Source organism: Sulfitobacter sp. DSM 110093 (assembly GCF_022788715.1).
In the GTDB taxonomy this organism is placed as follows: domain Bacteria; phylum Pseudomonadota; class Alphaproteobacteria; order Rhodobacterales; family Rhodobacteraceae; genus Sulfitobacter.
Genome location: NZ_CP085167.1, coordinates 1,851,038 through 2,240,000, shown reverse-complemented (window position 1 = coordinate 2,240,000; position 388,963 = coordinate 1,851,038). Strand labels below are relative to the sequence as shown.

Sequence of the window (388,963 nt, the reverse complement as noted above, 5' to 3'; positions counted from 1 at the left end):
GGGCCAGATGGAAGTGACGGATCTCGAGGGTAGTTCATCCTTATCGGATTGAATGGGCTGCTTAGAGGTCCCTGGAAATAGCTCCATCGCTAGATCGTACCCTAAACCGACACAGGTGGACAGGTAGAGAATACCAAGGCGCTTGAGAGAACTATGTTGAAGGAACTCGGCAAAATACCTCCGTAAGTTCGCGAGAAGGAGGCCCGGTTTCTAGGCAACTAGAGGCTGGGGGCACAAACCAGGGGGTGGCGACTGTTTATTAAAAACACAGGGCTCTGCGAAGTCGTAAGACGACGTATAGGGTCTGACGCCTGCCCGGTGCCTGAAGGTTAAAAGGAGGGGTGAGAGCTCTGAATTGAAGCCCAGGTAAACGGCGGCCGTAACTATAACGGTCCTAAGGTAGCGAAATTCCTTGTCGGGTAAGTTCCGACCTGCACGAATGGCGTAACGACTTCCCCGCTGTCTCCAACATAGACTCAGCGAAATTGAATTACCGGTCAAGATGCCGGTTACCCGCGGTTAGACGGAAAGACCCCGTGCACCTTTACTACAGCTTCACACTGGCATTAGGCCGAACATGTGCAGGATAGGTGGTGGGCTTTGAAACCGAGACGCCAGTCTCGGTGGAGCCTCCCTTGAGATACCACCCTTGTTCTGCTTGATGTCTAACCGCGGACCGTTATCCGGTTCCGGGACCCTGTGTGGCGGGTAGTTTGACTGGGGCGGTCGCCTCCTAAATCGTAACGGAGGCGCGCGAAGGTTGGCTCAGAGCGGTCGGAAATCGCTCGTTGAGTGCAATGGCAGAAGCCAGCCTGACTGCGAGACTGACAAGTCGAGCAGAGTCGAAAGACGGCCATAGTGATCCGGTGGTCCCAAGTGGGAGGGCCATCGCTCAACGGATAAAAGGTACGCCGGGGATAACAGGCTGATACTGCCCAAGAGTCCATATCGACGGCAGTGTTTGGCACCTCGATGTCGGCTCATCTCATCCTGGGGCTGGAGCAGGTCCCAAGGGTACGGCTGTTCGCCGTTTAAAGAGGTACGTGAGCTGGGTTTAGAACGTCGTGAGACAGTTCGGTCCCTATCTTCCGTGGGTGTAGGATACTTGAGAGGAGTTGCCCCTAGTACGAGAGGACCGGGGTGAACGATCCACTGGTGGACCAGTTGTTATGCCAATAGCAGTGCTGGGTAGCTATGATCGGACAGGATAACCGCTGAAGGCATCTAAGCGGGAAGCCCCCCTCAAAACAAGGTATCCCTGAGAGCCGAGGTAGACCACCTCGTCGATAGGCCAGAGATGTAAGCGTAGTAATACGTTCAGTTGACTGGTACTAATTGCTCGATAGGCTTGATTTGATCCAGTAGAAGCAAGACTTCAACTTATCAATCAAAAGCATACACATACAATCAGTTGTACATGACTTGGAACAAACAACGCTCAGCACTTCAGTGGTGACAGCGCGGGAACGGGTATCCCACAGATACCCTACCTCCCGCCGTCCCTCTGAAAAGCAGAGCGCTTGAGGACTTTATTTGGTTTGGTGATCATAGCGCGAGCAAAACACCTGGTCCCATCCCGAACCCAGCCGTTAAGTGCCGTAGCGCCGATGGTACTGCGTCTTAAGACGTGGGAGAGTAGGTCATCGCCAAACCTAATAAGGTCCTCAAATCAGTATCTCTCAACGATGATCAAAATTAAACAAAACCGCCGCAGCTCATAAAGCCGCGGCGGTTTTGCTGTGTGAAACAGCATCATCCTTCTCATAGTTTTTCTCCCCGGTTGCAGCGCGCGTGCGCCCCCATCGGCTTGACCCTGCCAAACTCCCTGTCACAGTACCGACAAGCGAGGGGCGGGGAGGCCGAGTATGGACATTGAAACGCTTTTTAGGCTTGATGGGAAAACCGCGCTCATTACTGGCGGTGCGACGGGCATCGGGCGAATGGCTGCCGAAGTCTTGGTGCGGGCGGGTGCGCGGGTTCTGTTGGCCAGCCGGAACGGTGAGGCCTGCGAGGTTGTCGCCACAGAGTTAAACGCGCTTGGTGCCCGCGGCAGTGCCGAAGGGTTTGCCGGAGATGTCGGCAGCGAGGAAGGTGTCGATGCGCTGGTAGCCGAGGTTCACGCGCGGTGTCATCAATTGAATATCTTGATGAACAACGCCGGCGCAACTTGGGGTGCACCTTTGGGGCACTTCCCCTTCCGCGCCTGGGATAAGGTGATGGGCGTGAATGTCGCCGGATTGTTCGACCTGACGCAAAAACTCTTGCCGCTTTTGCGGGCCGGGGCCACGGCGGATGATCCCGCGCGGGTTGTTAATGTGGGCTCGGTCATGGGCGAACGCGAGATGGGCGATGGCGCGTATAGCTATTCGGCCTCCAAGGCGGCGGTCATTCACTTAAGCAAAATCCTCGCGAAAGAACTCGCCAGCGATGCGATTACCGTGAATGCGTTGGCACCGGGGCCATTTGTGTCGCGGATGACAGCATTTGCCACACAAGATGAAACCACCCGCGCGGCTGTTGGCAAAGACGTTCCGCTGGGTCGTGTCGGTCGAGAAGAAGATATCGGGGGCTGCATGCTGTTCCTTTGCGGACGCGGTGGCGCATATGTGACCGGGGCTGTAATTCCGGTTAGCGGGGGCATCAATGTGATGTCGGGACCGAATATTTTTGAGAGGGCACTGCCATGAATACCACAATAACCGCCGAGGCTGCCCATGCGTAACGACAGCCATTTACCCCAAGCTTTGCAGGGGCTTCGCCTGCCGCTGGTCGCCTCACCGATGTTCATCCTGTCGGGGCCAGAGTTGGTTATCGCGCAGTGTAAGGCGGGGATAGTTGGATCGTTCCCGGCGCTGAACGCGCGTGAGGCCGAAGGAGAGCCGCCACTGCTTGACGCTTGGCTGACGCAGATCACCGAAGCTTTGGACAAGCACAATCAAGAGAACCCAGACCAACCAGCAGCACCTTTTGCGGTGAACCAGATCGTACACCGCTCCAACAGCCGCTTGAACCGCGACCTTGAGATTTGCGTAAAGCATAAGGTGCCAATCTGGATTACCTCTCTTGGTGCGCGGGCGGAGGTTAACGAGGCTGCCCATTCCTGCGGCGGCATCGTGCTGCATGACATCATCAACAATCGGTTTGCCCACAAAGCGATCGAGAAAGGTGCCGACGGACTGATCGCGGTTGCCGCTGGGGCAGGGGGGCATGCCGGGCCGCAATCTCCTTTTGCGCTGATCCGTGAAATTCGTGAGTGGTTTGATGGGCCGCTGTTGTTGTCCGGTGCGCTGGCCACGGGCGAGGGGCTTTTGGCCGCGCGGGCGATGGGGGCCGATTTGGGCTATATGGGATCGGCCTTTATCGCCACGCGAGAAGCCAATGCGGTGCCCGGGTACAAGGATATGATCGTTTCGGGTGGGGCAGATGACATCGTGACTTCGTCGCTCTTTACTGGGGTGTCGGGCAACTATCTCAGACCATCGATCCAAGCGGCGGGGCTGGACCCGGATAATCTGCCGTCGGCGGATGCCTCTTCGATGAATTTCGGGGATGGGTCGTCCAAACCCAAGGCATGGAAAGAAATCTGGGGTGCTGGGCAAGGCATTGGTGCGGTCAAACAAATCGCCGGGGCTGCTGAATTGGTCGACCGGATAGAGGCCGAGTATCTCGCCGCCGGGGCACGGATGGCGGCGGAATTTGCGCGATGAGCACGGATACCCAATCTTTAGACGAAGTGGCCGTAAGCCGGTGGTTGGAAGCGAACCTTCCGGGCTTTGCCGGTCCGTTGGAGGTGACCAAGTTTCAGGCGGGGCAATCTAACCCGACCTTTCTGCTCTCTACCCCTGCGCATGACTATGTGCTGCGCCGCAAGCCCCCCGGCGTACTGCTGAAATCGGCCCATGCGGTGGATCGGGAGTTTCGCGTGCAAAAGGCGCTTGCGGGCAGCCAAGTGCCAGTCGCCAAGATGCACCTGCTTTGCGAGGATGAAAGCGTTATTGGGTCGACCTTTTATGTGATGGACCATGTACCGGGGCGGAATTTCAATGACCCGACCCTGCCGGAGTTGGAGCCCAAACAGCGGGCCGAAGTCATGGATGAAATGAACGGCGTTCTGGCCGCGCTGCATGAAGTGGACATCGACGCGATCGGTCTGTCGGATTATGGCCCGCCCGGCAATTATTTCGAGCGTCAGGTCGGCCGCTGGTCGAAACAATACCGTGCGTCTGAGACTGAAAAACAGCCTGACATGGATCAATTGATGCAGCGGTTGGCCGACAATCTGCCCGAAGATGACGGGCAGCGCACGCTGGTCCATGGTGATTACCGCATCGACAATATGATCTTCGACACCTATGGCACCGCCTGCCGCGCGGTTTTGGATTGGGAGCTTTCGACCATTGGCCACCCCTTTGCCGATCTGGCCGCGGTCATCATGCAATGGCAAATGCCTGTTGGGGCCGAGGGCCGCGGGCTGGCAGGCGTAGACCGCAAGGCGCTTGGCCTGCCGACGGATGCAGAGTTTATCGCAGCCTACTGCCGTCGGCGTGGGCTGAAGGGGATTGATAATTTCGGCTACTACCTCGCCTTTTGCTTTTTCCGGATGGCAGCGATCATTCAGGGCGTGTTGAAACGCGCGTTGGATGGGAATGCGTCAAACCCTGAATATGGTCTGAAATTAGGGCAGTATGTGCCAGTTTTTGCGCGCCATGGGCTAGACGCGCTGGATCGCGACGCCTGACCGGTGCCACAGGCTTTTGCCGCTTGAGCTTTGGCGCGAAAACCTGTTGCTAGGGGGAATACCCCGGCCCGGAAGGATGACCCATGACCAACGCTGCGCGCCAATTGCTTGATCTGCTGAATATTGAGCAGCTTGAAGTTGATCTGTTTCGCGGCACGGGTGCTGGGGGCGAGACTTCGATGCGGATTTTCGGTGGCCATGTCATCGCGCAGGCGCTGATGGCGGCCTATCGCACGGTGCCGGGCCGCACCTGCCATTCGCTCCATGCCTACTTCATGCGGCCCGGAGACCCGAAAATTCCGGTGATCTATCAGGTCGACCGCGCCCGTGATGGCGGCAGCTTCACCACACGGCGGGTGGTGGCGATCCAGCATGGCAAACAAATTCTTAACCTCTCGGCGTCCTTTCAGGTGGAGGAAGACGGTTTTGACTGGCAGCATGAGATGCCGCAGGTTTCCGCCCCCGACAACTGGCCGGACCGACCTGAGCTGCGCGAAGCTTTTGCGGAAAAGCTCCCCGAAAAATATCGTGGGGACTTTCTGCGCGAGCGGCCAATTGAGATCCGCGAGGTTGAGCCGCGCGATTTCTTGACGCCTGAAAACGTCAGCGACCGTAACTATCTTTGGTTCCGCATGGCTGCCGCTGAAGGGCAGGGGCCGGTGATGCAGCACGCGCTGCTGGCCTATGCTTCTGATATGAACCTGTTGGGCTCTTCCCTACGGCCGCATGGCCTGACGTGGTTTCAGGGCAAGGTGATGACGGCGAGTCTGGATCACGCCATGTGGTTCCACGCGCCGATCCGGTTCGATGAATGGCACCTTTATGCGTTGGATGCGCCTTTCACCGGCGGAGCGAGGGGCTTCAACCGTGGGAAGATTTACAATCAGAACGGGCAGTTGGTGGCGAGCGTTGCGCAAGAAGGTTTGCTGCGCCCGATACGTCCGAAGGGCGAAGGTTAAGGTTTAAGCGGCTCCTTGGAACCGGGCGTTCCAAACCGCCGGTTCAATTTGCGCATCCCCCCGATCCAGCGGTCATAGTCCTGCGCCTTGTCCTGTATATAGTCACGTACCTCGGGATGCGGCAGCACCAGAAACACCTCATCGCGGATCGCCTGCACGCAGGCTTCGGCCACAGGCTCGGGCTCCAGCATACCGTCAATCGCGGCGACATGGTCCTCCAGCCCGCGCATCATCTTGGTCCGGACCGCTTGAGGGCAAAGAACCGAAACCTTGATCCCATCATCGCCATAGGTCATCGCCAGCCATTCAGCGAGGCCAACGGCGGCGTGTTTCGTCACCCCGTAAGGCGCGGCCCCGACCTGATTGAGCAGACCCGCCGCCGAAGCGGTGTTGAGCAAATAGCCTCCGCCCCGCGCGCGCATCAGCGGCACCAGATGCCGGGCGGCGCGGACATGGCTCATCACATTGATCTCCCAGATGCGCTGCCAGTCCGCATCTGGGACGTCGACGCCGCCCTCAACCGAAATACCGGCGTTGGAACAAAAAAGATCAATCGGCCCAATATCACGCTCGACCTCTGCGATCAGCGTCGCGATCTCGACCTCACTGGAGACATCGACGCGGAACGCCGTGCCACCGACCTCAGCCGCCGTCGTTTCGGCCCCTGCGCCGTCGATGTCCACACAGACGATATGCGCAGGCGCCTCCCGCGCAAAGCGCAGCGCCAGAGCCCGCCCGATGCCGCTGGCGGCCCCGGTGATAACGATGACGCGCCCATGCAACTCCATTGTCAGCTCTCGCCGTCGGAGCCGCGTGTGTTCGACGCCTGAAACGCCTTCACCTCGGCCCGCGCGATCACCTGATGATGCACCTCATCCGGCCCGTCAGCAAAGCGCAGCGCCCGCTGCCATGTGTACATGCCCGACAGCGGACTCCACTGGCTCATCCCCGTGGCACCATGCACCTGCATCGACGCATCAATGATTTCGCAGGCCTTTTCCGGCACCAGCGCCTTGATCATGCTGACCCAGATGCGGGCCTCTTTGTTGCCCAACACGTCCATCGCTTTGGCGGCCTTCAACACCATTAGCCGCATGGCTTCGATGTCGATCCGCGCACGGCTGATGGTCTCCATGTTCTTGCCTAGGTCGATGATTTTCTTACCAAAGGCCTCGCGCCCCAGCCCGCGTTCGATCATCAGATCCAACGCCTTTTCCGCCGATCCGATGGAGCGCATGCAATGGTGAATCCGCCCCGGTCCAAGCCGCACTTGGCTGATCTCAAACCCGCGACCTTCGCCCCAAAGCACGTTTTCACGGGGCACGCGCACATCGGTAAAGCGGATGTGCATATGCCCATGCGGCGCGTCATCGTGGCCAAACACATGCATTGGCCCAAGAATTTCAACGCCCGGCGCATCCATCGGGACGAGGATCTGGCTCTGTTGCCGGAACGTCTCGGCCTCGGGCGAGGTTTTGACCATCACGATCATGATCTTACAGCGCGGATCGCCCGCACCGGAGATATAGAATTTCTCGCCGTTGATCACCCAATCGTCACCGTCCAGTACCGCGCTGGTCGAGATGTTGCGCGCATCTGAGGATGCCACATCCGGCTCTGTCATCGCAAAGGCCGAGCGAATCTCCCCCGCCAGCAGTGGCTTCAGCCAACGCTCTTTCTGCTCAGGCGTGCCGACGCGCTCTAGCACCTCCATATTGCCCGTGTCAGGAGCAGAGCAGTTCAGTGTCTCAGGTGCCAGCGGGCTTTTGCCCAACTCTGCCGCGATATAGGCGTAATCAAGGTTCGCCAGCCCTTCGCCTGTCTCGGCATTGGGCAGAAAGAAGTTCCACAACCCCGCCTCCCGTGCCTTCTGTTTGGCCCCGTCGAGCAATTCCAATTGGCCCGGCGCATAGGACCAACGGTCGGCGCGTCCTTCGCCGAGGCGAAAGAACTCTTCGGTGATCGGATCGACATTCTCGCGGATATGTTTGGTAACAGCGGCCAAAAGCGGCTTGGCCTTCTCCGACATTTCGAGATTGTTCATGTCTAAGGTCTGATCGATCATCCTGTGCTCCCGGTGAAGATGGTATGAGATGCCCCGCACTCCTCCGCGCGGCTGGGTTGGGGTGAGCCTATGCAATAGCCGCAGACTTGCCAATCGTGGGCAAGGCAAAGCGTTGCGGTTTACGCGGCGTCATAGCGGCATTGAAACTTAAGCTTATGCGCTTAGGTCTGGGTCATGACAGATGCATTGATCAAAGACGTTCTCACCCGCACCCGCCGCATTGCGGTGGTTGGCGTATCCCCCAACCCGGCGCGGCCCAGCCACTATGTCGCTGAATACCTTCAGAAAAAGGGCTATGACGTGGTGCCGGTCAACCCCATGCATGCGGGCAAGGAGGTCTTTGGCAAGACCATCGTCGCCACTCTGGCCGAGATTGACCCGCCGGTGCAGATGGTCGACATTTTCCGCCGCTCCGAGGATGTGCCACCCGTCGTTGATGAGGCGCTCGCCGCCTTCCCCGATCTGGAAACGATCTGGATGCAGATGGGGATTACCAATGGCGCAGCAGCGGCCAAGGCAGAAGCGCGGGGCGTGGATGTGATCCAGGATCGTTGCCCCAAGGTGGAAATTCCGCGCCTGCTTGGGTGATTACTTGCGCGCTGCCTTCTCGGCGATGCCCGAGGCCGACTGGCGGCGCGCCAATTCGTCCAGCACATCGCTCAGCGGCACATCCCGCGCCGCCAACATCACCAACAGGTGGTAGAGCACATCTGCGGCCTCAGAGGTGAGGCCAGCGCGGTCATTCTTTACCGCCTCAATGATCGCCTCGACGGCTTCTTCGCCAAATTTCTCGGCGCATTTTTCCGGCCCCTTGGCCAACAGTTGCGCAGTCCAACTGCTTGACGGATCAGCCTCTTTGCGGCTGAGGATTGTGGTGTAAAGATCATCAAGTGTCATGCGAGCCTCATCGGAATTCCGGCTTCGGCCATATGCGCTTTGGCCTGCGCCACGGTATATTCGCCGAAGTGAAAGATAGATGCCGCCAGCACCGCCGACGCGCCGCCTTCGATCACCCCGTCAACAAGGTGATCCAAATTGCCGACCCCGCCGGAGGCGATCACCGGCACCGAAACCGCGTCCGAAATCGCACGAGTCAGTGGCAGGTTGAACCCCTGTTTGGTGCCGTCGCGGTCCATCGAAGTCAGCAAGATTTCCCCTGCGCCCTTTTCCGCGACCAACTTTGCAAATTCCACCGCATCAATCCCCGTAGGCTTGCGCCCACCATGGGTGAAAATTTCCCATTTTCCGGGACTTACGGTCTTGGCGTCTATGGCGCAGACAATGCATTGGCTGCCGAAATGATCCGCTGCCTCAGCAATGACATCGGGGTTGGCCACCGCGGCAGAGTTGAAGCTGACCTTATCCGCCCCCGCAAGCAGCAAGGCGCGCACGTCTGCTACGGTCCGAACACCGCCCCCCACGGTCAGCGGAATATAACAATGCTCTGCCGTACGCGTGACCAGATCAAACATCGTGCCGCGGTTTTCATGGGTCGCGTGAATGTCGAGGAAACACAGTTCATCCGCGCCCGCAGCATCATAGGCAATCGCGGCATCCACCGGATCACCCGCATCGCGCAGGCCAACAAAATTTACACCTTTCACAACGCGCCCGTCGGCAACGTCAAGACAGGGAATGATGCGGGTCTTCAGCATCGCTTAGCCCTTCAACAGTTTCATCGCGGCAGCCAGGTCAATCGCTCCATCATACAGCGCCCGGCCCGAGATCGCCCCCTCGATCACGCCTGTATCGCGCAGGGCTGCAAGGTCTTCGAGCGACGACACTCCGCCAGAGGCAATCACCGGGATCGAAACCGCCCGTGCCAGATCGGCGGTGGCGCTCACATTCGGACCGCCCATCGCGCCATCGCGGTTAATATCAGTATAGATGATCGCCGCCACGCCAGCGTCCTCAAAGGACTTTGCAAGATCGGTGGCCATCACATCGGTCTCTGTCGCCCAGCCTTTGGTCGCAACGCGCCCATTACGCGCGTCGATTCCAACGGCTACTTGACCGGGGAAGGCGGCAGCGGCCTCGCGCACCAAATCAGGGTTCTCAACAGCTACAGTCCCTAAAATCACCCGCGCCAATCCTTTATCGAGCCAGCTCTCAATCGTTGCCATATCGCGGATGCCGCCGCCAAGCTGTGCGGGCACTTTGCAAGCTTTCAAGATCGCTTCGACCGGGGCCGCGTTGACCGGAGCACCGGCAAAGGCGCCATTAAGATCAACCAGATGAAGCCATTCACAGCCCGCGTCGACAAAGCTGAGCGCCTGCGCGGCGGGGTTGTCGTTGAACACCGTGGCGCGGTCCATGTCGCCATGCACGAGGCGCACGGCCTGACCGTCTTTAAGATCGATGGCGGGATAGAGGATCATGGCCGAGCCCTTGTTTTGAATGTTGGTTTCCTTTTGCACGTCGCCACAGATTTTGCAACGCGACCCTAGGTCAGTCTTGCCCGAAAGAGGGTGATCGATAACAGTGAAATAAGATCGGGAGGAGAGATCATGAAACAGATTATTGCAGCGGCCCTTCTGGGCCTGGGTATGGCGGGGGCAGCACAAGCGGCGGACCCGGCGGTAGGCACATGGCAGACACAGGTCGATGACGGTGCCTATGCGCATGTCAAAATGGCCCCCTGCGGTGGGGCGGTCTGCGGCACCATCACGCGGACCTTTAACAACAGCGGCGAATATAAATCACCCAATATCGGCAAAACGTTGGTAATTGATATGAAGCCCGAAGGCGGCGGTAAATACGCGGGTAAAGTCTGGCGCCCGTCGAATGGCAAGATCTACATCGGCAAGATGGACGTCTCGGGCAACTCGCTAAAGCTATCGGGCTGTGTTGCAGGCGGGCTGATCTGTTCCAAGCAGACATGGGCACGCATCAATTAACAGGCGCTCAGCAACTCTGGAGTCGGGAAGGCGGGGGGAAAATTCCGCGCCTTTTCTACTGTTAGGAGTGGCGCGAGCGCTGCGCGGAGGTATTTGTAAAAGGATGAAAATAGGAAGTCTTTCTCATCTTCATCCTTTCTTAAATACCGTCCGACGATGCGGCGGGCGTTCCCGCTTAAGGTTTCCAGCTCAAAAAGTTTGAGATCAGCCGCAAACCGGTGGTTTGGCTTTTTTCCGGGTGGAATTGCATGCCCAGCATCGTATCGCGCCCAATGATCGCGGTGACCTTGCCACCGTAGTCGACGTGGGCCAAACGTTCGGCCGGATCCGTCACCGCCATATGGTAGCTATGGACGTAATAGGTGTGATCGCCGGTTTCCAGCCCATCGAAAACTTCGTGGGGGTGGTCGATTACCAGATCGTTCCAGCCCATATGCGGAACCTTCAGCTTGGGGTCTGAAGGCACGATCTCGGTCACCTCACCACCGATCCAGCCAAGGCCGGGGGTGTCTTTGTATTCACGGCCGATGCTTGCCATCAGTTGCATACCAACACAGATGCCGAGAAAGGGGCGGCCCTTCTCTTCGACAGCTTCGACCATGGCGTCGTAGAGGCCGCCTGCGCCTTTTAGGGCTGCCATACAGGCGGGGAAAGCGCCATCGCCGGGCAGGACCAGCCGGTCGGCGCGGGCAACAACATCAGCGTCAGCCGTAACAGTGACCTCACCGGTGCCGGTCTCGCGGGCCATACGCTCAAACGCTTTATGGGCCGAGTGTAGGTTGCCGGATTCGTAGTCGATGATTGCTGTCAGCATCAGATCACAACGCGCCCTTGGTGGAGGGGATGGCATCTGCCTTTCGCGGGTCGGTTTCAACCGCTTCCCGCAGGGCGCGGGCGACGGATTTAAACGCCGCTTCGGCGATGTGGTGGCTGTTGAAACCATGCAGCGCATCGACATGCAGAGTAATACCGCCATGGGTGCTGAGCGCTTGGAAGAACTCGCGGACCAATTCGGTATCGAAAGTGCCGATGCTGCTGGTTGGGAAATCTACGTTCCAGATCAGGAACGGCCGCGCCGATAGGTCCAGCGCGCAGCGGATTTGCGCGTCATCCATCGCCAGCAGGCAAGACCCATAGCGGCGGATGCCGCGTTTGTCGCCAAGCGCTTGGGTCACCGCTTGGCCCAATGTGATGCCCACATCTTCGACCGTGTGGTGATCGTCAATGTGCAGATCGCCCTTGGCACGCACCTTGATGTCGATCAGCGAATGGCGCGACAATTGGTCAAGCATGTGGTCAAAGAACCCCACGCCGGTTTCATTGTCATAGCTGCCGGTGCCATCGAGGTTTATCTCGACGGTGATATCAGTCTCGGCAGTGGTGCGGGTTAGGGTGCTGCGACGCATGAGGCATCTCCGAAAAGGCAATTGCAGCGCCCTTATAACAGGGCGGGCCGCCACGCCAAGCCCAAGCGGTGCCTTGCCTTTGCGGCCGGTTAACACGATCGGGGATTGCGGGGGCAGGGCCCATATGTCAGCTTGAGCCAAATCCCAGAAAGAGGCGAGACATGACCACCTGCGTATTCATCCAGATCCGCTGCCGACCGGGCACGACATATCGCGTGGCCGAGGAAATCGCCCTGCGCGAAATTCATTCCGAGCTTTATTCGACCTCCGGTGAATATGACTTGTTGATGAAGCTTTATATCCCGAAAGGCGAAGATGTCGGCGTTTATATCAATGATAACCTGCTGGATATCGATGGGATTGAGCGCTCCCTCACTACGATGACCTTCAAGGTATTTTGAGGTGTCGCGTTCAATCTCACTGATCCCCGCCACGCTTTCCGCTTTGTCGTTTGTCGCAGTGTTGGCATTGCCCGCTGCTGCCACGGCCGCGCAGCGCGTCTATGAAGGGCGTGAAGCCGCAGCGCTACGCTGTGCCAATACTTTGGCGCTGACCGCCGTGGCGTTGTCGGCGGCTGAGATGATCGGTGAAGGTGAGAAAAACGTGATGCTGGGTATCACCGTCCGCATTCTTGACCGCCACGTTGAAGGGACATGGGCCCAGAAGCGCGCGGCGATGGAGGTGATGCGCGATCGCCGCAGTGTGCCCGACACGCTAGAAGATTATCGCCGCATTGCTGAGCGGTGTTTGGTGCAGTTCCCAATCAACTGAACCGACTAAGCGCGGTTTGGAATGAGAAAACCCGCCAAAACGGCGGGTTTTTCATTTGCGATATCGGCGTAAGTTAATGCGCGGCGGAAACAGAAGGTTTCTCAGATGGCGGCGTGTCTAGTTTGACCTTTTGGCGCATCGCTACACGGCGAATGGCGCGGTCGAACGTCTTTCTAACCCGCTGGGTGCGGCTGGCGTTGGGTTGGATCGGGCCACCAACCGACAACATCACTGACATGGGAGTGTTGTCGTCATGGCGCAGGTCCATTCCGTCCAACTCCCCTTGTATCAACACTTCGATTTCGGGCCATGCAGGCAGGCTGTCACCGGTTACGATGCACAGCAGCGTGCCGGACCCATTGTGGGTCATCAGAAGTTGCGGGCAATCGACCACGCGGGCAATTGCTGTGGCGGCAGAGGCGATGGCGCGGGCAAATTCACGGCTGTTGCAGGTGGCGTAAAGCTCATCGATCTGTTCGATCTTGGCTGCGAAAACCTGGCAGATATCGAGGTGTTGCCGCGAGAGTTGCGACAGGTAGTTACCCAGTGAGAAGGGCAGTACCAATTGCTCAACACCATTGATATGCACCGGATCGGCCAGCGCGAAACCATGTGCACCGGGCTCGCCGCCCTCTTGCAGATGGTGGGGGTCAAGGCGCGGGGCGCGTTGGGTGTTTTCAAGCATCCGTTCCGCGATATGTACGCGGGTGGCGATGTCTTTCACATCAAACGGCTTGGTCACATAGTCATTGGCCCCGGCGGCGAAGGCACGCTCGATCGAGGTTGCATCGGCGCGCGAGGTGACCATCAAAATCGGTGTGTCTTGATAAGCTTCCATAGAACGTACACGGCGGCATAGGGTGATGCCGTCCATTTCGGGCATCTCGATATCCAAGAGCAGACAATCAAAATGCTCTTTTGTGGAATTCAGCAGGTCCAAAGCGGCAGCGCCGGAGTCAGCCAAAGTCAAATACGGATAGTCAGCCTCGCGGAAAACGACGGGCAAGAGCTCGCGGATGAAAGGGTCATCGTCAACGGCAAGGATTCTCATTTTTGGCACCTCTTTCGTGGGGCAGACGGGCAGTCCGGGTGTCTTCACATTCTCTTTACATTTAGTCCCATAAACCCGGCGAAATTGTGACGCTGGTGCACCAATAGCTTGTGCCGTGCACCGAATTACAAACCATATTTTGTCATGCTGCGAAACCATTGAATTCCCACCAAGAGATCGGTTCAAAGCCCCACTTTCCCGTAATGCGCGAGCCAATTTGGCGTTCTTTGTGCAAAATACCGGGCAAAAATCTGCGGTCTGAGGTGCAGAAACGGGGCGATAAAGTGCCGTTTTCGTGGTCTCGACCCGGTTGGAAAGTTCGAGTCGCGAAAGGCCGCAATATTTCTTGGGAACTTTAACGCGGGTGGCTAATCGCTATGAGTTGACGCTTGCGGCGCGACGCGCTCAACTGCTGGCAGAACTGTAGGAATGGAAGATGTGACGCATATGCCTGACGATATATCAGCTGAATTTCTATTGTCTACGCAGGAGCTTAGGGACGATCTGCCCTTCTTTACGAAGGTGCTGGGGATGCGGCTTGAAAGCATCTTTCCCGCAGATGATCCGTCGGTGGCCAGCTTCTCAGGCCATGGGGTTCGGGTGAGGATTGAGCGAGGCGCAACCGTCGCGCCGGGCCATTTGCGTATTCTGACCGACGATCCCGAAAGCTTTGCCCAAGGCCAGCGCAGGTTGACCGCGCCCAATGGCACAACGGTTGAGATTGTGCCACGCTCCCCGCAGGTTGAGCAGCCGGAAACTCGGCATGAATTCGCCGTCAGGCGGCTCGCGGATGAGGCACCTTGGGTGATTGGCCGGGCGGGGATGCACTACCGCGATTTGATTCCGTCGCGTTTGGGTGGGTCGATCATCGCCAGCCATATTCGCATCCCCGACGGTGGCCCGGTGGCGGATATGGTTCATTATCATACGGTTGGGTTCCAGTTGATCTTTTGTTACCGCGGCTGGGTTGATGTGCTCTACGAAGATCAGGGTGATGTGATCCGCCTGTATGCGGGGGACTGCGTGACGCAACCGCCCGGCATCCGGCACCGGGTGGTCGAAGCCTCACCTTCGATTGAGGTGATCGAGATCGGCGTGCCAGCTGAGCATGTGACGACCATCGACCATGAGATGACCCTGCCGAACGGTAAGGGTGATCCGGCCCGCGAGTGGGACGGACAGACTTTTGTGCATCACATGAAGGACCAAGCCGAGTGGCAGCCTTTTCGCATCCCTGGCTTCGTCTCACGCGATACGGGCATTACCGCCGGGACGAAAGGCGTCGCAGGCATTCAAGTCGCGCGGTTTGACAAAGGCGCGCCGCCTCCCAGTAAACATGACGCCGACATTCATTTCACCTTTGTTATGGAAGGCAGCATGGTGCTGAACGCCGAAGGACAGGAGAGCCACAAGCTGCGCGCGGGTGACGCCTTTGTCATTCCGCCGGGTATGGTGGCGCAGTATTCGGAATGCTCGCCCGACCTCGAATTGCTCGAAGCCGGGCTGCGTGGTGATTTTGCGACGACGCTCTTAGGCTAGGCGGGCTGCAACCTCGGCCTGCACCTTCTCAGCGGCGGCCTCTTTCACCGGGCCGTAGCCGCGGATTTCCATCGGCGCGCTGAGCACCTCAAGCGCCGCGTCATGGGGTAGGGCGGGGGCCTTTGCCATGACGTCTTCGAACCAGCCGATCAGCGCCACTTCGAGCTTGCGGTCAGCGCCATAGGCGAAGGGGTCAGCCCATGTGCCGCGCAGTGGCTTCATTGCCGCCAGGAGGTCAAAGGTGCGGCCCATCCAAGGGCCGAACTTACGCTTGTTGGGGCGGCCACGGCCATCCTTACCAGTGGGCCATGCGGGCGGGGCGAGGTGGTAATGCACTTTGTAATCGCCCTCAAAACTGTCCGCGATCCGCTCTTCAAAGCCGCTTTGACGGTGCAAACGGGCGACCTCGTATTCGTCTTTATAGGCCATGAGTTTGAATAGCGATTTAGCCGCTGCGCGCATCAACTCGTCAGAGCCTTCGGGCAGTTTGGATGCCAGTGCATCGAGCTGTGCTTTGTAGCGCTGGGCATAGGTGGCGTTTTGGTAGCCGGTCAAGAATTCCATCCGACGGGCGATCAGGGTCTCTACCGTTTCATCGGGCTTGGAGGCTGGGGCAAAATGCGCCTCAATCGCCTGAGGGTTGCCCGCCATGACGCGGCCAAAACCAAAGGCCGCGCGGTTTTTGTCAGGCACGACGCCGTTCAACTCAATGGCTTGCTCAAGAGCGGTGAGTGAGACGGGCACCAGTCCTTTTTGCCACGCAAACCCCAGCATCATCACATTGGCAAAGACCGCATCGCCCATCAACACCTCGGCCATGCGGTTGGCGTCAAAGGCGCTAAGGTTGTCGGTGCCCACGGCCTGCGCGATGACCGCTTCGCGATCATCGATGCGTAAATCGGCATCGCGGTTGAGCACCAGATCACCGGTGGGCATTTCGGCACGGTTCAACACAATTCGCGTGCCCCGGCGATAGTGGGCCGAGGCTTTGGGGGCCGAGCTTACGACCATATCGCAGCCGATCACCGCATCTGCGCCAGCTTGGTCGATGCGCACCTGATGCACGTCTTCGGGCCGCTGAGCGAGGCGGACATAGCCCAGAACCGTGCCGAACTTTTGCGCAAAGCCGGTGAAATCCAGCACGCTGGAACCCAGCCCCTCGAGATGTGCGGCCATGGTGATGAGCGCGCCCACGGTGACAACGCCAGTGCCGCCAACACCGGTCACCAGCAGATTAAAGGGCTGGTCGAGTTTCGGCAGCGCGGGCATCGGCAATTGCGCGGCCAGCCCGGCCACGTCCAGCCCCGCACCTGATCGTTTGCGTCGACTGCCACCTTCAACCGTCACGAAGGACGGGCAGAAACCGTTCAGGCAGGAGTAATCTTTGTTGCAAGTTGACTGGTTGATCTGCCGTTTCGTGCCGAACTCGGTCTTTTTTGGTTCGACGCTCAAGCAGTTGGATTCCAACGAGCAATCACCGCACCCTTCACAGACCAGATCGTTGATCATCACGAATTTCTTTGGATCGTCCATCTGTCCGCGCTTGCGTTTGCGGCGTTTTTCGGTGGCGCAGGTTTGTTCGTAAATGAGGACAGTGACGCCCGGAATTTCGCGCAACTCGCGCTGCACGTGGTCCAGATCGCGGCGGTGGTCAAAGCTGGTCTCGGCAGGGAAATCTGATTTGGACAACAACTCGGGTCGGTCAGACACCAGCGCGATGCGCGCGACGCCTTCCGCCCGGCAGGCCTGTGCGATGGATGCGACCGAAACCGGTCCATCAACCGGTTGCCCGCCCGTCATCGCCACAGCGTCGTTATAGAGGATTTTATAGGTGATATTGGTCTTGGCCGCGACCGCTTGGCGGATCGCCAGAGAGCCAGAATGGTACCACGTTCCTTCGCCCAAGTTCTGGAACACATGTTTGCCCCCGTTGAACATCGAGGTCGCGATCCACGGCACCCCTTCGCCGCCCATCTGCGCAAAGCCCGCCGTGTCGCGGTCCATCCAAGACGCCATCACGTGGCAGCCGATGCCGGAGTTGGCTTTCGACCCTTCGGGCAGCTTGGTCGAGGAGTTATGCGGACAGCCTGAGCAGAAGTAAGGTGTGCGGGTGGCTCCCGGCACGTTGAGCAAGACGGGCGGCTGATCGGTCAGTGCGCGGGCCTTTTCCACGAGGTTCTCGTCTGGGAAGAAGGAATTGAGCCTAGCGGCGATAATCGGCACCAGTTTTAGCGGCGACAGCTCGCCCGTCCAAGGCACCAGTTCTCTGAGATTTTCATCATGCTTGCCGACCATTCGCGCGGGTTTTGAGCCGGGCCAATCGTAAAATGCCTCTTTGAACTGGCTTTCGATAATCCCGCGTTTCTCTTCGATCACAAGCACTTCGCGCTTGCCCTTCACAAAGTCGAGCGCATCATCCAGCGCCAGCGGCCAGACCATGCCGATTTTATAGATGTCGATGCCAAGTGCGCGGCATTTGACCTCATCCAGCCCTAAAAGCCGCAGCGCTTCCATCGTGTCGAGGTGACCTTTGCCGGTGGTGACGATGCCGAAATTGGCATCCGGCGTGTCATAGATGTGCCGATCAATCGGGTTGGCGCGGAGGAAGGCTTGAACGGCCTCGAGTTTGTGGTGGATGCGCGTTTCAATCTCGGCTGAGGGGAGGTCACCTAAACGCACATGCAGTCCGCCCGCGGGGGCAGTGTAGTCGGGCTGGTTAAACACCCTGTCCGGGGTCAGATCGACCGAAGCGCCGCTTTCAACGGTTTCCGAGATCGCTTTGAACCCGACCCAAGTGCCCGAAAATCGCGACAGCGCGATGCCGTATTCGCCAAAGGCCTGATATTCGGCCACTGACGCCGGGTTTAGTGTTGGCATGAACCACGACATGAAGGCCACGTCGGACTGATGCGGCATCGAGGACGACACACAGCCATGATCATCGCCCGCGACCACCAGCACGCCGCCTTTGGGTGCCGAGCCATAGGCGTTGCCATGTTTCAGCGCATCGCCAGAGCGGTCTACACCCGGGCCTTTGCCGTACCACATGGAAAAGACGCCCTCGACCTGCGCATGGGGGTCAAGATGCGCTTGCTGCGCGCCAAGCACGGCGGTGGCGCCCAAATCTTCGTTGACGGCGGGAAGGAACTTCACCCCCGCTTCGGCCACACGGTTCTTAATGCGCCAATATTCAAGGTCGAGCCCGCCTAATGGTGAGCCGCGATATCCCGAGACGAACCCCGCTGTTTTGAGCCCTGCATCGCGATCGCGGCGGGCTTGATCCAGCATGATCCGCACCAAAGCCTGCGTCCCGGTCAGAAAGACACGGCCTTCGGTCAGATCATAGCGGTCGTCGAGTTTATAAGTGGTAAATTCGCGCGGTTGTTCAGTCACTGGGTGCTCCTCAGACAGACAGTATAGCGCGATAGATGCGGATTTTCGTACCATACTTTCTGGTAATCCGGCGTCTCCGCGAATAAATTCACCGAGATAGCATTTATCTGTGAAAGATTTATTCGATGAGCCAGATGGACAACACAGATCGTCAGCTTGTGACCTTGCTCCAGCAGGATTCGCGTATGCCGAATGCGCAACTGGCTGAAAAGCTGAATATTTCCGCCTCTGCTTGCTGGCGGCGCGTCAGGGCGTTGGAGCAGGCGGGCGTCATCAAACGCTATGCCGCCATCGTTGACCCCAAGGCGATGGGGCTGGGGTTTGAAGCGATGGTGCATGTGCATCTGACCCGGCATGATGCCTCGGCATTGGCCAGTTTTATCAGCGCGATCCAAAGCCGTAAGGAGGTGACGGAGTGTTTCGCCACCACCGGTCAGGCGGACTATCATCTGCGCGTTCTCTGCCGCGATATTGAGGCCTATAACGCCTTTCTCGAAAGCTTTTTGTTTCTGCACCCGGCGGTGAATTCTGCCACGACAAACGTTATCTTGCGGCAAATCAAAGCTCATGCGCCGATCACGGGTTAAGGCGCCATTCGATCAGCATATCGCGCATAGCCACTCATCGCGCGGCGCATCGTGAGCTGCGCCGCTTTCTGAAATGGACTTTTGATACGGCCATGCTCCATATAGACTCAGGTGATTAACCTCGAAGGAGAGACCCATGATGAGAACCCGTGCCGCCGTCGCTGTCGAAGCTGGCAAACCGCTTGAAATCATGGAGGTGAACCTCGAAGGACCGAAACGTGGCGAGGTCTTGGTCGAGGTCAAGGCGACCGGCCTTTGCCATACCGATGAATTCACCCGCTCGGGCGACGATCCCGAAGGCATCTTCCCCGCGATCCTTGGCCATGAAGGCGCGGGCGTGGTGTTGGAAGTGGGCGAAGGCGTGACCACGCTGGAGCCGGGCGACCACGTCATCCCGCTCTACACGCCAGAATGCCGGGAGTGTGAGTATTGCCTCAGCGGCAAAACCAACCTCTGTCAAAAAATTCGCGTGACCCAAGGCCAAGGCTTGCTGCCCGATGGCACAACGCGGTTTTCGATGCTCGATGGCACGCCGATCCACCACTATATGGGCTGCTCGACCTTCGCCAATCACACCGTGGTGCCGGAAATCGCGCTGGCCAAGGTCCGCAAAGACGCGCCGTTTGATAAGATTTGCTACATTGGCTGTGGTGTCACGACAGGCATCGGCGCGGTAATCAACACCGCTAAGGTCGAACTGGGCGCCCGCTGCGTGGTCTTTGGGCTAGGCGGTATCGGGTTGAACGTGATCCAAGGCCTGCGGATGGCGGGCGCGGATCAGATCGTCGGTGTTGATCTTAACGACGACAAAGAAGAGGTCGGGCGCTATTTCGGGATGACCGATTTCGTGAACCCCAAGAACGTCGAGGGCGATCTGGTGGCGCATCTGGTCGAGGTGACCAAAGGCGGCGCGGATTATTCCTTTGACGCGACCGGCAACACTAAGGTCATGCGCGACGCGTTGGAATGTGCCCACAAGGGCTGGGGCGAAAGCATCATCATCGGCGTGGCACCTGCGGGGGCCGAGATCTCGACGCGGCCTTTCCAACTGGTGACCGGGCGTGTTTGGCGCGGCACCGCCTTTGGCGGGGCCAAGGGGCGGACGGATGTGCCCAAGATCGTTGATTGGTACATGAACGGCAAGATCGAGATCGACCCTATGATTACCCATAAGCTGACGCTCGATCAGATCAACGAAGGTTTTGAATTGATGCACAAAGGTGAATCAATCCGCGCGGTCGTCGAGTTTTAAGCCTCGGGCTGGAGGGCCGCGCTCTCCAGCCTAGACCTCTGCCGCGAGGGAGAGGAACAGGTCGACATCCATATATGTCTCGACATGATCGGCCAGCGCGTCGAGCGCATCATCCACGCCGCTCTCAAAGTCCAGCGATGAGGTCACGCCAAAACCGCCGAGGTAGGCGCGGCGAAAGGCGTCTGAGCTGAAAATCCCATGCATATAGCAGCCCTGCACCCGGCCCGAGGGGGAGGCCGCGCCCTCGGGCGTGGCGTCGAAACTGAGCCACGCGCGGGCGCAATCGGGGCCGGTGGTCTCGCCGATGTGAATTTCATAACCCGTAAGCGCGGTGCCGCTGGCGGGGTGCTGGCCGCTTTTCTCGGACAGATGTTTCAGCGGGGCCATCGTGGTTTCAACGTCCAGATGCCCCAGCCCCGCGACCTGCGCCGCCGGGCCTTCGATGCCCTGCGGATCGGTGATCGTCTTGCCCAGCATCTGATAGCCACCACAAAGCCCCAGCACATGACCGCCCCGTCGGATATGCGCGGCAAGGTCGATGTCCCAGCCCTCGGCGCGGAAGGCTTCGAGGTCGGAGATTGTCGATTTGCTGCCGACCATCAGCACCAGATCGGCCTCGGCGGGCAGGGGGCTGCCGGGCATGATCATTCGCAGGTCGACCCCCGGCTCGGCGGCCAATGGGTCGAGGTCATCGAAATTGGCGATCCGCGGCAGGCGTGGCACGGCGATGACGCAGCCCGATCCGCCCGAGCGGGCGCGGGCGGGCAGATCCATCACATCTTCGGCGGGCAGGCGGTGGGCGGCGTCGCACCAAGGGATCACGCCAAGGCTCGGCCAGCCGGTGCGCGCGGCGATGTCGTCGCGACCTGCATCAAAGAGGCTGCGGTCGCCGCGGAATTTATTGACGGCAAAGCCGCGGATCAGCGCGTTGTCTTCGGCATCTAGCACCGCCTGCGTCCCGACGATCTGCGCGATCACCCCGCCACGGTCGATGTCGCCCATCAGCACCACGGTCACCCCGGCGGCGCGGGCGAAACCCATATTGGCGATATCGCCCGCCCGCAGGTTGGTCTCTGCCGGGGAACCCGCGCCTTCGATCACGATTAGGTCGCAGCTTTCGGCCAAGCGGTGAAAGGACTGTAGCACGGCGGGCATCAGGCTGGCTTTGTTGCGTCCAAACTCCCGCGCCTCTTGCTGGCCCGCGATCTTGCCCTGCACCACGACTTGCGCGCCGGTCGCACTTTGAGGTTTCAGCAGCACCGGGTTCATGTCCGTATGCGGGGCCACGCCAGCGGCACGGGCCTGCAAGGCCTGGGCGCGGCCAATCTCGCCTCCGTCCTCGGTGACGGCGGCGTTGTTGGACATGTTCTGCGGTTTGAAGGGGCGCACGCGCAGCCCGCGCCGTGTGCAGGCGCGGATTAATCCGGCAACGATCATCGACTTGCCGACATTACTGCCGGTGCCCTGTATCATGATGGCTTTGGTCATGTCATTCTGCCCCTGTTTCGCGCAAACTGGCGCAAAATGATCCAAGGGGAAAGAGCCGCGATGAACACGCCTGCACATTTGCTTTTGGGCGCTGCCGTGATGGGGCGCGAGGGGGGCAAGCCGTTGATCTGGGCGGCGCTTGTCGGGGCGCTGCTGCCGGACTTGTCGCTCTACCTGATGGCGGGTTTTGCGCTCTATGTCCAAGGGCTGCCGGGGCATATGGTCTTTGGGGAGCTTTACTACTCGGACCTCTGGCAGACGGTCTTTTCGATAGATAATTCATTCATCGTCTGGGGGGCACTGTTGGCGCTGGCGGTCTGGCAGCAGGCGGGCTGGGCCGTGGCGCTGACGGGGGCGGCGCTGCTGCATCTACTATTCGACCTGCCGCTGCACCACGATGACGGGCGGGCGCATTTCTGGCCGCTGACGGGGTGGATATTCGAAAGCCCGGTCAGTTATTGGGATGTGCGTCACGGCGCGGCCTGGGTCGCACCGATTGAGGCGCTGGTCAGCACCCTTGCCGCCATTACGCTGTGGTGGCGCAGGCCCGGTTGGGTGCTCTCTTGCCTGACGTTGGCGCTGCTGCTGGCCGAGGGGCTGGCCCTGCGCAACTGGATCTTCTTTTTCGGAGCAGACTGACAGACTCCCCAACAGCAGACACAAAAAAACGCAGCCCGAAGGCTGCGTCAATTGCTCCGCTTGGCGGATATTCTCAGGCGGCTTCGGCCTGAAGCGCGGCATTGCGACGCTCGGACTCTTCGCGCGACAGGGCGACGGAAGTCCGCACGCCTTTGCCCACAAATTCCATCAGACCTTCGACGACCCGCTCGTTGGGGTCGATCCCGGCGCAGCTCAGCACTTCGCGGCCATCGCGCGAACGGGCCCAGCGGGCGATCTGTTCTGGGCCGTTGCCATATTTCTTGTCGTCGGCAATTGCGTCATCCAAAGCAGCAAGCACCACAGCAGCAAAGAGCTTGCGTGCGCGGTTGCCTTGCTCGTTGTTGAAAGCGGTGCCATCAACGAAATCTTTCATCTCGTCGTCCTTTCGATTATTCTTGCTCTTGTCATTCGGGCGTGACGCTCCTTATGACGGATATCCTTTGATTCGGATACCTCTATTTAGCATACCACCCATGCAGCTTGCGCATATCTAGTTGTCACAGCGACGCCCGGATATCGCCCGCTTGCAGGGGACCATCCCTCCCGATATAGAGCCAGACATCTTATCATCAACCTTATGTCGTGGTTTTGTCACATGCCCAAGATTAACGGAAACGAGATCCGCCCCGGAAACGTCCTTGAACATAACGGTGGCCTTTGGGCGGCTGTTAAGGTCGATCACGTGAAGCCCGGCAAGGGCGGTGCCTTTGCCCAAGTCGAGATGCGCAACCTGCGCAACGGCTCCAAATTGAACGAACGCTTCCGCTCTGCCGATAAGGTCGAGCGCGTGCGGCTGGAGCAAAAAGACCAGCAATTTCTGTATGAAGACGACGGTATGCTGGTGGTAATGGACACCGAAACCTATGAGCAGGTGCAGCTGGATGCCGAGCTTTTGGGTGACACGCGCCCCTTCCTGCAAGACGGCATGATGATCGTGGTCGAGTACCATGAAGCCGAAGCGCTGAACGCCCGTCTGCCGCAAAAAGTGGTCTGCAATATTGCCGAGACAGAGCCGGTCGTCAAAGGCCAGACAGCGGCGAATTCCTTCAAGCCGGCCATTCTGGAAAACGGTGTAAAGATTTCTGTTCCGCCCTTCGTGGGGCAGGACGAAGCGATCGTGGTGAACACCGAAACCATGGAATATGTAGAACGCGCTTGACGCAACGTCATCCAACGTGAGCTAGATCAGCCCCGGTTTTGCCGGGGCTTTTTCTTGTTGTGGGGCGCTCAGGCGACAGGGCCGGGCCAAGTGACCTGCGCGTCATCGGCCTGCATCGGCCCTTTGGCGCGGTCAAAGCGCAGATGCGCCAGCGCTTGACCGCCCGCTTGGGTGAAAAGCGTGCCCGCCGGTTTGCCCTCTGCCGTGATCGCCGTGCCCGGTGCGGCGCTGCCACTGACCTCAACCCGTGTCAGCCCCTTGCGCAATTCGGTCTTGTGTTTCATCCGCGCCGTGACCTCTTGGCCAACATAGCAGCCCTTGCGGAAGTCGAGCCCGTTGATCCGATCAAGCCCGGCTTCGAGGATAAACGTATCAGGCGTCAGTTCCACACCAGTTTCGGGGATCAGGTGCGCCACGCGCAGGGCGTTCCAATCGGTCGTGTCCTCGGTCTGCGGCGTGTCGCGATAGGCGCGCCAGCCCATTTCCGAGTGACGCGGGTCGGCCACGGCATCTTCGGGTGCGGGGCCGGAGCCACGATGGAGGTGCAGCTCGGTCGGCTCAATCGTCACCTTGGCGCGCAGCTTATACATCGACAGCCGTTGGGTGAGCATGTCGCCAAGGCTTTCGTCCACATCAAGCAGAACGCTATCGCCATCAGCAATAAGAAAGAAATCGGCCATATATTTGCCCTGCGGCGTCAGCAGGGCGGCATAGACCGGGCCTTGGTCGAGTTTGCCAACGTCATTGGTCACGATGCCTTGCAGGAAATCGCGGGTGTCGGGGCCGGAGAGGCGCAGAATGCGGCGCGTGGTCATGCGGTTGTCCTTTGATTGCTGGCCATGACATATAACCTGACAAACCCATCCAAAAGGGGCAACCATGCGCGCGCCGATCTCTATCGTTATTCCCAGCTTGAATGCAGCCACCTCGCTGCCCGCCTGCCTTGCCGCCCTTGTCGAAGGGTTGCAGGCCGGGCTGATCCGCGAGGTGATCGTCAGCGATGGGGGATCGACGGACGGCACGCAGGCATTGGCCGAAGGCTGGGGGGGCGAGGTGGTTTCAGGCACGCCGTCGCGGGGCGGACAACTGAGCCGTGGATGTGCGGCGGCGCGGGGCGATTGGTTGCTGGTACTGCACGCCGACACGGTGCTGGCGCCGGGCTGGACCGATGCGGTGCAGGATCACATGGCACGCGGGGCGGGGGCTGCGGGGTGGTTCCGCTTGCAATTTGATCAGCGAGGGCTGGCGCCGCGATTGGTGGCGGTCTGGGCGAACCTGCGCAGCGGCTTTGGCCTGCCTTACGGCGATCAAGGGTTGCTGTTGTCTCGCGCGCTTTATGACGACGTGGGCGGCTATCCGGATCAGCCGTTGATGGAGGATGTCGCACTGGCCCGTGCCTTGCGGGGGCGGTTGCAGCGTTTGGATGGGCAGGCCACGACCAGCGCCGATAAATACCGCCGCCAAGGGTGGTTGCGTCGGGGCGGGCGTAACCTTTGGACGCTGGCACGCTATGCGATGGGCGCAAACCCCGAAGACCTTGCGCAGAGCTATCGCCGCTCTTGATCGCAAATGGGGCGCGAGATTTCTCGCGCGCCCCCTACCTTTTAGTTAAAGAACAGCGCCCCGAGGCGCTGTATTAGATTGGGCTGGCGCAGCCTCTCGCGGCGCTGCTTTGCTGTCAAAGCGCCCAAGCCGCGGGCATCCGACACCGTCTTTCCGTCGCGGAATTGCAGGCGGTAAAGGTCGGCATAGATGCCGCCGCGCTCCATCAATTCGTCGTGGGTGCCTTCATCGGTGACTTGGCCGCGGTCCATCACCACGATCTTATCCGCGCTGCGGATGGTCGAGAGCCGATGCGCGATGACGATGGTGGTGCGCCCCTTGGCCAGCCGGTCAAGCGCGTCTTGGACGACCTGCTCCGATTGCGCGTCCAGCGCGCTGGTGGCTTCATCCAGCAGCAAGATCGGCGTGTCGCGTAACAAGGCGCGGGCGATCACAACACGCTGCCGCTGGCCGCCAGACAGGGCAGAGCCGCGCGGGCCAACACGGGTGTCGAGCCCTTGTTCAAGCTGTGGCAGGAAGTCGGCGACATGGGCTGCCTTCAACACGCGATCGAGTTCCTCATCCGTCACGTCATCGCGGCCCAGCACGATATTCTCGCGCAGGGTTTCATCAAACAGCAGCGCCTCTTGGGTCACGACCGAAAACATGCCGCGCAGGTCGGGCAACGCGAGGGCCGTGGTCTCAACACCGCCGATCTGAACCGTGCCGTTTTGTGGGTCAACCAGCCGGGTCAGCAGGTTAAAGATTGTCGATTTCCCCGCGCCAGACGCACCGACAAGCGCGGTCGTCTCACCAGCCTTGGCCGAAAGGTTCAACGCATTGAGCACTTTGGAATCGCCATAGGACAGCGACACGTCGCGCAGCGCGATATCGGGCGGGCCATCCGGTGCGGCCACTGGTTTGGCAGGGCTGCGGAGGTGCAAGGGCGCGTCGAGCAGCTCCTTAATCCGCTCCAACGCGGCGGCGGCCATTTGCCACAAGCCGCTAATTGCACCAAGGCGGCGCAGGGGGGAGAACATGAACCCAAGCGCGGTGAAGAAGGTCATAAATTCACCGATGGTCTTGTTGCCCGCGATGATCTCGGACCCGCCGTAGACGATCACGGCCATGAAACCGATGCCGGACATGATGTCGATCATCGCCGGGATCGCGGAATTGCCAAAGGCGGCGCGAACTTCGGTGCGGATGAAAACCCGCGTTAACTCGCGGTATTGGCGGGCCTGATACGCCTCTAGCGCGTTCAGCTTGATCTGCACGATGCCGTGAAAGACTTCATCCAAACGTGTCGACAGGCTGGCCCCTATATCGCGCGCCTCGCGCGAACGGGCGCGGACGAAACGCTGCGCAATGGCGGCCGGAAGCACCATCAGCGGCACGCCGATCATCGCCAGCAGCGCCCAAATTGGATCAATTGCGATGGCGACGCCCATAAGGATCACCAGACCCACAAGGTCGCGCCCCGCGCCTGTAATCACCGCGCGCCAGACATTGCCCACCGCGTTCACATCTGATTGCACACGCTGCACCAGAAAACCGGGCGGGTGGTTTTGGTGAAATGCCCCGTCTTGGCGCATCATCCGGTCCAACAGGTCGATGCGCAGATCCGCCGCCGTGCGCTGCGCCACGCGGGTCAGCAACACCTTCTGCACCACCGTGGCCAGCGCGCGCAGCGCAAAGATCGCCACCAGCACCAGCCCCACCCAAACCAGCGCACCTTGGTCGCCGCCGACAAAGACGCGGTCGAACATCGGTTCCATCAGCTTGGCCAGCACACCCAAGGTTGAGCCTTCGATGACCATGAAGATCACCGCGATCACCATCAGCCCGGTGTGCTTCTTCAGGTAGTCCCGCCAGAGCCAACGCATCAAATGCGCGGAGGTGTAGCTTTCATCATTCATTCCGGTGCCTGATCCTTTTGGGCAGTCCCCTTTGGTGTACGAAAGCCAAGCAGGCAGGGCAAGCGGTCGCGCGGGCTGCGCTGAGCCCCGCTTGCCGCGGATTATGAGAGGTTAGGGGCCATTTTCTGCGCGGCTTACCTTAGGTCCGTTCGCGTGTTGACCCCGGCCGCGCGGGCAGTAAGCTGCGCCCGACCGCAGACTGGTCACGCAATTTCAAGACGGCAGCTAATATCATGACAACGCAATCTAAAATCGCCCCGGGGCGCTCTTACCTGGCCATTCCCGGCCCCTCAGTCATGCCCGAGGCCGTGCTAACCGCGATGCACCGCGCCGCGCCCAATATCTATGAGGGCGAGTTGGTCGATATGATGCCGGGGCTGACGGCTGATCTAAAGCGCGTGGCGCGGACGGATCATCACGTGGCGATGTATATCAGCAACGGCCATGGCGCATGGGAGGCGGCGCTAAGCAATGTCATCGCGCCCGGTGATCATGTGTTGGTGCTGGCCACGGGGCGTTTTGGCCACGGCTGGGCCGAGATGGCGACAGGGCTGGGGGCCGAGGTTGAGATCATCGATTTTGGCCGGAATGCGCCCATTGACCTAGAGCGAGTGGCCGAGCGGCTGCGCAGCGATAGCGCGCATCAAATCAAAGCGGTGATGGCGGTGCATGTCGACACCTCTAGCTCGGTGCGCAACGATGTCCCAGGCCTGCGCCGACTGCTGGATGACGAGGCCCACCCCGCGCTTTTGATGGCCGATTGCATTGCCTCATTGGGCTGCGAGACGTTCGAGATGGACGCATGGGGCGTCGATGTCATGGTCACGGCGTCGCAAAAGGGCCTGATGGTGCCGCCGGGCATGGCTTTTGTTTTTTTCAACGATAGGGCCGAAGACGCACGCGCGCGGTTGCCTCGTGTAAGCCGCTATTGGGATTGGTCGCCGCGTGCACATGCAGAGCAGTTTTATCAATACCACGGTGGCACCGCGCCCACACATCACCTTTACGGCCTGCGGGCCGCGCTTGATCTGATCCATGAAGAAGGGATTGAGCAGGTCTGGCAGCGCCATGCGACACTTGCCCGCGCCGTCTGGGCCGCTTGCGAAGCATGGTCGGCGGAAGGAAGCCTGCGGCTGAATATCGATGACCGGGACCTGCGCAGCCATGCTGTCACAGCGCTGCGCCTTCAATCGCCCCATGCGTCCGAGTTGCGCAATTGGGTGCAGGGAAATCTGGGACTGACACTTGGCATCGGTCTTGGCATGGCCCTGCCGGGAGAGCCCGCGTGGCACGGGTTTTTCCGGTTGGGCCATATGGGCCACGTGAACGGCCAGATGATCATGGGGCTGCTTGGCGGCATCGAAGCTGGGCTGTGCGCGTTAAAGATTGAGCACGGGCAAGATGCGCTGCAAGCGGCGGCCGAGGTGATCGGCAGGGCTTAAGCCCCGCCTGCTTCGGCCAGCGCTTCGGGTAGGGCGGCGGCAAAGATGTCCAACTCCTGCGGCGTGCTGCAACTGATGCGGATGCAGCGGTTTTGCGGCGCAGCAAAGGGCATCCGCACAAAAATGCCCCGCGCCACCAGCGCGTCGAGCACCGCCTTGGCAAAGGTGCCATCGCTGCCGCAATCGATCGCGACGAAATTGGCAGCCGAGGGGAGGGCGCTCAGCCCGTTTTCTTCGGCGATCTGCGTGATCCGGTCACGGGCCTCTGCGATCTTTGCCTGAACTTGCCTAAGGTACTCTTGGTCCTGCACCGCTGATAGGGCACCTGCCTGAGCCGCGCGGTTTAGACCGAAGTGGTTGCGCACCTTGTGGAAGGCAGTGATCAGTTCCGGCGCGGCGATGGCATAGCCAATCCGCGCCCCGGCAAGCCCGTAGGCTTTGGAGAAAGTTCGCATCCGGATCACGCGCGGGTCATCGGCGGCAAGCTGGGGTGCAGTACCTTCTGGTGCGCATTCGATATAGGCTTCGTCCAGCAACAGCAGGCTGCCTTGGGGCAGATCGTCGAGCACGCGCGCCAGTGCCGTGCCCTCATGCCAAGTGCCCATCGGGTTGTCGGGATTGGCGAGGTAGACGAGTTTCGCATCGACCTCCGCCGCCTTGGCGAAAAGTGCTGCCGGGTCTTCGTGATCGTCGCGGTAGGGCACTTTGTGCAGCACGCCGCCAAAGCCCGCCACATGGTAGTTGAAGGTTGGGTAAGCGCCTTCCGAGGTCACCACCGCATCGCCTTCGCCAACCAGTAGGCGGACGAGATAGCCCAATAGCCCGTCGATGCCTTCGCCGACGATGATATTGTCGGGCGTCACGCCATGCAATTCGGCCAATGCCGCGCGCAGCTCCACGCTTTCGGAATCGCCGTATTTCCACATCTCGGTCTCGGCCATGGCCGCGATGGCGCGAGGCGAGGGGCCAAAGACGTTTTCATTGGCACCCAGCCGCGCTTTGAAGGGACGGCCAAGGCTGCGCTCCTGTGCTTCGGGGCCCACGAAGGGGACGTTGGCGGGCAGGCTTTGGGCGAGGGGGGTAAGGCGTGCATATGTCATGCGCCAAGGTGTAGGGTTGGACCGTTGAGAGGGCAAGGGTCGCAGCACCTGCCGCCACGTTTTGCTGGTGCCGCGCGTTGATCTGCGTTGAACTGCGCCAAACATTTAGGAGAAGTGCCATGCCCCGCGTCACCACCCGGATCGAAGACCATATCGCCCATGTGACCCTCACCCGCGCCGACAAGATGAATGCCGTGGATGATGAGATGATCGAGGCGATTATCGCGGCAGGTCAGGAGCTTGCGGCCTCAGATGCCCGCGTGGTGGTGTTGTCGGGTGAGGGCAAAGGCTTTTGCGCGGGCATCGATATCGGCGGGCTTTCGGGGATGCTGGGGCAGGATGTCGAAGCGCTGATCATGCCGCGCACCCATGGCGAGGGCACGACGAACAAATGGCAAGAGGTGTCGATGGTCTGGCACCGTCTAGAGATCCCGGTGATCGCGGCGCTGCATGGCGTGGTCTATGGCGCGGGGATGCAACTGGCGCTTGGTGCGGATATCCGCATTGCCGCGCCGGGTACGAAGCTGGCGGTGATGGAGATGAAATGGGGCATCGTGCCGGATATGGGCGGCATGGTGCTGTTGCCGCGTTTGGTGCGCTCGGATGTGTTGCGGCGGATGACCTATACCGCCGCGCCCGTGGATGCCGCGCAGGCCGAGCGTTGGGGGCTGGTGACTGAGGTCGCCGATGATCCGCAGGCGGCGGCACTGGAACTGGCGCGGGTGATTGCGGGGAAGGGGCCGAATGCCGTGAAGGCGGCCAAGCGGTTGATTGGATATGCGGAATCCGGTGCGTCGGACGGGGAGGTGCTTGAGGCCGAGTCGCGGGAACAGGCGGCGCTGTTGGGCAAGCCTGAGCAGATGGAGGTGATCGCGGCGGAGTTCGGCAAGCGGCCTGCGGTGTTTAAATAGGCTGATTAGCGCTTCGTTAACATCGTGCGCAACAGCCCGGAATCAAGGCCGAAGGCCGCCGGGCAGCGCCAGACCGCCCGGACGGGCTGGCGCTTTTGCAATGTGGTGCTGTCCTGAGATCAAGCAAATGCGCGGCAGAGATAAACTGCCGAACTGAGATGCTATTAGCGCCATCCCGCGGTCTGGCGCTGCCCGGCTCGTGTTGAGTTGGAGGCGTGGCAGCTAACCACCACGCCAAATTATTACCCCAGTTCAGCCAGACGATCCAAAGCCGCCTGCAACTGGTCGGCCTCTTCCTGACGCGCATCCAGATTGGCCTGCGCCTCAGCGACAACCTCTTCCGGTGCAGACGCCGCGAACTTGGGATTGTTCAAACGCCCCTTCAGCCCGCCAATTTCCTTGCCCAGCTTGTCGAGCGACTTTTGCAACCGCGCTTTCTCGGCGTCGATGTCGATCAACCCAGCCAGCGGCAGGCCAAAGCTGGCCCCCGGTGCCGCGATGGACACGGTGCCTTTGGGGAAACTGTCGGTCTTCTCAAGGCTCTCGACCCGCGCGAGGCGTTTGATCATCACCTCGTTGCGGTCCCATGCGCCCTGTGCAGCCTCGTCCATATCAGTCACCAGCATCGGCACCTTCAGCCCGGCTGGCACATGCATCTGTTGGCGTGCGGAACGGACGCTTTCGATCAGGCCGATCACCCAGTTCAGCTCGCGGTCAGCTTCGGCATCCAGCAGATCGGCGGTGGTGTAGGTCGGCCAATCGGTCAGGGCGAGCAGTTGGTCGCGCTTGGTGGTGGTCTGCCACAGCTCTTCTGTGATGAAGGGCATGATCGGGTGCAGCAGCACCAGACATTGCTCAAGCACCCAAGCCATCGTCGCGCGGGTCTCTTCGGCCTCGGGCGCATCGTCTTGCAACAGTGGCTTGGAGAGTTCCACATACCAGTCGCAGACCTTGCCCCAGACAAAGGCATAGAGCGCGTTGGCCGCGTCGTTGAAGCGGAAGTTGCCAAGCGCCGCGTCGACCTCTTCGCGGATGCGGGCGGTCTCGCCCACGATCCATTTGTTCAGCGTGGCCTGCGGCTGCGGCATCGCGGCGGGCATGCTGTCGAAGACGTTGTTCATCTCGGCAAAGCGGTGCGCGTTCCACAGTTTCGTGCCGAAATTGCGGTAACCTGCAATGCGTTGGGTGCTGAGCTTCAGGTCACGCCCCATCGCCGCCATCGAGGTGACGGTAAAGCGCACGGCATCGGCGCCAAACTCGTCTATCAACTCCAGCGGGTCGAGCACGTTGCCCAAGGATTTCGACATCTTCTTGCCCTTCTCGTCGCGCACCAGCGCGTGGACATAGACGGTGTCGAAGGGCTTTTGATCGACCACGGCGTATTGCATCATCATCATCCGGGCGACCCAGAAGAAGATGATGTCGAAACCGGTGACCAGCACGGAGGTAGGGAAGTATTTCTCAAGCTCCGCCGTCTGCTCGGGCCAGCCTAGCGTGCCGATGGGCCAGAGGCCGGAGGAGAACCATGTGTCGAGCACGTCGGGGTCGCGGCGCAGTGTCTTGCCCGGCGCCATGGCCTGCGCCTCTGCCTCGGTCGGCGCGCAATACTCATTGCCCGCGTCGTCGAACCACACCGGGATCTGATGCCCCCACCAGAGCTGGCGCGAGATACACCAAGGCTCGATGTTCTCCAGCCAATGGAAATAGACCTTGCGGTCCTGCTCGGGCAGGATCGTCACCTCGCCAGAGCGCACCGCATCAATAGCAGGCTGCACGATCTTATCGGTGGCGACGAACCACTGGTCGGTCAGCATCGGCTCGATCACCACTTTGGAGCGGTCGCCGAAGGGCTGCATGATTTTCTTGGCCTCGGCCAGCGGCACGAGGTTCTCTTCCTCGGTGCGCATTTCGCCGCCTTCACCGGGCTCGACCGGGGCCTTCTTGGCGGCGCGGCCAAGGCGGGGGTCGGTCGCCTCGGTCATCACGGCGAGGCCCTCGGCCGTCACGTCCTCGACCACGCGTTTGCGGGCCTCGAACCGGTCGAGACCGCGGTAGGCGTCGGGCACGAGGTTGATCTCGGTGGCGTCCTCTGGGGCGGGCTCCGATCCATCGGCGATGGCCTGCGCGCGGGCGGCGGCCTGATCGTAGGGCAGGCCATCGGCGCGCATGCGGCCCTGGGTGTCCATCAGGGCGTAAAGCGGGATGCCGTTGCGCTTGGCGACTCCGTAGTCATTGAAGTCATGTGCGCCGGTGATCTTTACCGCGCCCGAGCCGAAGTTCTTGTCCGGGTATTCATCGGTGATGATCGGGATCAGGCGGCGCTGCGCCTTCGGGCCAACTGGAATTTCGCAGAGTTTTCCGACGATTGAGGCGTAACGCTCATCCGATGGATGAACCGCAACAGCACCGTCGCCGAGCATGGTTTCGGGGCGCGTGGTGGCGATGGAGATATAGTCGCGGGTTTCTTCGAAGAGTGTATTCCCGTCCTCGTCTTTCTCGACGTAGGTATAGGTTTCACCCCCCGCCAGCGGATACTTGAAGTGCCACATATGGCCGTCGACTTCGGTGCTTTCGACCTCCAAATCCGAGATCGCGGTCTCGAAATGCGGGTCCCAGTTGACCAGCCGCTTGCCGCGGTAGATTAGCCCCTTGTTGTACATATCCACGAAGACCTTGATCACGGCGTCGTGGAAATTGCCCTCTTCACCCTCGGGCGCACCGGGTGCGCCGGACATTGTGAAAGCGTTGCGCGACCAGTCGCAGGAGGCGCCCAGACGGCGCAGCTGATCGATGATCGTGCCACCGGATTTCTGCTTTTGCTCCCAAACCTTGGCGGTGAACGCCTCACGCCCTAGTTCGCGGCGGCCCGGCTGGCCGGTGGCGGCCAATTCACGCTCCACCACCATCTGCGTGGCGATGCCCGCGTGGTCTTGGCCGGGCTGCCAGAGGGTGTCGAACCCCTGCATCCGGTGCCAACGAACGAGGATGTCCTGCAACGTGTTGTTAAAAGCATGCCCCATGTGCAGCGATCCGGTGACATTCGGCGGCGGGATCATCACCGAGAAATGCTCGTCACGCTGCGCATTTGCGCCCGCTTTGAACGCGCCTTTGGTTTCCCAATCGGCGTAGATGCGGCTTTCCGCCTCGGCGGCGTTGAAGGTCTTTTCGAGTGCCATGGTCATGATCCCTTTTGTTGCGCCCCGTTTAGCGGTCTGGCGCGGCGAGGGAAAGACCTATGGCAAAGCGGATTTGGGGCAGGGGCCTAACCGCGCCGGTCGATCTTGGTGCTGAGGTGAATGAGGCTCTCACTGCCTTTCACGCCGCGCGTCTCGCCAATACGGTCGAGGGTGTCGTCCAACTCTTGCGTGGTCTGCGCCGCGATCTGCACCAGCAGGTCAAAGCGGCCCGAGGTGGTGTGGACGACCTGCACGCCGGGCAGGCTGCGCAGGCGGGCCAGCACGGCGGGACCAGCGCGCAGTTCGATGTTGACCAGCGCGGTGGCGTGCAGCGGGGCACGGGCGGCCTCGCCCAAGCGCAGGGTGTAGCCGACGATGGCGCCGCTGCGTTCCAGCCGTTCCAGCCGCGCCTGAACGGTGGTGCGGGCAAGGCCGAGGTTGCGCGCAAGATCGGCCACCGGCAATCGGGCGTTGCCTTGCAGCGTCGCGATCAAAGCGCGGTCGGTATCGTCAAGTTGTACTGTCATATCGTCAATTCGCCGAAAGTTCGCGTCACTTTAGGCGGTTTGACACGATGAATCGACTGAAATCGCGGCTTTACTGGAGAAAGGCAAACAAGAGGCCCCCATGCAGCATATCGCCCCCCTTTCCGACAGCCCCGCCGCTTACTTGGCCAAACACAGCCCTGATGCGCCGGTCTTGTTTCTTGCCCCCTCGGTGCTGCAAGCCACGGCGCGGCGGTTTCAGGCGGATTTCGACGGGTTGGTGACCTATGCGGTCAAGGCCAATGACCGGCCCGAAGTGCTGTCGAACCTTGTTGCGGCGGGGATCACCACTTTTGATGTCGCGTCCCCGGCAGAGATGGCAGCGGTCCGTGCGGTCTGCCCGCAGGCGACACTGCATTATAACAACCCCGTACGCTCGGCGGCAGAGGTGCAGGCCGGGATCGCGGCGGGCGTCTATAGCTGGTCAATTGATGACATGTCGGAACTGGCCAAGCTGCACGACGTGCCGCGCGACAATGAGGTGGCGGTGCGCTTCGCCTTACCGGTCAAGGGCGCGGCTTATGACTTCGGGTCCAAATTCGGCGCGGCACCTGAGCAGGCGGCGGACCTGCTGCGCGCGGTGGTTGAGATGGGGTTCACGCCTTCTATGTGTTTCCACCCCGGCACGCAGTGCAACGATCCGCAGGCTTGGGTGCAATATGTCCATGCGGCGGCGGATATCCTGCGGATGGCGGAGGTCTCGATCAAACGGATGAACATCGGCGGTGGCTTTGCCGTGGATCGCGGCTTTGACGCGCCGGATCATCGGGCTGTCTTTGCCGCAGTTAAGGCGGCGCTGGCTGATAGCTTTGGCGCTGAGGCTCCGACGCTGCTCTGCGAGCCGGGCCGGGCGATGGTTGCCGATGCCGCCGTGCTGGCGACCCGTATCAAGGGGATGCGCAATGGGGGGCGGACGGTGTTCCTGAACGACGGTATCTATGGCGGTCTGCCCGATCTGCGGGACATGGGCCTATCGGGGCTGGTGGATGTGGTCGGCCCTGAGGGGGCGCTGCGCCAAGGGGCGCCGACACCGCGCGTGGTCTTTGGCCCTACTTGCGATTCGTTGGATCGTTTGCCCGATGGCCTGCCGCTGCCCGACGATGCACAGACGGGGGATTATCTGTTGTTTGGCGGGATGGGGGCTTATTCCATCGCCATGTCCACCGCCTTTAACGGCTACGGGCTGGGCCAGGTCGCGCTTGTCTCGGACCTTGGGGCAGAGCTTAAGCGCAAGGCGGCTTGAGCCTCTGGACACTGACGCGCTGCCCGCTACTGTTGGCCCGAAGCACTAAGGGCAGTAGGGGCAGCGTCAGATGGAAAAGTTCGGGAAAAGCCAGCCGGTCAAACGGGTGGAAGACCACCGTTTCCTGACCGGCGATGGCCGCTATGTGGATGATATTGCACCCCGTGACGCGCTGCATGGTGTTTTCTTCCGCGCGCCTGTGGCGCACGGGATGATCACCGAATTGGACGTGGACGATGCCCGCGAGGCAGAGGGCGTGCATCTGGTGCTGACCTGCGCCGATCTGGAGGCGGCGGGCATGAATATCGCCTTGCCGAATACGGTGGTCGATAACCGCGATGGCAGCAAGGGTGCCGCGCCGCTGCGCCCCATTCTGGCCAAGGGCCGGGTGCGCTATGTGGGTGAGCCGGTGGCTTTGATCGTGGCTGAAACCTTGCAACAAGCCCGTGATGCGGCCGAATTGATCCTTTTCGATGCCGATGATCTGCCCGCCAAGATGGACCTGACCCCCGGCGGTGAGACCCTGCATGACGAAGCGCCCGACAACCGCGCCTTCGACTGGGGCATGGGGGACGAGGACAAGGTCGAGGCGGCATTTGCCAAGGCTGCGCGCCGCGTCAAGCTGGAGGTCGGCGATAACCGCATCATCGTCAATTCGATGGAGCCACGCGGCTGCTATGCGGAATGGGCCGATGGCCGGTTGCATGTGGCGCTGGGCGGGCAGGGGGTTTGGGCGCATAAGAACTTCTTTGTCAAAGCCTTTGGCCTCAGCGAAGACAACGTGCGCGTGACAAACCCCGATGTCGGCGGCGGCTTTGGCATGAAGGCGATGACCTACCCTGAGTATTTTTGCATCGCCCAAGCTGCGCGGGCGCTGGGCCGTCCGGTGCGCTGGATGTCGGAGCGGACGGAAGCGATGCTCACCGACAATGGCGGGCGCGATCTGGTGTCATGGGCCGAGTTCGCCTTTGACGAAAACCACAAGATCACCGCCTACCGTGTCGACACGCGCTGCAACCTCGGGGCCTATAACAGCCAGTTCGGCCAGCCGATTCAGTCGCAACTGTTCTCCAAGGTTTTGATGGGCGTCTATGACGTGCAAGACACCTATCTGCATGTCGAGGGCTATTACACCAACACCGTGCAGGTCGATGCCTATCGCGGCGCCGGGCGGCCCGAGGCGATCTATGTGCTGGAGCGGTTGATGGACCGCGCAGCCCGGGAGTTGGGCGTCGATCCGTGGGAGCTGCGCCGCATCAACTTCATCAAGCCGGACCAGTTTCCCTATACCACCGCCACCGGAGAGCTCTACGACGTGGGCGATTTTGCGCGGCTGCTGATCCGCGCGGGCCAAGAGGCCGACCGCGCGGGGTTCACCGCCCGCCGTACTGCGGACGCCAAACGCGGCCTGCTGCGGGGACAGGGGCTGTGTTACTATATCGAAAGCATTCTGGGCGATCCTTCTGAAGGGGCCAAAGTGGTCTTTGAGGAGGATGGCAGCGTGACGATTTATGTCGGCACCCAAAGCAATGGGCAGGGGCACGAGACGGTCTATGCGCAGTTCCTGTCGGATCAGACCGGCATCCCTGCGGAGCGGATCAGCGTTGTGCAGGGCGATAGCGACTTGATTAAAAAGGGCGGTGGCACTGGCGGCTCACGTTCGGTGACCACGCAGAACACGGCGACCGTGGCCACCGTAGCGAAGATAGCCGAGGTGTTCGCGGCGTTTTTGGCCGAAGAATTGGGCGTCGCGGCGAGCGATATCGCCTTTGACGACGAACGTTTCCGCGCCGAGGGGTCGAACGTCAGCCCCACGATGTTGGAGGTGGCGGAAATGGCCCGTGCCAAGGGCCGCGACGATCTTCTGTCTCACCACGAACGCGCCAGCCTGCCGGGGCGCAGCTACCCCAACGGGGCGCATGTGGCCGAGGTGGTGATCGACCCTGAAACTGGGGTGGTGACCCTCGACCGCTATACGGTGGTCGATGATTTCGGAAATCTGATCAACCCGATGCTGGCCGAAGGGCAGGTGCATGGTGGGGTCGCTCAAGGCATCGGCCAAGCGGTGCAGGAACGGGTTGTCTATGACGAAGATGGGCAACTGCTGACCGCCACCTTCATGGATTATGCCATGCCTCGCGCCGCCGACCTACCGATGATCTCTTTCACTTCGGAACCCGTGCCTTCGACCGCCAATGCCATGGGCATGAAGGGCTGCGGCGAAGCCGGGACCGTGGGCGCGCTGGCGGCGGTATCGAACGCGGTGCAGGATGCGCTTTGGGAACGCGGTGTGCGGCAGGCAGATATGCCATTCACCCCGCATAGGGTCTGGGAGATGCTGCAAGGTGCCGCAATCGCAGCCGAGTAAAAGCCTGTTTCAACGGTTGTTCGGGCGGTTCTGGCAGCGGCCTGAGAGCGATTTCGGGCCGCGCCGGGGCGTGGTGACCCATGTCATTATCCTTGATGGGACCATGTCCTCGCTCGAACTGGGGCGAGAGACCAACGCTGGCATCGCCTATAGCCTGTGCCGCGAGATGGGCAGCGCCCTGTCGATCTATTACGAACCGGGTCTGCAATGGCGTGATTGGCGCAGCGCGCGCGATGTGATCATGGGGCGCGGAATCAATCGGCAGATCCGCCGCGCCTATGGCTATCTCGCCTCGCGCTATCGGCCCGGAGATCGGATTTTTCTGATGGGCTATTCGCGCGGCGGCTATGCCGTGCGCTCGCTCGCCGGGGTGATCGACCGTGTGGGCCTCCTGCGTGCCGAGGCCGCGACAGAGCGTAACATTCGCGACGTCTACCGCCATTATGAGGCGCAGACCCTCAGCAAAGCAGGTGCTCTTTTTGCAGGGGCCAATTGTCACCCGCAGGTCGAGATTGAAGCGATTGGCGTCTGGGATACGGTCAAATCCCTTGGCATCAATGCGCCGTTGTTTTGGCGGCTATCGCAACCGCTGCACATGTTCCACAACCACGATCTGAGCCGCAATGTGAAGAACGGCTTTCAGGCGCTGGCGCTGAACGAAACCCGTGTCGCCTATGCCCCGGTGCTGTGGACCACGCCCGAGGGCTATGCCGGACGGCTGGAGCAGGTCTGGTTTCCGGGCACCCACGGCGATGTCGGCGGGCAATTGGGCGGGCATGAGGGCGCGCGCCCCTTGGCCAATATCCCACTGGTCTGGCTGTTGTCGCGGATGGAAGACAGCGGTCTGCCGCTCCCCAAAGGCTGGACCACACGTTTTGATCAAGACCCTACTGCGCCCTCCATCGGGCGCTGGCGCGGCTATGGTAAGATGCTGGTGACCCGCCGCCGTCGCGTTGTGGGGGCCGACCCGTCAGAGTGGCTGCACGAAAGCGTGGATCAGCGCCGCGCAGAGGCCGAGCCACAGCCGGGGCTTCTGGCGCGGATGCAGGGGGGTGATCTCTAGCCTCTAGCCGGGTTCGCGGTCCGCAGGGTGGTTGATGCCATCGCTATAGGGCAGCGGCTCCATCTCCCATGGCGAGACCCCTTCGATCGCGCCAAGGTTCACGCCGCATTCATCGGGGTTCGAACGGCGGCGGTGGTGGGTGTAAATGCCACAGGTCTTACAGAAATAGTGCTGCGCGGTATGCGTGCCCCAAGTGTAGAGCGTGAGGTTCTCAGCCCCCTTCAACACGGTCACCGTTTCGGCCAGTGCCGTCACCGTGGCGGCGGCGCGGCGGCGGCAAAAAGAGCAGGTGCAGCGCGAGGCCGAGGCCAGACCGCGCGGGAACAGGGCTTCGATCAGTACCGCCCCACAATGGCAGGAGGCGCGGCGGGTTTCTGAGGTTTCGGTCATTTGCGTCTCACTTTCGGAATGCGACTTTCGCTGAGGTCATAGTCGGCAGCGGCATGGGGCGGATGGCCGTCGGTCTGCCGCCAAAAGGCAAAACCGCCCCGGCGCAGCCACAGCGGCAGGGTCAGAACCAGCCCCGCGATGAACCCGCCCGCATGGGCCCAATAGGCCACGCCGCCGGTGCCCGGCGTGGCACCGATCCCCCCGATGAACTGCATGCCGAACCACAGGCCCAGCATGATCCAAGCCGGGATCGCGAAGATGCGGAAAAACACGATAAGGATCACCAGAATATCCACTTTGGCACGAGGGAAAAGCAGCAAATAGCCCCCCATGACCCCCGCAATCGCGCCCGATGCACCGACCATGGGCACCCATGAGAGCGGCTCTGTCACCACTTGGCCCAGCCCCGCCGCGATGCCGCAGGCAAGGTAGAACAGCAGGTAGCGCCCGTGGCCCATTTCATCTTCGACATTGTCGCCGAAGATCCACAGAAACAGCATGTTACCGGCCAAATGCATCCAGCCGCCATGCAAGAATTGCGAGGTGATAAGGCCAAAATACCCCTCTCCATGGCTCAGCCGCGCGGGCAGTAGGGCGTAGGTGTAGTAAAACTCTGCCAAGGCACGCTCATCGGCCATCAGCGACAGCGAAGACAGGAACACCCCGATGTTCACCGCCATCAGCGCATAGGTTATATAGGGCGTGCGGCCCGAGGGGTTATGGTCGCGGATCGGGAACATGCGGGCCAGCCTTTGCCAAGTCGCGCGCAGCGTCAAGCGGCACGGGGGGAACTTGCATGTTTAGCTGCGCCCGCCGGGGCATCTGTCAAGCAGAACCCAGCAAATCCCGCGCGATCCGCTCAAAAATTCCCGCGCCGATGGGGATCAGATCATCCGGGAAATCGTAATCGGGATTGTGCAGTGCCGCATAATCCTCTCCCGGCCCAAGGCAGAGCATCGCCGCTTTTGCATCGCGTCCGAACAACCCGAAATCCTCAGAAGCGCGCATCGGCAGGTTTCTCTGCCCGTGTGACACGCCAAGCGCATCCATCGCCGCGGCGGCGATGTCATAGGCTTCGGGATGATTGATTGAGGCGGCGAAATGGTCGGACTCCGCGAATTCCGCTGTCAGCCCGTATGCCTCGGCAGCGCGGGCGACCTCGGCGCGCAGGGCGTCCTCAATCTCGGCCAGTGTGTCGTCGCGGGTGCTGCGCAGCGTGGCATAAAGCACGGCTTCGCCGGGGGCGATGCCAAAGGTCGGCTCGCCCATGCGCAGGTGGGTCAGGGTGACAAGTCGGAAGCCATCGTGGAGCGCCCCGCCGGGGCCGAGCGCTTGCAGCGCCGGGACCAACTCAGCCAGCGCAGGCGCAGGCGATCTGCCGTCTTCGGGGCTGGCGGCATGGGCGGTCTTGCCGCTGAGGGTCAGGGCGATGCCCTTGGAGGCGCAATTGATCAGGGCGGGGGCTGTATCCACATGGCCGAAGGGGCGGCCCGGCTCGACGTGGATGGCAAAGGCATAATCGGCGGCGATCTCGGTATAGGCCGGGTCGTTCACCACGGCGCGTGCGCCGCTGCCGTCTTCTTCGGCAGGTTGAAACATCAGCACGACGCGGCCGTGTGCCACGGGTTGCCGCGCGATCAGTCGCCCAAGCGCCAGCAGCATGGTCATATGGCCATCGTGCCCGCAGACATGGCTTTTGCCCGGCACTTTCGAGACCCATGGAATGTCGTGCTCTTCGGGGATCGGAAGGGCGTCCAGCTCGGCGCGGAACAGCACCGTGGGGCCGGGGCTGCCGCTTTCAAAGACCGCCGCGACACCGTGCCCACCGAGGCCGGCGAGAATGCGCGTGGGGCCGAGTTTTTCCAGTTCCGCCGCGATGGTCCGGGCGGTCTCAATCTCTTCGCCCGAGATTTCGGGATATTGGTGGAGCGCCCTGCGAAACCGCGTTAGGTCTTCGATGTCGCTGTTCGTCAGCATGGCGCTCCTCCGATTGTCGGTCTTAGGCCATCATGCCCAAGAGCTGGGCATTGCCGCCCGAGGCCGTGGTGTCAACACAGACATGGCGTTCGGCGCGGACGCGGGCGGTGTCGGGCTTGCCGCGCAAAAGCGGGATGATCGCGCCCTCACGGGCCGCCAGCGCCTTGTCGATCTGCCGCGCCGTCGCATCCTCGCCCCACCAAAGCACGCCGCCATAGGCCGGGCCAGTGGTCAGCGCCTCAGGGTCGATCCGGCCAGAGGCCGTGACCGCAACACCGCCGAGCGCCCGCACGGCCTTGGCCTGCGCCTCTGCCGTTTCGGCGCCCGGTCCCATGCACAACAGCGCGGGGCGCGGCAGGGTCGACAGGCGGTTGCTCTCTCCGGTCGGGCCGGGCATCGACTGGGTTTCCAGAACGGTCGGATGCTGAGCGGGCAGGGTGGGGGGCTTAGCCACTGCACTGTCCCATGTAGCGCTAGCGTCCTGATGGTCAGGTGCCGAGAAACGTGGCAGATAGTTCGGCCCGCCCGCCTTTGGTCCGGTGCCCGAAAGCCCCTCGCCGCCAAAGGGCTGGCTGCCAACGATGGCGCCGATCTGGTTGCGGTTGACGTAGATGTTGCCCGCCTCGATCCGTTCCGAGACATGTTGCACCCGGTCGTCGATGCGGGTGTGCAGACCAAAGGTCAGGCCATAGCCGGTGGCGTTGATCGCGTCGATCACGGCGTCGAGTTCGTGGCTTTTGAAGGTCGCGACATGCAGCACGGGGCCGAAGATTTCGCGCTTCATGTCAGCAATGCTATTTACCCGCAGGATCGCGGGACCGACGAAGGTGCCGCCCTTGGGCGCTTTGAGGTCCGCGATGACGCGGCCTTCGGTGCGGGCGGCTTCGATATGCTCGACGATCCCTTTGCGCGCGGTGTCGTCGATAACGGGGCCGACATCGGTCGACAGCTGCCACGGATCGCCCATGTTGAGCGCCTGCATGGCCCCCGTCAGCATGCGGATCAGGTCTTCGGCGATGTCCTCTTGCACATAGAGGCAGCGCACAGCGGAGCAGCGTTGGCCTGCCGATTGGAAAGCGCTTTCGACGATAGCCTGCACCGCCTGTTCGGGCAGGGCGGTGCTGTCGACGATCATGGCGTTAAGGCCGCCCGTCTCGGCGATCAGTGGCGTGCCGGGGGCGCAGTGTTCGGCCATATTGGCGCGGATGCGCAGGGCGGTGGCGGTGGAACCGGTGAAGGCCACGCCGTTCACGCGGGCATCGCCGGTCAGCGCTGCGCCGACCTTGCCGCTACCGGGCAGCAGTTGCAGGGCGGAATGCGGCACGCCCGCCTCATGCAGTACTTCGACGGCGAGTTTGGCGATTAACGGCGTCTGTTCAGCCGGTTTGGCCAGCACGGCATTGCCAGCCGCCAGTGCAGCCGTGACCTGCCCGCAGAAGATCGCCAGTGGGAAGTTCCACGGTGAGATGCAGGTGAAGATGCCCGCGGGGGGCGTGTTGGTGGCTTGGCCCGCGTAGTAGCGCAGGAAGTCCACCGCCTCGCGCAGTTCGGCCACGCAGTCGGGCATGCCTTTCCCAGCCTCACGGGCAAGGATGGCAAAGATCTCGCCGTAGCGGGCTTCCAACATGTCAGCGGCCCGCAAAAGCGTTGTGCGGCGTGTGTCGAGCGGGGCGTCCCAAAGCGCGGCATTGTCCAGCGCCGTGGCGACATCGGCGTCGGAGGCGGGCTGGACCGTGCCGGGGGAGGTGCCGCCGGTCGGGTTGGAAACCTCCTCTGCCGCCTCGGGCGCGGGGGTGCCCGCAAGGATTGGCGCGGCGTTCCATGTGGCGTCTGCAAAGGGCGCCCGGGCTTCTTCGATGGCCGCAAGGGTCGGGCTATGGGCCAGATCGAAGCCCCGCGCATTGGCGCGTTGCGGCTGGAACACGTCCGGGCCTTTCGGGATCGTCGGCGCGCTGTCTTGCAGCTGGTCAAACGGGTCGGCGGCCACCACTTCGGGCGGTACGTTTTCGTCAACGATCTGATTCACGAAACTGGAGTTCGCGCCGTTCTCAAGCAAACGCCGAACCAGATAGGCCAGCAGATCGCGGTGCGCGCCGACGGGGGCGTAGATGCGGCAGCGGGTGCCGTGTTTCTCCATCACGATGTCATGCAGGGTCTCGCCCATGCCGTGCAGACGCTGGAACTCATAGGCCTCGGGGTCGTCGGCCATATGCAGCACGGCGGCGACGGTATGCGCGTTATGCGTGGCGAACTGCGGATAGATACGATCCGTCATGTTCAACAGTTTGCGGGCGTTGGCGATATAGCTCACATCGGTCGCGGCCTTGCGGGTGAAGACCGGGAAACCGTCAATGCCCTCGACCTGCGCTTGCTTGATCTCGGTGTCCCAATAGGCGCCTTTCACCAGACGGACCATGATGCGGCGATCATGGCGGGTGGCCATGTCGTAGAGTGTGTCGAGCACCACGCCGGCGCGGGGGCCGTAGGCCTGCACGACCACGCCAAACCCGTCCCAGCCTGCCAGCGCGGGCTCGGCCATCACGGTGTCGATCACTTCGAGCGACAGCGCCAGACGGTCGGCTTCTTCGGCGTCGATGTTCAGGCCCATGCCCGCCGATTTCGCCAAGAGCGCCAGCGCCCGCAGGCGCGGCACCAGATCACGCATTACCGCCTTTTCCTGCGCCAATTCATAGCGCGGGTGCAGGGCCGAGAGTTTGACCGAGATGCCGGGGTTCTTGCGGATGTCGTCGTGGGTGCAGGCATCGGCAATGGCCGAGATCGCACGGGAATAGCTGAGGTGATAGCGTTTCGCGTCCGCCTCGGTCCGGGCGGCTTCGCCAAGCATGTCGTAGCTGTAGGTGAAGCCCTTTTTCTCCATCCCTTTGGCGCGTTTCATCGCCGCCTGAATGTCTTCGCCTAGAACGAACTGACGGCCCATCTCGCGCATGGCGCGGCTGACGGCGGTACGGATCACCGGCTCGCCCAGACGTTTGATCGCGGCGCGCAGGTGGCGCACCGGACCGGGCTGGTCATCATCAAGCACGCGGCCCGTCAGCATCAGCGCCCATGTGGAGGCGTTCACCAAGCTGGAGGTCGAGTGCCCCATGTGGCGGCCCCAGTCCGAGGGGGCGATCTTGTCTTCGATCAGCGCGTCGATGGTCTCGGCATCCGGCACCCGCAGCAGCGCCTCGGCGAGACACATCAGCGCCACGCCTTCGTCGGTGCTGAGACCGTATTCAGCGAGGAAGACTTCCATCATGCCGGGGGCCGACGTGCCGCGAATGTCACGTACAAGGCCTGCCGCATCGGCGGTGATTTGGGCGCGATCTTGGGCAGACAAATTTGCTTGCGTGGTAAGCTCGGTCAGCAGCATGTCCGGATCGGCATAGGTGCGTGCGTCGATGGTGTGGCGAAGGGCAGGGGCGTGATCGAGGGCCATGGCAAGCTCCAATTGATGTTTGACCCAGAATACACCATGGTACACAGGTTATTCGACTAAAGATCAGTATATTCTGGGTCGATTCGTCCGAATTATTGAATGATAGTATGGCAAATGAACTTTTTAATCTCGACCGTTTTGACAGCGCGATTCTTTCCGTTTTGGCGGAGGATGGGCGTATCAGCATCACCGACCTTGCACACCGCATCGGCCTGTCGAAATCGCCGACCCAAGCGCGGCTGAGGCGGTTGGAAGAAAGCGGCGTGATCCTAGGATACCGCGCCCTGCTGGACCCGATTAGGCTGGGGCTGGATCACGTGGCCTTTGTGGAGGTGCGCCTTAACGACACGCGCGAGGCGGCCTTGCGGGCCTTCAACCTTGCCGTGGCCAAAGTGCCTGAGATCGAGCAGGCGCATATGATCGCAAGCCATTTTGATTACCTTATCAAAGTACGCACGCGGAGCATGTCGGAATATCGGAGGTTTCTGGGTGAGGTTATTTCGACCCTGCCGCATGTGGCCAGCACCTCGACCTATGTGGCGATGGAGGCGGTGAAAGAAACCATGCTTGCAGATACGGCATAAGCGGGGCGGGAGGAACATTCCCCCATTTACACCGCCCGCATGATGCTTATTGTGCGCCCCGATGCGGGCGTGATGGAATGGTAGACATACCAGACTTAAAATCTGTTGGGGCGTAGCCCCGTGTGGGTTCGAGTCCCACCGCCCGCACCACTTTTACTTAGGTTTAGCTCGCTTTGGCCAGTTTCGCGGGCGCGGTTGCTTGGGTCGCACCGGGGATGAAGACGGTAAAGGTCGTCCCTTGGCTAAGCGTGCTTTTTACCGTGATATCACCGCCATGGGCGAGGGCCAGTTTCTTGCAGATCGCCAGCCCCAGACCTGTGCCACCTTCGGCGCGGTCTCCGGCGTCTTCGATCTGGGTGAAGGCTTCGAAAATGCGGTCTAGGTCTTCTGCGGCAATGCCCACGCCGTTGTCTTCGACCTCAAAGCAGAACCCGCCCGATTGAAGTCGAACCCGCAAATAGATGTCGCGGGCTTTGGAGAACTTTAGCGCGTTCCCGACGATATGACCCAGCAATTGCAGGCTGCGGCGGCGGTCGGCAGTGACGCTAAGCGCGGGGGTGTCGATATGCAGTGTCGCCGTTTTATCGTGGGCCGAGCCATGATGCTCTTCGACCACCTCTTCCAAAAGCGCGCGCGTGTCGAAGAGCGTCTTGTCCAGCGCAAGCTCGTTCAGTTCCATATTGGTGTAGTCGAGGATGTCGTTGATGATGGTCAACAACTGCCCGCCAGCGAATTTGATACGCTGCCCATAAAGCTGTGCCTGATCGCCCATTTTCTCAAAATGCTGGGGCGCGGGTTTTTCTTCGGGGGCAAGCTTGGAAAGGTTATGGTTTTTGAGTTCGGACAGAAAGCTGGCGTAGCCGATAACGATGGTCAGCGGGGTGCGTAACTCATGGCTTAGCACGCTCATGAATTCCGATTTCGCGCGGCTCGCACTTTCGGCGGCATCGCGGGCTTTGCGCAACTCCTCGACGCTTTCGCTGCGGGTGCGGTTCTCAACCACATAGCTAAAGAACGCGGCGAGGGCGATAACGGTGGCTGTTCCCGCAATGATCAGCGCGATCAGACGGTATTCGACTGGATTGGCATAGTCAGGCAGCGCCGGAAGTGGGGTTACCTGAAAAGCGGCCATGCCGGTGAAATGCAACAGGATGATAGCCAAGGCCAAAAGCCCTGCCATCGACAGAACACTTCGCCGGCCTCCGCGCCGGGCGGCACCCAATGCGAGCGTCGTCAACACGACTGAAATTATTACAGAAGCGACCAAATACTGGATGTCCCAGTGGATCGTACCCTGCACCCGGTAGGCAACCATGCCAGTATAGTGCATGGCTGCGATGGCCAACCCAAAGATCGTCCCACCAAGGATCGTTGCGCGGCGCGATTTAACCAAACCCGCGATGATAACGCCCAAGGTAGAGCCGATGATGGCGATGATCAGCGACAGGAACGTCAGCGAAAAGTGAAAGGTAGCAGGCGCATCAAGTTGATAGGCGAGGATCGCAATGAAATGGGTGCACCAAACCGTGATCCCCGCGGTCATCGCGGTAAGGTAACACCAAATCATCGCCTGCCGACGTGGCTGGTCAAGCACATGTTTATAAAGGCGTGAGACAACCCAACTGCCAAATATGCAAAGCAGTGCTGCCAAAAGCACAAGTCCGAGGTCATGATCATGGTGAATAGTGTGGGCGACCCGGAACATTCTAATCCTATCGTATGTTAAGACTTGGTTAACTGCTGCGGGAATATGGCGAAAATATGGCCCTCGCAAGTTTACACTGTGCCCATGCTTTAACCCGGCTGTAAGACCTTATCGCTAGACGTTCCCCGGTAGCGGTCCTTGAGGCGCGACCGCACGAAGTTGCGGCGGTATGGCGGGGTCAAAAGTGGTGGTGAAGGACGGTAACCTTTTGCAAAGGTTTATATTTGGGCATGGAAAGCGCGTGTTGGCTTGGCTTTCTTTGCGGTTGAAATGGCCAAGGGTTTTGCGCCGGATCTGCCGGGCGTCTGCCCAAGATAGCAGCGCGCTGCCCAGTACAGGGATGGCGCTGGATGCGATACCAGTTCACGGAATTGTTTATGACGCTAAGCGACGCGTTCTGTGGCTGAACCTCTACGGCCCGCCCCAGACCATCAATGTGGGGCAGCAAGACGCAGATGGTAGCTCTCGGCCTCAGATCACGGACGGTGATAAGGGCCGCATCATTCCTTACGTCAAGGCGTGTAGCGCAGAGATTGAAATTGAGTTTGATCACGCGGGGCGTGTCCACCACGCCAATCAAGAGGCCTGCGGCGTGACTTATGGTTTGGGGGATTGCTTGGTAGGCCAAGACATCGCCGATCTCTTTGGGCCGCGTCTGGGCGATGGGGCAAAGATCGGCAGGCTGGTGCAGCAGATCTGGCATGGTGCGCAGCAACAGGGGTGTTTTGAGATGCATCCGGGGGAGGAGACCGCCCGGATTGTCGCGGGCGCGTTTACTGCCGTGTTGGCTCCGGACGGTGCGGTTCGGGGCATCCGGTTTCTGGGGGCCGAGGTTGCGGCCAATTGCTTGGCGCCAACCACAGGAACAGGGCATCAGGGCCGACCCAAGCGCGCTCTGCCGCACTAATTGGTAAAACGCCGACGCTCAGAGCGTAAAACCAAAAACAGCGGCCCATAGTCATGAGCCGCTGTTCTATCGTTTCTTCTCAGTCCCGCTTGCCCGCGAAGCGTTCAGACCAATTCTCACGGTCCTCATCGCTGATCTTTGCAAACAGCACTTCGGGCACTTCAAAAGCATGGCCGGGCGCGAGCTTGCCGAGGGCCGCAGGTACGTCGTCGGGCCAAGGCATATCTTCGACCTTCATCGCTTCCAGCATCGACGCAGCGGCGCTTGGGATGAAGGGTGCGGACAGCACCGCGTAGAGCGGGATCAGGTTCAGTGCCAAACGCACCTGTGCGGCGGCCCTGTCGGGATCGGTTTTGAATGCGGTCCAAGGCGCTTGGGCTTGCAGATATTCGTTGCCCGCCGCCCAAATACCACGCAATTCAGCGGCAGATTTGCGCACTTCCATCGCTTCCATCAGCGTTTCGTAACGCGCGACGCGGGCGGTGATGTCTTCGATCAAAGCGTACTCCGCCTCGCCGTATTCCCCTGCTTCCGGAACCGCTTCGCCAAACTTGGAACGGCAGAATTTGGTGATGCGGCTGACGAAGTTGCCCAGCACATCGGCCAGATCCTTGTTCACCGAGGCTTGAAAATTCTCCCATGTGAATTCGGCATCCGATGTCTCTGGCGCGTGGCTGAGCAGCCACCAGCGCCAGTAATCTGCGGGCAGTATTTCCAACGCCTGATCCATGAACACACCGCGCCCGCGCGAGGTGGAGAACTGGCCGCCGTCATAGGTCAGGTAGTTAAATGATTTGATGTAATCCACCAGCTTCCACGGCTCGCCCGAGCCTTTGATCGTGGCCGGGAAGCTCAGCGTGTGGAAGGGCACGTTGTCCTTGCCCATGAACTGGGTATAGCGCACGTCATCGGCGCCCTTGTCGGTGCGCCACCAGCTTTCCCAGTCAGTGCCTTTGCCCGCATCGACCCATTCCTGCGCGCAGGCAATATATTCGATCGGCGCGTCGAACCAGACGTAGAAGACCTTGCCTTCCATGCCCGGCCAATCCTGATCGCCGCGCTTCACGGGCACACCCCAGCTCAGGTCGCGGGTGATGCCCCGGTCTTGCAGACCCTCACCGTCATGCAGCCATTTCTTGGCGATTGAGGTGGTTAGTACGGGCCAATCGGTCTTGGAATTGATCCAGCCGTCCAACTCGTCCTTCAGCTTGCTTTGGCGCAGGAACAGATGTTTGGTTTCCCGCATCTCAAGATCGGTCGCGCCCGAGATGGTGGAGCGCGGATTGATTAGGTCTTCGGGGTCAAGCTGCTTGGTGCAGTTGTCACATTGGTCGCCACGCGCGTCCTCGAATCCGCAGTTGGGGCAGGTGCCTTCGACATAGCGGTCGGGCAGAAAGCGGCCGTCGGTGGGCGAATAAATCTGGCGCTGAGAGACCTCTTCGATCAGCCCCTGATCCGCCAGTGCGCCTGCGAAATGCTGGGTCAGCTTTCGGTTTTGCGGGCTGGAAGAACGGCCAAAGTGGTCGAACGACAGGCCAAAGCCTTCGGCGATGCGGGCCTGTGTTTCATACATCTCAGCGCAGTATTCCTCGACCGGTTTGCCCGCTTTGGCGGCGGCGAGTTCGGCAGGGGTGCCGTGTTCGTCGGTGGCGCAGAGGAACAGAACATCCTGCCCCCGGCCACGCTGGTAGCGCGCATAGAGGTCGGCAGGCAGCTGGCTGCCCACAAGGTTACCCAGATGTTTGATCCCGTTGATATAAGGGATGGCGGAGGTGATGAGGTGGCGTGTCATATCAATATTCCCGGTGCTTGGCGCAGCCTTATCGCAAGGGCTGCGCTGTTGCCAGCAAAAGACGGGAATAGTCTAGTCGCGGTCTCGGGTGCGGCCCAGCAGCCGCCCGATGAGGAAGGTGGTGCGCGGGGCATAGACGTAAGGCGTGCGGTCGGTCCGTGTGGGGCGGGCGCGCATCCGGGCTAGGCCGAAGATCACCAAAACCCCATGGGCCACCGCGATCATCGCGAACAACGCCGATGCACCGAAGCCGTCTATCAGGACAGAGGCAAGGTAGGGTGCGCCGATGGCGCCCACGGCGAAAAAGAACATCAAGGCGGCAGATAGTTCGACCCGCTCGTCCGAACTGGCGAAGTCATGGGCATGGGCGGCAGATACCGAATAGATCGGAAAGGTCGTGGCCCCGAACAGCCCTGCCGAAAGCATGATCCCCATGGTGCCATAGCCCGCGCCCATCACCGTGACAGCGCAGCCGCCCATCGCCGCGACCGACAGCCAGATCAACACCCAGCGGCGGTCGTATTTGTCGGCGAGAATCCCCATCGGATATTGTGCCAGCGCCCCGCCGAGCACGAAAGCGGCAAGGAACCAAGCGATCTGTGTGGCGCTGAGGCCCACTTCTTGGCCGTAGATCGGCCCGACCATCCGGAACGACGCGCTTGAGACCGCCGCCACCACGACACCCGCCGCCGCCAAAGGCGAACGGTCAAAGGCAAGCCGCGGGCGCAGCCTTGGTTGGTTGGGCGTCTCTGGCGGGCGGACTTTGGTCAGCGTCAGGGGCAACAGTGCGGCACAGCAGCCGATGGCGAGCAGATTATACGAGACATATGACGCCGGGGCGAGCACGCCGACGATCAGTTGTGCGGCGAGCGAACCGCTCATGTCGACCACCCGGTAAACGCCCATGGTGCGCCCGCGCGTCTCATTGGTGACCTTGGCCTGCATCCACGCCTCGATCACCGTATAGCAGCCCGCCACGCACATGCCCGATGCCACCCGCATCAGGCCCCATGCGTATGGATCGACCACCATCATATGCGCCATCAACCCGATCGACCCGGCAGCGGTGAAGGCGGCAAAGGCGCGGCTGTGGCCGACGCTGCCCATCAGACGCGGTGCCCACCAGCAGCCGATGAAAAACCCCAGAAAATGCGCCGAGCCGAGCATACCGATTTCTTGACGGCTAAACCCAAGCTGCACGCCAGAAAGCACGTCGATAGGCCCCACGCCCCCGGTGGAGAGTTGCAAAAGGATGACCGAGAAAAACAGGGCGGCGAAGGAAATGAGCAGGCGCATGAGGGCACATTGCGTCCATTGCTGCCCGAACGGAAGCGCGAATGCGCCGGGTCCGCATTTTTGCCGGGCCGTGGGATTAGCTCTTGGCAATTGCCCTTGCGAAGGCCGGGCAGGCGGCTAGGTTGCGGACAAATCACAAGCGAGGACCACAAGATGAAGATGAACAAGCTCGGCTCAAGCGATATCGAGGTCTCGCATTTCTGTTTGGGCTCCATGACATGGGGCACCCAGAACACCGCCGAAGAGGGCCACGCGCAGATCGACCGCGCGCTCGACGCCGGGATCAACTTCATCGACACGGCCGAGATGTATCCCGTGAACCCGATCAGCGCCGAGACGGTGGGCCGAACGGAAGAGATCATTGGCCAGTGGTTTGCCCGCGACAAGCGCCGCGATGAGGTGGTCTTGGCCAGCAAACATTCCGGCGAGGGGATGCAACATGCCCGCAATGGTGCTCCGATCTCATCTGATACGATCCCCGGTGCCATCGAAGGGTCACTGAAGCGGTTGCAGACGGATTACATCGACCTGTACCAATTTCACTGGCCGAACCGGGGCAGCTATATGTTCCGCAAGAATTGGACCTTTGACCCCTCAAGCCAGAACCGGGCCGAGACCATGGCCCATATGGAAGACGCCCTCGGCGCGCTGCAGCGCGAGGTTGAGCGGGGCACGATCCGTGCATTTGGTCTGAGCAACGAAAGCGCATGGGGGCTGACCCAATGGGCTGCCGTGGCCGAGCGCACGGGCGGGCCGCGCCCGATCTCGGTGCAGAACGAATATTCGCTGATGTGCCGTCTGGCCGATACCGATGTGTCGGAAACCTGCGTGAACGAACAGATCGACATGCTGTCTTTCTCCCCCCTCGCCGCAGGGCTGCTGACCGGGAAATATCAGGGTGGCAAGGTGCCCGCCGGATCGCGCCTCTCGCTGAACGAAAATTTGGGGGGCCGCGTCACACCCCGCGCCTTTGAGGCGGTTGCCGCCTACCTTGATGTGGCGCAGAAACACGGGCTCGACCCGGTGCAGATGGCGCTGGCGTGGTGCGCGACGCGGCCCTTCATGGGCTCGGTGATCTTTGGCGCGACCAGCCTTGAGCAGCTTGATGTGGCGCTTGGCGGGGCCGACCTGACCCTGAGCGATGAGGTGATGGCCGACCTTGATGCGGCACATAAATCCCATCCGATGCCTTACTGATGGGCCGTTTCGCATCCTATGGGGCGCGCCGTGTCGCTGTGCTTATGCTGCTCGGCGCTCTGGTGGCCTGCAACCGCAGCGAACCGCCCCCCGTGCAGACCGGTTTTCGCAATGCCGAGGCGGTGATCGGGGCCACCAGCCGCTATGACGCGGCGCAGTTTGGCGGCGATTGGCAGGTCCGGGCGGCTTTTCCCAATGATGCCAATCTGCGCGCGGTGACCTTTGCGCCGCAGGGGCCAACGTTGATCAAGCACCGCCAAGTCTGTGATGCTGCTGCAGCTTGCACCGACCGCCGTGACCTCTGGGCGCTGAGCGAAGAGGGTCCGGCGCGCTATACCATGCGTGCCGCCGTGGGCGGGGCCGAGCGTGCGTTCTGGGTGCTTTGGGTCGATGAAGGCTTCCGCACCGCCGTCATCGGCAGCCCCGAAGGGGGTTACGGCTGGATCCTTGACCGTCAGGCGACAGGCGGCGAAGACCGGATCACCGCGGCGCGAGAGATTTTGGATTTCAACGGCTATGACATCAGTGCGCTGCAAATGAGGCGCTGACCGTGACGGCGCTGGCACTGCCGCCTTGCTTCGGCCTATAGGCTGTTATGGACAGTATTTTCGCCCCCGATCTGTGGATCCTCGTCGCCCTTGCCGCAGCCACGTTTCAGACGGGGCGCTTCATGCTGCAAAAGCATCTGGCGACCGATACGCTGTCGGCAGGTGGGGCGACGTTTGCGCGGTTTCTCTACTCTGCGCCCTTCATCGCGCTGCTGCTGCCGCTCTATCTGGGTCTTAGCGGGCAGGCGCTGCCCTCGCTAGGGCCGGGGTTCTGGCTGTACGGGGCGATGGGCGGCACGGCGCAGATCATGGCGACGGTCTGCGTGGTGCTGCTGTTTAAGCAACGCAACTTTGCCGTCGGCATCACCTTTAAGAAGACCGAAGTGATCCAGACCGTGCTGATGGGCTGGATCGTACTGGGCGAAGGTGTCTCGGGCGCGGGGTTTGCTGCCATTGCACTTGGGGTTTTCGGCCTGTTGCTTCTATCTGGTGGGGCCGAGGCCAAGGGGCTGCGGTTGGCCGATCTCCGCAACCGCGCGGCGGGGCTGGGGATTGCTTCGGGGTTTTTGTTCGCGATTTCGGCGGTCTGCTATCGCGGCGCGTCGCTGGCCGTGGCCTCTGACGATCCGCTGCTGCGTGCGGGCGTGACGCTGGCGGCGGTGGTGCTGATGCAGACGCTGATCATGGCCGTCTGGCTGCGCCTTCGCGAACCGGGGCAGATGCGCCGGATTTGGGCGGCGCGGCGGGTGGCGGTCTGGATTGGGCTGACCTCGATGGGCGGGTCGCTGTGCTGGTTCATCGCCTTCACCTTGCAAAACGCAGCCTATGTGAAGGCTTTGGGGCAGGTGGAGCTGATGCTCAGCATCGCCGCTTCGACCCTGTTCTTCCGCGAAAGGATCTCGCGCCGGGAATGGGCGGGGATGGCCGTTCTGGCGCTGTCGATCCTAGCGCTGGTGCTGGCGACTTAACCCGTCATCGGGCGACCGTGCAGGCGCAGGAAAAGACTCTCTTCGTCGTTGTTTTTGAAAAATGGCACCGAGGCGGGTGGGTTTGTGTCACGCGCGCGGGCGGCGACTTCGGCCAGCACGACCTCGGTGATAAAGGGCATATCAAAGGAACGCGCCCGGCTTAATGGCACCCATTGCAGATGCGAAAGCTCATCACAGGCGGCGTCGAAATCATCGGGGTCACTGGCGATGTCTTCGGCATCGACGAGAAAGAACCGCGCATCAAAACGGCGCGGGCGGCCCGGAGGTGTCAGCGCGCGAAACACGAATTGCAGGGCAGAGGCGTCAGGCAGATGGCCGGTGGCGGCGAAGGTCCGCCAATCGGCGGGCACATCGCCCTCCCACGCGCCCTTGCGGCCCAGCACCAGACCGGTCTCTTCCCACAACTCACGAATGGCGGCGACGGCGATGGCATGGGCCAAGGAGGGTTCGGCATCGTCGCAAAGCCTGCCGTGACACAGCGTGTTCACCGGCGCGGCGAGCGGCACCTGCGCATCCGTGGCATCAACTGCACCGCCGGGGAAAACGAATTTATTAGGCATAAATGCCGCCTTGGCCCCACGTTGCCCCATCAGGATATGCGGGGTCACATGGCGGTCGCGCAGCACGATCACTGTGGCGGCGTTGCGGATTTGGGTCTTGTCGATGGTCATGCGGCGATGCTCCGGCGGTCAAGGGCCGAAGGGCGGGCCGCGTTAGGTGTCGCCGCCGAAGCCGCCCATCCTTTTGGCCCATTGAAAGCCGATCATGGCCCCCTTCAGTCTGGGCAGAAGGTAGAGGGACAGCGCCGTGCAGCCAACCGCAAAAATGGTAAACAGGGTCAAAGGCTCGGGCCGCCAGACCACAAAGGCGATGTGCAGCCCCGGTGCCAGCAGGTGACCGACGAGCAGGATGGTCAGATAGGCAGGGCCATCATCGGCACGATGGTGGTGGAACTCTTGGCGGCAGACGGCACAGTCGTCATTCACCTTAAGATAGCCGTGCAACAGCTGCCCACCCCCGCAAGAGGGGCATTTGCCACGCCAGCCGCGCAGCATGGCGGGCAGGCGGGGGCGCTCTTCGCTGTCTTGCGTCTCGACAGTGTCGGGGGCCAATTGCTGTATCTGTGACATGGGGCGATCCTTTGGTTGGGAGATAGATGCAACCTGAGGCGTGAAATGAAAAGACCCGAGGCTGTCGTTGCGGCGCCATGTCGCGCAAGCCGGGGTTGAGTCGCTTTTCTGAAAAAAAGTTAGCAAACCTGCGACGGAAGTTCTGGCGCCAGCCGTTTGACCCTGTGATCGCGGCGCAAAAGCGTGAGACGGTCTTTAAAAAACGAGGAGTATCAAGATGACCATTCGTACAAACATGAAGATCGCAGCCCTCAGCGGTTTGCTGGCACTCGGTGGCGCAGCTGCCTTCGCGCAGCAGAGCGGCGGTCAGAACCCATTCCAACAGCTTGATGCCGACGGCAATGGCGAGATCACACAGGCCGAGTTCCAAGCGCACGCCGAGGCACGTTTTTCCAAGGTTGATGCCGATGGTGACGGTTTCGTGACCGGCGAAGAGCTGAAAGCCGCAGGCGAAGCACGTCGTGCCGAGCGCAATGCAAATCGTTCCGCCAAGATGCTGGAGCGGTTTGACACCGATGGGAACGGCAGCCTTGATGCGTCTGAGTTGGAAGCCATGGGTGACAAACGCGGCGACAAAGCGGGCGAAAAGCGCGGCGAGAAACGCGGTGACAAGGACGGCGGTAAAAAAGACGGTAAGCGTGGTCACAATGGTGGCGAGCGCATGATCGAGCGTATGGACACCAACGACGACGGCAAGCTGTCGATGGAAGAAATGACGCAGCGCCACGACCCCGCCAAGATGTTCGAGCGTCTGGACAAGGACGAGAACGGCAGCATCAGCGCCGAAGAGTTCGAAGCGGCGAAGAAAATGCATGGCAAGCGGCACGGCAAGGACCACAAGATGGACCATGACAAGCCGCAGCGCGACTAAATGATGCGCCGGGCGCGCTTGATCATGGCGCGCCCGGGCCTTAGCGATGGACGGGATGCAGGATTTGTCCGACGAGCAGCACGATGCGGATGCCGAGTTGTTGCAGCGCTACGCCAGTGGCGATGCGGCAGCGGCGCGGCTGTTGACCGCCCGGCTGGTGCCGCGCATTCACGGCCACGCGCTGCGGGTGCTGGGCGACCGTGCTGAGGCAGAGGATGTGGCCCAAGAGGCGATGTTGCGTCTGTGGCGCCAAGCGCCGAAGTGGCGCACAGGAGAGGCCAAGGTTACCACTTGGGTCTACCGCGTTGTGGCCAACCTCTGCACCGACCGCCTGCGGCGTCGCGGTGCGGGGGCGACGGGGCTTGATGACGTGGCTGAACCCGCCGATCCGGCACCCGGCGCGGCGCAAAAGATGCAGCATGCGGCCCGTGTGGACGCGCTGCAACAGGCGCTCGCCAGCCTGCCCGACCGGCAGCGTCAGGCGGTGGTGTTGCGGCATATTGACGGCATGGCAAACCCCGAGATTGCCGAGGTTTTGGGCATTGGGGTCGAAGCGGTGGAGAGCCTGACCGCGCGGGGTAAACGGGCGTTGGCCGCGCAGCTATCTGCGCAACGGGACGCATTGGGGTTTGAAAATGAATGACTTTGACGACAACGCACTAGAAGGTCTCTTTGCTGCGGCCCGCGCCAACCCGCCACAGGTGTCGGCGGATTTGCAGGCGCGCGTCTTGGCCGATGCCCAAGCCCATATGCCCAAAGCGCCGCGCCAACCATGGCACCGCGCGCTTTGGCAGCTCTTGGGGGGCGCTGCTGGTCTAAGTGGGCTGGCCACAGCGGCAGCGGTTGGCGTGTGGATCGGTGTGGCGCCGCCCGAAGGTTTGCCAGATTTAGCCGGGCAGGTCGTTTCCAACAGTTGGCCAGATGCGACAATTGATCTGGGCGAGACGGATACAGCGGCCGATTGGGGCGGTTTTGGCTGGGACATGGAGGAAAGTTGAGATGACACAGAATCCAACATCGCGCCGGGTGCGCATGATGCGATGGGCGCTTGGTCTGTCATTGGCGCTGAACGTGATGATCATAGGTGCAGTTGGAGGGGCTCTATGGCGACATGGCGGGCCGGACAACAAATCGCTGCCGGGCCTGCGCAGCTATGCGTCGCCCTATGTGCAAGCATTGCCACCCGACGCACGGCGCGATCTGCATAATGAGATGCGCAAAGGCGGCAAGGCGCATCACCTTGATCGTGCGGCACGCGGCGCGCTTTATGAGCAGATGCTGGCTGCATTGCGCGCCGATCCCTTTGAGCCAGAGGCCGCCGCTGCGATTTTAACGGCACAGGGCGACGCGGCGGCAAGTGTACAAGGTGCTGCCCATAGCGCATGGCTGGCACAGGTGAGCGCGATGGCCCCAGAAACCCGTCAAATCTATGCCGATAAGTTGCAAGAACGGTTGGAAGCCTGGAGCCGTGGCAAACAGAAAAGCCGCTCGGCCAAGCCTGAACGCTGACGGTGGCAGGGCGCGGCCTGCCCGGACTTGCCCTTTGCTGGGCGTCGGGCTAGGCCGAGGGTGAACAAAAACGGCAATCGGCGGCATCCTCATGGCCCCTCTGCCCATCAGAAAGCAGGGCCGATGACCGATAGTATGCAGACAGTTCAGACCAGCACGGATCAGACTGGCACGGGGCAAATGGGCGCTGGCGAAGTGCTCGCCACGGCCAAAGCCTCCCCGGCGCGCCGTGGGGTGGGGCTTCTGTCACTCGCAGGGCTGGGGGTGATGTTGATCTACTCCGCGTTCACCCGCTCACCCGATCTGGGGTGGCAAATCGCATTGGGGCTGATCGGCCTTGGGTTCATCGCCATTGCCGAGGTGATGCGCCGTTCAACTGCCAGTGCCTTGGAGCTGACCGATCAGGGGCTGCGTGACGCTGATGGCCGGGTGATCGTTCATTTGGACGAGATCGAGCGCATTGATCAGGGTGCTTTTGCTGTAAAACCCTCTAATGGTTTCCTGCTCAAGACCAACCGCCGCGTGCCACGCGGTTGGCGCTTGGGCCTGTGGTGGAGCCTAGGCCGTCGCATTGGTGTGGGCGGCATGACCCCAGCCAATGAGACCAAACTGATCGCCGAGATCATCCGCGCCAAACTGGCCGAACGTCACATAGTTTAACTGTCAGGCCAGACCGTGGTTTAACTGTCCGGCCAAACCGTGGTTTAACTGTCAGACCAAACCGTGCGCGGGGCATAGCGTGGGCGGGTAAAGACAAAGTTGTGGATGTTGCGCTTCTCCAACCCGGTTTTGAAAAGCGGCTCGAAATCGCGCCAAGTCTCGACCAAGGTCACACGTTCATTGTCAGGCATGGTCGGTAGTTTGTCATGCCAATCGCGCACGTTGTCGCCGTCTAATGGCTCTACGTTGCCGCGCACCTGTGACCAATCAGTATGATAGCGGTCGTTTTCCTCATCATACCAGACAGAGCTTACGCGGATCGCCGTTTGCCCAGTGCCGCGGGTTAGATAATCAAACAACCCTTGCATGCCCTCTAGATAATCGGGGTCAATCGCCTGCGTCTCACGAGAGATCGCATCGCCGATGGTATAGGCCGCCGTCTGGTTGAGGTTGTACATGCGGAAGGTATCAAAGGTCGAATACATCGCCAGATAGGCCCAGAACATCAGCGGCAGCATGATTACCGTCTCGACCGCGATTGAGCCGTCTTCGTTTTGTCTGAAACGAGCGAGCAGGGAGGACAGAACAGACATCAGTTCGGCTCCTGTACGAAGGCCGCGCTTGATACCATGGAAGCACGGCCAGCGCCGTCTTTCTCTAGGGCATAGCCAAGGCCGGTGGTCGGGAAGAAGGGTTCGAATTGGTAGCAGGCGCGCAGCAGCATCAGCTGATGTTCGATCCCAAGGTTCCAGCCGCGCACCGGTCTGGGATCAATGGACGTGTCCACGCAATCGGGGGATTGATCGAAGGCGGCAAAATCACGTGGGTCCACGCGGATCATCTCAAGACGCAGGGTTTCTTCGCAGTCCTGCAAAAAGCCTGCTGTTTCGCAAATCTTATCCTTGATGGTCTGATGCGACATCGGCGTATTGGTGTTCAACCTCACGAAGCGGACCGTCATGTCCAACCCGCGGTCAAGCAACATGTGGCGTATCGCAAAAAAGCTCATCTCGACCGACATGATCAAGCAGCCAAAGAGCAGCGGAGACAGGATGGCGAACTCTATCAGCATCACTGATCCGTTCTCATCGCCGCGAAACCGGCGCCATGCTTGGATGGTTTTCTGTATCATTGGGTCAGTCTCAACTGGTTGATTTGCCGGGCGATGGCTTCAAAAGCGTCCACGATCTCTACCCCTTCGACGCGGAAGAAATGGCTGTCGGACGATGCGCAGTTTTTCATCACAGACGCGCCGTGGTCGGTTACTTCAAACCCGATAGACCAGATCACGATGCCATTGGCCCTGGCCGCGTCGCAGATGTCATCGAGCAAATTATCGGCCTGACCAGAAGTATATTTCGTTGAATACCAGCGGTGTTGTTCACTCGAGCGGACATTGCGGTTCAGCCACCAATAGAAGGGGTAATCGCTCCAGTGGCGATAGTGGTCGCGGTTGGCATAAACCTGCGGATTGATCCGCCGTGTCGTGACGTTCACGCCGTCGGTCATCAGGATCACCGTCTTTAGCGTGTCGATGTCACTATATGCCGCTGGCCGCGCCTGAAATGCAGCATCGCCGCCAATTTCTTGATTGATCGGCTGGAATGCCGGGTCAAGCAGAGCCACGCCCCATTTCATGCCCAGATGGATCGCCGTGTTCGCACGGGGCTGGAAATTGGCGATGCGGTTTTTCAAGGCCGTGGCGTTTTGGGAATAGGCCGCGACCTCTTCATAGCTCTGCTTAGGACAACCGGGATTGGAGATGTTGTCGTAGCTTCCGGTGTTGTCACGGTGACGGTTGTTCCAGCTATACCCCGCCTCGAAATGCTGCATATGCTCATAGCTGCGGGTCTGGCTGATCGCGGTAAGATCAAATTCGCTATCGTCAAAGTCGACGCAGTGGGAAAAGGAATGAAGCTGGTTGACGTTCAACTCATCCATAATGTCCTGACCGACGTTGACCTGCGCGGTATAGGGCACCACAGAGATTGAGATCAGATCAGCGTTCTCGGGTTTTAGTACCGTATCGATAAATACATCGCTGGCATCATGGAGGTTATCCATCTTGCCATTCTCCCGCATGGAGCCAGAGATATCGAGCACCATGGAAATTTCGACTTTGTTGACCTTTTCCTCCGCTGTGGCTTTGGCGGGGACGTTCAGCTTGTCTTGGCCGAACTTGCTCATGAACATAGTGTTTAGTTCACGTGAGGCATCGACGGTGACACGGCGGTAGTTCAGCCCTTCCTCGACCTTCACACTAGAGACGTAATCAGCCATCCCGGCTTTGTCGAAGTAGTCGCGGGCCACGTCTGCAGGGGTGAGGGTTTGGTCAAGGTCGGCGGCCGCCAGCACGGCGCGGTCTGCCACAGCCTGCACCCTTGCGCGTTCACGCTCATGGCGCATTAGGTCGACGCCCACGCCCCCCATAAGGATCATCAGCAAGATCATTAGAATGGCAAAAAGCGTGACCAACCCGTCTTCTTCGCGTGCAAAACGCTTAAGCACTGCGGGCAAGCGGCGGGGGAGGCGCCCTGCATTTCGAGGTGTATTGATCATCGCTATCAACCTTTCTTCTTCTGGCACTGTTCATGCACCAAAGAGAAAGCGCGCCATTTTCAGTGCTGTAGTTTTTGCTAGGTGAAAGTGGCCAGAGTTTGGCGCATCTGGGGCAATAGGCAGCGTTCTGGGTGGGTTTCTTGCGCGCCGCCCTTGCGAAGACGCCCGTTTTCCCTTGATCGGGGAGGGGGCAATGTCCAACCCTGCCTTGGGTTGATAAACTTTTGTAATTCGCGATTAATTAGGTCGCACCTTGGAAACAGCCGTCCTACGGTGCAGCGGCATGCCCTTAGGGCAGCAAGATGAGTCGCGCCTAAAATCAAAGGTAACGCGGCCTGATAAGAAGAGGAGAGACCGATGAATCCAGCCAATGAGCCGAGTTTCCGCGACAGTGTGGACCTGATGTTCAACCGCGCGGTCGCGCTGATGGATTTGCCGCCCGGTCTCGAAGAGAAAATCCGCGTTTGCAACGCCACCTATACGGTGCGTTTCGGCGTTCGCCTGCGGGGGCGTATCCACACCTTCACCGGCTATCGCTCGGTCCATTCTGAACATATGGAGCCTGTGAAGGGCGGTATTCGCTATTCCATGGCTGTGAACCAGAACGAGGTCGAGGCGCTGGCGGCGCTGATGACGTACAAATGCGCGCTGGTCGAAGCGCCCTTTGGCGGCTCTAAAGGCGGGCTGTGCATCGACCCGCGCGAGTATGATGAGCATGAGCTTGAACTGATCACCCGGCGTTTTGCCTATGAACTGATCAAGCGCGACATGATCCACCCCGCGCAGAACGTGCCCGCCCCCGACATGGGCACCGGCGAGCGTGAGATGGCGTGGATCGCGGACCAGTACAAACGCATGAACACCACCGATATCAACGGTGTGGCCTGTGTGACTGGCAAACCGATTAACGCGGGCGGCATCCAAGGCCGGACAGAGGCCACAGGCCGGGGCGTGCAATACGCGCTCCACGCGTTCTTCCGCGACCCCGAAGGGATGAAGAAGGCAGGGCTGACCGGTAAGCTTGAGGGCAAGCGGGTCATCATTCAGGGTCTGGGGAACGTGGGTTATCACGCGGCCAAATTCCTGAGCGAAGAAGACGGGTCAAAGATCACTACGATCATTGAACGCGACGGCGCGTTGCACAGCGAAGATGGGCTGAACGTCGAGGCGGTGCATAAATGGATCGAGAAACATGGCACCATCAAAGGCTATGCTGATGCGCAATTCATCGAAGACGGTGCGGCGATGCTGGAAGCGGAATGTGACATCCTGATTCCCGCGGCGCTTGAGGGTGTGATTAACCTCAGCAACGCCGAGCGTATCCAAGCGCCGCTGATCATCGAGGCCGCCAACGGCCCCGTGACCGCCGGGGCGGATGAAGTGCTGCGCAAGAAGGGCACGGTCATCGTGCCGGATATGTATGCCAACGCTGGCGGTGTGACGGTTTCTTACTTCGAGTGGGTCAAGAACCTTAGCCACATCCGCTTTGGCCGCATGCAACGCCGCGCCGAGGAATCGCGCCACCAACTGGTGGTGGATGAACTTGAGCGGTTGAGCGCCGACAAAGAGCTGGGCTGGACTCTTAGCCCGAACTTCAAAGAGAAGTACCTGCGCGGCGCGGGCGAATTGGAACTCGTCCGCTCTGGTTTGGACGACACGATGCGCACAGCCTATGAGGCGATGGCCCATGTCTGGCACAGCCGCGACGATGTCGATGACCTGCGCACGGCGGCCTATCTCGTTTCGATCGAAAAGGTCGCGGCGAGCTATCACGCCAAGGGGCTTTGAAGGCTTACGCCTTTCCGTAAGTGAACAGAAAAGGGGCGCTCGGCGCCCCTTTTGCATGTCAAAGACCCCAGGACGGCAAACAACGTTTTCGGTCATTGATACTTCTGCGCGGAGTTGCTTGACTGCGCGTAACGGCGGGAGGGATAACGATGCGTTTTTCAGGATTGCGTGTGTTGCGCGAAGGTTTGACCGGCAATCGCGGTTGGACAACGCAGTGGCGTGATCCAGAGCCGCAGGCGGAATATGACGCGGTGATCATCGGTGGCGGCGGCCACGGGCTGAGCACGGCCTATTACCTCGCCAAAAACCACGGCATGACCAATATTGCGGTGCTTGAGAAAGGCTACCTCGGCGGTGGTAACGTGGGGCGCAACACCACGATTGTGCGGGGCAACTACTTTTTGCCGGGCAATTCCGAGTTCTACAGCCATTCGCTGAAACTCTGGGAGGGGCTGTCGGAAGAGTTGAACTACAACGTCATGTTCAGCCAGCGCGGCGTGATCACCCTGTTTCACTCCGACGCGCAGCGCGATGCTTCGGCCCGGCGGGGCAATGCGATGATCAATCAGGGCGACGATGCGGAGCTGCTCGACCGCGACGGCCTACGAAAATTGCTGCCCTATCTGGATTACGACAGCGGGCGCTTTCCGATCCATGGTGGGTTGCTGCACCGGCGCGGCGGCACTGCGCGCCATGACGCGGTGGCATGGGGCTATGCGCGCGGCGCGGACCAGCGCGGCGTCGATCTGATCCAGCAATGCGAGGTCACTGGCATCGACATCGAGAATGGCAAGGTGCGCGGCGTACAGACCACGCGTGGGCCGATCCGGGCCAAGAAGGTGGCGATCGTGACAGCGGGGCGCTCGGGCCAAGTCGCCGCGATGGCCGGGATGCGTCTGCCGATTGAGAGCCATGTGTTGCAGGCTTTCGTTACCGAAGGGTTAAAGCCAGTGGTCGACCACGTGGTCAGCTTCGGCATGGGCCATTTCTATATCAGCCAGTCGGACAAGGGCGGTTTGGTCTTTGGCGGCGATCTGGATTTCTATGCCTCCTACGCGCAGCGCGGCAATCTGCCGATGATGGAGCATGTGATGGAGGCGGGAATGACCCTGATGCCGACGCTCGGCAAGGCCCGTGTGCTGCGTTCTTGGGGTGGCATTATGGACATGACCCCCGATGGCAGCCCGATCATCGACAAGACCGATACGCAAGGTTTGTTCATCGATTGCGGCTGGTGTTACGGCGGCTTTAAAGCAGTGCCAGCGTCAGGCTATGCGCTGGCGCATTTGATGGCCACCGGGCAGCCCCATGAGACGGCGGCGGCCTTTAGGCTCGACCGTTTCCGCTCGGGCGAAGGTCTGATGGATGAAGAGGCCACCGGGTCTCAGCACAATTTGCACTGAGGGAGGGCGACCATGCGGATTGAATGCCCCATCTGCGGCAGCCGGGACCGGCGAGAGTTCTATTATCGCGGCGATGCGGTGGCCTTGGCGCGGCCAGCACCTGATGCTGGCGACGATGTTTGGGACGGCTACCTGCACCTGCGCGACAACCCGGCGGGAGAGACGCACGACCTGTGGCATCATGAGGGCGGTTGCGGCGCGTGGCTCGTCGTCACCCGCGATACGGTGACCCATGCGGTGCGGGCCGTGGAACTGGCATCTGATGTGAAAAGGGCCATGGCATGAGGATCGCAGGGCGCGGATTGATCGACCGAGAGGCGCCGGTCAGCTTCACCTTTGACGGGCGGCGCTATGATGGCTTTGCGGGCGATACGGTCGCCTCGGCCATGTTGGCGAACGGTCAGCGGCTGATGGGGCGGTCGTTCAAATATCACCGCCCGCGCGGGGTGCTGAGCGCGGGCAGCGAAGAACCGAACGCGCTGGTGACCACCGGCGTCGGCCCCGCGTCAGAGCCCAACGTCCGCGCCACGATGCAAGAGATTTACGAGGGGCTGGCGGTGCGCAGTCAGAACGCTTGGCCGAGCCTCGATTTTGATCTGATGGCGGTAAACGACCTTGGCGCGCCCTTTCTGGGGGCGGGGTTCTATTACAAGACCTTCATGTGGCCGCGCAATTTCTGGCGGCGCGTTTATGAGCCGGTGATCCGCCGTGCCGCGGGGCTGGGGCGGCTGAGCGGCCAGCCCAATGCGGACGCCTATGAGAAAGCATATGCCTTTTGCGATCTACTAGTGATCGGCGCTGGGCCAGCCGGTCTGATGGCGGCGTTGGTGGCGGCGCGGGCGGGGGCGGATGTGATCCTCGCGGATGAAGATGCGCTGATGGGCGGGCGGCTGAATACCGAGAACGAGCACGTCGACGGCCAGCCGGGCCACCTATGGGCGGCGGGCGTGGTCGCGGAACTTGCGGCGATGGACAACGTGCGGCCGATGCCGCGCACGACGGTCACCGGGGCCTATGACGGCGGCATGTTCGGCGCGTTGGAGCGGGTCAACCAACACCGCGCGCGGCGCGGCGAAGGTGCGCCGCTGGAATGTTTCTGGCGCATCGCGGCCAAACAATCGATCCTCGCGGCAGGCGCGTTGGAGCGCCCCGTTGCCTTCGCCAATAATGACCGCCCCGGCATCATGACCGCGGGTGCCGTGCGGGCCTATCTCAACCGCTGGGGCGTGGCACCGGGCAAACAGGTTGCGGTTTTCGGCAACAACGACGATGCCCATCGCACGGCCCGCGATCTGGCAGCGGCGGGGGTGCATGTGGCCGCGTTGATCGATAGCCGCGAGGGTATCACCGTCCAAAATGCAGATTTCCCGGTGCTGCGCGGTGCCGTGGTTTGTAACGCTTCGGGCCGCAAGGAATTGGAGGCCGTGACCATCCGCACTGCGGGCGGAGAGCATAAGATACAGGCCGACTGTCTGGCCATGTCGGGCGGCTGGAACCCCTCGCTGCATCTGACTTGCCATTTGAACGGGCGACCGACGTGGGAGCCCGATATCCACGCCTTCGTACCGACCCCCGGCGCGGTGCCGGGGATGCATGTGGCCGGGGCCTGCAATGGCACCTTCTCGACCCACGGCTGTCTTGAGGCAGGTGTGGCCGCGGCAGGGGATGCGCTGGAGGCTTTGGGCCGCAAGGCGGACACCATGGACCTGCCGCAGGCCGATGACGCGCCCCATAGCCTCAAGCCCCTCTGGGCGGTGCCGGGCAAAGGGCGGGCCTGGCTGGATTTTCAGAATGATGTCTGCGTGAAAGACGTGCAGCAGGCAGCGGCAGAGAACTTCCGCTCGGTCGAGCATATGAAACGCTATACGACCCAAGGCATGGCACCCGATCAGGGCAAGAACTCCAACGTGGCGGCGCTGGCGGTGCTGGCTGATGCGACGGGACGCGGGATTGCTGATACGGGCACCACCACTTTCCGCCCGCCTTATACTCCGGTTGCGATTGCAGCGATGGGCGCGGGCGGGCAGGGCAAAGGGTTCGCGCCCGAGCGGCTGACCACCAGCCATGCGGCCAGCCTTGCCATGAACGCCCCGATGGCGGAGGCGGGGCTGTGGTACCGCCCCAGCTATTTCCCGCGCGGGCAGGAGCGCAACTGGCGTCAGTCCTGTGACCGCGAGGTTGGTTTTGTGCGTAAGGCGGTTGGGGTCTGCGATGTCTCTACCTTGGGTAAGATTGACATTCAGGGGCCGGATGCGGCCAAGCTGCTTGATCTGGTTTATACCAATAAGTTCAGCAGCTTGAAGGTCGGAAAGGTGCGCTATGGGCTGATGCTGCGCGAGGATGGTTTCGTCATGGACGATGGCACCTGCGCGCGTTTGGGCGAGGCGCATTTCCTGATGACCACCACCACCGGGGCCGCAGGGCAGGTGATGCAACATCTGGAGTTCGTCACGCAATGTCTGCATCCCGAGTGGCAGGTGCATCTGACCTCTGTCACCGAACATTGGGCGCAGTTTGCCGTGGCAGGGCCGAAGGCGCGCGACTTGCTGAATGGGCTGCTGGAGCAGCAGATCGACAACGAGAGCTTCCCCTTCATGGCCTGCGGGGATGTGCGGCTCGGTGGGGTGGATGCGCGGCTGTTCCGTATCTCTTTTTCCGGCGAACATGCCTATGAAATCGCCGTGCCCGCACGCTATGGGGCCGCGCTGTTCGATCTGCTGGTCGCGCGGGCCGAGGCGCTGGACGGCGGTGCCTATGGGATGGAGGCGCTTAACGTGCTGCGGCTGGAAAAGGGTCATATTACCCACGCAGAAATCGACGGGCGCGCCACAGTGGGCGACATCGGCATTGAGCGGATGGTGTCGGATGCGAAGGATTGTATCGGCAAAACCATGTCAGAACGCTCCGGCCTGCGCGCCCCAGATCGCGCGCAACTGGTGGGGCTGCGGCCCGTGGGGGCGGTGAAGCAACTGACGGCGGGCGCGTTCTTGTTTGAGGCCGGGGCCGAGGCGTGCCGCGAAAATTCGCAGGGCCATACGACCTCGGTTGGGTTTTCGCCAGATGTTGGCACCTTCATCGGCTTGGGCTTTGTCACGCGGGGCCGTCAGCGGCACGGTGAAGTGATGCGCATGGTCGATCATCTGCGCGAGATCGAGGCAGAGGTGGAGATCTGCGCCCCGGTCTTTGTCGACCCCGAAGGAGGGCGCGCCCGTGGTTGAGTTGAAAGCACAAACGCCTTTTGGCGACCTGCTCCCGTTAAAGATTGGCGGCATGACGGTGGCGGCCTGTGACATCGGGGAGTTGACCGTCTTGGGCGCTTTCGATCGTGCGAGCCTATCAGAGGCGCTTGAGGCGGCCCATGGCCTCACCTTGCCGGACCCGCTACGCAGCACCGCCAAGGGCGATGCCCGCTGCATGTGGTTTGGTCGGGACGAAGCGCTGCTCGTCGGTGTTGCGCCGGACGAGGCGCTGATGAAACATGCAGCCCTCGTCGATGTCTCAGACGGATGGGCGGTGGCGGAATTGCAGGGGCCGGGGGCCGAGGATGTGCTGGCGCGATTGGCTCCGGTGGACCTGCGCGATGCGGCGTTCAAACCCGGCCAGACCCTGCGCAGCCAGTTGCGCGACATGCCTGCCTCGATCACCCGCACCGACACCGGTTTTCTGCTGATGGTCTATCGGTCGATGGCCGCTACTTTGGTGCAGGAGTTGCGCCGCGCTATGGAAGCGGTGGCATCGCGGCGCTAGGTTGTTCGGCGGGGGCCCGAATCCCCGTTTGGCAAACAACGGAGCATAGACATGAACAAAACGATTTTCGTCGCATTGGCCGCGATCAGCATGGCGGTCTCGGGCCCGGCGCTGGCAGCCTCGAAAAAAGAAGACAGCTGTATGCATCAGGCCGCCGTGGTCGCCGCCGTGCAGCAGGCGCGGCTTGACCGGGTGAAAGAACGCGAAGTGCCCGCCGCTGTGAAGGCGAACGCAACTTGGCCCGATGATTTCAACACCGCGATCCCGCTGGTGACCCCTTGGGTTTATGAGATGAAGATGCGCGACGTTAAGAAGAACGATCTCTCCGCCGCGTGGAAAGAAATGTGCCTCGCGCAGTAAGCTAACAAACACCATGCCGGGCAGGGGCGCTGCCCGGCATGGAAGGGCACTTTGCCGCCCTTGGCTGACCTGCCTCCTCTGGACTCTGATCCGCCCCAGCCGGTATATGAAGTCATGAGCCTGCCCCCTGGATTTTTGGAAGAACTTCGTGACCGCGCCAGCCTGTCTCAGGTGGTGGGGCGCAAGGTCATATGGGACAACCGAAAGTCCAATCAGGGCAAGGGCGACATGTGGGCGCCGTGCCCCTTCCATCAGGAAAAATCCGCCAGCTTTCACGTCGATGACCGCAAAGGGTTCTACTATTGCTTTGGCTGCCACGCGAAGGGGGATGCGATCTCATTCGTGCGCGAAACCGAGAATGTGAGCTTTATGGAGGCGGTGGAGATCATCGCCCGCGAAGTCGGCATGCCGGTGCCCAAGCAAGACCCCCGCGCGCAGGCCAAGGCCGACAAACGCACGCAATTGGCCGAGGTGATGGAGCAGGCAGTGCAGTGGTTCCGCCTGCAATTGCGCACCGGGGCTGCGGGGGCGGCGCGGGACTATCTGGCCAAGCGCGGGTTGTCGGAACAGGCGCAGGCGCATTGGGAGATCGGCTTTGCGCCGAACAGTTGGCAGGGTCTATGGGATGCCCTCAAATCTAAGGGCGTGGCGGATGAGTTGATCCTTGCTGCGGGGCTGGCGAAACCCTCGTCCAAGGGCGGCAAGCCCTATGACACTTTCCGTGGGCGCATCATGTTCCCGATCCGCGATGCGCGGGGGCGGGCGATTGCTTTTGGCGGTCGCGCGATGGACCCAGAGGATAAGGCGAAATACCTCAACTCGCCTGAGACGGAGCTCTTCGACAAGGGCCGCAGCCTTTACAACGTGAAAGACGCCCGCGCCGCCGCAGGGCGGGGGCAGGCGTTGATCGTGGCCGAAGGCTATATGGATGTGATCGCCCTGCATGGGGCGGGGTTTGAAGGCGCCGTGGCCCCGCTTGGCACCGCGATTACCGAGAACCAGTTGCAGATGCTTTGGCGGATCGCGCCTGAGCCGATCATCACGCTGGATGGCGACGCGGCGGGCCAGCGTGCTGCGCTTCGGCTGATCGATCTGGCACTTCCGCTGTTGGAGGCCGGGCAAAGCCTACGTTTCGCGGTGATGCCTGAGGGGCAGGACCCCGACGATCTGCTGCGGGCCCAAGGGGCCGGGGCCTTGCAAAAGCTCTTGGACAGCGCCCTTCCCATGGTGCGCTTGCTGTGGCAGCGCGAGACCGAAGGCAAGGTTTTCGACAGCCCCGAACGCAAGGCCGCGCTGGACAAAAGCCTGCGCGAAAAGATTAAACTTATCCGCGACCCGTCGATCCGCAGCCACTATGGGCAAGAGATCAAAGACCTGCGGTGGGAGCTCTTCCGGCCGCAAAAACAGCGCCCTGATTTCCGCCCCGTGGGCGGCAGAGGGCCGGGCAAGGGCGGGGGCAAAGGCGCCAAAGGTGGCAACTGGAGCGCGCCACTGGCACCGCTGGCCAGCACCAAAGCTTCGGCCCTTGTGGCGATGAGCGACGATCAGGTGGGCCTGCAACTGCGCGAAGCTGTGATCCTCGTGGCGCTGGCCGGTTGTCCCACGCTGATCGAGACATTTGAGACGGGGCTGGAATCCATGCGATGCGCGGACACAGATCATGCGCTTTTGCGCGATCTGCTGCTGCGCTTTGGCCATGCCGGAGAGGAGGTGCTGCGCGAAGAGATTTCCTATTCTCTGGGCTGGGAGACCCTTGAAAACATCAAGGCGCAACGCCACGTAGCCATCACACCCTGCATCCGTAACCCCGGCAATGTGGAAATGACCCGGATGACCGTGGCCGAGGAATTGGCCAAACTAGATGCCGCACGCGGGCTGAACGAGGAAATTGCCGAAGCCGTAGAAGACCTTAGCGGCCCGGCGGATGAGGGGGTCACATGGCGCCTGAGCGAAGCGGCCCGCGCCGCCGACATTGCCCGCCGCAGTGCACAAGAAGACAATAACGGCGAATTCGACGTTGGCGACAACGGCATGACAATGAGCCGCGATGAACGCAGCGCGCTCGACGCGCTGCTTGGAACGATTAGATATGACAAGTCAAAGGGCCGCGGCTGAGGCATTAGCGTGGCTCTTTTGCAGGACTTTTTGAAAATGCCGGGTAACGGGTTTAAGAATCACCAATAACCCCGCATGATTCGGAAAACCGAATCATTTTCGGATGATTCGCGCTGACGCGCTGAAGGAGCATGAGATGGCTGCCAAAGATACGAATGACGACGCAAAGACCGACGATTCCGAAGCAGGCCACTCGCTCGACATGAGCCAAGCCGCCGTCAAAAAGATGATCGGTGAGGCGCGCGAGAAGGGCTATATCACCTATGATCAGCTCAATACCGTGCTCCCGCCGGATCAGGTCAGTTCGGAGCAGATCGAAGACGTGATGTCGATGCTGTCCGAAATGGGCATCAACATCATCGAGGATGAGGAAGCCGAAGAGGAAGAGGCCAAGGGCTCGACCGAGGTTACCACCACCGAATCCAACCGCGATGTTGCGCTGTCTTCGGGCACGTCCGAAAAGCTTGACCGCACCGATGACCCGGTGCGCATGTACCTGCGCGAGATGGGCAGTGTTGAACTGCTCAGCCGCGAAGGCGAGATCGCCATCGCCAAACGCATTGAGGCTGGTCGCAACACGATGATCGCCGGGCTGTGCGAAAGCCCGCTAACTTTCCAAGCGATTACCATCTGGCGCGACGAACTTTTGTCCGAAGACATTCTGCTGCGTGACGTGATCGACCTTGAGGCGACATTTGGCACCCAGATGGGCGATGAGGAGGAGACCACACCCGTCGTCGCTCCGACAGCCAACAACGAGACAAAGAGCGGAGAATCGAAGCCCGAGTACGACGCTGACGGCAATCCGATCTCGTCCGACGATGATGACGATGAGGACGAACAGGCCAACATGAGCTTGGCTGCGATGGAAGAGGCGCTGAAACCTCAGGTGCTCGAAGCGCTCGACATCATCGCGGATGACTACGAAAAACTCAGCGCGATGCAGGACAGCCGCATCTCAGCCACGCTGAACGAAGACGGCTCCTTCACCAAAGATGAAGAAGCGATGTACCAAAAGCTGCGGTCCGAGATCGTGTTGTTGGTCAACGAGCTGCATCTTCACAACAACCGTATCGAAGCCCTGATCGACCAGCTTTACGGCATCAACCGCCGCATCATGCAGATCGACAGCGCGATGGTGAAGCTTGCCGACCAAGCGCGCATCAACCGCAAGGAATTCGTCGACAACTACCGCGGCTATGAGCTTGATCCAAATTGGATGGAGCGGATGGCCGAGAAATCCGGTCGTGGCTGGCAGATGTTCATCGAACGCTCCTCGGAAAAAGTGGATGAACTGCGCAATGACATGGCGCAGGTTGGTCAGTACGTTGGTCTTGATATCTCTGAATTCCGCCGCATCGTGCAGCAAGTTCAGAAGGGCGAGAAAGAAGCCCGTCAGGCCAAGAAGGAAATGGTCGAAGCGAACCTGCGTCTCGTCATCTCCATCGCCAAAAAGTACACGAACCGTGGCCTGCAATTCCTTGATCTTATTCAAGAAGGCAACATCGGTCTGATGAAGGCCGTGGACAAGTTCGAGTACCGCCGGGGCTATAAATTCTCGACCTATGCGACATGGTGGATCCGTCAGGCGATCACCCGTTCCATCGCCGATCAGGCGCGCACGATCCGTATTCCGGTGCATATGATCGAGACGATCAACAAGCTGGTGCGCACCGGTCGCCAGATGCTGCACGAGATTGGCCGCGAGCCAACGCCAGAGGAACTGGCCGAGAAGCTGCAAATGCCGCTTGAAAAGGTCCGCAAGGTGATGAAAATCGCCAAAGAGCCGATCTCTCTCGAAACGCCAATCGGCGACGAGGAAGACAGCCAGCTTGGCGATTTCATCGAGGACAAAAACGCGGTGCTGCCGCTGGACTCCGCCATTCAGGAAAACCTGAAGGAAACCACAACCCGCGTGCTCTCGTCGCTCACCCCGCGTGAGGAACGTGTCCTGCGGATGCGTTTTGGGATCGGCATGAACACCGACCATACGCTCGAAGAGGTTGGTCAGCAGTTCTCGGTGACCCGCGAACGTATTCGTCAGATCGAAGCCAAGGCGCTCCGCAAGCTGAAACATCCCAGCAGGTCGCGCAAACTGCGCTCCTTCTTGGATCAATAAAACAGCGCGCGGCCCCAGTGGCCGCGCTTTCTTTTGCGGGGTGGTCTTTGACCTGCCCCGCGAGACGCTTACATCTAGGGGATACCGTCGAAAGGATCCCTCCGATGCGCAAAATCGCTCTCACGCTTATTTGTCTGCTACCGCTGCAAGCCGCCGCGCAGGCTTACCGTGCCGAGAACTGGCTGACTGTCGTGCCGCTAACGTCGCGCGACTTTGAGGTGATCGAAGACCGCGGCGCAGGCGCACGGCAACTATGGTGCGCAGCAGCGGATTTTGCAGAGAACGTCATTGGCCTGCCAAGGGACGAACGACTTTTCATTAAAACTCCGCGTGGCCCTTCGGTAAGCGGGGTGGGCCGTATCGGTGTTGTTTTCACCACCGACCCAGAGCGGGTGAGCGGCGACACGGGGAAATCCTATTCCGTCACCGTGCGCCGCGCCGGGGAGAACTTGCCAAGCCACCACGCGCGGCAGTTCTGCCTAGATCGGTTGATTGAGCTAGAGGATTTCTGAGAGGGAGCTGCCCTTTTGGCCGTTGTCACTGCCACGGGTTCGGGCCTAACCTGCGGCAAATCAGCAGCGGGTTGATCTTATGCGCCTATTCTATGCCACTGCCATATGCGCCATTACGGCCAGCCAAGCGCTAGCCCTTTGCGCGACGGAAAGTACCATTGTCCTAAGTTGTACAACCAGCGGCGGGACAGATCATCTGGATGTGTGCATCAGCGGAAATAGCGTTATTTACCGCTACGGCCCCGAAAGCGCGCCGGACCTCACACTGACGACGACAGTCGCGCAGGTAGAACACCAACCATGGCCGGGGATTGGCCGCGCGATTTGGGAGGCGGTGACCTTTCGCAATGATGCGTATTCCTATGAGGTTTACAGCTCCTACGACAAATTCGATCAGGTCAGCGATGGCGGAGTGACAGTCTATCAGCAAGACGATGAAGTTGCCGCTCTCGCTTGCGATGCGGGCTCAGTGACATTGGGGCTTTTTGCGATCGGCGATGCGAAAGAGGCGGCGGGCCAATGCTGGGATCCTGAGGTACAGATTTGGGGGCACTGCTAAACGCAATGCAGACGGATTTTTCTATCCAAACGCGCGGTCAGGCGCTTTATGAGTTTACCGATGACGTTAGCCACTGGCTTGCGGATCAGAGCGATGGGTTGCTGACACTGCTGGTGCGCCACACTTCCGCATCGCTACTGATACAGGAAAACGCCGATCCGGACGTGCAGCGCGATTTGCTGGCGTATTTTGCCCGACTGGTGCCGCCGACCAGTGATCCACAGATGTCCTATTTGACCCATGTCATGGAGGGGCCAGACGATATGCCCGCACATATTAAATCCGCCATGCTGCCGGTCAGTCTTAGCATTCCGGTCATGCAAGGGCGCATGATGTTGGGCACTTGGCAGGGCATTTACCTCTTTGAGCACCGCGACGCGCCGCATCAGCGGCAGGTCGCGGCGCATTTCCGGCCCGACTAAATGCCGGACCGCATCGTGCGTTAGCCCGTGGGCATCAGATGGATTTCGCGGATCGATGAGCGGGCGGGGGCGTCTAGCGCGTGCATGACCGCTGCCGCCACGTCTTCGGGGTGCAGCTTGTCAGGCTTGGCTTCGTCAAAGAACGCGGTGTCGACCATGCCGGGGGACACAACCATGCAGCGCCCGCCCCATTCGGCCATCTCTTCTGCTAGATTGCCCGCAAAGCCGTGGATGAACCATTTGGTGGCGCCGTAGATCGACCCTTGAATATGCACACGCCCGGCGGCAGAGCCGGTGACAACATATTGCCCCGTGGTCTTGCGCAGATGTGGCATGGCGGCATGGGCGGTATAGAGGGCGCCCATGATATTGAGGTCGACCATTGCCTTCCAATCCTGCGGATCGCCGTTCTCTGTGCCCGCAGGGCTGGTACCGCGCCCGGCATTGGCAAAGGCGGCGTCGACCCCGCCAAAGTGATCAGCCAGCTTGTCGAGCGCCTGTTTCTGCGCATCGTAGTCCGTGGCATCGCCCACAAGCACCAGCGCCTGATCGCCAATCTCGACGGCAAGGTCGTTCAACTTGTCTTCGCTGCGGGCGAAAAGACCGATGTTCCAACCTGCTTTGGCGGCGGCACGGGCGGTGGCGGCGCCGATCCCGCTGGAGGCGCCGGAGAGGAAAAGTGTCTTGGTCATGGGATGCTCCGTTTCTTGTGTTCCGGGGTTAACGCAAGAGCCAAGCGTTGGGTCCATGACACATATTTGAACGCAACATCTAGCTGTGGAAATCTTCTCTACCCAAAACCTCGCGGCTCCCCTATAAGTTTTGACAAGAGGGCCGCGCGCCCCACAAGTGAGGCAGGATGAAGAGGGGGACGGCCCATGCGCTGCCCGTTTTGCGGAAATATCGACACCCAAGTGAAAGACAGCCGCCCGGCCGAGGATCACGTCTCAATCCGGCGCAGACGGTTCTGCCCGGCTTGCGGGGGCCGCTTCACCACCTACGAACGGGTGCAACTGCGCGATCTTGTGGTGATCAAGACCTCTGGTAAGCGCGAGGATTTCGACCGCGACAAGCTTGAACGCTCGATCCGCATCTCCATGCAGAAACGCCCCATTGATCCGGAACGTATCGATCAGATGATTTCCGGCATCGTGCGCCGATTGGAAAGCATGGGCGAGACCGACATCAGCTCGAAACACATCGGTGAGATCGTGATGGAAGCGCTCGCCCGGATCGACACCGTGGCCTATGTGCGTTTCGCCTCTGTTTACAAGAACTTCCAAGCTGCGGATGATTTCGACAAATTCGTTCAGGAACTGCGCCCCGACGCCCTTCCCGAAGAGTGACGGACGATAGGGTGAGCGACGCGCGGTTCATGGCGCTGGCACTGTCCTTGGGGCGGCGCGGGCAGGGCAATGTTTGGCCTAATCCGGCGGTCGGCTGTGTGGTTGCCCAAGGCACCCGCATCGTCGGGCGCGGGTGGACACAGCCCAGCGGGCGGCCCCATGCAGAGCCGCAGGCGCTGGCGCAGGCCGGTGATGCGGCGCGCGGCGCGACGGTCTATGTCACGCTTGAGCCTTGTTCCCATCACGGAAAGACACCCCCCTGTGCGCAGGCGCTGATTGATGCGGGTGTCGCGCGGGTGGTGATCGCCACACAGGACGATGATGCGCGGGTCAATGGGCGCGGGATCGCAATGCTGCGGGCGGCGGGGATCGAGGTAGCGGTTGGTCTGCTTGAGGCCGAGGCCCGTGCGGATAACGCGGGTTTCTTCTGCCGCACTGATCTGGGCCGCCCGATGCTGACGCTGAAGCTCGCCAATTCTTTTGACGGGCGCATTGCCACCGGAACTGGGGAAAGCCAGTGGATCACCGACGCTCCGGCGCGGCGGCTGACCCATGCGATGCGCAGCCGTCACGACGCGGTGATGGTTGGCGCGGGCACCGCGCGCAAGGATGATCCAAGCCTTACGGTACGGGGCTTGGGCGTGGCACATCAACCGGCCCGCGTTGTCGTTTCGCGCAGGCTCGATTTACCGCTGATGGGACAGTTGGCGCGGACGGCTTCGGATATTCCTTTGATCCTCTGCCACGGCAGCGACGCTGATCCGGCGCTTGTGCGCACTTGGTCCGACCTCGGCGCGACTTTGCTGCCCTGCGCGGCACGAGGCGCGCAGTTGGACCCTGCGGATGTATTGCGCCAGTTGGCCACCCATGGGCTGACCCGGATTTTCTGCGAGGGCGGCAGCGCCTTGGCGGCGTCTTTGATCGAGGCCGATCTGGTGGACCGTTTGGTGGGGTTTACCGCCGGGCTGGTGATCGGGGCCGAGGGGCTGCCCGGCATCGGCGCGCTTGGCCTGTCGCGCTTGGCCGAAGCACCGCGTTTCGCGCTGCAATCGAGCCAGCAGATCGGACCGGACCTGCTTCATGTCTGGCGGCGCAACGCTCCGGCCTAAGCGCTACCGCCGCCAGAGATGGCTCTGACTGGCAAAAAGCCCCTGTAGTTTCGACAGCAACCGATTGCCCAGCCCCGCGCGGGGCTGGCTGCCTGTTGCAAGCCGTTCTACCACGACTTCGACCGGGCAGGGCAGGCCGCTTACGGGATCGCGGTAGCGCGGATAATCGATCAGCGCGGCGTGTACGAGCCCTTCCAGTGCCACCTGCGCGCGGCGGCGGGGCGGCACGTCGCCGCGGTCTTCGGTCAGGCCCCAACCTGCGTAGAACGGCGCGCCTAAGGTAACCACCGGCACGCCGCGCAGCAGCGCCTCAAACCCCAAAAGCGAGGTCATGGTCCAGACCTCATCAACTTGGCCCAGCAGGGCCATTGGGTCGGCGTTGTGCAGCACCATGTCGGCATCTTGCGCGTCGGAGGCTCCTTTGCGCAGGCCTGCTTCGACATCGGGATGCGGTTTGTAGAGGATTATGGAATCGGGATTGGCCATCCGCGCAGCGGCGAGCAGGGCAGCGTTGGTGCGCACCTCATACGTGCCCGTGAGGATCGATGCGTCGTCTTCTACCTGTCCCGGCACCAGGATACGGCGCCCCGCTGGCAGATCGGGGGCGGCACCATCAAGGTTGTATTTGCTGAGGCCAGCGCCGGTCAGCGCCTCGATCAGTGAACGGGTGCGGGTGTGTTGATCGGGGCGCAGAGCGGTGCGTTCCTCGATCCATTTTTCCAAACGGCTTGGCCCCTCGGGATCATAGTAGATGCCCAGATCATCGCAAACCAGTGACAGCGGCGGGACCAGTTCCGCCCCCAGCCCACGCGAGCGGAGAAACCCGTCTTCGACGCGCAAAGCACCTTGTGGAGCTGCCCCGGATTTGCTGGCCCAGACCATCGCACGGCGGGGCGGAGTGGGGGTCTCGGGGGCCCCTTTGCGAAAGTGGATTGGTGTTGGCTGTCCAAAGAACTGCTGCAACGGGCGGCGTTTCCACAGGCGCATGCCCCACGCATCCCAACCATAGTGATCCTCACGCCAAGCGCGCGCTTGGGCAGAGAAGGAGGCGAGGGCAGTTTCAAAACTGCCGAGCGTATCGCGACAGGGGTCGTACCACGTCGGATAAAGGATCATCGCCGCTGCAAAAAGTTGCGCGCGGGTGAGGCGACGTTGGCGGCGTTGCACGGGGAATTCATCTTCCGTCAGCCCCCATCCGGCGTAGAAAGGTTGGCCAAAGACGCGCGGCTTGTGGCCGGCGAAAATCGCCTCGAACCCCATTTGCGAGGAAACGGTATAGACGCCAACCGCCCCTTCGAACAGCGTCCAAGGGCTGACCGGATCGGTCAGCAGGGTGATGCGGTCGTTGGTGTCCTCGGGGCCGAAATGGCCAGGACGATATCCCTGCGCGGTCTCTGGGTGAGTCTTGATGATGACCCGCGCGCCGGGGTGTTCTTCTTGCGCGAAAACGAGCATCTCCAGAAACCGCCCCCGATCGGCGCCTGAGGCGGTCACGGAGGCATCGCCGCGCGTCTGGTCGATCACAAGTACATAGCCGGGATCTGGCGTAGGCGTGTCGAGGTCAAAACCTGCGTATTTGGTCAGATGCGCTTCGGCCAACTGCGCCATGCCGCCGCGTGCGCGGTCTAGCAGGGCAGTGTTGTCCAGCGGGTGATTTGCCAGCAGTTCTTCAAGGTCGGAAGGCTGGGCAGGGTCGAAATGCGCGCCCCGGCTGTCGATCAGCAGGCCCAAGGGCGGCTCTCCAGCGCGACCGGGGTGGAGGGAGCGCAGCCACGCGTCCTCAACACGGATCACCGGCACGTCGCGCTTTGCCGCCACGGCCAGCCCACGGTGCGCGGTGGGGGAGTTGCCCCAAACTGCCACGGCATCGCCGGGGCCGGGCAGGCCAAGCCGTAGGGAATGGCCGGACAACTGCAAAATGCGCCGCACCCGGCGCTGCGTCAGAAACCCGCCGTTATATACGAAAAGCCGCCGGCTCCTTTCGGGACCGGCGGCGGGGGAGAAATATGGGTCAGCTTCAAAGGCCACCGGCGTGGATCAGCCGCTGGTGAGCGATGTGATGCTGTCTGCCGACCCTGCGGTGCCGGTGATGGCCGAGATCACCTTGCTCCACTGGGTGAAGGGCGCCTCAGTGACATAGATCGTGTCACCATCGCGGATCACAAAGTCACGGGCCATGAACATGCCGTTGGGCTTGGTCAGATCGGTCACATAGACCATACGCTGCGCGCCGGTTAGGTCGCTGCGGCCCAGCACCTGCTCGGCGACTTCCTCAGGCTCGTTGCGGAACACGAAGACGCCGGTGGGGTCAGCCGAGAGTGGGCTGAGGCCGCCCACTTGCGCGATGCCTTCCAAAAGCGAGAGGTTTTGCGACTCAAACGGCACGCGGGCCTGACCGCCGGTGGCACCGAGCGCGGTGAAAGAACGTGTGTCTTCCTCGACCAGAATGCGGTCGCCCGGGCGCAGCGCGATGTCCAACTCAGGGTGGTCATAGAGGTCTTGGAACCAGATTTTGCCGCGCTGGCCATTCCGGATCACGGTGACCTGCGCGATTTCGGGAATGATGGTCACACCGCCTGCGCGCGCCAACATGGCGGCAAGTGTGCGGGTGGGGCGCTCGATGGGATAGACGCCCTGCGCGCCAATGGAGCCGATCAGGGATACTGTAGAGCCATCACCCGCGGCACGGCGCACTTCAACCTGCGGGTCGGGGGTCTGTTCGCCCAGTTTCTGGGTAATGATGCGGCGGATCGCTTCGGGTGTGTTGCCAGCAGCACGGATGCGGCCCGCGTATGGAATAAAGATAAAGCCTGCGCCATCCACCTGCACTTCTTCAAGCAGGGTGGCCGGCGCGCCTTCGACACCGAGTAGCGGGTCGTCCACGTTTTCGTAAACGGTGATGCCAAGGATATCACCCGGTTGGATCGTGTCAGAGCCGACCCGGCCCGCGTTCTTGAAACTTTCCGAAAAGCCGAGTGCGGGGGCCACGGCGATGGCGCGGGTCACGCGGTCGTTCACGGCGATGACAAATGCATCCCCTTCGCGTTGAACTGAGCCTGCATAAATTTGCCGTTTGTTCGGCCCGACCTGTGGCAAACCACAAGATGAGATGACGGCCAATGCCGCCAATGCTGCGACGGGACGCGCCCACCGGAATGTTACGGATTTCACTGCCCGGTCTCCTCGACCTGAATTATCTGCCTCGAAATCGCCAATTATCATGACGTATTACTTTGCAACTTAACGTAGCCTTTAGAAAAAATCTACAGGGAGGAATGGGTTAAGTCAGGTTACGACCCGCAACTGTTGCCGAGGGGCCGCGGTGCCTTGCTCAAGCGCATCGTAAGGGTCTTCGGCTGAGAGCATCATATCAACCACTTGGCGCAGCAACTGACGCCGCCCGCGTGCGGCATAGAAACCGCCCGGAACTTGCGAAGTTTCAAGCAGATAGCGGCGGTAATCCTTATAGGCGCGGTTATCGGGGCGGCTGGCCGTGGCAAAGAATTCTGGCAAGGGCTGGTCTGAGACGAACTCAGGCTGGGAATAGACCGCGCTGCCAAAGACTTTAAGCGGAATGCCGCGCCAGAGCACCTGTTGCCCGGCGGTGGAGTTCACCGTGACCGCGCTGCGCGTGTCGTTCAAAAGTTGCGCGAGCTTGCCGCCACGCACGAAATGTACGCGGTCTGATACGCCATGCGCCTGCGCCAGCCGTTTGACATCGCGCCGCACCGGCACGCGACCATCCTCCAGCGGATGCGCCTTGATGACGAGGTGGTGATGCTGCGGCGCGCCCTTGGCAAAACCTTCGATCACCAACTCTAGGAAATCGGCCATCGTGTTGAACGGTGAATGTTTCTGGAAAGAGGAGTCATGTTCCAGTTGCAGCAGCGCCAGATGATAGGGGAACCCGCCCAGCCGGATTTTCAGCGTGGACAGCAGGCGGTCAGCGGCAAGGACCGGCATCAGCAACAGGCGTTTGAGGTAAAGGCGGAATTCTTTGGTCACCGGCAGGCTGCGATGCGGTTTGAAATTGCGGTAGTCACCGTTTCGGAACATCACGAACCAATGGTAGAGTGCGCCGTAAAAGATGTGGTGCCGCATGTCGCCCCAGTGGCCCGGGGGCAGGGGAGCTTCCATGTCCGAGCGCGCCAAAGCGGCCTGCATCTGGGGAATGGTCATCTCCATCAGGCGCGAGTTGCCGTTCGACCCGCCGCGCTCGTACGTGACCCAATAGGGCCGCATATAGCCTTCCTCGAAAACATGCACGGTGATGCCCCGGCGCTTGGCCTCGGCCACCGCTTCGGCGTGGATGGGCCGTGTGTCGCCGTAAAGCACGATGTCGGTGATCTGTTTTTCGTCCAACAGGGTGGCGAAAACGCTCGGCCAGTCCCCAACCGTGCCGCGATAGGGGATGTAGGTCGACGGATGAAACCAAAAGGCCCGGTCGCCCGCGTTGAACCCCACGCGCCAAACCTCAGCGCCCGCCCGGCGCAGCATCTTGCCCAGACTGTTAAAGAAAGGCCCATGCGGGCCTTGCAGAAACAGGAAGGTGCGGGCGGGGGCGGCGGTCACGGTCATACAGGTCCTAAATCGGCGTGGTTTACCCTTAACCATCATATAATAGGGGCGACAATGTGGCGTCACCCGCTCTTGCCTGTGGCGGTGCGCGGGTTTACCACTGCGCCAAACTGCAAAGGAGCCTATCCATGTTCACCGGCATTATCACAGACGTTGGCAGCGTGACCAAGCTGGAGCAGGAAGGCGACCTGCGCGCGCGCATTCAGACCGGCTATGACACCAGCAGCATCGACATGGGCGCGTCAATCGCCAGCGATGGGGTCTGCCTGACGGTCGTGGGGCTGGGCGATGATTGGTACGAGGTGCAAATCAGCGCCGAGACGGTGCAGAAGACCAACCTTGGCCAGCATTGGGCCGAAGGGCGGCGCGTGAACCTAGAGCGCGCGTTGAAGGTGGGCGATGAACTGGGCGGGCATATCGTATCGGGCCATGTCGATGGCGTGGCCGAGATTATTGAGATGAGAGATGAGGGCGACAGCACCCGGGTGACCCTGCGCGCGCCAAAGGATCTGGCGCGGTTCATCGCGCAAAAGGGCTCGGTCGCGCTGAATGGCACCTCGCTGACGGTGAATGACGTCGAAGGCTGCGATTTTGGCATCAACTTCATTCCGCATACTAAAGAGGTGACGACTTGGGGCGACGCTAAAGTCGGCGATCTTGTGAACCTCGAAATCGACACGCTGGCCCGTTACGTGGCCCGCCTGAACGAGATGTGACGCCGCGCCCTTCGGGGCGCGCTCTGGCCAAGCGGCGCGGGTCAGGCTAAGAGCCGGGCAACAGATAGATGGAAAGCAGCCGATGCAATTTGACACACCCGGACCGGTCGAGACAGGGCTGAGCGACGCGATTTCGCCGATCGAAGATATCATCGAAGACGCGCGCCAAGGTCGCATGTTCATTCTTGTGGACCATGAGGACCGCGAGAACGAAGGCGATCTGGTGATCCCGGCGCAGTTTGCCGATGCCGCGGCGATTAACTTCATGGCGACCCACGGGCGCGGGCTGATCTGCTTGCCGATGACCTCGGCGCGGGTCGATCATCTGGGCTTGCCGATGATGGCGGTAAACAACTCCTCGCGGCATGAAACGGCCTTTACCGTCAGCATCGAAGCGCGTGAGGGCGTGAGCACGGGTATTTCTGCGGCAGACCGCGCACTGACCGTGGCGGTGGCGATCTCTGAGCAAGCCGGTTCGGCCGATATCGCCACTCCCGGCCATGTCTTCCCACTGCGCGCCCGCGATGGTGGCGTGTTGGTGCGGGCGGGCCATACCGAAGCTGCGGTCGATATCTCGCGTCTTGCCGGGCTGCACCCGTCGGGCGTGATCTGCGAGATCATGAAAGATGATGGCGAAATGGCGCGTCTGCCTGATCTGGTGGAGTTTGCGGCTGAACACGGGCTGAAAATCGGCACGATCAGCGATCTGATCACTTACCGCCACAAGCACGACAACCTGCTGGTGGAACGTGACAGCCGCACCGTGACCTCGGCCTACGGCGGCGATTGGCAGATGCGGGTGTTCTCTGACGAAATCACCGGCACCGACCATGTGGTGCTGACCAAGGGCGATATCTCGACCCCCGAGCCGGTGCTGATCCGGACCCATGCGATCAACGCGCTGGAAGATATCCTCGGCCTTGGTCCCAGCCCGGCGGACGAATTGCCCCGCGCGATGCAGATCATCGCTGAAGAGGGCCGCGGCGCTGTTGTGCTCTTCCGCGATCCCTATCCGCGCCTGCGGCTGGATGCCGAAGATGACGAGCGTCCGCGCACCATCAAACGCACCGGGCTGGGCGCGCAGATCCTGTCGTCGATGGGGCTGCATGAGTTGGTCCTGCTGACCGACAATCCCGACACGCGCTATCTGGGCCTTGATGCCTATGCGCTGGAAATTGTGGGCACCCGGCCCATCACCACGGAGTAATTGCCATGGCTTCCGCCGAAGAACACACCATCCTGCCGCGCCCGGAATTTGATGAGCCGGTGAAGTTGCTGATCGTTGTCTCGCCCTATTATTCGGACATCGCGAACGGCATGCTAACCGGAGCCAAGGCCGAGCTTGAGGCCGCGGGAGCCACCTATGAGGTCATTGAGATGCCCGGCGCGTTGGAGATTCCCACCGCCATCGGCATTTCCGACCGGGGCAGCAACTTCGACGGCTACGTCGCTTTGGGTTGTGTGATCCGTGGCGAGACAACGCACTATGAAACTGTCTGCAACGACAGCAGCCGCGCCCTGCAACTGCTTGGTCTGCAAGGGCTTTGCATCGGCAACGGCATCCTGACGGTGGAAAACAAAAAGCAGGCCGAGGTCCGCGCCGACCCCGAGGGGCAAAACAAAGGTGGCGGCGCGGCGGCTGCGGCCTTGCATCTTATCGCGCTCGCTCGTAAATGGGGCCGCCAGAGCAAGGGCATCGGGTTCAAGCCATTCGGGCAGGACACTTTGATGGCCGGCGACACGGATGGATCAAACCTCGCATGACCAGCAACGCGCTTTCGGGCAATCAGAAACGTAAGATGAAGTCGGCCTCGCGGCTCTATGCCGTGCAGGCGCTGTTCCAGATGGAGCATTCCGCCCAGACGGTCGATGTCGTGCGTCACGAGTTCATCGACCATCGTTTCGGCGCCGTCTATGAGGGCGACGAAATGCAGGAGGGGGATGTCGATCACTTCTCTCGGGTGCTCGAAGATGCGGTGAACTATCAGGCGCCGATTGACCAGATGGCCAACCGTGCCATCGTCGCCAAATGGGCCATCGCCCGGATCGACCCCACCCTGCGTGCGCTGTTCCGCGCCGCGGGCGCCGAGTTCCGCCATGACGATACGCCACCGCGCGTGGTGATCAAAGAGTATGTCGACGTGGCGCATGCGTTCTTCCCCGATGGGCGCGAGCCGAGCTTTGTGAACGCGGTGCTTGACCATATGGCACGTGAGGCCCGTCCCGAAGCGTTCTGAAGGCGCGGGGGGCTCCCGGCCTAAGGACCAGAGCAATCAGATCAAATTGCAGCGAAGGGGGAGTGACGGGAACCGCACCTGCCGCTGCTGTTTTATATTCCCGAGGACCTGTATGTACAGGTGGGCGCCAGGTAACCGAACCAGGGCTCGGACAGAGCCAGCTCCCTCGGATTTGCTTAAGGCCACTGGAATGTAACGTTCACGAACAGGGCAGAACCCGTCGACCCCGATGTAGGGGCCAAGGGGCGCTGGGGCAAGGGGCAAAGGTGGATTTCGCAAACTTCTCTTGGCCACTCAGTCTTCGGACGGAATAAAGCCGTATTGACGCAACTCGTCGGGCAGCAGCACATAGATTTCGTCGGGCGGTGTCACCAGCGCATGCTGCATGACCAGCGGATTGATCCCCATTTCATCAAGATACCGCATAACCTCGCCTTGGCCGCGCTGGATGTCCTCTACAGCGACAAAGGCAGGCAATAGCGTGCTTTCGCCAAAGTAATGCTGATGCACCCCGACGGAAGCGCTATCCGGCACCACGCGCGTCTCTCCGGCGGCCAGCAGGTAGGGGCAGGCGGAATAACAGATATCGCCGTTACGCATCGCAGTATTGAACCCTTCGCGGCGCAGGTAGCGGCCCAGTTCTAGTGCATCGCGCACGGACCCGCCGGGGGAGTTCAGATAGACCTCTTCGGGCGCGGGCGAAAGTTCGGTCAGTTGCTTGACGATTCGCTCGGCATCGCCTGCTTCGATCGCCCCTTCCAGCAGCGCAGCACGCCCGCCAGAGACGGGCGCTAAGACCAGCCGGTCGGGCAGATCGGTCTCGGGCATTGGTTGGCCGGGGGTGGGCGCGCGTTCGGGGCGGAAACGGCGCGTCTGATCGCCGGGGCGGATTGGCTCTGTCAGTTCTGGCGCTTGTGGGCCAAAGCCCGGCAGGCGCAGCCCCTCGCCAAGATCCCCCCAGAACAGCAGCACCGCAAGGCCAAGCTGAAAGATCAGCACGCCAATTAACACCCGCCCAACGATGGGCGGTTTGCCTGAGGTGCCTTGGTCTGGGGGCGTGGATTCGCTCATGTGCTTTTGATCGGTGTGACGTGGCCGGGCGTGTCTTCGGACTCACCACCCTCATCGGATGGTTGCGGGGCTGGGGCGGCGCGTTTATGCGCGGGGCTTTCCTGCATCGCCGCATCCACATCGCGCACGGCGGCAAGGGCTGCGCGCAGTTCCGCAAGGGTTAGGGTGTCTTCGACGGCTGCCCCTTCGCGGCCCGAACGGATCGCGCCTTGGGTAATGGCGAGGATCATCACCAGCACGGCGGGCAGCAGATCAATGGCAATTGCCCCGGCCCAAGAAGGCACGAAGTTGCGCGCATAAAGGATCACCGCATCGGCGCTGGAGATCGGCGTGTAGGTGGTGTCGGCGGCGGGCGGCATGGATTGCACGTCTTGCGCGGCGCGTTCTAGGGTGGCAGCGCGTTGGGCCAGCACTTCTAGTACCGAGGTGATCGTGGCCCCCTGAGCACCCCGCTGTTCTTCGCTGCTGCCATCCAGTTCGGGCAGCACGACAGAGGCCGCAAGATCCTGTGCTGCGCGTTCAACCAGCGGGGCGACGGAAAGTTGGCGTAGTCGGGTGATCAGCCCTGCCAGCCGCACGGCTTGTTCCGAAAACTCGACCGAGCGGGCCTCGACGGGGCCGGGTTCTACGGTAAGGGCGCGCATCCGGCTGAGGATTTGGTTTCCTTCGGCAAAAGCATCATTCACCAGTGGCGTCTGGGTGGCGATCTGCGCCTCTAGCCCCGAAAGCTCTGCTGATTTCTGTCGCAGTACCCGAAACACCGCGCCGCGCCCGGCAAGGCCCGAAAGGCTGCCTGCCGCTTCCTGTTCGCTGAGGTCTTCGAAACTTTGCCTAACGCGCGCCACGTCACGCTCAAGCCCTTGGGCGGAAAGGGCGATTTCATGGGTACGCTCCAGCGCGCCTTGGTAGTCTTGCACGGTTTCAGCGAGGTGCTGTTCCACCGCTGCCGACCCGGCCAGTGCAGCGGCGTTGAGCCAGCTCGACATCGCGATGATCGCGACGGAGCCAAGCCCCATCGCCCCAAGAAGCCCCATGCGCGCGCGGGTGGTGCGAACAGCTGGGAAGAGGCGCAAAAGGTATGACCAAAAGACGAAAATGCCGACCGACACCGCCACCGAATAGGCGATCGCCGCAAAGGCAGACATGGCGCCATTGTCGTCCAACAGCGAAGAGACACCGAGGTAGGTGTAGATCCCAGAGGCCACGGCCAAGACGCCCAAAGCAGTGCCCGAAAACGTGTCGAGCCACGTCAAATGGCCCTCCAACTCACGGGCGTAACGCACACCGCGCGCCTGTGTCTCACTCATCGGTTCGCGGTCTGCCATGGAATCCCCTCGCTTTGCTTGTTTCAAGATAGGGGGCGGCAGGGAAATTACCAAACTTTCCGGTACTTCCTCTTGCGGGTGTTCACTAAATGTTCATATTTGTCCCTATGATGGAGACAGACATACAAAAGTTTCAGCCCGGCCAGCTTTTGGCGCGGGGGGTGATGCGGCATTTGGCCGATCTCGGTTTCGCCTGCGTTGAGGAATTGGTGCCGGCACGTGGCTTGCGCGTCGATGTGATGGCGCTTGGCCCTAAGGGAGAGATTTGGATCGTCGAATGTAAGTCCTGCCGCGCCGATTTCATGGGCGACGCAAAGTGGGAGGGATATTTAGAATGGGCGGATCGGTTTTTCTGGGCTGTCGACAGCGATTTCCCGGTCGATCTGCTGCCAGAGGAAAGCGGCCTCATCATCGGTGACGCCTATGGCGCTGAGATTGTGCGAATGAGCGATGAGACCAAACTTGCGCCCGCGCGGCGCAAGGTGATGGTGCAAAAGTTCGCGACCCATGCCGCCCGGCGCCTGCACAGGCTGCGCGATCCCGACATGGCGCCGAACTGGTCTTGAAAGACAGGGGCCTAGCGGCCCTTTTTACCCGCGCGGCTTGCAGCGGCCATGATTTCTTCGGCGATTTCGCGGGCTTCATCCGGGGTGAAATCCATCGGGATTTCCACGCCACCACCTTCGATAAAGAGACGGACCATCCCTTTGTCGGTCGGGCCGATTTGCAGGTTTGCTTCGATGTCGCGTTCGGTGTCGATGCCCATGGGAGCCTCCGGTTTGGTGGGGCTTATCGCTAGCGCGCTGCGGGTTGAAAGGCAAGCGATCTTAGGGCCATGCTGGCCTATGGAAAATATCGAGATTCGCACATTCGACCAAGGCGACCGGGATTGGCTTATTCGTCAGCACCAAGAGCATTACGCGCTTGAAGAGGGGTTCGATGACAGCTTTGACGTACTCGTCACTCAGATCATTGATGAATTCCTTCGCGATCATGACCCCGCCTGTGAAAGGGGCTGGATCGCCCAAAAGGGGAACCAGCGGCTGGGATCGATCTTTTGTGTGAAGTTAAACGCCCAGCGGGCAAAGCTGCGGCTGTTTCTGTTGGTTCCAGAAGCCCGAGGGCATGGGTTGGGGCAACGAATGCTGCAAACCTGCATGAGGTTCGCCCGTGACCAAGGGTATGAAGGCATGCAACTTTGGACCCACGAATCCCACCGTGCTGCGGGTGCGCTCTATGCTCGAAGCGGTTGGGAATTGACCGATAGCCGCCCGGCGGTTTCATTCGGGAAAGCCAACGTCGAGCAGACTTGGGAAATTCTGCTCTAAAGCTGCAATTCTTCTGCGCCTGAGGTCTTGCATTCCTCTGCTACGGGCGCTAAATCCGCCCCAGTGCCGCCTTAGCTCAGTTGGTTAGAGCGCTTGATTGTGGATCAAGAGGTCCCTGGTTCGAGACCAGGAGGTGGTACCACTCCCCCCCCCATTTAGTTCTGGCGAAGCGTGCGGTTCAGATCGTTTCCAAACGATGCTGGAAATTCAATTGTGAGGGTGGAAAAGCGGGGGACTTACCCCGCGTTGCCGAACGGCTTAGCCCAGCTTCATCACGATGCAGGTGGTTGAGCCTGTGGCGTAGAGCTTGCCATCGTCAACTCCGCGGATTTCCCCATGCGCGATGCCGGTGGAGCGGCCAACGTGGTCGGTGACACCGATGCAGTCGATCTCCATCCCCAATGGCAGACCGCGCAGGATGTTAATTTTGTATTCCAATGTGGTGTAGACCGATCCGCGCGGGATTTTCGTCATCACAGCGCAGGCCATCGCTGAATCAAGCAGCGTGCCGTACCAGCCGCCGTGCACCGTGCCCATTGGATTGGTCATGCTAAAGCTGGGCGCCCCCCGAAAGACGATGCGGCCCTCTTCGACCGAATGCAGTCTATAGCCCATGGTTTGTCCGATGGGCGGACCGGGGTTGGTGCCGTCCAAGATCGCCTGCATGAATTCCAGCCCCGAAAGTTTCAGGGCCTCAGATTGAGACAGAAGGTCGGCAGGGCTTTGGGCGATACGGGGCATGGTCTTCTCCGGCAAATGGTTGCTGCGGAGGATACGCCCGAGGGGGGCAGGGGCAAGCCCCTGCGCACCTGTAGTTTTGCTTACGCGACGTCCGAAAGATCGACCTGCGGCGTCACGCCAATGGCACGACAGACATCGCGGGTCAGCTCGGCGCGGTTGAGCGTGTAGAAATGCAGCGCATCAACGCCTTCGTCGATCAACTCGCTGCACAGTTCGGTGCACATCGCTTGGGCCAGCAGATCGTGACGGTCATCGCGGATCGCCGCTTCATAGGCTTGGTCGACCCATTCCGGGATTGGCGTGCCGCATTTGACGGCGAATTTGCGGGCCGAGGTCCAGTTGACCACCGGCAGGATGCCCGGTGTGATCGGCTTGTCGATCCCTGCCTTCACGCAGGAATCGCGGAACCGTAGGAAAGTCTCGGCTTCAAAGAAGAACTGGGTGAGCGCCTCATCGGCACCGGCGTCGAACTTGCGTTTCAGCCAGTCGATGTTGGCCTGCTGGTCCGCCGCTTCGGGGTGCGGATCGGGATAGGCCCCGACGCGGATGGTGAATTTTCCAGTTTTGGCCAGTGCTTCGATCAATTCGCAGCTATCGGCGAAACCTTCGGGGTGGGGCGCAAATCTGTCGGTGCCCGCCTGCGGATCGCCGCGCAGGGCGACGATGTCTTTTATACCCGCTTCGGCGAATTTATCGGCGACTTCCATGGTTTCCGCGCGGCTGGCCCCCACGCAGGTCAAATGCCCGGCGACCGGCAAGCCGGAGGTGCGGTGCAGCACATGGGCCGAATCATGCGTCAGATCCCGGGTCGTGCCGCCCGCGCCATAGGTGACCGAGAAGAAGCGCGGCGCAAGTGGGGCCAGCGCCTGAGCCGCATCCCACAGTTTGAACGCCGCGCCGACGGTGCGGGGCGGGAAGACTTCGAAGGAAACAGCAGGGGTGGTCATCGAGAGATCCTTTTGGCGGTTTCACGTCTTGTCTCACATTCAGCGCTGTGAGACAAACTCATAACATTCATCTTGAACATGAGTAATGCCTCACATGCACATTGAGTTCCGTCACCTGCGCACGATTAAGGCCATCCACGAGGCGGGCGGGCTGGCCCGCGCGGCGGATCAGATGAATATCACGCAATCGGCTTTAAGTCACCAAGTGAAGGGGCTTGAGGATCAGGCGGGGGTCGAGTTGTTTGTACGGCGCTCAAAACCGTTGAAACTGTCCCCGGCGGGACAGCGGTTGTTGAAGCTTGCCCAGCAGGTCTTGCCGCAGGTCGAGGCGTTGCAGGATGAGTTCTCGGGCCTGCGGGCGGGCAGCACGGGGCGGATGCATATCGCCATTGAATGCCACGCTTGTTTCGAATGGCTCTTCCCGGTGCTGGAGCAGTTCCGCCGCCATTGGCCGGATGTAGATGTAGATATTCGCCCCGGTTTGGCCTTTGACGCGCTGCCCGCGCTGCTGCGCGAAGAGGTTGATCTGGTGGTGTCGTCCGATCCCGAAGAACTGCCGGGCGTCGAGTTTGTCGAACTCTTCGATTACAATTCGGTTTTTGTGGCGTCCCAGAGCCACCCATTGGCTGAGAAACCCTTTGTCGAGGCGGCGGATTTTCGCGGTGAGACGCTGATTACCTATCCGGTAGAACGTACACGATTAGATGTGTTCAGCCAGTTGTTAATCCCGGCCAAGGTCGAGCCTGCGGCGATCCGGCAGGTGGAACTGACGGCGGTGATTTTGCTGTTGGTGGCGTCGAATAGGGGGGTGTCTGTCTTGCCCGATTGGGTGGTGCGCGAGGTGAAATATTCGTCTGATTATGTGACGCGGCCTTTGACGGCGCAGGGCATCACGCGCAGGCTTTACGCGGCGGTGCGCAAGGATGACTTGGGCAAGCCGTTCATGAATGAGTTACTGAAACTGGCCGGGCAGGAGGCACGCAAATTGCAGCAGGCCTAAGGCAACTGAGGAGGGCCGAGGGGCGATGCGCCGTCCCGCAGTGCGGAACGACGCATGCAGCCTCGTCTGTGGTTAATTCACCTTAACAATAGCCTTTCCAGTATTTCCACCGTTCAGCATGTCGATAAATGCCTGAGGTGCATTCTCCAGCCCCTCGGTAATGTCTTCTTTGACCTTCACACGCCCATCGGCGACCATAGGGGCCACTTCGCGGTGAAATTCGGGCATCTTGTCCCAGTGGTTTGCGATGATAAAGCCGCGTACCGTAAGGAAATTCACCAAGAGCGTGCGCCACAGACGCGGCGCGGTAAGTCCGGCACCTTCGGCATCGGCACCAAGCCCGCCCGCATTATACCATGCGATCATGCCACAAAGAGGGATACGGCCATGCGCGTTCATCAGCGGCAATACCGCGTCGAGCACTTTGCCGCCGACGTTCTCGTAATAGATGTCGATCCCATTTGGGGCCGCTTCTTTCAGCGCGGCACGTAGGGATTTGGCATCGTCATAGGCGCGATGGTCCAGACAGACATCGAAACCGAAATCGCGGGTTGCTATCTCACATTTCTCGGCTCCTCCCGCGATGCCGACGGTGCGCAGCCCTTTGGCCTTGGCCAACTGCCCAACAATGGACCCGACCGGCCCGGTGGCCGCCGCCACGACGAGGGTCTCACCCTCTTTGGGCTGACCGATGTCATTCAAACCATACCAACCTGTCAGCCCCGGCATCCCCAAAACGCCAAGCGACGCGGTGATTGGCACGCCATCAGCATCCACCTTTTGACATTGCTTGGCCGGGGCAACGCCGTGGGTGGCCCAACCGAACGCGCCAAAGGCAAAATCGCCGACAGCAAAACTCGGGTCATTCGAGGCGATCACCTTTCCGACGCTGCCACCTTCCATCAGCCCCCCTATGGGCACCGGCGCGGCATAGGATTTCGCATCGTCCATCCGACCGCGCATATAAGGATCAAGCGACATGTAATGCACTTCGACCAAGATTTCGCCATCGCCGGGTTGCGGCAAATCTGCGCTTTCCAGACGGAAATTCTCGGGCGTGGGCGCACCATCTGGGCGGCTGGCGAGGACGATTTTTTGCATTTGGTCAGGCATGGGGTTTCCTTCGTGCTTATTGCTACGGGTCCAAGGTGTTCTTTCCTTTGCTGAAAACAACCCGCACGTTGCACAAGGCCTATCGGCGGCGCGGATTTCTGCCCCCTTGGCAATTGCGCTCTTGCGCCCTATACGTCCCGCCTTATCCATCAAAGGGCGCGAACAATGATCGGCAGTGCGAATCTTAACATCATGATCAAAGCGGCACGCAAAGCGGGGCGTGCATTGGTCAAGGATTTCCGCGAGGTCGAGAACCTTCAGGTCTCGGTCAAAGGCGCGGGCGATTTCGTGACCAAAGCCGACATTGGCGCCGAGAAGATCATCAAAGACGACCTGATGGGCGCGCGCCCGACCTACGGCTGGCTGGCCGAAGAGGGCGGTGAGGAAGAGGGCCAAGATCCCACACGCCGTTGGATCGTCGACCCACTGGATGGCACCACCAACTTCTTGCACGGTCTGCCGCATTGGGCCGTCTCCATCGCGTTGGAGCATAAGGGTGAGATTGTCGCTGGTGTGGTTTTTGACCCTGCCAAGGATGAGATGTTCTTTGCCGAAAAAGGCACCGGCGCATGGATGAACGAAAGCCGCCTGCGCGTGTCCGGCCGTCACCGGATGATTGAATCGATCTTTGCTACGGGCTTGCCTTTCGGTGGTCGTGCCGATCTCCCCGAAACGCTGAAGGATCTGGGCCGTCTCTTGCCCGTCTGCGCTGGTGTGCGCCGCTGGGGCGCTGCTTCGCTCGATCTCGCTTATGTCGCTTCGGGCCGCTACGATGGGTTTTGGGAGCGTCGTTTGAAACCGTGGGATGTGGCCGCAGGTATGTTGATCGTCAAAGAGGCCGGTGGCCTTGTTGAGGCGATCCGTCCTGAGCGTAACATCCTTCAACACGGCGAGATTATCTGCTCGAACGAGCCGATCTATTCGACCTTCGCCAAGACGATCCGCGGCTGATTATTCGATCGCTAGCGTCTGGCGCAATTCGCCGGTCAACTGGTCAAAGATCAGGATTTCATCCGCGTCCGTCACCACCGCATACCAGCCGCGTCCTTGCGTAAATGCTTGGGCGCTGCTGCCATCGGGCAGGGTGATGCTGCGCGGCATTGTCGGACCTTGATCGCTCAGACGGGTGACAAGCACGAAGATCAGCACTAGAACCCCGCCAATCATCACGACGGTCAATACCGTCACCATCCGCCGCAGAAACCGCAGGTTCGCCGGTTCATCAGGGTTGTCCGTGTCCATGTCTCACCGCCGCATTGATTTCATTCTGGGCGATAGCCCGCCCGCTCGTCTTGATAAGGCGCTCGCCCGCGATGTGCCAGAGGAAGCGAACCTGTCGCGCACCCGGTTGGGCCGGTTGATCGAAGAGGGGGCCGTGACGGTGGACGGAGCAGTGGTGCAAGACCCCCGCGCCAAAGTGGCCGAAGGTCAGGTGGTGCATATCTCCGTTGAGGAAGCGGCGGAAAGCCACATCCTGCCCGAAGATATTCCCCTGTCGGTGGTGTTTGAGGATGACGACCTGATCGTGATCGACAAACCCGCTGGCATGGTGGTGCATCCCGCGCCGGGCTCGCCATCGGGCACTTTGGTTAATGCATTGCTTGCACATTGCGGCGACGATCTTTCGGGTGTGGGCGGCATGAAACGGCCCGGTATCGTGCACCGCATTGATAAGGATACCACCGGGCTGCTGGTTGTCGCCAAATCCGACGCGGCGCATCATGGGCTGGCGGCGCAGTTCGAGAAGCATACTGTTGAGCGGTATTACCAGACGCTTGTCTACGGTGTGCCAGATGCCAATGACCCGCGCCTGCGCGGGGTCAAAGGTGCATCATTTGAGGCGGGAAACATCCTGCGCATGACCACACAGTTGGCGCGGCACAAGACCGACAGGCAGCGCCAAGCGGTGCTGTTTCAGGGCGGTCGTCACGCGGTGACACGTGCCCGCACGATTGAACGTTTCGGCACGCCGTCGGTTCTGGCGCTGCTGGAATGCTGGTTAGAGACAGGGCGCACGCATCAGATTCGCGTGCACATGTCCCATGCGGGGCACGGGTTGGTCGGGGATGCGACCTATGGCGGGCGGCGCAAGCTGGCCAAGGCGGCTTTGCCGGAGGCGACAGCGGACGCGATCCGCGCCTTCCCACGTCAGGCACTGCATGCCGCGGTTTTGGGGTTTGAACATCCCGTGACCGGTGAGAACCTTCGCTTCGAAGCACCTTTGCCGCCGGATATGGCGGCGCTGTTGGATATGCTTCGCGAGGGGCCATCGGACCCATCGGCGTGACCCCGCTGCCCTAAGGAACCGCTGCGACGTTGGTTACGTTTTGTTCACAGAAACTGTGCAGTCTTGAACAAAAGCGTGAACGCTTCTGTCTTGAAAGCATAAAGGGGGCCGCCCATATTGTATGTTAAGCGAAATAACATAGGCCTCGGTTGAACTGAGGAAAGGGACAAGACATGGCAAATTATGCAAATCTGCCCGCACCAACACCAGAAGGCGGGTTGAACCGCTATATGCAAGAGATCCGCAAGTTCCCCCTGTTGGAGCCTGAGGAAGAGTACATGTTGGCCAAACGTTGGGTCGAAGAACAAGACACCGAAGCTGCCCACAGGATGGTGACATCTCACCTCCGTCTCGCTGCGAAAATCGCGATGGGGTACCGGGGCTATGGCCTGCCGCAGGCTGAGGTGATCTCGGAAGCGAACGTTGGCCTGATGCAAGCTGTTAAGCGTTTCGATCCTGAGAAGGGCTTCCGCCTTGCCACCTACGCGATGTGGTGGATCCGCGCATCGATCCAGGAATATATCCTGAGGTCGTGGTCGCTGGTGAAACTGGGTACGACTTCTGGACAGAAGAAACTGTTTTTCAACCTGCGCAAAGCCAAGAACAAGATCGGCGCGTTGGAAGAAGGCGATCTGCGTCCTGAAAATGTGTCAGAGATTGCTACCCAATTGGGTGTGACCGAAGCCGAAGTCGTTTCCATGAACCGGCGTATGTCAGGCGGCGATGCATCGCTGAATGCCACCGTCGGTTCCGAAGGCGAAGGAACGATGCAGTGGCAGGATTGGCTGGAAGATGAAGATGCCGACCAAGCGGGCGACTACGCCGAGAGGGATGAGCTGGAAACACGGCGCGAAATGTTGGCCGAAGCATTGGATGTGCTGAACGACCGTGAGAAAGATATTCTGACCCAACGCCGCCTGTCGGATGAGACGGTCACATTGGAAGACCTTTCTTCGCAGTATGATGTCAGCCGCGAACGCATTCGCCAGATTGAGGTCCGCGCTTTTGAAAAGCTGCAAAAACGGATGCGCGACTTGGCAAAAGAAAAGGGCATGATGGCCGCCTCTTAAGCCGTCTTCCCTTTTGATGCATTAAGCCCCGTTCTATTGAGCGGGGCTTTTGCGTGGCCACCTAGCTTGGCTGAGAAAGCCTGCCTTCGATCACGGCAATCTGCGCAAAACCTTCGGCCAATGTTCCGGTCTTCATTGTACGTGCAGCGGATTGAAGAAGCTCGCGCAGGTGAGCTGCTTGGTGCTCAGGCGCAGTGGTCAGATCCAGTATGGTCCATCTGATCAACCGCCAGTACGCGGCGCGGAATGCATCGCTGAGAATTGGGTTTTCGATCATGTCCGCTAAAGCCGCCAGAAGCCGGGCGCGTATGTCAAAGAAGTCTTCAGCGCGGTTCAGTTCGCAAATATCCATCATCCCCAGTATCCCGACAATTGACATAAAATGCACAGGCGGCACGGGGTGAGAGGGCGCGCATTTGGCCGCAGCCTCAATGATCGCCACGGCGGCGCGGATGTCGTCGGCGCGCTTGGCGTCTTCCAATGGGGTGATCACCGAACCAACACCGGATTTCACCGCGATCATACGCTCATAAGCGAGCCGTTGAAGCGCTTGCCGGATGGGCGTGCGCGAAACGCCGAAGCGCTGCGCCAAGGCGACTTCGTGCAGCATCCCGTCTTCGGTACCGCGATTCAGGCAGATGTCTGCACGCAGCGTTTCGGCAATCGCTTGGCTGGATTTGACCTGGTTCAACTTCGCCTCACGTCTCGGGTTTAATCGCGTTCTTGCTTAATTAACATGTATACAGGTATTGATACAAATATTCAACTTATTCGGATGTCACTATGCCAATAGATACTCCTCGTTTTGATGCTGAAGGCACCTCAATCCGCGCTGTCATCCCAACCCCGCGGGGCGGGTACTTGGCGATGACCGGTTTTCCCGGGCTCCTAACAGAGGTGGGTGGCACGCCTTATCTCGACCCGCAACAGATGACGGAAACCCTCGAAGGACTGCGCAATGTAGGCGCCAGACAATTGCTTGTCTTAACGGAAGAAGCAGAGCTGCCAGAGGGTGCTTTTCAATTAATTAAGGTTATATCTCAGCGGGTTGGACTGCATGTATATTTTTCAGCAATCATAGATTTTCACGTTCCGGGGGATGCATTCCTACGTGAATGGCCCGACCACAGAACCCGATTTGAGCGTGCGCTGGATGCGGGAGAGACCGTTGCACTGTCTTGCCAATATGGGGCAGGGCGCAGCGGGCTTGTTGCGGCATGGTTGTTGATGGGAGCTGGCCTTCCCGCTGCTAAAGCTATCGCCTTGGTTCGAAAACACTTCTCTGAGGCAATCGAGAATCAGCTTCAGGAAGGCTGGCTGCTTGAGCAGGAAAAAGGTTAGTAAAACGTTTATTTGCATAGGTTTCAGCGCAGAAAATCGAAAAACTATGCTATTGCCACATTCTCGGCCAATTGTCGCCTTATTCTTGCCTTAATTGGGCTCGACAACATGTATACATCTTGGGGGGCCTTGGTTCCATTGAGGCAAAGCGACTGCTCATAAGAAGGGAAGATATAACAAACGACGCTTGAGAGAAGGATCAGACATGCACAACCGCCCCACCGTACAAGATTCATCTGTCCCCATCATGCACCTTACCGCAGGTGACATTATCCGGCGCAGACGCAGCTTTGATCCCGTTAACGTTTTCCATACTCCCAGTGAACCCCCAGTACGTTATACCGTTTCTGAGGCACGTTTTCGCAAGGTTCATTACGCTCGCGATTTCGGTAGGGTCGAGGCGATGGTCGAAGTGACCTACATGCGCCATCCGTCCGAGCCGCCCCGCACCGTCTGCCTTCGGGCAAGCGTGTCATTGGGTGGTAGCGGCCAGCGCAGAGACCTGCGCCAAAGGCTGATCCAAAGCGCCGTTAACCTATCCGTCCTTTTCGACCGTCTCAACAGAGGAGATATCACCCTGCGTGCTGCTTAACGCAACGCCCCATGCCTAGCGACTGCACCCCCATTTGGGGGTGCTTTTTTTATGGGGGTAGGGTCATCTGAGAGAAGATGCTGACTGGCGCAAAGTTAAGAATGTCCGTTGACCGCCAGCAAACCACCGCGCGCAGCCCGGCGAGGATGATCTTGATAGTGCGGAGGGGCCGCCCCATCTCTTGAAATAGCAGCGGGCGAGCTTTGCGTTTGGCGTAAATAAATGCGTGACGCGACGGGCGCTGGATCCATATCAATGACGATCAACCGACAAATTCCCCGATAGGAGGGCGTGACATGGCTGGCGGATGGGCGCGCGATGGCGCGGTAAGTGAACAAATTGAGGCGTCAATCTCAGACGAGTTGGCGCGGATGAAGGCGCGGCGCGCGCAGGTGGGCGAAAGCCTGACCCATTGTGCCGAATGCGAAGAACCGATCCCCGAAGCGCGTCGCATTGCGTTGCCCGGGGTGAAGCTGTGTATCGACTGCGTACGCGAGCGCGATGGCCAGCAGCAGATGCGCGGCGGGATTAACCGACGCGGCTCGAAAGATAGTCAGCTGAAGTGAGGACAGGCTAAGCGCAGCAGATAGGGCGCTTGCGGGTGAAGAGGGCCGCTTAGACGGCCCTCTTGCAACGATAACGCAGGCTTGGCGTTACTCCATCGCTTCAAGCTCATCAATCATGTCAGAGATCATCGAAAGCCCCTTGTCCCAGAATGCCGGGTCAGATGCATCAAGTCCGAAGGGGGCCAGAAGCTCTTTGTGGTGCTTCGATCCGCCTGCCTTGAGCATGTCGAAGTATTTGTCTTCAAAGCCTTCTTCACCCTCTGCGTAGACCGCATAAAGCGCGTTCACCAGCCCGTCCCCAAAGGCATAGGCGTAGACGTAGAAAGGCGAGTGCACGAAATGCGGGATATAGGCCCAAAAGGTCTCATACCCCTCCATATATTCGAATGCTGGCCCAAGGCTCTCGGCCTGAACGGACATCCACAGGGCATTGATGTCGTCGGGGGTAAGCTCTCCGCTACGACGCGCCTCGTGCAATTTGCATTCAAAGTCGTAAAAGGCGATTTGGCGCACGACCGTGTTGATCATGTCCTCAACCTTGCCCGCCAGCAGCACTTTGCGTTCCGCTTGGGTTTTGGCTTTGTCTAGCATCTTGCGGAAGGTCAGCATCTCACCAAAGACAGAGGCCGTTTCGGCCAAGGTCAACGGCGTGGATGACAGCATCTCGCCCTGATCAGCGGCCAGAACTTGATGCACGCCGTGGCCCAACTCATGCGCAAGCGTCATCACGTCGCGCGGTTTGCCTAAGTAATTCAGCATCACATAGGGGTGGACGTTGGTCACCGTCGGATGCGCGAAAGCGCCGGGTGCCTTGCCCGGTTTGACGCCCGCGTCAATCCAGCCTTTGGTGAAGAATGGCTTCGCAATATCGCCCATACGCGGATCAAATGCGGAATAGGCCTCCATCACGGTGTCCTCGGCCTGCGCCCAATCGACAATCTTGGGGTCTTCCATCGGCAGTGGCGCGTTGCGGTCCCAGACCTGCATGACGTCCAGCCCCAGCCATTTACGCTTCAACTCATAGTAACGGTGGCTCAGCTTTGGGTAGGCCTCAACAACCGCATTGCGCAATGCTTCTACGACTTCTGGCTCAACATGGTTGCTCAGGTGGCGACCCGTTTGCGGTGTCTCCATCCCGCGCCAGCGATCCAGCACCTCTTTCTCTTTCACCTGCGTGTTGTGCACACGGGCGAAGGTGCGGATGTTGTTGCCCAACACCTCGGCCAGTTCGCGTGCACCGGCTTCGCGCTTGGCGCGGTCGGGATCGGTCAGCAGGTTCAGCGTGCCTTCGATGGTAAGCGTCTCGCCGTCGACCTCAAATTCCAGCCCTGCGATGGTTTCGTCGAACATCCGCTCCCAAGCGTCGCCGACGACGCCCAGATCGTGAAGGAATTTTTCCATCTCATCGGACAGTTGGTAAGGTTTCATCGCGCGAATGCGGTCGAAAACGGGCTTATAGCGCGCGAGATCGGGGTCTTGGTTCAGCAGATCGGCGAGATGCGCATCCGGCAGTTTGTTCAGCTCCAACGTAAAGAACACCAGCGGAGTGGTATAGTCTGTGATCTTTTCCTGCATGTCGGACATGAACTTGGCGCGGCCCGAGTCCGTGGTTTGCTGGTAATAGCGCAGCCCCGCGTAGGACATGATGCGCCCGGCGACCTGATTGATCTTTTCGTTGCGCAGCACACAGTCCAGCAGCCCTTTGGCGTCTAGCCCGGCCAGGTTGCCTTCGTAGTCGGTGGCAAAGCTTGCACAAGCTTCTTCCAGCCAATCGAGATCGCGTTTGAGTTCAGGCGCATCCTCGGCGGTGTAAAGGTCGCTCAGATCCCATTCCGGCAGATCGCCGAGGTCTTTGCCCCCGGCACTGGCGTTGGCATCGTGAAGCGGGAAGGGAAGCTGAAACATCGGTGTACCTCATTTGCGTTTTGTCACATCTATGCCTCCGGGCGGGCCGGAACAACCTATCCGTAGATGCGCAGCATTTCTTTCAGATCGTCGAGGGTGTTGGCCTCTGGCAATGGCTTGTCCTTGCGCCAGCGCAACATGCGCGGAAATCGCAGGGCGACGCCGGATTTGTGGCGCGGGCTGGGTTGGATGCCTTCAAAAGCAATCTCAAACACATGATGCGGAGTCACTTGCCGCACAGGGCCGAACCGTTGCAGCGTGTTTTTACGCACCCATGCGGTGATCGAACGGAATTCGGCATCTGTGAGGCCGGAATAGGCTTTGGTGAAGGGCACTAGATCGTTGCCATTCCAAACCGCAAAGGTGAAGTCTGTAAAAAGGTTCGCGCGGCGGCCAGAGCCCGATTGCGCATAGATCATCACCGCGTCGATGGTCAGCGGGTCCAGCTTCCATTTCCACCAGTCGCCCTTTTTGCGGCCCGACAGGTAGGGGCTGTCGGCGCGTTTCAACATCAAGCCTTCGGCCTGCGCTTCACGCGCCGTATCGCGCAGAGCGGCCAATTCGGCCCAGTCGTTGAACTGGTGCTGCGGCGAGAGGCGGATCGGGGCGTCTGAGGGCAAATTGGCGCTGGCCTCTTCCAGCAGAGCGCGGCGCTCGGAAAAGGGGCGGTGGCGGATGTCTTCGCCCTGCCATTCCAGCAAATCATAGGCGTGCAACACGACGGGCGCTTCTTTTAGCAGCTTTTTTGGCACGGTCTTGCGCCCGATCCTAGCTTGCAAAGCATTGAAGGAGGAGGGGAAGTCGGCCCCCGGTTGCCAGACCAGTAATTCTCCGTCCAGCACCGTGCCGGGCGGCATATGATCCGCCGCGCGGGCCAGTTCGGGGAAACGGTCGGTCATCAGTTCTTCGCCGCGCGACCAGACGAAGTAATCGCCGTCGCGCAGGATCAATTGCCCGCGGATGCCGTCCCATTTCCATTCCGCCCGCCAATCGGACGGATCGCCAAGCGCCTCTGGCCCATCCTCCAACGCATAGGCGAGGTAGAAGGGGTAGGGCCGCGAAGCGTCGGCGCTGGCGTTTTCGGCTTCAATCAGACTGTGCCATGTCACATCGTCCGGGTGCCAGTTGCCCATCAAGCGATGCGCCATCTCCGGCTCGGGCCGTCCGGTGGCACGGGCAAGGGAGCGGGTCATCAGCTTTTGGCTGATGCCAATGCGAAATCCGCCGGTGATAAGCTTGTTAAACAGGAACCGTTCAGTGCCGCCCAACTGCTGCCATGCGGATAGAACGAACGCCTTGCGGGTGGCGTCATCCTTATCTTTCAATTCGCGCAGGGCGTTAATCCATGATGAGAGCGTGCTTGTGTCTTCGCTGTCGACGGGCGGCAAGACCAGCGCGATGGTCTCGGCAAGATCGCCGACGATGGCGTAGCTGTCTTCGAACAGCCAAAGTGGCACGCCAGAGGCCTCGGACGCCCATTCGCGTAGGCGGGTGGTGGTCACCGCACGTTTGGGGCGGCGGCCAGAGAAAAGCGCGACGGTCCAAAGGCGGTCGGTCTCTTCTGCTGTGGTGAAATACTCTGCCAAGGCTGCGACCTTGATCGTGGTTTTGGTGGTCTGGTCAATGGCGTTGAAGAGAGCTGCAAAATCCTTCATTCGCTGTCGCCCCCGTCGCTGTCGAACTGGGTCGGCACGACTTGCGCATTCCAGCCTTGATCGTTAAGGTATCGGGTGAAGATATCCGTGTAACCATGTGTAACATATATGTTTTCGGCTTCTGTTTGACGTATTGCCCAAAGCAGACCGTCCCAATCGGCATGATCTGAGATAACAAAACCACGGTCGCCCGCCCGCCGCCGTCGCACCCCACGCAGCGCCATCCAGCCAGAGGCAAAGGCACTTTCTTGCGCGCCAAATCGGCGGGCCCACTGACTGCCAAGCGCCGACGGCGGGGCCATTACCAGCGCACCGGAATGTTCTTTGGGGGCAAGCTCAGGCGTGACCAGCGTTGTGTCGGGCAAGGTGATGCCTTGACCGCGCAGCACGGCGTTGGTGTTCTCAACTGCCGTATGGGTCAGGATCGGCCCGATATCGGGGTCCAGCATCGACAGCAATCGCTGAGCCTTGCCCAACGAATAAGCTCCGAGGAACGCCGTATTGCCCTCTGCCGCGCATCCAGCCCACCATGCGTTGAGGTCGGCCGCCACATCTGCCTGCGGGGCCCAGCGAAAGACCGGTAGGCCAAAGGTGCTTTCTGTGATGAAATGGTGGCATTTGACCGGCTCGAAAGGTTCGGACATGCCATCGTCGATGACCTTGTAATCACCCGAGGCAACCCAGACCTCGCCTGCGACCTCGACCCTAATCTGGGCGCTGCCCGGCACATGGCCTGCGGGATGAAACGATACCGTCGCTCCGCCAATCTGCCGCTGCTCGCCATAGGCAATCCCCTCTGCCGCGATCTCTCCCAGACGGTGGCGCATGACGGGCAGGGCCGCATTTGTGGCAAGGTAGCTGCCCATCCCGTCGCGGGCATGGTCGGCGTGGCCATGGGTGATCAGCGCCCGTGCGACCGGGCGCCAAGGGTCGATATAAAAGTCACCAGCGGCACAATATATGCCGTTTTCGGTGAAGGTGAGAACTGGTTCGCGTGTCATCTTAGGCAATCTAGGCGGCCTAGGGCAATTGCACAGGAAAATGACGCTGGGCGGGGCTAGCTTGTTACACTGCCTAGGAAAAGCTTCTCCAGCCCGTCGAAAATCGCGCTACGCAACTCTGGCTTTTCCAACAGTACTTCGTGTTCGCCGCCTGCGATAATCTGAAGCCGTCCGCCCTTCCAACCGGCCATGCGTTGATGCACGCGGTTGGTGGCAACGATGCGTTCATTGCTGCCAAGGAAGGTCACGCAGGGCAGGGGCGGCGCAGCGCGGCCCGCAAGATGCTTGGTCTCGGCCAGTGCCTCGCGAAGCCAGACAAAGCTTGGGCCGCCAAGGCTTAGCTCTGGATGCGCTGCCAGTTGGTCGCGCATCATCTCGAACATCTGCGGATCGGTTGTCAGCAAGTTGTCTTCGAAAGGCGCATTGGCGGGGTAGGCTTCGATCTTGGTGCCGGGCGGGAGGCGATGACCTTGGCCAACGCGGGGCATAAATTGCGCCAAGGACCACGCCAAGGCGCGCAACTGCGGGGCGACATAGATGCCCCACATTGGTCCGGTAAAGGCAGCGGCTTGGACCGGCAGCCCTTCCATCACGGCGCGCAGGCCGATGCAGCCACCCATGGAATGCGCCAGCAGGAAATAGGGGCGCGGTAGGTTGAGGCTGCGCGCCGCGCGCAGCATGGTCGACACGTCTTTTTGATAGTCGCCAAAAGCATCAACATGACCCACGCGGGCATCCGGCAGCATGCGATCGGACAACCCCTGACCGCGCCAGTCAATCGCCATAGTGGCAAGGCCGCGCCGCGCGAGTTCGGCGGCGCAAAGACCATATTTTTCAATGTATTCGGTCCGCCCGGGGAACAGCAGCACCGTGCCGCGCGCCCCGGCGCAGGGCCAATGACCCAGCCTGATCCGCTTGCCATCCGATGTCTCGGCCCAATGGGCTTGGCCCCCCTCGGGGCCGGGGGCGATATCGGTGAAAAGCGGGGCCGGGTCCAGCTGCATCAGCCGAGCACAGCGGCGAGCTTCATCGCCATGCCCATGTCGCCGTCGATCTTGAGCTTGCCGGTCATGAAAGCGGAGGTCGGGTTGGTGTCGCCTTCGAGGATCGACTGAAAGGTTTCCGCGTCGGCGCTCAGCGTCACGTCGGCCTCTTCCTCAGCGGCGCGGGCGCCGTTCTCGTCCATCATCACGGCGCCTTCGCCTTCGATGTCGAACTTGGCCGTGCCGTCAAAATCGCTGCCGGCCAGCTTTTCGTTCAGCACCACAACCGCTTCGTTCACAATATCGCTCATCGCTCGCCCTTTTTTGGCATTTGGCCCCGCTACGTCTGGAATTGCGGCGGCAGCCTGTTACATTCAGTTTTGTTATGCGCATCATACCCGTCAACCTCAAACATACCGTTGCGGCAGTTGGTGGCTTTGTGTTGCTTGCGGGCATGGCCGTGGCCGAAATGGCCCCGCCAGAGCTTATGCAAAAGCTGCGCGAGGCACCGGCGGCCGAAGCCCCCAGAATCGCCCATGAAATCGAAGCGCACTGGCAGCGATCCGGTTCGGCTGCGATGGATTTGCTGCTGTCGCGAGGGCGCGAAGCGATGGCCAATGGCGACAGCCGGTTGGCGATTGAGCATTTGACCGCGCTGACAGATCATGCGCCCGGTTTTGCCGAAGGGTTTCACACGCGGGCGCAGGCCTATTATGGGGCCGACCTATACGGTCCCGCGCTGGATGATCTGGAACGGACGCTGGCGCTGAACCCCGACAATTACAACGCGATCTTCGGCCTTGCCGTAATGTTACAGGAGTTCGGAGATCTGGGCCGCGCGGCGGAGCTGTACCGCAGGGCGCTCGCCCTCAACCCGCATCACGAAGACGCTCGGTCGGCCCTTGAAGGGCTGCGCCGGGACGGCATCGGGCGCGAGCTTTAATTCAAGGATAGACAGGTGGCAGGAAACAAGCGCGTCGTGGCCGTTCTCGGCCCGACAAATACCGGCAAGACGACCTATGCAATTGAGCGGATGCTGGCGCATCGGACCGGGGTGATCGGCCTGCCGCTGCGGCTGCTGGCGCGCGAGGTCTATGACCGGATCGTCAAGGCGCGCGGACCCTCGGTCGTGGCATTGGTTACTGGCGAAGAGCGGATCGTGCCGCCGCGCACGCAATATTGGGTCTGCACCGTGGAGGCGATGCCGCAGGAGATGGGTGCGGATTTCATGGCCATTGATGAGATCCAACTTTGCGCCGACCCCGAGCGCGGCCATGTGTTCACTGACCGCTTGCTGCGGGCGCGTGGCCTACATGAGACGCTGTTCATGGGCGCCGACACCATGCGGGGTACGATCGCGGCGCTAGTTCCGGGGGTCGATTTCATGCGCCGCGACCGGATGAGCGAATTGATCTATTCTGGTCAGAAAAAGATAAGCCGGATGAAGCCGCGCAGCGCGATCGTCGGCTTTTCGGTTGAGAATGTATATGCCATCGCCGAGCTGATCCGCCGTCAAAAGGGCGGTGCAGCCGTGGTGATGGGCGCACTTTCCCCGCGCACGCGCAATGCGCAGGTTGAGATGTATCAAAATGGCGAGGTCGATTATTTGGTCGCTACCGATGCCATCGGGATGGGGCTTAACCTTGATGTCGATCACGTTGCCTTCTCGGCGCTTAGCAAGTTTGACGGGCGGCGGATGCGCCCACTTGCGCCCAATGAGTTGGCGCAGATTGCAGGCCGGGCAGGGCGCGGGTTCAAATCAGGCACCTTCGGCACCACCGGCGATGCGCCTGCGCTGGACGATCACGTGGCCCGCGCGATCATGGATCACAACTTTACCCCGCAGAACAAAGTGAACTGGCGCAACCACGCTTTGCAGTTCGGCCGCATCGATCGGCTGATCCAGACGCTGGAAATGCCCCCCGAGGATGAGCGGCTCGTGCGGGCGCGTGAATCCGATGATCTGCGGGCCTTGAAAGCGCTTGCCCAAGTCGATGAAGTTTTTGCCCGCGCCACCGATGGCGCTTCGGTGCGCCTGCTCTGGGATGTCTGCCGTATTCCCGACTTCCGCGGCATCAGCCACGCGGAACATGCGGGGCTGTTGGAGACCATTTTTAACGACCTGCACCAGCGCGGATATATCCCCGATGATTGGCTTGCGCGACAAATCAAGAGAATTGATCGAACCGATGGCGACATTGATGCGTTGTCCAAACGACTCGCGTTTATTCGCACATGGACCTACGTTGCGCAGCGCAAAGGCTGGACAAAGGACGAAAGCCATTGGCGCGACACGACGCGTGTCGTAGAAGACCGCTTGTCGGATGCTCTGCACGAGCGTTTGACTCAAAGATTTGTAGATCGGCGCACTTCCGTATTGCTGCGCCGGCTTGGACAGAAGGAAGCCATGGTGGCCGATGTAAACGAGACCGGTGAAGTCACCGTTGAAGGTGAATTTGTAGGCAAGCTGGACGGGTTCCGCTTTCGGGTGGACAAGGGCGCGGGCGCGGCCGAGGACAAGACGGTGAAAACCGCCGCATTGCAGGCCTTGGCTCCGCAATTCCATCTGCGGGCTGACCGGTTCTACAACGCACCCGATACCGAGATTGATTTCACTGAACAGGGCGGCCTGATGTGGGGGAGCGCTGCGGTGGGCAAACTCACCGCCGGGTCTGACGCGCTGAAGCCGCAGGTCGAGGTTTTCGTCGATGATATCGCCGGTCCCGAAGTGGCGGAGAAGGTGAAGCGCCGTCTGCAGCACTTCATTGACCGCAAGGTTGCCGCATTGTTCGAGCCGCTGCTGGGGCTGAGCAAGGATGAGACACTGACCGGCTTGGCCCGTGGCTTTGCTTTCCAACTGGTCGAGAATTTTGGCATTCTGCCGCGCGCCCAAGTGGCTGAGGACGTGAAAGCGCTGGATCAAGACGCCCGTGGCGCGCTGCGCAAGCATGGCATCCGCTTTGGCCAGTTCACCATCTTCATGCCACTGATGCTTAAGCCCGCGCCGACGCGCTTGCGTCTGGTGCTCTGGTCGCTGACCAAGGGGCTGAACGAATTTCCTGAATCGCCTCCTCCCGGTTTGGTAACAATCCCGGTAGAGGCAGATGCTCCATCGGGTGCAGATACGATGTCGGGTTACCGCAATGCTGGCAAACGCGCGATCCGCATCGACATGCTGGAGCGTTTGGCCGACATGCTGCGCGCCGAGGATTCCCGTGGTGGGTTTGAAGCCAAGCCAGACATGCTGTCGATCACCGGCATGACGCTTGAACAGTTCGCCGACCTGATGGAAGGCTTGGGCTATAAGGCGGAAAAGGACGAGCGGACCAAGGTGAAACCCGTTGATGTTGTGATGCCGAAAGATGGCAGCCATGACGCGATGGACCCCACTGCCGATACCAACGTGCCCGAAAAGCTCGACATTGATCTTGCTGCTGATGACTCGGCGGACAAGCCCATCATGGATGTGGCTGCAGAAGAGCCCGCGGGCGGTATCATCGAAACTCCGTCGGATGAGACCAACCCCGACGACCGCCCGGCGGACGTGGCCCAGATGCCCGACGATGGCATTGCGCCCATGGCCGATGTGGCGGCGGAAGACCCCGAGGTCGATGCCAACATCCCCGAAGTGCCGGCCGAAGAGATCCCGCAGGGCACCGCACCCGACGCCGATGTCGCCGGGCCGGAGTTGGAGACCTATTATATCTTCACTTGGTCGCGCAGCCCCCGCGGCAATGCCGGAAGCAACCGCCGTGGGGGGGACCGTCCTCAGGGGCAGGGCAAACCGCGCGGCAAGCCCGCTAAGGGCAAGGGGCGCAAGCCTGGTGGTGACAAGGGCGGCAAATCGCAAAACTTCTCTGCGCGTCCGCCGCGCAAGGAAAAGCAGATCGATCCCGACAATCCATTCGCCGCCGCGCTTATGGGGCTGAAGGACGACAAGTAAGTGGCAGCGGGCGAGAAACTACGGCTCGACAAATGGCTGTGGCACGCCCGCTTCTTTAAGACCCGCTCGCTCGCTGCCGCCCAGGTGGCGGGCGGCGCGGTACGGATCAACGGCACCCCCACCCAGAAACGCGCGAGCAACGTCGGCCCCGGCGATGTGTTAACCTTTGCCCAAGGGGATCACGTTCGAGTGATACAGATAGATGCAATCGGCCTACGCCGCGGTCCAGCGCCCGAAGCGCAGACCCTTTATACCGATCTGTCCCCGCCAGAGCCGAAAACGAAGGACAGACAGCCGGAAAATCCCGGTTTTGAAGGAAAGGGCCGCCCGACGAAGCGTGACCGCAGGCAGCTTGATCTTTCTAAGGCGCGCCACCTTGAATGATCCCGCGCCCCGGTTTAGCTAGTCCTCCATACACCCAGCCAGAGTTTCCCGCATGACCTATATCGTGAATGACGCCTGCATCGCCTGCAAATACACCGACTGCGTCGAAGTATGTCCGGTGGATTGCTTCTATGAAGGCGAGAACATGCTGGTGATTCATCCCGACGAATGCATCGACTGCGGTGTATGCGAGCCGGAATGCCCCGCTGATGCCATCCGTCCTGACACTGAGCCGGATATGGAGAAGTGGGTGGAGTTTAACCGGAAATATTCCGAGCTTTGGCCTGTCATCATCACTAAGAAAGATCCGCTGCCCGAGGCAGAGGAAATGGATGGGAAAGACGGTAAAATGGAGCTCTTCTCGGAAAAACCGGGCGAGGGCGGCTGATCTTCGCTGATTCGGTTCTGCCGGGCGTCTCGATACCGATAGAACGCACGCTAAACTGTTGAAGCGACCGGAAATTCACCAAGTTGATCTTGGGGTAGCTTTCGGAAGGCGTGATTCTGTGCTATGCTGTCTTCAAGCTGTAACACACGAGCCTGATAATGTTTCGACCCTGCTGCCAAGGTTGACCTCACATTTCTAGATCAGACGCACCCGAACGCACGCCGCTTAGGCTGCGCTTCGCCTGCGTTTTACGTGCTGTTCAGGTGTCTGAGTTAATGGCGGGGCATCCCCCGCGCGCCAAGGAGCGATCTATATGACTAAATCGAAGAAGCTTGATTTCCGCCCGAATGAGTTCGTTGTCTACCCTGCGCATGGCGTGGGTCAGATCGTCTCGATCGAGGAGCAGGAAGTGGCCGGCATCAAGCTAGAGCTGTTCGTGATCTCTTTTGAGAAAGACAAAATGACGCTGCGGGTGCCAACCCATAAAGCGACCGAGATCGGCATGCGGGCGCTGTCCACGCCGGACGTGATCAACCACGCGATGAAAACCCTCAAGGGTAAGGCCAAGGTCAAACGCGCCATGTGGTCCCGTCGCGCGCAGGAGTATGAGCAAAAGATCAACTCCGGCGATCTGATTGCCATTGCAGAGGTCGTGCGCGACTTGCACCGCACCGACGACCAGCGCGAGCAAAGCTACTCTGAGCGTCAGCTTTACGAAGCCGCGCTTGAGCGTCTGACCCGCGAAGTGGCCGCCGTGTCCGGTGGGGATGAACTGGCCGCTGCGAAACAGGTCGGTGATGTGCTGGAAAGCCGCGTCGCCGCTTAAGGGCATCGCTGAGCTAAGAACAAGCCGCGTCCCTTCGGGGGCGCGGTTTTTCGTTAGGGAATGGCCTGCCAGCCATAGGCCATCATTTGGCAACCGATCAGCAGGGCGATCTCTGTTATTTGCTGCGTTGCACCCAATACGTCGCCCGTTTGTCCGCCGATCTTGCGCTTGGCGATCTGCCGGACCAACAGCGCAGCGACCAGCCCCAAAAGCGCTAAGCGCCATGCCGAATAGACCGGTGCCGCCACGATGAGCAGCACCCCGATCAGCACCGCAACTGCCGTCGCCAATGCGCCGGGGCGGCCGGTGTGATTTGACAGCCCGTCGCGGCGTACCGTGGGCAGGCTGTCCATCACCCAAACCATCGCAGCGCGTGAGCCGCAGGCGGCAACGACCAGCGCCCAAACAAGCGCATCGTCGGTGATCAATTCGCTTATGAGATACCAACGTAGCAGCAACGACAGCACCAGTGCCACGACGCCGTAGGTGCCAATCACGCTGTCTTTCATAATGCGCAGCCGCTTGTCTGCCGTCCAAGCGCCCCAGAACCCATCCGCACAATCCGCCAGACCGTCTTCGTGCATCGCCCCGCTAAGCATGACGGTGGTAATCAGCACGAATGCGGCGGCGAGCGGCGGGGTGGCCCCCATCCGCGTCAGGGCCAGCCCCACGCCGCCCGCGATTAAGGCCAGCACGATACCCACCAGTGGATAGGCCCAAGCGCTGCGCGCGGGGGGGCGATGTGCTTCGGTCGGGAAATGAAAATGTGGCAAGGGCAGGCGGGTCAGTAGGGCAAAGGCCACAGCAATGTCGCGGCCGCGAAAGGCCCCCTTGAGGACTGAGATGTCGGAAATGGCCATGATTTCGCCCCTTCGGCACTTTAAGCGGGGACAGGCTAAGGCTAGAAATGAAGGAATATCAATCCGCAAAGGACCGCATATGACCACGTCTCTCGCCAGTCTCGCCGAATTTCGCAATCTTTTGCGGTCTATGCCCGAATGTGACGCTGAGGCGATGGAGGAAGCGCGTGCCCATAATGGTATTCTGACCAAACCCCCCGGCGCGCTTGGCCGTCTTGAGGATCTGGCGGTTTGGTATCGCGGCTGGCGCGGTGGTCCGCGGGCCGAGATTGCATTACCCCAGATCATTGTTTTTGCTGGCAATCACGGGGTTGCGGCACGGGGTGTTTCGGCTTTTCCGGCAGAGGTTACGGCACAGATGGTGGCGAACTTTCAGCACGGGGGCGCTGCGATAAATCAGATCGCACGGGTGAACGGAGCGACCCTTGATGTGGTGCCGCTGGCACTGGATAAGCCGACGCAAGATTTCACCGTTGAACCTGCGATGACGGACGCAGAGCTTTTGGACGCCCTGTGTGCCGGTTGGAATGCGGTGAACAGCGATGCCGATCTGCTTGTGGTCGGTGAAATGGGTATCGCCAACACTACGTCCGCCGCCGCTTTGGCCAGCGCGCTGTTGGGCGGGGGAAGCGGGTTCTGGACAGGGCGTGGCACTGGTGTCGATGACGCGGGCCTCTTGTTGAAAACCAAGGTTGTGGACGAAGGTGTCGCGCTTCATGCCGACCACGGTGATGGGCTGGAAACACTGCGCCGGTTGGGGGGGCGTGAGCTGGCGGCGATGGCCGGGGCCATGGCCCGTGCGCGTCAGTTGCGCATTCCTGTGATCCTTGACGGGTTCATCTGTTGTGCTGCCGCGCTTTGCCTTGTGCGCACAGCACCCGGTGCGCTTGATCACTGCGTGGCGGGCCACCTCAGCGCCGAAAGCGGCCACCGCCGACTGTTGGGCGCGATGGACAAAGAACCGCTGCTGGAGCTGAATCTAAGGCTTGGCGAAGGGTCCGGTGCAGGGCTGGCGATTGGCATCTTAAAGGCCGCCCTTGCCTGCCACGCGGGCATGGCGACCTTCGCCGAAGCAGGCGTAAGCGACGCATAAGGCGGCACAGAACGGCCCCGAAGGAAGGGGCCGTTTGCTCAGGTGCTTTTATCTGTTTTGTCTCCGCCGAGGTTCAGAAAGGCCGTCTCAAGGTCTTTTTGCAATTCCTTGGCGCGAGCGACGTAGGCGGCGTTTTGCGAGGGCGGCACATCCGGTCGCCAAAGCGCTGCCAATTCGCGCACAGACGAACGGTCATGCCCGTAAAAAAGCTTTTGTGCCTCATTGGCCTCAAAGTTGGAAAGCCCCATGTTTTCCAAGACATAGCGCCCGGCGCGCAGGGAACTGTCGAACATTTCCCGGACGATGTCATTGGCCCCTGCTTGATAGTGGCGGTAGACCTCTTCGCGGTCCCGTGCGCGGCTGACGATATGCAAGGAAGGGTTCTCCTTGCGCGCGTAGGAAATTAGCGAAACCGCTGCTTTGGGGTCATCAAGGGCCACCACCAGCACGCTGGCGTCTGGCAGCCCAGCCTTGCGCAGGATGTCAGGACGGGTCGGATCGCCAAGAAACCCTTTAAAACCAAAGCGCCGCATGACGGCGATGGTTTCGGGGTTGTGATCAAGCACGACTGTTTCGAACCCGCTAGCCTGCACCATGCGGTTCACCATTTGGCCAAATCGCCCCACACCCGCGATGATTACCGGGCCGCTGCTGTCGATCTCATCTGCTATCACAGGGCTGCTGTCATCCATGCGTTTGCTGATCAGGTCGTATAGGATGAACAGCAGCGGCGTGATCAACATCGTCAACGCCACGACCAACAGCAGCGTTTCGGCAATTGGGTCGGGCATGACGCCGGTAGCGATGGAGAAGCTGACCAGCACAAAGCCGAATTCACCCGCCTGCGCCAGTGCCAACGTGAACAGCCACCCATCGCGTCCCTTGAGGCGAAAGAGACGGCCTAGCACCAACAGGATCAGCGCTTTGACGATGATCACCAAAAGCGCCATGCAGATCAGGATCAGCGGCTTTTCGAACAACAGGACAAAGTTAATCCCCGCGCCCACGGTGATAAAGAACAGCCCCAGCAGCAGACCTTTGAACGGCTCAAGGTCGGTTTCCAGTTCATGGCGAAACTCGCTGCTGGCCAGCACCACACCCGCAAGGAAGGCACCAAGCGCAGGCGACAGTCCGACCACCGTCATGAGCGATGAAATTCCTACGACGATCAGCAGGGCCAGCGCCGTATACATCTCGCGCAGTTTAGCAAGGTGGATATAGCGAAACACCGGGCGGGTTAGGTAGATGCCGACGAGAATAATCGCAGCCACGGCCCCGATGGTGACCAGTGTCACGCCCCAACCCGGCAGGCTTTGAACGAAAGTCTGCGCCGCATGGGCCGCGTCATGCGCCTCGGTGCTGAGATGCGCGTTCTCGACCTCTTGCGCGCTGAGCGAGATGGAGCCATCGGGCAGAAGCCCGCCAGAGACACCCGCCGCCAAAAGCGGCAGGAAAGCGAGTATGGGGATCACCGCGATATCTTGGGTAAGCAGCACGGAAAAGACCGACCTGCCGCCTTGTGTTCGCATTAACCCCTTTTCCGAAAGGGTTTGCAGCACGATCGCAGTCGACGAGAGCGCCAGTGTAAGGCCGATCGCCAGCGCCACGCGCCACGGCTGATCATATGCCATCGCGATTGCCATCAGCGCTGCTGTCGACAACAACATCTGTAAACCGCCCAGTCCCAACAGCCGGTGCCGCATGTCCCACAGGGCGCGGGGTTCCAGTTCTAACCCGATCAGGAACAACATCATCACCACGCCGAATTCAGCGAAATGCTGCACGTCCTTCGTCTCGGACCCGACCAAGCCCAGCACCGGGCCAATCAAGATGCCAGCGGCGAGATAGCCCAAAACCGACCCCAGCCCCAATCGCGCGGCGATCGGCACGGCGATCACGGCGGCGGCCAGATAAACGGAAGCTTGGAACAGGAAACCTTCCATTGCGGTCCTCTCTTAGGGTCAGGTGGGCAGTGGCCCGTCCTGTTTCAGTTGATCCATGACGATCTGGCTATGCACCCGGCTGACGGCCTGATGTGGCAGAAGGACATCGTGAATAAGCCTGTTAAGGCTCGGCAGATCGTCACAATATACTCTCAAAAGATAGTCCGCATCCCCTGTCATCGTCCACGCGCTCACAATCTCGGGACGGGTGGCCATGAGGCGGGCAAAGCTGGCCGAATGTTCCGGCCCATGAGTGCCCAGATGGACTTGAATAAACCCCTGAACGTTCAGCCCCATCTGCACCGGATCAAGCCGCGCATGATAGCCGCGAATATAGCCTTCGGCCTCAAGCCGTTGCCGCCGCCGCCCGGCTTGGCTGGGAGAAAGGTTAAGCTGCTCGCCAAGTTCCTGTGCGGTGAGGTGGGCATTTTTCTGTAGCGCCGTAAGCAGCCGCCGATCAATATCATCTAACATGATGCGTGGTTTCCGCGTGGTTTCACGTCAGTATGCGGCACTTCAGCATATTTGACCATAGTGACGCCGCAATACGCGCAACCTGCGCAAAGATGAGGGCGTAGGATGTAGGAAATCCCAAAGCAGAGGAGATCAGACATGGGTCCTTTCCCACATGACGCCCCTAAATCAACCATCACGCCCGAGAACCCAGCAGGCACCGATGGTTTTGAGTTTGTCGAATTTGCCAGCCCCGATCCACAGGCGCTGCGCGATGTCTTTACCAAAATGGGCTATGCCCATGTCGCCAATCATAAAACCAAAAAGATCGAGCTTTGGCAGCAGGGCGACATTACCTATGTGCTGAATTACGATGCGGACAGCTTTGCCGCACGTTTTGTGGATGAACACGGCCCCTGCGCACCTTCGATGGGCTGGCGTGTTGTGGACGCGCAAAAGGCGCTGGACCATGCGGTGGCTAAGGGCGCCGAGGAATATAAAGGCGACGGCAAAGTGCTGGACGTACCCGCGATCATGGGTATTGGCGGGTCGCTGATTTACTTCGTCGACCAGTATTACGACACCTCGCCCTATAATTGGGAATACGACTGGATCGCCACTTCCAAGCCCGAGGGTGTTGGGTTCTACTACCTCGATCACCTCACGCATAACGTCCACAAGGGCAATATGGACGTCTGGTTCAAGTTCTACGGCGATTTGTTCAATTTCCGTGAGATTCGCTTCTTTGACATCGAAGGCAAGTTTACCGGGCTGACCAGCCGTGCGCTGACCTCTCCCTGTGGGCGCATACGCATTCCGATCAACGAAGACCGGGGCGAGACCGGGCAGATCGTGGCCTATCTTAAGAAATACAATGGCGAGGGCATCCAGCACATCGCCGTGGGCGCGCGGGATATCTATAACGCAACCGATGCGATCGCCGACAACGGGCTAAAGTTCATGCCCGGCCCGCCCGAGACCTACTACAAGATGAGCAAGGACCGCGTAACCGGCCACGAAGAACCGCTGGACCGGATGCAGAAACACGGCATCTTGATTGACGGCGAAGGTGTCGTCGACGGGGGCGAGACGCGCATCCTGTTGCAGATTTTCTCGAAAACCGTGATTGGCCCGATCTTTTTCGAATTCATCGAACGCAAGGGCGATGACGGTTTCGGGGAGGGTAACTTTAAGGCGCTGTTTGAATCGATCGAGCAAGAGCAGATCGACAATGGCGAGCTTGAGGCCTCATAGAACATTCAGGGTGGTTGTGAGGTCGGGGGGCGCTTTGGCGCCCCTTTTTGCTGTTTGCGCGCCATTTAGACGTAACCTTAGTTCGGCATCCTCAGCACGACATTGCGGCCCCGGCGGACATAGCGCAATTCGCTGTCGCCGATTGCCGAAACGCGGCCCCCATCAATGCGGTCGCCCACTTCGACTTTCTGGTAGCGTCCGTTGCTCAGCCGGATCAGCGCCCGGCGGTTCGACGGTTTGCCATAGACCCCGATCAGATTGACATCACGCAGGTTGATCGCGTTTTTCACCGTGGCTTGTTTCGCGACCGACGTTTTCGACGGGAAGCGGGGCTGCACCGCTTTGGGGGCCACGCTGGCAACCTGCGCAGGTTCGGGACTGCGTGCAGCGCGTTTCACGATACGGTCAAAATTGCGGGGCCGCGTATCAGGACGGCGCGACTGGGTGGTGGCCTGTTTCGTGGCATTCTGGATCGCTGGCGGCGGGGCAAGGGCGGCGGCAACCGCATCGCTGGTGTCGATCGGGTCAATCGCCACTTCGGGCGCGGCGGCGGCAAGCGCCTCTTCGGCCTCTTCCTGAACCGATTTGGGCCGCAACTGCGGCCGCAGACCTGCAAGCTCAGTGCGCGTCAGACCATCAAGCTGCGCGCGTTCGTTGGTTTCTTCCAGATCGTCGGGGCGCGTGCGGGGGCGCGCCTCGGCCAAGGTGTTGTCGACCTCTGGTGTGGTCGGCGCAACCTCTGGCCGGGTCAATGTCGCGGGGGGCTCTACGGCGGGGCGCCCGAGGTAGAGAAGATGCCCATCGGGGCTCATCGCGCCTTGGGCCGTGGGCTTAACCAGACCTTGGGAATCCAGCGCAAAAACTGTTCCGGCAGCGGCCGGAGAGCTTACCGTGCCGGGTGCCGTGTCGGTGCCAAAACCGCTGGCAGGTGGCAGGGCCACAGCGTCGGTCGTGGTGCTGATCGGGTCAATGCTGGTGAGGTAAAGATCATCGATATCGATGGCCGCGGCAGGGGCCGGGGGCACGTCTGGGGCACGCGCCCAAATGCCGGTGGTGGCATATTTGGCGTCAATCTCGGCCTCTGTCATCTCGGTGATGGGGCGCGGTTGGGGGTCCCGCAGCGCGTCGAGCACGGCCCCGTCTTCATCGGTCAGGCCAGCGTCCAATGCGGCGGTTTCGATCGCATCGGGTTCTGTGGGCTCAGGAGGAAGCGCTGTGATCGCGTCTTCGCTTGTCGGTGTATCAGTCGGGGCCAAAGCTTCGGCGGTACTGCGCGGGCTGCGATCACCGAAAAGCCGCGAAAGCGCGTTGCCTTCATCAAGGAAAATCGACGCCCATGCCGCCACGCCAGCAAGGAAGACCAAAAGCGCCGCAGTCAGGATCAGCCCAAGGAAACGCGGCTTACCACCCACCTCGTTACGCCGGCGCGCGCCAAAGACGGTCATCCGCTCGGCTTCAGAGGAGGGCGTGGCCGCGTTGGGGGCGGTGGCTGCTGACCGTCTGTCTTTCGATGTTTTGGGCTTCCGACGGCTTAGGAACCCGCCGACCGAAGACTGGGCATTGGGCGTCAGCGAACTGCTGTCAGGTTCGGGCGCTGCGGCCTCTGTCGCGGCCTCGACGGTGGCAGGCTCAACCGGCATCTGCGGCGCCAGTGGGGCGGCAGCGGGGGAGGGCGCACCGACTGGCAGTGAGGCTGTGCTGGGTGCTGGAGTTGAACTGGGAGCCGTGTTCGGCCCCGCATTCGGTTTGGTATCTGGTTTGGCAGCAGGCGGGGGCGGCGGTGTGGCCCGGCTCGCGCCGCCAAGGTTCGGTGCATTGTCCGTTCCGCCGCGACGGCTTGCAAAACCCGCAGCCGGGGCGCTGCGCGACGGCGGGGCCGAGAAATCCACCTTGCGCGAAGGTTCTGGCCGAGCGGTCGGCGGTGCGGGCGTTTCACTTTCGCCCTTAGCAGCCGCAGCGAGGGGCGCTGTGGAGGCCGCAACGCTTCCGATCGCGGGCGGGGACGTTTCCTCGGGCTCTTCGGGCGTATCAGCCGCGGCCCCCGTCTTAGGGGCGTCGAGCTCTGGCAAATCCTCTTCCAGCGGTGGTGGTGTTTCTGCTGGCGTTGGAGCCAATTTGGGCTCTTTCGAACCGGCCGACGCCTCAGCTGTTTCTACCGGCGCATCCAGATCGGGCAGGTCTTCAACAAGGGGCGGGGGAAGCTCATCTGGGGTCGCCTCTAGCTCGGCTGGATCCGAGGCGTCTGGCGCTTGTTCGGGCGCGGCTAATTCAGGCAGCTCTTCTTCAACCGGCGGAGGGGTGTCTTCAGGCGTGGGAGCAAGCTCCGGCTCCGGCTGCTGCGCTGCGGGCACGTCGGCGACGGCGATCGTTGCATTCGTGTCGGCAATCGGTCCCTCTGGCGCGCTCATCACGCCGGTGATCACGATAGCGGTGGCTTCGGGTTCTACGGATTCGCCAGGCTCCAAAAGCTCTGATGCAGCCTTGGTCGGCCCGAAATGCGGCGCACCGTCAAAGGGGTGGGCGGCAGGGGCGGCGGCAAAGCTGACGGGATGGAAACGATGCTCCACCGCGAAGGCTTCGGCCTCCTCCAAGGTTTCGCGCGCCACGGCGGCCACATGGGTTTGCGTGCCATCCGCGCTGACATCAAAGACCAGATCGGCCACAGCATAGGGCGTGGCCCCTTCCAGTGCCGCTGCTGCTGCGGCACGGCGCGCGGCGCTGTCCGCGCCGGGCGTGTCGATGGTCAGATATTTGATCTGCGCGTCGGGGATCAGCAGCAGACTGCGCAGCCCGCCGGAATCAAGTGCCGTGGCGGTCTTGCGCAAAACGGCGAGTTCAGAGGGCAAATCCGTACTGTCGAGCGCCACTTCACCAACAAGCCGCCAACCGCCCGCCGTGCGGTGGAGCAAACGAATGCCGTCGAACGACAGGGAAAGGGTAAAATTCGGCTTCATCGTAGATGACTTTAGCATGGGGTCGGGCGCACTTACAGGCGCACCGCAGTCAATGCAAAGGATAGAGCAGGAGTTCGCCCAAGGGAAGGGTGTGCGCTGCTTGGGTGCTTGTCAGTGGCGGTATGGGGTGGGCAAATGGCGGCGCATAAAAGCACGGAAAGGGATGAACATGCGACTGATGAACTGGGTGGCGCTGGCGTGGATGGCGGGGGCGGGCATGGTCTCGGCCCAGCAAGGGCCAGAAGAGGGCATTATCGTTACCGGACAAGGCAGTTTCGCCGCCGCACCCGATATGGCCACAATCACACTGGGCGTTACCGAAGAGGCCACCACCGCCAAGGCTGCGATGGACAAGGTGACCGAAGCCGTCGCCGCGATTCTCACCCAGCTTGATGCGCAGGGTGTGGCCGCGACGGACCGTCAGACCAGTCGGTTCTATTTGCGCCCGGTGCATGACCGCCGCCCCGTTGAAGACGGCCAACCGCCCCGCATCACTGGCTATCAAGCGGGTAATTCAGTCACGGTCAAGGTGCGCGATCTGGACAATCTTGGCGCAATGATGGATGCGGTGATTGATGAGGGCGCGAATGATTTCAACGGTTTGGACTTCAGTCTTCAAGATCCGAAAGACGCGCTGGCCGAAGCGCGCAAAGCCGCTGTTGCGGATGCCTCTGAACGCGCCCGGCAATTGGCGGAGGCTGCGGGGGTGAAGCTTGGTACCCTGATCCGCATGACCGAAAATTCACACTCCCAGCCCAAAATGTTCGAGGCAGCCCGCATGGGTATGGCGATGGATAGTGCAATTGCCGAAGGTGAGGTCGAGGTGCAGGCGCAGGTGTCGATGACCTTTGCGATTGCGCCGGGGCAGTAGGCCGCCTTGGATGAAAATCCCCCCGCCGAGGTGATCGGCGAGGGGAGAAGACTTAGCTGGTTGCTTTGGTTAGCGCTTGATCCAGATCGGCGATCAGATCGTCGGCATCTTCTGTCCCGATAGAAATTCGCACAACACCGGGTCCAGCGCCTGCCGCTTCCTGCTGCTCTTCGGTAAGCTGGCGGTGGGTGGTGGAGGCCGAGTGGATGATCAGCGAGCGCGTGTCGCCCAGGTTCGCCACATGGCTAAAGATATCAAGGCTGTTCACCAGCTTAACGCAGGCATCATAACCGCCTTTCACTGCAAAGGTGAAAAGCCCGCCCGCGCCCTTGGGGCAGACCTTTTGCATCCGCTCGTGATAGGGCGAGGATTTCAACCCGGCATAGGTGACGTAATCAACGCGGTCGTCCTGTTCGAGCCATTCGGCGACCTTTACCGCGTTTTGCACATGCCGGTCCATCCGCAGTGACAGGGTCTCGATCCCCATGAGCGTGTAGTGGGCCGCCTGTGGGTTCATCGTCATCCCCAGATCGCGCAGCCCGATGGCGATGCCGTGGAAGGTGAAGGCCATCGCGCCGAAGGTCTCGTGGAATTTCATCCCGTGATAGGCTTCCTCAGGCTGACTGAGCGAGGGGAATTTGTCGTTCGCGGACCAGTCGAACTTGCCTGAATCCACCACGCAGCCGCCCATCACGGTGCCGTTGCCGGTGAGGTATTTGGTGGTGGAATGCACCACCAGCGTCGCGCCGTGTTCAATCGGGCGGCAGAGGTAGGGCGTGGCGCTGGTGTTGTCGATGATCAGCGGAATGCCCGCCGCATCGGCAACATCGGCGATGGCGCGCACATCCATGATATAACCGCCGGGGTTGGCGATGGCCTCGCCAAAGACCGCGCGGGTGTCATCGTCAATCGCATCGGCCACAGCCTGCGGATCGTCGAAGTCGACAAACTTGCAGGACCAGCCAAAGCGTTTGATCGTATGGCTGAACTGCGTGACCGTGCCGCCATAAAGACGGGTTGAGGCGACGATATTCTTGCCCGGCCCCATCAGCGGGAAAAGCGCCATGATCTGTGCCGCGTGGCCCGAGGAACAGCAGACCGCGCCGACACCGCCTTCGAGCGTGGCGATCCGCTCTTGCAGAACGGCATTAGTGGGGTTGGTCAGGCGCGAATAGATATAGCCGACCTCTTGTAGGTTAAAAAGCGCCGCCGCGTGGTCAGCATCGCGAAAGACATAGGCTGTGGTCTGGTAGATCGGCGTTTGCCGTGCGCCAGTGGCCGGGTCGGGCGTGGCCCCGGCGTGAATCTGCAACGTGTCGAATTGATGATTGGGGCTGTTGGCCATTGGTCTGTCCTCTCAGAAGAATGGATTTTTCGCAGCCTAGGCGCAAAGATCCATACAGACAACGGGGGACAGATCGCTCAGCGCATCCAAAAGCCGTTGGATTTGATCCGGTTGCGGATCGCCTGTTCGCGCCGGGGCAGGTTTTCTTGATCAAAGAGCGCGCGCACCTTGGCCCCGCGCCCTTGATAGATCATCCGCTTGAACGCATCGCGTTCTTTCAGCAGCTTTTTCATCCGGTTGGGGGCGGTTACGGCCTCTAGCACCTTGATGGCATGGTCGCTTTCGCGCGCGTAGAGCAGCGGCAGGAAACGGTAGTGGCAGGACACCGTGCCATCCAGCAGACCAGAAGGCAGGGCGTCGCGCCCGCCGCCAAGCGCGTGGATCACCAGCGGCAGCACAATCTGGTCGAGCCACGGGTCAAAGCTCTGCGCGCAAAGCTCAACCGGAGGGTCGTCGCGCACCGCAAGCGCGTAGCGCAAGAAAAGCTCCCCAAATTCGCGAGGGCAGCGGTAATAGAAGAAACCGGCGTTAAAATAGAGATAACGGCGCCAATATTCATCCGGCTGACTGAGGTCGAGGCTGCTGGCGAAGTCGAGGTCGAATTTGTCGTAAAGCGATTTCCACAGTCCGGTGTAGCCCGGCCCATATAACTGCGGCTGCGGCCATGTCCCTTCGCGCCGAAGGGAGGCGGAGGGGCGATCAAAGTCAAATGGAACAGCCGTAAGATCACCGGTGATCAAAGTGTCCGTGTCAAAGAAAACAAAGGGTTCGCCCTCGGGCAAGGCGCTGAGCATCTCGATCTTGTTGCCATAGGGGTAGGCGCTGCCGAAATGCTGGCTCTCGAATGGGATGAACTCTGCCCCGAGGTCTATGAGCGCGTCGCGCAGGGTGTCATTGGCGAGGCGCGGGTCGCCGTCCCAAAGCGGGCCGGGCTGCGGCTCGGCTATCAACAAACGTCCTGTGAAGTCGGGGCAGGAGTGCCGCAGGGAGGCCGCGAAAAGCAGCGCCTCATAGGCCAGACGCCCCTGTTGGGCCACGATGACGACGTTGAAAATTTGCGGGATACGCGAATTGCGTGTCATACTTGGGCGCGGCCTTATGGTTTTGGATAGTATAGGGGCAAGCCTCTATCGGCAAAAGGTAGCAATTTACGCGGTGTTTTGGGGGTGGCATGTTAGATTTTTTCTTCGCGGTGGTCGCAATCAGCATTGGGGTGCCTGCCGCGCCATTGGATGGGGTAGGTCGACCCGGCGTGTCGCTAAGGCCGGAAGCACCAGCAAGCCCCGCTGCCCCGGCGCGACCTGCCGCCCCATCCTCACCCGACGCTCCGGCGCAGGCGTTTTATATGGATGTCGTGCCCGCGGGATTGGTGGCCGAAGATCAAACGCCCACGGGGCGCTTTACCACTGCAACAGAGGTCAGGCCGATCCTGAACGCTACAAGGGGCAATTGGATTGCCGTGCGAGAGTATGACGGGAAAGATTACGTCTACGTTACCCATCTTTGGAGTTGGCGTTGCGGGTTGGCGGCGATTGCCATCGCAGTGAATGACACACCGTTTCGAGATTGGCCCATGCCGCCCTGCCACGAGGCGCTCGCAACCCCCAATGCGATTCTTGATGATGATCCGCAACCGTATCTGACCTTTGAGGCGGGGTCGGTTCAATCGGTTCGCGTGCAGGTGATCTATGACGATTTAGGTATGGATGCTGCAGGTTTTGCGCGGGGGGACGTGCTGATCCCGTGAGGGAGCAGAGATGCGATGCAAGGCTATCGACGATGGGGGGGTAAAGTGGTGGGCGACCCTGGAATCGAACCAGGCGTGCGTCTCCGCGAGGGAGTTACAGTCCCCTGCCACACCTTGCGGCCTGTCGCCCACTTTGCCCTGTGCATTGCACCTGACGTGGGGGCGTGATTACAAGCGACCCAAAGGACCGTCAAGGCGAATTCCCGAGAAATCTTGGGTAAATCGCGCGAAAGGATAAAGAGATGAAGAAACCCAAATGGGTCGTGCAAAAAGAGCAGGACAAAAAGGCCGAAGCGGCGCAGACAGTTTGGCTTTTTGGCCTGCATGCGGTGCGCGATGCGTTGATGAACCCCAACCGCGAAAAACTGCAGTTGATGGTGACGCCGAATGCCCAAGCAAAGTTGGAAGATGCCATCGCGGAAGCGGGAATCACGCCGCAGGTCGTCGATCCGCGCAAGTTCCGTCCGCCGCTTGATCCGAATTCCGTTCACCAGGGTGCGGTGCTGGAAGTGAAGCCGCTGAACTGGGGTCGGCTAGAGGATGTAGCCATCGGCGATACCGCGCCGCGCTTATTGCTGCTCGACCGGGTAACTGATCCGCATAACGTTGGCGCGATTCTCCGCTCAGCTGAAGTTTTGGGAGCGTCGGCGGTGATAGGCACGAAACATCATTCGGCGCCTGAGACAGGCGCGTTGGCCAAGACCGCCAGCGGCGCGTTGGAGCGTCAGCCCTATTTGAGGGTGCGCAACCTCGCTGATGCGATCCGCGCCCTGCAGGATATGGGGTATCTGGTGCTGGGGCTCGATGGGGAGGCCACGCAGACCATCGAAGGCGCGGTAGAAGGCCGGCGGGACCGCCCTGTGGCGCTTGTCTTGGGGGCCGAGGGGCCGGGGCTGCGTGAAAAGACCCGTGAGACTGTGGATGCGCTGGTGCGGATCGATGCCGCTGGCGGTTTCGGCTCGCTCAACGTGTCCAATGCGGCGGCCATCGCGCTTTACGCGAGCCGGGTAGGGGGCTGAGAATCGGCAGAAATTGGCTTAAAATCGGGCAGGGGGCGGGGCGGCAGGACCCGGCCCCTTTGAAACCGGCCAAGGCTTCCTAAATTTAAAGGTGACCGCAGGCCCGGAACGCCTGCTGGCCACCTACTGTCCCTCGTTCCGTACCTTACGCCCCGTGTTCGTCATGGGGCGTTTTTTTTATGTGGGGCAAGATACACAAAAGCCGCCCCAAGGGGCGGCTTTGTGTGTCCTACGGGGTGGTAGGACCAACCTGGAGCGGGCGAGGCGATTCGAACGCCCGACCCTAACCTTGGCAAGGTTATGCTCTACCCCTGAGCTACGCCCGCATCCGGTTGGTGAGGGGGGAATACCCATTCGCGCGGGGGGCTGCAAGGGGGAAAATTGCCCGGGCGGAGGGAAAGCGCGAGATTTGTTAAGCCGCGTGAATCGGGGGCCGGAAAGCACAAAGGGCCGCATCCGAGGATGCGACCCTGTGAAGACCAGATGGAGCGGGCGAGGCGATTCGAACGCCCGACCCTAACCTTGGCAAGGTTATGCTCTACCCCTGAGCTACGCCCGCTTACCGTCTGGTGAGGGCGAAATACCCATTGGGGCAGGGGGCTTCAAGAGGGAAATGTGGTTTTTGGCGGAAAAAGTTGCGCAGGGCGGGGGCGCTGCCCCCGGACCCCCGCGGGTATTTGAAAAAGGATGAATTAGAAGAGGGCGTGACCCAGTAGACCGAGGGCCGAGACTGCGATCATGGCGAGGGTCAGAACCATACCGACCTGGCGCAGGATGAATTTTTGCGGGGTGGCGGCAAAGCCTAGAGGGTGCAGGATGCGGCCTGTTAGCAGCGCGAGGCCAAGGGCGTGGACAGCCAGTGCGGGGGCGCCATTGGCTTCTGTCAGCGCCAGCAAGATAAGCGCGATGGGCATATATTCTGCCGCATTGGCCTGTGCGCGCATGCGTTTGAGCAGCGCCTTGTCTCCGGTATCGCCGAGAGAGATGCGATTGACGCGCCGGTAGGCGATCACATGCCAGCTGAGGCCGAGAAAAACCAGAGCGCAGAGGGCGGCGTAGATCGGGGTGAGGGTAAGCGGCATCGGGTGACCTTTGTCCGGGGTTTTCGCTGGATGTGACCGTGCGGGGGTCCAAAAGAAAAGGCCCCGCGTGTGGCGGGGCCTTTGAAATTGTGACGCAGCGCTTAGTGGCTGTGCTGCTTGTCCCAGTCTTCCTGTTTTGGAAGCTGTTCGAACGTGTGTTCGGGCGGTGGGCTGGGCAAGGTCCATTCCAGCGTGTCGGCGAACTCGTTCCACGGGTTGTTCGCGGTGGAGCGGGCGCCGCGTGTCAGCGTGTAGGCCATGATCCCGAAGAAGAACAGGAAGGAGGCGAAGCTGAGGAAGGCACCGATCGAAGACCACTGGTTCCAGTAGGCGAAGGCCTCAGGATAGTCGATGTAGCGGCGTGGCATGCCCTGACGGCCCAAGAAGTGCTGGGGGAAGAAGGTCAGGTTGGCGCCGATGAACATCGCCCAGAAGTGCAGTTTGCCTGCCCATTCGGGGTACATGCGGCCTGTCATCTTGGGCAGGTAGAAGTAGATGCCTGCGAAGATGGCAAAGACGGCACCGAGCGACATCACGTAGTGGAAGTGTGCCACGACGTAGTAGGTGTCGTGATAGGCGCGGTCCACGGCGGCCTGGCTCAGCACGATGCCGGTGACGCCACCGACGGTGAAGAGGAACAAGAAGCCAAAGGCCCAGAGCATCGGTGTTTTGAACTCGATAGAGCCGCCCCACATGGTGGCAATCCAGCTAAACACCTTTACCCCTGTCGGGACCGCGATGACCATGGTGGCCAGCATGAAGTAGGCCTGCTGGTTCAGGGTCATGCCCACGGTGTACATGTGGTGCGCCCAAACGACGAAGCCCAGTGCACCAATCGCGATGATCGCCCAAACCATCGGCAGGTAGCCGAAGACTGGTTTGCGCGAGAAGGTCGCGATGACGTGGGAGATGATACCAAAGCCCGGCAAGATGATGATGTACACTTCGGGGTGACCAAAGAACCACAGGATGTGCTGGTAGAGGATCGGGTCACCACCGCCTGCGGGATCAAAGAAGGCGAAGCCGAAGTTGCGGTCCATCAGCAGCATGGTGATCGCGCCCGCCAGAACCGGCAGGGACAAAAGGATCAGCCAGCTTGTAACAAAGATCGACCAAGCAAAGAGCGGCACTTTGAACAGTGTCATGCCGGGGGCACGCATGTTCAGGAAGGTGGTGATCATGTTGATCGCGCCAAGGATCGAAGACGCGCCCGATACGTGAACCGCAAAGATCGCGAAATCCATCGACATGCCTGCTTCGCGCACCGACAGCGGCGGGTAGAGAACCCAGCCCACGCCAGAGCCCAGTTGGCCGTTGCCGCCCGGTGTCAGCAGCGAGCAGACCGCCAGTGTCGTACCAGCGATATAGAGCCAGAAGCTGAGGTTGTTCATCCGTGGGAACGCCATGTCCGGTGCGCCGATTTGCAGCGGCATGAAGTAGTTGCCGAAACCCCCAAACAGGGCAGGAATCACAACAAAGAACATCATCAGGATGCCGTGGCCGGTGATTAACACGTTCCACAGGTGGCCGTTTGGCGTACAGGCCGCAGCGCTATCCGCGATGAAACGCGCGCCTTCCATACACATGTATTGAACGCCGGGATCCATGAGCTCAAGGCGCATGTAAACAGTGAATGCCACCGAGATAAGACCCACGCAGGCCGAGACGATCAGGTAAAGAATACCGATGTCTTTGTGGTTGGTGGACATGAACCACCGGGTAAAGAACCCCCGGTCGTCGTGGTGATCTTGGCCGTGAATGGCTGCGTCTGCCATGCGGTGCCTCCTGCAAATGAATTGGACACATGGCGCCATAGGCGGCGCATGCGTAGTCGCGCCCGTTTTAGAGCGCTCGCTTCGCGGGGGCAATGGGCGCGATGGTCGCAGGGAGGGTATTTTTTGCGCTGTTGTGGTCGCGGCCAAATCGGGCCTTGGGGCCGTTTGAGGCGCAGGTTCGCGTGGTCAGGGGGCGGTATCGCAGCTGCCTAACGGGTCGTTGGCAAAGACATCATCGAACGTGGCACGCAGGGCGAGATCTACATCATCCATTGTAACAGGCAGGCCAAGATCGACCAGTGAGGTCACCCCGTGATCGGCAATACCACAGGGGACGATGCCACCAAAATGGCTGAGGTCCGGCTCGACGTTGATGCTGATGCCGTGAAAGCTGACCCATTTGCGCAGCCTGATTCCAATCGCGGCGATCTTGTCTTCGGCAGGGCTGCCATCGACCTGTGCAGGCTTTTCGGGCCGTTGCACCCAAACACCGACGCGACCGGGGCGAATCTCTCCCCGTAGGTTGAATTGATCAAGGGTGGCGATCACCCAATTCTCAAGCTGGCGCACAAAGCAGCGCACATCGCGCCCGCGCGCGGCTACGTTCAGCATCACATAGGCCACGCGCTGTCCCGGCCCGTGATAGGTATACTGCCCGCCGCGCCGGGTGGGGTAGACGGGGAAGCGATCAGGCTCGGTGAGGTCTTCAGCCTTTGCCGATGTGCCAGCGGTGTAGAGCGGCGGATGCTCTACCAGCCATATACATTCTTCGGCCTCGCCTGCCGCGATGGCGCTCGCGCGCGCCTCCATCCACGCCTCGGCGGTGCGGTAATCGGTCAAGCCGTCGGTGATAATCCATTCAACCATGTGGATGCCTTAGCAAGACCTGTGCCGCACCGCCAGAGGCGGCACTTAGGCCGCCGCGTCGCGCTCTTGGAGAACCTTGCGCAGCATCTGCGCATAATTATCGGCGCCCTGCGCACCCGTGACGAGGTATTTGCCCTCAAATACCATTGAGGGGACACCGGAAATGCCGCGTGAGGTCCAGAATTCCTGCGCTTCGCGGGTTTGTTCGGCCAAGCTACCGCTGTTGAGAACCTCCAAGGCCTCGGCGCGGTCCAAACCGACGAGCGCGGCGACATCCACCAGCACGTCGGTATCATTTACATTGCTGCCTTGGGTGAAATGCGCATCAAAAAGGGCCATTTTGAGCGGGTGCTGCAAGCCCTTGGACTGCGCCCATGTCAGCAATTGATGCGCGGCAAATGTGTTTTGCATCCGGGTTTCATCAGAAAAGTTAAAAGTGAATCCCAAATCACGGCCCATATCCGACAGGCGCTTGCGATTCTCGACGGATTGCGCGGGGGTGGAGCCATATTTTTCGGCCAGATGTTCGGCCATGTTCTGACCTTCGGCGGGCATCTGAGGGTTTAGCTCGAAAGGATGCCAACGGATGTAAGCGCCGACACCCACGGCACCGAGCGCCTGTTCTAGCTGTTTGTAGCCAACGATACACCATGGGCACATGACATCCGACACGATGTCGATCTGCACGGTGGGGGCATCGGCTGGATTGGCTTGGGCGTTGGCGTGATCGGGGGCGGCGGCGTCTGCGGGCATGATGAAATCCTTTTTGCTTGCTCTATCAAGTGGCCTGCCGGGCGCGGTGTTTCAACGGTTGAGGTGCGAGATTGCGGCGCCCTAAAGGATTTGTGAATGGGGATTGCGTTTTCTGGGAGGTGGCCGAAGGTGCTGGTAAACTTATCGCCAACGGCGCGGGGGGCAGGGGGTGCCAAACGGCCAAATAAGCGGTTCGGAAAAAGACTGAAGAATTTTGCCGATTGCCTCTTCACAAGCCTCTGGTCTTTGGCTAAACCCCGCCCACCAACCATGGCGTGCGGTCGTGGCGGAATGGTAGACGCGCAGCGTTGAGGTCGCTGTGGGGTAACACCCGTGAGAGTTCGAGTCTCTCCGACCGCACCACCTTCTTTTGCTTTTGCAAAACGATGGTTGGAAAAATCCTGATAAAATTTGATCCTTGGCCTCGCTTATATCGGCGCGCAGCCTATCCTTGTGCTGCGCGGTATTCTGCCTGTTTTGCTGTAAATACGGCAGATGGACATGGGTAGCGCTGTTCACATCCGGGCAAGGCACCCCCAGAGTGTTTGTAACCTAGGCGGTGATGCCGTTTAAAGGTGAGAGAACAATGCCCGTGTGCGGCGGGCAGAGCAGAACCGGCACGGAAACCGGGGCGACGGGATGCAGGAGGGTAGCGCGTGGCGCATCAAGGGCAGACTCAAGGGGCGGCGATTTATCTCGCTCTTGGACTACTTCTTGGCGGGGGCGCTGCTGCGCAAGCCGCAGATCTGGCACTCACAGGGGTGGCTGAGGATTCAGAGCTTTATGCCACGCTGCGCGGTGGGTCCCTGTTGGCCGAGCAGACGGATCAGGATGAAGATGCCGAACCGGCTACGCCGCAGGAACTGGTTGCAGCGGCACAGGCCGACTACGGCAGGCTTTTAGCCCTTCTTTATGACAATGGATACTTTGGGCCGACCCTGAAAATCACGCTTGATGGCGTTGATGCCTCGGCAATTCCGCCTGTTCAGCCGCCGCGCCGAATTGATCGGGCGGTGATCACCGTCGATCCGGGGCCGAAATTCCGCTTTGGCCTGACCCGCATCGCCCCCGTCGCGCCAGAGACCGAATTGTCCGACGGCTTTGCCACCGGGGAAACCGCAAGCCTCGGCGTGCTGAAAGAGACCGTTTCCACCGGGATCAGCGGGTGGCGCGCCGTGGGCCATGCCAAGGCCGAATTGGCCGAGCAGGATTTGACCGCCAAACATCGAGAGCGTCTGATCGACGCTGATCTGCGCCTCGCTCCTGGCCCAAAACTGCGCTTTGGCGCGCTTACTGTGACCGGGAACGAAGATGTCCGCACCCAACGTTTGCTCGAAATCGCAGGCCTGCCGGAGGGGGAGGTGTTCTCTCCCGAAGAGTTGGACCTCGCGACCGAACGTCTGCGCCGCACTGGCGCTTTCGACGCTGTCGCATTGATCGAAGCCGATCGGATCGGCCCCAATAACACGCTGCCGATCACTGCTCAGATCACAGAAGCGCCCAAACGCCGCTTGGGCTTTGGTGCGGAACTGTCTTCGCTTGAGGGGCTGACGCTTAGCACCTTTTGGCTGCATCGCAATCTGTTGGGCGGGGCCGAACGGCTGCGTCTTTCGGCAGAGATTGAAGGCATTGGCGGGAACTCGGGGGGCGAAGACTATACGCTCTCTGCGCGTTTTGAACGGCCCGCGACCTTTAATGAAGATACAAACTTCTATGCGCTGGCGACGTTGGAGCAGTTGGACGAGGTGAATTACTTCTCTCGCCAATTGGACCTTGAAGCGGGGATCGAGCGGGTCGCGAATGAAAACCGTACCTATTCCGCGGGCCTTGGTCTGCGCGTGGCGGAAACGGAAGACGCGTTTGGCACCAATAACTATACCTTGCTAACCCTACCGCTGGGCGCCGAATTTGACTATCGTGACAAAGAGTTAGACGCGACCGAAGGGTATTACATTGATGCCAGCATCATGCCCTTTGTTGCTGTCTCCGGCTCTGCAAGCGGGCTGCGAACCTATTTCGATGCGCGCTATTATCGGACCTTTGGGACTGAGCGTCCGGTCACCCTGGCCTTCCGCGGTCAACTGGGTTCTGTAGCCGGGCCAGACCTGTCAGAGGCGCCTGCGGACTACCTCTTTTATTCTGGTGGGGGCGGCAGCGTGCGCGGGCAACCCTATCAATCGCTGGGTGTTGATCTGGCCAGTGGCGACACCGTTGGCGGGCGCAGCTTCGCGGGCGTTTCGGCCGAGGCACGTGTTAAACTGACCGAGAAGATCGGCGTCGTGGGCTTTGCCGACGCGGGCTATATCGGTTCAGAAGAGTTCTATGATGGATCGGGCACTTGGCATTCCGGTGCGGGGCTTGGCTTGCGCTATGCAACGGGGATCGGCCCCATTCGGCTGGATGTGGCGGTGCCAACGTCGGGGCCGGAGGTGGATGAAGATTTCCAAGTCTATATCGGGATCGGGCAGGCGTTTTAATGCGACAGTTTCTCAAATTTCTCACCGCCAGCTTTGTCTATCTTGCCTGTCTCTCTCCGGCTTTCGCGCAGGATGATGACAAGGGCTTTTTGACGCGCACCATTCAGGACGCGCTTAGCGGGGCCGGGCGTACGGTCAGCATTGATGGTTTTGCCGGGGCGCTCAGCTCGGCTGCTTCTTTCGATCGGATGACCATTTCCGATGATGATGGCATCTGGCTGACGCTGGAAGACGTGGTGCTGGATTGGAACCGCTCGGCCCTGCTGCGCGGTCGCTTAGAGGTTGAACAATTGACCGCCGGGCGGTTGGATGTTGAACGCCTGCCTGTCAGTGATGAGGTCGATCTGCCTGATGCCGAAGCCAAACCCTTCGCGTTGCCCGATCTGCCAGTATCCATTGAAATTGCAGACTTTTCCGTGGATGAGATCAACCTAGGTGAGCCGATCTTGGGCGAGGCGGCGCAGTTGTCTGTCAAGGCCAATGCACGCCTGACCGATCAGGTCGGTATCGTCGATTTTCAGGCCCGCCGCACGGATGGCACACGGGGTGAGTTTAACATTCAGGCTGATTTCGACCGCACGGAAAGTGTCCTTGATCTGCTGTTGGAACTTACCGAAGACCCCGAAGGCATCGCCTCCAAGCTGCTGAATCTGCCGGGCCAACCGTCCGTTCAGATGTCGGTCAAAGGCGCAGGGCCATTGGATGATTTCGCCACCGATGTGACAATCGCTACCGATGGCGAAGAACGTCTGGCAGGGCAGGTGACGCTAGGCACGCAAAGCTCTGAGCGTACGGGCGACGGACCGGACCGTCGCATTCAGGCCGACATCGGCGGTGACATCACCGCACTGCTGGCCCCGCGCTATCGTGAGTTTTTTGGCGAAGACGTGCGTCTGGCGCTGGATGCGCTGTTGCAAAGCAATGGTGCTGTTGATGTCAGCAGCTTCACCCTTGCGGCGAATTCCGTCGATCTTGAGGGTAAGGTCACGCTGAACCAAGAGAAATGGCCGACACTGATCGACATTTCCGGCCGTATTGCCAACCCCGATGGCACCTCGACGCTCTTGCCTGTTTCCGGTGATGGCACGCGGGTTGAGGCTGTGACTTTGCGGGTGGACTACGATGCCGCCGATGGGGACCGGTTTGAGAGTGCCTTTGACATTACCGGGCTGGACACTGGCGCGGTGCAAATTGCCGAAACCAAACTTGCCCTTGATGGGATCCTTGAGGGCGATCTGGGCAGCTTGGGGCAGTTCCTTGGCGATGTGACCTTTGCCACCGAGGGGCTGACGCTGACCGATCCGGCCAGTTCAGCGGCCATTGGTGACGCGATCACCGGCAGCGCCGAGATCCGTTTTGTCGAGGGAGAGCCGATTGAGATCAACGGCCTGACGCTTGCGGGCGAAGATTACGGTCTTACCGGTGAAGCGGCGATTGATGGTGTGGATGCCGGGCTGTTGACCCAGTTGAAGATGACGCTCGAAGCCAAGGATATCAGCCGCTTTTCCGCGCTTGCAGGCCGCGATATTTCAGGGGCCACTGCACTTGCGCTGAATGGGACCGTGACCCCCTTGGGCGGTATGTTTGTTCTGGCAATTGCAGGTGGTACGGATGACCTGCAAATCGGTATTGAACAGGCTGATGCGGTTTTGGCGGGGCGTACCAGCCTAAGCATGGTGGCAAAACGTAATGAAACCGGGACCTTCCTGCGCGAGCTTGATCTGAAAAATGACGCGCTTGAGTTGACCGGCGATGTCGAACTGCGCAGTGAAGACAGCCGCGCCGCGCTCGATTTCGCATTGGCCGATATCGGTCTGGTACTGCCACAATACGAAGGTCCAGTTTCGGTCAAGGCAACTGCGGTGCAAGAGGCGCGCGGTTGGGTTGTGGATGCTGTTACCGATGGCCCTTATGACGCTGCGCTAACCGTTTCGGGCTTGGCCACGGGCGATAACGCGCAGATTGATTTTACCGCTGATATCCCCCGAATCGAAGATTTTGTGCCGGATGCGGACATTACCGGGCCGGTCACGGCCAAGGGCGATCTGCGCCAAACGCCGCAAGGCTGGCAGATCAATACGGACGCCAGCGGCCCGCTGAATGCACAGGCGTCTGTCAGAGGGCTGGTTTCGCCCCGTGTTGATGTGGCCTTTGATCTGGCGCTTCCAGATGTTCAACCCCTCGTCCCGCAGGTTAACGGCGGGGTAGAGGCCAGCGGCACGGTGGAGCAAACCGATCAGGGCTTTGTCGTCGACACAATCGCGAATGGCCCCTACGGCAGTCGCGTGTCGGTGGAAGGTTTGGCAACAGGCCCCGATATGGCGCTGAGTTTCGATCTTTCCGTGCCTGATGTCAGCCCGCTTGCCCCCGGCGTGAACGGTCCGCTATCGGCCAAGGGCAATGTCCGTCAAACATCTGATGGGATTGCCGTAGATGTAGATGCAAATGGCCCTTATGGCAGCAGTGCCATGGTCGAGGGGCTGGTGACGGGAGAAGTGTCGCTGAAGTTCGACGTCTCTGTGCCGAACGTTAATCCACTGGTGCCAAGTGTCTCAGGGTCTTTCGCGGCCAATGGCACGGCGCGTCAGACGGATGCAGGTGTTGTGCTTGATGCCAGCGCAAGCGGCCCTTACGGCGCGCAGGCAACTGTCGATGGGCTGGTGACTGGCCCCAATGCCGATGTCGATTTCCAGTTGAACGTGCCCGACATCGGCGCGCTGGTCGACCAAGTGAACGGCCCACTCAGTGTCGCAGGCTCGGCCCGGCGCGAGGGGGAGGCATGGCGGATCGACACCAATGCCAACGGCCCTGCTGGTACGCAGGCCAGCGTTGCTGGGTTGGTGAATGCCGATGGCTCGCTAAACATTGATATTGCAGGCAATGCCCCGCTTGGGTTGTCGCGGCCCTTCCTCGCGCCGCGCAACCTGCAAGGGCAGGCGCAATTTGATTTGCAGATCAATGGACCAGCGGCGTTGTCTTCGGTTAGCGGGCGTATCTCGACGAATAATGCGACATTCACTGCGCCGAACCTGCGGGTCGCTTTGCAGGGGATCGATGCTGACATTCAGCTTGGCAATAACCGCGCACAGTTAAATGTGACAGGCCAAGCGGTGGATGGCGGGCAGCTTAACGTGGCCGGAGCGGTCACCCTGACGCCTGCCTTGCCCGCGGATATCAACATCGCTGTGCGCAACCTCGTCTATGCGGACCCAAGCCTTTATAGCACCACACTGAACGGGGATTTGCGTCTCGCTGGCCCGCTGAGCGGCGGTGCGCAGATTACCGGTGTGATCAACGCGGGCGAGACGAATATTCAGGTGCCCGCGACCGGGTTGACCTCGATCGGGGACATCCCGCAGATCACCCAGGTCAACGCGCCAGCCGATGTTCTGGCGACGCGCCGCAAGGCGGGGCTCGATGGGGCCGATGCGGGTGACGATCCGACCGAGACATCCTCTGGCGCTGGTTTTGGGCTCAACCTGCAGATCAACGCGCCGAACCGCATCTTTGTGCGCGGCCGCGGGCTGGATGCGGAACTAGGCGGCGCGTTGAACCTCAGCGGCACCACCAACCGCATTATCTCTGCTGGGCGGTTTGAGTTGATCCGAGGGCGGCTGGATATCTTGGGCAAACGTTTTTTGCTGGATGAGGGGTCGGTTCAGTTTCAGGGTGATTTCATTCCTTACATCCGGTTCGTTACCTCAACCGATACCGAGGCGGGAGAGGTGCGTGTGATTGTCAGTGGCCCCGCGAATGAGCCGGAGGTTACCTTTGAATCAACCCCCGCCGCGCCACAGGATGAAGTGCTGTCGCAATTGCTTTTCGGGCGTAACATCTCGGAAATCTCGGCCTTTCAGGCGCTGCAACTTGCCAGCGCCGTGGCGACCCTTGCAGGCCGTGGGGGCGACGGGATAATCGGCAACCTGCGCGAAGGCTTTGGATTGGATGATCTTGATGTGACCACCACCGACGACGGCGCCACGGCGCTGCGGTTGGGGAAATATCTGACGGACAATGTCTATACCGATGTCACGGCCGCCTCTGACGGGACTGGCGAGGTCTCCCTCAACCTCGACATCAGCGAGAGCCTGACGGCGAAGGGCACGCTCGGCTCCGATGGCGACAGCAGCATCGGGATCTTCTTTGAGCGGGATTATTAAGAACGAGGGCGCCTTGCGGGGCGCCCTTGGTTTTACAGGCGATTAAGCTTCGTCGCGTGGGGTAAAGCGGCCATAACGGCCTTGGTCAAACATCAACCCCGCGGCGCCGTCCTCGCGCAGTGCGGCCTGTCGGACATGGCCCAAGATCAGCGAATGATCGCCCGCTGCGTGCACCGCGTAGGTATTGCAGTGAAACCGCGCAAGGCAGCCTGCAAAAGTGGGCACGCCTGCTGCATCCTCGGTCCAGTCGAACCCGCCAAAGTCATGGCCCTGTGTGGCGAAACGCTGGGCCAATTCCTCTTGATCCGCGCCAAGCACGTGAATGCAAAATGACGCCGCTGCGGTAAAACTATCGTGCCGCTTGGATGAAATCGCAGGCGACCACAGCACCAAAGGCGGATCAAGCGAGACAGAGGCGAAAGAATTCGCCGTCATCCCCATCGGGCCCTGCGCAGTTTTAACGGTGACCACAGTCACACCGGTGCCAAAACGCCCAAAGGCGCGGCGCAGAGCAGTGGCATCGCCACTGTCGGGGGAAAAGGGGATCAGATCATCGTTCATAGCGACAAGCGGTGCCATGTGGACGCTGATTTGTCCAGCGGTGCCGGCGCGTCGTATCGCCATCTTACTGCGCGGATATCCGTCGCTTGCGAAACTCAAAGGAACCCTTGTCAGGGGCGGGCGTTGTGTCTGCGATGAGAGGCAACATCAGGGCCCAAGTGGCGTTGATGCTGGCTGTCGGAAGGGAGCGGGGCGCATGATGTGTACCGTTCTACCGGGCACCCGAATGCCGTTCACAACAGATAGGTGCGCAAGATTGCACCGGAAAGTGACAGACAATGATGAATGCAACCAAACTGACCCTCGGCGCCGCCCTGTCGAGCGCCACCGCCTTTGGCTCGACCGCGATGGCCGATGACAATGAGACAGTCGATCACGCCGAAATCGGGTCGCTGTCTTGCGATGTGGGTGATGGCACTGGCTTTGTCTTTGGTTCTACCCGTGAACTCACATGTACCTTTAACCCCATCGAAGATGGGCTCGAAGATGAGACCTATGTCGGTGAGATCAACCGTTGGGGTGTCGATATCGGCAAAACCCAGAACGGCCAAATGTCTTGGCTAGTGCTGGCCCCGACCGAGCAGGAGTATTCCGAAGGCGGCCTGAACGGCAGCTATAAAGGTGTCTCTGCAGAAGCAACCGTGGGTGTGGGCGCCGGTGCAAACCTGATGACGGGTGGGTCCGAGAACACGCTGGCCCTTCAGCCGCTGAGCGTGAACACCCAGACCGGCGTGAACTTTGCCGTGGGCGTGGGTGAAATTAACCTGCAGCGCGTCGAAGGCTGAGCCTGAGCGATAGATTTAAAAGAGCTGGGCCGTCCCTTGGGGCGGCCCTTTTCTAATTGCCGCATATCACAGCTTGGGAAGTTGATCTCCGGCCCGAACGCTACCGTCCTGCACGATTTTGCACAGGACACCGCGCAACCGATGCGGGCGGTTTTCCTTTCGGTTGATCCAGCGCAGGCTATCTTGGCCATAGCGGTCGCGCCATTTGATGCAGCCGTTATTGAACTTGTCGCTCACCTCCAGCACCGCCGATCCAGCCTGTAGCCGTGTGCCGACGGGCAGGTTCTCATGGCTGAGATCCATGTCCACGATCATCGTGTCGCCGGGGTGGACCGTATGGTCGCGGTCGCGCCAGCAGAGGTCCATCACTCTTTTAGACAGGATCGACACTTGGATGCGCGGGTCTGGGCTCCCGTCGGGTAGGGTGAGCCAAGGCTTTTCGGTCCAGCGTTCGCCGAGGATGCCTTCGGCCTCGGTCAGATCCAGATGCTCTGGAAACTGTCGCAGGCCGTAGTCGGGACGAAAGCATAGCTGAAGGATGGGTGCCGCATCTTTCGGCGCGGCGAGAATCTCCGGCAGGGAGGCATCGCACTCCTCTGCTGTGGCATGTCGCGCGGTTTGTGGGGCGATGATCTGGTCCATGTCTCTCTTTCTTTTGCTGCACGGCGCGGGGGCGGGCGGCCACCCGCGCCATGCAACGCCTTAGCGATTCATCCGGTTGTCGATAAGATCATCCACAACGCTCGGATCCGCCAGCGTCGATGTATCCCCCAATGCGCCATAGTCGTTTTCGGCGATTTTGCGCAGGATACGGCGCATGATCTTGCCCGAGCGGGTTTTCGGCAGGCCGGGCGCCCATTGGATCAGATCGGGCGAGGCGATGGGACCGATTTCCTGCCGCACCCAGTTGCGCAGTTCGCTGCGCAGATCATCGGAAGGCTCTTCACCGCTCATCAAGGTGACATAGCAATAGATGCCCTGACCTTTGACATCATGCGGGTAGCCGACCACGGCGGCTTCGGCCACTTTGTCATGGGCAACCAGCGCGCTTTCGACTTCGGCAGTGCCCATACGGTGGCCTGAGACGTTGATCACATCATCCACGCGGCCCGTGATCCAATAGTCGCCGTCGGCATCGCGCTTGCAGCCGTCACCGGTGAAGTAATAACCGGGGTAATCCGCGAAATAGGTTTTCTCGAACCGTTCATGATCCCCCCAAACAGTGCGCATCTGACCCGGCCAGCTGTCGGCGATGCAAAGCACGCCCTCGGCGGGGTTGCCCTCAATCTCTTTGCCTGAGGTCGGGTCCAGCACCACCGGCTTGATGCCAAAGAAGGGTTTCATCGCCGCGCCGGGCTTCATGTCATGGGCGCCGGGCAGAGGGGTCATCAGATGGCCGCCGGTCTCGGTCTGCCACCATGTATCGACGATCGGGCAGCGGCCGTGGCCGACCACTTCGTGATACCAGTTCCACGCCTCGGGATTGATCGGCTCGCCCACGGTGCCAAGGATGCGCAGCGACGACAGATCGCTTTTGGTGACGAATTCCTTGCCTTGCCCCATCAGGGCGCGGATTGCCGTGGGGGCAGTGTAGAACTGCGTGACTTTGTGCTTTTCGCAGACCTGCCAGAAGCGGCTGGCGTCAGGGTAGGTGGGCACGCCTTCGAACATGAGCGTGGTGGCACCATTGGCCAGCGGGCCATAGACGATATAGCTGTGGCCGGTGACCCAGCCCACGTCTGCCGTACACCAGTAGACGTCGCCGTCGTGGTAATCAAATGTCACCTCATGGGTCAGGGCCGCATAGGTGATATAGCCGCCGGTGGTATGGACCACGCCCTTGGGCTGGCCGGTGGAGCCGGAGGTGTAGAGGATGAAGAGCGGGTCTTCGGCACCGACTGCGGTGGGTTCGCAGGTGTCGGCGGCATCCTTAATCAGCGCGTTGTAATCGCGGTCGCGGGCGTCGTTCCACGCGACGTCTCCACCCGTGCGGCGTACGACAAGGCATTGAACGCTGGCATCACATTGCGCCAACGCCGTGTCGGCATTGGCCTTGAGCGGGGTGGCCTTGCCGCCGCGCGGGGCCTCATCCGCGGTGATCACGACCTTGGCTTCGCAGCCGTTGACGCGGGCGGCCAGCGCATCCGGGGAGAACCCCGCGAAAACGATGGAATGGATCGCGCCGATCCGCGCGCAGGCCAGCATGGCATAGGCGGCCTCGGGGATCATTGGCATGTAGATGATGACGCGGTCGCCTTTATCAACGCCCAGATCGCGCAGCACATTGGCCATACGGCAGGTGGCGCTGTGCAACTCGCGATAGCTGATGTGTTTGGCGTCATCCTCGGGGCTGTCTGGCTCCCAGATGATCGCGGTCTGATCGCCGCGCTTTTCTAGATGGCGGTCGATGCAATTTGCGCTGACGTTCAACTCACCATCCGCAAACCAGTTGATGCTGACTGATCCAAGGTCAAAGTTGACATCGCGCACTTGGGTGAAGGGTTTGATCCAGTCGATCCGCTGCGCCTGTTCGCGCCAGAAACCGTCGGTGTCGGTGACGGATGCTTGGTACATCTTGTCGTAGGTCTGCGCATCCACATGGGCGCGGGCGGCCATGTCGGCGGATGGCGGATAGGTCTTTGCGGTGGCGTCGGACATGGTGGTTCCTCCCTTGATGTTCGCGTCTTGCCACGGGGCGCGGGTCTCCCCTGCTTTCCGTGGCCTCCTCCTAAGCTGGATCATAGCGGCCCGTGAAAAGAAGTGAATAAGCAACTGGATTACAAGGGCTTGCCTGTAAAGCTTTTTCCCGTCTGCCGGGATGTCTGTAAATTTTCTTTGGCGAAGAAGCGATTAGGAAGATTTTTCAATACCTTGACAGTCAAACACGCGGCGACTGTCTTGCGGCTGTCGTATTTGCGCGGCATGACGGGGTTGGCAGGCTCCGCCCCGCGGGGTAGCCTGTGCGCCAATCCGCCCATAAGGGGGGGGGATTTTAGGGAGAGAAATCATGAATAAACTGCTGAGCGGCGCCGCCGCCTGTGCGCTGAGCGTTGCCTTTGTCGGCCAAGCTGCCGCGACCGAATGGAACGCCTCCGTTTGGGGCAAGCGCCGCGCCTTCACCGAACATGTCGAAAAGATCGCCGAACTGGTGAGCGAGAAGACCAACGGCGAATTTACCATCAACGTCAGCTACGGCGGCCTGTCCAAGAACCGTGAGAACCTCGACGGTATCTCCATCGGTGCTTTCGAGATGGCCCAGTTCTGCGCCGGCTACCACGCCGACAAGAACCGCGCGATCACCGTGCTGGAACTGCCGTTTCTGGGGGTAAGCAACCTCGAAGAGGAAGTCGCGGTTTCCAAAGCGGTCTATGACCACCCCGCCGTCGCCAAAGAGATGGCACAGTGGAATGCGAAAATGCTGATGACTTCGCCCATGCCACAGTACAACCTTGTCGGCACCGGCGATCCGCGCACCACGTTGGAAGATTTCGACGGCATGCGCGTCCGCGCCACCGGCGGTCTGGGCAAAGCCTTCGAAGCCGTAGGCGGTGTGCCGACATCCGTGACTTCTTCGGAAGCATATAACGCGATGGAATCCGGTGTTGTCGACACCGTGGCCTTCGCCCAGCACGCGCACCTCAGCTTTGGCACGATCAACAAAGCCGATTGGTGGACTGCAAACCTCAACCCCGGCACTGTGAACTGCCCCGTTGTGGTGAACATCGACGCCTATGACTCGCTCAGCGACGCAGAGCGCGAAGCGCTTGATGGTTCCGTCGATGAGGCGCTGGATCACTACCTCGCTAACTACGGCGAACTGCTTGAGCGTTGGGATTCCGTTCTTGAAGAAAAGGGCGTTGAGAAGGTCGAATTTACCCCAGAGGTAATCGCCGAGTTCAAAGCCAAAGCGGCTGACCCTGCGCGTGAAGCATGGATCAAAGACATGGAAGCCCAAGGCATTCCGGGTCAGGAACTTTACGATCTCGTGATCGAAACGCTGGAAAAAGAGCAGGCGTCGAACTAAGCCCTGCCACGCAGGACTGTGAGGGCCGTGCGGCAAACCGCGCGGCCCTTTCGACTTTTGAAACGAAACAAACAGACTTTCTGAAAAGGAGAGCCGATGGCCGGATCATCCGCCGTGCTGGAGGACAGCAGCCTCCTCAGCCGCCTCGACCGGGGCCTGCTGAAGCTAGAGACCATCTTTGCCCTGATCTCGGGGATTGCCGTTTTCATGTTGATGGTGCTGGCCGTTTGGTCCGTGGGGGGGCGCAAGTTCTTTTCCACGCCACTGGCGGGCTATGTCGACTGGATCGAAGCGGCGATGCCCTTCATCGCCATTATGGGCATTGCCTATACCCAACGTATGGGCGGGCATGTGCGCATGGACATCCTGATTGGGCAGTTGAAGGGCCGTGCGCTTTGGGCGGCGGAACTGCTGTCGGTGGTGCTGATCCTGCTCTTGATGCTGGCGCTCACATGGGGCGCTTGGGCGCATTTCGACCGCAGCTTTGATATGGCCGCCCCGATGTGGAGCCGCGACAGCTCGATCGACATCGGCCTGCCGATCTGGCCCAGCAAACTGGTGGTGCCGCTGGCCTTTGCCGTGATCTCCTTGCGGCTTTGCCTGCAAATCTGGGGCTATGGCCGGGCCTTAGTGTTGGGGCTGGAACGCCCCGTGGCCGTGCCGCTGGTGCAATCGGCGGCGGAACAAGCAATGGCCGAGGCCGAACAACTGGATGGACGTGACTGATGGATCCTATTGAAATCGGCCTTTGGGTCTCGGGCGGCATGCTGCTTATGGTGGTGCTTGGCATGCGGGTGGCCTTTGCCGCCGCCATGGCCGGGCTTATCGGCCTTATCTGGATTTTCTGGGCCAAGAAGGGCATGGAGTGGGACCAGCTTGGCTGGGCGCTGACCGTGGCAATCAAGACCGCCGGGCAGGTGCCGCACTCGAAAGTATCAAGCCAGACACTCTCACTGATCCCCACCTTCATTCTGATCGGCTTTCTGGCCTATTACGCAGGTCTGACCAAAGCGATCTTTGAGGCAGCGAAACGTTGGTTCGCTTGGGTGCCGGGCGGTTTGGCGGTTTCGACCGTTTTTGCCACAGCAGGTTTTGCGGCCGTGTCGGGTGCTTCGGTTGCGACGGCTGCGGTTTTCGCACGGATCGCCATTCCCGAAATGCTCAAGATCGGCTATAACAAGCAATTCGCGGCGGGTGTCGTGGCAGCTGGGGGCACGCTGGCCTCGCTGATCCCGCCCTCGGCGATCTTGGTGATCTATGCGATCATTGTTGAGCAGGACGTGGGCAAGCTGCTGTTGGCGGGCTTTATCCCCGGTGCCTTTTCGGCGGTGGTCTATGCGGTGTTGATCATCGGCATCGCCATGATCTGGAAGAACGTCGGCCCGCCGGTGACCGGCTTCACATGGCGTGAACGCTTTGCCTCGTTGCCTGCCGCGCTGCCGATTGTCGCGGTGGTCGTGATCATCATCTTCTTCGTCTACAACCCCTTTGGCGATGCATGGGGCACCCCGACAGAAGGCGGCGCCGTGGGGGCCTTTATCGTCTTCTGCATGGCGGTCTTCCGTGGGATGCGTTTGGCGGAGTTGAAGGACGCGCTGTTGGAGACGGCCAAGCTGACAGTGATGATCTTCACCATCATCTGGGGCGTCTTGATCTATGTACGCTTCTTGGGCTTTGCCGATCTGCCGGGCGCATTCGCCGATTGGATTTCATCGCTCGAAACCTCGCCGATGCTGATCCTGATCTGCATCCTGCTGGCCTATGCCGTTTTGGGCATGTTCATGGATGCGATCGGAATGTTGCTGCTGACGCTGCCCGTGGTTTACCCGGCGGTGATGGCGCTCAACGGGGGCGAATTCGTCTCGGCGGCGGACAGTGCCTTTGGCATGTCCGGCCCGATGTGCGCGATCTGGTTCGGTATTCTGGTGGTGAAGATGGCGGAGTTCTGTTTGATCACGCCGCCCATCGGCCTCAACTGCTTTGTCGTCGCGGGCGTGCGCCCCGACCTCAGCGTGCAGGACGTGTTCCGCGGTGTGATGCCCTTCTTCGTTGCTGACGCGGTGACCATTGGCTTGCTGGTGGCCTTCCCGCAGATCGTGCTCTGGCTGCCGTCCCTCGCGGGCTAGGCAGGCTTAAGCAACAGGCTTGTCCGCGGCGGTTTCATCTGCCGCGGATGCGCCAAGTTCGGGGTTGGATTTATCCAGAAAATTCCCGACCATATTAAGGGCTGTGACATTCTCACAGATCACCTTGAACACCACGAGGAAGGGCACCGCCACCAGTGCGCCCGCAATCCCCCACAGCCAGCCCCAAAAGACCACGGTAAGGAACACGGCAACCGTGTTAATCTCTAGCCGTCGACCCACGAGGTAGGGGGTGACGAACTGGCCTTCGATCCCGGTTAGGATTTGATACCCAATTGGGGCAAGGATCGCGTAGCCAACGCTGTCAAATGTAGCAATGGCATAGGCGCCAACCAGCACGGCACCGATTACGCCGCCGATATAGGGCAGGAAGTTCAGCAAGAATGCCGCCATGCCCCAGACATAAGGCACCGGAAGGCCAAGCGCGAAAAGGTAAAGCCCGACAGAGATGCCCAAACCTGCGTTGATGACTGTGATGGTTAACAAGTAGCGCGAGACGCGGCGCTCAACGTCATAGACCGCTTTCAATGCGCGTTTCTTGCCCGTGAATGTTTGGAAAGACTGCACAAGCTTGAGGTAGAACATATCGCCAGAGGCCAGCAAGAACAGGGCCAATACCAAGGCCACGGCCACTGTGCCACCGATCCGCGCACCGGTGTTCATGGCGTTGTTCAGCAGACCCGGCTGCTTCATCACCACCTCGTCGGGGCTGCCGCCGCCGTTTTCTGTGGTGATCTGTTCCACCTGTTCGGTCGCCGAGCGGACGTTTTCCACCGTTTGAACCCAGCCCTGTAGCTTGCGTCGGATTTCATTCCCTAAAGATGGAATCTCATCGGCCCAAGTGGCGACAGTACCCGCCGAGAGCCCTGCCAACAGGAAGATGATCAACCCGACAAAGCCAATCAACAGCACTGCACCCAGCGGGGCCGCGATGCCAAGTCTTTCCAGCGAGCGGATCAACGGGCTGAGTGTGAGAGCGAGGAGGAAGCCAAGCAAGATCGGCAGCAGTAGATCCTTGGCGAAATAGGCAGTTACGAAGAGGGCGATGAGTACCAACACTTCCAACAGCCGTCTGATCGCGGCGATATCGCTCAAAGTCTTCCCCCCAAATGCCCTGCGCAGGTGCTATCAAGGCAACGCGTGACAAAAGGAAAGGTTCATTCGACCCTAATAATAAACGCTCCGGTTGCGCGGGCAGTAGGCTGGGGGACTATTCCTTGACCATTTGCAGGCGCAAAGCCTGCCCCCCGAGCGCACGAAACGCCCGCTGTCGACAGGTCAGTACGATGATCTGCATATCGCCCGCTTGTCGGTGAAGCGCGTCGAACATCCGCTCAATCCGGTCGTCATCGGTAAAGACCAGCGCATCATCCAAGATCACCGGCACGATGCGCCCCGCGCGGGCCAGCATCCGGGCAAAGGCAAGCCGCACCAGCAGCGCCACCTGTTCCTGTGTGCCGCCGGAAAGAACATCAATCGGCTCCTCCCGCCCTCCACGGATTAGGGCATGAGGCAGCAGAGATTCTTCGCCCCACGTCAGTTCGGCGTCCGGCCAAAGCAGTTGCAGCAAGGGTTTGAGTTCTTTGACAATGGGGGTGAAATACCGCTCGCGTGCCTCGTTGCGCGCATCTTGCAAGGCGGTCTCTAGCCGGGTGAGCACGGCGACCTCATGCGTAATCCGTGCAAGTTTATCTTCTGCGGCCTGCAATTGCTCTTGGGTCTCCGCCAGTCGCTCTTCTACCGCGTCGCCGGATGCCCGGGTGATCCGTTCGCTGAGCCGGGCGAGCAGGGGGCGCAGGCGGGCAATCTCATCGCGGGCTTGCGTTTCTACTGATTCCGCACGGGTAAGGGCGGCCTGAAGGCTGGCCGCATCGGGTGCGTCTTTTGCCTTTTCGGCATGGGCAAGCCGAGCAGCCTCTAGCGCTGCCGCAGTGGTGACGGTTTGGGTGGCAAGGTCTTCTTCGGCGACGTCACCCAGTTTGGCCTGCTGTGTCTCTGCGCGCTGCAGGCGGTCGGTAAGCGAGGTTAGCAGCGCGTCACTGCGCGCGGCGTCGGCCTTGGCATCGGCCAGCGCTTCGGCTGCTGTTTCTCGGATTATGCGGCAGGCCTCGTGGTGGGTCTGCGCGGTTTGCAGGGCATTTTCGGCTGTTTCAACATCGGGTGCGTCGGTTTCGGTTGTTGGGGTCGGAATGGAGGCAAGCTCTTGGTGCAGCGCATCAATGCCGTTGGGCGCGAGGCTGGCCAACACGGCCTTTGCTTCCCCTTGTCGCGCGGCAGCTTCGGCGCGGGCGGCGGTGGCGGCGCGGGCCTCGGTAAGATCAGCCGCGCCGATTTGATCGAGGGCGGTTTGCAATTTCGCCGTTGCGGCCTCAACCGAGCCGTCCTCTTGCCCGGATGCAGCAGGGTGGATTTCCAAACTGCCGACCCCATCGATCCGCAGCGTCGTGCTGCGCGGCAGGGGCAGGGCCGTCCCATCGGCTAGGGGGCCGTCATCGCCGTGGATCACGCCCGAGCTGCCGGACGCATAATGCACGATCACTTGGGTGGCGGTCGCATCGCGGGCGGCGCGGCTGGCGGAAAGTTCGGCAGACAGGGCTTCAAGCCGTTGCAGGGCGGCAGTATCGGGGCCGGAGTGGGCAGCGGCTGCTGCGGTCTCCATCCGGCGGCGCGCCTCTTCGGTCTCTTTGATCCGTGCCTCTAACGCGCGGCGGTGGTCTGCTCCTTCGCGTGCGGCGATTGCACGTTGAGCGCGCCTGCGCTGGTCTTCGGCCGTTATTAGGGCGGTGCGGGCCTCTTGTGCGGATAGTTCAGCGGCCTCAATTGCGCTGCGTCGCTCCGCCAACGCAGAACGCGCGGCGTCGGTCGCGTGTCGGGCACGGGTTTCTTCTGCGAGGGCGGCTTTTTGTTCTGCCTCAGCGGCGCGGTAGCTGTCCAGCCGCGTGGTGGCGCTTTCGGCGTTAAGCCGGGCAAGGTCCACGGCGCGAGCGAGGGTTTCGACCTCTTCGGCGTGACGTGCGGCTGCGGCATGGGCGGCACGCGTCACTTCAAGTTTTTGGCGGCGCTCTTCTACGACATCGGGGGCTTCCAACTCGGCCAAGGCGCGGCGGGCACGCTGCCGTTCGGCCAAGGCGTCATGCAACTCTCGCGCAGTGCTAGAAAGGTGATCGTGTTCGGCGCTGAGTTCCTCAACCTGATCTTGCGCCTCTTTCCACGGCCCGCCTGTGCGGGGACGCCCCGTAGCAGTGGCATAATGCGCAAGCTCGTCCCGGCATTGGGCCAAGGCTTTGTCCATGCGCCGCCCGCCGGTCATCGCCTCTACCTCGGCTCCGACCGAGGTCATTAGATCACGGCGGGCCTCCAGCGCCAGTTTCTCTTCTTTGCCGGAGCCGCCAGTAAGCGCGGTCATCCCTTGGCGCACCCAGATCAACCCCGATGGTCCGCCCGCATCGCCGCCCAAAAGCTGCGCAATCCATGCCTCGGCTTCGTCTGCCTGCGCAATCAGGGTGCCGCTGCGGTGGACAGTGGCGAGAGGTTTTTGAAACCAGCGCTTAAAAATCGAAAAACGCTCCTCGTCGGTTTCGACCTCAACGGTCACCTCTGGTGCGCCGCCCGCATGGGGGCGCAACGCAGCGACGTCTTTGTCGCGCGAGCCATAGGGTTTGAAAAATAGTGCCTGTATCGCATCAAAGAGCGTGGATTTGCCGTGTTCATTCGGCTCGCTCAGCACATTGATACCGTCGCCGATGCCCACCACCTGCGCAGGGTCGGTGAAACGGCGCACGTTATTGAGGGTGATGGCGCGAATTTTCATGTTTTTGCCCCCTGCACATAGGCATGCAACCGGGCAAGCGCATCGGCGGCGACGTCACGCTCTGCTTGCGAAAGGATTTCTGATTCCGCTTCGGACACCAGTGCTTCTGCGGCCAGACGCAACGCGCCACCGCGGTCGATCTCATCAAGGTCGCCCGCCTCATATTGGGTGGCCAGCGCATCTGTCACCAGATCGAAATGCGCGAAATCCGGGGCGCAGGTTTCGGCTGCGCGGGCAAGGTCGGCGCGATCCGGCAGGCCCGCCCAGCCACGCGCCGTGACGCGCAGCAGGTGATCCCGGCGGCCCGTCGTGGGCAACAGGGCGTTCAGGGCCGCAGCGGCGTCTTGCCTCGGGTGGAGCGCAAGCTCGGCCTCTGACCAAAGAAAACTCCCGGTTTCTATTTCTTCGACCTTTGGTACGGTCCCAGGGCCTGCGATATCGACGGCAAGACAGACACCACGTTGCCCATGTTTGAACCGATCCTGTTCGGGCGTGCCGCAATAGTGCACCCGTTCAGACACCGCCATGCGCCCGTGCCAGTCGCCAAGCGCAAGATAGTCCAAACCCGCGCGGCGATCCCGGTCGGGCGCAATTGCGTCGCCGCTTTCGGTGAAATCTGTGACCCCACCATGGGCCAAGCCGATCCTTATGTGGCCTTCGGGGCTCTGCATATGATCTAGGGGTGCGCTTGGATCACTGGCCCCGGCGCGATAAGCCACGGGGCAGGGCAGCAGCGTGATGCCCTCGGCCATTTCAATAGCGGCAGCATCGGTCAGGGCGCGCAGGTTGGTGGGTGCGTCACGGCCGATCACATCCCACAGGGGTTCGGCATCGCGCAGATTGTCGTGGTTGCCGGGCAGGATCCACCATGTCACCTCTGGCGCTTCGCCCATTGCGGTCAGGGCCTGCCGCACCACGGCGGGCGAGGGGGTGGCGGTATCGAATGTATCCCCTGCCAGCAAGACATGCGCGGCACCGCGATCACGGGCGGCTTGGGCAAGCTTTGTGATCGCCCCATGCCGTGCTTCCATCAAACGCCCGCGAATATTGCCATCGGGTGGCTGCGGGATATTCGCGAATTTGCGCCCGATGTGCAGATCAGACGCGTGGATGAAGCGGAATGTCATACGGTTGTCCTGAATTGCTTAGGGCAGCACTCTGCCAATATGCGGCGAATGGCAAAGGTTTTTCAAATGCGGGGCAGCAAAGGGCAGAGGATCTCCCCGATCTATTCATCGCAAACTGAGCGCGGAGTTCAAGACGTTGTAAAATGCGTATCGAAGGCTGGTGCGGTCCTGCATTCGGGCTATATGACATTGACCCGCGTTCAAAAGGCAATGGATTTACCTTGCCATCATCCGAATGTATTTGAGCTTTGATGATATGCATAACGCCACCCAAAAGCCGTCGAAGCGGCATTGTCATTGGTCTGTGCCACTCTCGGCGCGCGGGCTGACAAGGGTTCTTGCCTGCCACAACAAAGCAGGATTGAATGCGTAGCAACGGTCTCCAACCCATATTTCCTATTTAGAAACGTAGATTTACACGCGATGAACCACGATTTTGAAAAAATTCTCCAAGCCGCGCCTTCGCCCTTCGTGCTGCTGGATCATGAACTGCGGGTGGTTTGGGCGAATGATGCTTATCTACAGGTCACAGACCGTCAGGCAGAGAAGCTATTTGGCAAGATCCTGACCGAAGAATTCCCCTCTGACCCAGACAGCGAGTCAGGACGTATGTTGCGCGGGTCTTTTGGACGCGTGTTCCGCGATGGTATCGCAGACCACCTTCCTGTCATCCCCTATCCGATTTCCGACGCTGATGGCAAAAGCGAAGACCGCTATTGGAGCGCGACGCATACCCCGATTTTAGGCGCTGGCGGCGAGGTTGAGTTCATCTTGCAGCACACGCAAGACATCACCGACATCTATAGCGCCGAAGCGCTGTCGGATGGAAATTCAAATTTGGCCCAAACAGATGTGCTGCGCCGCGCCCATCTGGTCACACGCCAGAACCTTGAGCTTGATTCAGGCATTAGTCTTTTCAAGATGATCTTTGAACAAGCGCCGAACTTCATGGTCACCCTGATGGGGCCGAACCATGTGTTCCGCACAGCCAATGCGGCCTATATGAAACTGGTCGGTCAGCGTGATTTGATTGGCAAACCACTGAACGAGGCCTTGCCGGAACTCAGGGGGCAAGGCTTTTCCGAAATGCTTGATGAGGTTTACCGCAGCGGCAAGGCCGTAACCCAACGCGGGGCCGAAGCGTGGTTACAACGCAGCGCCGAGGGTCCGCCAGAACGCGCCTTTGTGGACTTTGTGTTCCAGCCGCTCGACAATGTGCGCGGCGAAACCATCGGCATTATGGTCCAAGGCCATGATGTCACGGCCCAAAAGATGGCTGAAACGCATCTACGCGAAGCGGAAGAACGCTTTCGGACCATGGCGCATACCATGCCTGTGCATGTCTGGACTGCTACGGCCGACGGGCATTTGGATTGGATCAGCGAACAGCTTTATGCCTATTCCGGGGCGGAAAAAGGCAGCTTGGTGGGGGACGCTTGGCCGAGTATCATACACCCCGATGACCGCGCGGCCTCAATCGCGACTTGGGCCGACGCGATCAGATCCGAAACCATCTATGAGACAGAGTTCCGTCTGCGCCGCGCGGATGGGGCCTATTGCTGGCATCTGGTGCGGGCAGCGCCGATTATGGATGCGCAGGGCAATCTATTGCGCTGGGTCGGGACAAACTCAGATATCCACGAGCAGAAAGAGATGGCGCGCGAACTCGCCAATCTGAACAGCACGCTGGAAGAACGGGTGGAGAAGCGCAACCGCGAGTTGGAAGAGCTTCATGACCGTTTGGCGCAAAGCCAGCGGGTCGAGGCAGTCGGTAATCTTGCCGGAGGCATTGCTCATGATTTCAATAACTTGCTGCAAGTTATGACCGGCAGCCTAACGATGGCCACGCGTGAACTCCCCGCTGAGGCCCCCGCACGCGGGCGGATAGATGCTGCCATGCGGGCGGTCGAACGCGGGGCGTCGCTGTCATCGCAACTGCTGGCCTTCAGCCGCCGTCAGCCGCTGCAACCCCGATCAATCGATTTGCGCGATCTGTTGACCGATATCGATGACATCATCCGCAGCGCCTTGGGCGAAGGGATGACGGTCGAAATTGACGCAGCCGACGCGCTTTGGCCCGCCTATGTCGACGCCGCCAGCACCCAGAACGCCGTGCTGAACCTTTTGATAAACGCACGCGACGCGATGGAGGGGCGCGGCAAGTTGAAGATCGCAATCGCGAACCGCCATTTCGGTCCCAAAGACCTGTTGGGAGAGCCTGACATGGTGGCCGGCGATTACGTCGAGGTTAAAGTCATCGACCACGGGCCCGGCATTCCTGCTGAAACATTGCCCAAAGTCTTTGACCCATTCTTTACCACCAAGCCCGTGGGTAAAGGCACCGGGCTGGGGCTGTCCACAGTCTATGGATTTGCACGGCAATCGGGTGGGCGGGTCACAATTAACAGTCGACCCGACATCGGCACCTCTGTGGTGCTGTTGCTGCCACGCGCAGAGTCCGCGGCAGAGCCTGTGCAATGGCATGACCCATCTGATATCGCCGGCGGGACCGAGACGGTACTGTTGGTCGAAGATGACGCCGAGGTGCGCGATGCCACAGCTGCCTTGCTGTCTGATCTGGGGTATCAAGTCCGCACCGCCGAAGACCCGTCCGCCGCGCTGAAAACCGTGCGGCAAGAGCCAAAGTTCGACCTTCTGGTCTCTGATGTGGTGATGCCCGGTGAGCTAAGCAGCCGCGATATGGCCGAAACCCTTCAAGCCGAACGGCCCGATCTGCCCATCCTATTCATCTCAGGCTATTCGCGCGATTCAATTGTGCGCGATGGCAAAGTCGATGCCGGGGTGCAGTTCCTTGCCAAGCCTTTCACCAAGGATGCTTTGGCGATCAAGGTGCGCGATGCGCTCTCTTCTGTGCCAGCGGCTGCAACCGCGCGTGGTGAAGAGCGGCCTAACAATGCCTGCCATGTGCTGCTTTGCGAGGATGACGCGCTGATCCGGCTTGATCTGGCCGATATACTGCAAGGCTTGGGCACGGAGGTGACCGAAACCGCCTTTGGTCAGGAGACATTGGACAAGCTGGAAACGGAACAGTTTGACGTGTTGCTAATTGACGTGGGCCTGCCTGATATCTCTGGCGAAGAGGTCGCCACCCGCGTGCGCAAGCAGCATCCCGATATGCCGATCATCTTTGCCACGGGCCAAGCCGAAGTACCCGTCGCCAAGACTTTGGGCCGCTGCGCCGTTGTGCAAAAGCCTTTTGGAGACCGCGACCTTGCCCGCGCTTTTGCGAGTTTGGGGATTTTGCCTCAAACGGAAGTGGCCGACGCGATGTAGTGCTACGTTGTTGAGGGGGTGCAGCACATCTGGTTCACATCGAACTTTCGATCTCGTTACCCTCTTAAGCGAACTGATCGAAAGAACCATGCGTAGGAGGAGACAGAAGGGGGGACCTAAACGCTGAGCAAAAGGTCCCGACTTCTCACCCTTTCAAAAGTCCCCCGGCGCACATTGTAGGCACACCAGCCCTTCGCCGCGCCATGCGTCGACCACAGAACTCCGGTCGTCGATCACCAGCCAAGGCTCGAAACCGTCCGCGTTCATCTCGTTTAGTGCGCGGCGCTTTACTTCGGGGTCGGTGGCTTCGTCTTGATCTTCGGCGCGGAGGTATATGCCGTCGAAGGGCAGGTCGTGTTTGCGCAGCCATGCGATCGTATGGTCAGCCCAGCCCTTTGGTCGTCCAGAGCAAATCAGAATGGTCTCACCGCTTTCTTTCAACCGGCGCATCAATTTTGCGACTGGGCCAATCAGTGCGGCATCTGCCATTGCAAGGTGAAAGTCATCCCAGTGCTTTTCGACGCCATGAACAAGATGGCCCAGCCGCTCTGCGTCGAATTCGGCAAGGGTGCCATCGACATCGAAAACCACACATGGGGTCGCTTCTGCTGCTTGGGTCATAGGGTCTTCTCCATCATTTGTTCGCCTGTTTTTTCAAACAAAAGCGGTATTGCGTTGGGGGGGCGTTGGCCCACATCGCCTGTTGTCCAGAGCACGCGCGCGGCGCGGATGATGCCGGAGTGGCATACCAAAACAGGCAATGCTGCCCGAGACGCCGCGCAAATCTCTAGGATCGTTGTGTGCACGCGCATCAGCATGTCGGGCCAGCTTTCGCCTTGGTCTGGCGTGGCTTCTCTGACGGGTTGTTCGCTCAAGGGTTGCCCTTCGAACACCCCCCAGTCGCGCTCGCGCAAGCCGTCGTTTAGCTCAACCGCTCGGCCCGGAAAGGCGAGTTCTGCGCTGTGCTGGGCGCGTGACATCGGGCTGGCGTAGATCGCTATCGGTTCTGGCCACATCCTATGTGATAGGGCGTGCGCCTGATCGCGGCCCAACTGGGTGAGCGGTACATCCGTTACCCCGGCGATGATCTCGTCTGCGTTTGCCGTCGTCTCGCCGTGACGGATCAGGCAAAAGCTGCGGGATGGTAAAGTCGTGGCGGTCATAGGCGCACCCGGTCGTGAAAGAACACTTCAGCATCGAGCCCTTCAATGAGGTAATCTTCGGGCTGTGTGCAGAACGCGGGGGCAAAGCGTTTGGCACCGAGGCGCTTTAACATCTTCACCTGATCACGCAGCGGCGGGTGGACGTTCCAACGTTGGAAATACCCGCCCGGCACGCTGCAAATGCCCCGCGCATGGGCGGTCATATGGCCGGTGAACACGACATGCGCGTCGCGCCCCAGACGCCCGCTTTCGTGCCATGCCCGTACATAGCCCCAAGCAGCGCCGCCATCGGCATTAGGCGTGTCGCAGATCAGAAACCGTGCCTGCTCCATCGGGCCGCGGTCCAACAGCGGGGCGATCAGATGTGCGTCGGCGCTGACGGCACCGCTGCTGAGTGCTCCGCGCAGCGTGTCTTGGCATTCAGGGTCGAGCATCACGCTTTCACAGCCATAGCGCCGGACTAGATGCAGCGCCATTTCGCCCGCGCGGCCAGAGGGGGGGACAGGCAAAAGCACCTGACCGTCAACCCTATCCAACAGGGCATTCAGCGCCTCGAACCGATCCGACTGTGGCACGTCATCAAGGTGATACGAGCAGTCCAAAATCGCGGTCGCCGCAGGGGGTGGCACATCAAAGGTGAACCAATCGGATTCCTCTGACCAATCGCCGGAATAAAACAGCCCTTCGCCCAGATCAAAGTGGAACCAGACGCCGCCCATGGCATGGCCGTTGCGCCCGGTGGTCAGGGTGACGCCATTGATCGCCGTCTGACCCTGTTCGGGCAGCAGATGCACATTGGCCGCAGGGGGCAAGGCTTTGGCCGTTTGTGCCGTGGCATAGATCGGCAAGCCCGCCTCAACCGCATGAGACGCGCCGCCGATGTGATCAATGTGATCGTGGGTGATGAAAACCGCCTCGGCTCCTTCAAGCCATGCAGGATCGAAATGCGCGTTGGCTTCGGGGCCAAAACCGCAATCAAGCAGCCAGATCCGATCATCCACGGTCAATTGCATGCACGCAGGGCCTTTGTCCCCGATGCCGGAAAGTAGTCGTATGCTTTGCATTTAATCCTCTGAAAAGGCCCAAGGGGTGGTGATTGTCAGGCCCAATTGTGCGCCAACGTCAAAGCGGGCGCGGGTTTCTGCAAACAGACGCGCGCCGCAGTCGGTGACTGTTTCCAAAAGGTATTTGCCGCCCATATAGGTGACCCGCGCGACCTTGCTGCGCAGATCGCCACTCTCAGAGATGGTCAGGTTTTCGGGGCGCAAGCAGACGTGACTGACCTGCGTCTCGGCGCGTGCTGATTGAACCGCAATTTCGGCCCCCAGTATCCGCGCCTGCCTCGCCCCTCCGGCCTGCGTGACCTCTTGCACCGGCACCACGGTCCCGCGCCCGACAAATTCGGCGACAAAGCGGTTTTTGGGCCGTTCATAGAGGGTTTGCGGCGTGTCGAACTGCTGAATACGGCCCTGATCCATCACCGCGATCCGGTTGGCCATCGCCATGGCTTCGGCTTGGTCATGGGTGACATAGACCATCGTGGCCCCGGTGCGTTTGTGGAAATCGGTAAAGACGCCCTGCATCGTGGCCCGCAGCGCCACATCAAGGTTGGCCAAGGGCTCATCCAGCAGCACAGCGCAGGGATCAGAGACCAGACATCGCGCCAAGGCCACCCGTTGCCGCTGTCCGCCCGAAAGGTCAGAGGGCATCCGGTCGGCGTAGGCCTCAAGCCCCGTCGAGGCGAGCGCCGCATCGGTCTGTCTGGCAACCTCTGACTTGGAGAACCTGCGGATTTCAAGCGGGTAGGACACGTTGCGCCGCACCGACATATGCGGCCAGAGCGCGTAGGACTGAAACACAAAGCCGATGTTGCGCTCTTCGGGGGGCAGGTTCACCCCTGTTTGAGCATTGGCCATTTCGCGGGTGCCGATGCGGAGTTGACCGCTGCTGGGCGCCTCAAACCCCGCCAAGATGCGCAGAAGGGTGGTCTTGCCACAGCCCGACGGCCCCAAAAGCGCGATAAATTCGCCATCGTCGAACCGGGTTGTGATGTCTTGTAGCGCAGGGGTGCCTGCGAATGTCTTGCCGACCGAGGACAGGTCTATGTCTGCCATGGGACAACTCCTTTGGGAAAGCGACGGGAAGACAGTTGGATCAGCGCCATGAGGACGATGACCACAAAGACGATGGTCATCGCCAACGCGCTGGCCATGCCGGTTTCGCCACTGTCATCGAGGTTGAAAATCACCACGCCCAATGTCTCGGTGCCCGAAGACCACAAGAGCGCGGAAACCGTGAGTTCGTTAAACGCGGTGAGAAACACAAGGATCGCCCCCGCCGCTGCCGCTGGGGCCGAAAGCGGAAAGATCACATCGCGCAGCCGCCGGTAGAGTGAGGCACCAACCGATTGCGCGGCCTCATCCATAGCAGGATCGAACTGCTTCAGGCTTGCCTGAACCGGGCGGAACATCACCGCGAAGAACCGCGCGAGATAGGCCAGAAAAATGATCCAGATGGTGCCGTAGAGCGTTGCTTCGGTGAAAGGCAGCTTGATCAGCAGCAAGATCATCGCAATCGACAGGACAACACCCGGCAGCGCGTAGGGCAGATCAAGCAGGCTGTCGAAAAGCCGCGCAAGTCGCGTTTTGCGCCGCTCCATCAGCCACGCTAGGGGCAGGCAGATCATCACCAAAACGGCAGAGGCCCCCGCCGCTAGGCCAAAGGAATTGGCAAAGGCCCGCGATGTTACGGGTTGGCGGAATAACACCTCGTACCATGATACAAGCGTCACCGTGTCAAAGCGCAAAGTCACGCCATAGGCAGGTACCAATGACGTCGCCAATAGGCCGAACATCGGCAGTACGAGGATGGCAAAGACCACGGCCCACAGAGTTATCTCAACCGGTAGGCGGGCCGCGCCCAAGGGCAGGGCCAACGGGCGGGAGGTACTGCCCACAAGATGCAATCTCTGACGAGACTGGCATAGGCGCTGCAATAAGATGCCCGCCACGGCGACCGCCCCGATCAGCATCGCCAGAACCGAAACCTCGGCCAGGACGGTTGTCCCCATGCCAGCCAGCTTTTGATAGACCAGCGTCGGTAGCGTCGCATAGCCTGCGGGAATGCCCAGCATCGCGGGAATGCCAAAGTTGCCAAGTGCAGTCACAAAGGTAATCGCCGTGCCCGCCGCCAGACTGGGCAAGGTCAGTGGCATCACGACCTGCCACCATGTACGCAGCCCTTTGGCACCGCTGATGCGGGCGGCCTCAACCACGTCTTGGGGGATAGACCGCAGACCCGCGCGCAGGGTCAGGAAGATGATCGACATATGCTGGATGCCCAAAAGGAAGATGATCCCTTGCGGCGAATAAAGTGGCTGCGGCGCGCCAAGCGGGGGGGCGATGCCCAGTGTTTTTAGTAAGACCGACGACGGCCCCATAATCTGGGTCCATGACAGTGCGGTGATCTGCGGCGGGATCATCATCGGGATCATCAAACAAAAGACCAAAGCCGCTTTGGCCCGCAGATCCGTCAGCGCCACGAGAAAGGCAAAGGCCGCGCCAAGCACCAGCGATACCAAAGTGCCAAAGCCCGCCGTGACCAGCGAATGTTTCAACGCGCTCAAAGTAGAGGCTTGTGCCAGCACATCGCGCATAAGGGTCAGGCTGGGACTGCCCTGATCGGTGACGCCTTCGACAAACAGGCGCAGAACCGGGGCGAGCGTCAGGCAAATCGCGACGATCAGAATGGCAGAGAGCAGCCGGGCCTCGGACCGGCTGCCTCCATTTTGTTGCGCGACACTCATCATTCAGCGCCGAAAAGCTCTGCGAATTTGGCTTTGTTGGCTTCGGCATTTGCAAGGGCATCGGCAGGGTCAAAGGCCATAAGCTTGATGTCTTCGCGGGCGGGGAACCCTTCGGGGACGCCCATACCGTCACGAGCAGGAATATAACCCATGTCCAGAACCAATTCTTGGCCTTCAGTGCTGAGCAGAAAGTCGACGAATTTCTCTGCGCCTTCGACGTTCTTGGCGGAAGACATGATCGCCACAGGCTCGGTCACATAGGAAACACCTTCTTCAGGGAAGACGAAATCAACCGGGGAGCCATCGGCCTTGTTGCGGATCGCGAGGAAGTCGACGACCATGCCGTATGGCTTTTCACCCGAAGCCACGGCTTTGAAAGTGCCGCCGTTGCCGCCCTGAGCGCGGGCCTCATTCGCGGCGAGGTTCTCGTAATACTCCCAGCCCAAAGTCTCATCGCCAGTCAGCGTGGCAAGGTGGATCAGCGCGGCACCGGAGTAAAGCGGTGACGGCATTGCGATTTGCCCTTTGATGGAAGCGTCCGAGAGATCTTTCCAAGAGGTCGGCGCGGTCTCGGCACCAGTGTTGTAGACGACCCCGGTGGTGATCAATTTGGTCGAATGGTAATGGCCTTCGGCAGAATACAACGCCGCGTCATAGTCACCGGCTTCGGGCGATTGGTAGGCGGTCAAAAGACCTTCCTGTGCCATGCCTTCCAGCGTCACCGTATCGGCGATCAGCAGGACATCGGGCTGCGGGTTGCCTGCCTCAATCTCGGCACGCAGGCGGGCCATCAATTTGGTTGTACCGTCGCGGACCCAATCAACTTCGGTGCCGGGGTTGGCAGCCATAAAGGCATCAACGGTCCGCTGCGCATCGGCATTGGGCTGCGAGGTATAAAGAGTGATCGTATCGGCCATGGCCGTGCTGGCCAAAAGCGCGAAAGCGGTGGATGTGACGAAGGACTTCATGGGGTGCTCCTGGGGTTTTAACTTTCGAACGAAAGCAGTTCACATGAGCCTTATCTCTGAGAAGTTTGGCAGTTTTGTAACAGTTAGTTGAAACTTTTATTTATATTGCGAGATTCAAAAACTTTTCCTAACCTTCCGAAAAGTTTAAGAATTTTTCAAAGGAAATGACCGTGCGATGGGAAGTAACCCAGCGAAGAGATGAGATTATCGCGCTCCTATCTAAGAACGAGACTCTATCGGCGATCGAGCTTTCGTCCGAGCTTGCCGTTTCGGTGCAAACCATACGAGCCGACCTGCGCGATCTTGATGAAGCGGGGCTTGTCCAGCGTCGCAATGGCAATGCGCGGCTGCGGCAGCAAAGTGAGAACATAGGCTATCTGCCACGCGAAAGCATCGCGCGACAGGAAAAGCAGCGCATCGCTTTGGCGGTCAAAAGCCTAATTCCAGATGGCGCACGGGTGGCGTTGGGGACCGGCACAACAGTGGAAACCTGCGCCCGGTTTCTGGCCTCGCATAATGACCTTTTCGTCGCATCCAATAGCATCCACGCCGTCTGCGCCCTGCAACAAGCCCCCGGCGTTGCCGTTGAACTGGCAGGCGGAACCGTAAGAATGCGCGATCTGGATATGATCGGCACGCCTGCGCTTGAATTCTTTGCAAAGTACCGCGTCGATTACGCGGTTTTTAGCTGCGGGGGCCTGTCCGAAGAGGGCATGGTGATGGACTATAACGCTGACGAAATGAGCGCACGCAAGGCCATCGCAAGCTGCGGCAAAAAGAGCATTCTAGTGATGGACGGCACCAAGAACCGATTAGATTTGGCATTTCAGATGGGCCATCTCTGGGACGTTGATATCGTGGTGACAGGCGCGAGGTTTTCGCCGCCGGTTATGGAAAGCTGTGCGCGGCACGGCTGCGAAGTCATTCGCGTATGACTGGGTTAGTGGGCGGTTTCGCCCCGTCCGATTGAAAGCGGAACGGGGCAGGGCCGCTAAACCGAAAAGCCTTAGTTCAGACGCAGCCCCGTATCGGGCGCAAAATACGAGACTTTACCCAGATCAAAGGCCAATCGCTGCTTCATGCCCGGCGCAGCGGTGGTTTCTGCGTGCAGCCGCGCGGTGACATGTTTGCCGCCCAACTCCATGACCGCATAGGTGTCTGCGCCCGCAGGCTCTACGATGTCGATGACGCAATCGGCCTCTTGCGAATCCGGGCCGGAATGCGCGTTAGCATCGGCGATGTTTTCGGGGCGGACACCGATAATCACGTCCTCTGGCAGGCTGAGGTTCTTGCGGTCGGTCAAAACCATCGACCCCCCGGATTTGCGCGCGATTTCGATTGTTGTTCCGGCGCTACCGGACCGTGCCTTTGCCGGGATCAGGTTCATCGCCGGGCTGCCCATGAAATCTGCGACGAATAGGTTCGCCGGGTGGTTGTAGATCTCTGCAGGCGTGCCGATCTGCTGAATGACACCGCCCTTCATAACGACGATTTTGGTGGCCAGCGTCATCGCTTCGATCTGGTCGTGCGTCACATAGACCATCGACGCACCAAGCCGCTGGTGTAGGGATTTGATCTCGGTCCGCATCTCGACGCGCAGCTTGGCATCGAGGTTGGAAAGCGGCTCATCAAAGAGGAACAGCTTGGGGTCGCGCACCAAAGCACGGCCCATGGCAACGCGCTGGCGCTGGCCACCCGAGAGATGGCCGGGTTTACGGTTAAGCAGTGGTTCGATCTGCAATTGCTGCGCCACATGCGCGAGCTTTTCGGCCTGCGTGACCTGATCAACGCCGCGCACCTTCATGCCGAAAGTGATGTTTTTTGCGACGGTCATCGTCGGGTAAAGCGCGTAGGATTGGAACACCATCGCGATGTCGCGGTCTTTGGGACTGACGCTGGTCATGTCACGCCCACCAATGCGGACCTCGCCGCCGCTGATCGGCTCCAGCCCAGCAATACAGTTGAGCAGGGTCGACTTGCCACAGCCCGAAGGGCCGACCAGCACAAGAAAATCCCCCTGTTCAATCGCCACGTTGATGTCCTTGAGGATCTCAACCGTGCCATAGCTTTTGAAGAGATTGTTGATTTCGAGGATCGGGGCCATTGATTTATCCTTTCACGGAACCGGCGGTCAGGCCGCGGACAAAGTATTTCCCGGCAATCACATAGACGAGAAGTGTCGGCAGTCCGGCGATGATCGCGGCGGCCATGTCGACGTTGTAGGCTTTGATGCCGGTGGTCGAATTGACGATATTGTTTAGCGCCACGGTCACCGGCTGCGTGCCAGCCTGACTGAAGGAGACGCCAAAGAGGAAGTCGTTCCAAATTTGGGTGAATTGCCAGATCACGGTCACCACGATGATCGGCAGCGACAGCGGCAGGAAAATCGACCAAAAGATGCGGAAAAACCCTGCGCCATCCACCTTGGCCGCCTTTGTCAGTTCTGACGGGATCGAAACATAGTAGTTGCGGAAAAACAGCGTGGTGAAACCCAACCCATAGATCACATGGACAAAGATCAGCCCCGGAATTGTGCCTGCCATACCTATCAGCCCCAGCACCCGCGCCATCGGCAAAAGCACCACCTGAAAAGGGATGAAACAGCCAAAGAGCATCAGTGAGAAGAACAGGTTCGCGCCGCGAAAATTCCATTGTGCCACGACATAGCCGTTCATCGCGCCCAGCAGAGTGGAAATCACCACTGCCGGAATGGCGATGAGGACAGAGTTCCAGAAAAACGGCCGCACCCCTTCGCATTGGATACCGGTGCAGGCCTCTGACCATGCCGTGCGCCATGCAGCGAAGGTCACGTCGCGGGGCAGGGCGATCAGATCGCCTGTGCGGATTTCCTCAAGGCTTTTCAGTGAGGTGGTCAACATCACAAAAAGCGGTAGCAAATAGAACAGCGCAAAAAGCAGCAGCAAGATATACAGCATCCACCGCAGGATCAGCCTGCCTGTCCGGCCTTCAGCCTGATGCGGGGTCTGCGCGAGGGAAAGATCAACCATCTTTGGACCTCAATTCAGAATAAAGATAAGGCACGACGATGGAGAAAACGACCAGCATCATAATCATGGCCGAGCTTGCCGCTTGCCCGATATCCCCGCGCGAAAACGCCATGGCGTACATGTAGGTGGCGGGCAGATCAGTGGCATAGCCCGGGCCGCCGCCGGTCAGAGCGATGACCAGATCAAAGCTTTTGACTGCAAGGTGCGACAGCACGATAAAGGCCGACAGGAAGATCGGCGCCATCGCCGGGATGATGATCGCGGTATAAACGCGCCATGTCGGGATACCATCGACCTGAGCGGCCTTGATGATTTCCCCATCTACCGAACGCAGCCCGGCGAGAAATAGCGCCATGACGAAGCCAGAGCTTTGCCAGATCGCCGCAAGCACGATGGTGAAAATTGCCTTGTCGGGGTCAACCAACCAGTCGAAGGTAAAGTTCTCGAACCCCCAGCCGCGCACCATGGCCTCCAACCCCAAACCGGGGTTCAGGATCCATTTCCACGCGGTGCCGGTCACGATCATCGACAGCGCCATGGGGTAGAGGTAAATCGTACGGATCGCACCTTCGGTGCGGATGTTCTGATCCAGCAGGATCGCCAGCGCGAGACCCAGCACCATCGCGATCACGATGAACAGCGTCCCGAATACAAAGAGATTGCCAAAGGCCGTTTCCCACCGCGGCGAGGCAAAGAGCCGTTCGTACTGGATGAAACCTTCGATCTCATACTTCGGCAAAAGCCGCGAGCGCGTCAGCGATACCCAAGCTGTCCAAGCGATAAAGCCGTAGACGAAGATCAGAACGGCGATGAACGAGGGCGCCAGAACCAGTTTGGGGGTGTTTTCTTCAAGCCACTTGATCATGTGAATGTCCCGAATTGGCCTGCCCCCACAAATGCGCGGGGGCAGGAGCAGGCGTTACATGCTGTTGGCGATACCGTCGGCAAGCATCTGAACCGCATCGGCAGATGACATGTCCGAATTAAAATGCGCAGTCACGACATCTGTGATCGCACCAGCCTGAGCGCCGCGCAGCGCCATGCCATGGGCATAGCTTGGCAGCAGTGCATCACTGTCGGAACTGGCTTGCATGTCATCGGCGGACAGACGGGCGCAATCGTCGAATTCATCCAGCGCTACATCGGTGCGGGCAGGGATTGACCCTTTGTTGAGGTTGAACACCTTTTGAAAGTTCTGCCCGACAACCAATTCAGCCAGAAGTTCTTGGCCAGCCTTTTTGTCGTCGCCGTCCACGTCGAACATTGCAAAGCTGTCGACGTTATAAAGGAAACCTTCGCCCGGTGCAGAAGCACAGAGGAAGTCTTCGCCGGGCACCTTGCCCGCAGCCATGAATTCACCCTTGGCCCAGTCGCCCATGATCTGGAATGCGGCTTCTCCGTTCATGACCATGGACGTGGCAAGGTTCCAGTCGCGGCCAGAGAAGTTGCTGTCGACATAGCCGCGCAGGGTGCGCATCTGGTCGAACACCGCGATCATCGCGTCCGACGTGAGGGTTTCGTTGTCGAGCTCAACAAAGGCTTTGTGGTAGCCGTCCGGCCCAAGAATGCCCAGAGCGACAGCCTCGAAAATCGTGGCGTCTTGCCAAGCTTGCCCACCGTGCGCGAGGGGGATGATCCCGGCCTCCTGCAGCTTGTCGGCGGCGGCGTTGAATTCATCCCATGTGGTGGGCATCTCGATGCCATTGGCGTTCAGCACCTCGGCATTCGCCCAAATCCAGTCGACCCGGTGCACGTTGACCGGCGCAGCACACCATGTGCCCTCGCATTTCATATGCCCAGCGATGGAGGCGGGCAGTACAGTTTCCCAATCATTCGCCTCGGCGACCGAAGAAATATCGGCCAGAACGCCTTCTTCGTACCATTCCTGAATGGCGGGGCCCTTAAGTTGGACGGCCGTTGGTGCGTTGCCTGACAGCACTCGGGCGCGCAGAGCGGTCATTGCCGCGTCACCGCCGCCGCCAGCCACCGGCATATCGGTCCAGCTGCCGCCTTTGTCGGCGAATTCTTTTTGCAAGACGGCGACGGATTTCGCTTCGCCGCCAGATGTCCAATAGTGCAGCACCTCGGCTGTCGGCTCGGCGAGGGCCGAAGTCGCGACAATCATCGACAGGGCAGAGACCGCCCCGGTTACATAGGTATTCATGATGTTTCCTCCCGTGGAAATGACGGCCCTCCCAGACCGGATAGCAGGAGATTGTCGCGGAAAAACACAGCTTGCAATGCGCAGGGCACAGCAAACCGGTCGCAACATGCAATTATCCTGCGCGCACGTTACAGCTTGTTACTTAGCCGTGGATTTTGTTGCATCATGGCGCTCAGACGGGGACAAGGCGGTGGTATCACGCTGAGGGTAGAGGAGGAGAGCGGGTGACGATTCCGCGGATCTTGGTGGTCGATGACGATGTAGAGATGCGGCAAATGATGACGCAATTTCTGCACAAGCATGGGACGATCGCATTGCCCGCCGCAACGGAGGAAGAGGTCGCGGCTCATCTTGAGGGTGGGCGGGTCGATCTAATCTTGCTCGACGTGATGCTGGGGGATGAAAGCGGGCTCGATATCTGTGGGCGCTTGCGGCAGGATCAAGACGTGCCAATCATCATGGTCTCGGCCCTGTCGGCGGACCATCAGCGGATGGAAGGCTATGCGGTGGGGGCCGATGACTATATCGCCAAGCCCTTCAATCCCGAACTGCTGCTTGCCCGGGTGAAGGCCGTGCTGCACCGCACGCGGCGGTCCTCTTCGCTGGTGCACCGTCGCAATACCAAGACTTTTACATTCGCAGGCTGGACTTATGATGCAAAGCACAATGAGGCGCGCGCGCCCAGTGGGGTGCAGGTTTCGCTGTCTCGGCGCGAGACGGCGCTTTTGCGGGTGCTTCTTGCAAATCCGCATATTCCCCTGACCCGTGAAGAGATCGCCGCAGCACTTGATGTAACAGGCGAGGCAGGACCGCAGGGCGATGGGCTGGGGCGCGCGATTGATGTTTTGGTCGGGCGGCTGCGCGCTAAAATCGAAGTGGACCCGAAACACCCCTTATTCCTGAGAACGGAACGCGGGCTTGGCTACGTCTTTGCCGTCGATGTGATGGAACACGACAGGTGATCCAGCGCCGCAGCCTACGGGTGATTGGCAGCTTGCTTGTCATCACGGCTTTTCTTTCTGGTGGGATTGCCATGTGGCTATGGAGCCATTCTAACGCAAGCTGGCGGGCACATCAGGAGCGTGCCTATGTCGCGGGGATCAACCTTTACTACGCCGTGCAAAACGGCACCGTACCGGCGGAGGAGGTGCAAATCCGGCCCCTCAGCGCCGAGGATCAGGCCCGCGCCGCGCGCGGGGCCTTCCGTCAGATTTCCCACGCCCCTCTGGCAGCGCGTGTCACTATTGTCCTGATCTCTGCCGATAGCGCGAACAGTCAGACCGGGGCGCCCCTGACCATGGCGATCCTGTCGCCCGATCTTACCTACAAGCTGGCCGAGATTCCCAATCGCGCGGATCAAACCGCGGCGGAGAAGACCGGAGAGGTCTTTCGTCTGGTGGCGTCCTATTGCTCTAATCCGGTTGTGCTGACCCAGATGGGCAGTGCGCCGTGGTTTGAGATCGACGCCGCCTCGGTGCTTAACTGCGCCGCAGCCCCGGCTGATAATCGCATGTGGGCCGTCCTATTGGCCGTGCTGGCGATGGGGGTGACCCTCACCGTGGTGCTGAACCTCTCGGCTGAGTTTTCGCAATTTGCAGAGCAGTTGCGCAGCCGCCGCCGCATCGGCGGCCCAGCGAGCTATGATCTGCCCGGCCCACAGGAGTTGCAGGACATCGTTTCGGCCGTAAACAGCTTTCTTGAAGATGAACGCCAACAATTGTCGAGCCGCGCCGCCGTTCTTTCGGGCGTGAGCCACGACCTTGGCACCCCCGCGACACGCCTGCGCCTGCGCAGCGCGCTTATTCCCGATGCCGAACTGCGCCAGAAACTTGAGGCCGATATCGACAGTATGACGGGGATCATCGAAAGCGTGCTGACCTATACGCGGGTCGAGATGAACGTCGAAAAGCCGCGCAAGCTTTCACTGGGCTCACTGATCGATTCCATCGTCGCTGATTATCAGGACACGGGCAGAGATGTGACCTTCCGCGCAGGGTCGGACATTGTCGTGCAGAGCGCCCGTTCGGTCTTTAGCGCGCGACAGGGGCAAAGCGTGTTTGCTGCCGACCGGGACGTCACCGTGATCGGACGGCCCGTCTCACTCGAACGCGCTGTGACGAACCTGATTGAGAACGCGCTGAAATACGGTCGTCGTGCGATTGTCGCGCTCGAAGCTGACGCCCATACGGCGAGGATCATCATTGAAGACGAAGGCACTGAAAGCTCTGCTGCGGATATGGCGGCTCTTATGGCCCCGTTTCAGCGCGGGACCAATACGGCCACGATCGACGGCTATGGCCTTGGCCTTACGATTGTTGCAGCGATTGCGAAATTGCATGGCGGGTCGCTGTCCTTTGAGGACACGTCAGATGGCCTAGCTGCGTGCCTTGTGATCGACAGAGCGTGATTTCGTTTTGCGCCGAGAGGAATGCCAAATCTGTGTAGGTCGGTTCAGCATCATCGACAGGTGCTGGCCTGTCAGTGTGAATATGCTACAGGGTGGCAATCCAGAAACGAAGCACCGGACCCCTCCGGTAACCACGCAAAACGCGCCATATGAGATTTGGTCGGTGTTGAGGTTGAGATATTGACGTATAAAGTTGAAAGAGCGGCCCGCTTGAGCGTGGCACCCATGATGGATTGGACAGACCGCCATTGCCGTTATCTGCACCGACTGCTCAGCCGCGAGACCCTGCTTTATACTGAGATGGTCACCGCGCCGGCGCTGGTGCGCGGTGGTGCGCTGCATCTGTTGAATCACGATCCGTCTGAACACCCCGTGGCCCTGCAACTTGGGGGCTCGGATCCCACAGAACTCGCGCAGGCAGCGCGGTTGGGGGCGGATGCGGGCTATGACGAGATCAACCTCAATTGCGGCTGCCCCTCAGACCGGGTGCAATCGGGTGCGTTCGGCGCGGTCTTGATGCAGCAGGCGGGGCTGGTGGCGGCGTGTGTCGATGCGATGCGCGCGGCCTGTGATGTTGAAGTGACGGTAAAATGCCGCATCGGTGTGGATGATCAGGACCCTGCGGAAATCTTGCCAGAATTCCTGTCGCGCATTGTGGCGGCAGGCTGCACCCGTGTCACGATCCATGCGCGCAAGGCGTGGTTGCAGGGGCTAAGCCCCAAGGAAAACCGCGATATCCCGCCGCTAGACTATGATCTGGTGCATCAGATGAAGGGGCTGTTCCCCAATCTGCATATCTCGGTCAATGGCGGCATCACGTCGTTGGAACAGGCCGAGGCCTTTCTCGACGCCGGGCTAGACGGCGTTATGGTGGGGCGCAGTGCCTATCATTCGCCGACCGATATCCTCGCCAGCGCCGATCGGCGTATCTATGGCAAAGAGAGGAACAGCAGTGCAGAGGCGGCGGTGCAGGGGATGTTGCCCTATATTGAGGCGCATTTGGCCAGCGGCGGGCGATTGGGGCAGGTCACGCGGCATATGCTGGGGCTTTTTGCCGGGCGTCCCGGCGCGCGGCAGTGGCGGCGTATCCTATCGGAAGGGGCGCATAAGCCCGGCGCGGGTCCGGAGCTGGTAGAGGCCGCTTTGGCCGAGGTCGCCGCGGCGCAAGAAATCGCCGCGGCGGGGTAGGGTCAGGCAGTCGGTTCAATCACAGGGCGTGGGCGCAGCAGCGCTAAGGTAAGCACCGCCGCTACCAGACCGCAGGCTGCGATCGCCCCCAACATCGGTGTAACAGAACCGTCAAAGAACGGCCCGGCCAGCGCGATGGAAAGGCCACCCGCTACCATCTGCAAGGTGCCGCCGAGTGACGAGGCCAACCCCGCGATATCGCCATGATCGTCCAGCGCCACGACCATGACGGTCGGTACCACGACGCCAAGGCAGGCATTGGCGCAGAACAGCCCTGCCATCACCAGATAGAGGCCCGGGTTGGTCGCCAGCGCAGTGATAAAGATCGCGGCGGAAAAGAAGACGAAGCCTGCCACCCCGCGCCGCACGAGGCTGCGCATGCCCCAACGTTCGCCTAAAAAACCGGCCAGTTGCGAGGCCGAGAAGAAGCCGACAGCGTTCACCGCAAAGGCCAGCGAAAACCCCGTCGGTCCCAGCCCGTATTGCCCGGTGTAGACAAAGGGCGCGAAGGCGATGAAGACAAAGAAAGACCCCATTGCAAAGCCGCCGATAAAGGTCAGCCCCATGAAGATCGGATCGCTCAGCAGTACCTTTGCCCCGCGTGCTAGGTTGCGCGGGTTGATCCGCACGCGGCGTTTTACAGGCAGCGTTTCGGGCTGGGCGAAGGCGGTGAGGGCAAGCGCGGCAATGGCCAAGACACCCAAGGTCATGAATATCGCGCGCCAATCGGCCAGCGCCATCACCACGCTGCCCGCCAAAGGCGCCAGCATCGGCGAAATTGAGATCACCAACATCAGCATCGCCATCAACCGCGTGGCTTGCGTGCCGGTATATTGGTCGCGAATGATCGCCCGTGGCACCACCATCAGCACGGCCCCGCCAAGCCCTTGAAGGGCCCGCCAGCCGATCAGCGCCGACATCGTCGGCGCAAAGGCGGCCCCGAAGGAGGCGATCAGGAAAAGCACCAGCCCCACCATGATCGGCAGCTTGCGCCCCGCCTGATCGGCCCAAGGGCCGTAGAAAAGCTGGCCCAGCCCGAAGGCGATGAAATAGGCGGTGATGGTTGCCTGAACCGCCGTCTCAGACGCACCATAGCTGTAGGCGATGGCGGGCATGGCGGGCAGATACATGTCGATGGCGAAGGGGCCGACCAGCCCCAGCAACCCGAGAATGAGCGCTGAACGTAGCACGTGATGTCCTTTCGGATGGGATGGCCGCGGCCAAAGGGGGAGGCGGCAAGCGCAGACCGAAATGCCCAGCTTGTACTTCGCGCGCAACCTAACCTTCCGTAGGGGAAGTGCAACCCCGCCTTTATGGCCTTGAACCCCCAGTAGGAAACGGCTTGAAAGAGCGCAGAAACCTTGGGGAGGGCTTTCATGCCAGAGTTGAACGTATTGCTGCCGATGCTGGCGCTTATTGTCCTGATCGGGGGAATTGCTGGCGTCTTGGCGGGATTGCTTGGCGTGGGCGGGGGCATCGTCTTGGTGCCTGCATTCTTTTATGTGCTGCAATCGTTGGGTTATGACGGGCCGCAATTGATGCAGATCTGCCTTGCGACCTCGCTGGCGACCATCATCGTCACCTCGGCGCGGTCGGTGCATGCACATAACAAGAAGGGCGCGGTCGATTGGGAAATCCTGCGGACTTGGGCACCGGGTATCATGCTGGGCGCGGTTCTGGGCGTGATTTTGGTGTCACAATTGCGAACCGTGACGCTCCAGATGATTTTCGGCGGCTTGGCATTGCTTGTCGGGCTTTACCTTGGGTTCGGGCGCAGCGATTGGCGCTTGGGAGAGAGCATGCCGCGCGGTATTAAACGCGCGGTTCTATCGCCGATGGTCGGGTTTCTGTCGGTTCTTATGGGGATCGGCGGCGGCAGCTTTGGCGTGCCGCTCATGACACTGCACGGGCGGCCGATCCACAAGGCTGTGGCCACTGCAGCGGGCTTTGGCCTATTGATCGCCGTGCCGTCGGTCATTGCGTTTCTGTTTGTGGACATAGCCCAAAACCGGCCACCGCTGACGATAGGCGCGGTCAATGTCGCAGCCTTTGGGATCGTTGTTGCGATGACATTGATCACGGCACCTTGGGGCGTGCGATTGGCCCACGCGATGGACCCCAAGCCGTTAAGACGGGTCTTTGCCGTGTTTCTGGTAGTGGTGGCGCTAAATATGTTGAGAAAGGCACTCTGGGGGTAGGGTCGTCCGGTTTTACACCTTAAACCTGCCGAAATTTGACAATTTGCGCCCAATTTAAGCCCATTTTCATCAATTCGCCGCATTCTCGACACAAACTAGAGGTTGAATGCCTTAACGGCGGCAGAATCAGAGGAATCGATCAAATGGGCCAATACCGGACCAAAGCAATCATTCTTAAAGGGCAGGGCGATAACCTCGCGTATTGGCGGCCTGCGCGTAATGGCCGTCGGGCGTTCCGTTTTGACGGGATGTTCACCCGCGAAACCAGCTTGTCTTTCGCCCGTGCGTCTTTCCCGGCGGCGAACTATAACGCGGGCCCCATCGGTCACCACGACGGTGCAGATAGTGACGCCGCGCTGATCTTTCTTAATCAGATCACTCGACGCCGCGGCGCATGATGCCGCGCTAATCGCGGCGTCGGGCCAGTTTCGCCGCGCGTCCCCCGCGCCGTTTTGTGTGGGCGCTGGCCCGTTCAGGCAGTTCTTCCATGATGGCGCGGCGTTCGTCGCTGGTCATCGTTGACCAACGGCCAATCTCATCAATCGAGCGTAGGCAGCCTGTACATAGCCGGCTTTCGGGGTGCACCACGCAGATGTTGATGCAGGGGCTTTCGACCTCATTTCGCTGCCAAATCTTTTTAGACACGGCGCATCACCTGCAAACGGTCCAAAAGCCCCTGTAGAATATAGCCCGCCGCCACATGGTCGATCACCTCGGCGCGGCGTTTGCGGGTGGTGTCGGCCTCTAGCAATGCGCGTTCGGCAGCCACGGTCGACAGACGCTCGTCCCAATAGGTGATAGGCAGCGGGTTGAGCCGGTCAAAGTTGCGGGCAAAGGCGCGGGTCGATTGGCAGCGCGGCCCCTCAGAGCCGTCCATGTTGCGCGGCAATCCCAGCACCAGCCCGCCGATACGACGCTCGGCAATGATCTCGGCCAGACGCGCGGCGTCCAGTCCGAACTTTCTACGCCGCACGGTTTCCAGCGGGGTGGCGACGGATTGGAAGCTGTCGCTCACCGCGACGCCGATGGTTTTTTCTCCCAGATCCAACCCGATCAGCGCCTGCATAGGGGGCAGGGCAGCTACGAAATCTGCCGTGTCGTCAAAAATCATCCTGCCACTCCTGCGCGTTCGCCTGCACTGCGGATCATATCCAATGCAGCATTATCGTTTGAAAAAACCTCAAGCGCGTTGTCATAGACCGCACGCGCCTGATCTGAATCGCCCAAGACGCCGAGCGAGGTTATCAGCCGCGCCCAGTCTTGCGGCGGCCCGCCTTCGCTGGCAAGACGGTCAGAGAGGCCCGCGACCATGCCGCCGATCATCTCCATCCGGTCGCCCGCGTCCATTTCCGAGGCGGCCTCGATGTCTTCGGCAGATGGCCCACGCGCCGGAGCGCCATTGCCAGTCTGCGGGATCTCGTAATCCACTCCGGCAAGGGTTGCGACTTGCGGGATTTGCACGCGGATCGGCTCAATCCATGCTGCATCCGCTGGCCCGCGCCGCAACAGCGCGTCCCAAATGCGGAAGCCGACGTCGGGTCGCCCGGTCTGCACCATCATCAGGCCAAGGTAATAACGTGCGCGACCATCCTGCTCATCGCGGTTGAGCACTTCCCGCAGGGCGGTTTCCGCCTCGGGAGAGACATAGCCCCCCGCGGCCAACACCAGAAGTTCGGCATAGTCTGCAATGTCCTTGGCGGTACGATCCGCGCCCTGAAGACGCAGCACATTGCCCTGCGCCTCGGCAGCGGCGGCGAAATTGCCGATACGGGCTTCGTTCTGGGCAAGCAGGGTCTGACCTTGCAGATCTTCGGGGCGCTCTTTGACCGTGGCGCGGAGCTGTTGGATCAGGGCGAGGTAGTCGGCGCTCAGCCCTTCGGTGCTGGGGCTGGCGGGCAGGCTTTCCACCGCGCTTTGCTGGCTCGGTCGGTTGCGGCGCATATCTTCGGCAAATGCGATGCGGTCAGCGAGTGCTAGATCACCATAGCCGGGTTGGCCCAAATGCCAGTATAGCGCCAGTGACCCGGCACCCAAAGCGATAATCCCCGCGATCAGCACGAGCGGCGCGGGCCGCGACGTACTTTGCGCGCGCGTGTCGCGCCCAGCATCGGCGGCAAGGATCCGGCGCGAGATTTCGGTCCGGATGCGTGCGGCATCGGCCTCAGGCACCACACCGCGCGCCACGTCACGCTCCACCTCATCCAATTGGTCGCGATAAACCTTGAGGTCATAGTCCGCCTGTGCGGGAAGGGGCGTATCGGCACCCCGCCATGCGGCCCGCGCCAGAAAACCGCCCACGACAAGCGCCATCGCGCCAGAGAGAAACCAAAATATCATGGGCTCTACCTAACCTTTGCCAGACGCCGACAAAAGACCGCAATTGCCGCGCTCCCTGCGGCATTTTTCACCAATCGCTCCACATGTCGCAAAACCGCATCCAAATGCCGTGGTGGTCATTTCGCAATTGTGCTCCTAGGCTCAGAAAAGACCTCAGCCGCCCGCGCGGCCCGAATCCTTGCCGGGAAGTGACGTGATGAAGAAATACTCCGTTTTCGCAGTGGCCCGAGAGGCGATGCGCCATCATACGGGCTGGACCCGCGCGTGGCGCGATGCGCAGCCCAAGAAACGCTATGATGTGATTATCGTCGGTGCCGGAGGGCACGGTCTGGCGACGGCCTATTATCTGGGCAAGAATTTCGGCATCACCAATGTCGCGGTGCTTGAGAAAGGATGGCTCGGCGGCGGCAACACCGGGCGCAATACGACGATCATCCGCTCGAATTACCTGCAAGACCCCTCTGCCGCGATCTACGAAAAGGCGCGCAGCCTTTACGAGACGATGAGTCAGGATTTGAACTATAACGTCATGTTCTCCCCGCGTGGGGTGATCATGCTGGCGCAGACCGAACATGAGGTGCGCGGCTATAAACGCACAGCACATGCCAACGCGTTGCAGGGCGTCACCACCGAATTCATCGGGCCAGATCGCGTGAAGCAACTGGTGCCGATCATCAACATCGACGGGCCGCGCTATCCGGTTCTGGGCGGGCTTTGGCAAGCGCGCGGAGGCACGGCGCGGCATGATGCGGTGGCTTGGGGCTATGCCCGGGCCTGCTCGGACATGGGCATGGACATCATCCAGAAATGTGAGGTCACCGGCGTGCGCCAGGTGGGTGGCAAGGTCACCGGCGTCAGCACCACGCGGGGCGATATTGATTGCGACAAACTGGGCATGGTCGTCGCCGGACACTCGGGGCAGTTGGCGAATATGGCGGGCTTCCGTCTGCCGATGGAAAGTGTTGCCCTGCAAGCGCTGGTCAGCGAGCCGGTCAAACCCTGTATGGATGTGGTCGTCATGGCCAATACGGTGCACGGCTACATGAGCCAGTCTGACAAGGGCGAGATGGTCATCGGCGGCGGCACGGATGGCTACAACAACTACACCCAACGCGGCAGTTTCCACCATATCGAAGAGACGGTGCGCGCGTTGGTCGAGACTTTCCCGATGATCTCACGGCTCAAAATGTTGCGGCAGTGGGGCGGCATCGTGGATGTCACCGGCGACCGCTCTCCGATCCTTTCAAAGACGCCTGTTGAGGGGGTCTTTATCAACGGTGGCTGGGGCACGGGCGGCTTCAAGGCGATCCCCGGTTCAGGCTGGGGTTTTGCAGAGTTGATGGCCAAGGGGCATTCGCCGCTGACCGACGCCTTTGGGTTGGAGCGTTTTGCCGAAGGGCGATTTATCGACGAATCCGTGGCTGCCGGAGTGGCGCATTGATGTTGCGGGTCAGCCACAATCCGCTCTGTGAGATCGTCGGGGGGAACGAGTTTGCGTTCAGCCGCGTTGCCTGTTCAGACATTGAATTAAACGGAGCTGAACAATGGCAACCCCGGAAAACAACCACACCGACCATACGAACACGACCACAACCACAACCACGACTGACCGCGGCGGCAATGGCCTCGCGTTTATCGTCGGTGCGGTTGTCGTTGTTGTGGCTCTGCTGGCCTATTTCCTCCTTGCCGGTGGCGACCTGGATGGCACAAATGACGTCAACGTCAACATCGAAGGTGCCGCAGAAAGCGCAGGCGAAGCGGTTGAAGGCGCTGCCGAAGGCACCGCAGACGCAGTCGAAGAGACCGCAACCCCGACCGAGTAAATCTACTCTGGCAATGCCCCGTGTGGCGCTGCCTCGACACGGCGAACGCCGCTCCGCGCTATTGCGCAGGGGCGGCGTTTTGCTGTCTGCCCCGTGCTTAGGAGCCTGCCCATGCTGATCCTCACCTGTCCTTGTTGCCATGTCACAGCCGAAGAAACAGAGTTTCACGGCGGCGGTGAGGCACATTTAAAACGTGTCGGGCCGGACGGGGCTGAAGGTGACTTTGAAAGCTACCTGTTCATGCGCCAGAATCCGAAGGGTGTGCATCTAGAGCGTTGGCGTCATGTCTACGGCTGCGGCAAGTGGTTTCACATGGCGCGTGATACCGCCACGCTTGAAGTCTTTGGCAGCTATGCGGCCCAGACCCTCGCGCCTCCGGATCATATCGTTGACGCGATCCGCAAGCGTCATCCCGATTGGCGCTGGCACACAGCCAGCTAACCCCGCCTCGGCCCCAACCCAACCGGGAGGCATCCGCCCTCCACCAGCCCGCAAGGTTTCCCAAGATGAGCACAAGACTGGCCACAGGCGGCCGCCTGCTGAACAAAAGCAAACCGCTGAATTTCACCTTCAACGGCAAGCAAATGCGCGGCTATGAGGGCGACACGCTGGCCTCGGCGTTGCTGGCCAATGATCAGGTGCTGGTCGGGCGTTCGTTCAAATACCACCGCCCGCGCGGCATCGTGACCTCCGGCCCCGAAGAACCCAACGGTCTGGTCGGTCTCGGCCAAGAGGGGCGGTTTGAGCCCAACGCCCGCGTCACCACGACCGAGCTTCACGAGGGGTTGGAGGCGGAAAGCCAGAACCATTGGCCGAGCCTTGAGTTCGATGTAGGCGCGCTTAACAAACACCTCAGCCGCTTCCTGCCCGCGGGGTTCTACTACAAGATGTTCATGCATCCGCGCCCGCTGTGGAAGCACCTCTACGAGCCGATCATCCGGCATTCCGCCGGTCTGGGCAAAGCGCCCAAGGCGGCGGATGCCGACACCTATGAACACTTCCACGCCTTCTGCGACGTGCTGGTCATCGGCGGTGGTGTCGCGGGGCTTCAGGCCGCATTAGCGGCGGGTTTGAGCGGGGCGCGTGTCATCGTGATGGAGCAATCCGCCCATTGGGGCGGGCGTGCGCCAGTCGATGGCGGCACAGTGGATGACGCGCCCGTGGAGGGCTGGATCGCGCAAACACTCGACCGTTTGCGCGGTATGGAGAATGTCGATCTGCGCGACCGGACCATGGGGGCAGGGGTTTATGATCACGGCTATGTGCTGGGCTATGAACGGCTGCGGGATCATGCGCCGGAGGATGCCGGGCCACGCCACCGCCTCTGGCGTGTCCGCGCTGGCCACGTGATTACCGCGACCGGAGCGATTGAGCGCCCGCTCAGCTTCGCTGGCAATGACGTGCCCGGAGTGATGCTGGCCTCGGCCATGCGCGACTATGTGGCGAATTATGGGGTCTCACCGGGCGATCGCACCGTGGTTGTGACCAATAACGACAACGCCTATCTCACGGCGATTGCGCTGAAACAGGCGGGGCTTGAGGTGCCCGCCGTGTTGGATGCCCGCGTTTTGCCGCAAGACAGCGAATTGGTCGCACAGGCCAAGGCGCTTGGCATTCGGGTGGTCATGGGGCAGGGGGTTTCCTCGGTTCTGGGGGGTAAGCGCGTGACCGGCGTGGCCGTTTGCTCGCAGGCAGGTGAAGGTGCCGTGTTGGAAGAGATCGCCTGCGATGCCGTCGCCATGTCGGGCGGCTGGTCACCTGTGGTGCACCTGTGGTCCCATTGCGGCGGCAAGCTGACATGGGACACTACGCATGCCTGCTTCCGCCCCAATCAGGATCACCCGCCCACCGGCGCGGACGGGCATGGTTTCGTCACGCCCGCCGGGGCTGCGGCTGGGGTCTTCGCGCTCGACGACGTGTTGCATGACGCCCATGCCGCCGCCGATGGGGTGGCCACCTCGCTGGGGTTCAAGATGCCGCGCGATTTCACCTCGCCCGAGGCTACGCGCCGCGAGGAAGCGCCGATGATGCCGGTCTGGCAAATGCCGCAGGGCGCCAGCGTCAAACTGCGCGAGAAGACCTTTCTCGATTACCAGAACGACGTCAAAGTCTCGGACGTGCGTCTTGCCGCTCAGGAGGGCTTTGTTTCGGTGGAACATGCCAAACGCTATACCACGCTTGGCATGGCGACGGATCAGGGGAAGCTCAGCAATATAAACGGGCTGGCCACGCTAGCAGGCGCGCTGGATGCCGAGATTCCCAGTGTTGGCACCACCACCTTCCGCCCGCCCTATCACCCGATTTCGATGGGTGCGATTGCGGGGGCTGCGCGGGGCGATACCTTCCAACCGATCCGCCGCACGCCGCTGCATGATTGGCACGAGGCCAACGGCGCGATTTGGGAGCCAGTCGGCCAATGGCGCCGGCCCTACGCCTATGTGCAAAGCGGCGAAAGCACCCATGACGCGGTGATGCGCGAGGTGACGAATACGCGGCAAAACCTCGGCCTGCTGGATGCCTCAACCTTGGGCAAGCTGATCGTGCGCGGCCCGGATGCGGCGCGGTTCCTCGACATGATGTACACGAACATGATGTCGACGCTGAAACCCGGCAAATGCCGCTATGGGCTGATGTGCAACGAAAACGGATTCCTGATCGACGACGGCGTGGTCGCGCGGTTGGATGAACAGACCTTTCTCTGCCACACCACCACAGGCGGGGCCGACAGCATTCACGCGCATATGGAGGAATGGCTCCAGACCGAATGGTGGGACTGGAAGGTTCATGTGGTCAACGCCACCGAACACTACGCGCAGGTGGCCGTGGTCGGCCCTAACGCACGGAAGTGTTTAGAGAAACTCGGCGGCATGGACCTGAGCCGTGAGGCGCTCGGCTTCATGGAATGGACCGAGGGCGAGTTGGGCGGTTTCAAGGTGCGCGTTTTCCGCATCTCCTTCTCAGGTGAGCTGAGCTATGAGATCGCGGTTGAGGCCGGGCAGGGGCAAGCCTTCTGGGACGCGTTGCTGATCGCCGGGCATGATTTGGGCGTGATGCCCTATGGCACGGAATGTCTGCACATCCTGCGGGCTGAGAAAGGTTTTATCATGATTGGGGATGAGACCGATGGCACGGTGATCCCCCAAGACCTTGGCCTCAACTGGGCGATTTCGAGAAAGAAAGACGACTACCTTGGCAAACGTGCCCAGCACCGCAGCCATATGCAAGACCCGACCCGTTGGAAGCTCGTGGGGCTGGAGACCACCGATGGCAGCACCCTGCCGGATGGCGCCTACGCGCTTGGCGAAGGTGAGAATGACAACGGCCAAAAGGTCATGCAGGGGCGGGTGACCTCAACCTATCATTCGCCGACGCTCGACCGCGGCATTGCCATGGGGCTGGTGCTGAACGGGCCGGACCGGATGGGCGAAGTGCTCACCTTCCCCGGCACCGATTGCAAGACCTATGAGGCCAGAATCGTCGATCCCGTGTTTTACGATCCCAAAGGGGAGAAGCAGAATGTCTGAAGCCATGACCGCCCTGAAGAACGTGCGTTATGACGCGGGAATTGCAACGATTTCAGAGGTTGGCCCTCTGGGGATGATCACCATTCGTGGCGATCTGGATGCCCCCTTCCTGCGCAAAGTCGTCAAGAAGGTCGTAGGGCTTGATCTGCCCAATCGCAGCATGTGCAACAGCGACGGTGCGTCGGGGGTGGCTTGGATGTCGCCGGATGAACTGATGCTTATGTGCCCCCACGCACAGGTTCCCGAGGTGCTGGCGCGGCTTCATGCCGCCTTTGAGGATACCCATACGCTAGCGGTTGACGTCACAGGCGCGCGGGCGGTGTTTCGCGTCGAAGGCCCACATGCGCGCGAGGTGCTGGCCAAACTCGCGCCCGTTGATCTTTCTCCTGCTCAGTTCACCCCCGGCATGTTCCGCCGCACCCGCATGGGGCAGGTCGCCGCCGCCTTTTGGCTGTTGGATGACGGGGCCTTTCAGGTGGTCTGCTTCCGTTCTGTCGCGCAATATATGTTTGACCAGCTAAAGGGCGCGGCCCAGCCCGGCAGCGCAGTGGGGCATTTCAAAGGGACGTAAACCGGGGTGAAATCTGACTAATTCGCTCGGAACAGATATGATTTGCGGACGTTGATCTTGACGTTACCGCTTGATGCACATCAAGTGGCCGCAGCGAAATTCCAAAATGAGGAGGCCCCCGAAATGGCTTTTCAACTTCCCGATCTTCCCTATGCCCATGATGCGCTTGCATCCAAAGGCATGTCCAAGGAAACGCTGGAATACCACCACGACAAGCACCACAACGCTTATGTGACCAACGGCAACAAAGCGATCGAAGACACCGAGTGGGAGGGCAAGACCCTCGAAGAGATCATCAAAGGCACCTATGATCCCAAGGCCGTGGCTCAGAGCGGTATCTTCAACAACATCAGCCAGTTGTGGAACCACAACCAGTTTTGGGAAATGATGAGCCCAGAAGATAACAAGATGCCCGGTGAGCTGGAAAAAGCCATCACCGAAAGCTTTGGTTCGGTCGACAAGTTCAAGGACGAGTTCAAAGCCGCAGGCGCGGGTCAGTTCGGCTCTGGTTGGGCGTGGCTTGTCAAAGACACCGATGGCGGCCTGAAAGTCACCAAAACCGAAAACGGCGTGAACCCCGTTTGCTTTGGTCAGACTGCACTGCTGGGCTGTGACGTATGGGAGCACTCCTACTACATCGACTTCCGCAACGCGCGTCCCGACTACCTGTCGAACTTCCTCGACAATCTTGTGAACTGGGACAACGTCGCCTCGCGTCTGTGATTTAAGGATGCGACCGTCATCAACGTCCGCGTTTGAAGCGGGCGTTGCTCTCCCAGTCACCGACGCCCACGGCAAGCCCGTAGGCTGGGTGGACTGGGACAACGTCGCCTCGCGTCTGTGATCTGACCATCGCAGCCTTCGAGCTGCTTGTGACCAAGACCCAAACCCCGCAGTTCGCTGCGGGGTTTTTCGTTGGAACCTAAGCCCCTTCGGAATGGTTTTTCTCCTGACACTTCACGTCATAAGGAGGACAACATGGCCGAGCGTAAGAGATCAAACGACGGTACGCAGGAGACGGAAAAATTCGTTTCTGATACCGAGATGCCATCCCAAGGCGGACGCGCCGGAGGGGACCTGCAAAAGGACGTAGGCACTCAAGACGCAGAGCGCCGGGCCGAGAAAGGCGATGACGGGGTTACCCGAGTCACCGGCGAAGATAAACGCAATCACGGAGAGGCTTCATGACCAAACTTAGCCAAGACACATGGGTGCTGATCGCGGATGGCGAAAAGGCGTTGTTCCTGCAAAACCATACTGATGGTGACGACCCCTATCTTCAGGTTGTGCGCAAGGAAGAGCAGGAAAATCCACCTGCGCGCGAACAAGCTGCCAATCGCCCCGGACGGATGAGCGATGGGCCAAGCGGCCATCGGTCTGCCTTTGATGATACGGACTGGCATGAGTTGGAAAAAGAACGTTTTGCCAAGGATTTGTCCGATATTCTTTACAAACTCGCGCATAAAGGCCGCTATGAGCGGATCGTTCTAGTGGCGCCGCCTGCGGTGCTTGGGGATCTGCGCGACAATCTGCACAAAGAGGTGCAAAGCAAAGTCGTGGGAGAGATTCCCAAGACCCTGACCAACCATCCCATTGATGAGATCGAAAAGATCGTCGCGGGGGAGTTGGCCGAGGCCTGACTTTTCCCTTGGCGCGGGTATTGATTGCCGCCACAAGGAAGGCACTCAACCGCGCCAAGGATATTCCATGACAGACACCACCAAAGGGTTCGCCGCCATGATCGCGGCCTGCTGCGTTTGGGGGTTGTCGTCAATTTTCTACAAAATGCTCGCGCATGTGCCCGCCGCCGAGGTCTTGGCCCATCGTACCCTGTGGTCATTGGCCTTTTTTGTGGTGGTTCTGACAGTGCAGGGGCGGTTACGGTCCATCTTTTCTGCCATGGCCGGGCCGCGTGCATTCGGCCTGTTGGCCATCGCTGCGATAATGATCGCGACGAATTGGTATATTTTTATCTGGTCTGTGCAGAACGGGCAGGCGACCGAGGCCGCTTTAGGCTATTATATCTTTCCACTGGTGTCTGTGCTGCTGGGGCGGTTGGTCTTTGCTGAGCAGCTAAACCGCGTGCAGCTTTCTGCGGTGGGGCTGGTGACCGTCGCAGTGGCGCTGCTGACCTTTGGGTTGGGAAGCGCGCCTTGGCTGGCGGTGATGATCGCAGCGTCATTCGGGCTTTATGGCCTCGCGAAAAAGCGGCTGGCCGTGGGGCCGGTGGTATCTGTCACCGCCGAAGTGCTTCTGCTGTCACCGCTTGCTGTCTTGGTCCTGTGGCAAACGGGTGACAATGGTGCCGGAGCTTTTGGCGCGTCATTTCGCGATACGGCGCTGCTGATGCTGGCCGGCCCGATCACGGCGACACCGCTGATCCTGTTCAGCTATGCCGCCCGACGGCTGTCGATGGCGACCGCAGGATTGTTAAGCTACATCAATCCGACCCTACAGTTTTTCTGCGCCGTGGTCTTGTTCCGCGAACCATTTACCGGCTGGCATGTGCAAGCCTTCGTGCTGATCTGGTGCGCGCTAGCGCTTTATTCCGTGACCACGTTCCGTCAAGACAAAGCGCGGCGCAGGGCGCTGAGGGCGGCATCGGCATCCGCAACTACGGTCACGTAATCCAGCAGAGACTTATCCGCGAAACCATGGTCAACGACATGGTTCATCAATGACATGAAGGGATCCCAATAACCATTTGTATTCACAAGGAAGATAGGTTTTTCATGGAGGCCCAATTGCCGCCATGTCAGGACCTCGAAAAGCTCATCCAGTGACCCTGCGCCGCCCGGCAAAACCGCCACCGCATCGCTGTTCATGAACATCACTTTCTTACGTTCATGCATCGTCTCGGTCACGATGTAGCGGGTCAGATCGGTCTTACCGACTTCCCATGCCACCAGATGTGCGGGGATCACGCCAAAGGTATCGCCACCTGCCTGCTGCGCCGCCCGTGCGACACTGCCCATCAGGCCCACATCGCCCGCGCCATAGACCAGCCGCAGCCCAGCTTCGGCCAAACCACGGCCCAGTGTTTCGGCGTCACGGGTAAAGGCCCCGTCGTCGCCGGGGCGAGAGCCGCAATAGACACAGACAGAATGTTGCATGGTAAAGCGTCCTGATGATTAGGAAAAATCGGCGCGGATCGTCTGCGCTTTTGACCCCTGTTAGCCTGCTTGCTAAAAAGGCTCAACCACAGGGGAAGTAGAAGATGTTCAAGGGACTTGGCCGGTTTGGCGGCATGGGGGCGATGGCGGCGGGCGCCTTTGCCGCGGCGGTGCTTGCACTTGGGGCGTGGATCGGCAGCAAACGCGCCGGGCCGGAAGACGCGCCGCAAACCGCTGTTGCCGTGGTGCCCGAACGCGATGCCACGCCAGAAAATGCCACGCTTGCCCCGAATGCCGTGCAGGGCGTGTCTCTTGGCCCTAAGGGGGAGGCCGCGACAGAACCCCAGCCAGATGCGCCCCTTGAAACCGCTGAGCAGCCCGCAGCGCCTGCCTTTGACGAGGTGCGCCGCGAGAGCGATGGCATGACTGTAATCGCAGGCCGTGCGACGCCGGGCAGCACCGTGTTGGTGCTAAAAGATGGCAAGGAAGTCGCCAGCGCGACCGCCGATGGCGCGGGCAAATTTGCAACCCTTGCGATCATCCCGCCAAGTGAGACAGGTCATGTGCTGACGCTTTTGGGGCAGGATGGTGAGACCAAAATTGCATCGGAAGAAGAGATCATCCTTACCCCCTCCGCCCCAAAGAATGCACCAGTTGAGATGGCAGAGGCGAACCCCGCGCCTGAGGAAAGCCCGGTTGATCTGATACAGAACGATGCGGAGCAGGTGGCCGGAGAGATAGACCGCGAGAGTGGCACTGCTGAGGTTGCCACGGAGGATACGGGTGAGGCAGAGGTTAAATCTGAAACCTCCGACGCTATGCCGCGTTTTGGAACTGAAGTGGATATGGCCGAAGCGGCGGCCCCGCAAAACAGTGACGCAGAGACGATGGCTGCGACGGATGGCAATGCACCACCTGTGGGTTCAATACCTAACCAAGCGACGCCTTTAGCGGGTACTGCGACCGCTGAACCTGAAGACACCGATGCGCAAACCCAGACACCTGCCACCACTGCCACGCCGCTGACCGGGACAGGCACCGCTGGGGCTGAAGCCGAGCTTCCGAAAGCCCAAGGCAGCGCGACCGGGCCTTCAGCCCAAACAGATAGCGCCACTGTAACGGCTCAAGCGACACCGGTGGCAGGGACCGGCACCGCTGAGGCTGACGAGACTGCTCCGTTAGATCAGGACCGCGCCGAGGGTGAGGCAGGCGAAGCCAGCGGCACGCCTGCTCAGGCTCAGGCCACACCGCTTGCAGGTACCGGCGCTGCCGAGGGCGAGAGCACCGCGCCTTCGGAACCAGACAGCGCTGCTGAAATGGTGGATCAGCCTGCTGTCGCCTCGGCTGAGGTTACATCATCGGCTGAGACAGGAACCGCAGTAGAAAACGACGCGGCAGGGGCGGCGCCGAATGCGCCCCCCGAACCCTCCAGCGTCGCGGAAAGCACCATCCCTCAACCCGCAGAACCGACCCCAACACCAGAGCGGGACGCCGGGACCGCCCCCGCCTTGCCTGCTGCACCAGCGCCGGTGCTGAAATCCACCGCAGAAGGGGTTGAGCGGATCGACACCGCGCCGCCGCAGGTCATGACCAATGTTGCGCTTGATACCATCGGCTATTCCGACGAAGGCGATGTGCAACTTGCGGGCCGCGCGCAGCCAGATACCCGCGAAGTCCGCGTTTACCTCGACAATAACGCGGTGATCAGCCTTCCGGTGGATCAACAGGGCCGGTGGCGTGGCGATCTGCCTGATGTGGACGAGGGTGTTTATACCCTGCGCGTGGATGAGCTTTCTCGCGGGGGCGATGTGACCAGCCGGGTGGAGACACCCTTCAAGCGCGAATCTGCGGAAAATCTTGCGGCTGCCTCTGCTGGTTTGTCCGGTCCGCTGGCGGCTGTGACAGTGCAAAAGGGCGATACCCTCTGGGCGATTTCGCGCACGCGCTACGGTGATCCATTGCTTTACGTGAAGGTGTTCGAGGCCAATAGCGGCAACATCCGCGACCCGGATCTGATCTACCCCGGACAGGTTTTCGATCTGCCCGAAGAACCCGAATCGGAGTGATCTGACGCCCGACCTCAGGGGCCCAAACCGGGGCGGCATTCGCAGCGCGCAGAGCGGCTGTGCGCCGCCCCACACTGGCAACCTCGGCACATGGGGCCTATGTAGCCTGTAATCACTTCAGGAATTCCCATGCCAGCCGATACAGACCAAACGCCCGCCGCGCGCCGGCGCGACCGCAAAACCCCCAAGCCTGACAGCATCCCCACAGAGGCCGAGATGATCGACGCCGCCGAGCGTCAGTCGGGCTTTTTGGTGCTGCGAAAGGTCGCGCCGTACCTTTGGCCCAAGGACATGCCCTGGGTGAAACGCCGGGTGGTTTTGGCCATGCTGGCGCTGCTGGTGTCGAAGCTGATCATCGTCGCCACGCCCTTCTTCTACCGCGACGCGGTGGATGCACTGGCGGGCGAGGGCGCGCCGATGCTGGCGCTTGGAGCGATTGGCCTGACCGTGGCCTACGGCATGGCGCGACTGATGGGCGTGGGCTTTCAACAGGTGCGCGATGCGGTCTTTGCCCGCGTCGGGCAGCGCGCCCTGCGGATGTTGGCGCTTGAGACCTTTCAGCACATCCACAAACTGTCGATGCGCTACCACATCACCCGCAAGACCGGGGGCCTCAGCCGGATCATCGAGCGGGGTGTCAAAGGCGTCGATTTTCTGCTGCGCTTTTTGCTCTTTTCCATCGGGCCGCTGATCCTTGAATTGATCCTCGTCGGTGTGATCCTCGCCGTACTCTTCGATATTTGGTATCTGGCGGTCGTGACCCTGACCATTGCGGTCTACGTCTGGTTCACCTTTGCCGTGACCGAATGGCGCGTGCGTCTGCGGCGGCAGATGAACGACAGCGACACCGAGGCCAACCAGCGCGCGATCGACAGCCTGCTGAACTATGAAACAGTGAAATACTTTGGCGCCGAGGGCCGCGAGGCCGCGCGTTATGATTTGGCGATGGCCGATTATGAAAATGCGGCGATTAAGACGAATTATTCGCTCGCTTTCCTGAACTTTGGTCAAGCTGTGATCATCACGGCTGGTCTCGTGGGCGTCATGGTCATGGCCGCGATGGGGGTGCAGAGCGGGGAACTCAGCGTCGGGGATTTTGTCATGGTGAACTCCTACATGATCCAGCTCACCGTGCCGTTGAACTTTCTTGGCACCGTTTACCGCGAGATCCGTCAGGCGCTGGTGGATATGGGCCAGATGTTCGGCCTGCTCGAACAACCGGCTGAGATTGACGACAAGCCTAATGCGCCAGACCTTAAGGTAACGGGCGGCCATGTGACGCTGGAGAATGTGCGCTTTGCCTATGACACCGACCGCGAAATCCTCAAAGGTGTCTCGCTAGAGGCGCGACCGGGGGAAACCGTGGCAATTGTCGGCTCGACCGGGTCGGGTAAATCTACCATCGGGCGGCTGTTGTTCCGGTTCTACGATGTCGCCGGAGGCGCGCTGAAGATCGACGGGCAAGACGTGCGCGATGTGACCCAGCATTCGCTGCATATGGCCATCGGCGTGGTACCGCAGGACACGGTGCTGTTCAACGATACCATCGGCTATAACATCGCTTATGGCCGCGAAGGCGCGACGCAGGAAGAGGTCGAATCCGCCGCCCGCGCAGCACAGATCCACGATTTCATCATGGCACTGCCACAGGGCTACGCGACCACGGTGGGCGAGCGGGGGCTGAAACTGTCGGGCGGCGAGAAACAGCGCGTGGGCATCGCCCGAACGCTGCTGAAAGACCCGCCGATCCTGCTGCTGGACGAGGCGACAAGCGCGCTCGACAGTGAGACGGAGCACGAAATCCAAGACGCGCTGCGCCGCGCGAGCCAAGGGCGCACGGTGCTGACCATTGCCCACCGCCTGTCCACTATCGCCGAGGCGGACCGCATCGTGGTGTTGGAAAAAGGTGAGATCATGGAGCAGGGCAGCCATGAGGCCCTGTTGGCCAAAGGCGGGCGCTATGCGCAGCTTTGGCAGCGCCAGCAGGCCGAAGAAGAAATTTGATGCATCCCCCGCCCCCCCGTGCCGGCACGGGGGGGCGGGGGCAATGCCGCCGATGGTGCATTTGCATGCTGATCTGCTCTTGCACTGTGCTTAGCGGCACACGATATCTACCGCCATGACCGATCTCTCCACCTCTTCGCAGCCATCGCTCCGCGCCCGCGCGGCCCGCTTGGCTGACCGCGCCTCGTTTCAGAATTTCATTCTGGGCGTGATTCTTTTTAATGCTGTGATCTTGGGGCTTGAGACCTCAGACGAGGTGATGGCGCAGGCGGGGCCGCTGATCTTGGTGCTCGACAAGCTGTGCCTTGGCATCTTTGTTCTTGAGATTGCGATTAAGCTCTTTGGCCGGGGGGTGGATTTCTTCAAGCGCGGTTGGAGCATCTTTGATTTTGTGATCGTCGCGATTTCACTCATTCCGGCCACTCAAGGGCTGAGCGTTTTGCGTGCCTTGCGCATTCTGCGTCTGCTGCGGGTTGTCTCTGTCGCCCCGTCGCTGCGCCGCGTGGTTGAAGGGCTTGTCAACGCGCTGCCGGGCATGGGCTCGGTCTTCCTGCTGATGGGGGTGATCTTTTACATCGCGTCCGTGATGGCCACCAAACTCTTTGGCGCTGATTTCCCGCAGTGGTTCGGCACGCTGGGGCGGTCGGGCTATTCGCTGTTCCAGATCATGACGTTGGAATCGTGGTCCATGGGCATCGTCCGCCCGGTGATGGAGGTCTATCCCTATGCGTGGATGTTTTTTGTGCCCTTCATCGTGGTCACGACCTTCGCTGTGGTGAACCTGTTGGTCGGTCTGATCGTAAATTCGATGCAGGACGCGCATCATGAGGAAAGCAACGAGCAGACCAACACCTACCGCGATGAGGTGATGTCACGTCTGACCGATCTGGAAAACCTCATCAAAGCGCAGAATACCCCGCCCAAACGCTAAGGTCCGGGCGGGGAGAAGCGTTACTCTTCGCCGATCGCCTTGGCGGTCAGGTTATCCAGCGCCTTGGTCATCTTGGTGATATACTCCGCCTCTTCGGGCAGGCCGTGGGCAGTTACCAGTGTTTCAGGGTCGGCATAGGTCACATGCACGGCCCCTTCGCCATCGGCATAGACCAGCACCCGCATCGGCAGATCAAGCCCGGCGGTCTGGGCGTCCTGCATCGCGGGCGTGCCCAGCTTGGGGTTGCCAAAGATCAAAAGCTGCGTTGGGCGCAACTCCATCTCGGCCTTTTCGGCCCCTTCTGCGTGGTCGACGCGGGCGAAAACCTCGGCCCCTGCCGCCTCAACGGCGCTTTCTAGGCGGTCCATCGTTGTCACCACATCATGGGGTGAGACTTTGGCTACCAAGTCCTGCGCCATGGCGGGCATCGCTGCCATGATTGCACCTGCGGCCATTGCTATCGCTCTCATCATCGTCTCCTTTTTCGCTGCATCCTACCCCTGACCTAGCATGGCGTAGCGCGGTGCCAAGAAGGCATCTCGGGGCCGGTCCCGTACGCTGGGTCTTGGCTTGGCTGCTCACGCACGGTAAGAGGGGCAAAATCAGGCCGGGGGCAGGGCGCGATGAGCGATACCGACAGTTTTATTGACGAAGTGAACGAAGAGGTTCGCCGCGACCGGCTTTATGGGCTGATGCGCCGCTTTGGCTGGATTGCCGTGGTTGCTGTGATCGCCATCGTCGGCGGTGCTGCGTGGAACGAATACACCAAATCCCAAGAGCGGGCAGAGGCCGAAGCCTTGGGCGATGCGATGCTTGGCGCATTGGAAGCAGATGCCAGCAATGCCCGCGCCGAAGCGCTTGCCCCGATTGAGGCCGAAGGCCCCGGTGCCCGTGCTGTGCTGCATTTCATGCGTGCCGATGCCCTCGCCGAAGCGGGAGAGACTGATGCCGCCGTAGAACAGCTCGACGCGATCGCGGTTGATGGTGATATTGCGCCGATCTACCGCCAGTTGGCGCAGTTCAAGGCTGTCACGCTACAGGGCCAGTCGGTGCCCGTGGCAGAGCGCCGTCAGGCGTTGGAGGCGTTGGCCCAGCCCGGTGCAGCGCTGCGTCTGCTGGCGGAAGAACAATTGGCCCTGATCGACATCCAAGAAGGCGAGACCGACAAGGCCGTCGCCCGCTACCAATCCATTCTTTCCGATGCGGAAACCACCCCAGACTTGCAACAACGCGCCCTTCAGGTGATTGTGGCCTTGGGTGAAGAACCGGGGCTGGATGGCGCCGCCGCAGAGGCTGAGCTAGAGATCCCCGAAGCAACGGGTAACTGACACATATCCACCCGCCGAAAACGGCGGGGGCGTGAAGGTTGAGGAAAGACAGAAAGTGAGCAGGTCCATGACAAAGCATCGCGAAACCAAGCCCGGACGCCCGGGTCTGCGTGGTCTGGGCGTGGCGGGGGCCATTGGCACCGCGCTGCTGCTAAGTGCCTGCGAAGACCAGCAGACCTATCTGCCGGGCAAGCGCGAAGATGTGCGTGCGGTCCTGCAAAACCCAGGTCTGCAGGACCCGGCCTTTGACGCCATTGATGGCCCCGTGCCCGAAAACACCAGCCGCGCCATTGCGTTGGGCGGCACCGTGAACAACGCCAACTGGACCCATAGCATCGGCACCGCCGCGACCCGCATCAGCCACCCGGCGCTGCGCAGCGCGTTGCAGCCGGTCTGGAGCGCCAAGATCGGCGCAGGCGACAGCCGCAAACAGCGCATCACCGCCGATCCCGCGGTTGCAGGCGGGCGTGTCTTCACGCTCGACGCAGGGGCGCAGGTCACGGCGACTTCGACCTCGGGCCAAACCCTCTGGACCCGCGACCTCACCCCCCCATCCGACCGCGAAGGCCAAGCCACCGGTGGCGGGCTCGCCGTGGATGGCGAAACGCTCTACGTCTCTGTGGGCTTTGGTGTTCTGGCCGCGCTCGACGTATCAACGGGCGGTGTGCGTTGGACGCAAGACCTTAACGCCACTGGTTCGGGCACGCCGACCGTTTCGGGCGATCTGGTCTATCTGACGGCGGGGGACGATACCGGCTGGGCGCTGGATAAGGCGACTGGCCGCATCCAGTGGCAAACCGGCGCGGTCACCAGCCTTAGCAACGTGCTGGGCGCGCCTGCGCCTGCTGTCACCAGCGATCTGGCGGTCTTCGCTTTTGGGTCGGGTGAGGTGCAGGGGCTGTTCCGCCAAGGCGGGCTAGAGCGTTGGTCGACCTCTGTTCTGGGCAAACGCCCGGGCCGCGCGCTGAGCTTTGTCGGCGATGTGACAAGCGCGCCGGTGATCTCGGGCGGGACCGTCTATGTGGGCAACCACTCGGGCCGTTTGGCGGCGCTGGACGTCAACAGCGGGGATCGCAAGTGGGTCGCACGCCATGGGGCCATTGGCCCGGTCTGGCCTGCGGGCGATTCTGTCTTTGCGGTGACCGATCTGAACGAACTTGTGCGGCTTGATGCCAGCACTGGCCGTCGCATTTGGGGCACGCCGCTGCCGAATTTCGTCAAGGATAAGCCGAAACGGCAATCCGAAGTCGTCGCGCATTATGGCCCGATTATCGCCGGAGGCCGGGTGATCGTGGCGTCCAATGACGGCGTTCTGCGCAGCTTTAATCCCACCAATGGCGGGCTGACCGGCACCACCGAAATCCCCGGCGGCGCGACCACTGCGCCCGTCGTGGCAGGCGGTACACTGTATGTCGTTTCGTCCAAGGGGCAATTGCACGCTTTCCGTTAGGCCGCAAATAGGCTAAGGCGCGTGTCTGAACTGGCCCAACCGGGGCCCGGAGCCTGAATTATGTCCTTTACTCTTGCCATCGTGGGCCGCCCGAATGTCGGCAAATCCACGCTGTTCAACCGCCTTGTCGGCAAGCGTCTTGCGCTGGTCGACGACCAGCCCGGCGTGACCCGTGACTTGCGCGAAGGTGCCGCCAAACTTGCGGACCTGCGTTTCACCGTGGTCGACACCGCGGGTCTTGAAGAGGTCACTGACGACAGCCTTCAAGGCCGTATGCGCCGCCTGACAGAGCGCGCGGTTGATATGGCCGACATCTGCCTCTTCATGATCGACGCCCGTGTTGGGGTGACCCCTTCCGATATGGTTTTTGCTGAGATTCTGCGCAAGAAATCCGCGCATGTGATCCTTGCCGGCAACAAAGCCGAGGGCAAAGCCGCCGATGCCGGAATGATCGAAGCCTATTCGCTGGGTCTGGGAGAGCCGATCCGAATGTCAGCCGAACATGGTGAGGGGCTGAACGACCTTTACACGATGCTGATGCCGCTGGCTGATGAATACGAAGACCGCGCGGTCAAGGACGCACCTGAAACGGATGTGGACCTCCCCGAGGATGACGCCGATCTTGAGGCCGAAACCGTTCCGATGCCGACCCGAGCCAAACCTTTGCAGGTCGCCGTGGTTGGCCGCCCCAATGCGGGTAAATCGACGTTAATCAACCAAATTTTGGGCGAAGACCGTCTGCTGACAGGACCAGAGGCCGGGATCACCCGTGATGCGATTTCGCTTATGACCGATTGGGCGGGGCCAGACGGTGATCCGGTGCCGATGCGCATTTTCGACACTGCCGGGATGCGCAAAAAGGCCAAGGTTCAAGAAAAGCTTGAAAAGCTGAGTGTCAGCGATGGTCTGCGCGCGGTGAAGTTTGCCGAAGTTGTGGTGGTCTTGCTCGATGCCGAAATTCCCTTTGAGCAGCAAGACCTGCGCATTGCCGATTTGGCCGAGCGTGAGGGGCGTGCGGTCGTTGTTGCCGTGAACAAATGGGACATCGAAGAAAACCGTCAAGAAAAGCTGCGCGATCTCAAAGAGAGTTTTGAGCGTCTGCTGCCGCAGTTACGCGGAGCGCCACTGATTACCGTCAGTGCGAAAACGGGCAGGGGGCTTGACCGCCTTCAGGCTGCGATCATGCGTGCCTATGAGACATGGAACCGCCGTGTGACCACAGCGCAACTGAACCGCTGGCTCTCGGGCATGTTGGAGGCGCATCCGCCCCCCGCACCGCAGGGCAAACGGATCAAGCTGCGCTATATGACCCAAGCCAAAACGCGCCCGCCGGGTTTTGTGGTGATGTGCAGCCATCCCGACAAGGTGCCAGACAGCTATTCTCGCTATCTGGTCAATGGATTGCGGGTGGACTTTGACATGCCTGGCACGCCGATACGCCTGTGGATGCGCGGCCAATCCGATGCGAATCCCTATAAGAACCGCAAGAAGGCGGCCCCATCAAAGCTGCGCAAGCACACGGCCGGGCGGCGTAAAGACTAAGCGGCGGGGTCAACCCCGCCGAAAGGCACGCAGGGTGGGCAGCGCTACGATAACGCTGCCCCCAAGCGCCAGATAAGCGACCACGGGTGTCTCACCCCAATTGGTCACCACAACCCCCATCAGCCCCCAAATCACGGCGATTCCATAGGTGGGCGTGCGGCCCAAAGCCGTTTGGATGATAAGCCCAAGCGCGGCTGCGAGCCCGACAAAGACCAGCGCCGCCGTCTGCCCGTCTAGATACCCATAACCTGCCGCCAACAGCGCCAGCGATACGCAAGACGCAGCAGAAAGCCATCCTGCATAGAGCCCCACCGGTGCGGCGGCCCAAAGCGGGTCTTCGACCGGAGAGAGAAAAAGCGCCAGCAGCGCCGTGACCAACATGATCCAAATCAGCACCGCCGCCCAGACTGGGCTCATAACAGCAACGGCAAGCCATGTGGTGCCAACCGCCAGTGACAGGCACAGCGGTACCCGCATGTCATGCCACTGCGCGTCGCGCGGCGCGCGCAGCAGACCGTAGCCCAAGCCGACGATCAGCCACAGATAGATGACGCCCCAGATTGAGAACGCATAGCCCGCAGGCTGAGCGGGCGGGTTATCTTGCGGGATCGGAAATTGGTTCGGGTCGAAGCCTGAGAAGCTGGGCACGAAGAAGGGCGAAATCGCGAAGGCGATGCTGAGCAGCAGTGAGAGCGCGGCGATCAGGGTGCGGGAGGATTTGGGCAAGCGGGGCCTCGCGGGTTTTGATGTTGCGTTACATCTAATCCTAGAGCGCCCGCTCGCCACGGCAACCAGAGGCCATCGCCTACCCGTCCGGGCAGCCAGGCGATGGCCCGGCGCCTGCGGCGCGGATCGGGCTGAACGGCCAGCTTGAGCCTAGGCCAAAACACCTTCCGCGGTCAGGGTCGTCTTTCCGCCCAGATAGGGCGCCAGCGCGTCCGGCAGCTTCACCGATCCATCCGCCTGCTGGCCATTCTCTAACGCCGCGATGAGGCAGCGCCCGACGGCCAAGCCGGAGCCGTTCAGCGTATGCACGAACTGCGGCTTGCCGCCGCCCTCGGGCTTGAACCGCGCATTCATCCGCCGCGCTTGAAAATCGCCAGTGGTCGAGATCGACGAAATCTCGCGGTAGCAATTCTGCCCCGGCACCCAAGCCTCAATGTCATAGGTGCGCCGTGCGCCAAAGCCCATGTCGCCGGTGCAGAGGATCACGGTACGGTAGGGCACGCCGAGTTTCTCAAGGATACCTTCGGCACAGCCTACCATGCGCTGCTGCTCGGCGTCGCTTTCATCGGGATGGGTGATCGACACCATCTCGACCTTCTCAAACTGGTGTTGGCGCAACATGCCTGCCGTGTCACGACCAGCACTACCGGCCTCGGAACGGAAGCAAAGCGTATGCGCGGTGAGGCGAATGGGCAGCGCGCTTTGCTCAAGCGTGTCACCGCCGACCGAATAGGTTAGCGGCACTTCAGAAGTCGGGACCAGCCACCAACCGTTCGTGGTCTGATAGCTGTCCTCGCCGAATTTGGGCAGTTTATCCGTGCCGTACATCGCCTCATCGCGCACCAGCACGGGGGAGTTGACTTCAGTCAGGCCATTTTCATCCACATGGGTATCGATCATGAACTGCGCCAATGCCCGGTGAATACGGGCCACGCCGCCTTTCAGCATGACAAAACGCGCACCCGATGTTTTCGAGGCCGTCTCGAAATCCATGCCGGGTTTGACGCTTGCGATCTCGTAATGCTCGACCGGGGTGAAATCAAAGCTGGGTTTATCGCCCCATACCTTCACCTCTACGTTGTCCTCTTCGTTTGCGCCCTGCGGCACATCATCGGCGGGGCTGTTCGGGATGCGCGCCAGCATGTCCGTCAGCTTTGCGTCCAGCTCCTGCGCCTCGGTATTCATCGCGGCAACTTCGGCCTTTTTGTCGCTGACCAAGGCCCGCAGACGGTCAAACTCTGCCTCGTCGCCTTTGGCTTTGGCGGCGCCGACTTCCTTGCTGGCCTTGTTTTGCTCGGCCTTCGCAGTCTCAGCGGCAGCGATCTTGGCGCGGCGTGCGGCATCAAGGGACAGCACAGCCTGAGACATCGCAGCTTCGCCCCGGCGGGCAAGAGCGGCATCAAAAGCCTCGGGATTGTCGCGGATGGCGCGGATATCGTGCATATGTCTGTCCTCGGGATCGGGTGAGTCGGTTTAGCTGCGTTATGCCTCAAAGCGTGGCAGGGCGGTAGGGGCCGCAACCATGCGGCGATATGCGCCAGCCTTGGCCCATATAAACCACGGGGCTTTGCACCTTGCACCCGGTTGTTACCGCGCTTAGGTTCTGGCCAAATTCTCAAGGCCCATTTGCGGCCCAATACCCATCGAAAAGGACGACCCCCATGGAAGGCATCCAGCAATTTGTGCCGCTGATCCTGATCTTCGCGATCATGTATTTTCTGCTCATCCGCCCACAGCAGAAGAAAGCGAAGGAACATCAGGCCATGGTGGCCGGCCTGCGCCGCGGCGATCAGGTCGTCACCCAAGGCGGGATCATCGGCAAGGTGGTTAAGGTCAAAGAAGACGGCGAAGTCGAAGTCGAAATCGCCGAAGGCGTTAAAATTCGCGTGGTACAGGCCACCATCGCGACCGTCGTTTCCAAGACCGAACCGGCGAAATAAACCCTACCCCGAGGCCGCAACCCAAAGGCGGAACTATGCTACAGATTGATCTGTGGAAGCGGATTGTCATTGTCCTGACCTGTTTGGCAGGGCTTTGGCTGGCGCTTCCCAATGCCTTTTACGCTCCTGTCGAAAAGCACAATGACGCGGTTGCGGCCATCGACGTGCAGGGCAGTACGCCTGAGTTGGAAGCGCAGCGCGCGCTTTGGCCAGAGTGGATGCCCTCGGGGCTGGTGAACCTTGGCCTTGACCTGCGCGGCGGTGCGCATCTGCTGGCCGAGGTACAACTGGCCGATGTCTATGCCTCGCGCATGGAAGCCCAATGGCCCGAGGTTCGTGACGCTCTGCGCAGCCTGACCCCGGTCCGCCGTGAAGAAGCACCGGCGGGTGAATTGCGGGTCCGTTTGAACGATCCGTCGAAAATGGCCGAGGCGCTGCAAATTACCCGTGATCTGGCCCGCCCCGTCACCACGGTGACCGGGGCAGGCGGCAGCGACATCGACGTGAGCGGCGCTGATGGCATCATCACCATCACCCTGTCGGATCCCGAAATGCAGGCCACCGATGAGCGCACCATGCAGCAGAGCCTCGAAATCGTGCGCCGCCGCATCGACGAAGTCGGCACCCGTGAGCCGACGATCCAGCGTCAGGGTTCAGACCGCATTCTGATTCAGGTGCCGGGCATTGGCTCCGCTGCTGAGTTGAAAGCCATCATCGGCACCACGGCGCAGCTGACCTTCAACCCGGTGGTCAACCGTGGCTCCAATGAAAACGACAACCCCGGCATTGGCAACGCGGTCCTGCCTGCGGCGGATGAAGAGGGCGTGTTCTACACGATCGAAACCGCCCCCGTCGTCACCGGCGAGCAATTGGTTGACGCGCAGCCAAGCTTTGACCAGAACGGTGCACCTGCTGTGTCCTTCCGTTTTGACACCACCGGCGCGCGCAAGTTTGGTAACTACACAGCTGAAAACATCGGCTCTCCCTTCGCCATCGTGCTGGATGACGAAGTCATCAGCGCCCCCACCATCCAAAGCCATATCCCCGGCGGCTCAGGCATCATCACCGGGCGTTTCTCGGTCGAGGAAAGCACCAACCTAGCCGTGTTGCTGCGCGCCGGGGCCCTGCCTGCGGGGCTGAGCTTTGTCGAAGAGCGCACCATCGGGCCGGAACTGGGCCAAGACAGCATCGACGCGGGCAAGATCGCCACGATGGTGGCCTTTACCGCTGTGCTGTTCTTCATGTGGGCGTCTTATGGCCTATTCGGGTTCTTCGCCAATATCGCGCTGATCATCAACGTTGGCCTGATCTTTGGCCTCTTGAGCCTGATCGGGGCCACGCTGACACTGCCGGGCATCGCCGGGATTGTGCTGACGGTCGGCATGGCGGTGGATGCCAACGTGCTGATTTTCGAGCGTATCCGCGAAGAACAACGCAACGCCAAAGGGGCTGCGCGGGCGATCTCGCTGGGCTATGAGCGCGCACTGAGCGCCATTCTGGATGCCAACATCACGACCTTCATCGTGGCGGTCATCCTCTTTGCCCTAGGCTCTGGCCCGGTGCGCGGCTTCGCCGTAACGCTGGGACTGGGCATCATGACATCGGTCTTCACCGCCTTCTTCGTCACCCGTCTGCTGGTGGTGATCTGGTTTGAACGCCGCCGTCCCAAGACAATCGAGGTTTGACATGCGACTAAAGCTGGTACCCGACAACACGAACTTCGATTTCTTTGGCTATGCCAAGATCACCTTTGGCGCTTCCGTTGTGGCGATGATCCTGTCGCTGATCGCTTGGGGCGTGATGGGGCTGAACTTTGGCATCGACTTCCGCGGCGGCACGACCCTGCGAACCGAAAGCTCTGAAGCCATCGACGTGGGCGCCTACCGCGATGCGCTGGCTCCGTTGGAGCTGGGCGACGTAACCATTTCCGAGGTCTTTGACCCCGGTTTTGGGGAAGACCGCCATGTAGCTATGATTCGCGTTCAGGCCCAAGAGGGCCAAGAAGCGGCGACCACGGACACCATCGAAACCATCGAGGCCGCGCTGAAAGGCGTGTCCCCCGACATCAAGTTCACCTCGGTGGAATCCGTTGGGCCCAAGGTCTCGGGCGAGCTGATCCAGACGGCTTTCCTTGCCGTGGGCGGGGCGCTTGCGGCGATCCTGATCTATATCTGGCTGCGCTTCGAATGGCAGTTCTCGGTGGGCGCGGTGGTGGCACTGTTCCACGACGTGGTGCTGACCATCGGGCTGTTCTCGATTTTGCAAATCCGTTTCGACCTGCCGGTGGTGGCGGCGATCCTGACGATCATTGGCTATTCGATCAACGATACGGTCGTGATCTTTGACCGTTTGCGGGAGAACCTGCGCAAATACAAAAAGCGCCCCCTGCGTGAGGTGATGAACCTCAGCGTGAACGAGACGCTGAGCCGGACACTGATGACCTCGGGCACCACGCTTCTGGCGCTGATCGCGCTGCTGATCTTGGGCGGTGATGTGATCCGGGCCTTTGTCTTTGCGATTACATGGGGCGTGATCGTCGGCACCTATTCCTCGGTCTATGTGGCCAAGAATGTGGTGCTCTACCTTGGCGTGAAACGCGACTGGTCCAAGCCTGACGCGGGCGCGGGCACGCAATTCGCCAATATTGATGCCTGACCTGCTGGCGCAGGCCATGGCCACCCCCGGGGTGGCTTGGCTTGCGCTGGCCGTGATCGTGGCAGGGCTGGTCCGCGGCTTTGCGGGCTTCGGCTCTGCCATGATCATCATGCCGGTGGCGGCTTCTGTGCTCTCTCCGGTCGAAGCGATCCTGTTCATGACCGCTGCCGAATTGATCGGCCCTCTGCCAAACCTCCCCGATACCCTGCGCGAAGGTGCCCCCCGCGAAGTGGGGCGGCTACTGCTGGGCGTGCTGATCGGGATGCCGCTGGGCCTGTGGGGGCTGTCGATGATGTCGCCCGAAGGGTTTGGTTGGATTGTCTCCGGCGTGGTGCTGGGGCTTCTGGTGCTGCTGTTTGCGGGCTGGCGCTACCACGGGCCGCTTGGCGCGCGGTTGGTCACCGCCACGGGCGCTTTGGGTGGCTTTATGACGGGCTTTGCCGGGATCGCTGGGCCGCCGGTGATCCTGCTTTATATGGCCAGCCGCAAACCCGCTGCCGTGATACGGGCGAATTTCCTGCTTTACCTGCTGGGGATCGACCTGCTGCTGTTCGTGATGCTGGCGGCGACAGGGCAGGTGGTATGGCCTGCACTGATCCTTGGCCTGCTGGCGGGGGTGCCGAATATCATCGCCAACATGATCGGGGCGCGGCTATTTGATCCGGGCCGAGAGCGGCTTTTTCGCGCGGTGGCCTATATCGTCATCGCTGCTTCGGCTATCCTTGGCCTGCCGCTGTGGAATATCTGAGCCTGAGAGGGACATGACATGCGATTGAACGAGATCACCTATACCGACGCCAAACCGATTGATGGCTATGGCCCCGGCTTTTTCCGTATTGGCGGAGAGGTCGTGCAAGGCCCGCAGGTGATCGGCCCCGAAGGCATCACGGGCTGGGGCGGTCTGGCTGATCCCGCGCCGGTGCTGGCGCTGGCGGGCAAGGTCGATGTGGTCTTCCTCGGCACCGGGGCGGACGTGGCGCATATTCCCGACGACCTGCGTGATACCTTGGAAGAGGCCGGGCTGGGGGTCGAGGTGATGTCTTCTCCCGCCGCTTGCCGCACCTACAATATCTTGCTGAGTGAGGGGCGGCGCATCGCGCTGGCCCTTTTGCCGGTCTAAGGGCGGAGCGGCGCGGCCAGTGAAAGTGAGCGATCTCTGCGTGGCACGTGGCGGGGTGCCGGTGCTGGCGGGTGTATCCTTCGCGCTGGCGGCGGGGGAAGCTTTGGTGCTGCGCGGCCCCAACGGGGCGGGCAAGACGACGCTGCTGCGCTGCATTGCGGGGCTGCAAGCGCCACTGGCGGGGCGGATCGAAGGGGCGGAGGACCGCATGGCCTATGCGGCCCATGCGGATGGGTTGAAATCCATGCTGACGGTGCGCGAGAACCTTAGCTTTTGGGCGCAAGTATTTGGAAATGTTGATATTGCTGAGGCGCTTGATGGCTATGCGCTGCGTCCCTTGGCCGATCGTTTGGCAGGGACGCTCTCTGCCGGGCAAAAGCGTCGCTTGGGACTGGCGCGGCTGTTGGTCACCGGGCGTCCGATCTGGGTGCTGGATGAACCGACGGTTTCGCTTGATGCGGATGCTGTGGCGCTGTTCGGTACGGTGCTGCGCGGACATCTGGCAGCGGGTGGTTCGGCCCTTATGGCCACGCATATTGATATGGGAGTTGAGGCGCAGGTGCTTGATATCAGCGCCTACCGCGCCGCGCCCGATGCTGATCTTGGTGCCAGCGATGCGGCGTTCTTATGAAGGCGCTGCTGCTGCGTGATTTGCGCTTGGCGCTGCGGGCGGGTGGGGGCTTTGGCCTTGGGCTGGCGTTTTTCCTGATCGTGACGATGTTGGTCCCTTTCAGCGTCGGGCCAGAGGGCGCGCTGCTCAAGGCGATTGCTCCCGGTGTGCTTTGGCTTGGTGCGTTGTTGGCCTGCCTACTGTCGCTTGACCGGCTGTTGGCGCTGGACCTAGAGGATGGTTCTCTTGAGTTGCTACTGACCGCGCCGCTGCCGTTGGAAGGCGCACTTGCGATCAAGGCGTTGGCGCATTGGCTGACAACGGGCCTGCCGTTGGTGTTGGCGGCCCCGTTGCTTGGCGTGATGCTGCAACTCGCCGCGCCGGGGCACCTGTGGCTGCTGGCGTCCTTGGCGCTTGGCACCCCGGCGCTGTCGGTCATCGGGATCTTCGGTGCGGCGCTGACGGTGGGAATCAAACGCGGTGGCCTGCTGCTGTCGCTGCTGGTGCTACCGCTTTATATCCCGACGCTGATTTTCGGGGCTGAGGTCGCGCGGCGCGGGGCGGCGGGGCTGGATGCCACGACGCCGCTCTTGATGCTTGCAGGGCTGACGCTGGCCGTGGTGGCTTTGATGCCATTTGCCGCAGCGGCGGTGCTTCGGATGGGGTTGCGATGACTCAAGAAATCGTGCCCCAAGTATTTGTGCATTGAGCACCACCCACCCGCGCGATAGGTAAACTGCATGTCCCTTTGGCAATACGCAAATCCGGTAAAATTCCTTGCGCTCTCAACGCGTGTGCAGCCTGTGCTTTGGGCGCTGGCGGCTGTTTTTGTAAGCGTCGGCCTGCTGTGGGGGTTCTTCGGCACGCCCGATGACGCGCGCCAAGGCAGCACGGTCAAAATCATCTATCTGCATGTGCCTGCCGCCCTGATGGCGATTAACGCATGGTTCATGATGCTTGTCGCCTCGTTGATCTGGCTAATTCGTCGACACCACGTCAGCGCGTTGGCGGCAAAGGCCGCTGCCCCCGTGGGGCTGGTCATGACGCTGATCGCACTGGTGACCGGAGCCATCTGGGGCCAGCCGATGTGGGGCACGTGGTGGGCATGGGATCCGCGGCTGACATCGTTTCTGATCCTGTTCCTATTCTATCTTGGCTATATCGCGCTGTGGCAGGCCGTCGAAGACCCCGATACCGCCGCTGATCTGACCTCGGTGCTCTGCCTCGTCGGCTCGGTCTTTGCGGTGCTGTCGCGCTATGCGGTGCAGTTCTGGAACCAAGGGCTGCATCAGGGAACGTCAATCCCCGTGGCCACGGGCAACCGCAGCGTGGCCGATGTGTTTTTCTATCCTTTGGTGCTGGCGATGATCGGCTTTGGCCTGCTGTTTCTGGCGCTGGTGGTTTACCGCACGGGCACCGAAATCCGCCTGCGCCGTACGGCGGCGCTGCGGGCGCGGATGAACAGGGGGGCGTGATGCCGGAACTTGGAAAATATGCAGCCGAGGTGCTCTCGGCCTATGGGATGTCGCTGCTGCTGTTGGCCGCATTGGTGGGGCTGACCCTGCTGCGGGGCCGGGCGGCACGCCGCGCTTTGGAAGAGGTCGAAGCGGAGGCCGGACGTCGTGGCTAAACTCTCTCCCATGATGATCGCCCCGCCGCTGATTTTCGCGGCCTTCGTGGCACTGGCGGCGGTGGGCATGTACCGCGACGACCCCGAGGGGCTGCCCTCTACGCTGGTTGGCAAACAAGCACCCGCCATGCCCGAGGCCGCGCTGCCTGGCTATCCGCAGGCCACCGACGACATGCTGCGTGGGGGGGAGGTGAGGCTTGTGAACTTTTGGGCAAGCTGGTGCCCGCCCTGCCGTGCTGAGCATCCCAAGCTGCTGGAAATGCAGGCCGAGGGGATGAACATCATTGGTGTGAATTTCAAAGATACCGAGAAGAACGCCAGCGCCTATCTGGAGGACGAAAAAAGCCCCTTTGCCGGGGTTGGTTTCGACCCCCAGGGGCGTGTCGCGATTGATTGGGGTGTGACCGCCCCGCCAGAGACGTTCATCGTCGGCGGGGACGGGACGGTGCTATTTCGCTTTGCCGGGCCGCTGGTCGGTAGCGATTACGAGCAGCGGTTTCTCCCGGCATTGCAAGACGCGCTTAGCCGCTGATTTTGCCAGCAAATTCAACCAGACGTTTGGCTTGGAAGGCGATGGATTTCTTGCCGGTTTCATCCAGCGGGCCGGGTTCGCAGGAATAACCGTAGGGGTTCCCGCCGTCTTCGAATTTCACCCCATCGGCATAGCCCGGCGGTACGATGATCGCGCCCCAGTGCATGGCGGTGACATAGATCGACTGGATCGTGGTTTCTTGGCCCCCATGGGGGTTCTGCGCAGAAGTGGTCGCGGTAACAGCTTTGTTCGCCAATGCGCCGGACTGCCACTGCGGGCCCAATGTGTCGATGAAAGCGCGGAACTGGCTGGCGGCGACGCCAAAGCGCGTCGGCGCAGAGATGAAATACCCATCGGCCCATTCCATGTCTTCCGGAGCCGCTTCGGGGATGTCCTTCATCTTCTCCAATTGTTCACGCCACGCATCCTGTCCATCGACAACGGCCTGTGGGGCGGTTTCCGCGCAGCGGCGTAGACGCACCTCTGCGCCCGCTTCTTCGGCGGCGCGGGCAGCCTCTTGGGCGATGGCGTGGTTGGTGCCGTAGGTGGAATAAAAGAGAACGGTGATTTTCGGGCTCATTATGCGTCCTTCCGCTTGGGGTGGTTCAGGATCAACGAACCGGATTGGTTTGTGTTCCTCAGCGTAGGATCAAGCGTGCGGCGCATAGAAAAAGGGAGAGGCCCTTCACAGGCCGCTCCCCCAATCTTAACCGCAATGCGGTGTCTGGCGCTTAGGCGGATTTCGCCAAGTTGCGCAGCACATAATGCAGCACGCCACCGTGTTCGATATATTCGATCTCAATCGCGGTATCGATGCGGCACTTCAGCGTGATCTCTTTGGTGCTGCCATCGGCCATTGTGATCGTGCAGGGCACTTCCTGCAGCGGCTTGATCGTGTCCAACCCGCTGATCGACACGGTTTCCTCGCCGGTCAGGCCCAGCGATTTGCGGGTGTCGCCGCCGGTGAACTCAAACGGGATGACGCCCATGCCAACGAGGTTGGAGCGGTGGATACGCTCAAAGCTCTCGGCGATCACGGCCTTCACACCCAAAAGCGCTGTGCCCTTGGCGGCCCAGTCACGCGAGGAACCTGCGCCATACTGCTCACCACCAAAGATGACCAACGGTGTGCCGCTTTCCTGATGCGCCATGGCGGCATCAAAGATCGAGGTCTGCGCGCCATCGGGGCCTTTGGTGTAACCGCCTTCAACACCGTCGAGCATCTCGTTCTTGATGCGGATGTTGGCGAATGTGCCGCGCATCATGACTTCGTGGTTACCGCGACGCGAACCGTAAGAGTTGAACTCCCGCACCGGCACCTGACGCTCTGTCAGATACTGACCCGCAGGGGTGGTCTCCTTAAAAGAACCGGCAGGAGAAATGTGGTCAGTCGTGATCATGTCACCCAGCACCGCCAGCACTTTCGCGCCGTCGATATTGGAGATCACGCCCGGCTCTGGCGACATGCCTTGGAAATAGGGCGGGTTTTGCACGTAGGTCGAGGTCGGTGGCCAATCGTAGGTCTTGCTGTCGGTGGTTTCGACCGACTGCCACTTTTCGTCGCCTTTGAAGACATCGGCATATTTCTCTTGGAACGCTTCGCGCGTCACGGTCTGTTCGACCAGTTCAGCGACTTCCTGCGTCGAGGGCCAGATGTCTTTCAGGTAAACATCATTGCCATCTTTGTCCTGACCCAGCGGGCTGTTTGTCAGGTCGTGGTTCATGTCACCCACCAGCGCATAGGCCACCACGAGGGGCGGGGAGGCGAGGTAGTTGGCACGCACGTCAGGGCTGATCCGGCCTTCGAAGTTACGGTTGCCCGAAAGCACCGAGGTGCCGATCAGATCGTAATCGTTAATCGCTTTGCTGATCGGCGCTTCGAGCGGGCCGGAGTTGCCGATGCAGGTGGTGCAGCCATAGCCCACGAGGTTGAAGCCAATCGCGTCGAGGTCTTCTTGCAGGCCAGCGGCCTCAAGGTAATGCGACACGACCTGCGAACCCGGCGCCAGCGATGTCTTGACCCAAGGCTTGCGGGTCAGGCCCAGTTCACGCGCTTTGCGTGCCACAAGGCCCGCGCCGATCATGACGTAGGGGTTCGATGTGTTGGTGCAGGACGTGATCGAGGCGATCACGATGGAGCCGTCATGCAGCTGGTAGTTGCCATCGTCGGTGGCGACATAGCCGCGGTTGTGGTGGCCTTCGTCACCGGGGATGTCGCGCGGCTCGGGCTGGCCGCCTTCGCCTTCCCAACGGATTTCCGAGTTGGCCGAAGTGTCTTTGCCTTCGCGGATGCCTTTGACGTATTCGGCGAATGCGGTGTGCGCACTGTCGAGGGCAATGTAATCCTGCGGGCGTTTCGGGCCCGAGATCGCAGGCACGATGGTGCCCATGTCGAGCGTGAGCGTGTCGGTGTAGACCGGCGCATAGTTCGCATCGCGCCACATGCCGTTCTCTTGGGCATAGGCTTTGACCAGCGCCACACGATCCTTGTCGCGGCCTGTGTTGGTCAGGTAACGCAGTGTTTCGTCGTCGATCGGGAAGAAGCCGCAGGTGGCACCGTATTCAGGCGCCATGTTGGCGATGGTTGCCCGGTCGGCCAGCGGCAGGTGATCCAGACCTTCGCCGTAGAATTCGACGAATTTGCTGACCACGCCTTTTTCGCGCAGCATTTCAACGACTTTCAGCACGAGGTCGGTGCCGGTGGTGCCTTCCATCATGCGGCCTGTCAGCTCAAAGCCGATGACTTCGGGGATCAGCATGGAGATCGGCTGGCCCAGCATCGCGGCTTCGGCCTCGATACCGCCAACGCCCCAGCCCAGAACGGCAGCGCCGTTGACCATGGTGGTGTGGCTGTCGGTGCCGACGAGCGTATCGGGGTAGGCGACTTCCTCGCCGTTTTGGTCCTTGTCGGTCCAAACGGTCTGGCTGAGATACTCAAGGTTCACCTGGTGGCAGATGCCGGTGCCGGGGGGCACAACGCGGAAGTTGTTAAACGCCTTTTGGCCCCACTTGAGGAAGGTATAACGCTCGATGTTGCGCTCATACTCGCGGTCCACGTTCATCTGGAACGCGCGCGGGTTGCCAAACTCGTCGATCATGACGGAGTGGTCGATGACCAGGTCAACGGGGTTCAGCGGGTTAATCTTGTCAGCGTCACCACCAAGGGCCACAAGGCCATCGCGCATTGCGGCAAGGTCAACGACCGCCGGAACGCCGGTGAAGTCCTGCATCAGCACGCGGGCCGGACGGTAGGCGATTTCACGGGGGTTTTTGCCGCCCTTGGTCGCCCATTCGGCAAACGCCTTGATGTCGTCCACGGTGACGGTTTTGCCGTCCTCGAAACGCAACATGTTTTCCAGAACGACTTTCAGCGCCGCTGGCAATTTCGAGAAATCGCCCAAGCCCGCAGCCTCGGCGGCAGGAATGGAATAATAGGCGATGTTCTGGCTGCCAACGGAGAGTGTCTTGCGTGTCTTGGCACTGTCGTGACCGACTTGGATTGTCATGGCGGGCTCCCTTCGGGGTCTGATGGGTGGCTAGATTGTCGTCTCAATGCCACTAGAGGCGCGGCGGTTCAACTGTTATCAAGCGGGTTCGGACGATTTTGTATACCATTGTGTACCGAATTTGAAGGGGGAGGCCCATTGGTGATGTGATGAGGGCGCTAACGGGCGTTTCAACAAAGGTTGATTAGCGTTTTACGATGCCGAAGGATAAACGTTGGCCATCACCTCGAATTTTTTATCCGTCTGGAATTTTATGAAGCCGCTGATTTATCCCGTTCTCGCCGCGCTGTCGCTGCTGGCCGCTCCTTTGCAGGCTCAGCAGGATCAGCCTGTGGTCGTTGAACTCTTTACCTCTCAGGGCTGTTCATCCTGTCCTGCTGCCGATGCAATGCTGGCCGAACTTGCGGGGCGCGACGATATCATCGCGCTGGCGCTGCATGTGGATTATTGGGATTACATTGGCTGGAAAGACCCGTTTGGCGACGCGTCTCATGCCGAGCGTCAGCGCGGCTATGCCGCCGTGGGGCGGCGGCGCAGCGTTTTCACGCCTGAACTGATCGTGCAGGGGCAGACCGATATCGTCGGTGCCAAGCCGATGAAATTGATGGATGCGGTTGAAAAACATGCCGAGGTTGCGCCCAGCATCGCGTTGAACATTAAGCATTCTGGCGATGCTGTGCAGATCAAGGCAGAGCCCTTGGCCCAGCCCTCTGGCCAGATGCAAGTTCACATGCTGCGCTATTCGCCGATGGAGCGGACCAAGGTCACCCGCGGCGAGAATGCAGGCCATGTCATGGAACACAGCAATGTCGTTCAAGGTTGGCAGGTGTTGGCCAAATGGGACGGCTCGACACCGCTCTCACTGACAGCAAAAGCCGAGGGCGACCTACCCGTTGTGGTAATCATCCAGCAGCAAGAACCGGGCGGTCCGGGGGCGATTCTAGCGGCAGCACGCAGCAAATAGGGCCGCAGCGCGGATCGGTTTTTGCGTTACTTTTCGTGAGGGCGCCAGCGGCGGTGAACCCAAAACCACTGTTCGGGCGTTTTGGTGATCTGCGCGGTCAGACTGTCGTTCAGCGCCTGCGTCATTGTCACTGCATCGCTATGCGGCACAGGCGCTTCAAGCACCACGTCGAAACTGACCGCGTCGTTTTGGCGAATGCCGTAGAAGGGGATCAACAGCGCGTCATAGCGCAACGCCAGCTCCGCAGCAGAAACCGCGGTGCGGGCGGGTTTGCCGATGAAATCTAGGATCGGCGCGCGGATGACATGCTGGTCAAACAGCAGCACCAGCCGACCGCCCTGTTTCAGATGCCGCACAAAACCTGCCGTGCCGCGCCGCCCTTGCGGGAACACAGGCCCGCCGAAGGCTTCGAGCGTTTTGACGTAATGGGCGTTAAAATAGGGGTTCTTCATCTCACGATAAAGCCCGCCGATGTCATAGCCCCGCGCCACGAGGGACGCCCGCGCCGCTTCGTAATTGCCGTAATGCCCGGTCACGAGGATCACCGGTTGGCCTGTACGGTTGGCCTCTTCCAGCGCTGCCATGCCGGGGCCGCGCGGTTCGGCCTTGGCCATGCGTTTGGGAAAATCATCGGCCGAGTAGTTCTCGATGAAAGACCGACCGAGGTTGTTGAGGCAGCGCGTCGCGATTTCCTTGCGACGGGCAAGGGGCATCTCAGGCCAGACATGCTCAAGATTGTCGAGCGCGCGACGACGGTAGCCCGCAAGCGGCGCCAAGACATGCTGCACCAAGCTGCCGACAAAGCTGAGCCGCGCCTTGTAAGGCAGGGCCAAAGCGGTGCGAATAATTCCCACGATCAGCAGATTGCTTAGGTAGTGCCGCGCGCGGCGACCAAAGGAATAGGGGCGCTTTTTCTTTTGTTTGGGTTGGTCCGACATGTGCTCTGACAGGCTGTTAAACTTTTCCTGACATAGCCTGCGCAGCCTCGCGCAACAAGCCATGCCGGGGGCATAGGCCGGGGTCAGCCGGTGGGACCCGCGCAACAAGCCACAGGTATCGGCCAGCAAAGGCCGGATCAGACAGCGTGAAATAGGCCCAAAAGGCCAGAGCCTTAGGCGGTCGCGTCGGGCATACAGGTGCCACTGCTGATGTCGAGTTTCATCCCCTCGGCGCAGGTCATGACCTGTTTGTCATGGACGCAGCCCGATGCAAGGGCGAGGGAGGGGGCCGTGAGCGCCATGAGGGCGCCGAGTGTCAGTGCGAGTTTCATGTCGTTTGCTCCTTTGACAGGCGCAGACAGGATACACCCGTCTGCGCCAATCTCAAAGCATTACGATGAACGCATCACGCGCCGAAGACGCGCTTAAAGATCGTGTCGACATGTTTGGTGTGATAGCCCATGTCGAATTTCTCGTTGATGCCATCTTCGCCCAAGGCCGCGACAACTTCGGCATCGGCCAGCAGCAAGTCGCGGAAATCAAGGCGTTCTTCCCAGACTTTCAGCGCGTTGCGCTGCACCATGGAATAGGCGTCTTCGCGGCTCACGCCCGCTTGGGTCAGCGCCAGAAGCACCCGCTGGCTCATCACCAGGCCGGGGAATTTATTCATATTCTCCAGCATGTTCTCGGGGAAGATCAGCATTTTGTCGACGACGCCTGCCAGACGGTGCAGGGCGAAATCAAGTGTGACAGTCGCGTCAGGCCCGATGCCACGCTCAACGGAAGAGTGCGAGATATCGCGTTCGTGCCAGAGCGCCACGTTCTCCATCGCCGGAACCACGGCCATGCGCACCAGACGGGCAAGCCCGGTGAGGTTTTCGGTTAGCACCGGATTTTTCTTATGCGGCATGGCCGAGGAGCCTTTTTGCCCCATGGAGAAGAATTCCGCGCCTTCCAGCACTTCGGTGCGCTGCATATGGCGAATTTCAATCGCCACGTTTTCGATGCTGCTGGCAATGACGCCGAGCGTGGCAAAGAACATCGCATGACGGTCGCGCGGGATGACTTGGGTCGAGATCGGCTCAGGGTTGAGGCCCAGTTTCTCACAGACATGCTCTTCGACGCGCGGGTCGATATTGGCGAAGGTGCCGACTGCGCCCGAGATTGCGCCGGTGGCAATCTCTTCACGTGCTGCCACAAGGCGGGCGCGGTTGCGGTCCATCTCGGCATAGAAGCGGGCGAAGGTCAGGCCCATGGTCGTGGGCTCGGCGTGGATGCCGTGGCTGCGGCCCACGCGTACGGTGTCTTTATGCTCAAGCGCGCGTTTCTTCAACGCGGCGAGGAGTTTGTCCATGCCGACCAGCAGCAGATCAGCGGCGCGGGTCAGTTGTACGTTGAAACAGGTATCAAGCACGTCTGAGGAGGTCATGCCCTGATGCACAAAACGCGCTTCGTCGCTGCCGACATGTTCGGCCAGATGCGTGAGGAAGGCGATAACGTCATGTTTGGTGACGGCCTCAATCTCGTCGATGCGGGCCACGTCGAATTCAACGTCTTTGGCTTTCCACACGGCGTCGGCATTCTCGCGCGGGATGGTGCCCAGATCGGCCATCGCGTCGCAGGCATGGGCCTCGATCTCGAACCAGATGCGGAATTTCGTTTCCGGCGACCAAACGGCAACCATATCGGGACGGGAGTAGCGGGGGATCATGCGCGCACCTTTTTAGGACAGGGGATGGGTCAGGGGCGGCATAGACTGACTTGGGGTTAAGGACAAGTCTGGGGTGGTGAGGGTGACGAGGGCCATCGCCTGCCCGCGGGTCGGCGATCATACGTAAGCCGGTGCCGCTTTATGGCTCAACCATGATGTGCGCTCGCGAGGTTACGCCCAGCCTCACCAAAACGCCTACCCGGTCGCACCAAAGGTGCGCCCGCCCGATTTTGACACGCCTTTGGCGTGACGGGCGGGCAGACGATGGCCCGGCGCCTGCGGCTTGATTCCGGGCCGGGATGGTAAACATGTTGTAGCTAAAGCAGTTCGGTCACTACCTTCGAACTCCGCTCCAACGTCCGATGCACTGGGCATTTATCCGCGATCTCCAACAACCGCTGGCGCTGTTCCTCACTCAAATCCCCCTCTAACCGGATACGCCGCCGCCACGTGTCGATCTTCTCCGCAGCACCGGTGCCCGCATCCTGCGCATGAACCTTGTCGTGGCAAACATCGACGCTGACACCCGTCAGCGGCCAGCCCTTGCGCCGGGCATACATGCGGATCGTCATCGAAGTGCAAGCGCCCAAGCCTGCGGACAAAAACCCATAGGGCGACATGCCGCGATTGGTGCCGCCATAGGCCAGCGGTTCATCCGCCAGCGCGTGGTGGTGCGCGCCTGCGTTCACGTCTTGCAAGAATCCATCGGCGTCGGCTTCGGTCACGCGCACGATCCCCTCCGGCGCACCGGGGGGCGGGGCGGGGGATTTCAGTGTCATATAGCGATCCGCCCATGTGGCGATGATCTCTGCCGCATATTCGGCATCGCCCGCGCGGGTGATGAGGTGATCGGCATCGTCTAAGGTGACAAAGCTTTTGGGATGTTTCGCGGCCAGAAAAATCTGGCCCGCGTTGTCGATGCTCACAATCTCATCGCGCGGGGCGTGGAGCACCAGCAGCGCGGCTTTCAGCTTGGCGATATCGGGGGCGAGGGAGGCGCCCTGCACAACGTCGATAAAGCCCTGACTGATGGTGAACGGCCGCCCGCCAAGGTTGACCTCAGCGCTGCCCCTGGCAGAAATCTCAGGCAGGCTCTCGGCGAAATTATGGGTGACATGGGCCGGATCGAAGGGCGCGCCGAGCGTGGCGACCGCTTTGACATGCGCCAGTTGCGCTGCCGCTTTCAGCACCGCCGCCCCGCCCAGCGAATGACCAATCAGCAGTGCAGGGGCCATGTCACGGCTGGAAAGATAGCTACAAGCGGCGATCAGATCATCAACATTCGACGAAAACGATGTGTTCTCAAACTCGCCGCCCGAATGGCCCAACCCGGTGAAATCAAAGCGCAGCACGGCAATGCCCATCGCCGCCAGACGCCCGGCGATGCGCCGCGCGGCGGGGATGTCTTTGCCGCAGGTAAAACAATGCGCAAAAAGCGCGGTTGCCAGATGCGGCCCGTCGGGCATGTCCAGCCGTGCGGCCAGTTCCGTGCCACCCGGGCCGGGGAATGTGATGCGTTCGGTGGCCATAGGGCGCTCCTGATTGGGTTGCGTCAAAGGTGACGTTTTCTACCGTCGGATCAAGGGCTGCGGCCATCCGCTCACCCAAGCGTGACGCGAAAGCATTGCGCGTGATCGCATTTGCTCCGGCTTGTTGCTTTGTATACCACTCGTTTAAAACACCTGTCGGAGAACAACCTTGGCCCAGCCCCCCAAACCAAATCTGCACCCTGCCACCATCGCGGCCCAAGCCGCCGGGGCCATTGATCCTGCGTCGGGCGGGGTCGTGCCGCCCGTGCAATTCGCCACCACCTATCTGCGCGATGAGAATTACGCGCTGGTAAACCCCGATAACGTCTATCTGCGTTCGCATAACGAAAATACCCGCGTGGCGGAGCGTATCCTGAATGCGCTCGAAGGGGCCGAAGAGACGTTGATCTTCCCCTCGGGCATGGCAGCAATCGCAGCGGTCTTTCGCACCGTGCCGAATGGCGCGCGTGTGGTGGTGCAGAGCCAGATTTACTGGGGCACGACGAAATGGATCCGTGATTTCTGCAACCGGCGTCAGATTTCGCTGCATGAGGTCGACGCCTCTGATCTGGATGCCTTTAACACGCTCTGCCGTGCCGAAAAGCCTGACCTTTGTCTGATCGAGACCCCCTCAAACCCCTGGCTGCGCATCACCGATATCGCGGGCGCCGCCGCCGCCGCGCATGAGGTGGGCGCGACACTGGTCGTCGACAGCACGGCGGCGTCGCCCGTGCTGAGCCATCCGCTGGAGCATGGCGCGGATATTGTCATGCATTCGGCAACCAAAGGGATCAACGGCCATTCCGACGTTTTGGCCGGGTCTTTGGCCACCAATGACGTGGGCGCACCGCGCTGGCAGATGATCCGCGATGACCGGAATGAGGCAGGTGCCGTGATCGGCCCGATGGAGGCGTGGTTGCTGGCGCGCGGCATGCGCACCTTGCCGCTCAGAATGCGCGAAATGTCCCGCAATGCCATGAACTTGGCCGAGTTTCTGGCGGATCATCCGCAGGTGGAACAGGTGATGTACCCCGGTCTGCCAGACCATCCCGGCCACGCCCTTGCTGCGCAGCAGATGAGCGGAGGCTATGGCGGGTTGTTGTCCTTTGTCGTCAAGGGCGGGGCGGAGGCGGCTCTGAAAGCCGCAGGGCGGTTGCAGCTTTTCCACCGGGCGACTTCGCTTGGCGGCGTGGAAAGTCTTGTTGAGCATCGCCACACCATCGAGCCCCACACCGGGATCCCCGAAGGACTGTTGCGACTGTCGGTCGGGATTGAGGATGTCGGTGACCTTCGCGCCGATCTGGGCCAAGCGCTCGGTCAATGAACGGGTGGGCTGGCAGCCGTCCTTTGAGGGTCAAATTCGCACAGGGCGGCCCTGTTCCCACGGGGCGGCCTGTGCCACTCTGACGCGAAACCTTGACCAATATGCCAGCGGAATGACGGAGCCAACACCATGCGCCTGATGCTGATCTGCCTGAGCCTGATGGCGCTATCTGCCTGCGAAGGGCGGCAATCGGTGCTGAACCCGGCCGGGCGCGATGCGCAGGACGTGCTGTCGTTGATCTGGCTAATGTTCGGCGGCGCGGTTGTACTTTGGCTGCTGCTGGCGGCGATTTTTGTTTATGTCACAAGGGTCGAGCCGCGCGAAATGCCGCGCCGCTGGGGTGAGGCGCTGATCGTCGGCGGCGGGGTGATCTTTCCGGTCATCCTGCTGGGGGCGCTTTTGACCTATAGCCTGCCGATGATGAAACCGCAGCGCGAGGCCGATCCGGGTCTCAAGGTCCATATCACGGCTGAACAATGGTGGTGGCGCGTGGATTATGAATTGCCCGATGGCAGCCGCGTAACCTCGGCCAATGAATTGCGGCTGCCTACGGGGCGGCGCACCGGCTTGGTGCTGAACGCGCATAAGGTGATTCATGCCTTCTGGGTGCCCGCCCTTGGCGGGAAGGTCGATATGATCCCGGGGCGCGAGACGTATCTGTCGTTCCTGCCCGAAGAGCCGGGCGTTTACCGTGGGCAATGCGCTGAATTCTGCGGTGCGTCACATGCGTTGATGGCGTTTGAAACGGTGGTGATGACGCCCGAAGACTTTGCCGAATGGTTGACGGCTGAGGCCGTGGCAGCCACCGCGCCCGCCAGCGGAGAGGCTGTTCGTGGGGCGCAGGTCTTTGCCCGCGAGGGCTGCGGCGCTTGCCATAGCGTGCGCGGCACGCAGGCGGTGGGGCAGGTGGGGCCGGATCTGACCCATGTCGGCAGCCGGAAAAGCATCGGTGCGGGCATTCTGAACGGCAGCGAAGAAGATTTTGCCCGGTTCATCGCCCATACCGAAAGCCTGAAACCCGAGGTCGCCATGCCAAGCTATGACCATCTTGCCCCCGAAGACTTGGACGCACTGGCCGCTTATCTGAAGGGGCTGACATGACAAAGACCGCATCGCTCCCTGTGGCCGAAGGCCCGTACCCACCAAGCGAAGAGGCGCTTTCCAAGCCGGTATCAGAAGCCGAGCAACAGCGCGGCGCGGCAGAGGTGCGCGCGGCGTGGAAGACGCCGCAAGGTTGGCGCTATGTCACCGCCGTCAATAACTCTGAAGTGGGCAAATGGTATGCGCTGACGGCGCTGGCCTTTATGCTGATTGCAGGGGTGCTGGCGCTATTGATGCGGGTGCAGCTGGCCTTTCCAGACATGACATTTTTGGACGCGGACCGGTTCAACCAGTTCTTCACCATGCACGGCTCGGCGATGATGTTTCTCTTTGCCGTGCCGATGTTTGAGGCAATCTCGATCCTGCTGCTGCCCGCCTTCCTCGGCGCTCGGGACATGCCGTTTCCCCGGCTATCTGCTTACGGGTATTGGTGCTTTCTGATCGGTGGCTGCTTTGTGCTGGGCTCGCTTCTGTTCGATTCCGGACCCAAGGCAGGCTGGTTCATGTACCCGCCGCTGGCCACCAAAGAAGAGGGGATCGGCCCCGATGTCTGGCTTTTGGGGCTGAGCTTCATCGAGGTCGCCTCCATCGCGGCGGCCGTTGAGTTGATCGTCGGCGCGCTGAAATGCCGTCCGCCGGGGATGCGGGTCAACATCATGCCGCTCTATGCGTGGTATGTGTTGGTTGTGGGGGGCATGATCCTGTTCGCCTTCCCGCCGCTTATCGCCGGGGATTTCCTCTTCGAGTTGGAGCGGTCTTTTGACTGGCCGTTCTTTGACCCCACGCGCGGGGGCGATCCGATCTTATGGCAGCATCTGTTTTGGATCTTCGGGCATCCGGAGGTCTATATCGTCTTCCTACCCTCCATCGCCATCGCCGCGATGATCGTGCCCACCGTCGCGCAGCGGCCCATCGTGGGCTATTCGTGGATCGTGTTGAGCGCCGTTGGCACAGGGTTCCTCAGCTTCGGGCTCTGGGTGCACCACATGTTCACCACCGGGTTGCCGCAGATTTCACTAGGATTCTTTTCAGCGGCGTCTGAGGCGGTCGTGATACCCACGGGCATCCAAATCTTCGCCTTTGTCGCCACGCTGATGGTGGGGCGGGTGAAGCTGACGTTGCCGATGCTCTGGATCGCGGGGGCCTTGGCGATCTTCGTCGCGGGCGGTCTAACGGGGGTCATGCTGGCCATCGTGCCGTTCAACTGGCAGGTGCATGATACCTACTTCATCGTGGCGCATCTGCATTACACGCTTTTCGGCGGCATGGTTTTCCCGGTGATCGCGGGGGTCTATTATTTCTATCCCTTCATGGCCAAAAAATTGCTGAGCGAACGCTTGGGTCTCTGGGCCTTCTGGCTGATCTTCTCGGGCTTCAACATCACCTTTCTGCCGATGCACCTGACCGGGTTGATGGGCATGCCGCGCCGGGTGTTTACGTACCCCGAAAGTTCCGGCTGGGGCTGGCTGAACCTGATCTCGACATTGGGGGCTTTCATCATTGCGGCGGGCTTTGCCGTGTTCCTCTATGATCTGCTGCGCCCGAAAAAGGCCCAAGGTCAGATCCCGCGAAACCCTTGGGGTGCGGGCACGCTTGAGTTCTCCCATGAGGTGCCAGAGGAGGCGTGGGGCGTGCGCTCTGTCCCACATATCACCTCGCGCTATCCGCTGTGGGATCAACCGCAACTGGTCGAACGGATGGACGCAGGCCGTTATTATCTGCCCGACGCGCCAGAGCACCAGCGCGAGACCATCGTGACCAGCGTGATCGACGCCAAGCCTGTGCATGTGCAGCGTGTCACGGGGCCTGCATGGATCACCATCCTCGCCGCGATTTTCACCGGCGGGGCGTTCATCTTTCCCACCTTTCACATCTACACACCTGCCATCATCTGCGGGGCCTTTGCCATCGTCTGCATCATGTATTGGCTCTGGACCACCACCGCACGTCCTCCGAAGGAAGAGATGCGCGATGCGGGGCTGGGCCTGCGCCTGCCGACATATGCCTCAGGGCCGGATTCCGTCGGTTGGTGGGCCATGTGGATCACCATGTTGGGTGATGCCACGGCCTTTGCCAGTGTGGTTTTCGGGTTCTTTTTCTACTGGACCGCCCGGTCTGATTTCCCGCCCGACGGGGCGATGCATCCTCTGGGCCATTGGGTCGCTGTGGCTGCGCTGACGGGCGTGACGGCTTGGGCGCTGACGCTCGCTGCGAGAGAGGCGAATATACGCGGAAGGCTGGGACTGGCCCGCGCCGCGCTGGTCTTGGCACCATTGGCTGCGGCTGTGGCATGCGTCGCCGCTTGGGTCGCCGTGCGTGATTTGGACCCGACCTCCCATGTTTACCCCGCGATCCTTTGGGCGCTGATGGTCTGGTTGGTGGTGCATCTAAGCGTGGGTGTGTTGATGCAGGGCTATTGCTTGGCCGCGAGCGTCTTTGGCAAGCTGACCCCGCGCTATGATGCCGATCTGCGCAATGTCACGCTCTATTGGCATTTCATGGCCGTAAAAGTGATGGTGACCGCCGCGATCTTGGGCCTCGCACCGGGGTGGCTGTCATGAGCGATATTCGCGACGAACAAGACGCCCATGAGTTTCGCGCCGAGGCGCTGAGCCTATGGAGGATCACCTTCAGCCCATTGATCTGGGCGGTGCATTTCACGGTTTCTTATGGGGCGGCAGCCGTCGTCTGTGCCAAGGGCGGGGCCGACGTGGTAACGCTGCTACGTGTGGGCATCGGGATCGGCACGTTGATTGCGCTGGCGCTGATCCTCTGGCTGGCATGGGGCGCATGGCGGCAATGGGATATGCCCCGCGACCGCGAGTGGGAGAATGACGCAGGAACAAGCGAAGACCGGCATCAATTCCTTGGGCACGCGGCGTTTTTGCTGGCGGTAATCTCTTTCATCGGAGTGGTCTATGTATCGCTGCCCGTGCTGCTCATCGGCAGCTGCGGATGAGGGTAGGGCTGGGATATGCCGGGCTGGCGCTGTTGGCTGTGCTCTGGATTTTGCCTCTGGGGCAATGGTTTGGCGCCGACTTTCCGCATCACATGCTGCGGCATATGGGACTGGTGGCTGTGGTGGCGCCGCTGCTGGTGCTGGGTTTTCCAGAGGTCAAAGCGATTTTCGCCCTGTCGCCGCTTTTGGGCGCGGTGGTTGAGTTCGTCGTGGTCTGGGGCTGGCATTTGCCCGCATTGCACGGCTGGGCCGATGGCGGCTGGCCGGGGCTGGTCTTTGAACAGCTAAGTTTTGCGCTGGCCGGTTTGCTGGTCTGGGCCGGCTGTCTGCGTGGGGAGCCGCTGGCCGGAGCAGGCGGGCTGCTGCTGACCTCCATGCATATGACGCTGCTGGGGGCGTTGATTATCCTTGCCCCCCGCGACCTTTATGCTGTGATCTGTGGCCGTGCGCCGGATCTCGACGCGCAGCAGTTGGGCGGGCTATTGATGCTGGGGATCGGCACGCCGATTTATCTGGTCGCAGGATTGGCGCTGGTCGCTAAGGCGCTGGAAGACAAAAGGGAAATGGCATGAAACGGGTGATCCAGACCCTCGCCGCAGTGGCAGCAACTGGCGCCGTGGTGGCAGTTTCTGTCGTGGCGATCGGGCTTTACAATGTCTCGGCCCGCGAGGGGCATATGTGGGGGGTGACGTGGTTGATGCACACGACCTTTAAACAGTCGGTCAAACTGCGCGCACCGGGGCCAGAAGAGGTGCCAGATGACATAGGCTCGCCAGATCGGGTGAAGCTCGGCGCGTTGCATTTCAGGAACGCCTGCGCCTTTTGCCACGCGCTGCCGGGGCAACGGCAAGGCGCCACGGCACAGGCGATGGAGCCGACCCCGCCGCATGTCAGCAGCATCACCGGTTGGACACCGGGAGAGATGTTTTGGATCGTCAATGAGGGCGTAAAAATGACCGGCATGCCGCATTGGCCTGCCAAAGATCGCGACGATGAGGTTTGGTCGGTCGTGGCCTATCTGAACGCACTGCCCGACGCGGCGGGGCAGGTAGCGCTGGCAGGCGAAGGTCGCGGGCAGGCGAGCTGTGCACAATGCCATGGCGAAGGTGGCGAGAGTGGTAACAGCCATATCCCGCGCCTTGATCTGCTTACCCCCGGCCAGATCGCCGAGGCGCTGCGCCAGTATCGCAGTGGCCAGCGACAAAGTGGCATTATGCAAGAGGCGGCGATGGCGCTCAGCGATAGTCAGATCGCGGCACTGGCGCAGAAATTCGGCACGTCCAAAGGCCCGCAACGGCAGGCTGACCCCGCGCCTGAGACCAACACCCCCGGTGCGCAGTTGGCAACCCGCGGGAACAGCGATGTGCCCGCCTGCACCGCTTGCCATGGGCCGGGGCGGATGGCCAACGCACCGATCGCGCCGCTTCTCATCGGGCAAAGCCGGGCGTACCTTGCGGGCCAGCTTAGGCTTTGGCGCGATGGCCATCGGGACGGTGGGGAACGGACGCATCTGATGCGCAAGGCTGCGCAGGATTTGAGTGATGCGGATATCACAGCCTTGGCGGACTACTTCGCGGGGCTCTCGGCTGAGTAGCTCTTAGCCCTCCGACCATGCCTGCAACTTTTCAATCACCCCATCTGTCAGCGATTGTAGATCGCCCTGCACCGCCAGCGCCGGGCAGGGGTGGTCCAGCCGCGCCGCCATATCACCCATGTGGAACCCATTGGCGCTGTCGAGTTTCTCCAACTCCTTCCAAGTCACTGGCACAGCCACCGGCGCACCGGGGCGGGCGCGGAGAGAATAGGGCGCGATCGCGGTTGAGCCGCGTTCGTTGCGAAGCCAATCAATGAAGATACGGCCCTTGCGTTTCGCCTTGGACATGCTCGCGGTGTAACGTTCTGGCTGCTGGGTGGACATCACATGCGCGAACGTTTTCGAGAACAGTTTCACCGTGTCCCAGCCCCGTGTGCGGCGCAAGGCCAGCCAGACATGCACCCCCTTGCCACCCGTGACGATGGCACCCGAATTAAGGCCAAGTATGCTCAGCGCATCGCGTACCTCGAAAGCCGCAGCGCGCACATCGTCCCAGTCCAAACCCTCATCTGGATCAAGGTCAAAGACCAGCCGGTCTGGGCGGTCCAACCGATCCACCCGCGCGCCCCAAATATGATACTCAAGGCTGCCCATTTGCGCCGCCGCGATCAGACTTTCGGTCCGCGTGGCGTAAAGGTAATCGGCGGCATCGCCATCGCTTTGCTCGATACATACCCGCGACAGTGCATCGGGCATCCCGCCGCTGTCGTGCTTTTGAAAGAAACACTGGCCGTCGATCCCTGATGGGCAGCGAAACAGCGACAATGGGCGCTGACCCATCAATTCGATCATTTGCGCGCCAACCCGGTCGTAATGCCGCGCCACATCACCCTTGGTGCAACCGGCATCGGGAAAGACTTTGCGGTCGCCATTGCTGATTGGCACACCGCCGATTTTGCTGTCGCTGCCAGTGCTCATTTCCGGTTCCTCCTCCGGCTCTTCCAATGTGACCTCTGACGCCTTTTTGTCCCGGCGAAGCCCCAAAAAGCTGCCATGCCGGATCACGCCATCTGCGGTAAATTCGGTGAAATCGACTTCGGCCACCAGATCGGCGCAGACCCATTTGGCACCGCGGGCAACCTCGGGCGGGGTGTCTTTGGCGGGCGGGGTCTTGCACGCGGTCATGGCGCGGAAAATATCATCCATCACATCAGTGGAAAATCCGGTCCCGATACGGCCTTTATAGCGCAGTTCCCCGCCCTCATGACTGCCCAGCAACAAAGAGGCGAAGGCGCGGCCCTTTTTGTCGGACGGCGAATAGCCGATGATGATAAATTCCTGCCGCCGTGTGCATTTGATCTTTAGCCAGTTCCGGCTGCGTTTCCCAGAATAGGAGGCCTCGATGCGTTTGCTGATGATCCCCTCGGCCCCGGCCTTGCAAGCGCGATCAAAGACTTCGGGCCCGTGACCAACAACATGGTCGCTTAGGCGCAGTGAGCCGCCTGCTGCTACACCAGACAGCAGCTTTGCCAGCCGCGCACGGCGATCATCTTGGGCAGTAGCGCGAAAATCCTCACCATCAAGCGACAGCAGGTCGAAGGCGTAGAAGACCAGCGGATGCCCTTCTTTCAGTGCCCGTTGCAGCGAAGAGAAAGCCGACCCTTTGATCTTGGCGGCCATCACCTCTCCGTCCAGCAGCGCACGGTCACAGGGCAGCGTGTCAAACGCACCTGCCAAACCTGAGAACTTATCCGTCCAATCGTTACCCGACCGCGTATAAAGCCGCGCGCCGCTTTTGCCGATTGACACAAGACAGCGGTAGCCATCAAACTTGGTTTCATGGATCCAATCTCCGCCTTCGGGCGCGTCGCTGACCAGCGTGGCAAGCTGCGGTTTCACGAATGCGGGGTTTTTGCCCTTACGTTTGGGGCGCGGATCAGAGACTTCTTTGGCGGGTGCATCTTTGGCGATCTCGGTCATTGTCCGGCCTGAGGTGATCGACCGCGCAGTGCCTTTTGTCAGGCCGTCGGGCACATCATCTGCATAGTCATCGCGTTCTTTGATCAGCAGCCAATTCTCGCGCTTTTCGCCGCTGTGCATACGTACAAGGGTCCAGCCGCCCTGCATCTGCTGTCCCTGAAGCGTGAATTTCAGCTTGCCGTCTTTTAACCCTTTGGCAACATCGCTCTGCGGCATCCACGTGCCGCGATCCCACAGCATAACCGTGCCACCGCCGTATTGCCCTTTGGGAATGGTCCCTTCAAACCCGCCGTACTCCAGCGGGTGATCTTCGGTCCTCACGGCAAGCCGTTTTTCAGAGGGCGCCGACGAGGGGCCTTTGGTGACAGCCCAACTAAGCAAGACCCCCTCCCATTCAAGACGAAAGTCGTAATGCAGCCGAGTGGCATCGTGTTTTTGAACCACAAAGCTTTGCCCTGCGCCCTTGCCGATTTGACCACGCGGCTCAGAAGTCGCTTTGAAATCGCGTTTGTCGTTATAGCTGGCGAGCTTGTCAGGTGATTTGCCCATTACGATGCCTTTTTACGCGGCGCCTTCTTCTTAGCGCCAGACTTATTGCCGCCAGCCTCCTTAAGGCTTTCTTTCAGCGCGCTCATCAGGTCGATAACATTCTCGCCCTCGGCAGCGCTGTCATCCCCGGTCTGCACGCGCGGTGTCTTTTTGTTTTTCACCTTTGCATCGAGAAGCTTCTGCATCGCCTCGGCATATTTGTCGGTATAGGCGGAGGCATCAAATGGCGCGGTTTTTGTGTCGATCAGAGAGGTCGCAACATCGAGCAGATCCTTGTCGGTGTCGTCATCTTCGACATCGGTGAAAATCTGATCCGCCTCGCGCAGTTCATCTGCGTAATGCAGCGTCTCCATCAGCAGCCCATCGCCGCAGGGTTTGACGCAGGCGAGGTATTCTTTGCCGCGCATCGTGACCTGACCCAGCCCAACCTTGCCTGCTTGGCGCAATGCATCCCGCACCACGCGGTAGGCATCTTGGGCCAGATCATCCGACGCGGTGATGTAATAGGGTTTGTCGAAGTAGAGCGGAGAGATTTCGCAGGCGTCGACGAATTGCACCAGCTCAAAAGTCTTCTTTGTTTCAAGCTTGATCTGATCCACTTCGTCTGGGTCGAGCAGAATGTATTCATCGTTGCTGACCTCATACCCTTTTACGATGTCCTCTGCCTTGATCGGGCCTATGCCGGGCACTGATTTTTCATAGCGGATACGCTTGCCCGAAGGTTTGTGGATTTGCCGGAACGACACCTTTGAACTGGTTTTGGTCGCCGAAAATATTTCAACGGGGATCGACACCAGCGAGAGGCGAAGCTGACCTTTCCAAAGTGCGCGTGGTGCCATGGTGTTTTCTCCTATTTGCCCTTCGCGCGGCCCAGCCGGTCTGCTTTCACCGCGTCGCGTTGACCCATCGGCTCATCCGGTCCGGTGGTGCTGTCTTTGCGGGTCTGCGCTTCCATCTCTGAGTTAAACTCAGCCCCCAACAGCACAATGAAAGCCGAAATCCAAAGCCACATCAGCAAGATGATCGCCCCGGCCATACTGCCAAAGCTTTCGTTGTAGCTGCCGAAATTGCTGACATAGATGGAGAAACCGACCGATGCCACAATCCAAAGGATGCAAGCAATGATGGAACCGGGGGTGAGCCATTTCCATTCGGCGTTATCGCGCGCCGGACCATAGCGGTAAAGCACGGCCAGAGCGACAACAGTCAACACCGCCAAAAGTACCCAACTGCCGTAGGTCAGCAGCGTTTCAATCCATTCTGGCAGAGCGAGGAACCCCACAACCGCAGGCACGGCCAGAGTTGCACCAAGGCCGAGCAATAGCACGCCAATAAGCATAAGGGTGAGGCCCAAAGTCCAGATCAATTTTGCGACGAACCCGCGGGTTTCGTTCTCGTCATACGCGACGTTCAGCCCTTCCATCAGGCTGCCCACACCTTTGGAAGCAGAGTATAGGGCGAGGCCCAAGCCAATTAGGAAGGCCCAGCCAAGGCCGGTCTTTTCAGAACCGGTGACGGCGACGGCTTGATCGAGAATGATGTTGGCCGCTTCTTCGGGAATGAGGTTGATGAGCGCTTCGAGTTGGGTGGTCACCTCGGCAGGTTCCATCACCAAACCAGCGAGCGCCATGAGGGCGGTGACAGCAGGGAAAATCGCAAGTAACGCGTAGAATGCGACGCCAGCAGCAACCAGTGACACGTGGTCTGCCGCGATTTCGTCCTTGACCCGAAATAGGATGTCTTTCCACCCGGGGGCTGGGATTTCCATTGGCGTTTCCGCTCCACGTCCGCGCGCCATACGTAAACCTCTGTCTATTGATAGTATCTAAAAATGCCCGCCCCTAATTGTAGGGACGGGCCGTTAGGTAGGTTAGCTGTTGACGTCGCCGAGCTTTTGCTTGTCGGCTTCGCTTTTGGCAGCGTCGGCGACGCGCTGGCCGCTCTGCTTGGCTTTTTTGACGGCCGCATCTGCTGCGGTGTCTTCGTCGGCTGCAGCATCGGCGTTGTCTTTGGTCTCTTTCAAGACCTTGCCAGCTTCGTCTGTCGCAGCTTTGGCCACTTTGCCCAGCTTCTCACGCTCTTCCGAGTAGATCCGCTCGGCTTCGTTAAAGAGCGTGTCACTGTGTTCGCCCATGTAGGCATCTTCGGTGCGGCTACGGGGCAGGGCGGCGCCGATTGCGGCCCCTACGGCCAAGGCGAGTGCACCGGCGACAAAGGGATGCTCATCGAAGAGATCCGAGGCGCGTTCGCCGCCCTGTCGGGCATAGCGGCCACTGGCGTTCCACGCATCAACTGCGGCGGCACGGGCCATAACAATCCGTTCACGCGCTTCGGCGCTCATATGCTCGGTCCCCTCGGATAGACGGTCACGCAAGGCATGGGCACGTTCATTCGCGGCGTTTGCGCTATCACGAACACTATGTGCTGCGCCGCTGGCGGTGTTGCGTACGCTGTCGACGGCCGAGCTTGCACCGTAAGACGCGCGGTCGCGGGCATAGCGTGCACCGCTGGCAACAGACGACCCAGCCGAGCGTGCACGACCGGCAGCTGAATTGGCGGCGCCTTTTACGCCACCCGCAGCGGAACTTGCAGCATTCGACACGCCACTTGCAGCAGAACCTGCGGCCCCCGAAACTCCGCTCACGGCGGAGCCAGCGGCCCCTTTTACGCTGCCAGCGGCAGAGCGGGCACGGTCGCCCAGGCCACGGCCATCGTCGTCATCGTGGTGTACGTCGCGGGCCCATGCAGGGACGTTATCGCCAGCACTACGGTCAGCGCCATAATTGGACGCATAGACACTTGCCGGGGCCGCCGAGCGATGTGCGTCGCGCACGGCAGGACGGTTTTCCGTGTTGGTGACAGGGACGGGCACAGGATGCGCACGATCACGGTCCAGCCCCTGATAGCTACGGCTGTCACGCTTGTTTCCACTGCCGAACATCATCCACGCGAGGCCAGCGCCGGTCAGGGCCAAAGCCACCGGGTTACGCTTGGCCGCGTCTGAGACGGACCGTCCCCAGTCGCCACCATGTTCACGGAACTGGTCTGAGAACTGGCGGGCAATGCCTTCGACCGAGAAACGGTCCTGAAGGTCGTCTAGCGTATTGGCCAGACCGGCACGCTCCCGTTCGATTTCGCGTTCAATTTCTTCGGGATCTCTGGAGTCATTTGTCATCGTAAACCTCCTTCATGGTCTGTGCGTCACGCTTGACGTTTTTGGCGGTGCGGGTTGGTGCAAGGCTGTTCAATTTCAGGTCATTGGTGCCTTTCTGAACCATCACATAAGCGACGATGGCAAGCAGAACGCCAACAATCACAGCCGACCAGCCAGCGGCGATGCCTGCTTCGGTCAGTGCGGCAACCAATGCGGCGCTAAGAACGTTGAGCGCAGTCAGCGCCACAACCACAGCACCGACGATCAGGCCAATGGCCACGCCCGCATGTTTCAGATTTTCATTCACTTCCGCGCGGGCCAGATCGACCTCCTTGCGCATCAGTGAACTGACATGGGAAAGCGCTTCGGTCAGCAGGCTCCCGGCGGATTTATTGCTTTCGGTGGTCATGCTTTCTCTCCTGTTACGACGTTGGGCGCGGCAGGTTGCGTAGCAGTGCGGCCGGGAACGGTGCTGGCTGCACCGGTCGGCGGCGTGCCGGGCATGGGCGGATCGATACGGTCATCATCGTCATATTCGACGCCTGAACCGCCATAGCCACCGCTGGGGCGCGAACCGGACGCTTTGGCAAAGCGAGTAGCAACAAATCCGAGCAGCGCAGCACCACCAAGGAAGGTCAGCGGATTACGCTTGGCAAAGCCGTTCAGGTCGTCGACGACTTCGCCCAAGTCTTTGTCACGCATCGTTTCCGACACGTCGGCTAAACCATCAGCAAGCTGGCTAAAGCTGCGCTCTTGCGGGGAGCCGCTGCGCAGTTCATCGGCAGCCGTGCGCAGGGCAGAGGACACGCCTTTAACTTCGTCGGCAGCCGTGTCGCGGGCTTGGTAGGCATAGTTGGTCGCTTCGGCAGAAACGGTGTCGGCCACGTCGCGGGCCTGTGCCTTCGCGGATTCTGCGGCGCTGCTCGCGGCGGCGGCAGCTTTGTCTTTTGCAGCGGCGGCCTGCTCTTTAGCGGCAGCAGTTTGGGTCTGTGTATTCTTGTCTTCGGGCATGGTGACCTCCATTAAAATACGAGATTCAGGATCGCGAGAACGACCACGATCAGGCCGATAAGGTAGAAAATTCCGTGCATGGGTCTCTCCATTCGTCTGCGTCGATTATCTTATCTACAGACCAACAACTGACGCTGCGGGCAGTTCCGCAAGGGCTCAAAAGAAAGCTGGGAACCCTTTGGCATGCGGCGATTAAACGAGGGCAGAACCAAGGCGGAGGCCATAAACGCAAGCGGCGCGCCCTATAAGGACGCGCCGCTGCTTAACAAATTTTAAGAAGTTCAGCCGTCGATGCGGCTGGCCATGATGGCGATGGCCTTTTGATAGACGCCCGCTGCGTTCCACGCCTGAATGACGCGGAAATTCGGTTGGCCTTCTTGATATCCGGCGCCGGGCTGCCAGCCTTTTTGGCGCAGGAAGTTGGCGGTGGAGGCGATGGCATCCGCTTCGCTATAGAAATCCACGCGGCCGTCGCCGCTGCCGTCCACCCCGTAGTTCAACGCGTTGCCGGGAAGAAACTGCGTGTGGCCCAACTCACCATGTTTCGCGCCTTTGGTGTTTGGCGTGATAGCGCCCCGATCCACCAGTTTCAGCGCGCCAATCGCATGGGGCACGAAAAAGTCAGAGCGGCGGCAGTCATAGGCCAGCGTCGTGATGGCCGAGACGACAGCACTATCGCCCATGAAACCGCCAAAGCCCGTCTCCATCCCGTGGATCGCCAAAAGAACGCCCGCAGGCACGCCGTAACGCTGTTCTAGCGAGCTATAGAAACCAGCATTGCGCGCTTTACGTTTGCGGCCTTGGGCCACAATCGTATCCGCGCCGCGCACTTGCATGAACTTGGACAGAGAATATTTGAACGACTTCTGGTTGCGGTCTGCGGCGATCGTGCCGTTGGCATAGCGCGCACTTGCCAAAGCGTTCAGGCCCGGCTGGCCGACACCAGCGGCGCGGGCCTCTTGGGCAAAGGCACCTTTCCAGGCTTCAAATCCATTGGCCGTATTGCCGCATTGCGCGGCCAAGGTAGGCGCGGCCACGAACATGCAGATGGCCGCGGTGGTGGTGAAAAGTGTTTTGAACATGAGTTTGACCCTCTGCGTGTGTATTACCGGGCAAAGGTTAGCCCAAACGGGCAACGGTTCAACTAAGTTGGTATATGAAGCGGAAAATCTTTTGGCGTCACCGGGGCAGAAGTGCGCGAACATAGCCAAAGACGACATCCGCCCATGCGTCGACCTGTGGCACGCTGCCTTGCGCCAAACTCGCCCCGCCAAAGAGCATGCCGATGGTCACTAAAAAGATCAGCCCTTTGCGGCTTCGCTTTGCACCGCGACGTTTGCTCTCCACGCGCTTGGCGCGTTCTTGGATGCGCATCACCCGATCGTCAAATGTGGTCGTAGAAATCGCCATCGAATCTGCTTCCTCTGCAGGGTTTCGTGACAACTTGGTCAAGCGGTGTGGCTGTTTTGTGGCGGTGAAAGGGCGCGTAGATGGTCAGCCCGCATAAAACAGGTTTGCCCCAGCAAAGGCCGCAATGCCGGCGCCGACAAAGCCCAAGAGCATTAACAATCCATCCCGGTACAACAACGCCAGTCCAAAGATCGAGATGACGATCATCGGGGCCGACGTTGCAAATGGCACTACCTCCAACGGGGGCACCGACAGGCAGAGGCATAGGATCACACCGCAGGCGAGCTTTTGACCGGTGGGGCCAGCGATGCGCGAAAGACGGGCGTGGAGTTTTTCGTCAATCCATTCCGAGATGGGGCGCAGCCATTCGACGGATTTCAACACCTTCGACGCCCCCAGATGCTGCCGACGCAGCCAATTCGGGGCCCAGAAATGCGCATAGCCCATTAACATGCGCAGGGCGAGGATCGCCACCAGCAGCGCGAGCAAGGTCGGAAAACCGGGAATGCCACCCAGTGGCGTCAATTCGATTAACGGAAGGACGGCGAGGGCAGGGCCATATCCGCGCTCATCAAGTGCGTCGATCAACTGGCCCACTTCTACGGTGTCTTTCCCTTCGGAGGCGTCTTTGATTTCCCCAATCACATCCATAAGCGCTGACGATTGATCTGCCATAGTACGCACCCTATTTCCTGCGCTTCTCTAGCAAGTCAACGCAGGGCGGAACCCTCTGTTCCACGCCCCAATAGCAAAAGGGCACGGTGTGACCCGCGCCCTTTCAAAACTTATCTAACTGCCCTGAGGGCCAGAAAGATTAGCAGCTGTAGTACATGCCGAATTCAACCGGGTGCGGGGTCTGTTCGAATTTCAGAACCTCTTCGGTTTTCAGCGCGATGTAGCCTTCGATCTGGTCACGGGTGAACACGTCACCGGCCAGCAAGTAATCCATGTCCTTGGACAGCTCGTCGAGCGCTTCGCGCAGCGAACCTGCCACTGTCGGGATGTCCGCCAGCTCTTCTGCGGGCAGGTCATAGAGGTTCTTGTCCATCGCCTCGCCGGGATCGATCTTGTTCTTGATGCCGTCAAGACCGGCCATCAACAGGGCCGAGAACGCCAGATAGGGGTTCGCCGCCGGATCGGGGAAACGGGCTTCGACGCGCTTGGCTTTTGGGCTTTCGGTCCATGGGATACGCACGCAGCCCGAACGGTTACGCGCGGAATAGGCGCGCAGAACGGGGGCTTCGAAACCGGGGATCAACCGCTTGTAGCTGTTGGTCGTCGGGTTGGTGAAGGCGTTGAGCGATTTGGCATGGCTCAGGATACCGCCGATGAACCACAGCGCTTCTTGGCTGAGGTCAGCATATTTGTCGCCTGCGAACAGGGGCTTGCCGTCTTTCCAGATCGACATGTTGACGTGCATACCCGACCCGTTATCGCCAAAGATCGGCTTGGGCATGAATGTCGCCGATTTGCCATAGGCATGGGCCACGTTGTGGACAACGTATTTGTACTTCTGGATTTCGTCAGCTTGCTTGGTCAGCTCACCAAAGATCAGACCCAGTTCATGCTGGCAGGACGCAACTTCGTGGTGGTGCTTGTCGACCTTCATGCCAAGGCGCTTCATGGTCGAAAGCATCTCAGCGCGCAGGTCTTGCGCTTCGTCCACCGGGTTTACCGGGAAGTAGCCGCCCTTGAGGCCCGGGCGGTGGCCCATGTTCCCCATCTCATAGTCGGTGTCGGAATTCCACGAGCCGTCGGATGCATCAACTTCGTAGGATACTTTGTTGACCTTGTTAGAGAACTTCACATCGTCAAAGAGGAAGAACTCTGCCTCGGGGCCAAAATAAGCGTTGTCACCGATGCCGGAAGACTTGAGGTAAGCTTCGGCCTTTTCGGCGGTGCCGCGCGGGTCGCGCTCATAGCTCTCGCCGGTGTCTGGCTCAGCGATCGAGCAATGCACACAGATGGTGGTTTCGGCATAGAAGGGGTCGACATAGGCGGTGCTGACATCGGGCATCAGCTTCATGTCGGAGGCTTCGATGCTTTTCCAGCCAGCGATGGACGAGCCGTCGAACATAAAGCCTTCTTCGAGGAAGTCTTCGTCGACCAGATCGCTCACGATGGTAACGTGCTGCAAAGCGCCGCGGGTGTCAGTGAAGCGGATGTCGACATATTCAATGCCTTCATCCTTGATTTTGCTCAGGAATTCCTGGGTATCCATCGTGTAGGTCCTTTATGGTCTATTCGTAGTCTGGGCCCGAGGGCCGTTGTCAAAGTGCGTCTGAACCGGATTCACCGGTACGGATGCGAATTGTTTGTTCTACAGGGGAAACGAAGATTTTGCCGTCACCGATTTTCTCCGTCTTGGCGGCGTCGACGATGGCTTCAATAGCAGCATCGACCTGATCGTCATCCAATACCACTTCGACCTTCACTTTGGGAAGGAAATCTACAACATATTCCGCACCTCGGTAGAGTTCGGTGTGGCCTTTTTGACGGCCAAAGCCTTTGACTTCAATGACGCTGAGGCCTTGAACACCTACATCTTGAAGGGCTTCTTTGACTTCGTCGAGTTTGAACGGCTTGATGATGGCTTCGATCTTTTTCATGGTATTCCCCTGACAATTCCCGCGCATTTATGCTCTGGTTTTTGACAGAGCATCCCGCCCGCGTAACGTCCAGCGCCGGGCAGGGGGTTACATGGCGCGACGGAAGCATTTGCCAAGGGTCGATTAGAATTTGCGCAGGTTGCCTAAAGATTGGGCAGTAATGAATCGGATGTTGGGCTGTACCTTTGCGGGGTGGTTGCTACTTCTCTCACTATGCAGATTTCACAGATCACCCGCGACACCCTTGATGTCACATTGCTGGGCAAAAAGCCGGGGCATAAGTACGACCACGGCCATGCGCTGGTCCTGTCAGGCGGGCCGGGGAAAACCGGGGCCGCGCGCATGGCGGCACGGGGGGCATTGCGGATCGGCGCAGGGGCAGTGACACTGGGCGTGCCGCCTGCCGCGCAGCTTGAAGTGGCGATGCAGGTCACGGCGATCATGCTTGAACGCATTCCCGACGGCGCGGCACTTGCTGACGTGCTAAAAGATAACCGTATCAACGCGCTCTGCCTCGGCCCGGCTTTGGGGTTGGGCGCGCGGGCTGCCGGATTGGTGAAGGCGGCGCTTGCCGCGCCATCTGTGGTATTGGATGCCGATGCGCTGACCTTGATGTCGCAAGATGCTGAGATACGCGCGGGTCTTCATCCCCGGTGCATCCTGACACCGCATATGGGTGAGTTCGCGCGGCTGGCCCCCGATCTCGCCGAGGCTGCCAAGGCCGAAGGGCCAAGCGCAAAGGCCTGGGCGGCCCGCGAAGCGGCGGCGCGCTTTGGTTGTGTGGTTTTGCTGAAGGGGCCAGAGACGGTCATCGCCACGCCGGAGGGGAATGTGCGGCGTCACTGCGCCACTCACGATCGGGCAAGCCCATGGTTGGCCACGGCAGGGGCCGGGGACGTGTTGGCAGGGTTCACCACAGGGCTAGTGGCGCGGGGGATCGACCCGCTTGAGGCGGCATCCCTGGCCGCATGGCTGCACGCCGAAGCGGCGCTGACACATGGCCCCGGTTTGATTGCTGAGGATTTACCAGACCTGTTGCCGCAGGTGCTTCGTGCCCTGAACGTTCAAGCGGCGTGAAGCACCGCGCCCCGCGCGCGGGCAGCATCGGCGGTGCCAAGTTCTAACCCATCGGCGTAGATAATATGCGGACCGTCGCAGAAAATCTGGATCAGCGTTGTTTCTTCTTCGCCCAGATCGGTAATGAATTCGTCATCCACCAGCGCCCGCGCGGCGACCAAGGCCCGCTCAGAGTTGAACAGTGCCCGTGCGCGCCAATCACGGACCAGCACCATTTGATCCCCGGCAAGCTGCGCATCACGTTCAGGCCGCGTATGGCCTAATGATCCAGCCGCCAAAGCAATACGCCGCGCTTTTCGAGTGGAGCGTTGGATATGCAAAATCTTAGCGAAACCGCTATCGCGCGTGATGATCCGATCCCCGACGGAGAGATATTCAACCGGAATTTCGCCATCCAGCGTTAGAATAAGGGCGCCCTGCACAAGACCAGTGTCCAGCGCAGCATAGGGGGAAAACTGGCCCGCATGGCGATCATTGCCGCCTACGCACCCGACCGTATTCGGTTTCATGGGCGTTTCTTTCTGTTGTACCTGCTCAGGTATGATCAACCATATGCAACCATCTAGTTAATGTCTTGTGTTTTTTGCTCTCGCATCTGCCGCGCGGGTTTGCTAATTAGCGCGGGCACCGGTTGGTGCAGTGCGGGTGTGGCGGAATTGGTAGACGCACCAGATTTAGGTTCTGGCGCCTATGGCGTGGGGGTTCGAGTCCCTTCACCCGCACCACTCTGGATATATTCAGTAATTTTAACATATCTATGCCTCTGTACGCTTAGGGAAGTGTAGGTTTCGCGGTTTGTTTCGCAGGTTCATTTTTTGTTTCCGTTTCACCCTTAACTATCGCGCCGCTGTTGAGCGCGCTTAGACGCTGTCCGCTGATCTCTTCCAGCCCGATATTTTCGCACCATCTCCATTGTCTTATGTCCGGTGACGGCTTGAATATCTGCGTCGCTGCAACCAGCGTCCGCGAGCTGTACCGCAGCCGTATAGCGCCAGCCATGCGGCACCAATCGGTTTGCACCGTACATCAATCCGAGAGCTTCTCGGACACCTTCGACTGCTTTCTGGGCTGCCCGTTTGCCAATGGACTGAGTCAAGTTCTTGGCCATAATGTAGCGCCCATTGCGGGGTAGGTTGCTGAGATATTTCTGAAGACGGGTAGGGCAGTAAATATCCAACTTGGAACCGGTTTTGTCCTGAACAACGCTAATATACTCGCCATCGAAATCGCTCCACTGCATCTTGATACAGTCGCCAATACGTTGGCCTGTTCCAATGGCGAGTTCATAGATCGTTCGCGCTTGTGTCAGCTTGTGCAGTTCGCAGTACTGTTCGAAGGCCAGAAGTTTATCTTCCGGCCAGGGCTCATACTCACCGCCGGTCAACTTGCGAATATCAATTACTGGATTCCGTTCGATCCATTCGAGATCGACCGCTAATTTACAGAGGATCGACAACACAGCGATGCGTTCGTTCGCCTTAGACCATGTGTCTTGCATGGCGCGCTGAGCCGCTAGAGCGTCTTTCCGTCGAAAATTGACGACGTTTTTGTCTCCATTCTTCTCTCGGATCGCTTCGCAGTGGCGCCGGTAATTTTCCCGAGTACCTTTGGCCTTGGATATATAGCCAGGTGTTTTATAGAATTCTGCGACCAAGTTATTCCACGTCGTCTTATGAACTGTCTTTCTGCGCCCCGCACGGATTTCCCAATAAGCCTTCGAAAATTCTTCGCTATCTGGGTCGTTTGGAAGGCGATGTCGAGTAACTCTCCCGCCTCTGTCCAGACGAAAGTAGATATAGTAGCGACCCTTAACATTTTTAAATTCGAGATAGGGAAGGTTTGGCTTCCTCATACTTCAAATATCTCCTCTGTTAGAGCGTCTCCCGTCCAAATTGCTTCGAAATCGGCGACACGCCAGCGCTCAAAGCCGCGTATATCGCGGGGTTTCGGAAGCGCGCCGTGCTCTACCAACAGACGGAACTCCGCAGGCTTCATATCGAATAGCGCAGCGGCCGTTTTTTCTGTGACGAAGAGTGGGGTGAACCGGGGCATCTCAAGCCTGTTTCGCACTCGCAAGTTCGAATGCGAAATAGCGTAACAAACTACCAGATATCTCTACCACAGTCTGCGCTTCGACAAGATTACTTCGCCCGCTTCGACCAAAAGAAAGATGCTCTCGCTGACATTCTCGTTCGCTTGATAGCTGAATCTCTGCCAGCTCTGTGGTAAGGTTGAGGCGAATTTGAAGATCGGGGTACTTTTCGAACTCTTGGAGGCTCATGTTTGAAACGATGGCTACTAGTGTCTCTCCGAATGTTCCACGGCTAAAACGAGCTAGATGTTCGCCGCTTTCCGCAGCAGAAGGTAATTCAAACCACAAGCTTGCCTCATCAGCGCACTCTTTTACAGTTGGCTCTTTCCGATCGCTGGCCCAACTCAATGGAGCCGAGGCCGTTGTTGCAGCTAAGATCAACATCAACTGTTCTTCTAACGTTGGTGCTGGCGTTGAGCGCCCGGTTCCTTTGCGTCGTAGCCCGGCATTGGCCAGCGCCCGGTCGATAATAGCAAGTTTCTCCGGTCGCTTACCAAGCCGTGAGGCAATATTTGCCGTATAGTTTAACGCTCTAAATCTCATCTCCGCCTCCGTTGTCTTACCAATGGTCTCACAAGTAGCGAGTATATGCAACTTTTTTGTGTTACTATTGGTAAAACAAATTAGTGCGAAGATTTGGGAGGATGCTGTTCTGCTACCTTGGTGAAATATCCTTGCATCATTTCTACGGGTCGGTTGGTAGCCGGTACACTCAATTCTGTGTCGTTCCGCTTTCCCGTTGTCCCTGTCTTTTTCTGTGGTAGCGTTACTTTATCTAAATAATCCGGCGCGCCCAGTGCGTCAATATTAAATGTTGATTATGACGCCAGCACAATGCAGAGCAGCGCGCGCGCTATTGAATTGGACACAGCCTACACTTGCAGCTCAAGCTAGCTTGGGGTTGTCGACAATCGTCGATTTCGAGAAGGAAAGGCGCTCCGTTTCAGAAACGGTTAGGGCGCGTTTGGTCGATGCCCTCGAACAAGCGGGAATAGAGTTCATTTGCGAAGATGGAGAAGGGTTGGGGGTAAAGTTAAAGAAATGGTCACGTATACCTTAGACACAAACTGCATCATCGATCTCGAAGAAGAAAGAAGATATTCTCAGGCTGTCAAAGAGATCATCTCGGCGCATCAAGCGGGTACAATCAGTGTATCGGTGGTCGCCGTAAGTGCCAGTGAGCGGCAACCTGGTGACAGGACTATGGCCAACTACGAAGAATTTGTTGAACGGCTAAACGCTGTTGGCTTGGGTGAACTAGAACAATTGAACGGCATTATGACTTATGGTTTCAGTTTTTTCGGTAAAGGGTACTACGGCGGCACTGAAGAGATGATTGAGCTTGATCGAAGGATACATAACACTTTGTTTCCAAGGATCGATTATGGCCTGAACGACTTTATTAGTCGTCAACCGGTGAGAACCGAAGAGGAAGAGAAAAAACTTCACTGGAAGTGGCGCAACGCATTCTGTGATAGGCAAATGTATTGGGCGCATGCTCATCATGAGCGCGATATTTTCGTGTCCGGAGATAAAAACTTTTCTGAGCTTCGGGGTATGGATTTTTATCCGCATGGAAGAATTTTGACACCTGAAATGGCAGCGCGCGAATTAGGTTAACGATTCGATCCTGCGGCCAATCAGTGCCGGGTCTGTGCCACGCCCGCAGAGGTTGGGGCTGCACATTGTCGGGGTTTTCCCACTCACCGACTAACGGGGTTGCTTTCGACGCTCTGACGTAAGAGGCGCAACCTGCCTATTCCGAATTCCAGTCCACCAGTTTCAGAGCCAAGGCAGGATCAACCCCCGCCTCTTTCGCCAGCGCCAACGTCTGCACGATCGCGCTAAGCGCCCTCGCCCGCCCGCCAACATCGAACGCCTGTAGGGGCCGCATCACATCCAGCTTGATCTTGCCGCCCAGTTTTTCGCTGGCCTCTTGTCCGATCATCACCGCAATCGGCTGCAATGCCCACTGGGCCAAATGACGTTGAGCCTCGCGGACCATCGGCCCGGTGACTGCAACATTGGTCAGACCGGGCAACACCCCATAGGCCATTTCAATGCTCGACCGCGCCGTCGCCCATGTCTCTTTGGTCATGGCTTTAGACAGGTCGGGCGAAACATCGCTAGGCTTGAGATCAGTCTGAGGCGCAGGCCCGCCCGCTGCCGTCACGTTGACAGATTCCCTGACCAAAACTTTTCCGCGAAACCCGCGAAAGCCCCGCGCCAGATCGCTCATATCTTGATCAGGTGCCTCAGGGAAAGGTATCACCGATGAACCCAGCGGCGCGTTGTTGTAGACTTCCGACAGCGCCGTTTCCATCACTTGCAACAGACCAGCCGTCAGACGCGCCCGCCGCAAGGGTGAGGTGCCGACATAGGGCATACCCACATCAGCACCAATGCGCAGGTGCAATACCTCACCCGCCAAGGCCGTTTCTGTCTTGCCGCCCCCTGTGTCAGGGATCCCCACGCGATAGGCGGTAGGCCGAGAGAAACGGGTCGTCAAATCCCAATCTGAGCACGGTATCAGCCCATCATCGCGGATCAGGAACACCGCCTCGCCGCGCAGCGCCAGAGAGCGCGCAGCAAGCGCCAGCGTGGCCGGGGTCAGTAGGTCAGTACCATCGATATCGGCAAGGCTCAGACCGCCCTCCCATAACGAAACCGCTCCCTGTACCGTCCCGGTCAGCTCAGCCACGCCATCGACGCCGCCGATATAATCCGCGCGCGCCTGCATTACTTGCGTTGTGTACCCTGTTCCGCTCGACCGAGGTTCGATTTCAAGTTGTTTTCGTGTGAATGGCCACATGCTCAGACCCTCCGATATGGGCGCAGCAGATCGCCCGCGCCGCTCTGCTGCATCGCTCGGGCCACCCAGTTCGGGTTGCGCTCGACTTCAAAATCAAGGTCATCACCTATGCTAGTTCGGACGGAAGATGCCCCCGGTTCATTGGTGCTATTTCGCGCCCCTCCCAAATACTCAGCCAACCGCCGGAAGGCCTCAGAGACAGCCGCAGGCACATCGCCCCCGCCAACCTGCGCCACGATCTTGTAGGTGCCATCAGAAGGCAGGATGATGCCCAGAGGCCCGTCTAGCAGGGTCAGAGGACGCCAGTTCTCATTTAGCCATTGTTCGGCCATGTGAGACACGACAGGCGTTAACCGCGGGTTAAACTGGTCGCCGCCGTCACCGATCAACGTCCAGATCACCTCGCGATCAGTGAAGCGCCACGCGGTGTAGGCTTCGATCCTCGCCCAGATCATATTTGCATCCAGCGCAGCCGCCCTTATGGAAAGGCCAGAGGGTGCCGCGGGGTAGTTCTCCGGCACATCCTCGAATTGCTTGATAAGGTCTACCGTCATGGTTATGCCCTCCACCGGTTAAGGGGGCGGTGCAGACCGACGTCAAAGCCACCGGTTTTGGATGCGTCAGGCTGCCAACTCCGGGCTTCAACCTGCGCCTCGTCATACGCAGGCCGCGTGACGATGCTGATTTCATACAAAAGCGCCGCTAGCACAGTGCGGATAATCGCATTATGCGCACCATTTTCTGGATCGAGACCTTCGTCCTCGATCTTTTCAGGCTGAGGGACAGCCCGCTTGGGCGGCAATCGAAATCCCGGCGAAATGCCAAGGGTCAGCCCCGCCGCGATACCCGCCAGAATATCGCGCACATAGGACACTTGCTGCATTTCCTCAGTGATCAGCGCCGTAAAGGTCAGAGCCTCATCACCATCGACAAAGTCCAGCGTACCGGCCCCGCGTGAGGCCAGAGGCTTGTCGAAAGAGTGGCCCACCAGCAGGTGAATATCCTCCTCAGGACGCTCCACCCGGTAGGCGAAAGCGCGGGGCGCAATCACCTCTTTTTTTGGCCTGCCGGTGCGACCCCCATCACTGAGTACCGCCCGCTTGCCATAGGGAAACCGGCCCTGCAGCGCCAAAGCCCCAGAGGCGCGTTTGCGTAGTTCTAGACCGCCGCCTGCAAAGCCGGTCAGCATCACTGTACCCCGGTCAGGATTTCGAGCTGCACACCGCGCGCAACTGTCACGTCCATTGTTGTCAGGGCAGTCAAGCGCAGCTGCCCAGACTTGGCGTCAGAATACGGATCGCGGATCAGATCGACCGCCCCCCACATACCGCAGAACACCGGGGCCACGCCGTTTGTGATGGTAGTTAGCAGCGCCTTGGATTCGACCGGGGGGCCACCCGCCGGGGCGTTGATGCCGTTAGTGGTCAGCACCACCTTGCCCGTCTTGGCAACAAGACGGTCCCATTCCGAGATCGCCAGCCCGGTGATAAGTTCATCCATGCTGTCGAACACCTCAGGGCGCAGCAGCAAATTGATCGCGCTCAGGCTATTGGCCGCGTTCGCCGTCATGAACCGAACCACCGCCGCGCGGAACGCCGCATAAGACGCCGCCGCATCAATCGGGGTTTCAGTGATCCCGTAGGTGCTGGCACCGGGGAAAATGCCTAGAGGTTCACCGCCAGAACCCGAACCAAGGAAGATTGCCCGATCGGTCTCCTGCTGGATCGCCGCCGACATATCGCGCCGCACGGCTTGCTCAAGACCGGCCCCGGCTTGCTTCAAAGCCTTCCGGGTGATCTTCATTTGAACGCCGAGCGTGTTGTCAGGTTTCATGGGGCGGTCAGTCGTGGTGTAGGCTTGCGGCCCCGGCACGTCGCCTGTTTCCGAACCTGCCCAGCCCGGTTGCGCGCCACCCGTGGCTACGGGATATTCAATCTCGCCCACGCCCACGTTGATCATCCGCGCGCCCATCTGGGTTGCAGAGGAACCGGCGAACAAACGCTCGATCGTCGGCATAGTGCGGATCGGATCAGGAACACCGCCCGCCAGCGTTTCGCCCGCACGGGTTTCCAGCGCCTCAAGGGGAACCGGGATGCCTCTGAAGCCGCCCACGCTGCGCAGTTCCTCGACCATCTCAGCCGTGGCGCCGTCCAGCTGGCGCCCCTCATCCAGAGCAAGCGCCACTTGGCGAACTTCGAACCGGGATGCCAGTTCACCCCATTCACGCTCAGAACGTGTTTCAAGTTCGGCCCCGGCCTCGCGGCGCTCATCATCCTCAGAGATCAGGGCCGCGCGATACTTGCGCTCAGTGTCCTGATACTCGCGGTCCAGATCGTCGATCTTGGAACGGGTTTCGTCTGTCAGGGTTTCAGACCCGGCCAGTTCGGCAAGGTTCTGGCGGATTTCAGAACGGCGAAGTTCCAGCTTTTTAGAGGTCAGCATTTGTTCTTCCTTTCATGCTCGACAGAAGGTCGCGCCACTCTTGGCGCTTTGGGTTCAAGGCTTTGTGCCCAACCTCAATTCGGGTTTTCCTCGAGTGGCAGCGCCAGCAGAGAATTTTTAAATTTGACAGGGTGTAGGCGAGGTCAGGCCGATCACGCACCGGCTCAACGTGGTCACACTCCAACCGGCGCCGCTCGCCACACTGGACACACTGCCAGCCGTCACGGTCGAGCGCCTGCATCCGCAGAGCCTTCCAACGCGGGCCGCGTGTGACCGCCTTAGAATGCCGCTTGTATTCTTTCCTCAGCCCCATCCCATTCTCCCTTGTGAAATGGCCGGGGCGCGTTTCATGCGCTGCCCCTGAGCAACCGCCACAACCGTTGCAGCCGCCGCGTCGATCCGGCCCGTTGACCGGCCTTTTGCCAGCTTGTGGTTGCCCGCTGGGTCAATAAGTGTGATCGCGTCGGCAAAGGCAGAGCGCAGCAGCAAGGACGGCAGAACCCGAACCTCACCCTCGAACACAGCGCGGCGCAGCCTTTCGCAGTCCTCAGAGCCGTCCTGCCACCCAAAGCCGCGCCAGATGAACGGGACACGATCAAGGCCCGCGTCACGCAAGGCTTCAAGAAATTCAGCATGGCGGAACCTGTCACCGACGATTGCCGCCGGGGTCTGCCCGTTGAGGCGCTCCACGACATCAGCAAGGAACCGGCCCACCGGAACCACTGTCTCGCCCATCGTGACCAGTTCGCCCCGTTCGGCCATCTCCGAATATCGGTTAGAAACCCCATCCGCCGCGCCCCGATCCGCAAGGTTAGGCTTTGCCGGGAATGCCGCGACAGCTTCAACACGACCAGTCTCTGGCCAGTAGAGCGCCACCGCAGACATGGAACGGCTACCGCCCAGATCGACGCCCAGCACAACCGGGCCCTCACGCGGGGGAAGATCATCCGGGGCCACCTCACACCCCAACCATTCGTCGACCGTCAGCAGCACCGAACGATCATCCGACGCCACCCGCTCATTCCGGTTGAGGTTTCGGAAGCTAGACAAGGCCGAACCGCCCCGTGCAATCGCTCGCCGCGCCTGAGCCGTTAACCACTCAGCAGATGGGCCGATACCCTCAGATGCGCCGGGATTGGCAACCAGCAGGCTTGCCAGATCGTCAGGCGGCAAGCCGGGGTCTGGGCGATGCTCCTGCACATAAGTGCCGGGGGGCGGTTCATCTAACCACCGGCTAAATGTATTTGCGTCGTCAGGGGCGCTTGTCGAGATGATCAGCGCGCGGCCATCTCTTTTCCCAAGACCGGATAGGATAGCGTTTTCTAACGCGTCACCCTTTTCCCGCTCCCAAGCTGCCCGCTCATCCAAGATTGCCAGCGTAGGCGCGCCGCCCAGAATGCTTTTGCCATCCGCCGCGATTACCCGCGCCAGCCCACCGCCGTTCTCTGCCGTCTCGACTTCCAGCTTGGACCCGCGCCGGATCGTGAATTGCTCTTTTTCGTCCTCTGGCAAGCCCTCGATAAACCCCAGAAGGAACCCAAAAGCGGTCTTTGCTTGGTCCCGGTTGCGCGCTGCAAAGATGATTTCGCGCTTAGGCTGGGGGGCAATCTCCCCCATCAGATGCCCCAGAGCGATACCCGCGCTCAGAGCCGTCTTGGCATTGCCCCGGCCAATCGAAAGGCAACCGGCCTCAATGCCCTTGGCGAATGCGCCCCGCACAAAGTCTTTCTGATATGTCGCCAGCTTCACCCGTCTCCCGGCCAACCGTCCCTCAGGAACGATCAACTTGGGAAGGAATTGCAGCGCCGCAGATGCTTCTTTCGATGCTCTAACCACGATTTTTCCCCCGATTTTTTGGGAGAGAGAAAGAAACACCCAGACCCACGGCCCCGTCCCCTCTCAGAAATGGGGGCATTGGGACCAAGCGATTGATCATATTGCCACCCCTGCGGCCTTGCATTCATCGATGCTGACCAATCCAGCACTTACCAACTCGCGGGCTTTGGTCGCCGTCACCGTGTTGGCGACCCAAGACTTACGTTCGATGATCTGGGTGGCGATCTTTTGAGCGATTGTTTCGGCATCGACAGCTGTGCTCACGGTCGGCACTTCGTGGTTTTGCCAACGCTGTTCGTTCAACCAGTTTTCCGAGAATGCGATGTACTGTTTGCGATTGCCGTCATTCTCGACGGCATAGGCCTTAGCCCCAGCGATGATCACATTAGGGGCGGTACCGTCTGCGATAGCTTGGGCAAACGCCTTAGCTGTTCGTTCTCGATCCTTGTGGCGAGGGAACGCTTTCCAAAAATCATCGAATGCCGGATGTGTGTGTAGGGCGGCGTCAGCCGAACACACAGGTTCTTTTTCAGGTTCAATGGTAAGGTTCGTGTCTCGTTTCGAGACTACCCCCGTCGCACAGTTGAGACTCTTCCGCCTCGTTTTTGAGACTCTTCCCCCCGTCTCATTTCGAGACGAAACCCCATTTTGAGAATCCGACTTCGCCTTGTTACGCGCGCTCGGGCCAAGTGAAACATCAAGATGCAACTCATAGTGATTTGCACCCCGACCGCCGTCGCCATCGCCACGCGCATGGCGAGTCACCAAGCCCTTTTCTTCGAGCGTGGACATATGTCGGAAAAGCGTGGCGCGGCCCATTTCGCATTCGTCCGCCAAGCGCTGCGCGCTGGGATTACACTGGCCTGTCTCTTTGTTGTGGAAGTCCGCGAGTTGTATCAGGACGATCTTCGCAGCGGGTTTCAAGCCTTTCACATTAGCGGCCCAGATCAACGCTATCCCGCTCATGTGCTGCACTCAGCAAAGATAGAGTGTAGCGGTTTCGCGGTTTCACGGTTCGTACGAACTATGTCCTGCGAAATAAAATTGCTAACTGATTGATTGCGCGAAGTCTTCGTTAAATTTAGGTTCTGGCGCCTATGGCGTGGGGGTTCGAGTCCCTTCACCCGCACCACTTATCCCCTTATGATTGCAAATGCTGCACGGCGTTCGCTGGGTGAATCGCCGCTGAGGCTTAGCCCAGCACACTCAGCCAGAGCCAAACCGTCAGGATCGAACTGCCCGTCGCGATCAGGACCGAACTGGCTGCCACACGCCGCGCGCGGCCGTACATATTGGCAAAAATATAGGCGTTGAACCCCGGTGCCATCGCCGCCGTCAGCACGCCGGACCGAAATCCCGCCTGCGGCAGATCAAGCGCGGTGCCAAAGGTCCAGACCAGTGCAGGGTGCACCAATAGCGCAATCGCACAGACCATAAGGATCGCTTTCATATCGCCTTCGGGCTTGTACTGAAGCAAGATCCCACCAAGGGCGAAGAGGGCCGCTGGCAGGGCGGCGCGTACAATCAGCGACAGGGCGTCATCCACCACGCCGGGAATCGGCAGACCGCTGAGGTTAACGGCGAAGCCCCCCAGAATCGCTATGACCAAAGCATTGCGGAACATCGCGCGGCTGACATTGCGTAAAAGCGACAGACCCGACTGCCCCCGGTTGCGCACGAACTCCATCACCGTGATCCCCAAGCCATAGCAGAAAGGGGCATGGAACGACAGAATCGCATAGTTCCCGGCCAGCGAGTCGGCACCGTAGGCGCGTTCGGTGATTGGCAGGCCCAACAGAATCGAATTTGAGAAAAGACAGCAGAACCCAATCGCGACGCTGTCCTCCCAGTCGCGTCGAAACAGCACCCGCGCGCCTAGAATGCCAAGCGCAAAGCAAAGCGCCGCACCGCCGTAGAAACTGCCCAGAAGGCGCGGGTCATAGCTGCTGGACAGGTCAATGCGGGCAATGGCTTGGAACAGCAGGCAGGGGATGGCGAAATTCTGGGTGAACTTCATCACCCCGTCGATGCCAGAGACGGGGAAAAGTCCGCGCCAGACGGCGACATACCCAAAACCAATAACAAGAAAGACCGGCAGGATGACGTCTAAAAGAGTTTGCACGAATATGGCCTTTAAAAAGCGCGGAATGCCTCGTCAGAGGGGGAAATGCAGGGTCAGCCCATCATAGGCCGGTTGAATGTGCGCGGCTGTCTCAGCGGCGAGGGTCTGGTAATCAAGATCATTATGCAGATTGGTAAGCACAGCCGTTTTTGGCTGCACCCGGTCGATCCACTCCAACGTCTGCGCCAAATGGCTATGGGTCGGGTGTGGGTCACGGCGCAGCGCATCGACGATCCAGCAGCTCAGGTTATCCATCATCGGCCAGCACGCATCCGGTATGGCCGAGACATCGGGCAAATAGACGATGTCATCAAAGCGAAAACCAAGCGCGTCGATATTGCCGTGGGTCACGGTGAAGGGTGTGAATTCCAGCGTGCCGCCGGGGCCGTCGATGCTGACCTCTCCGGTGATGTCATGCATATCGAGGATCGGCGGATAGCTGGACCATTCGGGCTGCACAAAGGCATAGCCAAACCGTTCAATCAGCGCGTCGCGCGTCGGCGCATCTGCCCAGACCGGCAGCCGCGCGCGCATGTTCATCACGACCATGCGCAGGTCATCCAGCCCGTGCACGTGGTCCGCATGGGCATGGGTATAGATCACCGCATCGAGCCTTCCGACGCCCGCGTCGAGAAGTTGGCTGCGCATGTCGGGGGAGGTGTCGATCAATACGGTGGTGGTGCCTGCCTCCGTCACCCGCTCCACAAGGATCGAGCAGCGGCGGCGGGCGTTCTTGGGTTCATTCGGGTCGCAAGCGCCCCAGTGGCCCCCGATCCGCGGCACGCCCCCGGACGATCCGCTGCCCAATATGGTGACGCGCAATTCGGCCATCAGCGCGCGGGCTCCCAAGCGGCGGCTTTCGCAAAGAGCCGCTCGAAATTCTCCTGCGTGCGGGCCGCGAAGTCTGCGTAGTCGAGGCCAAAGGTCTCAGCCCCGCGGCGGGCGGTATGGGCGGTGAAGGCAGGCTCATTCGGCTTACCACGATGCGGGGGCGGCGCGAGGTAGGGCGCGTCGGTTTCCACCAAGATACGGTCGAGCGGGGCGGCGGCGAAAATGTCGCGCAGATCCTGCGACTTGGGGAAGGCGGTGATGCCGGACATCGACAGGTAAAACCCCAGTTCCAGCGCAGCACGCGCCAGTTCAGCGGAGGAGGAGAAGCAATGCATGACACAGGAATAGGCACCTTGCGCGTGTTCCTCGCGCAGGATGCGGGCCATATCGTCATCCGCGTCACGCGCATGGATGATCAGCGGCAGGCCACTTTCCCGCGCCGCCGCGATATGGATGCGCAGGGAGGTTTTTTGCACCTCCGCGCTCTCGGCGGTGTAGTGGTAATCAAGGCCAGTCTCACCGATGCCGACCATCTTTGGGTGCTGGGTCAGGGAGAGTAGTTCGTCGACGGAAGTCAGGGGCTCTTCGGCGGCGGACATCGGGTGGGTGCCCGCGGCGTAGAACACCGGATCATGCGCCTCGGCAATGGCGCGCACGGCGGGCTCATTCTTTAGCCGGGTGCAGATGGTCACCATGCGCGTGACGCCTGCGTCAGCGGCGCGGGCGATGACGGCGGGCAGGTCTTCTTGCAAGCTCTCGAAGTCGAGGTGGCAATGGCTGTCGGTGATGTGGGGCGTCTCGGTCATGCTGTCCTTTCGGCTATCGCGGCGCCGTCTGGCCTATCTGCCGCAGGGTATCTAGGACCAGCGCGGCAGGGTCAAGGTTCACCGCCAGCCCGTGACGGGCGCGGTCAAATATCTGCTGTGCGGCATCGGCCCAAGCGCGGCCCTGTGCGGGGTTGGGAGAGAGGCGTTGCAGCACGGCGATTTCATCGGGGCAAGCGGCCTGCGCAGGCGGCGCGCCGGTGGCCCCGGTGCGTGCCAGACGGACCAGCAGCAGGTCAAGCAGGGTAAAGAGCAGGTCGAGCTTGGCCTCGGCCCCGCGCTGTGCTGCGGCTTCGGCCAGTTTGATGGCGCGGCCCCGGTCGAGTTGCGGCAGCGAGGAGATCAGCCCCACGAGATCGGCATAGGTTTTGACCCCACCCATCAGCGACAAGCGCAGCGCGCCGCCGACCGACCCACCGGAAAGCTCGGACAGTGCGGCGGGGTCGCCTTCGACCTCTACCCCGGAACCGGCCAGCGCCTCGGCCATCTGGTCCGCGTCGAGCGTGCCCAACCGCAGCGTGCGGCAGCGCGAACGGATGGTGGGCAACAAGCTAGAGGGTTGGTGGCTGAGCAGCAGCAGAATGGCCCGCTCGGGCGGCTCTTCGAGCATTTTGAGTAGTGCGTTAGCGGCGTTGGGGTTCATCTCATCCGCGTCGTCGATGATGACCACCCGGCGCCCCCCATCAGCGGCGGACATCTGAAAGAACCCGTTCAGCGCGCGAATATCGTCCACCACGATTTGCTTGCGCATCCGCTTGGTGTCGGGGTTGATCGTGCGGGTTACGGATTTCAGACCGGCTTCGGCCCCGGCGGCCACACGGCGGGCGACGGGGTGTTCTGGGTCAATGTCCAGCGTTTCAGCCGGGGGCAGATCGAACATGCCGCCATTCGGATCAGGCGTTGCCAATAGAAAACGCGCGATGCGCCACGCGAGCGTCGCCTTACCCACACCGCGTGGGCCGGTCAGCATCCAAGCGTGGTGCAGTTTGCCACTGTTAAAGGCGTCAAGAAAAGCCGCCTCGGCTGTGCCTTGGCCGATCAGTTTCGGCGTATCGCGCGGGTGGCGGGCGCCTTCTACGCGGTCTGGCTGGGGGGCGTCATCTGTCATGGCATCGGTCTAGCATGTTTCGCTGCAGAGGGAAGCGGGCAGGGCGGTTAGATCAGCCCAAACGCGCGGTCACGGTCGTGGTCACATCACGCGCCACGCTGTCAATATCGCGGCCTCCGTCGATCACTTGGAAACGGTGGCTGAATTCCTCGGCAAGGCTGAGAAAACCCGCCCGCATCTGGGCCTGTAGCTCGACGCCGAAATCCTCGAACCGTTCCTCTGCCGTCTGGCGCGACAGGGCGCGTTCCAGTCCGTTGGCCGGGTCCATGTCGATCAAAATGGTCAGGTCAGGTTCCACCCCGATCATCAGCTCGTGTAGATCATCGACCATTTGGCGCAGATCACCACGCGAAAGACCCTGATACATCCGCGTGCTGTCAGCGAAACGGTCGCAGATGACGATCTTTCCTGCTTCAAGCGCGGGGCGGATGGTCCGCTCCAGATGGTCACGTCGCGCGGCGGTGAAAAGCAAGATTTCAGTCTGCGCCGACCAGCGGTCCGGATCGCCCTGCAGAACCAGCGCGCGTATTTCCTCGGCCCCGGGGCTGCCGCCTGGCTCACGGGTCAGGACCACGTCGCGGCCCTGCGCCCTCAGATGATCCGCCAAAAGCCGTGCTTGGGTCGATTTGCCCGAGCCGTCGATGCCTTCAAAGGTGACAAACAGACCCGACGTGCGGGTCTTTTCTATAGTCGTCACGAAGCTTCCGCTTCCACTTCGGGGGCGGCCTGCGGCCCGGCGTTGAGGCGGTTCATCAGATGCATTGCGGCGGCAGTCATCTTGACCATGAAACCGCCCGGCGAGATGGAGGCGGACGCCACCAGCGGCACGCGCATGGCTGGCAATTCGCCCCGATCGATTACCAATTCGCCCAATTCGTCACCCTTGCTGATCGGCGCTTGGAACGGGCCGGTGTAGATCACCTCGGCCTCGATTTCATCGCCGCCAGTGACGGGCACCAGCATCGACAGATTGTCCTTCAGTTCAAGCCCCACAGATTGGGTGGTGCCAAGCGCCACAGGCGCTTCGGCGATCTGTGTGCCTGCTTCGCCCAGATCACGCTGGGTGAATTGGCGGAAGGCCCAATTGACAACCGATTCAGCTTCTTGTGCGCGGGCAGCTGCACTGTCGAGGCCGGAAAGCACAAAGATCACCCGGCGATCGCCCTGCTTGGCCGAGCCGACAAGCCCATATCCTGCCTCATTGGTGTGACCGGTTTTCAGGCCATCCGCGCCGATGCCAAGGCCCAGCAAAGGGTTGCGGTTGGTCTTGTTCTGCGGCGCGCGGCCATCAAAGGCAAACTCGCGTTCGGCAAAAAGCGGATAGAATTGCGGGTAATCCGAGATGATCCGGTTCGCCAGCAGACCGAGGTCACGCACCGACATCAGATGCCCGGCCTGCGGCCAGCCGTTGGAATTGGCGAAGGTGGAATTGGTCATTCCCATCTGCTGCGCACGCTGTGTCATCAGCCGGGCAAAGCCGTATTCCGTGCCATCGGGGCTGAGCGCCTCGGCGATCACGGCGCTGGCGTCGTTGCCAGACAGAACGATGACACCACGGATCAGGTCTTCGACCGACACGCGGTCGGTGGTGTCGAGGAACATTGTCGAGCCGCCATAGGACATGGCGTGTTCGGACACCGGCAATTCCTCAACCAGATCAAGCCCGCCATTCTGCTTGCCACGCTCGACGGCCTCAAAAGCCATATAAAGCGTCATCAGCTTGGACATCGATGCAGGCGGCAGCGGTTCATCCGCGTTCTTGGCCAGCAGCACGGTGCCGGTGGTTTGGTCCAGCACATAGGCGGCGGTGGCGCGGGTGTCGAAAGCGGCGGCAGGCTGGAGCGTGAGCACCAGTGCCACGGTGGCGGCAAAAAGGCGGATCATAGGAAGCATTTCCTCCGGTTTTGTCAGTTCGACACGGCGTAGGCGTCGGTAAAGCCCTCAGCTTTGACCTTCTTGAGAAGGCTGTCGAGTTCGGATTGGCTTGTGGCGGGGCCGATCACCACGCGCCAAAAGGGTTTGTTGTTAATTGAGCTTTCTTTGACGGTGGGCACCATGCCCGCGCCGCGCATCTGTTTGGCGGTGCGGGTGGCGTTGGCCTCCACACTAAAGATGCCCAGTTGCACGAAGGGTTTGGATAGCTTGGCACCCGCCGCCGGGCGTGCAGGTTTCTGGGCTGTAGGTGCGGGCGCTGCCGCGGCCGGTGTGGTGCTGGCTGTCGCGGTGGCGGACGCCTTGGCCGGTGCCGTCGCGGCAGGCTCCAACGCTGTGGCTGTCACGGGGGCCGGGGCGGCAATGGCGCTTGTCGCATCGCCGGTATTTTCCGCCTCAAAGCTTTCCTCAGGTGCCGCGCTTTCTTCGCGGCGCAACGCGGTTACGTTGAGCGGCGCCGGGGCGCCCGCCAGAATGCCAAGTGCCGCGGCAGCGTCCGAAGAGATTTGCAATTTCGGGCCGGGCAGTTCCCGCTCGCGCCGGAACAGCGCGCCGATCACGAATTTGCCATTGGCCTCATTGCGGACGATCACGCGCTCAGGTTCGGTCACGTCAGGGTGCGCCACCCAGACCCCGCCGAGCGAGGGGCGACCGTCCCAAAGGCCCTCATCTGTGGCCGAGAATACTTCGGGTGCTTCGACATCGCGCTCAACCAGCTTGGTCGAGGTGCTGCGCGGCGCGCTGGCGCCGTCCTTTGCGCCGAAGGGCAGGCTGAAATCGCCGCCCTCACAACCTGCCAGCAATCCGATTGCGAGAATGCTCACACCTAAGCCCGCTGCGCGGCGTTTCTTGGTGCGCAACGGTTGATTGTCCCTGCTCATGCCTTTGATGTCCTTGCCTGCTGTCGTCGCGCATCGCGACCCATGTCCCGCGAGAATGTCGCGCCGTTGGATCGGCACGCCCTACGCCCCTCTGAAAGGGGCTTTGGCGCACGATAACCTGACCAAGCGCCTGTGAAAAGGCCGCCGACAGAAGATCGGCGAATTTCCCCAAGGTTGTGCTGGGGGTTAGGGGGCGAAAATGTGTATTTGCCGAATCAATCAGAGCGCTCTAGGAGGAGCGTGCTGCGGAGGAGTGGCAGAGTGGTCGAATGCACCGGTCTTGAAAACCGGCGTGCGTGAGAGCGTACCGTGGGTTCGAATCCCACCTCCTCCGCCAACGTGCCGTGCGGCTGTTAACTAGTTGATATAAGTGGGTAAAACCTTTCCTTTCAGCAGGTCACCACACACGTCTCCCACACACGCGATAGTACCGGAAGTGGTGTCTCGTATTTCTTGTTCGTGTGCGCGTTGAAGCGAATCCCTTTTTGTGTCAGCGTTTGGTTAGTTCATATTGGGGGATATGCGTTGGTTAGTCGTACGCGAACCTTCTTCTCGTATCCTTTTCTGCTATTTCTTGAATGTATCTTGCTTTTGCTAGTTTTCTGGTGGGGCGGCAGCAGTATCCTAGGATTAGCTGATGAGATCACTACGCTCCAACCGGGTCAGACGGAGATTGCAGTGCCTATCGATCTGCTTGATCGGACCGACGAACTGGCATCATTACTTTCAACGTGGACACTAGCGACTTTCGTAATCGTTGGCTTCGCTTTGGGAACTGCGAGCGAAAGGGGGCTGACGCTAGGGCGGCTCGATATTTCGCTGGGGGCAGTGTTTGTAGGAAGTGCCTTCTTTTCTTTGTTCTTTGGCTACTCAATCAAAGCGGAGTTGGTTGAGCTTCTTACATACTCTTATCCATCACGGGAGGCCTTTTTGGGGGCGTTTCGACCTCTGAAATCAGTGATAGCGATGCAAGCCTTTAGCGTTTGCCTCCTTGGCTCTGCAGCTATTTATTTGGCTGCGCGAGGCGCACTTGCCAAGACTAGTTAGAGGAAGAATAAACGTGGTTGGCTGGAATTGTTTTTGGGTATCGCTCGGCTCTGTCATTCTAAGTTCTTGGCCCTTGGTATTGCAGGCTTCAAGCGTGTGTACTGCTGAGCAATTTAGCAACGCCAGCGAAGATCTACCTGACGAGATACTCATCGAGAATGGAAGTGCTGCGATCTCTGTTGCTAGGGTTCTCGGCTGCGAAATGCCCTTCTTTATTTCAGAAGAAGTTCCCGTCAAAACACTGGACGGAAAGGAAGTAGGTGTACTTATGGGCGTCGTGGGGGCGATAGGCGAGGAAACTAGCAAAAGCAGTGACTATGGCTATTGGTTGGTAAAAGAAGGCGACAGGGATTTCAGCTACGCCGTCCCTTCGATGGATGCCGCGATAGATGAAAAGATACTCGATAAGCCAGCCCTGCAATTAGAGAGTTCCGCAGCTTACTCTTCTGAGTTATCAACCATGATCGATAAAATCGGTGGCAGCTTCTTAGCTAAGAACGGATATTCCAGTGCGGCGCAGGTGGTGGCAGTGAACGCAGGTTTTTGGCCGTCCAAACGCTATGCGGTCACATTCCTTTCCGAACCGGATGGAGGAATTGTCCATCGCGGCAAAGTCCCAAAAGAACCAACCGAATGGGCTGTAGTCATCGAGAGTTCTTCTTTGTCCAATTATAGCATTATAAGTCCAACCGATGAGGTCTGTAGTTACGAAGATGCAGAGGTTCGCGTCTACGATACTTCACAGTCGGTCACTTTTTTCTGCACATTCACGAATTAGCGATGGAGCCACGGCAGGAAACCTGTGTCGTTTGGGCTTTCTGCGACCGGGGGGATTAGGAGCCACCATTGACGGAGGCGCTGATCTGGCGCTGCAATGCGCACCCTGAGAGTTCTGGGCTGCTCCGTTGACTGGCGTAGGCGCTTCTCTGCAGCTGTGAGGTCTTTAGGGCATATAGCGACACCTCTTGGGTGACCTTCAGTGCCTATGGTTTGGCGGCGAGGTGATGGCTCTTGAGAGGCTCATGAGTATGCAGCCATAGGCCGTAAGCGGTGCGCCGATCCCACCTATTTAGCGTAATTCCATGGTAGCAGATCGTTGATCTGGCTTTGTTTGTGGCCTGCGACGATGGCAGTGACCGTATCTGTCAGATAGGCATGCGGATCGACACTGTTCAATTTGCAGGTCTCGATCAAGGAAGCGATGACGCCCCAGTTTGTGGCCCCGTCGTCGTGGCCAGCGAAGAGTGCGTTTTTGCGGTTCAGAGCTATGGGACGGATCGTGCGCTCCACTGCGTTGCTGTCCATTTCGATGCGGCCGTCGGTCAAAAACAGGCACAGCCCGTCCCAGTATTTTGCGATGTATTTGAGCGCTTCACCCAAAGGGGCTTTAGCAGACAGCCGCGCGCGGTTGGTCGTGAGCCACTCCTCAAACGCGACGATCAACGGTGCCGATTGGTCTTGCCGTGCTGCCAATCGCACCTCGGGTGCCAGACCCCGGATATCCTTTTCGATCAGGTAGAGCGCAGCGATCTGTTTCAGCCCGTCTTCGGCGATGGGGGCAGTGCCAGATTGTGCAACTTCGTGCAGTTTGCGACGTGCGTGGGCCCAGCAGTAGGCCAAGACGACATTGTCATCGGCGCGTTTGAGTAAGCGGTTATACCCGGCATATCCGTCCACTTGGAGGATGCCAGAGAAGCCTTTCAAAATGTCATCTGCATATTGGCCGGAACGCCCGGGCGCATATGTAAAGGCAACGCCCGGTGGAGCCGCTCCACACCAAGCCCTGTCATCGCGGGCCAGTGCCCAGAAGTAACCAGTTTTGGTTTTACGTTTGCCAGGATCAAGCACTGGTGCTCTTGTTTCATCCATGAACAATTTGGTTGAGCTTTTCAGATCAGCCATTAACGCATCGAAGACAGGACGGAGTTCATAGGCTGCCTTGCCGACCCATCCTGCAAGGGTGGAGCGATCCAGATCGATGCCTTGGCGGCTGTAAATCTGTGCTTGGCGATACAACGGCAAGTGATCCGCGTATTTGCTGACAACAACATGCGCCACCGTTGCCTCTGTCGGCATACCACCAGGGATAAGCCGGGCGGGTGCGGGTGCCTGAACAACCCCATTGGTGCAGGACCGACATGCATACTTTGGGCGGCGGGTAACGATCACACGGAACTGGGCGGGGATGATGTCCAATCGTTCAGACGTATCCTCACCAATCATATGGCGTTCAGCACCGCAGCCGCAGGTCATGCTATCGGGCGTAATCACTTCTTCAATACGCAGTAAATGTTTGGGGAATGAGCCACGGTTGGTATTGCGCGGTTTTGTCGGGCGCGATGCAGGTGGATCCACCGCGTCATCTTCAGCGTGGACCGCCGCCATCGCCGTTTCGATGTCTTCCAGCGCCAGCTCAAACTGCTCGGGATCGGCCTTCTCAGAGCGTGCGCCAAACAGCGCACGCTTGAAGTCAGCAACCAGTTTCTCCAACTGATCGATACGATCCTGCTTGCGCAGATTGCGGTCCTCTGAGGCGGCAAGCAGCGCCTTCAGGGCCTCAATATCATTAGGGAGATCGGCAGGTTTTGACATGGGGAATGACTACCATTTCCTGCACCTCAATACCTCTGCAAAAGACGGCCTGATTCATTCTGCCGCAGTCGGCGGACGCGCGGACAAAGCCCTTACTTTCCGCCAGTCCAATCCTGAGAATAGCGCTTCAAACTGGGCGTGGTTCAGCGCCATCAAGCCATCTTTGATGGCAGGCCAGGTGAAGATATGCTCCTCCAGCCTCTTGTAAGCCATGACCAGCCCGGTGCCGTCCCAATACAACAGCTTCAGCCGATCTGCCCGTTTCGAGCGGAACACAAATACGGTCCCCGTAAAGGGGTCTTTGCGTAACTCGTTTTTGACAAGCGCTGCCAGACCGTCATGACCTTTGCGGAAGTCTACCGGCTTGGTCGCCACAACGATCCGCACCCGGTTTGAAGGGAACATCATGAGGGCGCATTCAAGGCGCGAGCAATCTCGGCAATGCGCGCCGCTGATGTTCTTGCATCCAATCGCACGGTGACAGCACCACATATCAGATCCAACGGCGACAGCTGCGCAGGTTCAGGTGCCACATCGACATCCTCGCGCACAATCAGCGCTGCAAAGCTCGGTTCTTCAGCCAAAGCAGGCAGAACCAGCTTGCCCTCCCGGGCCATGCGCCGCCATTCCGACAAATGATTGGCCCGCATGTCATACCGCCGCGCAACTGCGTCCACCGAGGCACCCTCCACCAGCGTCTCGGCCACAATTTGCGCCTTCACCGCATCCGGCCACCGGCGGTGACCACGCGGGCCCACAACCAAATCAATGTTACTGAGAAACTCCGTTGAGCGCTCCATGGAGAAACTCCCTGATAATCCATCCGTCAGGGCTGAATCTCAGATCAGAGGCTCACAAGGAAGGTGGGGGCGGCACATCGCTTACCATAGGCCGTGCAATCTGCATAGCCTTTCTAGGTCAGTCTCATCAATCAATGGACATGGGATCGGATTAAATGAATAAGATAAAACAAGGGCTTACCAGGGAAAAAACAACTCAGGTAAAGCTATCGGACATCAGCACTGACACAAGAACTTTCCAGTTCCGTGATGAAGACCTGAATGAAGCACATGCGGAGGAACTTAAGTCTCATATAAGGCGCGGTGAACCGCTAGACCCAATATCCGTGTGGCGTCACCCTGAGACACAGGCTCTGATCGTAGTCGACGGACATCATAGGCTTGAAGCGTATAGGCGTTTCGGTTGGCGCGGAAAGGTACCTGCGATGGTCTATACGTGTAGTCTAGAAGAGGCTCGCAAACTTGCTCTTAAGGAGAACGCCAAATCGCGACTTCCAATGACTTCGCAAGAGCGAATGAACGCTGTCTGGAACCTTAACTGCTTCCACGATGCGAATGGCCCAGTCTACTCAAAGAAAGAGATCGTGGCATTGCGGCTGGCAAGCGATGGTACGGTGGCCAAGATGCGACGCACCCGACAAGAGTTGATTGCAGCTGGTGAGTCTCTACCGAATACTTGGCTAGAGGCTATGGAGATGCTGAGCGGCCGAGGGCAGAGCGACAAGGATTGGGACGCAGATGCGTGGGTGCAAGCTCGGGCGGATGCAATTGACGCGCAGGTCGGTAAGATTATCGGGTATGAAGGTGAGCGTTGCTTAGATGCGTTGCGCGTCGTGCTAGAAAAGAGGTTGGGCCACAGGACCGAGGAGCTTGCCGACTACTGGAGGGTTGACGACCTAGCAGACGGAGAATCCCCATTCTAAGGTGCAAACATATAGTGGGTCGAAAATCTTAGAGGCTTATCTATATCGGCGGCAATCGCGGCGTTCCCCCATGGGCTTGCTTCGGGTGGGGAGGGCGCCGTGACTACCAGCGGCACAGGAGAGACCTTCGGCGGATGCGAGCGAGGCAGCAGTGGAATGTAATGAGGATCGCGTCATCGAACGCAACTCACTCCTCCAAGGTCCCCAAGGGCGCTCTATGGCAAGGTTGGACGGGGAGAGGCCCGGCGTAGCGTGGCAATGTCTCGCGCGGCTTACTTTAATCAAACACTAAAGTTCAAGCGTCGCGCATAGATGGCGATTAACATGCTCAAAGGTTAGGCACTGAGATGAACCACCCACGAACAAAGATATCACCCCCAGCATCTATTTCGCAGATGGCTTCTAGTCGTCCTCCGGGTCCAACATCCAATTGTTGTTCAAAAGCTGTCTGCTCTTTTTCGAGAGGCCGCCTACATTCCGACCATGTCTCCTGAAACCACTCAGGAACACCGCTTGCCTGAGATGCTAAATAACGCCTCGCAGGACGATGGTCAGGAATGTCTCGCATTACACCCCGAAAGCCGCTCTTGAATGAAAGAGAGAAATCGTTGGGTCCTAGCTCAGGCATACTGAAGTAACCGCCCTTGTACATTTTGTAGGTGTCGTACCCGAAATAGCCAGCGACAGCTAAAGCGGATATCAACAAGAGCTTCTTTACCATAAGGCTTCACCTCTGAAGTTCACGCATTGGTTGTTCTGGCTCATACAGCTCTGTGAACTTAGGAGCAATCCAGAGACTTCGTGGCCGCGATGTTTGCCCCCTTGGGCGTTCAAACTGTCACGCACGCCTTTTCAATTTTTTGGCGTGGTTCTCTGTAAGGGTATACCTGTGCGGACAGTTAATTTGATGCGCTTAAGGTGTCCGTTGAGGTTGACATTGATTAACGGACGCCCTTATCTACGGACACCACCCATACGAACACATAAGGTAAGCATGTCTAAGACCATTCTATACGCCCGCGTTAGCACTTCGGATCAAGATGTAAGTCACCAGCTGACACAAGCTGAGGCTGCAGGTTTCGAGATTGATGAGGTGATTGCTGATGAGGGAGTTTCTGGCGTCGCGACAAAGCTGTCCGAACGTCCACAGGGGAAGCGGCTGTTTGACCGATTGCGCCGGGGTGATGTGCTGGTTGTGCGCTGGGTAGACCGCCTAGGGAGGAACTACCAAGATGTCACAGACACCATCAGGACGTTTATGCGCCAAGGCGTAATTGTCCGAACTGTAATCAATGGTCTTACCTTCGACGGAGCAACTACAGACCCCATGCAGGAGGCTGTGAGGGACGCTCTGATAGCCTTCATGGCTGCGACGGCTCAAGCCCAAGCGGAAGCAACGAAGGAGGCTCAGCGGGCCGGAATTGAGGCTAACAGAGGCGACCCCGCAAAGTACCGAGGAAAGAAGCCGAGCTATGATCGAGGCACCCTCCAGACCGTGCTGACTATGAGCAGAGAAGGTGCAGGGACCAGTGCCGTAGCAAAAGCAGCAGGCATCAGCCGTCAGACTGTCCTTAGGATTAACTCTGACCCATCCGCCGCTGATGCTGTCTTGGTAAGGTGGGGCCTCTGAGGCCTCCCCCTTGCTCAGGTGCTGCCAAAAGAAGCAGGCTGGTCTAGTTCCTGAAGAGGATAAGACAGCACCATTATGGCGTCTCGTTTCACCTCAAAGGGTGCGCCACCTGAGTACACCCCATAGGTCAGCGTCGGAATGTCATGACCTACAATACGTGCGCTGACTGCTTCTGGTATTCCCGCCGCATCGAGTTGCGTGGTTACGGTCTTCCTAATGGAGTGGAAGACGTGTGAACTTCCAAACCCGAGGCGCGTCTTTAAGCGACCGAACCGCTTCCCGACCGCGTTCGATCTGTCTTGGTATTTGTTCTCTGTGAGACCCGACAGCACATAGCCATCCGTACTTTCCGCGCACATGCGTTCAAGCGCTGGGGCAAGCGTGGAATGGATCGGGACTTCGCGCCAGCCAGCTTCGGATTTGGCGTCGTTAATTTGGAACCGGTCTAATGAGACATCCGTGACCCTGAGGGCGCACAGCTCCTCAATTCGGCAGCCTGTCCACATACCAAACCAGATCAAGCGAGCGAGATTTTCGTCTTTCTGGGCGACGGATGCGTTAAGCAATCTGACTACGTCGCTGTCTGAGAATGGTTGGCGCCTTTCAGCGATATCTCGTTTTGACTTCTTGGCAGGGCGGGGGACAACGTCGCGGAACGGCTCTGCGTCATCAGGCACATAATCGAGGCGCTGCAAGTAACTCCAGTACCCCCGGCAAGCTGAGATGATGCGACGAATGGTCGGAAGTTTCAGGTGTTCTTGCGAACGCAGGTGATCCACCCAGCGCTGAACTGCTTTCCTTTCAACATGCAAAGTCAGGCGAAAGCGCTCACTGAAACGCTTGAGGTCTGATCGCTTCATGTCGATGGTCTTTGGCTCATTGTCGAGAGTTTGAAGCCAGTCCTCCACCATTTCTCCGGTTTCAAGCCACTGTCTAGTTGCTACCTTAAATAGCTCAACACCCGCGCCTTCGCGTTTTTCCTCAGCCTTGTCCGCTTTGTCTGACAGGATCAATTCGTATCTGTCCCGCGTGTCGGTATCGGGAGCTGCATCAAGGGCTTCCCTCCAATCAAGTGCGACCTGTGCTAAATCAACTGAAGGCTCCGGCTTGCCAGTACGAGCTGCTTCCAAACGCACTTTCCAGCTAGCAACAACAGAGAGTACCCGACGCTCTGCCACTGAGATGCTCTCGGTCTCAAGGCTTTGGACAAAGCGAGGTTTGTCTCCGAACTGTGGTCGCAGTGTTTTTGGGATGTCGAGAACTGCGTACCACCGCCGTCTTCGCTGTTGTAGGTATCTAGGCAAAAGTATCTCCACACACGTTTCCCACACACGTATGGGGCTGTAAGGTGATGAAGTTCAATGGTTTCTGTCTGTTACGTGGCGTGAGCGGAGCATCCCACCTCCTCCGCCACCATACCCTTCATCGCAGCCAGCTAGGTATAGAACCGCCGCGCCGCCCAGCGGGCCAGCGCTTCGACGATCACCCACAACATTAATGACAGCGCCGCCAGTACCATTAGTGCTGCAAACATCAGTGCCATCTGGCCGCGGCCATTTGCCATCAGCATGAGATGCCCCAGACCGCGTGATGACCCGACCCATTCACCAATCAGTACCGCCAGCGGTCCATAGACCACAGCAAGGCGCAGGCCAGAGATCAAACCGGGCACGGCGTGGGGCAGGCGTAGCAGCAGCGTTTCGCGCCAACGGCTGGCCCCGGCAAGGCGTGATAGATCGCCAAGACCGGGGGGAAGCGCCATCAGGCGGTCGAACAAAGATGAGGCGATGGGGAAATAGGTAACAAGGGCGATGGTTACGATTTTGGACGGCATGCCGTAGCCGAGCCAGAGCGTAATGACCGGCGCAAGGGCAAAGACGGGCACCGCTTGAGCCACAACCAGCATCGGGCGCAGCAGCCAGCGTGCGTGGCGGGATAGGGTCAGCAATAGCGCCGTTTCGACCCCTAGAATAACCCCCACTCCAAGGCCAAGCGCGAGGTTGCCCGCAGACCAAAGGGCGTTCTGCCACAGCAGCGTGGCATTCGCGCCAAGCGCTTGCAGCACAAGCCACGGCCCCGGCAAGATAAAACGCGGCACACCGCTGAGGGTGACAACCAACTGCCAAACTGCGACCGCAAGCGCAAAGCTTACCGCGCCGCGCCATACTCTATGTCCGGTAAGTGGCATCAGGCGGCTTTGTCGGGAAAGGTAAGGCCCATCCGGCGCAGCAAATCCGCTTGGGCTGCGAGGGTATCGGGCGCATCAATACGGCGCGGGGGCGGCGCGGAAGGTAGGGCGCAGGGTGAAATCCCGCCGCGCGCCACGATCCATGCGTGATCGGCCAACCGCAGGGCTTCGGCAGGGTCATGGGTGATCAATACAACGGTCCGTCCCGCCAGCAGCCGGGCGGCCAAATCCTGCATTTGATGGCGGGTCACCACATCGAGCGCAGAAAAGGGCTCATCCAGCAGGACAATGTCGCGCCCCTCATAGAGCGTGCGGGCTAAGGCGACGCGCTGGCGTTGACCGGCGGAGAGTTCGGCAGGTCTGCGATCAGCCTCTGACCCCAGTCCGACCTCGGTCAAAAGCGCCTCAGCGCGCTTAGGGTCGGGGCGTTCTCCGCGCAGGCGGGCGGCGATTGTGACATTCTCTAAGGCGCCAGCCCAAGGCAGCAGCTGATCGTCCTGCGCCATCATCGTCACGCGCGGCGCAAGATACGCGCCGTCCTCTGCTGTGATCTGCCCGTGCAGCCGTGCCGCACAGGGCAACCCGGCCAGCAGACGCAAAAGCGAGGTCTTCCCGACGCCCGAGGGGCCAAGAAGCACGCTCCATTCGCCGCCGGGCAAGGTGATGTCAAAGAGGTCAATCAAAGTGGCTTTGGCACCTTGTAAAACCCCCGTAAGATGGATCGCAGGAGCGGTCATGCGCCAATGGGCGAAAGCGCCATGTTCCAAAACCCCACCTCAAGCCGTGTTGCGGTATCAAACCGCGATTGTAGCGTCGTCGCGCGCGGCAAGGATTGCCAATCCGGCCCCAGACGCCGTTCTAGCGCACCATCGATCAGCGCCCCCACATCACGGCACAAGGCTTGGTATTCCTCCCCTCCATAGACGGCGCACCAATCGGCATAGGGGCCGGTGCTGCCTTTGAGGTGCAAACCGATCTCGCCGTAGCCTAAAACACAGGGCGCGAGGGCGGCCATGAGATCAAGGAAATCACCAGAATAGCCTGCCTCTAGCACATAGCGCGTATAGGCGAGGTTGCCGGGGGCTTCTGCCGTGGCCTCAAGCGTCACGCGGTCGATGCCGTGGGCTGCACAGGTTTCTACATGCAGCGGCATTTCCACATGAACCAGCGCATGCACTGTGGCGCTGGCGGTGGCCATCTCATCCAGCGTTTCCGCCTTGGCCGCAGCCAATGCCCAAGCGCGGGCGAAGTGGATCAGAAAGACGTAATCTTGCCGCAGGTAATGCAGATAGCTTGCCTGCGGCAGCGTGCCGTCGCGCAGTCCTTCGACGAAGATGTGCCGGGTGTAGCGTTGCCAATCCTGCCCCGCTGCACCACGCCATGCGGCAAAAGCCGTGCCGTAATCTGGGGCGGTCATTGCCCGGCCTTCTCGGTCACATCAACCACCAGATCGGCGGCGGGGATCGCCGTCTCAACCACACCGCTTTCCAGCATGAAGGCCTCGAAACGGTCGTACCGCCCGTGATCTACGGCAGCGGGGCGGGTGGCAAAGCGGGGCCATGTGTCTTCCCATGCGCGGGTGTTCAGCTTATTGCGAAGCGCGGCGTCGGAGGCAAAGAAGACCTCCCCGCTCGCAGTTGGATCGTTGACGATATCGGCGGCGGCGCGTTCGGTGGCACTCAAAAACCGTGCGATCATCTCGCGGTCCATATCCTCGGCATGGGCGACGTAGATCAGCTCATCATAGGCGGGCACACCTTCCGCTTCGGGGTAAAAGCAGCGCCCTTCATGGCCCTCGATCTGCATTTGGTTCAGTTCGAAATTGCGGAAGGCGCCGATTACACCATCAACTTGGCCTGACATCAGGGCGGGGGAAATCGACCAGCCGATATTGATTTGCTCAACCTCTGAGGGGTCCACACCATTCCCGGTCAGCATGGCATCAAGCAGCATCTCCTGCACACCTGCCACGGCAAAACCTACTTTGCGGCCCTTGAGATCGGCCACCTCCTGCACCGGACCATCGGCGCGCACGACAAGGCAGGTCAGCGGAGTTTCAATCAGGGTGCCAACGCGGCGCAGGTCCAGCCCTTCGCGTTGTGCCAGATGCAGCTCTGGTTGGTAGGAAACCGCCAGATCCACCCGGCCTGCCGCCACCATGCGCGGCGGCTCGTTCGGGTCCGCAGGAGAGATCAGTTCAACCTCCAGCCCCGCATCGGTGAAATAGCCGTTTTCTTGCGCCAGAATGATCGGTCCATGGTCAGGGTTGATGAACCAGTCCAGCATGACGGTCATTTTATCCTGAGCCAGCGCAGGCGCAGCAATCAGGGTCAGGGCAAGGGGGGCGAGGATATTTTTCAAGGGAAAGGCTCCAATATAGTGTTTGGTCAGAAGAGGATCAGGCGCCGGGCAGGGCCAGCAGGGCGATCTCGCCCGGCCAGCGGGCGCGGAGGGTGCTGGCCGCGTGATGCGCGCGCAGGCCCGTGCGACAGGCAAGCACGATGCGAGCGGTGCCGGGCGGCAGCGGCAGATCGGACAGCGCCTCGGGCGGGACATGGCGTGCTTGGGCCGAGAAGGGGGCGGGCGCTTCGGCACGCAGGTCGATGACCAGATCGCGGGGGGTGATCTGGCTTTCGGCTATGAAAGGTGTGGGTGTTTCAGGCTCGGGCGCGGCGTCAAATCGAAAGCCTGACATGCGCCAATTTGCGGTGTTCCAGATCATCAATTGCCCCAGCGGGGAGGGCGACAGCCTCAGCAGCACCGACAGCGCCATCTGCGCCTGCGCCGCGCCGATCATTCCCACCACGGGGCCCAAAACGCCCGCCATGGCACAGGTGGCTGCCGTCTGCGGCAAATCTGGGAAAACCGCGCGGAGGGAGGGGGCTGGCCCACAAAAGCCGCCAACATAGCCCGATAGCCCGAGTGCCGAGGCCGAGATCAGCGGTTTGCCCTGTGCCAAAGCCGCATCTGAGAGCGTCAGGCTTGCCGCGAAAGTATCCGCGCAATCGAGCAAGATATCGCATTCCGCCACCAGCGCGGGCGCATTGGCGGGGGTGAGACATTCGGCGCGGGGTATGACTGTTACTTCGGTATTCAGCGCAGCCATGGCCTCGGCCGCGGCAATAACCTTGGGGCGGCCGATATCATCCATCCGGTAGAGCGGCTGGCGGTGCAGGTTACTCTCAGCCACCACATCGCCGTCAATCAGCGTGATCTGTCCGACACCGGCCCCGACGAGATATTGCAGCACCGGCACCGCCAACGCTCCGGCGCCGACGACCAGAACCCGCGCCGCAGCTAGCCGCGCTTGGCCGTCCGTGCCGACCTCTGGGAGGATCGTTTGACGGGCATAGCGGCTCATGCCGTCACCTCAAGCCATTCGCGCATCCGCGCTTCGGGGTCTGCGTTCAGCGTGATATCCGTGACCGCCGCCACCGTATCTGCCCCGGCGGCAAAGGCCCCCGGCGCGCGGGCGACGCTCATCCCGCCGATGGCGCAAAGCGGAATATCTCCGATCCGCGCCTTCCATTCAGTCAGTCGGGCGAGGCCCTGTTCGGTCCATTTCATCTTTTTCAGGATCGTCGGATAAACGGGGCCAAGCGCGATGTAATCTGGGGCAAGGGCAAGCGCACGGTCTAGCTCGGCGTGGTCATGGGTCGACAGGCCAAGCTTTAGCCCAGCGCGGCGGATCGCTGGAATGTCGGCGGTATCAAGATCCTCTTGGCCCAGATGCAGCCAATCGGCCCCCAGTTCGATCGCCAGTTCCCAATGATCATTCACCACCAGCAGCGCGCCGTGCTGGCGGCAGAGGTCGAGCGCGGTGGTGATCTCGGCGCGCAGGACATCTTCTGGTGCATCCTTGATGCGAAGTTGCACCAGCTTCACGCCTAAGGGCACCGCCCGCGCCACCCAAGCAGCACTGTCAAAAACAGGATAAAAACGCGGCAAGTTCATAGCCAAGCCTTTCCGATCACAGGGGTTGAGGGCACGGCCATGTCGCGTTGCCCCATAGGGCCAGAGGCGGCGGCGAGTGCACCTGCGCGACAGGCCAGCGCAAAGGCTTCGGCCATGGCGGCGGGGTCTTCGGCTTCGGCCACGGCGGAGTTCAAAAGCACCGCGTCAAACCCCATCTCTAGCGCCTGTGCGGCATGGCTGGGCAGGCCGATACCTGCGTCGATGACCATTGCGATGTCAGGGAATGCTGCCCGCAGGCTGCGCAGCCCGTGCAGATTGTTCAGCCCCAGCCCCGACCCAATCGGCGCGCCCCATGGCATCAGCACCCGGCAGCCCGCATCGACCAGCCGCGCGGCCAGCACCTGATCTTCGGTGGTGTAGGGAAACACCTCGAACCCATCGGCGCAGAGGGTTTCAGCGGCTTCGACAAGGCCAAATGGATCGGGTTGCAGGGTGTCGGCGTGGCCAATGACTTCTAGCTTGATCCAATTGGTCCCGAAATACTCCCGCGCCATCTGTGCCGTGGTGATCGCTTCACGCGCCGAATGGCAGCCAGCGGTATTCGGCAGCAGATGCACGCCCAAGCCCCGGACCATGTCCCAAAACGCCTGACCTGCGCCCTGTTCGCGGCGCAGCGAAACGGTTGCGACCGGGGCGGCGCTTTGGCGAAAGGCGGCCTCCATCACCGCAGGCGAGGGGTATCGCGCGGTGCCCAGCATCAGCGGCAGGGGCAGGGTGGTGCCGTAAAAGTCGCGCATCGCTCAGCCCCCCTGCATGGCGCTGAGCACTTCAAGCCGGTCGCCATTGCTGAGTGTGGTCGCGCTCCGCGCGCCTGCGGGCACAAAGGTGCCGTTGAGCGCGGTGGCCACTTTTGCCTCGGCCCAGCCTAATTCAGCCAATGCCGCATCAAGCTGCGCGGCTGCGACCTCACGCGTGTCGCCGTTTACTTCAATTTTCACGGAATAGATCCCCCGTTGTCGCTGTTGTAAGAAAGGCCGCCGCTTGTTCGGCCAAGGTCGGAGCCATAAGAAAACCGTGCCGGAACAAACCGTTAAGGTGCAGTACTTCTCCGCGTTGGACGATGCCGGGTAGGTTGTTGGGGAAAGCGGGGCGCAGGTCGGCATCCATTTCGAGGATCTCCCCTTCGGCAAAGCGCGGGTCGAGCGCATAGGCCGCCGACAACAGTTCCAGCGCCGAGCGCGCGGTCATTTTGGCCCGACTGGCACTTTCGATCTGGGTGGCACCTAGCATGAAAACCCCGCTCCCGCGCGGCACGACATAAAGCGGATGACGCGGGTGCAGCAGACGGATCGGGCGGGTAAGCGTGACATCTGGCGCGTGCAGCAGGATCATCTCGCCGCGCACGGCCCGCAGATCGGGGAGATCGTCGCTGGCGGCCATGCCACGGCAGTCGATCACCAAGCCCCCAATGTCGGATGGGGTGAGCGTTGCGGTTTCGGCCCTCACGCCTTGGTCAGCCAGCGCCTGTGTCAGATCATGCAATGCTTGGCGTGGGTTTAGATGCGCTTCGTCTGCAAAGAACAATCCGCGGCGATGACGCCCTGCAAGGTCGGGTTCAAGCGTCGCAATGGCCTCTGCGTCGCAGGCGCTGTGGTTCTCGGTTCGGGCGGCGAACCGCTGAATTTCAGCGCGGTCGCGTTCGGGGGCAAGGACCAGAGTGCCGCGTCGGGTCACTTCGGTCACGTCAGACCACATGTCAGCGGCGCGTGTGCCGTGGGTCACGACAGCAGGTTCGCTCAGCGCCCCTTCGCAAAAGGGGGCAAGCATACCGCCCGCCCACCATGAACAGCAATGCGGGCCGGGTGCGCCTGAGCGGTCGACCAACCGTGGCCGCAGCCCCTGCGCCAGACAGGCCCGCGCAGCCCAAAGCCCCGCAACGCCGCCGCCGATGATGGTGATGTCACTCATGCGGCCAGACCGCGTGGAAATGATGCACCGGTCCATGGCCACTGCCGATGTTGAGGGTGTCGGCAGCAGCAATGGCGCGTTGCAGATAGGCATGCGCAGCCTGCACGGCCTCGGGTAGCGTTTGTCCCCGCGCCAGCCCCGCGGCGATGGCGGCGGAAAGTGTGCAGCCGGTGCCGTGGGTGTTGGCGGTGTGCTGGCGGGGCGCGGAAAGGCGCAGGGTTTCATCCGCGGTGATCAGCAGATCGACGCAGGTCTCCCCCTTCCCATGCCCGCCCTTCATCAGCACCGCGCCGGGACCGGCCGAGAGCAGGGCGCGGCCCTGTTCCAGCATGGTGGCCTCATCGGTGGCTTCCGGCCTGTCGAGCAGCCTTGCGGCTTCGGGCAGGTTCGGGGTCAGGACATGGGCCAAGGGTAGCATTCGCGCGCGCAGTGTCGCCACCGCCTCGGGGGAAAGCAGCGCATCGCCGGATTTCGCCACCATCACCGGGTCAAGCACCACAGGCGCGGCGCAGCCCGCCAGCCCCTCGGCCACGGCGGTGATCGTTTCAGGATCGCCCAACATGCCCACTTTGACCGCACCGATCGCCAGATCGTCAAAGACGGCCGCCATCTGCGACCGGATCATCGCGGGAGAGATCATTTCGACCCCGGTCACCGCGTGGGTGTTCTGGGCTGTCACGGCGGTGAGCACGCTGGCCCCGTAAACGCCAAGCGCGCTGAAGGTCTTGAGATCGGCCTGAATCCCGGCCCCGCCGCCGCTGTCGGACCCCGCAATCGTTAGTGTTTGAAACGCCATTTGGCCCCCATGTGTTAGATGGGCCAAGGGCGTGTGGATACGGGATAAACGACGGGCCGCGTGGGGCCGATGCTTGGTTCCGTTCCCTACGCCGGTACGACCCGGATCAGGTTCGATGGGTCGGTTCTCACCTCTCAGCCTTGCGGCACCCCAACGGATTGCGGGCAGGCTAGCGAGGGGCGTTGAGAGGGTCAACAGGGGTTCTGATATTTATTAGTTATTATTTATTATCAGTGTATTGTGGTTCTTATTTCATGCGTCACATGAAGATTCATTAATGGAAATCCCGCGACTTCGGGATCACCAGCGCATCGCGCGGATGGGAATGCATCGCCACCTGACCGGGCAGCGGATGGGTCGGATGATCGCCCCGCGTGGTGATGCCGGGCAGCGGCGCATCCGACAGCGAAGCAAGCCTGTCAGAGCGGTCCTCAAGCCGGTCGGCCACCACATGGATCACCCGCCCATCGGTCTGCACGCGCCCTTCGACCACCAGCAGCCGCGCGGCCATGATCGTGGGGCGGTAAAGCTTGAACATATTCGGCCAGATCACAAGGTTGGCGACCCCGCATTCATCCTCCAACGTGATAAAACAGACCCCCTTGGCGCTGCCCGGCTTTTGCCGCACCAGCACCAGCCCGGCGAGCTTGACCCGTCGCCCATGCCCCATGCGCGAGAGGTCTCGGGCCGAGGAGAACCCCTGCGCGGCGAGGCTGGAGCGGTAGAAGGACATTGGATGCGCCTTCAGGGACAGGCGCAGCGTTTGGTAGTCGGCCACGACCTGTTCGGCCTTCGGCATCACCGGCAAGGCGACCTCCGGCTCCGGCCCCTGAGCCGCGGCCTCGGCATGGTCAAAGATCGGCAAGGCGGGCGCGTCGCGCAGCCCTTGCGCCTGCCAGAGCGCCTGACGCCGGTCGATCCCCATGCTGCGCATCGTGTCGGCGGCGGCAAGCTGGCGGATCGCCTTGGCGTCTAACCCTGCACGAGACTTGAGGTCTTCGACATCCGCAAAAGGCGACTCACGTCGGTCCATGATCCGCGCGCCTGCCTTTTCCGGCAAGCCATCCACCATGCGCAGCCCCAAGCGCAGGGCAAAGCCTTCGCCGCAAGGCTCCAGCGTGCAGTTCCAATCGGAGTAATTCACATCCACAGGCCGCACCTCGACCCGGTGCTCGCGCGCATCGCGCACGATCTGCGCGGGCGCATAAAACCCCATCGGCTGGGAGTTCAGCAGCGTGCAGGCAAAGGCCGCCGGGTAGTGGCATTTCATCCAAGACGAGACATAGACCAGCTTGGCAAAACTCGCCGCATGGCTCTCGGGAAAGCCGTATTCGCCAAAGCCCTTGATCTGGTCAAAACAGCGCTGCGCGAAGATCGGATCGTAGCCGCGTTTGGTCATACGGCCCACCATCTTGTCCTGTAGCTTCTCGATCGTCCCGCGCGAGCGGAAGGTGGCCATGGCCTTGCGCAGCTCGTTCGCCTCGGTCGGGGAAAACTGTGCCGCGTCGATGGAAATCTTCATCGCCTGTTCTTGAAAGATCGGCACGCCCAAGGTCCGGCTGAGGATGCTGAACAGCTCGTCCTGCGGAAATGCCGGGCCGGGGGCGGGGTAGACGACGCTCTCCATGCCCTGACGGCGGCGCAGATAGGGGTGCACCATGTCGCCCTGAATGGGGCCGGGGCGGACGATGGCGACTTCGATCACCAGATCATAGAAGACGCGGGGGCGCAGCTTCGGCAGCATCGCCATCTGCGCGCGGCTTTCCACCTGAAAGACCCCCAGACTGTCGCCGCGGCAAAGCATGTCGTAGGTGGGTCGCCCGGTGGCGTCGTCCTCGTGATCCTCCACCGGGACGGTGGCCAGTTCCAGCGGGCGGTCGTAATGCGCCTCGATCAGATCGAAGCATTTGGCGATACAGGTGAGCATGCCAAGGGCGAGGATATCGACCTTGAAGATCTGCAGCGCGTCGATGTCGTCCTTGTCCCATTCGATGAAACTGCGCTCGGGCATGGCGCCGTTGCCGATGGGCACGATCTCGGTCAGGGGGCGCTCGGTCAGGATGAAACCGCCGACGTGTTGGCTCAGGTGGCGCGGCATGCCGATCATTTGGGAGGCCAGTTTCAGGACCATGCGCAGATACGGATCGCTCAAATCCAACCCCGCCTCGCGGGCGCGGGCGTCGTCCATCTGGCCCTCGAAACTGCCCCAGATCGTGCCCGCAAGCTTCGAGGTCACGTCTTCCGACAGCCCCATCGCCTTGCCGACCTCGCGAATGGCCGAGCGCGGGCGGTAGTGGATCACCGTGGCGCAAAGCCCGGCGCGGTGGCGGCCGTATTTGCCGTACATGTATTGGATGACCTCTTCGCGCCGCTCATGCTCGAAATCCACGTCGATGTCGGGCGGCTCGTCGCGTTCCTCGGAAAGGAACCGCTCGAACAGCAGGTTATGCACCGCCGGGTCGACCGAGGTGATGCCGAGGCAGAAACAGACCGCCGAATTGGCCGCCGAGCCGCGCCCTTGGCAGAGGATCGGCGGCTCAGCTTCCTCGCGGGCGAAGCGGACGATGTCGTAGATGGTGAGGAAATAGCGGGCGATCTTTTTGGCGGAGATGAGCGCGAATTCCTTTTCGATCGTTTTGATCACCGCCTCGGGCACGCCTTGCGGGTAGCGCCGCGCCGCGCCCTCCCATGTGAGGCGGGCGAGTTCCTCCATCGGGCTGCGGCCTTCGGGGACGATCTCATGTGGGTATTCGTAGGCCAGATCGGTGAGGCGAAAGGTGATCCTGTCCGCCAGCCGGCGCGTCTCGGCGATGGCATGGGGCCAGTCGGCGAAGAGGCGCAGCATCGCCTCGGGCGATTTCAGGTGCCGTTCGGCATTGGCGGCCAAGAGATAGCCCGCCTTGGGCACGATCACGCCTTCGCGGATCGCCACCATCACATCCTGCAAGGGCCGCCGGTGGCGTGCGTGGTAAAGCACGTCGTTGGTGGCCAAAATCCTCAGCCCATGGGCGCGGGCCAGTGCGTCCAAGCGGTTGATCCGCGCTCGGTCATCGCCACGATAAAGGAAGCTTGCGCCCACATGCCGCATCCCCGGCAGTGCTTTCACCAGACGCGGCAGGCCAGCGGCAAAGACGTCAAGGTTCTCGGGCGGCATGACGATCAGATGCAGCCCTTCGGCGTGTTGGCTCAGCATCTCCAGCGTCAGATGGGTCTCACCCTTTTGCTGCCATTCGCCGTCCACCGATTGCATCTTGCCCGCCGAGAGCAAGGTCGAGAGCCGCGCATAGGCGGCACGGTCTTGCGGGTAGGCCAGCAGTTCGGTCCCACAAAGCAGCACCAGACGCGCGCCGATCAGGGGGCGGATGTGGGCCTTTTCGGCCTCCACATGCAGCCGCACCACGCCCGCCAGCGTGTTGTGATCGGCAATGCCGAGGCTGTCGTAGCCAAGCTGATAGGCCCGCTCCACCAAATCTACCGCGTCCGAGGCGGCGCGCAGGAAGGAGAAGCAGCTCGCCAGCCCGAATTCCACATATTCTGCGCGGGCGGGGGCGGCAAAATCGTCCTCCCCCAAGGTGCGGCGCTTATGTCCTTCCTGCTCGGGCATCAGGCAAAGAGCCCATGCAAAAACCAGCGCGGCTCGGCCCCGCGACCGTCATAGATCACCCCCTCGCGGTAGAGCCAGAAGCGCTGTCCGCCTTCGACCTCAACTTTGTAGTAATCGCGCAGCCGGGTGCCGGGGCGGTCGCGCCACCATTCGGGCGCGATGCGCTCGGGGCCGGTGTGGCGTGTGGTTTTATAGGTGACGCGCCGCCAGTTGAACTGCGAGGGCGGGCCTTCGGGCACGGCATAGATCACGCGCACCTCCTCGGGCGGGGTGAGCAGGCGCAGGGGGCGGTCGCGCAGCAAGGCGGGTGCGGCGGCAGGCGTGCCGTGCAGGGCGTCGACACGTTGCTCCACCCGTTCGGGCTTGTGGGTCTCGCGCCACTGCGGCCAGTTGACCTTGTCCGCCCCCAGTTTGGCGGCGAGCCGATCCAGCAGCCCGGCCACATCCGCCGATGGATCGCGTTTGCCGTCGAGGTGGTCTTGCATCAGGGGCAGCGGTTCGCTGGTCAGCGCCTCCAGCGTCAGCAGGTCAAAGCCGAAGCCGCTGTCGATGTTTTCCAGTTTGCCGTCGAAAAGCCTGCGCAGATGCGACGGGTCGCGACTGGCCCGCGCCGTGGCGACCCCAAGCGCACGCCAATCGCCGTCGATGCGGTAGATGGTCAGCCTCAACCGCCGCGCGCCAAGCTCGGCCCGGGCCAGAAGGGTGCAGAGGTCATCCACCAGCGCGGGCAGATGTGGGGCGGGGTCGATCACCGGCTCAGGCAGCCGGCTGCGGGTTATGAAATGGCGGTGGTCCGGCGGGGCGTTCAATGGGTCGGGGGCCTTGCCGAGGGCCTTGTCGAGGAGGATCAGCGGGTTGCGATCGGGCTTGAGGCTGGCAAAGCGCCGCATCAGCGCGGCGCGGGGCAGATCGGAGAGTGCGCCGATGGTCTTGAGGCCAAGACGGTCCAAGAGCCGTGTGGTCTGGGTATCGAGCCGCAGGGCGGCGACGGGCAGGGGGGCGAGGGCGGTGGCCACGTCCTCGGCCCCGCAGATCTGCGCGCCGGAGCCGAAGCGTGCCAGTGCCTGCGCCGCACCGGGAGTGGGGGCCATGGCGACCCGCGCGGTCAGCCCCTGCAGCGCGAAACGGCTGCGGATGTCGCGCAGCATCGCGGCCTCTCCGCCGAACAGATGGGTGCAGCCGGTCACGTCCAGCAGCAGGCCATGGTCCTGATCCCGCGCCGTCCAAGGGCACCAGCGCCGCGCCCAATGCACCAGTCGTTGGATCAGCGCCTCATCGCCCTCCAGATCGGCGGGTTCCACATGCAGATCGGGGTGAATGGCTTGTACATCGACCACCCGCGCGCCCGCCTCGATCCCGCGCATCGTGGCGGCAGCGCTCAGCCCATGGACGACCGGCCCATGGGTTCCGTCGCGCGACAGGACGACGGGCACCTCATCCCCCGGAACGCTGCGGTATTGGGCGATCACCCGGCGCCACCGCTCCATCGTCAGCATAGGGAACCAGACGGAGACGATCCGCGGCGCGGGGGCTTTGGCCTTTGTCGGGGTCATGGGCAGCCACCCAACGCCCTGGCGCATGGCCGCGCGCGCGAAACAGTTCCAAATCCCAGCGGGCCGCGCCGGGGGCCTGCGCATCGTAGGGATGGGCCTGTGAGGGCAGCGAGGAAATGCGCCAACGCATGCGCGCCGCACTCAGGCCGCCGGGATCGCCGCTGCGAATGAGATAGAGCGGCACGTTTGAGGCCTCGGCCCGAAGCGAGAGCCGTTTGGTGGCGGTGAAATCCAGCACCTCCGGCCCGCCGTGCACCTCGCCGATCACGGCAGAAAGCCCCGCACAGGCGGCGCCTTCCTCCATTGTCCAAAGCACGTCGCGCGGGTGGCTGACGGTGACCAGCAGCACCGGTTGTTCCAGCCCGAAACCGCGCAAGCTGGGCGTATAGGGCGCCCCATTCTCGCGCCGCGACAGAAAGTCCTGCACCCAAAGCACCGGCCCCTTGCCGCGCGGCAAGAGCGACAGCACGAAGGCGCTGGCCGGGGCCGTGGCGAAGGCCCCCGGAAAGACATCCGTCAGCGGCGCATGTGCGGCCAGAACCCCCGGTTCGGGGGGTGTCGACGGACGGCGCCGCGGCAGGGTAAGGACCTGCCCATATGTAGAATCGGTTGTCATGCACGACTCCATATGTTCACATTTTGTTCTAGTTATAAATCATCAATTGCGGTGCTGTCAAAGATCCTGTGGCCCTTGCCGGGCGCGGTCAAAACCGCATCTAATGGGCCAAGACGACGGCAAGGGGGCCAACGATGTGCAATCTCTATTCCCTGACCAAGGGGCAGGCCGCAATCCGCGGCTGGTTCGACGGCATCGACGACCAAACAGGCAACCTGCCGCCGATGCCCGGTATCTACCCCGACTATGCCGCCCCGGTGGTGCGCCACGGCGATGGCGGTCCGGTGCTGGAGATGATGCGGTGGGGGATGCCCTCTCCGGCCTTTGCGCTCAAGGGCAAGAAGACCGACCGCGGCGTGACCAACATCCGCAACATCGCCTCGCCGCATTGGCGACGCTGGCTGGGGGCCGAGCATCGCTGCGTGGTGCCCTTCACCGCCTTTTCCGAACCGCTGAACCGCCCCAGAGAGCGCTCGCGCCCGGTCTGGTTCGCGCTTGGCGAGGACCGTCCGCTGGCCTTTTTCGCGGGCGTCTGGACCGAATGGACCTCTGTGCGCAAACTGAAGGACGGCGAGACCACTGATAACCTCTATGGCTTTCTGACCACCGAAGCCAATGCCGAGGTCAGGGCCGTGCACCCCAAGGCGATGCCGGTGATCCTGACCAATCCCGACGACGTGCAGCGCTGGCTTACGGTTGAAACGGCCGAGCTGCCCAGCCTGCAACGCCCCTTGCCGGACGGGACGCTACAGGTCATTGACCCCGAGGATTAAGCCGCCTCTGCCATCATCCGTGCCGCCATCGCCAGATCAGAGCGGAACTGCGCCGTGGCCTCTTCGCGCAGCGCCGGGTCCGGCACGCGCAAGAGGTAGGAGGGGTGCAGGGTGATCAGCACCGGGATGCCTTCTGGCCCCGTCTCGATCGTGCCACGGCGTTTCAGGATCCCCGTGCCCTTGCCGGTCAGGCTCTGCGCCGCCGTGGCGCCCATGGCGAGGATCAGCTTAGGCTGCACCTGCGCCACCTCGGCGTTCATCCACCAGCGGCACTGGTCGATTTCTGGCGTCTCAGGGCGCTGGTGAATGCGGCGTTTGCCGCGGGCGGTGAATTTGAAGTGTTTGACGGCATTGGTGACGAAAGCCGCTTCGCGGTCAAGCCCGGCCTCTGCCGCCACGCGGTCGAACATCTGTCCGGCTGGCCCGACGAAGGGACGGCCCGCGAGATCCTCTTGATCACCGGGTTGTTCACCGACCACCATCAGATCGGCGCGGTTTGGCCCTTCGCCCGGCACGGCTTGGGTGGCGTGACAATGCAGGGGGCAGCGGGTGCAGGCGCGGATCGCGGTGGGCAGGTCCTCCATCGGGCCGTCCCATGCGGATGAGAAGGCCGAGAGCTGCGCCTGCACGCGGTCCATGCGGACGGGCGGCAGGGTTGGTGCTGCCTCGGCCATGGCACGGGCGCGGGCCGGGGCCTCGGCGATCATCTGCGGGATAAAGGCGGCTTCGGGCATGTTCTTCCAGTATTTTTTCGGCATCTCGGATTGCATCGCCTTCACCATCAGGCGGGCGGGGTTAAAGATGTTCTGGAAGTAGGTGATCCAAAGCTGCTCGCCCGCGTCCTCGGGCAGGTCGGGTTTTTCGTGCCCTTCTTGAAAGCTCAGCTTGCCGCCCTCGAAGATGGCCGAGACATCGGGCGTCAGAATGCGCCAGTCCATGTCGGAAAACCGCCGCACGAAGAAATCCGCCGTTGGCTCCACAGTGTGATGCGTGGGCTCGAACCATGCCGCAAAACTGCGGCGCGGGGCAGCCGGATCACCGATTTCACGGAAGCGGACGAAGGCCTTCATCTTGTGCTGGCAGCGGCGGACGTTCTTCTCCATCCCCCGCAGCACGGCGAGGTCGGCATCGCCTCGGTCCGACATCAGATGCGGTGCGTCTTTCACCCGCCAAAGAAAGGCATAAAGCCGCGCGAAACGTTCCGGATCGCTGTGCCAAACGGCGGTTTCGGCCATGGAGACGAAACTGCGCGGGACCGAGACCTGCCCGCCCATGGGCGTCAGCCTCTCGCCGCCAAAAAGATCGGGCGCGGCGGCATGATCGCCCCAGAGAATATCCTCGGGCGGGATACCTGCGGCCAGAAAACCGCGCGCCGCTTCGCGCCATGCTTTCGCCGTGCCGATGGGGGGGAGCGAGACGCGCTGCATCAGAACAGGGTCAACTGTTCGGGCGGCGGCGCGAAACGTGCGCGCAGGTCGGCGCTGTCGGTCAACCCACCGGGCGTCCAGCCGCCTGCGGTGACAAAGGCGCGGGCCTTTTTCATCGAGGCACCCATGCGGGTCAGGTCTTCGTAGCGCAAGCTACGATGCCGTCGCGCGGCGAGGATACGGGTCACGGTCTTCACCCCGAACCCCGGCACCCGCAGCAGCATCTCGCGGCTGGCGCGGTTGACGTCGAGCGGGAAATGCTCGCGGTGCACCAGCGCCCATGCGAGTTTGGGATCGACCTCAAGGTCGAGATTGCCGTCGCGGGTGACTGAAGTGATCTCGTCCAGTTGGAAATCATAGAAGCGCAGCAGCCAGTCGGCCTGATAAAGCCGATGCTCGCGTTGCAGGGGCGGGCGGATCAGCGGCAGTTTGGCGGAACTGTCAGGGATCGGCGAGAAGGCGGAGTAATAGACGCGCTTCAGCTTGTAGCTGGAGTAAAGCCGCGTCGATTGCCCCAGCACGGTGGCGTCGTTCGACCCGTCCGCGCCGATAATCATCTGCGTCGATTGGCCTGCGGGCGCGAAGCGCGGCGGGCGCTTGCCAGAGAAAGATTTCTCTTTGCTGGCGTCCTTGACCATCCGCACATTGGCCATGGCCCGGCGGATTTGCTCGGGCTTTTTCTCGGGCGCATATTGCTGCACCGCCGTGTCGGTGGGCAGTTCCACATTGATCGACAAACGGTCGGCCAAACGGCCGGCTTCCTCGATCAACTCGGGGGAGGCGTCGGGGATCGTCTTGAGGTGGATATAGCCGCGAAAGTTCTCTTCGTGCCGCAGCTTGCGGGCGATCTGGACCATGTCAGACATGGTCGCATCGGGCGAGCGGATCACGCCCGAGGACAAAAACAGCCCTTCGATATAGTTGCGGCGGTAGAATTCGATGGTGAGCTTCACCACCTCATCTACGCTGAACCGCGCCCGATCCACGTTGGAGGACACGCGGTTGATGCAATAGCTGCAATCGTAGATGCAGAAATTGGTCATCAGGATCTTGAGCAGGCTGATGCACCGCCCGTCGGGGGCGTATGCGTGGCAGATGCCGCTGCCTTCGTTGGAGCCCAGCCCCTTGCCATCGCGCGAGTCGCGTTTGGTCGAGCCGGAGGAGGCGCAGGAGGCGTCGTATTTCGCCGCGTCGCTGAGAATCGCCAGTTTTTGATCGAGTGTCTGTTTTGCCATGCGTTCTATATATGTTCTCATGGGCGGGGTGTCATTAAACTATCTTAATGCCGCGACAATCTGCGCAGGGCACCGCCTGTGCGAAGGCGCGGGCAGGGGGTGAGAGTTTAAATTGACGTAGCGAAATCTTGCCGCTACCAATTACATGCAGATACATATTATGCATATGCATGCGAAGGCGTCGGGGCAGAGATCGCGAGCTTTTGATAACAACTGGGAGACGACCATGAAAACAACGACCACGCTCAGCGCGGCGCTCTTTGCCGTGAGCACCCTTGCCACCACCAGCACCGCCCAGGCAGAGGAAATCACCCTACGCGCCGTGTCGGCCTTTACCCTTGGCACCGCCTTTAGCCGCGAATTCGAATCCTTTGTTGAGTGGGTCAATGAGAATGGCAAAGGTGTTGTGCAAATCAATCTTGTCGGTGGCCCCGAAGCCGTGCCGCCCTTCGAATTGGGCAACGCCGTGCAATCCGGTGTGGTCGATATCGCTAACAACACCACCGCCTATTACCCGAACCTGCTGCCCACGGGCGATGCGCTGCATCTGGCGGAAAACACCATTCAAGAGCAACGCGAGAATGGCTGCTATGAACTGGTTGATGGCATCCACCAAGAGCAGATGAACGTGAAATACCTCGCCCACGGCGGCGACGGGATCGGCTATCACCTTTATCTGACCAAGCCGGTCGAAGGGCCGGACCTGAGCGGTCTGACCATCCGCACCACGCCGGTCTATCAAGCGATGTTCACGCAACTGGGCGCCAATTTGGTGCGCACTGCGCCGGCCGAAGTCTATAGCGCGCTGGAACGCGGCGCGATCGACGGCTACGGCTGGCCGAGCCAAGGTGTGTTGGACCTGGGTTGGGACGAGCAGACGAAATACCGTGTCGATCCGAGCTTTTACAATGTCGACGTGAACACTCTGGTGAACCTCGACACATGGAACTCTCTGACGGACGAACAGCGCGCCAAGCTCGAAGAAGGTGCCGCTTGGATGGAAGATCTCAACAACGACAACGCCGACCGCAACGCGACGGAATACGCGGCGCAGGCAGAGGCGGGGATCGAGACGATCACCTTCAGCGAGGCCGATGCCGAAGCGTGGACCAATGCCGCGCGCGATGCCGGTTGGGCGGCGGTCGCAGAGGTGGATGCCGATCTTGCGCAGCAGATGCGCGCCTGCATGACTAAGTGATCGCCCGATGATCTCAACACTGTTTGACCGGACACTCCGGGGGCTGGCCGTGTTTGCGGCCGGTATCCTCGGGGTGATCGCGGTGTTTATCGCGATTAACGTGGTGCTGCGCAATCTCGGCTTGCCTGTGGTCTATGGCGCCTTGGATGCAATCCAATATGCGTTGATGATTGCCACCTTCCTTGGAGCGCCTTGGGTGCTGTCGATCGGCGGGCATGTGAAGGTTGATCTGATCACCAGCAACCTGTCGCAGGGCACGGCCCATGCTTTGACCCGCCTGACCAGCGCCATTGGCGCGGTGACGGCGGGGGTGCTGGGCTGGTACGGGCTGCAGGCGGTGCTGGCCTCTGCCGCGCGCGGGTCGATGATCCGCACGTCTTTTGTGATCCCAGAGTGGTGGATGCTGGCCTTTGTGCCGCTGTCGCTGGCGCTGTGTACGATCATTTTTATTCGTCGTCTGCTCTATCCGGAAACGGCCGAGCGTAGCTTGAGTGGTCTTTGACATGGATTGGGGACTGACTTTAACCTTGATGCTGGGCGGATTGGCGGTTTTGCTGCTGATCGGCTTGCCGGTCGCATTTGCTTTCATCGCCGTGACCACCGTAGGCGCCTATTTCGTATTGGGCGGAGAGCGCGGCATCTTGCAACTGGCGCGCAACTCGGCGCAGTCGGTGGCGAATTTTCAGCTCGCGCCGATTCCGCTGTTTATCCTGATGGGAGAGATACTGTTTCAAACCGGGGTCGCGCACCGCGCCATTGACGCGATTGAGCGGGTGGTGACGCGGGTACCGGGCCGCATGTCGGTTGTTACGATCTTCGGTGGTACGATTTTCGCAGCCCTTTCCGGCTCGACCATCGCCAATACCGCGATGCTGGGCGGCACGCTGCTGCCGGGGATGCTGAAACGGGGCTACCATCCGTCGATGGCAATGGGGCCGATCATGGCCTCGGGCGCGATTGCGATGTTGATCCCGCCGTCGGCGCTGGCGGTTCTGGTGGGCTCGCTCGCGGGCATCTCCATCGCCGGGCTGCTGATCGCAGGGGTGCTGCCCGCGCTGCTGCTGGCGGTGCTTTTCGTGGCCTATGTGGTGGGGCGGAGCCTTTTGGACCCGAAAGTCGCGCCGCCCGATGTCTACGAGGAAATGCCGCTGCGCGAACGTTGGACGCCCTTCGTGATCTATGTGCTGCCGCTGTCGGTGCTTTTTGCTGTGGTCATCGGCTCACTGCTCGCGGGGATCGCAACGCCCACGGAAAGCGCCGCCCTTGGCAGCATCACCGCCGTGATCATCGGGGCCGCCTATCGCGCCCTGAGTTGGGAGAAGATGGGCCGCGCGCTGATGGAGACGCTGAAGCTGTCGGTGATGATCCTGTTCATCATCGCGGCCAGCCAGACCTTCGCGCAGGTGCTGTCTTTCTCGGGGGCCACCAATGGGCTGATAAACGCGATCAACGCGGTCGATCCGACGCCGCTGATGGTGCTGCTGGGGATGATCGCGATCCTGCTGTTTCTAGGCTGCTTCATCGATCAGGTGTCGATGCTCATGGTCACCGTGCCGGTCTTCGTACCTTTGGCGAATGCGATGGAGATTAACGAACTGACCCTTGGCGTGGTCTACCTGCTGACGATGGAGATTGGCCTGCTGACCCCGCCCTTCGGGCTGCTGCTGTTTGTCATGCGCGGGGTCGCACCTGCGGAGATACGCATGCCGCAAATCTATGCCTCGGTCATGCCGTTCTTGCTGATCAAGCTATTTGTCTTGGCGCTGATCGTTTGGCTGCCCCAGATCGCGACATGGCTGCCAAGCCTGATGGGCCGGTAAAGACCACAAGGGCGGCGCGGGTCAGCGCCGCCCTACAAGTTATTGCCATAATTCGACATTTGCCTGCACCATGCCCTCCGCAGGGGCTTGCGCCCGCTTGCATTACCTTGCGTAATACGATTGTAATCCCGCGCGGGGGCAGTCTGCTTTCCCACACCTAACACGCGAGGAGCACCGTGATGGCAAACCCCCTTTATGACACCCTGTTTGGCCGTCACGCTGGCAAGACGACAGCCTTTCTCCATCTCGAAGGGGGGGTGACGCTGACCCATGCGGGATTTCTGGGCCGTGCCGCGCGTTTCGCCCATGGGCTGACCGGGCTGGGGCTGAAACCCGGTGACCGACTGGCGGTGCAGATCGACAAATCCGCCGATGCGCTTGCGCTCTATGCCGCTTGCGTGCAGTCGGGGGTCATCTTTTTGCCGCTCAACACTGCCTATACCGCAGACGAAGTGCGCTATTTCGTGACCGACAGCGGGGCGGCGGCATTTGTCTGCCAGCCCGCACGCCGCAATGAGATGGCCCCGGTGGCCAAGGCCGCAGGCTGTCAGCTTGAGACCTTGGGCACGGAGAACGATGGCAGCTTTGCGGATCGCGCGACTTCGGCTTCCGACAAGTTCGAGACCGTCGCGCGGGCGGCGGATGACCTTGCGGCCTTCCTCTATACCTCCGGCACCACGGGGCGCTCTAAGGGCGCGATGCTGACGCAGGCGAACCTTTTGTCGAACGCGCAGACGCTGGTTGATCTGTGGCGTTTCACCAGCGCGGACGTGCTGCTGCATGCGCTGCCGATCTTTCATACCCATGGGCTGTTCGTGGCGACGAATGTGACGCTGGTGGCAGGGGGCGCGATGATCTTCATGCCCAAGCTCGACATCGACCGGCTGATCGACGAGATGCCCCACGCCACCGTGATGATGGGCGTGCCGACCTTTTATACCCGGCTTTTGGATGACGCGCGCTTTACCAATGAGACGGCAGCGAACATGCGGCTGTTCATTTCGGGGTCGGCACCGCTTTTGGCGGAAACCCATGTGGATTTTGAGGAACGCAGCGGCCACCGTATCCTTGAACGCTACGGCATGACCGAAACGAATATGAACACCTCTAACCCCTATGAAGGGGAGCGCCGCGCGGGCACTGTTGGCCTGCCGCTGCCGGATGTGGAGTTAAAGATAACCGACCCCAAGACCGGCGAAATCCTCCCGGACGGAGAGATCGGCAGCATCGAAGTGCGCGGCCCGAATGTGTTCAAGGGTTATTGGCAGATGCCCGAAAAGACCGCGCAAGAATTGCGCGAAGACGGGTTCTTTATCACTGGCGATCTGGGGCGGCGCGATGCGGATGGGTACGTCACCATCGTGGGGCGCGACAAGGACCTGATCATTTCGGGCGGCTACAACATTTACCCAAAGGAAGTCGAACTGCTGCTCGATGACCAACCCGGCGTGCTGGAAAGCGCGGTGATCGGCGTGCCGCATCCCGATTTTGGGGAGACTGTGGTGGCGGTATTGGTGGCGCGCCGGGGCGCGGAACTGGACCTTGAGCAGATCGCCGGGGATATGTCCGCATCGCTGGCCAAATTCAAACAGCCGCGTAAGCTGATTGTGCTGCCGGAACTGCCACGCAATACGATGGGCAAGGTGCAAAAGAACGTGCTGCGCGAAACCTACCGGGACTTGTTTCAACCGGGATAGGGGTGCCCGAGGGCCATTCTAGCGGGCATAGGGGCGGCGGTAACGCCATCTCGCGGGGCAGGACTGCGGTGTAACCTGCGACAATCTGGCGTTTAATGGCCGGTTTCGCTTGAGGTGCCGGGAAAATTTCTACAGAACGTGGTGACCTTTCAGTCCGCCAGATCAGGAGTTCGCGTGTCCCTCTTCCTTATCGTTGCCTTGCCTTTCCTTGGTGCATTGTTACCCGGACTTATGAATTCCGCAGGGCGTCAAGCCTGCGCCGGAGTGACCTTTATGGTCACACTCGTGGCGCTGGTGGGGTTGCTGACGCATCTGCCTGCCGTGCTGGCGGGCGAATTGGTCACCGCGCGGGTTGACTGGATCCCGCAGCTTGGCCTGAACCTGACTTTGATGCTGGACAGTCTGGGCTTTTTCTTTGCCTGTCTGATCCTTGGCATCGGCCTGCTCATCATCGCCTATGCGCGGTCCTACCTGTCGCGCGATGATCATATGGGTGAGTTTTTCACCTACCTTCTGCTGTTCCAAGGCGCGATGGTCGGTATCGTTCTAAGCGATAACGTGCTGATCCTGCTGATCTTCTGGGAGCTGACCTCGCTGTCGTCCTTCCTGCTGATCGGCTATTGGAAACACCTGCCCGAAGGCCGTCAAGGCGCACGCATGGCGTTGACCGTGACGGGCATGGGCGGGCTGGCGATGATTGGTGGCATGCTCCTGCTGGGCCAGATCGTCGGCAGCTATGACCTGAGCGTAATCCTCGACAACCGCGAGATGATCCAAGCCTCGCCGCTCTATCTGCCCGCGCTGATCCTGATCCTGCTGGGCTGTTTCACCAAATCCGCGCAGTTCCCGTTCCACTTCTGGTTGCCCCACGCCATGGCAGCACCAACGCCGGTCTCGGCCTATCTGCACTCCGCCACAATGGTGAAGGCGGGGATTTTCCTGATGGCGCGGATGTGGCCGGTGCTCTCGGGCACGCCCGAATGGTTCGTCATCGTCACCACGGCGGGTCTGATCACCATGGTGCTGGGCGCGGTGATTGCGTTGTTCAAACATGATCTCAAGGCGCTGCTGGCGTTTTCTACCGTCAGCCACCTTGGTCTGATCACCATGCTTTTGGGCACCGGGACGGCCTTTGGCGCGATGGCGGCGGTGTTTCACATTCTGAACCACGCAACCTTTAAGGCGGCGCTCTTTATGTCGGCGGGGATCGTGGATCACGCGGTGCATACCCGTGATATCCGGCGTTTGGGCGGGCTACGGCATCTGATGCCTGTGACCTTTGTCATCGCCACGCTGGCGGCGCTGTCGATGGCGGGGATTCCGCTGCTCAACGGCTTCCTGTCGAAAGAGATGATGCTGGAAGAGACCCTGCACACGACGCTCTTTGACATGCCGTGGCTGGTGCCGGGGCTTGCGACCTTTGGCGCGCTTTTCTCGGCGGCCTATAGCTTCCGCCTGATCGGCCATACCTTCCTGGGCAAAGAGCGTGACGACTATCCCGACCATCCGCATGATCCCAAGCCCGGCCTCTGGTTGCCGCCTGCGCTGTTGATCATTCCCGTGGTGGTGATCGGCCTTGCACCTTTCCTCGCCGAGCCTTTCGTGAAGCTGGTGACGGCTTCGGTCCTCGGCGGCGCGGCCGAGATTCCCTCGGCGCATTTCAAAATCTGGCACGGGCTGGGTCCGGCGCTTTATATGTCGATCATCGCCGTTGTTGGTGGCCTGATCCTGCTGGCGCTCTTCACCCCACTTCTGCGTGTTTGGGATGCCACGCCCCGGCCCGAGGCCAAGTCGATCTTTGACCGCATCATCACGGCCTTTGTCGGTCTATCTCAGGCGATCTCGCTGCGTCTGCACAACGGGGCCTTCTCGCGCTATGCCGCTATTATGGCGGTGACCGTTGTTGTGGTGGGCTATTACGCTTGGGCCACCGGCACCGTCGGGGCCGCGACCCGTGCGTTGCAGCCAACCAACGCGGTGCAGATCGCGGGCTGGCTGATGCTGGTGGCGGCGGCCTGTGGGCTTGTCTTCCTGCACCGCAACCGCCTGTTGTCGCTGATCCTGATCGGCATCGTCGGGCTGATCGTCTCGGCCGGTTTCGTCTTTTTCAGCGCGCCTGACTTGGCAATGACCCAGCTGACGGTTGAGGTGGTCACGATCATCCTGCTGCTGCTGGCGCTGAACTTCCTGCCCAACCGCACACCGATTGAAAGCAGCGTGCTGCGCCGGTCGCGCGACGTTGTGGTTTCCCTCGCGGCGGGGGCGGCGACCATGGCGCTGTCTTACCACTATCTGCTGCGCGACACTGTCGCGCCGAGCATCTCTGAATTCCACCTCGCCAACGCCTACAAGGGCGGCGGCGGCACGAATGTGGTGAACGTGATCCTCGTCGATTTCCGTGGATTTGATACCTATGGCGAGATCATTGTGCTGGGCATCGCTGCCCTGCTGATCTACGCGCTGACCGAAACGCTGCTCTCGGGCCCGGTGCGGGCGCGGCTGCTCAACCGCAAACCAGACCAGCCGCGGGCAGGGGACCGTCACCCAATGATGATGGTGGTTATGACCCGCGTGATCATGCCGGTGGTGCTGCTGGTCGGCTTCTACATCTTCCTGCGCGGCCATAACGAGCCGGGCGGCGGGTTTATCGCGGGGCTGATCGTGTCGATCGCGGTGGTGATGCAGTATATGGCCAGCGGCTTTGCCTGGGCTTCGGCGCGGTTGCGCTATCCCTATCACGGGATCATCGGCACCGGTGTGTTGATCGCGGGGCTGACGGGCATTGGCTCGTGGTTCTTTAACAAACCCTTCCTGACCTCGGATTTTACCTATGTGCGCATCCCGCCTTTCTACAAATTTGAATTGGCCACGGCGGCGCTCTTTGACCTTGGGGTGTTCCTTGCGGTCGTTGGTGCGGTGATGCTGACGCTGGAAAGCTTCTCGCGGCTTGCGCGCCGTGCCCATGTGCCTGAGGCGGATCATCCGATGGACATTGACCCATCGCGCGAAGACAACACCAAGGCGGAGGCATAAAATGGAACTTCTCGTCGCTTCTGCCATTGGCATCCTGACGGCCTCTGGCCTGTATTTGGTGCTGCGTTTGCGGACTTTCCCCGTGATCATGGGCACCTCGCTGCTGACCTATGCGGTGAACGTGTTTCTCTTTGCATCGGGCCGTCTGACCGTAGGCGCGCCGCCGATCCTGACCGATGCTGCGCGCTACACCGATCCGCTGCCGCAGGCCTTGGTGCTGACGGCCATCGTTATTTCATTCGGCATGACCGCTGTGGTCGTCATGATCGCACTTGGTGCGTATTTGGGGGGCAATGACGATCACGTTGACGATCCCAGCACCGAGGCGGAGGAGCGCACATGACCCATTGGCTAATCCTTCCTATCGTGCTGCCCGCCTTTCTGGCACCGTTCATCGTGTTGGCGGCGCGGTATCACATCACCATCCAGCGGGTACTGTCGCTGTTTGGGGCGCTGGCGCTGGTCGTCGTCGGGCTTGGCCTGTCGGTCGAGGCATCTGACGGCACGGTTATGCTTTATCAACTCAGCGATTGGGCAGCACCCTTTGGCATCGTGCTGGTGGGCGACCGCCTGTCGACGCTGATGGTCACGCTGACTGCGGTGCTGGCGCTGTTTGTCCTGCTTTATGTCATCGGGTCGAAATGGGACGAACGCGGGCGGCATTTCCATGCGCTGTTTCAGTTCCAGTTGATGGGCATCATGGGTGCCTTCCTAACGGGCGACCTTTTCAACCTCTTCGTCTTTTTCGAAGTGCTGCTGATCGCCTCCTACGGGTTGATGATCCACGCTGGCGGCACGCCGCGTCTGCGGGCGGGGGTGCAATATGTGCTCTATAACCTGCTGGGCTCGACGTTGTTCCTTTTCGCGCTTGGGGCCATCTATGCCGAGACGGGGACGCTCAACATGGCCGATCTGGCGCAGCGGGTGGCCCTGATCGACGCAGGTGCGACCGTGGGTATCCGCATCGCAGCGGTGCTGCTCTTGATGGTCTTCGCGGTCAAAGCCGCCGTGGTGCCGCTGCATTTCTGGCTGCCTTCGAGCTATGCCGAAGCGCCCGGCCCGGTGGCTGCGCTTTTCGCGATCATGACCAAGGTCGGCGCCTATGCGATCATCCGCGTCTACACGCTGATCTTCCCGCCTGACCTTGCCGCCACGGCGGATCTGCATACCACATGGTTGCTGCCCGCCGCGTTGCTGTCGCTGGCGCTTGGCATGATCGGCGTGCTGGCGGCCAAGCAGTTGGACCGTATGGTGGCCTTTTCGGTGATCGGGTCGATGGGCATGGTGATGATCTCGATCGCGCTATTCACGCCCGAAGGGATTGCCGCGGCGCTTTATTATATCGTGCATTCGACGCTGGCCGCTGGCGCGCTGTTCCTGATTGCCGATCTGGCGCGGGCGGGGCGCGATAACCTTGATCTGACCGCGCAGCCGCAGGTGGCGGGGGCCAAGCTGACCTCGGCCCTGTTCTTTGTCGCGGCCATTGCCATGGTCGGAGTGCCGCCGCTTTCGGGCTTTGTCGGTAAACTGCTGATCATGGACGCCGCCACGCAAAGCGGGCTTTGGGTCTGGATCTGGGCCGTGATCTTGGGCGCGAGCCTTCTGAGCCTTGTAGGCTTTGGCCGCGCGGGCAGCGTCGTCTTTTGGAAGTCCCGTAGCGTCGCGCCCGAAGAGGGGGCCACCCCAGCCGAGGCGCCATCGGCGCTGAGCTATGTCGCGGTGGGAGGCCTGCTGGCGCTGCTGGTCGCGCATACGCTGTTGGCGGGCCCGGCCACGCAATATGCCACGGCGATCTCAAATCAATTGTTCGGCCCAGAGCGTTACCTGACCACCGTGTTGGAGACCCCCGGCAAGCTGTCGGACGGCAAAGAGGAGGCCCATTGACATGATGCGACCTATCCGTTGGCTTTTGCCGCATCCGTTCCTGACCCTGCTGCTGATTGTCGTCTGGATTCTGCTGCAAAATGAATTCAGCGCTGGCATGGCGGTCTTTGGCCTGATCCTTGGAATTGTGATCCCGGTTCTTACCGCGCGTTGGTGGACCGACCGGCCCCACCGCATCCGCCCGATGCGCATGATCGCTTATGTAGCGCTGGTTCTGTGGGACATCATCATCGCCAATATCCAAGTGGCTTGGATCATCTTGACCAAATCCAACGCCAGCATGTCGCCCGCTTGGGTTGTTGTGCCGCTTGACCTGAAAGAGCCGGAAGCCATCAGCATCCTTGCAGGGACCATCACACTGACCCCCGGCACCGTGTCGGCGGATCTGTCAGACAACGGCCGCTACCTGCTGGTACACGCGCTTGACGCCACCGACCCCGATGCGGTGCGCGATGACATCAAAGACCGCTATGAACGCCGCTTGAAGGAGATCTTCGTATGACCCAAGCAAGTGATTTTCTGACCCTCACGCTCTACGGTGCGCTGACGCTGGTCGCCATCGCGCAGTTCATGGCGATGATCCGACTGTGGATCGGTCCCGGCACCGGGGACCGTATTCTGGCGCTGGATACGATGTTCATCAACGCCATCGGCATCATCGTTTTGCTGGGCATCCTGCAAGGCACGCAGATCTATTTTGAGGCGGCGCTGATCATCGCCATGCTCGGCTTCGTGTCGACCGTGGCCTATGCCCGTTTCGTTCTGCGCGGAGATATCATCGAATGAGCCTCGACATCATCGCCACCTATGCCGTCGCTGTGCTGCTGATTATTGGCAGTTTCTTTGTCGTCGTCGCCGGGATCGGGCTGCTCAAGCTGAACGACCCGATGACCCGGCTACACGCGCCAACCAAGGCTGCCACATTGGGCATCGGCGCCTATCTATTGGCAGCAATGGTCAGTTCCTTCCTGTCGGGATCGGGGTCGCTGCACGAGTTGCTGATCATGGCCTTTATCTTTGTCACCGCGCCCGTTTCGGCCAATTTCATGGCCAAGGCGAATATCCACCGTCGGGACTGCCTGCCCAATCCGCCTGAATTGCCGGATGGGGATACTTGGGCCACGCTCAACGTGCCAGAAGAAGACCGGGAAATCGAAGAAACTCCGCCCAACGCTTGAGCCCGAGCGGCAAGGGGCAAATTCATTTCAAAATGTTACGATGGTGGAAACCTTTTCCTGCCAGCATAGGTTAATGAGCGGCGTCGCCCAACCGAAGCTGACCGAAAGGAGCCCGCCAAATGCGTCTAACTGCGATCCTGCTAATGCTGACCCTGCCTCTTGCGGCAGCGGCCCAAGACCGTGTGGCGATGGTGATCGGTATGGCCGCCTATGAAGGCGCTGCGGTACCCGACGGACCGCGCGAGGATGCCGCCGCCCTGACTGCCGCGCTTGAGGGACAAGGATTTGATGTTACCACGCTGATTGATGCTGAAAGCGAGGCGCTTAAAAAAGCGCTTTCTGATTTCGCCTTCCAGGCGGAAACGGCGGATATCGCCGTGATCTATTATGCAGGTCGCCGGATCGCCTCGGGCGGGGAAAGTTTTCTGCTTCCAATTGGTGCGCCGATGGCTCCGGCCTCTGCGCTTCGGGGCGAGGGGGTGGCCCTGCCAGCGCTGCTGCGCGCGGTGGGTAAGGCGCGCCAGATACGGCTCGTGGTGCTCGACAACTGCCATGCAGCCCCGCTTCAGTCGACATCGTCGCTGCCCCCGCCAGAGCCGCGCCAAGGCACGTTGGTCATCACATCCGGCGAGGTTGGGTACTGCGATGACAGCGGTCAAAGCCCGAGCATTTTCGCGGCCACATTGGCCGACGCATTGTCAGAGCCAGAGGTAGAGATAGGCACCATGTTGGACCGATTCCGCGCCGATCTGCGCAGCCAAAGCGGTGGCAAGCTTTCTGTGCGACGCTTTGGACGGCTGAACCCCATCCCGACCTTTATCGGCAGGAGCGAGCGGGCAGACGGATCAAACGGGCCGCGCCCCGCATGGTCGAGCCTGAGTGATGACCAAGCCGCAGATTTGGCGAGTTTGGCACAGCGGGGGGATACCCGATCTCAGCTTGGACTGGCTGGGATCCTGAGCGATAAGGACGATCGGCGGTATGACCCGCAAACCGCTGCGGAACTCCTTCAACAGGCCGTGGCAACCGGATCGCCCGAGGCGCGGTTTCAACTGGCGCAGCTTTACGAACAGGGTCTGGGCGTTGCACAGGATCAGAGGCGTGCCCTACAGCTTTACCAAGCAGCGGCCGAACGGGGGCATGCTGCTGCTCTGAACGATTTGGGCTTCATTCATCTACAGGGCGCATTGGGGCAGCAGGCCAATTCCGAACTGGCGCTGGATTATTTCCGCCGCGCAGCCGATAGGCGGCACCCGGCGGCCATGTTCAACTTTGCCGCGATGATCGACGATGGCAAAGTGTCTGGACGTGGGGCGGCGGATGCGGCGCTTTACCTCTATCGCGCGCTGCGGGCGGGGGATGGAACGCTGCTTGGATTAATGCAGGAAGAGCCGAACCTGTTCGACAGCGATACCCGCAAAGCTTTGCAGCGCAAGCTTTCGGATTTCGGGTTCTATGAGGGTGCGATCGACGGGCTATATGGTGCCGGAACCCAGGCCGCAATCCGTGCGGCCTTTGGCTTGGCTTTAGAGGGGCCACAGAAATAAGTTCCTGAAACCATTGCAGAAACACAAGAGGATGACCCGGCAGAAGCGCTTGTGTCAGACACTGCCAAATCTGAGGGGACGCCGCCCCAAGAGCGCGCCACCTCAGGCGAAGCCCCCCCTGAAATAGATGCCGAGCCTGAGCCGGGTGCGGACCAAAATGTCACCCCGGTTCTGCGCCCCAAAATAGCCACGCGGGAGTGAGCTTTGAATCATGTAGTATTGCTTTTTGCCCTCCAGTAAGTTGGCAAAATTAATCCGGTTGCAATATCGTGGCCGATGGCTTTTGATTGGCGCATCAGTCAATAAAAACTTCTCTGGGGAGAACACCAATGAAAAAACTGCTTATGACATCCGCTCTGGCGACGGTCGCCGCGACCTCGCTGGCTGCTGCTGAATGCAACGAAGTCACCTTCTCCGACGTGGGTTGGACCGATATCACAGCGACCACCGCCGCCGCCTCTGTCGTGCTGGACGCGCTTGGCTATGATACCGAGACCAAGATCCTCGCCGTGCCGGTGACCTACACCTCCATGGCCTCGGGTGACATCGACGTGTTTCTGGGCAACTGGATGCCCACCATGGAAGGCGACATTGCGAAATACCGCGAAGAAGGCAGCGTCGACACCGTGCGCGCCAACCTTGAAGGCGCGAAATACACGCTGGCCGTGAACAAAGCCGCCGCCGACATGGGCATCAAGACATTCGCCGACATCGCCGCCAACGCGGATGCGCTGGAAGGTGAAATCTATGGCATCGAGCCCGGCAATGACGGCAACCGCCTGATCCAGTCGATGATCGACGAGAATGCATTTGAGCTGGGCGAGTTCGAAGTCGTTGAATCCTCCGAGCAGGGGATGCTGGCCCAAGTGCAGCGTGCCACCCGCAAGGAAGAGCCCGTTGTCTTTCTCGGTTGGGAACCGCACCCGATGAACGCCAACTTCGATCTGACCTATCTGGAGGGCGGCGATGACTACTTCGGCCCCGATCTGGGTGGTGCGACGGTCTATACCAACACCCGCGCCGGTTTTGTTGATGAATGCCCGAACCTTGGTAAATTCCTGAACAACCTCGAGTTTACGCTTGAGATGGAGAATGAGATCATGGGCGCGATCCTTGATGACGGCGAAAAGCCGGAAGAGGCGGCCGCCGCTTGGATCAAAGCGAACTCCGACGTGCTCAGCACTTGGCTGGACGGTGTGACCACCGTCGACGGTGGCGACGCGATGGAAGCTGTCGCTTCGCTGAAGTGATCATCGCGATATGATGGAAAAGACCCGCCCCAAAGCGATGGGGCGGGTCATTCTCATGCGCAATTCTCCAATCCTGAAGGACTGACATGGACTGGCTGACAGAAAACAAGATCCCCGTGGCCGATGTGGCCGAAGACGCGCTGGATTGGCTGCAATCAAACGGGGCGTGGTTCTTTGACGGGCTGTCGGACCTGATGGAACGGCTGATCGACGCGATCCTCTGGGTGCTGCAAACCCCGCATCCGCTGATCCTGATCGCCGTCTTCGCCGCGATCACTTGGGGCATCCAGCGCAATTGGAAGACCGTGGCCTTTGTTGTGCTGGGCTTCCTGTTTATTCTTAACCAAGACTACTGGGAAGAAACGATGGAGAGCCTGACGCTGGTTCTCTCGGCCTGTGTGGTCTGTATGGGTGTGGGTGTGCCGATTGGCATCGCCGTGGCGCATCGGCCCCGGCTTTATGCTTGGGTGGCCCCCGTGCTTGATCTCATGCAGACGTTGCCAACCTTCGTCTATCTGATCCCTGCGATTGTCTTTTTCGGCATCGGTATGGTGCCGGGTCTGATTGCCACGGTGATCTTTGTTCTGCCCGCGCCGATCCGGCTGACGCAATTGGGCATCTCTTCGACCCCCAAGGCGCTGCTTGAGGCCGCGCAGGCGTTTGGTGCCAAACCGCGCCAGACCCTTTGGAAAATTGAACTGCCCTATGCGCTGCCGCAGATCATGACGGGTCTGAACCAGACCATCATGCTGTCGCTGTCGATGGTGGTGATCGCCGCACTTGTCGGGGCAGATGGCTTGGGCGTGCCGGTGGTGCGTGCCTTGAACCAAGTGAACACAGGCTTGGGATTTGAATCCGGGTTGGTGATCGTCGTCGTGGCGATCATGCTCGACCGTATCCTGCGGGTGGGACGGAAATGAATAAAGCAGTAGAATTCGACAACGTATCCATCGTCTTTGGCGACAAGCCTGAAAAGGCTCTGCCGCTGATGGACGAAGGCCAGAGCCGCGCCGAGATTGAATCGGCGACCGGGCAGGTGCTGGGCGTGCATGATTGCTCGCTCACCGTCGAGAATGGCGAGATCCTTGTGCTGATGGGGCTTTCGGGCTCGGGCAAATCGACGCTTTTGCGTGCGGTGAATGGGCTCAACCCAATGGTGCGCGGCACGGTGCATGTGCATGATGAGAACTGGTCTTGCGACATCCACGCCAGCAATGCCGCCGAGCTGCGCCGCGTGCGCCGTGAATGCGTGTCGATGGTGTTTCAGCAGTTCGGCCTGCTGCCATGGCGCACGGTGCGCGACAATGTGGCGCTTGGGTTGGAACTGTCGAATGTCCCCAAGGCCGAGCGGCTGGAACGGGCAGAGCGGCAGTTAAAATTGGTGAGCCTCAGCGATTGGGCCGACCGCAAGGTGGGCGAGCTTTCGGGCGGGATGCAGCAGCGTGTGGGTCTTGCCCGCGCCTTTGCCACGGAAGCGCCGATCCTGCTGATGGACGAGCCATTCTCGGCGCTTGACCCGTTGATCCGTACGCGGTTGCAAGATGAGCTGTTGGATCTGCAACGTGAGCTGAACCGCACAATCATCTTCGTGAGCCACGATCTTGACGAAGCCTTCAAGCTGGGCGGGCGCATTGCCATTATGGAAGGGGGACGCATCGTGCAGATCGGCACCCCGCGCGAGATTTTCTCGAACCCTGCATCGGACTATGTGGCGGAGTTCGTGGCCAATATGAACCCGTTGGAAGTTCTGACCGCGCGCGACGTGATGGGCGCGGATGACGGTGCTGCCACCCAAGGCGAAACCACAGCCGAGACACCGGTGCGCGAATTGATGGACCGTCTGCGTGGGGCCGATGCCGCGATTGCCGTCATGGAAGACGGCGCACAGATCGGGACGGTCACCGCGCATAGTATCGTGGACCGTCTCAAAGCCTAGGCTTTGGTCTGAGTTGAACGCAAAAAGGCGCCGCTCAGATTGGCTGGGCGGCGCCTTTTTCTATTGAAAGCGGTGGTTATGTGGCCGCTGCGGTGCCCAAGGTCTTTAGGATCGGACAATCGGGTCGATCATCCCCGGCGCAGTCGCGGACCAGCGTGCTCAGCGTGTCGCGCATGTCTTGCAGGCCGCTGATCTTGGCCTCGATCTGCGCCAGATGCTCTTTGGCAATCACGCGCACGTCGGCACTTGCGCGGTTCTTATCCTCCCATAGCGCCAGCAGATTGCGGCAATCGTCAATGCTGAACCCCAAGGTTCTGGCACGGCCCAGAAAGGCCAGCTTGTGCATCTCACTTTCGCGAAAGGCGCGGTAGCCGTTGGCGTCCCGCAGCGGTTTGACCAGCCCGATATCTTCGTAATAGCGGATGGTTTTCGGCGGCAGGCCCGTATGTTGTGAGACTTCTCCGATGTTCATAATGCGCTCCTATTCTGCCGCCACGGGGGCGGCGGCCCGTGGTTCTTTTTCTGAGGTTGCGTTTTCGGCCAAGGGGGCGGCAATCCAGCGCAGGCGCAGGGCATTGCTGAGGACGAAAACGCTCGACAGGGCCATCGCTCCGGCGGCCAGAGCGGGCGACAAAAGCCAGCCGGTCAGCGGATAGAATGCACCCGCGGCGACCGGGATCAGCAGCACGTTGTAGCCAAAGGCCCAAAAGAGGTTCTGCCGGATATTCGCCATGCTGCGCTGGCTCACGTCGATGGCATTGACCACGCCGCGCAGGTCGCCCGACATCAGCACCACATCTGCGGCCTCAATCGCCACGTCGGTGCCGGTGCCGATGGCAAGCCCCACATCGGCCTGCGCCAAGGCGGGTGCGTCGTTGATGCCGTCACCGACGAAGGCGATGCGGTTGCCGCCCTCTCTCAACTTGTCGATTGCGGCCACTTTGCCGTCTGGCAGCACTTCGGCGACGACCCGATCAATGCCCAGTTGCGCTGCGATAGCATCTGCGGTGCCCCGGTTGTCACCAGTAATCATCGCTACATCAAGACCAAGGTCGTGCAGCCCCGCGATGGCTTCTGGCGTGCCGGGTTTAATCGGGTCGGCCACGGCGATCACAGCGGCGAGTTTCCCGTCCAAAGCGGCATAGAGCGGGGTTTTCCCGGCCTTTGCCATCTCTGACGCGATCCGCCCGGTGTCGCCCAAACCAATCCCGTCGCGGATCATCAGGCGGTCCGCACCCAAGGTAACCTTACGGCCCAGCACCGTCGCGCTGACGCCAAAACCGGTGTGGGATTGGAAATCGCTAACGTTGCTTGGCAAGGTGCCCGTGGCCTTTGCCCGGCGCACGATGGCTTGGGCGATGGGGTGTTCCGAGCGGGCCTCGACCGCGCCGATCAGGGGCAGCACCTCATCTTCGGTCAGGTCGTCCATCAGCACCAGATCGGTGAGTTCGGGCTTGCCCTTGGTCAGCGTGCCGGTCTTGTCCAGCGCTACGGTCTTGACGCTTTGCAGGCTTTGCAGCGCATCGCCCTGACGGAAGAGCACGCCCGATTGCGCCGCGCGTCCGGTGCCCACCATGATGGAGGTCGGTGTGGCCAGACCCATCGCACAGGGGCAGGCGATGATCAGCACCGCCACCGCCGCCACTAAGGCGTGGCTGAGCGAGGGGCCGAAGGCGAGCCAGACCCCAAAGGTCACCAGCGCGACGGCGATCACGGCGGGAACGAACCACAGGGTGATGCGATTGACCAAGTCCTGAATGGGCAATTTTGCGCCCTGCGCCTCTTTGACCATGCGGATGATCTGCGCCAGCATCGTGTCGCCGCCGACTTTGGTCGCACGAAACGTAAGGCTGCCGGTGCCATTGACCGTGCCGCCGACAACCTCTGTGCCCATGGCTTTCTCAACCGGGACAGGCTCGCCCGTGATCATGCTTTCATCGACGTAGGATTGGCCCGCAACAACAACGCCGTCGGTGGCGATCTTTTCGCCGGGACGCAGGTGGATGATGTCGCCCGCAATGATCTCATCAATGGGCAGCTCAATGACCGTGCCGTCCCGTTCGACCCTTGCGCTGCTGGCGCGCAGGCCCATCAGTTTGGCAATCGCCGCCCCGGTGCGCCCCTTGGCGCGGGCCTCAAGAGTGCGGCCCAGCAAGATCAACGTCACAATTACTGCCGCGGCTTCAAAATAGACCACGCGGCTGCCTTCCGGTAGCAGTCCCGGCGCAAAAAGGGCGGTCACCGAAAAGAGCCACGCTGCGCCTGAGCCGAGCGCCACCAGCGAATTCATATCCGGCGCGCCTTTTAGCAAGGCGGGCAGACCCTTGCTATAGAAATGTCGCCCGGGCCAAGCCAGAACGAGGGTGGTGAGGGCAAATTGAAGGAACCAACTTGTCGCCATCCCGATGCTTTCAGCGATCCAAATGTGGAACGCCGGGATCAGGTGGCCGCCCATTTCAAGCAAAAGGACGGGTAGGGTTAATAAGGCTGCCAGTACGGTCATTTGTCTGAGGTGCGTCGCCTCTGCTTCCTTTCGGGCTGCCGCATCGGGGCTGCCTGCATCTTGCGTGTCGGCGGCTGCGGGATAGCCCGCCTGCGCCGCTGCATCATGCAGGGTGGACAGCAGATTGGCGTTCGCCAAAACCTCAATTTGGGCCTCTTCGCTCGCAAGGTTGACGGAGGCCGAGATCACGCTCGGCACCGCCAAAAGCGCAGGTTCCACACGGCCCACGCAGGACGCGCAGGTCATATTGGACAGCCTCAAACGATGCGTAGCCGTGCGGGCCGGGTAACCCGCCTGTCTCAATGCAGCCGCGACTTTTGCCGCATCGAACCCCGGCGCCGTCGCGATCCGCACAGTTTCCGCCGTGAGGTTCACCCGCACATCGCGCACCCCATTAACCGTGTTCAGCGCCTTTTCCACCCGTCCAACACAGGACGCGCAACTCATGTTTTGCACGCCAAAAGTGAGTGTTTCTGCCTTGTCCATCTCTGGCCCTCTTTTCTTCATTAACCCTGATATGGGGGTTCCAGTTGCTGGAGGGTCAAGGCCTTAGCTTGAAAAAGATAGCGGGGGGCAGAGAGGATGGAGAATCATGGTGTATGATCTGCTGAAAATCACAAGAACTGCGCCAAGCCATGCAATATTTGGGAGAAAACAACCTATTCTTCTGAATGAGCGCCGCGCCCATCACGCCGCCGCTATGGCCTGAAGCATATCTTAATACCTTCCTGCGCAACTGATCCCAACTCGCTTTGTCGGTAGGTTGTTTCAAAGGTAGTGGGCACAGAAATGCATTCTAAGTTTCATCTGATTGTTCTGTTTTTGACGCGCATTCTACAGTGTGTGGCCGTCAGTCTCCGCTGGTGCGCTGTAAAGGCGCCCCTGCTGCGTTTGATCTTTGCCACGCTTTTGTCGCTCTTGCCGCTTTCGCTGGCGACACGGGCCGCGCTTGCGCAGCAATTGATCCTTAACCCTGTTGGTTTGCCCGCCGTGGTTGGCGCCGGTGTTGGGGAGCGTGCATTGTGGTCCAACGCGGGCACTGTCGGCAGTGTGGCTGTCGATATCGTGGCCGAGATGGCCTTCGCGGGCCGGGACCATGTATTCACCACCGGCAACGGCCAGATCCAGGTTACCTCAACTGGGCAAGATCCACATTTTATGGATTTTTACCTCTATGAGGCGGGCACCCATAACATCGCGACCAATTCCGGCGGCGTGCCAGTGGTGGCCGATGTTTTCTTTCAGATTAATGACATCGACGGGCCAGTGAACGAACAGGTCTATGTGAATGTCTGCGAAGGCTCGGTCGAATTCGTCAGGGTTGACCGAAGCGCAACCACCTATCGCGGCTATATCGAAGGGCCGGATGCGAACCTTGGGACGGAGGTTTTCTACCTCGCCGGAGATCGCCCTTACAGCAACCAACCGGTGTCCGGGCTTGAGATTTTCTACCCGCAGGCCTCCACTTTCAACTTTGGCCGTACCGCGAACAATGGCTTCCTCGTGCTGCTTTCCAATCCAACCTATGATGAGGCGCAGACCTATGACCTTCAATGCGGCGACTTCAAAGCGCCGCTGTTGCAGGACGATCTAAAAGAGCAGGTCTTGGGGGAGCCGGTCGTGGTGAACATCTTGTTCAACGACAGTGTCGCGACCGAAAACAACAATGCCCCTGCCAATAATTCCGGCGAGCCGAGTGAATACGCCAAGCAGGCCATTGATCTGATTCCTCCGACCGGTGCGCTGAATATCGTGACCGATTCCCAAGGGCACCGCGTTGGATTTGAGGTGCTGGGCGAAGGGACATGGAGCTATGAGGACCTAACCGGAGAGCTGACCTTTACCCCCTTCGCGGCCTTCTTTGCGGCGCCGACGCCGATAAATTACCGCTACCAATCGCCCATCGTCTTACCCAGCGAACCGCAGGCCTATTCCGCCCCTGCGGAAGTCTCGATTGATGTGGGGTCTCTCGGTCTGCTAAAGTTGGCGCAATTGGTGGATCTAAACTTGAACGGCTATGCCGATGCAGGCGAAACGATTGCTTATGTCTTTACGGCTGAGAACTTTGGCAATGTCGATCTGACCAATGTGCAACTGCAAGAGACGCAGTTCAGCGGCAAAGGGGTACAGCCCGTCATCACCTTTCAGGCCGCGACATCCTTGTCCCCCGAAGGCACGCTCTTGGTTGGGGAAAGGGCCGTCTATACCGCGACCTATACGCTGGTGCCCGAAGATCTAGACACCACGATTACAAACCAAGCAGAGGTGACAGCCCAGACGCCGGGTGGAACAAATGTGTCTGATCTGTCAGACTCGGAAAATCCCGGCGATGGGTATGGCACCCCCTCAAACGGCCCAGGTGAAGGGCGCGATGATCCGACGACGATCTACGCTGGCTCTGGTCCTGACCGGGGCGACGCACCGATCACCTATGGCGACCCCCAACATGCCGACACCGCGCAATATTGGATTGGCGCGCTCAATGGTGATGGGGACGGTTCGCCGCAGCACTCCATTGATGGGACCGGCGATGATCTAGACGGCTCAGACGACGAAAGCGAAGAGGCATTTCCTCAGCTTTACGGGGATTTGACCCGCACGGTGACCGTGGCCGTGAATGAGCCTACGCCCGGCAATGGATATCTTCAGGCATTCGTCGATTTTGGCGGGGATGGCATCTTCGTTGGCGATCAGGTTGCGACCAATATCCAAGATGGCGGCCCTCAGGACCTTGACGGAGCGGTAAATGGTCAGATTTCCTTCCCAGTAAGCGTTCCGGTGACGGCCGTGCTGACGCCGACATTCGTCCGCTTGCGGTGGTCTTCGGCGATTGGGTTGGATGCCATCATTGCTGCCCCGGATGGGGAAGTCGAAGACTATGGCATTACCATCAAGACACCGCCTGACGCCGACCGTGGCGATGCCCCGGCGAGCTATGGCGATCCGCAGCACATCATTGAAGGCCCCGGCGCGCCAGAAATATATCTGGGAACCAATCCGCCGGATATTGATCTGCTGCCGCAAAACTCGGTTGGGGCCACGGGCGATGATGTTAATGGGTCGGATGACGAAGACGGGGTGGTTCTGCCGCAGTTCTATCGTGGCGGGCTGGCGGAGATTACAGTTACTGTCAGCGATTTAAGCGCCGCAGCGAGATCGTCTTATTTACAAGCATTCATCGATTTCAACGGGGATGGCACCTTTGCCCAAGCCGGGGAACAGGTGGCCCTAAATCTGCAAGATGGCGATTTGCTTGATAAGGATGGCTCAACCAATGGGTCGATCCTTTTCGAGGTGGCGGTGCCTGCCAATGCCACGACCTTGCCAACCTATGCCCGTTTCCGCTGGTCAACAGACAGTACGGGGCTTGTTACCGCCTTTGAGGGGGAGGTGGAAGACTATCAACTTATCATTTCCAACGATCCGCCGCCTTTGACCTGCGACGCATCACTTTACGCGGTGGTCGATAGCCCTTCGGCCCTCGTGCGAATGACTTTTCGAGATAGCGGCGGCAGCTATTCAACAACCGTGGATTCCTCAGGCTCTATCGGGGCTAACCGGGATGGGGCATGGGGGTATAACGCGCTGGATGGCTATATCTATGGCGTGGATCAGGGCACCCGTAGGCTCTACCGGATCGACGGTGCGGGTAACATCACCAACTTCGGCGATATTTTTGGCGCGAGTGCTGCGCGCAATGCGGGCGATATTCTGCCCAATGGTCGAATGATCTATGAAGCGGGCGCGACCACATGGCAGATCGTGGATTTGACCAATCCTGCCGCGCCTGTTGCCGTAGGGCAGATAAGTCTCAACATCAGCGTTAACCCGGACGACATCGCCTACAATCCCGTTGACGGCATCATGTATGGGATTGATCAAATCTCAGGCTTTCTGTTCCGTGCAGCGGTCAATAGCGGCGTTCCGAGTAATGTGACACCCCAAGCGATTGGACCGGCCATCTATGCTGGCGTATTCGATGCGCTCTGGTTTGACGGCGACGGTAGGCTTTATGGCGACTCGAACACCACCAACGACCTTTTCGTCATTTCCACAACCACGGGTGCGGCCCAACTAATCTCAACCGTCGCCTTTGACGAAGGCGGGCGCAGCGATGGCATCTCTTGCCGGGGGCCAGCACCAATCCCTTTGGGCGGGATTTCGGGCAATATCTATGAGGACGCAGATGCCTCTGATGTGAGGGACAATGGCGAGACCAATCTCGGGGCGGGCGTGGGCATTTCGATCTATGACGATAACGGCACGCCGGCCAATACCGCAGATGATGTGTTTCTTGTCACGACCGACACGGCGGCCGATGGGACTTATGCGGTGGGCGATCTTCTGGTCAGCACCACCTACCGCGTGGCGCTTGATGAGGCTGACCCTGATCTGCCTTCCGGGGCGACAATCGGCACGTCTAATCCACTGATCGGGGTGGGGGTTTCAGGCAATAGCGTCACCACTGACCAAGACTTCGGATTTGACCCGGCGGGCAGTGACCTTGAACTTAGCAAGGTCGCCGCTGCAACCGGCACCACGACGCCGATCACCAACGTATCAGAAGGCGACACGATTGACTGGATCATCACAATCACCAATGTCAGCGGTGGCTCACCTTCCGGTGTGAAAGTAATTGACCAGATTCCCAGCGGATTTGCCTATGTCTCTGACGATGCGCCGTCGACTGGGGATACGTATGATCCCGACACCGGATTGTGGTTTGTGGATGAATTGCTCAGCGGAGCCAGTGAAACCCTCACCATCACGACCACCGTGCTTGGCGACGGTGATTTCACCAATCAGGCCGAAATCATCTATAGTTCTCTGCCGGACCCGGACAGTGATCCAACCACCGGGCCGTTGACCGACGACCTTTTCGACCAACTGCCTGATGATGACGAAGCATCTTATTCCGTGAACCTCGTCACCGGAGAGCGGATCATGTCGGGCCGTGTCTTTATCGACAATGGGGCAGGCGGCGGCACCGCGCATGATGCTTTGCTGAACGGCAGCGAAGGCGGGGTGTCATCGGCGGTTTTGGAAATTCTAGACAGCGGTGGCGCGGTGCTGGCGACACCCGGCGTGGCGACGGACGGTACATGGAACTATGGTCTTTCAGGCGCCTACAGTGGGGAAATCACGATCCGCGCAATTCCGGCCAATGACTACCGCGCGATATCTGAGGCAACGACCGATCTGCCCGATCTTGTGAATACCAACCCGCATGATGGTGAATTCACTTTTACACCCGAAGCCTTTGGCAATCGCATGGGGTTGGACATTGGACTTCTGAAATTGCCCAGCTTGACGAATGACCGGACAACGACCGTCGCACAGGGCCAAGTGGCAACCTTACCGCATATCTATACCGCCACGTCTGAAGGGCAGGTGACATTCTCCTATGCAGGTGCCACTTCGACACCGACCGGTGCCTTTAGCGCGGCGCTCTATCAAGACGTCGGTTGTGACGACAGTCTGGATGGGCCAATCACCGGCCCCATCGCAGTCACCACCGGGCAAACCATATGCATCGTATCGCGTGTTTCTGCAGGCTCGGGCGCTGGGCAGGGCAGCACCTATGTCTATCAGGTTCTGGCGGCGACGGCGTTCGCCCGCACCACGGTGACAAGTTCCGCCAGCAATACCGATGAAATCTCTGTCGGGGGGCAGTCCACACAGATCGACCTGCGCAAAACGGTCGAGAATGAGACCCAAGGGACGGTCGAAGGCACCACCAACCTTGGCGGTGTCAATGATATCCTGCTCTACCGGATTTATCTGCGCAACAATGCGACCACGCGGGCGTCGAACGTAAAGATCTATGACATGACCCCGCCCTATACGAGCCTGTCTGAACCCATTGTCGACCCGCAGCAGGTTTCGCCCAACCTGAATTGCAATCTGGTGCGTCCTGCGAGCAATGTAGCAAGCTATGCGGGCGCGATTGAATGGAATTGCACAGGTGAGATGTTACCCGGTGAAACCGGCGCGGTGCAGTTCCGGGTTGGGATACAGTAGATCGGCTGGACGTTAGCCGGGGCGCTTTATGCCCCGGCGCATCTGCGCTTAGCCCACATCGCGGGCCAAGCGCAGACCCATCATTTGCCAGCGCTGATGGGGGTAGAAAAACGTCCGGTAGCTGGGGCGCAGTTGATCCTTTGGCGTGGCACAAGACCCGCCGCGCAGCACCCGCTGATTGACCATGAACTTACCGTTGTATTCGCCCAATGCCCCCTCAGGCGGCCTGAAACCGGGGTAGGGGGCAAAGTCAGAGGCGGTCCATTCCCAGACGTCGCCCCAAATGCCTTTGCCCGGCAGGGGCCGCAGTGCGCCAAGGTCATTTGCATCGCCCATCAAATTGCCGCTGATCGGCACATCGCGAAACGCGATCTCATGCTCTGCCTCGGTGGGTAACCGGCCCCCGGCCCACCGCGCAAAGGCCTCTGCCTCATAATAGCTGACGTGAACCACCGGCGCATCAAGGGCGACAGGCTGCGCCCCCCGCAGGCTAAAGGTCCACCATGCGCCGTCCTGTCGCCACCAATAGAGCGGATGCTCCCAGCTTTCGCGCTGCGCCACCGCGTGGCCTTCCATCAGCCACAGCCGCGCATCAGCATAACCGCCATCCTCCATGAAGGCGATCCATTCACGGTTGGTCACTGGGCGGTCAGCGATTTCAAACGGGTCGAGCCACACCTTGTGCCGCGGCCCTTCGCAATCATAGGCAAAGCCGCGCCCGTCATGGCCAACCTCAATCAGTCCGCCCGCGTGTCGGGTAAATTTCAACGGGGTTTCATCTGTCACCGCCAGCGGCTCGGGGTCTTTATAGGTGGGCAAAAGGGGGTTGAAGCTTAGCCCATGCAGCAGGTCGGTGATCAAAAGCTCCTGATGCTGCATTTCGTGGTGGCAGCCCAGTTCCACCAGTTGCGCGATCTCATCCGTGTCGGCGCGGTTGGCATTCATCAGATCGTTCAAGCTGTTTTCCACATGGTCGCGATAAGCCCGCATGGCATCTCCGTCGGGGCGCGACACCAGCCCCCGTTTGTCGCGGGCATGGCGGGGCCCGGCTTGCACATAGTAGGAATTGAACAGCACGGCGAAACGGTCATCGGGCGACATGTACTCAGGCAGCCGAGGTTTGAGGATGAATTCCTCAAAGAACCACGTCGTATGGGCCAGATGCCATTTGACCGGCGAGGCGTCCTCCATGCTTTGCAGCATCATATCTTCGGGACAAAGCGGTGCCGCCAAGGCCTGCGTCCGGCTGCGGGTGGCGGTAAAGAGGTTCAAAGCCTCATCGGGGGACATCGGCAGGGGGGTGGCGTTCATCTTAGGCGCTCCTTTGGTGGTCCGCGGACAGGTTCCACTATGGGCAAACTTAAGGCCGACGCGTAGATTTCAAGCGATCACACTGGCTCACCATTTGGTATAACGCCGTTTCGGCCCCGGGCTGAGCGCAGCATGGCTTGCCTTTCCCGCGCTGACCCTGCACTCGGTTCTTGCGTAAACGCGCAGAGGTGCCGCGCCTGATCACGTCCCGTTCAAAAGCCCCCAAGGATCGCCCCATGACCAAGTTCTGCCTGACCGTTACCTGCCCCTCAAAGCGGGGGATCGTCGCCGCGATTGCCAATTATATCGCCGAAACCGGCTGCAACATCACCGACAGCGCGCAGTTCGACGATGCGGATAACGGCCAGTTTTTCATGCGCATTAGTGCCGAGGCCGAAACCGGTGCCACGCTTGAGGCATTGCGCGAAGGATTCGCTGCGGTCGCCCAACCCTTTGGCATGAATTATGAATTCCATGACCAAGATACCACGATGAAGGTCGTCATCATGGTATCGCGCTTTGGTCACTGTTTGAACGATCTGCTTTACCGGGTCCGCATCGGCGCCTTGCCGATCGAAATCGTCGCGGTGATTTCAAACCACATGGATTACCAAAAGGTGGTGGTGAACCACGATATTCCATTCCACTGCATCAAAGTGACCAAGGACAACAAGCCGCAGGCCGAGGCGCGGATCATGGAGATTGTGGAAGAAACCGGCGCGGAGTTGATCGTGCTGGCCCGCTACATGCAGATCCTGTCGGATGCAATGTGTCAGAAAATGTCGGGCCGGATCATCAATATCCACCATTCCTTCCTCCCGTCATTCAAGGGGGCGAACCCCTACAAACAGGCCTATGAGCGCGGCGTGAAGCTGATCGGCGCGACCTCGCATTACGTGACTGCTGATCTGGACGAGGGCCCGATCATTGAGCAAGACATCGTTCGGATCACCCAATCGCAAAGCGCGTCTGATTATGTATCGCTGGGCCGTGATGTCGAAGCGGGCGTCTTGGCGCGGGCGATTCATGCCCACGCCCACCACCGTGTATTCATGAATGGCAATAAAACCGTGGTCTTCCCCGCTTCGCCGGGCAGCTACAGCTCCAAACGTATGGGGTAAGGGCAGGCGGCCCCGCGTTTGGTCGCGGGGCATGCTGCTTTGGCAGCCCAGTTTAATAGGGACAAGGCAGCTGACCGCGCGATTGGGCGGCGACGCATGCGAAATTATCTGCTGCAAGCAATAGATAATTATCGTTAATCTATTTGAAGAAGTGGTGCCCCCACACGGACTCGAACCGCGGACCTACTGATTACAAATCAGTTGCTCTACCAGCTGAGCTATAGGGGCACTGAGGGCTCATTTAGAGAAATGGCGCGGGGGGTGCAAGAGGGGAATTGCCGGATTCTTTCGGATTTTACACGGGGCACGCGACGGGCTATTCAACGCCAAGGTTTTAGCGGTTGAGCGGAGTATTATGCAGCTCGTTTTACACACAGGTGTCCATTTTACAGAGGACGAGCGGCTGCTGAAATGCCTGCTGCGCAACCAAGATGACTTTGCCAAGGCGGGGATCAGGGTGCCGGGCCCCAGCACCTATCGCAACCTGTTTCGCGACACGCTCAATGCGATGCACAAGACAGAGCCTTCGGATGTGGCGCGCGATGTGTTGCTGGATGCGATTCTGGATGATGGCAAGGCCGATCGGGTAATTTTGTCGGACGCCAATTTCTTCCGCTCGCCTGCGACGGCGTTGAAAGAAGGGGTGCTTTACCCCGCCGCCGCTGTGCGGATGCGGCGCATGACCCGGCTCTTCCCAGATGATGAGATCAGCATCTTTATGGCGATCCGAAACCCCGCGTCGCTGGTGCCGATGCTTTATGAAAAAGCGGCGGATAAGACATCGGCAGCATTCTGGGGTGAGCGGGGGCCAACAGACCTGCGGTGGTCGGAAACGATCCAACAGTTGCGCGAAATGGCGCCAGAGATTCCGATCACCGTTTGGTGCAACGAGGATACGCCGCTGATCTGGGCGCAGATCATCCGCGAGATGGCTGAATTGGCACCAGAAACCAAAATCAAAGGCGGCTTTGATCTGCTGCAATCCATCATGTCCGAAGAGGGGATGCGGCGTTTCCGCGGCTATGTTGATACCCATCCCGAAATGTCCGAGGCGCAGAAGCGGCGGGTTATTATCGCTTTCCTCGACAAATACGCGCTAGAGGAAGAAATCGAAGAGGAGCTCGACATGCCCGGTTGGACCGAGGAATTGGTCGAGCAGATGACGGCGCTTTATGACGCGGATGTCGAGATTATCCGCGCCATGCCGGGGGTTACCCTGATCGCGCCCTAAGGTTCAGCCCGCGCCTGCCAATTCGGTGATCACCTCATAGGCCATGGCCACATCCTCGGCCGTGGCGGTGAAGGCGCCTGCCTGAAAGCGGATCACTAATGCCCCGTCGATACGGGTCTGGGTCAGGTAAATGCGGCCATCATCGTTGATGCGATTGAGCAGGTCTTGGTTATGCGCATCAAGGTCTGCGGTCGCAAGATGGCGGAAGGTGAAGAGCGACAGCATTGGCTGGGTCACGATCTCAAACCCGTCTGTCTGTTCCAGCCGTTTCGCCAGATCTTGCGCCCATGTCACATGGTTGCGGATCATTTCACGCAACCCTTCCAACCCATGGGCGCGGATTAGGAACCACAGTTTTAGCGCCCGGAAGCGACGGCCCAGTGGGACCGACCATTCGGAATAATTCATAATCCCATCCGCGCCGTGGGTTTTGAGATACTCAGGTTGGATCGCCAGCGTGCGCACCAGATCTTTGGGGTCACGCAGGAAGTGGGTCGTGCAATCAAACTGCGCGCCCAGCCATTTATGCGGGTTCATCACAACAGAATCGGCACGTTCCACCCCTGCCCAAAGGGCGCGAAACTCAGGGCAGATCATCGCAGACCCGGCCCAGGCGGCATCAACATGGGTGTAAAGCCCCTCGGCCTCGGCCACATCCATCACGGCGGCGATGTCATCGCTGGCACCCGCGCTGGTGCCACCGGTGCAGGCGATAATACCCGCAGGCAGATGCCCCGCAGCACGGTCAGCGGCGATGGCGTTGCACAGCGCATTCGCGTCCATCGCGCGTGTTGGGCCGTGCGTGGGGATGCGCACAAGGTTCTCTTCGCCCAGCCCCGCAATCCAAATGGCGCGGTCGACCGAGGTGTGCACCTCGGTCGAGCAATAGACCCGCAGGCGCGGCTGGCCCGACAGACCCGCCTTGTTGCCCTGCCAATCCAGCGCCCGTTCGCGCATCGTCAGCACCGCACAAAGCGTGGCGGAACTGGCACTGTCTTGGATCACGCCGGTGAACCCATCGGGCAGACCGATCGCTTGGCGCATCCAATCGCAAACGCGGGTCTCTAATTCCGTCGCCGCCGGAGAGGTCTGCCACAGCATACACTGCGCCGCGATGGCAGAGACGAAATACTCCGCCAGCACCGAGACAGGCGCGGCATTGGCAGGGAAATACGCAAAGAACCGAGGGTGTTGCCAATGGGTCATGCCGGGCATGATGGTCTGTTCAAAATCGTCAAAGATCGCCTGCATCGCCTCGGCCCCCTCGGGCGGGGCGTCGGGCAGGGCAGTGAGCACGGCACCGGGGGCGACCTGTGCGCGGACGGGTTCTTTGCGCAGGCCCGCGTGGTAATCAGCGGCCCAATCGGCCGCACGGCGGCCCCACTGGCGGAAATCCTCCCAGTTCATCCGCGGCTCCTTTGGCATATAATCTTGGTTGTCATACGTGTTCTCCGCCCCATGTTGTTGTATTGTCTCACTGTTGTTCCGCTCTGTTTGGCCCCTTCAAGAATGGGGCCGCAGCGGTTATGGTGATCGTCACGCCCTTTTGGGCGCTCTTTGACTTGGTAAGTAGCGATCAGGAAACCGTCAAGAATGGCCACAATGCCCCCCCTGCGCCGCACGGCCCGCTCCCTGCCGATTGCGCTGCTGCGCGCGCGCGAAAGGGTGATGGGCCCGATCCGGGAAATTCTGAACGAAAGCGGCATCTCGGAACAGAAGTTCCGCGTGCTGCGTGTCGTTGAGGAATCCGGCCCAATGGAGCAGACAGCGCTGGCGCAAGAAGCCTGCCTACTGCTGCCCAGTCTCACTCGAATGCTGCGCGCGATGGAGCAAGAGGGGCTGCTGAGCCGTGCTAGTGATCCAGATGACGGGCGCAAATCCATCGTTACGATCACCGATCAGGGCCAACAGATTTTGCAAGACCACGCGGGCGATGCCGCGGCGCTATTTTCCGATTTCGAGGCCCGTTTCGGCAAGCAGCGGATGGAAGACCTGCTGGATATGCTCGAAGACCTCGTTAATCTGGATATGCAGAAAAAGACCGACGGGCAAAAGAAAGACTGACGGGCAGGGCGCTTAGCCCCCGGTTGCCGCCCGCCGTACCGCACAGATCCCGGCCAATGCCATCCGTTTACCATCCGCTTCTGTCGCGGGTGCACCCTGTTGTGCCAAAGCCCGTAGATACAACCGCGCCTCGGTGCCTGCGCCGATCACGGCCAAAGTTTGCCCCAACCAATAGGGCCGTGCCGCTGCTAGTTCCGCGCCAATCAATGTGCCTGCCAAACGGGCCTGTGCCGTGGGGGGCGGGATCTCTCCCAGCGTGAGGTCAGCGCGGATGGACGAAAGCCGCGCCGCCAACCGTTCAGGGCGCGACAACCCGTCGCTCAATGCTTCGTCAAAGGCCGTATCGTCCAGCGCCGTGTCATCGGCGGGGGCTACCTCGCCCAGGAGGCCGGTCAACTCACCGGTGAGGAAGGTCTGAAAACTGACGACCTCGCCCGCGCTAACCTGCGCCCAAACCGATGTCATGCCCGGCAGACAGATGACCCCGTCCCAATCTTTGTTGAGGCTAAGAAACCCCGCGATTCGCGTTTCGGCCCCTTGCAGCAAACCGCTGGGCGCGCGTTGGCGCAGGGGCGGGATGACCTGAAACGCGAAGTTTTCGGTCGTGTAGGGCGTGGCGGTCGGGGCGGTTGCATCGCAGGGCACCAGGCGCGGCGCAGCACTGGACCATCCTCCGGCAGGCAATCCGGCGATGAAGACGGGCAGGTTGGGAAGCTGCCATGATGCGATGAGGGATTTGAGCGCGGCATCGAACGCCTCTTTGCTGTCCGTCCCGCGGGGCGCGCCGATGTTTGCCGTAGCACTCTCTAGCACCGAACTGCCCTGCATCGCCCAAACCGTAAGACTGCAGTCTTGCCAATTTACCGCCAACCATTCTGCCGCTGCTGCGTCTGTCATCGCGCTGCCCCTCTGAGTGAATTGCCCATACCGCATAGGGCCTGCCGGAGACGGGTGCAATGTGCAGGCCGGACGGCGAAACACTATCCAGCTATTTTACTTTAAGCCTAAAATATTTATCCTTGAACGAAAAGGCGACTCGGCCTAGGCTCCCTCCAAACCGAACCAAAGGGGAATTTCGATGCGTGCAATCTGTCTTGGCGGTGGTCCTGCGGGGCTGTACTTTGCGATTTCGCTAAAGCTGCGCCAGCCCGACGCGGATGTGACAGTGATGGAGCGTAACCGCGCGGATGATACGTTCGGCTGGGGCGTCGTGCTGTCAGATGAAACGCTTGATAATCTTGAGGTCAACGATCCCGTTTCGGCACGCGAAATCCGCAGCCATTTCGCCTATTGGGACGACATCGCCCTGCATCACAAAGGACATGTGATCCACAGCACCGGCCACGGGTTCTGCGGCATTGGCCGCAAGCGTCTGCTGCTTATCCTGCAAGAGCGGGCGCGGGAATTGGGTGTTAACCTTCAATTTGAAAGCGAAGTCAAAGCGGCATCGGAATATATGGACGACTATGATCTGGTGGTCGCCAGCGATGGTCTGAACTCCAAAACGCGGATGGAGTTCGAAGAGACGTTTCAGCCCGACATCGACGTGCGGCGCTGCCCCTTTGTTTGGCTTGGCACGCACCAAAAATTCGACAACGCCTTCACTTTTATCTTTGAGAAGACCGACAAAGGCTGGATCTGGGTCCATGCCTATCAATTCGACAAAGACACCGCGACTTTCATCGTGGAATGCAGCCAAGAGACCTTTGACGCCTACGGTTTCGGCGAAAAGACCCAAGAAGAGACCATCGCGATCTGTGAGGAAATCTTCAAGGATCACCTCGACGGGCACAAGCTGATGACCAACGCCAGCCACATCCGCGGCTCGGCTTGGATCAAGTTCCCCCGCGTGCTTTGCGAAAAGTGGAGCCATGAGAATGTCGTGCTTCTGGGCGATGCTTCGGCCACGGCGCATTTCTCGATCGGGTCGGGCACCAAGCTGGCGCTGGAATCGGCCATCTCGCTGGCGAAACATGTGAGCGATGACAAAAACCTGACCACGGCATTCGAAAAGTATGAAGAGGCCCGCCGCCTTGAAGTGCTGCGTCTGCAATCGGCTGCGCGCAACTCGGTCGAATGGTTTGAGGATGTTGAGCGCTACCTCGACCTTGACCCGGTGCAGTTGAACTATTCCATGCTGACCCGCAGCCAGCGGATCAGCCACGAAAACCTGCGCGAGCGTGACCCCAAGTGGCTTGAGGGCGCCGAGAAATGGTTCCTTGAACAGGCGGGTGCCGACAGAAACGCCCCCGTCCGCGCACCGATGTTCGCGCCGTTCCAACTGCGTGCCATGAAGCTGGAAAACCGCATCGTCGTCTCGCCCATGGCTCAGTACAAAGCCATCGATGGCTGCCCGACCGACTGGCATCTGATCCACTACGCCGAACGCGCCAAGGGCGGTGCCGGGCTGGTCTATACCGAGATGACCTGCGTCTCGCCGCAGGGGCGCATCACGCCGGGCTGTCCGGGGCTTTACGCGCCCGAACATGAAGCCGCGTGGCAGCGTTTGACCGATTTCGTACATGCCGAAACGGATGCCAAAATCTGTTGCCAGATTGGCCATTCGGGGCGCAAAGGCTCGACGCAACTGGGTTGGGAAGTGATGGACGCACCGTTAAAGGCGGGGAATTGGGATATCATCTCGGCTTCGGCAATCCCGTGGTCCGAGGGCAATGCCCTGCCCAAAGCCGCCAGCCGCGCCGATATGGATGCGATCCGCGATGAGTTTGTCGATGCCACGCGCATGGCCCATCGCGCCAACTTCGATATGATCGAGCTGCATGCGGCGCATGGCTATCTGATCTCGTCCTTCATCTCGCCGCTGTCAAACCAGCGCGACGATGAATACGGCGGCAGCTTGGAAAACCGCATGCGTTATCCACTGGAAGTGTTCAAAGCGATGCGCGATGCATGGCCCGAAGAGAAACCGATGGCAGTGCGCATTTCGGCCACCGATTGGGTCGAAGAAGACGGGGTAAGCCCCGAAGAAGCCGTAGAAATCGCCCGTATGTTCAGTGACGCAGGGGCCGATATCATCGACGTCTCGGCGGGCCAGACCTCGAAACAGGCCAAGCCGGTCTATGGCCGCATGTTCCAGACACCCTTTAGCGACCGGATCCGCAACGACGGTGGGATCAAGACCATGGCCGTGGGCAATATCTACGAGGCCGACCACGTGAATTCGATTCTGATGGCGGGCCGCGCCGATCTGGTCTGCCTTGCCCGCCCGCATCTGGCCGATCCCTATTGGACGCTCCATGCCGCCGCCACGATTGGCGACCGCCACGCCGATTGGCCGCTGCCCTATGGTCCCGGCCGAGATCAAGCTTGGCGTCTGGCAGACCGCGCCGCAGAGATGGAAAAAGTATGAGCCATGTGATCATCACCGGGGGTGGGTCAGGCGTTGGGGCAAAGATTGCCCGCGCTGTCGCCGACAGCGGCGCGAAGGTTACCATCATGGGCCGCCGAGAAGCACCTTTGCGCGAACAAGGGCTGCCGTTTCAGGTCTGTGATGTGACAGACCCACAAGCCGTGGCCCACGCCTTTGCCGCCGCCCGTACTGAAAATGGCCCCATCACCGGAGTCGTCGCCAATGCAGGCGCAGCCCATTCCGCCCCTTTCGACAAGATCACCGCGCAGGACATGGCCGATATGCTAGCCGTTAATGTAACGGGCGTTTTCAACGTCTGGCAGGCAGCATTGGCCGAGATGAAAGAGGCCAAGAAGGGCAGGCTTATCGCTGTGGCTTCTACCGCCGGGCTCAAGGGCTATCCTTACGTGGCGGGCTATGTGGCGGCGAAACATGGTGTCGTGGGCTTGACCCGCGCGCTGGCGTTGGAGGTCGCAAGAACGGGCATCACGGTGAACGCCATTTGCCCCGGTTTCATCGACACGCCGCTGTTGGAACGCTCGGTCGAGAATATCACCAAAAGCACGGGGAAAACGGCAGACGAGGCCCGCGCCATCCTTAAACGCGCAAGCCCGCAGAACCGTTTTGTCACCACCGATGAGGTCACGGCGGCTGCGCTATATCTGCTGTCGGACGGTGCCGGGGCGGTCAATGGGCACACGCTGTCGCTGTCGGGGGGCGAAGTGTGAGCAATGCGGCCAAGGATCGCGTGCGGCTTTGGCTGCGGCTGTTAAAGGTCGTGCGTGGCCTTGAGCAGGAGTTGCGCGACACGCTGCGCCGCGAGCATAATACCACGCTGCCGCGTTTCGATGTGATGTCGGCCCTGTCGCGCCACCCGGAAGGGTTGAAGATGAGCCAACTTTCGGGCGTGCTGCGGGTGTCCAACGGAAATGTCACGGGCATCGCCGATCGGCTGAGCGAAGAGGGGCTGGTGCAACGCATCCCCGTACCCGGCGACCGCCGCGCGATGACGTTGCGCCTGACGCCCGAAGGGGCCGCCGAATTTGCGCTTCAAGCGCAGGCCCATGAAGATTGGATCAACGAAAAACTGCGCGGAGTCTCCCCCGAGGAAGCCCGCGCCATGGCGGCCCGCTTGCAGGCTTTCGCCGCCCAAACGGAAGAAGAGGAAAACGCCAATGCGCAGTGACGTGAAGCACTTTCAATGTGAGATCAAAGACCGGATCGCCACCGTACGGCTGGACCGGCCCGACCGTAAGAACCCGTTGACCTTCGACAGCTATGCCGAACTGCGCGACTGGTTCCGCGACCTCGTCTATGCCGATGATGTCGACGTTGTGATCTTCGGCTCCAACGGTGGAAACTTTAGCTCCGGCGGCGATGTCCATGATATCATTGGTCCTTTGACGCGGATGAACATGAAGGAACTGTTGCGCTTCACCCGCATGACCGGCGATCTGGTCAAAGCGATTGTAAACTGCGGCAAGCCGGTCATCGCTGCGGTCGATGGTGTCTGTGTGGGCGCAGGGGCAATCATTGCCATGGCGTCTGACCTGCGTTTGGCCACGGCAGAAGCCAAGACGGCATTTCTGTTCACCCGCGTTGGCCTTGCCGGTTGCGATATGGGCGCTTGTGCGATCTTGCCGCGTATCATTGGACAGACCCGCGCGGCAGAACTGCTTTATACTGGGCGTGCCATGTCGGCCGAGGAAGGCGAACGCTGGGGCTTCTACAACCGTCTGGTCACAGGCGAAACGCTGGAAGATGAGGCGCTGAAGCTGGCGCAGAAAATTCAAGCAGGGCCAAATTTTGCACATATGATGACGAAAACGATGCTGGCGCAGGAATGGGCCATGTCTATCGAACAGGCGATTGAGGCCGAAGCACAAGCGCAGGCGATCTGCATGCAGACCGGCGACTTTGAACGCGCCTATAACGCATTCGTCGCCAAGGAACGCCCGGTCTTCGAAGGGGACTGAGCAACAAAAGCCAAAAGATAAACACGCGGGGAGGCCTAAAGATGGCTGATATAACTTTTCTCGACTGGCCCTTTTTTGAGCCGCGCCACAAAGAGTTGGCGCTGGCGCTTGATGAATGGGCCGGGAAAGAATTGAAGAACGTGGATCACGCCGATACCGACGGGGCCTGCCGTGAATTGGTTAGGATGATGGGTCAAGACGGCTGGCTGCGCCACAGCGGGGCCGAAGGCGATGAGGTGCTTGATGTTCGCACCCTCTGCCTGATCCGCGAAACACTGGCGCGCCATGATGGGCTGGCGGACTTTTCCTTTGCGATGCAGGGGCTTGGCACCGGTGCGATTTCACTGTTTGGCACTGATGAGCAAAAGGCTGAATGGCTGCCAAAGACGCGTTCCGGCGAAGCAATTTCGGCCTTTGCTCTGACGGAGCCTCAGTCCGGGTCGGACGTGGCCAATTCCACCATGACCGCCAAGGCTGACGGCGAGGGCTATGTGCTCGACGGGCGCAAAACTTGGATATCTAACGGTGGCATCGCGGATGTTTACACTGTTTTCGCACGCACCGGAGAGGCTCCGGGCGCCAAAGGGCTGTCGGCCTTTATCGTGCCCGCCGACACGCCCGGCCTAAAGGTCGAGGAACGGCTTGAGGTTATGGCACCGCATCCGCTGGCGACACTGCATTTCGATGGGGTGAAACTGCCCGGCTCTGCGCTTTTGGGTGAGGCGGGGCGCGGGTTTGCCATTGCGATGTCTGTGCTTGATGTCTTCCGCTCAACCGTGGCTGCCGCCGCTTTGGGCTTTGCCCGCCGCGCGTTGGACGAAGCGCTTTTGCGCGTAACCTCCCGCCAAGTGCAGGGCGCAGCATTGAGTGAGTTGCAGTTGGTTCAAGGTCATATCGCAGATATGGCGTTGGATGTGGATGCAGCGGCCTTGCTGGTGTACCGCGCCGCTTGGACCAAAGACAGCGGCGCGCCGCGCGTGACCCGTGAGGCGGCAATGGCCAAACTGTTTGCTACCGATCAGGCCCAAAAGGTCATCGACACAGCGGTGCAACTGCATGGCGGGGACGGTGTGCGCAATGGCGAGGCAGTGGAGCGACTTTACCGCGAAATCAGGGCCTTGCGGATTTACGAAGGCGCATCTGACGTGCAACGTGTCGTCATTGCACGCCAAACGTTGGGAGCCATGACATGAAGCTGCACCCCAGTGGACATGAAGACACATTCGCCCGTGAGAACCTACCGCCGTTCGATCAATGGCCCGGCCTCAATCTAGATCAGTTCACTTATCCTGACCGCGTTAATATCGGCGTAGAACTTACTGATACTATGGTTGAAAAAGGCTTTGGAGATCACACGGCGTTGATCGGCAATGGGCGGCGGCGCACGTATAAAGAACTCGCCGATTGGACCAACCGTCTGGCCCGCGCCATGGTGGATGATCTTGGCGTCAAACCCGGCAATCGGGTGCTGATCCGCTCGGCCAACAACCCAGCGATGGTGGCCTGCTGGCTTGCCGCGACCAAGGCGGGCGCGGTGGTGGTGAATACCATGCCGATGCTGCGCGCAGGGGAGCTTGCGGCGATTGTCGACAAGGCTGAAATCAGCCACGCGCTTTGCGATACACGGCTGATGGATGAGATGACGACATGCGCGAAGTCGTCGAAATTCCTCAAGACGGTGGTTGGCTTTGACGGCACCAGCAACCATGATGCCGAACTTGACCGTTTGGCGCTCGAAAAGCCGGTTCAATTTGAGGCCGCCGACACCGCGCAAGACGATGTGGCGCTACTGGGGTTTACATCAGGAACGACTGGTAACCCCAAAGCAACAATGCATTTTCACCGAGACCTTCTGATTATTGCGGACGGCTATGCGCGCGAGGTTCTGGGGGTCACGCCCGAGGATGTCTTTGTCGGTTCGCCCCCCTTGGCCTTTACCTTCGGGCTTGGCGGCCTTGCAGTTTTTCCGCTGCGCTTCGGGGCCGCGGCAACGTTGCTGGAAACCGCCAGCCCGCCCAATATGATCGAGATCATTGAGAAATATAAGGCCACCGTCTGCTTTACCGCCCCCACCGCCTATCGCGCGATGTTGCAAGCGATGGAAGAGGGCGCGGACCTCAGCAGCCTGCGCGCTGCTGTGTCTGCCGGGGAAACGCTGCCCGCGCCTGTCTACCATGAGTGGAAAGAGAAAACCGGAAAACCCATGCTGGATGGGATCGGCGCGACAGAGATGTTGCATATCTTTATTTCCAACCGTTTCGACGACCATCGCGCGGCCTGCACGGGCAAGCCTATTACGGGCTATGAGGCACGGGTGATCGACGCGGGCGGCGCTGAGGTGCCGCGCGGCGAGGTGGGGCGGCTGGCCGTGCGCGGCCCGATTGGCTGCCGCTATCTGGGCGATAAACGTCAGGCCGATTACGTGAAAGACGGTTGGAACATCACTGGCGACAGTTTCACCATGGATGAGGACGGTTACCTGCACTTTGCCGCCCGCAACGACGATATGATCATCAGCTCGGGGTACAATATTGCCGGGCCAGAGGTTGAGGCAGCCTTGCTTAGCCACCCACTGGTGAGCGAATGTGGGGTGGTGGCTGCTGCGGACGAGGCGCGTGGTTCTATCGTGCAAGCGCATGTGGTTCTGGTTGATGGAACGCCGGAAGATGCCAATACAATCAAAATACTGCAGGATCATGTTAAAGAGACCATCGCGCCTTATAAGTACCCGCGCGATATTCGTTTCATCGATGAGTTGCCGAAAACCGCAACCGGAAAGATCCAGCGTTTCGCGCTGAGAGAGGGTAAATGAGCACGTTTGACGAAGCCTCCAAGGGCGCGAAGATGAGTTTTGCCAAGGATAAATCCTATGGGGATTACCTTGGGCTGGATCAAATCCTGACGACCGAAAATCCACTGGATATGGCGCATGATGGGCTGTTGTTTATCATTCAGCATCAGACCTCTGAGTTGTGGATGAAACTGGCGATCCATGAGTTGACCGCTTGCCGAGGGGCGCTTCGGGCGGGGGAATTGCGCCAAAGTTTCAAGATGTTGACCCGCGTGGCGCGGATCTTTGAACAACTCAACTCCGCGTGGGACGTGCTGCGCACCATGACGCCCAGCGAATATACTCAGTTCCGGCCGTATCTGGGGGCGTCGTCGGGGTTTCAGTCGTACCAATACCGCCTGATCGAATATCTTCTGGGCAACCGCATCGCGGCATTGACCAAACTGCATGAACATACCCCCGACCCCCATGCCGCGCTGGTGGCCGAGATGGAGCAGCCAAGCCTTTATCAAGTGGCAATTGATCTGCTGTGTGAACGGCTGGGGGAGCCGTCATTGGCAGGCGGACCGGAACCAAAGGCTTGGGAGGCCAAACCTGAGGTTCAGGCGCTTTGGAAACAGGTTTATGAAGACCCGACAACCCATTGGGAACTTTATGAATTGGCGGAAAAGCTCGTCGATCTTGAGGACTACTTCCGCCGTTGGCGGTTCAACCACGTCACCACCGTGGAACGCATCATTGGTTTCAAGCGCGGCACCGGGGGCACATCGGGTGTGACCTATCTGCGTAAAATGCTCGAAGTGGAGCTTTTCCCCGAGCTTTGGCATGTGAGAGGAGCACTGTAAGTGTCTGTTTTGAAGAAAGATCAGTTTATCCTGCCTGAGGGCGTGATCTACCTTGACGGCAACTCTTTGGGGCCGTTGCCCAAGGCTGCCGCTGCGCGGGTGCAGGAAATGATTGCCGACGAATGGGGTGAAATGCTGATCCGCGGCTGGAATCAAGCCGGATGGATGGAGCAGCCCACGCGCGTTGGCAATATGGTCGCGGGCATTGTCGGCGCGCCGGAAGGCTCCGTGGTGATGGGCGACACGCTGTCGATCAAGGTGTTTCAGGCGCTGGCCTCGGCGGTCAAACTGCGCCCCGGTCGCAAGGTGATCTTGTCGGATACCGGCAACTTCCCCTCGGATCTCTATATGGCTGAAGGCTTGGTCGGGCTGTTGGAACAGGGCTATGAGCTGCGCAGCGTCGCCCCCGAAGAAGTGAAAGACGCCATTAACGAAGACATCGCCGCCGTGATGCTGACTGAGGTCGATTACCGTACGGGCCGCAAGCATAACATGAAGGAGATGACCGAACTGGCCCATGCCAGCGGTGCGGTGATGATCTGGGATTTGGCGCATTCCGCAGGCGCGCTGCCTGTTGATCTGGCCGGTAGCAGTTGTGAATTCGCGGTGGGCTGCACCTATAAATACCTCAACGGTGGTCCGGGCGCGCCGGGGTTCATCTATGTGCGCCCCGATCTGGCGGACGACGTGCAGCCTGCACTTGCTGGATGGCTGGGGCACCGTCAGCCCTTTGCTTTTGATCTGGAGTACAAACCGGGGCAGGGCATTGAGCGGATGCGCGTCGGCACACCGCCGGTGATCCAACTGACCGCGCTGGAAGTGGCGATGGGGCTGTGGGAGGACGTGGACATGCAAGACCTGCGCGCCGCCTCCGTCGCGTTGCAGGAGCAGTTCATCGACGAGATCGAGCGCGTGGTGCCGCAACTGACCCTTGCCAGCCCGCGCAACAGCGCTGAGCGGGGCAGTCAGGTGTCGTTCCGATTTGAGGATGGCTATGCCGCGATGCAGGCGGTGATCGACCGCGGCGTGATCGGTGATTTTCGCGCGCCAGACATCATGCGGTTCGGCTTCACGCCGCTCTATATCGATGCCGAGGACGTCTCCAAAGCGGTCGCGATCATCCGCGATGTGATGGAGAACCGTCTCTGGGACAACGAAAAATACAAGACCCGCGCCCGGGTGACCTGACAGGGACTGTTCTTTGCGGGCCGTCCCGCCCGCGCGCCCTTTGGGCTGGCGCAGTTGGCGGTAGTTAACTCCTTCGCCGATCTGCGCCGCGTGGCGGATCACGCCGTTATTCTTGAACGTGGCCACCCGGCCTAGACTGGCCCAATGCCTGCGCTCGATTCCCAAATCGCCGATCAGTTTCTCGGCGTGTGACTGTTAATAAAAAGGAACACAACATGTCGCATCAAGTTATCCACCCCGAAGGTTGGGCGCCCGCCAAGGGCTATGCAAACGGTATGCTCAGCGCCGATGGCCATCTTTTTGTCGGTGGTCAGATCGGCTGGACCGCAGAGCAGAAATTCGAATGCCATGACTTTATCGGTCAGATGAAACAAGCGCTGCAAAACATCCGCGATGTGGTCGAAGCGGCGGGTGGCACGCCCGAAGATATCATGCGCCTGACATGGTATGTGACAGATAAGAAAGAATATCTTGCCGCGCAAAAGGACGTGGGCCGCGCCTACCGTGAAGTGATGGGCAAGCATTTCCCCGCCATGGCAATGGTGGTGGTTGCAGGATTGGTCGAAGACGAGGCCAAGCTTGAGATCGAAGCCGATGCGGTAATCAAGCGCTAAGCGCGCCGCACTGCTAAGACAAACCGCGCGGCCCCCGCACAGGGCCGGGCGGGCAGGGATTTAGGCGCGGCGCAGCAGTGGGGCCAGGGCCGAAGACAGCGCAAAAAGTGCCGCCGCGATGCTGACGATGCTGGGGCCGGTTGGCGTGTCGAATTCCAGTGATGCCATCAGCCCGCCGAAGGCTGCCAAAGCACCCAGTCCCATCGCCCAGATCGCCATGGTTTCGGGCGTGCGGGCGAAGGGGCGTGCGGTGGCGGCGGGGATGATCAGCATGGCGGCGATCAGCAGCGCACCCACGACCTTGATCGCCACAGCCACCATGATCGCCAACGCCAACGTCAGGATCAACTGCTCGCGCTTTGGGTTGCCTCCTGCCGCTTGCGCAAGGTCGGGGTTCAACGTTGCCGCCAGCAGTGCAGACCAACGCCATGCCAACAGCAGCGCCACGGCCACGGCACCGCCCCAGATCACGGCAAGGTCAAAGCGCGTGACGGCAAGAATTTCACCAAAGAGGTAAGACGAAAGATCAACGCGCTGCCCCGGCAGCAGCGACACGGCCACCAATCCAAGCGCCAGCGCGGAATGGGCCATCACGCCAAGTAGGGCATCGGCACTAACATTGCGGCCCGACAGCGTGCTGATCACCAGCGCCATGACCAGCGCCACCAAAAGCACCCCTGCGGTGATCGGCAGATCGGTCGCCAGCGCCAAGGCCACGCCTAGCAAGGCCGCGTGGCTTGTGGCATCGCCGAAATAAGCCATGCGCCGCCAGATCACGAAACAGCCCAACGGCGCGGCGGCCAGCGCGACGCCAAGCCCGGCAAGTGCTGCGCGCACAATAAAATCGTCAAGCATTCTCGGTCTCTTCGTGCTGTCCATCACAAGCGTCGCCGTGGTGGTGATTGTGATGGTGGTGATGATGGTCGTGATCGTGCCGGTAGAGCGCCAGCGCCCCTTGGGTGCCACTGCCGAACAGCGCGCGGTATTCTGGTGCGTCCGCCACGGTTTCTGGCGTGCCTTCGCAGCAGACATGACCGTTGAGGCACAGCACCCGGTCGCTGGCGGCCATCACCACATGCAAATCATGGCTGACCATCAGCACGGCGCAGCCCAAATCTTGGCGCACGGCCTCGATCTGGCGGTAAAAGGCGGCAGAGCCGGGTTGGTCGAGCCCTTGGGTCGCCTCATCAAGGATCAGCAGGTCGGGCTTCTCCAGCAGGGCGCGGGCCAGAAGCACGCGCTGAAATTGCCCGCCAGAGAGGTCGACCATCTGCCGCTCGGCCAATTCCGGCACACCGGCAGTGGAAAGGGCATCGCGGATCGCTTCGGGCGTTTGGCGGCGCGGCAGGTTGACGAAACGGCGCACGGTGAGTGGCAGGGTTGCGTCGATCTGCAATTTTTGCGGGACATAGCCGATGCGCAGCCCCGATTTGCGGGTAATCTTGCCGGCTGCTGGTTTCAACGCGCCGATCAGCGCGCGCAGCAGGCTGGACTTGCCTGAGCCGTTGGGGCCGACGATGGTGACAATCTCCCCCGGTTCGATGTTGAAGTTCACATCGCGCAGGGCGACCTGCCCGTCGTGGCGCAGGGTCAGGCCACGGGTCTCAATCAGGCTCATGCACCGGTCTCCTGACAGGCGGGGCAAAGGCCTTCGGCTTCGACGACGCTGCGCTCAATGCGAAACCCCGCGGCGCGGGCGGCATCGCCAAGGCGGCTTTTGGTGGGCGAGGTCTCGGCCTCTGCCACCGAACGGCAGCTGCGGCAGATCAGGAAGGCGGGCGCATGGTCTTCGCCCGGATGCACGCAACCGACATAGGCGTTCAGCGCTTCGATCTTATGGGCCAGCCCAGCTTTGACAAGAAAATCCAACGCGCGGTAGGCCACGGGGGGCTGTGCGCCCAACCCTTCGGCCGATAGATGCGCCAGCAGTTCATAGGCGCCCAAAGCGCGGTGTTCGGCCAACAGGATTTCCAGCGCGCGGCGGCGTACGGGCGTCAGCCGCAACCCGCGCGCGGCGCATTGCGCTTCGGCGGCCTGCATGGTGCTGCGCATACAAGCGTTATGGTCGTGATCGCGAAATTCGATGGCGCTCATGGGGGACCTCAATTCGTTTGTGCATTGATATGTTATAACAAGGGTGCTAGCAAGGTGATACTATAACATTTTGAAGGTCTGCCATGTATCGTTTCTCCCTTCCCGCTGCCGTTCTTGCGTCGGTGTCGACGCCGCTTTGGGCCGATGTGCCTGCTGTCGCCACGGATATCGCGCCGGTTCATGCGCTGGTGTCTCAGGTGATGGAAGGGGTCGGCACGCCAGACCTCATCGTGCCGCCACGCAGTTCGCCGCATGGCTATGCGATGCGCCCTTCCGAGGCGCGGGCGCTGAGCGGGGCTGATTTGGTCGTTTGGGTTGGCCCGTTGCTGACCCCTTGGCTGGCCGATCCGCTGAATTCGCTGGCAGGAACTGCGAGCCATCTTGCGTTGATGGAGCAACCCGGCACCCGCGTGATGCCTTTCCGTGAGGGTGCAACATTCGAGGCGCATGACCACAGTGAGCACGCGGATGAGGGTCATGATGACCACGAAGGGCATGACCACGGCGATGAGGGTCATGACGACCACGAGGGGCATGACCATGGTGACGAGGGTCATGACGACCACGAGGGGCATGACCACGGCGACGAGGGCCATGATGACCACAAGGGGCACGACCACGGCGATGAGGGTCATGACGACCACGAGGGACCTGACCACGGTAACGAGGGTCATGACGACCACGAGGGGCACGACCACGGCGACGAGGGTCATGATGACCACGAAGCGCATGATGACCACGGACACGGTCACGCCCATAGTGGCGATGATCCCCATGTTTGGCTTGATCCGCGCAACGGTCAGTTGTGGTTAGGCCAGATCGCGGAGAGCTTGGCCGAGCTAGACCCCGACAACGCCGCCCAGTACCGCGAGAACGCCGAAGCTGCACAGGCAGAGCTTGCCACGCTGGAAGAGGAGATCTCTGAAACCCTCGCGCCGGTTAGGGGCCGTCCCTTCATCGTCTTCCATGACGCCTACCATTATTTCGAAGCCCGTTTTGACATCGAAGCGCTTGGCGCCATCAGCGAGAATGACGCCCGTGCACCGGGCGCGGCGCGTGTTTCGGAATTGCGGGCCTTGGTGGCCGACAATGGGGCCAAATGCGTCTTTGCCGAGCCGCAGTTCAATCCCGGCCTGATTGCTGCCGTGGCAGAAGGGCAGGACACCGGGACCGGTACGCTTGACCCGCTGGGTGCCGATCTTGAACCGGGGGCCTCCCTCTATGCGGATCTGCTCCGCGGTATGGCTGAAAATATGGCTGCTTGCCTGTCGGATTGACCAAAGAGGCGTTTGGTTGAGGAACTGGGCGCTTTTAGAGAAAAGTGGTGCAGCTGGGGAAGCTGCACCACATCTTACATGCTAAAATCAATTTTATAGAATTTTGTTCAGACTGCGCGTTTTCCGCTGCCCTATTGTTATTCACAGCTACCGCAGGATGCGCCGTCTTTGCCCTGTTCTATGCGCCCTTGGGTAACTCTGCTGGCCCTTGTCTGCACCATAACTGTCACGGCTTTATGACGCGCTACACCGGGCTACGGCGGAAACCGACGATAAGTTGGCGCAGGCCAATCGCGGCCCCTGCAATGATTGATGCCAAGGTCACAGGCCCGCTAAACGCCAACACCGATATGGCCGAGATGCCTTGCCCGATGGTGCAGCCCATAGCGATCACCGCGCCTGCGCCCATAAGCCCTGCACCAAATATCTGACGGCGCAGTTCGCGTGGGTCTTCGCAAGCTTCCCAACGGAAGTGTCCCTGCCAGAGAGAGCCGAGAAACGCGCCGACCCATACGCCTGTGACCGAACCGATGCCAAAGCTGAGGGGACGGACCGAGCCTTGCATAGCGTAGAGCAGGGTCTCTCCCACCGGGGCGGCAAAGCTATGAGACATGAGCGTTTGGGTGCCAAAGCTGTTTTGTGCCAGCCAAGCGGTGCCCGCCCAACCGGACACGATAGCAAGCCCGGCGATCACGGACCAAAAGACCATGCGAAGGTCACGGCGAAAACTGCCGGCACTGAGCATAAGAAGGCATATACCCAAGCCCAGCCCCACACCAATCATCGGCACCGATCCCCCCGTGAGCACGGAAAGCGCATGGGCAATGCCATCAGGTGGGCCGTCGTTCAGACGCCGGGGAAATAACAAAGCGCGCGCTGGGGCGAGGGGACCGCTGAGCACGGTAAAGGCCGCAAGCCCCATGACCACCACGATGACAAAGGCGCGCAAATCGCCGCCGCCAAGCCGCGCCAATGCGCCGAAGCCGCAGGTGCCCGCCAATGCCATGCCGTAACCAAAGATCAGCCCGCCAAAGACCGCCGGAGCCCATGAGAAAGCGATAGAGAGGTGAAAGGCGCGGTTGAGATTGACGAAGCCCAACCCCGCAAGGGTGAAGCTGCCCAGAATCGCCACCCCAATCGCCAAGCCCCACATGCGCATCCGGTGGCTTGAACCGCCATAAAGCATATCTTCGATCGCGCCCAAGGTGCAGAACCGCCCCAATCGTGCGGCAAGGCCCAGCAATACGCCGCCCAATCCACCCAAGAGGGCGGCGGTTAGCGGCTGGCCCAGAAGCTCAATCATCCTTGCAGAATAATTCGTAGACCAGTTCAAGCATTTTGCGGGGCCGGTCATCGGCAAGCCGGTAGTAGATCGTTTTGCCATCACGCCGGGGTGTGACTAGCCCTTCGAGCCTGAGCCGAGAGAGTTGTTGTGACACAGCAGCCTGTCGCGTAGCGAGCAATGCTTCCAACTCGCTGACAGATTTTTCACCCGAAACGAGGTGACACAGGATCATCAACCGCCCCTCATGGCTGATCGCCTTGAGGAAGTTCGACGCGGTCACGGCATTGGTCAGCATCCGGTCCATGTCTTCTTCGGACATGTCGGGGGTAATCACGGGCAGGGCTGTCATTCGGTCGGTTCCTCGAAATCGGTCTTGTCGCGTAATAGCATGTTCAGCATCGGCCAGAAAAACTCCGCGCCGGGGTAGCCTTCGAGACGGCCAAGTTCGGTGTCATCTTCAACCAGCAGAAAGGTCGGGGTAAAGACTACCGCGCGCTGGGGGGTGACGCTATCCTCGACGACAGAGATATCGACGCGGCGCAGCGGGGCAAATTTCCCCTCGGCGGTCTTGGGGTAGGCGGGGGCAATCTCTTTGTCCCAGCGTTCGCAATAGATGCAGCCGGGTTGTTCGACCATGACCAATTCCACCGCCAAGGCTGGCAGGGCGGTTAGGGCCGCGAGGCTCAGGGCGGTCACTGTGCGGATCATTGGCTTGCCTGATTGACGTTTGGACAACACTCAACGTAATTTGAATATGTGAATTGTTCAAGCGCGGCGGCATCTCGCGGCGCAGGCAGGGGGTAACATGTTCGACATCACCTACGCGGGCGCGCTGCTGGCGGGGCTGCTCAGCTTCTTTACGCCCTGCATTCTGCCGATGGTGCCGTTCTACCTCAGCTATATGGCGGGGCTCAGCGTGACCGAATTACGCGGCGATGGCGCGATCGCGCCGGGGGCGCAGCGTCGGTTGGTGCTGTCCTCGGTGCTCTTTGCGCTTGGGGTGTCGACGATCTTTGTACTGCTGGGCATGGGCGCCACGGCCTTGGGGCAGGTGTTTACCCAATACCTTGAGCCGCTGAGCTGGGTGGCGGCGGCGATCCTGCTGGTCTTTGGCCTGCATTTTCTGGGCTTCATCAAAGTGCCGCTGCTCTACCGCGAAGCGCGGCTGGAGGGGGGCGGCAAGCCCACGTCGATCTGGGGCGCCTATGTGATGGGGCTGGCTTTTGGCTTTGGCTGGACACCCTGCGTTGGCCCGGCGCTGGCGGCGATCTTGATGATAGCGTCGGGCATGGGTGACATCACGCATGGGGGGCTGTTGCTGGCCGCTTACGGCGCCGGGATGACCGCGCCCTTCGTGGTGGCGGCCCTATTTGCCAAGCCGTTTCTTAACTGGGCGGCGCGGCATATGGCGCTCGTGCAGAAGGTGGAAAAGGCGATGGGGGTTATGCTGATCCTCTTTGCCGTGCTGATCGTGACAGGCGGGGTGCAGGTGATCGCGGATGCAATGATCCGTTGGTTTCCCAGCTTCACGACATTAGGTTAACCGCAACAAGGAGGACGCCAAGATGATCATCTCAAGGATAGGGGCTGCGGCAGTGGCCGTGATGCTGGCATGGCCGCTGGCGGCGGCTGAACTGGGTGACGACGGTCTGCACAAAACGCCGTGGATGCGCGACACCTTCAAAGACCTGCGCGAGGATCTGCAAGAGGCCAAGGCCGAGGACAAGCGCTTGATGCTGATGTTCGAGCAGCGCGGCTGCATCTACTGCACCAAGATGCATGAAGAGGTTTATCCGGCCTCCGAGATTTCGAAGTACATCGACGAGAATTATTTTGTTGTGCAGTTGAACCTTCACGGGGACATCGAAGTCACCGATTTCGATGGCGAGACCCTTTCGGAAAAGAAGATGGCCCGGAAATGGGGGATTCTGTTTACCCCAACGCTGATGTTCCTGCCCCAAGAGGTGGCCGAAGACGCAACAGCCCCGCAGGCGGCAGTGGCGGTGATGCCGGGCGCGTTCGGCAAGGGAACGACGCTGGATATGCTGACTTGGGTCAATGAGGAACGCTACGCCCTTGAGGGCGACGAGGATTTCCAACGCTACCACGCGCGGATGATCCAAGAACGCAGCAATGGCAGCACGGATTAATCCGTGAAAAGCAGCGCCGCGGATGTAAAGCTATTCAAAAGTTTGAATTTGTTGTTGCGCCGCGCCGCATCCCTGTCTTAGGGTCAGGTAAACCGGATCACACATCACCGTGATCGGCACTGGGAGGAAGTTTTCGATGATGAGATGGATCGCCGCCGCAATTGTGTCGGGCGCGCCCGTTCTGGCCGCCGCTGAAACCGTGGCACCTGCCGACGTGACCTATGACGATTATGGTTCGGTTGAACAATCCTTGACCGGCACGGCCGGAGACGCCGCCAGCGGCGCGGCCATCGTCGGCAACAAAAAGGCGGGCAACTGCGTGGCCTGCCATCAGATCGGCGCGCTCAGCGATGTGCCTTTCCAAGGCGAGATTGGCCCGATGCTTGATGGCGCGGGCGACCGCTGGACCGAGGCAGAGCTGCGCGGCATCGTCGCCAACAGCAAGATGACCTTTGAGGGCTCGATGATGCCGTCCTACTATAAGACGAGCGGGTACATTCGCCCCGGCGACGGTTTCACCGGAAAGGCCGGGTCCGAGCCGCTGCCGCCTCTGTTGGACGCCCAGCAGATCGAAGATATCGTGGCGTTCTTGGTCACGTTGAAAGAATAACGCGGGGCCTGCGCAGCCAAGGGGCGGCGGAGGGTTCGACAGATTATCGCGGTCAGCGCACCGCGGAAATGGAATGACGGCGCAGTGCGCCGCTGACGCATAAGGAGATGAGAGATGAACTTCTCAAGACGTGAAACTTTCGGCCTCGGCCTTGGTGCCGTGGCGCTGACCATGCTGCCCGTGGGGGCCTCTGCCGCCACGGTAGACGAGCTGATCGCGGAATTCACCGGCGGGGCCGATATGGCCGACACCGGCGTGACCCTGACCGCGCCCGAAATCGCGGAAAACGGCAACACTGTGCCAATCTCGGTCGAAGCGCCGGGTGCGTCTGCAATCATGGTGCTGGCCACTGGCAACCCGACCCCGCCCGTCGGCACCTTTAACTTTGGCCCCTTGGCAGGGAGCCGCAGCGCCTCAACCCGCATTCGTTTGGCCACGACCCAAGACGTTGTTGCCATCGCCAAGCTGGAAGACGGCACATTCGCCCGCACCAGCGCAGAGATCAAAGTCACAATCGGCGGCTGCGGCGGCTAAGCCCGCGCGCCCCTATTTTCAGGAGTTTTCAAAATGGCAGAAGGTGTAACCCCTCGCGTCAAAGTGCCGAAAAAAGCCGAAGCAGGTGAGGTCATCACGATCAAGACCCTGATCAGCCACCCGATGGAATCGGGCCAGCGCAAAGACGGCGACGGCAACGTCATCCCGCGTTCGATCATCAACCGCTTCACCGCCGAGTTCAACGGCGAGAGCGTGATCGACGTGAAGATGGAACCAGCGATGTCGACCAACCCCTATTTCGAATTTGACGCCACCGTGCCAGAGGCCGGCGACTTCAAATTCACGTGGTACGATGACGACGGTTCGGTCTACGAAGAAGTCAAATCCATCACGGTCGGCTGATCCCGCATCAGCCAGCACCATGCGTGGAACAGGGAGGAAAGACATGAAATTCAAGGCAATGACCGCTGTCGCGGCGCTTTTGGTGGCCGCCCCCATGCTGGGGATGGCCGATGAGGAGGCCGAGCTTGTCGTCAATGGCGAGATCGAGATGGTGACCAAGACCGATGCGCCCGCACATCTTGAGGGGGTTTTGCCGGAAATCATGTCTGGCTGGCGCTTTCGTTCGGCAGAGACGCAGCAAACGCAGATGGACGACTTCGACAACCCCGGCATGATCTTTGTCGACCAAGCCCAAGCGGCTTGGGACACGGCAGAGGGCAGCGAGGGCAAGTCTTGCGCGTCTTGCCACAATGACGTGGAATCGATGGAAGGCGTCCGCGCGGTCTATCCAAAGTGGAACGAAGAGGCGGGCGAAGTCCGCACGCTTGCGATGCAGATTAACGATTGCCGCGAGAACCAGATGGGCGCAGAGCCTTGGAACTATACCGGCAATGACATGACCGCGATGGAGGCGCTGATCTCGGTCCAGTCACGCGGCATGCCGGTCAATGTGGCGATCGACGGCCCGGCCCAAAGCACTTGGGAACAGGGCAAAGAGATGTACTACACCCGCTACGGTCAACTTGAGCTGAGCTGCGCCAATTGTCACGAAGACAACTATGGCAACATGATCCGCGCCGACCACCTAAGCCAAGGCCAGATCAACGGCTTCCCGGTGTACCGTCTAAAGAACACCAAGCTCAACAGCAGCCATGCGCGTTTCAAAGGCTGCGTGCGCGATACCCGCGCCGAAACCTTCAAGCCGGGCAGCGCCGAGTTTGTGGCGCTTGAACTTTATGTCGCCAGCCGCGGTAACGGTCTGTCGGTCGAAGCCCCATCGGTGCGCAACTAATAAAAATCGGGCGTTTTGCCTGACTTGATCCCGCCCCTTCCAAGGGGGCGGGCCCTTTCCCTGTTTTCTGCTGACGGAGCCATAACATGCTGTCTCGCCGCGATTTTTTGCAAATGTCCATGGCTGCGGCCTCCATCTATGGCGGCTCGGGCTTCGGCAACTGGGCGCGGCTGGCGGCACAGGACCGTTTCGATCAGGACGCGCTCTTGGAGTTCGAGAAGTTCGGCAATGTCACCCTGATGCATGTCACCGACATCCATGCGCAACTGAAGCCGATCTATTTCCGCGAGCCGTCGGTCAACATCGGCGTGGGCGAGAACCGCGGCAAGGTGCCCCATATCACTGGCGAGGATTTCCGCATTCGCTACGGTATCGGCGGCGGCACGCCGCTGGATTACGCGCTGACCTATGATGATTTCGTCGCCCAGGCGCAGGCCTACGGCAAGGTGGGCGGGCTTGACCGCGTGGCGACCGTGCTTAACGCGATCCGCGCCGACCGGCCCGATGCGCTGCTCTTGGACGGCGGGGATACGTGGCACGGCTCGATGACCTGCCTGAAGACCCAAGGGCAGGACATGGTCAACGTGATGAACGCGCTGAAGCCCGACGCGATGACCTTCCATTGGGAGTTTACGTTGGGCTCGGAACGGGTGCAGGAGATTGTCGAGGGGCTGCCCTTTGCCGCCCTCGGCCAGAACATCTTTGACCGCGAATGGGACGAGCCTGCGGAACTCTTCAAGCCCTACGAATTCTTTGAGCGCGGCGGCGTGAAGATCGCCGTGATCGGGCAGGCTTTCCCCTACATGCCCATCGCCAACCCCGGCTGGATGTTCCCGGAATACTCCTTTGGCATCCGCGATGAGCATATGCAGGAGATGGTCGACGAAGTCCGCGCGCAGGGCGCCGAACTGGTCGTTTGTCTCAGCCACAATGGCTTTGATGTCGACAAGAAGATGGCCGGGATCGTCAAGGGGATCGACGTGATCCTCTCGGGCCACACCCATGACGCGCTGCCCGAGCCGGTGCTGGTGGGGCAGACGCATATTATCGCCTCTGGCTCGAACGGCAAATTTGTTTCCCGCGTTGATCTGGACGTGCGCGATGGCAAGATGATGGGCATCCGGCACAAGCTGATCCCGATCTTCTCAGACCTCATCACACCCGATCAAGAGGTGGCCAAACTGATCGACGCGCAGCGCGCGCCTTATCTGGATGAGTTGACCCATGTGGTCGGGCAAAGCGACGCGCTGCTCTACCGCCGGGGCAACTTCAACGGCACATGGGATGACCTGATCTGCGACGCGCTGTTGAGTGAGCGTGACGCCGAAATCGCGCTCAGCCCCGGTGTGCGGTGGGGGCCGTCGATCCTGCCGGGGCAGGACATCACCCGTGAGGATATCTTTAACGTCACCTCAATGACCTATCCCAATGCCTATCGCACGGAGATGACAGGGGAATTTCTGAAAGTCGTGTTGGAGGACGTGGGCGACAACCTGTTCAACCCCGACCCCTATTACCAGCAGGGCGGCGACATGGTGCGTGTCGGTGGCATGGGCTTTAAGATGGACATCGCCAAGCCGCAGGGTGAGCGGATCAGCGACATGACCTTGCTCAGTTCCGGTGAGCCGATTGATCCGCAGCGGAGCTATGTCGTCGCCGGATGGGCCTCGGTCAACGAGGGCACCGAAGGGCCGCCGATTTGGGATGTGGTTGAAAGCCATATCGCCAAATTAGGAACGGTTTCCGATGGCGCGCGCACACCCGTGGAAATCGTTCTGCCAGACTGAGAAATGTCAGAATAGGGGTTCTCACGCACCAACAAATTCAATAAAATGAATTTGAATATGTGAGGGCCACGACATGACCGACGAAAAACAAACTGGACCATCGCGCCGTGCCTTTCTAACAGGGGCAGGGGCGGCGGCTGCGGGGACGCTGGCGGGCCGTGCCAGCGCCCAGACGGACCCAGCGATTGCCATTCATCCGTGGATGCAGGAGCTGGGCGACGGCGTTGATGCCGCGCCCTATGGGATGCCATCGCCGCATGAGGCCGATGTAAAACGCCGCACTGTGGAGTGGCTCACTGCCGATCCGGTGAGTTCGATCAATTTTACGCCGCTGCATGACCTCGACGGGACGATCACCCCCAATGGCCTGTGTTTTGAGCGGCACCACTCGGGCGTTGCCCGCGTTGATCCGGCGCAGCATCGGTTGATGATCAACGGGTTGGTCGACAAGTCCTTGGTGCTGACCATGGAAGACCTCAAACGTTTTCCCCGGCAGAACCACGTCTACTTCCTTGAATGTGCGGCGAATTCCGGGATGGAATGGCGCGGTTCTCAGCTTAACGGCTGCCAGTTCACCCACGGCATGATCCATAACGTCATGTACACCGGCGTACCGCTGCGGCTGGTATTGGAGGAGGCGGGGATCAAGCCCGAGGGCAAGTGGCTGCTTGCCGAAGGGGCTGATGCCGCCGCGATGACCCGCTCGATCCCGATGGAAAAGGCGCTCGACGATTGCCTCGTCGCCTTCAAGATGAACGGCGAGGCGCTGCGCCCCGAACAGGGCTACCCGGTTCGGCTGGTCGTGCCCGGCTGGGAAGGCAACATGTGGGTCAAATGGCTGCGCCGCCTCGAAGTGGGCGATCAACCTTGGCACCACCGTGAAGAAACCAGCAAATACACCGACCTCATGGCCAATGGCGTGGCGCGGCGCTTTACTTGGGAGATGGACGCGAAGTCGGTCATCACCAGCCCCAGCCCGCAGGCGCCGATCACCCACGGGCCGGGGCCAACCGTTTTGACTGGTCTGGCGTGGTCGGGCCGGGGGACGATCCCGCGCGTAGATGTGACGCTGGATGGCGGCATTACATGGCATCAGGCGCGGATGGACGGGCCAAGCACGCCCAAGGCGCTGCACCGCTTTTACTATGATTTTGAATGGGACGGAAAACCGCTGCTGCTGCAAAGCCGCGCGCATGACAGCACCGGATATGTCCAGCCGACCAAAAATGCCCTGCGCGAGATCCGAGGCGAGAATTCGATCTACCACAACAATGGCATCCAGACTTGGGCTGTTGACGCAGACGGAAAGGCCGAAAATGTCGAGATTTCTTAAGCTTGCGCTGTTGGCCAGCGCCATGGCCAGCCCCCTTACCGCAGAGCCGTTGGGCCTTGGCCGAACCGCCACGACCGAGGAAATCGCCCTTTGGGACATTGACGTGCGCCCCGACGGTCTGGGCCTGCCTGAGGGCAACGGCGACGTGATGACCGGCGATAAAATCTACACCGAGAAATGCTCGGCCTGTCACGGGGTCTTCGGCGAAGGCACGGGCCGCTGGCCGGTGCTGGCAGGCGGGCAGGGTAGCTTGACCGACGCCCGTCCCGTCAAGACGATCGGCAGCTATTGGCCATATCTTTCAACGGTTTACGACTACATCAATCGCGCCATGCCTTTTGGTGATGCGCAGTCTCTGACCGATGACGAAGTCTATGCGATCACCGCCTATCTGCTTTATCTCAACGATGAGGTGGACGAGGAATTCGTGCTCTCTTCGGGCAACTTTGCCGAAGCGCGTCTGCCCAATGATGGGGCGTTCAAACCCGATGATCGGTCCGAGGTGGAGTTTGCGGCCTTTAAAGAAGAGCCCTGCATGAGCGACTGCAAACCATCGGTCGAAATCACCATGCGCGCCGCCGTGCTGGATGTGACGCCCGAAGAAACCGCCGCCAAAGCCGCCGCCAAGGCCGAAGAAGCGCAAGCCGCCGAACCCACACCCGAAGCGCCACCTGCCGAGGCACCGGCGGTTGAGGTCACCGAGGCTCCTGCCATCGACCCGGCGCTTATCAAGGCCGGCGAAAAGGTGTTCCGCAAATGCAAATCCTGCCACCAGATCGGCGCCAAGGCCAAAAACCGCGTTGGCCCGGTGCTGAACGGCATCGTGGATGGCCCAGCGGGTGCGGTCAAAGACTTTCGGTACTCCAAACCGATGGCAGCCGCAGCCGAGGCAGGTCTGGTCTGGACCGAGAGTGAGCTCAGCGCATTTTTGGGCAACCCCAAGGGCTATATGAAAGGCACGAAAATGTCCTTCCGTGGGGTGCGCAAGGAAGAGGATATCGCCGCGCTGATCGCCTACTTGCGTGACGCATCTGAGTGATTGCGGCGATTAGAGAAAACTGACGTGCCTGCCCCCCTTGAACCCCCATACCGGGGGGACTAATCTCTGGGTAACAGTTTTGCGGGTATGGTCCCGCGAACAGGAACTGAGGCAGGCACGCATGAACGATCCGATCAACACCTATATGAATACGCTTGTCCCGATGGTGGTTGAGCAAACCAGCCGGGGCGAGCGGTCCTACGATATCTTCTCGCGTTTGCTGAAAGAGCGGATCATTTTCGTCAACGGCCCGATCCACAGCGGGATGAGCCATCTGGTCGTCGCCCAGCTTCTGCACCTTGAGGCGGAGAACCCGACCAAGGAAATCAGCATGTACATCAACTCGCCCGGTGGCGAGGTGACGGCGGGTCTGTCGATCTATGACACGATGCAATACATCAAACCCAAGGTCTCGACCCTGATCTGCGGCATGGCGGCTTCCATGGGGTCGGTCATCGCGATTGGCGGCGAAAAAGGCATGCGTTTCGCGCTGCCCAATGCCGAAGTGATGATCCACCAGCCGTCCGGCGGCTCGCAGGGCATGGCCGAAGACATCCTGATCTCGGCCCGCCATATCGAGCGGACCCGTGAGCGGATGTACCAGCTTTACGTCAAACACTCCGGCCAGCCGCTGGAAACCGTTCAAAAAGCGCTCGACCGCGATCTCTGGATGACCCCCGAAGAAGCCAAAGAATGGGGCCACTTGGATGAGATCGTGGAAAGCCGTGGTAAGGCCGATGATGCCGCCGCCAGCGGCAAGGACAAGAAAGACAAGTAATAGAGGGGCCCGGCGCTGCATATTTTACGATTGTAGCGCCGGGGTCACTGGCCTAAGCTTGAGGCCAAATCTCGCAGCCCCAAGATCGGGGCGAACATACACGACAGACCTGAAAGGTTTGAGATGGCGAATAATTCCGGCAACGACAGCAAAAATACGCTCTACTGTAGCTTCTGCGGCAAGAGCCAGCACGAGGTGCGCAAGCTGATTGCGGGGCCGACCGTGTTCATCTGTGACGAATGCGTCGAGCTGTGCATGGACATCATCCGAGAAGAGACCAAAGCCTCGGGGCTCAAGGCGACCGACGGCGTGCCGACACCCCGCGATATCTGCGGCGTGCTGGACGATTACGTGATCGGTCAGGCGATGGCCAAGCGCGTGCTCTCGGTGGCGGTCCACAACCACTACAAACGGTTGAACCATGCCCAAAAGGGCGGCGATATCGAACTGGCGAAGTCCAACATCCTTCTGATCGGCCCCACCGGCTGCGGCAAAACGCTGCTGGCCCAGACGCTGGCCCGCATTCTGGATGTGCCTTTCACCATGGCAGACGCGACCACGCTGACCGAAGCCGGTTATGTGGGCGAGGATGTGGAGAACATCATCCTCAAGCTGCTGCAATCGTCTGAATACAATGTTGAGCGTGCGCAGCGCGGCATCGTCTATATTGACGAAGTCGACAAGATCACGCGCAAGTCCGAAAACCCCAGCATCACCCGCGATGTGAGCGGTGAAGGCGTGCAGCAGGCGCTGTTGAAGCTGATGGAAGGCACCGTGGCCTCTGTGCCCCCGCAAGGCGGGCGCAAGCATCCGCAGCAGGAATTCCTGCAAGTGGACACGACCAACATCCTCTTTATCTGCGGCGGTGCCTTTGCGGGCCTCGACAAGATCATTGCGGCGCGGGGCAAGGGCTCGGCCATGGGCTTTGGCGCTGATGTGCGTGACAATGACGCGCGCGGCATCGGTGAAATTTTCACCGATCTTGAGCCCGAAGACCTGTTGAAGTTCGGTCTGATCCCGGAATTCGTGGGCCGTCTGCCGGTTCTGGCAACGCTCGAAGACTTGGACGAAGACGCGCTGGTCACCATTCTGACCGAGCCGAAGAACGCTTTGGTCAAGCAGTACCAGCGTCTGTTCGAACTGGAGGACACGCAGCTGACCTTCACCGATGACGCGCTGCAGGCGATTGCCAAACGCGCGATTGAACGGAAAACCGGCGCGCGGGGCCTGCGCTCCATCCTCGAAGACATCTTGCTCGACACGATGTTCGAACTGCCGGGGCTGGAGACGGTGACCGAGGTGGTCGTCAACGAAGAGGCCGTCACATCCGAGGCCAAACCGCTGATGATCCACGCCGACAGCGAAAGCAAAGAACCAGCCAGCGCGGGCTAAGAATCGACGCGAGGCAGAGAGACAGAGGGCGGGCCAATGGGTCCGCCCTTTTGCATGAAAGGGAACGGTCATGAAGCGGATTTCATCGGGCGGTGCCTATGAGGAAAAGATCGGCTATAGCCGCGCCGTGGTAGCGGGCGGCATGGTCTATGTCTCGGGCTGCGTGGGCGAGGGGGCTGATGTCAAAGCGCAATGCGCAGCCGCATTGGCGACGATTGAGCGGGCGTTGGCAGAGGCGGGAAGCGATTTCGCCCATGTGGTCCGCGTCACCTACATGCTGCCTGATGCCGCGGAGTTTGAGCCTTGCTGGCCTCTTTTGCGCGCGGCCTTTGGCGCACACCCGCCTGCGGCGACGATGATCGAATGCGGGTTGATTGACCCTAAATACCGCATTGAGATCGAAGTCACCGCGATGCTGCGAGAGGCGGCAGAGGGTTAAGTATTCTCCGGCACCAGTTCAAATTCATCCCCCAGCCGGGCGCGCACCTCTGCGGGATCAAGGTTCGTCCAACGCGGCCCACCTCCATCAATAAATCCCGTCGCGCGCAGGCTGTCTTGCAAAGCGGGCATATCAAGCTCCCCCATCCAAAGCCGCGCTTTAGCTTTGCCGAGCGGCTTCCACGAGCGAGTGAGGTGGCAGAGCGTCGCGGTGGTGATCCCCGCAAAACTTTGCAAATGCTGTTCCAACCCGCGCGTGGCAGAGGACGGGCGGCGCACGACGATGGCCACTTGCTGCGCGGGCCGGGCGACCATCCCCAAGAGATGCAGGGCGGATCCTTCGGCGGCGATGATTTGTCTTGCCGCCTTATAGACCGCGATCTGTTCGCGCAGCCCGTGTTTCTCGGGATGAAAGATGGTGTAGCCCTGTGCCGCGAGATGGGTTTCCAACGCCTCTTCCCCAATCAGATTGCCGCGCCCGGCGGGCAATTGGCTGCGGCTGATATAGAGCTTTTCCGGTCCTTCAGGCGCGATCTCGCGCGCAAACCGATTGGCGATGGTGTTGCGATAAGGCGCTGTTCCGGTGATCAAACTTCCCAGACCAAAGCCTTGCCCCGGTACGATCAGCCGCTCAACCCGCGTTGGAGCGTCCAAACTGACCAGCGGCTTGTCGCAGCCTAGAAGTGAGAGGAAGTCACGCTGATACCCCGACACCTCTCCGCCGTTGCGGGGGCGTTTGGGGATGAAAAGAACACCGTCGATCTCTTCCTCAAGGTGATCCAGCGCCCAAAGGCGGGACGTGCTCTCCACCAAAAAATGCCCGAAGTGCAGCCAGAGGACGCCACCCCAAAGCCATGTGCCCGCACGCTCGGTAACCGGGCCTTGTGGCATCTGTGGCGGGGTGGTCAATGCCCGCCCATTTCGCCAGAGCGCGGCCTGCGGGCAGGGACGGCCATCGCTGTGCAGCACGCCCGCGGGCTGGACAAGGCCGTCACGTTCAGGAAGCTGAACAAGCGCGTTGTCCAAGGTCTTGATCTTCGTCGACCAGCCACCATCGGGCGCGGGCGGACGCTCGGCCGGATCGCATGTACAGGTCCAGACAAGCCGGGTGCTGACATCCGGCTGCTTGCGAAAACCGGCGCGTTCTAGGATCCGCTTGCATTCGCGCATCCCTTCGCGGCCATAGGTGTCGGGGTGAAATTCCATCACCACGGCACGCAGCCCGTCAAGGGACGCATGGCGCAGAAACTCTAACTCTGCGCCTTCGATATCCATCAGCAGCACATCGGGTTTGAAGGTTTGGCAGACCTCCGCATAGCTGATGGTGGGCACGTCCACCTGTGTCGTCTCGCGGTTGTCACTGTCGATAAGGGAGGATCCAAGAAAGGAATTACGCACATGAAAGGGGAGGGTTTCTGGCCGGTCGCCGCTGCTGATCACCAGCTGATTTCGCACCGTGATCCTATTGTGCAACCCATTCAGATTATAGAGCGCGCGAATATGGGGAATCAGCGCGGCGTTCGCCTCAAACGACAGAACCGCTTCGGGTGCGCCCTTATGGGCGGTAATGGCACCCACCAGTCCCAGCCCCGCGCCCATTTCCAGCACCCGATCGCCGGGTTGGATCACCGCCAGCGCACCGGCGATCTCTTGTCCTTCATAGCGCCCTGCGTTGATCCGCTGAATGCGCGTCTCGTTCAAAAAGGGCGACTGCGGCACCCGAACGCCATGGCATTCTGCCGCCACCTGCGGGGTGTCTTTCGCCGTAACCATCGCTGCCCTTTCCGTTTTTGTGATCCTAACCAGAGGCCGCGCACAGGCCAAGCTCCTTCGCGGTGAGGCTGGACGCCAAAGCCTCCATGGTGCATATAACGAACAACAGGAACGGAGACCTCGATGGGCATTCTCAATTCACTTCTGCGTGGCGTCACTTGGTGGAACGGCCAGACGCTGAACACCCAGCTTTTCACTTGGCGCAAGGGCAGCAAGGTGGGCGAAGACGCGCAGGGCAATATCTATTACCGCAACGCCGATGACAGCAAACGCTGGGTCATCTTCAACGGTGAGGCCGAGGCGAGCCGCGTGAGCCCCGATTGGCATGGCTGGCTGCACCGCACATGGGACGAGCCGCCGACTGACAAGCCGCTGATCCACAAACCGTGGGAAAAGGCGCATGTCGAGAATCGCACCGGCACCGCCATGGCCTATGCGCCCGCCGGGTCGCTGCGCCGCGCCGAACCTGTCGAGCGTAAGGACTATGAGGCCTGGCAGCCTGAATGATCGGTTGGTCGCGCCTGAGGCGCGGCGCCAAGTTTTTCGCAATCCGGGTGGATGAATGAAAAAGCTTCTATTGGTCGCGCTTTTGCTGGCCGCGCCGCTTCATGCACAAGAAGGCGGTCAGGTCGCCAGCGCCACGGGTGGCGTGTTGCGAGCGTTGGATAAAATTTCCGGCAATACGATCGACCTTGAGATCACCAGGGGCGACAGCCAGTCGCTTGGGAATTTGCAGATCACCATGGTTGATTGCCGCTATCCGGTGGGTGATCCGGCGGCCAATGCCTATGCGGCGCTTGAGATCACCGAGAAAGACAGCGCAGATCCGCTTTATTCAGGGTGGATGATCGCCTCTGCCCCGGCGCTGCACGCGCTAGAGCATTTTCGCTATGACATTTGGGTCATGCGCTGCAGCACATCCTGAAGACTGTCTAATGCTGGCGCGCTGAACGCGGCGCTGCCGCGTTTGGCCACGTCAAGCTGCGCGTGATAATCGGCGCGGCTGATCTCTTCGGCCCCGAGAGAAGCCAGATGGTCGGTCAGGAACTGCGTATCAAACAGGATAAACCCGGCACGGCGAAGGCGGTCAACCAAAGCCGCCAACGCCATTTTTGAGGCGTTGTCCCGGCGTGAAAACATGCTTTCACCAAAGAACGCGCGGCCCAGCGTGACGCCGTAGACACCGCCGACGAGCGCCTCTCCGTCCCAAACCTCAAGTGAATGGGCGAGGCCCGCGCGGTGCAGCGCGCCGTAGAGAGCGGCGATTTCTTCGTTGATCCACGTGTCTTCACGGTCTGCGCAGGCGGCGACGACACCGCCAAAATCACGATTGATTGTATGGTGAAACGACGTGCGCCGCATGGCGCGGGTCAACGACCGTGAGATATGAAAACCGATCAACGGCATAATACCACGGCGCCGCGGATCGACCCAGAAAATCTCCGGGTCGTCGCGGTGTTCGGCCATAGGGAAAATCCCGATGGAGTAGCCGTGCAGTAGTATCTCGGGCGTAAGCTCCGACATCTGGTGTCAGGCGTCGCCGAGGTTGGTTTCCAGCCAATGCTCAAGCCAGTGGATGTTGTATCCGCCCGACTGCACGTCTTCCTCGGCCAAAAGCGCGTGGAACAGCGGCACGGTGGTGTCGACACCATCCACAATCAATTCACCCAAGGCCCGACCCAAACGCGCCAGCGCTTCGGGGCGGTCGCGGCCATGCACGATGAGCTTGCCGATGAGGCTGTCGTAATAGGGCGGGATCGAATAGCCGTCATAGAGGGCTGAATCCATCCGCACGCCAAGGCCGCCCGGCGCGTGATACTGCGTGATCCGGCCCGGGCAGGGCGCGAAGTTCGGCAGTTTCTCGGCGTTAATGCGAACCTCAATGGCATGACCATTGATGACCAGATCCTCTTGGGTGAACGACATTGGCAGCCCTTCGGCAACGCGGATTTGTTCGCGTACCAGATCAACGCCAAAGATCGCTTCGGTCACCGGGTGTTCCACCTGAAGGCGGGTGTTCATTTCGATGAAATAGAACTCGCCGTTCTCATAGAGGAACTCGATCGTGCCCGCGCCGATGTAGTTGATGTTCGCCACAGCATCCGCACAGACCTTACCGATCCGCGCGCGTTCTTCTTCGGTGATCGAGGGGCCGGGGGCCTCTTCGAAGACTTTCTGGTGGCGGCGCTGCAAGGAACAGTCGCGTTCGCCCAGATGCACCGCATTGCCCTTACCGTCACCAAAGACCTGAATCTCAATGTGGCGCGGCGTGGTGAGGTATTTTTCGATATAGACTTCGTCATTGCCGAAGTTCGATTTCCCCTCGGCCCGCGCGGTTTGGAAGGCTTTTTCCATATCCTTGGCGGTTTGGGCGACTTTCATGCCCTTGCCGCCGCCGCCTGCTGTGGCTTTGATGATGACCGGATAGCCGATCTCTTCGCCCAAGCGCTTGGCTTCTTCGAGCGAAGCGACGCCGCCTTCGGAGCCGGGCACGCAAGGCACGCCGAGCTTTTTCATCGTGTCCTTGGCGGTAATCTTGTCGCCCATGACGCGGATGTGTTCCGCAGTGGGTCCGATGAAGGTCAAGCCGTGGTCTTCGATGATCTGCACGAAGTTGGCGTTTTCCGACAAGAAACCATAGCCGGGGTGAATCGCTTCGGCCCCGGTGATTTCACAGGCAGCGATGATTGCCGGGATCGACAGATAGGATTGGGTCGAGGACGGTGGGCCGATGCAGACGGATTCGTCGGCCATGCGCACATGCATCGCGTCACTGTCGGCGGTGGAATGCACCGCGACCGTCTGGATGCCCATCTCGCGGGCCGCGCGGATGACGCGCAGGGCGATCTCTCCGCGGTTGGCGACTAGGATTTTGCTGAACATGATCTGCCCTTATTCCAAGATCACCAGCGGGGCGCCGAACTCAACCGCATCGCCGTCACCGACGAGGATGCGCTTGACGGTGCCAGCGCGGGGGGCGGGAATGTGGTTCATCGTCTTCATGGCTTCGACGATGAGCAGCGTATCCCCTTCGGAGACGCTGGCACCTACGCTGATAAACGATGGCGCGCCGGGCTCACCCTGTAGATAAACCGTGCCGACCATGGGCGAAGTCACCGCACCGGGGTGGTCCGCAGGATCGGTTTCGACCTGAACGGGGGCAGGGGCGTTCCCTGCGGCGGGCGCAGCTGCGGCAGCGGCGGGGGCAGGTTGATATTGCTGCTGCGGGGCGGCCATGACCTGCTGCGGGGGTTTGCGGCTTACACGCACGTTCAGACTGTCGTCTTCGGCGTAATCGCGTTTTACCTGAAGCTCGGTCAGGTCGTTCTCGTTCAGCAGTTCGGCGAGGGCCTTGATGAAGGCCACGTCACTGTCATGGGTGTTTTTTGTCATTGGATCCTCGAAGATTTCGACAGGCAGGCAGCCTATCGCTGCGCGATTGATTGTGCTCGCTTATAGGGCATGGGCAAAGCCATGAAAAGCCAACTGTTGTCTAGGGGGTAGGATCGGTTTTTTGACGCGCAGATGCGGCCCGGCGCATGGATAACGCAATATGCGTATGCTCGTGCGCCGGGCCGCGGTGCCAAGGGAGTCAGATCGCGAGGTATTCGGCGCGCAACTCCGCGTTATCAAGGACTTCTGCCGCCGTGCCGTCAAACACGATGCCGCCGGTATCAAGGATCACCGCGCGGTCGGCCAGTTTCAGCGCGCGCACGGCGTTTTGCTCGACCAAAATGGTGGTGATGCCCTGTGACTTGATCAGCGCCAATGTCTTTTCGATCTCATCGACGATCACGGGGGCCAGCCCTTCATAGGGCTCATCAAGCAGCAATACCTTAATGTCACGGGCCAGCGCCCGCGCGATGGCAAGCATTTGTTGCTCGCCGCCCGACAGTGTAATGCCCTCTTGGTTCTTGCGCTCGCCCAAGCGCGGGAAAAGGTCATAAAGACGGTCCAGCGACCAGCCGATGGGTGGGGCAATCTGGGCAAGTTTCAGGTTCTCTTCGACGGTCAGCCCTGAGATGATGCGCCGATCTTCTGGCACCAGCGCCAGCCCCGCAGCCGAAGCCTGGTGGCTGGCCATATTGTGCAGTGGCTGATGGTCGAGCCAAATCTCACCGCGCTTCAATTCGGGGTCACTGACCCGTGCAATGGCCCGCAGGGTTGAGGTTTTGCCCGCCCCGTTGCGGCCTAAAAGCGCGAGGATTTCGCCCTCATGAACGTTAAAGCTAACCCCCTGCACGATATAGCTCTCGCCGTAATAGGCGTGAATGTCCCAGACCGAGAGGAAGGCCGGGGCGGTTTGGGCGTGGTTGGCGTTTTTGTCTAGCGTGTCGGTGCTCATCGGGGTGTCCTTGGGGTTCGGCAACAGGATAGATCAGGCGGCATCTTGGCTCTCACCCAAATAGGCTTCGCGCACCTTGGGGTGGCCCTTGATCCGGTCTGGCGTGTCTTCGACCAGCGGGGTGCCTTGGGCCAGTACGGTGATGCGTTCGGCGAGCGAGAAGACCACATGCATATCATGCTCGATGATAGCGATGGTGATGTCGCGCTCGTCCTTGATCTGTTTCAGCAGGTCGATCGTATTGTTGGTATCGGCCCGCGCCATCCCGGCAGTGGGTTCATCCAGCAGCAGCAGGCGCGGGTCTTGGGCAAGGCACATTGCGATCTCCAACCGCCGTTTATCCCCGCGTGACATAGAGGCCGCGTGCATGTGGCGTTTGTCGATCATATTCATATCGCGCAGCATTTCTTCGGCTTTGTCGATCATGTCGCGCTGCCCAATGACCCGCGACCAACCGTTCAGCTGAAATGATCCGTCGCGTTTAGCAAGGCAGGGGATCAGCATGTTCTCCATCACCGTGAGATCACCAAAGATTTCGGGCGTCTGGAAAACACGGCTGATGCCCATCTGGTTAATCTCATAGGGTTTGCGCCCCAACACTGACTGCCCGTCAAACATAACCGATCCGGTATCGGGGATGAGCTTGCCCACCAGACAGTTCAACAGGGTGGATTTCCCGGCCCCATTGGGGCCGATGATCGCATGGACAGAGTTCTCTGCCACGCTTAGGTTCACATCGCTCAGCGCCCGCAACCCGCCAAAGCGTTTGCCGACATTTTTGACTTCGAGAATAGCCATCATATCTCTCCTATTCTGCGGCTTCGTTGCGTTGTTGTGCGGCTTCCGCTTCGACGGAGCCTGCCTTGCGGTCCTTGCGGCGGAAGACACGGCCCAAACGTTGCCCGCCTTCGACCAGCCCACCGGGCAGGAAAATCACAACCAGCATGAACAGCAGACCAAGCGTCAGGTGCCAGCCCTTGCCGACAAAGGGGTGAACGATGGCCACGATTGCGTCCTCTAACCCGTCGGGCATGAAGGCAAACCAGCCGTGCAGCACGTTGTCGTTGATTTTGGCAAAGATATTTTCAAAGTACTTGATGAAGCCCGCGCCCAGCACCGGCCCGATCAGGGTGCCTGCGCCGCCAAGGATCGTCATCAGCACGACCTCGCCGGACGCCGTCCATTGCATCCGCTCGGCCCCGGCCAGCGGGTCCATCGCAGCCAGCAGACCACCGGCCAGCCCGGCATACATCCCCGAGATGACAAAGGCCGCCAGCGTGTAGGGCCGGGTATTAAGGCCGGTATAGTGCATCCGCTGCTGGTTCGATTTCACCGCCCGCAGCATCATGCCAAAGGGCGAGCGGAAGATGCGGATCGCCAGATAAAAGGCGAGGATCAGGAAAACCGCGCAGAAATAGTAGCCAACCGAAAAGGTGAAGGTCCATTCGCCAAAGAACAGCGTCGTGGAATTGTTCATCGCTGCACCAAAAAGGTTCGGGAACGACGGCGCATCAGCGGATTGCAGATACTGTGGATCAGAGTTGTAGATCTGCAAACCCGTCTCACCATTGGTGATCGGTGTCAGCACCGAATAGGCGAGGTTGAACGACATCTGCGCAAAGGCCAGCGTGAGGATCGAGAAGTAGATGCCCGACCGCCGCAGGCTGATAAAGCCGATGAGCGCCGAGAACAGCCCCGCCATGATGACGGCCAGTACCAATGCTGGCACGACGTTGTAGCTGAGCAGTTTGAACATCCAAACGGCAGAGTAAGAACCGACCCCCAGAAAGGCCGCGTGACCAAAGGAGAGATAGCCGGTCAGCCCAAAAAGGATGTTAAACCCGATGGCAAAGATGCCAAAGATCACAAAGCGTTGCATCAGATCGGGGTAGCCCGCGTTGAATTGCGCAAGGCCCGAATCCGCCGGAAAGGGGTTGAGGATGAAGGGGGCGAAGAGCGTGAGAACGACCACGACCCCCAAGAGAAGCGTATCGCGTTTTTCCAGTCCGAACATGTCTTATTCCTCCATCACGCCGCGGCGACCCATCAGACCGCGCGGGCGGACCAGCAGGATCACGATGGCAACGACGTAGATGATGATCTGGTCGATACCGTAGATGATGCTTTTGATTTCATTCATGGAGGCGAGGCTTTCGAGGATCCCAAGCAGGAAGCCCGCCAGCACCGCGCCGGGCAGGGAGCCCATGCCGCCGACCACCACGACGACAAAGCTCAGCACCAGAAAGTCCATGCCCATGTGGTAATTGGGTGAGTTGATCGGCGCATACATCACGCCCGCAAGCCCCGCCACGGCGGCGGCGATGCCGAACATGATGGTAAAGCGGCGGTCGATGTCGATGCCCAGAAGCCCCACGGTTTCGCGGTCGGCCATACCGGCGCGGACAACCATCCCGAAGGTGGTGAATTGCAAAAAGGCAAAGACGGCAGCGATGATGACTGTGGAGAAGCCGAAATAAACCAGACGCCAGTAGGGGTAGGCCAGCGAGGTGTCCAAGCCCAGCAAGGGCGCGAAGTCGAAGCTGCCTTTGAAGACTTCAGGCGCGGGCGTGGGGATCGGGTTGGCACCGTAGAAATACTTGACCACTTCCTGCAGCACGATAGCGAGGCCGAAGGTCACAAGGATCTGATCCGCATGGGGGCGTTTATAAAAATGTTTGATCAGCCCGCGTTCCATGACAAAGCCGATCAGCAGCATCACCGGTATCGCAAAAAGGATCGCCAGCGGCACTGACCAGTCGATTATTGCCTGTCCCATCTCGGGACCGAACCAATTTTCAACATAGGGGGTTTTGACCTTCAGCGGATTGCCCAGAAAATCTTTCTGGGTCTCGTCGATGGTCTCAACACTCAGCGTCAGCAACCGTTGCAGCGTGACGGAACAGAATGCCCCGATCATGAAAAGCGCCCCATGGGCGAAGTTGACCACGCCCAGCGTGCCAAAAATCAATGTGAGCCCAAGCGCAATCAGCGCATAGGCCGAGCCCTTGTCGAGCCCGTTAAGTATTTGCAGAAGAACAGCGTCCATGGACCCCACCTGTAAGGGATGCGTTCACATGAGGGCGGACCTCATGTGGTGAGAAAAGGGGGCGCGCGGCGCAAGGCCGATGCGCCCCCAAAGGTTCAGTGGATTAGGCGCCCGGGTTGCACTTGCCCAATTCGCCACCGGCGAACATGGGGTGGTCCGGGGCATATTCGACCTGCGCACGCGGGGTGACCTCGACGATCTCAAGCGTGTCATATTCATTGGTCGGGTTTTCTTTGCCCTTCATGACCAGCACGTCTTTGAAACACTGGTGGTCATCGCCACGATACAGCACCGGACCGTTGCCCAGACCGTCGAACTCGAAATCTTCGAGCGCTTCAACGACACCGCAGGGGTTGAAGGTGCCCGCACGTTCCACTGCATCCGCATAGAGCAGCGTCTGCACGTAGCAGGTGTGCGCGGAGTTGGAGGGCGGACGGCCATATTTCTCACCAAAGGATTTCACGAAGGCTTTGGAGCCCTCATCCTGCAGCTGCCAGTTCCAGTTCATCGAGCCAATAACGCCTTGCACGTTGGCACCGGCACCTGCGGCCATAAGCTCGGAATAAAGCGGCACGACGATCTCGAATTTCTTGCCGTTCACTTCTTTGTCCAGCAGGCCGAACTGCACCGCGTTGGTGAGCGAGTTCACCATGTTTCCGCCGTAGTGGTTCAGCACCAGCACATCGGCACCGGAGTTCAGCACCGGCGCGATGTAGGAGCTGAAATCCGTGCTCGCCAGCGGTGTCAGCACGTTGTTCACAGTCTCCCAGCCCATCGCTTCGGTCGCGGCGGCGATGGATTCCTGCTGGGTCCAACCCCATGTGTAATCTGCCGTCAGGTGGTACGCGCGGCGGTCTTCGCCGTAAGCGTTTTTCAGCACCGGCGCGAGCGCGGCGGCGGACATGTAACCGTTAAAGAAGTGGCGGAAACCATTGGCCTTTTTGTCTTTGCCCGTGGTGTCGTTGGAGTGTGTCAGCCCGGCCATGAAGATCACGCCCGCTTCCTGACACAGGCCCTGAACCGCCACGGCAACGCCCGATGACGAGCCGCCGTTGATCATGACAGCACCGTCTTTTTCGATCATCGCCTTGGCAGATGCGCGGGCGGCGTCGGATTTTGTCTGGGTGTCGCCGGTGACATATTCGACCTTTTTGCCCAAAATGCCGTTCCCTTTCAGCGCCTTGGAGCTGAAGGTGTTCATCATGCCGCCGTCGCCTTCACCGTTAAGGTGTTCGACCGCAAGTTCCTGCGCGCGCAGTTCATCCAGACCCTCTTCTGCATAGGGGCCGGTCTGGGGCACGTTGAAGCCTAGCGTGACGGTGCTGCCCGTAGGGGCATTGGTAAAGCCCGCGTGCCCATCGGCCCGTAGATAGGTCGGCAGCGCCAATCCTGCACCGGCAACCGCGCCGGTCTGGATCAGCCCGCGGCGTGTCAGTTTCGTAAACGACATGAAGTCCTCCCAATATTTTTATAAGTCGTGGCAGCGGAACCTCCCCCCGATGCCACAACACGCAATAGTGCAAAGAAACTATGGCGCGGAAAGTGAAAACCGATCAATAACATGCTTGATAGAAACGATATTTTTGTAAATATATTCGCAAGTCCATCGTAAGGTTTGTAAATAACATGATGTTGCGTCGCAGAAAGACTTTGAAACCACGGGCGAAAAACCGTGCGGGATGGCGTTGTGCGTGAGGCGCTGACCGGCAGCCGCATCCGTGAACGGCGCGTGATGGCGGGGCTGAAACAGGCCGAACTGGCGCAGGAGATCGGCATCTCGGCCAGCTATCTCAACCTGATCGAACACAACCGCCGCAGAATCGGCGGTAAGCTTTTATTGAACATTGCGCAGGCACTTGCGGTCGAACCTCAAGCGTTAACCGAAGGGGCCGAGGCCGCTCTTATCGCCTCCTTGCGCGAAGCGGCAGAGGATGCGGGACTTGCGGGGCCGGAAAGCGACCGTGCCGATGAATTTGCCGGGCGTTTTCCGGGCTGGGCCAAGGTGCTTGCCAGCAGCCAGCGTCGCATCGCGGCCCTAGAGCAGACGGTTGAGGCGCTGTCGGACCGTTTGGCCCATGATCCGCAGCTTGCCACCTCCATGCACGAATTGCTGAGTACCGCCGCCGCCATCCGCTCGACCGCCTCAATTTTGGCAGAGACAGACAGTCTGCAGCCCGAATGGCGCGACAGGTTTCACACGAACATCCACCAAGACAGCCGCCGTCTGTCAGACAGTGCGCAGGCGCTGGTCTCCTATTTCGACAATGCCGCCGAGACCCGTGAGGTGGCCCATTCCCCGCAGGCGGAGGTTGAGGCTTTCCTCGCCGCACATGACTACCGCTTTGACCCGTTGGAGCGGGCCCGCGCTCCGCAAGAGGCAATCGCGGCGCTTGTGACGCAGGCTGATGCGCTCAAGACCAAGGCCGCGCAGCATATCGCGACGGGGGTGTTGCAACAGATCGCCCGGGACGCGGCGGCGTTGCCCTTGGCGCGTTTGGAGCGGACCGTTGAGGAGACGGGCCATGACCCCGCCGAATTGGCCCGCAGTTTGGACCAGCCGATGGGCCGGGTGCTGCGGCGCTTGGCGTCTTTGCCCGATTTGGGCGCGGGGCTGGTGGTCTGTGACCGCTCGGGCAGCGTGACCTTTGCCAAATCGATCGAAGGGTTCACCGTGCCACGCTTTGGGGCCTGTTGCCCGCTTTGGCCGCTTTTTGCGGTGCAGGGCCAGCCGGGGCTGGTGATGAAATCCCGCGTCATGCAGATGGGCCGGGGTCAGGCGCAGTTCGAAGCGATCGCGACCTGCGAGGTTCAAGCCGCCGCCGCCTATAACACGCCGCCCTTAAGCCAATCGGTCATGTTGCTTTTACCGGTGCCGTCGGGGGCGGCGGCTGCGCAGCCCGTGGGCGCAACCTGCCGCATCTGCCCGGTGGAGGGATGCCGCGCGCGGCGCGAACCTTCGATCCTGCGCGACGGAATCTGACAGACGCTCAGGCAGTTTTTGACAGGGCTGCCAAACCGATGCATGCTCGCCCCGGTGCGCGAGACCCCGCAACAAGACGGGGCGGTCGCACACCGAGGGGGGAGACTTTTTGCCGATGAGCAAACTCGTAGTTCTGGTGGAGGACGAGGTGAATATCGCCGAGGCCATCCGCTTTTTGTTGAGCCAAGAGGGCTGGCGGGTGGAGACGCTGGCCAATGGATCGGGCGCGGTAGAGGTGATCCGCAAGGCATCGCCCGATTTGGTGATGCTTGATGTCATGCTGCCGGGCAAAAGCGGTTTTGAAATACTCGATGAGCTGCGCGGCGACCCGGCGATGGGGGGATTGCCCGTGCTGATGTTGACCGCGCGCGGCCAAAGCCGGGACCGCGCCATGGCCGAGAAAGCCGGGGTCAGCCGCTTTATGACCAAGCCGTTTTCGAACTCAGAGATGCTGGACGCGGTGCGCGACCTGATCGCAAGTTAGCCCGCCATGCCACGCCCTCCGATCTTTTTGGAAAAACGCGGCTACCGTCAGCGGCGCATGATGGATGCGGTGCGGTTGCTGCCGTTTCTGGGGCTGATGCTGTGGATGGTGCCGTTGCTGTGGCCCGTGCCAGAGAGCCTGCCTGACGCCACCCCCGAATCCACCGAGCCGACAATCGCGATGAGCGTGGCACTGCGCTATCTCTTCGGGGTTTGGGCATTGCTGATTTTGGCGACATGGGCGCTCTGGCGGCGCACGCGCGATGTGGCGTCGGACGGGGGCGCCGATACCAAAGACGGGCCGCGCTGATGGTGTCGCTCAACCAGTTGGTCGCGGTCTGTCTGATGTATGTCGCGGGGCTGTTCATCGTGGCCTTTGCCGCCGAACGCGCGGCCCTGCGCGGGCAGGGCGGCTGGCTGCTGCGCTCACCGCTGGTCTATACGCTGTCGCTGTCGATCTATTGCACCGCTTGGACGTTCTATGGCGCAGTCGGATACGCCGCACGGTCGGGGTTGGAATATGTGACCATCTACCTTGGCCCATCGCTGGTGATGATCGGTTGGTGGTGGGGCCTGCGGCGTTTGGTGCGCATCGGGCGGAGCCATCGTGTGACCTCTATCGCGGACCTGATTTCTTCGCGCTACGGCAAATCCAACACGCTGGCGATCGTGGTGACGGTCATGGCCGTGATCGGCGTGACGCCCTATATCGCGCTGCAATTGCAATCGGTTATCCTTTCACTGTCGATTTTTGCTGCCCCCGATGTGCCGCTGGCCGAGGCGGGGGGCGATGTGATCAACCGCGGGCAGGCCGCCCTGTGGGTGGCGGCGGGGCTGACGCTGTTTACGGTGCTTTTCGGCACGCGGAACCTGAACGTGAACGAGCGGCACCACGGCGTTGTCATCGCCATCGCGGTTGAGGCGGTTGTCAAGCTGCTGGCGCTGGTGGCGGTCGGTATCTACGTGATCTGGGGTCTTGCCGGAGGCTTGGGTGAGACTTTGGCGCGGATCGATGCGTCGGACATTGGCCAGTGGGAGGTGCAGGGCAGCCGTTGGGCCGCGCTGACCATGCTGTCGGGGGCCGCGCTTTTGTGCCTGCCGCGGATGTTTCAAGTAATGGTTGTCGAGAATGACGATGAGCGCCAGTTGCAGATCGCCAGTTGGGCCTTCCCGCTTTATCTGATGCTGATGAGCCTTTTCGTCGTGCCAATCGCGGTCGTGGGGCTGGACCTGATGCCTGAAGGCGCGAACCCCGATCTGTTTGTGTTGAGCTTGCCGCTCAGCCAAGGGCAGAATGGGCTGGCGATGCTGTCCTTCTTGGGCGGTTTTTCCTCAGCCACTTCGATGGTGATCGTCGCCACGCTGGCGCTGTCGACGATGGTCAGCAACCATATCGTCATGCCGATCTGGCTGGCGTTTCGGCGCGATGGGGCGACGCAATCGGGTGATGTGCGCAACATCGTGATCCTCGCGCGGCGGCTGTCGATCTTTTGCGTGGTGGGCTTGGGCTATCTTTACTACCGCGCCTCGGGCGGCAGCGGGGCGCTGGCGGCGATTGGCACGATCTCTTTCGGCGGGGTGGCGCAGTTTTTGCCAGCGATGCTGGGCGGCGTGCTCTGGCGCGGGGCCACGCGGGCCGGGGCGCTTTGTGGGCTGGGCACGGGTTTCGTGCTCTGGGTTTTCACCATGCTGCTGCCCAGTTTTGGCGCGGATGTGGCATTGTCGAGCGCGACCTTGGAGCGCGGGCTGTGGGGGCTGGCATGGCTACGTCCCGAGGCGCTCTTTGGCATCGCCGGGATCGACCCGACCGTCCATGCGGTGGTCTGGAGTCTCGCGCTTAACACGCTGGTCTTCGTGGTCGTCTCTCTTTTCAGCTTCCCTGCGCCGCTGGAGCGGCTCCAGGGCGCGCAATTTGTCAATGTCTTTGACCACTCCGGGCCAGCGCGGGGGTGGACGGCATCGGTCGCGGGCAGCGAAGACCTGATGATCATGGCGCAGCGGATCTTGGGCGCGCGGGAGGCGCAGGCGTTCTTTGCGCGAGAGGCCGAGCGGCAGGGACAGGGGCAGCGGTTGCCGGAACCCACGCCGCGATTCGTGCAGGCGTTGGAGCGGGAGTTGGCGGCCTCCGTCGGGGCGGCGACCGCCCATGCGATGGTGGCGCAGATCGTGGGCGGGGCGTCTGTTTCGGTGCAGGACCTGCTCGCTGTGGCCGACGAATCCGCGCAAATGCTGGAGTATTCAAGCCAGCTTGAAACCAAATCGCGCGAGTTGACCGAAACCGCGGCGCAGCTGCGGACGGCGAATGAAAAGCTCACGCAATTGTCGCTGCAAAAGGACAGTTTCCTAAGCCAGATCAGCCATGAATTGCGCACGCCGATGACGTCGATCCGGTCGTTTTCGGAGATTCTGCGTGACGCGCCGGGCCTCACGGACGCGGATAAGAATCGCTACGCCACGATCATCCACAGCGAGACGATCCGCCTGACGCGGCTCTTGGATGATCTGCTGGACCTGTCTGTGCTGGAGAACGGGCAGGTGACGTTGAATCAGCGGGAGGGCAACCTGCGCGACCTGCTCGATCTGGCGGTGACCACGGCGCAGGCCGGGGCCACGCGACCGCTTAAAGTGCTGCGCGATCCGCAGGCTGAGGATATCACCCTGACCAGCGACCTCGACCGGCTGGTGCAGGTGTTTATCAACCTTGTTACCAATGCGCGCAAATACTGCGCTGCCGATCAGCCACAACTGGTGATCTCGGCACAGGTCATGGCGCAGGGGGTGGTGATCGATTTCGTCGACAACGGCCACGGGATTGACGCAGGCTCAGAAGCGCTGATTTTCGAGAAATTTTCGCGCATCACCGGAGAGGGCGATGGCGCAGGCCTTGGCCTTGCTATCTGCCGAGAGATCATGTGCCGTTTGGGCGGCGAGATCAGCTTTTTGGGGAATGTGCCCGGCACGGCGTTTCGGGTGCAATTGCCGCAGAGCGTTTTGACAACGCCAGCAAAAGACGCCAGCCCCGTGATCGGGGCCGATGCGCGGTCTTAGCTATAGCTCTGGCCCAGCATTGGGCGCATGTTTTCAAGGTCATAGCCACCCTGACGCGCCGCTTCGATGATCGCGTCGCTGTCCATCTCGCCGGCTTGGCCCAAGGCCCAAGCAATGGTCGAGCGGGTGCCGGAGGCGCAATAGGCCAGCACGATATCATCCGTTTCGACCCCAAGGGCGCGGTTGTTGGCGATGACATCGGGGGTCATGGTCTGATGGGTCAGCGGTTGCTCGGCAAAGGCGATGCCCGCCGCCTCAGCCGCGTCGCGCATGGCGGCGGCTTGGTGGCTGGGCGGCACTTCCGCATCGGGGCGATTGCACAGGATGCGGGTGATGCCTTGGGCGCGCAGGCTTTCCATGTCACCGGGCTCGATTTGCGGGGCGACGAAATAGCGGGGGGTGATTTGGCGAATATCCATGCGCTGATTTAAGCAGATGCTGCCGCCCTGTCCAGCACCGCTGGAGGGTCCCGCTGCAACGCACCGATTAGCCCAGCGAGATGCCCAAAATGACCATCATCAGCCCGATGACCGATAAAAACAGCGCACCCATGTTCAACGGCACGACGTTGCGCAACACAACGCGCATCGCTTCATCGTCAAGCTGCGCGCGTTTTGCACGGCTGACCTTGATGATACACCAGCCAAGACCCAGCAATCCCAGAAGGGACAGGCCCGCGCCGCCCCAGACCATGAGATCGAAAATAGATGTGTTTGCGCTTTCCATGGCGGCAGAGCTACGCCAAACCGCCAAGGGGGGCAAGTCCCGCTTGCGGGATGCGCATCCAGCCTGTAGTCACACCTGCCAGAGCCAGCCATTCCGTGAGGACTTCCCATGAGCGATACCAGCACCAACCCCGACGTCGTCGAATCCCAAGGCGATGCCACTTACCGCGTGACAGCCAATGAGCTGCGCCAGTTCGTGGAGCGGATCGAGCGTTTGGACGCCGAAAAGAAAGACCTCGCTGAACAGCAAAAAGAGGTGATGGCCGAAGCAAAATCGCGCGGTTACGACACCAAAGTGCTGCGCAAGGTGATCGCCCTGCGCAAGCGTGACAAGGACGACATCGCCGAAGAAGAAGCGGTGATGGATATGTACAAAGAAGCCTTGGGCATGTGAGCGCCCGGCCGCAGCGGAACTGAATTTTCCGCGCGGCCTTGAATGCCTGTCACCCGTGCCCATTTGCATCGGGCGTCTGCGCGGTCTCCGCGACGCCCGATGGTCTGAGACCGGTGAGTTTTTCTCGTGAACATTTTGTTTGTGCTCGGCGGTTTGCTGGGTCTCGTGCTCGGTGGGGAGTATTTGGTGCGCGGTGCTGTGGCATTGGCGCAAAGGGTTGGGCTGTCGCCGCTGGTTATCGGTTTGACGGTTGTGGGCTTTGGCACCTCAACCCCTGAACTGGTGACTTCGGTCCAAGCTGCGATGCTGGGTGCGCCGGACATCGCGCTTGGCAACGTCGTCGGCTCTAACATCGCAAATATTTTTCTGATTCTAGGCATTGCCGCGCTGATCGCGCCTTTTGCGATCAATCGGGGCAGTTTTGCCCGCGATGGATCCGTCATGCTGGCGGCGAGCCTGCTTTGTTTGGGGGCGGTGCTGTTCGGGCGCGTTGACCGTGTGGCCGGGCTGATCTGTATCGTCGGGCTCGCGGGGTATTTGATTTACACCTTCCGAAGTGATCGCAGCAGCCGGCAGGCGATCGAGCCTCTGCCGGATCGGGCACCGATGGGGCTGTCGCTGCTTTGGCTTTTGGGGGGGCTGGTGCTGACGATCCTTTCGGCGCGGTTTCTGGTCACCGGGGCGGTGGCGCTGGCGCAGGCCGTTGGGCTCTCTGAGGCGGTCATCGGCTTGACCATCGTGGCCGTGGGCACCTCCATGCCGGAACTTGTAACCTCGGTCATCGCGGCACGCTGCGGGCAGAGCGATGTGGCTCTGGGCAACGTGGTCGGCTCTAATATATTTAACATTCTTGGTGTGCTTGGGATCACGGCGGTGATTCAGCCGGTCGGTGTGGCTGCGCAAATTGCCACGCTCGACATCTGGGTCATGCTCGCGGCCACGCTGGCTTTGATCGGCTGCGCCGCGTTTGGCGGGCGTGTGACGCGTGGGCAGGGCGCGATCTTTGCCTTGGCCTATGCGGGCTACGTCGGTGTGCTGTTGATCTAAGGCTGTCGGCAGGCGTTGAACGGGGGTTGGGGCCGATTTCTGCGGATGTGGCGCGATGGCCGCGGACCCCCTTGCGCAGGCGGATCAACACCCATAGAAGGACACAAATTTTCGCCCGCGCCCCGGCTGCGCGGCCTTACCCTATGGAGCACACATGCAGGTCAACGAGACGCTGAACGAAGGTCTGAAACGCGGTTACAACATCACCGTGACCGCCGCCGAACTCGAAGCCAAGGTCAACGAAAAGCTGGCCGAAGCGCAGCCCGAAGTCGAAATGAAGGGCTTCCGCAAGGGCAAGGTTCCAATGGCGCTGCTGAAAAAGCAGTTCGGCCAGCGGATCATGGGCGAAGCGATGCAGGAAAGCATCGACGGTGCCATGGCAGAGCATTTTGAAGAATCCGGCGATCGCCCCGCGATGCAGCCCGAAGTCAAAATGACCAACGAAGACTGGAAAGAAGGCGATGACGTCGAAGTTTCCATGGCCTACGAAAAACTGCCCGAAATCCCCGAAGTTGATCTGAGCAAGATCGAACTGGAAAAGATGGTTGTGAAGGCCGATGACGCCGCCGTTGAAGAAGCGCTGGCAAGCCTTGCCGAAACCGCACAAGACTTCAAAGCGCGTGACAAAGGCGCCAAAGCCGAAGACGGCGATCAGGTTGTGATCGACTTCAAAGGCTCCGTTGACGGTGAAGAATTCGAAGGCGGCGCGGCGGAAGATTACCCGCTGGTGCTGGGCTCCAACTCCTTCATCCCCGGCTTTGAAGAGCAGCTGGTTGGCGTGACCGAAGGCGAAGAGAAATCCGTCGTCGTGAACTTCCCCGAAGAGTATCAGGCTGAGCATCTGGCCGGTAAGGAAGCGACCTTCGCTTGCACCGTCAAAGAAGTGAAAGAGCCCGTCGCCGCTGAAGTAAACGACGAGATGGCCAAGAAATTCGGTGCCGACGATCTTGAAGCGCTGAAAGGTCAGATCGCTGAGCGTTTGGAAGCGGAATACGCTGGTGCTTCGCGCGCTGTGATGAAGCGTAACCTGTTGGACGCGCTCGACAAAGAAGTCAGCTTTGACCTGCCGCCATCGCTGGTTGATGCCGAAGCTAAGCAGATCGCACATCAGCTGTGGCACGAGGAAAACCCTGAGGTTGAGGGCCATGATCACCCCGAGGTTGAGCCGACAGACGAGCACAAGACACTGGCCGAGCGCCGCGTCCGTCTTGGCCTGCTTTTGGCCGAACTGGGTCAAAAGGCCGAGGTTCAAGTGACCGATGCCGAGATGACCCAAGCGATCATGAACCAAGCGCGCCAGTACCCAGGTCAAGAGCGTCAGTTCTTTGAATTCGTTCAGCAAAACCAGCAGATGCAGCAGCAGATGCGCGCGCCGATCTTTGAAGACAAGGTTGTCGATCACGTTGTTGAGCAAGCCAAAGTGACCGAGAAAGAGATCTCCAAAGACGAGCTTCAGAAAGCTGTCGAGGAACTGGAAGACGAATAAGTCTTCTCGTAGATCGAATTTGGGGCAGGGGCGACGGTTTACCGTCGCCCTTGTTTCGTTTTGGAATGGTGTTGAAACTTGTCGCTGTTCCAGACGGGGGAACCACGAGGCGCAATCATGCAAGGGGGCTGACGGCACCCTTTACTGATGTGAAATACGCGATTTAACGGCCTTGTGGTATCGCCCCGGCACGGAGGGCGATACCTTTAGTACCTGCCTTACAGAGTGATGCGGAACTGAGCGAAACCAGTATCGGTATCGCGCACCTGCTCCATCTCCACGCCGGTCACCTCATCCAGATAGTCGGCAGCCTTTGGTCCCGTTTCAAACAAGACGCTGGTATTCTCCAACGGTGCAAAGCGCCAGTTGGCGTCGGCACGTGGGCTGATGGTGCCTTTCTCAACAATGTAGCGGACGATCACATCGCGGTTTGTATCTGGCCCTTCAAAGACGACTGTATCGCCCTTCGCGCCGGGAAACGCACCGCCCCCGCCTGCGCGGTAGTTGTTGGTGGCAATGATAAATTCAGATTTGGGGTCAATCGGTTGACCGTCGAACTTCAGATTGGTGATGCGGTTGGCATCGGGGTTTTGCACTTCACCCTCGGGGCCGAACTTGGACGGTTGGCTTAGGTCAATCTGGTAACTCACCCCGTCGATGACATCGAAGTTGTAGCTGGGGAAGCTGTCGCTCAGAAGGGTTTGGTCCTGCTGGCCAGGGGTGATCTGATTGAACATGCCAGCCGAGCGTTCCAGCCAATCCTTGACCTCTGCGCCCGTCACCCGCACTGCGCGGGCGGTGTTGGGGTAGAGGTAGAGGTCGGCAACATTCTTGATCGCCACATCGCCCTTGGGCACATCGGTGTAATACTCCGGTCCACCCCGCCCTCCGGCCTTGAAGGGCGCGGCGGCTGACAGGATCGGCAGACCCTCATGCTCGGTCCCCTTGAGCATCTGTTCAATATACCAAGTCTGCGCGTTTGAAACGATCTGCACCGAAGGGTCATCGGCCACCAGTGCGAAATAGCTGTGTAGGTTTGCGTCTGTCTTGCCCACGGCGCGGCGGACATAGGCGAGTGTTTCGTCATGTTCCTGCTGCACTGACGCGAGGATTTCAGGATCGCTTTCCACCAGCGGCATGACCGAACGGTCTTCGTTGCGCTGCGAAATCGCGCGGGCCTCGGCGCTGTGGCTGGCAATGCGCCACCCGTTGCCGTCACGTTCGAGCATCAGGTCGATCAGGCCAAGGTGGCTGCCCCAGAAGCCGCCCATGGTGGCGGGTTTGCCGTGGATCGTGCCCTTGCTCACATCGACGCCCGCATAGTCGGCATAGGTACCTGAGGGGAAGACGAGGTGACTGTGCCCAGTCATGATTGCATCGATCCCTTCGACAGCGGCCAGCGGGACCGAGGCGTTCTCCATCAGGTCTTCTTCTTTCGCCGCGCCGATGCCGGAGTGCGACAGCGCGATGATGATGTCGGCGCCGGCCTCTTTCATCTGCGGCACCCACGAGCGGGCGGCCTCAAGGATGTCGCGCGCCTGTACATTGCCTTCGAGGTGGCGGCGGTCCCATGCCATGATCTGCGGCGGGACAAAGCCGATGATGCCGATCTTGATGCTATGTTCCGCGCCCGCGCCATCGGTCAGCTTGCGGTCAAGCAGGACATAGGGCTTCACCAGCGTTTCATCGTCGCTGGGCTTGGCACCTGTCTTTTTGACGACATTGGCGCTGACCACGGGAAAATCGGCGCTGGCGAGGGATTTCATCAGGAAATCGAGCCCATAGTTGAATTCATGGTTGCCCAAGGTGGAGGCATCAAAACCAAGCGTGTTCATCGCTTGGATGACCGGGTGCATGTCACCCTCTTTCATGCCGCGCTCATAGGCGATGTAATCGCCCATTGGGTTGCCTTGCAGGAAATCCCCGTTGTCGAGCATTAGCGTATTGGTCGCTTCGGCGCGGATCGATTTGACGATGCTCGCGGTGCGGGCAAGGCCCACGGTGTCGACCTCCTTGTCGGCGTAATAGTCGTAGGGAAAGACGTGCACATGCAGGTCTGTCGTTTCCATCAGCCGCAAATGCGCTTGATTGGCCGCAGCGCGGAGTGAAAACGGATGCAGGGCCAACAGCCCGGCAGAACCGGCTAAGAAGTGACGGCGGTTAAGGCGAAGGGTCATGCGGGCATTCCTTTGTCAGCGTTACCTCATACCTGCGGCGAAGGGAGAGGCCGTTGCAAGCCCGAAAATTAATCACCCATCGCGCAGGCCGGTTTCCACTAGCATGCCGCGTTTCTTGGCTTCGTAATAATAGCCACGCGCGTACCATTTGATGGCGGTGCCGTGGTCCCCGTCAGACAAAAGCCAAGCGCCACGAAGGTATTTCAGCGCGTATTTCAGATTGGTGTCTGCATCCAAAAGGTCGGATGAACTGCCTTGGAAACCCATTGAACGGGCCGTGGCAGGCAAGATTTGCATCAAGCCAAAGTAGGGGCCGTTGCGGGCACGGGGGTTATGGGTGCTTTCGCGGATTGCCAGACGATGAACCAATGGGCGCGGCAGGTCGTAGAAATCGGCCCAGTGGTTGATTTTACGCCGCAGTTCAGGCGTCTCGTTCGGGTGCAGGGGCAGGGCGGTGCGCTGCGGGGGCTCTGGAGACACCATAGGGGCGGCGTTGCAGGCGGTGAGAGCAGTAGCGGCAATGAAAGAGAGGAACATGCGGCGTGTGGTCTGTGGCATGGTGCACCGGAGCTTGTTATATCGGCGCGAAGATCGCCCCAAGGGGCCTCAAGGGCAAGCGGCTTGATCCCGGATACGCGACCCCTCGCCAAGCGGTTCAGGCGCAAAGCGCGGCTTTTCGCCATGTTCAGACATCAGCGACGATTTCGCCTTTCATTTCGCCTGTCATGCGGCTTTGATCTTCGCGCCTTACGGAACGGCGCACTTCGTCGATTTTAAGCTCGGCAGCGTCGCGCGTGGCTTTATCTGGCCATTCGGTGATGACCGCGCTGGTCCGATCAGTGGTGCGTACCACGGTGATGCGGCTGGCACCGAAGTCTTTGAGTGCGGGCAGGCGTTTCTCTTTGATCGCGCTGAGAGCGACATCATAGTCTGCCCCGTCGGCGATTTCCCAAGTGGTAATGGTGATGTATCGCATGTGTCGTCCTCCATGCTGAATGAGGACATCATACCACACAATTGATCGTTTTTGCAGGGGGGCTTCTGTCGGCCGAGCGGCGGAGAGGGCAGTAATACGAAAAACGCCGCGCGGAGGACCGCACGGCGTTCAAGTTTAGCTCTGACGGACAAATCAGCTGTTGCTGTCGTCCTGTGCGTCGCCCTCGGGGGTGCGCACAACGTCCGAGTCGCTATCTTCGTCAGCGGCGGAACCGATGTCGTCAAACAGTTCGGAGATTTCGAATTCAGCAGCGGCTTCCTCTTCGGCGGCCAATTCCTGAATCGATTTGCCAGATGCCTGAAGCTCGGCCTCTTCGGGCGAACGTGCGACGTTCAGCTCGATTGTGGCGGTCACTTCGGGGTGCAGAACGACCTGCACTTCGTGGACACCCAGATACTTGATGGGCTGGCCCAGAACGACCTGCTTGCGGTCAACCGAGAAACCTTCATCGGTGGCGGCTTCGGCGGCGTCACGGGTGGTGACGGAACCGTAAAGTGCGCCAGCGTCGGAAGCAGAGCGAATCACGACGAATTGCTGACCGTTCAGCTTTTCGGCCATGGCTTCGGCTTCTTTTTTGGTCTCGAGGTTTTGCGCCTCAAGCTGAGCTTTCTGACCTTCAAAGGCTTCGACGTTGGCCTTGGAGGCCGACAGCGCTTTGCCTTGGGGCAGAAGGTAGTTGCGAGCGTAGCCCGACTTCACGTCGACGACTTCGCCCATCTGGCCCAGTTTGGCCACACGTTCCAGAAGGATAACTTGCATGTGCTCTCTCCTTACTTAACGGCGTAGGGCAGCAGGGCGAGGAAACGAGCGCGTTTGATGGCACGGGCCAGTTCGCGTTGTTTCTTGGCCGATACGGCGGTGATACGGGAAGGAACGATCTTGCCACGCTCAGAGATGTAGCGTTGCAGCAGACGTGTGTCCTTGTAGTCAATCGCAGGTGCGTTGTCGCCCGAGAAGGGGCACACTTTACGACGACGGAAAAATGGTTTTGCAGCCATGATTTAAGTCCTTTTTTTCAAGCGTTGATCAACGGCGTTCGCGGCGGTCGGGCCGCTCGTCACGCTTTTGCATTTGTACGGACGGCAGTTCTTTGTGCTCATCAACTTTGATGGTCAGAACGCGCATCACGTCATCATGCAGGCGCATCAGGCGTTCCATTTCCTGTACGGCGGTCGCAGGAGCGTCCGAACGCAGGAAGGCATAGTGGCCCTTGCGGTTTTTGTTGATCTTGTAGGCCATTGTTTTGACGCCCCAGTACTCGCTGTCGACGAGCTTGCCGTCGTTGTCCGCGAGGACGGTGCCAAAGTGTTCGATGAGGCCTTCTGCTTGCGTGTTGGACAGGTCCTGACGCGCAATCATAACATGCTCATAAAGCGGCATGTGCACTCCTATTTATATCAAGGCGCATTTCATAGGCGGGGCATTCATCCTTGCGGCCCCACCACGAGAGTCTGCGCGGTTCATATGCTTTGCAAGGAAGCGCCCGTATACACGGTTTGCGCCGCACGGCAAGCCCCAAGCGCCTGCGGCAAGGCTTGTTCGACTGAGGCGCAGAGGATACATCAGGCAAAACGCATAAGAGAGGCCGCAACCATGAGCATTGCATTCGTTTTCCCGGGCCAGGGTGCCCAAACCATCGGCATGGGCCGCGATCTGGCCGAAGCCTATCCTGAAGCCCGCGCCGTTTTCCAAGAAGTCGATGACGCCCTTGGCGAAAAACTGTCTGACCTGATCTGGGAGGGGGACATCGAGACGCTGACCCTCACACAGAACGCCCAGCCTGCGTTGATGGCTACGTCGATGGCGGCGATGGCCGCGCTGAAGGCGGAAGGGATCGAGGTTGGCAAAGCGGCCTATGTGGCGGGCCATAGCCTTGGTGAGTATTCCGCGCTTTGCGCCGCAGGGTCGCTGTCACTGGCGGATACCGCGCGGTTGCTGCGCATTCGCGGCAAGGCGATGCAGGCTGCTGTTCCAGTAGGTGAGGGCGCGATGGCTGCGATCCTCGGGCTTGGTATCGAAGAGACCGAGAAGCTGGCCGAAGCCGCCGCCGAAGGTGAGGTCTGTCAGGTCGCGAATGAAAATGATCCGAGCCAGAACGTGTTGTCGGGCGATAAGGCCGCCGTGGAGCGTGCCGTGGCCATGGCCAAGGATGCGGGCGCCAAACGCGCGTTGCTGCTGCCGGTCTCTGCGCCTTTCCATTGCCCGCTGATGGGGCCTGCCGCTGAGGAGATGGCGCGCGCTTTGGGGGAGGTGACCTTTGATGCCCCTACCGTGCCGCTGGTTGCCAATGTTACCGCAGAGGCCGTGACCGATCCGCAAAAGATTCGCGATTTGTTGGTAGAACAGGTGACAGGTCGGGTGCGCTGGCGGTCTTCGGTTGAGTGGATGGCCGCGCAGGGCGTTACCGAAGCATGGGAGATCGGCGCGGGCAAAGCACTGTCGGGCATGATCCGCCGGATCGAAAAGTCGCTTGCCACCCGCAGCATCGGCACGCCGGATGAGGTCAAAGCCGCGAAAGAGGTGTAACGCCCCGGAGGGCCGAGATGACGATGCAAGAAACCCTGACCCTGCTGCCGGAATGGCTGATCTGGTGGTTCAATTGGCTGGTCTTTGCCGCGGCGGTCTTGCCCTTGACGCTGCTGATCTGGCCGCAGAGCCGCAGAGTCGGGGTGATTGCCGTTTTGGCGAGCATTCTGACCGGCGCTGCGGTCTACGGAATGTTCCGGCAAATGGGATACGTCAAATTGCTCGGTCTGCCGCATCTGCTGATCTGGGGGCCGCTGGCGGTCTACCTGTTCCGCAAACAGGCTAAGGACGCCATGCCCATTGCCGCGCGGTGGATCATCCGGGTGATCTTGGCCACCTTGCTGATCTCGCTGGCCTTCGATGTGGTGGATGTCCTGCGTTATATCTTGGGCGAGCGGACGCCGCTGGGGGCCGAGGCGTGAGACAGCTGATTGCTGTATTCGCGCTGCTCGTTTCTTTGGTGGCCTGCGGCACGCATGAGAATGCCAGCGATGGCACGCGGATGCAGGTTCAGGGCCCGTATCTGTTGATGTCCGGCACGATCACCAGCCGAACACCTGCCAATTTCGCGCGCCATCTGGCCGAGAATCCGCGGATTGATACGGTGGTTCTGGGGCAGATCGACGGTTCTATTGATGCGGCAGCCACGCACCTGATGGGGCGGCAGATTCGCAAGGCGGGGCTGGCAACCGAGTTGCGGTCGGGGAGCGTGGTTGATTCTGGCGGTGTCGAGCTGTTCATCGCTGGGGTCACGCGGCGTATGGCACCGGGGGCGGCATTGCGGGTGCATAGCTGGCGCAATGGCTACCGCGAGGGCCGCAGTTTTCCGCGGCAATCGCCCAAACACCAAATGACACGGCGCTATATGGCCGAGATGCTGGGCAATGACGCCTTTTACTGGTTTACCTTGCAGGCAGCGCCTTCGGACGAGATACACGAAATGACAGCGGCCGAAATTCGCCGCTATGGGGTGCTGACGCAACCCTGACAGACAGGATAAAGGAAGACATATGTTCCATCTTACAGGAAAGAATGCCCTCATCACCGGCGCGTCTGGTGGCATTGGTGCCGATATCGCCCGCAAGCTGCACGCCCAAGGCGCGACTGTGGGGCTGTCAGGCACGCGGACCGAACCGCTGGAAGCGTTGAAGGCCGAATTGGGCGAGCGGGCGCATGTGCTGCCTTGTAACCTGAGCGACATGGAGGCCGTCGACGCGCTTCCGAAACAGGCGGCCGAGGCGATGGGGTCGGTCGATATTCTGGTGAATAACGCGGGGATCACCCGCGACAACTTGTTCATGCGGATGTCGGATGACGAATGGAATTCGGTGCTGAACGTGAACCTCACCGCGACCTTCAAGCTGTGCAAAGGCGTGATGCGCGGGATGATGAAGGCGCGTTGGGGCCGGATCGTGAACATCTCAAGCGTGGTAGGGGCCACCGGTAACCCCGGTCAGGCGAACTACGCGGCCTCCAAAGCGGGTGTTGTCGGCATGTCCAAATCGCTTGCCTATGAGGTTGCGAGCCGTGGGATCACGGTGAATGCCGTGGCTCCGGGCTTTATCACCACGGCGATGACGGATAAGCTGACGGACGAGCAAAAGTCTGGAATCATGGGGCAAATTCCCGCAGGCCGCATGGGCGACCCGGATGAGATTGCCGCCGCCGTGGTCTATCTTTCCAGTGCCGAGGCCGCTTATGTGACAGGGACCACCTTGCATGTGAACGGTGGTATGGCCATGTTGTGACCCTGCGCCGCAATAGCGTTTGCCAAGCCTTCGGCATGTGCTAAAGGGGGCGCAGAATCGAAACGAAGGGTGCTTGATTGCCCCCTACGCCTTGTGCGAACAAGGATAATAGCCGCCCCTTTTGGGGCATCCTCCAAACGCTGATCATCGGCGGGCGGAAACCAAAAGGGGCCTTTAATGGCCCGAAGACATGAGGACTTATTATGAGCGACGTCGCAGACCGCGTGAAAAAGATCGTTGTGGAACACCTGAGCGTGGAAGAGGAAAAAGTGACTGAGAATGCGTCGTTCATCGACGATCTCGGCGCAGACAGCCTTGACACCGTGGAACTGGTGATGGCGTTCGAAGAAGAGTTCGGCATCGAGATCCCCGATGACGCCGCTGAGAACATTCAAACCGTTGGCGATGCGGTTAAGTTCATCAAAGAAGCCTCCTAAGGGCTTGCCGGGCAACTGGCAGAATTGAGATTTTAAGACGGCGTTGTTCCTAGCGGAATGACGCCGTTTTTATTTTGGATATCGGGGTGGGCTTGTTCCTATGGCGTGCAGGCCGCATGTCTGCGCTAAGAAGTTTCAAGCGTGAAGGCAATTCACCCCATGTCCCGAACGATCCCGACAATGAACACTGCCAGACTGACCCTGCGTGCCATGCGTGCCGAGGATTTTGAGCGTTACGCAGAGATTTGGGCGATGCCAGATGTGGCAGATCGGATACTTGATCGGCCGCGGGCGAAAGCGCAGTCTTGGGATGCGTTTTTACGCAATGCCGGGCATTGGCAGATCACGGGGTTCGGGCAGTGGGCGGTGCAGCTTCATCGGCAAAGAGAGATGCTGGGGCAGACTGGCTTCGTCTTTGGTTCGCGGAATTTCGGTGAGGATTTCGATACTTACCCCGAAGCCCGGTTGCTGTTGGCCCCACAGGCACAGGATCAACGCTTGGGCGCTGAGGCAGCGCGGGCGGCGCATGAGTGGTTTGATCGGGTCATCACGGGTCGGACGGTTTGTGTGATCTCTGCCAAGAACGAAGCGGCACTGCGGATCGCCAGTGCGCTTGGATATCAGCCGTTACGTGAGGCAAGCGCCAAGGGCGGCCCTGTACATTTGTTAACCCGGCGCGGTCCCCCGGGATGAGCCTACGCGGTCCCCTCCATTCGGGGCAATAGCCGCATAAATCTAGGGATCGGCGTTTTTGTGCTATGCCTGCGGGCCACCGCCGATATGCTTGTGCCTACACGCTTTTGCAGGGTAAGAGGTTCGCCGAGAGATTATCGGCAAGGGGCACTAAGATGCGCAGAGTTGTAGTAACGGGTTTGGGTTTGGTTACCCCGCTCGCGGACGGTGTGGAAGAAAGCTGGACACGGATCCTTGATGGGCAATCCGGGGCCGGGCCGATCACCGGGTTCGATCCCAGCAAGTTGGTCACGCAATATGCCTGCGAAGTGCCTTTGGGCGATGGCAGCGATGGCACCTTTGACGCCAATAAATACATGGAGCCGAAAGAGCAGCGTAAGGTCGATACATTTATTCTGTTCGGCATGGCCGCTGCCCAGCAGGCGGTTGAGGATTCGGGTTGGTTGCCGACCGAGAAAGAAGATCAGGAGCGCACTGGCGTTTTGATCGGCTCGGGCATCGGTGGATTGAACTCCATTGCCAATACCGCCGTGATGATGGCCGAAAAGGGTCCGCGCCGCGTAAGCCCGTTCTTTGTGCCCGGCGCGTTGATCAACTTGATCTCGGGTCAGGTGTCGATCCGCTATGGGTTTAAGGGGCCGAACCATTCGGTCGTGACCGCCTGTTCCACCGGGGCCCATGCCATCGGTGACGCGGCGCGTCTGATTAAATACGGCGATGCGGATGTGATGATTGCAGGCGGCGCAGAGGCGGCGATCTGTGAGATCGGCATGGCGGGCTTTAACGCCTGTAAGGCGCTGTCGACCAAACGCGGCGACGACCCCAAGAAAGCCAGCCGCCCCTATGATGTGGACCGCGACGGTTTCGTCATGGGTGAGGGCGCGGGCATCGTGGTCTTGGAAGAATATGAGCACGCCAAGGCGCGCGGTGGCAAGATCTATGCCGAAGTGCTGGGCTATGGCCTGTCGGGCGACGCGCATCACATCACGGCACCGTCGGAAGACGGCGAAGGTGGCGAACGCTCTATGCGCGCGGCGTTGAAGAACGCGGGTCTTGAGCCCAAGGATGTGGATTACATCAACGCGCATGGCACCTCGACCATGGCCGACACCATCGAGTTGGGAGCGGTTGAGCGTTTGATGGGCGATGCGGCGGACAAGGTCACCATGTCCTCTACCAAATCCGCCACCGGGCACCTTTTGGGGGCTGCGGGCGCGATTGAGGCGATCTTCTGCATGTTGGCGATCCGCGATCAGGTGGCCCCGCCGACGATTAACCTTGATAACCCAGCGGTCGAAACCCCGATTGATCTTGCACCGAACAAAAAGGTTGAGCGCAAGATTGACATCGCGCTGAGCAATTCGTTCGGCTTTGGCGGCACAAACGCATCGGTACTGTTCGGGAAAGTCCGCTAAATGTGGCGTCATATCGCCTCTAACGCCGTGACGTTTCTGTTGGTCGGCCTGTTTCTGCTTGGGGGAATCATCCTTTGGGGCAAGTCGGAGTATGTCTCTGAAGGGCCATTGGATCAGGCCATCTGCGTGCAGGTCGAGCGCGGCTCGAACATGCGGCAGGTGAGCCAGAGCCTTGAGGAGCAGGGCGCGGTTTCTTCGCCTGCAATCTTTCGCATGGGTGCGGATTATGAAGATAAGTCGAGCAGCCTGAAGGCGGGCAGCTTTCTTGTGCAGCCCGGTACGTCGATGCAGGGGATTGTTGATGTCGTGACCCAAGGCGGAGCCAGCACCTGCGGCACCGAAGTTGTGTACCGCGTGGGCGTGAACCGCGTGAGCGTGCAGGTCCGTGAGTTGGATCCTGTGACAAGCCGGTTTGTTGAGCGTGCGGAATTCACGCCGGGCGCGGAAGAAACACCCGAAGCCTATACCGAAATCTCGGGCAAGAACGACACGCGGTTTCGTGTGGCGCTGGCCGAAGGTGTGACAAGCTGGCAGGTGGTTGAGGCGCTCAAGCAGGTGGATCAGTTGTCCGGTGACGTTGAAGAGTTGCCCGCCGAGGGCAGCCTTGCGCCTGACAGCTATGAGGTGCGTCCGGGCGATGATCGAGCTGAGGTGGTCGCGCGGATGGCGGCGGCGCAGCAGGTGCTGTTGGCGGAAGCCTTTGAAGCACGCGATGCTGATCTGCCCATTGAGACGCCGGAGGAACTGCTTATCCTTGCGTCGATCATCGAGAAGGAAACCGGCGTCGCGGCGGAGCGGGAGCAGGTGGCGAGCGTTTTCGTGAACCGTCTGAACCAAGGCATGCGTCTGCAAACGGACCCGACGGTGATCTATGGTGTGACCGAGGGTAAGGGCGTGTTGGGCCGCGGGCTGCGCCGTTCGGAACTGCGGGCAGAAACGCCGTGGAACACCTATGTGATCGACGGGCTGCCACCCACCCCCATCGCCAATCCGGGCCGCGCGAGCCTGATGGCCGCGGCGCAACCGGCAGAGACGGATTTCGTCTTCTTCGTGGCGGATGGCACCGGGGGGCACGCCTTTGCTGAGACCTTGGATGAGCATAACCGCAACGTGGCGCGCTGGCGTCAGATCGAGGCTGAGCGCGGCGCGGAAGCGGCCGGGAATGCCTCGACAGGTGGTAACTGAAACGACTAGAGACCCCGCTGGAAACAGCGGGGTTTTTGCTTGCCGATGGGTTCTTCGCGCGGTGGCGTAAGGTCTTGTTAACACAGTTTTTCTTGACTTTGCGCACGGTCTGACGTAGGACTTGTGTCACGCTAGAAGACATGGGCGAACGCCCCGGGGTGACCCGGCGGTCGTTTTTTTGTGCCTGCTCGGTTGGGGATAACCAACGAGAGGTAAAGCGATGACGATAATTACCCCGGAGCAAGAGACGCAAGACAGCGCAGACATCCTGCGAGGTCTTCAAGAAGCAATCGGCGCACTGCGTCGGGAAATCGAAGGTCTGACGGAACAGACCCGGTCCGGGGGGGAACTCAAGGAAACTGCGGTGTCTGGCAACACGTCCAAAGTGGCGGGTTTGCTGGCGCATTGCCTGAAAGCGGAGAACACGCTGAATGACTGTCGAAACCGACAAGCTGGAATCGCGCGCGGGGGCTATGCCCTCGACATGGACAAAGCGCGGGCTGACATCGGGTGCAAGCTGGATCGCCTGCGCCGATGCTCTGACCCAGGCGCAGTTTCTGAATGACCTAGATGAGGGAGAGCTTCTGGCTCTCCCTTTTTTGTTCGAGTTCTGGGCGTTGGACCATCAACTGCCGCCTGAGGGGGATTGGCGGACATGGGTGATCATGGGCGGGCGCGGTGCGGGTAAGACGCGCGCCGGGGCTGAATGGGTGCGCAGCAAGGTTGAAGGGAGTAGGCCGTTGGATGCGGGCGCGTGTAGCCGCGTGGCGCTCGTGGGCGAGACCATTGAGCAGGTGCGCGAGGTGATGATTTTTGGCGACAGCGGGATACTGGCCTGTAGCCCGCCGGGTCGGCGGCCGGATTGGGAGGCGACGCGCAAGCGGTTGGTTTGGCCGAATGGAGCCATCGCCACGGTGCATACGGCGCATGATCCCGAAGGGCTGCGCGGGCCGCAGTTTGATGGGGCTTGGGTGGATGAACTGGCGAAATGGAAACGCGGGCAGGAGGCTTGGGATCAGTTGCAATTTGCGCTGCGCTTGGGGGAGCGGCCTCAGGTTTGTGTCACCACGACGCCGCGCAATGTGGATGTGTTGAAGGCGCTTTTGGCTGCGCCTTCGACGGTGACGACCCATGCGCCGACAGAGGCCAATGCGGCGAACTTGGCGGGTTCTTTTTTGGAAGAAGTGCGGGCGCGCTATCGCGGGACACGGCTGGGGCGGCAAGAGTTGGATGGGGTCTTGCTGGCGGATGCAGAGGGGGCGCTGTGGACGTCAGCTTTGCTAGAGGCTGGACGGGTGCGAGAAGCGCCGGAACTGGACCGGATCGTGGTGGGCTTGGACCCGGCGACGACCAGCGGCGCAGGGTCGGATGAATGTGGGATCGTTGTGGTAGGGGCACAGACCAAGGGGCCGCCGCAGGATTGGCGGGCGGTGGTATTGGCCGATTGCACGGTGCAGGGGGCCACGCCCAACGGTTGGGCGCAGGCGGCGATTGCGTCGATGACACGTTATGGGGCGGATCGGTTGGTGGCCGAGGTGAACCAAGGGGGGCAATTGGTTTCAGAGGTGTTGCGGCAGGTTGATCCGCTGGTGTCGCTTAAGACCGTGCATGCGGCGCGGGGCAAGGTCGCGCGGGCAGAGCCGGTGGCGGCGCTTTATGAGCAGGGGCGGGTGAGCCATTTGCCGGGGCTGGATGCGCTGGAGGATCAGATGTGTCTGATGACGGCGCGGGGATACGAGGGCAAGGGCAGCCCGGATCGGGTCGATGCGCTGGTCTGGGCGCTGCATGAGCTGATGATCGAGCCTGCGTCGGTTTGGCGTAGTCCGGGGGTGCGGAGCCTGTAGGGCGGGCGTTGCGCAGGGGAGCTCGCGGTCGGTTACCCGGCCTTTAACATTTTATTGAGAAAGTCTGACAACGCCGAGCAGCATGGGGCACAGGCCGCAGCCAAGGCCGAGCAGAATGAGGAGCGACAGATGGTATTCGATTTTCTACGGCGCGGCGCGGCTGAGGCGGTTGAGCAGAAAGCTTCGGCGACCGGGCCTGTCGTGGCCTATCAAACCTCAGGTCGCGTTGCATGGAGCCCGCGGGACAGTGTCAGCCTGACGCGCTCAGGCTTTTGCGGTAATCCGGTTGGGTTTCGCTCGGTCAAGCTGATTGCCGAGGCGGCGGCGGCGCTGCCGCTGGTCGTGCAGGACGCGGCGCGGCGCTATGACGAACACCCGCTGATGGAATTGATGCGCCGCCCGAATGCGGGGCAAGGCCGGGCAGAGTTGCTTGAGGCGCTGTATGGTCAGATGCTGTTGAGCGGCGATGGCTATGTCGAGGCTGTCGGCGGCGAGGGTGGTGTGCCGGTCGAGCTACATGTGCTGCGCTCGGACCGGATGAGCGTGGTGCCGGGGGCGGATGGATGGCCGGTGGCCTATGAATATGCGGTGGGCGGGCGCAAGCATCGCTTTGACGCCAGCGGGGCGGTGACGCCGGTTTGTCATATTCGGAATTTTCACCCGCAGGACGATCACTATGGCTTTAGCCCGATGCAGGCGGCGGCGATGGCGATGGATGTGCATAACGCCGCGAGCCGTTGGTCGAAGGCGCTGCTTGATAACGCGGCGCGGCCTTCGGGGGCGATTGTCTATCGCGGGGCCGAGGGGCAGGGCAAGCTGAGCGAGGATCAGTATGACCGGCTGGTGAGCGAGATGGAGAGCCATCATCAGGGCGCGCGCAATGCGGGGCGACCGATGTTGCTGGAAGGTGGGCTTGACTGGAAACCGATGGGGTTTTCGCCCTCGGATATGGAATTCCAGAAAACCAAGGAGAGTGCGGCGCGGGAGATTGCGCTCGCCTTTGGGGTGCCGCCGATGCTGATCGGGGTTCAGGGGGATGCGACCTATGCCAATTACCAAGAGGCGCATCGGGCGTTCTATCGCCTGACCGTGCTGCCGCTGGCGACACGGGTGACGGCGGCGCTGGCGGAGTGGCTAAGCGGATATTTGGGCGAGGCTGTGAGTTTGAAGCCGGACCTCGATCAGGTGCCAGCGCTGTCGGCGGAGCGGGACGCGCAATGGGCGCGGGTGTCGGCGGCGGAGTTTCTGACCGACGCGGAAAAGCGCAGCCTGTTGGGGCTGCCGGTGGTGGCGGATGATGCATGAACCTCGGGAGATTGAGCGGTTTGAATGTGCGCCGGGGCTGCGGTTGCAGGCGCATGAGACCATCAGCGCGGTACACCGCGAGAACATGCAGATGCGGTTTGACCGGATCGAGCAGATGGTGGAACGGCTGGAGCGGCGGTTGTGGCTGACGGTTTACGGCGTGGTGGCGGTGATCTTGGCACAGGCGGTGCAATCCTTTTTGGTGGTGGCGCCGTAGCGGGCTGAACAAGAGGAAATACAATGGGTTATCAGATGATTGACCCCGGTGCTTGGCCGGGGAACGGGGAAGCTTTGTCTACCGGGGCGGCGGGGCTGGAGCATAAGTTCGCCAAGCTTGGCCGCGTGGCCGAGGTTGATGGCGGGGTTGAGATCAGCGGCTATGCGAGCCTCTTTGGTGCGGCGGATCAAGGTGGCGATTTGGTCGAGGCGGGGGCCTATGCGGCCTGCCTCACGCGCGCCAAATCCGCCGGGCGCAGCATCAAGATGCTTTGGCAGCATGATCCGGCGCAGCCCATCGGCGTTTGGGACGAGGTGCGCGAGGACAAGCGTGGGCTCTGGGTCAAGGGGCGACTCCTGAGCAGCGTGGCGCGGGGCCGGGAGGCGGCGGCGCTGATTGAAGCTGGTGCGATTGATGGGTTGAGCATCGGTTACCGCACCGTGAAGGCGGGCAAGAACACCAAGGGCCAGCGGCTTTTGTCGGAATTGGAGCTTTGGGAAGTGTCGCTGGTAACCTTTCCGATGCTGCCTACGGCGCGGGTCGCGGCCAAGGGCGAGTTCAGAGCCGTCGGTGAGGTTCTGTGCGAGATCGCTGCGGCCTTTGAAGAGGCGCGGGTCGAGATGAAGCGCGAGGCCGATCAGTGATCTGCACAACAACAGAGGAAAATGTGATGAGCAAGAGCGATGCAAACGTCAGCACGAAGTCAGGCGCAGACCTGTCCCCGGCGGAGGAAGTGCGACAGGCCGTGAGTGGTTTTGTCAGTGACTTCAATGGCTTTCGGGCCGAGATCAATACGAAACTTCAACAATCAGAAGAGCGAATTGCCATGATGGACCGCAAGATGACCCTGCCTGCCCGCAGCCCCCTTGGGGGCGGGATCGACCACGATGCGCCGCATAAAAAGGCGTTTGATGCCTATCTGCGCAACGGCGACGATGACGCGCTGCGGGGGCTGGAACTGGACGGCAAATCGATGTCGACGGCGGTGAACTCGGATGGCGGCTATCTGGTGGATCCGCAGACATCGGAGCGCGTGCAATCGGTTCTGAATTCGGGCGCATCAATCCGCGCGATTGCGGCGGTGGTGCAGGTTGAGGCGACGTCTTATGACGTGCTGGTCGACCATGCTGATGTGGGGGCCGGTTGGGCCACGGAAAGTGGCGCACAGGCCGAGACGGACACGCCGCAGATCGACCGGATCACCGTGCCATTGCATGAGTTGAGCGCGCTGCCGAAGGCGAGCCAGCGGCTGCTGGATGACAGCGCCTTTGACATTGAAGGTTGGCTGGCGGGGCGTATCGCCGATAAGTTCGCGCGGGCTGAGGCGGCGGCCTTTGTCAGCGGGGATGGCATCGACAAACCCACCGGTTTTCTGAGCCATCCAATTGTCGATGATGAGACATGGGGTTGGGGCAATCTAGGCTATGTCGCCAGCGGCACCAATGCCAACCCTGAGGCGGATGCGATTGTCGAGTTGGTTTATGCGCTCGGTGCGGCCTATCGCAAGAACGCGGTTTTCGTGATGAATTCCAAGACCACGGCGAAGGTGCGCAAGCTGAAGGACACCGATGGGCGGTTCTTGTGGTCGGACGGGCTGGCGGCGGGTGAGCCTGCGCGGTTGATGGGCTATCCAGTGCTGGTGGCCGAGGACATGCCTGATCCGGCTGCGGATTCCATGTCAATCGCTTTCGGTGATTTCGCGGCGGGCTATACGGTCGCCGAGCGTCCGGACCTGCGCATCCTACGCGATCCGTTCAGCGCCAAACCGCATGTGCTGTTTTACGCGACCAAACGTGTCGGCGGCGACGTGAGCGATTTCGCGGCGATCAAGCTGATGAAATTCGGCCTGGCGTAAGCCGGTGCTGAAGCCGGGGCCGGGGCAACTTGGCCCCGGTCCGGACGTGCGCCAGCGTGGTTGTGTTGTCTAGCTGCTCCCCTCCAACCGAGCAATGCAACCGGTGTACGTCCGGGACTGAGCGAGTGGCCCCGAAGGGGCGAGGGGCCAAATTTTGGAGACGTTCGATGATGTTGATCGAAGAAACAAATGTTCCCGATGCGGTGTTGCCGATGGAAGCCTTCAGAATGCATTTGCGTGCGGGCAGCGGTTTTGGACAGGACGGTCTTCAAGACCCGGTGTTGCGCAGCTTCCTACGTGCCGCGATGGCGGCGGTCGAGGCGCGCACGGGAAAGGTGCTGATCACGCGGCGGTTTGCGCTTTCGTTGACATTCTGGCGTGATGCAGCGGCACAGGTCTTGCCCGTGGCACCAGTGCAGGAGATCGCCCAGCTCGCCTTGGTGGCGCGGGATGGGACGGAAGCGCTTGTTGACCCCGGTCGCTATTGGCTGGAACGCGATGCTCAGGCACCTCGATTGCGCAGTAGCACGGCGGCCCTTCCGCGCATTCCGAGCGCCGGGGCAGCGCTGATCAACTTTGACGCCGGGATGGGGCCTGATTGGGAAAGCCTGCCAAGTGATCTGGCCCAAGCGGTAATGCTTCTTGCGGCGCATTACTATGAATACCGCGATGACACGGCGTTTGGTGAAGGCTGTATGCCCTTCGGCGTGAGCAGCCTGATTGAACGGTATCGTCGGGTGCGGGTTGGTTTTGGGGGCGCGGCATGAGCCGGCCGCATCTGAACCGCATGTTGGTGTTAGAGGCACCGCAACGGGCAAACGACGGCGCGGGGGGATATACTGAGGTCTGGGAACCGCTAGGAACCCTATGGGCCGAGGTGCGCGCGCGTACGGGGCGTGAGGCCGTGAAAGGCGGGCTGGCGATCAGCCGGACTGGGTTCAAAATCACAGTTCGCGCGGCCCCCCTTGGATCGGTCGAGCGGCCCACTGCAGAGCAGCGGTTTCGCGATGGCACACGGATTTTCGTGATCCGCGCGGTGGCCGATCACGATGTTGGCGGATGTTATCTGACCTGCTTTGCCAATGAGGAGGTTGCGGTATGACCTATGCACTTTCAGGGGTTTTGCAGGCTGCGGTTTATAATCTTTTGCAGAATGATCAGGGGCTAACGACGTTAATCGGCGCTGCGGTTTTTGACGCGTTGCCGGGGGGAGACTTGCCCGAAACCTATGTGCTGCTTGGCAAAGAGACGGCAAAAGACGCCTCTGACCCTGACGGCGCGGGTGCGGAGCATCGTTTTGTCGTGTCGGTGGTCACAAGCGCGCCGGGATTCGTAACAGTCAAGAATGTTGCTTCGGTGATTTGCGACCTGCTACATGGGTCAGTGCCCGTGCTTAGCCGCGGCCATATCGTTGATATGGCTTTCCAAAAAGCCACAGCGCGGCGGATCGATGGAGCCGCTGGCAGGCAGATCGACCTTCAGTTCCGCGCGCGGCTCGCGGACGCATAAGGCTTCACAGTTTCAAGTTAGTTGCGAGGAGAGAGAGATGGCAGTTCAAGCGGGCAAAGACCTTTTGGTCAAAGTGGACATGACCAGCGACGGTCAGTTTGAAACGATCGCCGGGCTACGGGCCAAACGGGTGAGTTTTAACGCGGAAACGGTCGATGTGACGTCGCTCGATTCCAGCGGGGGTTGGCGGGAGTTGCTGGTGGGGGCGGGCGTGCGCTCGGCGGCAATCAGTGGCTCTGGGGTGTTCGCGATGCGGGCACGGACGAACGTGCGCGACAGCTGTTCTTTGACGGTCTGACACCGGATTATCAGATCATAATCCCCGACTTTGGGGTAGTGCAGGGGCCTTTCCAAGTTTCGGCGTTGGAATATGCCGGATCGCTAAATGGTGAGGCGACGTTTGAACTGAGCCTCCAATCGGCGGGTGAGTTGAGCTTTACCCCCGATGTGGCGGGCTGAGCGTGAGCAATCCATGGCGCGGTGAGGTGGGTTTGGTGATCGACGGGCAAGGCTATGAGGCGCGGCTCACCCTCGGTGCATTGGCTGAGCTGGAGGTCGCGTTGGGGGCTGACAGTTTGGTGGCATTGGTTGAGCGGTTCGAGAGTAACCGCTTTTCAAGCCGGGATGTTCTGGCGTTGCTGCTTGCCGGGCTAAGGGGCGGCGGGACGGTGATGGATGCGGCAACCCTAGAACATGCGCGGATTGAGGGTGGGCCGATGGCGGCGGCGCGGGCAGCAGCGGAATTGTTGGCGCGGGCATTTTCGGTGCAAGCGTGAGCGATGGGCGTGGTTTTGATTGGCCGGCGTTGCTGCGGGTTGGACTTTCTCGATTGGGCCTGCGCCCGGCGGAATTCTGGGCTCTGACACCAGCGGAGCTGCAGTTGATGTTAGGGCCTTCGGCTGAGGCGCCACCGCTATTGAGCCAAGGATTGGTCGCACTGATGGCCGCGTACCCGGATAAGAAGAAAGGGGTCGAGGATGGCTGATTTCGAAGATTTAGAGAACCTTGAGGGCCGCGCTGACGGGCTAAACGAGACATTGGCGCAAACCAGCGGTCTGGTGTCGGGTTTCGACGGGGAATTGCGGCGGATGCAGAGCGCGCTTTCGGCCACGGGTAAAGACGTGGCGGCCCTTGAACAGGGGCTGAGCCGTGGATTGCGGCGCGCGTTCGGCGGAGTGGTTTTTGACGGCGTAAAGCTCTCAGAGGCGTTGACCGATCTGGCCAATTCTATGATCCGCTCGACCTATAACGCCGCGATGCGGCCAGTTACGGACCATTTCGGGGGGCTGATCAGCGAAGGCGTGGGCGGGATCGTAGAGGGGATATTGCCTTTCGCCAACGGCGCGCCGTTTTCCCAAGGGAAGGTCATGCCATTCGCACAAGGCGGGGTGGTGACTTCTGCCACGGCCTTTCCCATGCGGGGGGGCACAGGCGTCATGGGTGAAGCCGGGCCAGAAGCGATCATGCCGCTGGCCCGCGGAGCAGATGGCAAGCTGGGTGTGCGTGGTGCGGGCGGGGGGGCTACCACTATCGTGATGAACATCACCACGCCGGATGTGCAGGGCTTTCAACGCAGCCAAAGCCAAATCGCCGCGCAGGTGAGCCGAGCGCTCAGCGCGGGCAACCGCAACCGCTGATCCGTTGAAGAACGAGAGGAGCAGACCATGCAATTTCACGACGTCAGATTTCCGCCCTCGCTGAGCTTCGGCTCGGTCGGTGGGCCACAGCGACAAACGGAGGTGGTGACACTGGCCAATGGCTATGAGGAGCGCAACACGCCTTGGGCGCACTCGCGCCGTGTCTATGATGCAGGGTTGGGGATGCGATCCATTGATGACATTCAAGCACTGATTGCATTTTTTGAAGCGCGTATGGGGCAGATGTATGGGTTCCGCTGGAAGGATTGGGCCGACTTCAAGTCGGGCAAGGCAGCGCTTCCGGTGGCCTTTGATGATCAGAGTATTGGTCGCGGTGACGGGGCCTCGGCCAGCTTCCAGATCGTTAAGACTTATCGTTCGGGCGCGCAGAGCTACCACCGTCCGATCATCAAACCGGTCGTCGGAACAGTGCGTGTGGGGGTGGAGCAGGATGAGTTGCAAGAAGGTGTGGAATATGAGGTCGACGCCAGCACGGGCATCATTACCTTTGCCCACCCGCCTGATCCCGAGATGGAGGTTTTTGCGGGATTTGAGTTCGATGTGCCGGTGCGTTTTGATACCGACCGCATTCTGACGTCGGTAGAAAGTTTTCACGCCGGGCAGGTGCCGAACGTGCCAGTGATCGAGGTGCGGGTGTGAGGGCGGGGATAGAAGCCGGATTTGCTAGGCATATCGCCAGCGGTGTCACGACGCTTTGTCATTGCTGGCAAGTAACGCGCCGCGATGGGGTAGTGTTTGCATCCACTGACCATGACGTGGCGCTGCAATTTGATGGCGTTACGTTCCGGGCCGATATCGGGCTGAGTGCGCAGGCACTGGCGCAGACCAGTGGCTTGTCTGTTGATAATACCGAAGCGCTTGGCGCGCTGTGTGACGATGCGATCCGTGAGGATGAAATTGAGCAGGGACGCTTTGATCGGGCGGAGGTACAAGCGTGGCTGGTAAACTGGGCGGAGCCATCGCAACGGGTGTTACAGTTTCGCGGGTCCATTGGCGAATTGCGCCGCGCAGGCGGCAGTTTTCGGGCTGAGTTGCGCGGGCTTACCGAACCGCTGAATCGGCCCTTAGGACATGTCTATCAAAAGCCTTGTTCGGCGGTTCTGGGCGATGGCAACTGCCGCTTTGACCTCTCCGCACCGGGCTATACTGCTGAGCGGGTGATTGAGGCCGCGCAAGAGGCGCAGTACTTTCGCTGGGCTACATTGTTGGGGTTTGAAGAGGGTTGGTTTGCCCGCGGAAGGCTGGATGTACTCGACGGACCGGCGGCAGGGCTTTGGGCTATGATCAAGCTGGATTACTTCGAAGGCGCGGAGCGTGTCGTTGAGCTATGGGAGCCGATCCGCGGGCCACTGCCAGAAGGCACGGTGGTACGGCTCACAGCGGGCTGCGACAAGCGGATGGAAACCTGCCGGCTGAAGTTCAACAACCTGATAAATTTCCAAGGTTTTCCCGATCTTCCGAACGAAGATTGGATGATGGCGGTGCCCCGTTCCGACGGAGCCAACGGCGGCGGTTCTCGCAGATGAGTGCGGCTGGCGAAAGGCTGGTCTGGGCTGCGCGACAGTGGATCGGCACGCCCTATGTGCATCAGGCCGCGACCAAGGGGGCGGGCTGCGACTGCCTTGGGCTGCTGCGGGGGTTATGGTCCGAGTTGCTAGGCTGCGAGCCTGAGGCAGTGCCGCCCTATTCTATGGATTGGTCCGAGCCGCAGGGCGAAGAGCAGCTTTGGGCGGCGGCACTACGGCATATGACGGCAAAGGGCGATGATGCGGCCGCGCGAGGTGATGTGTTGCTCTTTCGGATGCGTCAAGGTGCGGTGGCAAAACATCTTGGGGTGCAGGCAAGCATCGGTGATCGCCCAAGTTTCATTCATGCCTATGCAGGGCATGGGGTGGTAGAAAGCCCGCTCAGCGCACCTTGGCAGCGGCGGATCGTGGCGCGTTTCATATTTCCTGAGGAGGTCTCCTGATGGCGACGATTGTTCTTTCGGCAGCGGGTGCAGCGGTTGGCGGCTCTATTGGGGGCACGCTGGCGGGGCTGTCTTCGGTCGCGGTGGGCCGTGCGGTTGGCGCAACCTTGGGACGTTTGGTAGACCAGCGGTTGCTGGGTCAAGGTGGGCAGGCCGTTGAGACAGGCAAGGTCGATCGTTTCCGGCTGACCAGCTCAGGCGAAGGTGCCGCGATCGCTCAGCTTTACGGGCGGCTGCGGTTGGCGGGTCATGTTATTTGGGCCTCGCAGTTCCAAGAGACCGTCAATGTTAGCGGCGGTGGTAAAGGTGATCCATCGGCGCCGAAAACGACTGAGTATAGCTACACTGTCAGTCTTGCCATTGCGCTTTGTGAGGGGGAAATCACCAGCGTAGGTCGTATCTGGGCCGATGGGGTGGAAATTGCCCCTGATGATCTGAACATGCGCGTCTATTTGGGTCAGCCAGACCAGCAGCCTGACCCGACCATGGCCGCAATTGAGGGGGCGGATCAGGTGCCTGCCTATCGCGGCACGGCCTATGTGGTGATGGAGAATTTGCCACTGGCGCAATTCGGTAACCGCGTGCCGCAGTTCTCTTTCGAGGTGATGCGCCCTGAGCAGTCCGCCGCGCCGAAATCAGAGCATGCGCCTGCCTTTGGGGTTCAAGGTGTCGCTTTGATCCCCGGCACGGGAGAATATGCGCTCGCCACCACGCCGGTGCACTATTCAGGTGGTCCCGGCAGTCGCTGGAGCGCAAATGTGAACACCCCCGCCGCAAAGACAGATTTTTCCGTGGCGTTGGAAAATATGACGGAAGAGTTGCCAAATCTAGAGGCCGCCTCTCTCGTTGTGTCGTGGTTTGGCAGTGACCTGCGGTGTGGGGAAGGTCGTTTGCGGCCCAAGGTTGAAGACCCGGCCATTGATGGGGAGAACATGCCTTGGCGGGTGTCTGGCGTGACGCGTGCAACTGCGGAGGTGATCGCCCAGCAGAATGAGCGTCCGATCTATGGCGGAACGCCTGCGGATGCGGCGGTGATCGAGGCCATCCAAGCGCTCAAATCGGCGGGCAAGGCAGTGATGTTCTACCCGTTCATCTTGATGGATCAAACCGAAGACAACGGCTTGCCGGATCCCTACAGTGATGCGGATGACCAGCCGCGTCTGCCATGGCGGGGGCGGATCACCCTCTCGGCGGCACCGGGGCGCCCTGGCAGCCCGGATGGCACGGTAACGGCAGAGGCAGAGGTAAGCGCCTTCTTTGGCAGTGTCACGGCGGCGGACTTTGCGGTTACGCAGGGCACGGTAAGCTACAATGGCCCTGAGGAATGGACCCTTTCGCGGTTTACTCTACATTACGCGGCGCTTTGCGCAGCGGCAGGTGGGGTTGAGGCCTTTTGCATTTCCTCGGAAATGCGGGGACTCACGCAGATACGTGGGGCGGCGAATAGTTTTCCCGCTGTGGTGGCATTGCGGATGCTGGCGCGAGAGGTGCGTGCATTGTTGGGGCCAGAGGTCAAGATCAGCTATGCCGCTGACTGGTCTGAGTATTTCGGCTATCAGCCACAGGATGGCAGCGGCGATCTTTACTTCCATCTTGATCCGCTTTGGGCTGACGAGAACATCGATTTCATTGGTATCGACAATTATATGCCGCTGGCCGATTGGCGGGATGAGGCGGGGCATCTGGATGGAGCGCAATGGCCCGCCATCTATGATGTCGGTGATCTGCAATCCAACATCGAAGGTGGCGAGGGCTATGACTGGTACTACCATTCGCCAGAAGCCCGCGCCGCACAGTTCCGCACGCTGATTACGGATGGGGCACATGATGAACCTTGGGTTTACCGCTATAAAGACCTGCGAAATTGGTGGGAGAACCATCACCATCAGCGCATAGGCGGAGAGCGCCAAGCCGCGCCAACGGACTGGCAGCCGATGTCCAAACCGATTTGGTTTACAGAATATGGATGTGCCGCGATCAACAAAGGGGCGAACCAGCCCAATAAATTTCTTGATCAGAAGAGTTCGGAAAGCGCATTGCCGCATTATTCCACGGGCGCGCGGGACGACCTGATGCAGATGCAGTATCTGCGTGCAATTTCAGCTTACTGGCGCGATCCTGCGCGTAACCCGACCTCAACGGAATATGGCGGGCCGATGCTTGATATGTCCCGGGCGTTTGTCTGGGCGTGGGATACGCGGCCCTTTCCGTTCTTTCCCAATAACGTCGATCTTTGGAGTGATGGCGAGAATTACAGCCGAGGACATTGGCTGAACGGGCGTGCCTCGGCACGGTCGCTCGCTTCGGTTGTGAGTGAGATTTGCCGCAGAGCGGGGGTGGAGCATTTCGATACGTCACAGCTGTTTGGCTATGTGCGCGGCTATGCGGTGACCCAGGTCAGCGAAGCGCGCGCGGCGTTGCAACCGCTTATGCTGCGCTATGGCTTCGACGCGATTGAACGCAATGGCGTGCTGCACTTCCGTCTGCGAGATGGGGCGAATGCAGTGCCAATTGACCGTGATCGGTTAGCCGTAAGCCCTGACCTTGATGGTTTGACCGAACAGTTGCGCGAGGCCGAGGCCGAGGTTTCGGGGCGCGTGCGATTGCGTTTTGTTCAGGCAGATGCGGATTTCGACGCGATCTCGGAAGAGGCGGTTCTGGCGGATGAGGCGACCCACGCGGTAAGCGGCACCGAGCTAAACATGGCGCTGACACGCGGCGAGGGGCGGCAGGTGGCCGAACGTTGGCTGACCGAAGCGCGCATCGCACGCGAAACGTTACGGCTATCTCTGCCGCCGTCGCAGATGACTGTGGGTGCTGGGGATGTGATCGAACTGCCGGGCGACGGCGCAGAGGGGCCGGGGCGCTACCGGATTGACCGCGTTGAACAGGTCGGCGCCATGCTGATAGAGGCCACCCGGATCGAACCCGAAGTCTATGATCCCGCACCGCTTGAGGAAGAGCTGGCAAGCCTGCGGCCTTTTGTACCTCCGCTGCCCGTTTGGCCCCAATTTATGGATTTGCCACTAATGCGGGGTGATGAAGTGCCACATGCGCCGCATCTCGCTGTTACCGCGGCGCCTTGGCCGGGATCCGTCGCGGTCTATCGCTCGACGGTGGATGCAAATTACGCGCTTAACGCGATTGTGCCCAGCCGATCGATCATAGGCGTCACACGATCGCCGCTTTATTTGGCGCGTCCCGGGCTGCCGGATGCGGGGTCGGTGCTGGAGGTTGAACTGACCAGTGGCACGCTTGAATCGGTTAGTAAGGAGGCGCTGTTGAATGGAGCGAACCTTGCCGCCATTGGTGATGGCAGTACCGGCAATTGGGAGTTGTTTCAGTTTCAGGAGGCGCAGCTTGTCGCTCCGCTGACCTATTGGCTCAAGGGCCGTTTGCGCGGGCAGGCGGGCAGCGATGGGTTGATGCCGGAGGTTTGGCCTGCGGGGTCGACTTTTGTCTTGATGAACGGCACGCCGCAACAAGTTGAACTCAGCCCACATTTGCGGCGGGTGGCGCAGCACTACCGGATTGGCCCGGCACGGCGACCTGTGGATGATCCGTCCTATGTGCACCAGGTTCAAGCCTTTGACGGGAACGGCCTGCGCCCCTTCAGCCCTTGCCATCTGCGCGCAAAAGTCGCGCCGAATGACGACATCGCGATCAGTTGGGTGCGTCGGACACGCATTGACGGCGATCCATGGGAGGGGCCGGAGGTGCCGCTTGGTGAGGAGAACGAGCAATACCTTCTACGGGTCTTTGATGGCACGGAGCAACTGCGAGAAGTGCTGCTTAATGCGCCCACTTGGACCTACAGCCGTGCCGCGCAAGCAAGCGATGGTATCAGCGGTACATTCGAGGTCACGGTCGCGCAGGTTTCTGCAACCTATGGCGCGGGGTTGGCAACGCGCCTTGCGGTGCCGAGCTAAGCCCGCGCGTTATCACGATTTTGAGCATGTGCGGATTTACAAATGGTCCTGCGCTATTGCATGAGCTACCCTAGCGGCAGAGTGAAGGAGCCCGTGACATGGCACAGACACGCAGAAATATCTCGAAAGTGGACCCGGTGTGGGACCAAATTCAGCAAGAAGCCGAAGATGCGGTGCGTGATGAGCCGTTGATCGGCGGCTTTGTTCACGCCTGTATCCTTCACCATAAATCAATCGAGAACGCGCTTTCCTACCGGATCGCTGCGAAGCTGTCGTCGAATGAGATGTCGATGATGGTCGTGCGCGAAATGGTAGAAGAAGCCTATGCCGAAGACCCCGACCTCGTCGCCGCAGCACGCGCTGATTTGGTGGCGATCTATGACCGCGATCCCGCCTGCCATCGGCTGTTGCAGCCGATCCTATATTTCAAAGGGTATCAGGCGGTGCAGGCGTACCGGGTTGGCCATCACCTCTATGCCAAGGGGAAACGCGACTTGGCCTATTTTATCCAAATGCGGGTGAGCGAGATTTTTGGCGTTGATATCCACCCGGCGGCCAAGATGGGCAAGGGCATTATGATCGATCACGCGCACTCCATCGTCATTGGTGAGACGGCGGTGGTTGGCGACAACGTCTCGATGCTGCATTCAGTGACCCTCGGCGGGACCGGCAAGGAAGAAGAGGACCGTCACCCCAAAATCGGGAACGGCGTGTTGATTGGCGCGGGCGCGAAGGTGTTGGGCAATATCACCATCGGCCATTGCAGTCGCATCGCTGCGGGCTCGGTCGTACTGGAGCCAGTGCCTGCCTGCAAAACCGTCGCGGGGATTCCAGCGCGGATCGTGGGTGAGGCGGGATGTGACCAGCCGTCGATGTCGATGAACCACCTTTTCGGGCCAGACAGTGAATAAGCCCAATGGATATCGTTAGAAATGAAAAAGCCGGGGCATGCCCCGGCTTTTGTTTGTTTGACGTGTGGCGACCTTAGGCCAGCATCACCATCGGATTTTCGAGGTTTTCGACAATCGCATTCAAAAGCTGCGCGCCAAGTGCTCCGTCGATCACGCGGTGGTCGACCGAAAGGGTGACCGACATGACTGTGGCCGCAGTGACCTCGCCATCCTTCCCGATGATCGGCCTTTTCACGCCAGCACCGACAGCAAGGATCGCGCCATGCGGCGGGTTAATCACCGCATCAAAGTTGTCGATCCCGAACATACCGAGGTTGGAAATGGCAAAGCTGCCGCCCTGATACTCGTGCGGCGCAAGTTTCCGATCTCGTGCGCGGGTGGCAAGGTCTTTCATTTGCGCCGAGAGGGTCGACAGTGATTTGGTGTCGGCATCCTGTAGGACCGGCGTGAAGAGACCGCCCTCGATGGCAACAGCCACGGCCACGTCCGAGGGCTTGAGCTTCAGGATGCGATCACCGGCCCAAACAGCATTAGCATCTGGCACCGATTGCAGGGCCAGCGCACAGGCTTTGATGATGAAGTCATTCACCGACAGCTTTACACCACGCGCTTCGAGTTGCTTGTTCAGATCACCACGGAACGAGAGCAGCGCGTCGATCTGAATGTCGCGGCGCAGGTAGAAATGCGGCACGGTTTGCTTGGCCTCCGTAAGGCGCGCGGCGATGGTCTTGCGCATGCCGTTGAGGGTGACTTCCTCGTACTCGCGGCCCTCGTACATCTGGGCGACTGCATCGGCAGAGGGGCCGGTGGCAGCGGCTTGGGCGACCGGGGCGGCATCTTTGGCAGGCGCGGCGCCTTCGGATTTCGCCGCAGTCGGCTGGGCATTCTCGACATCCGCTTTGACGATCCGACCGCGCGGGCCACTGCCTTCGATTTGCGACAGGTCCAAACCCTTGCCGGCGGCGATCCGGCGGGCGAGGGGGGAGGCGAAAATGCGCTCGCCCTTGTCGTCCTTGGGGGCGGCGGGGGCTTTGGCGTCGCTCTTGGCCGGGGGGTCATTAGCATCCGTCGCACCACGGCCATAGCCCGCTTCGGGCGTCTCGGCTTCGGCTGCTTTGGCCGCTTCCTCGGCCTGTGGTTTTTCTTCCTTGGTGGATGCGGATGTATCGATATCGTCGGCGCTTTCACCTTCTTCGAGCAGCACGGCGATCGGTGTGTTCACCTTCACGCCCTCGCTACCTTCCTCAATCAGGATTTTTCCGATGGTGCCTTCGTCGACGGCTTCGAACTCCATCGTGGCCTTGTCAGTCTCGATCTCGGCGAGGATGTCGCCCGAGGCGACCTCATCACCTTCCTTGACCAACCACTTGGCGAGCGTGCCTTCCTCCATCGTGGGGGACAGGGCGGGCATGAGAATTTCTGTGGGCATGATCCGCTCCTTACCGGTAAGTGACTTTGCGCACGGCTTCGATCACCTCATCGGTGGTGACCAGCGCGTGTTTTTCGAGGTTGGCGGCATAGGGCATGGGCACGTCCTTGCCGGTGCAGGTGATGACCGGGGCGTCGAGGTAGTCAAACGCCTCCTGCATGATCACGCCGCTGATGTAGCCGCCGACCGAACCCTGCGGCCAGCCTTCTTCGACGGTGACGCAGCGGTTGGTCTTCATAACCGATTTCAGGATCGTGTCGGTGTCCATCGGGCGCAGCGTGCGCAGGTCGATGACCTCGGCCTCAATGCCGTCTTCGGCCAGCTTTTCAGCCGCCTCAAGCGCATAGGTCATGCCGATGCCGAAGCTTACGATGGTCACGTCCGACCCTTCGCGCCAGATGCGGGCCTTGCCGAAGGGTACGGTGTAATCCTCAACATCCGGCACGTCGAAGCTGCGGCCATAGAGGATTTCGTTTTCAAGGAAGATCACCGGGTTCGGATCGCGGATCGCGGTTTTCATCAAACCTTTATAGTCGCTCGCCGAATAGGGCATCGCGACCTTGAGGCCGGGGATCTGCATGAACCAAGCGGCATAGTCCTGAGAGTGCTGTGCACCGACGCGGGCCGCCGCGCCGTTGGGGCCACGGAAGACCATGGGCGCGCCCATCTGACCGCCGGACATGTAAAGCGTCTTGGCCGCGGAGTTGATGATCTGGTCCATCGCTTGCATGGCGAAGTTAAAGGTCATGAACTCGACAATCGGGCGCAGACCGCCAAAGGCCGCACCGACACCGATGCCCGCAAACCCATGTTCAGTAATCGGCGTGTCGATCACCCGTTTGGGGCCAAACTCGTCCAGCATCCCTTGGGTGATCTTATAGGCGCCTTGGTACTCAGCGACTTCCTCGCCCATGAGGAAGACATCCTCATCGCGGCGCATTTCTTCGGCCATGGCGTCGCGCAGCGCTTCGCGAACGGTCTGTTGCTTCATCGCCGTGCCTTCGGGCCAGTCGGGGCTGGTGTCGGGCTCGGGCTGTTTCTTGCCCTCGGCGGGGGGCTCGCGATCGTCGTCCGAGGATTTGGCCTGCGCGGGCTTGGCGTCCTCGCCTTTGTCCTCGGCAGGCGCAGATTTCGCGCTGTCGATATCGTCGGCGCTTTCGCCTTCTTCCAGCAGAACGGCGATGGCGGTGTTCACCTTCACGCCTTCGGTGCCTTCCTCGATCAGGATTTTGCCGATGGTGCCTTCGTCCACGGCTTCGAATTCCATTGTGGCCTTGTCGGTTTCGATCTCGGCCAGAATGTCACCAGAAGAGACTTCATCGCCTTCCTTGACCAGCCATTTGGCCAGCGTGCCTTCTTCCATGGTAGGGCTGAGGGCGGGCATAAGAATTTCGGTTGCCATATCAGTTTTTCTCCGCAGGAGTAATCATTCCGACGACGTTGCCTTGGCCGTCCTCGACATAGGCGCAGCGGCCGATGCCCGGAAAATCTGTGGGGGGAAGGGCCTCGGCCCCGCCGTTATCAAGCGCCCAGCGATAGCGGGCGTCACAGTCTTCGACCTCAAAAGTCATTGTGCCGCCGCGGATCGGGCCGCCAGCGGCAGGGGTCGCGTCACCGCGCGTCATTATTCCACCGGTCAGGCCTTTGCCCATGCCGATGTCCCGGCCTTCGATCAGTTGATAGGAAGCGTCTTCGCCCCCTTGCATGGGGGAAAATTCCCAACCGAACAATCCAGCATAGAAGGTTTTGGCCGCCGCGACATCGCTTGCGTGGATCTCGAAATGCGGCATCAGGCTTCGGCCTCCTGCGGAACTTCGGTTGCGTAGATGTCTGTCCAAAGCTCTTCGAGCGCGGGCTCGGGGCTTTCCTTGGCGAAATCGGCGCTCTCGTTCACGATCTTCTTGATCTCTTTGTCGATGGCCTTGAGGTCGTCTTCGGTGGCGTGATTGCCTTCGAGCAGCAGGGTGCGCACCGATTCAATCGGGTCACGCTCGTCGCGCATCTTCTGGACCTCTTCCCGGGTGCGGTATTTCGCGGGGTCCGACATGGAGTGGCCGCGGTAACGGTAGGTCTTGATCTCAAGAATATACGGTCCATTCTCGCGGGCGTGGGCAACGGCCTTTTGACCAGCCTCTTTCACCGCCAGCACGTCCATACCGTCGACAGCTTCACCGGGAATGCCAAAGGCCTTGCCGCGCTCCCAGATTTCGGCCGAGGAGGTCGAGCGCTGCTGCGAGGTGCCCATAGCGTATTGGTTGTTTTCGATGACAAAGATCACCGGCAGTTTCCAAAGCGCGGCCATGTTAAAAGTCTCATAGACCTGGCCTTGGTTCGCCGCACCATCGCCGAAATAGGTGAAGGTGACGCGCCCGTTGCCTTTATACTGGTCGGCAAAGGCCAAACCGGCACCCAGAGGCACCTGCGCCGCAACAATACCGTGGCCACCGTAGAAATGCTTCTCTTTCGAGAACATATGCATCGAGCCGCCCTTGCCCTTGGAATAACCGCCCTCGCGGCCCGTCAGCTCGGCCATGACGCCGTTTGGGTCCATGCCGCAGGCCAACATATGCCCGTGGTCGCGATAGGAGGTGACGCGTTTGTCGCCTTCCTCAGCCGCAGCTTCAAGTCCGACAACAACCGCTTCTTGGCCGATATAAAGGTGGCAGAACCCGCCGATCAGCCCCATGCCGTAAAGTTGCCCGGCTTTCTCTTCGAACCGCCGGATCAGCAGCATGTCGCGGTAATAGTTGCTTAACTCCTCCGCAGAGACATTGGGTTTCTTGCTCGATTTCTTCACGGCCATGGACGTCTCCTCCGTCGGCTCTGGTCAGATGCCAAAAGTAGTTTAGCGTTAAACTATTCCCTAACGCATTCCTGAATGGATTGCGAGAGACTTTGTAAACTGGCGCGCAGGCCAGTTCTGGCAAGCCAAAGTGGGCCAGAAGAGAGAATGAATTGCAACCCCATCGTGGGGGTAGGGAGCGTTTAGCGGATGACGATCTCGTCGGTGCGGACCATACCCAGAACCTTGCGGGCACGCTCGTCCAACAGATCAAGGTCTAGGTAATCGTCAGACAGGCGCTTGGTGAGGTTTTCCATCCGAGCCACCTCGGCCCGAACTTCTTCCAGCCGCGCGCCTAGCTTTTGGTTCTCGGCCACGATCTCGGTCCGGCGGAACAGGCCAAAATCACCCTGCACGGCGGCAAAGGTGAAATACAGGCTCAACGCGAAGGCAATCGCGAAGAACAGTAAGGTGCCGAATGCGGGGCGGGTGGTGCGCGTCATGTGTCTGCCTCTGTCGCCTCTTAACGGGCGTGAAACCTTTATGACACAGGCGATTCGCTCAGGGGAACCCCTTGCGCGCCTATGCCATAGGAATTTAACCTGTTTTTTGGCAGGCGTGACTTATCCGCCCAATGCGGCGACGCCGGGCAGGGTTTTGCCTTCCATCCATTCCAGGAACGCGCCCCCCGCGGTGGAGATATAGGTAAAGTCATCCGCCACACCGGCTTGGTTAAGTGCCGCAACCGTGTCACCACCGCCCGCAACCGAGGTCAGCGTGCCATCGCGGGTTTGCTGAGCCGCCGCGCGGGCGGCAGCAACAGTGGCAGTGTCGAACGGCGGGATCTCAAAGGCCCCCATTGGCCCGTTCCAGATCAGCGTGCGCAGCCCGGCAAAAGCGGCCTCAACGAGGGCGACAGTATCGGGGCCCGCATCCAGCACCATTTGATCGGCGGCCAATTTCGCGTCGGGGCCCAATTGGGCCACCTCATGCGCGGCACCTTTGGCAAAGTCGCGCGCGACCAAACCGTCAACGGGCAAGATCACCCGGCAACCCGCCTTGTCCGCCTGCGCCATGATATCTTTGGCGGTGCTGTAATAGTCAGGCTCTTCTAAGGATTTGCCCAAATCTGCGCCAAGTGCGGCGAGGAATGTGTTCGCCATGCCGCCGCCGATCACCAGCACATCCAATCGGTTCACGAGGTTTTCCAGCAACGCGATCTTGGTCGAGACCTTGGCGCCGCCAACAACGGCACCCACCGGGCGCTCTGGCTTGGCCAAAGCCGCCTCTAACGCCGAAAGCTCTGCTTGCATCAAACGGCCCGCGCAGGCGGGCAGCAGCCGCGCCAGCGCTTCCGTCGATGCATGGGCGCGGTGCGCAGCCGAGAAGGCGTCGTTGCAATAGACATCACCCAGATCAGCAAGGCGTTGGGCAAACTCTGCATCATTCGCTTCTTCACCTGGGTAGAACCGAATGTTTTCCATGAGTTGCAGATCATCCTGCGCCCCAACTGCGGCCTCAAGCGACGGGACAAAGGCCACGTCACGACCCAAAGCGTTTTCCAGTGCGGGAAGGACCTGTTTTAGGCTCATCTCCTCGACAACCTTGCCCTTAGGTCGCCCGAAATGCGCCAGTAGCGTCACCTTGCCACCGCGCGAGAGAATGTCGTTCACCGTGGGCACGATCCGTTCGATCCTTGTGGCATCGGTCACGCGGCCATCCTCTACGGGTACGTTGATGTCGACCCGCAGCAGTACGCGCTTGGCGTTCAGGTCCATGTCGTCCAGTGATTTCCAGCCCATCGGTCTTCTCCCATTCCAATCTCTTGCGCTGTGTTTTGCTGTTATCGGGCCCCACGTCAATGCGCGGCTTGGCAATTGCCGCCAAGCTCCTTAGGTATCTGGCAAAGACAAACACAAGGAATGCCCCATGGCCGATATCAAAGACCCCGAAAACACCATCCTGATGGAGCTGAAAGACGGCACAGTGACAATCGAGCTGATGCCCGATCTGGCACCTAAGCACGTTGAACGCATGAAGGAATTGGCCCGCGCTGGCAAATACGACAATGTCGCCTTCCACCGCGTGATCGAAGGGTTCATGGCCCAGACTGGCGACGTGGCCAACGGCAACATGGAAGACAACTTCAACCTGCGTGCGGCTGGCACCGGCGGCTCGGACCTGCCGAACCTGCCTGCGGAATTCTCCAAGGTGCCCCATGCCCGTGGCACCATTGGTGCTGCTCGTTCGGCCAACCCCGACAGCGCCAACAGCCAGTTCTTCATCAACTTTAAAGACAACGACTTCCTCAACGGTCAGTACACCGTTTACGGGCAAGTCATCTCGGGCATGGAGCATGTCGACGCGATCACCCGTGGCGAGCCTGCTGCAAACCCTGACCGCATGATCTCGGTCAAAGTGGCAGCAGATGCGTAAGATCGTAGGCACCAGCGCTGTACTGGCGATCCTTGGCACGGCGGCTGCGGCAACCGGGCTTGAGATCGAAGTGGCGGGTGAGTCCAATGGTACCGTCAAGATCGACCTGCTGGAAGATGTGGCGCCACAGCACGTGGCCCGCATCACCGAACTGGCCAACGAAGGCGTCTATGACGGGGTGGTCTTTCACCGCGTGATCGACGGCTTCATGGCCCAGACCGGCGATGTGCAATTCGGCAAATCCGGCGCCGACACCGCGCGCGCTGGCATGGGCGGCTCTGACAAGCCCAACCTCAAGGCCGAGTTTTCGGACATCGCCTATGAGGCTGGTATCGTCGGCATGGCCCGCAGCCAAAGCCCGGACAGCGCCAACAGCCAGTTCTTCATCATGTTCGACAAGGCGCCTTTCCTTGACGGCCAGTACACAGTCGTCGGTAAGGTGACCGAAGGCCAAGATGTGGTTGACGCCATCAAACGCGGCACCGGCCCCAATGGCGCCGTTGTCGGTGCGCCAGACGTGATGCAAAAGGTCACTGTGACCGAGTAACATCCGATTAAGATCGTGCGGGGTGGGCGTGCTTGCTCACCCCGTGCATGTGCCTCGCTCAGGCTATGATGAATTGAGCGCTATGGTTCCAAGCATTTGCCTTTGATACCTTTCGGCCAGACGGCAATTGATTGCTGGGCCGCCAATTGCCCCCCCAGAAACAAAATCAAGCGCCGCAGTTGCCTGCGACGCTTGTCAATTCTTTAACCTGCCTGCCGTCTTACGACGCGGGGTTCGGCTTTTGTGCTGGAGCGGATTTCGCACCGGGGTTCAGCGGGTCATCCTGCCGCTGCACGGAACCTTCGAAATGCGCACCAGATTCGATCGCGATGGTCTTGTGGATGATGTCACCCTCAACGCGGGCCGTGGATGTCAGGCGGACCTTAAGGCCGCGGACGCGGCCCACGATACGGCCATTAATCACCACATCATCGGCAACCACTTCGCCCTTGATCGTCGCGGTCTCGCCGATGGTCAGCAGATGCGCGCGGATGTCGCCTTCGACAGTACCTTCGACCTGAATATCGCCGGTGGTTTTCATGTTGCCGGTCACATGCAGATCAGAGGACAGAACAGAGGCAGGCGGCTTTGCCTTGGGCGCGCTGGCCTTGAACTCGTTCTGCTTCGGCGCAGTGGGGGCCGGGGCATGACCAGAAGCGGCCGGCTTGTTGGCATCGGCATCACTGGGCGCGGGATCATTGATTTTGCTTTTAGAAAACATCGTTTGCAGCCTTGATATAGATCATGGGATTGACAGCTTTGCCACCTACGCGGACTTCATAATGGAGATGAACACCGGTGACCCGTCCTGAGGCACCCATATCACCGATATGCTGTCCGCGCGAGACTCTTTGACCAACTTTCACGCGAAGCTTGGACATATGCGCATAGCGCGTCTCGATGCCAAACTCGTGCTGGATCTTCACCAGACGACCATAGCCCGATGACCAGCCCGCGTGAATCACCACACCATCGGCGGTGGAATAGAGCGGCGTGCCCATGCCAGCGGCAAAGTCGACACCCTTGTGCATCCGGCGTCCACCCGTCTTGGGGTCGCGGCGATAGCCGAATTGGCTGGTGAAACGAAATGCGTTTTTCACGGGGTTGGCAAAGGGCGCTTTTTCGGCGGCGATCCGATAAAGGTTCAGCCGGTCCATCTGGTTCAGCAGACGGTTGGCGCGCAGCGTGTCTGGGCTTAGTTCCTCACCACGGGTGGTGAAAGACAAAGGCGTCATCGGGCCACCTTGACCGGAATAGCCACGGCGCACAGTGGCAAGAATGCTGTCCGTGGGCATGCCCGCGCTGCGGAACATCTTATCAAGTGGAGCAACAGAAACGCTCATCGCTTCTTCAAGCTGGCGGAAAATGGCATCGTTTTGATCGCGCATGAGCGCAATTTCCTGCGCCATCTCATCGGCCTGCAGCAGGGCGTCTTGGGCATCAACGACAACCTTGTCCCGCTCAGCAGCGGTGCGCGCCAGCGCTTGGGCAAGGAAATCGGTCGGGGCTTGATCCGCGTCGGCGCGGGTACTGCCTGCCTCACCATTCTCAAGACTGCCTTCCAATTCGGCCAGTTTCAGCCGGGCCTTCTGACGGTCCTTCATTGTGTCGCGCAGGGTGGACTGGATCACGTCGATCCCGGTCTCCAACTCACGGCGGCGGGTCTCGGACGACAGCAGTTCGGACTGCATGACGGAAATCTGTGTCAGGGCGGCGTTGAACCGATCCTGTGCGGCCAATGCTTCCTCGGCCCGCAGATCGCGTTGCGCGGAAAGTTCGTTCAACCGAGCCTGATAGGTGCGCTGGTCGCGTTTGGCCTGCTCGCGAAAATTGCCAGAGCCGATGCTGTCCATCAGGATGATCGCCGTGGCGATGATGGCCCATGACACGAGAAAGGCAGAGCCTGCAAGCCCGGCAATCTGGGTGCCGGGGCGGAGGCGGATGAAACGTGTATCGCTGTCGGATTTCAGAAAGACGCGGCGTTCGGGAAAGTAATGCTCAAGCAGAGCATGCGTCTTGATGGCAATCCGTGTGCGCACGTTGTCGTCCTTTGTCCCGTCCCGTCGACGCGGAGGGCTCTCCCGGACCGCGCCCAACGTCAATAGCCAGTGGTTTCAAATGGGGCAACCCTGTTGCCCCAAGCCTGGGCGGCAATCCCCCATTCCCCTGTTTAATACGGCAAGCGATTGGCAAAAATCCGCCTATTCCAACCACTTGCTGAACTGGGCTTAGGTCTTTGTTGATGCACCATCTGCTGTAAGCGGCCAATAGAAGTCAGGAGGAATCCCCGCTTCGGCGCGCTTTTCCTCGTTGAAGGGCGGCTTTAAATCGCCATGGAAATACTTGCGTACGAGGGCATGAAAACGGTCTTTCGGGTCTTCGTCATGGCGCCCACAGAGAAAGTGAAACCACTTGCTGCCATAGGCCACATGGGCAACTTCTTCGGAATAGATCGTCTCAAGCGCGGCCACTGCGCTATCGGCTTTAGCATTGCGAAAAATCTTGATCATGCCCGGTGTCACATCAAGGCCGCGCGCCTCTAGCACCATTGGCACAACGGCAAGGCGGCCCATCAGATCATCGACGGTGTCTTCGGCGGCGCGCCACATGCCCGCATGGGCGGGCATCGCGCCGTAGTGGCTGCCCATTCCCTCAAGGCAGTCGCACATCAGGTTAAAGTGTTTGGATTCGTCATCCGCCGCTTTGACCCAATCGTCATAAAAGCCCAAAGGCAGCGGCACATGTGAGAAGCGGGCGATCACGTCCCAATGAAGATCGACGGCGTTTAACTCGATATGTGCCACGGCATGCAAAAGCGCCGCGCGGCCCTCGGGCGTGCCGGGGCGGCGGCGGGGCACCTCGCGGGGGCTCAGCAATTCGGGCTTGGCGGGGCGGGCAGGGTGCAACGGTGGATCTGCACGGCCCACCTCGGGGCGAGCGCCCTCGGCACGGGCCGATAGCCACTGCGCCGCGAATTTCCGAGACAGTGCTGTCTTCTCGCGCCCATCCGCCGTGCGCAGCACCGCTTCGGCCATTTCAGCAAGCGGCATCATGCGCCGCGCACCGCGTCGAGCACGGCATCCACATGGCCGGGCACCTTCACCTTGCGCCAGACCTGCGCGATCTTGCCTGTCGCGTCGATCAGGTAGGTCGCGCGTTCAATACCCATGGATTTCTTGCCGTACATATTTTTCTCGACCCAGACCTCATAGGCTTCGGTTACCGCGCCATCGGTGTCGGACAACAGTGGCACCGTCAGCGTGTGTTTGGCGGCGAATTTGTCGTGTTTGTCCATGCTGTCGCGCGAGATGCCAAAGACCTGGACGCCCGCCTCGGCGAACTCGGACAAACGCTCGGAAAAGCCGATCGATTCCTTGGTGCAGCCGGGCGTGTCGTCGCGCGGGTAGAAGAACAGAACCACCGGCGCGCCGCGCAGGGCAGAGAGCGTAATCTCGCCACCGCCGGTCACGGGAAGGGTGAAATCCGGGGCCGGTTGGCCGGGCTGCGGTCCGATCTGCGACATAGGGGCGGTTCCTTTGGCTTGTGAAGGGTCGTTCAGGGCTGTCATACTGCATCTGATTTGACAACGTCAAAGCCGCCCCAGCCGAACCGGAGCCCGATGAGCGACCCATCCCCTTCCAGCCCGCCTGCGCCGACAGGCGAGGGGCAGACCCGCCGCAGGTCGCGCCGCCGTGCGGGGATCGCGTCGGTCGCGGTGCTGGTGCTACTGGCGGCGCTGGCCACGGGGGCGGCGGTCTATTTCACCGGGCGGCCGATCCCTGCGCCGCTTTGGGTGCAAGAGCGGATCGAGGCGCGGATCGCAAGCGCCCTGCCACAGGCGCGGGTGGATTTTGGCGCGATGGAGTTTGTCGTCGACGAGGGCTGGCGGCCGCGTGTGCGCCTGCAAGACATCTTTGTCACCACCCCTGACGGCGATGAAATCGTCAGTTTCAATGAGTTCAAGGCCAGCCTGTCGATGCGGTCGTTGTTGCGCGGCGTGGCGCAACCGCGAGAAATCTCATTATCAGGCGTTGTGGCCAATCTGCGCCGGGGGGCGGACGGACGCGTGAGCCTTTCCGCCGGGGCCGGGATCGCCCCGCCTGAGCGCGAGGCCGCGACGTTGCCCCAGTTGATCGGCCAGATTGACGAGGTGCTGGCAGCGCCTGCGCTTTCCGCCCTGCGATCGGTCGAGTTGCGCGCCCTGACCCTGCGTTTTGAAGATGTCCGTGCTGGCCGAGCATGGACGGGTGATGGGGGGCGGCTGCGCCTGTCGCGTAGTGGTGATCAGCTTGATCTATCTGCCGACCTTGCAGTGCTAAGCGGGGGCGCCGGGGTGGCCACACTGACCGCCAATTACAGCAGCCAAATCGGCCAGAGCGCCGCGACCTTTGGTGTCACCTTTGATGGGATCGACGCGCGTGATATCGCAGCCCAAGGCCCGGCGTTTTCGTGGCTAGAGGTGCTGCGCGCCAATATCTCCGGCGCGGTGCGCAGCGGGATCGACAGCACGGGCAGTTTTACGCCGATCAACGCTTCGCTGCAAATCGGCAAGGGCGCGTTGCAGCCCAATCCACAGACCACGCCAATCCCCTTTGACGGCGCGCGCAGCTACTTTAGCTATGATCCCGCACGCCAGCTTTTGCGTTTTGATGAGATGTCGCTCGACAGCCCGTGGGTTTCTGGCAGTATCACGGGCAGTTCGCAGTTGGGTGATGTCACGGGCGGTATTCCGGGGCGTATGGTGGGGCAGTTTACCCTGCGCGATCTGCGCGCCAACCCTGCCGAACTCTACCCCGAGCCTGTGGCGCTGGATCAGGCGGACATCGACTTCCAACTCAGCCTTGATCCTTTTCGTCTGAAGCTGGGACGGTTGGAGATCAGCGATCAGGGCCGCAGCCTTCGCCTTGATGGCGAATTGCTGGCCGCGCCCGAGGGTTGGAAACTGTCGCTTGATGGTCGGATGGACCGGCTGAACCCAGAGCGGCTGCTGACCCTTTGGCCTGAAACGGTGAAACCCAAGACCCGCAAATGGCTGGATGAGAACCTGCATGGGGGGCGGATGCGCAACCTTGATCTGGCCCTGCGCATGGACCCAGGTGCACCGCCGCAGACCTATGTGGCCTTTGACTATGCTGGGGCTGAGGTGCGTTTCCTCAAGACCTTGCCGCATATCACCGACGGCAGCGGGCATATGAGCTTGCTCGACAACCGTTTGGTTGTGACGGTGGACGCGGGCGAGGTGATCGCACCGCAGGGCGGGGCAGTGACGCTGGATGGATCGTCTTTCATTATCCCAGACGTGCGTGTGAAGGACGGCAGCCCATCGGTGATCCGCCTCAATACACGCTCTACCCTGACCGCTGCGCTGTCGCTGCTGAACCAACCGCCGATGCAGGTGATGGATAAGGCAGGGCTGCCTGTGACACTTGCGGATGGGGAGGCGGTGCTGAATGGCACGCTGGCGCTGCCGCTGAAAAAGGGTGGCAAGCCCGAGGATGTGCGCTATCACCTTGCGGGGGAACTGCTGTCTTTGTCGACCGATACCTTGGTCAAGGATCGCAGCCTTCAGGCCAGCAGGCTGTCAATCACCGCCAACAACGACCGTATCACCATCGGGGGCGCGGGCCGGATCGACGGGGTGGGCTTTGACGGGGAATGGTCGCAGGCCATTGGGCCGGGATCGGACGAAAGCAAGCTTACCGCGCAGGTGGCACTGACCCCCACGGGGCTAGAGGCTTTTGGCATCGCCCTACCGCCAGGCAGCATTCGTGGCAGCGGAACGGGGCAGATCGCGGTGGACCTGAAAAAGGGCACAGCGCCGCGGTTCTCGCTGCAAAGCAATCTGGCGGGGGTGGGCATTTCTGTTCCGCAACTTTCATGGAGCAAAGCGCCGGGCACCAAGGGCGAATTGCGGCTGGCCGGACGGTTGGGAGATACGCCCAATATCGACGCCTTTCAACTCACCGCGCCGGGGCTGAGGCTCGCCGGATCGATAGACCTGAAACCCGGCGGTGCGCTTGACCGTGTACGGATCGACCGCCTGCGGCGCGGCGACTGGCTGGATATCCCCGTGCAACTAATCGGGCGTGGCAAGGGCAATCCGGTGCAGGTGGTGCTGGGCGGCGGCACGCTTGATATGCGACGCGCAGAGTTCGGGCCTTCTCAAGGGCAGGCCGGACCACCAATGCGCGTGGCGCTGGATCGGTTGCAGATCACCGATACAATTTCTCTCACCAACCTGTCGGGCACATTCAACACTGCCGAGGGGATGGATGGATCGTTCACCGCGCGGCTGAATGGCGGCACACCTGTGCAAGGCCGGGTGCTGCCCCAAGGTGGGCGCAGCGCGGTGCGCGTGGTCTCAGACGATGCGGGCGGGATCTTGCGTTCGGCTGGGTTGGTCAAACAGGTGGTGGGCGGAAACCTATCGCTGACCCTGTTGCCGGTGGGATCGGGCGGGGCCTTTGATGGGCAACTCAGTGTAAGCGAGGTGGGCATACAAGACGCACCGGGGATTGCCGCGCTGGTTAATGCGATTTCGGTCGTGGGGCTGATCAACGAACTTAACGGCGACGGGATCTATTTCGATGATGTCGAAGCGAACTTTCGCCTGACCCCAAACCGCCTGACATTGACCGAAGCCAGCGCCGTAGGGGCGTCCTTGGGCTTATCGATGGAAGGAGTCTATGCGCTCGACAGTGGGTTAATCGACATGCAGGGCGTGGTGTCCCCGGTCTATCTAGTGAACGGAATCGGGTCGCTGTTCACCCGCAAGGGCGAGGGGTTGATTGGTTTTAATTACAGCCTTAATGGCCCAGCGAAAGAGCCCAATGTCTCGGTCAATCCGCTGTCGGCCCTGACGCCCGGGATGTTCCGTGAGCTGTTCCGGAGCCCGCCACCTGCCGCGCCGCGTGTGCAGGGCCAAGCGAATCCGGTTGCCCGAGTGCCAGAGGACCGCTAAGCGCCGGGGCGACCCACGCCCGCCAGACCAGCAGGAATGCCGCATGAAACTTTCTGATTTCGATTTTGACCTGCCTGAGGAATTGATCGCCACGCGCCCCGCCACTCCGCGGTCTTCCGCACGGCTATTGGTTGCAGATGGCGCTGTGCTGAATGATTGTCGCGTGACCGATTTGACCGACTGGCTGCGCCCCGGTGACCGTTTGGTGCTGAACGATACCCGCGTGATTCCTGCGCGGTTGAGCGGCGTTCGCCACCGTGCCTCGGCGCAGGGGGCCGTGCAGGCGAAGATCGAAGTTACGTTACTTGAACCGCGTAGTGACGGCACTTGGTCAGCGTTGATCAAGCCGCTGCGCAAGCTGAAGATCGGAGAAGAGGTAATCTTCACCGACGCCCTACGCGCAACATTGGAGGCGGTCGAAGACGGACAGGGGCATCTGCGTTTCAATTGCACGGGCGATGATTTTGATGCCGCGCTGAACGCCGCAGGTGCTATGCCGCTGCCGCCCTATATCGCCGCAAAACGTGCGGCTGATGCGCAAGACATGACTGATTATCAAACGGTTTTTGCCCGCCATGCAGGCGCGGTTGCGGCCCCGACGGCCTCGCTGCATTTCGACAGGGCGCTGCTGACGGCGCTGAAGGCACAGGGCGTTGAGTTTAGCCACGTGACGCTCCATGTCGGCGCGGGCACCTTCCTGCCGGTCAAGGTTGACGACATTTCCGAACATAAGATGCACGCCGAATGGGGCCGGGTCAGCGCCAAGGCTGCCGAAGAGATCACAGCGACCCGCGCGGCAGGCGGGCGGGTGATCCCCGTGGGCACCACTGCCCTGCGCCTGATCGAGACCGCGGCGCGTGGAGGGCATATAACCGCCTGGGAAGGCGACACCGATATTTTCATCACGCCGGGCTTTGCCTTTAACGTGACCGATGGGCTGATGACTAATTTTCACCTTCCCAAATCCACGCTAATGATGTTGGTGTCTGCCCTGATGGGCGTACAGCAGGTCAAGGACATCTATGCCCATGCCATCGCCGAGAAATACCGGTTTTTTTCATATGGCGATTCTTCCCTTCTACTGCCGAAGGCGCAAAAACCCGCTTGAATGTCGCACTAGGGGGTGACTAGCCTGTGATTGCGGTCCATGGGAGGGTCAGGGCGAACAAGGAATTGACGAATGATTCAAGTAGTTTCAAGCGCATGGGCGCTATTGCTGGGCATGTGCCTTTTGATGGTCGGCAACGGCATGCAGGGTACTTTGCTGGGCATTCGCGGCGGCATCGAAGGGTTCTCGACCTTTCAAATGTCGATCGTTATGTCCGCATATTTTGTCGGTTTCCTTGGCGGTTCGCGCATGGCACCGGGAATGATCCGGCGCGTCGGTCACGTTCGGGTTTTTGCCGCACTTGCTTCGCTAATTTCTGCCGTGATGATCATTTACCCCACGTTCCCCAATATCATCGTCTGGTCGGTTGGCCGCGTGCTGATTGGGTTCTGCTTTTCTGCTGTCTATGTCACGGCGGAAAGCTGGCTGAATAACGCCGCCACCAATGAAAACCGGGGGCAGGCGCTGTCGGCTTATATGATCGTGCAAACACTCGGCATCGTCATCGCCCAAGCGTTGTTGCTGACTGCTGACCCCTCGGGCTTTGTGCTCTTTGTCATCCCATCCGTCTTGGTGAGCATTGCGGTGACGCCAATCCTATTGTCGATCAGCCCCACGCCGCCATTTGGCACCACCAAACCGATGAGCCTTCGCACACTGATGGAGACTTCTCCGCTCGGTTGCGTCGGCATGTTTCTCTTAGGCGGCGTCTTCTCAGCCCAATTTGGCATGGCGGCTGTTTATGGTGCCGAAGCGGGGCTGAGCGTTGCACAGATCTCACTTTTTGTCGCGGCCTTCTTTGTCGGCTCGGTGATTTTGCAATATCCCATCGGTTGGATCTCAGACCGGATGGACCGACGCAGCTTGATCGTCATCACGGCGCTGATCGGGGGCGGGGGCTCTATCGTTGGGATGATGCTGGGGCATATTTTTCCGATCCTGCTTGCGACAGCCTTTGTCGTCGGCGGCATGTCGAACCCGCTGTACTCCCTAATTATGGCCCACACCAATGACTTTCTAGACCACGAGGACATGCCCGCAGCTTCGGGCGGGATGTTGTTTATCAACGGCTTAGGCGCTGTATTGGGTCCGGTTATCACAGGTTGGATGATGGGCACCGCGCTTGGGCCGGGCGGGTTTTACTTGTTTACGGCAGTGCTTTTCGTGGCTCTCGCTGGCTATGCCTCCTACCGTAAGACGCAGCGTGCCGCGGTTCCGGTCGATGAGACGGGCAACTACGTGCCGATCTACCCCTCGGCCACTGCCGTGGCCGTGGAGATCGCGCAGGAATATATCATTGAAACAGAACAGGAAGCCGCCGAAGAGGCGGCCCAAGAAAACGCCGAAGCAGATAAAAACGCCCCTGATAGCGATAACGATGTCGCGGATGACATAAAACGTGACTAGGCTTTTGCGGTAAGACGTTCTTAACTTTAATGAATCGCCCAAATTGCGGCAAAGGAGTGTGCGGGATGACTGGCACAAATGCAGGACCCGAAGACGTACTGAAATTCTGGTTGGAAGACATCGGTCCGGCCGGATGGTACAACAGTTCTGAAGATTTGGATGCCGATATACGTGCCCGCTTTGAAGAGCTTTGGAATGACGCGCAGGCGGGTAGGCTGAGCCATTGGCTGACCAATCCCACCGATGCGCTCGCGTTTTTGATCCTTACAGACCAATTCCCGCGCAACATGTTCCGCGATACGGGCAAGGCGTTTTCAAGCGACCGGGTCGCGCTGGCCGCCGCGAAAAGCGCGATTGAAAAGGGTTGGGATATGCGCATTGAAGCGCCCGAACGGCAGTTCTTCTATCTGCCGCTGATGCATTCCGAAAACCTTTGTGATCAGGACCGCTGTGTGCGCCTGATGTGTGAGCGGATGCCGGAAAGCCGTGACAGCAACCTGTTGCACGCCCGCGCGCACCGCGAAGTGATCCGCCAGTTTGGCCGTTTTCCCTATCGCAACGCAGCGCTCTCGCGCAGCTTCACCGCGCAGGAAACCTCTTACCTCAAAGAGGGCGGCTACGGCCGTACCGTCAAGCAACTTCGTGAAAGCCGCCAAGCGGCCTGAGCCATTGCTGGGGCAGGGTGCAATACGCGTGGTTGTGGCGATTGCAAATATGGTTTAGCGGTAAACTATATTTGCAAACCCTAACGCGAGGTCCGTGCCATGGCTGCCAAATCCTTTGATCTGATCGTGATCGGTGCGGGGCCGGGCGGCTATGTCGCCGCCATCCGTGGCGCACAGCTTGGCCTTAAGGTCGCGGTTGTTGAGCGGGAAAACTTGGGCGGTATCTGCCTTAACTGGGGCTGCATCCCGACCAAGGCGCTGCTGCGCTCTGCCGAAGTGTTCCATCTGATGCACCGCGCCAAGGATTTTGGTCTGGCTGCGGATAAGATCGACTATGATCTCGCTGCCGTGGTCAAACGTTCGCGCGGCGTTGCCAAACAGATGGAAAGCGGCGTCAAACACCTGCTGAAGAAGAACAAGGTCGAGGTCTTCATGGGCGAAGCCTCGATCCCCGCGAAGGGGAAGGTTTCCGTCAAAACCGAAAAGGGCAGCGAAGATCTGACGGCCAAGAATATCGTGCTGGCCACCGGCGCACGTGCCCGTGAACTGCCGGGGCTTGAGGCCGACGGCAAACGCGTCTGGACTTACCGCCACGCCCTACAGCCCGCCCATGACCCCAAAAAGCTTTTGGTGATCGGCTCTGGCGCCATCGGCATTGAATTTGCCAGCTTCTACAACACGCTCGGCGCAGATACGACTGTGGTCGAAGTTATGGATCGCGTTCTGCCTGTAGAAGATGAAGAAATCTCTAAATTTGCCAAGAAAGCCTTTGAAAAACAGGGCATGACCATCATGCAAAAGGCCACGGTCAAAAAGCTCGACCGTTCCGACGACAAGGTTACCGCCCATATCGAACGCGACGGCAAAGTCGAAAAGCTGGAGTTCGACACCGTGATCTCTGCGGTCGGCATCGTCGGCAATACCGAAGGGCTGGGGCTGGAAGAACTAGGCGTTAACGTCGACCGGACCCATGTGGTGACGGATGAATATTGCCGCACCGGCGTCGACGGGCTCTTTGCCATCGGTGACATCGCTGGTGCGCCGTGGCTTGCGCATAAAGCGAGCCACGAGGGGGTTATGGTTGCCGAACTCATCGCGGGCCAGAAACCACATCCAGTCAAACCCGAAAGCATCGCCGGTTGCACCTATTGCCACCCGCAGGTCGCCTCTGTCGGCCTGACCGAGGCCAAGGCGAAAGAGCAAGGCTATGACATCAAAGTCGGACGATTCCCCTTTATCGGGAACGGCAAGGCCGTGGCCTTGGGTGAGCCTGAAGGGATGGTGAAAACCATCTTTGACGCCAAAACAGGCGAGCTTCTGGGCGCGCATATGGTTGGGGCTGAGGTGACAGAACTGATCCAAGGCTATGTCGTGGGTCGTCAGTTAGAGACCACGGAGGAAGACCTGATGAACACCGTCTTCCCGCATCCGACACTGAGCGAGATGATGCACGAATCCGTGCTTGATGCTTTCGACCGCGTGATTCATATGTAAATTCATCGGAGCAGGCTGCGCGAAACGCATCTGCTCCGACACCGCCACGCTGTCCGCTATCTCATGCGGCTGCATGGCATGGTCAGCCCAAGATGCCGTCTTGCACCTCAGTATCTGTCGGGCGATCTGCGGATGTGCCCACACAGCCGTAGCGGCAAATTTCGCTTGCTAGCCTCCGATCAAATCGTCAACCAGCTCTGTGAGTATCTGCAGATCGCGACCAACTATGCGGCGCGAACCCTCCGCCGCTACCGGATTTCCTCTATCATCAAGCCATAGTTTCTTTTCTTCAGCCTCGCCAAATTGCCTCCATTTCGATGAATGACCTAAAAATATGCCGTTTAATTTGGTTTTTCGGCGAGCACGACTATCGGCTAGCCACTCGGTTACGGTGCGACTTCAAACCGGACTTACCGCTGAATGTGGGCGAAGAGACAGTGATCCTATTCACGTCACCAAAACGCCGCTCTACACGCTGGCAAAAACCTAAAGAACTGAAACGCTATGACTGAGCAGACATCCTTTCTACGTGTTTTCGCGCTTTGGGCCGCCGGGCTGGGCGCAGCGGCGCAGTATGGCAAGATGAGCGTCATCTTTGACCTGCTGCCTAAACTCTACCCACAAGCAGGGGCGGCCCTTGGGTTCCTCGTTTCGCTGGTCGGTGGTGTTGGTATCCTCTTAGGTATTGTTGCGGGGCTGATGGTGGCGCGTATTCGCTATCGGCGCGCGATCCTATGCGCCTTGTGGCTGGGGGCGGCGGTTTCGGCTTTTCAGACGCTGCTGCCAGGGTTCGGTTGGATGCTGGCCAGTCGTGTTGTCGAAGGTCTTTCACATCTGGCCATCGTCGTGGCGGCACCGACGCTGATTGCACAGCTCAGCACAGTGAAGGACCGCGGTTTTACACTGACCCTCTGGGGTACCTTCTTTGGCGTGGCCTTCGCGGTCTTGACCCTTGCTGGTCGCCCGCTTGCGCTGGCATGGGGCGTACCAGCGCTTTTCGCCGCCCATGCACTCTATATGGCGGGCTGCGCTCTGGTGCTTTCCGCCACTCTGCGGAGCCTGCCAGACGAGGGCGCGCAGCCGCCGTTCTCTCTGTCAAAGATGCTGCGCGACCATATAGCAATCTACCGATCGCCCTTTCTATCTGCTCCGGCTGCGGGCTGGTTGTTCTATACATTCAGCTTTGTCTCCATCCTTACCGTTCTGCCGCCCTACCTTCCCGACGGGTGGCGCGCGATCACCATGGCAGCGATGCCGCTGACCAGCATTGCCGTCTCAATGACTATCGGCGTCGCATTGCTGCGGCGTCTTCCTGCTGTTCGCGTCGCACAAACGGGTTTCACATTGTCGGCCCTTTCGATGGCGTGGCTTTGGTTCACGCCCGGCTCCCCGCTGGCCTGTCTGGCCCTCGCGGGGTCGATGGGCCTGATCCAAGGGGCGAGCTTTACCGCCGTGGCACAGTTGAACCATGGACCCGCCGCGCAGGCGCAGGCCAACGGCGCGGTGGCGCAGATGGGGAACCTCGGCAATAGTCTGGGCACACCTATCATGGCCTTTGGCCTTGCATCCTTTGGTGGGGCCGCACTGCCGCTGCTAGCGGGGGGAGCATTCGTTATGGGGCTGGTGGCACATCTCCTCCTTGGTGCGGCGCGGCGTCGCAGCTTGCGCGTTCCCGTTTAGTTCTCACATTTTCATTGGAAAACACTGCATCAGCACCTATGTACAAATCGTTAAGAGGGGCATGTCATGGCTGAGTTGAAGAACATCGAAGTGCGCGGTGCGCGCGAGCACAATCTGAAAAACATAGACGTGGATATTCCACGGGACCAACTGGTTGTAATCACGGGGCTTTCTGGGTCGGGTAAGTCGAGCCTCGCGTTCGATACAATCTACGCCGAAGGGCAGCGCCGCTATGTGGAATCGCTATCGGCCTATGCGCGGCAGTTCCTCGATATGATGCAGAAGCCGGATGTCGATCATATCTCAGGCCTCAGCCCGGCAATTTCCATTGAACAAAAGACGACATCAAAGAACCCCCGGTCGACAGTCGGCACGGTTACCGAAATCTACGACTATATGCGTCTGCTTTTTGCGCGGGTCGGAACCCCCTATAGCCCCGCCACTGGTAAGCCTATCGAGGCGCAGCAGGTGCAAGACATGGTCGACAGGATCATGACCATGGAAGAGGGCACGCGCGCCTATCTTTTGGCGCCGATTATTCGCGATCGTAAGGGTGAATATCGTAAAGAATTCATTGAGTTACGCAAGCAAGGCTTCCAGAGGGTGAAGGTGAACGGAGAGTTCCACGACCTTGATGAGCCGCCTACGTTAGATAAGAAGTTCCGCCATGACATCGACGTGGTCGTGGATCGGATTGTCGTGCGTGAAGGGTTGGAGACGCGTCTCGCAGACTCATTGCGCACTGCCTTAGACCTTGCTGATGGCATTGCGGTATTAGAGACAGCGCCGAGTGAAGACGACCCAGAGCGGCATACTTTTTCCGAGAAATTTGCTTGCCCTGTCAGTGGTTTTACCATTCCCGAGATTGAGCCGCGTTTGTTTTCCTTTAACGCGCCTTTCGGGGCTTGCCCGTCGTGCGATGGTTTGGGCGTCGAGCTGTTTTTTGACGAACGGCTTGTGGTGCCTGATCAGAACTTGATGATCTATGATGGTGCGCTGGCACCTTGGCGCAAGGGGAAGTCTCCTTACTTTAAACAAACCATCGAAGCCATTGCGAAGCATTATAATTTCGATCAGAAAACGCGGTGGAAGGACCTGCCGGAGAATGTTCAGCAGGTATTCCTGCGCGGTTCGGGCAAGGAAGAGATCGCCTTTCGTTACGACGAAGGTGGGCGCGTTTATGAAGTGAAGCGTGTCTTTGAAGGGGTGATCCCCAACATGCAGCGTCGGTATCGTGAAACTGACAGCAATTGGGTGCGCGAGGAATTCGAGCGCTATCAAAACAACCGGCCCTGTGGCACCTGCGGTGGTTACCGTCTTCGCCCAGAGGCGCTTGCGGTTCGCATCGGCCCCGCGACGGGGGATGAGAATGAGTTGCTTCACATCGGTAAGG

370 protein-coding genes, 9 tRNA genes, 2 rRNA genes, 1 other RNA gene, 1 pseudogene and 1 riboswitch (2 of these 384 cut by a window edge) are annotated in these 388,963 nt (G+C 60.4%); of the genes and pseudogenes, 207 read left to right on the top strand and 176 right to left on the bottom strand.

Annotation, left to right across the window (positions count from 1 at the left end; translation table 11 throughout):
• The 6 genes from DSM110093_RS10950 to DSM110093_RS10925 form a co-directional block, all read left to right on the top strand.
• Positions 1-1,356 (top strand): 23S ribosomal RNA (locus DSM110093_RS10950); it begins 1,478 nt to the left of the window's first position.
• A gap of 181 nt (positions 1,357-1,537) precedes the next feature.
• Positions 1,538-1,652 (top strand): 5S ribosomal RNA (gene rrf / locus DSM110093_RS10945).
• Positions 1,653-1,865: 213 nt separating this feature from the next.
• Positions 1,866-2,687: an SDR family oxidoreductase gene (locus DSM110093_RS10940; protein ID WP_243265091.1), complete on the top strand. Its 822-nt coding sequence runs from the start codon at positions 1,866-1,868 to the stop codon at positions 2,685-2,687.
• A gap of 27 nt (positions 2,688-2,714) precedes the next feature.
• The gene (locus tag DSM110093_RS10935) at positions 2,715-3,707 is read left to right on the top strand and encodes a nitronate monooxygenase family protein (protein WP_243265090.1); all 993 of its coding nucleotides are present in this window, start codon (positions 2,715-2,717) and stop codon (positions 3,705-3,707) included.
• Positions 3,704-4,738 (top strand): phosphotransferase family protein, encoded by a 1,035-nt coding sequence (locus DSM110093_RS10930; RefSeq protein WP_243265089.1) that lies wholly within the window; start codon positions 3,704-3,706, stop codon positions 4,736-4,738. Before DSM110093_RS10935 ends, DSM110093_RS10930 begins: the two co-directional genes overlap by 4 nt.
• An 83-nt stretch (positions 4,739-4,821) precedes the next feature.
• A complete protein-coding gene (locus tag DSM110093_RS10925) occupies positions 4,822-5,697 on the top strand; it encodes an acyl-CoA thioesterase II (protein WP_243265088.1) in 876 nt (291 codons plus the stop codon).
• On the opposite strand, the gene DSM110093_RS10920 is transcribed toward DSM110093_RS10925, so the two are convergent.
• Both DSM110093_RS10920 and DSM110093_RS10915 read right to left on the bottom strand, forming a co-directional pair.
• Positions 5,694-6,485, bottom strand: a complete 792-nt coding sequence (locus DSM110093_RS10920; protein ID WP_243265087.1) for an SDR family oxidoreductase — start codon at positions 6,483-6,485, stop codon at positions 5,694-5,696. The genes DSM110093_RS10925 and DSM110093_RS10920 overlap by 4 nt on opposite strands.
• A 2-nt stretch (positions 6,486-6,487) precedes the next feature.
• On the bottom strand, positions 6,488-7,741 hold the full coding sequence (locus tag DSM110093_RS10915) for an acyl-CoA dehydrogenase family protein (RefSeq protein ID WP_243267716.1): 1,254 nt from the start codon (positions 7,739-7,741) through the stop codon (positions 6,488-6,490).
• A gap of 195 nt (positions 7,742-7,936) precedes the next feature.
• Here DSM110093_RS10915 and DSM110093_RS10910 point away from each other — a divergent pair, with 195 nt between their 5' ends.
• The gene (locus DSM110093_RS10910) at positions 7,937-8,350 is read left to right on the top strand and encodes a CoA-binding protein (protein WP_243265086.1); all 414 of its coding nucleotides are present in this window, start codon (positions 7,937-7,939) and stop codon (positions 8,348-8,350) included.
• Here DSM110093_RS10910 and DSM110093_RS10905 read toward each other — a convergent pair whose 3' ends face one another.
• From DSM110093_RS10905 to hisA, 3 genes are read right to left on the bottom strand one after another with little or no spacing between them, the layout of a single operon-like run.
• On the bottom strand, positions 8,351-8,659 hold the full coding sequence (locus tag DSM110093_RS10905) for a phosphoribosyl-ATP diphosphatase (protein WP_243265084.1): 309 nt from the start codon (positions 8,657-8,659) through the stop codon (positions 8,351-8,353).
• Positions 8,656-9,417, bottom strand: a complete 762-nt coding sequence (gene hisF, locus DSM110093_RS10900; protein ID WP_243265083.1) for an imidazole glycerol phosphate synthase subunit HisF — start codon at positions 9,415-9,417, stop codon at positions 8,656-8,658. The genes DSM110093_RS10905 and hisF overlap by 4 nt, the downstream gene beginning before the upstream one ends.
• A gap of 3 nt (positions 9,418-9,420) precedes the next feature.
• Positions 9,421-10,140 carry a 1-(5-phosphoribosyl)-5-[(5-phosphoribosylamino)methylideneamino]imidazole-4-carboxamide isomerase gene (gene hisA, locus DSM110093_RS10895; protein WP_243265082.1) on the bottom strand — a complete coding sequence of 240 codons (720 nt, stop codon included), beginning with the start codon at positions 10,138-10,140 and terminating at the stop codon, positions 9,421-9,423.
• Positions 10,141-10,269: 129 nt separating this feature from the next.
• On the opposite strand from hisA, the gene DSM110093_RS10890 reads away from it, so the two are divergent.
• Positions 10,270-10,659, top strand: coding sequence for a DUF2147 domain-containing protein (locus DSM110093_RS10890; protein ID WP_243265070.1), 390 nt, complete (start codon positions 10,270-10,272; stop codon positions 10,657-10,659).
• Between the two features lie 175 nt (positions 10,660-10,834).
• On the opposite strand, the gene hisH is transcribed toward DSM110093_RS10890, so the two are convergent.
• Together hisH and hisB are read right to left on the bottom strand one after the other, a co-directional pair.
• The gene (gene hisH / locus DSM110093_RS10885) at positions 10,835-11,473 is read right to left on the bottom strand and encodes an imidazole glycerol phosphate synthase subunit HisH (protein ID WP_243265069.1); all 639 of its coding nucleotides are present in this window, start codon (positions 11,471-11,473) and stop codon (positions 10,835-10,837) included.
• 4 nt (positions 11,474-11,477) lie between these two features.
• Positions 11,478-12,065 carry an imidazoleglycerol-phosphate dehydratase HisB gene (gene hisB, locus DSM110093_RS10880; RefSeq protein WP_243265068.1) on the bottom strand — a complete coding sequence of 196 codons (588 nt, stop codon included), beginning with the start codon at positions 12,063-12,065 and terminating at the stop codon, positions 11,478-11,480.
• A gap of 161 nt (positions 12,066-12,226) precedes the next feature.
• On the opposite strand from hisB, the gene DSM110093_RS10875 reads away from it, so the two are divergent.
• Together DSM110093_RS10875 and DSM110093_RS10870 are read left to right on the top strand one after the other, a co-directional pair.
• Positions 12,227-12,466, top strand: a complete 240-nt coding sequence (locus tag DSM110093_RS10875) for an Lrp/AsnC ligand binding domain-containing protein (protein WP_093925692.1) — start codon at positions 12,227-12,229, stop codon at positions 12,464-12,466.
• Between the two features lies 1 nt (position 12,467).
• On the top strand, positions 12,468-12,836 hold the full coding sequence (locus DSM110093_RS10870) for a hypothetical protein (RefSeq protein WP_243265067.1): 369 nt from the start codon (positions 12,468-12,470) through the stop codon (positions 12,834-12,836).
• Between the two features lie 73 nt (positions 12,837-12,909).
• Here the strand turns inward: DSM110093_RS10870 and DSM110093_RS10865 are convergent, their stop codons facing one another.
• Positions 12,910-13,887 (bottom strand): response regulator, encoded by a 978-nt coding sequence (locus DSM110093_RS10865; protein ID WP_243265066.1) that lies wholly within the window; start codon positions 13,885-13,887, stop codon positions 12,910-12,912.
• Between the two features lie 429 nt (positions 13,888-14,316).
• Here DSM110093_RS10865 and DSM110093_RS10860 point away from each other — a divergent pair, with 429 nt between their 5' ends.
• The gene (locus tag DSM110093_RS10860; RefSeq protein ID WP_243265064.1) at positions 14,317-15,426 is read left to right on the top strand and encodes a cupin domain-containing protein; all 1,110 of its coding nucleotides are present in this window, start codon (positions 14,317-14,319) and stop codon (positions 15,424-15,426) included.
• Here the strand turns inward: DSM110093_RS10860 and DSM110093_RS10855 are convergent.
• The gene (locus tag DSM110093_RS10855) at positions 15,418-18,819 is read right to left on the bottom strand and encodes an indolepyruvate ferredoxin oxidoreductase family protein (RefSeq protein ID WP_243265063.1); all 3,402 of its coding nucleotides are present in this window, start codon (positions 18,817-18,819) and stop codon (positions 15,418-15,420) included. The two genes, DSM110093_RS10860 and DSM110093_RS10855, sit on opposite strands and share 9 nt — an antisense overlap.
• 125 nt (positions 18,820-18,944) lie before the next feature.
• Between DSM110093_RS10855 and DSM110093_RS10850 the strand changes: the two genes are divergently transcribed.
• Entirely contained in the window at positions 18,945-19,406 is a 462-nt protein-coding gene (locus DSM110093_RS10850; protein ID WP_093925697.1) for an Lrp/AsnC family transcriptional regulator, read from the top strand.
• Between the two features lie 139 nt (positions 19,407-19,545).
• Entirely contained in the window at positions 19,546-20,658 is a 1,113-nt protein-coding gene (locus tag DSM110093_RS10845; RefSeq protein WP_243267715.1) for an S-(hydroxymethyl)glutathione dehydrogenase/class III alcohol dehydrogenase, read from the top strand.
• Between the two features lie 30 nt (positions 20,659-20,688).
• On the opposite strand, the gene DSM110093_RS10840 is transcribed toward DSM110093_RS10845, so the two are convergent.
• Positions 20,689-22,146 (bottom strand): cobyric acid synthase, encoded by a 1,458-nt coding sequence (locus DSM110093_RS10840; protein WP_243265062.1) that lies wholly within the window; start codon positions 22,144-22,146, stop codon positions 20,689-20,691.
• Between the two features lie 60 nt (positions 22,147-22,206).
• Between DSM110093_RS10840 and DSM110093_RS10835 the strand changes: the two genes are divergently transcribed.
• Positions 22,207-22,785: a cobalamin biosynthesis protein CobQ gene (locus tag DSM110093_RS10835; RefSeq protein ID WP_243265061.1), complete on the top strand. Its 579-nt coding sequence runs from the start codon at positions 22,207-22,209 to the stop codon at positions 22,783-22,785.
• 73 nt (positions 22,786-22,858) lie between these two features.
• On the opposite strand, the gene DSM110093_RS10830 is transcribed toward DSM110093_RS10835, so the two are convergent.
• The gene (locus DSM110093_RS10830; protein WP_007120494.1) at positions 22,859-23,179 is read right to left on the bottom strand and encodes a DUF6280 family protein; all 321 of its coding nucleotides are present in this window, start codon (positions 23,177-23,179) and stop codon (positions 22,859-22,861) included.
• A gap of 222 nt (positions 23,180-23,401) precedes the next feature.
• Between DSM110093_RS10830 and efp the strand changes: the two genes are divergently transcribed.
• The gene (gene efp, locus DSM110093_RS10825; RefSeq protein WP_093740442.1) at positions 23,402-23,965 is read left to right on the top strand and encodes an elongation factor P; all 564 of its coding nucleotides are present in this window, start codon (positions 23,402-23,404) and stop codon (positions 23,963-23,965) included.
• A gap of 68 nt (positions 23,966-24,033) precedes the next feature.
• On the opposite strand, the gene DSM110093_RS10820 is transcribed toward efp, so the two are convergent.
• The gene (locus DSM110093_RS10820) at positions 24,034-24,780 is read right to left on the bottom strand and encodes a folate-binding protein (RefSeq protein ID WP_243265059.1); all 747 of its coding nucleotides are present in this window, start codon (positions 24,778-24,780) and stop codon (positions 24,034-24,036) included.
• Positions 24,781-24,844: 64 nt separating this feature from the next.
• On the opposite strand from DSM110093_RS10820, the gene DSM110093_RS10815 reads away from it, so the two are divergent.
• Entirely contained in the window at positions 24,845-25,528 is a 684-nt protein-coding gene (locus DSM110093_RS10815; protein WP_243265057.1) for a TIGR04283 family arsenosugar biosynthesis glycosyltransferase, read from the top strand.
• A gap of 41 nt (positions 25,529-25,569) precedes the next feature.
• Here the strand turns inward: DSM110093_RS10815 and DSM110093_RS10810 are convergent, their stop codons facing one another.
• Entirely contained in the window at positions 25,570-27,426 is a 1,857-nt protein-coding gene (locus DSM110093_RS10810; RefSeq protein ID WP_243265056.1) for an ABC transporter ATP-binding protein, read from the bottom strand.
• 233 nt (positions 27,427-27,659) lie between these two features.
• On the opposite strand from DSM110093_RS10810, the gene DSM110093_RS10805 reads away from it, so the two are divergent.
• Positions 27,660-28,868: an aminotransferase class V-fold PLP-dependent enzyme gene (locus tag DSM110093_RS10805; protein WP_243265055.1), complete on the top strand. Its 1,209-nt coding sequence runs from the start codon at positions 27,660-27,662 to the stop codon at positions 28,866-28,868.
• On the opposite strand, the gene DSM110093_RS10800 is transcribed toward DSM110093_RS10805, so the two are convergent.
• On the bottom strand, positions 28,865-29,968 hold the full coding sequence (locus tag DSM110093_RS10800; protein ID WP_243265054.1) for a pyridoxal phosphate-dependent aminotransferase: 1,104 nt from the start codon (positions 29,966-29,968) through the stop codon (positions 28,865-28,867). The two genes, DSM110093_RS10805 and DSM110093_RS10800, sit on opposite strands and share 4 nt — an antisense overlap.
• A gap of 119 nt (positions 29,969-30,087) precedes the next feature.
• Between DSM110093_RS10800 and DSM110093_RS10795 the strand changes: the two genes are divergently transcribed.
• Positions 30,088-30,879, top strand: coding sequence for a crotonase/enoyl-CoA hydratase family protein (locus DSM110093_RS10795; RefSeq protein WP_243265053.1), 792 nt, complete (start codon positions 30,088-30,090; stop codon positions 30,877-30,879).
• Positions 30,880-31,121: 242 nt separating this feature from the next.
• Here the strand turns inward: DSM110093_RS10795 and DSM110093_RS10790 are convergent, their stop codons facing one another.
• Together DSM110093_RS10790 and DSM110093_RS10785 are read right to left on the bottom strand one after the other, a co-directional pair.
• Positions 31,122-34,055 (bottom strand): valine--tRNA ligase, encoded by a 2,934-nt coding sequence (locus DSM110093_RS10790; RefSeq protein WP_243265052.1) that lies wholly within the window; start codon positions 34,053-34,055, stop codon positions 31,122-31,124.
• Positions 34,056-34,141: 86 nt separating this feature from the next.
• Complete coding sequence (locus DSM110093_RS10785; protein WP_243265050.1) at positions 34,142-34,582, bottom strand: Lrp/AsnC family transcriptional regulator; 441 nt, start codon at positions 34,580-34,582, stop codon at positions 34,142-34,144.
• Between the two features lie 100 nt (positions 34,583-34,682).
• Between DSM110093_RS10785 and DSM110093_RS10780 the strand changes: the two genes are divergently transcribed.
• The 3 genes from DSM110093_RS10780 to DSM110093_RS10770 all read left to right on the top strand — a co-directional run bounded on the left by DSM110093_RS10780 (position 34,683) and on the right by DSM110093_RS10770 (position 39,274).
• Positions 34,683-35,843 (top strand): type III PLP-dependent enzyme, encoded by a 1,161-nt coding sequence (locus tag DSM110093_RS10780; RefSeq protein ID WP_243265049.1) that lies wholly within the window; start codon positions 34,683-34,685, stop codon positions 35,841-35,843.
• 70 nt (positions 35,844-35,913) lie between these two features.
• A complete protein-coding gene (locus DSM110093_RS10775; protein ID WP_243265048.1) occupies positions 35,914-38,211 on the top strand; it encodes a xanthine dehydrogenase family protein molybdopterin-binding subunit in 2,298 nt (765 codons plus the stop codon).
• A gap of 16 nt (positions 38,212-38,227) precedes the next feature.
• The gene (locus tag DSM110093_RS10770; RefSeq protein ID WP_243267714.1) at positions 38,228-39,274 is read left to right on the top strand and encodes a DUF2235 domain-containing protein; all 1,047 of its coding nucleotides are present in this window, start codon (positions 38,228-38,230) and stop codon (positions 39,272-39,274) included.
• Between the two features lie 3 nt (positions 39,275-39,277).
• Here the strand turns inward: DSM110093_RS10770 and DSM110093_RS10765 are convergent, their stop codons facing one another.
• The 4 genes from DSM110093_RS10765 to putA all read right to left on the bottom strand — a co-directional run bounded on the left by DSM110093_RS10765 (position 39,278) and on the right by putA (position 45,080).
• Positions 39,278-39,664, bottom strand: coding sequence for a GFA family protein (locus DSM110093_RS10765; protein ID WP_243265047.1), 387 nt, complete (start codon positions 39,662-39,664; stop codon positions 39,278-39,280).
• Positions 39,661-40,404, bottom strand: coding sequence for a rhomboid family intramembrane serine protease (locus DSM110093_RS10760; protein WP_243265046.1), 744 nt, complete (start codon positions 40,402-40,404; stop codon positions 39,661-39,663). Before DSM110093_RS10760 ends, DSM110093_RS10765 begins: the two co-directional genes overlap by 4 nt.
• An 85-nt stretch (positions 40,405-40,489) precedes the next feature.
• Positions 40,490-41,641 (bottom strand): amidohydrolase, encoded by a 1,152-nt coding sequence (locus tag DSM110093_RS10755; protein WP_243265045.1) that lies wholly within the window; start codon positions 41,639-41,641, stop codon positions 40,490-40,492.
• A gap of 22 nt (positions 41,642-41,663) precedes the next feature.
• Complete coding sequence (gene putA / locus DSM110093_RS10750; protein WP_243265043.1) at positions 41,664-45,080, bottom strand: bifunctional proline dehydrogenase/L-glutamate gamma-semialdehyde dehydrogenase PutA; 3,417 nt, start codon at positions 45,078-45,080, stop codon at positions 41,664-41,666.
• Between the two features lie 107 nt (positions 45,081-45,187).
• On the opposite strand from putA, the gene DSM110093_RS10745 reads away from it, so the two are divergent.
• Both DSM110093_RS10745 and DSM110093_RS10740 read left to right on the top strand, forming a co-directional pair.
• Complete coding sequence (locus DSM110093_RS10745) at positions 45,188-45,664, top strand: Lrp/AsnC ligand binding domain-containing protein (protein ID WP_243265041.1); 477 nt, start codon at positions 45,188-45,190, stop codon at positions 45,662-45,664.
• 63 nt (positions 45,665-45,727) lie between these two features.
• Positions 45,728-45,814: transfer RNA gene (locus DSM110093_RS10740), tRNA-Leu, on the top strand.
• A gap of 13 nt (positions 45,815-45,827) precedes the next feature.
• On the opposite strand, the gene DSM110093_RS10735 is transcribed toward DSM110093_RS10740, so the two are convergent.
• Entirely contained in the window at positions 45,828-47,369 is a 1,542-nt protein-coding gene (locus tag DSM110093_RS10735) for an MHYT domain-containing protein (protein ID WP_243265040.1), read from the bottom strand.
• 244 nt (positions 47,370-47,613) lie between these two features.
• On the opposite strand from DSM110093_RS10735, the gene DSM110093_RS10730 reads away from it, so the two are divergent.
• The gene (locus tag DSM110093_RS10730) at positions 47,614-48,276 is read left to right on the top strand and encodes a PAS domain-containing protein (protein ID WP_243265038.1); all 663 of its coding nucleotides are present in this window, start codon (positions 47,614-47,616) and stop codon (positions 48,274-48,276) included.
• 79 nt (positions 48,277-48,355) lie between these two features.
• On the opposite strand, the gene metG is transcribed toward DSM110093_RS10730, so the two are convergent.
• Together metG and DSM110093_RS10720 are read right to left on the bottom strand one after the other, a co-directional pair.
• A complete protein-coding gene (gene metG, locus DSM110093_RS10725; protein WP_243265037.1) occupies positions 48,356-50,068 on the bottom strand; it encodes a methionine--tRNA ligase in 1,713 nt (570 codons plus the stop codon).
• A 72-nt stretch (positions 50,069-50,140) separates the two neighbouring features.
• Positions 50,141-51,364: an MFS transporter gene (locus DSM110093_RS10720; protein WP_243265036.1), complete on the bottom strand. Its 1,224-nt coding sequence runs from the start codon at positions 51,362-51,364 to the stop codon at positions 50,141-50,143.
• A 153-nt stretch (positions 51,365-51,517) separates the two neighbouring features.
• Between DSM110093_RS10720 and DSM110093_RS10715 the strand changes: the two genes are divergently transcribed.
• The 3 genes from DSM110093_RS10715 to DSM110093_RS10705 are packed head-to-tail and all read left to right on the top strand — an operon-like array spanning position 51,518 to position 54,077.
• Positions 51,518-52,561, top strand: coding sequence for an aldo/keto reductase (locus DSM110093_RS10715; RefSeq protein WP_243265035.1), 1,044 nt, complete (start codon positions 51,518-51,520; stop codon positions 52,559-52,561).
• On the top strand, positions 52,561-53,109 hold the full coding sequence (locus tag DSM110093_RS10710) for a lipocalin family protein (protein ID WP_243265034.1): 549 nt from the start codon (positions 52,561-52,563) through the stop codon (positions 53,107-53,109). The genes DSM110093_RS10715 and DSM110093_RS10710 overlap by 1 nt, the downstream gene beginning before the upstream one ends.
• 47 nt (positions 53,110-53,156) lie before the next feature.
• The gene (locus tag DSM110093_RS10705; RefSeq protein ID WP_243265033.1) at positions 53,157-54,077 is read left to right on the top strand and encodes a DMT family transporter; all 921 of its coding nucleotides are present in this window, start codon (positions 53,157-53,159) and stop codon (positions 54,075-54,077) included.
• On the opposite strand, the gene DSM110093_RS10700 is transcribed toward DSM110093_RS10705, so the two are convergent.
• Entirely contained in the window at positions 54,074-54,769 is a 696-nt protein-coding gene (locus DSM110093_RS10700; protein ID WP_243265032.1) for an NUDIX hydrolase, read from the bottom strand. The genes DSM110093_RS10705 and DSM110093_RS10700 overlap by 4 nt on opposite strands.
• 42 nt (positions 54,770-54,811) lie before the next feature.
• Positions 54,812-55,228 carry a DUF983 domain-containing protein gene (locus tag DSM110093_RS10695; RefSeq protein WP_243265031.1) on the bottom strand — a complete coding sequence of 139 codons (417 nt, stop codon included), beginning with the start codon at positions 55,226-55,228 and terminating at the stop codon, positions 54,812-54,814.
• Positions 55,229-55,445: 217 nt separating this feature from the next.
• Between DSM110093_RS10695 and DSM110093_RS10690 the strand changes: the two genes are divergently transcribed.
• The 5 genes from DSM110093_RS10690 to DSM110093_RS10670 all read left to right on the top strand — a co-directional run bounded on the left by DSM110093_RS10690 (position 55,446) and on the right by DSM110093_RS10670 (position 58,268).
• A complete protein-coding gene (locus DSM110093_RS10690; protein ID WP_243265030.1) occupies positions 55,446-56,099 on the top strand; it encodes a calcium sensor EFh in 654 nt (217 codons plus the stop codon).
• Between the two features lie 46 nt (positions 56,100-56,145).
• Entirely contained in the window at positions 56,146-56,742 is a 597-nt protein-coding gene (locus tag DSM110093_RS10685) for an RNA polymerase sigma factor (protein WP_243265029.1), read from the top strand.
• Positions 56,735-57,097 (top strand): hypothetical protein, encoded by a 363-nt coding sequence (locus DSM110093_RS10680; RefSeq protein WP_243265028.1) that lies wholly within the window; start codon positions 56,735-56,737, stop codon positions 57,095-57,097. The genes DSM110093_RS10685 and DSM110093_RS10680 overlap by 8 nt, the downstream gene beginning before the upstream one ends.
• 1 nt (position 57,098) lies before the next feature.
• The gene (locus tag DSM110093_RS10675) at positions 57,099-57,608 is read left to right on the top strand and encodes a periplasmic heavy metal sensor (RefSeq protein WP_243265027.1); all 510 of its coding nucleotides are present in this window, start codon (positions 57,099-57,101) and stop codon (positions 57,606-57,608) included.
• Positions 57,609-57,731: 123 nt separating this feature from the next.
• Positions 57,732-58,268 (top strand): hypothetical protein, encoded by a 537-nt coding sequence (locus tag DSM110093_RS10670; RefSeq protein ID WP_243265026.1) that lies wholly within the window; start codon positions 57,732-57,734, stop codon positions 58,266-58,268.
• Positions 58,269-58,312: 44 nt separating this feature from the next.
• On the opposite strand, the gene DSM110093_RS10665 is transcribed toward DSM110093_RS10670, so the two are convergent.
• The 3 genes from DSM110093_RS10665 to DSM110093_RS10655 are packed head-to-tail and all read right to left on the bottom strand — an operon-like array spanning position 58,313 to position 60,827.
• Positions 58,313-58,861: a hypothetical protein gene (locus tag DSM110093_RS10665; RefSeq protein ID WP_243265025.1), complete on the bottom strand. Its 549-nt coding sequence runs from the start codon at positions 58,859-58,861 to the stop codon at positions 58,313-58,315.
• Complete coding sequence (locus tag DSM110093_RS10660; RefSeq protein ID WP_243265024.1) at positions 58,861-59,400, bottom strand: pilus assembly protein; 540 nt, start codon at positions 59,398-59,400, stop codon at positions 58,861-58,863. The genes DSM110093_RS10665 and DSM110093_RS10660 overlap by 1 nt, the downstream gene beginning before the upstream one ends.
• Positions 59,397-60,827 carry a Tad domain-containing protein gene (locus tag DSM110093_RS10655; RefSeq protein ID WP_243265023.1) on the bottom strand — a complete coding sequence of 477 codons (1,431 nt, stop codon included), beginning with the start codon at positions 60,825-60,827 and terminating at the stop codon, positions 59,397-59,399. Before DSM110093_RS10655 ends, DSM110093_RS10660 begins: the two co-directional genes overlap by 4 nt.
• A 357-nt stretch (positions 60,828-61,184) precedes the next feature.
• Here DSM110093_RS10655 and DSM110093_RS10650 point away from each other — a divergent pair, with 357 nt between their 5' ends.
• The 11 genes from DSM110093_RS10650 (at position 61,185) to DSM110093_RS10600 (ending at position 73,852) form a co-directional block, all read left to right on the top strand.
• Positions 61,185-62,615: a Glu/Leu/Phe/Val dehydrogenase gene (locus DSM110093_RS10650; RefSeq protein WP_243265022.1), complete on the top strand. Its 1,431-nt coding sequence runs from the start codon at positions 61,185-61,187 to the stop codon at positions 62,613-62,615.
• Between the two features lie 149 nt (positions 62,616-62,764).
• Positions 62,765-64,018 (top strand): sarcosine oxidase subunit beta family protein, encoded by a 1,254-nt coding sequence (locus DSM110093_RS10645; protein WP_243265021.1) that lies wholly within the window; start codon positions 62,765-62,767, stop codon positions 64,016-64,018.
• Between the two features lie 12 nt (positions 64,019-64,030).
• Entirely contained in the window at positions 64,031-64,303 is a 273-nt protein-coding gene (locus tag DSM110093_RS10640; protein WP_243265020.1) for a sarcosine oxidase subunit delta, read from the top strand.
• Positions 64,300-67,236 carry a sarcosine oxidase subunit alpha family protein gene (locus DSM110093_RS10635; RefSeq protein ID WP_243265019.1) on the top strand — a complete coding sequence of 979 codons (2,937 nt, stop codon included), beginning with the start codon at positions 64,300-64,302 and terminating at the stop codon, positions 67,234-67,236. Before DSM110093_RS10640 ends, DSM110093_RS10635 begins: the two co-directional genes overlap by 4 nt.
• Positions 67,229-67,765: a sarcosine oxidase subunit gamma family protein gene (locus DSM110093_RS10630; protein WP_243265018.1), complete on the top strand. Its 537-nt coding sequence runs from the start codon at positions 67,229-67,231 to the stop codon at positions 67,763-67,765. Before DSM110093_RS10635 ends, DSM110093_RS10630 begins: the two co-directional genes overlap by 8 nt.
• A gap of 51 nt (positions 67,766-67,816) precedes the next feature.
• A complete protein-coding gene (locus DSM110093_RS10625) occupies positions 67,817-68,125 on the top strand; it encodes a hypothetical protein (RefSeq protein WP_243265017.1) in 309 nt (102 codons plus the stop codon).
• 114 nt (positions 68,126-68,239) lie between these two features.
• Positions 68,240-70,240 carry a DNA primase gene (gene dnaG, locus DSM110093_RS10620; protein ID WP_243265016.1) on the top strand — a complete coding sequence of 667 codons (2,001 nt, stop codon included), beginning with the start codon at positions 68,240-68,242 and terminating at the stop codon, positions 70,238-70,240.
• A gap of 136 nt (positions 70,241-70,376) precedes the next feature.
• Entirely contained in the window at positions 70,377-72,359 is a 1,983-nt protein-coding gene (gene rpoD, locus DSM110093_RS10615; RefSeq protein WP_243265014.1) for an RNA polymerase sigma factor RpoD, read from the top strand.
• Positions 72,360-72,463: 104 nt separating this feature from the next.
• Complete coding sequence (locus tag DSM110093_RS10610; protein ID WP_243265013.1) at positions 72,464-72,871, top strand: hypothetical protein; 408 nt, start codon at positions 72,464-72,466, stop codon at positions 72,869-72,871.
• Between the two features lie 79 nt (positions 72,872-72,950).
• Positions 72,951-73,430 carry a hypothetical protein gene (locus tag DSM110093_RS10605; RefSeq protein WP_243265011.1) on the top strand — a complete coding sequence of 160 codons (480 nt, stop codon included), beginning with the start codon at positions 72,951-72,953 and terminating at the stop codon, positions 73,428-73,430.
• A gap of 5 nt (positions 73,431-73,435) precedes the next feature.
• Positions 73,436-73,852, top strand: a complete 417-nt coding sequence (locus DSM110093_RS10600; RefSeq protein WP_243265009.1) for a secondary thiamine-phosphate synthase enzyme YjbQ — start codon at positions 73,436-73,438, stop codon at positions 73,850-73,852.
• Positions 73,853-73,872: 20 nt separating this feature from the next.
• Here the strand turns inward: DSM110093_RS10600 and DSM110093_RS10595 are convergent, their stop codons facing one another.
• Positions 73,873-74,544, bottom strand: a complete 672-nt coding sequence (locus tag DSM110093_RS10595) for an SDR family oxidoreductase (RefSeq protein WP_243265008.1) — start codon at positions 74,542-74,544, stop codon at positions 73,873-73,875.
• Positions 74,545-74,730: 186 nt separating this feature from the next.
• Between DSM110093_RS10595 and nrdR the strand changes: the two genes are divergently transcribed.
• Entirely contained in the window at positions 74,731-75,198 is a 468-nt protein-coding gene (nrdR, locus tag DSM110093_RS10590; protein WP_067264800.1) for a transcriptional regulator NrdR, read from the top strand.
• 29 nt (positions 75,199-75,227) lie between these two features.
• Complete coding sequence (gene ribD / locus DSM110093_RS10585; RefSeq protein ID WP_243267713.1) at positions 75,228-76,307, top strand: bifunctional diaminohydroxyphosphoribosylaminopyrimidine deaminase/5-amino-6-(5-phosphoribosylamino)uracil reductase RibD; 1,080 nt, start codon at positions 75,228-75,230, stop codon at positions 76,305-76,307.
• A gap of 3 nt (positions 76,308-76,310) precedes the next feature.
• Here the strand turns inward: ribD and DSM110093_RS10580 are convergent, their stop codons facing one another.
• From DSM110093_RS10580 to DSM110093_RS10570, 3 genes are all read right to left on the bottom strand, one after another.
• The gene (locus DSM110093_RS10580) at positions 76,311-78,335 is read right to left on the bottom strand and encodes a capsular polysaccharide biosynthesis protein (RefSeq protein ID WP_243265006.1); all 2,025 of its coding nucleotides are present in this window, start codon (positions 78,333-78,335) and stop codon (positions 76,311-76,313) included.
• Positions 78,336-78,344: 9 nt separating this feature from the next.
• Entirely contained in the window at positions 78,345-79,478 is a 1,134-nt protein-coding gene (locus tag DSM110093_RS10575; RefSeq protein WP_167360169.1) for a polysaccharide biosynthesis/export family protein, read from the bottom strand.
• A gap of 114 nt (positions 79,479-79,592) precedes the next feature.
• Positions 79,593-80,885 (bottom strand): capsular biosynthesis protein, encoded by a 1,293-nt coding sequence (locus DSM110093_RS10570; RefSeq protein ID WP_243265005.1) that lies wholly within the window; start codon positions 80,883-80,885, stop codon positions 79,593-79,595.
• 128 nt (positions 80,886-81,013) lie between these two features.
• Here DSM110093_RS10570 and DSM110093_RS10565 point away from each other — a divergent pair, with 128 nt between their 5' ends.
• The 4 genes from DSM110093_RS10565 to nusB all read left to right on the top strand — a co-directional run bounded on the left by DSM110093_RS10565 (position 81,014) and on the right by nusB (position 83,838).
• Complete coding sequence (locus tag DSM110093_RS10565; protein WP_243265004.1) at positions 81,014-81,601, top strand: riboflavin synthase; 588 nt, start codon at positions 81,014-81,016, stop codon at positions 81,599-81,601.
• A gap of 82 nt (positions 81,602-81,683) precedes the next feature.
• On the top strand, positions 81,684-82,808 hold the full coding sequence (gene ribB, locus DSM110093_RS10560) for a 3,4-dihydroxy-2-butanone-4-phosphate synthase (RefSeq protein ID WP_243265003.1): 1,125 nt from the start codon (positions 81,684-81,686) through the stop codon (positions 82,806-82,808).
• Between the two features lie 5 nt (positions 82,809-82,813).
• Complete coding sequence (locus DSM110093_RS10555) at positions 82,814-83,365, top strand: 6,7-dimethyl-8-ribityllumazine synthase (protein WP_243265002.1); 552 nt, start codon at positions 82,814-82,816, stop codon at positions 83,363-83,365.
• Positions 83,362-83,838 carry a transcription antitermination factor NusB gene (gene nusB / locus DSM110093_RS10550; RefSeq protein ID WP_243260970.1) on the top strand — a complete coding sequence of 159 codons (477 nt, stop codon included), beginning with the start codon at positions 83,362-83,364 and terminating at the stop codon, positions 83,836-83,838. The genes DSM110093_RS10555 and nusB overlap by 4 nt, the downstream gene beginning before the upstream one ends.
• Positions 83,839-83,903: 65 nt before the next feature.
• Here nusB and ssrS read toward each other — a convergent pair.
• The 3 genes from ssrS to DSM110093_RS10535 all read right to left on the bottom strand — a co-directional run bounded on the left by ssrS (position 83,904) and on the right by DSM110093_RS10535 (position 86,234).
• A non-coding RNA gene (gene ssrS / locus DSM110093_RS10545) (6S RNA) lies at positions 83,904-84,058 on the bottom strand.
• Between the two features lie 74 nt (positions 84,059-84,132).
• Positions 84,133-84,909, bottom strand: a complete 777-nt coding sequence (locus tag DSM110093_RS10540) for an ATP-dependent Clp protease proteolytic subunit (RefSeq protein WP_243265001.1) — start codon at positions 84,907-84,909, stop codon at positions 84,133-84,135.
• Positions 84,906-86,234, bottom strand: coding sequence for a hypothetical protein (locus DSM110093_RS10535; RefSeq protein ID WP_243265000.1), 1,329 nt, complete (start codon positions 86,232-86,234; stop codon positions 84,906-84,908). The genes DSM110093_RS10540 and DSM110093_RS10535 overlap by 4 nt, the downstream gene beginning before the upstream one ends.
• A gap of 89 nt (positions 86,235-86,323) precedes the next feature.
• Between DSM110093_RS10535 and DSM110093_RS10530 the strand changes: the two genes are divergently transcribed.
• Entirely contained in the window at positions 86,324-86,800 is a 477-nt protein-coding gene (locus tag DSM110093_RS10530; RefSeq protein ID WP_243264999.1) for an MmcB family DNA repair protein, read from the top strand.
• Positions 86,801-86,811: 11 nt separating this feature from the next.
• Here DSM110093_RS10530 and DSM110093_RS10525 read toward each other — a convergent pair whose 3' ends face one another.
• Positions 86,812-87,000 (bottom strand): DUF6324 family protein, encoded by a 189-nt coding sequence (locus tag DSM110093_RS10525; protein ID WP_243264998.1) that lies wholly within the window; start codon positions 86,998-87,000, stop codon positions 86,812-86,814.
• Positions 87,001-87,079: 79 nt separating this feature from the next.
• Between DSM110093_RS10525 and DSM110093_RS10520 the strand changes: the two genes are divergently transcribed.
• The gene (locus DSM110093_RS10520; RefSeq protein WP_243264997.1) at positions 87,080-87,562 is read left to right on the top strand and encodes a GNAT family N-acetyltransferase; all 483 of its coding nucleotides are present in this window, start codon (positions 87,080-87,082) and stop codon (positions 87,560-87,562) included.
• A gap of 65 nt (positions 87,563-87,627) precedes the next feature.
• Positions 87,628-87,704 (top strand) — tRNA-His (locus DSM110093_RS10515).
• 116 nt (positions 87,705-87,820) lie between these two features.
• Here the strand turns inward: DSM110093_RS10515 and DSM110093_RS10510 are convergent.
• Positions 87,821-88,303: a PaaI family thioesterase gene (locus DSM110093_RS10510; RefSeq protein WP_243264996.1), complete on the bottom strand. Its 483-nt coding sequence runs from the start codon at positions 88,301-88,303 to the stop codon at positions 87,821-87,823.
• An 80-nt stretch (positions 88,304-88,383) separates the two neighbouring features.
• A complete protein-coding gene (locus DSM110093_RS10505; protein ID WP_243264995.1) occupies positions 88,384-89,250 on the bottom strand; it encodes a methylenetetrahydrofolate reductase in 867 nt (288 codons plus the stop codon).
• A gap of 94 nt (positions 89,251-89,344) precedes the next feature.
• Here DSM110093_RS10505 and DSM110093_RS10500 point away from each other — a divergent pair, with 94 nt between their 5' ends.
• Complete coding sequence (locus tag DSM110093_RS10500) at positions 89,345-90,250, top strand: LysR family transcriptional regulator (protein WP_243264994.1); 906 nt, start codon at positions 89,345-89,347, stop codon at positions 90,248-90,250.
• A 72-nt stretch (positions 90,251-90,322) separates the two neighbouring features.
• Here DSM110093_RS10500 and DSM110093_RS10495 read toward each other — a convergent pair whose 3' ends face one another.
• Positions 90,323-91,363 (bottom strand): NADP-dependent oxidoreductase, encoded by a 1,041-nt coding sequence (locus DSM110093_RS10495; protein WP_243264993.1) that lies wholly within the window; start codon positions 91,361-91,363, stop codon positions 90,323-90,325.
• 165 nt (positions 91,364-91,528) lie between these two features.
• Here DSM110093_RS10495 and DSM110093_RS10490 point away from each other — a divergent pair, with 165 nt between their 5' ends.
• Entirely contained in the window at positions 91,529-92,314 is a 786-nt protein-coding gene (locus DSM110093_RS10490; protein ID WP_067624477.1) for an inositol monophosphatase family protein, read from the top strand.
• On the opposite strand, the gene DSM110093_RS10485 is transcribed toward DSM110093_RS10490, so the two are convergent.
• A complete protein-coding gene (locus DSM110093_RS10485) occupies positions 92,315-92,605 on the bottom strand; it encodes a DUF6476 family protein (RefSeq protein WP_243264992.1) in 291 nt (96 codons plus the stop codon).
• Here DSM110093_RS10485 and DSM110093_RS10480 point away from each other — a divergent pair.
• The gene (locus DSM110093_RS10480; RefSeq protein WP_243264991.1) at positions 92,604-93,650 is read left to right on the top strand and encodes an RluA family pseudouridine synthase; all 1,047 of its coding nucleotides are present in this window, start codon (positions 92,604-92,606) and stop codon (positions 93,648-93,650) included. The two genes, DSM110093_RS10485 and DSM110093_RS10480, sit on opposite strands and share 2 nt — an antisense overlap.
• Positions 93,651-93,823: 173 nt before the next feature.
• Complete coding sequence (gene rpoH / locus DSM110093_RS10475) at positions 93,824-94,720, top strand: RNA polymerase sigma factor RpoH (RefSeq protein ID WP_243264990.1); 897 nt, start codon at positions 93,824-93,826, stop codon at positions 94,718-94,720.
• Between the two features lie 61 nt (positions 94,721-94,781).
• On the opposite strand, the gene DSM110093_RS10470 is transcribed toward rpoH, so the two are convergent.
• Positions 94,782-95,411: a GntR family transcriptional regulator gene (locus DSM110093_RS10470; RefSeq protein WP_243264988.1), complete on the bottom strand. Its 630-nt coding sequence runs from the start codon at positions 95,409-95,411 to the stop codon at positions 94,782-94,784.
• A 176-nt stretch (positions 95,412-95,587) separates the two neighbouring features.
• Here DSM110093_RS10470 and DSM110093_RS10465 point away from each other — a divergent pair, with 176 nt between their 5' ends.
• The 3 genes from DSM110093_RS10465 to DSM110093_RS10455 all read left to right on the top strand — a co-directional run bounded on the left by DSM110093_RS10465 (position 95,588) and on the right by DSM110093_RS10455 (position 97,219).
• Positions 95,588-96,061, top strand: a complete 474-nt coding sequence (locus tag DSM110093_RS10465) for a hypothetical protein (protein ID WP_243264986.1) — start codon at positions 95,588-95,590, stop codon at positions 96,059-96,061.
• Between the two features lie 205 nt (positions 96,062-96,266).
• The gene (locus tag DSM110093_RS10460) at positions 96,267-96,653 is read left to right on the top strand and encodes a hypothetical protein (RefSeq protein ID WP_243264985.1); all 387 of its coding nucleotides are present in this window, start codon (positions 96,267-96,269) and stop codon (positions 96,651-96,653) included.
• Between the two features lie 296 nt (positions 96,654-96,949).
• A complete protein-coding gene (locus tag DSM110093_RS10455) occupies positions 96,950-97,219 on the top strand; it encodes a DksA/TraR family C4-type zinc finger protein (RefSeq protein ID WP_243264984.1) in 270 nt (89 codons plus the stop codon).
• 87 nt (positions 97,220-97,306) lie between these two features.
• Here the strand turns inward: DSM110093_RS10455 and DSM110093_RS10450 are convergent, their stop codons facing one another.
• Genes DSM110093_RS10450 through DSM110093_RS10430 form a run of 5 tightly spaced genes read right to left on the bottom strand, consistent with a single transcriptional unit; the run spans position 97,307 to position 103,074 of the window.
• On the bottom strand, positions 97,307-99,124 hold the full coding sequence (locus DSM110093_RS10450) for a M3 family oligoendopeptidase (RefSeq protein ID WP_243264983.1): 1,818 nt from the start codon (positions 99,122-99,124) through the stop codon (positions 97,307-97,309).
• Between the two features lie 56 nt (positions 99,125-99,180).
• On the bottom strand, positions 99,181-100,779 hold the full coding sequence (locus tag DSM110093_RS10445; RefSeq protein ID WP_243264982.1) for an ATP-dependent DNA ligase: 1,599 nt from the start codon (positions 100,777-100,779) through the stop codon (positions 99,181-99,183).
• Complete coding sequence (locus DSM110093_RS10440) at positions 100,776-101,780, bottom strand: ligase-associated DNA damage response exonuclease (protein WP_243264981.1); 1,005 nt, start codon at positions 101,778-101,780, stop codon at positions 100,776-100,778. The genes DSM110093_RS10445 and DSM110093_RS10440 overlap by 4 nt, the downstream gene beginning before the upstream one ends.
• 56 nt (positions 101,781-101,836) lie before the next feature.
• A complete protein-coding gene (locus DSM110093_RS10435) occupies positions 101,837-102,784 on the bottom strand; it encodes an alpha/beta hydrolase (protein ID WP_243264980.1) in 948 nt (315 codons plus the stop codon).
• Positions 102,784-103,074 (bottom strand): SCP2 sterol-binding domain-containing protein, encoded by a 291-nt coding sequence (locus tag DSM110093_RS10430; protein WP_243264979.1) that lies wholly within the window; start codon positions 103,072-103,074, stop codon positions 102,784-102,786. The genes DSM110093_RS10435 and DSM110093_RS10430 overlap by 1 nt, the downstream gene beginning before the upstream one ends.
• A 74-nt stretch (positions 103,075-103,148) precedes the next feature.
• Between DSM110093_RS10430 and DSM110093_RS10425 the strand changes: the two genes are divergently transcribed.
• The 5 genes from DSM110093_RS10425 to DSM110093_RS10405 all read left to right on the top strand — a co-directional run bounded on the left by DSM110093_RS10425 (position 103,149) and on the right by DSM110093_RS10405 (position 108,304).
• Positions 103,149-103,706 carry a tetratricopeptide repeat protein gene (locus tag DSM110093_RS10425; protein WP_243264978.1) on the top strand — a complete coding sequence of 186 codons (558 nt, stop codon included), beginning with the start codon at positions 103,149-103,151 and terminating at the stop codon, positions 103,704-103,706.
• A gap of 15 nt (positions 103,707-103,721) precedes the next feature.
• On the top strand, positions 103,722-106,706 hold the full coding sequence (locus tag DSM110093_RS10420) for a helicase-related protein (protein ID WP_243264977.1): 2,985 nt from the start codon (positions 103,722-103,724) through the stop codon (positions 106,704-106,706).
• Positions 106,707-107,090 (top strand): RNA-binding S4 domain-containing protein, encoded by a 384-nt coding sequence (locus DSM110093_RS10415; RefSeq protein ID WP_243264976.1) that lies wholly within the window; start codon positions 106,707-106,709, stop codon positions 107,088-107,090.
• Between the two features lie 52 nt (positions 107,091-107,142).
• Positions 107,143-107,478: a ferredoxin FdxA gene (gene fdxA / locus DSM110093_RS10410; RefSeq protein ID WP_093925769.1), complete on the top strand. Its 336-nt coding sequence runs from the start codon at positions 107,143-107,145 to the stop codon at positions 107,476-107,478.
• A 313-nt stretch (positions 107,479-107,791) separates the two neighbouring features.
• A complete protein-coding gene (locus DSM110093_RS10405) occupies positions 107,792-108,304 on the top strand; it encodes a CarD family transcriptional regulator (protein WP_093925770.1) in 513 nt (170 codons plus the stop codon).
• A gap of 53 nt (positions 108,305-108,357) precedes the next feature.
• Here the strand turns inward: DSM110093_RS10405 and cobS are convergent, their stop codons facing one another.
• On the bottom strand, positions 108,358-109,164 hold the full coding sequence (gene cobS / locus DSM110093_RS10400) for an adenosylcobinamide-GDP ribazoletransferase (protein WP_243264974.1): 807 nt from the start codon (positions 109,162-109,164) through the stop codon (positions 108,358-108,360).
• 79 nt (positions 109,165-109,243) lie between these two features.
• On the opposite strand from cobS, the gene cobT reads away from it, so the two are divergent.
• On the top strand, positions 109,244-110,257 hold the full coding sequence (gene cobT / locus DSM110093_RS10395; protein ID WP_243264972.1) for a nicotinate-nucleotide--dimethylbenzimidazole phosphoribosyltransferase: 1,014 nt from the start codon (positions 109,244-109,246) through the stop codon (positions 110,255-110,257).
• Positions 110,258-110,295: 38 nt separating this feature from the next.
• Here the strand turns inward: cobT and DSM110093_RS10390 are convergent, their stop codons facing one another.
• Together DSM110093_RS10390 and DSM110093_RS10385 are read right to left on the bottom strand one after the other, a co-directional pair.
• Positions 110,296-112,200 carry a monovalent cation:proton antiporter-2 (CPA2) family protein gene (locus DSM110093_RS10390; protein WP_243264971.1) on the bottom strand — a complete coding sequence of 635 codons (1,905 nt, stop codon included), beginning with the start codon at positions 112,198-112,200 and terminating at the stop codon, positions 110,296-110,298.
• Positions 112,201-112,218: 18 nt separating this feature from the next.
• Positions 112,219-112,674 (bottom strand): Lrp/AsnC family transcriptional regulator, encoded by a 456-nt coding sequence (locus DSM110093_RS10385; protein WP_093925774.1) that lies wholly within the window; start codon positions 112,672-112,674, stop codon positions 112,219-112,221.
• Positions 112,675-112,812: 138 nt separating this feature from the next.
• On the opposite strand from DSM110093_RS10385, the gene hppD reads away from it, so the two are divergent.
• A complete protein-coding gene (hppD, locus tag DSM110093_RS10380; RefSeq protein WP_243264970.1) occupies positions 112,813-113,907 on the top strand; it encodes a 4-hydroxyphenylpyruvate dioxygenase in 1,095 nt (364 codons plus the stop codon).
• Positions 113,908-113,984: 77 nt separating this feature from the next.
• Here hppD and DSM110093_RS10375 read toward each other — a convergent pair whose 3' ends face one another.
• Complete coding sequence (locus DSM110093_RS10375; protein ID WP_243264969.1) at positions 113,985-116,861, bottom strand: hypothetical protein; 2,877 nt, start codon at positions 116,859-116,861, stop codon at positions 113,985-113,987.
• A 169-nt stretch (positions 116,862-117,030) separates the two neighbouring features.
• Here DSM110093_RS10375 and DSM110093_RS10370 point away from each other — a divergent pair, with 169 nt between their 5' ends.
• Positions 117,031-117,732, top strand: a complete 702-nt coding sequence (locus DSM110093_RS10370; protein ID WP_243264968.1) for an SIMPL domain-containing protein — start codon at positions 117,031-117,033, stop codon at positions 117,730-117,732.
• Between the two features lie 52 nt (positions 117,733-117,784).
• On the opposite strand, the gene DSM110093_RS10365 is transcribed toward DSM110093_RS10370, so the two are convergent.
• Positions 117,785-119,077, bottom strand: coding sequence for an O-acetylhomoserine aminocarboxypropyltransferase/cysteine synthase family protein (locus DSM110093_RS10365; RefSeq protein ID WP_243264966.1), 1,293 nt, complete (start codon positions 119,075-119,077; stop codon positions 117,785-117,787).
• Between the two features lie 77 nt (positions 119,078-119,154).
• On the bottom strand, positions 119,155-120,159 hold the full coding sequence (locus DSM110093_RS10360; RefSeq protein WP_243264965.1) for a hypothetical protein: 1,005 nt from the start codon (positions 120,157-120,159) through the stop codon (positions 119,155-119,157).
• An 89-nt stretch (positions 120,160-120,248) separates the two neighbouring features.
• Between DSM110093_RS10360 and DSM110093_RS10355 the strand changes: the two genes are divergently transcribed.
• Entirely contained in the window at positions 120,249-120,824 is a 576-nt protein-coding gene (locus tag DSM110093_RS10355; RefSeq protein ID WP_243264964.1) for a hypothetical protein, read from the top strand.
• A gap of 46 nt (positions 120,825-120,870) precedes the next feature.
• Here DSM110093_RS10355 and DSM110093_RS10350 read toward each other — a convergent pair.
• A tRNA-Tyr gene (locus tag DSM110093_RS10350) sits at positions 120,871-120,954 on the bottom strand.
• Between the two features lie 112 nt (positions 120,955-121,066).
• Here DSM110093_RS10350 and rlmB point away from each other — a divergent pair.
• Positions 121,067-121,843, top strand: coding sequence for a 23S rRNA (guanosine(2251)-2'-O)-methyltransferase RlmB (gene rlmB, locus DSM110093_RS10345; protein WP_243264963.1), 777 nt, complete (start codon positions 121,067-121,069; stop codon positions 121,841-121,843).
• 251 nt (positions 121,844-122,094) lie between these two features.
• On the opposite strand, the gene DSM110093_RS10340 is transcribed toward rlmB, so the two are convergent.
• The 6 genes from DSM110093_RS10340 to DSM110093_RS10315 all read right to left on the bottom strand — a co-directional run bounded on the left by DSM110093_RS10340 (position 122,095) and on the right by DSM110093_RS10315 (position 126,320).
• Positions 122,095-122,169, bottom strand: a tRNA-Gly gene (locus DSM110093_RS10340).
• 158 nt (positions 122,170-122,327) lie between these two features.
• A tRNA-Gly gene (locus tag DSM110093_RS10335) sits at positions 122,328-122,402 on the bottom strand.
• Between the two features lie 133 nt (positions 122,403-122,535).
• A complete protein-coding gene (locus DSM110093_RS10330; RefSeq protein ID WP_243264962.1) occupies positions 122,536-122,925 on the bottom strand; it encodes an MAPEG family protein in 390 nt (129 codons plus the stop codon).
• A gap of 101 nt (positions 122,926-123,026) precedes the next feature.
• A complete protein-coding gene (ctaD, locus tag DSM110093_RS10325; protein WP_243264961.1) occupies positions 123,027-124,700 on the bottom strand; it encodes a cytochrome c oxidase subunit I in 1,674 nt (557 codons plus the stop codon).
• 186 nt (positions 124,701-124,886) lie between these two features.
• Positions 124,887-125,567 carry a lipoyl(octanoyl) transferase LipB gene (lipB, locus tag DSM110093_RS10320; protein ID WP_243264960.1) on the bottom strand — a complete coding sequence of 227 codons (681 nt, stop codon included), beginning with the start codon at positions 125,565-125,567 and terminating at the stop codon, positions 124,887-124,889.
• A 45-nt stretch (positions 125,568-125,612) separates the two neighbouring features.
• Complete coding sequence (locus tag DSM110093_RS10315) at positions 125,613-126,320, bottom strand: DsbA family oxidoreductase (RefSeq protein ID WP_243264959.1); 708 nt, start codon at positions 126,318-126,320, stop codon at positions 125,613-125,615.
• Positions 126,321-126,597: 277 nt separating this feature from the next.
• On the opposite strand from DSM110093_RS10315, the gene DSM110093_RS10310 reads away from it, so the two are divergent.
• The 3 genes from DSM110093_RS10310 (at position 126,598) to DSM110093_RS10300 (ending at position 132,957) form a co-directional block, all read left to right on the top strand.
• A tRNA-Leu gene (locus DSM110093_RS10310) sits at positions 126,598-126,683 on the top strand.
• 293 nt (positions 126,684-126,976) lie between these two features.
• Positions 126,977-128,797, top strand: a complete 1,821-nt coding sequence (locus DSM110093_RS10305) for an autotransporter assembly complex family protein (protein WP_243264958.1) — start codon at positions 126,977-126,979, stop codon at positions 128,795-128,797.
• Positions 128,797-132,957 carry a translocation/assembly module TamB domain-containing protein gene (locus DSM110093_RS10300; protein ID WP_243264957.1) on the top strand — a complete coding sequence of 1,387 codons (4,161 nt, stop codon included), beginning with the start codon at positions 128,797-128,799 and terminating at the stop codon, positions 132,955-132,957. Before DSM110093_RS10305 ends, DSM110093_RS10300 begins: the two co-directional genes overlap by 1 nt.
• A gap of 42 nt (positions 132,958-132,999) precedes the next feature.
• On the opposite strand, the gene DSM110093_RS10295 is transcribed toward DSM110093_RS10300, so the two are convergent.
• Positions 133,000-133,518: a flavin reductase family protein gene (locus DSM110093_RS10295; protein WP_243267712.1), complete on the bottom strand. Its 519-nt coding sequence runs from the start codon at positions 133,516-133,518 to the stop codon at positions 133,000-133,002.
• A gap of 278 nt (positions 133,519-133,796) precedes the next feature.
• Here DSM110093_RS10295 and DSM110093_RS10290 point away from each other — a divergent pair, with 278 nt between their 5' ends.
• Positions 133,797-134,303: a DUF992 domain-containing protein gene (locus DSM110093_RS10290; RefSeq protein ID WP_243264956.1), complete on the top strand. Its 507-nt coding sequence runs from the start codon at positions 133,797-133,799 to the stop codon at positions 134,301-134,303.
• Positions 134,304-134,369: 66 nt separating this feature from the next.
• Here DSM110093_RS10290 and DSM110093_RS10285 read toward each other — a convergent pair whose 3' ends face one another.
• Complete coding sequence (locus DSM110093_RS10285; RefSeq protein WP_243264955.1) at positions 134,370-134,945, bottom strand: hypothetical protein; 576 nt, start codon at positions 134,943-134,945, stop codon at positions 134,370-134,372.
• A gap of 60 nt (positions 134,946-135,005) precedes the next feature.
• Positions 135,006-136,961, bottom strand: a complete 1,956-nt coding sequence (gene acs / locus DSM110093_RS10280) for an acetate--CoA ligase (RefSeq protein ID WP_243264953.1) — start codon at positions 136,959-136,961, stop codon at positions 135,006-135,008.
• Between the two features lie 349 nt (positions 136,962-137,310).
• Between acs and DSM110093_RS10275 the strand changes: the two genes are divergently transcribed.
• From DSM110093_RS10275 to DSM110093_RS10265, 3 genes are all read left to right on the top strand, one after another.
• Positions 137,311-138,327, top strand: a complete 1,017-nt coding sequence (locus tag DSM110093_RS10275) for a C4-dicarboxylate TRAP transporter substrate-binding protein (RefSeq protein WP_243264952.1) — start codon at positions 137,311-137,313, stop codon at positions 138,325-138,327.
• A gap of 96 nt (positions 138,328-138,423) precedes the next feature.
• Entirely contained in the window at positions 138,424-139,053 is a 630-nt protein-coding gene (locus DSM110093_RS10270; protein ID WP_243264951.1) for a TRAP transporter small permease, read from the top strand.
• A complete protein-coding gene (locus DSM110093_RS10265) occupies positions 139,053-140,453 on the top strand; it encodes a TRAP transporter large permease (protein ID WP_243264950.1) in 1,401 nt (466 codons plus the stop codon). The genes DSM110093_RS10270 and DSM110093_RS10265 overlap by 1 nt, the downstream gene beginning before the upstream one ends.
• Before the next feature lie 6 nt (positions 140,454-140,459).
• Here the strand turns inward: DSM110093_RS10265 and DSM110093_RS10260 are convergent, their stop codons facing one another.
• The 3 genes from DSM110093_RS10260 to DSM110093_RS10250 all read right to left on the bottom strand — a co-directional run bounded on the left by DSM110093_RS10260 (position 140,460) and on the right by DSM110093_RS10250 (position 145,409).
• Entirely contained in the window at positions 140,460-141,566 is a 1,107-nt protein-coding gene (locus DSM110093_RS10260; RefSeq protein WP_243264949.1) for an AI-2E family transporter, read from the bottom strand.
• A gap of 115 nt (positions 141,567-141,681) precedes the next feature.
• Positions 141,682-144,282 carry a chromosome segregation protein SMC gene (locus DSM110093_RS10255; protein ID WP_243264948.1) on the bottom strand — a complete coding sequence of 867 codons (2,601 nt, stop codon included), beginning with the start codon at positions 144,280-144,282 and terminating at the stop codon, positions 141,682-141,684.
• A complete protein-coding gene (locus DSM110093_RS10250; RefSeq protein WP_243264947.1) occupies positions 144,279-145,409 on the bottom strand; it encodes a DNA repair exonuclease in 1,131 nt (376 codons plus the stop codon). Before DSM110093_RS10250 ends, DSM110093_RS10255 begins: the two co-directional genes overlap by 4 nt.
• 423 nt (positions 145,410-145,832) lie before the next feature.
• On the opposite strand from DSM110093_RS10250, the gene DSM110093_RS10245 reads away from it, so the two are divergent.
• Positions 145,833-148,703 carry a response regulator gene (locus tag DSM110093_RS10245; protein WP_243264946.1) on the top strand — a complete coding sequence of 957 codons (2,871 nt, stop codon included), beginning with the start codon at positions 145,833-145,835 and terminating at the stop codon, positions 148,701-148,703.
• A gap of 153 nt (positions 148,704-148,856) precedes the next feature.
• Here the strand turns inward: DSM110093_RS10245 and DSM110093_RS10240 are convergent, their stop codons facing one another.
• Genes DSM110093_RS10240 through DSM110093_RS10215 form a run of 6 tightly spaced genes read right to left on the bottom strand, consistent with a single transcriptional unit; the run spans position 148,857 to position 154,639 of the window.
• Positions 148,857-149,324 carry an HAD family acid phosphatase gene (locus DSM110093_RS10240; protein WP_243264945.1) on the bottom strand — a complete coding sequence of 156 codons (468 nt, stop codon included), beginning with the start codon at positions 149,322-149,324 and terminating at the stop codon, positions 148,857-148,859.
• Positions 149,321-149,866 (bottom strand): histidine phosphatase family protein, encoded by a 546-nt coding sequence (locus tag DSM110093_RS10235; RefSeq protein WP_243264944.1) that lies wholly within the window; start codon positions 149,864-149,866, stop codon positions 149,321-149,323. The genes DSM110093_RS10240 and DSM110093_RS10235 overlap by 4 nt, the downstream gene beginning before the upstream one ends.
• The gene (locus DSM110093_RS10230) at positions 149,863-150,879 is read right to left on the bottom strand and encodes an MBL fold metallo-hydrolase (RefSeq protein WP_243264943.1); all 1,017 of its coding nucleotides are present in this window, start codon (positions 150,877-150,879) and stop codon (positions 149,863-149,865) included. The genes DSM110093_RS10235 and DSM110093_RS10230 overlap by 4 nt, the downstream gene beginning before the upstream one ends.
• A gap of 51 nt (positions 150,880-150,930) precedes the next feature.
• The gene (locus DSM110093_RS10225; protein ID WP_243264942.1) at positions 150,931-151,980 is read right to left on the bottom strand and encodes an ABC transporter ATP-binding protein; all 1,050 of its coding nucleotides are present in this window, start codon (positions 151,978-151,980) and stop codon (positions 150,931-150,933) included.
• The gene (locus DSM110093_RS10220; protein ID WP_243264941.1) at positions 151,968-153,671 is read right to left on the bottom strand and encodes an iron ABC transporter permease; all 1,704 of its coding nucleotides are present in this window, start codon (positions 153,669-153,671) and stop codon (positions 151,968-151,970) included. The genes DSM110093_RS10225 and DSM110093_RS10220 overlap by 13 nt, the downstream gene beginning before the upstream one ends.
• Positions 153,671-154,639, bottom strand: a complete 969-nt coding sequence (locus DSM110093_RS10215; protein WP_243264940.1) for an ABC transporter substrate-binding protein — start codon at positions 154,637-154,639, stop codon at positions 153,671-153,673. The genes DSM110093_RS10220 and DSM110093_RS10215 overlap by 1 nt, the downstream gene beginning before the upstream one ends.
• Before the next feature lie 170 nt (positions 154,640-154,809).
• Here DSM110093_RS10215 and DSM110093_RS10210 point away from each other — a divergent pair, with 170 nt between their 5' ends.
• Positions 154,810-155,574, top strand: coding sequence for a DeoR/GlpR family DNA-binding transcription regulator (locus tag DSM110093_RS10210; protein ID WP_243264939.1), 765 nt, complete (start codon positions 154,810-154,812; stop codon positions 155,572-155,574).
• 71 nt (positions 155,575-155,645) lie between these two features.
• Here the strand turns inward: DSM110093_RS10210 and ugpC are convergent, their stop codons facing one another.
• Genes ugpC through DSM110093_RS10190 form a run of 4 tightly spaced genes read right to left on the bottom strand, consistent with a single transcriptional unit; the run spans position 155,646 to position 159,811 of the window.
• On the bottom strand, positions 155,646-156,743 hold the full coding sequence (gene ugpC / locus DSM110093_RS10205; protein WP_243264938.1) for a sn-glycerol-3-phosphate ABC transporter ATP-binding protein UgpC: 1,098 nt from the start codon (positions 156,741-156,743) through the stop codon (positions 155,646-155,648).
• Between the two features lie 4 nt (positions 156,744-156,747).
• Positions 156,748-157,647: a carbohydrate ABC transporter permease gene (locus DSM110093_RS10200; RefSeq protein WP_093925805.1), complete on the bottom strand. Its 900-nt coding sequence runs from the start codon at positions 157,645-157,647 to the stop codon at positions 156,748-156,750.
• Positions 157,640-158,512, bottom strand: coding sequence for a sugar ABC transporter permease (locus tag DSM110093_RS10195; RefSeq protein WP_243264937.1), 873 nt, complete (start codon positions 158,510-158,512; stop codon positions 157,640-157,642). Before DSM110093_RS10195 ends, DSM110093_RS10200 begins: the two co-directional genes overlap by 8 nt.
• 54 nt (positions 158,513-158,566) lie before the next feature.
• On the bottom strand, positions 158,567-159,811 hold the full coding sequence (locus DSM110093_RS10190; protein ID WP_243264936.1) for an ABC transporter substrate-binding protein: 1,245 nt from the start codon (positions 159,809-159,811) through the stop codon (positions 158,567-158,569).
• A gap of 224 nt (positions 159,812-160,035) precedes the next feature.
• Here DSM110093_RS10190 and DSM110093_RS10185 point away from each other — a divergent pair, with 224 nt between their 5' ends.
• From DSM110093_RS10185 to dusA, 3 genes are all read left to right on the top strand, one after another.
• A complete protein-coding gene (locus tag DSM110093_RS10185) occupies positions 160,036-160,773 on the top strand; it encodes a response regulator transcription factor (RefSeq protein ID WP_243264935.1) in 738 nt (245 codons plus the stop codon).
• On the top strand, positions 160,770-162,218 hold the full coding sequence (locus DSM110093_RS10180) for a HAMP domain-containing sensor histidine kinase (protein ID WP_243264934.1): 1,449 nt from the start codon (positions 160,770-160,772) through the stop codon (positions 162,216-162,218). The genes DSM110093_RS10185 and DSM110093_RS10180 overlap by 4 nt, the downstream gene beginning before the upstream one ends.
• 225 nt (positions 162,219-162,443) lie before the next feature.
• Positions 162,444-163,406: a tRNA dihydrouridine(20/20a) synthase DusA gene (dusA, locus tag DSM110093_RS10175; RefSeq protein WP_243267711.1), complete on the top strand. Its 963-nt coding sequence runs from the start codon at positions 162,444-162,446 to the stop codon at positions 163,404-163,406.
• Positions 163,407-163,408: 2 nt separating this feature from the next.
• Here dusA and DSM110093_RS10170 read toward each other — a convergent pair whose 3' ends face one another.
• Positions 163,409-164,596: a multidrug effflux MFS transporter gene (locus DSM110093_RS10170; RefSeq protein WP_243264933.1), complete on the bottom strand. Its 1,188-nt coding sequence runs from the start codon at positions 164,594-164,596 to the stop codon at positions 163,409-163,411.
• A gap of 186 nt (positions 164,597-164,782) precedes the next feature.
• On the opposite strand from DSM110093_RS10170, the gene DSM110093_RS10165 reads away from it, so the two are divergent.
• The gene (locus tag DSM110093_RS10165) at positions 164,783-165,604 is read left to right on the top strand and encodes a sulfite exporter TauE/SafE family protein (RefSeq protein WP_243264932.1); all 822 of its coding nucleotides are present in this window, start codon (positions 164,783-164,785) and stop codon (positions 165,602-165,604) included.
• A 143-nt stretch (positions 165,605-165,747) separates the two neighbouring features.
• On the top strand, positions 165,748-166,002 hold the full coding sequence (locus tag DSM110093_RS10160) for a hypothetical protein (RefSeq protein ID WP_243264931.1): 255 nt from the start codon (positions 165,748-165,750) through the stop codon (positions 166,000-166,002).
• Between the two features lie 7 nt (positions 166,003-166,009).
• On the opposite strand, the gene DSM110093_RS10155 is transcribed toward DSM110093_RS10160, so the two are convergent.
• Genes DSM110093_RS10155 through ccmI form a run of 3 tightly spaced genes read right to left on the bottom strand, consistent with a single transcriptional unit; the run spans position 166,010 to position 167,941 of the window.
• Complete coding sequence (locus DSM110093_RS10155) at positions 166,010-166,249, bottom strand: DUF1289 domain-containing protein (protein ID WP_243264930.1); 240 nt, start codon at positions 166,247-166,249, stop codon at positions 166,010-166,012.
• A complete protein-coding gene (ruvX, locus tag DSM110093_RS10150) occupies positions 166,242-166,715 on the bottom strand; it encodes a Holliday junction resolvase RuvX (protein WP_243264929.1) in 474 nt (157 codons plus the stop codon). The genes DSM110093_RS10155 and ruvX overlap by 8 nt, the downstream gene beginning before the upstream one ends.
• Complete coding sequence (gene ccmI, locus DSM110093_RS10145; RefSeq protein ID WP_243264928.1) at positions 166,712-167,941, bottom strand: c-type cytochrome biogenesis protein CcmI; 1,230 nt, start codon at positions 167,939-167,941, stop codon at positions 166,712-166,714. Before ccmI ends, ruvX begins: the two co-directional genes overlap by 4 nt.
• Positions 167,942-168,137: 196 nt before the next feature.
• Here ccmI and DSM110093_RS10140 point away from each other — a divergent pair, with 196 nt between their 5' ends.
• The 9 genes from DSM110093_RS10140 (at position 168,138) to rarD (ending at position 176,487) form a co-directional block, all read left to right on the top strand.
• Complete coding sequence (locus DSM110093_RS10140) at positions 168,138-169,382, top strand: sarcosine oxidase subunit beta family protein (RefSeq protein WP_243264927.1); 1,245 nt, start codon at positions 168,138-168,140, stop codon at positions 169,380-169,382.
• 103 nt (positions 169,383-169,485) lie between these two features.
• Positions 169,486-169,764: a hypothetical protein gene (locus DSM110093_RS10135; RefSeq protein WP_243264926.1), complete on the top strand. Its 279-nt coding sequence runs from the start codon at positions 169,486-169,488 to the stop codon at positions 169,762-169,764.
• 111 nt (positions 169,765-169,875) lie between these two features.
• Positions 169,876-170,205, top strand: coding sequence for a sarcosine oxidase subunit delta (locus DSM110093_RS10130; protein WP_243264925.1), 330 nt, complete (start codon positions 169,876-169,878; stop codon positions 170,203-170,205).
• Between the two features lie 65 nt (positions 170,206-170,270).
• Positions 170,271-173,288 carry a sarcosine oxidase subunit alpha family protein gene (locus DSM110093_RS10125; protein WP_243264924.1) on the top strand — a complete coding sequence of 1,006 codons (3,018 nt, stop codon included), beginning with the start codon at positions 170,271-170,273 and terminating at the stop codon, positions 173,286-173,288.
• On the top strand, positions 173,281-173,859 hold the full coding sequence (locus DSM110093_RS10120; RefSeq protein WP_243264923.1) for a sarcosine oxidase subunit gamma family protein: 579 nt from the start codon (positions 173,281-173,283) through the stop codon (positions 173,857-173,859). The genes DSM110093_RS10125 and DSM110093_RS10120 overlap by 8 nt, the downstream gene beginning before the upstream one ends.
• A 123-nt stretch (positions 173,860-173,982) precedes the next feature.
• Positions 173,983-174,582 carry a superoxide dismutase gene (locus DSM110093_RS10115; protein WP_243264922.1) on the top strand — a complete coding sequence of 200 codons (600 nt, stop codon included), beginning with the start codon at positions 173,983-173,985 and terminating at the stop codon, positions 174,580-174,582.
• Positions 174,583-174,837: 255 nt separating this feature from the next.
• A complete protein-coding gene (locus DSM110093_RS10110; protein WP_243264921.1) occupies positions 174,838-175,047 on the top strand; it encodes a hypothetical protein in 210 nt (69 codons plus the stop codon).
• Entirely contained in the window at positions 175,044-175,499 is a 456-nt protein-coding gene (locus tag DSM110093_RS10105) for a host attachment family protein (protein WP_243264920.1), read from the top strand. The genes DSM110093_RS10110 and DSM110093_RS10105 overlap by 4 nt, the downstream gene beginning before the upstream one ends.
• Positions 175,500-175,566: 67 nt before the next feature.
• Positions 175,567-176,487, top strand: coding sequence for an EamA family transporter RarD (rarD, locus tag DSM110093_RS10100; protein WP_243264919.1), 921 nt, complete (start codon positions 175,567-175,569; stop codon positions 176,485-176,487).
• Here the strand turns inward: rarD and DSM110093_RS10095 are convergent.
• Positions 176,424-176,972 (bottom strand): TIGR00730 family Rossman fold protein, encoded by a 549-nt coding sequence (locus DSM110093_RS10095; RefSeq protein ID WP_243264918.1) that lies wholly within the window; start codon positions 176,970-176,972, stop codon positions 176,424-176,426. The genes rarD and DSM110093_RS10095 overlap by 64 nt on opposite strands.
• 104 nt (positions 176,973-177,076) lie before the next feature.
• On the opposite strand from DSM110093_RS10095, the gene DSM110093_RS10090 reads away from it, so the two are divergent.
• From DSM110093_RS10090 to DSM110093_RS10080, 3 genes are all read left to right on the top strand, one after another.
• Entirely contained in the window at positions 177,077-179,038 is a 1,962-nt protein-coding gene (locus tag DSM110093_RS10090; RefSeq protein WP_243264917.1) for a LysM peptidoglycan-binding domain-containing protein, read from the top strand.
• A gap of 216 nt (positions 179,039-179,254) precedes the next feature.
• Positions 179,255-181,042, top strand: coding sequence for an ABC transporter ATP-binding protein/permease (locus DSM110093_RS10085; protein ID WP_243267710.1), 1,788 nt, complete (start codon positions 179,255-179,257; stop codon positions 181,040-181,042).
• A gap of 115 nt (positions 181,043-181,157) precedes the next feature.
• The gene (locus DSM110093_RS10080) at positions 181,158-181,973 is read left to right on the top strand and encodes an ion transporter (RefSeq protein ID WP_243264916.1); all 816 of its coding nucleotides are present in this window, start codon (positions 181,158-181,160) and stop codon (positions 181,971-181,973) included.
• Positions 181,974-181,993: 20 nt separating this feature from the next.
• Here the strand turns inward: DSM110093_RS10080 and DSM110093_RS10075 are convergent, their stop codons facing one another.
• Positions 181,994-182,443: a DUF302 domain-containing protein gene (locus DSM110093_RS10075; RefSeq protein WP_243264915.1), complete on the bottom strand. Its 450-nt coding sequence runs from the start codon at positions 182,441-182,443 to the stop codon at positions 181,994-181,996.
• Positions 182,444-182,596: 153 nt separating this feature from the next.
• Between DSM110093_RS10075 and DSM110093_RS10070 the strand changes: the two genes are divergently transcribed.
• The 3 genes from DSM110093_RS10070 (at position 182,597) to der (ending at position 186,293) form a co-directional block, all read left to right on the top strand.
• On the top strand, positions 182,597-183,301 hold the full coding sequence (locus tag DSM110093_RS10070; protein WP_243264914.1) for a hypothetical protein: 705 nt from the start codon (positions 182,597-182,599) through the stop codon (positions 183,299-183,301).
• 67 nt (positions 183,302-183,368) lie between these two features.
• Positions 183,369-184,751: a PQQ-like beta-propeller repeat protein gene (locus tag DSM110093_RS10065; protein WP_243264913.1), complete on the top strand. Its 1,383-nt coding sequence runs from the start codon at positions 183,369-183,371 to the stop codon at positions 184,749-184,751.
• A 60-nt stretch (positions 184,752-184,811) separates the two neighbouring features.
• Positions 184,812-186,293 (top strand): ribosome biogenesis GTPase Der, encoded by a 1,482-nt coding sequence (gene der / locus DSM110093_RS10060; RefSeq protein WP_243264912.1) that lies wholly within the window; start codon positions 184,812-184,814, stop codon positions 186,291-186,293.
• Between the two features lie 9 nt (positions 186,294-186,302).
• On the opposite strand, the gene DSM110093_RS10055 is transcribed toward der, so the two are convergent.
• Both DSM110093_RS10055 and serS read right to left on the bottom strand, forming a co-directional pair.
• Positions 186,303-187,019, bottom strand: a complete 717-nt coding sequence (locus DSM110093_RS10055; RefSeq protein WP_243264911.1) for a hypothetical protein — start codon at positions 187,017-187,019, stop codon at positions 186,303-186,305.
• Between the two features lie 150 nt (positions 187,020-187,169).
• Positions 187,170-188,462 (bottom strand): serine--tRNA ligase, encoded by a 1,293-nt coding sequence (gene serS / locus DSM110093_RS10050; RefSeq protein WP_243264910.1) that lies wholly within the window; start codon positions 188,460-188,462, stop codon positions 187,170-187,172.
• A gap of 218 nt (positions 188,463-188,680) precedes the next feature.
• Here serS and yajC point away from each other — a divergent pair, with 218 nt between their 5' ends.
• The 10 genes from yajC (at position 188,681) to DSM110093_RS10000 (ending at position 195,506) form a co-directional block, all read left to right on the top strand.
• The gene (gene yajC / locus DSM110093_RS10045) at positions 188,681-188,959 is read left to right on the top strand and encodes a preprotein translocase subunit YajC (protein ID WP_093925832.1); all 279 of its coding nucleotides are present in this window, start codon (positions 188,681-188,683) and stop codon (positions 188,957-188,959) included.
• A 35-nt stretch (positions 188,960-188,994) separates the two neighbouring features.
• On the top strand, positions 188,995-190,644 hold the full coding sequence (gene secD / locus DSM110093_RS10040) for a protein translocase subunit SecD (protein ID WP_243264909.1): 1,650 nt from the start codon (positions 188,995-188,997) through the stop codon (positions 190,642-190,644).
• A 1-nt stretch (position 190,645) separates the two neighbouring features.
• Positions 190,646-191,614: a protein translocase subunit SecF gene (gene secF, locus DSM110093_RS10035; protein ID WP_243264908.1), complete on the top strand. Its 969-nt coding sequence runs from the start codon at positions 190,646-190,648 to the stop codon at positions 191,612-191,614.
• Positions 191,607-192,362 carry a sulfite exporter TauE/SafE family protein gene (locus DSM110093_RS10030; protein WP_243264907.1) on the top strand — a complete coding sequence of 252 codons (756 nt, stop codon included), beginning with the start codon at positions 191,607-191,609 and terminating at the stop codon, positions 192,360-192,362. Before secF ends, DSM110093_RS10030 begins: the two co-directional genes overlap by 8 nt.
• An 18-nt stretch (positions 192,363-192,380) precedes the next feature.
• Complete coding sequence (locus tag DSM110093_RS10025) at positions 192,381-192,734, top strand: Mth938-like domain-containing protein (RefSeq protein WP_243264906.1); 354 nt, start codon at positions 192,381-192,383, stop codon at positions 192,732-192,734.
• 19 nt (positions 192,735-192,753) lie between these two features.
• On the top strand, positions 192,754-193,365 hold the full coding sequence (gene ccmA / locus DSM110093_RS10020; protein ID WP_243264905.1) for a heme ABC exporter ATP-binding protein CcmA: 612 nt from the start codon (positions 192,754-192,756) through the stop codon (positions 193,363-193,365).
• Positions 193,362-194,018: a heme exporter protein CcmB gene (gene ccmB, locus DSM110093_RS10015; protein ID WP_243264904.1), complete on the top strand. Its 657-nt coding sequence runs from the start codon at positions 193,362-193,364 to the stop codon at positions 194,016-194,018. The genes ccmA and ccmB overlap by 4 nt, the downstream gene beginning before the upstream one ends.
• Positions 194,019-194,084: 66 nt before the next feature.
• Entirely contained in the window at positions 194,085-194,819 is a 735-nt protein-coding gene (locus tag DSM110093_RS10010; protein ID WP_243264903.1) for a heme ABC transporter permease, read from the top strand.
• Positions 194,819-194,974: a heme exporter protein CcmD gene (gene ccmD / locus DSM110093_RS10005; RefSeq protein ID WP_243264902.1), complete on the top strand. Its 156-nt coding sequence runs from the start codon at positions 194,819-194,821 to the stop codon at positions 194,972-194,974. Before DSM110093_RS10010 ends, ccmD begins: the two co-directional genes overlap by 1 nt.
• 13 nt (positions 194,975-194,987) lie before the next feature.
• Entirely contained in the window at positions 194,988-195,506 is a 519-nt protein-coding gene (locus tag DSM110093_RS10000; protein ID WP_243267709.1) for a DsbE family thiol:disulfide interchange protein, read from the top strand.
• Here the strand turns inward: DSM110093_RS10000 and DSM110093_RS09995 are convergent.
• Both DSM110093_RS09995 and acnA read right to left on the bottom strand, forming a co-directional pair.
• Positions 195,496-196,086, bottom strand: coding sequence for an NAD(P)H-dependent oxidoreductase (locus tag DSM110093_RS09995; RefSeq protein WP_243264901.1), 591 nt, complete (start codon positions 196,084-196,086; stop codon positions 195,496-195,498). The genes DSM110093_RS10000 and DSM110093_RS09995 overlap by 11 nt on opposite strands.
• 151 nt (positions 196,087-196,237) lie before the next feature.
• Complete coding sequence (acnA, locus tag DSM110093_RS09990; RefSeq protein WP_243264900.1) at positions 196,238-199,012, bottom strand: aconitate hydratase AcnA; 2,775 nt, start codon at positions 199,010-199,012, stop codon at positions 196,238-196,240.
• Between the two features lie 253 nt (positions 199,013-199,265).
• Here acnA and DSM110093_RS09985 point away from each other — a divergent pair, with 253 nt between their 5' ends.
• Positions 199,266-199,976 (top strand): DUF1223 domain-containing protein, encoded by a 711-nt coding sequence (locus tag DSM110093_RS09985; RefSeq protein ID WP_243264899.1) that lies wholly within the window; start codon positions 199,266-199,268, stop codon positions 199,974-199,976.
• Between the two features lie 26 nt (positions 199,977-200,002).
• Here DSM110093_RS09985 and DSM110093_RS09980 read toward each other — a convergent pair whose 3' ends face one another.
• The 4 genes from DSM110093_RS09980 to DSM110093_RS09965 all read right to left on the bottom strand — a co-directional run bounded on the left by DSM110093_RS09980 (position 200,003) and on the right by DSM110093_RS09965 (position 204,154).
• Positions 200,003-200,914 (bottom strand): lysophospholipid acyltransferase family protein, encoded by a 912-nt coding sequence (locus DSM110093_RS09980; RefSeq protein ID WP_243264898.1) that lies wholly within the window; start codon positions 200,912-200,914, stop codon positions 200,003-200,005.
• Between the two features lie 173 nt (positions 200,915-201,087).
• Positions 201,088-201,246 carry a hypothetical protein gene (locus DSM110093_RS09975; RefSeq protein ID WP_243264897.1) on the bottom strand — a complete coding sequence of 53 codons (159 nt, stop codon included), beginning with the start codon at positions 201,244-201,246 and terminating at the stop codon, positions 201,088-201,090.
• A gap of 74 nt (positions 201,247-201,320) precedes the next feature.
• A complete protein-coding gene (purB, locus tag DSM110093_RS09970) occupies positions 201,321-202,625 on the bottom strand; it encodes an adenylosuccinate lyase (protein WP_243264896.1) in 1,305 nt (434 codons plus the stop codon).
• Positions 202,626-202,942: 317 nt separating this feature from the next.
• Positions 202,943-204,154, bottom strand: a complete 1,212-nt coding sequence (locus tag DSM110093_RS09965; protein WP_243264895.1) for a bifunctional alpha/beta hydrolase/OsmC family protein — start codon at positions 204,152-204,154, stop codon at positions 202,943-202,945.
• 169 nt (positions 204,155-204,323) lie between these two features.
• On the opposite strand from DSM110093_RS09965, the gene DSM110093_RS09960 reads away from it, so the two are divergent.
• The 6 genes from DSM110093_RS09960 (at position 204,324) to DSM110093_RS09935 (ending at position 211,132) form a co-directional block, all read left to right on the top strand.
• Positions 204,324-205,478 (top strand): aminotransferase class I/II-fold pyridoxal phosphate-dependent enzyme, encoded by a 1,155-nt coding sequence (locus tag DSM110093_RS09960; RefSeq protein ID WP_243264894.1) that lies wholly within the window; start codon positions 204,324-204,326, stop codon positions 205,476-205,478.
• Positions 205,479-205,607: 129 nt separating this feature from the next.
• Positions 205,608-206,579 (top strand): cytochrome c oxidase subunit II, encoded by a 972-nt coding sequence (gene coxB / locus DSM110093_RS09955; protein ID WP_243264893.1) that lies wholly within the window; start codon positions 205,608-205,610, stop codon positions 206,577-206,579.
• Positions 206,576-209,140 (top strand): cytochrome c oxidase subunit I, encoded by a 2,565-nt coding sequence (ctaD, locus tag DSM110093_RS09950; protein WP_243264892.1) that lies wholly within the window; start codon positions 206,576-206,578, stop codon positions 209,138-209,140. The genes coxB and ctaD (DSM110093_RS09950) overlap by 4 nt, the downstream gene beginning before the upstream one ends.
• The gene (locus tag DSM110093_RS09945; protein WP_243264891.1) at positions 209,137-209,538 is read left to right on the top strand and encodes a hypothetical protein; all 402 of its coding nucleotides are present in this window, start codon (positions 209,137-209,139) and stop codon (positions 209,536-209,538) included. Before ctaD (DSM110093_RS09950) ends, DSM110093_RS09945 begins: the two co-directional genes overlap by 4 nt.
• Entirely contained in the window at positions 209,535-210,110 is a 576-nt protein-coding gene (locus tag DSM110093_RS09940; RefSeq protein WP_243264890.1) for a cytochrome c oxidase assembly protein, read from the top strand. Before DSM110093_RS09945 ends, DSM110093_RS09940 begins: the two co-directional genes overlap by 4 nt.
• Positions 210,107-211,132: a c-type cytochrome gene (locus tag DSM110093_RS09935; protein ID WP_243264889.1), complete on the top strand. Its 1,026-nt coding sequence runs from the start codon at positions 210,107-210,109 to the stop codon at positions 211,130-211,132. The genes DSM110093_RS09940 and DSM110093_RS09935 overlap by 4 nt, the downstream gene beginning before the upstream one ends.
• 3 nt (positions 211,133-211,135) lie before the next feature.
• Here the strand turns inward: DSM110093_RS09935 and ligD are convergent, their stop codons facing one another.
• From ligD to DSM110093_RS09880, 11 genes are all read right to left on the bottom strand, one after another.
• The gene (ligD, locus tag DSM110093_RS09930; protein WP_243264888.1) at positions 211,136-213,601 is read right to left on the bottom strand and encodes a DNA ligase D; all 2,466 of its coding nucleotides are present in this window, start codon (positions 213,599-213,601) and stop codon (positions 211,136-211,138) included.
• Positions 213,601-214,440 carry a Ku protein gene (locus DSM110093_RS09925; RefSeq protein ID WP_243264887.1) on the bottom strand — a complete coding sequence of 280 codons (840 nt, stop codon included), beginning with the start codon at positions 214,438-214,440 and terminating at the stop codon, positions 213,601-213,603. Before DSM110093_RS09925 ends, ligD begins: the two co-directional genes overlap by 1 nt.
• Before the next feature lie 11 nt (positions 214,441-214,451).
• Positions 214,452-215,369 (bottom strand): YihY/virulence factor BrkB family protein, encoded by a 918-nt coding sequence (locus tag DSM110093_RS09920; protein ID WP_347568621.1) that lies wholly within the window; start codon positions 215,367-215,369, stop codon positions 214,452-214,454.
• A 102-nt stretch (positions 215,370-215,471) separates the two neighbouring features.
• Complete coding sequence (locus DSM110093_RS09915; RefSeq protein WP_243264885.1) at positions 215,472-216,776, bottom strand: DUF3618 domain-containing protein; 1,305 nt, start codon at positions 216,774-216,776, stop codon at positions 215,472-215,474.
• On the bottom strand, positions 216,766-217,164 hold the full coding sequence (locus DSM110093_RS09910; RefSeq protein ID WP_243260872.1) for a phage holin family protein: 399 nt from the start codon (positions 217,162-217,164) through the stop codon (positions 216,766-216,768). The genes DSM110093_RS09915 and DSM110093_RS09910 overlap by 11 nt, the downstream gene beginning before the upstream one ends.
• Positions 217,161-217,766, bottom strand: coding sequence for a hypothetical protein (locus tag DSM110093_RS09905; protein WP_243264884.1), 606 nt, complete (start codon positions 217,764-217,766; stop codon positions 217,161-217,163). The genes DSM110093_RS09910 and DSM110093_RS09905 overlap by 4 nt, the downstream gene beginning before the upstream one ends.
• Positions 217,767-218,047: 281 nt before the next feature.
• Positions 218,048-218,848: a lytic murein transglycosylase gene (locus tag DSM110093_RS09900; RefSeq protein WP_243264883.1), complete on the bottom strand. Its 801-nt coding sequence runs from the start codon at positions 218,846-218,848 to the stop codon at positions 218,048-218,050.
• Between the two features lie 97 nt (positions 218,849-218,945).
• On the bottom strand, positions 218,946-219,176 hold the full coding sequence (locus tag DSM110093_RS09895; protein ID WP_093925859.1) for a hypothetical protein: 231 nt from the start codon (positions 219,174-219,176) through the stop codon (positions 218,946-218,948).
• Between the two features lie 84 nt (positions 219,177-219,260).
• Entirely contained in the window at positions 219,261-219,851 is a 591-nt protein-coding gene (locus tag DSM110093_RS09890) for an exopolysaccharide biosynthesis protein (protein WP_243264882.1), read from the bottom strand.
• Between the two features lie 139 nt (positions 219,852-219,990).
• On the bottom strand, positions 219,991-221,397 hold the full coding sequence (glnA, locus tag DSM110093_RS09885) for a type I glutamate--ammonia ligase (RefSeq protein ID WP_243264881.1): 1,407 nt from the start codon (positions 221,395-221,397) through the stop codon (positions 219,991-219,993).
• A gap of 49 nt (positions 221,398-221,446) precedes the next feature.
• Positions 221,447-221,785, bottom strand: a complete 339-nt coding sequence (locus tag DSM110093_RS09880) for a P-II family nitrogen regulator (RefSeq protein WP_067266338.1) — start codon at positions 221,783-221,785, stop codon at positions 221,447-221,449.
• Positions 221,786-221,935: 150 nt separating this feature from the next.
• On the opposite strand from DSM110093_RS09880, the gene DSM110093_RS09875 reads away from it, so the two are divergent.
• Positions 221,936-222,862, top strand: coding sequence for an NAD(P)H-hydrate dehydratase (locus DSM110093_RS09875; protein WP_243264880.1), 927 nt, complete (start codon positions 221,936-221,938; stop codon positions 222,860-222,862).
• On the opposite strand, the gene DSM110093_RS09870 is transcribed toward DSM110093_RS09875, so the two are convergent.
• Positions 222,850-223,371, bottom strand: a complete 522-nt coding sequence (locus DSM110093_RS09870; RefSeq protein ID WP_243264879.1) for a Hint domain-containing protein — start codon at positions 223,369-223,371, stop codon at positions 222,850-222,852. The two genes, DSM110093_RS09875 and DSM110093_RS09870, sit on opposite strands and share 13 nt — an antisense overlap.
• A 132-nt stretch (positions 223,372-223,503) precedes the next feature.
• Here DSM110093_RS09870 and DSM110093_RS09865 point away from each other — a divergent pair.
• Positions 223,504-223,587, top strand: a tRNA-Leu gene (locus DSM110093_RS09865).
• Positions 223,588-223,694: 107 nt separating this feature from the next.
• Here DSM110093_RS09865 and DSM110093_RS09860 read toward each other — a convergent pair.
• Positions 223,695-224,714, bottom strand: a complete 1,020-nt coding sequence (locus DSM110093_RS09860; RefSeq protein ID WP_243264878.1) for a tyrosine-type recombinase/integrase — start codon at positions 224,712-224,714, stop codon at positions 223,695-223,697.
• A 201-nt stretch (positions 224,715-224,915) separates the two neighbouring features.
• Positions 224,916-225,497, bottom strand: a complete 582-nt coding sequence (locus tag DSM110093_RS09855; protein WP_243264877.1) for a hypothetical protein — start codon at positions 225,495-225,497, stop codon at positions 224,916-224,918.
• Positions 225,498-225,995: 498 nt separating this feature from the next.
• On the opposite strand from DSM110093_RS09855, the gene DSM110093_RS09850 reads away from it, so the two are divergent.
• On the top strand, positions 225,996-226,574 hold the full coding sequence (locus DSM110093_RS09850) for a hypothetical protein (protein ID WP_243264876.1): 579 nt from the start codon (positions 225,996-225,998) through the stop codon (positions 226,572-226,574).
• Positions 226,575-226,710: 136 nt separating this feature from the next.
• Here DSM110093_RS09850 and DSM110093_RS09845 read toward each other — a convergent pair whose 3' ends face one another.
• From DSM110093_RS09845 to DSM110093_RS09780, 14 genes are all read right to left on the bottom strand, one after another.
• Positions 226,711-227,694: a phage portal protein gene (locus DSM110093_RS09845; protein ID WP_243264875.1), complete on the bottom strand. Its 984-nt coding sequence runs from the start codon at positions 227,692-227,694 to the stop codon at positions 226,711-226,713.
• A gap of 74 nt (positions 227,695-227,768) precedes the next feature.
• On the bottom strand, positions 227,769-228,320 hold the full coding sequence (locus DSM110093_RS09840) for a hypothetical protein (RefSeq protein ID WP_243264874.1): 552 nt from the start codon (positions 228,318-228,320) through the stop codon (positions 227,769-227,771).
• A gap of 2 nt (positions 228,321-228,322) precedes the next feature.
• A complete protein-coding gene (locus tag DSM110093_RS09835) occupies positions 228,323-228,955 on the bottom strand; it encodes an HK97 family phage prohead protease (protein ID WP_243264873.1) in 633 nt (210 codons plus the stop codon).
• Positions 228,955-230,208 (bottom strand): phage major capsid protein, encoded by a 1,254-nt coding sequence (locus DSM110093_RS09830; protein WP_243264872.1) that lies wholly within the window; start codon positions 230,206-230,208, stop codon positions 228,955-228,957. Before DSM110093_RS09830 ends, DSM110093_RS09835 begins: the two co-directional genes overlap by 1 nt.
• Positions 230,195-230,449: an HNH endonuclease signature motif containing protein gene (locus tag DSM110093_RS09825; protein ID WP_243264871.1), complete on the bottom strand. Its 255-nt coding sequence runs from the start codon at positions 230,447-230,449 to the stop codon at positions 230,195-230,197. The genes DSM110093_RS09830 and DSM110093_RS09825 overlap by 14 nt, the downstream gene beginning before the upstream one ends.
• A gap of 62 nt (positions 230,450-230,511) precedes the next feature.
• The gene (locus DSM110093_RS09820; protein WP_243264870.1) at positions 230,512-232,044 is read right to left on the bottom strand and encodes a terminase large subunit; all 1,533 of its coding nucleotides are present in this window, start codon (positions 232,042-232,044) and stop codon (positions 230,512-230,514) included.
• Positions 232,045-232,140: 96 nt separating this feature from the next.
• Complete coding sequence (locus DSM110093_RS09815; RefSeq protein ID WP_243264869.1) at positions 232,141-233,010, bottom strand: helix-turn-helix domain-containing protein; 870 nt, start codon at positions 233,008-233,010, stop codon at positions 232,141-232,143.
• A gap of 226 nt (positions 233,011-233,236) precedes the next feature.
• Complete coding sequence (locus tag DSM110093_RS09810) at positions 233,237-234,166, bottom strand: AEC family transporter (protein WP_243264868.1); 930 nt, start codon at positions 234,164-234,166, stop codon at positions 233,237-233,239.
• A 33-nt stretch (positions 234,167-234,199) separates the two neighbouring features.
• The gene (locus DSM110093_RS09805) at positions 234,200-234,997 is read right to left on the bottom strand and encodes an MBL fold metallo-hydrolase (RefSeq protein WP_243264867.1); all 798 of its coding nucleotides are present in this window, start codon (positions 234,995-234,997) and stop codon (positions 234,200-234,202) included.
• Entirely contained in the window at positions 234,997-235,803 is an 807-nt protein-coding gene (locus tag DSM110093_RS09800) for a TatD family hydrolase (RefSeq protein ID WP_243264866.1), read from the bottom strand. The genes DSM110093_RS09805 and DSM110093_RS09800 overlap by 1 nt, the downstream gene beginning before the upstream one ends.
• A 13-nt stretch (positions 235,804-235,816) precedes the next feature.
• The gene (locus tag DSM110093_RS09795) at positions 235,817-236,929 is read right to left on the bottom strand and encodes a DNA polymerase III subunit delta' (protein WP_243264865.1); all 1,113 of its coding nucleotides are present in this window, start codon (positions 236,927-236,929) and stop codon (positions 235,817-235,819) included.
• 52 nt (positions 236,930-236,981) lie between these two features.
• Entirely contained in the window at positions 236,982-237,626 is a 645-nt protein-coding gene (gene tmk / locus DSM110093_RS09790) for a dTMP kinase (protein ID WP_243264864.1), read from the bottom strand.
• Positions 237,623-238,813, bottom strand: coding sequence for a D-alanyl-D-alanine carboxypeptidase family protein (locus tag DSM110093_RS09785; protein ID WP_243264863.1), 1,191 nt, complete (start codon positions 238,811-238,813; stop codon positions 237,623-237,625). Before DSM110093_RS09785 ends, tmk begins: the two co-directional genes overlap by 4 nt.
• 23 nt (positions 238,814-238,836) lie before the next feature.
• Entirely contained in the window at positions 238,837-239,742 is a 906-nt protein-coding gene (locus DSM110093_RS09780; protein ID WP_243264862.1) for an SPOR domain-containing protein, read from the bottom strand.
• A 247-nt stretch (positions 239,743-239,989) separates the two neighbouring features.
• Here DSM110093_RS09780 and DSM110093_RS09775 point away from each other — a divergent pair.
• From DSM110093_RS09775 to DSM110093_RS09765, 3 genes are all read left to right on the top strand, one after another.
• Positions 239,990-240,079 (top strand) — tRNA-Ser (locus DSM110093_RS09775).
• A 341-nt stretch (positions 240,080-240,420) separates the two neighbouring features.
• Positions 240,421-240,789 carry a hypothetical protein gene (locus DSM110093_RS09770; RefSeq protein ID WP_243264861.1) on the top strand — a complete coding sequence of 123 codons (369 nt, stop codon included), beginning with the start codon at positions 240,421-240,423 and terminating at the stop codon, positions 240,787-240,789.
• 13 nt (positions 240,790-240,802) lie between these two features.
• Positions 240,803-241,567 carry a hypothetical protein gene (locus DSM110093_RS09765; protein WP_243264860.1) on the top strand — a complete coding sequence of 255 codons (765 nt, stop codon included), beginning with the start codon at positions 240,803-240,805 and terminating at the stop codon, positions 241,565-241,567.
• Between the two features lie 287 nt (positions 241,568-241,854).
• Here the strand turns inward: DSM110093_RS09765 and DSM110093_RS09760 are convergent, their stop codons facing one another.
• Genes DSM110093_RS09760 through DSM110093_RS09750 form a run of 3 tightly spaced genes read right to left on the bottom strand, consistent with a single transcriptional unit; the run spans position 241,855 to position 244,181 of the window.
• Positions 241,855-243,381 (bottom strand): IS66 family transposase, encoded by a 1,527-nt coding sequence (locus DSM110093_RS09760; protein ID WP_243264859.1) that lies wholly within the window; start codon positions 243,379-243,381, stop codon positions 241,855-241,857.
• 54 nt (positions 243,382-243,435) lie between these two features.
• Positions 243,436-243,789, bottom strand: a complete 354-nt coding sequence (gene tnpB / locus DSM110093_RS09755; protein ID WP_243264858.1) for an IS66 family insertion sequence element accessory protein TnpB — start codon at positions 243,787-243,789, stop codon at positions 243,436-243,438.
• Positions 243,786-244,181: a transposase gene (locus DSM110093_RS09750; protein ID WP_243264857.1), complete on the bottom strand. Its 396-nt coding sequence runs from the start codon at positions 244,179-244,181 to the stop codon at positions 243,786-243,788. The genes tnpB and DSM110093_RS09750 overlap by 4 nt, the downstream gene beginning before the upstream one ends.
• 155 nt (positions 244,182-244,336) lie before the next feature.
• Here DSM110093_RS09750 and DSM110093_RS09745 point away from each other — a divergent pair, with 155 nt between their 5' ends.
• Entirely contained in the window at positions 244,337-245,104 is a 768-nt protein-coding gene (locus DSM110093_RS09745) for a ParB/RepB/Spo0J family partition protein (protein WP_243264856.1), read from the top strand.
• A 328-nt stretch (positions 245,105-245,432) separates the two neighbouring features.
• On the opposite strand, the gene DSM110093_RS09740 is transcribed toward DSM110093_RS09745, so the two are convergent.
• On the bottom strand, positions 245,433-245,825 hold the full coding sequence (locus DSM110093_RS09740; protein WP_243264855.1) for a hypothetical protein: 393 nt from the start codon (positions 245,823-245,825) through the stop codon (positions 245,433-245,435).
• Positions 245,826-246,098: 273 nt separating this feature from the next.
• Here DSM110093_RS09740 and DSM110093_RS09735 point away from each other — a divergent pair, with 273 nt between their 5' ends.
• The gene (locus tag DSM110093_RS09735; RefSeq protein WP_243264854.1) at positions 246,099-246,734 is read left to right on the top strand and encodes a recombinase family protein; all 636 of its coding nucleotides are present in this window, start codon (positions 246,099-246,101) and stop codon (positions 246,732-246,734) included.
• Between the two features lie 14 nt (positions 246,735-246,748).
• On the opposite strand, the gene DSM110093_RS09730 is transcribed toward DSM110093_RS09735, so the two are convergent.
• The 14 genes from DSM110093_RS09730 to DSM110093_RS09665 all read right to left on the bottom strand — a co-directional run bounded on the left by DSM110093_RS09730 (position 246,749) and on the right by DSM110093_RS09665 (position 261,374).
• Positions 246,749-248,050: a tyrosine-type recombinase/integrase gene (locus tag DSM110093_RS09730; protein WP_347568619.1), complete on the bottom strand. Its 1,302-nt coding sequence runs from the start codon at positions 248,048-248,050 to the stop codon at positions 246,749-246,751.
• Positions 248,051-248,169: 119 nt separating this feature from the next.
• Complete coding sequence (locus DSM110093_RS09725) at positions 248,170-248,922, bottom strand: ABC transporter permease (RefSeq protein WP_243264852.1); 753 nt, start codon at positions 248,920-248,922, stop codon at positions 248,170-248,172.
• Positions 248,922-249,689: an ATP-binding cassette domain-containing protein gene (locus DSM110093_RS09720; RefSeq protein ID WP_347568618.1), complete on the bottom strand. Its 768-nt coding sequence runs from the start codon at positions 249,687-249,689 to the stop codon at positions 248,922-248,924. Before DSM110093_RS09720 ends, DSM110093_RS09725 begins: the two co-directional genes overlap by 1 nt.
• A complete protein-coding gene (locus DSM110093_RS09715) occupies positions 249,656-250,339 on the bottom strand; it encodes a TenA family protein (RefSeq protein WP_243264851.1) in 684 nt (227 codons plus the stop codon). Before DSM110093_RS09715 ends, DSM110093_RS09720 begins: the two co-directional genes overlap by 34 nt.
• Positions 250,336-251,283, bottom strand: a complete 948-nt coding sequence (locus DSM110093_RS09710; protein ID WP_243264850.1) for an ABC transporter substrate-binding protein — start codon at positions 251,281-251,283, stop codon at positions 250,336-250,338. The genes DSM110093_RS09715 and DSM110093_RS09710 overlap by 4 nt, the downstream gene beginning before the upstream one ends.
• Before the next feature lie 37 nt (positions 251,284-251,320).
• The gene (locus tag DSM110093_RS09705; protein WP_243264849.1) at positions 251,321-252,283 is read right to left on the bottom strand and encodes a HesA/MoeB/ThiF family protein; all 963 of its coding nucleotides are present in this window, start codon (positions 252,281-252,283) and stop codon (positions 251,321-251,323) included.
• Positions 252,280-252,876, bottom strand: coding sequence for a thiamine phosphate synthase (locus DSM110093_RS09700; protein ID WP_243264848.1), 597 nt, complete (start codon positions 252,874-252,876; stop codon positions 252,280-252,282). Before DSM110093_RS09700 ends, DSM110093_RS09705 begins: the two co-directional genes overlap by 4 nt.
• Positions 252,873-253,634 (bottom strand): thiazole synthase, encoded by a 762-nt coding sequence (locus tag DSM110093_RS09695; RefSeq protein WP_243264847.1) that lies wholly within the window; start codon positions 253,632-253,634, stop codon positions 252,873-252,875. The genes DSM110093_RS09700 and DSM110093_RS09695 overlap by 4 nt, the downstream gene beginning before the upstream one ends.
• A gap of 3 nt (positions 253,635-253,637) precedes the next feature.
• A complete protein-coding gene (thiS, locus tag DSM110093_RS09690; protein WP_243264846.1) occupies positions 253,638-253,835 on the bottom strand; it encodes a sulfur carrier protein ThiS in 198 nt (65 codons plus the stop codon).
• Positions 253,825-254,805, bottom strand: a complete 981-nt coding sequence (locus DSM110093_RS09685) for an FAD-dependent oxidoreductase (RefSeq protein WP_243264845.1) — start codon at positions 254,803-254,805, stop codon at positions 253,825-253,827. Before DSM110093_RS09685 ends, thiS begins: the two co-directional genes overlap by 11 nt.
• On the bottom strand, positions 254,798-255,601 hold the full coding sequence (gene thiD / locus DSM110093_RS09680) for a bifunctional hydroxymethylpyrimidine kinase/phosphomethylpyrimidine kinase (RefSeq protein ID WP_243264844.1): 804 nt from the start codon (positions 255,599-255,601) through the stop codon (positions 254,798-254,800). Before thiD ends, DSM110093_RS09685 begins: the two co-directional genes overlap by 8 nt.
• Positions 255,602-255,667: 66 nt before the next feature.
• A riboswitch (TPP riboswitch) is annotated at positions 255,668-255,764 on the bottom strand.
• A gap of 111 nt (positions 255,765-255,875) precedes the next feature.
• Complete coding sequence (locus tag DSM110093_RS09675) at positions 255,876-259,205, bottom strand: error-prone DNA polymerase (RefSeq protein WP_243264843.1); 3,330 nt, start codon at positions 259,203-259,205, stop codon at positions 255,876-255,878.
• Positions 259,205-260,692: a DNA polymerase Y family protein gene (locus DSM110093_RS09670; RefSeq protein ID WP_243267707.1), complete on the bottom strand. Its 1,488-nt coding sequence runs from the start codon at positions 260,690-260,692 to the stop codon at positions 259,205-259,207. Before DSM110093_RS09670 ends, DSM110093_RS09675 begins: the two co-directional genes overlap by 1 nt.
• The gene (locus tag DSM110093_RS09665) at positions 260,640-261,374 is read right to left on the bottom strand and encodes a hypothetical protein (RefSeq protein WP_243264842.1); all 735 of its coding nucleotides are present in this window, start codon (positions 261,372-261,374) and stop codon (positions 260,640-260,642) included. The genes DSM110093_RS09670 and DSM110093_RS09665 overlap by 53 nt, the downstream gene beginning before the upstream one ends.
• Before the next feature lie 134 nt (positions 261,375-261,508).
• On the opposite strand from DSM110093_RS09665, the gene DSM110093_RS09660 reads away from it, so the two are divergent.
• Entirely contained in the window at positions 261,509-262,147 is a 639-nt protein-coding gene (locus DSM110093_RS09660) for an SOS response-associated peptidase family protein (RefSeq protein ID WP_243264841.1), read from the top strand.
• Here DSM110093_RS09660 and DSM110093_RS09655 read toward each other — a convergent pair.
• The gene (locus tag DSM110093_RS09655; protein WP_243264840.1) at positions 262,144-263,574 is read right to left on the bottom strand and encodes a UdgX family uracil-DNA binding protein; all 1,431 of its coding nucleotides are present in this window, start codon (positions 263,572-263,574) and stop codon (positions 262,144-262,146) included. The two genes, DSM110093_RS09660 and DSM110093_RS09655, sit on opposite strands and share 4 nt — an antisense overlap.
• Positions 263,574-264,809 (bottom strand): putative DNA modification/repair radical SAM protein, encoded by a 1,236-nt coding sequence (locus DSM110093_RS09650; RefSeq protein ID WP_243264839.1) that lies wholly within the window; start codon positions 264,807-264,809, stop codon positions 263,574-263,576. The genes DSM110093_RS09655 and DSM110093_RS09650 overlap by 1 nt, the downstream gene beginning before the upstream one ends.
• A gap of 226 nt (positions 264,810-265,035) precedes the next feature.
• On the opposite strand from DSM110093_RS09650, the gene dctP reads away from it, so the two are divergent.
• The 14 genes from dctP (at position 265,036) to choV (ending at position 280,352) form a co-directional block, all read left to right on the top strand.
• On the top strand, positions 265,036-266,007 hold the full coding sequence (gene dctP / locus DSM110093_RS09645) for a TRAP transporter substrate-binding protein DctP (RefSeq protein ID WP_243264838.1): 972 nt from the start codon (positions 265,036-265,038) through the stop codon (positions 266,005-266,007).
• Positions 266,008-266,014: 7 nt separating this feature from the next.
• On the top strand, positions 266,015-266,509 hold the full coding sequence (locus DSM110093_RS09640; RefSeq protein ID WP_243264837.1) for a TRAP transporter small permease: 495 nt from the start codon (positions 266,015-266,017) through the stop codon (positions 266,507-266,509).
• A 1-nt stretch (position 266,510) separates the two neighbouring features.
• Positions 266,511-267,827 (top strand): TRAP transporter large permease, encoded by a 1,317-nt coding sequence (locus tag DSM110093_RS09635; protein WP_243264836.1) that lies wholly within the window; start codon positions 266,511-266,513, stop codon positions 267,825-267,827.
• 179 nt (positions 267,828-268,006) lie between these two features.
• Complete coding sequence (locus tag DSM110093_RS09630) at positions 268,007-269,524, top strand: malonyl-CoA synthase (protein WP_243264835.1); 1,518 nt, start codon at positions 268,007-268,009, stop codon at positions 269,522-269,524.
• 174 nt (positions 269,525-269,698) lie between these two features.
• The gene (locus tag DSM110093_RS09625) at positions 269,699-272,557 is read left to right on the top strand and encodes a monovalent cation/H+ antiporter subunit A (protein WP_243264834.1); all 2,859 of its coding nucleotides are present in this window, start codon (positions 269,699-269,701) and stop codon (positions 272,555-272,557) included.
• Position 272,558: 1 nt separating this feature from the next.
• The gene (locus DSM110093_RS09620; protein ID WP_243260843.1) at positions 272,559-272,900 is read left to right on the top strand and encodes a Na+/H+ antiporter subunit C; all 342 of its coding nucleotides are present in this window, start codon (positions 272,559-272,561) and stop codon (positions 272,898-272,900) included.
• Positions 272,897-274,441: a monovalent cation/H+ antiporter subunit D gene (locus tag DSM110093_RS09615; RefSeq protein WP_243264833.1), complete on the top strand. Its 1,545-nt coding sequence runs from the start codon at positions 272,897-272,899 to the stop codon at positions 274,439-274,441. The genes DSM110093_RS09620 and DSM110093_RS09615 overlap by 4 nt, the downstream gene beginning before the upstream one ends.
• Before the next feature lies 1 nt (position 274,442).
• Positions 274,443-274,943, top strand: a complete 501-nt coding sequence (locus DSM110093_RS09610; RefSeq protein ID WP_243264832.1) for a Na+/H+ antiporter subunit E — start codon at positions 274,443-274,445, stop codon at positions 274,941-274,943.
• On the top strand, positions 274,940-275,227 hold the full coding sequence (locus tag DSM110093_RS09605) for a K+/H+ antiporter subunit F (RefSeq protein ID WP_093925894.1): 288 nt from the start codon (positions 274,940-274,942) through the stop codon (positions 275,225-275,227). Before DSM110093_RS09610 ends, DSM110093_RS09605 begins: the two co-directional genes overlap by 4 nt.
• Positions 275,224-275,619, top strand: coding sequence for a Na+/H+ antiporter subunit G (locus tag DSM110093_RS09600; protein ID WP_243264831.1), 396 nt, complete (start codon positions 275,224-275,226; stop codon positions 275,617-275,619). The genes DSM110093_RS09605 and DSM110093_RS09600 overlap by 4 nt, the downstream gene beginning before the upstream one ends.
• Before the next feature lie 119 nt (positions 275,620-275,738).
• On the top strand, positions 275,739-277,166 hold the full coding sequence (locus DSM110093_RS09595; RefSeq protein ID WP_243264830.1) for a caspase family protein: 1,428 nt from the start codon (positions 275,739-275,741) through the stop codon (positions 277,164-277,166).
• Positions 277,167-277,495: 329 nt separating this feature from the next.
• Positions 277,496-278,416, top strand: a complete 921-nt coding sequence (locus tag DSM110093_RS09590; RefSeq protein ID WP_243264829.1) for a choline ABC transporter substrate-binding protein — start codon at positions 277,496-277,498, stop codon at positions 278,414-278,416.
• A gap of 86 nt (positions 278,417-278,502) precedes the next feature.
• Positions 278,503-279,336 (top strand): choline ABC transporter permease subunit, encoded by an 834-nt coding sequence (gene choW / locus DSM110093_RS09585; RefSeq protein ID WP_243264828.1) that lies wholly within the window; start codon positions 278,503-278,505, stop codon positions 279,334-279,336.
• Positions 279,333-280,352 carry a choline ABC transporter ATP-binding protein gene (gene choV, locus DSM110093_RS09580; RefSeq protein WP_243264827.1) on the top strand — a complete coding sequence of 340 codons (1,020 nt, stop codon included), beginning with the start codon at positions 279,333-279,335 and terminating at the stop codon, positions 280,350-280,352. The genes choW and choV overlap by 4 nt, the downstream gene beginning before the upstream one ends.
• A gap of 76 nt (positions 280,353-280,428) precedes the next feature.
• Here choV and cueR read toward each other — a convergent pair whose 3' ends face one another.
• Together cueR and DSM110093_RS09570 are read right to left on the bottom strand one after the other, a co-directional pair.
• A complete protein-coding gene (cueR, locus tag DSM110093_RS09575; RefSeq protein ID WP_243264826.1) occupies positions 280,429-280,824 on the bottom strand; it encodes a Cu(I)-responsive transcriptional regulator in 396 nt (131 codons plus the stop codon).
• A gap of 9 nt (positions 280,825-280,833) precedes the next feature.
• Positions 280,834-283,341, bottom strand: a complete 2,508-nt coding sequence (locus DSM110093_RS09570; RefSeq protein WP_243264825.1) for a heavy metal translocating P-type ATPase — start codon at positions 283,339-283,341, stop codon at positions 280,834-280,836.
• A 303-nt stretch (positions 283,342-283,644) separates the two neighbouring features.
• On the opposite strand from DSM110093_RS09570, the gene DSM110093_RS09565 reads away from it, so the two are divergent.
• Positions 283,645-288,876 carry a DUF11 domain-containing protein gene (locus tag DSM110093_RS09565; protein WP_243264824.1) on the top strand — a complete coding sequence of 1,744 codons (5,232 nt, stop codon included), beginning with the start codon at positions 283,645-283,647 and terminating at the stop codon, positions 288,874-288,876.
• A gap of 48 nt (positions 288,877-288,924) precedes the next feature.
• Here the strand turns inward: DSM110093_RS09565 and egtB are convergent, their stop codons facing one another.
• Complete coding sequence (gene egtB / locus DSM110093_RS09560; RefSeq protein WP_243264823.1) at positions 288,925-290,187, bottom strand: ergothioneine biosynthesis protein EgtB; 1,263 nt, start codon at positions 290,185-290,187, stop codon at positions 288,925-288,927.
• A gap of 236 nt (positions 290,188-290,423) precedes the next feature.
• Between egtB and purU the strand changes: the two genes are divergently transcribed.
• Entirely contained in the window at positions 290,424-291,308 is an 885-nt protein-coding gene (purU, locus tag DSM110093_RS09555) for a formyltetrahydrofolate deformylase (RefSeq protein ID WP_243264822.1), read from the top strand.
• Between the two features lie 152 nt (positions 291,309-291,460).
• Here purU and DSM110093_RS09550 read toward each other — a convergent pair.
• A tRNA-Thr gene (locus DSM110093_RS09550) sits at positions 291,461-291,536 on the bottom strand.
• A 127-nt stretch (positions 291,537-291,663) separates the two neighbouring features.
• Between DSM110093_RS09550 and DSM110093_RS09545 the strand changes: the two genes are divergently transcribed.
• Positions 291,664-292,539 (top strand): hypothetical protein, encoded by an 876-nt coding sequence (locus DSM110093_RS09545; protein WP_243260830.1) that lies wholly within the window; start codon positions 291,664-291,666, stop codon positions 292,537-292,539.
• Positions 292,540-292,542: 3 nt separating this feature from the next.
• Here the strand turns inward: DSM110093_RS09545 and DSM110093_RS09540 are convergent, their stop codons facing one another.
• Entirely contained in the window at positions 292,543-293,946 is a 1,404-nt protein-coding gene (locus tag DSM110093_RS09540) for a pyridoxal-dependent decarboxylase (RefSeq protein WP_243264821.1), read from the bottom strand.
• Between the two features lie 186 nt (positions 293,947-294,132).
• Here DSM110093_RS09540 and hpaR point away from each other — a divergent pair, with 186 nt between their 5' ends.
• Complete coding sequence (gene hpaR / locus DSM110093_RS09535) at positions 294,133-294,603, top strand: homoprotocatechuate degradation operon regulator HpaR (protein ID WP_243264820.1); 471 nt, start codon at positions 294,133-294,135, stop codon at positions 294,601-294,603.
• A 12-nt stretch (positions 294,604-294,615) separates the two neighbouring features.
• On the opposite strand, the gene DSM110093_RS09530 is transcribed toward hpaR, so the two are convergent.
• Positions 294,616-295,500, bottom strand: coding sequence for a 2-dehydro-3-deoxygalactonokinase (locus DSM110093_RS09530; RefSeq protein WP_243264819.1), 885 nt, complete (start codon positions 295,498-295,500; stop codon positions 294,616-294,618).
• Positions 295,501-295,681: 181 nt separating this feature from the next.
• Between DSM110093_RS09530 and DSM110093_RS09525 the strand changes: the two genes are divergently transcribed.
• The 9 genes from DSM110093_RS09525 (at position 295,682) to DSM110093_RS09485 (ending at position 305,387) form a co-directional block, all read left to right on the top strand.
• On the top strand, positions 295,682-297,973 hold the full coding sequence (locus DSM110093_RS09525; protein WP_243264818.1) for a bifunctional salicylyl-CoA 5-hydroxylase/oxidoreductase: 2,292 nt from the start codon (positions 295,682-295,684) through the stop codon (positions 297,971-297,973).
• On the top strand, positions 297,970-298,701 hold the full coding sequence (locus tag DSM110093_RS09520; protein WP_243264817.1) for an SDR family NAD(P)-dependent oxidoreductase: 732 nt from the start codon (positions 297,970-297,972) through the stop codon (positions 298,699-298,701). The genes DSM110093_RS09525 and DSM110093_RS09520 overlap by 4 nt, the downstream gene beginning before the upstream one ends.
• Positions 298,698-299,159 carry a MarR family transcriptional regulator gene (locus DSM110093_RS09515; protein WP_243264816.1) on the top strand — a complete coding sequence of 154 codons (462 nt, stop codon included), beginning with the start codon at positions 298,698-298,700 and terminating at the stop codon, positions 299,157-299,159. The genes DSM110093_RS09520 and DSM110093_RS09515 overlap by 4 nt, the downstream gene beginning before the upstream one ends.
• Positions 299,149-299,949, top strand: a complete 801-nt coding sequence (locus DSM110093_RS09510) for an enoyl-CoA hydratase family protein (protein WP_174858736.1) — start codon at positions 299,149-299,151, stop codon at positions 299,947-299,949. The genes DSM110093_RS09515 and DSM110093_RS09510 overlap by 11 nt, the downstream gene beginning before the upstream one ends.
• A gap of 41 nt (positions 299,950-299,990) precedes the next feature.
• Complete coding sequence (locus DSM110093_RS09505) at positions 299,991-301,142, top strand: acyl-CoA dehydrogenase family protein (protein ID WP_243264815.1); 1,152 nt, start codon at positions 299,991-299,993, stop codon at positions 301,140-301,142.
• Positions 301,139-302,761, top strand: coding sequence for an AMP-binding protein (locus DSM110093_RS09500; protein ID WP_243264814.1), 1,623 nt, complete (start codon positions 301,139-301,141; stop codon positions 302,759-302,761). Before DSM110093_RS09505 ends, DSM110093_RS09500 begins: the two co-directional genes overlap by 4 nt.
• Entirely contained in the window at positions 302,758-303,585 is an 828-nt protein-coding gene (locus tag DSM110093_RS09495) for a tryptophan 2,3-dioxygenase family protein (protein ID WP_243264813.1), read from the top strand. Before DSM110093_RS09500 ends, DSM110093_RS09495 begins: the two co-directional genes overlap by 4 nt.
• Positions 303,586-304,773 (top strand): kynureninase, encoded by a 1,188-nt coding sequence (kynU, locus tag DSM110093_RS09490; protein WP_243264812.1) that lies wholly within the window; start codon positions 303,586-303,588, stop codon positions 304,771-304,773.
• Between the two features lie 215 nt (positions 304,774-304,988).
• Positions 304,989-305,387, top strand: a complete 399-nt coding sequence (locus DSM110093_RS09485) for a RidA family protein (RefSeq protein ID WP_243260820.1) — start codon at positions 304,989-304,991, stop codon at positions 305,385-305,387.
• A gap of 60 nt (positions 305,388-305,447) precedes the next feature.
• Here the strand turns inward: DSM110093_RS09485 and DSM110093_RS09480 are convergent, their stop codons facing one another.
• From DSM110093_RS09480 to DSM110093_RS09470, 3 genes are read right to left on the bottom strand one after another with little or no spacing between them, the layout of a single operon-like run.
• On the bottom strand, positions 305,448-306,242 hold the full coding sequence (locus DSM110093_RS09480) for a metal ABC transporter permease (RefSeq protein WP_093925917.1): 795 nt from the start codon (positions 306,240-306,242) through the stop codon (positions 305,448-305,450).
• On the bottom strand, positions 306,235-307,005 hold the full coding sequence (locus DSM110093_RS09475) for a metal ABC transporter ATP-binding protein (protein ID WP_243264811.1): 771 nt from the start codon (positions 307,003-307,005) through the stop codon (positions 306,235-306,237). The genes DSM110093_RS09480 and DSM110093_RS09475 overlap by 8 nt, the downstream gene beginning before the upstream one ends.
• Positions 307,002-307,481: a transcriptional repressor gene (locus DSM110093_RS09470; protein WP_243264810.1), complete on the bottom strand. Its 480-nt coding sequence runs from the start codon at positions 307,479-307,481 to the stop codon at positions 307,002-307,004. Before DSM110093_RS09470 ends, DSM110093_RS09475 begins: the two co-directional genes overlap by 4 nt.
• A gap of 83 nt (positions 307,482-307,564) precedes the next feature.
• Between DSM110093_RS09470 and DSM110093_RS09465 the strand changes: the two genes are divergently transcribed.
• Positions 307,565-308,758, top strand: a complete 1,194-nt coding sequence (locus tag DSM110093_RS09465) for a zinc ABC transporter substrate-binding protein (protein ID WP_243264809.1) — start codon at positions 307,565-307,567, stop codon at positions 308,756-308,758.
• 244 nt (positions 308,759-309,002) lie between these two features.
• On the opposite strand, the gene DSM110093_RS09460 is transcribed toward DSM110093_RS09465, so the two are convergent.
• From DSM110093_RS09460 to DSM110093_RS09450, 3 genes are read right to left on the bottom strand one after another with little or no spacing between them, the layout of a single operon-like run.
• Positions 309,003-310,061, bottom strand: coding sequence for a YeeE/YedE family protein (locus DSM110093_RS09460; RefSeq protein WP_243264808.1), 1,059 nt, complete (start codon positions 310,059-310,061; stop codon positions 309,003-309,005).
• Positions 310,054-310,392, bottom strand: a complete 339-nt coding sequence (locus DSM110093_RS09455) for a metalloregulator ArsR/SmtB family transcription factor (RefSeq protein WP_243264807.1) — start codon at positions 310,390-310,392, stop codon at positions 310,054-310,056. The genes DSM110093_RS09460 and DSM110093_RS09455 overlap by 8 nt, the downstream gene beginning before the upstream one ends.
• Positions 310,389-310,751 carry a hypothetical protein gene (locus DSM110093_RS09450; protein ID WP_243264806.1) on the bottom strand — a complete coding sequence of 121 codons (363 nt, stop codon included), beginning with the start codon at positions 310,749-310,751 and terminating at the stop codon, positions 310,389-310,391. The genes DSM110093_RS09455 and DSM110093_RS09450 overlap by 4 nt, the downstream gene beginning before the upstream one ends.
• 97 nt (positions 310,752-310,848) lie before the next feature.
• Here DSM110093_RS09450 and DSM110093_RS09445 point away from each other — a divergent pair, with 97 nt between their 5' ends.
• The 12 genes from DSM110093_RS09445 (at position 310,849) to DSM110093_RS09390 (ending at position 321,360) form a co-directional block, all read left to right on the top strand.
• Positions 310,849-311,586, top strand: a complete 738-nt coding sequence (locus tag DSM110093_RS09445) for a cytochrome c biogenesis protein CcdA (RefSeq protein WP_243264805.1) — start codon at positions 310,849-310,851, stop codon at positions 311,584-311,586.
• Between the two features lie 22 nt (positions 311,587-311,608).
• Positions 311,609-312,193, top strand: a complete 585-nt coding sequence (locus tag DSM110093_RS09440; RefSeq protein ID WP_243264804.1) for a thioredoxin family protein — start codon at positions 311,609-311,611, stop codon at positions 312,191-312,193.
• 139 nt (positions 312,194-312,332) lie between these two features.
• Positions 312,333-312,803 carry a sulfur oxidation c-type cytochrome SoxX gene (soxX, locus tag DSM110093_RS09435; protein ID WP_132443735.1) on the top strand — a complete coding sequence of 157 codons (471 nt, stop codon included), beginning with the start codon at positions 312,333-312,335 and terminating at the stop codon, positions 312,801-312,803.
• Positions 312,804-312,917: 114 nt separating this feature from the next.
• Positions 312,918-313,337 (top strand): thiosulfate oxidation carrier protein SoxY, encoded by a 420-nt coding sequence (gene soxY, locus DSM110093_RS09430; RefSeq protein WP_067628363.1) that lies wholly within the window; start codon positions 312,918-312,920, stop codon positions 313,335-313,337.
• Between the two features lie 33 nt (positions 313,338-313,370).
• The gene (gene soxZ, locus DSM110093_RS09425; RefSeq protein WP_067941571.1) at positions 313,371-313,700 is read left to right on the top strand and encodes a thiosulfate oxidation carrier complex protein SoxZ; all 330 of its coding nucleotides are present in this window, start codon (positions 313,371-313,373) and stop codon (positions 313,698-313,700) included.
• A gap of 43 nt (positions 313,701-313,743) precedes the next feature.
• A complete protein-coding gene (gene soxA, locus DSM110093_RS09420; RefSeq protein ID WP_243264803.1) occupies positions 313,744-314,592 on the top strand; it encodes a sulfur oxidation c-type cytochrome SoxA in 849 nt (282 codons plus the stop codon).
• 86 nt (positions 314,593-314,678) lie between these two features.
• On the top strand, positions 314,679-316,379 hold the full coding sequence (gene soxB, locus DSM110093_RS09415) for a thiosulfohydrolase SoxB (RefSeq protein WP_243264802.1): 1,701 nt from the start codon (positions 314,679-314,681) through the stop codon (positions 316,377-316,379).
• Between the two features lie 73 nt (positions 316,380-316,452).
• Positions 316,453-317,712 (top strand): sulfite dehydrogenase, encoded by a 1,260-nt coding sequence (gene soxC, locus DSM110093_RS09410; protein WP_243264801.1) that lies wholly within the window; start codon positions 316,453-316,455, stop codon positions 317,710-317,712.
• A complete protein-coding gene (locus DSM110093_RS09405; RefSeq protein ID WP_243264800.1) occupies positions 317,696-318,751 on the top strand; it encodes a c-type cytochrome in 1,056 nt (351 codons plus the stop codon). The genes soxC and DSM110093_RS09405 overlap by 17 nt, the downstream gene beginning before the upstream one ends.
• 121 nt (positions 318,752-318,872) lie before the next feature.
• On the top strand, positions 318,873-319,529 hold the full coding sequence (locus DSM110093_RS09400; protein ID WP_067939572.1) for an ATP-dependent Clp protease proteolytic subunit: 657 nt from the start codon (positions 318,873-318,875) through the stop codon (positions 319,527-319,529).
• Positions 319,530-319,652: 123 nt separating this feature from the next.
• Positions 319,653-320,921: an ATP-dependent Clp protease ATP-binding subunit ClpX gene (clpX, locus tag DSM110093_RS09395; protein ID WP_067939575.1), complete on the top strand. Its 1,269-nt coding sequence runs from the start codon at positions 319,653-319,655 to the stop codon at positions 320,919-320,921.
• A gap of 70 nt (positions 320,922-320,991) precedes the next feature.
• Positions 320,992-321,360, top strand: a complete 369-nt coding sequence (locus tag DSM110093_RS09390; protein ID WP_243264799.1) for a RidA family protein — start codon at positions 320,992-320,994, stop codon at positions 321,358-321,360.
• Here DSM110093_RS09390 and DSM110093_RS09385 read toward each other — a convergent pair.
• Positions 321,357-323,132 carry an FkbM family methyltransferase gene (locus tag DSM110093_RS09385; RefSeq protein WP_243264798.1) on the bottom strand — a complete coding sequence of 592 codons (1,776 nt, stop codon included), beginning with the start codon at positions 323,130-323,132 and terminating at the stop codon, positions 321,357-321,359. The genes DSM110093_RS09390 and DSM110093_RS09385 overlap by 4 nt on opposite strands.
• 123 nt (positions 323,133-323,255) lie before the next feature.
• On the opposite strand from DSM110093_RS09385, the gene DSM110093_RS09380 reads away from it, so the two are divergent.
• Positions 323,256-323,639: an NADH:ubiquinone oxidoreductase subunit NDUFA12 gene (locus DSM110093_RS09380; protein ID WP_067628344.1), complete on the top strand. Its 384-nt coding sequence runs from the start codon at positions 323,256-323,258 to the stop codon at positions 323,637-323,639.
• A 55-nt stretch (positions 323,640-323,694) separates the two neighbouring features.
• A complete protein-coding gene (locus tag DSM110093_RS09375) occupies positions 323,695-324,057 on the top strand; it encodes a DUF2155 domain-containing protein (protein ID WP_243264797.1) in 363 nt (120 codons plus the stop codon).
• Here DSM110093_RS09375 and aat read toward each other — a convergent pair.
• From aat to DSM110093_RS09335, 8 genes are all read right to left on the bottom strand, one after another.
• The gene (gene aat / locus DSM110093_RS09370; protein WP_243264796.1) at positions 324,021-324,656 is read right to left on the bottom strand and encodes a leucyl/phenylalanyl-tRNA--protein transferase; all 636 of its coding nucleotides are present in this window, start codon (positions 324,654-324,656) and stop codon (positions 324,021-324,023) included. The two genes, DSM110093_RS09375 and aat, sit on opposite strands and share 37 nt — an antisense overlap.
• A gap of 6 nt (positions 324,657-324,662) precedes the next feature.
• Positions 324,663-326,015, bottom strand: coding sequence for an acetyl-CoA carboxylase biotin carboxylase subunit (gene accC / locus DSM110093_RS09365; protein WP_243264795.1), 1,353 nt, complete (start codon positions 326,013-326,015; stop codon positions 324,663-324,665).
• A 9-nt stretch (positions 326,016-326,024) separates the two neighbouring features.
• Positions 326,025-326,525, bottom strand: coding sequence for an acetyl-CoA carboxylase biotin carboxyl carrier protein (accB, locus tag DSM110093_RS09360; protein ID WP_093925936.1), 501 nt, complete (start codon positions 326,523-326,525; stop codon positions 326,025-326,027).
• A 199-nt stretch (positions 326,526-326,724) separates the two neighbouring features.
• Positions 326,725-327,477: an ABC transporter ATP-binding protein gene (locus DSM110093_RS09355; RefSeq protein WP_243264794.1), complete on the bottom strand. Its 753-nt coding sequence runs from the start codon at positions 327,475-327,477 to the stop codon at positions 326,725-326,727.
• A 33-nt stretch (positions 327,478-327,510) separates the two neighbouring features.
• A complete protein-coding gene (locus tag DSM110093_RS09350; RefSeq protein WP_243264793.1) occupies positions 327,511-328,275 on the bottom strand; it encodes an ABC transporter ATP-binding protein in 765 nt (254 codons plus the stop codon).
• A gap of 10 nt (positions 328,276-328,285) precedes the next feature.
• Positions 328,286-329,491: a branched-chain amino acid ABC transporter permease gene (locus DSM110093_RS09345; RefSeq protein WP_243264792.1), complete on the bottom strand. Its 1,206-nt coding sequence runs from the start codon at positions 329,489-329,491 to the stop codon at positions 328,286-328,288.
• A 3-nt stretch (positions 329,492-329,494) separates the two neighbouring features.
• Positions 329,495-330,523, bottom strand: coding sequence for a branched-chain amino acid ABC transporter permease (locus DSM110093_RS09340; protein WP_243264791.1), 1,029 nt, complete (start codon positions 330,521-330,523; stop codon positions 329,495-329,497).
• A 103-nt stretch (positions 330,524-330,626) separates the two neighbouring features.
• Positions 330,627-331,973, bottom strand: coding sequence for a substrate-binding protein (locus tag DSM110093_RS09335; protein WP_243264790.1), 1,347 nt, complete (start codon positions 331,971-331,973; stop codon positions 330,627-330,629).
• 282 nt (positions 331,974-332,255) lie between these two features.
• Here DSM110093_RS09335 and DSM110093_RS09330 point away from each other — a divergent pair, with 282 nt between their 5' ends.
• From DSM110093_RS09330 to DSM110093_RS09315, 4 genes are all read left to right on the top strand, one after another.
• Positions 332,256-333,503, top strand: coding sequence for a helix-turn-helix transcriptional regulator (locus DSM110093_RS09330; RefSeq protein WP_243267706.1), 1,248 nt, complete (start codon positions 332,256-332,258; stop codon positions 333,501-333,503).
• A gap of 115 nt (positions 333,504-333,618) precedes the next feature.
• On the top strand, positions 333,619-333,987 hold the full coding sequence (locus DSM110093_RS09325) for a response regulator (RefSeq protein ID WP_243264789.1): 369 nt from the start codon (positions 333,619-333,621) through the stop codon (positions 333,985-333,987).
• A 6-nt stretch (positions 333,988-333,993) separates the two neighbouring features.
• Positions 333,994-334,296: a hypothetical protein gene (locus DSM110093_RS09320; RefSeq protein WP_243264788.1), complete on the top strand. Its 303-nt coding sequence runs from the start codon at positions 333,994-333,996 to the stop codon at positions 334,294-334,296.
• The gene (locus DSM110093_RS09315; protein WP_243264787.1) at positions 334,296-337,034 is read left to right on the top strand and encodes an ATP-binding protein; all 2,739 of its coding nucleotides are present in this window, start codon (positions 334,296-334,298) and stop codon (positions 337,032-337,034) included. The genes DSM110093_RS09320 and DSM110093_RS09315 overlap by 1 nt, the downstream gene beginning before the upstream one ends.
• Here DSM110093_RS09315 and DSM110093_RS09310 read toward each other — a convergent pair.
• Together DSM110093_RS09310 and DSM110093_RS09305 are read right to left on the bottom strand one after the other, a co-directional pair.
• On the bottom strand, positions 337,031-337,453 hold the full coding sequence (locus DSM110093_RS09310) for a TIGR01244 family sulfur transferase (RefSeq protein ID WP_243264786.1): 423 nt from the start codon (positions 337,451-337,453) through the stop codon (positions 337,031-337,033). The genes DSM110093_RS09315 and DSM110093_RS09310 overlap by 4 nt on opposite strands.
• 67 nt (positions 337,454-337,520) lie before the next feature.
• Positions 337,521-337,760, bottom strand: a complete 240-nt coding sequence (locus DSM110093_RS09305) for a hypothetical protein (RefSeq protein WP_243267705.1) — start codon at positions 337,758-337,760, stop codon at positions 337,521-337,523.
• A gap of 108 nt (positions 337,761-337,868) precedes the next feature.
• Between DSM110093_RS09305 and DSM110093_RS09300 the strand changes: the two genes are divergently transcribed.
• The 3 genes from DSM110093_RS09300 (at position 337,869) to tig (ending at position 340,686) form a co-directional block, all read left to right on the top strand.
• Positions 337,869-338,153, top strand: a complete 285-nt coding sequence (locus DSM110093_RS09300; RefSeq protein ID WP_243264785.1) for a DUF2312 domain-containing protein — start codon at positions 337,869-337,871, stop codon at positions 338,151-338,153.
• 126 nt (positions 338,154-338,279) lie between these two features.
• Entirely contained in the window at positions 338,280-339,200 is a 921-nt protein-coding gene (locus tag DSM110093_RS09295; RefSeq protein ID WP_243264784.1) for a calcium/sodium antiporter, read from the top strand.
• Between the two features lie 154 nt (positions 339,201-339,354).
• Entirely contained in the window at positions 339,355-340,686 is a 1,332-nt protein-coding gene (tig, locus tag DSM110093_RS09290; protein WP_243264783.1) for a trigger factor, read from the top strand.
• A 218-nt stretch (positions 340,687-340,904) separates the two neighbouring features.
• On the opposite strand, the gene DSM110093_RS09285 is transcribed toward tig, so the two are convergent.
• The 6 genes from DSM110093_RS09285 to rpsF form a co-directional block, all read right to left on the bottom strand.
• Entirely contained in the window at positions 340,905-342,863 is a 1,959-nt protein-coding gene (locus DSM110093_RS09285; RefSeq protein WP_243264782.1) for a bifunctional 2',3'-cyclic-nucleotide 2'-phosphodiesterase/3'-nucleotidase, read from the bottom strand.
• Between the two features lie 72 nt (positions 342,864-342,935).
• Positions 342,936-343,421 carry a lytic transglycosylase domain-containing protein gene (locus DSM110093_RS09280; RefSeq protein WP_243264781.1) on the bottom strand — a complete coding sequence of 162 codons (486 nt, stop codon included), beginning with the start codon at positions 343,419-343,421 and terminating at the stop codon, positions 342,936-342,938.
• A 127-nt stretch (positions 343,422-343,548) separates the two neighbouring features.
• Positions 343,549-343,839 carry a hypothetical protein gene (locus DSM110093_RS09275; protein WP_093925949.1) on the bottom strand — a complete coding sequence of 97 codons (291 nt, stop codon included), beginning with the start codon at positions 343,837-343,839 and terminating at the stop codon, positions 343,549-343,551.
• Between the two features lie 153 nt (positions 343,840-343,992).
• The gene (gene rplI / locus DSM110093_RS09270) at positions 343,993-344,619 is read right to left on the bottom strand and encodes a 50S ribosomal protein L9 (RefSeq protein WP_243264780.1); all 627 of its coding nucleotides are present in this window, start codon (positions 344,617-344,619) and stop codon (positions 343,993-343,995) included.
• Between the two features lie 11 nt (positions 344,620-344,630).
• A complete protein-coding gene (gene rpsR, locus DSM110093_RS09265; RefSeq protein WP_005852865.1) occupies positions 344,631-344,858 on the bottom strand; it encodes a 30S ribosomal protein S18 in 228 nt (75 codons plus the stop codon).
• Positions 344,859-344,886: 28 nt separating this feature from the next.
• On the bottom strand, positions 344,887-345,240 hold the full coding sequence (rpsF, locus tag DSM110093_RS09260; protein ID WP_007119975.1) for a 30S ribosomal protein S6: 354 nt from the start codon (positions 345,238-345,240) through the stop codon (positions 344,887-344,889).
• 213 nt (positions 345,241-345,453) lie between these two features.
• Here rpsF and fabD point away from each other — a divergent pair, with 213 nt between their 5' ends.
• The 25 genes and pseudogenes from fabD to cysE all read left to right on the top strand — a co-directional run bounded on the left by fabD (position 345,454) and on the right by cysE (position 367,061).
• Positions 345,454-346,386: an ACP S-malonyltransferase gene (fabD, locus tag DSM110093_RS09255; RefSeq protein WP_243264779.1), complete on the top strand. Its 933-nt coding sequence runs from the start codon at positions 345,454-345,456 to the stop codon at positions 346,384-346,386.
• A gap of 17 nt (positions 346,387-346,403) precedes the next feature.
• Complete coding sequence (locus DSM110093_RS09250; protein WP_243264778.1) at positions 346,404-346,808, top strand: hypothetical protein; 405 nt, start codon at positions 346,404-346,406, stop codon at positions 346,806-346,808.
• A complete protein-coding gene (locus DSM110093_RS09245; protein ID WP_243264777.1) occupies positions 346,805-347,374 on the top strand; it encodes an alpha/beta hydrolase in 570 nt (189 codons plus the stop codon). The genes DSM110093_RS09250 and DSM110093_RS09245 overlap by 4 nt, the downstream gene beginning before the upstream one ends.
• A gap of 22 nt (positions 347,375-347,396) precedes the next feature.
• Positions 347,397-348,134 (top strand): 3-oxoacyl-[acyl-carrier-protein] reductase, encoded by a 738-nt coding sequence (fabG, locus tag DSM110093_RS09240; RefSeq protein ID WP_243264776.1) that lies wholly within the window; start codon positions 347,397-347,399, stop codon positions 348,132-348,134.
• Between the two features lie 203 nt (positions 348,135-348,337).
• A complete protein-coding gene (locus DSM110093_RS09235) occupies positions 348,338-348,571 on the top strand; it encodes an acyl carrier protein (protein WP_007119970.1) in 234 nt (77 codons plus the stop codon).
• 159 nt (positions 348,572-348,730) lie between these two features.
• Positions 348,731-349,264, top strand: a complete 534-nt coding sequence (locus DSM110093_RS09230; protein WP_243264775.1) for a GNAT family N-acetyltransferase — start codon at positions 348,731-348,733, stop codon at positions 349,262-349,264.
• Between the two features lie 155 nt (positions 349,265-349,419).
• The gene (gene fabF / locus DSM110093_RS09225) at positions 349,420-350,679 is read left to right on the top strand and encodes a beta-ketoacyl-ACP synthase II (protein ID WP_243264774.1); all 1,260 of its coding nucleotides are present in this window, start codon (positions 349,420-349,422) and stop codon (positions 350,677-350,679) included.
• A complete protein-coding gene (gene mltG / locus DSM110093_RS09220; RefSeq protein WP_243264773.1) occupies positions 350,680-351,864 on the top strand; it encodes an endolytic transglycosylase MltG in 1,185 nt (394 codons plus the stop codon).
• A 617-nt stretch (positions 351,865-352,481) separates the two neighbouring features.
• On the top strand, positions 352,482-353,708 hold the full coding sequence (locus DSM110093_RS09215; RefSeq protein WP_243267704.1) for a terminase family protein: 1,227 nt from the start codon (positions 352,482-352,484) through the stop codon (positions 353,706-353,708).
• Positions 353,709-353,837: 129 nt separating this feature from the next.
• Entirely contained in the window at positions 353,838-355,013 is a 1,176-nt protein-coding gene (locus tag DSM110093_RS09210) for a phage portal protein (protein ID WP_243264772.1), read from the top strand.
• Positions 355,003-355,230: a hypothetical protein gene (locus DSM110093_RS09205; RefSeq protein ID WP_243264771.1), complete on the top strand. Its 228-nt coding sequence runs from the start codon at positions 355,003-355,005 to the stop codon at positions 355,228-355,230. The genes DSM110093_RS09210 and DSM110093_RS09205 overlap by 11 nt, the downstream gene beginning before the upstream one ends.
• A gap of 35 nt (positions 355,231-355,265) precedes the next feature.
• Positions 355,266-355,874 (top strand): HK97 family phage prohead protease, encoded by a 609-nt coding sequence (locus DSM110093_RS09200; protein ID WP_243267703.1) that lies wholly within the window; start codon positions 355,266-355,268, stop codon positions 355,872-355,874.
• A 26-nt stretch (positions 355,875-355,900) separates the two neighbouring features.
• Positions 355,901-357,085 (top strand): phage major capsid protein, encoded by a 1,185-nt coding sequence (locus DSM110093_RS09195; protein ID WP_243264770.1) that lies wholly within the window; start codon positions 355,901-355,903, stop codon positions 357,083-357,085.
• Between the two features lie 167 nt (positions 357,086-357,252).
• Positions 357,253-357,852, top strand: a complete 600-nt coding sequence (locus tag DSM110093_RS09190) for a head-tail connector protein (RefSeq protein WP_243264769.1) — start codon at positions 357,253-357,255, stop codon at positions 357,850-357,852.
• Entirely contained in the window at positions 357,849-358,187 is a 339-nt protein-coding gene (locus tag DSM110093_RS09185; RefSeq protein WP_243264768.1) for a phage head closure protein, read from the top strand. The genes DSM110093_RS09190 and DSM110093_RS09185 overlap by 4 nt, the downstream gene beginning before the upstream one ends.
• Positions 358,184-358,594: a DUF3168 domain-containing protein gene (locus DSM110093_RS09180; protein WP_243264767.1), complete on the top strand. Its 411-nt coding sequence runs from the start codon at positions 358,184-358,186 to the stop codon at positions 358,592-358,594. The genes DSM110093_RS09185 and DSM110093_RS09180 overlap by 4 nt, the downstream gene beginning before the upstream one ends.
• 37 nt (positions 358,595-358,631) lie before the next feature.
• Positions 358,632-359,053, top strand: a pseudogene (locus DSM110093_RS09175) (phage major tail protein, TP901-1 family).
• Between the two features lie 2 nt (positions 359,054-359,055).
• On the top strand, positions 359,056-359,370 hold the full coding sequence (locus tag DSM110093_RS09170) for a gene transfer agent family protein (protein WP_243260776.1): 315 nt from the start codon (positions 359,056-359,058) through the stop codon (positions 359,368-359,370).
• Entirely contained in the window at positions 359,367-359,579 is a 213-nt protein-coding gene (locus DSM110093_RS09165) for a rcc01693 family protein (RefSeq protein WP_243264766.1), read from the top strand. Before DSM110093_RS09170 ends, DSM110093_RS09165 begins: the two co-directional genes overlap by 4 nt.
• Complete coding sequence (locus DSM110093_RS09160) at positions 359,572-360,231, top strand: phage tail tape measure protein (RefSeq protein ID WP_243264765.1); 660 nt, start codon at positions 359,572-359,574, stop codon at positions 360,229-360,231. The genes DSM110093_RS09165 and DSM110093_RS09160 overlap by 8 nt, the downstream gene beginning before the upstream one ends.
• A 27-nt stretch (positions 360,232-360,258) precedes the next feature.
• Complete coding sequence (locus DSM110093_RS09155) at positions 360,259-360,891, top strand: DUF2460 domain-containing protein (protein ID WP_243264764.1); 633 nt, start codon at positions 360,259-360,261, stop codon at positions 360,889-360,891.
• Positions 360,892-360,899: 8 nt separating this feature from the next.
• Positions 360,900-361,778 carry a DUF2163 domain-containing protein gene (locus DSM110093_RS09150; protein WP_243267702.1) on the top strand — a complete coding sequence of 293 codons (879 nt, stop codon included), beginning with the start codon at positions 360,900-360,902 and terminating at the stop codon, positions 361,776-361,778.
• Positions 361,775-362,221, top strand: a complete 447-nt coding sequence (locus tag DSM110093_RS09145; RefSeq protein WP_243264763.1) for an NlpC/P60 family protein — start codon at positions 361,775-361,777, stop codon at positions 362,219-362,221. Before DSM110093_RS09150 ends, DSM110093_RS09145 begins: the two co-directional genes overlap by 4 nt.
• Positions 362,221-366,150 carry a glycoside hydrolase/phage tail family protein gene (locus tag DSM110093_RS09140; RefSeq protein WP_243264762.1) on the top strand — a complete coding sequence of 1,310 codons (3,930 nt, stop codon included), beginning with the start codon at positions 362,221-362,223 and terminating at the stop codon, positions 366,148-366,150. Before DSM110093_RS09145 ends, DSM110093_RS09140 begins: the two co-directional genes overlap by 1 nt.
• Before the next feature lie 98 nt (positions 366,151-366,248).
• Positions 366,249-367,061 (top strand): serine O-acetyltransferase, encoded by an 813-nt coding sequence (gene cysE, locus DSM110093_RS09135; RefSeq protein ID WP_243264761.1) that lies wholly within the window; start codon positions 366,249-366,251, stop codon positions 367,059-367,061.
• A gap of 73 nt (positions 367,062-367,134) precedes the next feature.
• On the opposite strand, the gene DSM110093_RS09130 is transcribed toward cysE, so the two are convergent.
• The 6 genes from DSM110093_RS09130 to DSM110093_RS09105 form a co-directional block, all read right to left on the bottom strand.
• On the bottom strand, positions 367,135-368,490 hold the full coding sequence (locus DSM110093_RS09130) for a pyruvate dehydrogenase complex dihydrolipoamide acetyltransferase (RefSeq protein WP_243264760.1): 1,356 nt from the start codon (positions 368,488-368,490) through the stop codon (positions 367,135-367,137).
• Positions 368,491-368,500: 10 nt separating this feature from the next.
• Positions 368,501-369,892 carry a pyruvate dehydrogenase complex E1 component subunit beta gene (locus DSM110093_RS09125; RefSeq protein WP_243264759.1) on the bottom strand — a complete coding sequence of 464 codons (1,392 nt, stop codon included), beginning with the start codon at positions 369,890-369,892 and terminating at the stop codon, positions 368,501-368,503.
• A 1-nt stretch (position 369,893) separates the two neighbouring features.
• Entirely contained in the window at positions 369,894-370,280 is a 387-nt protein-coding gene (locus DSM110093_RS09120) for a VOC family protein (protein ID WP_243264758.1), read from the bottom strand.
• Positions 370,280-371,293 carry a pyruvate dehydrogenase (acetyl-transferring) E1 component subunit alpha gene (gene pdhA / locus DSM110093_RS09115; RefSeq protein WP_243264757.1) on the bottom strand — a complete coding sequence of 338 codons (1,014 nt, stop codon included), beginning with the start codon at positions 371,291-371,293 and terminating at the stop codon, positions 370,280-370,282. The genes DSM110093_RS09120 and pdhA overlap by 1 nt, the downstream gene beginning before the upstream one ends.
• Positions 371,294-371,475: 182 nt before the next feature.
• Positions 371,476-371,775, bottom strand: a complete 300-nt coding sequence (locus DSM110093_RS09110; RefSeq protein WP_093925977.1) for a septum formation initiator family protein — start codon at positions 371,773-371,775, stop codon at positions 371,476-371,478.
• Positions 371,776-371,895: 120 nt separating this feature from the next.
• Positions 371,896-373,074: a phosphoglycerate kinase gene (locus DSM110093_RS09105; RefSeq protein WP_243264756.1), complete on the bottom strand. Its 1,179-nt coding sequence runs from the start codon at positions 373,072-373,074 to the stop codon at positions 371,896-371,898.
• Between the two features lie 127 nt (positions 373,075-373,201).
• Between DSM110093_RS09105 and DSM110093_RS09100 the strand changes: the two genes are divergently transcribed.
• Positions 373,202-373,708 carry a peptidylprolyl isomerase gene (locus tag DSM110093_RS09100; RefSeq protein ID WP_243264755.1) on the top strand — a complete coding sequence of 169 codons (507 nt, stop codon included), beginning with the start codon at positions 373,202-373,204 and terminating at the stop codon, positions 373,706-373,708.
• Positions 373,701-374,255: a peptidylprolyl isomerase gene (locus DSM110093_RS09095; protein WP_243264754.1), complete on the top strand. Its 555-nt coding sequence runs from the start codon at positions 373,701-373,703 to the stop codon at positions 374,253-374,255. Before DSM110093_RS09100 ends, DSM110093_RS09095 begins: the two co-directional genes overlap by 8 nt.
• A 220-nt stretch (positions 374,256-374,475) precedes the next feature.
• On the opposite strand, the gene DSM110093_RS09090 is transcribed toward DSM110093_RS09095, so the two are convergent.
• From DSM110093_RS09090 to DSM110093_RS09075, 4 genes are all read right to left on the bottom strand, one after another.
• Positions 374,476-374,976: a polymer-forming cytoskeletal protein gene (locus DSM110093_RS09090; RefSeq protein WP_243264753.1), complete on the bottom strand. Its 501-nt coding sequence runs from the start codon at positions 374,974-374,976 to the stop codon at positions 374,476-374,478.
• Entirely contained in the window at positions 374,966-376,294 is a 1,329-nt protein-coding gene (locus tag DSM110093_RS09085; protein ID WP_243264752.1) for a M23 family metallopeptidase, read from the bottom strand. Before DSM110093_RS09085 ends, DSM110093_RS09090 begins: the two co-directional genes overlap by 11 nt.
• Positions 376,295-376,483: 189 nt before the next feature.
• A complete protein-coding gene (locus tag DSM110093_RS09080; protein ID WP_243264751.1) occupies positions 376,484-377,308 on the bottom strand; it encodes a ferritin-like domain-containing protein in 825 nt (274 codons plus the stop codon).
• The gene (locus DSM110093_RS09075; RefSeq protein WP_243264750.1) at positions 377,305-377,778 is read right to left on the bottom strand and encodes a peroxiredoxin; all 474 of its coding nucleotides are present in this window, start codon (positions 377,776-377,778) and stop codon (positions 377,305-377,307) included. The genes DSM110093_RS09080 and DSM110093_RS09075 overlap by 4 nt, the downstream gene beginning before the upstream one ends.
• Positions 377,779-377,874: 96 nt before the next feature.
• On the opposite strand from DSM110093_RS09075, the gene DSM110093_RS09070 reads away from it, so the two are divergent.
• The 7 genes from DSM110093_RS09070 to uvrA all read left to right on the top strand — a co-directional run.
• A complete protein-coding gene (locus DSM110093_RS09070) occupies positions 377,875-381,216 on the top strand; it encodes a DUF3971 domain-containing protein (protein ID WP_243264749.1) in 3,342 nt (1,113 codons plus the stop codon).
• A 43-nt stretch (positions 381,217-381,259) separates the two neighbouring features.
• A complete protein-coding gene (queA, locus tag DSM110093_RS09065; protein ID WP_243264748.1) occupies positions 381,260-382,324 on the top strand; it encodes a tRNA preQ1(34) S-adenosylmethionine ribosyltransferase-isomerase QueA in 1,065 nt (354 codons plus the stop codon).
• 72 nt (positions 382,325-382,396) lie between these two features.
• Positions 382,397-383,731 carry an MFS transporter gene (locus DSM110093_RS09060; RefSeq protein WP_243264747.1) on the top strand — a complete coding sequence of 445 codons (1,335 nt, stop codon included), beginning with the start codon at positions 382,397-382,399 and terminating at the stop codon, positions 383,729-383,731.
• A 65-nt stretch (positions 383,732-383,796) separates the two neighbouring features.
• Positions 383,797-384,396 carry a DUF924 family protein gene (locus tag DSM110093_RS09055; protein ID WP_243264746.1) on the top strand — a complete coding sequence of 200 codons (600 nt, stop codon included), beginning with the start codon at positions 383,797-383,799 and terminating at the stop codon, positions 384,394-384,396.
• Between the two features lie 99 nt (positions 384,397-384,495).
• Positions 384,496-385,890, top strand: a complete 1,395-nt coding sequence (gene lpdA / locus DSM110093_RS09050; RefSeq protein WP_243264745.1) for a dihydrolipoyl dehydrogenase — start codon at positions 384,496-384,498, stop codon at positions 385,888-385,890.
• Between the two features lie 504 nt (positions 385,891-386,394).
• The gene (locus DSM110093_RS09045) at positions 386,395-387,570 is read left to right on the top strand and encodes an MFS transporter (RefSeq protein ID WP_243264744.1); all 1,176 of its coding nucleotides are present in this window, start codon (positions 386,395-386,397) and stop codon (positions 387,568-387,570) included.
• Positions 387,571-387,636: 66 nt separating this feature from the next.
• A protein-coding gene (gene uvrA / locus DSM110093_RS09040; RefSeq protein ID WP_243264743.1) for an excinuclease ABC subunit UvrA crosses the window boundary here: on the top strand, positions 387,637-388,963 show its 5' portion. It continues 1,559 nt past the right edge of the window; only the first 1,327 of its 2,886 coding nucleotides appear in the window; it begins with the start codon at positions 387,637-387,639; its stop codon lies beyond the right edge, outside the window.

What these genes read in the sequence shown, in the direction of transcription:
- lipB (WP_243264960.1), bottom strand. Translation starts at nt 125,567, where the DNA reads ATGGTTGAATGGATTATCACCGACGGCTTGACCGATTACCGCACCGCC.
- DSM110093_RS10330 (WP_243264962.1), bottom strand. Translation starts at nt 122,925, where the DNA reads ATGCCGCTTACCCTCACCCCGATCTACGCCGCCCTCTGCGCTCTGGTT.
- DSM110093_RS10660 (WP_243265024.1), bottom strand. Translation starts at nt 59,400, where the DNA reads ATGATACAGAAAACCATCCAAGCATGGCGCCGGTTTCGCGGCGATGAG.
- DSM110093_RS09100 (WP_243264755.1), top strand. Translation starts at nt 373,202, where the DNA reads ATGGCCGATATCAAAGACCCCGAAAACACCATCCTGATGGAGCTGAAA.
- DSM110093_RS09725 (WP_243264852.1), bottom strand. Translation starts at nt 248,922, where the DNA reads ATGCCACTTACCGGACATAGAGTATGGCGCGGCGCGGTAAGCTTTGCG.
- DSM110093_RS09055 (WP_243264746.1), top strand. Translation starts at nt 383,797, where the DNA reads ATGACTGGCACAAATGCAGGACCCGAAGACGTACTGAAATTCTGGTTG.
- accC (WP_243264795.1), bottom strand. Translation starts at nt 326,015, where the DNA reads ATGTTCAGCAAAATCCTAGTCGCCAACCGCGGAGAGATCGCCCTGCGC.
- DSM110093_RS10405 (WP_093925770.1), top strand. Translation starts at nt 107,792, where the DNA reads ATGACTAAATCGAAGAAGCTTGATTTCCGCCCGAATGAGTTCGTTGTC.
- ccmI (WP_243264928.1), bottom strand. Translation starts at nt 167,941, where the DNA reads ATGATATTTTGGTTTCTCTCTGGCGCGATGGCGCTTGTCGTGGGCGGT.
- DSM110093_RS10030 (WP_243264907.1), top strand. Translation starts at nt 191,607, where the DNA reads ATGCCTGACCTGCTGGCGCAGGCCATGGCCACCCCCGGGGTGGCTTGG.
- DSM110093_RS09060 (WP_243264747.1), top strand. Translation starts at nt 382,397, where the DNA reads ATGATTCAAGTAGTTTCAAGCGCATGGGCGCTATTGCTGGGCATGTGC.
- DSM110093_RS10390 (WP_243264971.1), bottom strand. Translation starts at nt 112,200, where the DNA reads ATGGAAGGTTTCCTGTTCCAAGCTTCCGTTTATCTGGCCGCCGCCGTG.
- DSM110093_RS10455 (WP_243264984.1), top strand. Translation starts at nt 96,950, where the DNA reads ATGGCTGGCGGATGGGCGCGCGATGGCGCGGTAAGTGAACAAATTGAG.
- DSM110093_RS09080 (WP_243264751.1), bottom strand. Translation starts at nt 377,308, where the DNA reads ATGATGCCGCTTGCTGAAATGGCCGAAGCGGTGCTGCGCACGGCGGAT.
- DSM110093_RS09715 (WP_243264851.1), bottom strand. Translation starts at nt 250,339, where the DNA reads ATGACCGCCCCAGATTACGGCACGGCTTTTGCCGCATGGCGTGGTGCA.
- DSM110093_RS10520 (WP_243264997.1), top strand. Translation starts at nt 87,080, where the DNA reads ATGGAAAATATCGAGATTCGCACATTCGACCAAGGCGACCGGGATTGG.
- DSM110093_RS10605 (WP_243265011.1), top strand. Translation starts at nt 72,951, where the DNA reads ATGCGCCTATTCTATGCCACTGCCATATGCGCCATTACGGCCAGCCAA.
- DSM110093_RS10645 (WP_243265021.1), top strand. Translation starts at nt 62,765, where the DNA reads ATGCGTTTTTCAGGATTGCGTGTGTTGCGCGAAGGTTTGACCGGCAAT.
- DSM110093_RS10130 (WP_243264925.1), top strand. Translation starts at nt 169,876, where the DNA reads ATGCTGATCCTCACCTGTCCTTGTTGCCATGTCACAGCCGAAGAAACA.
- DSM110093_RS09090 (WP_243264753.1), bottom strand. Translation starts at nt 374,976, where the DNA reads ATGTTTTCTAAAAGCAAAATCAATGATCCCGCGCCCAGTGATGCCGAT.
- DSM110093_RS10625 (WP_243265017.1), top strand. Translation starts at nt 67,817, where the DNA reads ATGAACAAAACGATTTTCGTCGCATTGGCCGCGATCAGCATGGCGGTC.
- queA (WP_243264748.1), top strand. Translation starts at nt 381,260, where the DNA reads ATGAAACTTTCTGATTTCGATTTTGACCTGCCTGAGGAATTGATCGCC.
- lpdA (WP_243264745.1), top strand. Translation starts at nt 384,496, where the DNA reads ATGGCTGCCAAATCCTTTGATCTGATCGTGATCGGTGCGGGGCCGGGC.
- DSM110093_RS10635 (WP_243265019.1), top strand. Translation starts at nt 64,300, where the DNA reads ATGAGGATCGCAGGGCGCGGATTGATCGACCGAGAGGCGCCGGTCAGC.
- DSM110093_RS10680 (WP_243265028.1), top strand. Translation starts at nt 56,735, where the DNA reads ATGAATGACTTTGACGACAACGCACTAGAAGGTCTCTTTGCTGCGGCC.
- DSM110093_RS10495 (WP_243264993.1), bottom strand. Translation starts at nt 91,363, where the DNA reads ATGCCTGACCAAATGCAAAAAATCGTCCTCGCCAGCCGCCCAGATGGT.
- DSM110093_RS10165 (WP_243264932.1), top strand. Translation starts at nt 164,783, where the DNA reads ATGCCAGAGTTGAACGTATTGCTGCCGATGCTGGCGCTTATTGTCCTG.
- DSM110093_RS10075 (WP_243264915.1), bottom strand. Translation starts at nt 182,443, where the DNA reads ATGAGAGCGATAGCAATGGCCGCAGGTGCAATCATGGCAGCGATGCCC.
- DSM110093_RS10595 (WP_243265008.1), bottom strand. Translation starts at nt 74,544, where the DNA reads ATGACCAAGACACTTTTCCTCTCCGGCGCCTCCAGCGGGATCGGCGCC.
- DSM110093_RS09530 (WP_243264819.1), bottom strand. Translation starts at nt 295,500, where the DNA reads ATGACAGACGCAGCAGCGGCAGAATGGTTGGCGGTAAATTGGCAAGAC.
- DSM110093_RS10225 (WP_243264942.1), bottom strand. Translation starts at nt 151,980, where the DNA reads ATGGCAGACATAGACCTGTCCTCGGTCGGCAAGACATTCGCAGGCACC.
- DSM110093_RS10295 (WP_243267712.1), bottom strand. Translation starts at nt 133,518, where the DNA reads ATGAACGATGATCTGATCCCCTTTTCCCCCGACAGTGGCGATGCCACT.
- DSM110093_RS10565 (WP_243265004.1), top strand. Translation starts at nt 81,014, where the DNA reads ATGTTCACCGGCATTATCACAGACGTTGGCAGCGTGACCAAGCTGGAG.
- serS (WP_243264910.1), bottom strand. Translation starts at nt 188,462, where the DNA reads ATGCACGATATCCGCGCCATCCGCGACAATCCCGAGGCTTTTGATGCC.
- DSM110093_RS09740 (WP_243264855.1), bottom strand. Translation starts at nt 245,825, where the DNA reads ATGGTAAAGAAGCTCTTGTTGATATCCGCTTTAGCTGTCGCTGGCTAT.
- DSM110093_RS10235 (WP_243264944.1), bottom strand. Translation starts at nt 149,866, where the DNA reads ATGACCGCCACGACTTTACCATCCCGCAGCTTTTGCCTGATCCGTCAC.
- cueR (WP_243264826.1), bottom strand. Translation starts at nt 280,824, where the DNA reads ATGAACATCGGAGAAGTCTCACAACATACGGGCCTGCCGCCGAAAACC.
- aat (WP_243264796.1), bottom strand. Translation starts at nt 324,656, where the DNA reads ATGTCGGAGCTTACGCCCGAGATACTACTGCACGGCTACTCCATCGGG.
- DSM110093_RS09455 (WP_243264807.1), bottom strand. Translation starts at nt 310,392, where the DNA reads ATGACAGCCCTGCCCGTGATTACCCCCGACATGTCCGAAGAAGACATG.
- DSM110093_RS10450 (WP_243264983.1), bottom strand. Translation starts at nt 99,124, where the DNA reads ATGTTTCAGCTTCCCTTCCCGCTTCACGATGCCAACGCCAGTGCCGGG.
- DSM110093_RS10890 (WP_243265070.1), top strand. Translation starts at nt 10,270, where the DNA reads ATGAAACAGATTATTGCAGCGGCCCTTCTGGGCCTGGGTATGGCGGGG.
- DSM110093_RS09665 (WP_243264842.1), bottom strand. Translation starts at nt 261,374, where the DNA reads ATGACAACCGATTCTACATATGGGCAGGTCCTTACCCTGCCGCGGCGC.
- DSM110093_RS10570 (WP_243265005.1), bottom strand. Translation starts at nt 80,885, where the DNA reads ATGACCGTGACCGCCGCCCCCGCCCGCACCTTCCTGTTTCTGCAAGGC.
- DSM110093_RS10705 (WP_243265033.1), top strand. Translation starts at nt 53,157, where the DNA reads ATGGACAGTATTTTCGCCCCCGATCTGTGGATCCTCGTCGCCCTTGCC.
- glnA (WP_243264881.1), bottom strand. Translation starts at nt 221,397, where the DNA reads ATGGATACCCAGGAATTCCTGAGCAAAATCAAGGATGAAGGCATTGAA.
- DSM110093_RS09105 (WP_243264756.1), bottom strand. Translation starts at nt 373,074, where the DNA reads ATGGGCTGGAAATCACTGGACGACATGGACCTGAACGCCAAGCGCGTA.
- ctaD (WP_243264892.1), top strand. Translation starts at nt 206,576, where the DNA reads ATGACAAAGACCGCATCGCTCCCTGTGGCCGAAGGCCCGTACCCACCA.
- DSM110093_RS10745 (WP_243265041.1), top strand. Translation starts at nt 45,188, where the DNA reads ATGGCAAATGAACTTTTTAATCTCGACCGTTTTGACAGCGCGATTCTT.
- DSM110093_RS09070 (WP_243264749.1), top strand. Translation starts at nt 377,875, where the DNA reads ATGAGCGACCCATCCCCTTCCAGCCCGCCTGCGCCGACAGGCGAGGGG.
- hisF (WP_243265083.1), bottom strand. Translation starts at nt 9,417, where the DNA reads ATGCTGAAGACCCGCATCATTCCCTGTCTTGACGTTGCCGACGGGCGC.
- nrdR (WP_067264800.1), top strand. Translation starts at nt 74,731, where the DNA reads ATGCGCTGCCCGTTTTGCGGAAATATCGACACCCAAGTGAAAGACAGC.
- DSM110093_RS10500 (WP_243264994.1), top strand. Translation starts at nt 89,345, where the DNA reads ATGCACATTGAGTTCCGTCACCTGCGCACGATTAAGGCCATCCACGAG.
- DSM110093_RS10695 (WP_243265031.1), bottom strand. Translation starts at nt 55,228, where the DNA reads ATGTCACAGATACAGCAATTGGCCCCCGACACTGTCGAGACGCAAGAC.
- thiD (WP_243264844.1), bottom strand. Translation starts at nt 255,601, where the DNA reads ATGGCGTTTCAAACACTAACGATTGCGGGGTCCGACAGCGGCGGCGGG.
- DSM110093_RS10530 (WP_243264999.1), top strand. Translation starts at nt 86,324, where the DNA reads ATGTTCATATTTGTCCCTATGATGGAGACAGACATACAAAAGTTTCAG.
- DSM110093_RS10865 (WP_243265066.1), bottom strand. Translation starts at nt 13,887, where the DNA reads ATGAGAATCCTTGCCGTTGACGATGACCCTTTCATCCGCGAGCTCTTG.
- DSM110093_RS10600 (WP_243265009.1), top strand. Translation starts at nt 73,436, where the DNA reads ATGCAGACGGATTTTTCTATCCAAACGCGCGGTCAGGCGCTTTATGAG.
- DSM110093_RS09145 (WP_243264763.1), top strand. Translation starts at nt 361,775, where the DNA reads ATGAGTGCGGCTGGCGAAAGGCTGGTCTGGGCTGCGCGACAGTGGATC.
- DSM110093_RS09525 (WP_243264818.1), top strand. Translation starts at nt 295,682, where the DNA reads ATGCGTGCAATCTGTCTTGGCGGTGGTCCTGCGGGGCTGTACTTTGCG.
- DSM110093_RS10815 (WP_243265057.1), top strand. Translation starts at nt 24,845, where the DNA reads ATGCGCGCGCCGATCTCTATCGTTATTCCCAGCTTGAATGCAGCCACC.
- purU (WP_243264822.1), top strand. Translation starts at nt 290,424, where the DNA reads ATGACCAAGTTCTGCCTGACCGTTACCTGCCCCTCAAAGCGGGGGATC.
- DSM110093_RS10090 (WP_243264917.1), top strand. Translation starts at nt 177,077, where the DNA reads ATGTTCAAGGGACTTGGCCGGTTTGGCGGCATGGGGGCGATGGCGGCG.
- DSM110093_RS09685 (WP_243264845.1), bottom strand. Translation starts at nt 254,805, where the DNA reads ATGAGTGACATCACCATCATCGGCGGCGGCGTTGCGGGGCTTTGGGCT.
- DSM110093_RS09915 (WP_243264885.1), bottom strand. Translation starts at nt 216,776, where the DNA reads ATGACAAATGACTCCAGAGATCCCGAAGAAATTGAACGCGAAATCGAA.
- secD (WP_243264909.1), top strand. Translation starts at nt 188,995, where the DNA reads ATGCTACAGATTGATCTGTGGAAGCGGATTGTCATTGTCCTGACCTGT.
- DSM110093_RS09745 (WP_243264856.1), top strand. Translation starts at nt 244,337, where the DNA reads ATGAATAAGATAAAACAAGGGCTTACCAGGGAAAAAACAACTCAGGTA.
- DSM110093_RS10720 (WP_243265036.1), bottom strand. Translation starts at nt 51,364, where the DNA reads ATGCGCCTGCTCATTTCCTTCGCCGCCCTGTTTTTCTCGGTCATCCTT.
- rpoD (WP_243265014.1), top strand. Translation starts at nt 70,377, where the DNA reads ATGGCTGCCAAAGATACGAATGACGACGCAAAGACCGACGATTCCGAA.
- DSM110093_RS10935 (WP_243265090.1), top strand. Translation starts at nt 2,715, where the DNA reads ATGCGTAACGACAGCCATTTACCCCAAGCTTTGCAGGGGCTTCGCCTG.
- DSM110093_RS09570 (WP_243264825.1), bottom strand. Translation starts at nt 283,341, where the DNA reads ATGGACAAGGCAGAAACACTCACTTTTGGCGTGCAAAACATGAGTTGC.
- rpsR (WP_005852865.1), bottom strand. Translation starts at nt 344,858, where the DNA reads ATGGCTGCAAAACCATTTTTCCGTCGTCGTAAAGTGTGCCCCTTCTCG.
- DSM110093_RS09890 (WP_243264882.1), bottom strand. Translation starts at nt 219,851, where the DNA reads ATGGCAGATCAATCGTCAGCGCTTATGGATGTGATTGGGGAAATCAAA.
- DSM110093_RS10675 (WP_243265027.1), top strand. Translation starts at nt 57,099, where the DNA reads ATGACACAGAATCCAACATCGCGCCGGGTGCGCATGATGCGATGGGCG.
- DSM110093_RS10845 (WP_243267715.1), top strand. Translation starts at nt 19,546, where the DNA reads ATGAGAACCCGTGCCGCCGTCGCTGTCGAAGCTGGCAAACCGCTTGAA.
- rplI (WP_243264780.1), bottom strand. Translation starts at nt 344,619, where the DNA reads ATGCAAGTTATCCTTCTGGAACGTGTGGCCAAACTGGGCCAGATGGGC.
- DSM110093_RS10785 (WP_243265050.1), bottom strand. Translation starts at nt 34,582, where the DNA reads ATGACAGTACAACTTGACGATACCGACCGCGCTTTGATCGCGACGCTG.
- DSM110093_RS09825 (WP_243264871.1), bottom strand. Translation starts at nt 230,449, where the DNA reads ATGCAGGCGCTCGACCGTGACGGCTGGCAGTGTGTCCAGTGTGGCGAG.
- DSM110093_RS10490 (WP_067624477.1), top strand. Translation starts at nt 91,529, where the DNA reads ATGATCGGCAGTGCGAATCTTAACATCATGATCAAAGCGGCACGCAAA.
- DSM110093_RS09925 (WP_243264887.1), bottom strand. Translation starts at nt 214,440, where the DNA reads ATGGCACCACGCGCACTTTGGAAAGGTCAGCTTCGCCTCTCGCTGGTG.
- DSM110093_RS09860 (WP_243264878.1), bottom strand. Translation starts at nt 224,714, where the DNA reads ATGAGGAAGCCAAACCTTCCCTATCTCGAATTTAAAAATGTTAAGGGT.
- DSM110093_RS09390 (WP_243264799.1), top strand. Translation starts at nt 320,992, where the DNA reads ATGAAGCGGATTTCATCGGGCGGTGCCTATGAGGAAAAGATCGGCTAT.
- DSM110093_RS09385 (WP_243264798.1), bottom strand. Translation starts at nt 323,132, where the DNA reads ATGGTTACGGCGAAAGACACCCCGCAGGTGGCGGCAGAATGCCATGGC.
- DSM110093_RS10140 (WP_243264927.1), top strand. Translation starts at nt 168,138, where the DNA reads ATGAAGAAATACTCCGTTTTCGCAGTGGCCCGAGAGGCGATGCGCCAT.
- DSM110093_RS09185 (WP_243264768.1), top strand. Translation starts at nt 357,849, where the DNA reads ATGAGCCGGCCGCATCTGAACCGCATGTTGGTGTTAGAGGCACCGCAA.
- DSM110093_RS10780 (WP_243265049.1), top strand. Translation starts at nt 34,683, where the DNA reads ATGCAGCATATCGCCCCCCTTTCCGACAGCCCCGCCGCTTACTTGGCC.
- DSM110093_RS10665 (WP_243265025.1), bottom strand. Translation starts at nt 58,861, where the DNA reads ATGTCTGTTCTGTCCTCCCTGCTCGCTCGTTTCAGACAAAACGAAGAC.
- DSM110093_RS10360 (WP_243264965.1), bottom strand. Translation starts at nt 120,159, where the DNA reads ATGACACGCAATTCGCGTATCCCGCAAATTTTCAACGTCGTCATCGTG.
- DSM110093_RS10655 (WP_243265023.1), bottom strand. Translation starts at nt 60,827, where the DNA reads ATGATCAATACACCTCGAAATGCAGGGCGCCTCCCCCGCCGCTTGCCC.
- DSM110093_RS10610 (WP_243265013.1), top strand. Translation starts at nt 72,464, where the DNA reads ATGCGCAAAATCGCTCTCACGCTTATTTGTCTGCTACCGCTGCAAGCC.
- purB (WP_243264896.1), bottom strand. Translation starts at nt 202,625, where the DNA reads ATGATCCCCCGCTACTCCCGTCCCGATATGGTTGCCGTTTGGTCGCCG.
- ruvX (WP_243264929.1), bottom strand. Translation starts at nt 166,715, where the DNA reads ATGATTTTTGACGACACGGCAGATTTCGTAGCTGCCCTGCCCCCTATG.
- DSM110093_RS10095 (WP_243264918.1), bottom strand. Translation starts at nt 176,972, where the DNA reads ATGCAACATTCTGTCTGTGTCTATTGCGGCTCTCGCCCCGGCGACGAC.
- DSM110093_RS09320 (WP_243264788.1), top strand. Translation starts at nt 333,994, where the DNA reads ATGCCACGCCCTCCGATCTTTTTGGAAAAACGCGGCTACCGTCAGCGG.
- DSM110093_RS10915 (WP_243267716.1), bottom strand. Translation starts at nt 7,741, where the DNA reads ATGAACAATCTCGAAATGTCGGAGAAGGCCAAGCCGCTTTTGGCCGCT.
- DSM110093_RS09920 (WP_347568621.1), bottom strand. Translation starts at nt 215,369, where the DNA reads ATGGAAATCCCAGCCCCCGGGTGGAAAGACATCCTATTTCGGGTCAAG.
- DSM110093_RS09870 (WP_243264879.1), bottom strand. Translation starts at nt 223,371, where the DNA reads ATGAAACCGAATACGGTCGGGTGCGTAGGCGGCAATGATCGCCATGCG.
- DSM110093_RS09200 (WP_243267703.1), top strand. Translation starts at nt 355,266, where the DNA reads ATGATTGACCCCGGTGCTTGGCCGGGGAACGGGGAAGCTTTGTCTACC.
- DSM110093_RS10775 (WP_243265048.1), top strand. Translation starts at nt 35,914, where the DNA reads ATGGAAAAGTTCGGGAAAAGCCAGCCGGTCAAACGGGTGGAAGACCAC.
- soxA (WP_243264803.1), top strand. Translation starts at nt 313,744, where the DNA reads ATGAAATTCAAGGCAATGACCGCTGTCGCGGCGCTTTTGGTGGCCGCC.
- yajC (WP_093925832.1), top strand. Translation starts at nt 188,681, where the DNA reads ATGGAAGGCATCCAGCAATTTGTGCCGCTGATCCTGATCTTCGCGATC.
- DSM110093_RS10245 (WP_243264946.1), top strand. Translation starts at nt 145,833, where the DNA reads ATGAACCACGATTTTGAAAAAATTCTCCAAGCCGCGCCTTCGCCCTTC.
- DSM110093_RS09985 (WP_243264899.1), top strand. Translation starts at nt 199,266, where the DNA reads ATGAAGCCGCTGATTTATCCCGTTCTCGCCGCGCTGTCGCTGCTGGCC.
- DSM110093_RS09510 (WP_174858736.1), top strand. Translation starts at nt 299,149, where the DNA reads ATGCGCAGTGACGTGAAGCACTTTCAATGTGAGATCAAAGACCGGATC.
- ccmD (WP_243264902.1), top strand. Translation starts at nt 194,819, where the DNA reads ATGCCGGAACTTGGAAAATATGCAGCCGAGGTGCTCTCGGCCTATGGG.
- DSM110093_RS09815 (WP_243264869.1), bottom strand. Translation starts at nt 233,010, where the DNA reads ATGAGCGGGATAGCGTTGATCTGGGCCGCTAATGTGAAAGGCTTGAAA.
- DSM110093_RS09590 (WP_243264829.1), top strand. Translation starts at nt 277,496, where the DNA reads ATGAAAAAACTGCTTATGACATCCGCTCTGGCGACGGTCGCCGCGACC.
- DSM110093_RS10555 (WP_243265002.1), top strand. Translation starts at nt 82,814, where the DNA reads ATGGCTTCCGCCGAAGAACACACCATCCTGCCGCGCCCGGAATTTGAT.
- DSM110093_RS10000 (WP_243267709.1), top strand. Translation starts at nt 194,988, where the DNA reads ATGATCGCCCCGCCGCTGATTTTCGCGGCCTTCGTGGCACTGGCGGCG.
- DSM110093_RS10200 (WP_093925805.1), bottom strand. Translation starts at nt 157,647, where the DNA reads ATGGTTGATCTTTCCCTCGCGCAGACCCCGCATCAGGCTGAAGGCCGG.
- DSM110093_RS09935 (WP_243264889.1), top strand. Translation starts at nt 210,107, where the DNA reads ATGAAACGGGTGATCCAGACCCTCGCCGCAGTGGCAGCAACTGGCGCC.
- DSM110093_RS09735 (WP_243264854.1), top strand. Translation starts at nt 246,099, where the DNA reads ATGTCTAAGACCATTCTATACGCCCGCGTTAGCACTTCGGATCAAGAT.
- cobS (WP_243264974.1), bottom strand. Translation starts at nt 109,164, where the DNA reads ATGGCCATTTCCGACATCTCAGTCCTCAAGGGGGCCTTTCGCGGCCGC.
- soxY (WP_067628363.1), top strand. Translation starts at nt 312,918, where the DNA reads ATGAACTTCTCAAGACGTGAAACTTTCGGCCTCGGCCTTGGTGCCGTG.
- DSM110093_RS09375 (WP_243264797.1), top strand. Translation starts at nt 323,695, where the DNA reads ATGAAAAAGCTTCTATTGGTCGCGCTTTTGCTGGCCGCGCCGCTTCAT.
- fabD (WP_243264779.1), top strand. Translation starts at nt 345,454, where the DNA reads ATGAGCATTGCATTCGTTTTCCCGGGCCAGGGTGCCCAAACCATCGGC.
- DSM110093_RS09155 (WP_243264764.1), top strand. Translation starts at nt 360,259, where the DNA reads ATGCAATTTCACGACGTCAGATTTCCGCCCTCGCTGAGCTTCGGCTCG.
- DSM110093_RS10230 (WP_243264943.1), bottom strand. Translation starts at nt 150,879, where the DNA reads ATGCAATTGACCGTGGATGATCGGATCTGGCTGCTTGATTGCGGTTTT.
- DSM110093_RS09130 (WP_243264760.1), bottom strand. Translation starts at nt 368,490, where the DNA reads ATGCCCACAGAAATTCTCATGCCCGCCCTGTCCCCCACGATGGAGGAA.
- ugpC (WP_243264938.1), bottom strand. Translation starts at nt 156,743, where the DNA reads ATGGCCCCGATCCTCGAAATCAACAATCTCTTCAAAAGCTATGGCACG.
- DSM110093_RS10755 (WP_243265045.1), bottom strand. Translation starts at nt 41,641, where the DNA reads ATGCTGACGAACAGCGACATCGAAGACCTAACGCGGTTTCGCAGGGCG.
- DSM110093_RS09635 (WP_243264836.1), top strand. Translation starts at nt 266,511, where the DNA reads ATGGATTGGGGACTGACTTTAACCTTGATGCTGGGCGGATTGGCGGTT.
- rpsF (WP_007119975.1), bottom strand. Translation starts at nt 345,240, where the DNA reads ATGCCGCTTTATGAGCATGTTATGATTGCGCGTCAGGACCTGTCCAAC.
- DSM110093_RS10650 (WP_243265022.1), top strand. Translation starts at nt 61,185, where the DNA reads ATGAATCCAGCCAATGAGCCGAGTTTCCGCGACAGTGTGGACCTGATG.
- DSM110093_RS10355 (WP_243264964.1), top strand. Translation starts at nt 120,249, where the DNA reads ATGTTAGATTTTTTCTTCGCGGTGGTCGCAATCAGCATTGGGGTGCCT.
- fabF (WP_243264774.1), top strand. Translation starts at nt 349,420, where the DNA reads ATGCGCAGAGTTGTAGTAACGGGTTTGGGTTTGGTTACCCCGCTCGCG.
- DSM110093_RS10920 (WP_243265087.1), bottom strand. Translation starts at nt 6,485, where the DNA reads ATGGAGTTGCATGGGCGCGTCATCGTTATCACCGGGGCCGCCAGCGGC.
- DSM110093_RS09610 (WP_243264832.1), top strand. Translation starts at nt 274,443, where the DNA reads ATGATGCGACCTATCCGTTGGCTTTTGCCGCATCCGTTCCTGACCCTG.
- DSM110093_RS09520 (WP_243264817.1), top strand. Translation starts at nt 297,970, where the DNA reads ATGAGCCATGTGATCATCACCGGGGGTGGGTCAGGCGTTGGGGCAAAG.
- DSM110093_RS09230 (WP_243264775.1), top strand. Translation starts at nt 348,731, where the DNA reads ATGTCCCGAACGATCCCGACAATGAACACTGCCAGACTGACCCTGCGT.
- DSM110093_RS09110 (WP_093925977.1), bottom strand. Translation starts at nt 371,775, where the DNA reads ATGACGCGCACCACCCGCCCCGCATTCGGCACCTTACTGTTCTTCGCG.
- DSM110093_RS10930 (WP_243265089.1), top strand. Translation starts at nt 3,704, where the DNA reads ATGAGCACGGATACCCAATCTTTAGACGAAGTGGCCGTAAGCCGGTGG.
- dusA (WP_243267711.1), top strand. Translation starts at nt 162,444, where the DNA reads ATGATGGATTGGACAGACCGCCATTGCCGTTATCTGCACCGACTGCTC.
- DSM110093_RS09140 (WP_243264762.1), top strand. Translation starts at nt 362,221, where the DNA reads ATGGCGACGATTGTTCTTTCGGCAGCGGGTGCAGCGGTTGGCGGCTCT.
- DSM110093_RS09855 (WP_243264877.1), bottom strand. Translation starts at nt 225,497, where the DNA reads ATGAGATTTAGAGCGTTAAACTATACGGCAAATATTGCCTCACGGCTT.
- DSM110093_RS09120 (WP_243264758.1), bottom strand. Translation starts at nt 370,280, where the DNA reads ATGCCGCATTTCGAGATCCACGCAAGCGATGTCGCGGCGGCCAAAACC.
- DSM110093_RS09095 (WP_243264754.1), top strand. Translation starts at nt 373,701, where the DNA reads ATGCGTAAGATCGTAGGCACCAGCGCTGTACTGGCGATCCTTGGCACG.
- DSM110093_RS10505 (WP_243264995.1), bottom strand. Translation starts at nt 89,250, where the DNA reads ATGACCACCCCTGCTGTTTCCTTCGAAGTCTTCCCGCCCCGCACCGTC.
- DSM110093_RS10460 (WP_243264985.1), top strand. Translation starts at nt 96,267, where the DNA reads ATGCACAACCGCCCCACCGTACAAGATTCATCTGTCCCCATCATGCAC.
- DSM110093_RS10760 (WP_243265046.1), bottom strand. Translation starts at nt 40,404, where the DNA reads ATGTTCCCGATCCGCGACCATAACCCCTCGGGCCGCACGCCCTATATA.
- DSM110093_RS10290 (WP_243264956.1), top strand. Translation starts at nt 133,797, where the DNA reads ATGATGAATGCAACCAAACTGACCCTCGGCGCCGCCCTGTCGAGCGCC.
- DSM110093_RS10465 (WP_243264986.1), top strand. Translation starts at nt 95,588, where the DNA reads ATGACCGGTTTTCCCGGGCTCCTAACAGAGGTGGGTGGCACGCCTTAT.
- DSM110093_RS09980 (WP_243264898.1), bottom strand. Translation starts at nt 200,914, where the DNA reads ATGTCGGACCAACCCAAACAAAAGAAAAAGCGCCCCTATTCCTTTGGT.
- soxX (WP_132443735.1), top strand. Translation starts at nt 312,333, where the DNA reads ATGAGATGGATCGCCGCCGCAATTGTGTCGGGCGCGCCCGTTCTGGCC.
- DSM110093_RS10940 (WP_243265091.1), top strand. Translation starts at nt 1,866, where the DNA reads ATGGACATTGAAACGCTTTTTAGGCTTGATGGGAAAACCGCGCTCATT.
- rlmB (WP_243264963.1), top strand. Translation starts at nt 121,067, where the DNA reads ATGAAGAAACCCAAATGGGTCGTGCAAAAAGAGCAGGACAAAAAGGCC.
- DSM110093_RS10510 (WP_243264996.1), bottom strand. Translation starts at nt 88,303, where the DNA reads ATGCCCCGTATCGCCCAAAGCCCTGCCGACCTTCTGTCTCAATCTGAG.
- DSM110093_RS09335 (WP_243264790.1), bottom strand. Translation starts at nt 331,973, where the DNA reads ATGTCGTTTACGAAACTGACACGCCGCGGGCTGATCCAGACCGGCGCG.
- ccmB (WP_243264904.1), top strand. Translation starts at nt 193,362, where the DNA reads ATGAAGGCGCTGCTGCTGCGTGATTTGCGCTTGGCGCTGCGGGCGGGT.
- DSM110093_RS09880 (WP_067266338.1), bottom strand. Translation starts at nt 221,785, where the DNA reads ATGAAAAAGATCGAAGCCATCATCAAGCCGTTCAAACTCGACGAAGTC.
- DSM110093_RS10365 (WP_243264966.1), bottom strand. Translation starts at nt 119,077, where the DNA reads ATGGCCAACAGCCCCAATCATCAATTCGACACGTTGCAGATTCACGCC.
- DSM110093_RS10135 (WP_243264926.1), top strand. Translation starts at nt 169,486, where the DNA reads ATGGCAACCCCGGAAAACAACCACACCGACCATACGAACACGACCACA.
- DSM110093_RS09400 (WP_067939572.1), top strand. Translation starts at nt 318,873, where the DNA reads ATGAACGATCCGATCAACACCTATATGAATACGCTTGTCCCGATGGTG.
- DSM110093_RS09160 (WP_243264765.1), top strand. Translation starts at nt 359,572, where the DNA reads ATGGCTGATTTCGAAGATTTAGAGAACCTTGAGGGCCGCGCTGACGGG.
- DSM110093_RS09655 (WP_243264840.1), bottom strand. Translation starts at nt 263,574, where the DNA reads ATGCAGCGCGTCTCGCTCCCCCCCATCGGCACGGCGAAAGCATGGCGC.
- DSM110093_RS09380 (WP_067628344.1), top strand. Translation starts at nt 323,256, where the DNA reads ATGGGCATTCTCAATTCACTTCTGCGTGGCGTCACTTGGTGGAACGGC.
- DSM110093_RS09125 (WP_243264759.1), bottom strand. Translation starts at nt 369,892, where the DNA reads ATGGCAACCGAAATTCTTATGCCCGCCCTCAGCCCTACCATGGAAGAA.
- DSM110093_RS09275 (WP_093925949.1), bottom strand. Translation starts at nt 343,839, where the DNA reads ATGCGATACATCACCATTACCACTTGGGAAATCGCCGACGGGGCAGAC.
- hppD (WP_243264970.1), top strand. Translation starts at nt 112,813, where the DNA reads ATGGGTCCTTTCCCACATGACGCCCCTAAATCAACCATCACGCCCGAG.
- DSM110093_RS09280 (WP_243264781.1), bottom strand. Translation starts at nt 343,421, where the DNA reads ATGCCACAGACCACACGCCGCATGTTCCTCTCTTTCATTGCCGCTACT.
- DSM110093_RS10790 (WP_243265052.1), bottom strand. Translation starts at nt 34,055, where the DNA reads ATGGCACTCGAAAAGACCTTCAACGCCGCCGAGGCGGAAAGCCGCATC.
- DSM110093_RS09300 (WP_243264785.1), top strand. Translation starts at nt 337,869, where the DNA reads ATGAGCGATACCAGCACCAACCCCGACGTCGTCGAATCCCAAGGCGAT.
- DSM110093_RS09675 (WP_243264843.1), bottom strand. Translation starts at nt 259,205, where the DNA reads ATGCCCGAGCAGGAAGGACATAAGCGCCGCACCTTGGGGGAGGACGAT.
- DSM110093_RS09450 (WP_243264806.1), bottom strand. Translation starts at nt 310,751, where the DNA reads ATGATCCGCACAGTGACCGCCCTGAGCCTCGCGGCCCTAACCGCCCTG.
- mltG (WP_243264773.1), top strand. Translation starts at nt 350,680, where the DNA reads ATGTGGCGTCATATCGCCTCTAACGCCGTGACGTTTCTGTTGGTCGGC.
- DSM110093_RS10905 (WP_243265084.1), bottom strand. Translation starts at nt 8,659, where the DNA reads ATGACACTTGATGATCTTTACACCACAATCCTCAGCCGCAAAGAGGCT.
- soxC (WP_243264801.1), top strand. Translation starts at nt 316,453, where the DNA reads ATGACCGACGAAAAACAAACTGGACCATCGCGCCGTGCCTTTCTAACA.
- DSM110093_RS09670 (WP_243267707.1), bottom strand. Translation starts at nt 260,692, where the DNA reads ATGGAGCGGTGGCGCCGGGTGATCGCCCAATACCGCAGCGTTCCGGGG.
- DSM110093_RS09900 (WP_243264883.1), bottom strand. Translation starts at nt 218,848, where the DNA reads ATGTTCAAAACACTTTTCACCACCACCGCGGCCATCTGCATGTTCGTG.
- dctP (WP_243264838.1), top strand. Translation starts at nt 265,036, where the DNA reads ATGAAAACAACGACCACGCTCAGCGCGGCGCTCTTTGCCGTGAGCACC.
- der (WP_243264912.1), top strand. Translation starts at nt 184,812, where the DNA reads ATGTCCTTTACTCTTGCCATCGTGGGCCGCCCGAATGTCGGCAAATCC.
- DSM110093_RS10875 (WP_093925692.1), top strand. Translation starts at nt 12,227, where the DNA reads ATGACCACCTGCGTATTCATCCAGATCCGCTGCCGACCGGGCACGACA.
- DSM110093_RS10115 (WP_243264922.1), top strand. Translation starts at nt 173,983, where the DNA reads ATGGCTTTTCAACTTCCCGATCTTCCCTATGCCCATGATGCGCTTGCA.
- DSM110093_RS09190 (WP_243264769.1), top strand. Translation starts at nt 357,253, where the DNA reads ATGATGTTGATCGAAGAAACAAATGTTCCCGATGCGGTGTTGCCGATG.
- hisA (WP_243265082.1), bottom strand. Translation starts at nt 10,140, where the DNA reads ATGATCCTCTATCCCGCCATCGATCTTAAAGACGGTCAGGCCGTGCGC.
- DSM110093_RS10215 (WP_243264940.1), bottom strand. Translation starts at nt 154,639, where the DNA reads ATGAAGTCCTTCGTCACATCCACCGCTTTCGCGCTTTTGGCCAGCACG.
- DSM110093_RS09405 (WP_243264800.1), top strand. Translation starts at nt 317,696, where the DNA reads ATGTCGAGATTTCTTAAGCTTGCGCTGTTGGCCAGCGCCATGGCCAGC.
- DSM110093_RS09595 (WP_243264830.1), top strand. Translation starts at nt 275,739, where the DNA reads ATGCGTCTAACTGCGATCCTGCTAATGCTGACCCTGCCTCTTGCGGCA.
- DSM110093_RS09045 (WP_243264744.1), top strand. Translation starts at nt 386,395, where the DNA reads ATGACTGAGCAGACATCCTTTCTACGTGTTTTCGCGCTTTGGGCCGCC.
- cysE (WP_243264761.1), top strand. Translation starts at nt 366,249, where the DNA reads ATGGCACAGACACGCAGAAATATCTCGAAAGTGGACCCGGTGTGGGAC.
- DSM110093_RS09700 (WP_243264848.1), bottom strand. Translation starts at nt 252,876, where the DNA reads ATGAACTTGCCGCGTTTTTATCCTGTTTTTGACAGTGCTGCTTGGGTG.
- DSM110093_RS09695 (WP_243264847.1), bottom strand. Translation starts at nt 253,634, where the DNA reads ATGCGCGACTTTTACGGCACCACCCTGCCCCTGCCGCTGATGCTGGGC.
- DSM110093_RS09180 (WP_243264767.1), top strand. Translation starts at nt 358,184, where the DNA reads ATGACCTATGCACTTTCAGGGGTTTTGCAGGCTGCGGTTTATAATCTT.
- DSM110093_RS09760 (WP_243264859.1), bottom strand. Translation starts at nt 243,381, where the DNA reads ATGTCAAAACCTGCCGATCTCCCTAATGATATTGAGGCCCTGAAGGCG.
- DSM110093_RS10375 (WP_243264969.1), bottom strand. Translation starts at nt 116,861, where the DNA reads ATGAAGCCGAATTTTACCCTTTCCCTGTCGTTCGACGGCATTCGTTTG.
- DSM110093_RS09805 (WP_243264867.1), bottom strand. Translation starts at nt 234,997, where the DNA reads ATGGCCGAATTGCGCGTCACCATATTGGGCAGCGGATCGTCCGGGGGC.
- DSM110093_RS10255 (WP_243264948.1), bottom strand. Translation starts at nt 144,282, where the DNA reads ATGAAAATTCGCGCCATCACCCTCAATAACGTGCGCCGTTTCACCGAC.
- DSM110093_RS10080 (WP_243264916.1), top strand. Translation starts at nt 181,158, where the DNA reads ATGACCGATCTCTCCACCTCTTCGCAGCCATCGCTCCGCGCCCGCGCG.
- DSM110093_RS10240 (WP_243264945.1), bottom strand. Translation starts at nt 149,324, where the DNA reads ATGACCCAAGCAGCAGAAGCGACCCCATGTGTGGTTTTCGATGTCGAT.
- clpX (WP_067939575.1), top strand. Translation starts at nt 319,653, where the DNA reads ATGGCGAATAATTCCGGCAACGACAGCAAAAATACGCTCTACTGTAGC.
- DSM110093_RS10525 (WP_243264998.1), bottom strand. Translation starts at nt 87,000, where the DNA reads ATGGGCATCGACACCGAACGCGACATCGAAGCAAACCTGCAAATCGGC.
- DSM110093_RS09940 (WP_243264890.1), top strand. Translation starts at nt 209,535, where the DNA reads ATGAGGGTAGGGCTGGGATATGCCGGGCTGGCGCTGTTGGCTGTGCTC.
- DSM110093_RS09565 (WP_243264824.1), top strand. Translation starts at nt 283,645, where the DNA reads ATGCATTCTAAGTTTCATCTGATTGTTCTGTTTTTGACGCGCATTCTA.
- soxB (WP_243264802.1), top strand. Translation starts at nt 314,679, where the DNA reads ATGCTGTCTCGCCGCGATTTTTTGCAAATGTCCATGGCTGCGGCCTCC.
- DSM110093_RS10065 (WP_243264913.1), top strand. Translation starts at nt 183,369, where the DNA reads ATGACAAAGCATCGCGAAACCAAGCCCGGACGCCCGGGTCTGCGTGGT.
- DSM110093_RS09505 (WP_243264815.1), top strand. Translation starts at nt 299,991, where the DNA reads ATGGCTGATATAACTTTTCTCGACTGGCCCTTTTTTGAGCCGCGCCAC.
- DSM110093_RS09465 (WP_243264809.1), top strand. Translation starts at nt 307,565, where the DNA reads ATGTATCGTTTCTCCCTTCCCGCTGCCGTTCTTGCGTCGGTGTCGACG.
- DSM110093_RS10715 (WP_243265035.1), top strand. Translation starts at nt 51,518, where the DNA reads ATGAAGATGAACAAGCTCGGCTCAAGCGATATCGAGGTCTCGCATTTC.
- secF (WP_243264908.1), top strand. Translation starts at nt 190,646, where the DNA reads ATGCGACTAAAGCTGGTACCCGACAACACGAACTTCGATTTCTTTGGC.
- DSM110093_RS09945 (WP_243264891.1), top strand. Translation starts at nt 209,137, where the DNA reads ATGAGCGATATTCGCGACGAACAAGACGCCCATGAGTTTCGCGCCGAG.
- egtB (WP_243264823.1), bottom strand. Translation starts at nt 290,187, where the DNA reads ATGAACGCCACCCCCCTGCCGATGTCCCCCGATGAGGCTTTGAACCTC.
- DSM110093_RS09305 (WP_243267705.1), bottom strand. Translation starts at nt 337,760, where the DNA reads ATGGAAAGCGCAAACACATCTATTTTCGATCTCATGGTCTGGGGCGGC.
- DSM110093_RS09895 (WP_093925859.1), bottom strand. Translation starts at nt 219,176, where the DNA reads ATGGCGATTTCTACGACCACATTTGACGATCGGGTGATGCGCATCCAA.
- metG (WP_243265037.1), bottom strand. Translation starts at nt 50,068, where the DNA reads ATGACACGCCACCTCATCACCTCCGCCATCCCTTATATCAACGGGATC.
- DSM110093_RS10435 (WP_243264980.1), bottom strand. Translation starts at nt 102,784, where the DNA reads ATGCAGCTGGACCCGGCCCCGCTTTTCACCGATATCGCCCCCGGCCCC.
- acnA (WP_243264900.1), bottom strand. Translation starts at nt 199,012, where the DNA reads ATGACAATCCAAGTCGGTCACGACAGTGCCAAGACACGCAAGACACTC.
- DSM110093_RS10275 (WP_243264952.1), top strand. Translation starts at nt 137,311, where the DNA reads ATGAATAAACTGCTGAGCGGCGCCGCCGCCTGTGCGCTGAGCGTTGCC.
- DSM110093_RS09640 (WP_243264837.1), top strand. Translation starts at nt 266,015, where the DNA reads ATGATCTCAACACTGTTTGACCGGACACTCCGGGGGCTGGCCGTGTTT.
- DSM110093_RS09540 (WP_243264821.1), bottom strand. Translation starts at nt 293,946, where the DNA reads ATGAACTGGGAGGATTTCCGCCAGTGGGGCCGCCGTGCGGCCGATTGG.
- fdxA (WP_093925769.1), top strand. Translation starts at nt 107,143, where the DNA reads ATGACCTATATCGTGAATGACGCCTGCATCGCCTGCAAATACACCGAC.
- DSM110093_RS10480 (WP_243264991.1), top strand. Translation starts at nt 92,604, where the DNA reads ATGTCTCACCGCCGCATTGATTTCATTCTGGGCGATAGCCCGCCCGCT.
- DSM110093_RS09845 (WP_243264875.1), bottom strand. Translation starts at nt 227,694, where the DNA reads ATGCAGGCGCGCGCGGATTATATCGGCGGCGTCGATGGCGTGGCTGAG.
- choW (WP_243264828.1), top strand. Translation starts at nt 278,503, where the DNA reads ATGGACTGGCTGACAGAAAACAAGATCCCCGTGGCCGATGTGGCCGAA.
- DSM110093_RS09210 (WP_243264772.1), top strand. Translation starts at nt 353,838, where the DNA reads ATGGTATTCGATTTTCTACGGCGCGGCGCGGCTGAGGCGGTTGAGCAG.
- DSM110093_RS10010 (WP_243264903.1), top strand. Translation starts at nt 194,085, where the DNA reads ATGTCCCTTTGGCAATACGCAAATCCGGTAAAATTCCTTGCGCTCTCA.
- DSM110093_RS09750 (WP_243264857.1), bottom strand. Translation starts at nt 244,181, where the DNA reads ATGGAGCGCTCAACGGAGTTTCTCAGTAACATTGATTTGGTTGTGGGC.
- DSM110093_RS09350 (WP_243264793.1), bottom strand. Translation starts at nt 328,275, where the DNA reads ATGGCTATTCTCGAAGTCAAAAATGTCGGCAAACGCTTTGGCGGGTTG.
- DSM110093_RS09475 (WP_243264811.1), bottom strand. Translation starts at nt 307,005, where the DNA reads ATGAGCCTGATTGAGACCCGTGGCCTGACCCTGCGCCACGACGGGCAG.
- DSM110093_RS10430 (WP_243264979.1), bottom strand. Translation starts at nt 103,074, where the DNA reads ATGAGCGATATTGTGAACGAAGCGGTTGTGGTGCTGAACGAAAAGCTG.
- DSM110093_RS09620 (WP_243260843.1), top strand. Translation starts at nt 272,559, where the DNA reads ATGGAACTTCTCGTCGCTTCTGCCATTGGCATCCTGACGGCCTCTGGC.
- DSM110093_RS10250 (WP_243264947.1), bottom strand. Translation starts at nt 145,409, where the DNA reads ATGACATTCCGCTTCATCCACGCGTCTGATCTGCACATCGGGCGCAAA.
- DSM110093_RS09330 (WP_243267706.1), top strand. Translation starts at nt 332,256, where the DNA reads ATGGCGGGGCTGAAACAGGCCGAACTGGCGCAGGAGATCGGCATCTCG.
- DSM110093_RS10285 (WP_243264955.1), bottom strand. Translation starts at nt 134,945, where the DNA reads ATGGACCAGATCATCGCCCCACAAACCGCGCGACATGCCACAGCAGAG.
- DSM110093_RS09075 (WP_243264750.1), bottom strand. Translation starts at nt 377,778, where the DNA reads ATGTCGCAGATCGGACCGCAGCCCGGCCAACCGGCCCCGGATTTCACC.
- DSM110093_RS10810 (WP_243265056.1), bottom strand. Translation starts at nt 27,426, where the DNA reads ATGAATGATGAAAGCTACACCTCCGCGCATTTGATGCGTTGGCTCTGG.
- DSM110093_RS10765 (WP_243265047.1), bottom strand. Translation starts at nt 39,664, where the DNA reads ATGACCGAAACCTCAGAAACCCGCCGCGCCTCCTGCCATTGTGGGGCG.
- hpaR (WP_243264820.1), top strand. Translation starts at nt 294,133, where the DNA reads ATGGCCACAATGCCCCCCCTGCGCCGCACGGCCCGCTCCCTGCCGATT.
- ribD (WP_243267713.1), top strand. Translation starts at nt 75,228, where the DNA reads ATGGCGCTGGCACTGTCCTTGGGGCGGCGCGGGCAGGGCAATGTTTGG.
- DSM110093_RS10385 (WP_093925774.1), bottom strand. Translation starts at nt 112,674, where the DNA reads ATGTTAGATGATATTGATCGGCGGCTGCTTACGGCGCTACAGAAAAAT.
- efp (WP_093740442.1), top strand. Translation starts at nt 23,402, where the DNA reads ATGCCCAAGATTAACGGAAACGAGATCCGCCCCGGAAACGTCCTTGAA.
- DSM110093_RS10535 (WP_243265000.1), bottom strand. Translation starts at nt 86,234, where the DNA reads ATGGCAGACCGCGAACCGATGAGTGAGACACAGGCGCGCGGTGTGCGT.
- DSM110093_RS10735 (WP_243265040.1), bottom strand. Translation starts at nt 47,369, where the DNA reads ATGTTCCGGGTCGCCCACACTATTCACCATGATCATGACCTCGGACTT.
- DSM110093_RS09995 (WP_243264901.1), bottom strand. Translation starts at nt 196,086, where the DNA reads ATGAGCCCGAAAATCACCGTTCTCTTTTATTCCACCTACGGCACCAAC.
- DSM110093_RS10910 (WP_243265086.1), top strand. Translation starts at nt 7,937, where the DNA reads ATGACAGATGCATTGATCAAAGACGTTCTCACCCGCACCCGCCGCATT.
- rarD (WP_243264919.1), top strand. Translation starts at nt 175,567, where the DNA reads ATGACAGACACCACCAAAGGGTTCGCCGCCATGATCGCGGCCTGCTGC.
- dnaG (WP_243265016.1), top strand. Translation starts at nt 68,240, where the DNA reads ATGAGCCTGCCCCCTGGATTTTTGGAAGAACTTCGTGACCGCGCCAGC.
- DSM110093_RS09975 (WP_243264897.1), bottom strand. Translation starts at nt 201,246, where the DNA reads ATGAAACTCGCACTGACACTCGGCGCCCTCATGGCGCTCACGGCCCCC.
- DSM110093_RS09545 (WP_243260830.1), top strand. Translation starts at nt 291,664, where the DNA reads ATGCAGCTCGTTTTACACACAGGTGTCCATTTTACAGAGGACGAGCGG.
- DSM110093_RS10110 (WP_243264921.1), top strand. Translation starts at nt 174,838, where the DNA reads ATGGCCGAGCGTAAGAGATCAAACGACGGTACGCAGGAGACGGAAAAA.
- DSM110093_RS09705 (WP_243264849.1), bottom strand. Translation starts at nt 252,283, where the DNA reads ATGAGCCGCTATGCCCGTCAAACGATCCTCCCAGAGGTCGGCACGGAC.
- DSM110093_RS09600 (WP_243264831.1), top strand. Translation starts at nt 275,224, where the DNA reads ATGAGCCTCGACATCATCGCCACCTATGCCGTCGCTGTGCTGCTGATT.
- DSM110093_RS09630 (WP_243264835.1), top strand. Translation starts at nt 268,007, where the DNA reads ATGGCAAACCCCCTTTATGACACCCTGTTTGGCCGTCACGCTGGCAAG.
- DSM110093_RS10160 (WP_243264931.1), top strand. Translation starts at nt 165,748, where the DNA reads ATGGGCCAATACCGGACCAAAGCAATCATTCTTAAAGGGCAGGGCGAT.
- DSM110093_RS09780 (WP_243264862.1), bottom strand. Translation starts at nt 239,742, where the DNA reads ATGAGCAGGGACAATCAACCGTTGCGCACCAAGAAACGCCGCGCAGCG.
- fabG (WP_243264776.1), top strand. Translation starts at nt 347,397, where the DNA reads ATGTTCCATCTTACAGGAAAGAATGCCCTCATCACCGGCGCGTCTGGT.
- ligD (WP_243264888.1), bottom strand. Translation starts at nt 213,601, where the DNA reads ATGGGCAAATCACCTGACAAGCTCGCCAGCTATAACGACAAACGCGAT.
- DSM110093_RS10670 (WP_243265026.1), top strand. Translation starts at nt 57,732, where the DNA reads ATGACCGATAGTATGCAGACAGTTCAGACCAGCACGGATCAGACTGGC.
- tig (WP_243264783.1), top strand. Translation starts at nt 339,355, where the DNA reads ATGCAGGTCAACGAGACGCTGAACGAAGGTCTGAAACGCGGTTACAAC.
- DSM110093_RS10800 (WP_243265054.1), bottom strand. Translation starts at nt 29,968, where the DNA reads ATGACATATGCACGCCTTACCCCCCTCGCCCAAAGCCTGCCCGCCAAC.
- DSM110093_RS10830 (WP_007120494.1), bottom strand. Translation starts at nt 23,179, where the DNA reads ATGAAAGATTTCGTTGATGGCACCGCTTTCAACAACGAGCAAGGCAAC.
- DSM110093_RS09250 (WP_243264778.1), top strand. Translation starts at nt 346,404, where the DNA reads ATGACGATGCAAGAAACCCTGACCCTGCTGCCGGAATGGCTGATCTGG.
- cobT (WP_243264972.1), top strand. Translation starts at nt 109,244, where the DNA reads ATGACCACGTCTCTCGCCAGTCTCGCCGAATTTCGCAATCTTTTGCGG.
- DSM110093_RS09800 (WP_243264866.1), bottom strand. Translation starts at nt 235,803, where the DNA reads ATGACCGAGACGCCCCACATCACCGACAGCCATTGCCACCTCGACTTC.
- DSM110093_RS09315 (WP_243264787.1), top strand. Translation starts at nt 334,296, where the DNA reads ATGGTGTCGCTCAACCAGTTGGTCGCGGTCTGTCTGATGTATGTCGCG.
- DSM110093_RS10540 (WP_243265001.1), bottom strand. Translation starts at nt 84,909, where the DNA reads ATGAGCGAATCCACGCCCCCAGACCAAGGCACCTCAGGCAAACCGCCC.
- choV (WP_243264827.1), top strand. Translation starts at nt 279,333, where the DNA reads ATGAATAAAGCAGTAGAATTCGACAACGTATCCATCGTCTTTGGCGAC.
- DSM110093_RS10925 (WP_243265088.1), top strand. Translation starts at nt 4,822, where the DNA reads ATGACCAACGCTGCGCGCCAATTGCTTGATCTGCTGAATATTGAGCAG.
- DSM110093_RS09650 (WP_243264839.1), bottom strand. Translation starts at nt 264,809, where the DNA reads ATGGCAAAACAGACACTCGATCAAAAACTGGCGATTCTCAGCGACGCG.
- DSM110093_RS10700 (WP_243265032.1), bottom strand. Translation starts at nt 54,769, where the DNA reads ATGACCATCGACAAGACCCAAATCCGCAACGCCGCCACAGTGATCGTG.
- ctaD (WP_243264961.1), bottom strand. Translation starts at nt 124,700, where the DNA reads ATGGCAGACGCAGCCATTCACGGCCAAGATCACCACGACGACCGGGGG.
- DSM110093_RS10835 (WP_243265061.1), top strand. Translation starts at nt 22,207, where the DNA reads ATGAACACGCCTGCACATTTGCTTTTGGGCGCTGCCGTGATGGGGCGC.
- DSM110093_RS10850 (WP_093925697.1), top strand. Translation starts at nt 18,945, where the DNA reads ATGAGCCAGATGGACAACACAGATCGTCAGCTTGTGACCTTGCTCCAG.
- DSM110093_RS09500 (WP_243264814.1), top strand. Translation starts at nt 301,139, where the DNA reads ATGAAGCTGCACCCCAGTGGACATGAAGACACATTCGCCCGTGAGAAC.
- DSM110093_RS10485 (WP_243264992.1), bottom strand. Translation starts at nt 92,605, where the DNA reads ATGGACACGGACAACCCTGATGAACCGGCGAACCTGCGGTTTCTGCGG.
- acs (WP_243264953.1), bottom strand. Translation starts at nt 136,961, where the DNA reads ATGTCCGACGCCACCGCAAAGACCTATCCGCCATCCGCCGACATGGCC.
- DSM110093_RS09835 (WP_243264873.1), bottom strand. Translation starts at nt 228,955, where the DNA reads ATGCTGACCGGCTTTGCAGGCGGCGGTCTAGAACTACGCAAACGCGCC.
- DSM110093_RS09485 (WP_243260820.1), top strand. Translation starts at nt 304,989, where the DNA reads ATGTCGCATCAAGTTATCCACCCCGAAGGTTGGGCGCCCGCCAAGGGC.
- ribB (WP_243265003.1), top strand. Translation starts at nt 81,684, where the DNA reads ATGCAATTTGACACACCCGGACCGGTCGAGACAGGGCTGAGCGACGCG.
- DSM110093_RS09480 (WP_093925917.1), bottom strand. Translation starts at nt 306,242, where the DNA reads ATGCTTGACGATTTTATTGTGCGCGCAGCACTTGCCGGGCTTGGCGTC.
- DSM110093_RS09615 (WP_243264833.1), top strand. Translation starts at nt 272,897, where the DNA reads ATGACCCATTGGCTAATCCTTCCTATCGTGCTGCCCGCCTTTCTGGCA.
- DSM110093_RS10805 (WP_243265055.1), top strand. Translation starts at nt 27,660, where the DNA reads ATGACAACGCAATCTAAAATCGCCCCGGGGCGCTCTTACCTGGCCATT.
- DSM110093_RS09285 (WP_243264782.1), bottom strand. Translation starts at nt 342,863, where the DNA reads ATGACCCTTCGCCTTAACCGCCGTCACTTCTTAGCCGGTTCTGCCGGG.
- DSM110093_RS09345 (WP_243264792.1), bottom strand. Translation starts at nt 329,491, where the DNA reads ATGTTCGGACTGGAAAAACGCGATACGCTTCTCTTGGGGGTCGTGGTC.
- DSM110093_RS09235 (WP_007119970.1), top strand. Translation starts at nt 348,338, where the DNA reads ATGAGCGACGTCGCAGACCGCGTGAAAAAGATCGTTGTGGAACACCTG.
- DSM110093_RS09470 (WP_243264810.1), bottom strand. Translation starts at nt 307,481, where the DNA reads ATGAGCGCCATCGAATTTCGCGATCACGACCATAACGCTTGTATGCGC.
- DSM110093_RS10190 (WP_243264936.1), bottom strand. Translation starts at nt 159,811, where the DNA reads ATGAATACCTATGTAACCGGGGCGGTCTCTGCCCTGTCGATGATTGTC.
- nusB (WP_243260970.1), top strand. Translation starts at nt 83,362, where the DNA reads ATGACCAGCAACGCGCTTTCGGGCAATCAGAAACGTAAGATGAAGTCG.
- DSM110093_RS09660 (WP_243264841.1), top strand. Translation starts at nt 261,509, where the DNA reads ATGTGCAATCTCTATTCCCTGACCAAGGGGCAGGCCGCAATCCGCGGC.
- tnpB (WP_243264858.1), bottom strand. Translation starts at nt 243,789, where the DNA reads ATGATGTTCCCTTCAAACCGGGTGCGGATCGTTGTGGCGACCAAGCCG.
- DSM110093_RS10795 (WP_243265053.1), top strand. Translation starts at nt 30,088, where the DNA reads ATGCCCCGCGTCACCACCCGGATCGAAGACCATATCGCCCATGTGACC.
- rpoH (WP_243264990.1), top strand. Translation starts at nt 93,824, where the DNA reads ATGGCAAATTATGCAAATCTGCCCGCACCAACACCAGAAGGCGGGTTG.
- DSM110093_RS09850 (WP_243264876.1), top strand. Translation starts at nt 225,996, where the DNA reads ATGGTCACGTATACCTTAGACACAAACTGCATCATCGATCTCGAAGAA.
- DSM110093_RS10370 (WP_243264968.1), top strand. Translation starts at nt 117,031, where the DNA reads ATGCGACTGATGAACTGGGTGGCGCTGGCGTGGATGGCGGGGGCGGGC.
- DSM110093_RS10820 (WP_243265059.1), bottom strand. Translation starts at nt 24,780, where the DNA reads ATGACCACGCGCCGCATTCTGCGCCTCTCCGGCCCCGACACCCGCGAT.
- hisH (WP_243265069.1), bottom strand. Translation starts at nt 11,473, where the DNA reads ATGCTGACAGCAATCATCGACTACGAATCCGGCAACCTACACTCGGCC.
- DSM110093_RS10860 (WP_243265064.1), top strand. Translation starts at nt 14,317, where the DNA reads ATGGAAGATGTGACGCATATGCCTGACGATATATCAGCTGAATTTCTA.
- DSM110093_RS09440 (WP_243264804.1), top strand. Translation starts at nt 311,609, where the DNA reads ATGATCATCTCAAGGATAGGGGCTGCGGCAGTGGCCGTGATGCTGGCA.
- DSM110093_RS09795 (WP_243264865.1), bottom strand. Translation starts at nt 236,929, where the DNA reads ATGACAGATGACGCCCCCCAGCCAGACCGCGTAGAAGGCGCCCGCCAC.
- DSM110093_RS10300 (WP_243264957.1), top strand. Translation starts at nt 128,797, where the DNA reads ATGCGACAGTTTCTCAAATTTCTCACCGCCAGCTTTGTCTATCTTGCC.
- DSM110093_RS09325 (WP_243264789.1), top strand. Translation starts at nt 333,619, where the DNA reads ATGAGCAAACTCGTAGTTCTGGTGGAGGACGAGGTGAATATCGCCGAG.
- DSM110093_RS10690 (WP_243265030.1), top strand. Translation starts at nt 55,446, where the DNA reads ATGACCATTCGTACAAACATGAAGATCGCAGCCCTCAGCGGTTTGCTG.
- DSM110093_RS09905 (WP_243264884.1), bottom strand. Translation starts at nt 217,766, where the DNA reads ATGCCCGAAGACAAGAATACACAGACCCAAACTGCTGCCGCTAAAGAG.
- DSM110093_RS09340 (WP_243264791.1), bottom strand. Translation starts at nt 330,523, where the DNA reads ATGGACGCTGTTCTTCTGCAAATACTTAACGGGCTCGACAAGGGCTCG.
- putA (WP_243265043.1), bottom strand. Translation starts at nt 45,080, where the DNA reads ATGGCCCTCGATCACGCCCCTGCCCTTCGCCACACCATCGACGCACGC.
- DSM110093_RS10440 (WP_243264981.1), bottom strand. Translation starts at nt 101,780, where the DNA reads ATGACACGCGAACCAGTTCTCACCTTCACCGAAAACGGCATATATTGT.
- DSM110093_RS10640 (WP_243265020.1), top strand. Translation starts at nt 64,031, where the DNA reads ATGCGGATTGAATGCCCCATCTGCGGCAGCCGGGACCGGCGAGAGTTC.
- DSM110093_RS09785 (WP_243264863.1), bottom strand. Translation starts at nt 238,813, where the DNA reads ATGATCCGCCTTTTTGCCGCCACCGTGGCACTGGTGCTCACGCTCCAG.
- DSM110093_RS09830 (WP_243264872.1), bottom strand. Translation starts at nt 230,208, where the DNA reads ATGCTGACCTCTAAAAAGCTGGAACTTCGCCGTTCTGAAATCCGCCAG.
- DSM110093_RS09195 (WP_243264770.1), top strand. Translation starts at nt 355,901, where the DNA reads ATGAGCAAGAGCGATGCAAACGTCAGCACGAAGTCAGGCGCAGACCTG.
- coxB (WP_243264893.1), top strand. Translation starts at nt 205,608, where the DNA reads ATGCGCCTGATGCTGATCTGCCTGAGCCTGATGGCGCTATCTGCCTGC.
- DSM110093_RS10685 (WP_243265029.1), top strand. Translation starts at nt 56,146, where the DNA reads ATGGACGGGATGCAGGATTTGTCCGACGAGCAGCACGATGCGGATGCC.
- DSM110093_RS10125 (WP_243264924.1), top strand. Translation starts at nt 170,271, where the DNA reads ATGAGCACAAGACTGGCCACAGGCGGCCGCCTGCTGAACAAAAGCAAA.
- DSM110093_RS10105 (WP_243264920.1), top strand. Translation starts at nt 175,044, where the DNA reads ATGACCAAACTTAGCCAAGACACATGGGTGCTGATCGCGGATGGCGAA.
- DSM110093_RS09445 (WP_243264805.1), top strand. Translation starts at nt 310,849, where the DNA reads ATGTTCGACATCACCTACGCGGGCGCGCTGCTGGCGGGGCTGCTCAGC.
- DSM110093_RS09355 (WP_243264794.1), bottom strand. Translation starts at nt 327,477, where the DNA reads ATGAGCACCGACACGCTAGACAAAAACGCCAACCACGCCCAAACCGCC.
- DSM110093_RS10840 (WP_243265062.1), bottom strand. Translation starts at nt 22,146, where the DNA reads ATGACCAAAGCCATCATGATACAGGGCACCGGCAGTAATGTCGGCAAG.
- hisB (WP_243265068.1), bottom strand. Translation starts at nt 12,065, where the DNA reads ATGCGTCGCAGCACCCTAACCCGCACCACTGCCGAGACTGATATCACC.
- DSM110093_RS10070 (WP_243264914.1), top strand. Translation starts at nt 182,597, where the DNA reads ATGAGCGATACCGACAGTTTTATTGACGAAGTGAACGAAGAGGTTCGC.
- accB (WP_093925936.1), bottom strand. Translation starts at nt 326,525, where the DNA reads ATGACAAAAAACACCCATGACAGTGACGTGGCCTTCATCAAGGCCCTC.
- DSM110093_RS09965 (WP_243264895.1), bottom strand. Translation starts at nt 204,154, where the DNA reads ATGGCCACCGAACGCATCACATTCCCCGGCCCGGGTGGCACGGAACTG.
- soxZ (WP_067941571.1), top strand. Translation starts at nt 313,371, where the DNA reads ATGGCAGAAGGTGTAACCCCTCGCGTCAAAGTGCCGAAAAAAGCCGAA.
- DSM110093_RS10195 (WP_243264937.1), bottom strand. Translation starts at nt 158,512, where the DNA reads ATGATCAAGTGGCTTGAAGAAAACACCCCCAAACTGGTTCTGGCGCCC.
- DSM110093_RS10085 (WP_243267710.1), top strand. Translation starts at nt 179,255, where the DNA reads ATGATCGACGCCGCCGAGCGTCAGTCGGGCTTTTTGGTGCTGCGAAAG.
- DSM110093_RS10220 (WP_243264941.1), bottom strand. Translation starts at nt 153,671, where the DNA reads ATGAGTGTCGCGCAACAAAATGGAGGCAGCCGGTCCGAGGCCCGGCTG.
- pdhA (WP_243264757.1), bottom strand. Translation starts at nt 371,293, where the DNA reads ATGGCCGTGAAGAAATCGAGCAAGAAACCCAATGTCTCTGCGGAGGAG.
- DSM110093_RS09310 (WP_243264786.1), bottom strand. Translation starts at nt 337,453, where the DNA reads ATGGATATTCGCCAAATCACCCCCCGCTATTTCGTCGCCCCGCAAATC.
- DSM110093_RS10265 (WP_243264950.1), top strand. Translation starts at nt 139,053, where the DNA reads ATGGATCCTATTGAAATCGGCCTTTGGGTCTCGGGCGGCATGCTGCTT.
- DSM110093_RS09605 (WP_093925894.1), top strand. Translation starts at nt 274,940, where the DNA reads ATGACCCAAGCAAGTGATTTTCTGACCCTCACGCTCTACGGTGCGCTG.
- DSM110093_RS09460 (WP_243264808.1), bottom strand. Translation starts at nt 310,061, where the DNA reads ATGATTGAGCTTCTGGGCCAGCCGCTAACCGCCGCCCTCTTGGGTGGA.
- DSM110093_RS09495 (WP_243264813.1), top strand. Translation starts at nt 302,758, where the DNA reads ATGAGCACGTTTGACGAAGCCTCCAAGGGCGCGAAGATGAGTTTTGCC.
- DSM110093_RS10120 (WP_243264923.1), top strand. Translation starts at nt 173,281, where the DNA reads ATGTCTGAAGCCATGACCGCCCTGAAGAACGTGCGTTATGACGCGGGA.
- DSM110093_RS10270 (WP_243264951.1), top strand. Translation starts at nt 138,424, where the DNA reads ATGGCCGGATCATCCGCCGTGCTGGAGGACAGCAGCCTCCTCAGCCGC.
- DSM110093_RS10425 (WP_243264978.1), top strand. Translation starts at nt 103,149, where the DNA reads ATGCGCATCATACCCGTCAACCTCAAACATACCGTTGCGGCAGTTGGT.
- DSM110093_RS09840 (WP_243264874.1), bottom strand. Translation starts at nt 228,320, where the DNA reads ATGACGGTAGACCTTATCAAGCAATTCGAGGATGTGCCGGAGAACTAC.
- DSM110093_RS10710 (WP_243265034.1), top strand. Translation starts at nt 52,561, where the DNA reads ATGGGCCGTTTCGCATCCTATGGGGCGCGCCGTGTCGCTGTGCTTATG.
- DSM110093_RS10315 (WP_243264959.1), bottom strand. Translation starts at nt 126,320, where the DNA reads ATGCCCGCAGACGCCGCCGCCCCCGATCACGCCAACGCCCAAGCCAAT.
- DSM110093_RS10445 (WP_243264982.1), bottom strand. Translation starts at nt 100,779, where the DNA reads ATGAAGGATTTTGCAGCTCTCTTCAACGCCATTGACCAGACCACCAAA.
- DSM110093_RS10025 (WP_243264906.1), top strand. Translation starts at nt 192,381, where the DNA reads ATGCGATTGAACGAGATCACCTATACCGACGCCAAACCGATTGATGGC.
- DSM110093_RS09205 (WP_243264771.1), top strand. Translation starts at nt 355,003, where the DNA reads ATGATGCATGAACCTCGGGAGATTGAGCGGTTTGAATGTGCGCCGGGG.
- DSM110093_RS09910 (WP_243260872.1), bottom strand. Translation starts at nt 217,164, where the DNA reads ATGACCACCGAAAGCAATAAATCCGCCGGGAGCCTGCTGACCGAAGCG.